Annotated in this window: 375 protein-coding genes, 3 tRNA genes, 2 pseudogenes and 1 other annotated feature; of the genes and pseudogenes, 185 read left to right on the top strand and 195 right to left on the bottom strand. The window is 55.8% G+C overall.

Annotation, left to right across the window (positions count from 1 at the left end; genetic code table 11):
* Window positions 1-2: 2 nt before the first annotated feature.
* The 4 genes from NR201_RS01900 to NR201_RS01885 all read right to left on the bottom strand — a co-directional run bounded on the left by NR201_RS01900 (window position 3) and on the right by NR201_RS01885 (window position 1,770).
* Window positions 3-76: transfer RNA gene (locus tag NR201_RS01900), tRNA-Val, on the bottom strand.
* A gap of 11 nt (window positions 77-87) precedes the next feature.
* Window positions 88-164: transfer RNA gene (locus tag NR201_RS01895), tRNA-Val, on the bottom strand.
* Window positions 165-167: 3 nt separating this feature from the next.
* Window positions 168-244: transfer RNA gene (locus NR201_RS01890), tRNA-Val, on the bottom strand.
* 152 nt (window positions 245-396) lie between these two features.
* A complete protein-coding gene (locus NR201_RS01885; RefSeq protein ID WP_022625743.1) occupies window positions 397-1,770 on the bottom strand; it encodes an MATE family efflux transporter in 1,374 nt (457 codons plus the stop codon).
* Window positions 1,771-1,972: 202 nt separating this feature from the next.
* On the opposite strand from NR201_RS01885, the gene NR201_RS01880 reads away from it, so the two are divergent.
* Window positions 1,973-2,632: a riboflavin synthase gene (locus NR201_RS01880; RefSeq protein ID WP_052271704.1), complete on the top strand. Its 660-nt coding sequence runs from the start codon at window positions 1,973-1,975 to the stop codon at window positions 2,630-2,632.
* Window positions 2,633-2,967: 335 nt separating this feature from the next.
* Here NR201_RS01880 and cfa read toward each other — a convergent pair whose 3' ends face one another.
* Window positions 2,968-4,116 carry a cyclopropane fatty acyl phospholipid synthase gene (gene cfa, locus NR201_RS01875; RefSeq protein WP_182504769.1) on the bottom strand — a complete coding sequence of 383 codons (1,149 nt, stop codon included), beginning with the start codon at window positions 4,114-4,116 and terminating at the stop codon, window positions 2,968-2,970.
* A 310-nt stretch (window positions 4,117-4,426) separates the two neighbouring features.
* Window positions 4,427-5,629 (bottom strand): purine nucleoside transporter PunC, encoded by a 1,203-nt coding sequence (gene punC / locus NR201_RS01870; RefSeq protein ID WP_033771637.1) that lies wholly within the window; start codon window positions 5,627-5,629, stop codon window positions 4,427-4,429.
* 107 nt (window positions 5,630-5,736) lie between these two features.
* On the opposite strand from punC, the gene punR reads away from it, so the two are divergent.
* The gene (gene punR, locus NR201_RS01865; RefSeq protein WP_033771638.1) at window positions 5,737-6,642 is read left to right on the top strand and encodes a DNA-binding transcriptional activator PunR; all 906 of its coding nucleotides are present in this window, start codon (window positions 5,737-5,739) and stop codon (window positions 6,640-6,642) included.
* On the opposite strand, the gene purR is transcribed toward punR, so the two are convergent.
* A complete protein-coding gene (gene purR / locus NR201_RS01860; RefSeq protein ID WP_010245595.1) occupies window positions 6,639-7,664 on the bottom strand; it encodes an HTH-type transcriptional repressor PurR in 1,026 nt (341 codons plus the stop codon). The genes punR and purR overlap by 4 nt on opposite strands.
* Before the next feature lie 281 nt (window positions 7,665-7,945).
* Here purR and NR201_RS01855 point away from each other — a divergent pair, with 281 nt between their 5' ends.
* Window positions 7,946-8,035 (top strand): YnhF family membrane protein, encoded by a 90-nt coding sequence (locus NR201_RS01855; protein ID WP_010245592.1) that lies wholly within the window; start codon window positions 7,946-7,948, stop codon window positions 8,033-8,035.
* Window positions 8,036-8,080: 45 nt separating this feature from the next.
* Here the strand turns inward: NR201_RS01855 and NR201_RS01850 are convergent, their stop codons facing one another.
* The gene (locus tag NR201_RS01850) at window positions 8,081-8,878 is read right to left on the bottom strand and encodes a C40 family peptidase (protein ID WP_010245589.1); all 798 of its coding nucleotides are present in this window, start codon (window positions 8,876-8,878) and stop codon (window positions 8,081-8,083) included.
* 365 nt (window positions 8,879-9,243) lie between these two features.
* On the opposite strand from NR201_RS01850, the gene NR201_RS01845 reads away from it, so the two are divergent.
* A complete protein-coding gene (locus NR201_RS01845) occupies window positions 9,244-9,579 on the top strand; it encodes a Grx4 family monothiol glutaredoxin (protein WP_170933470.1) in 336 nt (111 codons plus the stop codon).
* Window positions 9,580-9,622: 43 nt separating this feature from the next.
* Here the strand turns inward: NR201_RS01845 and rnt are convergent, their stop codons facing one another.
* From rnt to NR201_RS01825, 4 genes are all read right to left on the bottom strand, one after another.
* A complete protein-coding gene (gene rnt / locus NR201_RS01840) occupies window positions 9,623-10,291 on the bottom strand; it encodes a ribonuclease T (RefSeq protein ID WP_256849313.1) in 669 nt (222 codons plus the stop codon).
* Between the two features lie 120 nt (window positions 10,292-10,411).
* Window positions 10,412-10,819: a lactoylglutathione lyase gene (gloA, locus tag NR201_RS01835; protein ID WP_010245580.1), complete on the bottom strand. Its 408-nt coding sequence runs from the start codon at window positions 10,817-10,819 to the stop codon at window positions 10,412-10,414.
* Window positions 10,820-10,935: 116 nt separating this feature from the next.
* Window positions 10,936-12,033, bottom strand: a complete 1,098-nt coding sequence (locus NR201_RS01830; protein ID WP_010245578.1) for an alkene reductase — start codon at window positions 12,031-12,033, stop codon at window positions 10,936-10,938.
* A gap of 50 nt (window positions 12,034-12,083) precedes the next feature.
* Window positions 12,084-12,680 carry a TetR/AcrR family transcriptional regulator gene (locus tag NR201_RS01825; protein ID WP_256849312.1) on the bottom strand — a complete coding sequence of 199 codons (597 nt, stop codon included), beginning with the start codon at window positions 12,678-12,680 and terminating at the stop codon, window positions 12,084-12,086.
* A 174-nt stretch (window positions 12,681-12,854) separates the two neighbouring features.
* On the opposite strand from NR201_RS01825, the gene NR201_RS01820 reads away from it, so the two are divergent.
* The 4 genes from NR201_RS01820 (at window position 12,855) to NR201_RS01805 (ending at window position 15,260) form a co-directional block, all read left to right on the top strand.
* Entirely contained in the window at window positions 12,855-13,094 is a 240-nt protein-coding gene (locus NR201_RS01820) for a DUF1289 domain-containing protein (RefSeq protein WP_010245573.1), read from the top strand.
* 68 nt (window positions 13,095-13,162) lie between these two features.
* On the top strand, window positions 13,163-14,059 hold the full coding sequence (locus NR201_RS01815) for an aldo/keto reductase family oxidoreductase (RefSeq protein ID WP_256849311.1): 897 nt from the start codon (window positions 13,163-13,165) through the stop codon (window positions 14,057-14,059).
* 84 nt (window positions 14,060-14,143) lie between these two features.
* Entirely contained in the window at window positions 14,144-14,662 is a 519-nt protein-coding gene (gene sodC / locus NR201_RS01810) for a superoxide dismutase [Cu-Zn] SodC (RefSeq protein WP_256849310.1), read from the top strand.
* Between the two features lie 130 nt (window positions 14,663-14,792).
* The gene (locus NR201_RS01805; RefSeq protein ID WP_010245563.1) at window positions 14,793-15,260 is read left to right on the top strand and encodes a hypothetical protein; all 468 of its coding nucleotides are present in this window, start codon (window positions 14,793-14,795) and stop codon (window positions 15,258-15,260) included.
* On the opposite strand, the gene NR201_RS01800 is transcribed toward NR201_RS01805, so the two are convergent.
* From NR201_RS01800 to NR201_RS01790, 3 genes are read right to left on the bottom strand one after another with little or no spacing between them, the layout of a single operon-like run.
* On the bottom strand, window positions 15,261-17,261 hold the full coding sequence (locus NR201_RS01800; protein ID WP_033757500.1) for an FUSC family protein: 2,001 nt from the start codon (window positions 17,259-17,261) through the stop codon (window positions 15,261-15,263).
* On the bottom strand, window positions 17,258-18,115 hold the full coding sequence (locus NR201_RS01795; protein ID WP_033771647.1) for an HlyD family secretion protein: 858 nt from the start codon (window positions 18,113-18,115) through the stop codon (window positions 17,258-17,260). The genes NR201_RS01800 and NR201_RS01795 overlap by 4 nt, the downstream gene beginning before the upstream one ends.
* Before the next feature lie 5 nt (window positions 18,116-18,120).
* The gene (locus NR201_RS01790; protein ID WP_010245554.1) at window positions 18,121-18,357 is read right to left on the bottom strand and encodes a DUF1656 domain-containing protein; all 237 of its coding nucleotides are present in this window, start codon (window positions 18,355-18,357) and stop codon (window positions 18,121-18,123) included.
* A 150-nt stretch (window positions 18,358-18,507) separates the two neighbouring features.
* Between NR201_RS01790 and slyA the strand changes: the two genes are divergently transcribed.
* Window positions 18,508-18,945: a transcriptional regulator SlyA gene (slyA, locus tag NR201_RS01785; RefSeq protein ID WP_010245551.1), complete on the top strand. Its 438-nt coding sequence runs from the start codon at window positions 18,508-18,510 to the stop codon at window positions 18,943-18,945.
* Between the two features lie 40 nt (window positions 18,946-18,985).
* Here the strand turns inward: slyA and slyB are convergent, their stop codons facing one another.
* Entirely contained in the window at window positions 18,986-19,453 is a 468-nt protein-coding gene (gene slyB, locus NR201_RS01780; protein ID WP_010245548.1) for an outer membrane lipoprotein SlyB, read from the bottom strand.
* A 282-nt stretch (window positions 19,454-19,735) separates the two neighbouring features.
* Here slyB and anmK point away from each other — a divergent pair, with 282 nt between their 5' ends.
* A complete protein-coding gene (gene anmK, locus NR201_RS01775; protein ID WP_256849370.1) occupies window positions 19,736-20,857 on the top strand; it encodes an anhydro-N-acetylmuramic acid kinase in 1,122 nt (373 codons plus the stop codon).
* Window positions 20,858-20,903: 46 nt separating this feature from the next.
* Here the strand turns inward: anmK and NR201_RS01770 are convergent, their stop codons facing one another.
* The 3 genes from NR201_RS01770 to NR201_RS01760 all read right to left on the bottom strand — a co-directional run bounded on the left by NR201_RS01770 (window position 20,904) and on the right by NR201_RS01760 (window position 23,200).
* The gene (locus NR201_RS01770) at window positions 20,904-21,137 is read right to left on the bottom strand and encodes a DUF4060 family protein (RefSeq protein ID WP_010245542.1); all 234 of its coding nucleotides are present in this window, start codon (window positions 21,135-21,137) and stop codon (window positions 20,904-20,906) included.
* Between the two features lie 229 nt (window positions 21,138-21,366).
* Window positions 21,367-22,578: a diguanylate phosphodiesterase gene (locus NR201_RS01765; RefSeq protein WP_256849309.1), complete on the bottom strand. Its 1,212-nt coding sequence runs from the start codon at window positions 22,576-22,578 to the stop codon at window positions 21,367-21,369.
* Between the two features lie 100 nt (window positions 22,579-22,678).
* The gene (locus NR201_RS01760) at window positions 22,679-23,200 is read right to left on the bottom strand and encodes a GNAT family N-acetyltransferase (RefSeq protein WP_061901480.1); all 522 of its coding nucleotides are present in this window, start codon (window positions 23,198-23,200) and stop codon (window positions 22,679-22,681) included.
* 289 nt (window positions 23,201-23,489) lie between these two features.
* On the opposite strand from NR201_RS01760, the gene NR201_RS01755 reads away from it, so the two are divergent.
* Window positions 23,490-23,723, top strand: coding sequence for a hypothetical protein (locus tag NR201_RS01755; RefSeq protein WP_010670048.1), 234 nt, complete (start codon window positions 23,490-23,492; stop codon window positions 23,721-23,723).
* A gap of 151 nt (window positions 23,724-23,874) precedes the next feature.
* Here the strand turns inward: NR201_RS01755 and NR201_RS01750 are convergent, their stop codons facing one another.
* Together NR201_RS01750 and NR201_RS01745 are read right to left on the bottom strand one after the other, a co-directional pair.
* The gene (locus tag NR201_RS01750) at window positions 23,875-25,023 is read right to left on the bottom strand and encodes a sugar MFS transporter (protein WP_256849308.1); all 1,149 of its coding nucleotides are present in this window, start codon (window positions 25,021-25,023) and stop codon (window positions 23,875-23,877) included.
* On the bottom strand, window positions 25,020-25,559 hold the full coding sequence (locus NR201_RS01745; protein WP_256849307.1) for a TetR/AcrR family transcriptional regulator: 540 nt from the start codon (window positions 25,557-25,559) through the stop codon (window positions 25,020-25,022). Before NR201_RS01745 ends, NR201_RS01750 begins: the two co-directional genes overlap by 4 nt.
* A gap of 542 nt (window positions 25,560-26,101) precedes the next feature.
* Here NR201_RS01745 and NR201_RS01740 point away from each other — a divergent pair.
* A complete protein-coding gene (locus NR201_RS01740; protein WP_010245525.1) occupies window positions 26,102-26,374 on the top strand; it encodes a hypothetical protein in 273 nt (90 codons plus the stop codon).
* Between the two features lie 114 nt (window positions 26,375-26,488).
* On the opposite strand, the gene NR201_RS01735 is transcribed toward NR201_RS01740, so the two are convergent.
* From NR201_RS01735 to treZ, 4 genes are all read right to left on the bottom strand, one after another.
* On the bottom strand, window positions 26,489-27,253 hold the full coding sequence (locus NR201_RS01735) for an SDR family NAD(P)-dependent oxidoreductase (protein ID WP_010245522.1): 765 nt from the start codon (window positions 27,251-27,253) through the stop codon (window positions 26,489-26,491).
* Between the two features lie 126 nt (window positions 27,254-27,379).
* On the bottom strand, window positions 27,380-29,455 hold the full coding sequence (gene glgX, locus NR201_RS01730; protein WP_010245519.1) for a glycogen debranching protein GlgX: 2,076 nt from the start codon (window positions 29,453-29,455) through the stop codon (window positions 27,380-27,382).
* 59 nt (window positions 29,456-29,514) lie between these two features.
* Complete coding sequence (gene treY, locus NR201_RS01725; RefSeq protein WP_256849306.1) at window positions 29,515-32,043, bottom strand: malto-oligosyltrehalose synthase; 2,529 nt, start codon at window positions 32,041-32,043, stop codon at window positions 29,515-29,517.
* Entirely contained in the window at window positions 32,040-33,824 is a 1,785-nt protein-coding gene (gene treZ, locus NR201_RS01720; RefSeq protein ID WP_256849305.1) for a malto-oligosyltrehalose trehalohydrolase, read from the bottom strand. The genes treY and treZ overlap by 4 nt, the downstream gene beginning before the upstream one ends.
* Before the next feature lie 425 nt (window positions 33,825-34,249).
* Here treZ and NR201_RS01715 point away from each other — a divergent pair, with 425 nt between their 5' ends.
* Window positions 34,250-34,546, top strand: coding sequence for a hypothetical protein (locus tag NR201_RS01715; protein WP_033767119.1), 297 nt, complete (start codon window positions 34,250-34,252; stop codon window positions 34,544-34,546).
* 54 nt (window positions 34,547-34,600) lie between these two features.
* On the opposite strand, the gene NR201_RS01710 is transcribed toward NR201_RS01715, so the two are convergent.
* Window positions 34,601-35,857: a mechanosensitive ion channel family protein gene (locus NR201_RS01710; RefSeq protein WP_010245507.1), complete on the bottom strand. Its 1,257-nt coding sequence runs from the start codon at window positions 35,855-35,857 to the stop codon at window positions 34,601-34,603.
* Window positions 35,858-36,079: 222 nt separating this feature from the next.
* Between NR201_RS01710 and NR201_RS01705 the strand changes: the two genes are divergently transcribed.
* Window positions 36,080-37,738 carry a methyl-accepting chemotaxis protein gene (locus tag NR201_RS01705; protein WP_256849304.1) on the top strand — a complete coding sequence of 553 codons (1,659 nt, stop codon included), beginning with the start codon at window positions 36,080-36,082 and terminating at the stop codon, window positions 37,736-37,738.
* Window positions 37,739-37,805: 67 nt separating this feature from the next.
* Here the strand turns inward: NR201_RS01705 and katE are convergent, their stop codons facing one another.
* Complete coding sequence (katE, locus tag NR201_RS01700) at window positions 37,806-40,070, bottom strand: catalase HPII (protein ID WP_010245500.1); 2,265 nt, start codon at window positions 40,068-40,070, stop codon at window positions 37,806-37,808.
* Window positions 40,071-40,459: 389 nt separating this feature from the next.
* On the opposite strand from katE, the gene zinT reads away from it, so the two are divergent.
* From zinT to NR201_RS01685, 3 genes are all read left to right on the top strand, one after another.
* Window positions 40,460-41,107 carry a metal-binding protein ZinT gene (zinT, locus tag NR201_RS01695; RefSeq protein ID WP_010670057.1) on the top strand — a complete coding sequence of 216 codons (648 nt, stop codon included), beginning with the start codon at window positions 40,460-40,462 and terminating at the stop codon, window positions 41,105-41,107.
* Between the two features lie 141 nt (window positions 41,108-41,248).
* Window positions 41,249-41,569 (top strand): type II toxin-antitoxin system RelE/ParE family toxin, encoded by a 321-nt coding sequence (locus tag NR201_RS01690; RefSeq protein ID WP_010245489.1) that lies wholly within the window; start codon window positions 41,249-41,251, stop codon window positions 41,567-41,569.
* Window positions 41,562-41,846 (top strand): helix-turn-helix transcriptional regulator, encoded by a 285-nt coding sequence (locus NR201_RS01685; protein ID WP_010245485.1) that lies wholly within the window; start codon window positions 41,562-41,564, stop codon window positions 41,844-41,846. The genes NR201_RS01690 and NR201_RS01685 overlap by 8 nt, the downstream gene beginning before the upstream one ends.
* 105 nt (window positions 41,847-41,951) lie before the next feature.
* Here NR201_RS01685 and NR201_RS01680 read toward each other — a convergent pair whose 3' ends face one another.
* Window positions 41,952-42,317: an MmcQ/YjbR family DNA-binding protein gene (locus NR201_RS01680; RefSeq protein WP_010245482.1), complete on the bottom strand. Its 366-nt coding sequence runs from the start codon at window positions 42,315-42,317 to the stop codon at window positions 41,952-41,954.
* A 101-nt stretch (window positions 42,318-42,418) separates the two neighbouring features.
* Here NR201_RS01680 and NR201_RS01675 point away from each other — a divergent pair, with 101 nt between their 5' ends.
* Window positions 42,419-43,429 (top strand): UV damage endonuclease UvsE, encoded by a 1,011-nt coding sequence (locus NR201_RS01675; RefSeq protein WP_256849303.1) that lies wholly within the window; start codon window positions 42,419-42,421, stop codon window positions 43,427-43,429.
* Here the strand turns inward: NR201_RS01675 and NR201_RS01670 are convergent.
* The 3 genes from NR201_RS01670 to NR201_RS01660 all read right to left on the bottom strand — a co-directional run bounded on the left by NR201_RS01670 (window position 43,422) and on the right by NR201_RS01660 (window position 45,567).
* Window positions 43,422-44,285 carry a glucose 1-dehydrogenase gene (locus NR201_RS01670; RefSeq protein ID WP_191921232.1) on the bottom strand — a complete coding sequence of 288 codons (864 nt, stop codon included), beginning with the start codon at window positions 44,283-44,285 and terminating at the stop codon, window positions 43,422-43,424. The genes NR201_RS01675 and NR201_RS01670 overlap by 8 nt on opposite strands.
* A 64-nt stretch (window positions 44,286-44,349) precedes the next feature.
* The gene (locus NR201_RS01665; RefSeq protein WP_256849302.1) at window positions 44,350-45,060 is read right to left on the bottom strand and encodes a manganese catalase family protein; all 711 of its coding nucleotides are present in this window, start codon (window positions 45,058-45,060) and stop codon (window positions 44,350-44,352) included.
* A 249-nt stretch (window positions 45,061-45,309) separates the two neighbouring features.
* Window positions 45,310-45,567: a biofilm development regulator YmgB/AriR family protein gene (locus NR201_RS01660; RefSeq protein ID WP_022625723.1), complete on the bottom strand. Its 258-nt coding sequence runs from the start codon at window positions 45,565-45,567 to the stop codon at window positions 45,310-45,312.
* A gap of 539 nt (window positions 45,568-46,106) precedes the next feature.
* On the opposite strand from NR201_RS01660, the gene NR201_RS01655 reads away from it, so the two are divergent.
* Complete coding sequence (locus NR201_RS01655) at window positions 46,107-46,331, top strand: hypothetical protein (RefSeq protein WP_010245468.1); 225 nt, start codon at window positions 46,107-46,109, stop codon at window positions 46,329-46,331.
* 109 nt (window positions 46,332-46,440) lie between these two features.
* Here the strand turns inward: NR201_RS01655 and NR201_RS01650 are convergent, their stop codons facing one another.
* Window positions 46,441-46,692 carry a hypothetical protein gene (locus tag NR201_RS01650; RefSeq protein ID WP_256849301.1) on the bottom strand — a complete coding sequence of 84 codons (252 nt, stop codon included), beginning with the start codon at window positions 46,690-46,692 and terminating at the stop codon, window positions 46,441-46,443.
* 335 nt (window positions 46,693-47,027) lie between these two features.
* Between NR201_RS01650 and umuD the strand changes: the two genes are divergently transcribed.
* The 5 genes from umuD (at window position 47,028) to NR201_RS01625 (ending at window position 50,230) form a co-directional block, all read left to right on the top strand.
* Window positions 47,028-47,447, top strand: a complete 420-nt coding sequence (umuD, locus tag NR201_RS01645; protein WP_010245460.1) for a translesion error-prone DNA polymerase V autoproteolytic subunit — start codon at window positions 47,028-47,030, stop codon at window positions 47,445-47,447.
* A gap of 2 nt (window positions 47,448-47,449) precedes the next feature.
* Window positions 47,450-48,718, top strand: coding sequence for a translesion error-prone DNA polymerase V subunit UmuC (gene umuC / locus NR201_RS01640; RefSeq protein WP_052271714.1), 1,269 nt, complete (start codon window positions 47,450-47,452; stop codon window positions 48,716-48,718).
* A gap of 151 nt (window positions 48,719-48,869) precedes the next feature.
* Window positions 48,870-49,145, top strand: coding sequence for a hypothetical protein (locus NR201_RS01635; protein ID WP_033767133.1), 276 nt, complete (start codon window positions 48,870-48,872; stop codon window positions 49,143-49,145).
* 184 nt (window positions 49,146-49,329) lie between these two features.
* Entirely contained in the window at window positions 49,330-49,944 is a 615-nt protein-coding gene (locus tag NR201_RS01630) for a TetR/AcrR family transcriptional regulator (protein ID WP_022625720.1), read from the top strand.
* A gap of 145 nt (window positions 49,945-50,089) precedes the next feature.
* Window positions 50,090-50,230, top strand: coding sequence for a hypothetical protein (locus NR201_RS01625; protein ID WP_223563798.1), 141 nt, complete (start codon window positions 50,090-50,092; stop codon window positions 50,228-50,230).
* A 254-nt stretch (window positions 50,231-50,484) separates the two neighbouring features.
* Here the strand turns inward: NR201_RS01625 and NR201_RS01620 are convergent, their stop codons facing one another.
* The 4 genes from NR201_RS01620 to NR201_RS01605 form a co-directional block, all read right to left on the bottom strand.
* Window positions 50,485-50,757, bottom strand: a complete 273-nt coding sequence (locus tag NR201_RS01620; RefSeq protein ID WP_187493079.1) for a hypothetical protein — start codon at window positions 50,755-50,757, stop codon at window positions 50,485-50,487.
* Between the two features lie 443 nt (window positions 50,758-51,200).
* Window positions 51,201-51,431, bottom strand: a complete 231-nt coding sequence (locus tag NR201_RS01615) for a YgdI/YgdR family lipoprotein (RefSeq protein ID WP_010245445.1) — start codon at window positions 51,429-51,431, stop codon at window positions 51,201-51,203.
* 15 nt (window positions 51,432-51,446) lie between these two features.
* On the bottom strand, window positions 51,447-51,680 hold the full coding sequence (locus NR201_RS01610) for a YgdI/YgdR family lipoprotein (protein ID WP_039391948.1): 234 nt from the start codon (window positions 51,678-51,680) through the stop codon (window positions 51,447-51,449).
* A 367-nt stretch (window positions 51,681-52,047) separates the two neighbouring features.
* Window positions 52,048-52,251, bottom strand: coding sequence for a hypothetical protein (locus NR201_RS01605; protein ID WP_003848989.1), 204 nt, complete (start codon window positions 52,249-52,251; stop codon window positions 52,048-52,050).
* A gap of 189 nt (window positions 52,252-52,440) precedes the next feature.
* Here NR201_RS01605 and NR201_RS01600 point away from each other — a divergent pair, with 189 nt between their 5' ends.
* From NR201_RS01600 to pdxY, 4 genes are all read left to right on the top strand, one after another.
* Complete coding sequence (locus tag NR201_RS01600; protein ID WP_010245432.1) at window positions 52,441-52,755, top strand: MliC family protein; 315 nt, start codon at window positions 52,441-52,443, stop codon at window positions 52,753-52,755.
* A gap of 25 nt (window positions 52,756-52,780) precedes the next feature.
* The gene (gene pdxH, locus NR201_RS01595) at window positions 52,781-53,437 is read left to right on the top strand and encodes a pyridoxamine 5'-phosphate oxidase (RefSeq protein WP_010245431.1); all 657 of its coding nucleotides are present in this window, start codon (window positions 52,781-52,783) and stop codon (window positions 53,435-53,437) included.
* Between the two features lie 140 nt (window positions 53,438-53,577).
* Window positions 53,578-54,852 carry a tyrosine--tRNA ligase gene (tyrS, locus tag NR201_RS01590; RefSeq protein WP_010245429.1) on the top strand — a complete coding sequence of 425 codons (1,275 nt, stop codon included), beginning with the start codon at window positions 53,578-53,580 and terminating at the stop codon, window positions 54,850-54,852.
* 57 nt (window positions 54,853-54,909) lie between these two features.
* Entirely contained in the window at window positions 54,910-55,770 is an 861-nt protein-coding gene (gene pdxY / locus NR201_RS01585; protein WP_010245428.1) for a pyridoxal kinase PdxY, read from the top strand.
* A 32-nt stretch (window positions 55,771-55,802) separates the two neighbouring features.
* Here pdxY and gstA read toward each other — a convergent pair whose 3' ends face one another.
* Window positions 55,803-56,408, bottom strand: coding sequence for a glutathione transferase GstA (gstA, locus tag NR201_RS01580; RefSeq protein WP_256849300.1), 606 nt, complete (start codon window positions 56,406-56,408; stop codon window positions 55,803-55,805).
* A 151-nt stretch (window positions 56,409-56,559) separates the two neighbouring features.
* Entirely contained in the window at window positions 56,560-58,056 is a 1,497-nt protein-coding gene (dtpA, locus tag NR201_RS01575; RefSeq protein WP_010670070.1) for a dipeptide/tripeptide permease DtpA, read from the bottom strand.
* 669 nt (window positions 58,057-58,725) lie between these two features.
* On the opposite strand from dtpA, the gene NR201_RS01570 reads away from it, so the two are divergent.
* Complete coding sequence (locus NR201_RS01570) at window positions 58,726-59,421, top strand: CTP synthase (RefSeq protein ID WP_256849299.1); 696 nt, start codon at window positions 58,726-58,728, stop codon at window positions 59,419-59,421.
* A gap of 39 nt (window positions 59,422-59,460) precedes the next feature.
* On the opposite strand, the gene NR201_RS01565 is transcribed toward NR201_RS01570, so the two are convergent.
* The 12 genes from NR201_RS01565 to ydgT form a co-directional block, all read right to left on the bottom strand.
* Complete coding sequence (locus NR201_RS01565; RefSeq protein ID WP_022625715.1) at window positions 59,461-60,804, bottom strand: enolase C-terminal domain-like protein; 1,344 nt, start codon at window positions 60,802-60,804, stop codon at window positions 59,461-59,463.
* Window positions 60,782-62,125 carry an MFS transporter gene (locus NR201_RS01560; RefSeq protein ID WP_256849298.1) on the bottom strand — a complete coding sequence of 448 codons (1,344 nt, stop codon included), beginning with the start codon at window positions 62,123-62,125 and terminating at the stop codon, window positions 60,782-60,784. The genes NR201_RS01565 and NR201_RS01560 overlap by 23 nt, the downstream gene beginning before the upstream one ends.
* 256 nt (window positions 62,126-62,381) lie before the next feature.
* Complete coding sequence (locus NR201_RS01555; RefSeq protein WP_256849297.1) at window positions 62,382-63,101, bottom strand: HPP family protein; 720 nt, start codon at window positions 63,099-63,101, stop codon at window positions 62,382-62,384.
* Window positions 63,102-63,308: 207 nt separating this feature from the next.
* A complete protein-coding gene (gene nth, locus NR201_RS01550) occupies window positions 63,309-63,941 on the bottom strand; it encodes an endonuclease III (RefSeq protein WP_010245402.1) in 633 nt (210 codons plus the stop codon).
* Window positions 63,938-64,642 carry an electron transport complex subunit E gene (locus NR201_RS01545; protein ID WP_010245400.1) on the bottom strand — a complete coding sequence of 235 codons (705 nt, stop codon included), beginning with the start codon at window positions 64,640-64,642 and terminating at the stop codon, window positions 63,938-63,940. Before NR201_RS01545 ends, nth begins: the two co-directional genes overlap by 4 nt.
* Complete coding sequence (rsxG, locus tag NR201_RS01540) at window positions 64,635-65,267, bottom strand: electron transport complex subunit RsxG (RefSeq protein ID WP_010670075.1); 633 nt, start codon at window positions 65,265-65,267, stop codon at window positions 64,635-64,637. Before rsxG ends, NR201_RS01545 begins: the two co-directional genes overlap by 8 nt.
* A 3-nt stretch (window positions 65,268-65,270) precedes the next feature.
* Complete coding sequence (gene rsxD / locus NR201_RS01535; protein WP_010670076.1) at window positions 65,271-66,329, bottom strand: electron transport complex subunit RsxD; 1,059 nt, start codon at window positions 66,327-66,329, stop codon at window positions 65,271-65,273.
* A complete protein-coding gene (gene rsxC / locus NR201_RS01530) occupies window positions 66,330-68,894 on the bottom strand; it encodes an electron transport complex subunit RsxC (RefSeq protein ID WP_256849296.1) in 2,565 nt (854 codons plus the stop codon).
* Window positions 68,887-69,465: an electron transport complex subunit RsxB gene (rsxB, locus tag NR201_RS01525; RefSeq protein WP_010245386.1), complete on the bottom strand. Its 579-nt coding sequence runs from the start codon at window positions 69,463-69,465 to the stop codon at window positions 68,887-68,889. The genes rsxC and rsxB overlap by 8 nt, the downstream gene beginning before the upstream one ends.
* Window positions 69,465-70,046, bottom strand: coding sequence for an electron transport complex subunit RsxA (gene rsxA, locus NR201_RS01520; protein ID WP_003853423.1), 582 nt, complete (start codon window positions 70,044-70,046; stop codon window positions 69,465-69,467). The genes rsxB and rsxA overlap by 1 nt, the downstream gene beginning before the upstream one ends.
* Window positions 70,047-70,169: 123 nt before the next feature.
* Entirely contained in the window at window positions 70,170-70,613 is a 444-nt protein-coding gene (locus NR201_RS01515) for a DUF2569 domain-containing protein (protein ID WP_010245382.1), read from the bottom strand.
* 110 nt (window positions 70,614-70,723) lie between these two features.
* Window positions 70,724-70,939, bottom strand: a complete 216-nt coding sequence (gene ydgT, locus NR201_RS01510) for a transcription modulator YdgT (protein ID WP_003853427.1) — start codon at window positions 70,937-70,939, stop codon at window positions 70,724-70,726.
* Between the two features lie 687 nt (window positions 70,940-71,626).
* Between ydgT and ytfQ the strand changes: the two genes are divergently transcribed.
* From ytfQ to yjfF, 4 genes are all read left to right on the top strand, one after another.
* Complete coding sequence (ytfQ, locus tag NR201_RS01505) at window positions 71,627-72,583, top strand: galactofuranose ABC transporter, galactofuranose-binding protein YtfQ (protein ID WP_010245380.1); 957 nt, start codon at window positions 71,627-71,629, stop codon at window positions 72,581-72,583.
* 65 nt (window positions 72,584-72,648) lie between these two features.
* A complete protein-coding gene (locus NR201_RS01500; RefSeq protein WP_010245377.1) occupies window positions 72,649-74,169 on the top strand; it encodes a sugar ABC transporter ATP-binding protein in 1,521 nt (506 codons plus the stop codon).
* A complete protein-coding gene (gene ytfT, locus NR201_RS01495; protein ID WP_010245375.1) occupies window positions 74,162-75,178 on the top strand; it encodes a galactofuranose ABC transporter, ATP-binding protein YtfT in 1,017 nt (338 codons plus the stop codon). Before NR201_RS01500 ends, ytfT begins: the two co-directional genes overlap by 8 nt.
* Complete coding sequence (gene yjfF, locus NR201_RS01490; RefSeq protein WP_010670080.1) at window positions 75,175-76,161, top strand: galactofuranose ABC transporter, permease protein YjfF; 987 nt, start codon at window positions 75,175-75,177, stop codon at window positions 76,159-76,161. The genes ytfT and yjfF overlap by 4 nt, the downstream gene beginning before the upstream one ends.
* Window positions 76,162-76,205: 44 nt before the next feature.
* Here the strand turns inward: yjfF and NR201_RS01485 are convergent, their stop codons facing one another.
* The 3 genes from NR201_RS01485 to NR201_RS01475 form a co-directional block, all read right to left on the bottom strand.
* Window positions 76,206-76,673: a GNAT family N-acetyltransferase gene (locus NR201_RS01485; RefSeq protein WP_256849295.1), complete on the bottom strand. Its 468-nt coding sequence runs from the start codon at window positions 76,671-76,673 to the stop codon at window positions 76,206-76,208.
* Between the two features lie 604 nt (window positions 76,674-77,277).
* Window positions 77,278-78,777, bottom strand: coding sequence for an L-arabinose isomerase (gene araA, locus NR201_RS01480; RefSeq protein WP_010670082.1), 1,500 nt, complete (start codon window positions 78,775-78,777; stop codon window positions 77,278-77,280).
* Between the two features lie 209 nt (window positions 78,778-78,986).
* Window positions 78,987-80,684 (bottom strand): ribulokinase, encoded by a 1,698-nt coding sequence (locus NR201_RS01475; RefSeq protein ID WP_256849294.1) that lies wholly within the window; start codon window positions 80,682-80,684, stop codon window positions 78,987-78,989.
* 365 nt (window positions 80,685-81,049) lie between these two features.
* Here NR201_RS01475 and NR201_RS01470 point away from each other — a divergent pair, with 365 nt between their 5' ends.
* From NR201_RS01470 to NR201_RS01450, 5 genes are all read left to right on the top strand, one after another.
* Window positions 81,050-82,033, top strand: coding sequence for an arabinose ABC transporter substrate-binding protein (locus NR201_RS01470; protein ID WP_010245365.1), 984 nt, complete (start codon window positions 81,050-81,052; stop codon window positions 82,031-82,033).
* Window positions 82,034-82,132: 99 nt separating this feature from the next.
* Window positions 82,133-83,653 carry an L-arabinose ABC transporter ATP-binding protein AraG gene (araG, locus tag NR201_RS01465; RefSeq protein WP_010245364.1) on the top strand — a complete coding sequence of 507 codons (1,521 nt, stop codon included), beginning with the start codon at window positions 82,133-82,135 and terminating at the stop codon, window positions 83,651-83,653.
* A 12-nt stretch (window positions 83,654-83,665) separates the two neighbouring features.
* Window positions 83,666-84,649 (top strand): L-arabinose ABC transporter permease AraH, encoded by a 984-nt coding sequence (araH, locus tag NR201_RS01460; protein ID WP_010245363.1) that lies wholly within the window; start codon window positions 83,666-83,668, stop codon window positions 84,647-84,649.
* 76 nt (window positions 84,650-84,725) lie between these two features.
* Window positions 84,726-85,643, top strand: coding sequence for an arabinose operon transcriptional regulator AraC (gene araC, locus NR201_RS01455; RefSeq protein ID WP_003853440.1), 918 nt, complete (start codon window positions 84,726-84,728; stop codon window positions 85,641-85,643).
* 102 nt (window positions 85,644-85,745) lie between these two features.
* Window positions 85,746-86,792, top strand: a complete 1,047-nt coding sequence (locus NR201_RS01450) for an oxidoreductase (RefSeq protein ID WP_010670085.1) — start codon at window positions 85,746-85,748, stop codon at window positions 86,790-86,792.
* Window positions 86,793-87,112: 320 nt separating this feature from the next.
* Here the strand turns inward: NR201_RS01450 and add are convergent, their stop codons facing one another.
* The 3 genes from add to malX all read right to left on the bottom strand — a co-directional run bounded on the left by add (window position 87,113) and on the right by malX (window position 91,030).
* Complete coding sequence (add, locus tag NR201_RS01445; protein WP_256849293.1) at window positions 87,113-88,108, bottom strand: adenosine deaminase; 996 nt, start codon at window positions 88,106-88,108, stop codon at window positions 87,113-87,115.
* Between the two features lie 143 nt (window positions 88,109-88,251).
* Window positions 88,252-89,424 carry a MalY/PatB family protein gene (locus NR201_RS01440; protein WP_082239237.1) on the bottom strand — a complete coding sequence of 391 codons (1,173 nt, stop codon included), beginning with the start codon at window positions 89,422-89,424 and terminating at the stop codon, window positions 88,252-88,254.
* 16 nt (window positions 89,425-89,440) lie between these two features.
* Window positions 89,441-91,030 carry a maltose/glucose-specific PTS transporter subunit IIBC gene (malX, locus tag NR201_RS01435; RefSeq protein ID WP_010670088.1) on the bottom strand — a complete coding sequence of 530 codons (1,590 nt, stop codon included), beginning with the start codon at window positions 91,028-91,030 and terminating at the stop codon, window positions 89,441-89,443.
* A 174-nt stretch (window positions 91,031-91,204) separates the two neighbouring features.
* Here malX and malI point away from each other — a divergent pair, with 174 nt between their 5' ends.
* On the top strand, window positions 91,205-92,230 hold the full coding sequence (gene malI, locus NR201_RS01430; protein ID WP_256849292.1) for a Mal regulon transcriptional regulator MalI: 1,026 nt from the start codon (window positions 91,205-91,207) through the stop codon (window positions 92,228-92,230).
* Between the two features lie 42 nt (window positions 92,231-92,272).
* Here the strand turns inward: malI and NR201_RS01425 are convergent, their stop codons facing one another.
* Together NR201_RS01425 and manA are read right to left on the bottom strand one after the other, a co-directional pair.
* On the bottom strand, window positions 92,273-93,772 hold the full coding sequence (locus tag NR201_RS01425) for a YdgA family protein (protein ID WP_010245343.1): 1,500 nt from the start codon (window positions 93,770-93,772) through the stop codon (window positions 92,273-92,275).
* 132 nt (window positions 93,773-93,904) lie between these two features.
* A complete protein-coding gene (gene manA / locus NR201_RS01420) occupies window positions 93,905-95,080 on the bottom strand; it encodes a mannose-6-phosphate isomerase (RefSeq protein WP_256849291.1) in 1,176 nt (391 codons plus the stop codon).
* Window positions 95,081-95,279: 199 nt separating this feature from the next.
* Between manA and fumC the strand changes: the two genes are divergently transcribed.
* A complete protein-coding gene (fumC, locus tag NR201_RS01415) occupies window positions 95,280-96,677 on the top strand; it encodes a class II fumarate hydratase (RefSeq protein ID WP_010245332.1) in 1,398 nt (465 codons plus the stop codon).
* Between the two features lie 43 nt (window positions 96,678-96,720).
* Here fumC and tus read toward each other — a convergent pair whose 3' ends face one another.
* The gene (gene tus / locus NR201_RS01410) at window positions 96,721-97,650 is read right to left on the bottom strand and encodes a DNA replication terminus site-binding protein (protein ID WP_045140384.1); all 930 of its coding nucleotides are present in this window, start codon (window positions 97,648-97,650) and stop codon (window positions 96,721-96,723) included.
* Window positions 97,651-97,852: 202 nt separating this feature from the next.
* Between tus and NR201_RS01405 the strand changes: the two genes are divergently transcribed.
* The 4 genes from NR201_RS01405 to NR201_RS01390 all read left to right on the top strand — a co-directional run bounded on the left by NR201_RS01405 (window position 97,853) and on the right by NR201_RS01390 (window position 101,131).
* Window positions 97,853-99,037, top strand: coding sequence for an MFS transporter (locus tag NR201_RS01405; RefSeq protein ID WP_256849290.1), 1,185 nt, complete (start codon window positions 97,853-97,855; stop codon window positions 99,035-99,037).
* Between the two features lie 207 nt (window positions 99,038-99,244).
* The gene (locus tag NR201_RS01400; RefSeq protein WP_010245324.1) at window positions 99,245-99,739 is read left to right on the top strand and encodes an Rrf2 family transcriptional regulator; all 495 of its coding nucleotides are present in this window, start codon (window positions 99,245-99,247) and stop codon (window positions 99,737-99,739) included.
* Window positions 99,740-100,010: 271 nt separating this feature from the next.
* Window positions 100,011-100,829: an RNase A-like domain-containing protein gene (locus NR201_RS01395; protein WP_010670095.1), complete on the top strand. Its 819-nt coding sequence runs from the start codon at window positions 100,011-100,013 to the stop codon at window positions 100,827-100,829.
* An 8-nt stretch (window positions 100,830-100,837) separates the two neighbouring features.
* Complete coding sequence (locus tag NR201_RS01390; protein WP_010670096.1) at window positions 100,838-101,131, top strand: contact-dependent growth inhibition system immunity protein; 294 nt, start codon at window positions 100,838-100,840, stop codon at window positions 101,129-101,131.
* Window positions 101,132-101,492: 361 nt separating this feature from the next.
* Here NR201_RS01390 and oqxB read toward each other — a convergent pair whose 3' ends face one another.
* Together oqxB and NR201_RS01380 are read right to left on the bottom strand one after the other, a co-directional pair.
* Complete coding sequence (gene oqxB, locus NR201_RS01385) at window positions 101,493-104,645, bottom strand: multidrug efflux RND transporter permease subunit OqxB (RefSeq protein WP_256849289.1); 3,153 nt, start codon at window positions 104,643-104,645, stop codon at window positions 101,493-101,495.
* 12 nt (window positions 104,646-104,657) lie between these two features.
* Window positions 104,658-105,812: an efflux RND transporter periplasmic adaptor subunit gene (locus NR201_RS01380; RefSeq protein ID WP_010245312.1), complete on the bottom strand. Its 1,155-nt coding sequence runs from the start codon at window positions 105,810-105,812 to the stop codon at window positions 104,658-104,660.
* A gap of 302 nt (window positions 105,813-106,114) precedes the next feature.
* Between NR201_RS01380 and NR201_RS01375 the strand changes: the two genes are divergently transcribed.
* The 3 genes from NR201_RS01375 (at window position 106,115) to NR201_RS01365 (ending at window position 107,243) form a co-directional block, all read left to right on the top strand.
* On the top strand, window positions 106,115-106,456 hold the full coding sequence (locus NR201_RS01375) for a helix-turn-helix domain-containing protein (protein ID WP_009090299.1): 342 nt from the start codon (window positions 106,115-106,117) through the stop codon (window positions 106,454-106,456).
* 86 nt (window positions 106,457-106,542) lie between these two features.
* The gene (locus NR201_RS01370) at window positions 106,543-106,977 is read left to right on the top strand and encodes a ribonuclease domain-containing protein (protein WP_010670098.1); all 435 of its coding nucleotides are present in this window, start codon (window positions 106,543-106,545) and stop codon (window positions 106,975-106,977) included.
* A 2-nt stretch (window positions 106,978-106,979) separates the two neighbouring features.
* A complete protein-coding gene (locus NR201_RS01365; RefSeq protein ID WP_010670099.1) occupies window positions 106,980-107,243 on the top strand; it encodes a barstar family protein in 264 nt (87 codons plus the stop codon).
* Here NR201_RS01365 and NR201_RS01360 read toward each other — a convergent pair.
* The 4 genes from NR201_RS01360 to NR201_RS01345 all read right to left on the bottom strand — a co-directional run bounded on the left by NR201_RS01360 (window position 107,240) and on the right by NR201_RS01345 (window position 115,320).
* Window positions 107,240-109,606: a virulence factor SrfC family protein gene (locus tag NR201_RS01360; protein ID WP_159226404.1), complete on the bottom strand. Its 2,367-nt coding sequence runs from the start codon at window positions 109,604-109,606 to the stop codon at window positions 107,240-107,242. The two genes, NR201_RS01365 and NR201_RS01360, sit on opposite strands and share 4 nt — an antisense overlap.
* Window positions 109,603-112,566, bottom strand: coding sequence for a virulence factor SrfB (locus NR201_RS01355; protein WP_256849288.1), 2,964 nt, complete (start codon window positions 112,564-112,566; stop codon window positions 109,603-109,605). The genes NR201_RS01360 and NR201_RS01355 overlap by 4 nt, the downstream gene beginning before the upstream one ends.
* Before the next feature lie 2 nt (window positions 112,567-112,568).
* Window positions 112,569-113,936 (bottom strand): SrfA family protein, encoded by a 1,368-nt coding sequence (locus NR201_RS01350; RefSeq protein ID WP_033767166.1) that lies wholly within the window; start codon window positions 113,934-113,936, stop codon window positions 112,569-112,571.
* 172 nt (window positions 113,937-114,108) lie between these two features.
* Window positions 114,109-115,320: a benzoate/H(+) symporter BenE family transporter gene (locus tag NR201_RS01345; RefSeq protein WP_144340855.1), complete on the bottom strand. Its 1,212-nt coding sequence runs from the start codon at window positions 115,318-115,320 to the stop codon at window positions 114,109-114,111.
* A gap of 84 nt (window positions 115,321-115,404) precedes the next feature.
* On the opposite strand from NR201_RS01345, the gene NR201_RS01340 reads away from it, so the two are divergent.
* From NR201_RS01340 to NR201_RS01330, 3 genes are all read left to right on the top strand, one after another.
* Complete coding sequence (locus NR201_RS01340; RefSeq protein WP_060680161.1) at window positions 115,405-115,962, top strand: helix-turn-helix domain-containing protein; 558 nt, start codon at window positions 115,405-115,407, stop codon at window positions 115,960-115,962.
* A gap of 66 nt (window positions 115,963-116,028) precedes the next feature.
* Window positions 116,029-116,454, top strand: a complete 426-nt coding sequence (locus NR201_RS01335; protein WP_010245273.1) for a MarR family winged helix-turn-helix transcriptional regulator — start codon at window positions 116,029-116,031, stop codon at window positions 116,452-116,454.
* A 15-nt stretch (window positions 116,455-116,469) separates the two neighbouring features.
* Window positions 116,470-117,030, top strand: a complete 561-nt coding sequence (locus NR201_RS01330) for an isochorismatase family protein (protein WP_010245270.1) — start codon at window positions 116,470-116,472, stop codon at window positions 117,028-117,030.
* A 13-nt stretch (window positions 117,031-117,043) separates the two neighbouring features.
* Here NR201_RS01330 and NR201_RS01325 read toward each other — a convergent pair whose 3' ends face one another.
* A complete protein-coding gene (locus NR201_RS01325; protein ID WP_163762970.1) occupies window positions 117,044-117,385 on the bottom strand; it encodes a contact-dependent growth inhibition system immunity protein in 342 nt (113 codons plus the stop codon).
* 21 nt (window positions 117,386-117,406) lie between these two features.
* Entirely contained in the window at window positions 117,407-119,527 is a 2,121-nt protein-coding gene (gene pqqU / locus NR201_RS01320) for a TonB-dependent receptor PqqU (RefSeq protein WP_256849287.1), read from the bottom strand.
* Window positions 119,528-119,692: 165 nt separating this feature from the next.
* On the opposite strand from pqqU, the gene NR201_RS01315 reads away from it, so the two are divergent.
* Together NR201_RS01315 and NR201_RS01310 are read left to right on the top strand one after the other, a co-directional pair.
* A complete protein-coding gene (locus NR201_RS01315; RefSeq protein WP_256849286.1) occupies window positions 119,693-120,583 on the top strand; it encodes an NAD(P)-dependent oxidoreductase in 891 nt (296 codons plus the stop codon).
* Window positions 120,580-121,359: a helix-turn-helix domain-containing protein gene (locus NR201_RS01310; RefSeq protein ID WP_010245094.1), complete on the top strand. Its 780-nt coding sequence runs from the start codon at window positions 120,580-120,582 to the stop codon at window positions 121,357-121,359. The genes NR201_RS01315 and NR201_RS01310 overlap by 4 nt, the downstream gene beginning before the upstream one ends.
* Here the strand turns inward: NR201_RS01310 and leuA are convergent.
* Entirely contained in the window at window positions 121,280-122,995 is a 1,716-nt protein-coding gene (gene leuA, locus NR201_RS01305; RefSeq protein WP_256849285.1) for a 2-isopropylmalate synthase, read from the bottom strand. The two genes, NR201_RS01310 and leuA, sit on opposite strands and share 80 nt — an antisense overlap.
* Window positions 122,996-123,199: 204 nt before the next feature.
* On the opposite strand from leuA, the gene NR201_RS01300 reads away from it, so the two are divergent.
* The 16 genes from NR201_RS01300 to NR201_RS01225 all read left to right on the top strand — a co-directional run bounded on the left by NR201_RS01300 (window position 123,200) and on the right by NR201_RS01225 (window position 136,351).
* On the top strand, window positions 123,200-124,216 hold the full coding sequence (locus tag NR201_RS01300) for a dipeptidase (RefSeq protein ID WP_191923397.1): 1,017 nt from the start codon (window positions 123,200-123,202) through the stop codon (window positions 124,214-124,216).
* A 143-nt stretch (window positions 124,217-124,359) separates the two neighbouring features.
* Window positions 124,360-124,431: a pyrroloquinoline quinone precursor peptide PqqA gene (gene pqqA, locus NR201_RS01295; RefSeq protein WP_010245082.1), complete on the top strand. Its 72-nt coding sequence runs from the start codon at window positions 124,360-124,362 to the stop codon at window positions 124,429-124,431.
* Window positions 124,432-124,485: 54 nt separating this feature from the next.
* Window positions 124,486-125,403, top strand: a complete 918-nt coding sequence (gene pqqB / locus NR201_RS01290; RefSeq protein WP_256849284.1) for a pyrroloquinoline quinone biosynthesis protein PqqB — start codon at window positions 124,486-124,488, stop codon at window positions 125,401-125,403.
* A gap of 3 nt (window positions 125,404-125,406) precedes the next feature.
* Window positions 125,407-126,162, top strand: coding sequence for a pyrroloquinoline-quinone synthase PqqC (pqqC, locus tag NR201_RS01285; RefSeq protein WP_010245074.1), 756 nt, complete (start codon window positions 125,407-125,409; stop codon window positions 126,160-126,162).
* A 3-nt stretch (window positions 126,163-126,165) separates the two neighbouring features.
* A complete protein-coding gene (gene pqqD / locus NR201_RS01280) occupies window positions 126,166-126,444 on the top strand; it encodes a pyrroloquinoline quinone biosynthesis peptide chaperone PqqD (RefSeq protein ID WP_010245072.1) in 279 nt (92 codons plus the stop codon).
* Window positions 126,407-127,573, top strand: a complete 1,167-nt coding sequence (gene pqqE, locus NR201_RS01275; protein WP_161939645.1) for a pyrroloquinoline quinone biosynthesis protein PqqE — start codon at window positions 126,407-126,409, stop codon at window positions 127,571-127,573. The genes pqqD and pqqE overlap by 38 nt, the downstream gene beginning before the upstream one ends.
* The gene (gene pqqF, locus NR201_RS01270) at window positions 127,573-129,849 is read left to right on the top strand and encodes a pyrroloquinoline quinone biosynthesis protein PqqF (RefSeq protein ID WP_256849283.1); all 2,277 of its coding nucleotides are present in this window, start codon (window positions 127,573-127,575) and stop codon (window positions 129,847-129,849) included. The genes pqqE and pqqF overlap by 1 nt, the downstream gene beginning before the upstream one ends.
* A gap of 114 nt (window positions 129,850-129,963) precedes the next feature.
* On the top strand, window positions 129,964-130,548 hold the full coding sequence (locus tag NR201_RS01265; RefSeq protein WP_010245067.1) for a YceI family protein: 585 nt from the start codon (window positions 129,964-129,966) through the stop codon (window positions 130,546-130,548).
* Between the two features lie 458 nt (window positions 130,549-131,006).
* Window positions 131,007-131,987: a 6-phosphofructokinase gene (locus NR201_RS01260; protein WP_187493065.1), complete on the top strand. Its 981-nt coding sequence runs from the start codon at window positions 131,007-131,009 to the stop codon at window positions 131,985-131,987.
* 10 nt (window positions 131,988-131,997) lie between these two features.
* Window positions 131,998-132,312, top strand: a complete 315-nt coding sequence (locus tag NR201_RS01255) for a PTS sugar transporter subunit IIB (RefSeq protein WP_010245062.1) — start codon at window positions 131,998-132,000, stop codon at window positions 132,310-132,312.
* Window positions 132,305-133,672 carry a PTS sugar transporter subunit IIC gene (locus NR201_RS01250; protein WP_008925155.1) on the top strand — a complete coding sequence of 456 codons (1,368 nt, stop codon included), beginning with the start codon at window positions 132,305-132,307 and terminating at the stop codon, window positions 133,670-133,672. Before NR201_RS01255 ends, NR201_RS01250 begins: the two co-directional genes overlap by 8 nt.
* Window positions 133,659-134,501 carry a class II fructose-bisphosphate aldolase gene (locus NR201_RS01245; RefSeq protein WP_010670115.1) on the top strand — a complete coding sequence of 281 codons (843 nt, stop codon included), beginning with the start codon at window positions 133,659-133,661 and terminating at the stop codon, window positions 134,499-134,501. Before NR201_RS01250 ends, NR201_RS01245 begins: the two co-directional genes overlap by 14 nt.
* 95 nt (window positions 134,502-134,596) lie before the next feature.
* On the top strand, window positions 134,597-134,866 hold the full coding sequence (locus NR201_RS01240; protein WP_010245053.1) for a hypothetical protein: 270 nt from the start codon (window positions 134,597-134,599) through the stop codon (window positions 134,864-134,866).
* A gap of 9 nt (window positions 134,867-134,875) precedes the next feature.
* A complete protein-coding gene (locus NR201_RS01235) occupies window positions 134,876-135,313 on the top strand; it encodes a PTS sugar transporter subunit IIA (RefSeq protein WP_010245049.1) in 438 nt (145 codons plus the stop codon).
* Window positions 135,310-135,933: an ATP-binding protein gene (locus tag NR201_RS01230; protein ID WP_256849282.1), complete on the top strand. Its 624-nt coding sequence runs from the start codon at window positions 135,310-135,312 to the stop codon at window positions 135,931-135,933. Before NR201_RS01235 ends, NR201_RS01230 begins: the two co-directional genes overlap by 4 nt.
* On the top strand, window positions 135,902-136,351 hold the full coding sequence (locus NR201_RS01225; RefSeq protein ID WP_256849281.1) for a thiol-disulfide oxidoreductase DCC family protein: 450 nt from the start codon (window positions 135,902-135,904) through the stop codon (window positions 136,349-136,351). The genes NR201_RS01230 and NR201_RS01225 overlap by 32 nt, the downstream gene beginning before the upstream one ends.
* On the opposite strand, the gene NR201_RS01220 is transcribed toward NR201_RS01225, so the two are convergent.
* Entirely contained in the window at window positions 136,338-137,276 is a 939-nt protein-coding gene (locus NR201_RS01220) for a zinc-binding alcohol dehydrogenase family protein (RefSeq protein ID WP_256849280.1), read from the bottom strand. The genes NR201_RS01225 and NR201_RS01220 overlap by 14 nt on opposite strands.
* A gap of 73 nt (window positions 137,277-137,349) precedes the next feature.
* Here NR201_RS01220 and NR201_RS01215 point away from each other — a divergent pair, with 73 nt between their 5' ends.
* Together NR201_RS01215 and NR201_RS01210 are read left to right on the top strand one after the other, a co-directional pair.
* On the top strand, window positions 137,350-137,841 hold the full coding sequence (locus NR201_RS01215) for a MarR family winged helix-turn-helix transcriptional regulator (RefSeq protein ID WP_010670119.1): 492 nt from the start codon (window positions 137,350-137,352) through the stop codon (window positions 137,839-137,841).
* A gap of 14 nt (window positions 137,842-137,855) precedes the next feature.
* Window positions 137,856-138,755 (top strand): LysR family transcriptional regulator, encoded by a 900-nt coding sequence (locus NR201_RS01210; protein WP_033767197.1) that lies wholly within the window; start codon window positions 137,856-137,858, stop codon window positions 138,753-138,755.
* Here NR201_RS01210 and NR201_RS01205 read toward each other — a convergent pair.
* From NR201_RS01205 to NR201_RS01185, 5 genes are all read right to left on the bottom strand, one after another.
* Window positions 138,730-139,539, bottom strand: coding sequence for a substrate-binding domain-containing protein (locus NR201_RS01205; protein ID WP_010245039.1), 810 nt, complete (start codon window positions 139,537-139,539; stop codon window positions 138,730-138,732). The two genes, NR201_RS01210 and NR201_RS01205, sit on opposite strands and share 26 nt — an antisense overlap.
* A gap of 10 nt (window positions 139,540-139,549) precedes the next feature.
* Window positions 139,550-140,857: an MFS transporter gene (locus NR201_RS01200; RefSeq protein ID WP_122888982.1), complete on the bottom strand. Its 1,308-nt coding sequence runs from the start codon at window positions 140,855-140,857 to the stop codon at window positions 139,550-139,552.
* Between the two features lie 323 nt (window positions 140,858-141,180).
* The gene (locus NR201_RS01195) at window positions 141,181-141,891 is read right to left on the bottom strand and encodes a helix-turn-helix transcriptional regulator (RefSeq protein WP_256849279.1); all 711 of its coding nucleotides are present in this window, start codon (window positions 141,889-141,891) and stop codon (window positions 141,181-141,183) included.
* A gap of 4 nt (window positions 141,892-141,895) precedes the next feature.
* Entirely contained in the window at window positions 141,896-142,279 is a 384-nt protein-coding gene (locus tag NR201_RS01190; RefSeq protein WP_010245033.1) for an amino acid-binding protein, read from the bottom strand.
* A 1-nt stretch (window position 142,280) separates the two neighbouring features.
* Entirely contained in the window at window positions 142,281-142,595 is a 315-nt protein-coding gene (locus tag NR201_RS01185; RefSeq protein ID WP_010245030.1) for an antibiotic biosynthesis monooxygenase, read from the bottom strand.
* Window positions 142,596-142,720: 125 nt separating this feature from the next.
* Between NR201_RS01185 and NR201_RS01180 the strand changes: the two genes are divergently transcribed.
* Window positions 142,721-143,614: a dihydrodipicolinate synthase family protein gene (locus NR201_RS01180; RefSeq protein WP_179257538.1), complete on the top strand. Its 894-nt coding sequence runs from the start codon at window positions 142,721-142,723 to the stop codon at window positions 143,612-143,614.
* Window positions 143,615-143,633: 19 nt separating this feature from the next.
* Here NR201_RS01180 and NR201_RS01175 read toward each other — a convergent pair whose 3' ends face one another.
* From NR201_RS01175 to NR201_RS01165, 3 genes are all read right to left on the bottom strand, one after another.
* Window positions 143,634-144,128 carry an ATP-binding protein gene (locus NR201_RS01175; RefSeq protein ID WP_010245024.1) on the bottom strand — a complete coding sequence of 165 codons (495 nt, stop codon included), beginning with the start codon at window positions 144,126-144,128 and terminating at the stop codon, window positions 143,634-143,636.
* A 322-nt stretch (window positions 144,129-144,450) separates the two neighbouring features.
* On the bottom strand, window positions 144,451-144,690 hold the full coding sequence (locus NR201_RS01170) for a hypothetical protein (RefSeq protein WP_010245020.1): 240 nt from the start codon (window positions 144,688-144,690) through the stop codon (window positions 144,451-144,453).
* A 266-nt stretch (window positions 144,691-144,956) separates the two neighbouring features.
* Window positions 144,957-145,286, bottom strand: a complete 330-nt coding sequence (locus NR201_RS01165) for a cupin domain-containing protein (RefSeq protein ID WP_010245017.1) — start codon at window positions 145,284-145,286, stop codon at window positions 144,957-144,959.
* A gap of 139 nt (window positions 145,287-145,425) precedes the next feature.
* Here NR201_RS01165 and NR201_RS01160 point away from each other — a divergent pair, with 139 nt between their 5' ends.
* On the top strand, window positions 145,426-146,064 hold the full coding sequence (locus NR201_RS01160; protein WP_122888893.1) for an RpiB/LacA/LacB family sugar-phosphate isomerase: 639 nt from the start codon (window positions 145,426-145,428) through the stop codon (window positions 146,062-146,064).
* Between the two features lie 69 nt (window positions 146,065-146,133).
* Here NR201_RS01160 and NR201_RS01155 read toward each other — a convergent pair whose 3' ends face one another.
* The 6 genes from NR201_RS01155 to NR201_RS01130 all read right to left on the bottom strand — a co-directional run bounded on the left by NR201_RS01155 (window position 146,134) and on the right by NR201_RS01130 (window position 152,585).
* The gene (locus tag NR201_RS01155; protein WP_010245009.1) at window positions 146,134-146,898 is read right to left on the bottom strand and encodes an ABC transporter ATP-binding protein; all 765 of its coding nucleotides are present in this window, start codon (window positions 146,896-146,898) and stop codon (window positions 146,134-146,136) included.
* 9 nt (window positions 146,899-146,907) lie between these two features.
* A complete protein-coding gene (locus NR201_RS01150) occupies window positions 146,908-147,774 on the bottom strand; it encodes an ABC transporter ATP-binding protein (protein WP_158149743.1) in 867 nt (288 codons plus the stop codon).
* Window positions 147,746-148,651 carry an ABC transporter permease gene (locus NR201_RS01145; RefSeq protein ID WP_010670128.1) on the bottom strand — a complete coding sequence of 302 codons (906 nt, stop codon included), beginning with the start codon at window positions 148,649-148,651 and terminating at the stop codon, window positions 147,746-147,748. Before NR201_RS01145 ends, NR201_RS01150 begins: the two co-directional genes overlap by 29 nt.
* Entirely contained in the window at window positions 148,648-149,679 is a 1,032-nt protein-coding gene (locus NR201_RS01140) for an ABC transporter permease (RefSeq protein ID WP_010245000.1), read from the bottom strand. Before NR201_RS01140 ends, NR201_RS01145 begins: the two co-directional genes overlap by 4 nt.
* Window positions 149,676-151,307, bottom strand: a complete 1,632-nt coding sequence (locus NR201_RS01135) for an ABC transporter substrate-binding protein (RefSeq protein WP_256849278.1) — start codon at window positions 151,305-151,307, stop codon at window positions 149,676-149,678. Before NR201_RS01135 ends, NR201_RS01140 begins: the two co-directional genes overlap by 4 nt.
* A gap of 123 nt (window positions 151,308-151,430) precedes the next feature.
* Window positions 151,431-152,585, bottom strand: coding sequence for a mandelate racemase family protein (locus NR201_RS01130; protein WP_010244993.1), 1,155 nt, complete (start codon window positions 152,583-152,585; stop codon window positions 151,431-151,433).
* 345 nt (window positions 152,586-152,930) lie between these two features.
* Between NR201_RS01130 and NR201_RS01125 the strand changes: the two genes are divergently transcribed.
* The 4 genes from NR201_RS01125 (at window position 152,931) to NR201_RS01110 (ending at window position 157,192) form a co-directional block, all read left to right on the top strand.
* The gene (locus NR201_RS01125; RefSeq protein ID WP_010670131.1) at window positions 152,931-154,046 is read left to right on the top strand and encodes an ABC transporter substrate-binding protein; all 1,116 of its coding nucleotides are present in this window, start codon (window positions 152,931-152,933) and stop codon (window positions 154,044-154,046) included.
* 165 nt (window positions 154,047-154,211) lie between these two features.
* On the top strand, window positions 154,212-154,619 hold the full coding sequence (locus NR201_RS01120) for a hypothetical protein (RefSeq protein WP_010244987.1): 408 nt from the start codon (window positions 154,212-154,214) through the stop codon (window positions 154,617-154,619).
* A 12-nt stretch (window positions 154,620-154,631) separates the two neighbouring features.
* Window positions 154,632-155,933, top strand: coding sequence for a sorbosone dehydrogenase family protein (locus NR201_RS01115; RefSeq protein WP_010670132.1), 1,302 nt, complete (start codon window positions 154,632-154,634; stop codon window positions 155,931-155,933).
* 626 nt (window positions 155,934-156,559) lie between these two features.
* Window positions 156,560-157,192: a DapH/DapD/GlmU-related protein gene (locus NR201_RS01110; protein WP_256849277.1), complete on the top strand. Its 633-nt coding sequence runs from the start codon at window positions 156,560-156,562 to the stop codon at window positions 157,190-157,192.
* Window positions 157,193-157,205: 13 nt separating this feature from the next.
* On the opposite strand, the gene NR201_RS01105 is transcribed toward NR201_RS01110, so the two are convergent.
* Together NR201_RS01105 and NR201_RS01100 are read right to left on the bottom strand one after the other, a co-directional pair.
* The gene (locus NR201_RS01105; RefSeq protein ID WP_089414192.1) at window positions 157,206-158,090 is read right to left on the bottom strand and encodes an EamA family transporter; all 885 of its coding nucleotides are present in this window, start codon (window positions 158,088-158,090) and stop codon (window positions 157,206-157,208) included.
* Window positions 158,087-159,298: an MFS transporter gene (locus tag NR201_RS01100; RefSeq protein WP_256849276.1), complete on the bottom strand. Its 1,212-nt coding sequence runs from the start codon at window positions 159,296-159,298 to the stop codon at window positions 158,087-158,089. Before NR201_RS01100 ends, NR201_RS01105 begins: the two co-directional genes overlap by 4 nt.
* Before the next feature lie 129 nt (window positions 159,299-159,427).
* On the opposite strand from NR201_RS01100, the gene NR201_RS01095 reads away from it, so the two are divergent.
* Entirely contained in the window at window positions 159,428-159,883 is a 456-nt protein-coding gene (locus NR201_RS01095; protein WP_010244971.1) for a helix-turn-helix domain-containing protein, read from the top strand.
* A 354-nt stretch (window positions 159,884-160,237) separates the two neighbouring features.
* Complete coding sequence (locus NR201_RS01090; RefSeq protein WP_256849275.1) at window positions 160,238-161,668, top strand: cytosine permease; 1,431 nt, start codon at window positions 160,238-160,240, stop codon at window positions 161,666-161,668.
* Between the two features lie 92 nt (window positions 161,669-161,760).
* Here NR201_RS01090 and NR201_RS01085 read toward each other — a convergent pair whose 3' ends face one another.
* The gene (locus NR201_RS01085) at window positions 161,761-163,083 is read right to left on the bottom strand and encodes an MFS transporter (RefSeq protein WP_010670137.1); all 1,323 of its coding nucleotides are present in this window, start codon (window positions 163,081-163,083) and stop codon (window positions 161,761-161,763) included.
* A 191-nt stretch (window positions 163,084-163,274) separates the two neighbouring features.
* On the bottom strand, window positions 163,275-164,288 hold the full coding sequence (locus tag NR201_RS01080) for a GT-D fold domain-containing glycosyltransferase (protein ID WP_256849369.1): 1,014 nt from the start codon (window positions 164,286-164,288) through the stop codon (window positions 163,275-163,277).
* Window positions 164,289-164,956: 668 nt separating this feature from the next.
* Between NR201_RS01080 and NR201_RS01075 the strand changes: the two genes are divergently transcribed.
* The 7 genes from NR201_RS01075 (at window position 164,957) to NR201_RS01045 (ending at window position 173,941) form a co-directional block, all read left to right on the top strand.
* Window positions 164,957-167,314, top strand: a complete 2,358-nt coding sequence (locus tag NR201_RS01075; protein WP_256849274.1) for a membrane-bound PQQ-dependent dehydrogenase, glucose/quinate/shikimate family — start codon at window positions 164,957-164,959, stop codon at window positions 167,312-167,314.
* A gap of 307 nt (window positions 167,315-167,621) precedes the next feature.
* Window positions 167,622-168,602: a TIM barrel protein gene (locus tag NR201_RS01070; protein WP_022625661.1), complete on the top strand. Its 981-nt coding sequence runs from the start codon at window positions 167,622-167,624 to the stop codon at window positions 168,600-168,602.
* Between the two features lie 55 nt (window positions 168,603-168,657).
* A complete protein-coding gene (locus NR201_RS01065; RefSeq protein ID WP_031592324.1) occupies window positions 168,658-169,698 on the top strand; it encodes a substrate-binding domain-containing protein in 1,041 nt (346 codons plus the stop codon).
* 16 nt (window positions 169,699-169,714) lie between these two features.
* Complete coding sequence (locus NR201_RS01060; RefSeq protein WP_256849273.1) at window positions 169,715-171,217, top strand: sugar ABC transporter ATP-binding protein; 1,503 nt, start codon at window positions 169,715-169,717, stop codon at window positions 171,215-171,217.
* 32 nt (window positions 171,218-171,249) lie between these two features.
* The gene (locus NR201_RS01055) at window positions 171,250-172,221 is read left to right on the top strand and encodes an ABC transporter permease (protein WP_033787872.1); all 972 of its coding nucleotides are present in this window, start codon (window positions 171,250-171,252) and stop codon (window positions 172,219-172,221) included.
* Complete coding sequence (locus NR201_RS01050; protein ID WP_010244943.1) at window positions 172,221-173,078, top strand: MurR/RpiR family transcriptional regulator; 858 nt, start codon at window positions 172,221-172,223, stop codon at window positions 173,076-173,078. Before NR201_RS01055 ends, NR201_RS01050 begins: the two co-directional genes overlap by 1 nt.
* A 2-nt stretch (window positions 173,079-173,080) precedes the next feature.
* On the top strand, window positions 173,081-173,941 hold the full coding sequence (locus NR201_RS01045) for a PfkB family carbohydrate kinase (RefSeq protein WP_256849272.1): 861 nt from the start codon (window positions 173,081-173,083) through the stop codon (window positions 173,939-173,941).
* Between the two features lie 41 nt (window positions 173,942-173,982).
* On the opposite strand, the gene NR201_RS01040 is transcribed toward NR201_RS01045, so the two are convergent.
* A complete protein-coding gene (locus tag NR201_RS01040; RefSeq protein ID WP_256849271.1) occupies window positions 173,983-175,014 on the bottom strand; it encodes an NADP-dependent oxidoreductase in 1,032 nt (343 codons plus the stop codon).
* Between the two features lie 319 nt (window positions 175,015-175,333).
* Here NR201_RS01040 and NR201_RS01035 point away from each other — a divergent pair, with 319 nt between their 5' ends.
* Complete coding sequence (locus NR201_RS01035; RefSeq protein ID WP_256849270.1) at window positions 175,334-175,732, top strand: VOC family protein; 399 nt, start codon at window positions 175,334-175,336, stop codon at window positions 175,730-175,732.
* A 132-nt stretch (window positions 175,733-175,864) separates the two neighbouring features.
* The gene (locus tag NR201_RS01030) at window positions 175,865-176,383 is read left to right on the top strand and encodes a glutamate racemase (protein WP_256849368.1); all 519 of its coding nucleotides are present in this window, start codon (window positions 175,865-175,867) and stop codon (window positions 176,381-176,383) included.
* Here NR201_RS01030 and NR201_RS01025 read toward each other — a convergent pair.
* Window positions 176,376-177,125, bottom strand: coding sequence for a DeoR/GlpR family DNA-binding transcription regulator (locus NR201_RS01025; protein ID WP_256849367.1), 750 nt, complete (start codon window positions 177,123-177,125; stop codon window positions 176,376-176,378). The genes NR201_RS01030 and NR201_RS01025 overlap by 8 nt on opposite strands.
* An 83-nt stretch (window positions 177,126-177,208) precedes the next feature.
* Between NR201_RS01025 and NR201_RS01020 the strand changes: the two genes are divergently transcribed.
* On the top strand, window positions 177,209-177,793 hold the full coding sequence (locus NR201_RS01020) for an NUDIX domain-containing protein (protein ID WP_022625654.1): 585 nt from the start codon (window positions 177,209-177,211) through the stop codon (window positions 177,791-177,793).
* A 45-nt stretch (window positions 177,794-177,838) separates the two neighbouring features.
* Here the strand turns inward: NR201_RS01020 and NR201_RS01015 are convergent, their stop codons facing one another.
* Both NR201_RS01015 and NR201_RS01010 read right to left on the bottom strand, forming a co-directional pair.
* Entirely contained in the window at window positions 177,839-178,939 is a 1,101-nt protein-coding gene (locus NR201_RS01015) for an NADH:flavin oxidoreductase/NADH oxidase (RefSeq protein WP_031592311.1), read from the bottom strand.
* Window positions 178,940-179,202: 263 nt separating this feature from the next.
* Window positions 179,203-179,952 carry an SDR family oxidoreductase gene (locus NR201_RS01010; RefSeq protein WP_158131699.1) on the bottom strand — a complete coding sequence of 250 codons (750 nt, stop codon included), beginning with the start codon at window positions 179,950-179,952 and terminating at the stop codon, window positions 179,203-179,205.
* A gap of 152 nt (window positions 179,953-180,104) precedes the next feature.
* Here NR201_RS01010 and NR201_RS01005 point away from each other — a divergent pair, with 152 nt between their 5' ends.
* Window positions 180,105-181,028 (top strand): LysR family transcriptional regulator, encoded by a 924-nt coding sequence (locus NR201_RS01005; RefSeq protein WP_157352149.1) that lies wholly within the window; start codon window positions 180,105-180,107, stop codon window positions 181,026-181,028.
* Between the two features lie 14 nt (window positions 181,029-181,042).
* Here the strand turns inward: NR201_RS01005 and uraH are convergent, their stop codons facing one another.
* Window positions 181,043-181,465, bottom strand: coding sequence for a hydroxyisourate hydrolase (gene uraH, locus NR201_RS01000; protein WP_010244915.1), 423 nt, complete (start codon window positions 181,463-181,465; stop codon window positions 181,043-181,045).
* Window positions 181,466-182,205: 740 nt separating this feature from the next.
* Between uraH and NR201_RS00995 the strand changes: the two genes are divergently transcribed.
* From NR201_RS00995 to NR201_RS00960, 8 genes are all read left to right on the top strand, one after another.
* A complete protein-coding gene (locus tag NR201_RS00995) occupies window positions 182,206-183,225 on the top strand; it encodes an alpha/beta hydrolase (RefSeq protein WP_256849269.1) in 1,020 nt (339 codons plus the stop codon).
* A 1,923-nt stretch (window positions 183,226-185,148) separates the two neighbouring features.
* On the top strand, window positions 185,149-185,484 hold the full coding sequence (locus NR201_RS00990) for a hypothetical protein (RefSeq protein WP_256849268.1): 336 nt from the start codon (window positions 185,149-185,151) through the stop codon (window positions 185,482-185,484).
* A 20-nt stretch (window positions 185,485-185,504) separates the two neighbouring features.
* Window positions 185,505-186,050, top strand: a complete 546-nt coding sequence (locus NR201_RS00985) for a fimbrial protein (protein WP_256849267.1) — start codon at window positions 185,505-185,507, stop codon at window positions 186,048-186,050.
* A gap of 57 nt (window positions 186,051-186,107) precedes the next feature.
* On the top strand, window positions 186,108-186,854 hold the full coding sequence (locus NR201_RS00980; RefSeq protein WP_158131697.1) for a fimbria/pilus periplasmic chaperone: 747 nt from the start codon (window positions 186,108-186,110) through the stop codon (window positions 186,852-186,854).
* On the top strand, window positions 186,826-189,387 hold the full coding sequence (locus NR201_RS00975; protein ID WP_233273055.1) for a fimbrial outer membrane usher protein: 2,562 nt from the start codon (window positions 186,826-186,828) through the stop codon (window positions 189,385-189,387). The genes NR201_RS00980 and NR201_RS00975 overlap by 29 nt, the downstream gene beginning before the upstream one ends.
* 4 nt (window positions 189,388-189,391) lie before the next feature.
* Entirely contained in the window at window positions 189,392-190,717 is a 1,326-nt protein-coding gene (gene stbD, locus NR201_RS00970; RefSeq protein WP_199267434.1) for a fimbrial usher protein StbD, read from the top strand.
* Window positions 190,683-191,399 carry a fimbrial assembly chaperone gene (locus tag NR201_RS00965; protein ID WP_256849366.1) on the top strand — a complete coding sequence of 239 codons (717 nt, stop codon included), beginning with the start codon at window positions 190,683-190,685 and terminating at the stop codon, window positions 191,397-191,399. Before stbD ends, NR201_RS00965 begins: the two co-directional genes overlap by 35 nt.
* 224 nt (window positions 191,400-191,623) lie before the next feature.
* A complete protein-coding gene (locus NR201_RS00960) occupies window positions 191,624-191,959 on the top strand; it encodes a gamma-glutamylcyclotransferase family protein (protein WP_022625647.1) in 336 nt (111 codons plus the stop codon).
* Window positions 191,960-192,345: 386 nt separating this feature from the next.
* Here the strand turns inward: NR201_RS00960 and NR201_RS00955 are convergent, their stop codons facing one another.
* From NR201_RS00955 to hipB, 5 genes are all read right to left on the bottom strand, one after another.
* Window positions 192,346-194,391 (bottom strand): FUSC family protein, encoded by a 2,046-nt coding sequence (locus NR201_RS00955; RefSeq protein WP_010244891.1) that lies wholly within the window; start codon window positions 194,389-194,391, stop codon window positions 192,346-192,348.
* A gap of 75 nt (window positions 194,392-194,466) precedes the next feature.
* Window positions 194,467-195,888, bottom strand: a complete 1,422-nt coding sequence (locus NR201_RS00950; RefSeq protein WP_256849266.1) for a Xaa-Pro peptidase family protein — start codon at window positions 195,886-195,888, stop codon at window positions 194,467-194,469.
* A gap of 171 nt (window positions 195,889-196,059) precedes the next feature.
* Window positions 196,060-196,266 carry a type II toxin-antitoxin system MqsA family antitoxin gene (locus tag NR201_RS00945; RefSeq protein WP_010244885.1) on the bottom strand — a complete coding sequence of 69 codons (207 nt, stop codon included), beginning with the start codon at window positions 196,264-196,266 and terminating at the stop codon, window positions 196,060-196,062.
* 104 nt (window positions 196,267-196,370) lie between these two features.
* Entirely contained in the window at window positions 196,371-197,684 is a 1,314-nt protein-coding gene (locus NR201_RS00940; RefSeq protein WP_022625645.1) for a type II toxin-antitoxin system HipA family toxin, read from the bottom strand.
* Window positions 197,684-197,932, bottom strand: coding sequence for a type II toxin-antitoxin system antitoxin HipB (hipB, locus tag NR201_RS00935; protein WP_010244879.1), 249 nt, complete (start codon window positions 197,930-197,932; stop codon window positions 197,684-197,686). The genes NR201_RS00940 and hipB overlap by 1 nt, the downstream gene beginning before the upstream one ends.
* A 180-nt stretch (window positions 197,933-198,112) precedes the next feature.
* Between hipB and NR201_RS00930 the strand changes: the two genes are divergently transcribed.
* Window positions 198,113-198,550, top strand: coding sequence for a GNAT family N-acetyltransferase (locus NR201_RS00930; RefSeq protein WP_256849265.1), 438 nt, complete (start codon window positions 198,113-198,115; stop codon window positions 198,548-198,550).
* 33 nt (window positions 198,551-198,583) lie between these two features.
* Here NR201_RS00930 and NR201_RS00925 read toward each other — a convergent pair whose 3' ends face one another.
* The 4 genes from NR201_RS00925 to NR201_RS00910 form a co-directional block, all read right to left on the bottom strand.
* On the bottom strand, window positions 198,584-199,378 hold the full coding sequence (locus tag NR201_RS00925) for an inositol monophosphatase family protein (protein WP_256849264.1): 795 nt from the start codon (window positions 199,376-199,378) through the stop codon (window positions 198,584-198,586).
* A 23-nt stretch (window positions 199,379-199,401) separates the two neighbouring features.
* Complete coding sequence (locus tag NR201_RS00920; protein WP_033757668.1) at window positions 199,402-200,463, bottom strand: ABC transporter ATP-binding protein; 1,062 nt, start codon at window positions 200,461-200,463, stop codon at window positions 199,402-199,404.
* Window positions 200,460-202,685, bottom strand: a complete 2,226-nt coding sequence (locus tag NR201_RS00915; protein WP_256849263.1) for an iron ABC transporter permease — start codon at window positions 202,683-202,685, stop codon at window positions 200,460-200,462. Before NR201_RS00915 ends, NR201_RS00920 begins: the two co-directional genes overlap by 4 nt.
* A gap of 87 nt (window positions 202,686-202,772) precedes the next feature.
* Window positions 202,773-203,798: an ABC transporter substrate-binding protein gene (locus NR201_RS00910; RefSeq protein WP_033757674.1), complete on the bottom strand. Its 1,026-nt coding sequence runs from the start codon at window positions 203,796-203,798 to the stop codon at window positions 202,773-202,775.
* Window positions 203,799-204,019: 221 nt separating this feature from the next.
* Here NR201_RS00910 and NR201_RS00905 point away from each other — a divergent pair, with 221 nt between their 5' ends.
* The 3 genes from NR201_RS00905 (at window position 204,020) to NR201_RS00895 (ending at window position 208,159) form a co-directional block, all read left to right on the top strand.
* Complete coding sequence (locus tag NR201_RS00905) at window positions 204,020-205,054, top strand: LacI family DNA-binding transcriptional regulator (protein ID WP_256849262.1); 1,035 nt, start codon at window positions 204,020-204,022, stop codon at window positions 205,052-205,054.
* Between the two features lie 264 nt (window positions 205,055-205,318).
* A complete protein-coding gene (locus NR201_RS00900) occupies window positions 205,319-206,212 on the top strand; it encodes an SDR family oxidoreductase (RefSeq protein ID WP_256849261.1) in 894 nt (297 codons plus the stop codon).
* A 93-nt stretch (window positions 206,213-206,305) separates the two neighbouring features.
* A complete protein-coding gene (locus NR201_RS00895) occupies window positions 206,306-208,159 on the top strand; it encodes a glycoside hydrolase family 15 protein (RefSeq protein ID WP_256849260.1) in 1,854 nt (617 codons plus the stop codon).
* Window positions 208,160-208,199: 40 nt separating this feature from the next.
* Here the strand turns inward: NR201_RS00895 and NR201_RS00890 are convergent, their stop codons facing one another.
* The 5 genes from NR201_RS00890 to NR201_RS00870 all read right to left on the bottom strand — a co-directional run bounded on the left by NR201_RS00890 (window position 208,200) and on the right by NR201_RS00870 (window position 211,892).
* Window positions 208,200-208,670, bottom strand: coding sequence for an RES family NAD+ phosphorylase (locus tag NR201_RS00890; RefSeq protein ID WP_223565432.1), 471 nt, complete (start codon window positions 208,668-208,670; stop codon window positions 208,200-208,202).
* Window positions 208,670-209,122, bottom strand: coding sequence for an antitoxin Xre/MbcA/ParS toxin-binding domain-containing protein (locus NR201_RS00885; RefSeq protein WP_010244850.1), 453 nt, complete (start codon window positions 209,120-209,122; stop codon window positions 208,670-208,672). Before NR201_RS00885 ends, NR201_RS00890 begins: the two co-directional genes overlap by 1 nt.
* Before the next feature lie 89 nt (window positions 209,123-209,211).
* Window positions 209,212-210,366 carry a class C beta-lactamase gene (ampC, locus tag NR201_RS00880; RefSeq protein ID WP_256849259.1) on the bottom strand — a complete coding sequence of 385 codons (1,155 nt, stop codon included), beginning with the start codon at window positions 210,364-210,366 and terminating at the stop codon, window positions 209,212-209,214.
* A gap of 31 nt (window positions 210,367-210,397) precedes the next feature.
* Window positions 210,398-210,643 carry a hypothetical protein gene (locus tag NR201_RS00875; RefSeq protein ID WP_010670167.1) on the bottom strand — a complete coding sequence of 82 codons (246 nt, stop codon included), beginning with the start codon at window positions 210,641-210,643 and terminating at the stop codon, window positions 210,398-210,400.
* Window positions 210,644-210,710: 67 nt separating this feature from the next.
* A complete protein-coding gene (locus tag NR201_RS00870) occupies window positions 210,711-211,892 on the bottom strand; it encodes a glycosyltransferase family 4 protein (protein ID WP_256849258.1) in 1,182 nt (393 codons plus the stop codon).
* Between the two features lie 619 nt (window positions 211,893-212,511).
* Between NR201_RS00870 and hpxO the strand changes: the two genes are divergently transcribed.
* Entirely contained in the window at window positions 212,512-213,669 is a 1,158-nt protein-coding gene (gene hpxO / locus NR201_RS00865) for an FAD-dependent urate hydroxylase HpxO (protein WP_163637036.1), read from the top strand.
* Window positions 213,670-213,720: 51 nt separating this feature from the next.
* Here the strand turns inward: hpxO and dcp are convergent, their stop codons facing one another.
* The 5 genes from dcp to guaD all read right to left on the bottom strand — a co-directional run bounded on the left by dcp (window position 213,721) and on the right by guaD (window position 221,714).
* Window positions 213,721-215,766: a peptidyl-dipeptidase Dcp gene (gene dcp, locus NR201_RS00860; RefSeq protein ID WP_256849257.1), complete on the bottom strand. Its 2,046-nt coding sequence runs from the start codon at window positions 215,764-215,766 to the stop codon at window positions 213,721-213,723.
* A gap of 61 nt (window positions 215,767-215,827) precedes the next feature.
* Entirely contained in the window at window positions 215,828-216,604 is a 777-nt protein-coding gene (gene xdhC, locus NR201_RS00855) for a xanthine dehydrogenase accessory protein XdhC (RefSeq protein WP_109650402.1), read from the bottom strand.
* Entirely contained in the window at window positions 216,591-218,957 is a 2,367-nt protein-coding gene (gene xdhB / locus NR201_RS00850; RefSeq protein WP_039388661.1) for a xanthine dehydrogenase molybdopterin binding subunit, read from the bottom strand. The genes xdhC and xdhB overlap by 14 nt, the downstream gene beginning before the upstream one ends.
* Entirely contained in the window at window positions 218,947-220,389 is a 1,443-nt protein-coding gene (gene xdhA / locus NR201_RS00845; RefSeq protein ID WP_256849256.1) for a xanthine dehydrogenase small subunit, read from the bottom strand. The genes xdhB and xdhA overlap by 11 nt, the downstream gene beginning before the upstream one ends.
* The gene (gene guaD / locus NR201_RS00840) at window positions 220,386-221,714 is read right to left on the bottom strand and encodes a guanine deaminase (protein ID WP_256849255.1); all 1,329 of its coding nucleotides are present in this window, start codon (window positions 221,712-221,714) and stop codon (window positions 220,386-220,388) included. Before guaD ends, xdhA begins: the two co-directional genes overlap by 4 nt.
* Window positions 221,715-222,115: 401 nt before the next feature.
* On the opposite strand from guaD, the gene ydfG reads away from it, so the two are divergent.
* Entirely contained in the window at window positions 222,116-222,862 is a 747-nt protein-coding gene (ydfG, locus tag NR201_RS00835; protein ID WP_010244822.1) for a bifunctional NADP-dependent 3-hydroxy acid dehydrogenase/3-hydroxypropionate dehydrogenase YdfG, read from the top strand.
* 31 nt (window positions 222,863-222,893) lie between these two features.
* Here the strand turns inward: ydfG and NR201_RS00830 are convergent, their stop codons facing one another.
* On the bottom strand, window positions 222,894-223,220 hold the full coding sequence (locus tag NR201_RS00830) for a YnfA family protein (protein ID WP_029519527.1): 327 nt from the start codon (window positions 223,218-223,220) through the stop codon (window positions 222,894-222,896).
* 280 nt (window positions 223,221-223,500) lie between these two features.
* Here NR201_RS00830 and NR201_RS00825 point away from each other — a divergent pair, with 280 nt between their 5' ends.
* Together NR201_RS00825 and NR201_RS00820 are read left to right on the top strand one after the other, a co-directional pair.
* On the top strand, window positions 223,501-223,824 hold the full coding sequence (locus NR201_RS00825) for a DUF1283 family protein (RefSeq protein WP_010244816.1): 324 nt from the start codon (window positions 223,501-223,503) through the stop codon (window positions 223,822-223,824).
* A 44-nt stretch (window positions 223,825-223,868) separates the two neighbouring features.
* The gene (locus tag NR201_RS00820) at window positions 223,869-224,165 is read left to right on the top strand and encodes a DUF1161 domain-containing protein (RefSeq protein WP_010244813.1); all 297 of its coding nucleotides are present in this window, start codon (window positions 223,869-223,871) and stop codon (window positions 224,163-224,165) included.
* Between the two features lie 39 nt (window positions 224,166-224,204).
* Here the strand turns inward: NR201_RS00820 and NR201_RS00815 are convergent, their stop codons facing one another.
* Entirely contained in the window at window positions 224,205-225,671 is a 1,467-nt protein-coding gene (locus tag NR201_RS00815) for an MDR family MFS transporter (protein ID WP_256849254.1), read from the bottom strand.
* Window positions 225,672-226,063: 392 nt separating this feature from the next.
* Between NR201_RS00815 and NR201_RS00810 the strand changes: the two genes are divergently transcribed.
* Genes NR201_RS00810 through osmV form a run of 4 tightly spaced genes read left to right on the top strand, consistent with a single transcriptional unit; the run spans window position 226,064 to window position 229,502 of the window.
* Window positions 226,064-226,780 (top strand): ABC transporter permease, encoded by a 717-nt coding sequence (locus NR201_RS00810; protein ID WP_010244807.1) that lies wholly within the window; start codon window positions 226,064-226,066, stop codon window positions 226,778-226,780.
* Window positions 226,781-226,797: 17 nt separating this feature from the next.
* Complete coding sequence (locus tag NR201_RS00805; protein WP_256849253.1) at window positions 226,798-227,709, top strand: glycine betaine ABC transporter substrate-binding protein; 912 nt, start codon at window positions 226,798-226,800, stop codon at window positions 227,707-227,709.
* 9 nt (window positions 227,710-227,718) lie between these two features.
* Entirely contained in the window at window positions 227,719-228,366 is a 648-nt protein-coding gene (osmW, locus tag NR201_RS00800) for an osmoprotectant ABC transporter permease OsmW (RefSeq protein ID WP_010244802.1), read from the top strand.
* The gene (osmV, locus tag NR201_RS00795; protein WP_010244799.1) at window positions 228,366-229,502 is read left to right on the top strand and encodes an osmoprotectant ABC transporter ATP-binding protein OsmV; all 1,137 of its coding nucleotides are present in this window, start codon (window positions 228,366-228,368) and stop codon (window positions 229,500-229,502) included. The genes osmW and osmV overlap by 1 nt, the downstream gene beginning before the upstream one ends.
* Window positions 229,503-230,027: 525 nt before the next feature.
* Here osmV and NR201_RS00790 read toward each other — a convergent pair.
* The 4 genes from NR201_RS00790 to NR201_RS00775 all read right to left on the bottom strand — a co-directional run bounded on the left by NR201_RS00790 (window position 230,028) and on the right by NR201_RS00775 (window position 234,638).
* Window positions 230,028-231,404: a nucleobase:cation symporter-2 family protein gene (locus NR201_RS00790; protein ID WP_256849252.1), complete on the bottom strand. Its 1,377-nt coding sequence runs from the start codon at window positions 231,402-231,404 to the stop codon at window positions 230,028-230,030.
* A 180-nt stretch (window positions 231,405-231,584) separates the two neighbouring features.
* Window positions 231,585-232,283 (bottom strand): dethiobiotin synthase, encoded by a 699-nt coding sequence (gene bioD / locus NR201_RS00785; protein WP_163851569.1) that lies wholly within the window; start codon window positions 232,281-232,283, stop codon window positions 231,585-231,587.
* Between the two features lie 113 nt (window positions 232,284-232,396).
* Complete coding sequence (locus NR201_RS00780) at window positions 232,397-233,614, bottom strand: ROK family transcriptional regulator (RefSeq protein WP_010244790.1); 1,218 nt, start codon at window positions 233,612-233,614, stop codon at window positions 232,397-232,399.
* A 130-nt stretch (window positions 233,615-233,744) separates the two neighbouring features.
* Window positions 233,745-234,638 (bottom strand): LysR family transcriptional regulator, encoded by an 894-nt coding sequence (locus NR201_RS00775; RefSeq protein WP_256849251.1) that lies wholly within the window; start codon window positions 234,636-234,638, stop codon window positions 233,745-233,747.
* A gap of 95 nt (window positions 234,639-234,733) precedes the next feature.
* Between NR201_RS00775 and NR201_RS00770 the strand changes: the two genes are divergently transcribed.
* The 4 genes from NR201_RS00770 to NR201_RS00755 all read left to right on the top strand — a co-directional run bounded on the left by NR201_RS00770 (window position 234,734) and on the right by NR201_RS00755 (window position 238,429).
* Window positions 234,734-235,987 carry an MFS transporter gene (locus NR201_RS00770; RefSeq protein WP_256849250.1) on the top strand — a complete coding sequence of 418 codons (1,254 nt, stop codon included), beginning with the start codon at window positions 234,734-234,736 and terminating at the stop codon, window positions 235,985-235,987.
* Window positions 235,988-236,154: 167 nt separating this feature from the next.
* A complete protein-coding gene (locus NR201_RS00765; RefSeq protein WP_256849249.1) occupies window positions 236,155-236,415 on the top strand; it encodes a hypothetical protein in 261 nt (86 codons plus the stop codon).
* Window positions 236,416-236,527: 112 nt separating this feature from the next.
* Window positions 236,528-237,070 (top strand): cytochrome b561, encoded by a 543-nt coding sequence (cybB, locus tag NR201_RS00760; protein ID WP_256849248.1) that lies wholly within the window; start codon window positions 236,528-236,530, stop codon window positions 237,068-237,070.
* A 174-nt stretch (window positions 237,071-237,244) separates the two neighbouring features.
* Window positions 237,245-238,429, top strand: coding sequence for a sugar transporter (locus tag NR201_RS00755; protein WP_010244774.1), 1,185 nt, complete (start codon window positions 237,245-237,247; stop codon window positions 238,427-238,429).
* Window positions 238,430-238,491: 62 nt separating this feature from the next.
* Here the strand turns inward: NR201_RS00755 and NR201_RS00750 are convergent, their stop codons facing one another.
* Together NR201_RS00750 and NR201_RS00745 are read right to left on the bottom strand one after the other, a co-directional pair.
* Window positions 238,492-238,749 (bottom strand): YdgH/BhsA/McbA-like domain containing protein, encoded by a 258-nt coding sequence (locus tag NR201_RS00750; protein ID WP_256849247.1) that lies wholly within the window; start codon window positions 238,747-238,749, stop codon window positions 238,492-238,494.
* A gap of 37 nt (window positions 238,750-238,786) precedes the next feature.
* The gene (locus NR201_RS00745; protein WP_010244768.1) at window positions 238,787-239,044 is read right to left on the bottom strand and encodes a DUF1471 domain-containing protein; all 258 of its coding nucleotides are present in this window, start codon (window positions 239,042-239,044) and stop codon (window positions 238,787-238,789) included.
* 307 nt (window positions 239,045-239,351) lie between these two features.
* Between NR201_RS00745 and NR201_RS00740 the strand changes: the two genes are divergently transcribed.
* The gene (locus tag NR201_RS00740; protein ID WP_010244765.1) at window positions 239,352-240,002 is read left to right on the top strand and encodes a TetR/AcrR family transcriptional regulator; all 651 of its coding nucleotides are present in this window, start codon (window positions 239,352-239,354) and stop codon (window positions 240,000-240,002) included.
* 47 nt (window positions 240,003-240,049) lie between these two features.
* Here NR201_RS00740 and rhaM read toward each other — a convergent pair whose 3' ends face one another.
* The 4 genes from rhaM to rhaB are packed head-to-tail and all read right to left on the bottom strand — an operon-like array spanning window position 240,050 to window position 243,928.
* Window positions 240,050-240,364 (bottom strand): L-rhamnose mutarotase, encoded by a 315-nt coding sequence (gene rhaM / locus NR201_RS00735; protein WP_010670186.1) that lies wholly within the window; start codon window positions 240,362-240,364, stop codon window positions 240,050-240,052.
* Window positions 240,354-241,196, bottom strand: a complete 843-nt coding sequence (gene rhaD, locus NR201_RS00730; protein ID WP_191913889.1) for a rhamnulose-1-phosphate aldolase — start codon at window positions 241,194-241,196, stop codon at window positions 240,354-240,356. The genes rhaM and rhaD overlap by 11 nt, the downstream gene beginning before the upstream one ends.
* 10 nt (window positions 241,197-241,206) lie before the next feature.
* A complete protein-coding gene (locus tag NR201_RS00725; protein WP_256849246.1) occupies window positions 241,207-242,463 on the bottom strand; it encodes an L-rhamnose isomerase in 1,257 nt (418 codons plus the stop codon).
* Window positions 242,456-243,928, bottom strand: a complete 1,473-nt coding sequence (rhaB, locus tag NR201_RS00720; protein ID WP_010244754.1) for a rhamnulokinase — start codon at window positions 243,926-243,928, stop codon at window positions 242,456-242,458. Before rhaB ends, NR201_RS00725 begins: the two co-directional genes overlap by 8 nt.
* 291 nt (window positions 243,929-244,219) lie before the next feature.
* Between rhaB and rhaS the strand changes: the two genes are divergently transcribed.
* Window positions 244,220-245,041, top strand: a complete 822-nt coding sequence (rhaS, locus tag NR201_RS00715; protein WP_029519076.1) for an HTH-type transcriptional activator RhaS — start codon at window positions 244,220-244,222, stop codon at window positions 245,039-245,041.
* Between the two features lie 11 nt (window positions 245,042-245,052).
* Window positions 245,053-245,916, top strand: a complete 864-nt coding sequence (gene rhaR, locus NR201_RS00710) for an HTH-type transcriptional activator RhaR (protein WP_010244749.1) — start codon at window positions 245,053-245,055, stop codon at window positions 245,914-245,916.
* Between the two features lie 173 nt (window positions 245,917-246,089).
* Here the strand turns inward: rhaR and rhaT are convergent, their stop codons facing one another.
* Entirely contained in the window at window positions 246,090-247,124 is a 1,035-nt protein-coding gene (rhaT, locus tag NR201_RS00705; protein WP_010670192.1) for an L-rhamnose/proton symporter RhaT, read from the bottom strand.
* A gap of 359 nt (window positions 247,125-247,483) precedes the next feature.
* Here rhaT and NR201_RS00700 point away from each other — a divergent pair, with 359 nt between their 5' ends.
* Window positions 247,484-247,807: a hypothetical protein gene (locus NR201_RS00700; protein ID WP_010244743.1), complete on the top strand. Its 324-nt coding sequence runs from the start codon at window positions 247,484-247,486 to the stop codon at window positions 247,805-247,807.
* Between the two features lie 43 nt (window positions 247,808-247,850).
* Window positions 247,851-247,949, top strand: coding sequence for a YoaK family small membrane protein (locus NR201_RS00695; RefSeq protein WP_008925225.1), 99 nt, complete (start codon window positions 247,851-247,853; stop codon window positions 247,947-247,949).
* A 3-nt stretch (window positions 247,950-247,952) separates the two neighbouring features.
* On the opposite strand, the gene NR201_RS00690 is transcribed toward NR201_RS00695, so the two are convergent.
* The gene (locus tag NR201_RS00690; RefSeq protein WP_010244737.1) at window positions 247,953-248,219 is read right to left on the bottom strand and encodes a DksA/TraR family C4-type zinc finger protein; all 267 of its coding nucleotides are present in this window, start codon (window positions 248,217-248,219) and stop codon (window positions 247,953-247,955) included.
* A gap of 196 nt (window positions 248,220-248,415) precedes the next feature.
* Here NR201_RS00690 and aldA point away from each other — a divergent pair, with 196 nt between their 5' ends.
* The gene (gene aldA / locus NR201_RS00685) at window positions 248,416-249,852 is read left to right on the top strand and encodes an aldehyde dehydrogenase (RefSeq protein WP_010244734.1); all 1,437 of its coding nucleotides are present in this window, start codon (window positions 248,416-248,418) and stop codon (window positions 249,850-249,852) included.
* A gap of 75 nt (window positions 249,853-249,927) precedes the next feature.
* Here the strand turns inward: aldA and NR201_RS00680 are convergent, their stop codons facing one another.
* Window positions 249,928-251,196, bottom strand: coding sequence for an MFS transporter (locus NR201_RS00680; protein WP_228312138.1), 1,269 nt, complete (start codon window positions 251,194-251,196; stop codon window positions 249,928-249,930).
* Window positions 251,193-252,614, bottom strand: a complete 1,422-nt coding sequence (locus NR201_RS00675; protein ID WP_158131676.1) for a M20 family metallopeptidase — start codon at window positions 252,612-252,614, stop codon at window positions 251,193-251,195. The genes NR201_RS00680 and NR201_RS00675 overlap by 4 nt, the downstream gene beginning before the upstream one ends.
* Window positions 252,615-252,754: 140 nt before the next feature.
* Between NR201_RS00675 and NR201_RS00670 the strand changes: the two genes are divergently transcribed.
* Window positions 252,755-253,669: a LysR family transcriptional regulator gene (locus tag NR201_RS00670; protein WP_256849245.1), complete on the top strand. Its 915-nt coding sequence runs from the start codon at window positions 252,755-252,757 to the stop codon at window positions 253,667-253,669.
* Window positions 253,670-254,017: 348 nt separating this feature from the next.
* Here NR201_RS00670 and NR201_RS00665 read toward each other — a convergent pair whose 3' ends face one another.
* A complete protein-coding gene (locus NR201_RS00665) occupies window positions 254,018-255,613 on the bottom strand; it encodes an ABC transporter substrate-binding protein (RefSeq protein ID WP_083067978.1) in 1,596 nt (531 codons plus the stop codon).
* Between the two features lie 127 nt (window positions 255,614-255,740).
* Between NR201_RS00665 and pepT the strand changes: the two genes are divergently transcribed.
* Complete coding sequence (pepT, locus tag NR201_RS00660) at window positions 255,741-256,967, top strand: peptidase T (RefSeq protein WP_022625616.1); 1,227 nt, start codon at window positions 255,741-255,743, stop codon at window positions 256,965-256,967.
* Window positions 256,968-257,003: 36 nt separating this feature from the next.
* Here the strand turns inward: pepT and NR201_RS00655 are convergent, their stop codons facing one another.
* Both NR201_RS00655 and NR201_RS00650 read right to left on the bottom strand, forming a co-directional pair.
* Window positions 257,004-257,780, bottom strand: a complete 777-nt coding sequence (locus NR201_RS00655; RefSeq protein ID WP_010670199.1) for a transporter substrate-binding domain-containing protein — start codon at window positions 257,778-257,780, stop codon at window positions 257,004-257,006.
* A gap of 65 nt (window positions 257,781-257,845) precedes the next feature.
* Window positions 257,846-259,012, bottom strand: a complete 1,167-nt coding sequence (locus NR201_RS00650; RefSeq protein WP_256849244.1) for a methionine aminotransferase — start codon at window positions 259,010-259,012, stop codon at window positions 257,846-257,848.
* Window positions 259,013-259,137: 125 nt separating this feature from the next.
* Here NR201_RS00650 and NR201_RS00645 point away from each other — a divergent pair, with 125 nt between their 5' ends.
* A complete protein-coding gene (locus NR201_RS00645; protein WP_010244709.1) occupies window positions 259,138-260,019 on the top strand; it encodes a LysR substrate-binding domain-containing protein in 882 nt (293 codons plus the stop codon).
* On the opposite strand, the gene NR201_RS00640 is transcribed toward NR201_RS00645, so the two are convergent.
* The 4 genes from NR201_RS00640 to NR201_RS00625 form a co-directional block, all read right to left on the bottom strand.
* Entirely contained in the window at window positions 259,977-261,641 is a 1,665-nt protein-coding gene (locus NR201_RS00640) for a methyl-accepting chemotaxis protein (protein ID WP_163851586.1), read from the bottom strand. The genes NR201_RS00645 and NR201_RS00640 overlap by 43 nt on opposite strands.
* A gap of 217 nt (window positions 261,642-261,858) precedes the next feature.
* The gene (locus tag NR201_RS00635) at window positions 261,859-263,379 is read right to left on the bottom strand and encodes a carboxylesterase/lipase family protein (protein WP_029519079.1); all 1,521 of its coding nucleotides are present in this window, start codon (window positions 263,377-263,379) and stop codon (window positions 261,859-261,861) included.
* A gap of 431 nt (window positions 263,380-263,810) precedes the next feature.
* On the bottom strand, window positions 263,811-265,154 hold the full coding sequence (locus NR201_RS00630) for a VOC family protein (protein WP_256849243.1): 1,344 nt from the start codon (window positions 265,152-265,154) through the stop codon (window positions 263,811-263,813).
* A gap of 67 nt (window positions 265,155-265,221) precedes the next feature.
* A complete protein-coding gene (locus tag NR201_RS00625; protein ID WP_010244695.1) occupies window positions 265,222-266,556 on the bottom strand; it encodes an aromatic acid/H+ symport family MFS transporter in 1,335 nt (444 codons plus the stop codon).
* Window positions 266,557-266,878: 322 nt separating this feature from the next.
* On the opposite strand from NR201_RS00625, the gene NR201_RS00620 reads away from it, so the two are divergent.
* A complete protein-coding gene (locus NR201_RS00620; RefSeq protein ID WP_187484033.1) occupies window positions 266,879-267,799 on the top strand; it encodes a LysR substrate-binding domain-containing protein in 921 nt (306 codons plus the stop codon).
* On the opposite strand, the gene smrA is transcribed toward NR201_RS00620, so the two are convergent.
* Complete coding sequence (gene smrA / locus NR201_RS00615; RefSeq protein ID WP_256849242.1) at window positions 267,796-268,362, bottom strand: DNA endonuclease SmrA; 567 nt, start codon at window positions 268,360-268,362, stop codon at window positions 267,796-267,798. The genes NR201_RS00620 and smrA overlap by 4 nt on opposite strands.
* A gap of 317 nt (window positions 268,363-268,679) precedes the next feature.
* On the opposite strand from smrA, the gene NR201_RS00610 reads away from it, so the two are divergent.
* Together NR201_RS00610 and uspE are read left to right on the top strand one after the other, a co-directional pair.
* Window positions 268,680-269,432 carry an FNR family transcription factor gene (locus NR201_RS00610; RefSeq protein WP_010244686.1) on the top strand — a complete coding sequence of 251 codons (753 nt, stop codon included), beginning with the start codon at window positions 268,680-268,682 and terminating at the stop codon, window positions 269,430-269,432.
* Window positions 269,433-269,549: 117 nt separating this feature from the next.
* On the top strand, window positions 269,550-270,506 hold the full coding sequence (uspE, locus tag NR201_RS00605) for a universal stress protein UspE (RefSeq protein WP_010244683.1): 957 nt from the start codon (window positions 269,550-269,552) through the stop codon (window positions 270,504-270,506).
* Between the two features lie 46 nt (window positions 270,507-270,552).
* Here uspE and pntB read toward each other — a convergent pair whose 3' ends face one another.
* Window positions 270,553-271,941, bottom strand: a complete 1,389-nt coding sequence (pntB, locus tag NR201_RS00600; protein ID WP_010670206.1) for a Re/Si-specific NAD(P)(+) transhydrogenase subunit beta — start codon at window positions 271,939-271,941, stop codon at window positions 270,553-270,555.
* A 3-nt stretch (window positions 271,942-271,944) separates the two neighbouring features.
* Window positions 271,945-273,477 (bottom strand): Re/Si-specific NAD(P)(+) transhydrogenase subunit alpha, encoded by a 1,533-nt coding sequence (pntA, locus tag NR201_RS00595; protein ID WP_033757763.1) that lies wholly within the window; start codon window positions 273,475-273,477, stop codon window positions 271,945-271,947.
* Between the two features lie 540 nt (window positions 273,478-274,017).
* On the opposite strand from pntA, the gene ydgH reads away from it, so the two are divergent.
* Entirely contained in the window at window positions 274,018-274,971 is a 954-nt protein-coding gene (gene ydgH, locus NR201_RS00590; RefSeq protein ID WP_010244673.1) for a DUF1471 family protein YdgH, read from the top strand.
* Between the two features lie 206 nt (window positions 274,972-275,177).
* On the top strand, window positions 275,178-276,569 hold the full coding sequence (locus NR201_RS00585) for a basic amino acid/polyamine antiporter (RefSeq protein ID WP_064704291.1): 1,392 nt from the start codon (window positions 275,178-275,180) through the stop codon (window positions 276,567-276,569).
* 142 nt (window positions 276,570-276,711) lie between these two features.
* On the opposite strand, the gene NR201_RS00580 is transcribed toward NR201_RS00585, so the two are convergent.
* Window positions 276,712-277,125 (bottom strand): hypothetical protein, encoded by a 414-nt coding sequence (locus NR201_RS00580; RefSeq protein WP_010244668.1) that lies wholly within the window; start codon window positions 277,123-277,125, stop codon window positions 276,712-276,714.
* 178 nt (window positions 277,126-277,303) lie between these two features.
* Between NR201_RS00580 and rstA the strand changes: the two genes are divergently transcribed.
* The 5 genes from rstA to NR201_RS00555 all read left to right on the top strand — a co-directional run bounded on the left by rstA (window position 277,304) and on the right by NR201_RS00555 (window position 282,608).
* Window positions 277,304-278,029, top strand: a complete 726-nt coding sequence (gene rstA / locus NR201_RS00575) for a two-component system response regulator RstA (protein WP_010244666.1) — start codon at window positions 277,304-277,306, stop codon at window positions 278,027-278,029.
* On the top strand, window positions 278,026-279,327 hold the full coding sequence (rstB, locus tag NR201_RS00570) for a two-component system sensor histidine kinase RstB (RefSeq protein ID WP_010244663.1): 1,302 nt from the start codon (window positions 278,026-278,028) through the stop codon (window positions 279,325-279,327). Before rstA ends, rstB begins: the two co-directional genes overlap by 4 nt.
* 19 nt (window positions 279,328-279,346) lie before the next feature.
* The gene (locus tag NR201_RS00565) at window positions 279,347-280,834 is read left to right on the top strand and encodes a carboxypeptidase M32 (protein ID WP_228312136.1); all 1,488 of its coding nucleotides are present in this window, start codon (window positions 279,347-279,349) and stop codon (window positions 280,832-280,834) included.
* Window positions 280,835-280,993: 159 nt separating this feature from the next.
* Window positions 280,994-281,521, top strand: a complete 528-nt coding sequence (gene asr / locus NR201_RS00560; RefSeq protein ID WP_072171253.1) for an acid resistance repetitive basic protein Asr — start codon at window positions 280,994-280,996, stop codon at window positions 281,519-281,521.
* A gap of 277 nt (window positions 281,522-281,798) precedes the next feature.
* A complete protein-coding gene (locus NR201_RS00555) occupies window positions 281,799-282,608 on the top strand; it encodes a serine protease (protein WP_010670211.1) in 810 nt (269 codons plus the stop codon).
* Window positions 282,609-282,666: 58 nt separating this feature from the next.
* Here the strand turns inward: NR201_RS00555 and hrpA are convergent, their stop codons facing one another.
* A complete protein-coding gene (hrpA, locus tag NR201_RS00550) occupies window positions 282,667-286,569 on the bottom strand; it encodes an ATP-dependent RNA helicase HrpA (RefSeq protein ID WP_256849241.1) in 3,903 nt (1,300 codons plus the stop codon).
* Between the two features lie 258 nt (window positions 286,570-286,827).
* Here hrpA and azoR point away from each other — a divergent pair, with 258 nt between their 5' ends.
* Complete coding sequence (gene azoR / locus NR201_RS00545) at window positions 286,828-287,427, top strand: FMN-dependent NADH-azoreductase (protein WP_010244651.1); 600 nt, start codon at window positions 286,828-286,830, stop codon at window positions 287,425-287,427.
* A 64-nt stretch (window positions 287,428-287,491) separates the two neighbouring features.
* Here azoR and NR201_RS00540 read toward each other — a convergent pair whose 3' ends face one another.
* From NR201_RS00540 to NR201_RS00530, 3 genes are read right to left on the bottom strand one after another with little or no spacing between them, the layout of a single operon-like run.
* On the bottom strand, window positions 287,492-287,830 hold the full coding sequence (locus NR201_RS00540) for a YdbL family protein (protein ID WP_033779117.1): 339 nt from the start codon (window positions 287,828-287,830) through the stop codon (window positions 287,492-287,494).
* Window positions 287,831-287,841: 11 nt separating this feature from the next.
* Window positions 287,842-288,030 carry a YnbE family lipoprotein gene (locus NR201_RS00535; protein ID WP_009090058.1) on the bottom strand — a complete coding sequence of 63 codons (189 nt, stop codon included), beginning with the start codon at window positions 288,028-288,030 and terminating at the stop codon, window positions 287,842-287,844.
* Entirely contained in the window at window positions 288,027-290,657 is a 2,631-nt protein-coding gene (locus NR201_RS00530; protein ID WP_306281166.1) for a YdbH family protein, read from the bottom strand. Before NR201_RS00530 ends, NR201_RS00535 begins: the two co-directional genes overlap by 4 nt.
* Before the next feature lie 146 nt (window positions 290,658-290,803).
* Here NR201_RS00530 and NR201_RS00525 point away from each other — a divergent pair, with 146 nt between their 5' ends.
* Window positions 290,804-291,796 carry a 2-hydroxyacid dehydrogenase gene (locus NR201_RS00525; protein WP_010244644.1) on the top strand — a complete coding sequence of 331 codons (993 nt, stop codon included), beginning with the start codon at window positions 290,804-290,806 and terminating at the stop codon, window positions 291,794-291,796.
* A gap of 31 nt (window positions 291,797-291,827) precedes the next feature.
* Here NR201_RS00525 and NR201_RS00520 read toward each other — a convergent pair whose 3' ends face one another.
* Window positions 291,828-292,103 carry a DUF333 domain-containing protein gene (locus NR201_RS00520; RefSeq protein ID WP_003853763.1) on the bottom strand — a complete coding sequence of 92 codons (276 nt, stop codon included), beginning with the start codon at window positions 292,101-292,103 and terminating at the stop codon, window positions 291,828-291,830.
* Between the two features lie 184 nt (window positions 292,104-292,287).
* On the opposite strand from NR201_RS00520, the gene NR201_RS00515 reads away from it, so the two are divergent.
* The 4 genes from NR201_RS00515 to ttcA all read left to right on the top strand — a co-directional run bounded on the left by NR201_RS00515 (window position 292,288) and on the right by ttcA (window position 295,509).
* Entirely contained in the window at window positions 292,288-292,944 is a 657-nt protein-coding gene (locus NR201_RS00515; RefSeq protein WP_010244641.1) for an MgtC/SapB family protein, read from the top strand.
* Between the two features lie 213 nt (window positions 292,945-293,157).
* Window positions 293,158-293,418 carry a hypothetical protein gene (locus NR201_RS00510; RefSeq protein WP_256849240.1) on the top strand — a complete coding sequence of 87 codons (261 nt, stop codon included), beginning with the start codon at window positions 293,158-293,160 and terminating at the stop codon, window positions 293,416-293,418.
* A 690-nt stretch (window positions 293,419-294,108) separates the two neighbouring features.
* Entirely contained in the window at window positions 294,109-294,267 is a 159-nt protein-coding gene (locus NR201_RS00505) for a hypothetical protein (protein WP_182504707.1), read from the top strand.
* 306 nt (window positions 294,268-294,573) lie between these two features.
* Entirely contained in the window at window positions 294,574-295,509 is a 936-nt protein-coding gene (ttcA, locus tag NR201_RS00500) for a tRNA 2-thiocytidine(32) synthetase TtcA (RefSeq protein ID WP_039386354.1), read from the top strand.
* A gap of 486 nt (window positions 295,510-295,995) precedes the next feature.
* Here the strand turns inward: ttcA and zntB are convergent, their stop codons facing one another.
* Both zntB and NR201_RS00490 read right to left on the bottom strand, forming a co-directional pair.
* The gene (gene zntB / locus NR201_RS00495; RefSeq protein WP_010244630.1) at window positions 295,996-296,979 is read right to left on the bottom strand and encodes a zinc transporter ZntB; all 984 of its coding nucleotides are present in this window, start codon (window positions 296,977-296,979) and stop codon (window positions 295,996-295,998) included.
* Between the two features lie 117 nt (window positions 296,980-297,096).
* Complete coding sequence (locus NR201_RS00490) at window positions 297,097-298,716, bottom strand: ABC transporter substrate-binding protein (protein WP_010670219.1); 1,620 nt, start codon at window positions 298,714-298,716, stop codon at window positions 297,097-297,099.
* Window positions 298,717-298,868: 152 nt separating this feature from the next.
* Here NR201_RS00490 and mpaA point away from each other — a divergent pair, with 152 nt between their 5' ends.
* On the top strand, window positions 298,869-299,576 hold the full coding sequence (mpaA, locus tag NR201_RS00485; protein WP_033779111.1) for a murein tripeptide amidase MpaA: 708 nt from the start codon (window positions 298,869-298,871) through the stop codon (window positions 299,574-299,576).
* On the opposite strand, the gene ycjG is transcribed toward mpaA, so the two are convergent.
* A complete protein-coding gene (ycjG, locus tag NR201_RS00480) occupies window positions 299,551-300,534 on the bottom strand; it encodes an L-Ala-D/L-Glu epimerase (RefSeq protein ID WP_256849239.1) in 984 nt (327 codons plus the stop codon). The genes mpaA and ycjG overlap by 26 nt on opposite strands.
* A 146-nt stretch (window positions 300,535-300,680) precedes the next feature.
* Between ycjG and tpx the strand changes: the two genes are divergently transcribed.
* Window positions 300,681-301,184: a thiol peroxidase gene (tpx, locus tag NR201_RS00475; protein WP_010244619.1), complete on the top strand. Its 504-nt coding sequence runs from the start codon at window positions 300,681-300,683 to the stop codon at window positions 301,182-301,184.
* 52 nt (window positions 301,185-301,236) lie between these two features.
* On the opposite strand, the gene tyrR is transcribed toward tpx, so the two are convergent.
* Window positions 301,237-302,802: a transcriptional regulator TyrR gene (gene tyrR / locus NR201_RS00470; protein WP_031591537.1), complete on the bottom strand. Its 1,566-nt coding sequence runs from the start codon at window positions 302,800-302,802 to the stop codon at window positions 301,237-301,239.
* A gap of 80 nt (window positions 302,803-302,882) precedes the next feature.
* Here tyrR and NR201_RS00465 point away from each other — a divergent pair, with 80 nt between their 5' ends.
* Entirely contained in the window at window positions 302,883-303,095 is a 213-nt protein-coding gene (locus NR201_RS00465; RefSeq protein ID WP_152931553.1) for a hypothetical protein, read from the top strand.
* Between the two features lie 43 nt (window positions 303,096-303,138).
* Here NR201_RS00465 and NR201_RS00460 read toward each other — a convergent pair whose 3' ends face one another.
* The 6 genes from NR201_RS00460 to pspA form a co-directional block, all read right to left on the bottom strand.
* Window positions 303,139-304,200, bottom strand: a complete 1,062-nt coding sequence (locus NR201_RS00460) for a YcjF family protein (protein WP_256849238.1) — start codon at window positions 304,198-304,200, stop codon at window positions 303,139-303,141.
* A complete protein-coding gene (locus NR201_RS00455; protein WP_010244602.1) occupies window positions 304,197-305,594 on the bottom strand; it encodes a YcjX family protein in 1,398 nt (465 codons plus the stop codon). The genes NR201_RS00460 and NR201_RS00455 overlap by 4 nt, the downstream gene beginning before the upstream one ends.
* The gene (gene pspD, locus NR201_RS00450) at window positions 305,575-305,823 is read right to left on the bottom strand and encodes a phage shock protein PspD (RefSeq protein WP_010670225.1); all 249 of its coding nucleotides are present in this window, start codon (window positions 305,821-305,823) and stop codon (window positions 305,575-305,577) included. The genes NR201_RS00455 and pspD overlap by 20 nt, the downstream gene beginning before the upstream one ends.
* Before the next feature lie 61 nt (window positions 305,824-305,884).
* Complete coding sequence (pspC, locus tag NR201_RS00445; protein ID WP_010244595.1) at window positions 305,885-306,235, bottom strand: envelope stress response membrane protein PspC; 351 nt, start codon at window positions 306,233-306,235, stop codon at window positions 305,885-305,887.
* On the bottom strand, window positions 306,232-306,459 hold the full coding sequence (gene pspB, locus NR201_RS00440) for an envelope stress response membrane protein PspB (protein WP_010244592.1): 228 nt from the start codon (window positions 306,457-306,459) through the stop codon (window positions 306,232-306,234). The genes pspC and pspB overlap by 4 nt, the downstream gene beginning before the upstream one ends.
* Window positions 306,460-306,494: 35 nt before the next feature.
* Window positions 306,495-307,160: a phage shock protein PspA gene (gene pspA, locus NR201_RS00435; protein ID WP_052271819.1), complete on the bottom strand. Its 666-nt coding sequence runs from the start codon at window positions 307,158-307,160 to the stop codon at window positions 306,495-306,497.
* Window positions 307,161-307,324: 164 nt separating this feature from the next.
* On the opposite strand from pspA, the gene pspF reads away from it, so the two are divergent.
* The gene (pspF, locus tag NR201_RS00430; protein ID WP_010670227.1) at window positions 307,325-308,326 is read left to right on the top strand and encodes a phage shock protein operon transcriptional activator; all 1,002 of its coding nucleotides are present in this window, start codon (window positions 307,325-307,327) and stop codon (window positions 308,324-308,326) included.
* Between the two features lie 90 nt (window positions 308,327-308,416).
* On the opposite strand, the gene NR201_RS00425 is transcribed toward pspF, so the two are convergent.
* The gene (locus NR201_RS00425; RefSeq protein ID WP_256849237.1) at window positions 308,417-309,652 is read right to left on the bottom strand and encodes an MFS transporter; all 1,236 of its coding nucleotides are present in this window, start codon (window positions 309,650-309,652) and stop codon (window positions 308,417-308,419) included.
* A gap of 424 nt (window positions 309,653-310,076) precedes the next feature.
* On the opposite strand from NR201_RS00425, the gene NR201_RS00420 reads away from it, so the two are divergent.
* From NR201_RS00420 to NR201_RS00410, 3 genes are read left to right on the top strand one after another with little or no spacing between them, the layout of a single operon-like run.
* Entirely contained in the window at window positions 310,077-310,562 is a 486-nt protein-coding gene (locus NR201_RS00420; protein ID WP_033757795.1) for an Hcp family type VI secretion system effector, read from the top strand.
* A gap of 3 nt (window positions 310,563-310,565) precedes the next feature.
* A complete protein-coding gene (locus NR201_RS00415) occupies window positions 310,566-310,982 on the top strand; it encodes a polymorphic toxin type 44 domain-containing protein (RefSeq protein WP_072101287.1) in 417 nt (138 codons plus the stop codon).
* Window positions 310,960-311,388 carry a hypothetical protein gene (locus NR201_RS00410; protein WP_256849236.1) on the top strand — a complete coding sequence of 143 codons (429 nt, stop codon included), beginning with the start codon at window positions 310,960-310,962 and terminating at the stop codon, window positions 311,386-311,388. Before NR201_RS00415 ends, NR201_RS00410 begins: the two co-directional genes overlap by 23 nt.
* Here the strand turns inward: NR201_RS00410 and NR201_RS00405 are convergent.
* Complete coding sequence (locus NR201_RS00405) at window positions 311,349-311,552, bottom strand: hypothetical protein (protein ID WP_089414286.1); 204 nt, start codon at window positions 311,550-311,552, stop codon at window positions 311,349-311,351. The two genes, NR201_RS00410 and NR201_RS00405, sit on opposite strands and share 40 nt — an antisense overlap.
* Before the next feature lie 171 nt (window positions 311,553-311,723).
* Here NR201_RS00405 and sapA point away from each other — a divergent pair, with 171 nt between their 5' ends.
* From sapA to NR201_RS00385, 4 genes are all read left to right on the top strand, one after another.
* Window positions 311,724-313,346: an ABC transporter substrate-binding protein SapA gene (gene sapA / locus NR201_RS00400; RefSeq protein WP_256849235.1), complete on the top strand. Its 1,623-nt coding sequence runs from the start codon at window positions 311,724-311,726 to the stop codon at window positions 313,344-313,346.
* Window positions 313,347-314,312 carry a putrescine export ABC transporter permease SapB gene (gene sapB / locus NR201_RS00395; protein WP_010244573.1) on the top strand — a complete coding sequence of 322 codons (966 nt, stop codon included), beginning with the start codon at window positions 313,347-313,349 and terminating at the stop codon, window positions 314,310-314,312.
* Between the two features lie 161 nt (window positions 314,313-314,473).
* Window positions 314,474-314,680, top strand: a complete 207-nt coding sequence (locus NR201_RS00390; RefSeq protein WP_010244571.1) for a hypothetical protein — start codon at window positions 314,474-314,476, stop codon at window positions 314,678-314,680.
* Between the two features lie 295 nt (window positions 314,681-314,975).
* Entirely contained in the window at window positions 314,976-315,866 is an 891-nt protein-coding gene (locus NR201_RS00385) for a GNAT family N-acetyltransferase (RefSeq protein WP_010244568.1), read from the top strand.
* A 274-nt stretch (window positions 315,867-316,140) separates the two neighbouring features.
* Here the strand turns inward: NR201_RS00385 and NR201_RS00380 are convergent, their stop codons facing one another.
* Entirely contained in the window at window positions 316,141-316,482 is a 342-nt protein-coding gene (locus NR201_RS00380) for a helix-turn-helix domain-containing protein (protein ID WP_256849234.1), read from the bottom strand.
* 304 nt (window positions 316,483-316,786) lie between these two features.
* On the bottom strand, window positions 316,787-316,909 hold the full coding sequence (locus NR201_RS00375) for a hypothetical protein (protein WP_255265339.1): 123 nt from the start codon (window positions 316,907-316,909) through the stop codon (window positions 316,787-316,789).
* Between the two features lie 156 nt (window positions 316,910-317,065).
* Between NR201_RS00375 and NR201_RS00370 the strand changes: the two genes are divergently transcribed.
* Window positions 317,066-317,269 carry a hypothetical protein gene (locus tag NR201_RS00370; protein WP_010244562.1) on the top strand — a complete coding sequence of 68 codons (204 nt, stop codon included), beginning with the start codon at window positions 317,066-317,068 and terminating at the stop codon, window positions 317,267-317,269.
* 68 nt (window positions 317,270-317,337) lie between these two features.
* Here NR201_RS00370 and NR201_RS00365 read toward each other — a convergent pair.
* A pseudogene (locus NR201_RS00365) lies at window positions 317,338-317,618 on the bottom strand (Arm DNA-binding domain-containing protein); the annotation flags it as partial.
* A 174-nt stretch (window positions 317,619-317,792) separates the two neighbouring features.
* Here NR201_RS00365 and sapC point away from each other — a divergent pair.
* The 5 genes from sapC (at window position 317,793) to NR201_RS00340 (ending at window position 322,744) form a co-directional block, all read left to right on the top strand.
* On the top strand, window positions 317,793-318,683 hold the full coding sequence (gene sapC / locus NR201_RS00360) for a putrescine export ABC transporter permease SapC (RefSeq protein WP_010670235.1): 891 nt from the start codon (window positions 317,793-317,795) through the stop codon (window positions 318,681-318,683).
* Window positions 318,684-319,679, top strand: a complete 996-nt coding sequence (gene sapD, locus NR201_RS00355) for a putrescine export ABC transporter ATP-binding protein SapD (RefSeq protein WP_010244553.1) — start codon at window positions 318,684-318,686, stop codon at window positions 319,677-319,679.
* Between the two features lies 1 nt (window position 319,680).
* The gene (gene sapF / locus NR201_RS00350; RefSeq protein WP_010244550.1) at window positions 319,681-320,484 is read left to right on the top strand and encodes a putrescine export ABC transporter ATP-binding protein SapF; all 804 of its coding nucleotides are present in this window, start codon (window positions 319,681-319,683) and stop codon (window positions 320,482-320,484) included.
* 141 nt (window positions 320,485-320,625) lie between these two features.
* Window positions 320,626-321,414, top strand: coding sequence for an enoyl-ACP reductase FabI (gene fabI, locus NR201_RS00345; RefSeq protein WP_010244547.1), 789 nt, complete (start codon window positions 320,626-320,628; stop codon window positions 321,412-321,414).
* A 217-nt stretch (window positions 321,415-321,631) separates the two neighbouring features.
* Window positions 321,632-322,744 carry an oxidoreductase gene (locus NR201_RS00340; protein ID WP_256849233.1) on the top strand — a complete coding sequence of 371 codons (1,113 nt, stop codon included), beginning with the start codon at window positions 321,632-321,634 and terminating at the stop codon, window positions 322,742-322,744.
* A gap of 5 nt (window positions 322,745-322,749) precedes the next feature.
* On the opposite strand, the gene NR201_RS00335 is transcribed toward NR201_RS00340, so the two are convergent.
* From NR201_RS00335 to NR201_RS00320, 4 genes are all read right to left on the bottom strand, one after another.
* Window positions 322,750-323,646, bottom strand: coding sequence for a LysR family transcriptional regulator (locus NR201_RS00335; RefSeq protein ID WP_029519092.1), 897 nt, complete (start codon window positions 323,644-323,646; stop codon window positions 322,750-322,752).
* Window positions 323,647-323,837: 191 nt separating this feature from the next.
* Window positions 323,838-324,569 carry a YoaK family protein gene (locus tag NR201_RS00330; protein ID WP_256849232.1) on the bottom strand — a complete coding sequence of 244 codons (732 nt, stop codon included), beginning with the start codon at window positions 324,567-324,569 and terminating at the stop codon, window positions 323,838-323,840.
* Between the two features lie 151 nt (window positions 324,570-324,720).
* Entirely contained in the window at window positions 324,721-326,265 is a 1,545-nt protein-coding gene (locus tag NR201_RS00325) for a methyl-accepting chemotaxis protein (RefSeq protein ID WP_010670240.1), read from the bottom strand.
* Window positions 326,266-326,451: 186 nt separating this feature from the next.
* Window positions 326,452-328,038, bottom strand: coding sequence for a PTS transporter subunit EIIC (locus tag NR201_RS00320; RefSeq protein ID WP_022625584.1), 1,587 nt, complete (start codon window positions 328,036-328,038; stop codon window positions 326,452-326,454).
* Window positions 328,039-328,298: 260 nt separating this feature from the next.
* On the opposite strand from NR201_RS00320, the gene NR201_RS00315 reads away from it, so the two are divergent.
* The 5 genes from NR201_RS00315 (at window position 328,299) to pdeR (ending at window position 337,348) form a co-directional block, all read left to right on the top strand.
* Complete coding sequence (locus NR201_RS00315) at window positions 328,299-330,602, top strand: FdhF/YdeP family oxidoreductase (protein ID WP_033757827.1); 2,304 nt, start codon at window positions 328,299-328,301, stop codon at window positions 330,600-330,602.
* 112 nt (window positions 330,603-330,714) lie between these two features.
* The gene (locus NR201_RS00310) at window positions 330,715-332,649 is read left to right on the top strand and encodes an exoribonuclease II (protein ID WP_191913939.1); all 1,935 of its coding nucleotides are present in this window, start codon (window positions 330,715-330,717) and stop codon (window positions 332,647-332,649) included.
* Window positions 332,650-332,850: 201 nt separating this feature from the next.
* Window positions 332,851-334,920 (top strand): carbon starvation CstA family protein, encoded by a 2,070-nt coding sequence (locus tag NR201_RS00305; RefSeq protein ID WP_010244523.1) that lies wholly within the window; start codon window positions 332,851-332,853, stop codon window positions 334,918-334,920.
* Window positions 334,913-335,203 carry a YbdD/YjiX family protein gene (locus NR201_RS00300; protein ID WP_010670244.1) on the top strand — a complete coding sequence of 97 codons (291 nt, stop codon included), beginning with the start codon at window positions 334,913-334,915 and terminating at the stop codon, window positions 335,201-335,203. Before NR201_RS00305 ends, NR201_RS00300 begins: the two co-directional genes overlap by 8 nt.
* A gap of 159 nt (window positions 335,204-335,362) precedes the next feature.
* A complete protein-coding gene (gene pdeR / locus NR201_RS00295) occupies window positions 335,363-337,348 on the top strand; it encodes a cyclic di-GMP phosphodiesterase (RefSeq protein WP_191913940.1) in 1,986 nt (661 codons plus the stop codon).
* Between the two features lie 12 nt (window positions 337,349-337,360).
* Here pdeR and NR201_RS00290 read toward each other — a convergent pair whose 3' ends face one another.
* From NR201_RS00290 to araD, 3 genes are all read right to left on the bottom strand, one after another.
* A complete protein-coding gene (locus NR201_RS00290) occupies window positions 337,361-338,227 on the bottom strand; it encodes a crotonase/enoyl-CoA hydratase family protein (protein ID WP_003853843.1) in 867 nt (288 codons plus the stop codon).
* Window positions 338,228-338,371: 144 nt separating this feature from the next.
* Window positions 338,372-339,355, bottom strand: coding sequence for a 2-keto-3-deoxygluconate transporter (gene kdgT, locus NR201_RS00285; protein ID WP_010244511.1), 984 nt, complete (start codon window positions 339,353-339,355; stop codon window positions 338,372-338,374).
* A 218-nt stretch (window positions 339,356-339,573) separates the two neighbouring features.
* Entirely contained in the window at window positions 339,574-340,272 is a 699-nt protein-coding gene (gene araD, locus NR201_RS00280; RefSeq protein ID WP_010244508.1) for an L-ribulose-5-phosphate 4-epimerase, read from the bottom strand.
* A 347-nt stretch (window positions 340,273-340,619) separates the two neighbouring features.
* Here araD and osmB point away from each other — a divergent pair, with 347 nt between their 5' ends.
* On the top strand, window positions 340,620-340,835 hold the full coding sequence (gene osmB / locus NR201_RS00275; protein ID WP_003853848.1) for an osmotically-inducible lipoprotein OsmB: 216 nt from the start codon (window positions 340,620-340,622) through the stop codon (window positions 340,833-340,835).
* 77 nt (window positions 340,836-340,912) lie between these two features.
* On the opposite strand, the gene yciH is transcribed toward osmB, so the two are convergent.
* The 5 genes from yciH to pgpB form a co-directional block, all read right to left on the bottom strand.
* Entirely contained in the window at window positions 340,913-341,236 is a 324-nt protein-coding gene (gene yciH, locus NR201_RS00270; protein ID WP_010244495.1) for a stress response translation initiation inhibitor YciH, read from the bottom strand.
* Window positions 341,236-341,955 (bottom strand): orotidine-5'-phosphate decarboxylase, encoded by a 720-nt coding sequence (gene pyrF / locus NR201_RS00265; RefSeq protein ID WP_022625580.1) that lies wholly within the window; start codon window positions 341,953-341,955, stop codon window positions 341,236-341,238. Before pyrF ends, yciH begins: the two co-directional genes overlap by 1 nt.
* Window positions 341,956-342,153: 198 nt before the next feature.
* Window positions 342,154-343,323 (bottom strand): lipopolysaccharide assembly protein LapB, encoded by a 1,170-nt coding sequence (gene lapB / locus NR201_RS00260; RefSeq protein ID WP_010244490.1) that lies wholly within the window; start codon window positions 343,321-343,323, stop codon window positions 342,154-342,156.
* Between the two features lie 6 nt (window positions 343,324-343,329).
* The gene (locus NR201_RS00255) at window positions 343,330-343,638 is read right to left on the bottom strand and encodes a LapA family protein (protein ID WP_010670247.1); all 309 of its coding nucleotides are present in this window, start codon (window positions 343,636-343,638) and stop codon (window positions 343,330-343,332) included.
* 134 nt (window positions 343,639-343,772) lie between these two features.
* The gene (gene pgpB / locus NR201_RS00250) at window positions 343,773-344,531 is read right to left on the bottom strand and encodes a phosphatidylglycerophosphatase B (RefSeq protein WP_060680299.1); all 759 of its coding nucleotides are present in this window, start codon (window positions 344,529-344,531) and stop codon (window positions 343,773-343,775) included.
* 227 nt (window positions 344,532-344,758) lie between these two features.
* On the opposite strand from pgpB, the gene ribA reads away from it, so the two are divergent.
* Window positions 344,759-345,352, top strand: coding sequence for a GTP cyclohydrolase II (gene ribA / locus NR201_RS00245; protein ID WP_010244482.1), 594 nt, complete (start codon window positions 344,759-344,761; stop codon window positions 345,350-345,352).
* 343 nt (window positions 345,353-345,695) lie between these two features.
* On the opposite strand, the gene acnA is transcribed toward ribA, so the two are convergent.
* The 4 genes from acnA to topA form a co-directional block, all read right to left on the bottom strand.
* On the bottom strand, window positions 345,696-348,377 hold the full coding sequence (acnA, locus tag NR201_RS00240) for an aconitate hydratase AcnA (RefSeq protein WP_256849231.1): 2,682 nt from the start codon (window positions 348,375-348,377) through the stop codon (window positions 345,696-345,698).
* Between the two features lie 601 nt (window positions 348,378-348,978).
* Window positions 348,979-349,137 carry a YmiA family putative membrane protein gene (locus tag NR201_RS00235; RefSeq protein WP_071778593.1) on the bottom strand — a complete coding sequence of 53 codons (159 nt, stop codon included), beginning with the start codon at window positions 349,135-349,137 and terminating at the stop codon, window positions 348,979-348,981.
* Window positions 349,138-349,633: 496 nt separating this feature from the next.
* Entirely contained in the window at window positions 349,634-350,608 is a 975-nt protein-coding gene (cysB, locus tag NR201_RS00230; protein WP_003853865.1) for an HTH-type transcriptional regulator CysB, read from the bottom strand.
* 184 nt (window positions 350,609-350,792) lie between these two features.
* Entirely contained in the window at window positions 350,793-353,417 is a 2,625-nt protein-coding gene (gene topA, locus NR201_RS00225; RefSeq protein WP_256849230.1) for a type I DNA topoisomerase, read from the bottom strand.
* A gap of 371 nt (window positions 353,418-353,788) precedes the next feature.
* On the opposite strand from topA, the gene NR201_RS00220 reads away from it, so the two are divergent.
* Entirely contained in the window at window positions 353,789-354,037 is a 249-nt protein-coding gene (locus tag NR201_RS00220; protein ID WP_033757844.1) for a YciN family protein, read from the top strand.
* A gap of 31 nt (window positions 354,038-354,068) precedes the next feature.
* Here the strand turns inward: NR201_RS00220 and sohB are convergent, their stop codons facing one another.
* Complete coding sequence (sohB, locus tag NR201_RS00215; protein ID WP_010244469.1) at window positions 354,069-355,115, bottom strand: protease SohB; 1,047 nt, start codon at window positions 355,113-355,115, stop codon at window positions 354,069-354,071.
* A gap of 173 nt (window positions 355,116-355,288) precedes the next feature.
* Here sohB and NR201_RS00210 point away from each other — a divergent pair, with 173 nt between their 5' ends.
* Window positions 355,289-356,050: a YciK family oxidoreductase gene (locus tag NR201_RS00210; RefSeq protein WP_010244466.1), complete on the top strand. Its 762-nt coding sequence runs from the start codon at window positions 355,289-355,291 to the stop codon at window positions 356,048-356,050.
* Window positions 356,050-356,640, top strand: coding sequence for a cob(I)yrinic acid a,c-diamide adenosyltransferase (cobO, locus tag NR201_RS00205; RefSeq protein WP_010670250.1), 591 nt, complete (start codon window positions 356,050-356,052; stop codon window positions 356,638-356,640). Before NR201_RS00210 ends, cobO begins: the two co-directional genes overlap by 1 nt.
* Before the next feature lie 54 nt (window positions 356,641-356,694).
* Here the strand turns inward: cobO and rluB are convergent, their stop codons facing one another.
* Complete coding sequence (gene rluB / locus NR201_RS00200) at window positions 356,695-357,585, bottom strand: 23S rRNA pseudouridine(2605) synthase RluB (RefSeq protein WP_256849229.1); 891 nt, start codon at window positions 357,583-357,585, stop codon at window positions 356,695-356,697.
* 779 nt (window positions 357,586-358,364) lie between these two features.
* Here rluB and NR201_RS00195 point away from each other — a divergent pair.
* Complete coding sequence (locus tag NR201_RS00195; RefSeq protein WP_010244455.1) at window positions 358,365-359,012, top strand: hypothetical protein; 648 nt, start codon at window positions 358,365-358,367, stop codon at window positions 359,010-359,012.
* Between the two features lie 10 nt (window positions 359,013-359,022).
* Here NR201_RS00195 and NR201_RS00190 read toward each other — a convergent pair whose 3' ends face one another.
* Window positions 359,023-359,643, bottom strand: a complete 621-nt coding sequence (locus NR201_RS00190; protein WP_003853883.1) for an L-threonylcarbamoyladenylate synthase — start codon at window positions 359,641-359,643, stop codon at window positions 359,023-359,025.
* A gap of 12 nt (window positions 359,644-359,655) precedes the next feature.
* Complete coding sequence (locus NR201_RS00185) at window positions 359,656-360,573, bottom strand: PHP domain-containing protein (RefSeq protein ID WP_256849364.1); 918 nt, start codon at window positions 360,571-360,573, stop codon at window positions 359,656-359,658.
* Window positions 360,574-360,693: 120 nt separating this feature from the next.
* Window positions 360,694-360,795 (top strand) — a sequence feature (Trp leader region).
* Window positions 360,796-360,818: 23 nt separating this feature from the next.
* On the opposite strand from NR201_RS00185, the gene NR201_RS00180 reads away from it, so the two are divergent.
* The 6 genes and pseudogenes from NR201_RS00180 to NR201_RS00155 all read left to right on the top strand — a co-directional run bounded on the left by NR201_RS00180 (window position 360,819) and on the right by NR201_RS00155 (window position 367,846).
* Window positions 360,819-362,384 carry an anthranilate synthase component 1 gene (locus tag NR201_RS00180; RefSeq protein ID WP_010670253.1) on the top strand — a complete coding sequence of 522 codons (1,566 nt, stop codon included), beginning with the start codon at window positions 360,819-360,821 and terminating at the stop codon, window positions 362,382-362,384.
* Window positions 362,384-363,978 (top strand): annotated as a pseudogene (trpD, locus tag NR201_RS00175) (bifunctional anthranilate synthase glutamate amidotransferase component TrpG/anthranilate phosphoribosyltransferase TrpD). Before NR201_RS00180 ends, trpD begins: the two are co-directional and overlap by 1 nt.
* 2 nt (window positions 363,979-363,980) lie before the next feature.
* The gene (gene trpCF / locus NR201_RS00170) at window positions 363,981-365,342 is read left to right on the top strand and encodes a bifunctional indole-3-glycerol-phosphate synthase TrpC/phosphoribosylanthranilate isomerase TrpF (RefSeq protein ID WP_010244438.1); all 1,362 of its coding nucleotides are present in this window, start codon (window positions 363,981-363,983) and stop codon (window positions 365,340-365,342) included.
* A 46-nt stretch (window positions 365,343-365,388) separates the two neighbouring features.
* The gene (gene trpB, locus NR201_RS00165) at window positions 365,389-366,579 is read left to right on the top strand and encodes a tryptophan synthase subunit beta (RefSeq protein WP_010244436.1); all 1,191 of its coding nucleotides are present in this window, start codon (window positions 365,389-365,391) and stop codon (window positions 366,577-366,579) included.
* On the top strand, window positions 366,579-367,382 hold the full coding sequence (gene trpA / locus NR201_RS00160) for a tryptophan synthase subunit alpha (protein WP_010244433.1): 804 nt from the start codon (window positions 366,579-366,581) through the stop codon (window positions 367,380-367,382). Before trpB ends, trpA begins: the two co-directional genes overlap by 1 nt.
* 149 nt (window positions 367,383-367,531) lie before the next feature.
* Window positions 367,532-367,846: a BON domain-containing protein gene (locus tag NR201_RS00155; RefSeq protein ID WP_010244430.1), complete on the top strand. Its 315-nt coding sequence runs from the start codon at window positions 367,532-367,534 to the stop codon at window positions 367,844-367,846.
* A 57-nt stretch (window positions 367,847-367,903) separates the two neighbouring features.
* Here the strand turns inward: NR201_RS00155 and ompW are convergent, their stop codons facing one another.
* The gene (gene ompW, locus NR201_RS00150) at window positions 367,904-368,539 is read right to left on the bottom strand and encodes an outer membrane protein OmpW (RefSeq protein ID WP_029519099.1); all 636 of its coding nucleotides are present in this window, start codon (window positions 368,537-368,539) and stop codon (window positions 367,904-367,906) included.
* 249 nt (window positions 368,540-368,788) lie between these two features.
* Between ompW and NR201_RS00145 the strand changes: the two genes are divergently transcribed.
* The 4 genes from NR201_RS00145 to yciA are packed head-to-tail and all read left to right on the top strand — an operon-like array spanning window position 368,789 to window position 371,039.
* Window positions 368,789-369,205 carry a YkgJ family cysteine cluster protein gene (locus tag NR201_RS00145; protein ID WP_010670256.1) on the top strand — a complete coding sequence of 139 codons (417 nt, stop codon included), beginning with the start codon at window positions 368,789-368,791 and terminating at the stop codon, window positions 369,203-369,205.
* Between the two features lie 27 nt (window positions 369,206-369,232).
* Window positions 369,233-369,967 (top strand): YciC family protein, encoded by a 735-nt coding sequence (locus NR201_RS00140; protein WP_010244420.1) that lies wholly within the window; start codon window positions 369,233-369,235, stop codon window positions 369,965-369,967.
* Between the two features lie 51 nt (window positions 369,968-370,018).
* Entirely contained in the window at window positions 370,019-370,558 is a 540-nt protein-coding gene (locus NR201_RS00135; RefSeq protein ID WP_256849228.1) for a septation protein A, read from the top strand.
* Between the two features lie 58 nt (window positions 370,559-370,616).
* Window positions 370,617-371,039 (top strand): acyl-CoA thioester hydrolase YciA, encoded by a 423-nt coding sequence (gene yciA / locus NR201_RS00130; RefSeq protein WP_010244413.1) that lies wholly within the window; start codon window positions 370,617-370,619, stop codon window positions 371,037-371,039.
* Window positions 371,040-371,075: 36 nt separating this feature from the next.
* On the opposite strand, the gene tonB is transcribed toward yciA, so the two are convergent.
* The gene (gene tonB / locus NR201_RS00125) at window positions 371,076-371,831 is read right to left on the bottom strand and encodes a TonB system transport protein TonB (protein ID WP_029519101.1); all 756 of its coding nucleotides are present in this window, start codon (window positions 371,829-371,831) and stop codon (window positions 371,076-371,078) included.
* A gap of 197 nt (window positions 371,832-372,028) precedes the next feature.
* On the opposite strand from tonB, the gene NR201_RS00120 reads away from it, so the two are divergent.
* Window positions 372,029-372,325, top strand: a complete 297-nt coding sequence (locus NR201_RS00120; protein WP_010244407.1) for a YciI family protein — start codon at window positions 372,029-372,031, stop codon at window positions 372,323-372,325.
* 77 nt (window positions 372,326-372,402) lie between these two features.
* Window positions 372,403-372,588 (top strand): hypothetical protein, encoded by a 186-nt coding sequence (locus NR201_RS00115; protein ID WP_010670260.1) that lies wholly within the window; start codon window positions 372,403-372,405, stop codon window positions 372,586-372,588.
* 226 nt (window positions 372,589-372,814) lie between these two features.
* On the opposite strand, the gene ycgZ is transcribed toward NR201_RS00115, so the two are convergent.
* Window positions 372,815-373,057: a regulatory protein YcgZ gene (gene ycgZ / locus NR201_RS00110; protein ID WP_010244401.1), complete on the bottom strand. Its 243-nt coding sequence runs from the start codon at window positions 373,055-373,057 to the stop codon at window positions 372,815-372,817.
* A gap of 448 nt (window positions 373,058-373,505) precedes the next feature.
* Between ycgZ and NR201_RS00105 the strand changes: the two genes are divergently transcribed.
* Entirely contained in the window at window positions 373,506-373,733 is a 228-nt protein-coding gene (locus NR201_RS00105) for a hypothetical protein (protein WP_228312651.1), read from the top strand.
* Window positions 373,734-373,787: 54 nt separating this feature from the next.
* Here NR201_RS00105 and NR201_RS00100 read toward each other — a convergent pair whose 3' ends face one another.
* Entirely contained in the window at window positions 373,788-373,961 is a 174-nt protein-coding gene (locus NR201_RS00100) for a YciY family protein (protein ID WP_003853917.1), read from the bottom strand.
* A 170-nt stretch (window positions 373,962-374,131) separates the two neighbouring features.
* Here NR201_RS00100 and cls point away from each other — a divergent pair, with 170 nt between their 5' ends.
* Together cls and NR201_RS00090 are read left to right on the top strand one after the other, a co-directional pair.
* Window positions 374,132-375,592 carry a cardiolipin synthase gene (gene cls / locus NR201_RS00095; RefSeq protein WP_010244396.1) on the top strand — a complete coding sequence of 487 codons (1,461 nt, stop codon included), beginning with the start codon at window positions 374,132-374,134 and terminating at the stop codon, window positions 375,590-375,592.
* 45 nt (window positions 375,593-375,637) lie between these two features.
* The gene (locus tag NR201_RS00090; protein WP_003853921.1) at window positions 375,638-375,961 is read left to right on the top strand and encodes an HI1450 family dsDNA-mimic protein; all 324 of its coding nucleotides are present in this window, start codon (window positions 375,638-375,640) and stop codon (window positions 375,959-375,961) included.
* Window positions 375,962-376,009: 48 nt separating this feature from the next.
* On the opposite strand, the gene oppF is transcribed toward NR201_RS00090, so the two are convergent.
* The 7 genes from oppF to NR201_RS00055 form a co-directional block, all read right to left on the bottom strand.
* Window positions 376,010-377,011 carry a murein tripeptide/oligopeptide ABC transporter ATP binding protein OppF gene (oppF, locus tag NR201_RS00085; protein WP_010244389.1) on the bottom strand — a complete coding sequence of 334 codons (1,002 nt, stop codon included), beginning with the start codon at window positions 377,009-377,011 and terminating at the stop codon, window positions 376,010-376,012.
* The gene (locus NR201_RS00080; protein WP_010244386.1) at window positions 377,008-378,021 is read right to left on the bottom strand and encodes an ABC transporter ATP-binding protein; all 1,014 of its coding nucleotides are present in this window, start codon (window positions 378,019-378,021) and stop codon (window positions 377,008-377,010) included. The genes oppF and NR201_RS00080 overlap by 4 nt, the downstream gene beginning before the upstream one ends.
* Before the next feature lie 11 nt (window positions 378,022-378,032).
* Complete coding sequence (gene oppC, locus NR201_RS00075) at window positions 378,033-378,941, bottom strand: oligopeptide ABC transporter permease OppC (RefSeq protein WP_010244382.1); 909 nt, start codon at window positions 378,939-378,941, stop codon at window positions 378,033-378,035.
* Window positions 378,942-378,955: 14 nt separating this feature from the next.
* Entirely contained in the window at window positions 378,956-379,876 is a 921-nt protein-coding gene (gene oppB, locus NR201_RS00070; RefSeq protein ID WP_010244379.1) for an oligopeptide ABC transporter permease OppB, read from the bottom strand.
* A 92-nt stretch (window positions 379,877-379,968) separates the two neighbouring features.
* Window positions 379,969-381,609: an oligopeptide ABC transporter substrate-binding protein OppA gene (gene oppA / locus NR201_RS00065; protein ID WP_010244375.1), complete on the bottom strand. Its 1,641-nt coding sequence runs from the start codon at window positions 381,607-381,609 to the stop codon at window positions 379,969-379,971.
* A gap of 156 nt (window positions 381,610-381,765) precedes the next feature.
* Window positions 381,766-383,391 carry an ABC transporter substrate-binding protein gene (locus tag NR201_RS00060; protein ID WP_256849227.1) on the bottom strand — a complete coding sequence of 542 codons (1,626 nt, stop codon included), beginning with the start codon at window positions 383,389-383,391 and terminating at the stop codon, window positions 381,766-381,768.
* Window positions 383,392-383,973: 582 nt separating this feature from the next.
* On the bottom strand, window positions 383,974-384,621 hold the full coding sequence (locus NR201_RS00055) for a YchE family NAAT transporter (RefSeq protein WP_010244367.1): 648 nt from the start codon (window positions 384,619-384,621) through the stop codon (window positions 383,974-383,976).
* A 459-nt stretch (window positions 384,622-385,080) separates the two neighbouring features.
* Here NR201_RS00055 and adhE point away from each other — a divergent pair, with 459 nt between their 5' ends.
* Window positions 385,081-387,768, top strand: coding sequence for a bifunctional acetaldehyde-CoA/alcohol dehydrogenase (adhE, locus tag NR201_RS00050; RefSeq protein ID WP_256849226.1), 2,688 nt, complete (start codon window positions 385,081-385,083; stop codon window positions 387,766-387,768).
* 68 nt (window positions 387,769-387,836) lie between these two features.
* Here the strand turns inward: adhE and tdk are convergent, their stop codons facing one another.
* Window positions 387,837-388,457: a thymidine kinase gene (gene tdk / locus NR201_RS00045; protein ID WP_010244362.1), complete on the bottom strand. Its 621-nt coding sequence runs from the start codon at window positions 388,455-388,457 to the stop codon at window positions 387,837-387,839.
* 409 nt (window positions 388,458-388,866) lie between these two features.
* On the opposite strand from tdk, the gene hns reads away from it, so the two are divergent.
* Window positions 388,867-389,274 (top strand): histone-like nucleoid-structuring protein H-NS, encoded by a 408-nt coding sequence (hns, locus tag NR201_RS00040; protein WP_010244359.1) that lies wholly within the window; start codon window positions 388,867-388,869, stop codon window positions 389,272-389,274.
* Between the two features lie 86 nt (window positions 389,275-389,360).
* Here the strand turns inward: hns and NR201_RS00035 are convergent, their stop codons facing one another.
* From NR201_RS00035 to rssA, 5 genes are all read right to left on the bottom strand, one after another.
* Window positions 389,361-390,368 carry an NAD-dependent epimerase gene (locus tag NR201_RS00035; RefSeq protein WP_010244357.1) on the bottom strand — a complete coding sequence of 336 codons (1,008 nt, stop codon included), beginning with the start codon at window positions 390,366-390,368 and terminating at the stop codon, window positions 389,361-389,363.
* A gap of 14 nt (window positions 390,369-390,382) precedes the next feature.
* Complete coding sequence (locus NR201_RS00030; RefSeq protein WP_003852248.1) at window positions 390,383-391,723, bottom strand: UDP-glucose/GDP-mannose dehydrogenase family protein; 1,341 nt, start codon at window positions 391,721-391,723, stop codon at window positions 390,383-390,385.
* Between the two features lie 22 nt (window positions 391,724-391,745).
* Complete coding sequence (gene galU / locus NR201_RS00025; protein WP_008925296.1) at window positions 391,746-392,654, bottom strand: UTP--glucose-1-phosphate uridylyltransferase GalU; 909 nt, start codon at window positions 392,652-392,654, stop codon at window positions 391,746-391,748.
* 193 nt (window positions 392,655-392,847) lie between these two features.
* Entirely contained in the window at window positions 392,848-393,864 is a 1,017-nt protein-coding gene (gene rssB, locus NR201_RS00020; protein WP_256849225.1) for a two-component system response regulator RssB, read from the bottom strand.
* A gap of 99 nt (window positions 393,865-393,963) precedes the next feature.
* Window positions 393,964-394,869 carry a patatin-like phospholipase RssA gene (rssA, locus tag NR201_RS00015; protein WP_010244341.1) on the bottom strand — a complete coding sequence of 302 codons (906 nt, stop codon included), beginning with the start codon at window positions 394,867-394,869 and terminating at the stop codon, window positions 393,964-393,966.
* A gap of 96 nt (window positions 394,870-394,965) precedes the next feature.
* Between rssA and NR201_RS00010 the strand changes: the two genes are divergently transcribed.
* Complete coding sequence (locus tag NR201_RS00010) at window positions 394,966-395,421, top strand: YchJ family protein (RefSeq protein ID WP_256849224.1); 456 nt, start codon at window positions 394,966-394,968, stop codon at window positions 395,419-395,421.
* Between the two features lie 56 nt (window positions 395,422-395,477).
* On the top strand, window positions 395,478-396,326 hold the full coding sequence (gene purU / locus NR201_RS00005; protein ID WP_003852258.1) for a formyltetrahydrofolate deformylase: 849 nt from the start codon (window positions 395,478-395,480) through the stop codon (window positions 396,324-396,326).
* Window positions 396,327-396,547: the final 221 nt, after the last annotated feature.

The raw sequence follows: 396,547 nt of genomic DNA, 5'->3' as shown, positions 1-396,547 counted from the left end.
GGTGCGCTCTAATGGACTCGAACCATCGACCCCCACCATGTCAAGGTGGTGCTCTAACCAACTGAGCTAAGAGCGCATACTGAATATTGGTGCGTCCGAGTGGACTCGAACCACCGACCCCCACCATGTCAAGGTGGTGCTCTAACCAACTGAGCTACGGACGCACTTGGTGCGCTCTAATGGACTCGAACCATCGACCCCCACCATGTCAAGGTGGTGCTCTAACCAACTGAGCTAAGAGCGCAACATGCTGTCAGGGCGACAGCGGGGACGAATATTAACGGCAGCGTGTGAGGCTGGCAAGGGGAAAATAGTTTTTTCGCCATGACTGCACAGCAACTGTGCTAACCGTCGTTTTTTTCGTCATTGCGGGCCATGAATGACCCGCCTCGAACGTTATCGCGCTGCACGCGTCAGGATAATTTCCGCCGGTGATTGCTGTAACCGTCTGATGCGCCATATCATCATCACCGCAGCCGAGGTCAGGCCGATAATAAAGCCGCACCAGAAGCCCGCAGGTCCCATGCGCGGCACCACCCAGTCGGTCAGCGCCAGCAGATAACCGGCTGGCAGCCCCAGCAGCCAGTAAGCGATAAAGGTAATAAAGAAAATCGACCGCGTATCTTTATAGCCGCGCAGGATCCCGCTGCCAATCACCTGTATCGAGTCTGAGAACTGATAAATTGCCGCCAGCAGCATCAGCTGTGCCGCCAGCGTCACCACTTCAGGGTTGTCGTTATAGAGCAGGGCAATCTGATGACGAAACGTCACGGTAAAAATGGCGGTCAGCGCCGCCATGCTGATGCCAACACCCTGGGCGGTCCAGGCCGCGACCCGTGCCTGCTCGGTGGAGCCCTGGCCCAGACGATAACCGACGCGGATGGTGGTCGCGACACCCAGCGACAGCGGCAATACAAACATCAGTGAACTGAAATTCAGCGCAATCTGGTGGCCGGCCACGTTAACGATGCCCAGTGGCGAAACCAGCAGGGCTACCACGGCGAACAACGTGACCTCAAAGAAGAGTGCCAGCGCCACCGGCAATCCCAGCGTCATCAGGCGGCTCAGAATCGGACGGGAAGGGGGTGACCAGCGGCTCTCCATACGGATATCGCGCATGCTACCCATCCGGCGCACCCAGAAGCGCATGCAGATAAACATCACCCAGTAGACCGAGGCGGTCGCCACGCCGCATCCGACACCGCCCAGGGCAGGCATGCCGAAGTGGCCATAGATAAAGACATAGTTGAGCGGGATGTTGAACATCAGGCCTAAAAAGCCCAGCACCATGCCGGGTTTGGTTTTCGACAGCCCCTCGCATTGATTGCGGAGCACCTGGAAGAAGAGGTAGCCAGGCGCGCCGAACAGCAGGGCATGCAGATAGCCTTCTGCCTTCAGCGCCAGCACTGGATCGATGTCATGCATCGCCCGGATAAGATAACCGGCATGCCACAACAGCACCATAATCAGCAGGGAGACGAAAAAGGCGAGCCAGTATCCCTGGCGGATCTGTTCACCGATGCGTTCGCGGCGGCCAGAACCATTGAGTTGCGCAACGGTGGGCGTCAATGCAAGCAGAAGACCATGACCAAACAGGATGGCCGGTAGCCAGACAGAGGTGCCGACAGCAACGGCGGCCATATCCGTGGCGCTGACTGCGCCGGCCATAATGGTATCCACAAATCCCATTGCGGTTTGAGCCACCTGAGCAAGGATGACCGGAATCGCAAGGGCCAGCAATTGACGCGCTTCTGTTAAATACTTCTGCACGTTAACACCTGACTTATTGAATGAATTAAAAGGGGCAGGAAGCCCGGGGAATTTCGCGAGCTAGTGTAACTGGCGTAACAGAATTCGCCAATCTTTGTCACACAATGCGGTTTGCTCCGCTATAAAGCGGCGGTGCGGGCTGAAATCTAACAGCCGACCTGAGCTGTGATAAACTAGCGTAAACTTCGCAGAGGCAAAGACTATGTTTACCGGTATTGTGCAGGGCACCGCAGAAATCGTGTCCATTGAAGAGAAAGAACTGTTTCGTACCCATACTGTCCGCCTGCCGCAAGAGCTCTTACCGGGTCTGGCGCTGGGCGCATCCGTAGCCCATAACGGTTGCTGTTTAACCGTAACGGCAATTGAAGGCGACCGCGTCAGTTTTGATTTAATTAAAGAGACATTGCGGGTGACTAACCTTGGCGATTTACGTCAGGGCGATGTGGTCAATATTGAGCGTGCAGCGAAATTCAGCGATGAAATAGGCGGACACCTGATGTCTGGTCATATTATGACCACCGCTGAAATCTGCAAGATCATCCAGTCAGAACATAACCGCGAGGTCTGGTTTAAAATCCAGGATGCGGCGCAGATGAAATATATTCTGCATAAAGGGTTTGTCGGCATCGACGGTATCAGCCTGACGGTAGGCGATGTGACTAAGACTAAGTTCTGCGTCTATCTGATCCCGGAAACGCTGGAGCGTACTACGCTGGGGGCGAAGACCTTTGGCGATCGGGTGAATATTGAAATCGATCCGCACACGCAGGCAATCGTGGAGACCGTTGAGCGGGTATTAGCACAGCGCGATGCCGCGGCGGCGATGAGCATGCTGACCGGCCAGTCAACGACAGAGAGTTAATAAAAGGCGCGTAAGCACCGCAGACAGCCCAATCGGTTTTACTCTGTCAGCACTATAAAAGCGCAGGGCGCCGGGTCAGAAGAGGAAAGCGTCCCGCCGCCCGGATAAAAACGCCGGGAGCGTTTTTGAACAGCGCAAAGCGTTGACCCAGCAACGGGCGCACCTCAGGATGAGGTGCGTAATCGCGTGGGCCGGGCGTGTCAGGGATGACAGGGTTTGCGACTTTCCGATCTGACCCTGTTCCTGGCGCAACACTCCCTGTTAAAGCAAAACAGTCCCTTTTTTTCAAGTGTTCAGCCGGGGCAGCGCCTTGTTAATTGCCCGCTTTTTAACCCCTACCGCGCCACCCGTAATCCCCCCTCAACGCCGCGACTGAACACGATCTGCCACAGCTGAATATCACGCGCCCGGAAGGCACCGGCACAGGCATTCAGATAATAGGAGAACATACGCTTAAAGCGTTCGCCATATTTATCGGCCAGCTCCGGCCAGGCCTGCAAAAAGCGTTCATGCCAGGCCATCAGTGTTTTGTCGTAATCTGCGCCGAAATTGTGCCAGTCTTCCAGAATAAAATGGGGCTCGCTGGCATCGGCCACATGGCGCACCGAAGGCAGGCAGCCGTTGGGGAAGATATATTTATCGATCCAGGGATCGACACTCATATCAGTTTTGATTGCGCCGATGGTGTGAAGCAGGAAAATACCGTCAGGCTTTAAATTACGATCGACCACGTCAAAATAGGTCGCATAATTTTTCGGTCCGACATGTTCAAACATACCCACCGACACAATACGATCAAACTGCTCATTCAGATCGCGATAATCCTGCAACAGAATCGTGACGTCTAATCCGCTGCAGCGCTGCTGCGCCAGTTTCTGTTGTTCGGCGGAAATCGTCACGCCATGCACTTTAACGCCATAATAACGTGCGGCAAATTCCGCGAGTCCGCCCCAGCCACAGCCGATATCCAGCAGTGACATTCCAGGTTCCAGCGCTAATTTACGGCAGATCATATCCAGCTTGGCTTCCTGCGCCATCGCCAGTGTCGTCGCCTCTTTCCAGTAGCCACAGGAGTATTGCATATAGGGATCGAGCATCAGTGAAAAGAGGTCGTTGCCCAGGTCGTAATGCTCTTTACCGACAATCCACGCCCGTTTTTTTGACTGCAGATTGGTTAAGCGTGCGGCGGCAATGCGCAGCGTATCTTTGAAGTGATGAGGCAGCTGCTGATCGAGTTTATGTTTAAGTACCTGGTGGAAGAAAATATCCAGCCGGTCACACTCCCACCATCCATCCATATAGCTCTCACCGAGCCCAAGAGAGCCCTCCTGCAGAACACGTTTAAAAAAACCAGGATGATTAATATGAATATCCCAGGGACGTGAACCATTAATTTCGATATCCGCTTTTTCCAGCAGTTCATGAACGATGCGATACCAATGGTTTTCTTCGAGGCTCACTTCTTCTGCATAAGATGAACTCATAGATTTTCCACCACCTGTCCAATCTGAACCTGAACAAAGAGTAGCCAATTTATTCAGGCAATGAGAAACGATGCGGATGGCTCCGCAAACCGGTTATCTGTGTGATACAGAGGACTGGAACAGCCTGCAGCAGGTCGGGTAAGGTGAGAATAACGCGCGCGAATACCGTCCCGGCAGCAGGGTGCCAATCAGATTATTACGTTATTATATTGTTGATTTATTACAGATTTGTTGACCCGGATGAGTATATGCTCACGCGGGTCAATATTCAATAACTTATTGTTAGGGCGCTAACTAAAAAGTCAGTGTGTCACTGATTATCCTGGCAGGCAGTTTGCGCAGAGGCAACAACAGTTTGTGCGCTTGCGGCACGCTGCATGGCGTAACCCAACAGCGCCAGCACAATTGTCACCGTCATCATCAGTGTGGTGGTAAATAGCGGCTGAGTTAAGCCGGCCGACACTGCCAGGCTGGCAGCGAAACAGAGTCCTAACTGCAGTGTATTCTGCAACGCGGCGGCTTTACCGGTAGCGGTTGGGAAGGGCATCAGCGCACTGGACACCACAATCGGATAGATCGCGCCGTTAGCCAGCGCCATACCGCAGAACGGTACCATCAGACTCACCAGCGTGCTGCTGCCAGCAAGCGCAACAGCAAACAGCGCCAGAATGCTCAGGCTGTAGACGGCCAGCAGCCAGGGCAGCAACTGTGCGCCGTTAAAGCGGTTGAGCAGGGTGCGACAGCCGAAGCCACCAATTAAAAAGGCGAGCGTCTGGGGCACATAACTCAGACCGATATCGGCGGGCGACAGACCCAGATCCGCCAGAATAAAGGGCGATCCGGTCAGCCAGGCAAAGAAGCTGGCTGAGCAGGCGGAGTAGATCAGCACGTTGCCGCTGTAGACCCGTGATTTAAGCAGCGTGAAAAAGCCGGGCTGCGCACCTTTTTCTCCCGCGGCCTTGCGCACGGTGGGCAGACGCAGCGTGGTCAGAATCAACGCCACCGCAATCAGGGTCAGCACCAGGAAAATCGAACGCCAGTGGAAGTGGCCGATCAGCCAGGCACCCAGTAGCGGAGCCAGCGCCGGAGAGAGCGCAACCAGCGGCATAATGGTGGCAAAGACTTTGTTAGCGCGCGCTGCAGGGTAGCGATCCACCACCAGCGCCTGCCAGCTTACGGCAGCGGCACAGACGCCAATCGCCTGGACAAAACGCAGCGCCAGCATCAGATAGATATCATTCACCCACAGCATGCCTGCGCAGCCAGCGCCAAACATGGCCAGTCCGGACAGCAGCACCGGTTTACGACCGATGCGATCGGAAAGCGGTCCCCAGAAGAGCTGACCCACGGCGAAGCCGCCCAGGAAGAGACTCATACTGGCGCTGATCAGACCGGGTGAAGTGTTAAAGGTTTGCTGCATCGCACCAAAGGCGGGCAGGTACATATCAGTGGCTAAAAAGCCCAGCATGCTCAGCAGGGCAAGGTAGGGCATAAACCCTTTATTCGACAGCATCTGATTCTCATTTTTGCAGGATAAACGCGGCAGAGTGTAAAAGGTGCGTTTGCTGCTGTGAAACGGTAATATTTGCCGATTGCTGTTAAAATTTTTGAAGGCAGATTATGTGGTCAGAATATGCATTAGAGGTGGTTGACGCTGTCGCCCGTGGGGGGAGCTTCAGCGCCGCCGCGCAGGAGTTACATCGGGTGCCCTCTGCCATCAGCTATACGGTGCGTCAGCTGGAGAACTGGCTGGCGGTACCGCTGTTTGAACGGCAGCATCGCGAAGTGGTTCTGACCCCGGCGGGTGAGCATTTTGTCCGGGAAGGACGCAGCGTCATCAAAAAAATGCTTGCCACCCGGCGACAGTGTCAGCAGCTGGCTAACGGCTGGCGCGGCCAGCTAAGCATTGCCGTTGACCGTATCGCTAAACCTCAGCGCACCCGACAACTGGTCAAAGATTTCTATCGCCACTTTCCCGATATGGAGCTGATCATCAGCTATGAAGTCTTTAACGGCGTCTGGGATGCGCTGGCCGATGGCCGGGTGGAAGTGGCGATTGGTGCCACGCAGGCGATACCGGTGGGCGGACGTTTTGCTTTTCGGGATATGGGCACACTTAACTGGCGCTGCGTGGTTGCGCCCGACCATCCTCTGACGCAGGCGAGCCAGATAGATGATGACACGCTGCGGAGCTGGCCATCCCTGGTGCTGGAAGATACTTCACGGGCACTGCCGCGTCGTATGACATGGACGCTGGATAACCAGCGCCGGCTGGTGGTGCCGGAGTGGCAAACCGGGCTGGATTGCGTGCAGGCGGGATTGTGTGTGGCGATGGTGCCGGGTCATCTGGCCAGGCCACTGCTCGACAGCGGCGAGCTGGTTGAACTGACGCTGCCGGTGGCGTTTCCGGACAGCCCATGCTGCGTCAGCTGGGCAGAGGATCGCGCATCACCGGCGACAGGCTGGTTGCTCAGCTATCTGGGTGATGCGCAAACGCTTAATCAGGAGTGGTTAAGCGAGCATTAACGGCGATAGTCGCGGAACGGGCCATCGGCCACGGAACGGCGCTCAATCAGCGTGGGATGGACCTCAATCGTTTGTGACACTTCGCGTTTACTGGTAATGCGGTCCAGCAGCATTTCCAGCGCTTTCTCACCCAGCTGGGCTTTAGGCTGATGCACTGTGGTCAGGGCCGGTGCAAAATAGCGGGCGTTGCGCACATTGTCATAGCCGATCACCGAAATATCCTGGGGGACGCGTAAACCCATCTCGTCGGCGGCGCAAATCGCGCCCATCGCCATGATGTCACCGCCACAGAACACCGCCGTCGGACGCTGCTTCTGCGACAGGATCTGCTGCATCGCCTGATAGCCCGACTCCGGCTCAAAGTCACCCTGCACAATCCACTCGGCGCGTGGCTGAATACCCGCTTCTTCCATCGCCTTCAGGAAACCGGCATGACGTCCGCCACCGGTGTTACGCTCCATCTGGCCGGGGATTGCACCAATATCCCGGTGTCCGCGTTCAATCAGATAGCGTCCCGCCAGATAGCCGCCCTGGAAAGCATTATCCAGTACCGTGTCGGTGAAGTCAGCGCGCGACTCGCCCCAGTCCATCACCACCATCGGGATATTGCGGTTCTCTTCCAGCATCTGCAGCAGATCGTCCGGATATTCAGAACACATCACCAGCAGCCCATCGACGCGTTTCTGCGCCATCATGCTGAGATAGGCGCGCTGTTTTTGCAGATCGTTATGCGCATTACCCAGAATCAGCGTATAGCCTTTGTCAAAGCAGTGATTTTCAACCGCTTCGATAATTTCAGCGAAATAGGGCGCTTCGCTGGAGGTGGCAAGCAGGCCCAGCGTTTTGGTGTGGTTCACTTTCAGGCTGCGCGCCACGGCGCTCGGCGAGTAGTGCAGTTCTTTAATCGCCTGCCAGACCGCGTTGCGCGTCTCTTCAGCCACAAAGCGGGTTTTATTGATGACGTGCGAAACGGTGGTCGTTGAGACGCCAGCGCGTTTCGCCACATCTTTAATTGTTGCCATGAAAATCGGACTCCAGTGCTTATCTAACTCTATGATAAGCGTAGTGTTAAACGTTTGCGTCTGCTCAGGGTTTTTTTCGCAAAAATGCAGCTTTTAAGGCCAGTCAACAGGCCGCTGGCGGCGTAAAAACGCCTGAAAACGTGCGCAAACGGAATCAGGGTTGCGCGCGTTGCGCAACAAAGGCGGGATTCTAACAAGGCTGAACGGATAAAACGAGATTTTTACCGGGCCCTGTGGGAAAATGCGATACCCCTACTGATTGTGTGACTAAGGAGCAAGCAATGAGTACCGATCTTAAACTGGCTTTAATGACCACCGCGGGCTGTCTGCTGATGATTGTGGCCTTTAGTTTTACCGCTATTCTGCACTAAAAAAAAGCCGGGATTATCCCGGCTCTCTTCTGGTTGTTCTGCTGCTCAGCGTATGGTTTTTGGCGTCATCACCCGACGGGCACCAATATAGTGACGCTGCCAGTAATCTTCTCCTAACGCGCTGATCTGAATATCTTTGCCGGTGCGTGGCGACTGGATAAACTTTCCATCACCCAGGTAAACGCCGACATGGTCCGCAGTACCGCGTCCATTGATACGGAAGAAGACCAGATCGCCTTTCTCCAGCGACTCACGCTTGATCGGTGCGGCATCACGCAGGTGGTACATCTCGTTAGCGGTACGTGGGATCTTAAACTTCACCAGATCTTTATAGGCGTACCAGACCAGGCCGCTGCAATCGAAACCGGTATGGGGAGAGGTGCCGCCCCACTGATAGGGTTTACCCAACTGACCCATCAGCTTGGTCATCGCGGTTTCGCGGGCCTTCTGGTAGCGCTGACGGTGAGATTTGCTCATCTTAATCGTGCCGGTCTCGCTGGTGGTGACCTCTGCGGTTTTCAGCAGGCGTTGATGACCATAACGTTTTTTCTCTTTGTTCTTACTGAGACGGGCGGTTTTTAGCGAGGTCTTCTTAGCAGGCGTCTGTTTAGCGGTGAGTTCGACTTTTTTCAGTTTTTTTGTTTTTAGTTTTTGAACCGGGCTGAGGCGAGTCTTTTTCGTCACCGTTTTGACCGGGCGACGCTTGCGACGCTCATCGTCGCGCGCACTCTTTTTCTCTGCTTTATGCGTACTGACGTTCACCGGCGCGTGAGGCGACGCAGCGGCGATGTTGAAAAACAGTTGCGCAAAGGCCAGCATGAAAAACGTAATGATTAAACGCATAGTCCGTTGATTAGTTAAGTTGTCAGGGCCACTACGCACCGCGACAAAGTTGAGATTAATCTGATCCAGGATCAGCGCCCAGGCCATTCTAGTCCAGTTCTTTTAAAAACTGTAATGCCTTTTAATATTAATCTTTGCAACCCACGCAATTGCGCTGAAAATGAACATTTTCAGCGTCTTATATCAACGAAATTATTACGAATTATTAATCTGTTACCTGCTGTTAATAATCAGGAATTCAGGTGTCCCGGAGCAGGACTTAACAATGATGGCGATTTAATCGGGCAGCGATCAAAATCTCGTTTTCAGTCACGCTGCGAAGTCGCTACAATAAACAAACACGATGTGACGAATTAAGGAAGGCAATTATGAGTACTGTAGAAAAAATTCAGCGCCAGATCGCAGAAAACCCGATCCTGCTGTACATGAAAGGTTCCCCGAAACTGCCAAGCTGCGGTTTCTCTGCACAGGCGGTGCAGGCGCTGTCAGCCTGCGGTGAGCGTTTTGCTTACGTGGATATTCTGCAGAACCCGGACATTCGTGCCGAGATGCCGAAATTCGCTAACTGGCCAACTTTCCCGCAGCTGTGGGTTGATGGCGAGCTGGTCGGTGGATGCGACATCATCGTTGAGATGTTACAACGTGGTGAACTGCAGACGCTGATCAAAGAGACTGCAGAAAAATTTAAAGAAGCAGAATAAAAAAAGGCCGACATCACGTCGGCCTTTTTCATTGCGGCATCCCTTATGCGGATGTCGTGGCTTCTGCATCGCCTTCCGCGAAGGGCAGCGGCCAGCCGCCTAACCGTTTCCAGCGGTTCACCAGCTCGCAGAACAGCGTTGCCGTCTGCTGAGTGTCATAGAGCGCCGAATGCGCCTGCGTGCTGTCAAACTCCATTCCCGCCGCAATACAGGCCTTCGCCAGCACCGTCTGACCCAAAACCAGCCCGCTCAGGGCCGCGGTGTCAAAGGTGGCAAACGGGTGAAACGGGTTGCGCTTCAGGCTGGCTCGTTCCGCCGCCGCTGACATAAAGTTCAGGTCGAAAGTGGCATTGTGCGCCACCATAATGGCGCGATTGCAGCCGCTGTCTTTAATGCCCTTGCGCACCATTTTGAAAATGGCGTGCAGCGCCTCATATTCACTGACCGCGCCGCGCAGCGGATTGCTGGGATCGATGCCGGTAAAGGCCAGGGCTTCGGGATGCAGCAGCGATCCCACAAAAGGTTCGACGTTGAAATGCAGCGTCTGGTCAATCTGAATCCATCCCTCTTCATCCATCTTCAGCGTGATAGCGGCAATCTCCAGTAACGCATCGGTTTGCGCATTGAAACCCGCGGTTTCAACGTCGATCACCACCGGATAGAAGCCACGGAAACGTTGATTGAGTGCATTAGGGGAATTCGAATCAGACATCAGGATCTCGTTGCAGAAAAAGGGCAGCGCGTATTATGGCAAAAAACGGGGCCGGGTGCAGCAGATGAAGCGCAGAGAAGGGGATTCAGCCCACCTGATCGGGCGGGCTGACAGGCAGGTTTAGTTGCCGAGGCCGTTACCGGCATCTTTGTTTTCGATCAGCTCGATTTTGTAACCATCGGGATCTTCAACAAAGGCAATAATGGTGGAGCCGCCTTTAACCGGGCCAGCTTCACGCGTCACGTTGCCGCCATCTTTGCGGATACGTTCGCAGGCCGCTGCTGCGTCATCAACGCCCAGCGCAATATGACCATAGGCATCACCGAGGTCATACTTATCGACGCCCCAGTTGTAGGTCAGTTCGATCACCGCACCTTCGCTCTCGTCGGTGTAGCCCACAAATGCCAGGGTATATTTGTATTCGGTGTTTTCGCTCTGACGCAACACGCGCATGCCCAGCACACGGGTGTAGAAATCGATTGAACGTTGCAGATCGCCAACGCGCAGCATGGTATGAAGTAAACGCATAACATCCTCTTTTAAATAAAACGCCATCGCCCGATGACTCAGGCGCTAAGTATAGCGATGAAAATCGCTATTGAATAATGGCTGCCGTCATCATCCCGGACGGCAGCCCGAACCGGTTACAGCGTTGGGTAGTCGATATAACCTTCCGCGCCGCCGCCGTAGAAGCTTTCCGGACGCTGTGGATTGAGTGGGGCGTCCTGCTGCAGACGCTCAACCAGATCCGGGTTAGCAATGTAATCGCGACCAAACGCAACCGCATCGATCAGACCGCGACCAATCAGGTCATCCGCTTTCTCAACGGTATAGGCACCGGCACCAATGATGGCACCCGGGAAGAGATCACGCACTTTCTGACGGAAAGCGTCGGTATAAGGCTGACCGCCGGCCCAGTCTGGCTCAGAGAGGTGCAGATAGGCGATATTGCGTTTTGCCAGCTCGCCGATATACCACAGCGCCGCTTCCTCTTCATCCGGGCCGTTGTCCAGATTCTGGAAGCTGCCGATAGGTGAGACGCGAATACCAATGCGATCGGCTGACCAGTTAGCGATCACCGCATCAACCACTTCCAGCGCAAAGCGGCCGCGTTTTTCGATGCTGCCGCCATATTCATCAGTACGCTGGTTTGAGCCTGGTGCCAGGAACTGGTGCATCAGGTAACCGTGCGCCGAGTGCAGCTCAAGCAGGTCAAAGTCCGCTTCACGCGCGTTGGCCGCAGCCTGGCCAAAATCTGCCACAATCTGCTTAATCTCTGGCACTGTCAGCTCACGCGGCGTTGAGGTATCTTCGCGATAGACGCTGCCATCTTCAGCACGCAGTGAGGTACGGGTGCCAGCGGCAATCGCCGATGGCGCAACCGGTGCTTTGCCTTCTGGCTGTACGCTGTTATGTGAGATACGACCGGTGTGCCATAACTGTACTGCGGTGTGACCGCCAGCCTGATGCACGCCTTCGTTAATCGCTTTCCACGCTGCAATCTGTGGCTGAGTATGTAAGCCTGGCGCACCGGCATAGCCTTTCGCCTGGAAAGAGATCTGGGTCGCTTCGGTGATGATCAAACCGGCGCTGGCGCGCTGGCGATAATATTCAGCCATCATCGGGGTAGGGATGTCGCCTGGCTCAATGCTGCGCAGACGGGTCAGCGGTGCCATAAATACGCGGTTTGGGACGGTAATTGCACCGACTTTTAGCGGACGAAACAGCTGGGTACTCGCCATAATAGCTCCTGATTAGTAGACCAGTCGTCTACAAACATGTTTTTTAAAAATCAGCGGCGTTCAAGCCACTGTTCGATGGTACTCAATGCCAGACGCAGTGGCTGCGCCTCGCGGGAAATTTTGCTCTGCAGACTGGCACCCAGCCACAGCAGCGACAGCAATTCCGCCATCTGAGCGGGGGGCTGCGGCAGGCTCAGCGACTCCTGCTGCTCTGCGGCAATCAGGGTCCGGGCGTAGAGTGCCGTGATCTTTCCGGCACCCTGCTGCAATGCATCACGCATCGGCTCTGAGAGATCGCACACCTCCGCGGAGACTTTGACGCCCAGACAGCCTACGATGTGGCCCTGCTGAACAAACAGATCAACGGCAGCACGAAAGTGGTTAAGCAGACGCTCACGCGGCGTGCCTTCGGTCTGGTTAAGCTGCAACGCCACATCCTGCAGGAAACGCGCAAAATAGCGCTCCAGTAACGCCACGCCAAACGCCTCTTTAGAACGGAAGTAGTAGTAGAAGGAGCCTTTCGGCACCGCCGCCTGCGTCAGCAGTTCGCTGAGGCCCATTCCGGTAAAGCCGCGTTGCAGACAGAGTTGCTCACCTGTCTGGAGCAGGTGTTCGCGGGTTTCTTTGCGTTGTAGCGTCTTATTCATAGCAGTGAGATTAGTAGACCAGTCGGTCTAATGCAACGCAACCCTCTCTATTTGGCACAGAGTGTTCACTCCTGAGTCAAAGAACAGGATAATTCTGACCGGGTGTGGCTTACTTCCTGCGCAACCAGGCTACGCTTTTTACTGGACTGTTTATTCTGTGAATCCGGAGGCGTGGTGGCCGAGCAGCTTGAGTTTTTCCCGGTTCCCAGCCCCTGTCGCGGCATCTGCCAGACTGATGCGCGCGGCTACTGCCTGGGATGTTTACGTAGCCGCGATGAGCGGTTCAACTGGCTGCGCTTCAGCGATGCGCAAAAGCGTGAGGTCATTCGTCTTTGTCAGCAGCGGCGTCAGCGTCTGCAACGGCAACAGAAAGGTGAGGAGCCACACGCGCCACAACAGCCGGAGTTATTCTGACGACTTTGCGCTTTCCGTTATACTCTCTGACACGCTAATTTCAGCCAACGCGCAACAGGGAGAACGTCATGTTAGAACCGCAAGCCATCGCCTCACACGGGCCCGATTTTTCACCGCTGGTCATGGGGTACTGGCGTCTGATGGAGTGGGGGATGTCGCCACAGGAGCGGGTCGCCTTTATTGAGCACCACGTGAGGCTCGGCATCACTACCGTTGACCATGCGGACATCTACGGTGACTACCAGTGTGAGGCGGCGTTTGGCGAGGCACTGAAACTGGCACCCGGTTTGCGCGACCAGCTACAGATTGTCACCAAGTGCGGCATCGCCACCCGCGCCCAGCCTGAGCATCAGATAGGCCACTACATTACCGACAAACGTCATATCCTGCAGAGTGCTGAAAACTCACTGCGCCATATCCATACCGACCGTCTCGACCTGCTGCTGATCCATCGTCCCGATCCGCTGATGGAGGCTGACGAGGTGGCCGAAGCCTTTATGGCGCTGCATCACAGCGGCAAGGTTCTGCATTTTGGCGTCTCTAACTTCACACCATCACAGTTTTCCCTGCTGCAATCCCGTCTGCCGTTCTCGCTGGTGACAAATCAGCTGGAGATCTCACCGGTGCAGCAAAGTGTGCTGCTGGATGGCTCGCTGGATCAGTGTCAGCAGCTGCGTATTCGTCCGATGGCCTGGTCCTGTCTGGGTGGCGGTCGCCTGTTTAACGATCCCCATTTCCAGCCGCTGCGTAACGAACTGGAAGCCGTGCGGCAGGAAACCGGTGCCACCAGCCTTGAGCAGGTGGTCTATGCCTGGATACTGATGCTGCCATCGCGCCCGCTGCCAATCATCGGCTCAGGTAAAACGGCGCGGGTCAGCGAAGCCGCCGGAGCACTGAACTTATCCCTGTCGCGTCAGCAGTGGTTCCGTATTCGCAAGGCGGCGCTGGGATTTGATGTGCCCTGAAGCGTAAAACTGCGTCAATCTCCGGCAAAATAGTGCAACAGCGACCAGACTTATCTCAAACCCTGGTATGCAAATGGAGTCACCATGAAAATGAAAGTAGTTGCCCTATTCGCACTGATCGCCTGCGGCTCAGCACTGGCTGCCAGCGAGCAGGTTACGATCCATCAGGTTACCGCTGAAGGGATTGGGAAATCGCTGGGCACCGTTAAGATTGACGAGACACAGTATGGTCTGCAGTTCACGCCGGATCTGCAGGGCCTTCAGCCGGGCATTCATGGTTTCCATGTTCATGCTAAAGGCAGCTGTGAACCGGGCGAGTCTGAAGGCAAAGTGGTCGCCGCCGGTGCGGCGGGTGGTCACCTTGATCCGGCCAACAGCGGCAAACATCTGGGGCCTTATGCAGAGGGGCACCTGGGCGACCTGCCCGCGGTCTATGTCGATGACAAAGGCAGCGCCACTTATCCGGTGCTGGCGCCGCGTCTGAAATCGTTAAAAGAGATCAAAGGCAAAGCGCTGATGGTGCACGTCGGCGGTGACAATCATGCTGACCATCCTAAACCGCTGGGCGGTGGCGGGGCACGCTACGCCTGCGGTGTAATCTGAGTTTCCGGGCGGCAGGCGATGGCCGCCCGCTTTTCTCCTGCCTGTTTATGAATTGTTGTACCATCCCTGACATTTCCCCCCTATGATATTGATTCAGGTAAGAAAGCGTGATGGGGAAAGGAGCAGGAAAATGAAATTCAAGGGCGCATTACTGCTGTGTCTGCTGCTGGTGGGATGCGATAAACCCAATGATACGCAACTGGTCACCGAAACCGGACGCGAACTGCAGCGCACCATCGATACCAACCCAATGCGTATCACCTGTGAAAAGATCGCGAAGGGTCGTGAATGGCTGAGCCGCAACATGGTGCGTAAGCTGGAAGCGCAGGGTTGCGATCAGGTCTTTCGCAGCGCCACCGAAACCAATTTCACGGATAGCACTATTTATCGCCGTACCATGACTATGGTGTGCGGTGGCATTCATGGTCAGAGTTTTACCGGTACCGAACTGACACGCCGGTTTATCTTCTCACCCGATGAGAAAGTGCTGGTGATTGAACCGATGACCGAAATGGATAAAACCCGCTTCGAAGGCCATAAAACGCTGCAACAGCTGCAGGATGATTTTAACCGGCAACAGCAGCAATATTGCCAGTGATCACTCCGGCACCGCCTGCTTCAGCTGTGCCAGTGAACAGCGTAACCGCCAGATAATCCCCGCCAGCTCGCTGGCCTCATTGCTTTCCAGTGCCAGTAACGCGGTGATGGTCTCCTCCAGTTCCGTCAGCATCCGATCCAGCGAGCTGTGGCGCACGCCGCGGCTGCTGATAATCTGCTGTAAGTCTTGCAGGCAGTGATCGCGAAACCCCATCAGTGCGGCTGAACCGGCGCGCCATTCACGCAGCTGCCAGACGATATGCGAGCAGTTGAGCAGCACCACGCCCCAGCGCAGTAGCCAGACGCGTGCCTGCTCGTCCCGGCTGTGACTGAGCTGGCTGATGCGGTGGTAAATCTGCGATTCGAAGCGGCTCTCGCTGAGCCGGGGCCGCTGCCGCAGCTGATCGAGAAACGCCAGCCGCAGCGCCCGGATATGCCGTCGGCTGCGCCGCGCATCGGAGCTGGGTCGCAGAATCTGGAACGCCAGCCAGGCGAGCAGCACCCCGCAGACTTTGGCGATGTTATCGTTAAAGAAGTCCTGATAATCCCATGTGGGCGGATTAGTCACCGCGATAAACGAACCCATAAAGACGATGAACTGTCCCCACATCCCGGCGCGCTGCTTCTGCTGCAGCTTAAAGAGTTGCAGCGTCACCAGCAGCGGGAACAGAAACAGTAAAAACTGCCACAGCTGACTGATCTGCACCATCAGCCCAAACTTCATCACAAAACTAAACGCAAACAGCCACAGCAGGGTCTTCAGCAGCAGCGTGACGCTGCCGCCAGGTGAAGGTGATGAAGCGTAGAGCACACAGGCAATGGCGGTTAAGGTGAGCGCGGCGGCACCGGAAGACCATTGCGTATTGATCCAGAAGGCGCAGCCCAGCACGATAACGCAGAAGGTACGCAGGGCGCTCCAGCCCGCCTCGGCGCTGTCACTGTCGCGCGCCAGCGCCGGAACCGGCGGTGGCTGAAAGCGGGTGTCGGCATCGGCGCGATCCAGCAGGCGGATCCAGCGCAGCACGTTGAGGTACATCCAGCAGAAGTAGCGCAGCCGCTGACAAAAAGCGCGCTGCCGGTAGTCGCCATCCGCTGCCGGGGTCACGCTGCGCAGGATTTGCGCCAGACGATATTTATCACACGCCGGTTTCGCCAGCTCCGCCAGCAGTTGTTGCAGCGCGTCAAACAGCGCCTCTGGCGCGTCGGGCCAGTTCAGCAGCATGCGTCGCAGGCTGGAGAGCACGCTGGTGAGTCGCAGCTGCTGGTGCAGCACATAGTTCAGCACGTTGTTCTGTCGGCGAAAGCGGTAGTGGCTCCAGAACGCCTGAATCCGCAGCAGATTCATGGTCAGGATCTGGCTGATGACATTTTCATGCGCGGTCCGGATGGTCTCGCTGGCTGAGGGCTGCAGCAGTAATACCGCATGTTCCAGCAGCCTGGCATGCATCTGTTTCAGTGAGGTAATCAGCGTCTCACCATCGGAGGTACTCGGCAGTACCATCATCATTAATCCGGCGCAGAGAATGCCGGAGATCACCTCGCAAACCCGTGCCTGAGCGATGGTCCATAGCGAGGTGATATCGGTGATGTTAACGCTGCTAAAGGCGATGATGGCGGCGGTGTAGCCCGCCAGCGAAAAGGCGTAGGCAACATTATTCTGGTAGTGGTTCGCTATGCCGGTACAGAGCGCCAGCCAGCCGGCAATGGCAAAGGTAAACAGCCACGGCTCATTAAGCGTATGTCCGGCGATCAGCAGCGCAGCGCTGGCCCCCATCAGACTGCCAACGATGCGCCCCAGACTTTTACTGATCGCGCCGCCGACGGTGGGAAAGCTAATCACGGCAGCAGAGGTCATTGCCCAGTACGGCTCATCCAGATCCAGTGCGTAGGCGATGCTCAGCGCCAGGCACATCGCAATAGCGTTGCGCAACGCATAGCGCCACTGGCCGGCGTTCGCCTTAATCCAGGGCAGTTGATCCCAGGCCAGCCACTGAAAATTCATGGCTGGATGGTGATGGTGCAGCTGGTTCCCGCCACCAGGTCTGCATCGGCAGGAAGCGGGTCGAGACGAATACGCACCGGCACCCGCTGCGCCAGCCGCACCCAGGGCACGTTGGGTTTGATATCGGGCACCAGGCCGCTGTCGGTCTCAATGCTCTGGTCATAGATGGCGCGGCCAATGCTATCCACCTGACCCTGCAGCCGCATACCATTGCTGTAGAGCACCACCTGGGCCGCTGCGCCTGGGTGAATATGGCGCAGTTTGGTCTCTTCGAAGTAGCCCATTACGTAGTAAGAGTGGCTGTCGACCAGAGCAAACAGAGGCGAACCCGCGGTGGCATAGTTGCCGGGACGCAGCGTCAGATTGGTGATCCAGCCATCCGCCGGTGCGGTCAGCGTCGTCTGCTGCAGATTCCAGCGCGCTCGTTCCCACTCCGCCTGTGCCGCTTTGGTGCTGGCGGCCGCCGCGCCGGCGCTTAATCGCGCGGCATCAAGGTCCTCTGCGGAGATGATGTTGCGCGGCAGGCTGCTGCGACGGTTAAATTCATGCTGCGCTTTCGCGAGATCCGCCTGCGCTTTGCTGAGCTGGGCGGCGGCATTGTCGAGCGCGATCTGCCACGGCACCGGGTCCAGCGTTAACAGCTGCTGGCCCTGATGCACAAACTGATTGTCTTTGACCTTCAGTTGCGTAATTCGTCCCGACACCTGAGGCGTGATATCTACCAGCTCTGCCCGTACTTTCCCGTCACGGGTCCAGGGCGACTGCATGTAGTAGTTCCAGAGCCAGCCAGCGGCCAGCAGCGCCAGGGCAAACACGATCAGCGTGGAGAAGTATTTTACCGCGTTAAATTTCATATCGATTATCCGTGACCGATGAGCCAGAGTGCGGCGGTAACGCACAGCACAAACAGGGAGAGATCAAACAGGGTGGGATGCCAGACATCGCCGGAGTAGATCCAGCCACGCACCAGAGGGTGGATCAGCAGCCAGAAAAAGAAGCCGAGGATCACCGCTTTGAATATCGGCGGGAAAAACAGTGAGGCGCCCACCACCAGATCGGTCAGCGGATTCGCACCTGAAAAAGCAGGAGTAAGCACGTGATAACATCCTTCGTTAACCCAAACAGCAGAGTGAAAGCGCTGCCACGTTATGGTGGCCTGGTCCGGGATTTGTAATTTGTCCTGTAAACTCGCAGAATAGTGTAAAATCTGGCTTGATAGCTAGCAAGCTAATTATAAGGAGATGAAATGGATACGCCCCTCGGAACGGATTTATCTCGCCTGGTGCGCATCTGGCGCGCGTTGATTGATCAGCGGCTGAAGCCGCTTGAGCTGACTCAGACTCACTGGGTGACGTTGCACAATATTCATCAACTGCCGCCCGAACAGTCCCAGATTCAGTTAGCCAAGGCGATTGGTATTGAACAGCCTTCGCTGGTGCGCACGCTGGATCAGCTGGAAGAGAAAGGATTAATCACCCGTTCGACCTGCGCCAACGATCGTCGTGCCAAGCGCATTAAGCTGACGCAGCAGGCCGAGCCGATAATCGAACAGGTTGAGAGTGTGATTGATGAGACGCGGGATGACATTTTGTCCGGCATCAGTCGGGAAGAGATCAGTCAGATGGTGACGCTGATCGCCCGGCTTGAGAAAAACATTCTCGAACTTCAGCATAAAGAGAAATAAAAAAACCGACGCCCAGGCGTCGGTTTTTTGTTTAGCTTCATTAGCGAGGTGAAACCGTCACCTGGCTGCCGTTGGATGCCATCACAACGCGCTGGCCAACAGAGTAACGCGTGGCGGCCTGTTTCTGAACCACCATGATGGTGTTGCCATCATCCTTACGGATTTCCAGCTCAACGCCATCGGTTTTATTGACTGCGCCCTGTACGCCCTGGCCTGCTACGCCACCCAGAACCGCACCACCGGCTGTCGCCAGGCTACGTCCGCTGCCGCCACCAATGGTGTTACCCAGGAAGCCACCCAGCACCGCACCACCGATAGCACCGATGACATTGCTCTCATCGCCGCCCTGGATTTTCACCGGACGTACTGAGACTAAGGTACCGTACGAAACGCTCTGCACCTGCTTAGCTTCACTGGCACTGTAGGTATCACCCGACAGCGTACTGGTATTGCTACAACCTGCCAGCATCACACCGGCCAGAGCGACCACAATTACACGCTTGATCATTTGAAACTCCTTTAGTCGAGAAGGTGCCACGTTTACCGCTGTATCCTGCTCACAGTATAAGACACAAACCTGGCAAATTAATCCCTGTCCGAATAAAACACGGCTGGACGAAGCATAGACTATGCAGGATCAACAATAATTCAATCGTGGACTAAAAATAGTCCCATTACGTTATCAGTCAGCACGATTGGATAAAAAGAATTTAATCATAGAATTAGCGATCATTATTTGTCAGGCTAACCGCAGATGAATCGCACTTCCCGCCGGAAGTAAGGAATGGCTATGAAATCAGGACGCTATATTGGGGTAATGTCAGGCACCAGCCTGGATGGAGTGGATGTGGTGCTGGCTGCCATTGATGAAAATATGGTGGCGCAGCAGGCGAGCTACTGCCATCCGATGCCACCAGAACTGCGTCAGGCGATTCTGGCGATATGTCAGGGACAGTCCCTGACGCTGTCGCAGCTCGGCCAGCTTGATACCCGCCTCGGCCAGCTGTTTGCTGAAGCGGTAGTGACATTAATGAAGCGCGAATCGCTTGAAGCCAGCGATATCACGGCGATTGGCTGTCATGGTCAGACCGTCTGGCATGAGCCACAGAGTGACGCACCCAATACGCTGCAGATTGGCGATCATAATCAGATCGTGGTGGCCACCGGCGTCACCGTGGTAGGAGATTTCCGCCGCCGTGACATGGCGCTGGGCGGGCAGGGCGCGCCGCTGGTGCCTGCCTTTCATCAGGCGCTGCTGATGGATGCTTCTGAACGCCGCATGGTGCTGAATATTGGCGGCATCGCCAATCTCTCGCTGCTGATCCCGGGTCAGCCGGTACGCGGCTTCGATACCGGCCCCGGCAATATGCTACTGGACGCCTGGATCTGGCGTAATCAGGCTCAGCCGTATGACAAAGATGCGCAGTGGGCGCGCAGCGGGTCGGTGATTCCGGCACTGCTGGAGGCGCTGCTACGTGAGCCCTGGTTTGCATTGCCGCCGCCGAAAAGCACCGGGCGCGAACATTTCAACCTCAGCTGGCTGGAGCAGCATCTGCGCTATTTCCCGGGTCTGGCTGCGCAGGATGTGCAGGCTACGCTGGTCGAGCTGACCGCCATCACCATCACGCAGCAGGTGTTACTCAATGATGGCTGCGACCGTCTGCTGGTATGTGGCGGCGGCGGCCGCAATCCGCTGCTGATGGCACGACTGGCAGCCCATCTTCCGGGAACGGAAGTAACGACTACCGATGCGGCGGGTGTCAGTGGTGACGATATGGAAGCGCTGGCGTTTGCCTGGCTGGCTTTCCGCACGCTCTCCGGCCTGCCGGGCAATCTGCCTGCGGTGACGGGCGCACGGGAAAAAAGCGTGATTGGCGCAATTTTTCCGGCGAATTCACTCTATCGACGCTAAGCAGTGAGTCGGGGGCAATCTGCCCCCGCAGGATGACAGGCGGCCGTCAGGCGGCGCCGGAGAGATGCGTCAGGTTGCGAACGCCAGTAATCACCGAGGCAACCATGGTTTCACGTCGGGTAATCACCTCAACCTGATAAAACCGGCTGCGGTAGGCGATGGAATAGATAACGGGATGGTACTTATTACCTTCTCCGTAGCGGGAGTAGTGCGCTTCAAGCGCACGGGTCGCTGCGAGAATATGGGAGGGTTCTTTATCACCGCGGATGATTTGCTTCATTCAGTTCCTCAAATGCTGTCCCTGGAGTCACGTCGCACGCATGGCGCGTAGCGCTGGCCTAAACACTGAACATCTGACTGCTAAACATTTAATCACTGACTGGGTAATGACTGACTCTGCCGCGGGAAGATGACAGAAAGATGATCCCCCGGGGCTGTTAATTATTTAGCAGCCGCCGGGTGATCCAGCAAGGCAGGAAATCGCAAATTCATCCAAATCGCAGAGGCGGTCAGATCAGCTCCGGCCAGGCCACGGCCGCAACGCCATTGAGTACAGGTTTTGAGAACAGAAAGCCCTGAAACTGGGTCACGCCTGCCGCTTCAAGCCACATCCACTCTTCCGGCTGTTCAATGCCCTCGGCGATAACACCGATCTCCAGCGAGGAGCAGCATTTCAGAATGGCATGAATGATCGCCTGCTTCGGCCCACTTTTATGCACATCAGCGATGATGGTTCGGTCGATTTTAATCTTGTCGGGCTGAATGCGCGTCAGCAGCGACAGACCGGCAAAACCGGCACCGAAATCATCCAGCGCCAGGCTGATGCCGGCCGCCTTCAGCTGCCTGATGGCGGCTTCAAAGGCCTCAGGCTGCGAGATAATTTCATTCTCGGTGAATTCAACCATGATCTGCTCTGGCACCAGTCCCTGCGCAGCAATCTCATCCAGCAAAAACGGGACGGCGTCGGGCACTTCCACCAGCGTCATCGGCAGCAGATTGATCGACAGGGTCATGCCCTCAATCCCCAGCTGCTTCGCCTGCGCGAAGGCGATCTTTTTCGACCTCAGATCGAGCTGATAGAGCTGCTCACGCGACAGTCGGGCAAAATAGTCGAGCGGCGGTTCACCCTGCGGGCCGCGCAGCAGCGCTTCCAGCGAGACGATTTCGCAGGCGAAGGGGTCAACGATCGGCTGAAAAGCAAAGCTGACCTCATCCGCAGCCACCAGCGATGCGTTGCCTTCACGCTGTTCTGACTCGTCACAGATAAACGTCCAGCCGCTGGCGGCCGGGATCTCAAAATAGTTCTCTTTTTCCCGCGCTTCGACAAAGGTGCGCAGGAACTGCAGTGCGCGATCGGCATAGGTCAGCTGATACTTTGTGGTGCACTTTGCCAGCACCGCCTCCAGTACCGTCTCTTTATCATGCAGCCGCAGATCGAACAGCTCCATACCGACGTGGCCAAAACGGCGTGCCGGGGCGTAATCGCGCAGCAGTTCGACCAGATTATGGTGGCGTGGATCCTGGCAAATCCGGCTGTAAACTGCATTGACCGCCGCCTCCGGACCTTCCAGCAGCTGGAAAAAATGCGTGCCATTGAATAATAAAATTCCGGTGACGCTTGAGGATTTATTGATTTTATTTGCTTTCCGCGCCAAACCCTTCAGGATCTCAAGCGGCACATGTTCAGTAATGTGGCTGCGATAGATGATTGTCGACAACATAAAGGTTTCCGGAATTTTTTATTTTTTGTTATGGCACCTTACCAGAAGCTTCTTCCGGGGAAAACGAGGGCCAGTACGTCTTTCTCACTCTGAGTCTGTTTTAATCAACCGGCAGCGTGGTATTGCCCGTTCCCAGAGAGCGCTGCATAAAAACGGTATCCAGCCAGCGACCCTGTTTAAAACCTACCGAGCGCAGGATACCTGTCATCTCAAAGCCTGCGGCGCGATGTACGGCAATCGAGCCCTGGTTCTCGCTGTCGCCGACGTTGGCGATCAACTGGCGGAACCCTGCCTGCTCAGCCCAGCGGATTACATGGTTTAACAGGCGCGAACCGACTCCGCGCTTCTGAAATCCGGGATCGATATAAATTGAGTCCTCCAGCGTATGCCGGTAGGCATGGCGCGGGCGATAAGGCGTCAGATAGCAGAATCCACGTACTTCTCCGTCGCTGACAGCGATAAACCACGGCAGGCCCGCCTGCTGAATCTTCCGCATCCGCTCGCCAATCTCTGCCGCGTCGGGCGGCACTGTCTCAAATGAGCCGGTGCCGTTAAGGACATGCCAGGCGTAGATCTGCTGAATCGCCGTGATGTGGCGTTCATCTGCCTCAAAAATTTCCATTATGCGGTTTTGCCCCGAAAGTCTGCACCTGGTGGAAAAACAACGGTATAGCGGGCGATGTGAGGGCGCAATATAAATATTACGCGCTCATGAAATTTTATGAGTGCGTCGTTCGGCAGGATTATTCCTGGCAGGAAGCAGATAAAAAATCACGTCGGTTTAGTGCCACTACTGAATGGTAATTAAGCCTATTCTGAAAACAGCGTCAGCCGGATGATCCGGGCCGGCATTAAGGCTATTATCTTCGCGGTTCTGATGGGGTTGATTTATTAACTGGAGGCGCAGCGTGATGCGATTTGTTGATTTTCTGAATAGTAAGCAGGGGCTGCGTGCAGCAAGAAATCACTGCTTTGAATTAAATGGTGTGGTACTGGGCCATTTTACTGCGTTATTCCTGCATGATAACCAGATTATTTTTACCAAAGATGGTAAGCAGTGTGCTGTGCCTTATTATCTGGGTCCCGAAGAAGATTTGCTTCAGCAGAAAATAAATCCACGCATTAAAAATATTCGCGCGATCTGAATGGACGCCGCGATGAGTTTATCGCTTCAGCCATAACACCTGCGTAATATTTCCTCATTCCCCGGGCGATAATATTGGCACTGTCTGGTAAATAGCATCGACACTATTTCTAACTTCCCTGTTTTCTGCCAACCCATTCGTTTACGCCTGCTTATTTACCCGACTCGCTGCTGTTCTGCGCGGGCGCAATAAATAGCAACAGCAGGGCGCTGACCGCAAACAGCGTCAATGCCGTACTGGCACCCAAAGAGGCGTAGAGCTGACCAAACAGCAGCGATCCCGCTACCTGGCCCACCGCCAGCATAAAAAACAGGATGCCGACGCCGGTCGCCGGATCTTCAGCAGTGGCGCGTGCGCCCCACACCAGCAGCACGCCCGATAGCGTGACGTAACCTGCGCCACAGCAGGCAACCGCGATCGCTAAGCCGGTGGATTCGCCCCGACTCCAGGCCAGCACCAGCAGTGGCACTGCCATCCCGCACAGTGAGAGCCGGTATACACCCTTCAGCCCGATACGGGCAGCGACCGGCCCGGTTGCCGCACCCACGATGCCTGCGCCTCCGGCAATCAGCCAGAGTAAGCGGGCGGTCTCCTCATCAACACCGACATGCTGTCGCAGCAGCGCTGACCCAAAGCTCCACCAGGCTGCACTGACCAGACCCGAAATCAACGCAATACTCATCAGCCTATGCATGGAGCGGCGATACAGCCGCTGGTGCCAGTGACGCACTCTGGTGGAGTGACTGGCGGCGTCACCCGATAACACGCGCATCACCGGCAGCACACAGGCCAGCGACAGCAGAGCGAACAGCAGACAGGCGGCACGCCAGCCGCCGGGCAGAACGCTCAGGATGACCACCGTCAGGATAATGCCCGCGCTGGTGCCGGCATTGATCAGGGTATTGATGCGCGGCTGACCCGCAGCAGGGATTCGATCGCTGACCGCCGCCGCCAGGGCAGGTGAAGCCAGACCGGCACTCAATCCGGCAATAAAGAGTCCGGCCGCCAGCAGCAGCGTTGATGAGGCACAGGCGAGCAGCAGCAGACCCGCCGTCGCACTGAGTGAGGCCAGCAGCGCCGTCAGCCGGGTGCCATAGCGATCCGCCAGCGCGGCTGCGGTAAGAATGGTGAGGCAATATGCCACAAAGCTGCAGGCTGACAGCATACCCGCCTGCTGCGGGTTGAAGGGGATCTCCGCTGAGATAGCGGGCAGCATCAATCCCCATGAGAAGCGCGCCATGCCATAGGTCACGGCGATCAGGCTGAAGCCGGTCAGCGCCAGCGCGATGGGCGATCTCATCCTGTCGCCCTGTTCTGAAGCAACTGACTGACGACCTGCGCCGCCTGTTGAGCAGCGGCGGGACCGGTAATCAGTGCCGTGGTAATGGCACCCTCAAAGAGTATCCAGATAGCATCGCTCAGCGACTTGTCTTCAGCACCGCGCAGATGCGTCACACAATGGGTGATATAAGCCCGCATCGTGGTCCGGAAGGCCAGCGCCTGAGCGGCCAGTTCGCTGTCCCGCTCGGCATACTCTCCCCAGGCTTTAAGAAAGAAGCAGCCACGGGCACCGTTCGCTGCCGTCCACTCGCCCAGCACCCTGAACAGATGCGCTATCGCATCAGGCTGTTGCGGTGGCAGCAGATCGGCCATAAAGCGCTGCTCGCGCGCGTCGAGTACCGCTGCGGTCAGCGCTTCGCGTGAGGCGAAGTAATGATAAAGCGTGCGGGTAGAGACGCCCGCTTCGCGACAGATATTGTCGGTGCTGGTGGCGTGGAAACCGTGGGTGTAAAAGAGCCGCTCGGCGGCCTGGATGATATCGTTTCTCTTTTTCATGCTTTAAAAGTAAACCGATCGTTTTACTTTTTCAAGCCGGTCGCTGTTAATTACGCCCGCTGGTATTGATAAATCCCTGATGCCAGGGGAGCTGGCGTTCCGCTTAAAGGCACGCTGTGCACCGCTTTCACTCTTATTCAGGTTCAGTTTATCAATACTCATAAATACCCCTGCGGGGATGATATTTTTCAGCTTCTGCTCTAATCATATCTGAGTAGCGCGTCACCCCTGGCGCGCAGGTTGATTTTATAAGGTATTGTTTTTAAGGTATTGTTTTGATTTTTGCTTTTTTAATGATGCATTAGCAGTATAAATGTAAGCGGGGCGACAGTGAGGGTGAGGGCGTTACAGCGCGTGGAATGCCTGAAGCGACATAAGCAATGAAAAAGGGCATATTCTCAAAGTCAGCCAGACTCACGCAATAAAGTGGTTTTAGGGATAATTCTCAGTTAGTTTAATAAAGCTTCAGATTACAAAAAAAACCTCTTACGAATTTTGGTTCGTTTTTTAAGATACATACAGCAACTATCAGGATGACTACCATGCTCAAAGCCAGCTACTATTATCTGTGCCCGCGTCCCATGGGTGGATGGATTTTACACAAAGAAGGTTGCGTTAATCTGTCAAAGAACGATAAACGCGTTTTTATTGGTTCGCTTTATACCCGCCAGCAGGCGCTGGCCGTGGCGAAAGTCCATCACGCTAATGCCATACTCTGTAATGCCTGCCTGAGCACTTTTATTTGCCCGACCAGCAGCACGGCAATTAAACCTGCACGCGCGGCAACGCCAACCCGCCATACGCCAAAACATTAATTTGTATGCAGGGAGTTATTGTTCTGCTGTGGCAGAAGGATAATAAAGGGAATTAATGCTGCGGGCCGGTTAGAATAAAAAAAGGCAGCGTAAAGACGCTGCCCTGTTCTTTATTTAAGCCTGTTTAGGCTGGCCATTTGAAGCGGTAATTCCGCCATCAACCGGCAGATTAACGCCGGTAATATAACTGGCTTCATCGCTGGCAATAAAGAGAATGGCACGGGCGATATCATCCGCTTCACCGGCCCGGCGCAGTGGAATACGGTCGTAAAAGCGCTCCAGCAGCGCCTGATCCTGTTTGGCATCTTCGGTCAGATCGGTAAAGGTAAAGCCGGGACAGATTGCATTGACTCGTACGCCATCTGCGCCGTAGTCCATCGCCAGCGCACGGGTGAAGTTGGTAATCGCCCCTTTAGCCGCGTTGTAGATGCTCATGCCCCAGTCGCCGCCTAAACCGGAAACGGAAGAGATGTTAACCACGTTGCCTTTGCTCTTTAACAGGGCAGGCATGAAATAGTGTACGCCGTGGAAAACCCCATCAAGGTCAGTTTTCATCAGGGTTTTCCATGCGTCGAGATCGACTTCATGAATGCGGCCCTGCACGATGACGCCGGCATTATTTACCAGCACGTCAACACGGCCATACTTCTTCAGCACGGTTTCTGACAGCTGTTTAACCTGTGCGGCTTCTGAGACGTCGCAGGCAGCCACCAGGTGATCGCCTGGCGTCATGTCGGCCAGCGTCTCTTCCAGTTTCTGCGCGGTACGGCCCACCAGCACCACTGATGCACCCTCTTCAGCGAAGCGTTTTGCGCTGGCTTCGCCAATGCCGGATCCGGCACCTGTCACAACCACAACTTTCTGCGTAAATCTGGACATTATGCCTCCTTTTCAGCATCAATTCTCACTGTTAACAACCGGTTAAGCCTGGCAGCGATCGCCAGAAACACAAGCGCAGCGCGAAATGCGCTGCGCCAGATGACTGCTTTTTAACCGGGTGAGCGGCTATGGACGTCTGAACAGGGCGAAGCTGCGTCCTTCCAGTTCGAAATCCTTCTCTTTGGTGATCACCAGACCGCGCTTCGCGGTGTCGCTGGTGGTCAGTTCCAGCACCCAGCCGCCTTCACCAAACTGCGGGATCTGGAACGGTACATTGCCTTCAAACGGATTGAACAGCATCAGGACGTCGTGCCAGATGCCTTCCTCGGTCTGGAGGTCCGGTCGGCCGATATAAACCCCCAGCGTTGATCCCTCATCCCACTGCTCAGCCTGCTGGAAGCCGCCACCGGCGTTAAACCATTTGATATCCATGCCATCACGCCAGTTTTCACGGCGCAGTAACGGCTGCTGAGCACGTAACGTCAGGATCTGGCGGGTGAACTCGCGCAGCGCCTCGGCAGATTCCGGCAGGTTATCCCAGTGTACCCAGGAGATTTCGCTGTCCTGGCAGTAGCCATTGTTGTTGCCCATCTGGCTGCGGCCAAACTCGTCGCCCGCCAGCAGCATTGGCGTACCGTGTGAGAAGATCAGCGTGGCGAGGAAGTTGCGCTTCTGACGCTCGCGCACCGCGTTGATGCCTTCATCATCGGTCGGGCCTTCAACTCCGTAGTTGTAGGAGCGGTTGTCGTTGTGGCCGTCGTTGTTGTCTTCGCCATTCTCCGCGTTATGTTTGTCGTTGTACGACACCAGATCGTTGAGGGTGAAGCCATCGTGTGCGGTGATAAAGTTGACGCTGGCCCATGGACGACGACCGTGCTGATCGTAGAGATCGCCGGAACCCAGCAGGCGGGCGGCAAAGTCTGTGGAGACGTTGTTGCCTTTCCAGTAGTCACGCACCGTATCGCGATACTGATCGTTCCATTCTGCCCAGCCTGGCGGGAAGCTGCCCACCTGATAGCCGCCCGGGCCGATATCCCAGGGTTCACCAATCAGCTTTTTCTGCGACAGGACCGGGTCCTGCATGATGGCATCGAAGAAGCCGCCGCGCGGGTCAAAACCATCAGGCTCGCGACCGAGAATGGTACCCAGATCGAAACGGAAGCCGTCGATATGCATTGATTCTGACCAGTAACGCAGCGAATCGAGCACCATCTGCAGCACACGCGGATGCGAGGTGTTGACGGTGTTACCGGTACCGGTGTCGTTGATGTAATAGCGATGCTGGTCTGGCAACGTACGGTAATAGGAGAAGTTATCGATGCCTTTAAACGACAGCGTTGGCCCCAGCTCATTCCCCTCGGCGGTGTGGTTGTAGACCACGTCGAGGATCACCTCAATACCGGCATCATGGAAGGCTCGCACCATGTCACGGAAGCCCTGAATGCCGCGCGGCCCAAAGTAGCGGGTGGCGGGTGCAAAGAAGTTCAGCGTGTTATATCCCCAGAAGTTTTTCAGCCCTTTATCCAGCAGGTGCTGGTCATCCGGGAACCAGTGTACCGGCAGCAGTTCGACCGAGGTAATGCCCAGGCTTTTAATGTAGTCGACGGTCGATTTGTGGCTCATGCCGTCAAAGGTGCCGCGCATTTCAGGTGGCAGGGCGGTGTTGAGCTGCGTGAAGCCCTTAACGTGGGTTTCATAGATAACGGTTTTCGGCCACGGCACATTCGGGCGGTTTTTATCCTGCCAGTCGAATTCGTTGGGATCGATCACCCGGCACTTTGGCGTAAACGGCGCGCTGTCGCGGCTGTCGAAGGTCAGATCTTTATCGTCATGATAGAGATCGTAAGCGAAGTGCGCTTCGTTCCACGCGATGTCACCCGCCAGTTCACGGGCGTAGGGATCGAGCAGCAGCTTGTTCGGGTTAAAGCGATGACCATTTTCCGGGTCATAAGGGCCATAGACGCGATAGCCATAAAGCGCGCCGGGCTGCAGGCCCGGAATATAGCCGTGCCATACTTCATGGGTATATTCCGGCAGCTCCAGACGGGCAATTTCCGTTTTACCGCTGGGATCGTACAGACAGAGTTCAACCCGCTCGGCGTGGGCGCTGAACAGGGCGAAGTTCACGCCCTGACCATCAAAGTTGGCCCCCAGTAAATGGCTGTATCCCGCCGTAATTTCAAAACGCTGACTGTTTGACATTTATGCCTCGTTATTCAATGAACAGATTGACGCGTAATAAAAAAAGTTCTTTCCGGAATTCACTGTGCCACCAGCACGGCACACCACTGCGATGCCAGCCCGGTAAGCGGCAACTGGTCGCCCGCAGCCACCGTTTTACCGGTCAGCACATCCTGGTAGCGGCGCTGGCTCAGTGCGGTGGGCAGCGCAATGACCGTGTCAGCCCAGCGCGCAGCGGGCGGCTGGTCGAGATTCTCCGGAAGCTGGTTAAAGACCCGGCGTGACACAACCACTATCACCGCCTGATCCTGTTTGGTGCGGGCAAAGGCCAGCACATTATTCTGCTGCTCGCCCTCTGCCGACAGTGCCAGATAGTCACCGTGGCGGAACAGGGCAGGCTGCTGCTGACGCAGTGTCAGCAGCGTCACAATCGCCTGCTGATTGACCTGACCACGCAGCCAGTGCGCCTCGCTGCCGTCGTGCTGTGGCGCGTTAAGCATCGCCGCCAGCGCGTCGAAATCGGGTTCGCGGCGGTTATCCGGATCGACCAGGCTGAAGTCCAGTGCCTCGCTGCCCTGATAAATATCGGGTACGCCAGGCGCGGTAAGCTTCACCACAGTCTGGGTCAGACTGTTGACCAGACCGGCACGCATAAAGGGTTGCAGCGACTGGCAGAAGTCATTGAGGAAGGTGCTGCTGGCGGGCGCAAGCAGGTGACGGGCATAGTCCAGCACCGCCTCTTCGTAGGCGTCGTTGTTGTCGGCCCAGTCGGTACGCAGCTTGGCTTCACGCAGCGCTTTTTCCACATACACCACAAAGCGGGCTTCCAGCGCCGCCAGACCTTCCGCATCCTGCGGCTGCAGGGTGGTTGGCCAGACGCCGGCCAGCGCTTCATACAGCATCCATTCCACGGCCGGTTCGGGTGCCGGACCATCTTTCAGGCGTACGACCTGATCGTGGTTCATCTCCCGCCAGCGGTTGACGCAATCCGCCCAGCGTTGCGGCGCTTCGGTAAGGGTATAGAGTCGCGCACGCGCATCTTCACCGCGCTTGGTGTCGTGCGTAGAGGTGCCCGACAGCGCATCGGGCTGATGTTCGCGCCGCGCCTGCATTTCAGCGTGAAACTGATCCAGCGAGAAGTGGCGCGCCAGCGGTTCAGCGCCGACTTCATTCAGCGCCAGCGCCATGTGCTGACGGAAGAAGAGGGTATCTTCCACCGATTTCGCCATCAGCGGTCCGGTCAGCTGCTGGAAGCGGGTGCGGAATTGCGTGGCATCGTCGCGAGCGGAGTCGGCAACCTCTGCGCGCAGAATATGGGTCAGGAAATCAAGCGCCTGACTGTCGGGCGCATGGGCACTGGCTTTCACCTCGCTGACCACCTGTTGCAACAGCGCGGTGTCGGCTGGGGTCAGGCCCTGCGGCGTACCGTAGGTGCGATAGACCGGGAACGCCACCAGCAGTTCACGCAGCGCATTCTTCAGTTCCGCTTCCGGCTGTGGCGTGCCTTCTGCGTCGGCAATCTTCAGTGCCAGCTGCAGTAACCGGTTAAATTCACCGGCAAAATTGCGGTTTGCCATCAACAGTTTGGCGGCGCGCAGCTCCGCTTTCATATCAACGGTTTTACCGATGACGGCCTGATACGCTTTGCGCAGTCCGCTCAGCTGATCGCTGTCGACCAGCAGATTGGCGAGTGCGGCCATAAATTCATATCCGGTGGTGCCGGAAACGGGCCATGCATCAGGCAGCTGTTCATTGTCACCCAGGATTTTCTCCACGGTGAGATAGCAGTCGGGACCGGCAGCCTGGCGTAACTGTTCCAGATAGCCGTGCGGATCGGCCAGGCCATCCACGTGGTCGACGCGTAATCCCTGCACCGCACCGCTGTGAACCAGTTCCAGGATCAGCTGATGCGCGGCATCAAAGACCGTTTTGTCTTCCACGCGCACGCCTGCCAGACCGGTGACTTCAAAGAAGCGACGGTAGGAGAGATCGTTGGGCGCATCGCGCCACGACATCAGCCGCCACGGCTGCTGGTCATGCAGCTCAGCAATCTCTGCCGCGTCGCGCAGGGCGTGCACCGCTTCTTCCCGATCCTGCCAGGTCTCAGGTGCCAGCGGATAGAAATTGTCGAAGTAGGCCAGCGCCGGTTTGCCGGTCTGCGGATCGCGCTTCACGCTGATCTCGCCGTTGGCCAGCACCGCCTCAAAGGTGTCACCGAGGAACGGCAGCGTCAGGCGGCGTGACCAGTCGATATCGAAGTAATGCGCATAGCGGCTCTGTTCGCCATGCTCAATGACGTCGCGCCACCACGGGTTCTCCAGCGAGGCGGCCATATGGTTAGGCACGATGTCGAGGATCAGCCCCAGCCCGGCCGCTTTCAGCGCGGCAGCCATACGATCAAATCCTTCACGGCCGCCAATCGATGGCTCGATCTGGTTAACGTCGGTCACGTCATAGCCGTGGGTCGACTCAGCGGTGGCGCTGAAGATCGGCGACGCGTAAAGATGGCTGATACCCAGCTGTTTCAGGTAGGGCACCAGCGCCGCCGCACGGTCAAACGTCATGCCGTTGCGGAACTGGATGCGGTACGTTGCGGTTGGAATATTCATTCTGCTTCTCTCTTAGCCAGACGTACCACGATAGCGTTGGGAATCAGTTCGCTGGCGGCCTGCGGCCAGGCAAACAGCGTTTCGCCTGGCAGATCGGGGATCGGCTGTGTGCTGTTGCCGACGTTCAGCGCCAGTGACAGCGTGCCCTGCGGGAAGTCCCAGCGCACCGCGAGGAAACCTTCCGCCGTTTTCACCACCTGACCGGCATCGCCACCGGCGGTCTGCAACAGCGGCACGATATGTTGCTGACGCAGGGCCAGCAGCTGACGCGTCAGCGCCAGCCACTGCTGACCTTCCGGCGTTTCTGTTCGCTGCCAGTTAAGCTTCGACTGTTCAAAGGTGGTGACATCGTTAGGATCCGGCACAGTTTCGCCGTGACCGGCATGGCCTTCAAACTCTCTGGCGCGACCTTCACGCACCGCTTTGGCCAGATCGCCGTGGAAATCGGTGAAGAACAGGAACGGCCGGCTTTCGCCATACTCTTCACCCATAAACAGCAGCGGAATATGAGGCGAGACCAGTAACATCGCCAGCAGCACCTGGGTGCGCTCTGCGCCGGCCAGGCTGATGAGCCTTTCGCCCTGCGCACGGTTGCCCGTCTGGTCATGGTTCTGGATGAAGTCGACAAAGGCGACCGGCGGCTGGCTGCTGCTTTTCACGCCGCGTGGCTCGCCCGACTGCGGCGAGACTTCGCCCTGATAGACAAAGCCTTCTGCCAGCGCCCGCGCTACCCGCTGTTCCGGCTGGTCGGCGAAATCCTGGTAATAGGCGTGGCTTTCACCGGTTGCCAGCACATGCACGGCGTTGTGGAAGTCATCGTTCCATTCGCCGGTAAACAGCGGAGCGTCCCCGTTTTCGTCACGCGGATGCAGGAAGGTGACGTTACGGCAATCTTCGGTGGTCAGATGAATAGGGCGATCGGTAATCGAGGCGCGGATGCGCTCAGCAATGTCAATCAGCACATGCTTGTCGCTGGGATCGTCAATCTGATCGATGGCGTCAAAGCGCAGGCCATCCAGATTAAACTCCTGCAGCCAGTAGAGCGGCGCTTCCACGATATAGCGGCGCACCGCATCAACGTCATAGGCGATACCGGCGCCCCACGGCGTCTGGCGCGCTTTGTGGAAGAAGTCTGGTGAGAGCAGCGGCAGATAGTTGCCCTCCGGGCCGAAGTGGTTCAGCACGATATCCAGCACTACCGACAGACCGTGGCCGTGTGCTGCGTCAATAAAGGCTTTAAAATCATCGGGTGTACCGTAGGCGGCATGCGGTGCATAGAGCAGCACGCCATCGTAGCCCCAGCCGCGATTACCGCCGAACTGCGACACCGGCAGCACTTCAATCATGGTAATGCCGGTTTCAGCCAGCGTTGGCAGCTTCTCAATCGCCGCCCGGAAGGTGCCCTCAGTCGTAAAAGTGCCGATGTGCAGTTCATACACCACCGACTCCTGCCATGGACGACCCTTCCAGCTCGTGTTCTGCCACAGATAAGCGTCAGGATCGATCACCAGCGACGGGCCATTGACCTCTGCTTTCTGAGCGCGGGCGGCGGGATCGGGCACCGCTGTACCATCGGCCAGCACAAAATCATATTCGGCATTGGCTGCCACACCAGCGACCTGAGTTTCAAACCAGCCGTCAGCCTGCGGCGTCATCTCAATGTCTTTACCGGAGAGCCGCAGCGTCACGCGTTGCTGACCGGTTGCCCAGAGGCGGAAACGCACCTCGTCGCTGGCAACCCGTTCAGCGCCCCAACTTTTAAAAAAAGATTTGGATTCCATTCAGTTGCCTCATTTAGCCTGGAAATGCGCGATGGTGGCCACCGCACGAAAAGGATGTCGATGACGCAAGCGTCAAAAAATCTTAAAGCTATCAGCGAGACCAGGAGGCCAGGTGGGCTGGCGCGTCTCTTCAGTCAGAAAGCCGGACTGGTATTCAGCGTGGTGTGGCGGAAAACGGGCCGTGAGACCGCTTCCACGCGGCATACAGAGAGTAATCATAGACTAAGATGTTGCAATCGCAGGGCGGCGGGAGGTGGAGAGGCATTAATTTGCGTTAATTGCTGTGAATCTGCATCCGGCGGGCGAAAGCAGGAGCCAGGCGCAGAAAAGCCTGCCGGATGGCGCCGATTCGCTATAAGCTTATGCGCGATGGCGCAGGTCGCTCCGGATGACCTGCGGCGCTGGACACTTCAGAAGGATGTTACGTGAGGAAAAGAGTTCTGTTAGCCGCGTTGTTGTTGCTGGTCTCCGCCTGTTCTAACCGGGTCGGACACAGGCTGGACAGCAGTAATCTGCAGCAAATTCATGCCGGTCAGACCACTAAAGCCCAGCTGATCGCGCTGTTTGGTCAGCCTGACAGTGAAACACCTTACCCGGACGGGCAACGGTTGCTGAAGTGGACCTACAGCGAGGCGCGCACCCTGAATACCACCGAAGGGCAGACGCTGACCGTGCAGATGAAAAATGACAAAGTGCTGAACTATGCGCTGAGTAAAAGTTAATGCGCTGAGCAAACGTGAATCACGGCGGCGGCAGATCGCCACCGCGCATTCTGGTTACTGCCCGCCGCTCTGCTGTGCATCCCGGCTGTCGGGGCGCGGCTGAGCCAGACGGGCAAAATCGGATCCTGCCGGATGCTGATAGATCTGCAGCTCAAAGTGGCGGGCCATCGCGTAGATATACTCAAAAATCGCTGCCTGAGTATTTTCGTAATCGGCCCAGAAAATAGAGGAGGTGAAGCAGTAGATCTCTACTGGCAATCCATCCGGCGACGGTTTCAGCGGTCGCACCACGATATACATCTCTTTCTGAATGTCGTCACGCTGCGCCAGCCAGGCGGTCAGGTATTTACGGAACACCATCAGATTGGTGATACCGTTCTCCATAAACCAGCGGTCGCCCACGGCATTGATATCACGTCCATCCAGCAGCTCAGTGATCGATTCGCCAGCAAGGCGGATCTGGCTCATCGCCTGCAGCATCTCCTGATTCACAAAGGTGATCGACTTCTGATCAAGATAAAAGCTGCGCATGATGCGGCGTGCGCCCGAAGAGAACATCGCCTGCCAGTTGGTGTAGGTCTCGGTCAGGAAGTTCTTGGTCGGGATGCGCGAAATGGTGTTGTCCCAGTTGCGGATGGTGATGGTATGCAGGGCAATATCGATCACTTCACCGCTGATATTTCTGTCCGGCATCTCAATCCAGTCGCCCAGTTGCAGCACATCGTTAGAGGAGAGCTGAATATTCGCCACCAGCGACAGCAGCGTATGCTGGAAAATCAGCATCAGCACCGCGGCGACCGCACCCAGCGAGGAGATGATAATCGCCGGCGACTTGTTGGACATAATCGCCAGAATCATGATCGCGGCAATAATATGCACCAGAATTTTGCCGATCTGGATATAGCCTTTGATCGAGTGATTCTTGCGTTTTGATTTGCGCGAATAGGAGTTGTTAACAATCTCCAGCACTTCGTTGAAGAAGATCGACAGATAGACAAAAAACAGGATGCCGCAGATGGTCTGAATCGCCACTTTCAGATTTTCAGGCAGGCCCGGCATAAACTGCAGGAAATTGTAGACCACAATCACCGGCACAAAATTTGACAGCTTCTGAGAGAGGCGGACATCTTTATCCAGCGGCACGCCCTTTTTGTGGCTGCTGAAAAAGACCTTCCTGATCACTTTGACGATGAAAAATTTGCAGATCAGGTGAGTGACCATCCCGGCCATAATCAGCAGCAACAGGCTGAAGCTGATCGACAGTACCCTGTTTCCCTCAATAAAACTCATCAGACTCTGAATGTAATGCATGATAACCACGTGCAAAAAAGATAAGGGGCGAATTCAACCACAGCACGGGGACGGTTGTTAAGCGCCGAATGCGTTCAGGTAGAGCCGCACCGCTTTTTTTGCGTAACGGCGCGCTGGCAGCACCCTCCATCCTGCGGATTGTTACCTTCTCTGGTGCAACACTCAGATAAACGCCGCGCTGGCCGATAACAGCTTTATCTCCTCTGATATGAGCCTGCGGACATGCTTAAAAATCTTAAAATCACTCACGGTATCGCTGCTGTTCTGGTGGTCTTTGTGGCGTTACTGACCCTGACCGGATTTCTGTTCTATAACGGCGTATCAAAAGCCGACAAAAACTTCGTGGCGGCAGAGCAGCTTACGCTGCAGCAGCAGCATCTGAGTGACGCGGTAAAAACCCTGATTAAAACCCGCGTCACCATCAACCGTGTGGCAATCCGTTTCCTGAAAAATCAGCAGGATCCAAAATCACTGGCGGCCATGGCTGCGCTGCTGGAGCAGGCTGGAACGTCAGCCGCTGCTGCCGATGCGGACTTCAAGGCCTGGCAGGCGCTGCCGCGCAAAGAGGGCCAGGGTGAAGCCCAGGCGACGCAGGTGCAGTCAGCCTATAAGCAGATGCGTGACACCATGCTGGCCTCGATTACCTTTCTGAAGCAGGGCAACTACGCGGGCTACGGCAACCTTGAAGCGCAGGCGGCGCAGGACCAGCTCGACAGTGCTTATGAGGCCTGGCGGGCGGTGAATATCCAGTTGATGAAAGCGTCCTCGGAGCATAACCAGCGTAGCCTGACAGATGCGCTCTGGGCGCTGCTGACTATCGGCCTGATTACCGGCGTGATTGGGGTCGCGGTCTGGATTGGGCTGCAGAAATTGCTGATTGGCCCACTGGGCAGGCTGACTGGCCATATGCGCGCCATTTCAGGCGGTGATCTGACCTCCGATATTCAGCATGAAGGCCGCAATGAGATGGGCCTGCTGATTCAGGAGCTGCAACAGATGCGCGATGCGCTGGTGGTGACCATTACCTCGGTCGATGACGCCACCCGCTCTATCTTTACCGGTGCAGCGGAAATCTCTGCGGGCAGCACCGATCTCTCTTCCCGTACCGAACAGCAGGCTGCCGCGCTGGAACAGACCGCAGCCAGTATGGAGCAGCTCACCTCAACGGTGAAACTCAATGCAGACAATGCGCAGCAGGCGACCACGGTAGCGAAAGAGGCTTCAGCCACGGCCATGCAGGGCGGTGAGACTGTCGCCCGGGTCATCGCCAATATGGATCAGATCAGCGAAAGCTCGACTCAGATTGCCGGTATCATCGCCATTATCGACAGTATTGCCTTCCAGACCAATATTCTGGCGCTGAACGCCGCCGTTGAAGCCGCGCGTGCCGGTGAACAGGGTCGTGGATTTGCAGTGGTAGCGGGTGAAGTGCGCTCGCTGGCCGGACGCAGCGCCAGCGCTGCCCAGGAGATCCGGGGACTGATCGACCGCTCAGCTGAGCGAATTAAAACCGGTGCCGGTCATGCCTCTCAGGCGGGCGTCGCGATGGAGAGCATCGTGACGTCGGTGAGTCGTGTCACCCAACTGATCGAAGAGATTGCGGCCTCCTCGACTGAACAGACCCGTGGCATTGAGCAGGTCTGCAAAGCGGTCTCGGAAATGGATGGTGTGACGCAGCAGAACGCCGCGCTGGTGGAGGAGTCCGCGACTGCCGCCGCCTCACTGGAAGAGCAGGCGAGCTACCTGCGTAAAACGGTATCGGTATTCAAAACCGGCACTCTGCAGGTGGCGTTCTCTGCTGCGCCGGTGGCGAAAGCCCTTGCCGTGCCAAAACTTCAGCCTGCCCGCCTGGCGGACAACGATAACTGGCAGACCTTCTGATAAAAAAAACCGCCCCAAGGGCGGTTTTTTATTTTGTGACGCGGCATGCGGCATCGTGCCGCTGACATCAGGCCGGGACGGACTGTGCCTTCTGGCTGCGCGACCAGACGCGGTGCGCTTTCATCGCCTGAGTGAACTCAGACATCAGCGCGCTCTCCGCCGAGTCGCCCTGCACAATACCTTCTTCCTGATCCGCATCTTCCAGACCGAACTGCGCTTTAAAGCGACGCGCTTCGCCCACCAGACCAATCACCTTGAGGTGCTTGTAGGCTTCCAGCAGGAAGTAACGGGCATCGCCGCTCAGCAGCAGGGCATCGATATTGCCATCCGGCACCATCACCGCATCAAAGGTCAGAGAGGGCAGACCGGCGAACGTCGCATCGACCGGCAGCACTGAACCGTCATCGGCGCGCACCTGGCCCATATGCGGAGCCAGCAGTTTGGCGTGAACACCCACCGCTTTCAGCGCCTGCAAAATCGCCAGCACATCAGCCGCCTTCACACCATCACTGAGCAGCAGTGCGACCTGGCGACCTTTGATCTCGCCATCCGGAATGGCGTAGAGGCTCAGGCTGTCATCTTTGGTCAGGCCATTCACTGGCGCAGGCGGCTGAATGTTGAGCTGCTCATCCGTCAGAGCCAGCCCCAGGTTATCCGCCACGCCCTGCGCCAGTTTAGTATCGATGCGTGCCAGATGATCCACCACACGCTCACGGATATAAGCACGCGCCACTTTACTCAGTTCAAACGAGTAGGCGCCAATGATGTGCTGCTGCTCGACTTCAGTCTGGCTCAGCCAGAACAGGCGCGGCTGCGCATAGTACTCACCAAATGAGGGGCTGCGCTCGCGCACTTTATGGCCCTCAATCCGCTCCTGATAGCTCTCGAAGCCGCCGCCTTCTGCAGCAGGTGGGGTTTCACGCGGCCAGTTATCGTTGATCGAGTTCGGCTCGTAGTTCGCCGGATTGGTGTCGATATCCTGACGATGCATGCCCTGACGCTGGAAGTTATGGTACGGGCAGGTCGGACGGTTGATCGGGATCTCATGGAAGTTCGGTCCGCCCAGACGACTGATCTGCGTATCGGTATAGGAGAATAGACGACCCTGCAGCAGCGGATCGTTGGAGAAATCGAGGCCCGGCACGATATGGCCTGGGTGGAACGCCACCTGCTCGGTTTCAGCAAAGAAGTTGTCCGGGTTACGGTTAAGTACCATCTTGCCGACAATCTCAACCGGCACCAGCGCTTCCGGGATCAGCTTGGTGGCATCCAGAATATCGAAGTCAAATTTGAACTCATCCTCTTCCGGGATCAGCTGCAGGCCCAGTTCATATTCCGGGAAATCCCCCGCTTCAATGGCTTCCCACAGATCGCGGCGATGGAAATCGGGATCGCGACCGGTCAGTTTCTGTGACTCGTCCCACAGCAGCGACGCTTTACCGGCCACCGGCTTCCAGTGGAAACGGACAAAGGTCGCTTTACCTTCTGCGTTAATCAGGCGGAAGGTGTGAATACCAAAACCTTCCATGGTGCGATAGCTGCGCGGAATACCCCGGTCAGACATCGCCCAGATAACATTGTGCATGGTTTCCGGCTGCAGAGAGACGTAATCCCAGAAGGTGTCATGGGCGCTCTGGCCCTGCGGGATTTCGTTATGCGGTTCCGGCTTAACGGCATGCACAAAGTCAGGGAATTTATGCGCATCCTGAATAAAGAACACCGGCGTGTTGTTGCCCACCAGGTCAAAGACACCCTCTTCGGTGTAGAACTTGGCGGCGAAACCGCGAATGTCACGCACGGTATCAGCCGATCCGGCACCGCCCTGAACTGTAGAGAAACGCACGAAAACCGGCGTGGTCTGCTCGGGATCGCTGAGGAACTGCGCTTTGGTCAGATCTTTCAGGGAGCGGTAAGGCTGAAAATAGCCATGTGCGGCTGAGCCACGGGCATGAACAATACGTTCCGGGATACGCTCATGGTCAAAGTGCGTGATTTTCTCACGCATAATAAAGTCTTCCAGCAGCGTCGGACCGCGCGAACCGGCACGCAGTGAGTTTTGATCGTTGGCGATGCGTGTGCCCTGGTTGGTGGTGAGGGCGCGGTCGGTGCCGTTTTTGCGGCTGGCTTCAAGCTGGTCAAGTTTGGCGTTGTGCGTCTGAGGCGCTTTCAGGCTGCCTGGGGCGGTGGGCTGCTTGCCTGGCGGAGTCGGTTCGGCTGGGGGCTGATGCGAACCATCTTTTGGTGCCAGTGAACCCAGACCCGGCTCTGAGGATTCCGGACCGGTGGTCGGGGCGCGCTCGCTCAGGGGTTTCTTCTCTGTTTCTTTCGACATTAATTCATGCTCCAGCTGTTATTTTACTTTCGACGACACTAAATATAGAACAACCTGAACAATACTGAGGTTAAATCGGGCATTTAACTGTGACGACTGTGCCTTTTTTGTCCGCCAGAAATGCGCACTTATCTCTCAGTCCAGATTATCGCTTCGCTTATTCATGCCTTGTGCCGTCTGGCTTAACGGCATTCCAGCCCGCGCCTGCTATACGGAAAGTGTGCTTTCAGAGGATGCAGAATCTGCCGCCGCAGGAGGTGCTCATTGCCTGATGCAGGGCGTTAACCGATTAATAAAATTAATGCTGGCGTTTGCTGCTTTTGGTTGAAGTTAGAAATGTTATATCATAACATTTCATTTTGTAACGTTGACCGGGGTATCAGACTTTGATGAATCATGCAGGTAAATGGATTGGGCTACTGGGCGCACTGTTAGTCAGCCAGCCGTCGCTGGCACATGGCACGCATGCACATGGAAAACCGTTGTCAGCCCTGGAGCAGAAAGCGGCAGAAGGGGTTTTTGCTGACAGCGATGTGAAAGATCGTCCGCTCGCTGACTGGGATGGCCTGTGGCAGTCGGTTTATCCGCTGCTGCAAAGCGGGGAGCTGGACCCGGTCTGGCAGAAGAAAGCGCAGCAGGATCACAGCAAAACGGCAGAGGAGTATAAAGCGTATTACCGCAAAGGCTACGCCACCGACGTCGATACCATCGGTATTGAAAATGGCGTGATGGAGTTCCACATCGGCGACCAGGTCAGCGCCTGCCACTACCGGTATGCGGGCCACAAAATCCTGACCTATGCCTCAGGTAAAAAAGGGGTGCGCTACCTGTTTGAATGCCAGGACGCGGGCAGCAAAGCGCCGAAATATGTGCAGTTCAGCGACCACACCATCGGGCCGCGTAAATCTGCCCATTTCCATATCTTTATGGGCAACGATTCTCAGCAAGCCCTGCTGGCGGAGATGGATAACTGGCCGACCTATTACCCTTACCAGATGATGAACTCACAGGTCGTGGATGAGATGCTGCACCACTGAGTGCCGTGATCGGTGTCAGATGCCCCGCGGATCAGAGCTGTTTCGCAAGGATAGCGACTGGATTCATTTCCCCCGTTTGAGGAAATACAGATCCTTGAGTTAAGTTAACTCATGAGTTAACTTAACTCCAACGGAGGATCTATGTTTGAGATAACGATACACAAGGACGCGCTCACTGAAATTAAGGCAATGCCAGAGATGCTCCGGGCTAAGCTGGCCCGGCAAATAGATAAACTGGCTGCCCGTGGAACTGATTTGAGAGAGCCGGATACCAAACCGTTAGGGTCGGGTTTTTTTGAGCTCAGGGCGAAGGCCAATGAGATTGGGCGAGCGGTGTATGTTTACCAGAAAGGCAGACGTATTTTTATCCTGAAAGCTTTTGTGAAAGAGACAAAGAAAACGCCAGCAGCAGTCATGACGGCAGCGGCGCACCGTTTAGAGGAGATGTTAAACGATGAGTAAGAAATCAGTTGCGTGGACGACGGCCCGCAAAGAAATTTTATCTGATCCGGCTGTTCGCGAACATTACGAGGCAGAAGTTCGGGCAGAGCACCTGCGCGAGCAGTTAGCCAAATGGCGGGAAAGCGCCGGAATGACCAGCGCTCAGGTCGCGGAGGCGCTCGGTGTCAGCCCGTCGGCAGTGTCACGCACCGAGCGTCGCGCAGATAAAGCCACAGTTGAAACACTCGCCCGCTATGCCCGTGCCTGTGGCGTTGAAAATCCCCAGATCTCTCTTTGATTGAGAGATGACGGCAGGTGCCAGAACAATGCTGGCCCTGCTATTTATCTTGCCTGCTATCAAGCAAACTTTCTTTCCGGTGCACACGTATCCCCTCCACGGGTTTTATCCCACCCAGGCCGGGCGGCGCGAGGCGGGTATACCCTTAACCACACGCTGATACGAATCCTCTACCAGCTGCTGAATCAAGCCAGGCGAGAGGTCGTCACCGGGATAGGCCGTGATCCAGTGACGTTTATTCATATGATAACCGGCGGTGATCGAGGGATAGATCACCCGGTGCAGCTCCGCCTGCTGCGGTTCGCATTTCAGGGTGATAATCGGCACACCCCGCAGTTCGGTCAGCAGTAAAAACACTTTTCCACACACTTTATAGACCTGATGTTCCGGCCCGAATGGATAGCTGCATTCAGCGGCGGGCAGCCGCTCAGCCGCTTCAATGGCGATGCGCTGGATCTCATGGCCCTGCATAGTGAGTCTCCCTGTAATTATTCAGCCTGAGTCTGCGGCCCGCGACTGGCTGGTCGCCAGGGGCCTGTTACACTTCTGATAAGCATAAATCAGGAGCAGACATGAAATTAGGCTTTGCATGTAAGTATCTCAACAGCGATGGCAAACAGTTTTTCCCGCTTCGCGCCACCACCCGTAAACGGTTTCTGAGTTTATCGCACGATGAACGTCATCAGCTGATCTATGAGATTACCGTCACTAACCTCTACAATCTCTACCTGACGCTTGAGCATCTGGCCACCTTACCTGAGCCACTCAGGATGATGCGTATTGGCAGCGATCTGTTACCGCTCTATACGGTCCCCGAGGCCACGCCACTGTTCACCGCATTTCTGCCCGAACTCTATCCGCTCTTTGCCCGCTGTGGCGAGCTGGCGCGGGCGCATCACATCCGGCTCTCATTCCATCCAGGACAATATACCGTGCTCGCCTCCGATAATCCCGATGTGGTAGTGCGAGCGCTGGAGGATGTGGAGTATCACACGCTCTGCGCCTGTCTGATGGGATATGGCAAGACCTTCCAGGATTTTAAAATCAACATTCATATGAACGGCAAGGCGGGATTCGACGGTTTCAAACGGTCGTTTAATCAGCTCAGCCCGGAAGCGCGGCGGATGCTGACGGTGGAAAATGATGAGATCTCCTGCTCGCTGGATGACGTGCTACAGGCAGCACCGCTCTGTCCGGTGGTGCTGGATATTCACCATCACTGGGTAAAAGAGAGTGAGTTTATTCAGCCGGATGACGCGCGTGTTGCCAGAGTGATCGATTCGTGGCGCGGCGTGCGGCCGGTGCTGCACTATTCGATTTCGCAGGAGGGGATGATTCCGCAGGAGGGCTGGCCCGATCAGCAGCAGCTGGGCGTGAGCAAAAGCAAACTGCGGGCGCACTCTGACTACTTCTTTAATCCGACGCTGAATGCATGGGCACTGTCGTTTCAGGATTTCGATATCATGTGCGAAGTGAAAATGAAGAATCTGGCGCGGGAACAACTCTACCAGTGGGGGATAACACAGAAGCTGATAGCTAATCCCCTGGCCGAAGCGACCAGGGAATCGGCGAACGTTAAATAATGGCCACACCGCCCGTCACGGCGATGGTCGCACCTGAAATGTAGCTGGCTTCATCACTGGCCAGCATCACATAGGTTGCAGCCAGTTCTGCAGGCTGACCGGCACGCTGCAGCGGCACTTCGCTGCCAAAGTTCTTCACCTGTTCAACCGGCATGGTCGACGGGATCAGTGGCGTCCAGATAGGGCCGGGCGCGACCGCATTGGCACGGATACCTTTTTCAGCCAGTAAGGCTGCCAGGCCGCCAGAGAAATTAACGATGGCGGCTTTGGTGGCGGAGTAGGCGAGCAGCTTCGGTTTCGGCTGGTCAGCATTGATCGAGGCCGTATTAATGATCGATCCACCAGCAGGCATATGCCGTGTTGCCGCTTTAGTGATGTAAAACATCGCGTAAAGGTTGGTCTTCATGGTCCGGTCAAACTCTTCGTCGCTGATCTCATCCAGCGATTCGCGCGTCATCTGATACGCCGCGTTGTTCACCAGAATATTAATCTCACCAAAGGCTTCGACGGCTTTATCGACCAGGGCGTTGCAGTGTGACGCCTCAGTAATATCGCCAGGCACCAGAACCGCTTTCTGTCCCGCTTCTTCAACCAGCCGGGCGGTATCCTGCGCATCCTCATGTTCATCAAGATAAGAGATCAGGACATCGGCCCCTTCCCGGGCAAAGGCAATGGCGACGGCCCGGCCAATGCCGGAATCGCCACCGGTAATAATGGCTTTTTTCCCCGTGAGGCGGCCGGAGCCCTGATAACTCTGCTCGCCGTGATCGGGCTGAGGCTGCATCGCCGCGGTTTTACCCGGTGGCGTTTGTTGCTGTTCGGCAAAAGGGGGTTGCGGGCGTTGAGTCGATGACATGACTATTCCTCCGTCAAAAGGTGGGACAAGCCTGTCAGGGCATCAAACCCTGACAGGCGAGTCATTACAGTTTCGGTGGTGTGACACCGTCAATCTGCTCAGACTGCGCACCAGAACCGGGACGGGCATTGCCGAGCAGCGGCTCATCACCCAGAATCTCTGGCTGCTGTTTCGCGCTGAACTGACCATGGCCATCGTAAGCCGGGCCACTGCTCCAGCGACCTTCCGGCAGCGGTTTATCCAGCGAGGTATTCAGACAGTAGTAAGAGTGCTCCTGCGCCTCATGCTCCTGCGGGAAGCTGTTCGGGATCGGCAGCGACGCGTTCAGTCCGCCCATCTCTTCGATCACCGCCAGCCACTGCTGCTGGTGCATAGTGTCACGGGCGATCAGGAAGGAGAGGAAGTCCTTCATGCCCTTGTCTTCCGTCATGTTGTAGAGGCGGGTAGCCAGTACGCGGCCCGTGGCTTCTGCGGTGACGTTAGCCAGCATATCGGCCGCCACGTTGCCGGAGGCATAGATATGACTCATATCAAAAGGCATGCCGTTGGCGTTAACCGGCATCGCTGCCAGACCGGAAGAGAGGATATGGCGCGGGTTCATTCCACCCAGAATTGCATTAACTACCGGATCTTTCGCTGACGCTTCCAGGTAAGAGAGCGGGGCGCCTTCAAGGTTAAGCGCCACGGCGTAGCCCAGCATTTCGATATGGCTCAGCTCTTCGGTAGCGGTCGAGATCAGCAGATCACGAATCCGCACATCACCGCGCGCGCCCATCGCCTGGACACAGATATCGGATAAATAAAGCGAAACGACAGCAAATAACCGCAATTTCAGGTTGAATAAATGGCGAAAACGGTGTTTTCCGGAGCTATATCTGGTCCGGTGGGGCAGACAATCTTAGCGGTGTGAAGGGGACAAGTGATTCAGAGCAGGAGAAATAAAAAAAGCCCCATAACAGGGGCTGATTCCGGACGGGAAAAGCATCCATGCTAATTCGCGTTCCCTCATAACAGACACAGATTTTTAGCTGTCGCTGGTCGCCGAAGCGCGCTGCAGAACATGTTCAAGCGCCTGACGGTAAATATCCTGCTTAACCACGTCACGCTCACTCTCCAGGCGGTGAATCAGGCCCAGCACAATGTCTTTATCGGAGACATGGGTTTTCGCATGGGCGAGTTCGGCATGGACTGCGGCGATAACCTGTTTTTCAGTGGTCAGCGCTGTGCCAGAGTTCATGAAGTAATCAGAAATCTGAGACTCTGTATTCATCGTTGTTTGCATGTCAGGCCTCATAAGAAATTGGGGGAAGAACGCGTCGATTCAGATCCGGTCACCGGCTGACGCAAAAAAAAATGCATCTGAAGGTGGAAATCCACAACACCTTCAGATGCGGTGCAAAGCACCTTTCGTTACAAGTGATTTAACATCACGAGACAAAGTTATACAAGAATCGCAAAGTTGTACAATGAAATTTGACAAAATTTAACTGGTCGGTGGTGTATATAAAAAGCATGTTTAAAGTGAAAAAAGAGGTTTTCGATGGTTAATTGAATAAATACAGTGAGTTGGTGAGGTTTTCAGAGGGGTGCGATTTTCAGACCAGCAGGCTGGGGATTGTGCTGACGACACATCAACGCGTTAAAACCGCTTTTTTCCGCAGATTTCAGCCAAAGTTGTACAGGTTTCAGCGCTGGAAAAGTGGCGGGTGCGATTGTGCTGCTGCAATCCTGGCCGTCTGACAGGCCATGCCGCATAATTCACTTCCCACGCCTGATGCAGAAGGCTAAGGTTGACCCCTTATTTATCACAAGGAAATGATCATGGTTCACGACTATTTCGCAATTCCGCCTGCGGGCATGACTCAGGAACAACATAAACGTTCGGTCGCCGTGGCTGCTGCTCTGTCAGTGGCAAAGGAGTCCGTCAGCGCCTCCACCTCTGCAACCGGCTCAAAAACCGCCTGGGATCTGCAGGCCGTGGCGAATGAAGTTGCTAATCTGGCCGACGCGATTCAGGATGCGCTGGAGAGTGACAGCGAGGTGTAAACACTAACCGGTATCGTCTGAGGCTGCTGCGGAGGCGGTGCAGGACAGGGCGGTGGCAGCGTTCAGGAGCCGGTAAAGTCCGGCAATCGGACGCTGCCGGAAAATCCGCTTATTCCATTGCGGGTGGCTCATATTTAATATACTGACGCAGGGCATCATGGATAGCCTGGTTATTGCCCTCTTCCAGACCGCGTTCGGCATACTCTTTCGCCAGCGCCGCCAGTACATCGTCAAACTTCCCTTTGTAATTGAGATTATTCAGCGCAATTTGCTGACCGAGTATCGTTTTTAATACCGTAGTCTCAACCGTTAACTGCGCAACTGCCTCTTCCAGATGTTTGATTCGATCGTCGTCTGCCATAACCCCTCCATGCTTAAAAAAGCAGAATAACCAGCCCGCCCGTAATATTCAAACCTCTCCGAATGCCAGAGAAGCGTTGTCAGATTTTCCTTAAGTAAAAATAATCAGCCGGTGAATTTATAAGATTCTTTACTGTAAGAAGAAATCGACGCTATTCCGGCAATGCGGCGAAAGTAACCCGTTTCCGCTTACTCTGACGGCAATGCGAAAAAACGTTTAAAAAAAAGTGCATTACCATCAACCCTTTCGCTTAAAGATGTTCCATGTCACTTGATTAAAAGGGGGATTAGCTATTACTGTGTTTATATACAGTAATCTGAAAAAGGAGCGAAATTATGGAATTCATTAAACCTGCGGACATTCGTGCCGTTATGCCTTTACCGCTATATATCGAACGTGTGCCGTGCGGGTTTCCATCCCCGGCGCAGGATTATGTCGAACAACGTATTGATCTCAATGCGCTGATGGTCCAGCACCCCAGCGCCACCTATTTTGTCCGGGTCAGCGGCGAGTCAATGATTGAGGCGGGCATCAATGATGGTGACATGCTGGTGGTCGACAGTTCACTCACCGCCTCACACGGCGATATTGTGGTCGCCGCGGTCGAAGGTGAATTCACCGTTAAACGTCTCCAGCTTCATCCCTGCCTGCAACTGATGCCGATGAATACCAAATTTAAACCGATCGCTATCCAGACCGAAGATGCGCTGGAGGTGTTTGGCGTTGTGACCTTTGTTATTAAAGCGACCCACTGACCATGTTCGCGCTGGTCGACGTAAACAGCTTTTACGCGTCGTGTGAGACCGTTTTCCGGCCTGATCTTAAAGGTAAACCGGTAGTAGTGCTGTCGAACAACGACGGCTGCGTGATTGCGCGCAGCGCCGAGGCAAAGAAAGTCGGCATCAAAATGGGCGCGCCCTATTTTAAGATGCGTGAAGAACTAACGCGTCACGCGGTGCAGGTCTTCAGCTCAAATTATGCGCTCTACGCCGACATGAGCCATCGGGTGATGACCATACTGGAAGAGATGGCGCCGTCGGTGGAGATCTACTCGATCGACGAGGCGTTTATGGATCTCACCGGCGTGCAGAACTGTATGGCGCTGGAGACCTTTGGTCGCCAGGTCAGAGAACGAATAGGCAAAGAGACCCATCTGACCGTGGGCGTCGGCATTGCACAGACCAAAACGCTGGCCAAGCTGGCGAATTTTGCGGCCAAAAAGTGGAGCAAAACCGGCGGCATTGTCGACCTGTCGGACCCTGAACGACAAAAAAAGCTGCTGGCGCTGATTGATGTGGCGGAAGTCTGGGGCGTGGGTCATCGGATCGGCAAACGGCTCAACGCCATGGGCGTCATGACGGCGAAAGATCTGGCCGATCAAAGCACTGAGGCTATTCGCAAACAGTTCAGTGTGGTGATGGAGCGCACCGTCAGAGAGCTGCGTGGCGAATCCTGCCTGGAGCTGGAGTCAGTGACGCCGGTAAAACAGCAAATCATGTGTTCGCGCTCGTTTGGCAGCCGTATCTCCGACTACGATCAGATGCGCGAGGCTGTCTGCGCGTATGCCGAGCGCGCGGCGGAGAAGCTGCGCCGTGAGAATCAATATTGCCGTCAGGTAGGGGTATTTGTGCGCACCAGTCCGCATGCGACTGACGAACCCTTTTATGGCAATCAGTCGATGGAGCAACTGCTGATTCCGACGCAGGACACACGCGACATCATCAGAGTTGCAATGGCGTGTCTGGATAATATCTGGATTGAGGGACATCGCTATATGAAGGCGGGCATCGTGCTGGGGGATTTTTTCAGCCAGGGCGTGGCTCAGTTTGATCTGTTTGACGAACATCAGCCACGCCGCAATAGCGAAGAGCTGATGAAGCTGATCGACACAGTCAACAAGCTCGGTAGCGGGAAGCTGTGGTTTGCCGGGCAGGGGATCAACAAAGCCTGGTCGATGAAACGCGAGATGCTGTCGCCTGCCTATACCACCCGGATAACCGATCTACCTGTGGTTGCGCTTAAGTGAAGGCTGACCCGATGTTCCTCTGCTGCTGAAGCCGCGGCCTCTGCTAAAAGCTTTTTTTATCACGCGATTAAAGTGGCAGGAAGTTATGCTTTTCCTGACCCGGTGAGTAGTTTTTCATCGGGTATTTTAAGCAAATTACCAGGTAAATATAATGGATTTCAGGCAGTTTGAAGCCAGAGTGATGCTCTGGCCCGCAATACATTTCACAGCAATCATAAAATCCCGCCATCATGACGAATATGAGATTTATGCGATCGACGATAACAGCAATATAAAAACCCGACTCTTTCTATGTTTTGCTGACAATGAAAACCACGCCAGCCTGCTTATTAAGCAATTTACGTTATGGCTGATAAAAATAAACGCGCTGAAGCGCAGCCAGCAGCGGGAAAAAGGCCGCACAGAGACAACATCCTTATCTGAATGAACCGCGTCCGGCTTGCACCGCAGACCAGACGGCGGCTGGTCAGACAGCGGCGAATCATATTAATGCGTCCGGGAAATAACGGGCCGTCTGCGCGTGACGGGTGACGGGCGGCCTGGCTTGTTACCCGCGCCTGGGATAGAATCGCCATTGATTTTGACAGCAACACACCCCCAGGCCGGTAACAATGACCACGACAGCCACAACGTATAAAAACAAAGAGCGGGGACGCCCCAGAGAGTTCGGGATCGAACAGGCTCTGGATCACGCCATGATCGTTTTCCGGCAGAAAGGGTATCACGCGGCCTCAATGAACGATCTGGGTGAGGCGATGCATCTCTCCGCAGGCAGCATCTATAAGGCGTTTAAAGATAAGCGCTCGCTCTTCCTGCTGGTATTCGAACGCTATCTGTTGCTGAGAAATAGTGAGTTGCACCGTCGTCTGGCACCCTGTGCCAGCGGGCGGGGGAAAATAACCGAGCTACTGCAGTTCTACCTGGATTCGGCACGTGCCACAGAAGGGCGTTGCGGCTGTCTGGTCGTCGCCAGCGCGATTGCGCTGCAGACGATGGATCAGCCACTCGCGCAGCGCATTGATGAGGTCGTTCAGCGTAATCAACGCTTCCTGGTCTCGCTGCTGGAGCTGGGGCAACAGGATGGATCTATCGATAACACGCTGGACAGCGAGGCAGCAGCCGGTTTAATTCTCTGTATTGCTTTTGGATTGCGGGTGGCAGGTAAGGTCAGCGATGTGACTAACGAAGAAAAGACGCTGGCGCTGGCATTGAAAGTACTGGGGTAACCAGGCAAGGCTGCTCAATCAGTAAACAGACTTCCCGGACCGGGGCTTCCAGACAGAGAAATTCTGCACTCTCCTTTCCCCTCATCTGATTATGTGCCAGGCTTTCACGCTTTATCCTGTAGCGAAGAAAATTAAGGCGCGTTTCGTGAAAACTTCAATCTTACTGACACTCGTGGCAGCCATTGGCTGTTCTGTTTTTGCTGCCCGTGGTGGGTTTGAAACCACTACAGCGAAACATCCAAAAACGCTGCAGGTGACTGAAAACGGGGAGCCGCTGACGCGCTGACCGTGACGGCAGGTGGAGAGAAGCCGACGAAGGCCGGTTAATGGCCAGATGGCAGGCCGATGAGTGCAGAGCAATAGCACTCATCAATCTGCGTGGAAGCCGTTTCAGGCGGACGCAGGAGCCGGGTGCAGAGCGTTGCAATGTACGTTCTGGCCGACATGCACTATTCCACTGCCACGCTGTCCCAGCGTCTCTGGCGGTGAGGCCGGGCGCGCGCCCGGCACCCAAAATAAACAGCAATGACCCGCACATAACTAACGATAATCTTTAAGGGAAACCGGTGCCTGTCCGGTCTCGACCAGCCAGTTTAATTCGGCACGGTCGCGCGTTGAGGATTCGATAAAACCTTTGAGCCAGTTGCGCGCATCGGCAATCTGCGTGACCCGCTCATCGTTGCGCTCCTGTTCGGCCATGTCGCTCAACTGGCGAATCAGTGCTACCAGCGTAATCTCCTGTTCGTCAAACGCCAGATTAATTGCAGCTTCACCAAGAATCATATGACCCGTTGTTTTGTCGTGATAAACCATCTGCACCCTCCTGATTAAGTAGCGATATAAAGAGTCTAGTTAAAGGCGCTCTGGACTAAAAGGTGGGAAACAGCAGGGCGCTATGATTAAAATTTACCAAAAATAAAGTGAACCTTTAATCGAGGCGGTAAACCACTCATATCAAAGCATAAAAACAGGCTGAGTTTTTTCGTCAGAAATAAACTGAGCTATTATGCTGGTTAAAAAAGCTGGAAGTTGCCGGAAATTCAGATAAGGGCGGAACGGCGCATTTCGTTATCAGATTATTATCTGCACCACTATCCGCACGGTTGCCTGCCATATTATGGCCACGCCGCAGCGGATATTTCTGATTTATAAACCACCGGGGAATAAAACCAGGACTGTGCACCACTTCGTGCCAGGCGCAGGCAAAAATAAAGCCGCCCATGGGCGGCTTTATTCATCGGGCAACAGCGATCGGATTATTTCTTCGGTACTTCAGAGACCGCTTTAACGTCCGCTTTATTAATCTGCTGCTTCACGCCATTTGCATCGGTATAAGCCAGCAGGCCGGCATCCGATTCAGAAGGCTTGCCATCACTAATAATGGTACGTCCATCGTTAGTCTGAATCGCATAACTGGTACGGGTGCAGCCGGTTAATACGGTCATACCAATCAATGCGGCGAGAGGTAAAATCAGCGCTTTTTTCATCTTATTCACCTTATATTAGTTGTCGAGTTCACTCATATTACTGATCTCATTACGATTGATCTGCTCAGTTTTTCCTGTCTGAGCATCGCGGTAAGAAACCAGACCAGTATCTGAATCAATCTGCGGTTTGCCATCGGTGACAATCGTGCGGCCATCGGTGGTCTTAATCGACTGGTTTGAGGCACAACCTGCCAGCGTACCTAAAGTGAGAGCCAGCAACGCGACGGCTGACAGGGATTTCATTTTCATTTTTTCTGCTCCATGAAGTATATCCGAACGTTTACAGCATAGTCGGCTTTATCAGGTTTGCTGGCCCTGTCGCGTCTCGCTGCCTGTTTTTTAAACAAAACCGGAGTGTGTGGTGCTGATTAGGGGGGATGACGGCGTGAAATAGCATTTATTGCAAATGTACCCCGCCGTTCTGTGCCATTTCAGCAGAGGATGCGCTGTATCAAAATAAGATCGATGCTGATGCGGGAAATAAGCACGGCAGCCAGAGCGGATATTTCCGTAAAAGCCAGAATAGCGGTGCGGAAATAGTCAGCATGTGGGTGAATGTCTGGCGGGATTCACGGGTCCGATACCCTGAAGGCTATCGGAACCGTGGAGAAGGGGATCAGAGGATGGAGTCTTCGCCCGCTTTGGCGGCCGCTTTTTCTGCTTTCATGGCGCTGACCGGGTCTGATGCGCTCAGCCAGCGGTCAAATTTCTGGTAGGTGTCAATAAAGGTTTTAAAGTAGCTGCTGGCGATGGTGGCATTCTCTTTGTGGTTCATAAACGCCACTGCCAGCTTAAATGCATCTTCGTTATCAAATTTCATGTTTGTCTTCCTCGCTTAAGATCTATAGAGCGTAGCCTGAGAACGCGGCCTGTGCATTCAGACAACCGTCTGAAAAGGCGCAATAATTCAGCCTGACTGACAGCATCTGCCAGATTGGCGTGGATTCCCACTTACTTCGCGCCCAATCCTTCTTATAATGCCAGCTTCACTCTTGAAGGAGACCCGCTTATGTTGAAAGGATTAACCGTTGCCGCGGTGCTACTGCTGTCAGGCTGTAGCCTGATGCATAAACAGCCGCCGTCGCCGCAGACCCTGCACTATCGCTGCGGAACCATGCCCCTGACCGTGACGCTGGACGAGGCGCAGCAGCAGGTCAGTTTCATCATGGATGGGCAGCCTCTGACGCTGAAGCAGACGGTATCCGCTTCCGGCGCACGCTACAGCGATAACACCTATGTGTTCTGGTCCAAAGGAAACGGCGCATTTATCGAACGTAACGATAAAATTGTCGTGAATGATTGTGAGCTGCAACCTGCCAGCTGACTTGTTATCTGAATAGGCGAGCATTATGAGCGACAGCGAAACGCTACACACCATTGCCCATCTGCGGCGTGAATATACCCGCGGTGGATTGCGTCGTAAGGATCTGCCGGACGATCCGATCGCGCTATTTGAACAGTGGCTAAGCCAGGCCTGCGAGGCAAAACTGCCCGATCCTACCGCCATGACCGTGGCAACCGTGGATGAGCAGGGCCAGCCATGGCAGCGTATCGTGCTGCTGAAGCACTACGATGCGCAGGGCATGGTGTTTTACACCAACCTCGGCAGCCGTAAGGCGCTGCAGCTGGCGCACAATCCGCGCATCTCTCTGCACTTCCCGTGGCACTATCTGGAGCGTCAGGTGATGGTGCTGGGTGAAGTGGAAAAACTGTCGCCCCTCGAGGTGCTGAAATATTTCCACAGTCGTCCGCGCGACAGTCAGATTGGTGCCTGGGTGTCGAAGCAGTCAAGCCGTATTTCGGCACGCGGTATTCTGGAAGGAAAGTTCCTGGAGCTTAAACAGAAGTTCCAGCAGGGCGAAGTGCCGCTGCCCAGCTTCTGGGGTGGCTACCGGGTGAAATTTCACACGATGGAGTTCTGGCAGGGTGGCGAACATCGTCTGCACGATCGTTTCATCTATCAGCGCGATCACGACGGCTGGAAAATCGACCGTCTGGCACCCTGAATCTGCACGATTCGCCCCTATCAGCGCTGGCACAGAAAGCGTCAGCGCTTTATGCTATAGCCCTGATTTTTTTCGATTCCGCAACTCAGCGGAAAGCTGTGTACCAGCATAGGTGCAGTCTGATCAATTTGGAGTCAGTAATGACCAGCAGTAACCTGATACAACAATTGCAGGAGAGGGGCCTAATCGCCCAGGTGACGGATGAAGACGCGTTAACAGAGAAACTGGCGCAGGGGCCAATTTCGCTCTATTGCGGCTTTGACCCCACTGCTGACAGCTTGCATTTGGGCCATCTGGTACCGCTGCTCTGCCTGAAGCGTTTTCAGGATGCCGGCCACAAGCCGGTGGCGCTGGTCGGTGGTGCAACCGGCCTGATTGGTGACCCGAGCTTCAAAGCCGCAGAGCGTAAACTTAATACCAGTGAAACCGTCAACGAATGGGTTGAAAAGATCCGCCAGCAGGTGGCGCCATTCCTCGACTTCGATTGCGGCAGCAACAGCGCCATCGCCGCCAACAACTACGACTGGTTTGGCGGCATGAACGTGCTGACCTTCCTGCGTGATATCGGCAAGCACTTCTCTGTTAACCAGATGATCAACAAAGAAGCGGTGAAGCAGCGTCTGAACCGCGACGATCAGGGCATCTCCTTTACCGAGTTCTCCTATAATCTGCTGCAGGGCTATGACTTCGCCTGTCTGAACGAGCTGCACGGTGTGTCGCTGCAGATTGGCGGTTCTGATCAGTGGGGCAACATCACCTCCGGTATCGATCTGACCCGTCGTCTGCATCAGAATCAGGTCTTTGGCCTGACCGTTCCGCTGATCACCAAGTCTGACGGCACCAAATTCGGTAAAACCGAAGGCGGCGCAGTCTGGCTGGATGCGAAGAAAACCAGCCCGTACAAGTTCTATCAGTTCTGGATCAACACCGCAGATGCTGACGTCTATCGCTTCCTGAAGTTCTTCACCTTCCTGAGCATGGAAGAGATCAACGCGCTGGAAGAAGAAGATAAAAACAGCGGTACCGCGCCACGTGCGCAGTACGTGCTGGCTGAGCAGGTGACGCGTCTGGTGCATGGCGAAGCCGGTCTGTCGGCGGCGAAACGCATTACTGCCAGCCTCTTCTCCGGATCCGTCAGCGAAATGACCGAAGCCGATTTTGAACAGCTGGCGCAGGATGGTATGCCAACTATCGTGCTGGGCGCTGACGATGATCTGCAGCAGGCGCTGGTGAAAGCAGAGCTGGTGCCGTCCCGTGGCCAGGCGCGCACCATGATCGGCTCCAATGCCGTTTCACTGAACGGTGAAAAGCAGTCCGATGCGGAGTACCGCTTCAGCGACAGTGACAAACTGTTTAACCGCTATACGCTGCTGCGTCGCGGCAAGAAACATTACTGCCTGATTAACTGGCAGTAAGATTTCAGGGCCGGTTTCCGGCCCTTTTTTTATGGCAAGGCAGGACAGGGCAAACAAGTGAAAAATATTTTAGCGATTCAGTCGCACGTTGTTTTTGGTCACGCCGGTAACGCGGCGGCTGAGTTTCCGATGCGCCGTATGGGCGCAAACGTCTGGCCGCTGAATACCGTGCAGTTTTCCAACCATACACAATATGGCCACTGGACCGGCACGGTGATGCCTGCAACGCATTTAACCGACATTGTTAAAGGCATTGCTGACATCGACCGCCTGAAGACCTGTGACGCGGTCCTGAGCGGATATCTGGGCTCGGCAGAGCAGGGCGAGCAGATTCTGCAGATTGTCCGTCAGGTCAAAGCGGCCAACCCGAATGCCTGGTACTTCTGCGATCCGGTCATGGGCCATCCGGAGAAAGGCTGCATCGTAGCACCGGGTGTGGCGGAGTTTCACTGTAAAATGGCGATGCCTGCCAGCGACATTATCGCCCCGAACCTGCTTGAACTGGAGATGCTGAGCGAGCGCACCGTCACGGACGTCGACGCGGCGGTAGACGCTGCGCGGGCACTGATTGCCCAGGGACCACGCGTGGTGCTGGTGAAGCATCTGGCGCGTGCGGGTCGTCGCAGCGATCGCTTTGAAATGTTGCTGGTAACGGCTGAAGATGCCTGGCACATCAGCCGTCCGCTGGTCGATTTCGGTGTCCGTCAGCCGGTCGGCGTGGGCGATCTCACCAGCGGTCTGCTGCTGGTGAATCTGCTGCACGGCAAATCATTGCAGGATGCGCTGGAGCATGTCACCGCAGCGGTGTACGAGGTGATGCTGAAAACCCATCAGATGGGCGAATATGAACTGCAGCTGGTGGCGGCACAGGATGCCATCGCCACGCCGACGCAGCACTTCGCGGCAGAAAAACTGTAACGCATCAGGGCCGGATAACCGGCCCTGTTGACTCAGGCTAAGCCTTCCGCTTTAAGCGCCGCCTGCACCGCAGGACGTTCCGCGACACGATCAAACCACGCGCCCAGCGCCGTAAAGCCGGATAATTCCAGTCCCAGCGCTTTTGCCCAGCGCGTCACCACAAACAGATAGGCATCCGCCACGCTGAAATGCAGCCCCATCAGCCACTGTTTGTCGCGCAGTGACTCATCGACATAGCGGAATTTTGCTTCCAGCTGGCTGCGGGTCTGCGCTTTCACCTCATCGGAGTAACCGGGGCGAAACAGTGGCCCAAAGCTTTTATGCAGCTCACTGCCGATGTAGCTGAGCCACTCCACGGTGTGATAACGCGTCAGGCTGCCAACCGGTGCCAGCAGATGGCGATCGGGCTTCAGATCCGCCAGGTACTGAACAATGGCGATGCCTTCTGTCAGCACAGAACCGTCGCTGAGCTGCAGCGCGGGCACCTGGCCTTTAGGATTGATTTGGCGGAAGTCATCGCCCCGTTCAGTGATTTTTGTGGCCAGATCAACACTCACCTGAGTGAAGTCGAGTCCGCATTCACGCATAACAATATGGGGTGAGAGAGAGCAGGCACCCGCTTTGCAAAACAGTTTCATGACCAGGTACTCCTTGTTGCAATGGGATCCTTGCATAGTAAAGAGTCAAAGCGGGATTACCAGTGACAAAGATCAGGGATCTGCGAAGGGTGTTGCGGCAAGCCATAAAAAAAGCCGGGCAGAGCCCGGCTTAGCTGAAGTGCAGCGTGAATTACGCCTGCCCGTTATTTTTTTTCGCGTCAGGATCCTGCGCCATGCGGTTCAGCATCGGCGCCGTAATCAGCATCAGCAGGGCGATCACCGCCGTCACGATACCAATCTGCTGGAATACGCGGCTGTAAGTCGCCAGCGAAATCAGTGGATCGGTGACGTTTTCCGGCACGGCCATCAGGTTTGCCACTTTACCGGCAATCACCGCCGCGCCAGCGGTAGTCAGGAACCAGGAACCCATGATAAAGCCCATCAGACGCTGAGGCACCAGCTGTGCCACCATCGCCAGGCCGAGGCCAGAGATCATCAGCTCACCGATACTCTGCAGCGCATAGCTCAGGATCAGCCAGTTAACGGAAACGATACCGGCATCGCTGGCGAACTTCGCACCCACCGGCAGCACCAGGAACGCAGCGGAGCAGAGCACCATACCAAAGGCAAACTTGTGCGGCATCGGCAGTTTATCGCCCAGCTTGTTATAGAGCGCCGCCAGCAGCGGACTGGCCAGCATAATCCAGAACGGGTTCAGCGCCTGGAACTGCTCGGGGGCAAAAGTAATGCCGAGAATGGTGTGCTCAACGTTGCGGATAGCAAAGAAGTTGAGTGACGTTGGCATCTGCATATAAAGCACGAAGAACAGAATCGCTTCGACCATCAGCAGGAAGGCAACAATCATCTTACGACGTGCCGCACCCTGCAGTGCAAAGGCCTCTTTGGCAAACACCAGCACGATACCCAGGGCAATCACCGCCAGCACCAGTCGTGCGATAGACTGGTGATGCAGCATCCAGTTGGCCAGTGCGATCAGTACGACGATGCCGACCAGCGTCATCAGCAGTTTTCCGATCTGCAACGGAGCGAAATCGGGTTTAGAACCGTAATCCTTAACCATGCGTTTGCAGAACAGGAAGTTAAACAGGGTGATGATCAGACCGATAACGCACAGTGAGAAGGCTACGCTATAACCATATTTCGCCGCTAACCACGGTGTCAGCATCATTGAGAAGAGTGAACCGATGTTGATCGACATATAGAACATGGTGAAAGCGCCGTCGAGACGCGGATCATCTTTGTCATAGCAGGTAGAGAGCAGCGAAGAGGGGTTTGCCTTAAACAGGCCGCTACCCACCGCGATGGTCGCCATACCGATGTAGACAATGCTGACGTTATGACCGGAGAACGCCACCAGCGCATAGCCCAGCGCCAGCACCAGGACACCCAGTACGATGACGCGTTTGGTACCCAGCACCTTATCACCGAGCCAGCCGCCAATCGCGACCAGGCCATACACCAGCGCACTGAATGAAGAGAACAGGGTAATGGAGTCTGATTCAGACAATCCCAGTTGCTTCACCAGGTAAACCGCCATAATGGCCTGCAGGCCATAGAAGCCAAAACGTTCCCATAACTCAATCGAGAAGATTAAGTAGAACGCCTTCGGCTGTTTAAACGCATTGAGACTGACAGCCTCATCAGTGTGTTTGTTTGCAGTTGACACATGTACCTCAGTTTTTTCATACCCTGTTTCGGGACAGGAATTAAGTCCGCGTCATGTGAGTTTTCCATGCGCAAGATTGTTATTAGAAGGGAAAAGCGGCGACTAATTTGGCTGATTACGGGCGGCAGGGCAAGAATTTTCTGACAACCCGCCCGACCCTGGAATGTTGGGTTAAAAAACTTATAGCAAACTGTTAATTGGTTTTTAATTTTGAGTGTAGGGAAAATAGCAGCGCATAAGCGCTGGATAAGCGCCTAGCACTGGAGAGTATTAACATTAACTGCTAATGCGTGATTAACCAGATAAATAGTTTGCTGAATGATAATCAGGCAGCACTAACGGCAGGTTGCTGATTAATTCACAGTCAATCTGCCGAATTATCGGACATTACACGCCTGGCATTGCCGCAAAAACCGTCAAATGATGATCCTGTGCACAAACAGATGATTTATTTCAGAAAGGAAAAAAAGAAACCGGTTGCGTCGTCTCGTCTGACGCGGGAGCTGAGGGGGCTCGCAGGCGCAGGCAAGATAAAAATCAGCTCAGCCTGCCGGTGAAAAGCCGCCCGTGCGTGTTAAAAAACGTATCGCGATAATCCGCTTTCAGCTCGCCCTCGACAGAAAATTAACATTACTGTAACCTCTCAATTTCCCCGAGAAGGATCTGTTTATGTCGTCCCCCCTGCGTTTATCTCTGGTTGGTGACTACCGCGCCGATGCGGTTGCCCATCAGGCTATCCCCCTTGCTATTGAACGTGCTGCCCGCTGGCTGAATATCACCGCTGAAGCGGAGTGGATCGCCACTGACCGACTGGATGAGTCAGAACTGCAACTCAGCGACGCCGTCTGGGTGGTGCCCGGTAGCCCCTATCGAAATGATGCCGGCGTGTTTGACACACTCCGCTGGGTGCGTGAAACCGGAAAGCCTTTTCTTGGCTCCTGCGGTGGATTCCAGTATGCGCTGATCGAATATGCGCGCAACGTACTGGGCTGGCAGGATGCCAGTCATGCCGAGACAGACACCGAGGGAAGGATGGTGATTGCCCCGCTGAGCTGCTCGCTGGTGGAAAAGCGCGGCGCGGTGAGGTTCGGACCCGGGTCACGCATTGCCAGAGCCTATGGCGCGCTGGAGAGTGATGAAGGTTATCACTGTAACTTTGGTGTTAACCCGGAATTCAGTGCAGCGCTGGGCGATAATACGCTGCGCATTACTGCCTGGGACAACGCGGGCGATGTGCGTGGCGTCGAGCTACCGGATCACCCATTCTATGTCGCCACGCTGTTTCAGTCGGAACGCGCCGCACTGCAGGACAAAGATTCTCCGCTGGTGATTGCCTGGATGCAGGCGGCGCTGGCGCAACGCTAAACGCGATCGCCCTGTGACACTGTCACAGGGCGATGCTCGTCAGCGCAGCATGGCCGGGCGTTTTGCGTTAAAGGACCAGTTATCGATCAGAAACTGCATGCCCAGCGCATCGTTTCGGTTTTTATCCGGTAGCGAGTTGTAGAGTGCATGTGCCGCTTCAACCCGTTCCATATTCAGGGTAATCCCCAGCCCTGGCCCCTCTGGCAGTTCCAGATAGCCATCCCGAATCTGCGGCGCATGCTGCGTCAGCTGCTGCCCATCCTGCCAGATCCAGTGGGTATCAAAGGCGGTCAGGCGATCACCGGGTGCGGCTGCCCCCAGATGCGCCACCATCGCCAGCGACACGTCAAAGTGGTTGTTTGAGTGGCAGCCGGTGGTCAGGCCCCACTCATGGCAGAGCTGCGCCACGGTGTGTGCGTTACGCATCGTCCAGAAGTGTGGGTCGGCCAGGGGAATGTCGATGGCATTGAGCTGCAGCGCATGCTGCAACTGTCGCCAGTCATTGGCGATCATATTCGTGGCAACCGGAATGCCGGTGGCCCGCCTGAATTCTGCCAGCGTTTCCCGACCGGAATAGCCATGCTCCGCGCCGCAGGGATCTTCCAGATAGGGAATGCGGCCCGCCAGCTGTTTGCCATAATAAATGGCCTCATCCAGCGACCAGCTGGCGTTAGGATCAACCGTTACCCGCGCCTGCGGGAAGCGCGCCAGCAGGGCATTGACCGTCTCCACTTCCACTTCGCCGTGATGGACTCCGCCCTTGAGTTTGAAATCGCGGAAACCATAGCGATCCGCTGCCGCCTCCGCCAGCCGCACCACGCCTTCCGCGTCCATCGCTTTCTCATGACGCAGTTGCAGCCAGGCATCACCACCCGCGTGGCCCGCCTGATAGTTCATGCTGGTCAGGTTACGGTCGGCGATATAGAACAGATAGCCGAGGACCGGCACCCGATCGCGCTGCTTGCCGCTGGCAAGTAACTCGGCCACCGGCAGATTCAGGTGCTGACCCAGCAGATCAAGCAGCGCCGCTTCAATCGCCGCGGTGGCGTTGTAAAACTTCTCCGGGTTCATCTGCGGAATATGAATGTCGTCGGTATGCGCGGTCTGCTGGTGTCGCGCGTCGCTGGCAAACAGCGTGGCGATGGTGGCATTCAGCCGCAGGAGTTCGCTGCCCTCAATCTGCGGACGAAAGCGCTCAAGCAGCGCCAGCGTTGAAGCGTGACAGGGACTTTCGCCGACGCCGGTACGGCCAGCCGAGTCAGTCAGGATCACCAGGATACGGGTAAAGTAGCAGTTGTGTGCGCCGCCAATGTTCAGCAGCATGCTGTCATATCCGGCGACCGGCACTACCCGCATTGTTTTAATGACTGGACTGTCTGACATGTTGATTCTCCATAGGATCAAGGGAAGGCGGGGATGGCTTGCGGCGCAGCAGCAGCCACAGCCCGGTCAGCAGCGAGACGCTGGTCAGGGCATAGAGACCGCCGGTAGTGGAGCCGGTCTTCATCTCCAGATAGCCAAACACCGTCGGTGCGAAGAAGCCGCCAAGGTTGCCAACGGAATTCACGAGCGCAATTCCCGGCGCAACAATCGAGGCGGGCAGCTCTCCCTGTGGCATCGGCCAGAAAAAGGTCGCGCTGACTTTCGAGCCGATACAGGCCACGATCATCGCCAGGAAGCCAAACCACGGGGAACCCAGCGTGGCCATAAAGGTACCGCAGGCCGCGACCAGCATGGCGACACCCAGCGCTTTATCGAGCTTGTCGCGGTGGCGGTCTGAAAAGCGGCTCAGCAGATTAATAGCAATAATGGCGCACAGCCAGGGCACGGCGGTGAGAATGCCGATGCCAAAACTGCTGAAGCCCTGAATGCGCTGAATAATCTGCGGCAGCCAGAACACCAGCGTATAGCCGGTCATGGTCATAGTGAAAAAGATCGCGCAGAAGAACAGCAGGCTGCGATTACGTAGCAGCGACATTTTGCCTGGCTCGCGGTTAAGCTCGTCACGCTGCGTCTCTTCATTCTGCAGCTGCTGTACCAGCGCCTGTTTCTCCGCGGCACTCAGCCAGCGCGCCTCGCCAGGTCGTGACACCAGCACCCAGGCGGCGAGAATGCCGACCAGCACCGACGCACCGCCTTCGAGAAACATCACCCACTTCCAGCCAGCAATCCCCAGGAAATTGTGCATCATCAGAATCGCGCCGGTGATGGGGCCGGAGAAGAGAAAGGCACCAGCGGTGGCACTCAGCACCATCGCGGTGGCGCGGCCGCGCCAGGCATTGGGCACCCACTGACGGAAATAGAACAGCACGCCAGGAAAGAAGCCTGCTTCCGCTACGCCAAGTAAAAAACGCAGCAGGTAAAACTGGATCGGTGAGGTGACGAAACCGGTCAGGACCACCACCAGTCCCCAGGTTATCATGATGCGCGTCAGCCAGACGCGGGCGCCGAAGCGCTTCATCATCAGGTTGCTCGGCACCTCAAACAGCGCATAGCCGATAAAAAAGAGGCCCGCGCCCAGCCCAAAGGCCGCCGCGCTGATCCCGGCATCGGTTCGCAACTCCGCTTTGATAAAGCCAATATTGGCGCGGTCTATCTGGTTAATAATCAGCATCACCACCAGCATCGGGATGATATGGGTGAAGAACTTTTTGATGGCGGAGACGATCAGCTCATCGTGCTGCGGGGACAAGGCGCTATCCATCGGTCTTCCTCGTGAGAAACGTAAAGAAGAGCAAAGTGTAGGGCGCTGAATAAGCCAGCTCTATGGGCATCCGCCCAGGAGACGATGGGCGTACGGCCTGGACGGTTGTGTTATCAATATGTTACGGAGTGGCGTGGGCGAAGCGGCAGAGTAAAACTGTGGCAGCGATCAACTTCTCAGGACCAGGGTTCAGGGGAGACCTGAATGCCAGAAGTCGCGCCGACAATGAAAGATGGCCAGTGCGGGCAGACAGGTTTCAGCCACTGAACTGACGGCGCTGGGCAATCTCTTCAGCACGCAGCAGCAGCGCCTGCAAATCATCCTCGTCAATATCCAGCAGTTCACCGTCCTGCAAAGCCTGATGCAGATCGGCGCGCGTCAGCGGGACCGGCATGGCTACCGGATCGGGTTTAACTTCTTCCGGGGCCAGCGGATGCGGATAGCGGCGACCGGCAAGATTATTAAACAGCAGAGCCAGCAGGGCCAGGGTCAGTGAATTGAGCAGGATCGGCGTCAGGACAAAGTGATATCCAAGCTGCTGCACCGAAGGGCCGCCCAGAATAGCGGTCAGCGCAACGGCACCGCCGGGCGGATGCAGACAGCGCAACTGGAACATTAACAGGATCGCCACACAGGCTGCGACGCCGCAGGCAAGGGCAGGATCCGGGATCAGCTGGCTGACGGTAACGCCCGCCAGCGCTGACAGGCTGTTGCCGCCGACGATTGCCCACGGCTGAGCCAGCGGACTGGCGGGCAGACCAAAGAGTAAAACCGCCGAGGCACCGACCGGCGCGACAAACCACAGGTTCAGTTCGCCCAGCACCCAGTGGCTCAGCAGGCTGGTCAGGATCAAGCCGATACCGGCGCCCAGTCCGGCGATCGCCACATGCTTTTTACTCACTGCCAGCGGATGTGGCCAGAGGCGCGCCAGAAACAGGCGCAGAGGATGGCTTCCGGCAGAAGCGCTTTTGTTCATTACTTTGCTCACTGTGTCATAACATTTTCTTATCGTCAGGGGCGGCGATTCTCCATCATCAACATCAATGTAACAACCCGACAAACTGTACCGTTATTCGTACGAACAGGGAGAGCAGCGAAAAGGGGGATCGGGCAGGAGACGCGTTGGCAGCGGTGATCGCCGGATAATAAAAAACCCGCCGCAGCGGGTCTTTCATCAGTGCAATCACTCGACTTTGTCGGGATACTCGCAGAGATCTTCAATCAGGCAGGAGCCACAGCGGGGTTTACGCGCCACGCAGGTGTAGCGACCGTGCAGAATCAGCCAGTGATGGCAATCAACCTTATACGCCGCCGGAACCACCTTCAGCAGCTTCTGCTCCACCTCTTCCACATTCTTACCCGGCGCAAATTTCGTCCGGTTGCTGACGCGAAAAATATGGGTATCGACGGCAATCGTCGGCCAGCCAAAGGCGGTGTTGAGCACCACATTGGCGGTTTTACGGCCGACACCGGGCAGGGCTTCCAGTGCCGCACGATCTTCCGGCACTTCGCCGTTGTGCTGCTCAAGCAGAATGCGGCAGGTTTTAATCACATTTTCCGCTTTGCTGTTAAACAGGCCGATGGTTTTAATGTATTCCTTCACGCCATCCACACCCAGCGCCAGCATCGCGGCAGGCGTATTGGCCACCGGATAGAGCTTTGCGGTGGCTTTGTTCACGCTGACATCGGTCGCCTGCGCCGAGAGCAGCACCGCGATCAGCAACTCAAACGGCGTGCTGAAGTTGAGTTCGGTGGTCGGATGCGGATTATTCTGCTGCAGCCGACGGAGAATTTCGGTGCGTTTGGTCTGATTCACACCGGTTTCCCGACAGCGTCCTGAGGCGGCGCGGTTTCGGCCGCCTGAGCACGCAGTGCTGCCCGCTGTTTCATCTTCTGATCGATCAGATATTTTCCGGCCAGCATCATGCCCAGGCCGATAAAGGCGCCTGGCGGCAGCATCGCCAGCAGCATTGGCGAGTCGAAATGGACCACTTCGATACGCAGCGACTTCGCCCAGGGACCGAGCAGCTGGTCGGCACCGTTAAACAGCGTGCCACTGCCGATAATTTCGCGCAGCGATCCCAGCACCACCATGGCGCAGGTCGCGCCCATGCCGATGGCGAAGCCATCCAGCGCGGCAAGCGGGATGCTGCTTTTAGAGGCGACGGCTTCAGCACGGCCAACCACGATGCAGTTGGTCACGATCAGCGGGATAAAAATCCCCAGCGACTGATAAAGACCATAGGCATAGGCGTTGATCAGCATCTGTACGCAGCTCACCACCGAGGCGATGATCATCACATAAATCGGGATACGGATTTCCGATGGCACCCAGCGGCGCGAGGCGGAAATAAAACTGTTGGTCAGGGTCAGCACCAGCGTGGTCGCCAGACCTAAACCCAGCGCGTTGGTGGCGGTTGCCGTGACCGCCAGCAGCGGACAGAGGCCCAGCAGCTGCACCAGCGCTGAGTTGTTCTTCCATAATCCACCGACCAGCAGGCTTTTAGCTTCACTCATTTGCGTCTCCACATACCGGTAACGAAGAGAGTCTCTCCGGAAGCGTTTTCATTAACAGCGCGGTGCGTTTGGTTGCATTGACCACCGCGCGTGGGGTAATGGTGGCACCGGTGAACTGATCGAATTCACCGCCATCTTTCTTAACCGCAAAAGCTTTATCCGCCGGACCATGAACCACTTTGCCATTAAAGCTGTTGATCCAGTCAGAGATACGCAGTTCGATCTTATCCCCCAGACCGGGCGTTTCGTGGTGTTCAATCACCCGCACGCCCAATACTTTACCCTGGAAATCGGCACCGACCAGCATCTGTATCGCACCAGAATAGCCGTCAGGTGCAGTCGTCTCCAGCGCAGCCGCGACCGGCTGGCCACCTTTACGCGCCAGGAAGAGATGGTGCGGCGCACTGTTGCCCAGCGCTGCATCCGTGACAACGTAACAGTCCTGCTGGATGTTGTTGTCATAAAGCTCAACAGGCACCACCTGGTCCAGCAGGTTTTTCTGCTGCAACAGGGTCTGATGTTCCACCGTCGGCCTGGTTACAGTATTTACCACTGCCGTGGCGGCGGTGGTGATCGCGGCAAAAATCGCCAGCGTTACCCCATTTTTGCGAATCGTCTCCAGCATCGCTTAATCCTTCTGATGGCCGTAAACGCGCGGCTGGGTGTAGTAATCGATGAGCGGCACACAGATGTTCGCCAGCAGCACAGCAAACGCTACGCCATCGGGATAACCGCCAAAGCTGCGGATCAGCCAGACCAGCAGTCCAATCAGCGCGCCATACACCAGGCGGCCACGGTTGGTGGTTGAAGCGGTCACCGGATCGGTGGCAATAAAGAACGCACCCAGCATGGTGGCACCGGAGAAAAGATGAATCAGCGGGCTGTTCAGCGATTCTGGTGAAAAGAACCAGCCCAGCGTCGCGCAGAAGGCCAGTGAAAGCAGCATGGCGGCAGGGACATGCCAGCGGATAGCATTTTTCCACAGCAGGAACAGGCCGCCGGCCAGATAACCCACGTTAACCCACTGCCAGCCGAGCCCCGCCAGCACGCCGCTGTAAATCGGCTGCGCCAGCAGATGTTCAGCACTGTGACCCGCGCGTAAACCAGTTTTAAACGTATCAAGCGGCGTCGCCTGGCTGATGCCATCGACACCCATCTGTAGCTGCTGCATGGTTTCACCCGCCAGCGTGTGGCCCTGGAACACCATGCTCAGGCTGTCCATCAGCCCGGGTTTGATCGCCTGAAGCGTATCGGGCGGCAACCAGCTGGTCATCTGCACCGGGAAGGAGATGAGCAGGACCACATAGCCGACCATCGCCGGGTTAAACGGATTCTGGCCCAGTCCGCCATAGAGCTGCTTCGCAATGACGACAGCAAACAGGGTACCGATCACCACCAGCCACCACGGCGCCAGCGGCGGCAGGCTGATACCGATCAGGACGGCGGTCAGCAGCGCCGAGTTATCTGCCAGCGTGCTGGCAACGGGCGCTTTGCGCAGTCGCAGAATCGCTGCCTCTGTCAGCCAGGCGGTCAGCGTCGCCAGTAAGACCTGTAAAAAGGTGCCGTAGCCAAAGAAATAACACTGTGCAGCAAAACCTGGCACCGCGGCCAGCACCACCAGCAGCATGATATTGCCGGTGCTGCGGCGATTATGGGTGTAAGGAGAACTTGCGATACGAAAAGCCATTTAATCCTCAAGCGTCGTAGACGACTGCGCTTTACGCGCTTTGGCACGGGCGATGGCGGCAGCAATAGCGGCCTTGCGCGCATCATCGGGTTGATTCAGTTCAGGTGCCTGTTCAGGTTCTGCATTGGCGTTGTTTGCCTGCTCCTGGGCCTGCTCCGCTTTATCCACCGCAAAATGCGCGGCGGTGGCCAGTGCTGCGGCATCACGTGAAGCGGCATCCGCCTCACTTTCCGCCTGAGCGGCTTTCTTCGCTTTGGCGCGGGCGATGGCGGCCTGAACCGCGGCTTTACGCGGATCGGTCTCAGCGGCGGCGTCCGGCGCGGCTTCTGCAACGGTGTCGGTTGCGGCCTGTGGTGCCTCGGCGTTTTCAGCCTGTGCGGCTTTCTTCGCTTTGGCGCGGGCGATAGCGGCCTGAACCGCGGCTTTACGCGGATCGGTCTCAGCGGCGGCGTCTGTCGCGGCTTCTGCAGTTTTGTCGCCTGCGGCCTTTGGTGCCTCGGCGCCTTCAGCCTGTGCGGCTTTCTTCGCTTTGGCACGGGCGATGGCGGCCTGAACCGCGGCTTTACGCGGATCGGTCTCAGCGGCAGCGTCTGGCACGGCTTCTGCAGCGCTGTCGCCTGCGGCCTGTGGTGCCTCGGCGTTTTCAGCCTGTGCGGCTTTCTTCGCTTTGGCGCGGGCGATAGCGGCCTGAACCGCGGCTTTACGCGGATCGCTTTCAGCGGCGGCGTCTGCAGCGCTGTCGTCTGCGGCCTGCGGTGCCTCGGTGCCTTCAGCCTGAGCGGCTTTCTTCGCTTTGGCGCGGGCAATGGCGGCTTCTACTGCCGATTTACGCGGATCGACACTGGCCTCAGCCTGGTTATCCGCCGCCTCAACCGGCACTGTTTTCTTCGCTTTCGCCCGGGCAATAGCCGCTTCAACCGCCGCTTTACGCGGATCGACGGTCTGACGCGTCACCGGCTGGGTTTCAGCCTGCGCCTCGGCCTGACGCAGACGCGCCTGCGCATGGCGGGCTTCACGCTGGGCTTCAAGCGTTGCCTCATCCGGTTCGGCCGTCTGGCGGGCTTTCACCCGCGCTTTGGCCGCAGCCAGTTCGCTGGTATCGGTGCGGGCAACGCGTTGTTTCGCCTCTTCATGACGCGCTTCACGAGCCTGCTTTTCACGCTCCAGTCGCGCCTGACGGGCTTCGAAGCGTGCTTTGGCTTCCAGCGTGCGTTTCGCTTCCAGATCGATGGCGCGCAGTTCCGCTTTTTCCTGACGGTAATATTGCACCAGCGGAATATTGCTCGGGCAGACATAGGCGCAGGCACCACATTCGATGCAGTCATCAATATGGTGAGCGCGCGCTTTATCGTGATCGCCGCCCTGGCTGTACCAGTAAAGCTGCTGCGGCAGCAGTTTGGCCGGACAGGCATCGGCACAGGCTGAACAGCGAATGCAGGACTGCTCTTCGTCGTTGTTGCCCATTTCACTGGCAGATGGAGCCAGAATACAGTTGGTGATCTTCACCACCGGCACATCCAGCGATGGCAGAGTAAAGCCCATCAGCGGACCGCCCATGATCACCATCTGACGCGGCGCAGGCGTGAACCCGACATGGTGCAACAGATGGCTGATCGGGGTGCCGAGACGACTCCAGACGTTACGCGGCTGGGCGATCGCCTCGCCGGTCAGCGTCACAACGCGTTCGGTGATCGGTTCACCATTAATAATGGCCCGCTTAACCGCCCAGGCGGTGCCGACGTTCTGCATCAGCACGCCGATATCGGAGGAACGCCCGCCGTGCGGCACTTCCTTCCCGGTCAGGATGCGGGTCAGCTGCTTGGCACCGCCGGAGGGATATTTGGTCGGGATGACCCGGATGTGCAGATCGCGCTCGCTACCCAGCGCCTGCTTCAGTGCGGCAATGGCTTCAGGCTTGTTATCTTCAATGCCAATCAGCACCTGTTCAGCCTGTAACACCCAGGCGAGAATACGGCTGCCTTCCAGGACTTCGGCAGCGTAGTCCTGCATCAGACGATCGTCAGCGGTGATATAAGGCTCACACTCCGCCGCGTTAATAATCAGGGTTTTAACCCCGCGCAGGCCGCCCTTCAGTTTGGTGGCGGTGGGAAAACCCGCGCCGCCGAGACCGGCGATGCCGGCGTCGTGAATACGCTGAACAATGTCGGCGCGCGGATGCTGCCGGTAGTCAGGCAGCGGATCCAGCGGCATCCAGCGGTCGTCGCCATCTGGCGTCAGGAAAATGCAAAGCTCAGAGAGACCTGAAGGGTGCGCGGTCATATGCTGACCGATATCTTCAATCACGCCGGAGGTGGGCGCATGGACTGGCAGCATGCGGCCAGTGCCAAATGTCAGAGGCTGACCACGCAGCACTTTGTCGCCAGGCGCAACGCAGATCTCACCTTCATGTCCGATATGCTGTTTCAGCGGGATAATAAAACGGTGCGGCAACGGCAGTTCGGAGAGCGGCGTGCCGTTGGACTGGGTTTTCATTTCTGGCGGATGAATACCACCCTGAAAATCCCAGACCTTCTCTTTTTTCAGGAAGTTAAACAGATTAAGCATGAGTTTCTACCGGGATCACCCGTACAGGAATGGTATTTAAATCCCACTTCCAGTTAGCTGGCGTGGTGGCAACCGGACGCATTTCAATACAGTCAGTCGGGCAGGGCGCGACACAGAGATCGCAGCCGGTGCAGACATCGCTCAGCACGGTGTGCATGGCGCGGGTTGCCCCGACAATCGCATCCACCGGACAAGCCTGAATACATTTGGTGCAGCCAATGCAGTTGGCTTCATCAATAAACGCCACGGTCCGCACCGGCTCTTTCGCCGTTTCATCGCCATCAATCGGCTGCGGTTCAACGTTAAGCAGGGCTGCCAGCTTGAGCATGGTCTGCTCACCACCTGGCGCGCATTTATTGATCGCTTCACCATTGTTACCGACCGCATCCGCATAGGGGCGACAGCCCGGATAGCCACACTGACCGCACTGGCTCTGCGGCAGAATGGCATCAATCTGCTCAACGATAGGATCTTCTTCGACCTCAAAGCGGCGCGAGGCGTAACCCAGCAGCGCGCCGAACACCAGGCTCAGCGCACTTAATACGGCAACAGCAATCCAGATCGCGGTCATCAGAATTTCACCAGACCGCTGAAGCCCATAAACGCCAGCGCCATCAGGCCCGCGGTAATCAGGGCGATGGAGTTGCCTTTAAACGGGGCAGGAACATTAGCCAGCACCAGCCGCTCGCGCATACCGGCGAACAGCACCATCACCAGCGAGAAGCCGATAGAGGCACTGAAACCATACAGCGCGGCCTGCATAAAGGTGTGGTTAAGGTTGACGCTCAGCAGAGGTACGCCCAGCACCGCACAGTTGGTGGTGATCAGCGGCAGAAAGATACCCAGCAGACGATAGAGCGACGGGCTGGTTTTACGCACCACCATTTCGGTGAACTGCACCACGACGGCGATCACCAGGATATAGGCCATGGTACGCAGATAGACCAGATCCAGCGGCAGCAGGATCAGATGGTTGACCAGCCATGCGCAGATCGAGGCCAGGGTAATGACGAATGTCGTGGCGAGGCCCATGCCAATCGCCGTTTCCAGTTTTTTGGAAACGCCCATAAAAGGACACAGGCCGAGAAACTTCACTAAGACGAAGTTATTCACCAGCACGGTGCCAACAAAGAGAAGCAGATAATCGGTCATTTTTTCGCCTGGGAGCCAGAAAGCGGCTTATTATCATTGATAGCGCGGCGTATCTCAACACCTGCGCCATCCGCTGAGCGGCAGACCGCACTCAGAATTAAATTCCTGACATAACTCACAGCGTTATGGCGCGATAAAGGTCGTTTTTACCCGTTTTGAGCGTTTGAAGTAGGGCGCAAACACCGCAGCGGCCAGCAGCGACAGCAGTAATGTCTGGAGGGCACGGCTATCGGTAACCGGCGTAAAGGCAAAGGTTTTCAGCGCCAGCAGCACGGTAATCAGCAGCCAGAGCAGGTAGTGACGCGGCAGGCGGCGGGAGCGCTTAAAGAACAGCCAGCTGATCCAGAGACTATAAGCCCAGACCGCCACGGCGGTGAGCAGGGAAATAGCCCAGTAAGAGAAGAGTGTGCTGCCGTGAGAAAACAGCGCCACACGCCATTCCGGATTAAACAGTGGTGTCAGATACATCGCCAGCACCAGAACGGTGGTTAACAGGGTCATTATCAGCCAGGCCAGCGGCAGCAAAAGCCAGCCACCAATACGCGGCGCAGCAACCTGTTCATTCATCGTGGTTATTCCTGTCTCGGGGAGTCGAAGCGCAGCAGAATAACATGTCCAGAGGGGCACGCCCATCCGGACAAGATCAGCGGGATAAACAGCGATAAATCAGCCGAAAATCAGACCACGTAGCGCCACACCGTTTTAGGGACACAGCCGAGATCATATAACCGTCCGCCAGAGACCAATTCAGCACGTCGGTGATCGGCAGCCCGGTACATATTGATGATTTCCAGATCATTCGTCAGGGAGTAATTAAGATGATCGAAAAGCTTTTCCAGACTGTCTGAATTATTTACTTTGCGGAATTTAAGCAGGTAATCGTGCGCAGTCATCATTGCCATAACAGATAGAAGTAACAAAGGAGTGCTCAGTATAGGGGGCAAGCTTATGCTGTCCAGATCATGCGGCTTAAAAAAGGCGAAAATCAGATAAAAGCACCTTATTAGTCATTAAAACTCCATATCTGGCTTTTTTACTATTGTCTGAGCCAGCAACTCAGCGTCTCTATCTTAAACACCTCACTAACTTATTACGGACAGAGCCGGCATAAAGCGTTTAAAAGCAGAGGTTAAATATTATTTTTTTTCTTATTCAGCGCTGACAATGCATTAGTGGCTTCTTTCTCACCCTTTTAGCCCAAAAAAATTAACCATTCTGCACTTAGTGCCAGAGAAACGTTTCGCCCCTGACTCAGGCCAGCGATCTACTGTGCGGACTATCACAAATCCCATTTTTTGTTCATCGCAGGCCGGATAACCCGTTTTGTACGCCTGGCTGTAATCGTTTCCAGTGGCAGTAAGCATAAGCGATTCTGTTTATTACAATTATTTAACGAGCAGATTTTTTCTACTCAGCCGTTTTATCCATAACTCCCTCGTCAGCCAAACCGTGTGACTACACGTAACCCCTTTAAATTGCTCTGTTTTGTGAAGTGTGTCGCCATTATGCACGCTTTTTTAGTCCAGTCTAAGCAGGCTCTCTACCCTAAACAGCAAACGCCTTTCAGAGGATTAAAAACTATGTGGAAACGTTTACTTCTGACCACGCTGGTCAGCGCCGCGTTAACCGGCCCGGTACTCGCTGCAGATATGACGGTCGGCTTCTCGCAGGTAGGTTCGGAATCTGGCTGGCGTTCGGCGGAAACCAACGTAGCGAAAAGCGAAGCCAAAAAACGCGGAATCACCCTGAAAATCGCCGACGGACAGCAGAAACAAGAGAATCAGATCAAGGCGGTACGTTCGTTCATCGCTCAGGGCGTTGATGCCATCTTCATCGCACCGGTGGTGCAGACCGGCTGGGAGCCGGTACTGGAAGAAGCCAAAGATGCCAAAATCCCGGTTTACCTGCTGGACCGCGCCATTGTGGTAAAAGACAAATCGCTCTATCAGGCGGTGGTGACGGCTGACAACGTGCTGGAAGGCAAGCTGATTGGCGACTGGCTGGTGAAAACCGTGGGCGACAAGCAGTGTAACGTGGTGGAGCTGCAGGGCACGGTGGGTGCCAGCGTAGCAATCGATCGTAAGAAAGGCTTTGCTGAAGCGATCAGCAACCATCCAAACATTAAAGTGATCCGCTCGCAGTCGGGTGACTTTACCCGCAGTAAGGGTAAAGAGGTGATGGAGAGCTTTATCAAGGCGGAGAACAACGGCAAAAACATCTGCATGGTTTACGCGCATAACGATGATATGGCGATCGGTGCCATTCAGGCGATTAAAGAAGCTGGCCTGAAACCGGGCAAAGATATTCTGACCGGCTCGATTGATGGTGTACCGGATATCTATAAAGCGATGCTGGCGGGTGAGGCTAACGCCAACGTGGAGCTGACGCCAAACATGGCTGGCCCGGCGTTTGATGCGCTGGAAAAATTCAAGAAAGATGGCACGCTGCCGCCAAAAGTCATCAAGACCGAATCTAAGCTGTTCCTGCCTGCCGACGCGCAGAAGGAGCTGGATACCAAAAAAGGCATGGGTTACTGATTCACCGATCAGCCGCAGACCGCCCTACGGGGCGGTTTTTCATGACGTGAGGCGGAGTGAGCAGAATGACCACGCAAAATGAAACACCGCTGTTATCCATCAGCGGCGTCAGCAAAGGTTTTCCCGGCGTCAAAGCGCTGAATAATGTTTCCTTTGATATCCGTAAAGGGGAGATCATGGCGCTGCTGGGGGAGAACGGTGCCGGCAAATCCACCCTGATTAAAGTGCTGACCGGTGTTTACAGCCGTGATGCAGGGACTATCACCCTGAATGGTGAGCCGATTACGCCGCATAATACGGCGCAGGCGCAGGAGATGGGCATCGGCACCGTTTATCAGGAAGTAAATATGCTGCCGAACATGTCGGTGGCAGATAACCTCTATATTGGCCGCGAACCGCGCCGCTTTGGCATGATCGACCGTCGCCGGATGGTGCGGGAGGCCGATGCGCTGATGCGGAATTATGGTTTTTCCCTCGATGTGACACGTCCGCTGGGCCACTACTCGGTGGCGATGCAGCAGATTATCGCCATCTGCCGCGCGGTCGATCTTTCCGCCCAGGTTTTGATCCTGGATGAGCCGACAGCCAGTCTGGATGCCAGCGAGGTTGAGATGCTGTTTACCCTGATGGCGCAGTTAAAAGCCAAAGGGATGAGCCTGATTTTTGTGACGCACTTTCTCGACCAGGTGTACCGCATTACTGACCGGATTACCGTGCTGCGTAACGGGCAGTTTATCGCCACCCGCGATACCGCCACGCTGCCGCAGATTGAGCTGATTAAGCTGATGCTGGGTCGCGAACTGCTGGAGACGGCGCTGCAGCGGCAGGGCAGCACGCTGCGCAGCAATCAGCCGGTGGTGTCGTTTGAGGATTACGGCAGGAAAGGCACCATCGAGCCCTTTAACCTGGAAGTTCGTCCAGGCGAAGTCGTGGGACTGGCGGGGCTGCTGGGTTCGGGCCGCACCGAAACCGCCGAGGTGTTGTTTGGTATTCGTCGTGCCGACCGAGGAACAGCGAAGATCAAAGGCAAGGTGCAGCGCATTACTAATCCGGCGAAAGCCTCGCAGCTGGGCATGGGTTTTTGCCCGGAAGATCGTAAGACTGACGGGATTATCGGCGCGGCCTCGGTTCGTGAAAATATTATTCTGGCGTTGCAGGCGCAGCGCGGCTGGTTACGGCCAATTAAGAAGCGTGAGCAGCAGGCGATTGCCGATCGTTTTATCAAGAGTCTGGGTATTCGTACGCCGCATGCAGAGCAGCCTGTGGAGCTGTTATCGGGCGGCAACCAGCAGAAGGTGCTGCTGTCGCGCTGGCTGGTGACCAAACCGCAGTTTTTAATCCTCGACGAACCAACGCGCGGCATTGATGTGGGCGCGCACGCCGAGATTATCCGTTTAATTGAATCCCTGTGCGCCGATGGTCTGGCGCTGCTGGTGATCTCCTCTGAACTCGAAGAGCTGGTCGGTTATGCCGATCGGGTGTTGATTATGCGCGATCTGAAGCAGGTGGCAGAAATTCCGCTGGAGCAGCTTTCGGTAGCGTCGATCGTCAATGCTATCGCGGACGGAGGGGTAAAACATGCTTGAGTCCCCTATGACATCTGAAAAAACGCCACGTCGTAAGCTGAAACTCCCGCCAGGGATGCCGCAAATCGCCGCGCTGCTGTTGGTGCTGTTGATTGACAGTCTGGTGGCCAATAACTTTTTTGCCGTGCATCTGCAGGATGGGCGTCTGTTCGGCAGTCCGATCGATATTCTTAACCGTGCGGCACCGGTTGCCCTGCTGGCGATCGGGATGACGCTGGTGATCGCCACCGGCGGCATCGATCTTTCCGTGGGTGCGGTGATGGCGATCGCAGGCGCGACGGCTGCGACATTGACCGTAGCCGGACACGGTGTGCCGTTTATTATTCTCTGCACGCTGGGAACCGGTTTAGCCTGTGGCGTATGGAATGGCGTGCTGGTGGCGTTGCTGCGTATTCAGCCATTTGTTGCCACGCTGATTCTGATGGTCGCCGGGCGCGGAATCGCTCAGCTGATTACGCAGGGGCAGATTGTGACGTTCGACAGTGACAGTCTTGGCTGGTTTGGTAACGGCTCGCTGTGGATGTTGCCGGTCCCGGTCTGGATCACGCTGGTGGTAGCGCTGGCGGTCTGGCTGCTGACGCGCAAAACCGCGCTGGGTCTGTTTATCGAAGCTGTGGGGATTAATCTGCGCGCGGCCCGTAACGCGGGGGTGACAGGCTGGCTGGTGGTAATGTCAACCTACGCCATAAGTGGCGTTTGTGCCGCTGTTGCGGGACTGATCGTCGCGGCGGATATTCGCGGTGCGGATGCTAATAACGCCGGATTATGGCTGGAGCTGGATGCGATTCTCGCCGTGGTGATCGGCGGTGCGTCGCTGATGGGTGGCCGCTTTAATCTGGTGTTGTCGCTGATCGGTGCGCTGATTATTCAGTCGATGAATACCGGAATTTTGCTCTCCGGCTTCCCGCCTGAGCTGAATCAGGTGGTGAAAGCGGTGGTGGTGATGTGCGTGCTGTTGCTGCAGTCACCACGGTTTATTGCGATGTTGAAACGGAGACGCCCGACATGATTAAACGTCATCTTCCGCTGATGATCACCTTGCTGGTGTTTGTGGCGGGTTACCTGTTTTGTCTGAGTCAGTTTCCGGGCTTTGCCTCCACCCGGGTAATCTGCAATATCCTGACCGATAATGCTTTTCTTGGGATTATCGCCGTCGGCATGACCTTCGTGATTTTATCGGGCGGTATCGATCTGTCTGTGGGTGCAGTGATCGCCTTTACCGGTGTGTTTCTTGCCCGGGCGATCGGTGATTTTCATATCGATCCCTTGCTGGCCTTTGCGCTGATTCTGTCGCTGGGCGCGCTGTTCGGGGCCATGATGGGCTGGCTGATCGATGCGCTGAAGATTCCGGCATTTATCATTACGCTGGCGGGGATGTTTTTCCTGCGCGGATGCAGTTATCTGGTGTCGGAGAACTCAATTCCTATCGATCATCCGTTCTACAGCATGCTTTCCAGTCTGGCGTGGAAAGTGCCGGGCGGTGGGCGTCTCAGCCTGCTGGCGGTGATTATGCTGGTAGTGGTGTTTGGCGGGATTATTCTGGCGCACCGCACGCGCTTTGGTAACCGGGTTTACGCCATCGGTGGCAATATGACATCCGCCCAGCTGATGGGCGTTTCGACCCGCGCGACCACCATTAAGATTTATATGCTTTCCACCACGCTGGCGACGCTGGCCGGCATCGTGTTCTCGATTTATACCTCGGCAGGTTATGCGCTGGCAGGGCTGGGTGTAGAGCTGGATGCTATCGCGTCAGTGGTGATTGGTGGCACGCTGCTGTCGGGTGGTGTCGGTACAGTTTTGGGCACGCTGTTCGGTGTGTTGATTCAGGGGCTGATTCAGACCTGGATTAACTTCGACGGTACGCTGAGTTCCTGGTGGACCAAGATCGCCATCGGAATTCTGCTGTTTGCGTTTATCGCCCTGCAGCGGTTGCTGACGGTCATCTGGGATCGTCAGCAGAACGCGCCCGTTAAGCGATTACCTTCCTGAGTTCTTCAGTACTCCGGTCAATGGCGGCTCGCAGGAGCCGCCTTTTACTGCGCCAGAGGCAGCACCATTACCGTAACTTCTTCACCCGCTATTTGCCGCTGTTCCACCGCCTGCCATCCTGAACGCTGATAGTACGCCTGTTGATCGGGTGTATAGAGCCACAGTTCACCCATCTGCTGTTGTCTGGCTCGCGCAATCGCCTGCTGTATTAACGCTTTTGCCACGCCCTGACCCCGGAATACCTTGTCCGTCACCACCTCACCAATCCAGAATTCTCGTGCCGGAATGTCATCCAGTTCATAGCGAATGACGCTACAGGTCGCGACCACCGTTTTGCCATCCGGTGTGGCAATAAGAGTAAATTCTGCCGAAGGTTTCTGATTGCGCTGTTTTAAACGCTCAAGGATGGCAGGCGGGTGAGACCATGCAGGAAGGTGTGACCATTCAGTGTGCAACAGTTGTGCGGTTTGTCCGGCGAAGCCGGGATATTGGTTTAGCTCGGCAATTTGCATGGCGCTGGCGACCTTTGTTTTGTCAGGCTACAAGCAATACAGGCTGGTGGGGGAAAGTGCAAGAGCAGGAATTTAGCTTTTAAAACACTCACTCACATCTAAAATAAAGGAGGGAATGATGGGCAGTGGAGTAAAGCGTCCGCCGCATGGATGCGGCGGCCGAGCCTACAGGGATGTATTTACGGCGACTTTACGTAGCGCCCATTATTTCCGACTGAACAGCACTGTTTTTTAAGCTTCGTGCATTTATAGAAGCGTCGCTGTGAGTTGAGGAGAAAGGTCAGGAAAGATATGCCTGATCGCAAAGGATTCCCGCATCCATGCGGATCGGCCGCGCCATCCCTGGCGCGGACGCTTTGCTTTTCAGGCATACCTTTCCTTCCCGATTAGGCTTAATCATTGCTTTTAAAAACATGCGAGAAAGTATTAATAAGGGGTAGATAACGAGTAGTAAATTAAGGTGTTCGCCGCATGGAATTTTCAATTCCCGACTGAATAGCACAGTATTTATCAAAAACTGATGCCACATAATCCTGCGTCGGCCGTTTCATTAACTTACTTAAGAGCGCTGTTAATTAAAAAATCGAACAGCGCCCTTTAGTTATTAACGTTTCAAACGGTAATACGCTTCGTTCCAGCGCAGTGCGTCTTTAAACGCAGGTAAACGCGTGTGCTCATCAATCACCAGCACTTCGATATCGTTCATCTCACCGTACAGATACATATCATCCAGCGTCAGCGCCTGGCTGAACACCGTATGGTGCGCGCCGCCGCCCAGAATCCACGCTTCGGATGCCGTTGCCAGTGACGGCTGGGCTTTCCACAGTGCGCGCGCAACCGGCAACTTCGGCAGCGGTTTCGGCTGTTCGATAGCATCCACCACGTTAACCAGCAGACGGAAACGATCACCCATATCAATTACGCTGGCGTTAATCGCGCGACCCGCTGGCGTTGAGAAAATCATGCGCGCCGGATCGGCTTTATCACCAATGCCCAGGAACTGCACATCGATCAATGGCTTCTCTTCAATGGCAATCGACGGGCAGACCTCCAGCATATGCGAGCCGAGAACCAGATCGTTACCGGGTGAGAAGTGATAGGTGTAATCCTCCATAAAGGAGGTGCCACCTTTGCGATCGCCTGCCAGCACTTTGAAAATGCGCAGCAGCGCAGCGGTCTTCCAGTCACCTTCACCTGCGAAGCCATAGCCCTGACCCATCAGACGCTGAACCGCCAGACCTGGCAACTGCGTCATGCCATGCAGCGTCTGGAAGTTGGTGGTGAAAGCGTGGCAGCCTTCTGCTTCCAGGAAACGCTTCAGACCCAGCTCGATGCGCGCGGCATCCAGCACGTTCTGACGCTTTTCGCCGCCGGAAGCGGCAACATCGGTAAAGCGATAAAGGCTTTCATATTCATCGACCAGCGCATTCACGTCGCCATCGCTGACGCCATTGATCACCTCAACCAGATCGCCGACGCCCCAGCCATTCACCGAATAACCGAATTGAATCTGCGCGGCGACTTTATCGCCTTCGGTCACGGCCACTTCACGCATGTTGTCGCCGAAACGCGCGACTTTCAGCTGCTGACTGGCCTGTTTGGTCAGTGCTGCACGCATCCAGTTGCCGAGGCGCTGCTGGCTGGCGCTATCCTGCCAGTGACCGGTCACCACGCTGTGCTGCAGGCCCATACGTGCGCCGATGAAACCGAACTCGCGGCCGCCGTGTGCGGTCTGGTTCAGGTTCATAAAGTCCATGTCCATGCTGTCCCACGGAATCTCCGCATTGAACTGGGTATGGAATTGCAGCAACGGCTTATTCAGCACGCTCAGGCCACCGATCCACATTTTGGCCGGGGAGAAGGTGTGCAGCCAGGTAATGATACCGACGCACTCCTTGTCATAATTGGCATCGCGACACAGAGCCAGCGCTTCATCCGGTGACTTAACCAGCGGTTTCAGCTCCAGACGCAGCGGTAAACCGGCCTGATTTAAACCCTCGACCACCTGACGTGCATTCTGTTCAACCTGGCGTAACGTCTCCGCCCCGTAGAGGTGCTGCGTGCCGATGACAAACCACACGCTGTAGCTGTTTGACTGTTCCATAAAACCACTCCTTTACTTTGAGCCTACCTCAATAGGCTATTTTATTTGTCAGTCTGAACCTGGGCAGTGCTCACACAGGCTGCTTTAGCAACCTGAACGCCCGTCAGGGCGGCCCTGAAAGGGCGAGCGTAGCGAGTAATCCTCACGTACTCCGTGTACTACGGATTGTTCCGCGCTGTCCGTGTCCAGACTGCCTGCAACAATTACGCCTACTGGGATAGGCTCTTAGCGGAAGCGGGGCGTGCGGCGTATTGCGGTTCAGCCGCCACGCACCATTGTTGATAGCGTTGATAAAGTTGTTGATAGCGGGCGACGCGCGCCGGATCGGGCTGCAGCGTCACGGCAATCGGGCTGGCCATCACCTGCTGGGCGTCGGGAACGCTGGCGTGCACACCGGCGGCGACGGCGGCGAAAATGGCCGCACCCAGCGCACAGCACTCGTCAGAGGCGACGATATCCAGTGGGCGATTCATCACATCGCAGCAGGCCTGCATAATTGCCGGGGATTTCCGCGCGATGCCGCCCAGGGTCAGAATGCTCTCGACCGGGATCTGCTGCTGTTCGAAGCACTCCATAATTGCGCGTGCGCCAAATGCGGTGGCGGCGACCAGACCACCAAACAGGGCGGGGGCATCGGTGCCCAGATTGAGGTCGGTAATTACCCCTTTCAGCCGCTGATTGGCATTTGGCGTACGGCGACCGTTAAACCAGTCCAGCACCACCGGCAGATGGTCGAGCTGCGGGTTCGCGGCCCAGGCCTCGGTCAGATCTTTAATCAGACTCTTTTGCATCTCAGCCAGCTGAGGCTTTAGCTCCGGATGCTGCTGTGCCGCCAGCTGCAGCGGCCAGCCCAGTAAACGGCTGAACCAGGCATAGATATCACCAAAGGCAGACTGACCCGCCTCCAGCCCGATAGCGCCTGGCATTACGCTGCCATCGACCTGACCACAGATGCCTTTGATGTCGCGAGCGCCGACCTTTTCAGTGTCAGCAATCAGGATGTCGCAGGTTGAGGTGCCGATCACTTTCACCAGGGTATAGGGTTTGGCACCGCCACCGACCGCGCCCATATGGCAGTCAAATGCGCCACCCGAGAGCGTCACGGTTTGCGTCAGGCCAAGACGCTGCGCCCATTCAGGGCTAAGCGTGCCGACAGGCAGATCAGCGGTCCAGGTATCGGTAAACAGGGGAGAGTCGAGCTGTTGCGTCAACAGCGGGTCCAGCGCATTGAGAAAATCGACATCGGGCAGACCGTTCCAGTCGCCGTGCCACAGCGCCTTGTGCCCGGCCGCACAGCGGCCCCGACGCAATTTGTCAGGTGCGGTGGTGCCGCTTAACAGGGCTGGCACCCAGTCGCACAGCTCGACCCAGGAGACAGCGGCGTCACGCACGGCCGCATCTTCACGCGACACGTGCAGAATCTTCGCCCAGAACCACTCTGAGGAGTAAATTCCGCCAATATAGCGGCTGTAATCCTGGAAGCGGCCGCTGTGGCACAGCTGATTGATCTCTTCCGCTTCTTCTATAGCGGTGTGATCTTTCCACAACACAAACATCGCGTTGGGGTTGTCGGCGAACTCCGGACGCAGCGCCAGCACGTTGCCGTCGCGGTCAATAGGGGCAGGGGTCGAACCGGTGCTGTCAACACCAATGCCGACCACGGCGTTGCGCTGATCTTCACTCAGTGCATTCAGCACGCCGAGCAGCGCCTGCTCCATGGCGTCGATGTAATCCTGTGGATGGTGACGAAAACGGTTAGTGTGCGGATCGCTGTATAAGCCCTGTTGCCAGCGCGGATAGCTGAACACCGCACTCTGCAGCTCTTTGCCGCTATGACAATCCACGGCCAGCGCACGCACCGAATCACTACCAAAGTCCAGCCCAAGGGTGATGGCTCCAGCACGCATCGGAATCTCCTGTAGTTAGTTAACTCCTGTATCCTGGGTTCGGCGCGCCAAATCAGTTAGTCATCGCTGGCTGACAATATGCACTTTTCTGTCATCGGCAGTGATTTTGTGATCCATTGCAAAAGTTAAGGTCCGGTTAAATTTGCTGAATATATGGATCATTTTGTCGTGATTTTAAGATGTGATACCGCTCTACATTTTTCTTCGCTAATACCGCTAAAACTAGCCCAGCGTCTGGACAGTCTGTCAGCACATGCCAGCCTAACGCACTGATTTATGGCTGTACCCACAAAACAAAACAAACTGGTAGCGTTTACACCGATTCGTTATTAGCAGCGAAAAATAACCTGGTACCGGAGAGCATCATGCATAAATTCACTAAAGCGTTCGCGGCCATCGGCCTGGCAGCGGTTATGTCACAATCCGCTATCGCCGAGACCATGAAGCTGGGATTCTTAGTCAAGCAACCAGAAGAACCCTGGTTCCAGACTGAATGGAAATTCGCCGACAAAGCGGGCAAAGATCTTGGCTTTGATGTCATTAAAATTGCCGTGCCGGATGGTGAAAAAACCCTGAATGCCATCGACAGCCTGGCGGCTAACGGCGCGAAAGGTTTTGTTATCTGTACGCCCGATCCGAAACTCGGCTCTGCCATCATGGCAAAAGCGCGTGGCTACGGTCTGAAAGTCATCGCGGTCGATGACCAGTTCGTCACCGCCAAAGGCAAACCAATGGATACCGTGCCGCTGGTGATGATGGCTGCGACCAAAATTGGTGAGCGTCAGGGTCAGGAACTCTATAAAGAGATGCAGAAACGCGGCTGGGATGTGAAAACCACCGGCGTGATGGCGATTACCGCCAACGAACTCGACACCGCTCGTCGTCGTACTGGCGGCTCCATGGACGCCATCAAAGCCGCTGGCTTCCCGGCAGCGCAGATCTACCAGGTCCCCACCAAATCTAACGACATCCCTGGCGCGTTCGACGCCGGTAACTCTCTGCTGGTTCAGCATCCTGAAGTCAAACACTGGCTGATTGTCGGCATGAACGACAACACTGTGCTGGGCGGCGTGCGCGCGACCGAAGGTCAGGGCTTTAAAGCCGCTGACGTCATCGGTATCGGCATCAACGGCGTGGATGCCATCAGTGAACTGTCGAAAGAGAAAGCGACCGGCTTCTACGGATCGCTGCTGCCAAGCCCGGATATCCACGGCTACAAAAGCAGCCAGATGCTCTACAACTGGGTCAGCAAAGGTGAAGAGCCACCGAAATTCACCGAAGTTACCGATGTGGTGCTGATCACCCGTGACAACTTCAAAACTGAACTGGCGAAAAAAGGACTGATGTAACCCTGAGCCTGCCAGGCAGTTTGTCGCCTGGCATCCTTAATAGCCAATTTCGCGCCGCCCGCCATAACCGGCCGGTGGCGCGAAAGAGTGAGGAAAAACATGAACACTGATTCAGCATTTCTGTCGTTTCATGGCATCAGTAAAACCTTCCCTGGCGTCAAAGCGTTGCAGGATATCTCTTTCGACTGCCGTGGCGGTGAAGTCCATGCTCTGATGGGCGAGAACGGCGCAGGCAAATCGACGCTGTTAAAAATACTCAGCGGCAGTTATCAGCCGAGCGGCGGTGAGATTCGTATTAAAGGCCAGCCGATGAGCTTTCAGCGCACCACCGATGCGCTGGACGCGGGCGTCGCCATTATTTACCAGGAACTGCATCTGGTGCCGGAAATGAGCGTGGCAGAGAACATCTATCTCGGTCAGATCCCGCACAAACATGGGCTGGTCAACCGTAAGCTGATGCGTTTTGAGGCGGGCCTGCAACTGAAAAATCTCGGCATGGATATCGATCCCGATATGCCGCTGAAATATCTGTCGCTGGGGCAGTGGCAGATGGTGGAGATTGCCAAAGCGCTGGCGCGTAACGCGCGTATTATCGCCTTTGATGAGCCAACCAGCTCACTTTCAGCGCGTGAAATCGACAACCTGTTCCGCGTCATCCGTCAGCTCCGTGAGGAGGGCCGGGTGGTGCTCTACGTTTCACACCGCATGGAGGAGATCTTCGCCCTCAGCGATGCCATCACCGTCTTTAAAGATGGCCGCTACGTGCGGACGTTTACCGATATGGCTAACACCCATCACGACGATCTGGTGCAGGCGATGGTGGGACGAAACCTTGGTGATATCTATGGCTATTCACCGCGTGCCAAAGGCGCGGTGCGGCTGGAGCTGGACAAGGTCGAAGCGAAGGGCGTGCGGACGCCGATTTCGCTGAAAGTCCATGCCGGTGAAATCGTCGGCCTGTTTGGCCTGGTCGGTGCCGGTCGCAGTGAACTGCTGAAAGGGCTGTTTGGCGGCACGCGTCTGCGCGGCGGTCAGGTGATTCTGGACGGCAAACCGCTGCCGCTGCGGGAGCCGATCGATGCCATCCGTGCGGGCATCATGCTCTGCCCGGAAGATCGCAAAGCCGAGGGCATTATTCCGGTGCATTCGGTGCGCGACAACATCAACATCAGCGCCCGTCGTCATAACCTTACTGCGGGCTGCCTGATTAAAAACGGCTGGGAAAATAAAAATGCCGACAGCCATATCCGCTCGCTGAACATCAAAACGCCCAGCGCCGATCAGCTGATCATGAACCTTTCCGGCGGCAACCAGCAGAAGGCGATTCTGGGACGCTGGCTGTCAGAGGATATGAAGGTGATCCTGCTGGATGAGCCAACGCGCGGTATCGATGTCGGTGCCAAACATGAAATCTATAACCTGATTTATCAGCTGGCGAACCGGGGCATTGCAGTGCTGTTCGCCTCCAGCGATTTACCGGAAGTGATGGGCCTGGCCGATCGCATCGTGGTGATGCGCGAAGGTGCCATTGCCGGTGAACTGCTACACGACGACGCCACGGAGCAGCAGACGCTGAGCCTGGCGATGCCCAAAACCACTCAAGCGGCCGCCGTGGCCTGACAGGAGATCATCATGGCTTCATCCACGACCTCAAATACGCCGCAGCCCGCTTCACGCGGCGGCCTGCAGTTAGGTCGCATCTGGGACAACTTCGGCATGCTGGTGGTATTTGCACTGCTGTTTATTGTCTGTGCGATTTTTGTGCCGAACTTCGGCTCGTTTATCAATATGAAAGGCTTAGGGCTGGCAATGTCGATGTCCGGCATGGTCGCCTGCGGCATGCTGTTCTGTCTGGCCTCCGGTGATTTTGACCTGTCGGTCGCTTCCGTCATCGCCTGTGCGGGTGTAGTTACCGCCGTGGTGATTAACATGACCGAAAGCCTGTGGATTGGCGTGGGTGCCGGTCTGGTACTCGGTATGATCACCGGCTTTATCAACGGCTTTGTGATTGCCCGACTCAAGATCAATGCGCTGATCACCACGCTGGCGACCATGCAGATTGTCCGCGGCCTGGCCTATATCTTCTCTGACGGTAAAGCGGTCGGTATCGAAGATGAGCGTTTCTTCGAACTGGGCTTTGCCAACTGGCTTGGCGTGCCCGCACCCATCTGGCTGACTCTGGCCACCATGCTGATCTTCGGCTTCCTGCTCAACAAAACCACCTTTGGCCGTAACACCCTGGCAATTGGCGGCAATGAAGAGGCGGCGCGACTGGCCGGTGTGCCGGTGGTGCGCACCCGCATCATCATCTTTATCCTCTCCGGTCTGGTTTCAGCGGCGGCGGGCATCATCCTGGCGTCACGTATGACCAGCGGCCAGCCAATGACCTCCATCGGCTATGAGCTGGTGGTGATTTCTGCCTGCGTGCTGGGTGGCGTTTCGCTGAAGGGCGGCATCGGTAAAATCTCCTATGTGGTGGCAGGGGTGCTGATCCTCGGCACGGTAGAGAATGCGATGAATTTATTGAATATCTCGCCATTCTCACAGTATGTGGTACGCGGTCTGATACTGTTAGCTGCGGTGATTTTTGACCGTTACAAACAGAAAAAAGCCTGATTGAGCGAGCCGTTGGTCCGCAGAGGCAGAAGCCTCTGCGGGCTATCCGAACAATAACAGACTGAGTGAGGACGCTATGTATCACCGCGAATTACCGGCCGAGCAGCAAAACCCCTTGTTGCCGGGCTATTCATTCAATGCCTGGCTGGTGGCGGGGCTGACGCCGATCACCGCCGATGGTCCGCTCGATTTCTTTATCGATCGCCCGCACGGCATGAAAGGTTACATTCTGAATCTCACTATCAAAGGTAAAGGGCGGGTATTTGACGGCGAGCGGGCATTTGACTGCGAACCTGGCGAAATGCTGCTGTTTCAGCCGAAAACGGCTCACTATTATGGTCGCGCGCCGGACAGCCCGCAGTGGTTTCACCGCTGGGTCTATTTCCGTCCGCGCGCCTACTGGCACGACTGGCTACGCTGGCAGGATGAGCAGGAGGGCGTGGGACGACTGCTGCTGCCTGAATCGCTGCGCGGCGAATTTGATCGCCTGTTTGCCAGTATCGAACAGACCCACAATTCGGGCCGTCGCTTTGCAGAAGAGCTGGCGATGAACCTGCTGGAACGGCTGCTGCTGCGCGCCGTTGAAGAAGATCCACGCAGCCATCAGTTAATTCGCGATCCACGCGTGATTGAAGCCTGCCAGTACGTCACCAACCATCTCGCCAGTGAGGTTAAGATTGAAGAGGTGGCGCGCCACGTCTGTCTGTCACCGTCGCGGCTGGCGCACCTGTTCCGCGAGCAGATGGGCGTGAACCTGCTGCGCTGGCGTGAAGATCAGCGTGTAATCCGCGCGAAACTGCTGCTGCAGACCACCCAGGAGCCGATCGCCTCGGTAGGACGTGAAGTGGGCTATGACGATCAGCTCTACTTCTCGCGGGTGTTCCGCAAGCGGGTCGGCGTCAGTCCCAGCGACTTCCGCCGCCGTAATCAGGATGCGCACGACAGCCTGGCCGCTCAGACCGCCTGGCCGCTGGCGCGAAGTGCTATCTCTTAGTTTTTTCGGGGAATTCCGGCTTGTCGTCATTTGGTTAATAGTCTTAAATCAATCAGGTTATCAACTAAGAGTCTGGTCAATCAGGCTCTGAGAGGAATCCAAATGAGCGATAAATTACGTGTTGGTCTGATCGGCTACGGTTTTGCCAGTAAAACGTTTCACGCTCCGCTGATTGCGGGGACGCCGGACGTCGAACTGGCAGCCATTTCCAGTAGCGACGCCAGCAAAGTCCACGCCGACTGGCCTGCCGTTAAGGTGGTGGCTGACCCTCAGGCGCTGCTGGACGACCCGACGCTGCAACTGATTGTTATTCCTACCCCCAACGACACGCACTTTCCGCTGGCAAAAGCAGCGCTGAACGCCGGTAAACATGTGGTAGTCGATAAGCCGTTCACCGTGACGTTGTCACAGGCACGTGAACTGGATGCGCTGGCGAAAGCCAAAGGGCTGCTGCTGTCGGTGTTCCACAACCGCCGCTGGGACAGTGACTTCCTGACGCTGAAATCGCTGATTGAGGCCGGTACGCTGGGTGAAGTGCGCTACTTCGAATCGCACTTTGACCGCTTCCGTCTGGAAGTGCGTAATCGCTGGCGTGAAATGAAAGGCGCAGGCAGCGGAATCTGGTATGACCTGGGGCCGCATCTGCTGGACCAGGCGCTGCAGCTGTTTGGCCCGCCGGTCGCTATCACAGTTGATCTGGCAGAGATGCGTCCGGGCGCGCAGACCACCGACTACTTCCACGCGACGCTGACTTATCCGCAGCGCCGTGTCGTGCTGCACGCCAGCATGCTGGTAGCGGCAGAATCTGCCCGTTATACCGTCCACGGCACGCGCGGCAGTTACGTCAAATATGGTCTTGATCCGCAGGAAGATCGCCTGAAGTCAGGTGACTTCCCGCCGCAGGAAGACTGGGGCTATGACATGCGTGATGGCACTCTGACGCTGGTTGACGGAGATTCCCTGACCGAAACGACCCAGCTGACCCAGCCAGGCAACTATCCCGCTTACTATGCGGGTATCCGCGATGCGATTGCCGGACGTGGTAACAATCCGGTGACAGCGGAAGAGGCGATTCATGTGATGGAGCTGATCGAGTTAGGTCTGCAATCCGCCGAGAAACGCCAGACGATGTCGCTAAAGCGCGTTTAATCGGTCGGTGCTTAAAACGCAATAAGTAAAAAAGCGAAACGGGCCGGATATCCGGCCCGTCACTCTGCTGCCACAACCCACTCAGAACGATTCTGGCCGCAACTAACTAACTTAACGTGCAGGGAACAGGGTCAGAAGAGGAAAGCGTCCCACGCCACGGATGGCGTGGGCCGAGCGTGCCATGGATGGCGGCTTTTGCGTCTTTCCGATCTGACCCTGTTCCCTGTGCAAGCTCGGTCTTAAAGCCACCTGTCCCTTGAGCTCCTCACCATAAAAACGGGCCGGATATCCGGCCCGTTTTTTGTCGCTACGCTTCAGGATTACTGCACCCGTGCGCGAAGAGCCGCTTTCTCTGCTTCGCTCAGGAACGCAATCGTCAGACCATTTTCCTGCGCCTGACGGATCTGCGCCGCGCTCAGACCGGCAGCCGGAGCGGCGTGATGATACTCATGCGCCAGTTCAATGCCCTGAACCGCAGGATCATCCGTGTTAATCGTCGCCAGAATGCCATGCTCCAGGAAGGTCTTCAGCGGATGGTGCGCCAGTGATGGCACGGTGCTGGTCTGGATATTGGAGGTCAGGCAGGATTCAATACCAATACGGTGCTCCGCCAGGAAATCCATCAGCGCGCGATCTTCAATCGCTTTCACGCCGTGACCGATACGTTCTGCACCCAGCTCCCGAATCGCCTGCCAGATGCTCTCGGGTCCGGCCGCTTCGCCCGCATGGACGGTCACGCGGAAACCGGCATCGCGCGCCTGGGTAAAGTGGCTCAGGAACTCGCTGCCCGGGAAGCCCAGCTCATCACCCGCCAGATCGACCGCGGTGATGTGATCGCGATGGGCAAGCAAAGCTTCCAGTTCGCTGAGGCAGGCATCTTCGCCAAAGGTACGGCTCATAATACCGATCAGGCGCACGTCGATATCGTGCTGCTGACGGCCTGCGCGCACGCCCTCAATTACCGCTTCAACCACACCGGCAATCGGCAGATTGTGGGTCATCGCCATATAACCAGGGGAAAAACGCAGTTCAGCATAGTGAATGCCCGCGCGGGCGGCATCTTCCACATTCTCCTGCGCGATCCGGCGGCAGGCATCCAGATCACCCAGCACTTTCACACCCCAGTCTAGCTTCTGCAGGAAGCTCACCAAATCAGGTTCATTCTGGCCGACCTGCACATGCGGACGCAGCGTTTCCAGCGTGGAAGCAGGCAGGGCGAGGTTAAACTGGCGACCTAAATCGAGAATGGTTTGTGCACGGATGTTGCCATCAAGGTGGCGGTGAATATCAGTCAGAGGAATTTTAGAATCAATCATGGCGCACTCGCTCAGTTGTCGGTGAAGTGCAGAGCATTATAAAAATATCTTGCGCAACAGCGCCAGCTATTTGCGCAACAGCTGCGCCGGATGCTGCTTAATTACGCATAACCGGCGAGCAATGGTTGCCTCGTCGGTTAATGTCAGCCCTGCAACTGATGGATCGCCGCAATCAGGCGTGAAACGCCCTCATCAACTTTGCTGCGCGGACAGCCAACGTTAAGACGCAAAAACCCTTTGCCTGCATCACCGTAGGTCGATCCGGGCATAATTGCGACCCGTTGCTGGATCAGCGCCTGTTGCAGGGCCTCTTCTGGAATGCCCAGCGGATTGATATCGAGCCAGGCGAGATAGGTCGCCTCGGGAATGTGCCAGTTCAGTGCGGGAAACTCAGCGTTAAGCCGATTGGCAACCAGTATGAAATTACCATAAAGATAGCTGCGCAGGGCATCCAGCCAGGGTGCGCCTTGTTGGTAGGCGGCAACGTGTGCCGTGACGGCCAGCACGGCCGGCGACGAAAGGCCGTCAGCATTTTTCAGCGCCTGAAACCAGGCGGCTCTGTCTGCCGCATCCGGGATGATTCCCCACGCACCGGTCAGTCCCGGCACGTTGAAGCTTTTCGACGCCGAGGTAAACAGCGCCCAGTCACTGCGCGCCACGCTGGCCCACGGAGTATGGGGCTGATTACCCATAATCATATCCATATGGATTTCATCGCTGATCACCCGCACGCCGTGACGATCGCAGAGCGCCGCCATCTGTTGCAGCTCAGCTGCTGTCCACACTTTGCCGGTGGGATTGTGCGGGCTGCAGAGCAACAGGATTTTGCAGCGCGGGCGCGCCAGCCGCGTCTCCAGCGCGGCCATATCACATCGCCAGCTACCGTTATCCCGCTGCAGCGGCATCTCCAGCACCTGTCGCTGATTGCCGCGTACCGTTTTATAAAAAGCATCGTAGGCGGGAGTGTGGAGCACCACTTCATCATCCGGGTTGCTCCAGCGGCGCAGCATCTGCGCCACCATATAGATCACCGAGGGGCCATAAACCAGCGTGTCAGCATCGGGCTGGTAGCCGAAACGGCTGGACATCCAGTGGCAGCAGGCGGAAAGAAAATCGTCATGCTGCCAGCGACTGTAACCCAACACGCCGTGTGCTACGCGCTGGGCCAGCGCCTGCTGAACCGCTGGCGCAGTTCTGAAGTCCATATCCGAAATGGTAAACGGCAGCAGATCGGGGACGCCAAAGCGGTCAGCCACGAAATCCCACTGGGTCGACCAGCTGCCGCGGCGATCGATGACTTCGTCAAAGTTAAACATTATCGGCTCCGGCACTTCAGGCAGGGACATTCATCAGGTGTGACAGTTCATCTTTCACCGACTGCACCTGTGGACCAATAACCACCTGCAGGCTGGTCTGATTAAGATGGACCACACCTATCGCGCCGTTGGCTTTCAGCGCCGCATCATCCACTTTACTCATATCCGCCAGGGTCAGACGCAGACGCGTCAGACAATTATCCAGCGAGGTAATATTCTCCACGCCGCCAAGTGCCGCCAGAATAGCCGGTGAGTTATAGCCAGATTTACCTTTACCGGCATTGCTGACCTGCTGCGCAACCGCACTGGCACTTTCCACTTCGCGTCCCGGTGTTTTGATATTGAAGTGCAGAATGGCGAAACGGAAAATCAGGTAGTAACCGACAAACCATATCGCTGCGACAACGGGTACCCAGTACCATTTAGTCGACAGCCCGTGCAGCACACCAAACACTACAAAGTCGATGATATTGCCGTCTGTATTGCCGATAGTGACGCCCAGTATCGCCATGATGCTGAAGCCAACGCCGGTCAGCAGGGCGTGGATCAGATAGAGGAACGGGGCGACAAACAGAAACAGGAATTCGATAGGTTCGGTGGTGCCGCCGACCACGCAGGCCACCACGCCGGAGATCAACAGGCCTTTGATCTTATGGCGATTCTCCGGGCGGGCGCAGTGATAGATGGCTAGTGCGGCACCTGGCAGACCACCCAGGAAGGCAGGCATTTTACCCTGTGACAGGAAGCGGGTCGCGCTTTCAGCAAAACCGTGGGTTTCCGGGCAGGCGAGCTGCGCCTGGAAAATGGTTAAGGCACCACTCACGCTCTTGCCACACACATCCAGTGTGCCGCCTGCATCGGTAAAGCGCATGATGGCGACCAGAATATGCTGCAGGCCAAACGGCAGCAGCAGACGTTCGCCGGTACCAAAGATCATCGGGCCAAAATCACCTGCGCTGTTAATCATCCAGCCTAATCCGGTGATGCCCCGCGCGAAAAAAGGCCAGATCAGCGGGACGACCAGTCCCAGTAAACCAATCACCAGCGTGGTGATAATCGGCACAAACCGGGTGCCGCCAAAGAAGGCCAGCGCATCGGGCAGTCGGATATTATGAAAGCGCTCATGCAGCCAGAACACCACAATACCCACAATGACCGCGCCCAGAATGCCGGTATCGATCGACGGGATCCCCAGGATCGGCTGAACGTTGTTAGCTTTCAGCACGGCGGCATCGGTGGTTGGCAGAATGCCGTGGATATTGAGCCAGAAGTTGATGCTGAGGTTTAGCACGGCATAACCCACAAAGCCGGCAAACGCTGCCACGCCCTTGTTCTCGCGCGCCATACCCAGCGGAATCGCAATGGCGAACATCACCGGCAGATAGCTAAAGGCGAACGATCCCAGTTTGGCCATCCAGAGAAACAGATATTGCAGCCAGGGGTGATCCAGCACAGGTAACAGGGTCAGGACATCACGACTGCTCAGCGAACTGCCAATCCCGAGCATGATGCCGCAGAAGGAAAGCAGGGCAACCGGCAGCATAAAGGTTTTCCCCAGACTCTGGAAAAATTCCCAGACGGACATTTTTTGGTGAGAGGGTGACATGAACGCTCCTGGATAAACGGACCACTGAGTGAAGTGGCGGGATGATAAAACGTTTTACCTGGATCTTATGCGCGCTGAATCACACTCTTCAGGTCATGGACGATATAATTCTGACGTCATAAGGTGTAACGTTTTACCTTGTTTTCTAATGCTGTAATTCAGTTGAGTAATCTGATGAGTAAAATCACCATCAATGATGTTGCGGCGGCGGCGGGCGTGTCGGTGACCACGGTATCGCTGGTGTTATCCGGCAAAGGACGGATCTCTGCGGCCACCATGGCGCGCGTGAACGAGGCCATTGAGCAACTCGGTTTCGTGCGTAACCGTTCGGCAACCATGCTGCGCGGGGGTGAGAGTGGCGTGATTGGCTTGATCGTCCGCGATCTCAGCCAGCCATTTTATGCCGAAATGACGGCAGGTCTGAGTGAAGCGCTGGAGAAGCAGGGCAAATTGCTGTTCCTGACGCAGAGCGGCGCCCAGGGACAGCATCTGCATCGCTGCTTTGAGTCACTGGTCGCTCAGGGAGTGGATGGCGTGGTGCTGGGAGGCGGTGCTGATAAGGCCAGCCAGATCGTGACGCGGGCCAGAGAGGTGAATATGGCCTTAGTCTGTGCCGCGCGCGCCAGTAGCCTGGAGGAGGTAGACGCTATCCGCCCCGATAATGCTCAGGCTGCGCGTCTGGCCACAGAATACCTGATTCGTCAGGGGCATCAGCGCATTGCCTGGCTGGGCGGTCATAGCGCATCACTGACCCGGGCAGAACGTCTTGGCGGCTACTGCGCCACCCTGCTGCAATATGGGCTGCCGTTCCGGCCGGAGTGGATTATTGAATGCGGTAACACGCAAAAAGAGGCGGCTGAAGCAGCGGTACAGCTGTTTCAGCACCATCCGCGGCTGACTGCCGTGCTGGCCTATAACGCCACTACCGCGCTGGGATGCTATTTTGGGCTGTTGCGCACCGGGCGAACATTCGCGCGGGGTGCAGTCGACAGCTATTACGATCAGCAGCTGGCTCTGATGGGCTTTGGCGATGAACCGCAGGCGGAACTGACCGATCCGCCGCTGACGTTTGTCACCAGTTCAGCCCGGGAGATTGGCCGTGTGGCAGCTGAGCGTATCCTGCAACGGATAGCGCAACCCTATGCCGCCCGGCAGAACGTGATTATGCCGCCGCAGCTGGTTATTCGCGGCTCGGCATAAAAAAGGCGACCCGGAGGTCGCCTTTAAAGGAAGAGTAGAGAATTACTGCGGCATCCCTTCGCTGGTCGGCATACCCAGCATATAGCGGGAGAGGAACTGCTCCAGCGTCATTTTGTCGCCGTTCATGTTCACCTGACCGTTGGTATACTGCAGGCTGGTGACGATATTGTTATCCTGCTGCTGGGTCAGGCGGAACATCTGACCCATCGCCGCCAGTCCTTTCACCTGCTGATCTGCCAGCTTCTGTGCGTCATCGGCCTGATATCCTTCAGCCAGTCCCACTTTATGCATGGTTTCGGTCGCCATTGGCATATTGATGACCAGCTTGCTGTCCAGGCTCTTGAGTACCCGATCAACCATGGCGCTGAGTGTCTGGGCTTCGCCGGTCACCGCAGAGGGATCGTTGAAATTTGCGTTCAGGTTAAAGGTACTTTCACCTTTATCATTTTTCCAGCTCAGCGGGGCGATACTGATCGCAGGTGAGCCCTTCAGCAGCATCGGCAGGTTGCTCATCAGAATCTGATGCACACCCGCCTGGTAGCGGATAGGATCTTCCGCGACGCCAGGCTGGCTAAGCAGTTCCTGCATCTGCGCGTTGTAACGATCGGAGAAGGCTTTTACCGCCTGCGCATCAAACTGTGACAGTTTCATCTTCAGCGCTGCCTGACCAAAATCCTGCTTCTGCAGCTGAATGCCTTCAACTTTGTAGTCGATATTGCCGCCAATCTTACCGGCGCTGTTATCGAAAGAGGAGGTGCCTTTCATTTTGTGCAGCGTCAGGGCGTCCTGACCATTGATGCTGGCATTGACCTTCTCAATATCCACTGACTGGTCACCAATACGCACGCCTTCCGGGCTGAGATGGGTGTTACCGCTCAGCTTCAGACCATTAATGGTGAACAGCACCGGCTGGCCCATCTCATTTTTACTGGTCAGCGCGAGGCTATCAACATCACTGTCCAGCGACACTTTGTCGCCTTTGTTATCCGCGCTGACGTTGAAGGTGCCCCCATTGGTGGCAAGACGCTCGCCGCTTTGCGCATTCTGATAATCAACCGGCAGAACGCGCAGCGCCGTATCGGTGGCACCGCTGTAGCCGATACGGGTATCGGCGTTAATCAGCGACTTGTTGCCGGTCAGCTCAAACAGCTTTTTCACCGCATCGGTGTTAGCCAGTTCGGTATGAACCGACGCCATGCTCGGGATCAGATTAAAATGCTTCAGCTGAGCAAACGGGAAAGGGCCATGATCGATGGTTTCGTTCAGGATGATGCTCTGGCCTGGTTTAAGCAGGGGATTATCTTCCGTCTGCGAGTTGGCCTGAATCACCAGATTCACTTTGCTGCTGAACACGCCGCGCTGATAGTCCTGATAGCTGATCTTCAGTCGGCTGTTAGGGGCATAAGCATTCAGCTGGGCATTGGCGTTCTGAACCAGCTCATCCCTGTGGCTTTCAATCTGCTTGCCGGTGAACCATGCCGCGCCAGTCCAGACTACGCCCAGTGCGATGATGACACCTACGGCAACATTGGTCTTTTTCATTGCTGATTCGTCCTTATCCTTGAGTCCGCTTATGCCGCAGGTTTACCCCAGCGACTGAAGAAAAACGCCCGCAGGCGTTTAAAAGCTAATAGGTTGAAATAATAGCAGTTAACAGGCACTCCGTCAGCCGCTTCACCCTAAGTCGTTAAATACCCGCGCCAGTCGGCCCGTGCCTGCGACCGTTACGGGGGATTCGCTGGCGGCAATGAAGCAGGATTCACCTGGTTTCAGCGTCACCTGCTGCTCGCCTTTGGCGATCACCGTCTGGCCTTCTATACAGAACAGCAGTGCGGCGCTCTGCTGCGCCAGCGGCTGTGGCTCTGCGTTCAGGGTATGAATGGCAAAGGCAAAATCCTCCACCGGAATCGGGAAGCGCAGCGCGTTGCCCTGTTGCTCTGGCTCGGTGAGCAGGGTGCTGGCTGGCTTCTCTTCAAACTTCAGGTTCGCCATCAACTCGGCAATATCGATATATTTCGGGGTTAAACCGGCCCGCAACACGTTATCAGAGTTTGCCATCACCTCCAGCGCCACGCCTTTCAGATAAGCGTGCGGGGTCTCCGCGTAGAGGAACATCGCCTCACCCGGTTGCAGCGTGATTACGTTCAGCAGTAGCGGCGAAAACAGGCCGCTGTCGTCAGGATACTCTGCCGCAATCATGCGAATGGTCTGCCACGGCTCACCCTGTTGTGCATCAACCGCGGATTTCAGGATGCCCAGCGCCAGCGATTTCGCCTCACCCTCCAGTGACAGCAGGGTAGAGAAGAGCGCGGCCAGCGTATCCTGATCGGGATGCTGCAGAAAATGGGCTATCTGTGGATGTGCGCCCGCAACCGGCTCCAGCAGTGAGACCATCTCCGTCAGGGTGCGAAAGCCATTCATCGCCTGGAAAGGCGTCAGCGCGAAGACCAGCTCCGGCTTGTGGTTGGCATCTTTATAATTACGCTCAGCAGCCGTCAGCGGAATACCCGCCGCATTCTCACGGGCAAAGCCCACTTCGGCCGCGCGTTTGCTGGGATGGACCTGAATCGACAGCGGCTGATCGGCAGACAACACTTTGAACAGGAAGGGCAGTTCACCAAAACGCTGTGCCACCGCTTCGCCCAGCATGGCGGCAGGCGCGGCATCAATCACGTCACGCAGCGAACGCTCGCTGCCCTGGTCAATCACGGTGGAGGGGCTTTTTGGATGTGCGCCCATCCAGAGTTCCGCTATCGGCAGCCCCTGTGGATTAGCGATTCCGTAAAGCTCAGTCAACGCAGTTTTGCTGCCCCATGCGTAGTTTTGCAGCGTATTGTTCATTTTTTGCATTGTATAACCCTTTATCACGGGAAATTATTGCCAGTATTAAAGCAGAAACTGCCGGTAAAAATACATCTCCAGCGCAAAAGGACGCTAAGCTCTGATAATGTTAAATTATTGTGTATTACTATCCTGACCGCCCGGCAGTCGATCGTAATGACGTACCGGGCGGCCATTCTTTTAAAAACCAGATGAAGGAGACGTATTCATGGCAGCCAATCGCATTGAGAAAGATTCAATGGGCCCCATCGACGTACCGGCAGACAAACTGTGGGGCGCGCAGACACAGCGCTCACTGGAACACTTCCGCATCTCAACCGAAAAAATGCCGACCGCGCTGGTGCATGCACTGGCATTGACCAAGCGCGCCGCGGCCAGCGTTAACCGCGATCTGGGACTGCTGCCCGCTGACCGCGCCGAGGCGATTGTCAGCGCGGCCGATGAGGTGCTGGCTGACAAGCATGCGGATGAATTCCCGCTGGCGATCTGGCAGACCGGTTCCGGCACCCAGACCAATATGAACATGAATGAAGTGCTGGCGAACCGCGCGAGTGAAATCCTCGGCGGCGAGCGTGGTATGGCGCGGCTGGTTCATCCCAATGATGATGTGAACAAGAGCCAGAGCTCCAACGATGTCTTCCCGACGGCGATGCACGTTGCCGCCGTTATCGCCCTGCGCGAACAGCTGATCCCTCAGATTCAGGTACTGAAAAAGACGTTGAGCCAGAAGTCCGACGCCTTCAAAGATATCGTCAAGATTGGCCGTACTCACCTGCAGGATGCCACGCCGCTGACCCTGGGCCAGGAGATTTCCGGCTGGGTGGCGATGCTGGAGCATAACCTGAAGCATATTGAGCAGAGCATTCCGCACGTGGCGGAACTGGCGCTGGGCGGCACCGCAGTAGGCACCGGCCTGAATACCCATCCGGAATATGCGGTGCGCGTGGCGAAGGCGCTGGCCGATCTCACGCAGCAGCCGTTTGTCACTGCGCCAAATAAATTTGAGGCGCTGGCAACCTGTGATGCGCTGGTGCATGCGCATGGCGCGCTGAAAGGGCTGGCCGCCTCGCTGATGAAAATCGCTAACGACGTGCGCTGGCTCTCTTCCGGCCCGCGTTGCGGCATCGGCGAAATCGCCATCCCGGAAAATGAGCCAGGCAGCTCTATCATGCCGGGTAAAGTTAACCCGACCCAGTGCGAAGCGATGACCATGCTCTGCTGTCAGGTGATGGGTAACGATGTGGCGATCAACATGGGCGGCGCATCCGGTAACTTTGAGCTTAACGTGTTCCGTCCGATGGTAATCCATAACTTCCTGCAATCAATTCGCCTGCTGGCGGATGGCATGGACAGCTTTAATCATCACTGCGCGGTCGGTATTGAGCCGGTGCGTGAGCGCATCGATCAACTGCTTAACGAATCGCTGATGCTGGTTACGGCGCTGAATACCCATATTGGCTATGACAAAGCGGCAGAAATTGCCAAGAAGGCGCACAAAGAGGGGCTGACGCTGAAAGGCTCGGCGCTGAAGCTGGGTTATCTTACCGAAGAGGAGTTTGATGCCTGGGTTCGTCCGGAAGAGATGGTCGGCAGCATGAAGTCGTAGGGTTTGAGTGGGTCAGAGGCCAGCGAATGCTGGCCTTTTTGATTTATATCGGACAATCGACCCACAGATGCAGTCTGGGGATTAAAAGATTCAGCGGTTCTGCAGCAGGTTTATAACGATGGTTAATATTATCGGCATCGTAGTTAAGCAATTCGCCCAGTACCGGAACCTGCGTGCGATCGCGACAGATAACCAGAATCGGTGAAGGACAGGCCAGCTGAGTCTGTTTTTGTTCATCCGCGCGCCAGACGCGTGCAACCGGCTGGACTTTTACCGGGCGCTTGATTTTCAGCCGTGCCGAGGCGGGCAGGGCACGCACGCTTGCCAGCTCCTCCTGCACTTTTTCCGCCCACTGTTCACGTGACCACGGCGCTTTTGCACGTCCTGACTTCAGGCTTTTTTCCAGCTGGGCGATCACCTCTTCACGCTTGAGATTCTTGATAATGTGCTTGTTGGCCCAGCCGAAACGCAGGCTATCCGGTGCGCTCAGCAGGGTGATAGTGCGATAGGCATTCAGGGTAATCAGCCCGCGCAAATGCTGGTGGACGAACTCAAAACGCGCTTCACTCGGCAGACCTGAGTCCACCGTAATCAGCTGCTCCAGCCGTGCTTTCAGCTGATTGATGACGTCGACCAGCGAGCCGATCTCCGCCTCCTGCTGCGCGTCGCATTCAATACAGAGCGCGCCAGGTAAGCGCACGGCAGCCTTGGTGCTCAGCTGTTCTGACTGATGCTGCATAAACAGGCGGCAGTAGTGGTCAAGCGCCATCTTTAATGCGCTCTCACCGAGATGCTGCTCGACGGCAATCCGGGTGATCGCTTCATGTTCGCGGCCTTTAACCACCGGCGGCAGGCTGAAGACGCGGGCGATCAGCAGAGGCTGCGCTTCAATCTGCTGACGCAATTCACCCAGCGCCAGTTCCAGGTCATTTACACATTGATGCATATCAGCCACTAAGTCGTAGCGCGTCATGTTGTGCCTCCATAGTTACAACGTCCACAATGTGGCAGAAGCCTGGCGAGGATGCAAGCACCATATAGTTACAACATACTATAGGTGGTTTACTCAAAACCGTGCGGCCTGCATGGCTATCCAGTCAAAAGGGCATCACGCATTTTGGCTTATCGCAGAACATGTTATAAAAACGGTTCGCCTGCTAACCAGGAGATTGCCTGTGAATCAGAACAACAAACCCGGCATCGCCGCCATTATTACCCTGGGCTGGGTGCAGATCCTGTCATGGGGCGGGTCGTTCTACCTGATGGCGGTGATGGCGAATCCGATTGCGGCTGAGACAGGCTGGTCACAGCAGTGGATTTATGGCGCGCTCTCGACCGGGATTCTGGTATCGGGCCTGCTGTCACCGCTGGCTGGCAGGATTATCGCCCGCACCGGCGGCCGCCTGTTGCTGGCGCTGAGTGGCATGGTGATGGCGGTGGGGCTGGTGATCATGGCTTATAGCCACTCTCTGACGCTGTTTCTGTTTGCCTGGGTAATTATTGGCATCGGTATGGCGATGGGACTTTATGACGCACTGTTTGCCACGCTCGGCACCTGCTATGGCGGTCAGGCGCGTGCAGCGATCACCGGTATCACCCTGATATCTGGCTTCTGCACCACGCTGGTCTGGCCGGGAACAGCGTTGTTAATTCACGGATTCGGCTGGCGGAACGCGTCGCTGATAATTGCGGCACTGATGGTCGTCTGCGTGCTGCCTGCCTATCTGTTTGCCTTACCCGATAGCCATGCTAAGCGGCCTGTGAAAAAACTGAGTCCACAGCCTGGCACGGCGGAGATTGCGCCTGCGCTGTTCTGGCTGCTGTGTGCCATTTTCACTCTGGCGTCCGTGATCATGACAGCTATTTCCGTGCAGCTTATCGCCTTGTTGCAGGCGAGTGGTCATACGCTGACCTCGGCGCTGGCGATCAGCGCCGTACTTGGCCCGTGTCAGGTGGGATCCCGACTCGTCGATATCGCCTTTAAACGCAGTCATCCCATCCGTACCACCTTTTTTTCCGTTGGACTGGTGGCACTGGGCTTGCTGTTGCTGGCACTGTTTCCGCAGATGGCGTTGCTGAGCATGGTGTTGTATGGCGCAGGAAATGGCTTACGTGCCATCGTGCGGGGAACTTTACCGCTGGCGATGGTCAAACCAGAGTCCTATGCGATTGTGGTGGGTAAAATGGCCCGCCCGGCGTTGATGGGGCAGGCACTGACGCCGCTGATAGGTGGATATGTGTTTGAAAAGATGGGAGCATCGGCGACGCTGTGGTTGCTTTGCGCCCTGGCAATCTTTAACGTGGTACTGGTTATTGCGCTGAAGCAGCGATTACCGGCGACAGCGGCCACCACGGCATAACGGAACGGTTCTCCTTGCTCCGCAGGAAGAGGGCCGTTAGCAGGCTAAGCACCTTGTGCTATCGGGCCTCAGGCTTTGGTGAATACGTGCCTTGTCACCGCCGGTTTGCTTCAAAAAAGCAACAGTGTTTGTTATATTTATTGCTCATTGATTGTTCACTTATGCGGCAATAAAACAATAAGATGCACCGCAACTCAGGATAAAGAAATGCTTGATTACCGCTTCCCGACAGCTTTGCAAATGGTTCTGAGCGTAGCGATGGCGGAGCAAATGGGAAAACGCTCTACCAGCGCGATTCTGGCCTACGGGCTGGAAGCGAATCCCAGTTTCATACGAAAATTAATGGTCCCGCTGACCCGTGACGGCATTATCGTCTCCACGCTGGGCCGTACCGGTTCGATTCATCTGGGCCGTCCTGCTGCGGAAATTACTCTGCGGGATATCTATGTCTCAGTGATCGAAGACAAAAAAATCTGGGCCGCGCGTCCCGACGTCGCGCCACGCTGTCTGGTCAGTGCCAACCTCTGCTGGTACTTCAAGTCGATAGCCGATGAAGCCGAGCAGGCGTCGCTGGATGTGCTGGCAAAACGCACCGTGGCAGACGCACTGAACGAACTGAAGAAACGCGACACCAGCAACTGCACCGCCGTGCCGGAACCTGAACCCGAAGAGATTGATGATCTCTGCAAAAAGAGCCGCTGATTAGCGGCTTTTTTTATGCCTGCTGGTCAGTAACTTCCTGCCTCAAATCTGCCATAAGCCAATAACTCACTTTCCTGGGGTCGGTTATCACGCTGAACCTGATAAACATTTGAAAATTCAGCATCCTTAACAACATTAATGTTTTTTTCGTTTTCTGAAATGACAGGTGAACACATTCATGTAAAATCTATTTTCTGGTTTTTAGTGGATCTAAAATCTGAAAAGAAGAGACTATTTAGCCACGTATCTACTGCTCACATGAGGCTTCATTATGGATGATGATATAAAAATCATGATGTCCCCGGTTCAGCTCACTGCTGCTCTCTCGGATGAAACGGTTACTGAAGGTGAATCACTCAGTAACCGCTTATACGGTGGGTTGAATCTTGCATTAGGGACACTTGAATTAACCGGAGCAACCGCGCTGTGCATAGCGCCAGATCCATCCGGACTGACAAAAGCGGCATGCGTTGTCGTTGGCGTACATAGTCTGGATAGCATTCATGCTGCGGCTAATCAGGTACTTACAGGAAGAAATACGCGTACAGCAACTTTCCAGTTGGCCACAGCGACGGCTAAAAAGCTTGGCGCCGATAATAAGAGCGCAATGAATATAGGTTTAATGGTCGATATTTCTGTTCCGACGGCCTTTGCCTTTGCTGCCGGAGCGGCACGTGTCGCCTCTGTACGCTTCGGTAAGTTAAAGCTGGCTGAGCATGAAGCCGTTAAAGGTATTAAGGCTGGCGGACATACTATTGCTAAGCATGTAAATATTTCCGAAGCGGATTTGCTCGCGCGTCTTGCGCGAAGTCCTAAAACGCCGCTTGCAAGTTCATTTGTTAATATTGAGCAGGCAGAGCGATTCATAAGCGCCGGTTTGAAAGCGAACCGCTGGAAGATCATCTATTGGGCTGCCGCCAAAAGCGAAAGCATACTGGAATTAAGCTGGCAGTCCCGAACCGTAGTCGGTTATGGTTTCAGGCAAGGCAGTACAACTCGTCTGGAAGCGTATGCTGTCAGGATTGTTTTGCACCGTAAAGTGTTTAACGGCAAACCCTATTATCTTCTGACTTCATATCCTTCTTTCTGAGGCTATCAATGAATAAAAGTTATAAAAATACTGGAACGCTTATTCGGGTTTTTTTTGGTCAGGATTATGATCTTTTTGGGGAAACGGTAGAAGAAGTACTGGACAGTTATTTAGAAACTGAGAACCCAAAAACAGCAGCAAAGGTCTGTCAGGAAGCAGAGTATTTACTGTCCTTAAATGATCAAGCACTTACAGAGGCGTTTGAATCCATCAGTCAGGGAGAGTTCTATCCTGAACCCTGGGGAGAAACAGTACGGACTTTTTTGGAAAAGATAAAAAGTCATTTAAGTGCCAGACTTTAACTTAAAGGATTAACGGGTCATACGGTTAATGACTGTGAGTGGAGTTTTGGCTTAGTGAATAGCAGATGAGGAGAGGGAGCGTAAGACGTGTCAGGACCAGGTTCGCTTTCACTGAAGAGTACCGATGTATGTGGTATGAATTTTAAATTTTATATTATTAATCAATTTATTATTTGGAAAATTCATTCCTGATATCCAGATAAGCAGAACGCTGAAGATCAAAGATGAATAATGATTCAGAGAAACGCTGAATGAAAGATTGAAGCGGCGCTAGCCTGCAAGACGGGGTCTGCTGAAATCAGTGAATCACAGGCAAAAAAAGGGGGCGATCCTATGATCGCCCCCTTTTAACTTTTACGGTTTACGCCGTCACGGACGATGCACTACCTGACCGGCGCGTCACCAGCTTGCGCAGGGCCACATAGAACACCGGCGTCAGGAACAGGCCGAACAGCGTCACGCCGAGCATGCCGGAGAAGACCGTAATACCGGTAACGCCGCGCACCTCTGCACCCGCGCCTTCACCCAGAATCAACGGTATTGTACCGGCGATAAAGGCGATGGAGGTCATTACAATCGGACGAAGACGCAGGCGACACGCTTCCAGCGCCGCTTCCACAATCCCTTTGCCCTGAATCTCCAGCTCCCGCGCAAACTCGACGATCAGAATCGCGTTCTTACAGGCCAGCCCCATCAGCACCACCAGTCCGACCTGCACGAAGACGTTGTTGTCACCGCCAGTCAGCCAGACGCCAAACAGCGCAGAGAGCATGGTCATCGGCACAATCAGGATCACCGCCAGCGGCAGCGTCCAGCTCTCATACAGCGCGGCCAGCACCAGGAACGCCAGCAACACGGCCATCGGGAAGACAATCAGCGCGGTATTGCCCTGCGTTGACTGCTGATAACTCAGATCGGTCCACTCGATGTTCATGCCGTTTGGCAATAGCTGACCGGACATCGCTTCGAGCTGACTCATCGCCTGCGCCGAGGAGAGCACGCGTGGGTCGGCATCACCAATCAAATCCGCCGCCGGATAGCCGTTATAGCGGATCACCGGGTCGGGACCGTAGGTGGTGGTAATGTTGACCATGCTGCCAATTGGCACCATCTCACCGCGATCGTTTCGGGTACGCAGGTTAGCGATATCTTCGATGCTGTCGCGGAAATCCCCGTCAGCCTGCGCCATCACCCGCCAGGTGCGGCCAAAGCGGTTAAAGTCATTCACATAAGACGAGCCGAGATAGGTCTGGAGCGTGCTGAACAGCGCGGTCAGCGATACTCCCTGCGCTTTGGCTTTATCCCGGTCTACCTTCACATCAAGCTGCGGAACGTTGGCTTGATAAGAGGAGATGGGGAAGTGCATCCCTGGCGTCTGCATGATGCTGCCCGACAGCGTATTAATCGCCGTCTGCAGTGCGCCATAACCCAGACCCGCGCGGTCCTGCACATAGAGCGAATAGCCCGAGCCCTGGCCCAGTCCCAGAATCGGCGGTGGCATAATCGAGAAGCCAAAGCCCTGCTGGATTTGAGCGATCTTCGCATTGATCTCAGCGTTGATCTCCGCCGCCGTATGTTTGCGCTCATTAAACGGCTTCAGACCGAAGAACACCGTGCCGCTGTTCGGCGTATTGGTGAACTGCAATGCATTCAGGCCAGGGAACGCGACCGCATAGGCGACGCCTTCGGTCTGCATACCGATTTCGCTCATCTTACGAATCACTTCATCCGTGCGCGCCAGAGAGGAACCTTCCGGCATCTTCACGCCACCAATCAGGTAGAGCTTATCCTGCGTCGGAATAAATCCACCCGGCACGGTGTGGAACATAAATCCGGCACCCGCCAGCAGCAGAATATAGACGCCAAACACGGCGCCACGGCGACGCAGCGTACGGCCCACCAGCGATTCATAACCATGGGCACTGCGCTGGAAGAAGCGGTTAAACGGCCTGAATAGCCAGCCAAACAGCGCATCAATGATCCGCGTCAGCCGGTCTTTCGGCGCGTGATGATCTTTTAGCAGCATCGCCGCCAGCGCAGGCGAGAGCGTCAGCGAGTTAATGGCAGAGATCACTGTAGAGATGGCGATGGTAGTGGCGAACTGCTTGTAGAACTGCCCAGTGACGCCAGAGAGAAACGCCATCGGCACAAACACCGCGCACAGCACCAGCGCAATGGCGATGATCGGCCCGGAGACCTCACGCATCGCCTGATGCGCAGCGGCGCGCGGCGACAGCCCCATCTCAATGTTACGTTCGACGTTCTCCACCACCACAATGGCGTCATCCACCACGATACCAATCGCCAGCACCAGCCCGAACAGGCTCAGCGTATTCAGCGAGAAGCCAAGCAGATAGAGCACGCTAAAGGTACCAACTATCGAAACCGGCACCGCCAGCAGGGGGATGATGGAGGCGCGCCAGGTCTGCAGGAACAGAATCACCACGAGCACGACCAGAATGACCGCTTCCAGCAGAGTCTGCACCACGGCTTTAATCGAGTCGCGGACAAACACCGTCGGATCGTAAGGCGCGGCCCATTTCACGTCGTTGGGGAAGCGGGTCGCCAGCTCATCCATTTTGGCGCGAACCGCATTGGAGAGGTCGATGGCGTTGGCGCCAGGCGCCTGGAAGATGCCGATACCGACCGCATCTTTGTTATTCAGCTGCGAGCGCAGCGCATAGCTGCCCGAGCCCATCTCAATCCGCGCCACATCGCGCAGCCGCACCAGCGAACCATCTTCCGAGGTTTTCAGGATGATATCGCCAAACTGCTGCTCGCTCTCCAGTCGTCCCTGGGTGTTGATTGACAGCAGAAAATCGCTCTGTTTTTTCAGCGGCTCGGCACCCAGCTGACCGGCAGAGACCTGCACGTTCTGCTCCTGCATCGCCGTTACCACGTCAGAGGCGGTCAGACCACGCGCCGCCACTTTATTGGGATCAAGCCAGACGCGCATCGCATACTCGCCTGCGCCGAAAATCTGAATCTGACCGACACCCTGCAGGCGGGCCAGCTCATCTTTCACCTTGAGGGTGGCGTAGTTACGCAGGTAGAGCGAATCGTAGGTATTGTTCGGTGAGAACATGTGGACGACCAGCGTCAGGGTCGGCGACATCTTCTGGGTGGTGATCCCCAGCCGACGCACATCTTCCGGCAGACGGGCTTCCGCCTGCGCTACGCGGTTCTGCACCTGCACCTGCGCCTGATCAGGATCGGTGCCTGGACGGAAGGTGACGGTGGTCACCAGCACGCCGTCAGAACCGGCCACTGACTTCATGTACATCATGTTTTCGACGCCGTTGATTGCCTCTTCCAGCGGCGTCGCCACGGAATCCGCAATCACTTTCGGGTTAGCGCCTGGATATTCGGCGCGCACCTGTACGCTGGGTGGCACCACGTCGGGATATTCACTGACTGGCAGCAGCGGGATGGCAATCACCCCGGTCACAAAAATCAGGATCGACAGCACCGCAGCAAAAATGGGCCGGTCGATAAAAAAGCGGGAAAAGTCCATAGCGGCCTCGGATTATTGAGCGGCTGCCGCACGCATGGCGACCGGCTGAGCAGTGACCGGCATGCCGGGCATAAATACTTTTTGCAGACCGGCGATGATGACCTTGTCGCCGGATTGCAGACCCGATTTAACGATGCGCAAACCATCCACCATCGCGCCAGGCTGGATATCGCGCCGCTGCGCTTTACCTTCGCCATCCACCACGTAGACATATTTGCGATCCTGGTCGGTCAATACCGCCTTATCATCGATCAGCACCGCCTCGAACTGCGCGCTGCCGGGCAGACGCACGCGGGCAAACAGACCAGGCGTAAACTGCCGCTGTTGATTGTCGAGCAGGGCGCGCATACGAATGGTGCCGGTGCTGGCGGTCAGCTGGTTATCCAGAAAGTCAATTTTGCCCTGGTGCGGGAAACCCTGTTCGCCGACCAGCGCAATCTCAACCGGCAGCGCATGGCGCTGCTGGCCCTGACGCGCCATCGCCTGATAGTTCAGGAAGGTGTTCTCATCGACATCGAAATAGACATACATCTGCTGCTGCGACACCAGCGTGGTTAACACACTGGCGCTGTCGCCGGCGGTCACCAGATTACCGGCGGTGATCATCGCCCGGCTGGCGCGGCCATCAATCGGCGCGGTGACGCGGGTAAAGTCGAGGTTCAGCTGCGCCATATCGACCGCGGCCTCTGCGGCCAGCACATCCGCCTGCGCCTGACTGGCGGCAGAACGACGCTGCTCCCACGCTTCGCGGGAAATCGCCTGCGTGCCGATCAGCTTCTCGCTGCGGCCCGATTCGCTGCGGGCCAGACTCGCCTGACTGCGCGCCCGGGCCAGTTCCGCTTTGGCCTGCTCCAGCGCCGCGCGGTAACTCCGGTCATCAATGGTAAACAGTACCTGACCTTTTCTGACCTCATCGCCTTCACGATAGTTAACGGCATCAATGTAGCCAGAGACGCGCGGACGCAACTGCACGCTCTGCACCGCTTCAACCCGGCCATTGAAATTGTCCCATTGACTGACCGGTTTGATCAGCACGGGTGCGGCACTCACTTCAGGCGGCGGGGGAGCGGCGTTTTGCGCCACACCTTTATCGCAGCCGCTCAGTTGCGTGATGAGCAGTACCATCCCTAAGAGGGTTAAACCCTGACGAACCCGGTTCGTAATCATTGTTGTTATTCCGCGATAGATATAAACAGGCAGCCTGCAGGCCAATATTTGCAACTTTTAAGATTGCAATTAATCGCGGTGAGTGTAGGCTTGCGTGGCTGGCAACTGCAAGAATAACAGATACACTTTATGTGCGGTTTAGGGCAGGGCGATGAAAGCCTGAACAACTTAGCTAAAACCCCACAGATAGTGCGGCATTTAATGTACTAATAAAACTTGCATTAAATGGCATAGTCAGCCACCCTTAAGTGTAACTGCAACTGATACTAATACTTTTCGCCACGGCGACAGGAGAGACTGGAATGATGAGTGATGCTTTTATTCACGATTTAATCGACTGGATTGATAACAACATCGAAGCACGTCTGGATCTGGATACCGTTTCAGAGCGCGCGGGCTACTCCAAATGGCACCTGCAGCGCATGTTTAAAGAGCACACCGGTTATCCACTGGGTGAATACATCCGGGTTAAGAAGCTGAAGAAATCAGCCGACCGCCTGACCAGCACTGATGAACCGATTCTCAATGTAGCTATCTCGTTAGGTTTCGACTCCCAGCAATCCTTTAACCGCAGCTTCAAACGCCAGTATGGCGTCGCGCCGGGTGCATGGCGTCGGCACAGCGGGGATTCGCACGCAGCATAACCTCGCCAGGGCCAGCTTGTCTGGCCCGCGCTTTTCTCTGCGCGCAAAACTGGTATCATCTGCGTCCTGTCGTCACGGATGCCATCATGTCAAAAAAACTCTGGATTGGACTTTTTCTCGTCCTCGCGGCCTGTTTCTACGGCCTTAAACCCTATCTTAATTCCGTTTCAGCCCCTGCCCAGGCGGATATCGCCACCCTGACTGACGCCCATACCGTGGCGCGCTGGGTGCTGCAGCATCAGCAACTGCCAGACTACTACCTCACCAAAAACGACGCGCGCAAGCGTGGCTGGAATCCGGCCAAAGGCAACCTGTGTGACGTGTTGCCAGGCAGAGCCATTGGCGGCGATCGCTTTACGAACCGTGAAAAGCGTCTGCCCGCGCGTGCGGGCCGTCAGTGGTATGAAGCGGATGTGAATTATCGCTGCGGGCATCGCGACGCCGATCGCCTGGTCTACTCCTCAGACGGGCTGGTGTTTCTCTCCACCGATCACTACCGCAGTTTCAGGCAGGTGCCCTGATCATGCTTAATCTGACCTTTGACCTGCGTCAGCTCACCACGCGCGCGGCGTTTTATCAGCAGTTTGCTGAGCAGAGCGGCTGTCCGCAGACCTTCGGACATAATCTGGATGCGTTATGGGACTGGCTGACGGGCGGGATGGCGCTGCCTGCGACAATGTGGTTGCAGCACTATGCCGCGCATCAGGCCGATTTAGCGCCGGTGCTGGCGCTGCTGGAAGAGGCGGCGCAGTCGCTGGAGGGCGAACTGCGCCTGATCATTGATTAAGCGCGTAGCGGCTTGAGCAGCGCAACCAGCGCTTCGCGTGCTGCCAGTGGCAGATCGCCGCCGCCAGTGTAACCATTGTTCTCAATGATGACCTGGTTCAGCCCCACCAGCCAGTCGTAGATATAGTAGGCCGTGTGGTTGGCCGGGGCGGCAGAGAGTCTGGTCAGACGCTGACCGGAACTGAAGCTGACGCTGGGAGCCGGAGGCCGCGAGAAAATCACCTGACCCCGGTTAACGCGGCTGGCAGGGCGTTCATTTTCAGGACGCTGTAAAAAGCCGAGCCAGGCCACAAAATCCCCCAGCACCGTCATTGCCCGCGTCACCTGACGATCCGCGCGTGATTCATGGCTGACGCTCTGCGTATCGGGCTCATGCAGCGCCTGCTGCAGCTTTTGCGCGATATCGGTGCGGAATCCGGCCGTGATCAGCTCTTCAACCAGCCACTCCATCGTTGGCTTATCCACGTTCAGCAACGCCAGCAGGCTGCGGTTTTCCGGCAGCTGCCGCAGATGATCCAGCCACAGCAGCAGCACCTGACGCGGATAGTGCTGCGCGCTCTGCAGACTCTGACGCGGCTGAACCGGCGCTTCAGCCGGGCTCTCACTGAACAGGTCAAATTCAAACCCGATGCCAAACTGATTTTCCGGTGCCTGAATACTGGCCGGTTTGCTGCCTTGTAAGGCGGACTGATTGAGCCACAGCTGACGCAGCGCCTCACGCGGCGGCTGCAGACGTTCCAGCAGCTCGCCATGCAGGCCGGTCCGATGCTGTAAACACTTCAGTAGCGTATCGGCGATATTCTGTTTGCGTGCCGCCTGTTCCGGGCTGGCACCCGCTTCGGTCCAGGGCAATAAACGCCGCTCCACCACAGTGTGCTGAATCTGCGCCAGCTGAGCCAGCAGCATGTCGCGGCGGGCTTCCGGCTGCATCTCATCCTGCAACCAGCTCGCCATGCGGTCGACGCCCGCGCGATCCAGTGCCAGCATCGATCCCCAGTGCTGACCGGGCTGTCCCATCTGACGCTGCACCGCTTCATCCACATTGACCTGCTGATGGCGGGCATCGAAAGGGGTAATCGCCCAGATCAGGCGCGGTTTCTCTGCAGATTCCTGTGCGGGCTGCTGACGCTGCCATTCGCGCAGCGTTTCGCTGGCGAGGTCGGCATCCTGACGCTGGCTGGCTGCGGTACAGACCAGCAGCAGATCGATTGCCTGACGCGCGGCGTAAAAACCGGGCAGCAGGGCACGTTTCTGTTCCAGCAGTTGGGCACGCAGCGGATCCTGCTGCTGCAGGCGCTGACGATCTTCCTGGGTTGCCGCGTCACCGGACTGGCCTGGCGCGGGCAGTTCCAGCATATCGGCATCATCATAGAGCGCGGTTCGCGGTGTGGAACTTAGCGGGACCAGCACTTCCAGCGTCAGCAGCGCCAGTAATCCCAGCGGCACGTTCTGCGCCTTACCGATGCGGTTACCATTCAGCGGGCAGACTTCCACCAGCTGCTGCTGATCCTGCTCACTGGCCGGAACAATCAGCTGCTCGGCCGGCAGCAGTGATGTGTCGGTCAGCAGGCTCAGCGGGGCGAGCACCCGGCTGCTGTTACGCAGCTGGTGACGCAGATGCAGCAGGGTGCGCAGCATCTCATTCAGTTCAGGCTGACCCGGCCACAGCAGTGAAAAAAGCTGTACCCGGTCGTCAACGCTGAGCCAGGGGGCCAGCTCAACCGCCTGCGGCCAGAAATGACGATCAAGCCGCGCATCGTGGTGCGCACGGCGACGGCACCAGGACCAGAGTGTCACCAGCGCATCGCCTTCCAGACCCGCCAGCGGCGTGGCGAGGCGATGACGCTGCAGGCGCTGCAGTGCGCTGTCGATCTGTGCGGTGTCGGGCGTTGTCGCGCCGGCACAGGCGACCATCAGCCGTACGATCTCCGCTTCACTCAGCAGCGTCAGTTCAACCGGCCACTCGTTTGAAAGTGGCTCGCGCTGATGGCTGAAACGGGTGGCGGTAGCAAAATCGAGGTTGCCGGGATTGATATGCTGAAACCAGTTCAGCAGTTTATCACCCATGCGGGTCACTAACTGGCCCTGTGCATCGGCCACCATTTCGTTCAGCAGCCAGGCCTTACCCGCCTGCGACTGGCCAAACAGCGCCAGCGTCACCGGACGCGCCACCTGCTGCGCCAGCGCCTGAGTCTGCACGCGCGCCTGGCGCAGTTGCAGCGTCAGGGTTTCTGCTTCCAGCGCCAGACGCGGCGACTGCTCACGGCTGCTCTCAATCCAGGCCAGACTGTTATTCAGGGCGTCCTGCAACAGGCCAAGACGTTTTGCCAGCGTTTGCGGCTGACGGGGTTTCAGGGCTTTCATCGTTTACACACGCTCCCGCTGTCAATCCAGTATTGCGCATTGGCATTGCCGGTCGCCGACAGGGTATTCAGCTTAAGACTCAACTGCTCCAGCGGCACGCGGGTGCCATCATCCAGGCGGGCATCGCTCAGCACCAGACTTTCCGGGCCGGACGCGTCGGGTCCGGCTTTTACCGCCAGCCGGATGCGCAGCACGCTCTCACCGGCCACTTTACGCGCCAGGGTGGCGTCGTTCAGCGTCAGGCTATAGAGCGGCGAGGCGGGCCAGCGATCGTTATCAAGCTGGCGGAAGCCGAGACAGACGTTGCCGCGAATACGGAAACTGCGCTTTTTATCCAGCACATAGCCGGGATCGTCGAGGTCAATTTCGCTGTAGCAGAGGTTCTCGTCCGTCAGCGCCTGGTTTTCGTCGAGCATGCCAAGATAGCGAATCGTCGAGTAGGGTTCAAAATCGCCTGCGCGGAACCAGAAGCTGCTGAGGCGCAGATCCAGCGCCAGCAGGCAGAGCATCGCGCCGACCGCCGCGGTCGATTTCGGGTTGTCGATGCGGCCATGTTTGTTAAACGGATACCAGTCGCTGGTGTGATAGCCTTCCAGCGACAGTATACGGCTGCCCGGCAGCGGTTGCAGATGACGCACCAGCGCCTGAATGCCCGGGAAGCGCGACGGGCGACCGGTCAGCAGCAGCACGTCACACTGATAGAGCGACACCACTTCACACATTGAACGCAGCGCCGGGATAATCGCCATCCGGTGCTGCATAAATTCACCGTGCAGCTGTGACAGGCTCACCACCAGCGGTACCTGCAGCAGGTCAAAGCGGCTGTTACCGCCCAGCTCGCGCTGAATCTCGCCGTTGACGAAGGCCAGTACCGCTTCGCCCGGCGGCTGATCGACCAGCTCGCCAAACAGTGCGTTGATCTCCGCGTGGCTCTCCAGCGGATCCCAGTTTTCGTAGCGTTCCAGTACCGCCTGCGCCAGAGGAATAAACAGTTGTAAGGTGATCTGCTGACGCAGCGTGGCCTGACCGTCCATGCGGCTGTCGTGACCAAACAGCTTGTTCATCAGCGGTTCCGCCAGCGTCAGGCCCGCTTTCTGCAGATGCTGCTGCAGCGCCGGTAAAATCCACAGCTGAATCACATCCAGCAGGATATCGTCGCCCGCGACTTTAAAGCCTTCGCGGAACAGCAGTCGCGGCGTGATTTTGACGTTGTTGCCCTGACCATCATCCAGACGATACTGGGTGATGGCGAGGTCAGTAGTGCCGCCGCCGATATCAATCGAGGCGATGCGCAGGCTCTTGCCTGGCAGTTCGTCAGCATCGCGCGGGCGATCCGGACGGGCCATGCTGCTGAAAAAGTCTTCGGCGCGACCGGCAAAGTTGACCTGGGTTTCATTAAACAGCCAGACCATCTGACCACAGGTCGCTTCATCCCACTCCATCTGCACATCCGGCAGCGGTTTCGGGTTCTGACGTGGCAGTGCTGGTGAAAGGTCATCTTCGTCAGCCAGCCAGCCTTCCGCTTTCCAGACCAGCGCCAGCGCCTCCTGCATCCGGCGGCGGAAAATTTCACGCTCCGGCTTCGGCATCGCTGACGGCAGCGTCAGGATCACATGGCGCAGCTGACGCGGCGCGTGGCTCTGCGGCATCCGCTGACGCTGTGCCGCGCTGTTCATCTGCATCAGCGCCTGAGCCAGCAGCTCACACAGCATAAAGGTCATCAGCGAACTGCGGCTGTAGTGCGGAGAAAAGACCGGCAGACGATCGTCCGGTGCCAGCGTCGAGAGCGGCTGGCCTTCGTCGTTGAGCAGGGTGGTAAAGGGTGCGGCATAGGCCAGCGGTTCAGCCTGCTCGCCGGGCGTGTTAAAACGCCAGCCTGGCTGATAGCGCGCCTCATCCCACAGATAACGGCGCGGGCTGGAGAGGCCGGTGCTGCCTTCCAGTCCCACACGCTGCAGGGCCAGACGGCTCGCTTCACGGCCGACGCGCGTCAGAGAAGGCCACATAAAGGCCTGCTCACGACCGCTCTCCAGCGAGAAATTCGCTTTGCCAAAACGGGTCTCGGCAAACTCCAGACGGCTATCAAACAGCTCGTTGTAAACCTGATGCGGCTGCGACAGATCGCGCAACTGCAGCTCATAGGTCTGCTTCAGGCCGTTGCTCTCTTCCGGGTGATCTTCCACCAGAATGCCGCAGGTATGGGAGTTACCGACATCCAGAATGATATCGACGTTGACCGCCGGGGTCTGCAGCGTGGCGGCCTGAATATGGACCTCGCTGAGGTCGAGCTGTTCGCCCAGCAGCTCCAGCAGATTGAGGTAGTGCGCCTGATACTCAAACTCGCGCAGCGCCTGATTAATCGCCTGTTCGCGGCGATCGGAGACGCGGTCGGTAAAGGATTCGCGCAGCCAGCCGTCAACCCAGGTCAGGTCAAGAAAATCACCCAGCTCGTAGTTGTGCCAGGCGAGCGCAAAGGTCACACCGTTCTGTGCATCAGCCGGGCTGAGGCCGAGCTGTTCACCGCCATCCTGTTCCGCTACGCAGCGGGTATCAAAGGCCAGGCTGACGCGATGGGTATTGCCCGCTGCATCGGGCGCGGGCAGCGCAACCAGACGCATCCGCGCCCAGTTTTCAGGACCGCCGATAAAACGACGTCCGCTGGCACAGCGCAGCATCGGCAGCGGCAGCCAGCAGGCTGACAGCAGAGAGAGCGAGTCCGCCAGCGCGATATCAGACTCCGGGCGCACCACTTCCGCAGCGCCGCCATCTTCCGGATAGAGCAGGAACTTACCGCTGTTGCCATCGACGTTCAGGCGCAGCAGCGGGCCGTTGGCGGTCTGGCGCACAAACTGGCGGCGCGCCGGGGTATCTGAGAGTTGCAGGCCGAAATCCAGAAACTGCACGCCGCTGTTTTCAATCAGCGAAATTTTTTGTTTGTCATCGATCAGGGGAGCCAGCATCGTTATTTACTCTCACGCTTAATCGTCATCGGGAAGACCCGGTCATCAGCATACTGCGCTTCACATACTGCGGCGCCGATACTCGCATGGCAGACCAGCAGCGGCATACGGTAGCGCGAACTGTTCTGGCACTTCGCCGTGTAGCGGCTTTCAATCACCAGGTTACCGGCGCTGGTCATGGCCGCGCTGACATCCGCTTTACAGGTGGTATTGCCCTGGGCGATCTGCACGCTGCCTTTGCCGTTTTTAAACTGGAAGCGCATCACCGGAGGCTTACCGGTTGGCGTCGGCATCTGGTCGATAGTGACACGCCAGCGGCCATCAATCACCCGTACCTGGCCATCGCGCACCGCATCCGGCGTCACGATCAGGTCATCGGGTTTGGCCGGAACCGGCGCCGTCACCGTTGTGGCAAGGGTAGCAGATGAGGTTGCCGGTGCGGTATCGGTGGTGGTGTTGGCCGGTTTCTGCGGCTGCGATTCAGGGAGTTTTTCCGGTGCTGCCTGCTCGGCAGGTGGCGTGACAGACGGTGTCGCCGCCACCGGTGCCGGAGTCGCAGCAGGAGCCGGAGTGGGTACCGTCGCCGGGGCTGACGCTGGCTTCGCGGTGGCAACCGGTGTTTTTACGGGCTCTGAACGATGCAGCAACACGGCCACCGTCACGGCGGCAGCAATCGCCACCGGCGGTAACAGATACCAGACGCGGAAACGGCGGCGAGCCGCTACAGGCGTCGCCGGCTGAGCTTCAACGGGTGCCGCAACCGGCAGCGGTTCAGCCACAGATTCAGGTTCAGGTTCGGGCTCAGCGATTATCTCTGGTTCAGCGATGACCGGCGCGGCAGGCAGCTCAGGCAGCGGTTCAACCAGCGCCACCGGCAGGTTCTCTTCCAGCGTGTCACGCAGGCAGGCCAGCGCGTCATCGCGGCTGCGCGCCTGGGCATCGACAAAGCCCCAGAAGGTGATGACCGGTTTGCCATCAACCAGATAGACATACTGCTGGTCGGGGAATTGCAGGGTTTTGCTCAGCAGCGCACCAAACAGCCGCATTGATGGATTCTCTGCCGCGCGCGCGCGCGTACTGAGATCCTGCATATCCTGCTGACAGGCGGTGAGCTGTTGCAGCGCCGCGCGACGTTCATGATCGCTGGCACCCAGCCAGGATTTCACCCGGCCGCTAAAAGGGGCATACCAGTCGAGGCGATCGCCCCGTTCATTGGCCTGAGGAATGGCCAGGCAATCTGCCAGTGCGCTCTGACGGCGCAGGCGCAGGGTTTCACGAATTTGCAGTGCTGAGGCGTAGACCGGCTGGCCATTTTCACCTAACGCCAGAACTGCATCTAAATTACCGCTGCGCAGAAAAGTTTTTGCCACCTGTTGGGCCCTTATCGGTCGTTGTCTGAGGCAGAAAATCGCGTGTTATCGACGATTAGGTTGATTTTACGCGGGGCAATGACAAATCAAACGGCAGAAAAAGGGGGTAAATCCACTGTTTTTTTCACCGGCTGACGGAAAAACCACCGCTATTTCAGAGAGTATGACGCAATCAGCCGGATTTGCGCACCAGCAGCAGGTGGGCGATGACGCCGCCCGCCAGTCCCCAGAAGGCCGGACCAATGCCCAGCAGCGAAACGCCGGATGCGGTGATCAGAAAGGTGATCAGCGCGCTGTCGCGTTCGGCAGGCAGATCCAGTGCGCGGTGGAGGCTGCCACCCAGCGTGGCAAGGAGTGCCAGACCCGCCAGCGCCTCAATCAGTACCACAGGCAGGGCACTGAACAGCACGGCGATCAGCGCACCGGACGCGCCCGCCAGCAGATAGAAGATCCCCGCCAGCGCCGCCGCGCGCCAGCGCTGCTGAGGATTTGGGTCGACCTCATCGCTCATGCAGATGGCCGCCGTAATCGCCGCCACGCAGACCGAAAAACCCCCTAATGGCGACAGCAGCAGCGCAATTAATCCGGTCCAGCTCATCAGTGAAGAGACGGGCGGACGGTAGCCGTGCGCCTGTAGCGTGGCGATGCCGGGGGCGTTCTGTGACGCCATCGTCACCAGGAAATAGGGCACGCCGATCCCCAGCAGCGTGGTGAGCGTAAAGTGCGGCATCACGACTTCCGGCATTGTCAGCCTAATCGGCTGCGGCGGAAAGTGAATGGCGTGCTGTGCCAGCGCGACGGCAACACCCACCAGCAGCGTGACCAGAATTGCATAGCGGGCCAGCCAGCGGCGGGCCAGCAGCCAGGCCAGGCACATGCTGCCGCACAGTACAAAGTTACTTTGCAAATCGGCAAAGGTCTGCAGCCCGAAGCGCAGCAGAATACCTGCCAGCATCGCCGCTGCCAGTGAAGCGGGAATGTAGTTCATCAGCCGGGCAAACAGGCCGGTGACGCCGCACAATACGATCAGCAGGTTGGCGAAAACAAAGACGCCTACCGCCTCATTCAGCGAAACGCCGTGAAAACTGGTCGCCAGCAGCGCGGCGCCGGGCGTTGACCAGGCAGCCAGCACCGGCATGCGGTAGCGCAGTGACAGGCCCAGCGAGGCGATCCCCTGCGCAATGCCCAGCACCGACAGCCAGCCGCCAATCTGCGCGGGCGTGGCGCCCGCCGCCTGAAACATCTGATAGATAATCGCGCCACTGCTGCTGTAGCCCACCAGCACAGCCACGAAGCCGGAAACCAGCATCGGCAGGGTAAAACGGGGAGGTTCCGCTCTCGTCATGGTCAGACTCTTTATGAGGTTGTGCGTTATAGCGCACATGGTCGCATGATGCGCTATAACGCACAAGTGTTACACTATTGCCATAACGTCACTCACCAGGATGACGAGAAAGCAGGAGAAAAAATGGCGGATTTTCAGCAACACCTGAGCAGCGCGCTCAGACAGTTGCGGCAGGCCAATGGCTGGAGCCTGACGCTGACGGCGGAGCGAACCGGCGTCAGTAAAGCGATGCTGGGCCAGATTGAGCGCGGCGAATCGAGTCCCACCGTGGCGACGCTGTGGAAGATTGCCACCGGTTTCAACGTTCCCTTTTCCTTTTTTATCGACGGCAGCGTGTTGCCTTCAGGCGCCGCGCCAGGATTCAGTCAGCCCAATGCCGACATGTCGGTACGGTCGCTGCTGCCTTACGATCCGCAACTGCGTTTTGATCTGCTGGCGGTGGAGCTGGCAGCGGGGGCGCAGAGTCATTCTTCGCCCCATGAAGCGGGCTGTGTGGAGCAGGTGGTGGTCATCGAGGGCGAACTATTGCTGGGCGTCGGTGACCTCTGGCGACGTCTGCTCGCCGGGGAGGCATTCCAGTTCAGGGCCGATGTGCTGCACAGCTACCGGAACCCGCTCAGCACGCCGCTGCGCTTCCACAGTCTGATCCATTATCTGCAGCGCCCGGACGTTACAAATTGATACCTGAGCAAACTACACAGTTTACCTTCGTATCTTTATACTTTCGCTTATCGATGGAGACGTGTAATGAGCGATCTGACTGAATCCGCTGCAATGCTGCGCATGCTGGTGGGCAAGCTGGGCCGCCGGTTGCGCGAGTCAGCACCGCCTGGCGAATTAACCTGGTCGCAGGTCGCGGTGCTGGGTCATCTGGTTCGCGATGGAGCGATGACGGTGACGCAACTGGCGGCGGCCGAGGGCGTACGCACCCAGTCAATGGGCGCGACCGTCGCCGGGTTACTGGCGGCAGAACTGGTGACGGGCGAGCCGGATCCCCATGATGGCCGTAAAACCCGCTATCTTCCCACGACGTCCAGCCTGGCGGTGATTACGTCGAGTCGCGCGATGCGCGATGACTGGCTGGTCCGGACGCTGGAAGCGCGACTGAGTCCGGCAGAACAGCAGCAACTGACCGACGTTCTCCCTCTGCTGCAACGACTCACTGACTATTAAATCTGAGGATTCAACATGGCTGTAACCACACTGGATGCAAAAACTGCGCTGATTGTTATCGACCTGCAACATGGCATTGTGGCGCTGCCGCTGGTTCATGAACCGCAGCCGGTGATCGAACGCTGTGCCGGACTGGCTGAGGCGTTTCGCGCGCACGATCTGCCGGTTGTGCTGGTTAACGTGGCTGGTGGGGCGCCGGGCCGCAATGAGCAGGCACGTCACAGCGGCGAATTGCCCGCCGACTGGGCCACGCTGGTTCCGGCGATGACCCCACAGCAAAATGACCTTACGGTCACCAAGAAAACCTGGGGTGCGTTTCACGCCACGGCGTTGCACGATGAGCTGCAAAAGCGCGGCATTACTCAGGTAGTTATTTGTGGTATCGCGACCAGTATCGGCGTGGAATCCACCGCACGACAGGCGTATGAGCTGGGTTACAACGTCACGCTGGCGACCGATGCGATGACCGATCTCAACCTCGACACGCACAACAATAGCGTGAACCTGATCTTCCCGCGCCTGGGTGAAACCGGCAGCTGTGAGGATATTAAGGCGCAGCTGAATTCACGCGCCTGATTGGCGTGTGACGTTAAGCGTCGGGCCACCGCGACGGTGGCCCGTTGAGGGCAGACATAGCTCTTATCAAAAAACTGCGCCATGTTTCTCCCCAGGGGGCCGGACGAAACTCTTCATCAGCAATTGCTGACATAATGACATTCAAATCATCATCCTCATTCTGAAGCAGGATGTTTATTTCATTCCGCGCTTCGATAACAGGCATGTCATGATCAATATAGCTCTGAAGCATTTCTTCGAGGGTATTGCCAAAGTCGTCATGGTGGCAGCTTAAAAATACTCTTAACATGCCGGTTAGCGCCGGGTATTGTTTCTCGGGTTTATCACCCCATCCACGGATAAGACGTGAGAACATAATGAGGTTACCCGTTATAATTTATCGGAAGGCGTAACCCAGCGTTAAACCGACGCTGTAATTGCGGCCCGGCGCGGATTCGAAATAGCGACCATTACTCTCATTCACAATCACTGAACCCACATAGTGCCGGTCAAACAGGTTATCGACCCGGCCAAACAGATCCAGTGTCCAGTTCTCAACCAGCCACTTATAGCCACTGTTAACCGCTGCCACGGTGTAGGACGGGGTGTTCACGCTGTTCTGATCTTCAGCGGCGATCTGGCTCAGATAACGCACCTCACTGCCTGCATAAAAGCCCTGTTCAGGCAGGTAACCAAGTCCGGCGTAAGCCATGTTACGGGCGATGCCGGGAATGCGGTTGCCGTCACAGCTGTCGCTGCCGCAGGCGTTGCTGCGATAGCGCGCATCCAGCAGGGTGTAGGCCATCTTCAGCCGCCAGTCCCAGGCAAACTGCTGATCCAGGCTTAACTCCAGACCGCGACGGCGGGTCTGACCGGCATTTTTATAGGTAGTGCGTCCGCCACTGCTGGCATCCGCCACAATCTCATCCTGGGTATCGGTCTGGAACAACGCCGCGCTGATCAGGCCATTGCCGATGCGTTTCTTGCTGCCAATCTCCAGCGTATCGCTGGTGGCCGGTTTCAGCCCCAGATTCAGACCGGTCGCGCCGTCTGAACGGTAAGAGAGCTCATTAATGGTCGGGGTTTCAAAGCCGCGACCGGCGGAGATCCACGCGTTCCAGCCTGGGTCAAAGGCATACTTCAGTGCCGCAGCGGGCAGCCATTTGTGATAGCGCGCATCACCGCTGTCGTCGCCGTTACCGGGCTGAATATAGAAGTCATTAGAGTCAAAGTTAACGGTGCTGAACCGCACACCCGCATCCAGCGACAGCTTATCGGTCAGTTGCCAGGCGGTCTGCAGATAGGGATCGAGCGTCCACATCAGGTTGCGCTCGTTGCGGCGAAGATTGCCCTGTTCGCCCAGTTGCGTCACCCCGTTGCTGACCGTGAAGTTTTCATAGCCCTTGCGGCGCTCGGTCATGGTTTCGTAGTCGAGTCCGCCGGTCAGCGCCACCGGAATAGACAGCAGCGTGTCGCGATGGGTCCAGCGGGTATCGACGCCCTGATAGTGGCGGGTCAGGGCGATCACGCCACCGGGATGAGACGGGTTGCGCTGCACGGCTGCGGGGATCGACTGGAACTGGGTAGTTTCGCGCATGCCCGCATAGAGCATCACGCTGAGGTCGTCATTTTCACTCATCTGGCGCTGATAACGCAGGCCGCCCTGAGTCTGATCGACAGTCTTACGGGTGTTATAAAGCGGGACGTTGCTGACCACCTGACGTGGATTCTCACGCCACTGCGCCTCGGTTAAGCCGCCGGGATCCTGCGCGTCAATGTGAACGCTGTTAAACAGCAGCGTCAGGGTGCTGACATCATCAATACGCACGCCCAGTCGGGCGTTGCCAAGGTTTTTCTGCGCAGCGCTGTGATCACGATAGCCGTGAGTGGTGAAGCGTGAGGCGGAAACTGTGTAGTTAACATCTCCGGCATGGCTGCCGTCACCGGTCGCGCCGCTGGCTTTGACGCTGTTTCGCCAGCTGCCGTAACTGCCATACCAGCTGCTGGCTTCAAGCGTGGTCGGCTGTTGTCCTTGTTGGGTAGTGACATTGATTACGCCACCCGAAGCGTTGCCATACAGCGCAGAGAACGGGCCGCGCAGTACCTCAACATGATCAATCGAGCCGATATCGATATTGGAGGTCTGCGCCTGACCATCCGGCATGGTGGCCGGGATGCCATCCACATAGATGCGCAGCCCGCGTACGCCGTAGGTTGAGCGGGAGCCAAAGCCACGCATCGACAGCTGCAGGTCCTGTGCGTAATTTTGCCTGTTCTGGATCTGCAGACCCGGCACGCTGCTGAGGTTTTCCGACAGGTTAACGCGCGGCGCTGCCTGGCGCATATCGTCACCACTGACCACGCTCAGGGCCGCAGGCGTATCAAGTTCGTTAAGGCCCGTTTCCGGCGGTGCAGCCGTGACGACCAGGTTATTGTCATTATCCGCCGCCAGCAGCGGCAGTGGCAAAATGGCAGGCAACATCAACAGCGTCGCCTGGCGCAGAGAGATTATTTTCATTATATGTGGCCTGAAAAAAGAGAGGATATGAACCAGGTGGAACAATTTCCGCATATGGTAAGGGTTTGATGCGCTGGGGTACATCATTTCGGGCTGGATTTTTTCTCTGTTTACCGCCAGGCTGGAATCCATCTTTTGCAGTGATATGGCGTCCGATTCACCCGGATGCAGACAAAAAAACTCACGGGAGTCAGCATGAAACATCCTGAAGTGGCGGTTCTGGGATTAGGCGCAATGGGGCACGCATTTGCCGCAAACCTGCTGAAAAAAGGCTTTCACGTTCATGGCTGGAACCGCACCCGCGCGCGCGGCGAAGATCTGCTGGATGCGGGTTTGCAGCTGGCTGACTCGCCAGCCGAGGCGGTGCGTGAAGCAGATGTCGTGATCGCCATGCTGTCTGATGGCGACACCACTGAGCAGGTGCTGCATCAGGTCAAAGAGGCGTTTAAGCAGGGCGCGACGCTCTGCCAGATGGGCACCATCGGCGTAGAAAAAACCGACGCGCTGATCGCCTTTTTCGCAGAAAAACGCCCCGATTTGTTACTGATCGATGCGCCGGTCTCCGGCACCAAAGCGCCAGCAGAGAATGCGCAGATTCTGGTGCTGGCCAGCGGCGATCAGAGCCGGGCGCAGGCCGCAGAAGCGGTGTTTGCTGCCATCAGTAAAGGCACCCAGTGGCTGGGTGAGGCGGGAAAAAGCACCCGGATGAAGCTGGTGATCAACAGCTGGCTGATTGGCATGATGCAAAGCCTGGCGGAGAGTACCCGGCTGGCAGAGCAGTTCGGCTTTTCCACCGACGATCTCTGGCAGGTGCTGGAGGGCGGTCCGCTGGCCGCACCGTATGCGAAAATGAAGCTCGGGATGATCGCCAGCGACGACTTCACGCCGCAGATGCATCTGGTCTGGGCGCTGAAAGATGCCCGCCTGGCGCTGGATGCCGCAGAGACGCCACTGCCGGCGCTGGAGAATATCGCCCAGCTCTGGCAGCAGGCGGTGGAGGCCGGACACGGTGAAGAGGATCTGGCGGTGATCTACCGCTACCTGAAGGCGCAATGAGTCAGCAGCATTTTGACTTCAGCACGCGTCCGCTGGTGCCGCTGGCGCACGATTATCTGCACGGTGCCAGCGAACCCTGGCACCAGCACGCCTGTGCCCAGCTGATCCACACCCTGAGCGGCGTGGTACGGGTAGAGACGGAGTATGGCAGCTGGATTGTGCCGCCGAGTCGCGGCGTCTGGCTGCCCGCATTTACCCGTCATGCGCTGCAGATTACCGGCAGTGTGGCGGCGCGCACGCTGTTTATCGATCCGCTGGCGCGCGCCGATCTGCCCGCCAGTTGTCAGGTGGTGCAAATCTCACCGCTGCTGCGCGAACTGATTGTCACGGCGCTGAGCCTGCCAGAGCGTTACGCCGCAGGCAGTCGGGCCGAGCGGGTGATGGAGTTGATTCTGGATGAAATCCGCGGCATGGACGTGCTGCCCTTTGCGCTGCCGACGCCCGACAGCCCCCGTTTACAGGCGCTGTGCGAGCTGATTCAGCAGACGCCCGGTGAGAGCTGGACGCTGCTGCGCGCCAGCGCCCACCTGAATGTCTCGGGCCGCACTCTGGCCCGCCATTTTATGCGCGAAACCGGCCTGCAGTTCAGCGACTGGGTGCGGCGCGCCCGACTGGCTATCGCCCTGACGCGACTGGCTCAGGGCGACTCCGTGCTGCGGGTGGCGCTGGAACTGGGCTATGAAAGCCCCAGCGCGTTTAGTGCGATGTTTCGTCGTCTGCTGGGCGTCTCTCCGACTGACTATTTTCCGCCTGCAGAAACTGGCCTGCCGCGCTGAGCAGCGCCTGCAGGGCGGCGCGGGCGGTGTCATTGTCGATACTCACTCCCCAGGCTCGCGCGCCACGGGCATCCACGCAGCTGATATAGGCCACCGAGCGGCTGTCACTGCGTCGTCCCAGCGTATGCTCGTGATAGTCCTCAATGGTCAGATGCAGATCAAACGCGCTGCGCAGGGCATTGACCGCCGCCGACAGCCAGCCGTTGCCGCTGCCGGTCAGCGTCAGCGATTGCGTCTGATACACCACGCTGGCGCTAATCTGCGTCTGCCCGCCACTGTCACTCTGGCTGTCAGCCCGCTGTAATGCCACCGCGGGCTGCGTGACGCCATACTGGCGGCAGAAGAGCTGCCACAGCGCGTAGTGCGTCATCTCTCCGCCGTGCCGGTCAGTCTCCTGCTGAACACAGCGGCTGAAATCCTGCTGCAGCGCTCGCGGCATTTGTAACCCGTGATTCTGCTCCAGCAGCCAGGCGGCCCCGCTTTTTCCCGACTGGCTGTTAACGCGGATCACCGCCTCATAGCTACAGCCAATGTCGGCCGGGTCCAGCGGCAGGTAAGGCATCTGCCACTCTGTTTCCTGCTGTTCGGCGCGGATGGCAAACCCTTTTTTAATTGCATCCTGATGAGAACCAGAGAAGGCGGTGAAGACCAGCTCGCCCGCATAGGGATGGCGCGGATGAACCGGCAGCTGGTTGCAGCGGGTTACCACTTCAATTACCTCATGCATCTGGCTGAAATCGAGCTGGGGCGAAACGCCCTGGGTATAGAGATTCAGCGCCAGCGTCACCAGGTCCACATTGCCGGTGCGTTCACCGTTACCAAACAGACAGCCCTCGACCCGGTCAGCGCCCGCCAGCAGCGCCAGTTCTGCGCAGGCGACGCCGGTGCCGCGATCGTTGTGCGGATGCACGCTGATGCAGACGGCATCACGGCGGCTGAAGTGACGGCAGAAAAACTCAATCTGATCGGCATAAACGTTGGGGGTATTCACCTCCACCGTGGCGGGAAGGTTAATGATCATCGGGCGCTGCGCGTCCGGTTGCCAGACATCGGCTACCGCCTCGCAGATCTCCAGCACAAACTCTGGCTCGGTAAAGCAGAAGGTCTCTGGCGAATATTCAAATGTCCAGTAGGTTTCCGGCTGCGCCTCGCATTCGGCGCGGATCTGCCGTGCACCAGCGGTGGCCAGCGCCACGATTTCCGCTTTGCTCTGCTTAAATACCCGCTCGCGAAACAGCGGCGCGGTGGCGTTATAGAGATGCACGATGGCGCGTGGCACAAACTGCAGCGCCACAAACGTGCGGGCAATCAGGTCCTCCCGCGCCTGGGTCAGCACCTGTAACGTCACATCCTCCGGGATACGCTGCTGCTCAATCAGGTCGCGGACGAAATCGAAATCCGTCTGCGACGCAGAGGGAAAGGCGACCTCGATCTCCCGAAACCCGCAGCGCAGCAGCAGATCCCAGAAGGCCATTTTGCGTTCCCGATCCATCGGTTCTGCCAGTGCCTGATTGCCGTCACGCAAATCGGTGGAAAGCCAGCGTGGCGCCTGGGTCAGCTGGCGTGAGGGCCACTGGCGATCGGGCAGGGTGATCAGCGGGGAGGGACGATATTTATCAGCGGCTCGGGTCAGCATAAGAGTCTCCTGTGGTTTTTTTACCAGTCTGCCGACACGCCTCCGGGTCCGCGCGCGCAGGGCTGACAACCTGACGCGCAAAAGTGACAATACCCAGCATGACCAGCATGACCAGCATGACCTGCGTGGCCCTGCGTGCGCTCTGGTTTGGTGAATCCGCCGGGCAGGGTTAGCATGGTCGCCTGTTTATTCGGGTGGACTCTTATGCTGATTTTTGACGGTCACAACGATCTGTTGCTTAACCTCTGGCTGCATCATCGCGATGCGCCCGCGCAGGCGTTTTATCAGGGGATTGAACGGGGCCACCTCGATTTTCCGCGCATTCAGCAGGGCGGGCTCGGCGGTGGGTTGTTTGCGATCTTTGTGCCTCCGCAGGAGTACATTGCCCGCACCGTTCCGGCACGTGCCGACGAGCCGTTTCAACCGCTTCAGATCATGTGGCAACAGCTTGAGATCCTGCAGCAGCTGGCCGATGCATCAGGCGGGCGGGCACGACTCTGCCGCAGCCATGACGAGATCGCCGCCTGCCGCGCCGCAGGTGTACTGGCGATGGTGGCACACATCGAAGGTGCTGATGCGCTGGATGAGGAGGGCAAGCAGCTGCACGCCTTCTGGCAGGCGGGGGTGCGCAGCATCGGGCCTTTCTGGAATCTGGCCAGCCGCTTTGGTGAAGGCGTCAGCGGCACCTTTCCCGGCTCGCCCGACACCGGGCCAGGCCTGACCCGCGCCGGAGAGAGGCTGATTCAGCAGGCGAGTGACCTGAAGATGATGATTGACGTGTCGCATATGAATGCAAAAGCCTTTTGGGACACCGCCCGGCTCTCCAGCGCGCCGCTGGTCGCCAGCCACTCCAACGCGCATGCTCTCTGTCCGCAGCCGCGTAATCTGACGGATGACCAACTGGTGGCAATCCGCGACAGCGGCGGTCTGGTCGGCATTAATTTCGGCAACGCTTTTCTGCGCGCCGACGGTAAACGCGACGCTGACACGCCATTAACAGAAATTGTTAAGCATTGTGATCACTTGTTGAAGATAATGGGCAGCGACCATGTAGCCTTTGGCTCTGATTTCGACGGGATTACCCCACCTGCTGCGCTGGGCGATGTCAGCGGATTGCCGCGATTGCTCGCCGCTTTTCAGGAAGCGGGCTATGATCAGACACTGACAGAGAAACTGGCATGGGGAAACTGGCAGCGGGTTTTACATCTGACCGGGCTGTGATAACAATTTCCTGATGTTCCGGGCTTGATCCCGACGCGCCATTGGCGCAACATCTGCCTGGAAATTGTGACGGCGGTCTCATTCAATGCCGGTCACACTGATTTCAGGCAGCTCATTTACTGTTAACCAAGAGGAAGTAACTCATGTGGAAAAAACCAACTTTCGTTGATATGCGTCTCGGTCTGGAAGTGACTCTCTACATCTCCAACCGTTAATCGTTCTGCCCGCCCTCTGAGCGGGCATTTTTTTTCAACTTCTGGTTTTCCTCTATGTTTATCAAAATCCTCGGTTCAGCCGCGGGCGGCGGGTTTCCGCAGTGGAACTGTAACTGCGCCAACTGCCACGGCGTGCGTAACGGCACGATTCAGGCCCAGGCACGCACGCAATCGTCGATTATCCTCAGCGATAACGGCGAAGATTGGGTGTTATGCAACGCTTCACCCGACATCAGCCAGCATATCCTGCATACGCCAGAACTGACCCGCAAAGGGGTGTTACGCGGCACGGCGATCGGCGCGATTATCCTTACCGACAGCCAGATCGATCACACCACCGGGCTGCTGAGCCTGCGTGAGGGCTGTCCGCATCAGGTGTGGTGCACGCCGGAAGTGCATGGTGACCTCAGCACCGGCTTCCCGATATTTCCTATGCTCACCCACTGGAATGGCGGCTTACAGCACCGTCCCATTGCGCCACTGACGCCGTTCAGCGTCGATGTCTGTGGTGATCTTCAGTTCACCGCAATTCCGATTATCAGTAATGCACCCCCTTACTCGCCGTATCGCGACCGGCCGCTGCCGGGCCATAACGTGGCGCTGTTTATTGAAAACCGCGCGAATGGCCAGACGCTGCTCTACGCGCCAGGCCTGGGCGAGCCGGATGCGGTGATCCTGCCGTGGCTGCAAAAAGCGGATTGCCTGCTGATTGATGGCACCGTCTGGCAGGATGATGAGCTGCTGACTACTGGCGTGGGTCATAACACCGGCAAGGCGATGGGCCATCTGGCACTGGCGGAAGAGCAGGGGCTGATGGCACTGCTGGCGTCGCTGCCGGCAAAACGCAAAATTCTGATCCACATTAACAACACCAATCCGATCCTTAACGAGCAGTCACCGCAGCGTCAGTTTCTGACGGAGCAGGGAATAGAGGTGAGCTGGGACGGAATGGCGATCCACCTTCAGGGCTAAAACATGCAGATCACTGACACGCTGTCGCCGCAGGCTTTTGAACAGGCCCTGCGCGACAAAGGCGCTTACTACCATATCCATCACCCGTATCACATCGCGATGCATAACGGTCAGGCAACGCGCGAGCAGATTCAGGGCTGGGTGGCGAATCGCTTCTATTACCAGACCACCATTCCGCTGAAAGATGCGGCGATCATGGCCAACTGCCCCGATCCGGCTACCCGCCGTAAATGGGTGCAGCGCATCCTTGACCACGACGGCAGCAACGGCGAAGAGGGCGGCATTGAGGCCTGGCTGCGGCTGGGCGAGGCGGTCGGGCTGACGCGCGAAGAACTACTTTCAGAGCAGCATGTGCTGCCGGGCGTGCGCTTCGCGGTGGATGCATATATTAACTTTGCCCGCCGCGCCAACTGGCAGGAGGCAGCCTGCAGCTCACTCACCGAGCTGTTCGCCCCGCAGATCCACCAGTCACGGCTCGACAGCTGGCCGCAGCACTATCCGTGGATCAAAGAAGAGGGCTATTTCTACTTCCGCAGCCGCCTGGGTCAGGCGAACCGCGATGTGGAACATGGCCTGGCGCTGGCGCTGGAATATTTCACCACCGCTGAGACGCAGAACCGCATGCTGGAAATTTTGCAGTTTAAGCTCGATATTTTATGGAGCATGCTGGACGCCATGACCATGGCATACGAGCTGAAACGTCCGCCTTATCACACCGTGACTGATAAAGCGGCGTGGCACACCACCCGACTGGTATAACAGATGAATGAAAACTCGATTGCCGCGTTTCGTCGCGGCTACCGTATGCAGTGGGAAGCCGCCCAGGATACTCATGTGGTGCTCTATCCCGAAGGCATGGCGAAGCTGAACGAAACCGCCGCCGCCATCCTTGAGCTGGTGGATGGCAAGCAGGATATCGCCGCGATTATCGCAACGCTGGATAGCCGTTTTCCGGAAGCGGGCGGCGTGGGTGCAGACGTTTTAGAGTTCCTGCAATCAGCCTATGAACAGAAGTGGATACAGTTCCGTGACCCCGCATAAACCTGACGTGAATCCGCCGCTCTGGCTGCTGGCCGAGCTGACCTATCGCTGTCCGCTGCAGTGTCCCTACTGCTCCAACCCGCTGGATTTCGCCCAGCAGGAGAAGGAGCTGACCACCGAGCAGTGGATTGAGGTGTTTCGTCAGGCGCGGGCGATGGGCAGCGTGCAGCTCGGATTCTCGGGCGGCGAGCCGCTGGTCCGTAAAGATCTGCCGGAGCTCATCAAAGCGGCGCGCGACCTCGGCTTCTACACCAACCTGATCACCTCGGGCATCGGCCTGACGGAGAAGAAGCTGGATGCGTTCAGCGAGGCGGGTCTGGATCATATCCAGATCAGCTTCCAGGCGAGTGACGAAACCCTGAATGCGGCGCTGGCCGGTTCGAAAAAAGCGTTTCAGCAGAAGCTGGAGATGGCGAAAGCGGTGAAAGCCCACGGCTATCCGATGGTGCTGAACTTTGTTCTGCATCGCCATAACATCGACCAGATCGACAGGATCATCGATCTCTGCATTGAGCTGGAAGCGGATGACGTGGAACTGGCGACCTGTCAGTTCTACGGCTGGGCGCAGCTTAACCGTGAAGGCCTGCTGCCCACCCGCGAGCAGATCGCCCGCGCAGAGGCGGTGGTGAAAACTTACCGCGAGCGGATGAGCACCACCGGCAATCTGACCAACCTGCTGTTTGTGACGCCAGACTACTACGAAGAGCGCCCTAAACCCTGCATGGGTGGCTGGGGCGCCATCTTCCTCAGCGTTACGCCAGAGGGCACCGCGCTGCCGTGCCACAGTGCGCGTCAGCTCCCGATAGAATTTCCCTCAGTGCTGACGCAAAGTCTGGACGATATCTGGTATAACTCATTCGGCTTCAACCGTTATCGCGGTTTTGACTGGATGCCAGAGCCATGCCGCTCCTGTGATGAGAAAGAGAAAGATTTTGGCGGCTGTCGCTGTCAGGCTTACATGCTGACCGGCAATGCCGACAACACCGATCCGGTCTGCAGCAAATCACCGCATCACGGCAAAATCCTTGACGCCCGGCGTGAGGCGGATTGCAGCGACATTAAAATTGGTCAGCTGCAGTTCCGTAACCGCAGCAACTCACAACTGATCTATAAAACACGGAACCTCTGATGAAAACGCGTTGCCTGGAGATAAACGGTCTGACGGTTGAACTGGTGCATCAGCCCGATGCCAGCCAGGCCGCCGCCCTGATTCAGGTGGGCGCGGGGAGTCACGACGAACGCGATCGCTGGCCCGGACTGGCGCATCTGCTGGAACATCTGCTGTTCACCGGCAGCACCGGCTGGCCTGATGAGGGCCGGTTGATGAGCTGGATTCAGACGCAGGGTGGCAGGGTTAACGCCACCACGCTGGCCCGGCGCAGCGCGTTCTTTTTTGAGGTCACGCCGTCGCTGCTGGCTGACGGGCTGGCGCGGCTGCAGGATATGGTCTGCCATCCGCTGCTTGATAATCAGGCGATCGGCCAGGAAGTGGCGGTGATTGATGCGGAATATCAGCTATTGCAGCGTCATCAGCCGTCACGCATTGAAGCCGCACTGCTGCACGCCGCCGCGTCACCTGCGGAATTCCACCGGTTCCATATTGGCAGCCGGGCGAGTTTTGGCGACGAGCTCTCTGCACTGCAGCGGGCGTTGCGCCAGTTCCACCAGCGCTACTACTACGCCAGCAATATGCGGCTCTGGCTGCAGGGGCCACACTCACTGGATGAGCTGGAGCTGCTGGCGCGTAACGTTGCTGCCGCGTTGCCCTCCGGTCAGTGGCGACAGGATCTGCCACCGCCGCAGCTGACCAGCGATACCTGCTGGCAGCTGGCAGAGACCGCACCTGGGGCGCTATGGCGCAGCTGGATACTGGATAACAGTGACGGTGTCACGTTATGGCGTGAATTTCTGCTGGATGAAGCACCCGGATCGCTGCTGGCTACCCTTCGTGAGCAGGGGCTGGCAGAGTCGCTGGAGCTGAAGTGGATCTATCAGGCGGGAGGCGCGCTCTGGCTGGCGCTGGGCGTTGAAACGCATCAACCCGAAACCGTTAATGTCTTGATCGACCGTTATCTGGATGCACTGCGCCAGACGAATGCGCCACAACATCAACACTATCACCAGCTGGCGCAGCAGCGATTTGTGACACTGTCACCGATGGAGCAGTTACGCCAGCGCGCAATCGGCTTTGCGCCAGATGAAGCCGTGCCTGCGTTACAGCCGCTGCTGGCGCGTCTCACCGACGCGCCGGGCACGCTACTGTTCTGCACGTCGCACCCGGCTGAGGAAACCCTTCAGACGCAGGGATTCAGCCTTGCGCTGACCGCCTGGCAGCCAGCCCCGTCTGAGGCGCTACCTCCGGCGAATTTCACATTCTATCCGTTCGAGACCGCCTTAACGTCTGAGCCGCTGCCCGCACAGGCGGTGGCATTGCCGCATCATCAGCCTGACGACCTGCAGGCGACGCTGATCCTGCGACCAGAGTTCTGGTCAACGTTCACCGAAGCGGCAGGCGAAGCGCTGGGGCGGCGGTTACGTCCGCTGTTTGCCGCGTTGCGTCATCAGGGCGGCAACGGCAGCTGGCAGGAAGTGGAGGGCGTGTGGCAACTGACGCTACAACTGACGCCGGATGAGGCGGTGGCTGACCGGGCGCTGAGCCAGATCGTCGCCGCACTGACGCTGCCGGTTGAGGCGGCGCAGCCTTCTTCGGGGGAAAGCATCGCGATTCGTGCACTGCTGCGGCAGTTGCCCTGGCAGCTGGCCGCCACCATTACGCCACATTGCTGGCGGGCGGCGCTGAAAGGCGGCAACGCGGCACTGCATTCACTGATTGCCCGGCGGCTGAGCGCACTGTCGCTACCGGTTAATCCTGACACGCCGCCAAAGCGCATGACGACACAAACCGGTATGACGCGCCTGCCACACAGCAGCGCGGACAATGCTCTGCTGCTGTTTATCCCGCTGCATCGACCTGAACAGCTGGCGGCGCTACGCGCGCTGGCGCTGATCTACGAGCCGCGCTTTTTCCAGCGCTATCGCGTTGAGCAGCCTATCGGTTATGTGGTCAGCAGCCGCTATATGCGCTGTGCCGATGAAGATGGGGTACTGTTTGCGCTGCAGTCGCCCGATTACAGCGCGCTGTCACTGCTGCGCTACTGCCGCAACTTCCTGCGGTCACTGAACGAGACGCTGGCGGGTTACGATCTGGCGGCACTGAAAGCGCGTCTTCTGAGCCGGGAAGTGGAGCAGCCACTGGCGTGCTTACGCGCTGACAATGGCCTGGCAGAACCGGATGCGGCGCAGATTGAGGCGCTGACACTTGCGGATCTGCAACAGCTTCACCGCACGCTGATTCAGGATCGCCGCCGCTGGCGGGTGCTGTTCACCGGCGGTGAAAATGTGTAGCGCCCGGTATAAAGTTGCTGAATTTATTTGAAAATTACCGACAAATCTCTTCACTGTCTATTCCGGGCGAACTGGACCACACTCAATTCACTTTGTCCGCATAAGGAATTGACCGTGAAAAACTTCAAACGTATTGCACTGCCCCTGTTAGCCGCTGCCACCCTCTACGCCCCGTTGTCTCAGGCTGAGGCGATGCACTACCAGCTGAATCCTGAGCATACGTCGGTGATTGTTGCCTGGAACCACTTCGGCTTCTCAAACCCTACCGCTGATATCCCTGATGCAACCGGTAACCTGGTGTTTGATAAAGATCATCCAGAGGCATCACGCGTTGACGTGACCCTGCCAGTCAGCAAAATAGACAGCCACGTGGCTGCGCTGACCAAAGAATTCAAAGGCGCTGAGTACTTCGACACCGCTAAATATCCGACTGCGACCTTCCACAGCACCAAAGTGGTGGCGAAGGGCGACAACAAATTTGATGTTGAAGGCAACCTGACCCTGAAAGGCATCACCAAGCCAGTTACGCTGCACGCGACGCTGAACAAGCAGGGCGAGCATCCGATGGTGAAAAAGCAGGCGATTGGTTTTGATGCCACCGGCACCATCAAGCGTTCTGACTTCAAGCTGGACAAATATGTCCCAGCGGTAAGCGACGAGGTCACTCTGACTCTGTCTACTGAAGCCTACGCCAAGTAAGCTTTTTGGGACGTAGCGGCTTGCTGCTACGCCCCTTATTCGTTTTTTCTGCGCCTTCTTCCCCTCTGAAATCTATTCTGCCCGCCTGTTTATCTGCCATAAAATAATCCGGATATCTCCTCATCAACTATTTTCTGAACGCTTTATCTGGCCCGGAACCGGGAAAAATGAGGCGAAAGTCACAAATTTGCAACAGCACGGAATAAGCCACTCTGTGCCGCTGTGTGGCGAAATAAAATTCAGATGTCTTCTGAAATAACTCATTGATTTATATCGTTTCACTCTAATCGGCCTTCCCGCGAATAGTGTGATTTTGATCTCAAAAACCGCCGTTCAGACACCCCTGTCAATAACTCCGCCCAAAAAATACCGCTCGTAACTGTGATCTCCTCTGCAAATAGCAACCCCACGAACCGGAAGAATGGCCCTCAGCAGATTAAGCCAGCGAGGTGAGGGAAATGCGAATTGGAATGGTGATCAGTGGCGGTGATGTAACCGGCATTAATAATTTTGTCTTCCAGTTAGGGCGTCTGACGCAGGCGGAGATCGTGATATTTGATGGTGGCATTCCCGGCCTGCTGGCAAATAACCATCGTGATATCAGCCAGCGTGATCTGCTCGACTTTTCCATCGCCTCAATTCCGGTTATGCAATCGGGACGTACGCAAAAGAAACTGGTGCGCAGCGAATATGAATGTATTGCCCGCCAGCTGAAAAGCGCCCGTATTGAAGTGTTAATTATGGCGGGCGGAGACGGGTCGCTGCAATTTCTCCATACCCTGTCGGAGTCTGGCGTTAATTGTTTCGGCGTCGGCATGACCATCGATAATGATGTCTTCGGCAGTGATTACACCCTGGGTTTTTCCACCGCCTGCGAGCAGGTATTAAAAGAGGTCGCGAAACTGCGGAATACCGGGCGCGCCTTACCTGGCCGGGTATTTATGCTGGAGTTACTCGGCGGCTACTGCGGCGAATTAACCCTGCAGTCGGCGATTAAATCCAATGCGGACATTGCGCTGATCCCGGAGTGCCAGATTCCTTTGCCACAGCTGGCGCAGCGCATCACCCAGCGACTGGCAGAACAGAACAGCGTGATCATTCTCTGTTCAGAAGGCTACACCCGCGAATATTCGCCCGGTTTTCAGGGGGCTATCGACACCTTAATCAAACAGCTTGAGCCGCTTATTGGCGTACGCGTCCGTAAAACTATCCTCGGTTACGGGCTGCGGAATGGTGATCCCACCTGCGAAGAGATTTATCAGGGCACCATTATGGCCAGTGAAGTGGTGCGTTGTATTCAGTCAGGCATGCGGAATAAAGCGGTCATTATTAACGGCAGCAATAAACCGATTCCGATTGATTTAATAAGCATGCAAAAACGCCTGGTCGATATTGACGGGCACCATTACAAACTCGCTAAACAACTCAATATATTGTGAGGAGAAAACCATGCTGAAAATATTATGTGTCTGTGGTTGTGGCTTAGGATCCAGTTTTGCGATTGAGATGAGCGCAAAAGCGGTTTTAAAAAAACTGGAGATTGAGGCCGATATCGATCACACCACCATTTCAGAAGCGAATGCCTTTAAGTCGGACATGATTCTGACGCAAAAAGCCTTTGCCGATGTGTTAAATGCCGACGCCAGTCCGGAGCAGATTAAGCGGGTCATTATTCTTAACCGGCTCACCGATAAAGCGGAAATAGAGCAGAAGATCCTGGCTTTTTTAAAAGAACGCAACGTAAAGGTCGCCGCCCATGAATAGTGTGATCGACTTCCTGGTAAAAGATCTGCTGGGGCAGGCGTCTATTCTGATCGCCTTTATTGCCCTGATTGGTCTGCTGCTGCAAAAGAAATCCGCAGGCAAGGTGGTGGAAGGCACCTTTAAAACCCTGCTCGGTTTTTTAATTATGATGGCGGGTATCAATATTATTGTGGGAACCCTGACGTTCCTCAATACCATTTTTACCCACGGCTTTGGCATGCGCGGCTATATCACCGATGTTGCCGCCATTGCCGGGCTGGCTAACCGTGAGCTGGGGTCTGAAGTGGCACTGACGCTGCTGGTGATCTTTATCGTCAATATCATCATCGCGCGACTGACGCCCTTTAAGTACATCTTCCTCACCGGCCAGGCCCTGCTGTGGATGGCGACGATTGGCGCGGTGATTGGCTATAAAGCGGGGCTGACCGGTCTGCCGCTGATCCTGACCGGCGGTATCTTTGGCGGGATCATGGCCGTGGTGATGCCTGCGCTGGCGCAGCCGGTGGTACGACGTATTACCGATTCAGACGACGTTGCCCTGGGTCACTTCTGCACCATTGGTTATCTGGTCACGGCGGCGGTCGCCAAAGTGGTCGGCAAAGGATCGCGATCCACTGAAGATCTGAAGCTGCCCGATAACTTCAAGTTTCTGCAGGATACCTATCTGTCGATGGCGCTGGTGATGGTGCCGATGTATCTGATCCCCGCCGTGGCGGCCGGACCGGCGTTCATCGCCCAGTACAGCAACGGCATGAACTACCTGATGTACGCCTTTATGCAGTCGATTCAGTTCGTGGCCGGAGTCTTTGTGCTCTACAGCGGCGTTCGTCTATTGCTGAACGAGCTGGTGCCTGCCTTCCGTGGTATCGCCATGCGTGTCGTGCCGGATGCCAAACCGGCGCTGGACTGCCCGGTGATGTTTCCCTATGCCCCGAACGCGGTGATTGTTGGCTTTCTCGCCACCACGCTCGGCTCGATTGTCGGCATGCTCGTCTTCCCGATGTTTGGTCTGGCGATGATCCTGCCTGGCCTGCTGACCAACTTCTTTGCCGGTGGCACCGCCGGGGTATTTGGTAATGCCATGGGCGGACGGCGCGGCGCGATGATCGGCGGCTTCGTCCACGGCCTCTTTATCACCATTCTGCCCGCCATCCTGGTGCCGATGCTGGAGAGCTATGGCTTCACCGGTGTGACCTTCAGTGACTCAGATGTCATCAGTACCGGCCTGGTGCTCGGCCACGCCTTCCAGAATAACTGGCTGTTCGTTGCTCTGTTTATTGCCTTTGTTACCGCGCTTGCCTGGTTTGTTAATGGCAAATCCACAAAACCTCAAGAGGAAAAAATCCATGAAACTTTATAACTTCGCCGATCTGTTACAGCTGGCTAAACAGCGCGACTTTAAAGCGGTGGGTTCTTTTAATCTTCACTGCCTGGAGATGCTGCCCGCCTATTTTAAAGCGGCAGAGAAAACCAATAGTCCGTTAATGATTCAGATCTCCACCGGCACGGCGAAATATCTCGGCCATAAATTACTGGTCGATGCCATTAAATCGCTGTCAGAGAGCATGAACGTCCCGACCTGTCTGCATCTCGATCACTGTTCCGATTTAGCGGCGATTCAGACAGCGATTGATGCCGGATTCAGTTCCGTGATGTATGACGGTTCCCATCTGTCAATTGAGGAGAATATTGCCAATACCCGCCGGGTGATTGATATGGCGCGCCCGCACAATGTTTCGGTAGAAGCCGAACTGGGTGCGATTGGCGGCTCGGAAGATGGTAAATGTGTGGAGATGGAGGCGATTGCGTTTACGCCGGTGGAAGATGCGCGCCGCTTTGTCGAAGAGACCGGCGTCGATATGCTGGCGATCTCCATCGGCACCGTGCATGGGCTTTACACCGGTAAAGCGCATATTCAGCATCAGCGGCTGGCAGATATCACGGCGGCAACCCACACGCCACTGGTGCTGCACGGCGGCACCGGCGTCAGCGATGAAGATATGCGGCTGGCGGTCAGCAGCGGTATTGAGAAGGTCAATGTCGGCACCGAAATGAATGTTCAGTGGGTGGCGCAGTGCAAATCGACCTTTGAAAAAGGCAAGGTCAATGACAGCGTGCGTAATTTCCTGGTGCCGGCCAATGATGCGGTAACCAGTGTGCTGGTAGAGAAGATGCAATTATTCCGGTAATCGCCCGTTTCGCCATCACCGGCTTATTGCGTCAAACCTTTTATAATTACCTATTAATCTGAGCCACCCCGACATGCTACGGGGCAGGAGAGCCTATGTTTGGATTCTTAAAAAAGTCTCCGGCTGTGGAACAACCCAGCGAGCAGCAGCAGGATCATCTGGCGGAATTAAGTCGCGAGAAAATAACGCAACTGGAGCAGCAGCTGGCTATTAATCCGCGTGATGGCGAAACGCAAAAACAATTAATGCTGGAATATAACCGGGCATTAAGCTTATTTGCGAAAAGCCGTCGCTATCGCAATGAAATTGATGCGCTGTTTGTCAAAATCGATGAATTACGCAATGTGGTTCGCCAGTCGATTTAAGGAGAGCTGATGACGATTAAGCAGTTATTGCAAGAGGCAAACGCCATTCAGATTGGTATCGACGCCACGGACTGGCGTCAGGTTATCGCGCTGGCTGCCGAACCCCTGGTCAGTGGCGGCTATCTCGATGCTTCTTATCCTGATGCGGTCATTGCCAATACGCTGGCCCATGGCGCTTACTACGTGTTTGAAGAGGGGATCGCCATTCCCCATGCGCGACCGGACGCGGGGGTGATCCGCGACTGTTTCAGTATGATTCTGTTGAATGAGCCGATCTCGTTTGAGGGCAGTGACAAAGCGGACATTGTGATTATGTTTGGTGCGCGTGACAGCAATGCCCATATCGAAGAGGGGATCCGCGCGATTGTGTCGCTGCTGGAAGATGAGGAGACGCTGGTCCGGTTACGTCAGGCCAGCAGTGTCGCGGAGGTCATCGATATCTTATGACGCAAAACATCCCCCCCAAACGCGTGGTGCTGGTTAACGGTATTCCGGCATCGGGTAAAAGCACCCTGACGCGCGTGCTGTCACAACAGTTTGGCTGGCCGGTGCTGACGCTCGACAGCCTGAAAGAGCCGTTTATGCACGCGTTTGCGCCGGTCGATCGCCAGCGTAACCGGCAACTGGGCTGCGCGGCCTATCAGGCGATCTGGAACATCGTCGCGCAGGCTCCCGCCAGTCAGATCTGGCTGATCGACGCCTGGTTTGGGTTCCAGCCCCGTACGCTGCTGGAGCAGGGACTGAAACAGGCGGGCGTGGAGGAGGCGCTGGAGCTGTGGCTGAAGATTGAACCGGAAGCGGCGGTGGCGCGCTACCAGGCGCGGCTGTCGCAGCGGCTGCCGGGCCATCCGGGTGCGGAGTATCTGCCGGAACTGCGCCAGCTGGCACAACAGGCCACTCCGATGACGCTGGGCACGGTGTATGAGGTTGATGCCTGCGCCCAGGATCACGCTGCCGTCATTCACTGGCTGCAGCAGCAACTGACCAGAACCCGCTACACTTCAGTTCATCATCAGAGGAGTGAGGAGTTGCAGGATGTCGTCGCCCCCTTATCTGCAAACCGGTGAAAGCGCCGTGCTCTACGACGGTGTCTGTAAGCTGTGCAACGGCTGGGTTCAGTTCCTGCTGCGTCACCATCTGGCGCGGCAGGTCCGTTTTGCCTCAGTGCAGAGCGAGCAGGGCAAAGCGTTGCTGCGCTGGGCCGGCATGCCGGAAGAGAACATCAGTACCATTGTCTACATTGCCGATAACCAGCACTGGCTGCGGGCACAAGCAGTGTTCCGCGTGATGCAGCACCTGCCGGCCCCGTGGCGCGGGCTGGCGGTGCTGCGCCACTTTCCCGACGCGATCAGTAATTTTGCCTACGACCGCATCGCGTTAAACCGCTATAAGCTGTTTGGGCGTTACAGCGCCCAGCACGCTATCCAGCCCGATTATCCTGGTCGATTTCTGCATGAGGTGGAGCAGACGGTCACGGAAGGGTAAATACCGTCCGGCAACGGCTGTCGTCGCTCTGCCATTCCTCCGCGATATCACTTAATGGACGCGACCGGAAAGGAATGGTAAAACCGTGCGGTCCGGCGGCCTGCAGCATTTCCCCTATTGAGGCGATCAGTTCACGGTCTGGCACACTGCCCAGCCCGCTTCCCATCAGTGTTAGCCCGGATGAGCGCAGCAGCTTACTGTGCAGGGAAATCTCCTGCCCGCTCAGCGAACCAATCTGCACAAAGCGCACGATTTTTTCGCCACCCCGAACCGCCGCAGTCATGATTGCCAGTGCGCTCTCACCCCACAGATAATCCAGTACTACATCAACGCCCTCTGCCATCAGGGCGGGGAGTTCGGTGGGCAGCGCATCCAGCGTCAGAGTGATATCAGCACCCTCATTGTGCAACTGCTGCAGCGTTTCTCTGTTACGGCCGGTGGCAATGATTTTGCCTGCACCCAGCGCGCGGGCAATGCTGATCGCCAGGCGACCCGAAGTGCCGGTCGCGCCATTGATCAGCACGGTCTCGCCGGGGCGAAGTGCGGCCCGACGGGTCAGCGCTGTCCAGGAGGACATGCCCGGATTCGCGAGAGCTGCTGCCAGCACCGGATCAAGGCCAGAAGGCAGTGGGATGATGTGTTCTCTAATGACCACCGTCCGCTCGGCCATACTGCCCGAGGCGGAGTCAAAAGCCAGAAAGTAGACATCCTCGCCGTTGTCGAGGTAGCCCGTTCCGTCAATGCCCGGAATAAACGGGAATTGCGAAACGGCGCTGTAGTGGTTGCCCGCCGCCCGGGCTTTCGCCAGCTGGCTGAGTGCTGCGGCTCTGACGGTGATCCGCTGCTGATGCTCACCGGCCTGGGGTTCCGGTCTGTCACCGTAGTGAGGTTTTGCGCCTGCCTGATCGATTATCGCTGCTTTCATGGTTGGTCTGCCTTCTGTCTGGGAGTTATTAGGTGTAAAGTACACACATTATTCCTGCCTCAGGATGGCGTCAATGAAAAGTGTGCAAAATACACATAAATACGATGCGCTGCATAATTGTCTGCTGACGATTGCAGGCGCGCTTAACCGCCCCCAGCGCGATATGGCGATGATTAAAGCGGCGGGTATTGAACTGGATCGGGCGCTGTTTCCGCTGCTGGTTCAGGTCAGCCGGTTCGGGCCGATCGGCGTAGGCGAACTGGCCGATCGGGTGGGGCGTGACTACAGCACGGTCAGCCGTCAGGTGGCGAAACTGGAGGAAACCGGGCTGGTCGTGCGGCAGAAAAATCAGCAGGACAAAAGGATTAACGAGGCAGCCATTACCGCAGATGGCCGGGCGATGACCGATAAAATCGATGCGCAGCGCGTGCAGGTCTATCAGCGCGTTTTCCGGCACTGGCCGGACAGCGATCGCGAGGCGCTGGAGCAACTGCTCAGCAGATTTGTTACCGATTTTACCCTCACGGAAGGTGACGAAAATGATGACAAGCATGATGCGGTTTAAGGGAAGAGGGATTTATGCCGGTTAATTTCGATCTCAACGATCTCTATGCGTTTCGCGCGCTGGTGGAGTTTGGCAATTTTCGCCTGGCGGCAGAATCGATCTGTCTCTCACAGTCGGCGCTGAGCCGCCGGATAGATAAGCTGGAAACCTCGCTGGGGATCAAACTGTTTGAGCGTACCACGCGCCGCGTCACGCTGACCCTGAAGGGGCATGCGTTTGCTCAGCGCTCGGATAAGTTGCTGGCTGATTTTGAAGAGGTCATGGCCGATCTCAGTGAGGTGAGCTTAGCACGCACCGGCCTGATCACCGTGGCCTGCGTGCCGTCAGCCGCCTACTATTTTATGCCCAACATTATCCGGCTGTTTCAGGCGCGCTATCCCCGCGTACGAGTCAAACTGATCGACAGCAGTGCGGCTAACGTTTATGACGCGGTGATTGGCGGTCAGGCCGACTTTGGCATCAGTTTTTCCAGCCGCTCGCAGCCGGATGTGCATTTCCAGCCGCTGATGGATGATCCCTACGTGGCGGCCTGTCGGCGTGACCATCCTGTAGCTGGCAAAAAGAGTCTGAGCTGGCAGGCGTTTTATCAGTATGAATGGGTCGGGCTGGATAAAACCTCCGGCAATCGCAACCTGCTGGATCAGGCGTTGCAGGCGATCATGCCGGAGAAACCCTGTATCTGTGAAACCCGGCACGTCACCACCATGCTGGGGATGGTTGAGGCGGGGCTGGGCATTGCTGCCGTCCCCGCCATGTCGATGCCTGGCTACGATCACGCCCTGCTGATGGCGGTTCCATTGACCGATCCGCAGGTGAAACGCACCGTGGGTCTGCTACGTAAAAATGGCCGGACGCTGTCGCACATTGCGGGCGAACTGGAGAACCTGATTATTGAACAGTATCAGCGTCTCTGACCGGTTTTGACGCTTTCACGGTGTGCAGTCCGCTGGCGTGCACCGCCTGTTGTGCTTCAGAAGAGGCGAGCCAGCGCAGCAGCTTAGCCGCCTCATCCGGCTGCGCTGACTTGCGCACCACGGCACCGGCGAAGCGGGTGGTGTATTGCAGCTTGTCCGGCAGTTCGCCAATAAAAGTGACTCCTGGCACCGGCAGCAGCTCACTGACCTGCTGAAAGCCGATAGCGTATTTACCGGCCGCGACCTCTGAGGCCACCGGGATGCGCTCAACCTTCACCGCTTTCCCCTTAACCTGATCTTCAATGCCCAGGCGGCTGAACAGCTGGCTGCTGACATACTTACCGCTGGCGCTGTCAGAGTAGGCGATGGAGCTGGCGTTCAGCAGAGCAGTACGCAGCGCGCTTTCGCTGCCGATCTTAACCGGCGTGGCACCCTGTCTGATCACCGCGCCGATGCGGGAGTCTGCCAGCTCAACCCGTGAACCCGGCAGCGTCTCGCCCTGTTTTTGCAGATCGCTTAGCGCATCGCCGACCATAATCACCACATCGGCCGGTTCACCGCGCGCCAGTCGGGCCGGAATCGCCTGCGGGGTTTTGCCCATAGACGGACCGGCGACGGTGTTGATAGTGATCCCTTCACGCTGGGCGAAGCGGGGCGAGAGCGTATCCCACGCTGCTTTAAACCCGCCGGAAATCATCACCGTCAGCTCTTTTGCCTGCGCCGTGGCGCTGCCCGCCACGCTGAACAGCAGAGCAGCGTACAGCGACATCGTTTTCAGTTTCATTTTACGTTCCTCAGCTAGCGGTTTCATGGGCAGGTGATACGGCACTGCGTGTACGACGATAGAGGTAAAGTGTTGCCCCCAGGGCGCAGACTGCGGCAAAACTCATCCAGTAGCCTGGCGAGGCTTTATCGCCGGTCATCTCAATCAGGCCGGTTGACATCACCGGCGTAAACCCGCCAAACAGCGCAGTTGCCAGGCTATAGGCCAGCGAGAAGCCCGCCACGCGCACTTCCGCTGGCATGATTTCGGTCAGCGCCGGGATCATCGCGCCGTTGTAGAGACCATAGATCATTGAAAGCCACAGCAGCACGCCCAGCATCATCGAGAAGCCCGGTGCGGCGGCCAGCATGCTCAGAGCCGGATAGGTGGTGACTATTGCCAGCAGGGTCATGGCGACCAGCACAGGCTTGCGACCAAAGCGGTCGGAGATCGCACCGCCAATCGGCAGCCAGATAAAGTTCGATACCGCCACCAGCAACGTCACCAGCAGGCTGTCAGAGGCGCTGAGCAGCAGCACTTTCTTGCCAAAGGTCGGCGCGTAAACCGTAATCAGGTAAAACGCTGTCGTGGTCATTGCTACCATCAGCATCCCGGCAATCACCACCTGCCAGTTGGCGAGCAGGATGCGGAACACCTGCTTCACATCGGGATGGCTGCGACGGTTGTTGAACTCCTGGGTCTCTTCCAGCTTGCGACGCAGCAGGAAGATAAACGGCACAATCAGGCAGCCAAACAGGAACGGAATGCGCCAGCCCCATTCACGGATGGCGCTCTCTTCCAGCACCGCGTTGAGGATAAAGCCCATCGCCGCCGCCACCATAATCGCGACCTGCTGACTGCCCGACTGCCAGCTGGTGTAAAAGCCCTTTCGGCCTGGTGTGGCGATCTCTGCCAGATAGACCGACACGCCGCCCAGCTCTGCACCGGCGGAGAAGCCCTGCAGCAACCGACCGATCAGCACCAGCAGCGGCGCCCACAGGCCAATACTCTGGTAAGAGGGGATCAGTACGATCATAAAGGTGCCTGCCGCCATGATGGAGAGCGTGACGATCAGCCCTTTACGACGACCGACCTTATCGATGTACGCGCCCAGCACTACCGCGCCAATCGGGCGCATCAGGAACCCTGCGCCAAATACGGCAAAGGTCATCATCAGTGAGGCGAACTCACTGCTGGCCGGGAAAAAGGTATGGGCGATGTAGGTGGCATAGAAACCGAACAGGAAGAAGTCGAACTGTTCGAGAAAGTTGCCTGAGGTAACACGGAATATTGCGCCAATCCTGGCGCGGTGAGTCATGGGTGAGGTTGTCTGCATCAGTAACTCCAGTAAGGTTTGACGCTTTTTGCCGCGCCTGTCACTGAAGAGTGGATCAGCGCCCGGCGCTAAATAAGTGCAAAAAGGGCATCGATTAATGTGCCAGCCGCATGATTGCCAGGCGTTATCACTTAAAGTGTTTCGCATTCAACAGGTTAAATGGCGGGATGGTTTTTTTGTGCCTGTTAGTGGGTCTGAGAGGAGTTTGCGGAAATGTGACAGATTTCATAAGCGTGTTGCAGGTGAACAGGCGGAATCTGGCTTGTCTGAGGCCATCAGCGCAGAGTCTGGCGGCAAAGAGGGTTCAGAACGCAGGTAGCAAGGCGTCAGGGAAAGGTTATGCCAAAAATCTGATGTAAATGTCGGACGCCCGCTACGGTAAACACCACTTCACGGTAGCCAGGCTGCCGGGTTAGCCAGCCTTGCGTTTCAAAGGCACTCAGCAGTGCTGCACCCGCGTAGCCGCCGAGATGGAACCGGCGCTCACTCCAGTCGAGACAGCCACAGCAGGCTCTGCGGCGTCCGGGTTGGGACAGATCAATCTGCAACGCCGCAAACTGCTGCAGACCCAACAGGGTGACAGCGCTGCCTTCCGGTGTGATCCAGCCCTGTTGCGCCATTGCGGCATAGATCTGCACTGCAATATCACCGGCCAGATGGTCGTAACAGGTGCGGGCGGAGCGAAGCGATGTCGGGGTGGTGCTCGCCGGCGCGGCAATCCGTCGCCACGACACGCCCATCATGTTCTCAATCAGCGCAGCGATGTCACTGCCGGTCAGTCGGTAATAACGGTGACGCCCCTGCGCCACGCAGACGATCAAGCCGCTGGTGATCAACCGGTTCAGATGGGCGCTGGCGGTTGAGGGCGCCACGTCGGTGATGGCACTGAGTTCGGTGGCGGTCCAGGCGCGTCCATCCATCAGCGCGGACAGCATCTTCACCCGTGACGCATCGGCCATTGCGGCGGCGACGCCCACAATCGCATTCTCAAGTGCTTCGCTATCGTCAGGTGCGTTATGCGGTTGTGGAGTTGCCATCAGATTACAGTGCCCATTCTGTGGTCAGCCCGGCGGCTGATCGATTGTTATCGGTAATCAGGATCAGCTGGTTAGCGTGATCGCTGTATTGCACCAGGATGTTGATTCCGGCATCGGCAAGGCGTGCAGTGATCGCCCCCAGCTCGCCGGGACGCTGTTGCGGTAACCTGCGAATAAGCGGGACGTTAACTGCCTCGACGGCGATACCTTCTGCTTCAAGCACGGCCCGCGCCCGTTCGCCTTCCTCAACCAGAAAATGAGCGTGGCTCTGTTCACCAAAGGAGAACAGGCCGCCGCCTTCCAGGCCAATCCCATGACGGCCCAGCAGCGTGGTGAGCCGGGAAAGTGTGCCTGGACTATTTTGCAGGATGACATGAATATCGAACATGTTAATTTACTCCCTGTTGTGAGGCATATTCTCTGATCAGCGTGACGATGCGAAGACGGTAACCGGCAAAAAGGGTCTCGCGGCCTTCACGCTGTGCGGCCTGGTGACAAAGGTTGCGCTTCCAGGCCAGCACCGATTCTTCATCGCGCCACCAGGAGAGCGAGAGAATTTTTTTCTCATCGGTCAGGCTTTGAAAGCGCTCAAGAGAGATAAACCCGCTGTTTTGCATCAGCAGCGGTTTAAGGTCGGCAGCCAGTTGCAGGTAACGCATCTGGTGTTCGGGTCGGGCTTCGGCTTCAAATAGTACGGCAATCATCGCTATCCTCCTTTGGGTGATAGCGCAAAAATAGCGGGCGGGGCGGGTTGATGCTTCGGCCGGTAACGAAATATGGCTGCAGGGGCGACCTCCAGCCGGTGCAATCTTGTAATGGAGCAGATGATATGTTCAGCGGACTCAGTGCGTTCCCCCTTACTCCCTTTGCGGCAGGCAAGCCCGATGAAGCGGCTTTTTTGCGGCTGCTGCGCAGGCTGACTGATGCAAAAGTCGATTCCCTTGGCGTGCTGGGGTCCACCGGCAGCTACGCCTATCTCACCCGCGCGCAGCGCAGGCGCATCGCAGGACTGGCGGTGGAACATGCAGAGTCGATTCCGGTGATGATCTGCATTGGTGCGGTGGGCACTGACGAGGTGCTGGCGCTGGCGGAGGACGCGCAACAGGCGGGCGCGGCCGCGTTATTGCTGCCGCCGCTGGGTTATCAGACGTTGAATGAAGATGAGGTGTTCACGCTTTTCGAGACCGTAACGCGACACGCCTCGGTGCCAGTCTGTATCTATGACAATCCCGGCACCACCCATTTTACGTTTTCCGATGCGCTGCTGAGCCGGATCGCCGCACTTTCCGGTGTCGGGTCAGTGAAAATTCCTGGGGTACCGGCGGAGCAATCTGCGGCTAACGATCGCCTCGCTCAGCTGCGCGGCACGCTGCCAGATTCCGTGTCGATTGGCGTCAGCGGCGATGCTTCTGCCGCCAACGGGCTGATTGCGGGCTGTGATGGCTGGTATTCGGTGTGCGGCGGACTGTTTCCGCGCGTTGCAAAAGCGATGACCGAAGCGGCGGCCGCAGGCGACCATCAGAGCGTCAGGGCGCAGTCCGATCGCCTGCAGCCGTTATGGGCGCTGTTCCGCCAGCATGGCGGCAGTTTCCGGGTGATCAGCGCCGCGGCGGGGCTGCTGGGACTGACCGAACGCGACTGCCTGCCGCGCCCGCTGCAGCCGCTCTCCGCGGCGGACTGCCAGCAGATTGCTGACGTGCTCGCGGCACTCGACCTCTCTTAAGATCCCGCGCCAGAAGGCATTAACCGTGGCGCACCAGGTTAAAGCCTTCTTCCTCCTGCGGCGCTTCGAAATAGCGGGTAATCAGCGCGAACTGCTCGTCCGTTGCGGCAAAGGCGTGTTCGCCGCCCTGATTTCGGGCGTGCAGGCGCGATTTACACAGCGCATCCGGTACGTCCAGATAATGCAGGCGATGGTCGGCAGAGGATGCCTTAATCACCGACATCATCCAGTCGCGATTCGCCCGGGTGTTGGCAGGAAAATCGAGCACCACCGACACCCCTGCGTTAAGCAGCGCGACCAGATGAGGCGTCATCGCCTTTCTGAGTTTTGCCGCATAGCGCACGTAATCGGCCACCGACTGCATCTCGTCCTGATAAAGCGCGGCGAGCCACTGATCCTCGCTGATCACCACGCAACCGGGGGCGGCGCTCAGCTCCGCCGCCAGCGTCGATTTCCCGGAGGCAATTTTTCCACACAGCAGATGCAGCGTGGCGGGGGCAAAAGTCATGGTCATATCACTCCTGTGTCAGCCTGATAGTGAACCGCGCGCATTACGCGAAGGGAAAGTAAAGCAGGTCTCGCCGAAGCGGGATTCAGGCTAACAAAACAGGGGAGAGATAAGCAATGAGAGGCATAAAGTTGCTGGTGAGTAAAACCCGGATTTACCGCGCGTAACAGTCTCTGCTGCTGCGGGCTTTACTGCATTCAGCAAAAACCGCGGCTTTCGCTGGGCATGTTGACACGCCTGAACGGGGAAGTGCGGTCAGGCGTTGAGTGCAATATCAGATACGCTTTCAGAAAGGGGTGAATCGGCGCTGAACAGCTGGCAACTGACTTCATTTTTGTGCCATCAGCAACGTCAGCAGTTCGCGGCAGCATGCCTCTTCTTCTGCACTGTCTGCGGATGCCAGGTGGCGCAGCAGTTCCATACAGCTTTTTTCCTTGCCCGCTTCCAGTAACTCTTCGATCAGAAAGTTGAGTTTGTCCTGTTCAGACACGGCAAAGGATGAACTAAACTCATTTTTGACCGGGCCACTGTGATTCACCGGCAACGTGAGGGTGTTTTGCATTGGCATAATATTGTCCTGTTTCGGGTTAAAAAATGTTCGGCGATTGCTATTAAACTTATACAACGATCCGGAATTTGTACAGAAATCTGCCCGATTGATTTTCAGGACGAAGCTAAGCGCAGCGCGGTTGCGGCGTAAATGTCAGCTAATCATTAAGTTAGCGGGAGAAGGAATTTCAGAAAAATTCTGCGGGCCTGAAGCCGGATGCGGAGACGGGAAAAACCAGGTCAGTCCTGCGTCAGGTCAGCAGGCGGCCCACCGGGCCGCCTGCATTATTTAGCGGTCAGGAAATCTTCGCGCTGCGGTGTAAACGTATCCAGTAACGTGCCCGCCTCAAGACAGACACAGCCATGAACCACATTGGGCGCTTTATAGAGCGTATCTCCTGCGCCCACCTCACGCGTTTCACCATTGATGGTGAAGGCAAAACGTCCGCTCAGCACATAGGTCAGCTGCTCGTGGGGATGGTGATGCAGCGGGCCGACAGCCTCTTTCTCAAAAATCACTTCTACCGCCATCATGGTGCCGCCGTACGCCAGCACGCGGCGGGTCACGCCGTTGCCCAGATCTTCCAGTGGTCGCTCTTTATGGTAGATAAACATCGCAATCCTCCTGCGGTTGCCCCTGCTGCGGTGACCGTTTTGTGATGGATCTCACAGCACTCGGGTGAATTAGTTTATGCACTTTAGTGGTTTTTCACTAAAATGAAACGGTGTTTCAATTAATTTATAAGGGTAGATCATGAAAATCGCGTTAATGATGGAAAACAGCCAGGCCGCTAAAAACGTTACCGTGCTGAAAGAACTGGAAGGCGTCGCACAGCCGCTGGGCCATCAGGTCTTCAACGTCGGTATGAGCGATGAGCAGGATCACCACCTGACCTATATTCATCTCGGCATTCAGGCCAGCGTGTTGCTCAACAGCCAGGCCGTGGATTTCGTGGTCGCGGGCTGCGGCACCGGGCAGGGCGCGCTGATGTCGCTTAACATTCATCCGGGCGTTGTCTGCGGCTACTGTATCGATCCGGCGGATGCCTACCTGTTTGCCCAGATCAACAACGGTAATGCCTTATCTCTGCCGTTCGCCAAAGGCTTTGGCTGGGGCGCTGAACTTAACCTGCGCTTTATCTTTGAAAAAGCCTTCACCGGCGAGAAGGGCAATGGCTATCCGCCAGAGCGTAAAGAGCCGCAGGTGCGTAATGCCGGTCTGCTGAATCAGGTCAAAGCTGCCGTGATCAAAGAGAACTACCTCGACACGCTGCGCACCATCGACCCTGAACTGGTGCGTACTGCCGTTAGTGGCCCACGCTTCCAGCAGTGTCTGTTTGAGCATGGCAAAAATCAGGAAATCGTCGCTTTTGTGCGTCAGCTGACCCACTAACGCATCCGGGGTCATAAGGCCGGTCTGACCGGCCTTTTTTATTCTCTCTTTCCCGACATCAGCTGAACGTCAGCTCTGTTGCGCCAGCGCCGGATTGTAATGACGACTCGCCTCTACCAGCATCCGGGTGTAGGGCATCGCGGCCCGGTCGGCCACCAGCGTCGGCACATCCAGCGTCTCCAGCACCTTGCCCTGTTGCATAACCGCTACGCGATGGCAGAGGTGCGCCACCACGCCGAGATCGTGTGTCACCATCAGATAGGTCAGGTTCTCCTGCTGCTGCAGATCGCTGAGCAGATTGAGGATCTCAGCCTGCACCGAAACATCCAGCGCGGAGGTCGGCTCATCAAGCAGCAGCACGCGCGGCTCTAAAATCAGCGCCCGGGCAATCGCCACGCGCTGACGCTGACCACCGGAAAGCTGGTGCGGATAACGCGTCTGCCAGGCACGATTCAGCCCGACCTTATCCAGCATCGCCACGACGCGCTGCTGGCGCTGCCCGATACCCTGAATCTGTAATGGCTCTTCAAGGATATCGCCCAGCGTGTGACGCGGATGCAGCGAGCCATAAGGGTCCTGAAACACCATCTGCACCTGACGGCAGCGCGCCCGATCGATGCGGTGCGCCAGTGGCTGGCCATCAATGGTCAGCTCTCCCTGCCAGTGATTAAACAGGCCCGCCAGACACTTCAGCACCGTGGTTTTACCCGAGCCTGACTCACCAACCAGCCCGAAGATTTCACCCTGTTTAACCTGCAGGCTGACGTCGAACAGCACCTGATTACGGCGACCCTCTTCACCAAAACTCAGGTTGAGATTTTTCACCTCAATCATCGTAACTCCTTAGTCAGTTAGCCAGCTGGCGTGACGTTGTAACACCGGCAGACGCGTGCGCCGCCGATCAAGGTCGGGCAGTGCTGCCAGCAGTCCCTGGGTGTAGGGATGCTGCGCGCGGTCAAGTTCGCTGGCGGCCAGCGACTCCACTACGCGCCCGGCATACATCACCAGCACCCGATCGCAGAAGCTGCGCACCAGATTGATATCGTGACTGATAAAAATCAGTCCCAGACCGCGCGCTTTCACCAGATCATCCAGCAGCGCCAGCACCTGCAGGCGAACCGAGACATCCAGCGCAGAGGTGGGCTCATCGGCAATCACCAGTTCCGGCTCGGTGATCAACATCATGGCAATCATCACGCGCTGCCCCTGACCGCCGGAAATCTCATGGGGATAGAGCTGATATACCCGTTCAGGATCGCGGATCTGCACCTCCTCCAGCATCGCCAGCGCCCGCTGACGTGCCGCCGATTTCTGGCCGCGATGGTGACTGCGCCAGGCTTCGGCAATCTGTTCGCCAACCCGGATCACCGGATTCAGCGAATATTTCGGGTCCTGCATAATCATCGAGATGCGTTTGCCACGAATAGCGCGCATCTCTGCCGGGCTGGCGTGCAACAGGTCGATATCGCCAAACTGCATCCGGCTCGCCTCAATGCGCGCCTTAGCCGGATGCAGCTGCAGCAGGGCGCGACCCACGGTCGATTTACCGGAGCCGGACTCACCGACAATCGCCAGCTTCTCCTGATCGAGCTGAAAGGAGACGCCACGCACCGCCGGGGTTATCTGGCGTCCGTTAACAAAGTTTACGTGCAAATCGCGCACGTCGAGCAACGGCGAGGCGTTACTCACTGCGGGGATCGAGCAGGTCACGTAGGCCATCTCCTAAGAAGTTAAATGCCAGGCTGTTAATCAGGATCGCCAGACCGGGAACGGTCACCACCCACCAGCACTCCAGCATGTAGGTGCGGCCACTGGCGATCATCGCGCCCCATTCCGGATCCGGCGGCTGCGCGCCCAGCCCGAGAAACCCCAGCCCGGCGGCGGTGAGGATAATGCCCGCCATGTTCATGGTGATGCGGATAATTACCGACGGCAGGCAGAGCGGAATAATGTGCTTCCAGAGCACCCGCAGCGGCGACGCGCCCTGTAAGCGCACCGCCGAGATAAAGTCCGCCTGACGCAGCGACAGCGTTTCAGCGCGGGCCAGACGGGCTATGGGTGGCCAGGCGGTGAGCGTAATGGCGATCACCACATGCTCCAGACCCGGCCCCAGCGCGGCAACAAAGGCCAGCGCCAGTACCAGGCTCGGGAAGGAGATAAAGATATCGGTGACGCGCATCAGCACGCCGTCGACTTTGCCGCCAAAATAACCGGCGGTGACGCCCAGCAGCAGGCCCAGCGGCCCGACGGTGACCGATACCAGCAGCACGATGTAGAGCGTGATGCGTGCGCCCCACACCAGACGACTGAAGATATCCCGGCCAAACTCGTCGGTGCCGAACCAGTGGGCCGCGCCGGGAGGCGTCAGCGCATTGTTCAGATCCTGAACCAGCGGATGATACGGCGCGATCCAGGGCGCGAACAGCGCCACGATGCAGAGCACCAGCACAATGCCACCACCAATCGCGGTCAGGGGATTACAGGCCATGCGCCAGAGGAAATAGCCGCAGCGGGCAGCAAAACGCTGACAGCGCACCAGCCGCTCACGGGAATGACTCACAGACGCAGCGTCAAAAGAGATCGTCATACTTTGGTCCTCGGATCGAACACCTGATAGAGCAGGTCGGAGATCAGGTTAAGCAGCACAAAAATCAGACCCACCACCAGCACACAGCCCATCACCGCATTCATATCGCCCAGCATCAGACTGCCGGTGAGGTAGGAGCCAAAGCCGGGCCAGGAGAAGACGGTTTCAATCAGCACCGCGCCCTCCAGCAGCGAGCCATAGGCCAGCGCCACCACGGTCAGCAGCTGCACCAGGATATTGCGGAAGGCGTGCTGCCAGATCACCTGCCATTCAGTCAGGCCTTTGACCCGCGCGGTCAGAATGAACTCCTGCGACAGCTGCGCGAGCATAAAGCTGCGCGTCATGCGGCTGATATAGGCCATGGAGTGAAAGCCGAGCAGCGAGGCGGGCAGCACCAGATGATTCAGCGCATTCCAGAACACCTGACTGTTGCCCGCCAGCAGGGCGTCAATCAGCATAAAGCCGGTGCGACGTGGCACGATGCCATCCAGGCTGAAGTCCACCCGACCTGCGCCGCCGACCCAGCCGAGATGGGCATAGAACAGCAGCAGGCCAATCATGCCGACCCAGAATATTGGGGTGGAGTAACCGGCCAGGCTGAGCATCCGCACCACATAGTCGATGACGCTGTTGCGACGCGCCGCCGCCAGCACACCCAGCGGCACGCCCAGTCCTGCGCCAATCACAATCGCCAGCGTGGCCAGCTCTACGGTTGCCGGAAAGACGCGCACAATGTCATGCACCACCGGCTGACCGGTGAGCAGCGCATGGCCGAGATCCCCATGCAGCAGCGCGTTAAGGTAGATGCCAAACTGCACCCACAGCGGTTTATCAAAGCCGAGCTGGTGATAAACCTGCTGATAGGTGGCCTGATCGGCGTCAGGGCCGACAATCGCCAGCACCGGATCCAGCGGCATTACCCGGCCAATAAAAAAGGTCAGCAGCAGCAGGCCGAACAGGGTAATCACTACCTGCACCGCGCGATGGCTGATGCGGCGGCACTGAGTTCGGGTCAGGGTCAGGATCATAGGGTGCCTCCCGCTTTGGCTTCGGGGGTTTTCCAGACATCGCGGAGGAAGGTGGTCGCTGAGGGATGCGGCTGATAAGCCTGCACCCGGTTGCTGACCACCACGGAGTCGAGCATTTGTGAAATCGGCATCAGTGCAGGCACCAGCTGGTCATAGCGCTGCTGGATGGCGTAATAGGCCTGCTGCTGGCGGGTTTTGTCGCGCTCCACCAGCGCCTGATCGATCATGCTGTTGAGCTGTGCGTCGTAGAAACCGGTGCGCCAGCCCTGGAAGTTGGTCAGCCGGGCGCTGTCAGCATTATTCGGGTTATAGACCAGCGCGCGCAGACTGGAGTGGGGATGTGGCTCCACGCCGCTGCCGCCGCGTCCGACCAGCAGACTGAACTGGCGGTCGCGCATCGCGCCATAGATCTGGTTACCGGTGCCGGTGATGATTTTTGCGCGGATCCCGCCCTGGAGCAGCGTCGACTGCACCGCGATAGCGATGTTCAGAAATGGCTGATCGGCCAGCACCCGCAGCGTGGTGTCGAAGCCATCCGGATAACCCGCTTCAGCCAGCAGTGCGCGGGCGCGCGGCACATCGAGCCGGTAACCGGGATCGGGCAGCGTGGCGGGCATGCCAGCCTGAATCGGGCGCTGATGCAGCTCGCCATAGCCGGTCATCAGGCTTTTATTGATGCCCTGATAATCGACCAGGTAGCGTACCGCCTCCCGCACTTTGATATTGTCGAAGTGTGGATCTTTCATGCTCATCGCCAGGTAGTAGATCGTTCCTTTTCTTACCGCATCAATGGTGAGATCGGGGTCGTGCCGCAGGGCGCGCACGTCGGGGATCGCCATGTTACTGGCGATATCCAGATCGCCTTTCTCCATCATCAGCCGCAGGGTCTGCGACTCCTGCAGATGGCGGAACACCACCCGCGACATCTTCGCCTCGCCGCGCCAGTAATCAGCCGCACGACTCATGCGCAGCACATCTTTTGCCTGCCATACATCCAGCCGGAACGGGCCGGAGCCCGCTTCATGGGTAGTGAGCCAGCGGTTGCCCCAGTCGCTATCCACCTCATGCTGCTGCACTGTTTTGCTGTCCAGCACCACCATGCTGCCCAGCGCCGCCAGCGAGTAGATCACCAGTTGCGGATCGTTAGGTCTGGGCAGGGTGATCACCAGCGTGCGGTCGTCGGGTGCGGTAATCATCTGGTCAACGTTGTCACGGCTGAAACCGTACGATTTCCACACCGACGCCTGCGCCAGGTTCAGATGCAGCACCCGCCGCATCGACCAGACTGCATCGGCGCTGGTCAGCGGATTGCCGGAGTGAAACCTGACGTTGTCGCGCAGGTGAAAAGTCAGGGTGCGGTTATCCGGACTGACTGACCAGCGTTCCGCCAGCGCCGGGCGCACCTCGGTGAGTTGCTGCGGGTTCAGCTCGACCAGTCCGTCATAGAGATTCACGACAATGCCGACCACTTCGTTGCCGGTCATAGCGGCCGGATCCAGGGTGAGCAGGTTATTCATATTCATGCCGACGATCAGCTGGTCATCCGGGGTCTTTGCCTGGATTGACGCGCTGCCCGTCAGCACCAGCAGCGTGATCAGCCACGCGCCACATCGTTGTGTCAGGGTCATAGGTAAAGTCCAGCAGGTCAGAGGTTTTCCCGTTTACGACTCTGCCTGCTGCTGGCCACCGGGATGGCAGGCAGCAGGCGGGCGACGGGGTTATTATTGTTTGCCGTACTTCGGTAGTGCGATTTACCAGCGGTTCAGCGTGTGCGTCTCAATCCAGCTGAAGTTAATATCCTCCCCCAGCCCGCTGCGGGTGGGCAGGGTGACAAATCCCTGATCGTCCATCGGGTCGATCAGGCTGTTGAGGTAGGCGGGCGGGGTTTCATAATCCAGGAAGGGATGCAGCAGGCCGCGCTCATACCAGCGGCAGTTACGGATCGCCCCGACCACCGCCAGGCTGGCCGCACCGTTGCCGTGCACTTCGCAATCCATGCCAAAGGCTTCAGCCAGATTCGCCACTTTCAGGGTGGGCGAGATGCCGCCTACGCCGTTGGCACCGGCTCGCAGAATGTCGCAGGCTCCGGCACGCACCCAGTCGGCGCGGCTGTGATGTTTACCGCCCAGGCTCTCCGGACCAAGCACGTCGATAGAGAGGTTTTCGGCCAGCCAGGCGTAAGAGGCCATGCTCTCTTCCTCCATCGGCTCCTCGAACCAGGCGAAATTAAGCTTTTCCAGCGCCTTGCCGATGGTCAGCGCGTCACTGCGGCTGTACCAGTGGTAGCCATCCAGCATCAGCGCGATATCGGGGCCCACCGCTTCACGCACCGCCGCGCACGCTTTGATATCCATCGCCGGGCTGGGTGCGAAGGAGACTGGCGGCATCCAGGTGTGCAACTTGATCGCCTGATACCCACGCGCCACCAGTTTTTCCGCGAACTGCGCATACTCATCCGGCGTTGATAATCCACCGCTCAGCTCGTCACCACACATGGTGCTGCCGTAAGCCGGGATTTTCTCGCGATAGCCGCCCAGCAGTTTGTGGACAGGCTGTTTCAGCTTCCGTCCAATCAGATCCCACAATGCCTGCTCCACAGCGGAGAGCGCCCGCTCGGTGAGCTGATGGGCGCTACCGCGCTGCCAGTGCACCAGATCCTGCCAAAGACGCTCCCGGTCAAAGGCGTTCTGACCGATCAGCACTTTGCGGAAAAAGGCATTAACCACATGGGATCGCACCACTTCCGGCGGCGCAAAGGCGTAACCACAGTCGCCTTCCTCGCTGGTCAGGGTCAGTAGCGCCATCTGCGCATCATTTTCCGGGCCAGGGTGTGAGTGTCCTGCGCTGTCGGCGCAACGCTGGGTGGGATAGGTAAAAAGGGTGACATCAATGGCGCTGATCTTCACGGTTAAGCTCCTGTGGCAGTCTGTCCTGATGAATTATTAAAACGCTGTTTCATTTTCAATCTAGCCTTCACAATTCATTAACGCATTAGCCAAAACGATACGATTAATGGCTAATATGTGTGCAACTGCCCAGGGTGTTGTGAACATATTCACGAAAGCTGACCGTTTTGTGAGCAGCGACACGCTGCGCTTTTTCCTCTCAAGGGATCTCTTTGAGCGGAACTCCGCCAGTTAACCCCGCAGCAAAAACATTTAACCGGATGACTTCCCCTGACCACTGTTTTAGGTGATAGTAACGCCGCTTTACATTAATAATTCTCATTATCATTTGTGCGGGTTTTTACAATGAAAAAATGGTTTTTAGCGCTGGGGCTGCTCACGCTGGCAGGGACGGCTTCGGCCAAATTGATTACCGATGTCGCAGGCCGTCAGGTCGAGGTGCCGCAGGAGGCAAAACGCATCATTCTGGGTGAGGGCCGTCAGATGTATCTGCTGGCGGCATTTGATACTGATGCCCCATTTAAACGGGTGATTGGCTGGCGTGACGACTTCCCGAAAGCGGACTGGGACGGTTATCAGGCTTACGAAAAACGCTATCCGGAAATTAAAAAATTACCGACCTTTGGCGGGGCGAAAGATGGCACTTTCAATGTCGAGCAGGCGTTAACCCTGAAGCCCGATCTGGTGCTGATGAATCTGGAATCCAAAGCCGCCACCGATGAAGGCAAGCTGATTGAAAAACTGCAGGCAGTAGGCGTGCCGGTGGTGTTTATCGATTTCCGCGAAGCGCCGATGGTGAATGCGGAGAAAAGTATCCGCATCATGGGCGAACTGGTGAACAAACCGGCGCGTGCCCAGGAAATTATCACCTTCCGCCAGCAGCAGATTGATCTTGTCACCTCGCGTCTGAAGAACTTTACCGGCTACCGCCCGAAAGTGATGATTGACCGTGCAGGCGGCTACAGCGACGAGTGCTGCATGTCGTTTGGCAATGAAAACTTTGGTCAGATGGTTGAGATTGCGGGCGGTCGTAACATCGCTAAAGATCTGATCCCTGGCACCTTCGGCACCGTTAACCCGGAACAGATTATCGCCAGCCAGCCGGATGTGGTGGTGGTGACCGGCGCTAACTGGAAGAATTACAACACCGTGGGCAAATGGGTCGGCGTCGGTCCGGGTGCCAATGTCACCGAGGCTACCGCGCGTCTTAAGGGGCTGATGATGCGCGATGCTTTTAAAACCCTGCCGGTGGCGCACAACGGCAATGTCCACGCCATCTGGCATCAGTTCTACGACAGCCCTTACCAGTTTGTGGCTATCCAGGCGCTGGCGAAATGGCTGCATCCCGATCTGTTTGCCGATCTGGATCCGGACGCCACCTTCCGCACGTTCCACGAGAAGTTCCTGCCGCTGCCTTATCAGCCAGGATACTGGGTCACTTTACCCGCTGATAAACCCTGACTGACCGGCGATGACAGGGACGTCATCCGCCTGATTTGCAATTCCTCCTGAATAAACCCTCTGTTTCTCTTCAGATTTACTAATCTTTTACAGGCGCGGAGTCAGTTGCTCTGAGCAGCGCGACGTCTGACGCGGTCCGCATTCACGTTAAAAATGGAGAGAAACATGCGCAATACCCTGGGAAGATCGGCCTTTGCCGTGACGCTGTACGCTCTGCTGGAGCCGGTGCCGCTGGGCTTTTTTGTCGCGGCCTGGCTGTTCGATATTCTCTATAGCCAGACCTTTGTGCTGTTCTGGACGGATGCCGCAGGCTGGCTGATTGCGCTGGGACTGATACTGGCGATTGTGCCGCGACTCATCGCGCTGGTTTATCTGTTCCGCGGCAGTGACAGTGCGGAAAAGAGTCATTTCTGGCTCTGGCTGGTGGCGATTGTGATCGCTATCGTCAATGCGTTTATTCACAGCCGTGATGCCGCCGCTGTCATCCCGCTGGGCGTGACGCTTTCGACGCTGGTGGTAGCGCTGCTGCTGCTGGCGAATGTGCAACTTGCGTTACGTCAGCGTAGCGCTTAAGGAGGAGCCACCATGAAGATACCGCATAAAACGTTGCTCGCGCTTACCCTGACAGCACTGCTGGCAGGCTGTGATGATGGTGCGCTTGTCGATCCCCAAAAGCAGATCGGACCGAATCCCGAACTGCCGCAGGCACAGAACTTCTTTATGCCGCCGATGCAGGTGCCGGAAGGCACGCCGTGGAAAGCGGGCGAAATGCCAAAAGTGGCTGACGGGCTGAAAATCGAAAAGATCGCTGACAATCTGCAGCATCCGCGTCAGGTTTATGTGCTGCCGAATAACGATGTGCTGGTGGCGGAATCCAACGGCCCGGCCAAACCCACCACCCGGCCTAAACAGCTGATTATGGGCATTGTGCAGAAAGCGTCAGGTAAGGGCGGCGCTGGCGGCAACCGGATTACGCTGCTGCGCAACGTCAATGGCAAATGGGAGCAGCACCGCTTTATTGAGAATCTGCACTCGCCGTTTGGTATGCAGCTGATTGGCAATACCCTTTACGTCGCGAATGCTGACAGCCTGGTGAAGTTCCCCTATCGCGAAGGGGAGACGGAGATCCGCACCGCGCCTGAAGAGGTGACGGAACTGCCGGGTGGGCCGATTAACCACCACTGGACCAAAGCGCTGTTGGCCAGCCCCGATGGCAGCAAGCTCTATGTGGGTGTCGGCTCCAACAGTAACGTCACCGAGAACGGCATTGGCGCAGAGTATCGGCGTGCCGCGGTGCTGGAAGTGGACGCGGCCAGCGGTGCGAGCCGGATCTACGCCAGCGGATTGCGCAATCCGACCGGCTTACAGTGGGAACCGCAGAGCGGAAAACTGTGGGCCATCGTCAACGAACGTGATGAAATCGGCTCCGATCTGGTGCCTGACTACATGACCTCAGTGCAGGACAAAGGCTTCTATGGCTGGCCCTACAGCTACTTTGGTCAGCATGTGGATACCCGTGCCGAACCGCAGCGTCCCGATCTGGTTGAGAAGGCGATTAAGCCTGATTATGCCCTGAGTTCGCATGTCGCTCCGCTGGGGCTGCTGTTCTACGGCGCAGATAACATGCCGCAATACCAGGGCGGTGCGTTTATCAGTGAACATGGCAGCTGGAACCGTACGCCGCTGAATGGCTACAAAGTGGTGTGGGTGAAATTTGAAAACGGCAAGCCGGTGGGTCAGCCGCAGACGGTGGTCTCGGGCTTCCTGACGGACGACGAAAAGCAGGTGCGTGGATTACCGGTCGGCCTGGCCAGCGACAAACAGGGCGGTGTCCTGATTGCTGACGATGCGGGTAATACCGTGTGGCGAATCAGCGCCGCGAAGTAAGCATTGCGCTGCTTTTTTAAGCAGAAAGCAGGCATAAAAAAAGGATTTGGCATTTCGCCAAATCCTTTATTTTTTGTTCGCTACCCGGCTGGTAACCGCGCTGCGAACGAGGTGCTCAGCACTCTCCACAAACAAGATTGTAAAATGTGCGGCTAAGGATTTCAAGTTTCGCCAAAATGCTGTATGTTTATACAGGTGTTGAGTGTTGAGCATCGCCTCATTGTCGACTGGCCGCTCCCAGGGGCACGGTTTTAAAATCCCGGCAGGCATCAGGTGGTGCTGGCCTGTGGCTTTAACCATGAGTGCCGCTCAGCTCTCTCCACAAAGATGTGCTTAGGCGCCCGGCGGGTAGAGTCAAAGCCCTGGTTGCCGAACAGCGCGCTCCTGTAAAAGGAGAAGGAAAGTGATGGAACTGACTAAGCTGATTCTGGATCTTATCCGGGTCATCTTGCAGATCATCGTTGCCCTTATGCAACTGACCGGTCACGCAGGTTAACCGGAACTTGAAACAAGGCGGAGCTAACCACTCCGCCTTTTTTCTTTGTCAATTCTCTGTCATCGGAGGCGGGTAAGGTGGTGCGGCAAAGCACGCCGCCGGGGCGCTGCTTATCCAGACCGGGAGTTTTATGTCCATTGCCGCCGTTATGCCCGTCCGATTAGCGCACACCTGGATTGATGAAAGTGTGAAGATGCGCGAAACCACTGTGGGTCAGCAGTGTGAGATCCTGGCGCACAGCACGCTGGAGTATAGCGAACTGGGTGACTTCTCCTATGTCGGCGAACACTGCTGCCTGGCCGATACCCAGGTGGGGCGCTTCTGCGCCATTGCTAATCAGGTGCGCATTGGCGCGCCGAATCATCCTATGGACCGCGCCTCCCAGCATCGCTTTACCTACTGCCCGGAGTATTACCACCCCGACGCCCGACGCGATCAGGGTTTCTTTTCCGCCCGTCGCGCCGATCGGGTGATAATCGGTCACGATGTGTGGATAGGTCACGGCGTAATTGTGCTGCCTGGCGTCACCATTGGTGATGGTGCGGTGCTGGCTGCGGGTGCAGTCGTGACGAAAAACGTCGCGCCCTACAGCGTAGTGGGCGGTGTTCCGGCCAGGCCACTGCGGGTGCGCTTTACACCGGCTATCGCCGCACGTCTCCAGCGCATTGCCTGGTGGAACTGGCCGCTGGAGAAACTGCTGGCGAATCTGCCCGATTTTCAGCACGGTGACATCGAAGCGTTCTGCCAGCGGCACGGTGCATAACCCCACGGCGCCGTCAGCCGTTTTGTACGCCGAAATAGCGCACAACCCGCTGGCCATAGAGCCCGACAGCCAGTCCGGCGACGATCAGCAGCAGCGCGGCGATTTTCTGAGGTGAAACCGTTTCGCCAAATATCGCCACTGAACCCAGGATGCCGAACACCGGTACCAGCAGCGACAGTGGCGCGACCGTAGAAACCGGATAGTGTTTCAGCAGCCAGTTCCACACCCAGTAGCCCAGCAGGGTATTGGGATAGACCTGAAACAGTATCGACAACACCGCCTTCACATCCAGTTGGGTGAAGAGTGCGTGATAGCCCGCGCCGCCATTGACCAGCCCGTCCAGCAGGAAGAGTGGAATGGGTGCAAAGGCGCTCGACCAGACCAGAAAAGCAAAAACCTGCCGGGTGCCCGCTTTTTTATTGATGATATTCGCAATACTCCATGCGACCGCGCCTGCCAGCACCAGCAGCATGCCGGAAAACGTCACTGAGCCATCGGTAATGAAAAAAATGCTCAGCAGACCGGCGCAGGCCAGCGCACACCCGGCGATCTGATAGCGGTTAAGACGCTCTTTAAATACCCAGCCACCGAGCAGCAGCGTGAAGAAGGCGCTGAACTGCAGCAGCAGCGAGGCGATGCCCGCCGACAGTCCGGTTTTAATTCCCAGATTTACCAGACCCCACAGGCCAATCCCGAAGACCAGGCCATAGCTGATCAGGTAGCGCCACGGCACGTCCGGTTTTTTAATAAAGAACAGCGCTGGCAGGGCGCAGAGCGTAAAGCGGATAGCTGCCAGGATAAACGGGTCGACCGCCTGCAGGCCGAGCTTGATAACGGAAAAGTTAACCCCCCAGATGGCGGTGATCATGACGGCGAGCAGCAGATGCGTTAATTTCATGAGTGACGAACTCCGGACCAGCAGAGAAAGGCAGAGGCACTGACCGCTGCACCGGCATAGCAGACAGCCTGCCATCCCCAGTGTGTATAAAGCTGAGTGGCGGCGATGGCCCCCAGCGCACTGCCCAGCGAGTAAAAGCACATATAGGCACCCACCAGACGACTTGCCGCCTCGGGTCGGGCGGCCACGATCAGGCTCTGATTAATCACATGTACCGTCTGGACGGCGAAATCGAGCAGGATCACCCCGAAAATCAGCAACAGTAACGAGGTGTGAAGCGCGGCTATCGGCAGCCAGGAGAAGGTCAGCAACGCCAGGGCTAAGCCAGTGGCACGCTGCCCCAGGCCCAGGTCAGCCCATGTACCTGCTCTGGAGGCCGCCAGCGCACCGGCAAGTCCGGCCAGGCCGAACATCCCGATCTGGGTGTGTGACAGTGACAGGCCGGTAAGTGGCAGTACCATCGAAGACCAGAGCATACTGAAGGCCGCAAAAATCAGCAGCGCCAGGATCCCGCGTCTGCGCAGCTGCGGTTCCGTGAGGAAGAGACGGAAAACGGACAGTAAGAGGTGAGGATAAGATGTGCGCCGCGTCTGACCTGCTGTGGCGGGCAGCACTTTCGCCAGGATGAGCGAGATCAGGAGTAACAGGCAGGCAGCCGTCAGATAGACCGCCCGCCAGCCCGCCAGGTCAGCAATCATTCCGGAAACAAACCGCGCCAGCAGGATGCCGATCACGATGCCGCTGGTCACGCTGCCCACCACCTGTCCGCGCTGTTCTGGCGATGCCAGCATGGCGGCCCACGCCACCATTAGCTGCGTGACCACCGCCATTAATCCCACCAGCAGCATTGCGCAGAGCAGCGTCATCAGGTCTGGCGCAACCGCAGCAGTGATTAACGCCAGCACGGAAAGCAGCAACTGGATGATCACCAGTTTTTTGCGGTTCACGCAGTCGCCCAGCGGCACCAGAAAGATCAGCCCCAGAGCGTAGCCGCTCTGCGTGGCCGTTACCACTGTGCCAATGGTACCAGGGGAAACCTGCAGGCTGGCGGCGATCGACTCCAGAAGAGGCTGTGCCGAGTAAACATTGGCGACCGCCAGCGCAGAGGTGAGTGAGAACAAAAAGATCATCCGGGACGAGAGCACCGGGATCGCGGCTGGGGGCGAATCGGCTTCAGGATCACGCGCCTTGCCAATCGTACAGGTCATGTTGCTTTCCTTTCTGGTTTTTATTTGAAACTGGATTGGCGATATCTTTAACCGGGCTGGTTTTTTTTTGCAACTTCTTTTCGGAGTGGCTAAACTGGCATCATGAGACAGGCAGCGTGAGAGAAGAGCATGGCTAAGCAGGAATCCCTGAGAACCAGCGAGTGTCCGGTCGCCAGAACCCTGGAGTCGATAGGTGAGCGCTGGTGCATGATGATCGTGCGTGAAGCCTTTGATGACGTCCGCAGATTCAGTGACTTCCAGCGGAATTTGGGGCTGGCGAAAAATATCCTGGCGTCACGCCTGAAGCAGCTGGTGGAGATAGGGGTGTTTGAGGTTGCGCCGGCCTCCGACGGCAGCGCCTACAGCGAATATGTCCTGACCGAAAGAGGCCGTTCGCTGTTTCCGGTTGTGGTCGCGATGCGCCAGTGGGGCGAGCGTTACCTGTTTGAGAAGGGCGAAACCCACTCCGTGCTGCTGGATAATGCGGAAGGAAAGCCGCTGCCGCGCCTGGAGGTTATCTCTTCACAGGGGCAAAAACTGGAACCGGCCGACTGTCATCGTCAGCGGGTGGTTGCTGAAGGGTAACCGTCAGGGTTTTTCCTCTTCCGCACACTCTGAAACTGACAGGCCTGACATCGTACGTGTTACCCGATCATCGCTGTCGCCTGTAGCGGTGATCGACCAAAATACCTTACTCCCGTTTTACGCCCCGCCATAAGGGCGTTATCCCCCGGAAACAGGTCCCCGCGCTCCCTCATCCTTTCCTGCCCCATCATGACAGGCCTGTCGATATCATCACATTTTCCAATGACCGGTTGCCTTGTAACTTCCCGATGCGCATGACAATATCGCTGCTTGTATAGACATGTACTCTCAACCCTGGATTGGGCAAATCACGCTTTCAGTCAACACGTCTCTCACTGTTCCAGCGAGGAATCTATGTCGGTCAAATCATCTGTATCAGATTATTCAGGCTCAGAGAAACAGGGCCTGTCAGAAACCCGCTCCATTGATTACATCCCGTTGGGTGAACGTCATGGTCATCCCTTTAACCAGTTTACGCTCTGGTTTGGTGGCAATCTGCAAATCACGGCTATTGTCACGGGTGCGCTGGCCGTGGTGCTGGGTGGAGACGTCGTGTGGTCTCTTATCGGCTTACTGGTGGGGCAGATTCTGGGTGCAGCGATCATGTCTTTGCATGCGATCCAGGGTCCGCGCCTGGGTTTACCGCAGATGATCACCAGCCGTATGCAGTTTGGCGTGTTTGGTGCTGTTATTCCTCTGGTGCTGGTGTGCATTATGTATGTGGGATTTTCAGCCAGCGGGACAGTATTAGCCGGGCAGGCGCTGGCTAAACTTATCCATGTCAGTCATTCAACCGGGATGATCCTGTTCAGCATCCTCATCGTGATCATTGCGGTGCTGGGCTATCGCGTGATTCATCAACTGGGCAAGCTGGCGAGCGTCATTGGCGTTTTAGCCTTTGCTTATCTGTTTATCACGCTGTTCTCTGCACATGACCTATCAGCCGTGTGGCAGAATCAGCACTTTACCCTGGCAAATTTCCTGCTGGCGGTCTCCCTGTCTTCATCCTGGCAAATTGCCTTCTGTCCTTATGTTTCTGACTATTCACGCTATCTGCCAGCTGATGTCTCTGCAAAGAAACTCTTCAGTTCAGTCTTTTTTGGCACCGTACTTGGCACGCAGGCTTCAATGACGCTGGGAGTGATTGTCGCTGCCATTGCCGGAAGTGCATTTGCAGGCAATGAGGTCGGTTACATCGTGAGCATGGGTAGCACGGCGACCATGGCCATGGTGATTTATTTCGCCATTTGCTTTGGAAAAATCACGTTTACCACGCTGAACGCCTACGGCAGTTTTATGTCACTGACCACCATTGTCTCTGGCTTTCGTCAGCAAACCACGCTGAGTCGGGGCGGGCGCATCCTGTTTGTGGTGCTTATGGTTACGCTGGCCTGCGTCATTGCTCTGCTCAGTGAACCGGCCTTTCTGAAATCCTTCACCCACTTCCTGCTGTTTCTGCTGGCTTTCTTTGTGCCGTGGAGCGCGATCAGCCTGACCGATTTCTATCTGATCACCAGGGGCAGGGTTGATGTCCCGGCACTGTCGCAGCCGGACGGGCGCTATGGACGCTGGAACCTGGCCGGTATTACCGTCTATTTTCTGGGCGTGCTGGTGCAACTGCCGTTTATCGATAATCCGCTGCACCATGGATCGCTGACCTGGATTTTTGCCGGTAATGATGTCTCTTGGATCATCGGATGGTTTGCGACGGCACTGTTATGGCTGATCGCCAGCCGCTGGGATCGTCGGGGCATCCCCGAACAGTCAATTTATCCCGCCCAATAACAAGGTCAGGCCGCCTGAGCGGCTGCCTTTCAGGGAGTGTCACTCTTCGCGGGTGTGTGATCACCCGCGTGTCAGGAAATCCTCTTTTAAGATCAGGCGGCAGAAACGTCCGCTGCGCCGGTCTGCGCCTCGGCCACCAGCGGCTTCTCCGGTTGCAGTAGTGTCATTGCCAGCATACTGCCAAAGGCGATCAGTGCGGTGACGGTAAACATCGCGTTATAGCCGTAATATTCCGCCAGCCAGCCGCAGAGCATCGGAGAGATAATCGCTGCCAGATTGGCTATCGCCAGCGTCATGCCACTATAGGTACCCACCGACGCTTTAGGGGTGACATCAATCACCACCGACCAGTAGACATTGTTTACCAGTGCATTCAGCGCATTGCCCAGGGTCATCAGTGCAATAATCCCGGCAGCCGACTGCACATAGGGGATCGCCATAAAGCAGCAGGCGGTGCCGCACAGCGTGACGGCGGCAAACAGATTGCGCGCCAGACGCAGATTACGGAAGCGAGCCAGCAGGGCATCGGCAATGCGACCGCCCAGCAGCACCGTAATACAGGCGCCGCTCCACGGGATCATCGCGACGTACCACAGTGAGTGCAGGTCGTAATGGAAATTATCCTGCAGATATTTCGGCATCCAGGTCACCAGGGTAAAGGTGATGTAGAGGAATGAGAAGTAGCCCAGCGCGTTGCAGACCAGGGTGCGGCTGGTAAAGAAGCGCCACCAGGGCAGTGGTACGCTGTCGCCAGCGCTGCGGCGCTGGCCGGTCTGGATAAGCTGACGTTCTGCGGCGTTGGTATGTGGACTTTTCTCCGGGCTGTCGCTGAAGGTGCGGGCAAACAGCGCCATCGCCAGCAGGGAGAAAACACCGAGCAGGATAAACATCATGCGCCAGTCATGGGTCAGCAGCAGCAGGCCCACCGCAATCGGGGCGGTCAGCAGCGCGCCAACCTGGGTCGAGAGCAGGCCGATGCCCAGCGCAAAGCCGCGCTCATTATCGGGTGCCCAGTGAGCAATCGCCTTGTTCATCAGCGCATAGGCCGGGCCTTCGGAAAAACCAAACATGATGCGAAGGGCAGCAAAGCCCATAATGGCGGATCCGCCAAACAGCGCCATGCCCAGTTCCCCCGCCCAGGCGGTGGCGATCTCCAGCAGCGACCAGAGTACGCCTGCCAGCAGCCAGACTTTTTTCGTGCCGATACGGTCGGCAAGAAAGCCGCCACACAGCGAACCAAACAGATAGCCAAAGCCAAAGTAGCCCAGCACGGCACCGAGCTGGACTTTGCTGAAGTGATACTCCGCCGCAATGGCGTTGGCCGCAAACGACAGGGCGCCGCGATCGATATAGTTGATCAGGGCGATCAGGAACAGCAGTGAAAATATGGTGTAACGGTAACGGCTGGTTGTCATCTCACTTCTCCTGATTAAATGTCTCAGGAGAGCAGAAGCAAAATTGATGCCGGAAAGAGCATTTATCCGGCAAACCGCGGACAAGCACAGAATTCGGGCCCCTGAGCCCGCTCCGAAGGGGGTTAACTGAGCCCGCTAATAATTCGCCTGCGCATCAATGCGGTGCAGCCGCTGCCTGTCGGTGGTGAGGCTCAGGCGGCGTTATGATGGTTGGGGCTGACGTGTGGCAGCGGGATAACCACAGCTTGCGTGACTGCTTCTGTATCAGCCGTCCCGGCCTGGGGTATTTCGCCAACGTGTAGTAAAATCTGCTGCTGATAAGTCGCATCTGCCACCGTCGTCTGTTCACTCAGCAGTACGCCCGCCTCATTGACGTTTTTTCCGTCCACTTTTATTTTGCTGGTGGCACTGGCCAGCATCCACTCATATTCAATATCGACGTGGCCGCTATCAATACAGCGGATACCGTGCTGACTTAAATCATATGCCAGCACGGTTGCGGTCGGTCCTAATGAAATCAAGACCAGGTCAAAGTTGACGGCATTCTTTAAAACGGTATCAAACAGACGATCATAGACGGAAAAGGCATTACGATTCAGCGTCGTAATACGTTTCACTTCGCTGGCTCCCTCCAGTAAATCATTGCCTAAACCCAGACGCGTGCCGCTGCCTTCCACAATTAATACCCGGCGGCCCTGATAGAGCTGTTTAAATTTATCAAATATCGTCCGGGATAATTGCTTGCCTTTATAATCGTGATAGGGACGGGTCACCGAGGTATTTCCATAGTGGTACTGTTTATTCAGCAGAGCCTCATAATATTTAAAATAAAATGATTTATGGAAGAACCAGAACAGGGCCGACCCGCTCCGCATATTACGGGTGGTGCGAAAGGCATCCGGCAGACAGATCAGACAGTTCGGGTTGGCTCCTGAATCCTGCTGCAGCAAGGCTTTGAGTCGTGCAGAGAGATTCGGGTCAAATGGCTGAAAACCGATATTTTTATACCAGGTCATTTCCAGTTCACCGTCGCCATAACGGGCCAGGGATAATTGTGGGTTACGTAATAACAGATCGACAGTCTCTTCTATCGACATAACGGAATAACGCTTTACCCGTGCCTGCGCGGCAGGATAGCGAATGGCAGCATTAAGAAACTTAAAAGGGAAACGAAACTTGCGATAAATAGCGTGAAGTGCGGTCATAGTTAACCTGCCTGGTTTATTGCTGCCAGAAAAATCCCGCCTGCTGGCCGGATAAACGAATATAAGAGAGCTGATATATATCACAGATAAAATAAGCGTCATGCTACGGAATATCTGAAATCGTTTTCATCGGCAAAATGCCTTTTTTCATTAATCTATTTCCTGAGTGTTATTTTTCAGGAAAATAATAAAAAACGCGTTCAGGCTGGCACAATTAAAACTTTTAAACATCAGCGACACCGCACCAGCGTTGATGAAGCCGCCAATAACAGCAGCAGGGCAGTAACATTCCCGATTTCAGCAATAAGAGTTATTTCAGAACAGAGTTAATAAACCATTATGATTATTTGACTCTGAAAATCTTTCGTCGGGCACACTTTAGCTGGCGTTACAGAAGGGCGGCTTGTCTGTTAATTAATCGCCTTTGAACAAAAGGTGCGGTCGTTAGCAGCCTATGGTTAATTTTTTGTGATGGATATCCCGTAATCAGCCCTTCAGAAAGTAAAAAAAGCGGCCTGACCGCATTAACAGGTGACATTTATAATAAATATTTCTAATGATTAACGCTTATACACGTTTTTACATATTTCGTGCGTAAGTTAAAATCTCGTTGAATTTATGTTTCCAGCTTAACCTTTCAATTGCCGCTAATGACCCGAGGATGGATCATGATCAATAAAATAACCAGTATAATCATGGTGATATTTGCTATCGCCCTGATTTACATGGGAGGACAACTCCTGCTTGCAGGAGGCAGCGCGTTCTATGCGCTGATGGGCGTGGGCGTTCTGCTCAGCGCGATTCTGCTGTTGATGAACAAACGCAGTGCGCTGACGCTTTATGCGCTGCTGATGTGGATCACTCTGTTCTGGACTATCTGGGAAGTGGGCTTCGACAAATGGCAGTGGATCCCGCGCGGCGACCTGTTTGGCGTGCTGGGTCTCTGGCTGGCGCTGCCGTGGGTGGTGCGTCCGCTCTATCAGGGGCAGCGTCGTTTCCATCCTTTCCTCGGGGGTTCCGTCGTCCTGATGGTGCTGCTGGTCATCGGTCTCTGCTTCTACGATCCGCTGCCGCAGCAGGGCGCCATTAATACGCCGCGCAACGACTCTGCGACCGGCGGTGCCGCTGAAGAGTGGAGCGCCTATGGCGGAACCACAGATGGCCAGCGCTTCTCGGCGCTGAAGCAGATCACTAAAGATAACGTGAAAGATCTTGAAGTGGCCTGGACCTATCACACCGGCGACCTGCGTCAGGGTGATGATGCGACCGAATACACCTTTGAAGCGACACCGCTGAAAGCCAACGGCATGCTCTACTTCTGTACGCCGCACAACGAAGTCCATGCTCTTGACCCGGAAACCGGTGCGGTGAAGTGGAAAACGACGCCGGATAAAAACCGCTCTTATCTGCAGCAGCACCAGACCTGTCGTGGCGTGAGCTACTTCGATGCCGGTCAGCAGGCGCAGGCGCAGACGGGCGCATCGCCGGCCATCTGCCGCAAGCGTATCTTCAATGCCACCACCGATGCCCGCCTGCTGGCGCTGGATGCCGATACCGGTAAAGCCTGTGCTGACTTTGGTGACAACGGTGTGGTGAATCTGCGCGCCAACATGGGCGAGGTGCGTCCGCACGCGCTGATGCAGACTGCCGCGCCACTGGTGGCGGGCAACCTGGTGATTGTCGGCGGTTCGGTGATGGATAACGGCTTCAACAGCGGTAACCCATCAGGTGTGATCCGTGCCTATGATGCCGTCAGCGGTCGTCTGGTGTGGAACTTCGATCCGGCTAACCCGGATAACACCGCACCGGTCGCTGAAGGGGCAACCTATCCGCAGGATACCCCGGTAGCCTGGGCCACCCTGAGCGCCGATCTGAAAAACGGCCTGGTCTATGTGCCGTTTGGTAACGCCTCGCCGGATGAAGTGGGACTTGAACGCGATCCCGCCAGCAACACTGAAAAATTCCGTGATGCGCTGGTGGCACTGGATCTGAAAACTGGTGCGTTCAAATGGCGTTATCAGAGTTCAAACCACGACCTCTGGGATCGCGATAACCCGTCACAGCCGTCGCTGGTGGACATCAACTATCAGGGCAAACCGCAACCGGCGGTGATCCTGCCGACCAAAACCGGCAACCTGTTTGTGCTGAACCGCCTGACCGGCGAACCGGTTTATCCGGTAGAGCAGGTTAAGGTCTCCACGGATGGTATTAAAGGCGAGCAGTATGCGGCGACCCAGCCGGTCTCCAGCCTGAACTTCATTCCGCAGCCGCTGACTGAGAAGTCAATGTGGGGCATTACGCCGTTTGACCAGATGGCCTGCCGCACCACGTTCCGTGAGCTGCGCTATGACGGTAACCCGTGGACGCCACCAACGGAGAAAGGCTCGCTGATCTTCCCGGGCAACATCGGGGTGTTTAACTGGGGTTCAGTAGCGGTTGATCCACAGCGTCAGATGCTGATTGCGGCACCGGTACGCCTGGCTTACAAATACAACCTCATCAGACGCACGCCGGAAACCGAAACCCAGCGTACCTTCACCAAAGATGGTACGCCGTACTGGAATGAGAACTTCCACGGTGACTACGCTATCCACATCCAGCAGATGGCGTCGGGTCTGGGTATTCCCTGCATCGCGCCACCGTGGGGACGGATGGTCGGTGTGGATCTGACCACCGGCAAAACCGAATGGCTGCGCCGCGTCGGCACCACCAAAAACCTCAAGACCAGCTTCCTGCCTGGCCGCTTCCCGCTCGGTTTCCCGATGGGAATGGTGGCGCACGGTGGACCGCTGCTGACGGCGGGTGATCTGGTGTTCCACGGCGCAACGGCAGATAACTTCTTCCGTGCTTACGACAGCACCACCGGCGAACTGCTGTGGCAGACTGAACTGAGCGCGGGGGCGCAGGCCACGCCATCCACCTTTATGGGCAAAGATGGTAAGCAGTATGTGGTAATTGCCGCGGGCGGCCACGGCTCACTCGGCACCACGGCGGGTGACAGCGTTGTCGCTTTCCGTCTGAAGTAGTTTTTTAAAAAACCGACCCGCTGAGCGCCGCCCTGGCGCTCAGCTTTTTTCACACCTCTGCCTGCCAGATCTCACACCCGGCTTCGCGCGACAACCTGTTGTATTTCATCTCAATTCTTTCATCTCCGCATTCACAGCATCTGATAACGCATCGAAACCATTTCGTGACAGCGCTCCCGCTTTAACGATTTCTCCTGCCTGACAGACTTGCGCATTAAGCCGCGAGGCGTAGATTAATATATGACTTCACAATTAATCGTGAATACGAAAAGTACTTCACAATACGCACTCTGAAGGATTGATGCTCATGTCGGAACTGAAATTTGCTACCCGTCTTAACTCTTTCGCCTCGGGGGCGCACCTCTACTGGCCCGATCAGCAGGGCAAGCCCTCTGTGCTGCAGATGGTTGCCCGTGCAGGCAAGGTCAAAGGCTTAACGCATCTCGACCTCAACTTTCCGCAACATCTCACCAGCGATATTCCCACACTGCGCCAGGCGATCAGTGATGCGGGTCTGGCCGTTAACGGTATGCAGATGCGCTGGGACGCGCCGCAGTTCAAAATCGGCGCGTTTACCCATCCCGACGCGAAAGTGCGTCGCGAAGCGATTGAGCTGACCAAGCGCGGCATTGACGCGGGTCGGGAATTTGGTTCACGGCTGATGACGCTGTGGATGGGGCAGGACGGTTTCGATTACTGCTTCCAGGCGGACTATAAGAAGATCTGGGAGGATGCGGTCAGCGCCGTACGTGAAGTGGCGGAGTATGCACCGGACGTTGACGTCAGCATCGAATATAAACCCAATGAGCCACGCGCCTACAGCATCTTTCCCAACGCCACCACCTGTCTGCTGGCCGTGGAAGAGGCGGGCTGCGCCAACCTGGGGATCACCCTGGATTTTGCTCATGTACTGTTTGCCAATGAGATCCCGGCTTACGCCGCCGCTATGGTGGCGCGCCGCTCACGGCTGCTGGGGCTGGACCTTAACGACGGCTGGGGCAAGCGTGATGACGGCCTGATGGTCGGCTCAGTCAACCCTCGCGCCACGCTGGAGTTTCTCTGGCAGATGCAGCGTGATGGTTATCGCGGTGCCTACTACTTCGATACCTTCCCGGATGCCAGCGGTCTTGACCCGATCCGTGAGGCAGAAAGCAATATTGCGACCGTGACCCGTCTGCTGAGGCTGTGTGACCAGCTGCACGACAACGCGGCGTTACTGGCGGCCATCGGGCGCCAGGATGCGGTGGCCTCTCAGCAGATCGTCAATGACATCATGCTGGCGCGCTGACAGCCGATTAATCATAAAAACATCACACCTCTACCCAACACCCTGAGAATAAAAAATGAAAAAACGCCTGCTTGCTCTTATCGCCTCCTCACTGCTCTGCAGCACGGTTTATGCGGCAGAACTGGCACCGCTGCAATCCGATACTGAACCGGATCGCACCGACTGGACCCAGCTCGACACCAAATATGGCGCACTGCCAAAAGTCGATAAGTCGCTGAAGATTGGCGGGGTATCGAAAACCCTGACCAATGAGTACTGGCGCTCACTCGGCCAGGGCTACCAGAACGCGGCGAAAAAGTATGGTTTCACTGTCGCTTATCAGGCGGCGGCCAATGAAGACGATCAGCTTGGTCAGCTCTCCATTGCGGAAACCCTGATCTCGCAGGGCTTTAACGGCCTGCTGGTTTCGCCGCAGACCGATATCAACCTGGAGCCTGCACTGGAGAGTGCCAACAGTAAAAATATCCCGGTGGTGAACGTTAATGATGCGGTAATGCCGAATGCGCGCTACTACGTCGGCAACGTCCAGAAAGACAATGGCGTGCGGGTGGCGAAATGGTTTATTCAGCACCATCCGCAGGGCGGCAAAGTGGCGGTGATTGAAGGGCAGCCAGGGGTTTATGCCGCCGGACAGCGCACCCGTGGCTTTAAAGAGACGCTGGACAGCGCCGGTAAGTTCACCATCGTGGCCAGCGTGCCCGCTAACTGGAGTCGCGAGCAGGCCTTTAACGCCGCATCGACCATTCTGCAGCAGCATCCTGATTTAATCGGCTTCTACGCCAACAACGACACCATGGCGCTGGGCGTGGTGGAGGCGGTACGCGCGCAGAACAAAGCATCACAGGTGGCCATCTTTGGCACTGACGGTATTTCCGATGCCTACGCCTCGATTAAGCGCGGCGAGCTGACCGGCACGGTCGACAGTTTCCCGGTGCTGACCGGTGAAGTGGCGATGGACGTCATTATCCGGCTGATCAATGGACAGAAACTGTCGCGCGTTGTTTCGACACCCCAGGCGCTGATCACCAAAGAGAATGTCGAGGCGTTCTCAACCAAAGACAACAACCGGTTGCGTCAGCTGCTGGCTCAACAATAAGTCAGCGGGAGCGGGTATGGAACAGTTTCGCTTAATGATGCGTGGCATCAGCAAAAGTTACGGTAACGCCGCCGCGCTGCAGGATGTCGATTTCTCAGTGCGGCCCGGCGAGGTGCACGCGCTGATTGGGGAAAATGGCGCGGGTAAGTCGACGCTGCTGAATATCCTCTCCGGCGTTCGCGGCGCGGACAGCGGGGAGATCAGCGTCAATGGAAACCGGGTGCAGATCCGCAGTCCGCTCAGCGCCCGTCAGGCCGGGATCGCGATGATCCACCAGGAGTTACAGCATGTGCCTGAGCTTTCCGTGGCGCAGAACATGTTTCTGGGTCGCCCGCTGACCCGCGCCGGAGGCTGGTGGGTGGATAAAAAGGCCCAGCTGGCGCGGGCTACCCTGATTCTGAAGACGCTGGATCCCACTATCGATCCCGATACGCCGATCAGGAACCTCAAGGTATCGCAGCAGCAGATTGTTGAGATTGCACGGGCGCTGCTGGATGACGCCAAAATCATCGCCATGGATGAACCGACCTCCAGCCTGACGCCACGCGAATTTGACCGGCTGGCGGAGCTGATTGGCGATCTGAAGTCGACCGGCGTCTCGCTGATCTATGTCTCGCACAAGATGAATGAGATTTTCCGGGTGTGCGACCGCGCCACCATTATGCGTGACGGAAAGCAGGTTGGGGTGGTCAACATCAGTGATGAGGATGAGGAGAGCATCGTCGCCAAAATGGTCGGACGGAAGATCGACAAGCTTGACCATCAGGCGTTTGTCACCGATCGCGAAGTGCTGCGGGTAGAGGATCTGACGCGTGGCAATGAGGTGGTGGCGGCAAACTTTAGCGTTCGTGCGGGCGAAGTGCTGGGCATTGCCGGGCTGGTCGGCGCGGGGCGCACCGAACTGCTGAAGCTGATTGCCGGTATCGACAGGCGCACCCGTGGCACGGTGAGCGTCAACGGTGCCGCGGTGAAGAACCACAACGTGCGTGCGGCGATCAAGGCGGGCATTGGCCTGGTACCTGAAGACCGCAAAAAAGAGGGCATTATCAAAGAGCGGGCGGTGAAGATGAATATGGCGCTGCCGTCGATGCACCGCTTCACGTCGGCGGGGCTGATGAACCAGGCCCGGCTGGACCGCGAGGCGCTGAGGGTCATGGGAGACCTGAAACTGCGCCCGCTCGACATTGAGAAAACCATCGGCACGCTGAGCGGCGGCAATCAGCAAAAAGTGATCATCGGCCGCTGGGTTGCGGCGGATGCCAATGTGTTTCTGTTTGATGAGCCGACGCGCGGTATCGATATTGGTGCCAAGTCTGAAATCTATCACCTGATTGAAAAACTGGCCCAGGCGGGCAAAGCCATTGTGGTGGTGTCGTCAGAAATGACCGAGATCATGCGCATCTCCGATCGGGTGCTGGTGATGCGCGAGGGCCTGATAACCAAAGAGTTAACCGGCAGCGCGATCACCGAAGAGAACATTGCCCGTTATGCCATCAAAGATATCGACCAGACCGCCTGACCGCTTACCTGACACTATTTAAGGTTATAACTATGACAACTCAGACATCTACCGGGCCGGGTCCCCGACCTGCGCTGCGGCTTAAATTTAATCTGCGTGATGCCGGTACCTTAATTGGCTTACTGATTATCGTGGTGACATTTTCGTTTCTGTCGCCGGTCTTTTTCACCCTGCCTAATCTGCTGAATATTCTGCAGCAGTCCTCAATCAACGCCCTGATCGCACTGGGCATGACGCTGGTGATTATCTCCGGCGGGATTGACCTCTCGGTCGGTCCCACGGCGGCGCTCTCTGCGGTGCTGGGTGCAACCCTGATGGCATCGGGCGTGCCGGTGCCGCTGGCGATCCTCGCGACGCTGGGTGTGGGCGCGATGTGCGGGCTGTTCAGCGGCACGCTGATCGCCTATGCCGGGCTGCAGCCGTTTATTGTCACGCTGGGCGGCCTGTCGCTGTTCCGGGCGATTGCGCTGATCTACACCGGCGGCAATCCCATCTTTGGTATTCCGCTGGAATTTCGCAGCCTGATCAACAGTACGCTTTTCGGTATCCCGACGCCGATTGTGATTGTGGCGGTGATTGCGCTGCTGCTGTGGACGGTGATGAATAAGACCCCGCTGGGGGAATATATTCTGGCGATTGGCGGCAATGAAGAGGCGGCGCGGGTCGCAGGTGTGCCGGTTAAGCGCACCAAGGTCACGGTCTATATCTTCTCCGGCCTGCTTGCCTCACTGGCCTCGCTGATTCTGATTGGTCGTCTGGGGGCTGCCGAACCGACCATCGGCAACCTGTGGGAACTGGATGCGATTGCGGCGGCGGCCATTGGCGGTGCGTCGTTAATGGGCGGCAAGGGCAGTATCTTCGGAACGCTGATCGGCGTGGTTATCCTCGGTGCGTTACGTAATGGCTTGACCTTACTGAACATTCAGGCCTTTTACCAATTGCTCGCTACCGGCCTTATTATTATCATAGCGATGTTGATTGACCGGGCGACCCGAGGCAAGTAATGAAGCAAGATCCGCGAGCCATTGGCGCTCAGATTCGTATGCGTTTGCCCCAGCTGACGCCGTTAGAACGTCGGGTAGCTGAGGCGATAATTGCCCGAACCGACATTACCGAGCAATCCTCATTAAAGGAGATTGCGCGGGAGAATAATGTCTCTGAAGCGATGATCGTTAAGATTACCAAAAAACTTAACTTCACCGGCTTCAGGCATTTCAGAAGTGGCCTGATCTATTACAACCAGTCTGAAGTGGCAGGGCTGCATGCGGAAATTGAGCCGGATGATTCGTCGGAGCAGTTGCTGGCCAAAGTTTTCAGAACCTCTATCCAGGCGATTGAAGAGACCTTATCGATTCTGGATGTTTCTGAATTCAATCGTGCGGCGGACATTATCTTTAAAGCGCGTCATATCGATCTCTACGCCGTGGGCGGTTCTGCCGCCGTGGCGCGGGACCTGTCACACAAGATGCTGAAGATTGGCATTAAGTCGACTGCCTATGACGACGCCCACATCATGCTGATGTCAGCCGCCGTGTTATCTGATGACGATGTGGTTATCGCCATCAGCCATTCGGGTGCTACGCGCGCGGTGAACGATCCGGTCAGACTGGCGGGGAGGAATGGCGCGAAAGTTATCGCCATTACCAACTACGCCGAATCCCCGATCGCGAAGAGTGCGCATGTGGTCCTCAATTCAACCTCTCAGGGATCGCATCTGCTGGGTGAAAACGCCGCGTCACGCATCGCCCAGCTCAATATTCTGGATGCGCTGTTTGTCGCTATCGCCAAGAAAGATCTGAAGCGGGCGGAGAAGAACCTGATGAAAACCCAGCATGCGGTTCAGGATCTGCGGGAATTCTAGCTATGAGCAAAATTGCAGTCACCGGCAGTCTTCACTACGACATTATGCTGGATGCACACCATCGCCCGGAAAAAGGCGAAACGGTGATGGGCAGCGCCTGTCACTATAAGTTTGGTGGCAAGGGGGGTAATCAGGCCGTCGCAGCGGCACGCGCAGGTGCCGCAGTGCGCTTCGCCGGTTCAGTGGGGTGCGATCAGCAGGGACAATTCCTGCTGGATCATTTGCAGCAGGCCGGGGTCGATTGCACCGCCGTCAGCATCATTGATGCGCTTCCCTCCGGGATGAGCGTGGCGATTACCGATGCCGAAGGAGATTACGGTGCGGTGGTGGTCTCCAATGCCAATCAGCAGATCCCGCTGGAGACCTTTGAACAGCCTGGCTTCTGGCAGGAGGTGTCGCTGCTGGTGCTGCAAAATGAAGTCCCGGAAGCGGTGAACCTCTGTGCGGCCCAGGCGGCACAGCAGCGGGGGATTACGGTCTGCGTCAATGCCGCGCCCGCCCGGCCGTTGTCAGCCGCGTTTGAAAACTGTATTGATCTGCTGGTGGTGAACGCCATTGAAGCGCGCGATATGTGCGGGATTAGCGTGCAGGATCTGACGTCGGCGCGCTCAGCGGCAGAATCGCTGGCCAGCCGGTTTGCCAGAGTGGTGGTTACCGCTGGTGAACATGGTGTGGCTTACAGCGAGGCGGGAGAGACGCATACCCTGGCGGCGCAGAAGGTGACACTGGTAAGCACCCACGGTGCCGGGGACTGTTTTGTCGGCGTGTTGTGTCAGCGCCTGAGTAGCGGGGTAACGCTGGCAGAAGCGGTGAGTGCGGCAAATCGTGCAGCTGCCGAACACGTTTCCCGGCAGCCGCACTGATTAATGGCGTGCCACGTCAGTGACGCGGCACGCTAACGTCATCAGGCGCCGACGTTCACCACGGTTTTACCAAAGTTTTTGCCATTCAGCATATCGATAAACGCCTGTGGCGCGTTCTCTAATCCTTCAATCATGTGCTCGCGATAGTGGATTTTTTTGTTCTCCACCAGCGGACGCATCGCCTCCAGGAACTCAGGGTAACGGTCACCATAATCCTGGAAGATGATAAAGCCCTGCATACGGATACGGCGTTTCAGAATGCCCGCCATGATCAGAGAGGTTCTGTCCGGGCCTTGCGGCAGCTCACGCTGGCTGTAAGCCGAGACCAGACCACAGACCGGCACGCGCGCAGCGGTGTTCAGCAGCGGGAATACGGCATCAAACACTTTGCCGCCGACGTTTTCGAAGTAGATATCGATGCCATCCGGGCAGGCGTTTTTCAGCTGCTCTTCAAAGTCGGCGCTGTGGTGATCGAGGCAGGCATCAAAGCCCAGCGTATCGACCGCGTAACGGCATTTCTCTTCACCGCCCGCCACACCAACGACACGGCAGCCTTTCTGTTTACCCAACTGACCGACCGTTGCGCCCACCGGACCGGTTGCGGCGGCAACGACCAGGGTTTCACCCGCTTTCGGCTGACCAATATCCATCAGACCCATATAGGCGGTAAAGCCTGGCATACCGAGAATACCCAGCGCCCATGAGGGATGAGGCAGATCGTTGCCCAGCTTCGTAATCTCTTTGCCATCGGAGACGGCATATTCCTGCCAGCCGCTCTGCGCCAGCACCCAGTCACCGGTCTTGAAGTCACTGTTTTTCGATTCGGCGACCTGACAGACGGTGCCTCCCACCATCGGCTGATCCAGCTCTGCCGGCGCGGCGTAGGATTTACCCTCGTCCATCCGCCCACGCATGTAGGGGTCGAGCGAGAGATAGATGGTTTTAAGCAGTACTTCACCCTCTTTGATTTCCGGGACGGGCTGCGCCACATGGCGGAAATTCTCTTTGGTCGGCTCACCGTGAGGGCGTGAAGCCAGTAACCAGGCATGGTTCTGGGTTGCTTGTTCAGTCATATTGTCATCCTTTTATAGCCGGGCAATGCTCAGGGCATCACCATATGAATACCGGGAAAGTGTAGATGACCACGGCAGGAATGCGTTTAGCGCTGTGAGCGGTAAGCTGATTTACCGATAACAGGGCATAGGGTGCTAACCAAGGGGACACAGCGGATGCAGGACCATTGGCGTCATGGATTCAGTCTGATGGCTGTTCACATCCGCTTGCAAAAAACGGGCAGGCGAGTCAACAGCAGTGCGGCATGACACGCATCCGGCGTCACGGGAAGCTCTGAAGATTGTGATAAATATCAGTGAACTCTACAGGGAGAGAACCATGATTATCCAGCATCTGCGTATTGCCCGACCGGTGACAGACCTGACGCAAAGCAGTCAGAACTATTGTGACGGGCTGGGGTTGCAAGAAATCGGTGAGTTTACTGATCATCAGGGGTTCAGTGGCGTGATGCTGGGCGCTGAAGGGCTGGCCTGGCATCTCGAATTCACGCTCTGTCACACGCATCCCGTCCGGCCATCGCCAACAGATGAGGACCTGCTGGTGCTCTACATTCCGCAACGGCCTGACTGGCTGGCCCGATGTGCCTGTATGGATGAGGCAGGATTTATGCGGTTGAATTCATTTAATCCCTATTGGGACCAACGGGGCGTGACATTTAGCGACAGGGATGGTTATCGTGTTGTTATCCAGCATGCAGCCTGGCAATCCGCACATTGACCATGCCCATTCAGTGAACCGGAGCTCACCCTGAACATTCTTTGCTTTCACACCGCAGCCAGTAATATCGCGATATTTGATGATGCCGCCCGCGCACTGGCGCGTGACAATCCGCCGCTGAATCATCTGGTGATGCCTGCGCTGCTGGCAGAAGCGGAATGCAGCGGCGGGATGACGACTGCGTTACGCCGCCGTATTGCCCAAATGATTGAAACGCTGCTGCCGCAGTTCGATGCGGTACTGATCACCTGCTCGACGCTGGGCCCAGTTGCCGGTGATTTCAGCGCGCAGGATCGGGTTATACGCACCGACGAAATGCTAGCGGAGGCACTGCAGCGTCAGGCAGGGCGCAAGGTTGCGCTCTGTGCGGCAGAATCAACGCTGGCGGCGACGCTGGCTCTTTTCTGCCAGCCCGGCAGCCAGGTGGAGGTCGTGCTGGTGGAGGGAGCATGGGCGGCGTTTAAAGCGGGGGAGACAACACGCTATTTTGCATTGATTGCGGCAGCAGCAGAGCAGGCTTATCAGCAGGGAGCCGTTACGGTGGCCCTGGCGCAAAGCTCAATGACGCCAGTAGCACAGCAGTTTCCTGACACACAGCGACCATTGACCGGTCCGCATCTTGCGCTGCAGGCCTGCTACGAACTCAGATGATCGTCACACCCTGCAGGCTCAGCGCCTGATGCAGCGCCTCGTCCGGCTGCGTTTCCACGACCAGCGTGCTGGCCAGCGACAAGTCGCCTATGGCAAATGCCGAGGCGGAGTTCAGCTTTTCCGCTGACGCCAGCACCACGGTTTCCGCTGCACGTCCTGCCAGCGCACGCTTGACCGTCGCCTCTTCGAAATTACCGGTGGTCAGGCCCGCCGCAGGATGCACGCCGGTGACACCCATAAAAAAGATATCGGCATTGATGCGGTTGATCGACTCCAGCATCGCTGCGCCCACCGTCACCACTGAATGTTTATAGAGCTGCCCGCCAATCAGTATGATCTCCACGAGTGGATGATCGGCTAACGCCAGCGCCACGCTGGGACTGTGCGTAACCGCGGTAAAGCTCAGCGTGGCGGGTAACAGTCGCACCAGTTCCGCGCTGGTGGTCCCGCCATCAATCAGTACGATCTGTCCCGGCTGGATCAGTGAAACGGCTTTTTGCGCAATAACCTGTTTGGAAGCAGTCTGCACGCTTTTGCGTGTTTCAAAGGTGGCCAGCGCAGCGGAAACCGGCAGCGCGCCGCCATGTACCCGCTGCAACAATCCTTCAGCCGCCAGTTCACGCAGGTCGCGGCGGATAGAGTCTTCGGAGAGGCCAAAGCGCTGGCTGAGATCGCGCGACTGCACCTGTTTTTCCTGGGCGAGCAGGGCGAGAATCGTCTGTTTTCGCTGGCTGGATAGCATGACTGGCCTTTGCATGTTTTTTCTTGAAGTTGCACGATTGTGCATGATAGCGTGATGGCTGTCTACCTATCCTGGAGAGCATCATGCAGCAGAACCATCCCCGCGTGCGCATCATCAATGAGCAGTTGCTGTCAGACAACTGGTATACCCTGAAGAAATATACGTTCTCGCTGCTGCGCCGTGACGGCCGCTGGCAGGAGCAGAGCCGTGAAGCCTATGACCGCGGTAACGGCGCAGTGATCCTGCTCTACAACCGTGACAAACGTACGGTGGTACTGACCCGTCAGTTTCGCTTTCCGATTTTCCTGAACGGACATGATGGCTTTCTGATTGAAGCGGCCGCCGGTCTGCTGGATAACGCCTCGCCGGAAGCGCGTATTGTTGCCGAAGCCGAAGAGGAAACCGGTTTTCGTGTCAGCCATGTGCAGAAGGTGTTTGAAGCCTTTATGAGCCCCGGTTCGGTTACTGAAAAACTCTACTTTTTTATTGCCGAGTATGGCGATCAGCAGCGTAGCGGTGAAGGCGGCGGAATAGCGGAAGAGGGTGAGGATATTGAGGTGCTTGAGATCGGTTTCGACCAGGCGTTACAGGCGATTGACCAGGGTGAGATTGTGGATGCCAAGACCATCATGCTGCTGCAGCATCTGCGGCTGAAAGGCGTTTTATAAGAGAAAATGGGCAGACCGCCGTTAATGCGGTCTGCCCGTTAAAGCTTACTGATCCTGGGTCAGGATGCCTTTTACATCGTGCGGTTCAGAACGCAGATACTGTGGCGGAACCTGGACTTTACCATCCAGCGCAGCGGCTGCGTGCCACGGCCAGCGCGGATCGTAAAGAATACCGCGCGCCAGCGCCACCAGATCAGCTTCACCCTGTTGCAGCAGATCTTCTGCCTGCTGCGGCTCAGTGATTAAGCCGACCGCAATCACCGGAATCGACACCTGCTCACGAATATCGCGGGCGAACGGCACCTGATAGTTGGGTCCGACGCTGATTTTCTGGTCTTCTGACAAACCACCACTTGAGACATGAATATAAGCACTGTTCAGCGCTTCCAGCTCACGCGAGAAGGCGATTGACTGATTGATCTCCCAGCCGCCTTCAACCCAGTCAGTGGCAGAAATGCGCACGCCTACCGGCACGGAAGCGGGTACGGCATCGCGAACGGCTTTGAAGACTTCCAGTGGGAAGCGCATACGGTTTTCCAGCGAGCCGCCATATTCATCACTGCGCTGATTCGACAGCGGCGACAGGAACTGATGCAGCAGGTAGCCGTGTGCGGCATGCACTTCGATGAGCTGAATTCCCAGACGCACCGCACGCAGGGCGCTGTCGACAAAGGCCTGTTTTACCCGCGCCAGATCGTCAGTGTTCATGGCAACCGGTTTCACTTCATCCGCGCTGTAGCTCAGTGCGGACGGAGCCACGGTTTGCCAGCCGCCGGCTTCAGGCGCAATCTGCTTACCGCCTTCCCAGGGTACGGCACACGACGCTTTGCGTCCCGCATGGCCCAGCTGAATACCAACCGGAATAGAGGAGTAGCGGCGGACATCTTCCAGAACCGTTTTCAGCGCAGCTTCATTATCATCATTCCACAAACCGAGATCGCCTGGGGAGATGCGACCAATATCCTCTACGGCGGTGGCTTCAATAATCATCAGACCTGCGCCGGAAAAGGCCAGCTGGCCAAGATGGATACGGTGCCAGGCGGTCGCATTGCCCGCCTCAGCGGAGTACTGGCACATCGGCGCAATCACAATGCGGTTATCCAGCGTAAGTTCGCCCAGCGAGACAGTGGAAAAAAGTTGGCTCATGTTATCTCCATGGTTTTTATGACTGACGTGACAGGCAATAACTATAGCGGGGGATTTGCCAGGCGGGTGTTTCTTCAACGTGACATTTTATGACGGCGTGCCGGATTCAGGTTACAGATCAACGCAGCCGGATGTCTCAGGCAGGCATTGATACGTTAACGGTTCAGCCTAGCGCGCTTTGCTGCTCACGCCCGGCGAACCGGGATGCTGCGTAACGGATAATGACAATCACCAGGGTCTGATATTCAGCTACAGGGTGAGTCTCAGACCTGTGCCATTCCGCCATCAACGAACAGTTCTGCCGCATTGATAAAGCTGGCGGCATCCGAGGCGAGAAACGCAACGGTGCGGGCAACCTCCTGCGGTTCACCCAGGCGGCCAAGCGGTATTTGTGCTGCCAGCGCATCAAACAAGCCCTGACGCTGATCTTCACTGACCAGATCACCCAGCCCAGGCGTACGGACAGGGCCGGGGCTCACGACATTGACCCGGATTCCGCGATCTTTCAGATCCAGCGCCCACGAACGGGCAAAATTGCGCACTGCCGCTTTACTGGCGCTGTAGACGCTAAAAGCCGCAGTACCCTGCGCTCCGGCAGTCGATCCGGTCAGAATTACCGATGCGCCATCAACCAGCAGAGGCAGGGCTTTCTGGACGGTAAACAGCACGCCGCGTACGTTAGTGCCAAAGATACGGTCAAAATGCTCTTCAGTAATCGCCCCCAGCGACAGCATGTCGCCGCCCCCGGCGTTGGCAAAGAGAATATCGAGGCGTCCCGCCTGCGCTGCAATTCGCGAGTAAACCTCATCGAGATCGTGCAGCTGTGAGGCGTCTGCGCGGATGCCGCTGACGGTTCCGCCGATTTCAGCGACGGCGGCATCCAGCTCCGCCTGACGACGGCCGGTTATAAAAACCTGTGCGCCCTGTGCCGCCAGCTCCCGGGCGGTAGCCAGGCCAATTCCGCTTGTTCCGCCCGTAACCAGTGCAATTTTTCCTGCGAGTGATGCGTTCATAAGTTCTTCTCCGGATAGTCTCTTAGACAGTTTGGGTTATTCCCGGTCAGCGGGGCTGCCGGACTGATTGCTACTTTAAGAGAGGAGGATTAGCGGATAAATCCGCTAAAATGAAAATGACTATCCACACGGGTGGATAATAGGGGGATGGAATGGATCAGCTGCTGGCGATAAAAGCCTTTTCACGGGTGGTGGAAAGCGGCAGTTTTACCCGGGCGGCGGACTCGCTGAATATGCCGAAGGCGACGCTGAGTAAGCTGGTTCAGGAGCTGGAGGCGCATCTTTCCGTCAGGCTACTGCAGCGCACCACCCGACGCGTGACCGTCACCGCAGAAGGGCGTGAATACTATGAGAAAGCGCTGCGCATCCTGCACGATCTCGAGGATATTGATGCCTGTTTCAATTCACTGCGCAGTAAGCCGCGTGGGCAGTTACGCATCGATGTCGGCGGATCTACCGCCAGGGACGTTCTGATTCCGCTGCTGCCTGATTTCTTTGCCCGCTATCCTGATATTACGCTGGATCTGGGCGTATCCGATCGCCCGGTCAATCTTATCAGTGACAACGTTGATTGTGTGATCCGCGGCGGTCCGCTGGTCGATTCCTCACTGATTGCCCGCCTGATAGGGCACGCTACGCTCATTACCTGCGCGACACCCGCCTACCTTAAAGCGTTTGGCGTGCCCGCCTATCCTGATGAACTGCGCAACGGACACCGACTGGTGAGTTATCTCTCGCCGCAAACCGGCAAGCCATTTCCGCTTCGGTTCGAACGTCATGGAGAGAAAATTGAGATCACCAGTGCGCATCGCATTGGCGTCAATGAAAGCAACGCGCATCTGGCCGCGGGACTGGCAGGGCTTGGGATCATTCAGACATTTAATTATTCGCTGTCGTCGATTCTGCGGCAGGGAGAAATGGTTGAGATCCTGCACGACTGGCGTCCGGCGGGTTATCCGTTTCATCTGGTTTATCCGCAAAACCGGCACGTGACGCAACGGCTACGGGTATTTATCGACTGGCTGGTGGAGTGCTTTCCGGCGCGGGTAGCGGGAGAGGGGAGATCCGGCACCTGAGTGCCGGATCGGGATCAGTTGCCGCGATAGGTAGAGTAACCAAACGGGCTCAGCAGCAACGGGATATGGTAGTGCTCACCGCTGGCTTCCATGTTGAACTCAACCGGGATCTCCGGGAAGAAGGTTTTCTGGTTGTTCTTTTTATAGAAGTCACCGGTTTTAAACACCACGCGGTAGCTACCCGCACTGGCTGTTTTGTCCTGCGGGAACAGGGCGCTGATGCGACCATTGTTATCGGTGACGCCTGATGCCAGTTTCACCCAGTTATCCTGCTGCTTCTGATCCAGTTCAACTTCGATGCCTGCCGTTGGCTGGCCAGTTTGCAGGTTAAGAACGTGCACGCTCAGTGGGTTTTTAGCGGTAGCAGGCTGAGCAGCGATAGCGGATGCGCCAGAGGTCATCAGTAATGTTGCGATCAAGGCATATGAAGTTTTCATCAATGTTTCCTTTATTGATTGTCTGAAGTCGGGTGACAGTGCAGAGAGAGTAATGCGCCTGAGGGCAAAGAGATATTTAGCCGCAGGAAATGTGAAATTTCTGAGAAAGAAGGAAAATGTCTTTAGTTACATCATACAAAGTTTCTGCTTAATCATAGTCCAGCACCTGTGCAGTCATAGCTAATCAGGGAACAGAGGCACCAGATGAAATCCTCTCTGAATTCAGCAAGAAAACAAAGCCTGGCCCCTGGCGGGCAACGTAGCGATAGCAATCCTCTGATCTATCCACAGAATCGTCTCGTCAGTCATCAACTACCGGACATGTATCGACTCGCGGGCGGGCTGCTTTCCGTCGCGAATGACGTGAGAAAGTGAATCCGGCACGTCTGATCAGCGAGCCAGATGCGTTCAAAAGGTTTACTGCGATAGATTGTATAACCGAACGGACTCAGCAGCGGCAGCGGGATAGGGTAGCGAGCACCGTTGGCGTCCATGCTGAACTTAACCAGAAAAAACACCATGCTTCTGACTTTTTCCAGGCGCTCAGGCGTCGTGCTTAATTGCTGAAAATCGATACAGATAGCAGCAAAGTAGTCTGTTAATGACGAAAATAGTCAGAGAGGGTAAAAGCATGACATGAATAGTGCGCTATTTAGTAGTTTACAATCAATGTTCGCCATGTCATTGTCCTGCCAACCAGATAGCACACTACTTAATAGCAAGTTAATTGGAACCCTGTGATGAAAATGAAACTGATCGCCAGTGCATTATTGTTAGCCAGCCAGATGAGTACCGCGTTTGCTGCACCCACTGAAAACAGTCCGCAACCGACCGCAGGCGTGGCCGCTTTCCTGAAGGCGCTCAACAGCGGGAGTGGTAAACCGATTGAGCAACTCTCCTTCAAAGATGCCCGAGCGGTGTTGACGGGGGCGCAGAAGGGCGCAGAACTGCCGCCGGCACAGATTTCACAGAAGATCATTACCGTACAGGGCAAGCCTCTGACGCTGACCATTGTTAAGCCCGAGCACGCCAGCAGCACCTTGCCGGTGTTTATGTTCTTCCACGGCGGTGGCTGGGTGCTGGGTGATTTTCCGACCCATGAGCGACTGGTACGTGACATGGTGAATGCATCCGGCGCTGCTGCGGTATTTGTCAATTATCAACCATCGCCAGAAGCCCATTTCCCGGTGGCAATTACTCAGGCTTATGAAGCCACTAAATGGGTCGCCGAACATGGCGCTGAAATTGGCGTTGACGGAAAACGTCTGGCGCTGGTTGGTAATAGCGTTGGCGGTAACATGGTGGCGGCGGTTGCCTTGCAGGCGAAGCAGTTTAAAACGCCGGCCATCCGTTATGATGTGATGCTGTGGCCGGTTACCGATGCGCGTTTCGACACCGCGTCGTATGATCAATTTGCTGACGGACATTTCCTGACGAAGAACATGATGAAGTGGTTCTGGGATAACTATACCGTTTCAGAAAAAGATCGTAATAACATCCTGGCATCACCGTTGCGTGCCACCACTGAACAGCTGAAAGGGCTGCCGCCAACGCTGATTCAGACTGCAGAGCTGGATGTGTTACGTGATGAAGGTGAAGCGTTCGGTCGTAAGCTGGATGCAGCAGGCGTGCCGGTTACCGTAACGCGCTACAATGGCATGATTCATGATTACGGTTTGCTGAACGCGTTAAGTCAGGAACCCACGGTCAGAACAGCTATTAATCAGGCGGGTGAAGAGTTGCGTTCGCATCTCAAATAACTGACCGGTCATGAAACCAACCCCGGACCGAATCGTCGTCCGGGGTTCTTACCAGACAGTAAGTTTGAAGGAATCAGTTCGAAGACGCAGGGCAGTGCGATTGCCGGAACACCAGGAAAGAACTGAGCAGTATCGAAGCGATAAGTGCGCTGTTAATATCCAATTTAACATAATATACATTATGCGCATATTGATTATGATCGGGAGCGTGATGCTCTATTGTATGGTCTGCTCACCATTTTGGGCTGATCCTGACTGTTTTACTCTTTACAGCAAAATCTGTCAGAAACGATCACAATGTCTGCCTGACCTTGTTACTGTCGCTTATTCTGTTCCGAAACTGAAATAATGTGATGCTACGTTATTCAGCATGGCTTTCCCTGCGGGACATCTTCTTCAGCGACTCTACACGCTATCCTCTCATCAACAAACCTGATATCGGAGATTTGCAGCCGGACGATGCAATGACGACTTCGCCCTTTGCGGCTGGCTGGATGCACTGCTGCGCATTCTGACCGTTTCTCTGCTCAGGTGCTTTGCACAACTTAAGCAGTGACGTCGCTACGTGAAAATTAGCGCATTCATCAGGGCTGTCGGCCACAAAAATGCTGTAGAGGCGTCTATGTGCATCACCGCTTTATGTTCATCCTCGTTGTCTGCCTTGCGTACCATTAAATTGTCGTAAATGCGTCCACGTGTAACTACGCTTTCTTCACTCCGTTCCTTGCCAGGTTAATCCTGTAATGAGCAAGAAAACCTGAGTCAGCTTTCTGCTGGCTGTCTGGTCAGCCGGACTCATACCGGCTATTCGCATTGCGATTGCAAGGCAGTCACCGCAGCGCAGTGATGCTTTTGCCCTGAGCATTGAAAATAAGAGTCAGTGACATCCGGTCGTTTTCAGCACTATCAGCGACACGCAAAATGAGGTGTAACGTCCCTGCTCTGTCCTGTCATCCAATAACTATCTCGTATAATCTGACAAAAAAGCAGAACGTAAATTTCGCACAGCAAGAATGATTCTTCGTATACAAAATCTGAATGATAACGCCCGGGAAAGAAATAAATATAGATCTCTTTTCTTTTAATGACACTGACCAAAATAGTGATGTTTCCATGCACTAAATAACTGATTTAGATCAATATTTATAGTAAGTGCGTCAATTAACATCTTTGTTACCAGGAGTATTCTTAATAAAATGGGATGTGAACTATAAATATCGTCGCTAATTTTTTTATAAAAGCCATTTAAAATGCAGATCGTTTCAATGAAGTAAGGGAGAAAGCAATAATAGAGTCAGTAAAAAGTCATTTATCAATGCCATCTTAGTGGCCGCTATATACAAAATTGATCACTGAACAAAATTCGCTCATATTTAGCATTGAGTGCGGAATTTTTATTGATCAAAGTGGCGTTATTTGCGAAATATTCCTAACGGACGTAAAAAAATCCTGGTCTCTCAGCACTGCTGAGGGCGTCGTCGCCCTTTTTGTCCCGAATTTTCAACAAATATTACTCCCGCCCGTGGAGGTGACCCCTTAAGAAAAATCCGAATGAAGAAAATAGCGGATAATTTTCATCGCCTTGAAACGCGGAGATTTTTATCGATAAAATAATCACAACTCTCGCAACAACGCCAAAATATTATGATAAAGATAACCAGAGAGGAAATTCGCTGCGCCAGTTGTAAATATGGCTGTGATCTCACCCATCGCGCTTCAGACATTTATAACAGATGTCCGTTGCAAAAAATTACCACCTGGCCTGGAGGGAATCATTTTTTCTCTTCATCCATACTCAGCATGGTCGCTGGAAAATATGAGAGCCTCTTTTGCAGAGGATGTGTATTCGTTGACTTCTCCAGGGAAAATGTCAGGTATTTTACCAATAGCAACTGGATTGAGTATTTGAAACATACGGGATTAATGCTGATTATCGTCAGTGATCGCCATATGGAGCCGCTTGCGGCGTACTGGCAAAAAGAGGACCTGCGTATACAAACTGTGATTTATGGCGATTTTTCCCTGGAGGAGATAAACAGACAAATCCAGGGCTGTTATTTCGGTTTAAAAGGCGAGGTCAGGAAAAAAGTGAATGCACTTAAACAGGATGAAGTTCGGTTCCTTGATCTGGCGATGAACGGACTGTCATTGCCGATTATTGCCAGAGAAATGGGGATTGAAGTCAAGCGTGTTTATAACATCAAAGATGCCATTCGCCGGAAAATGGGCATCAGCCTCAATCAGTTATTTTCCGCATAATTATGATAAAGGAGTATTAAATGAACACCAAATTCAGAACGCTTAATCTTGCTGTGTTAATCAGTGCCGGGCTGGTGTCAGCCAGCGTGTTTGCAGCTTCAGATAACACCATCAACTTTCAGGGAGAAGTGACCACTGAAACTTGTTCTGTTTCCGTAAATGGCAACAATGCGTCCCCTGTCGTGCTGCTGCCAACGGTCAGTACTTCGGACCTTGCTGCCTCTGGTTCAACTGCGGGTGATACCACCTTCACCGTGGGCGTTAGCGGCTGCGCCGGGGACAGTACCTCTGCCACCAAAATCTCGACGGTGTTTGTGGGGAATAACGTTAGCGCTGCCGGTAATTTATCTAACACCGGAACCGCAAAAAATGTTGAGGTACAAATCCTCGATCCGAAAGATGCGGTGGTTAATCTGACCAGTGGTTATACCGGCAGCGGTGATCTGACACTGCAGACCGGTGAAACTTCTGGCTCTGCCACCTACTCTGCCCGTTATTACGCATCAGGCACCCCAACGGCGGGTACCGTTACCGCATCACTGCAATATGCCGTGACTTACCAGTAATATTTTTCGTGCGTATCTGGATTGCCAGATACGCACGCCACGCTTGAGATATCCGACATGTATTCGCGCATTATGCTGTTCCCATTAAAAATGGTAATACTGATTTTTTTGATGACGTTTATTTCGGATAACGTCCAGGCAAGCGTCACTATTCTTGGCAGCCGAATTATTTATCCGGGTAATGCTCTCTCCGTCGATGTTCAGTTAAAGAACAACGATAATATTCCTTATGTCATTCAGGCCTGGCTTGATAATGGCAATATGGATTCGCAACCTGGCGATAAGAGTGACGTGCCTTTTATTATCACGCCACCGCTGTTTCGGATCCAGCCTCTGACCGGCCAGGTTTTAAGAATCCGATTCATACCTAATGTCTCATTACCACAGGATCGCGAGACGATTTACTGGTTCAACTCTCTGCAGATCCCCCCTGGTAATATTCAGGCGGAATCAGGCCGTAACAGTATTGTTTTAATGTTACGTAACCGCATGAAACTCTTTTATCGTCCTAAAGCGATTGGTCAGCCGGTTAATGTTTTCGACGGTGTAAAAGTAACGATGCAAAAAGAGGGGGTTGAAATCAACAACACTCAACCCTGGTATCTCTCACTTACAGAGGTTGCAATAAAAACAGCAGGCAAAAAAACAGCCTGCGAAGCCGAAATGATTGCACCCTTTGCCAAAAAAATAGTCAGGTGTAAACCGGAAACGCACTCTTTATCAGCTAATAGCGTGATTTCTCTTTCAGCAATGAATGACCAGGGAGCTAAAGTCAGTGAAGACTATCCGATTGCAGGCAGGTAATATCCGCATCTTTTTTTTGCCTCTCTGTGCATCATTTACTTTTTCACCGTATGGACACGCTGATGAATACTACTTCGATCCTTCGCTGTTTAAAGGCTCCGCCTTTGGCCAGAATATTGATCAGTTTAACCATCAGACTATCGCCTCCGGCAACTATTATGTCGATATCTATGTTAACAATAAGCTGGTTAAAAGCGGCGTCACCCTGAACTTTCTGTCAGCAGAGAAAGGTCAGCCGATAGAACCTTGTCTCCCGCTGACGGTGGCTGAATCATTAAGCCTTAAGTCACTGAATAAATCCTCAGCCAGCGAGGGCTGTCAGCCCTTGCGTCACTGGTCATCAGCGGCCCGCTGGCAATTTGATCAGGCTTCACTGCGGCTGCAGTTCACCATTCCGGATGCGGAGTTAATTCATCTGCCCAGGGGAAATATTCCCGTCGCCGAATGGGATAAAGGGATCTCCGCCCTTTTCATCCGGCATAACACCAATTATAGCTGGACGGAAAATACCGCTTCCGGTTACAGATACCAGTATCTCTGGAGTGGCATCACGGCGGGCACTAATATTGATAACTGGCAGCTGCGCCATCAGGGCAATCTGCGGTTTATCGACAATAACGTTACCGGCAGCGATGTTCGCTACACAACGGTCAGAACCTGGCTTCAGCGCCCCATTGAACCGCTGAACAGTCTGCTGACACTGGGCGACAGCTATACAGAAAGTTCGCAGTTTGGCAGCCTTTCTTATAATGGCATCAAGCTCACTACCGATGAAAGGATGCGTCCGCAAAGCCGGCGTGGTTATGCGCCCGAAATTCGCGGTGTGGCCTCCTCCAGTGCCCGGGTTATCGTCAGGCAACTGAATCGCGTTATTTATGAGACCAGCGTGGCGCCTGGTCCCTTCGTGATCAACGATTTGTACAATACCCGTAGCCAGGGCGATCTCGATGTTGAGATTATTGAAGCCAATGGCAAAACGTCCTCGTTTACCGTTCCTTATGCCTCTGTGCCTGATTCGGTCAGGCCGGGAAACTGGCATTACTCGGTTGCACTGGGTCGGGTACGGCAATTCTACTCAGTTAATAACACCTTCTTTGAAGGGCTGTTGCAGCGCGGTATCAGTAACCGACTGACCGCTACGGCAGGATCGCGGCTGGCTCAGGACTATCAGGCCTGGCTGCTTGGCGGTGTCTGGACTTCGGCAGCGGGCGCAGTGGGATTAAACACCACCTTTTCTGATGCAAAGGTCGCACAGAACAGAAATGCCTCGGGATGGCGCGCCGAGCTGAGCTACAGCAAAACCTTTGCTACCGGCACCAACCTGGTCCTGGCCGCCTATCGTTACTCAACCAGCGGTTATCGCGACCTGCAGGATGTGCTGGGCGTTCGGCGCCAGCAGGACAATGGCATCAGTTACTATTCAGATACGCTGCATCAGCGTAATAATTTTTCTGTGACCCTGAGTCAGTCAATGGCCGATTATGGCTTAATCAGCCTGAGCGGCAGCACGGCGGATTACTATAATAACCGGTCACGTATTACTCAGCTTCAGTTAGGTTACAGCAACAGCTGGAATAACATCAGTTACAGTCTCAACGTTGCCCGTCAGCGTACTACCTGGAATTATGATCGTTTCGGGCTGAACCTGGACGATGGTGATAACGCATACCGCGAGAAATATACCGAAAATACCGTTTCACTGAATGTCTCGGTTCCGCTGAACTGGGGCAATCACACTACCTCTGTGGCCTATAACTACAACCAGTCTAAAGAAACGCGCAATTCGACGCTCTCACTGACCGGTTCATCTGGCGAGAACAATCAGCGATCCTGGTCCCTGTATGGCGGAACCGAAAATACGCAAAGTAACAGTGGCCACCGTGTCTCGTTCGGCGGAAATATTCAGCAGAATACGCGCGCAGGCGCGGTCAGAGCGAATTATGGTCAGGGGGATAATTATCGCCAGGCTGGATTAGGGCTTTCTGGTACGTTGTTGATTCATCGCGGCGGCGTTACCGCCGGACCTTATACCAGCGACACTTTTGCGCTTATCCATGCGGATGGTGCCCAGGGCGCCAGCGTACGCAATGGTCAGGGTGCCGTCATTGATCATTTTGGTTACGCTATCCTGCCGTCGCTGACGCCATATCAGGCCAACACCGTCAGCCTTGATACACGCTATATGAATGCTGATGCCGAATTAAGCGGTGGAAGCCAGCGCGTTGTGCCCTATGCCGGTTCCGTTACCCGAATTAATTTTGCCACGCTGCAGGGTAAGGCCGTCTTAATCGCGCTCAAAAATGAAGATCATGAAATCCCGCCAATGGGCACCGAGGTCCGTGATGCTGATAATACCGTGATAGGTATTGTGGGCCAGGGTGGTCAATTATATGCACGTGTACCGCATGACTCTGGAACCTTAAAGGTAAACTGGGAATATAAGGGCAATAAAACATGTTTTGTTAATTATCAAATAACCGGTCGCGTGAATGAGAATATTGTTCGCCTGGATGCTGTCTGCCATAAGGGTTAATCGTGTGAGAATCGAAAAATATTACCTGTATATCTTATTATTGCTGTTCAATGTGCCCGCCTGGGCTAATTGCAGTGTTGTTACCGCCACATCCTCGTTGTCTCAAAGCGCGATTGCAGCAGGCTATACCGCCGCCTACTGGACCGGCGCCTGCGACACCTGCTCAGGGAATGTGGGCCTGCCATCTGTGATCAGCATCAATAGCGGAAAGACCTTCCAGCCCTCTGGCACACTGCTGGCCAGCTCGGTAGGCAGCTTTCTGTCATCGGCCAGCAATGTTTCCTACTCAGCTAACCAGATTCTTTACCGCTGCGCCGTGGCAGATGCAGACAGTTTGTATGAGATGTATGCCACCAATGGCGACAGCCCCTATGCCGGTCAATATATTACCTCTGAAGTGGACGGCGCCTATTATGATGTCGCTGCAAATGTTGCCGTCAGGCTAACTAACCTGACAACCGGCGAATATTACAGTCGCTACTGGAAAGCCCGACAGCTGACAGCCAGTGACTGGTATTCTGATGGCACCTATATTTATATTCCGGCCAGTGCTTTCAGCAATGTGCTGTATGAAATGTTTAAAATAGACTCTACGCGCTATTACGCCAGCAACAGCAATCGCTATGTGGACAACTGGACACAACCTCGCGGATATATTGCTTTTAAAGGACCCGGGCTGGATACCAATAATCTTAAAGTGGGCCAGGATAGTCTCTCTTACTGGTATGGTTTTTACCGTAACTGGCCCGCTGCCTGGAGCACCTTCTCAAATGTCACCTATGTGCGTGGCGCGCTATGCGAAGTCCAGGATTATCCTTCGGTGGTGCTGCTGCCGACCGTAAGCGTGAACACCCTTGCCGCGGGCGGGAAAAGTCAGGCTCCTTTTACTATCACTATCCAGTGCGAGTCCGGTGCCATCTCCGGCACCAGTACATCGACGATCACGTCAGCAAATGTCGCTATGGGCTTTCTCGTTAACCAGTCAAATGCGGTGACGCAGGCAAGAAATCTGGGGCTGAGTACAGCTGGCGGCGGGCTAACCTGGCTGCTGGATACCCACTATGGTAGCAGCGCTGCCGCCTCCGGCGTCGGTATAAAAATTTATGACAGTCATAATATGGCGCTCAATTTACTGCCTGACAGAACAGTGACGGGCACGGGCAACAGCCGTGGCTGGTATGCCTATAAAGATTTAACGTCGCAAATCTCCTCAGGAGGCGCTGATATTTACAGTGGTGATTTCACCGCCTCTCTTGAAGCGCTCAGCGGGCAAACTATTACAGCAGGAACAGTCAATGCGCAGTTACAGGTTGTGGTCAGTTTTCAGTAACGTCGTCGTGCTATCTGGCGTCCTGCTCTCATTCAGCGTCTGGGCGGTGGTCAATGTGGATAAAACCCGGATCGTTTTCAATCAATCGGATCTGAGCCAGTCTGTTAACGTCGTCAACAGCGGCGGAAACGAAACGTATTTGCAAATCTGGACAGATGACGGTGACCTGACTCTCTCACCCGACGCCAGCATCACGCCCGTCATAGTCATACCGCCGGTGGTAAAAATGTATCCGGGAGAAATGCGATCGTTGCGTCTGGTACTCACTTCACGTCAGGCGCTGCCCGCGGACAAAGAGAGCCTCTACTGGTTAAATATTTATCAGATCCCTGCGCTGAAAAAAGAGCTTAACGCGGCTGAACGTAAAGTGGTGTTACCGCTGCGAATCCGGCTAAAAATCTTTATACGGCCTGAGGGACTAAACGCCCCGCTGACCACCGATCCGGAAAAGCTCCGTTTCGCGGTAAAGGGAAATAAAATCGCCATAACCAACCCTACTCCCTGGTTCATGAGCATGAATGTCTATTCTGAAGGTCAGCAATCAATAAAAAATCTCACTCTTGCCCCACAATCTTATGCTTACATTGACAGTCACACTCCGCCGAAACCCGGTGAGTCAGTGAGTTATGCGGTGATCAATGACCAGGGGGTTCCGGTTAACTACACGACAACCTTGAAGTAACCGGACGGGAGTGCCATCTGCCGACAGGCAGAGTGCACATAAAGCCGACCTTTTGCGGCAGACCAGGGCGTCGCTACATGAATTCTGCGCATCTGATGGGGCTGGCAGTACGCATAACTTACCTACGCATGGCGTTTTGAGAGGCTCAAGAGGCGGTTCCGCAAGACAATCCATTTTAGCCGCGCTAGAGTTGCTGGCTTCCACTGTTTCAACGACGAGAAAAAATGAAACGCTTATTTGTCTATGGCACGCTCTGTCCAGGACGCGAGAATGCCCATATCCTGGAAAATATTGGCGGAGAATGGCTGGCCGGTTCGGTGAACGGTACCTTCTATCAGCGCGGCTGGGGCGCAGCGGCTGATTTTCCGGGCATCGTTCTGGATGAGCATGGCCCCGACGTGCCGGGTTATCTGTTTCTCTCCGACCAGCTGGATGCCCACTGGCCGATGCTGGATGCGTTTGAAGATGGCTACGATCGCGTCGAGGTTCGCGTTTCTGCCGAGGATAATAGGCAATACAGTGCGTGGATTTATCAGCTCCAGCCGCAGGAAAGCCGCTGAGCTATTACCGCTGAACTTTTCCTGCATCAACCCTGCTTTCCTGCATTGGGATGCGCGCGCCCTGCTTTTATTGCAGGCCTCTGGCGCAGCAGGACGCGTTTATGATCGGTATCAACCAGGCGTGTCTGGCTAGAGAATTGAATGCAACAGTCTGATTTAAAATCGGTATAATGCCTGCGCTTCACGCTCAGGCCATTGCTGGCCATTTTTACCAACCAACCTTTCCACTCTGCTGACCTTATTTTCCTGCAAGACAAATAAATGGGCACGTTGCCTGATTCTCAATTTAATTAATACCTAATGTATGATGTAACTAAAATAAGATTGTCCGCTCTGGTCCCGGCAAGCGCTCTCTTAGCCCCACCAGCCAGCCCTGTTATACCGGGTTAATCTGGCCAGCGCTGATGTGGAAACAGTGATACCCGAATATTAAACAGATGGATTAAGGGCGCAACAGCCACACTCTCCTCTCGGGCGATCGGCTCCAGTCTTAGCAGCAACAGATCCAGCTCTTCCAGCAGATCCTGATGTGGCGCTAACTGCAGCGACTTCATCTTGCGCTTCAGGTATAGCGCCAGCTCGTGAAACATCTGACCACTATCAATCTGATGACTCTCCAGCACCTCACGATAACGTGCGTAGAAGTCATAACAGTTGGCGCCCAGCCAGGTTTCAGTAATCAGATAGCCCCCCACCACGATATCCGGCACCGGATCGAGCCTTTTACGCGGCAGAATGATATTCACCCGGTCGAGCATCCGCGCAATAAATTGCTGCCGTGACAGTAGCGTGGCGGAATTGCGCTCCACCATTTTAATAAACCCTAACAGATCGCGCAGCCCTCGTTGCACCGCTCTTCTGGCTATCCATGACGGCCGTTTGTTGCGGATCAACGCCGTCAGCACTACCGCAAACATAATCCCCACCATCGAGGAGATGGCCGCATTCAGCGTGACGATCAGATTCGGGACATAGTGATGGCTTAAGCCGATAAAACCGGGGATCTGGATGGCGACACTCAGCCCTACCAGATTGGTCGCCGGATTGGCAATCACCAGGCTCAGCAGCATCAGACCGGGCAGCAGTATGATCATCAGCGCCTGTAAGGTATTGGCCTGCGGGATCAGAAAAGCGATGTAGAACAGGCTGACCACCAGCGCAATCATCACCCCTTTCACGAACAGCTTCATCGGCGTTACCGGGGAATCGACACCAGCAAAAAATGAACTGATAATCGCCGCCATTAGAGGTGCATTCGCCCCATCGGCCCAGCCGCTGCCGATCCAGAACAGGCTGGAGAGGAAGGTCGCCAGAAATGCCGTCAGCGCGGACAGCCGTAACAGTCCCTTATCGATATGCCGGTGTTCCCGGATATTGCGGATCGCCGCCCCATCCCCGTGGCTGTAGAGATCCCCTGCGCGCGCACTGACATTCTCATAAGCATCGGCAATGCGCACAAAGTTAGCCAGCCGCTCAAGCAGACCAATCAGCAGCAGGCTCTCTTCGGTTGCCAGCAGCCCGGCCCGCCATTCGTGCTCCAGGGTTGCCTGACTGGCAGCAATCGCTTCACGCAGTCCGGCAATATCGTTAATCCGATCGTGATGCAGCCACAACAGGAACTGCTGAAACACGTCGGTGACGCACGGCGGAAAACGAATATTGAGTTCGGCCAGCACACCCAGCCGTGATTCAATCGCCGTCAGTGTCGGCAGCAGATAAGTCAGATGCTGATACTGTACGCTGACCAGACGGATGACATTACGCGCCGCTTCGCCCTCATAGACGCAGTGGGTCAGCAGCGTTTCAACATTCAACGGATATCCCGCCATCTGAATCAGGATATCTTCGCGCTCCAGCGATTTGTTCTTTGCCATTCCGCTGATCAGTTCATCACAGAGTTTGCGCGCGTTCTGAAACCAGAGATTAACGCTCTGCCCCAGCAGATGATGCATCGAAACCGGAAACACCAGCCGGTGAACCAGCGTGCTGCAAAGGATGCCCAGCGTAATCTCCTCAATACGTGAAACTACGGTGTTGATGATTGCCAACGGTGACTCAACGTCTGGAAATCCCATAATCGCTGCGCTGTAGCCGGCCAGCATAAAGATATAGCTCTTCGGCGTGCGGTCATGCAGAGAGAGCCAGAGGCAAACCGTTACCCACAGCGATACGCACAGGCTGAACAACACTGGCGACTGCACCGTTTCGGGGTAGATCAGCAGAATAAAGATGCCGCCCAGCAGCGTGCCCAGCAGGCGAAACAGCGATTTCGAGACGGTCGATGCTGCATAGAGTTGCGAGGTGACAAATACCGTGGTGAGCGCCCAGGCGGGTTTTTCGAAGTTAAGAACGAGCGCCACAGAGAGTGCGATAAACGCGGCAAAGGAGGTTTTGCAGGCAAACAAAACCGCGTTTTTGGTAAACCATTTCATCGAATGAGAGCAACCAGGAACTTTCTGAGGCGCGTATCCTGACAGATGCGCCTGCGTTTTACTCTCAGTTAAATTTTACAAATTATTACCGGCCGCATCAGGCCGGTTAAGCCCCTGCTGGCGCACCAGCGCACGGCGCTTATCCAGTAAAAAAGGGCGCAGATAGCCTACCGTGTTCGAGAGCAAAATCACCTCTTCGGCAAGCTCAATCTTCAGCACGTCTGTCAGATACGCTTTGCGCTGAGTCATTCGTTGCCAGAGATCGGGAAAACGACGCGCCAGCTCATCACGCAACGCCGCGTCCGCCAGTCCGACCGTATCCTCTATACTGCAGCCGCCATAACCCGGCACCGACGGGATAATATCGATCTGCAGCAGCATACCGCTTTTCAGTGTCACGGCTGAATCGGGATAGATGGGCGAGCTTAGCCACTCTTCGTCAGCCACCAGATGCCCCGGATTAAGATGCCAGCCATACTGCGCTTTCGGCAGCACCGTTTCGATAAGCGAATAGAGTTCGCCGCCGGTGATCCCGATCCGCAGCTGCTCCAGCCAGCTTACCACCGCATGATAATAGGGGATCACCAGCCGGGTCAGCCAGTCGGAGACGTTACACTGTAACTCAGAGGCTTCGCTGACCACGTAAGCCGAGCGGCTGGACAGCCCGCCTTTGTAGCCGGTGGTAAGAGAAAGCTTGTCGCCTGTCGCAATCCGTTTATCAGACGGATAGAGCCGGGCCTGGGCGAAACGATCGCCGGTCGCGGCAATCGTCACCACCGTGTTTGGCTGCCCTTCTGCGTTCAGACGTGCGCCTAACGCCTTCTCTGTGACGCCCGGCGCTACGCTATCCAGCGCAGCCAGCATCGCGGTTGAAGCAAGATTGGCCCCCGCCTCATAAAACGCCACTTCATCGGCGCCGTTAACGCAGCGTGCACCGTTGTCAGGCGAGATAAACAATCCGGTGGCGTTTACCAGTTGTGCATCGCCGCCCGCTGCCTGCGCCGCCGCGGCATAGATGAACTGCGGCAGATCAAACATCCCTGGCTGCCTGCCGGTAAATAACTTCCAGCCCACCAGCCCGGTGCGTTCTCCCGCCACTATCCCTGCCTCTGTTAACAGCTGATCCAGGGGCTGCTCCCCGCGCATAGGCTGGTTGGGCAGAGAAAAGACCTCCGCATGCAGACAGCGTCCCGGATTGCGGGCAAACGGCACCAGCTTGAGGTTCTCATTACCCATGATATAGGTGAGCTCGCCCTGCTGAGTCACCACCAGCAGCGCCTCCTCGAAGCGCGGAATGAATCCCGCCAGATATTCAAAATTGCTGCCGTGCTCTTTGTCGGCATAGATAATCAGTTGCACAATCTGCTGCTGTTCCATCCGCTCAATAATGGCGGCCAGACGGCGATGCAGTGTTTCATCAGACATCACAGGGCTGGCAGCACCGGGAAATGCCGGCGGTGACGGGATTGTTTCCATGGCATAGCGATTGGCATCCATAACGCACTCCAGTGGCCAGATTGACGCGGTTTGATTTCCGTTCCCAGGGTAAACCTGAGGTTTAACCTGTAGGGTGCCACAATCACACAACTTACTCGTTGCGTGTTATCAAAAGAGGGACATTCACCTGTAACAGAGACAAAGAAGCCCGCGCTAAACGGGCTCTCTGTGTTATTTGATGGGCACGCCTGCATTCTCCAGCGCTTCAGCCTTTTCGGGATATAACTCCGACGTTCCGGCATTCATAATCACCGCTCCACAGCGGATGCAGTGATCGCCCTTTACATCTGGCACAACGTCCTCCGGATTACCCGTATTAAGACTGACATCGCGCGTGGCGTACACAAACGCCTCTCCTTCACATCCCGGACACTTCATACCATGACTCTCCTGTTAAGCCTGTCAGATAAGCATAGCCGACAGGCTTTTAGCCATACACATGAGGAGAGGTTTTTCAGGATATTGCCAGCTCATAAGCGCCATCACTCTTTGTGCCGCAGCCGCTCCAGCATAATCAGTGAATGACTAAAAATGGCGTCGGCGATGTGCTGCGGGAAATCGGGCGGCAAGGCATCGCGCACCGAGACCACTGCCTGGGGAAAGGCCTTAATAAAGAAGTCGAAGATCTGCTGCAAACTGTCACGATCAAAACTGACGCTTTTTGCCGTGGCGATAAAATGGCGCGGGAAGATTTTGTCGATCTCTGTCTTCTTCCCCTTAGTGGCACGCAGCCCCATCGCCAGTTTCAGCGCTCGCTTGTTCAGACCGGTGCCGCCCAGTACCGGATAAGCGGAGATCACATCATAAAAGGGAGTCAGTCGATAACTGCCGCCGCGCTCAATAAACAGTGAGAAGTTCTTGGCGTGACCGTCGGTTGCGCCAATCAGCCACTGAAACACCTGGAACATCATAAAGCGATAGCGATCTTCGATGGCGTTGCTCGATCCCATCAGTATCTGCATGATTTCCGCAATACCCGGCCCGCCATCCGACTCATATTTGGTTGAAGATGGCAGTCCCAGCGCCTGACAGAAATCCTCCTGCGGCAGGCGAATCAACCGGGTTTTATCGCGTGACCAGCGGCGGTCGAAACGTTCTACCGCCAGGGCGCGCATCTGTCCGGCACGAATAATCGTTGCCTGCGGCACGTCGATACCGAGTGCACGGGCCAGCGCCAGACAGAGATACTCATTCTCCACACTTTCTCGCATATCCAGCGTCGCGGCCGGCTGTTTAATCTCTCCGATCGGCAGCTTAATGATGTGCGAGGTGGGCGTGGCACCGGCAGGAATGCTCCAGCCTTCATCGGTCAGCAGCAGTGCGGTTTTCTCCTGCGCCCCTGCGACCGAGATACGGAAATCGGTCTCTTCACGCAGCATCCCCAGCGGGATATCTGACTGATAGGCCGACAGCACGCTTTCGAGCCGGGTTTCATCCAGCACTTCATAGCGGGCCTGCAGTGCGGGCAGTGGCATATCGGGCGGCAGCAGCATAGTCGCCCCGACGCTGTCACGTCCCACTTCCTGCAACAGATCAAAGGGCTGACGGGATTTAATCTGGTAACGCGCCACGATTCTGTCGCGAATCAATGGGCTATCCGGCAGCAGGTTATCGAAGAAGTTAATCACGGCGTGTGAGGTGAGAGCCTTTACCTGCAACGGCATCGAAAGTGACAGCGGCCTGGAGAGCGGATTACTCAGCCAGCCGGTATCATACTGAAACTCATGAGCGCCGTTTCGCTGCCGGGTGAGTACGCCTACCCGCTCGCCGTTCATCCACGCAATCAGCCTTTGCATTACCACTCATCCTCATCATGCAGCTGAGGCGCACCGGCCTCCTCTTTCTCCTGAACTTCCAGACTCAGCTCCAGCGACTGTAACAGCTTAAACAGCGTTGCCAGCGAGGTACTGTCAGGGGCATTTTCAAAGTGAGAGATGGTGGCCTGTTTCAGGCCGACCTTTTTCGCCAGCTCACTTTGGGTCCAGCCATTACGCTGACGAATGAGCTTTAGCCGGTTTGCCAGCTGTAGCGGGCTGTATATCATGGGGTGGCTCCTTCTGGATCACAGGCTGTAAGCATAGCGCAGGGGCATTATCCCCGACAGGGTATAAAACAGCTTTTACCCCCTGAAGGGGATAACAATTACTTTATACCCTATAGCGGATAATCGCACAATTATCCTTTGCAGGGGATAAGCCGGAACCACGAATAAAAGAGGACGAGGATGAGCACATTTACCCTTACCCATCAGATCAACGACGACGATCGGGAAGAGTTGCTGGCAGGACTGGGGGCTTACAACCGGCAATTTATCAGCCGCGATAACTGGGGACCGCTGTCGGTTTCTCACAGGGACGAACAGGGAATGTTGCGCGGGGGAGTGATCGCCGCACGCAAAGGAAACTGGCTCTGTATCGATTATCTCTGGGTGGACGAAACGCTCCGTGGCAGTGGTCTGGGCAGCGCACTGCTGGAAGCCGCAGAGCAGGAGGCGGGAAAGATGGGATGTCTCTATGCGCTGGTGGATACCTTTAGTTTTCAGGCCCTGCCGTTTTATCAGAAACAGGGTTATCAGCCGCAGATGTCCCTGCCCGATTTTCCGCAAACCGGTATGCAGCGTCACTATCTGACCAAAACGCTACGGCCAAAGGCATCACGCTGACCACAGTACCATCAGCGTGACAGGGTCACATAATTATAAACCGGCAATGCGCCGCAGATCCGCTTCGGCACCCGGTGACACGGCCAATACCTGCGCGCCTTTAGTGATGCGATCGCCTTCGGTGTTAAACGGGTGGTACCAGCCGCCCGCCTCTTTCACCAGGCAGTAACCCGCCAGGCAATCCCAGGCGTGCATATAGGGTTCGTAGTAACCCACGACCCGACCGGCGGCAACCCAGGCCAGCATCAGTGCGCCGGAACCAATACGGATAAAGTTACCGCCTGCCGACAATAGTGCTGCCACAATCTCGCCTACCTGCTGCGGGCTGACATAACTGTTGGCACCAAAACCGGTAACGTGGTTTTGCAGTGTGCGTGTGGGATCGACCTGCAGACGATGACCGTTGAGCGTCGCGCCCTGCCCCAGTGCCGCCACGTAGCACTCCTGATAGGTCGGCGCGAAAATCACCCCGATGACCGGCACATCGCCGCGCAGTACCGCGACGGAAACACACCAGCTCGGCATCCCATTGAGAAACGGGCTGGTGCCATCGATTGGATCAACCACCCAGGTGTAGTCAGACTCTCCCACCTGCAGTCCCGACTCCTCACCCAGAAAGCCATCATCGGGAAACGCATCCCGTATACGGCTGGCGATCAGCTGCTCCACTTCACGGTCAGCAATCGACACCACATCCTGCAAATCGTACTTGGTCTCCACCACCAGCGTCTCGCGACGGTTGAAGTAAGATAACGCCGTCGCGCCACCTTCACGGGCAACGGCTTCCGCTAAAGCCAGACGCGCCATTATTTCATCATGCGATTCCATGCGAACTCCTTGAGTTAGTCAGATTAACGGGCAATCAGGGCAAGGCCCTGCGGCTTAAAGTTGACGCCAACTGTGGTGGCGAGCGGCAGACGCTGTTCCATCTGCGGATCGATAATGAACAGCGCGCCCAGTTCGGTGGCGACTTCATATTCGATATGGTCACCCAGCCAGGTGCTGTGAATGACCTCCCCCTGCAGCGCCCCCTGACCGTCGCCGGACAACGTAATAAACTGCGGTCGCACCGCCAGCTGAGCACTGCCGGTTTTTGCTCCGGCACCTCGCACCCGGAAGCGCTGATTACCCAGGCGGACCAGCGCGTCATCCGCATCCGCCTCTTCCACTTCACAGGGCAGAATATTCGCCTCCCCCATAAAGTCCGCGATAAAGACCGAATTGGGTGAATGGTAAAGCGTCTCCGGCGCGCCCTGCTGGGCAATATCCCCCTCTTTCATGACAATAATCTTATCGGAGACCGCCAGCGCCTCCTCCTGGTCATGGGTCACATAAACCGCCGTAAACCCGAGCCGCTGCTGCAGATCGCGGATGTCGGTGCGCACCCGACGGCGCAGACGCTCATCAAGGTTCGATAGCGGCTCATCAAGCAGCAGCACCTGCGGTTCCAGCACCAGCGCGCGGGCGACCGCAATACGCTGCTGCTGTCCGCCAGAAAGCTCAGACGGCAACCGCTGCCCCTGACTCTCCAGACCCACCAGCTTCAGCCCCTCGCGCGCCCTGTCCTGCGCCTCGCGTTTGTTCATGCCCGAGGAAAGCAGCCCGTAGAGAATATTGTCGATGGCGTTCATATGGGGAAACAGCGCGTAGGACTGAAACACCATCGCCACGTCGCGCTCGTTGGCGGGCAGATGGGTGACATCTTTGCCGCCAATCAGAATCCGCCCTGCGGTGGGATGCTCCAGCCCGGCCAGCAGTCGCAGCGTAGTGGTCTTGCCGCAGCCGGACGGCCCGAGCAGCGTCACCAGCGTACCCGGCTCTACGGTGAGCGACAGATCCGGCACGGCAGTAAAACCGGCAAAACGCTTTGCGACATGTTCAAACACCACCGATCCGGCGTTAATGGTCGTCATACGGCTCTCTCCTGAGTCAGAGTGGATGCAGAGGGTGCGGCAATAATCACCGCCGGTTGGATTGCACGACGCAGGCGACGTTCGCCCACCAGCAGCTGGAAAAGGCCAATGATCAGCAGCATCACCACGATCAATACCGAGGAGTAGGCAATCGCCACGCCATACTCACCGTTCTCCACCAGCCCGACAATGTACGAGGTCGCCATGTTGTACTGGGCGCTGACCAGAAAAATCACCGCACTGATAGAGGTAATGGCCCGCACAAAGGCGTAAACCAGCGCGGCGCTGATGGCCGGTTTCAGCAGCGGCAGCACCACTTTACGCAGGGTACGGAAACTGTTTGCGCCCAGCGTCAGTGAGGCTTCATCCAGGCTTTTATCCAGCTGGCTCATCGCCGCAATACCACCACGCACGCCGACCGGCATATTACGGAAGACAAAGCAGGCGATCAGGATCATCGCGGTACCGGTGATCTCCAGCGGCGGCAGGTTATACGCCATGACATAGCTCACACCAATCACCGTGCCGGGAATGGCAAAGCTCAGCATCAGCATGAATTCAAAGGTCTGACGACCGGCAAACTTCTGTCGCACAATCAGCCAGGCGGTCAGCAGTCCGACAATGGCCGTGAGCGGCGCGGCGATCAGGGCGATCTCCAGCGTGATCCAGAAAGAGCTCCAGGCGACGCCGCTCCAGACCAGTTGCCCCTGATTAACGCTGACGTTAAAGGCCCGGATATAGTGATCCAGCGTCAGGTTGTTATTCAGCCCCCAGGACTGCACAAAGCCGCCAATCATGATCATGCCGTAGATCACCAGGGTGAACAGACCCCAGGGTATTACCATGCCATAGACGCTGTAGCGCACCGGACGCGGCAGCATCACATGACGGCCGCCATCGCCTTTGCCGGTGACAGTGGCGAAGCTTTTGCCGGAGAGCCAGACGCGCTGCACCAGAAAAGCGGCCAGGGTGAAGCCCAGCAGGATCATCGCCAGCACCGCCGCGCGACTCGGGTCGTTCTGTGCGCCGACCACGGAGAAGAAGATCTCCGTCGACAGCACGCCGTGACTGCCGCCCAGCACCATCGGGTTACCGAAATCGGCCATGCTTTCGATAAAGCTGATTAAGAAGGCGTTGGCCAGCCCCGGCGCCATCAGCGGCAGCGAGATGCGGGAGAAAGTGCGCCAGCGGCTGGCACGCAGGGTCTGTGACGCCTCTTCCAGTGACGGACTGACGCCCTCGACCACCCCAATCAGCACCAGAAAGGCGATGGGGGTAAAGGAGAGCACCTGGGCAATCCAGATGCCGGTCATGCCATAGAGCCAGCGGCCCGGCTCGATGCCGAACAGCGTCGCCAGCGATTCGGTGACCACGCCGGAGCGGCCAAACAGCAGGATCAGCGCCAAACCGATGACAAACGGCGGCGTGATAATCGGCAGAATGGTCAGCATCCGCAGCGCTTTTTTACACGGCAGCGAGGTGCGCGTCGCCGCCAGTGCAAACGCCAGTCCCAGCAGCGTAGCGCCACTGGCCGTCATCAGCGCCAGTCCCAGCGTGCGCCAGGCGGTGCCGCAGGTGCCACCGGTAAAACAGCCGAGGCTCCAGATGGCGGGATCCTGCATATTGGCAATCAGTCCGTCAGGTTTAAAACTGCCATCAATATCCTGCACCGAGGCGACAAACAGGCTCAGCACCGGATAGAGCACAAAGGTCGTGACCAGCGCCACCAGCAGCACAATCGACGCCACCACAAAGGCATCGCCTTTCAGCACGCCGCGCTCCGCCAGGGCAAAGGCGAAAATCAGCAAAAATATGGTCAGCAACAGCAGCGCGCCCGCGCCCATCGCCGGTTGCCCCTGCGCCAGCGGGCCGGTGAGGTTCTCCAGCCATAACCAGTTCCAGCCACTGAAACCGATGGCATGCCCTTCCAGCACCAGAAACAGAATGCCGCAGGTGCTGAACAGCAGCAGCAGCGTGCTGCGGGTGCGGCCCGGGGGCAGAAAGGCGCTGCCAGCACAGAGCAGCCACAGCGCCACGGCGATGCCCAGCCAGCTGTGTAACGCGAGCTGCCCCAGCGCAGGCGCATTGTTCTCATCACCCCATAAGCTGAACAGCCAGTCACCCGAGAAGAAGCCCTCCTCCAGGCTATACCAGGGCAGCAGCGTCAGCGCGATGGCGCCCGCCAGCAGCGCGCCGGTTAAGCGACGATTGTGCGCATTCATAAATCACCTCGATCAGGAAGCGGACATCAGGCTTACGCCACCGCGGTCTGGCACAGACCCGGCTCAGGTGGCCGGGGCGCACCACCGTTATTGTGCGCTGGCACCAATCTCTTTATCCCAGCGGCCCAGCAGCGCTTTTCGTTTTGCTGAGTCACCATAGGTTTTAAAGTCATAATCGATCAGCCTGATGTTCTCGAAGCGCGGTGCATATTCAGAGATCTCCGCCTTGCGGTTAGAGGGCAGCTGGAACGATTTCGCCTCTTTCATATGCGACTGTGCTTCAGCGCTAAGCGCCCAGTCATACCAGGCTTTGGCATTGGCCAGGTTTCGTGCCCCTTTGATGATCGACATCGAACCAATCTCATAGCCGGTACCTTCACAGGGCGCGACGGGCTTAATCGGGAAGCCATCCACTTCCATCGCGACGGCATCATGCATAAAGACAATGCCGATAGTGGTTTCACCGCGCGCGGCGGCTTTGACCGGTGCCGAGCCGGACTTGGTATATTGCGAGATGTTGGCGTTGAGCTTCTTCAGGTAGTCAAAGGCTTTGTCTTCGCCCATGATCTGCACCAGCGTCGCCAGGGTGTTATAGGCCGTGCCGGAAGAGTTGGGATTGGCGATCTGAATCTCGCCTTTAAAGCCAGGGTCGAGTAAATCCGCCCAGCAGGCAGGCACTTTCTGCTTTTTCTCCGCCAGCAGTCTGGTGTTATAGCCCCAGCCCAGCGCACCGGCATAAACGCCCACGGTGCGATAACCGGAGATCTCCGCCACTTTTTGTGACCAGGGCTGCTGCTGATCGAGCAGTGGCGATTTATAGGCCTGGGTCAGCCCCTCTTCGGCGGCCTGCATATGCGGATCGCCGGTACCGGCCCACCAGATATCGGTACGGGGATTGCGTGCCTCGCTGCGGATACGGGCATAGGCTTCACCGGCAGAGAGCCGCACCATGCTGAGTTTAATATCGGGATGGGACTGGCTGAACAGCGTGGTCATCTGTTCGCACACCACCACATCGGCTGAGCAGATCATATTAAGATTGCCCGCCGCCGAGGCAGCAAACGGCACTATAGGGCAGACGATTACAGCAGCGAGCAGAGAGGAATAACGCATGGTGTTCTCCTGGGCTGGATGACGCAGGCGCGCCAGCTTTTGCACATGTGTGCAAACATATGTGCAGATTAGTACGGCGGCCCTGCTGCAGTGTCAATTTAGTTGTTAAGCAATTGTCAGTCGCTGTCACAAATTTGAAACCTTTCGCCCATCTGTATTTTTTGCACAGCCTTGCAACTTCAGGCAAACTCAGTGCAGACAATGTCAGGCGAGGAGAGAACATGCAGCAGCTAAAGGCGGTGGTGAGTGCGCAGGATGTGGCTGACCGGGCGGGCGTCTCCCGCTCAGCAGTCTCCCGCACCTTTACACCGGGGGCCAGCGTGTCAGATGCTACCCGTCAGCGGGTGATGAAAGCGGCGGAGGAACTGGGCTATCACGTCAATCATCTGGCGCGCGGCCTGGTGCGCAACCGCAGCGGCATCGTCTGCTTAATTGCCTCCGAGGTTGACACGCCCTACCGTGCCAGCCTGGTGCGCTGGATGACCCAGTATCTGCAGGAAGCGGGAAAAGTGGCGATGCTGATTAACACTGACCGATCCGATGCGCGCGTTTCCGCCGCGCTGCAGCAGGCGATTAATTTTCGCGCCGACGCATCGATTATTCTCTCCGGCATGCCGGACACCGGTATCACCCGGCTCTGCTACAAACATGGTCAGCATCTGGTGCTGATTAACCGCGACGAGTCCCTGCCCGGCACGCTCAGTATCAACCTCGACTCCCGCCCCGCCGCAGAAATGGCGGTTAACGCGTTTGTGCGGGCGGGATGCAGCCGCATCGCCTTTGTCAATTCACTGGCGGGAACGCCGAGTCTGCTGAAGCGCGAAGCGGATTTTCTGGCCGCCGCGCAGAAAGTGGGCGTCACGGTCCAGGTGGAGCGGTTCGGCACCACCTCTTACGAAAGCGGCCAGATTCTGGCGCAGCGTCTGCTGACGCGTAAAGTTCGCCCTGATGCGGTTTACTGTGCCACCGACCTGCTCGCCTGCGGCTTTATGGATGAGGCGCGTCACCGCTTTGCGCTGCGTATTCCGGACGATCTCTGCATCATCGGACACGATAATATCGCGCAATCGGGCTGGGCCTCTTACAACCTCACGACCTTTGCACAGCCGGTGGAGCAATTCGCCCGCGATGCCATTGCCTGGCTGGTGGAGACGGAAGCGCAACCGGAGACGCTGATGCCAAAAAATGAACAGCAGCAGGAGCGGAGAATATATCCGGCAGATGTGGTCTGGCGCGGTTCGGTACGCGGCGGTTAACCGCCCTTTTTTATTTTCTTCCGCTATGTAATTACGCCCTGAAATAATTCACAACCGATCTTACGCTTCGCTTTAAATATCCCGCCCCTGCACTGAAAAATAATCGGACGCTACTGCACAGTGTTCCGATTTTCTGTCTACGCTTTATCTGCATTATTAAGTTCTTCTGGTTTTAACTGCTCAATGAATCAGCAGTCAGATGTGACAAATATCACATTTGTGCCAGGCTTAATGTCTCAGATAACTCTGTTCAAGGAGCATACAATGGCTACACCAACTAACAAGACGCTCGATCTGGATCAATTTCCTAAACCTCCTTTTGAGGATCAGCCACAACAGGCGCCAGGCCTGGCCAGCAAAATGATCCCGGTTCCCGACCACGGTGAAACCAGCTATCGCGGCACGGGCCGACTGACCGGCCGCAAGGCGCTGATCACCGGCGGTGACTCCGGTATTGGCCGCGCGGTGGCTATCGCTTATGCCCGTGAAGGCGCAGATGTGGTGATTAACTACCTGCCGGAAGAACAGCCCGACGCCGATGAAGTGATTAAATTAATCGAAGCGGAAGGCCGTAAAGTTTTTGCTATTCCGGGCGACATTCGTTCTGAAGAATTCTGTCAGCAGCTGGTCAAAGAGGCAGCCGATAAATTAGGTGGCCTGGATATTCTGGTTAATAACGCCGGTCGTCAGCAATTTAATGAGTCCATCCGTACCCTGAGTACGGAAGATTTTGACGCAACGTTTAAAACCAACGTTTATGCGATGTTCTGGATCACCAAAGCGGCGCTGGAATATCTGCCACGCGGTGCGTCCATTATTAATACCTCGTCCGTACAGGCGTTTAAACCCAGCGATATTCTGCTCGACTATGCGCAGACCAAAGCGGCCATCGTCGCCTTTACCAAATCCCTGGCGAAGCAGCTGGGTGGTGACGGTATCCGGGTCAACGCCATTGCACCAGGGCCGTACTGGACCGTGCTGCAGTCCAGCGGCGGACAGCCGATGGAGAAAGTGAAGCAGTTTGGCGCCGACTCACCGATGGGCCGTCCGGGCCAGCCGGTTGAGATCGCCCCACTCTACGTTACCCTGGCCTCAACCGAGAGCAGTTACTCCTCCGGGCAGGTCTGGTGTTCTGATGGCGGCACCGGTACGCTGTAATCTCACTCAGGTGGCCGCATAACGCGGCCATTTTTTTGTCCCGCTTTTGCCCCGCTTAAGAAACCTCGCCACCGTGATATAAGGAAGCAGATTATGGAAAACCCGATCTTTCATTCGCCGGTCAGAAAAGAGGGCTTTGCGGGCCTGGGTGATTATGCCGCCATTGGTGAAGGCCGTTCTGTTGCGCTGATTGCGCCGGACGGTTCATCTGTTGCGCTGATTGCGCCGGACGGTTCAATTGACTGGTGGTGTGCGCCCAATCTCGACGCAAAGCCCCTGTTTGATCGCCTGCTTGATGCCGGACTCGGTGGCTACTTCCAGATTGTCCCGCGTGCGCCTTATCAGGTCTCACGCCGCTACCGCGATAACAGCAATGTGCTGGAGACCCGCTTCGAAACCCGTGACGGTACCGTGCTGCTGACCGAATCGATTAACAGCACGCTGGCGGGCCGTCTGCCCTGGTGCGAACTGGCTCGCCGCATAGAGGGTGTCAGCGGTGAAGTGGAATTAGCAATCACCCTGCGCTTCGGCACCGCCGCCGAAACCCGTTCACCGTGGGTGGCCGACAATGAGAAAGGCAAGGTGTTTCACATCGCGGAGATCATGGCGATGTTGCGCACCAGCGAAGATATTCAGATCACAGAGCTGGATGACGAGCAGGTCTGCGCCACGCTGCGTACCTATGCCGGTTCCCGCTCGCTCTGCGCGCTGCTGGTGACCGAGAAAGAGCCGCTGGCGGTGCCGCCGCTGGAGGCTATCGATCAGCGGATTGAAACCAGCCACACCGGCTGGACCAGCTGGGTGGAGAGCCTGAGTTATGAGGGCCGCTACCCGACGCTGGTGAAGCGCTCAGCCCTGTCGCTGAAGTTTCTCTGGTACTCCCCGACCGGCGCACTGGCTGCTGCTGCCACCACCTCCCTGCCGGAGGGGATCGGCGGCGAAAAAAATTATGATTACCGCTACGCCTGGGTGCGCGATGCCTGCCTGATTATTAAAGCCTTCGTCTATCTCGGGGCGCTGGAAGATTGTAAGGCGGCCTTTTCCTGGCTGTCGCAGACTATCATGCGCCATGGCGTCAGGCTGCGCGCCTGCTATGCCCTGAATGGTGATGAGGTCCCCGCTGAGCGTTATCCGCCGCTGAGCGGCTATCAGAACTCTCAGCCCGTGCGGGTCGGCAATAATGCCCGTGACCAGCTGCAGCTCAGTATGTATGGCGACATGCTGGTCACCGCGCAGCATTTTATCGAGGCGGGACACGTGCTGGATATCACCACCTCGCGCATGCTGGGCGAGCTGGCGAACTGCTGCGCCGATCACTGGCGGCAGAAGGATTGCGGCATCTGGGAGCTGCCGGAGTTGCAACACTACACCCACTCCAAAATGGCCTGCTGGATGGCGCTGGATCGGGCGGTGGCGCTGGCAGAAAGCCAGCATATCGAACCGACCTGGCTGGGACGCTGGCAGCGGGAACGTGACCGTATCCGCGACTGGATTGAGTCGCACTGCTGGTCAGAGCAACAGCAGGCTTATCTCTTTTACGTTGGCAGTGACGATCGCCTCGACGCGTCGCTGGCGCTGGTTCACAGCTACGGCAACGCGGTCAATCCGCAGCGGATGCTCTCAACCTACCGGGCTATCCGGCAAAAACTGGGTGACGGCAGCGCCATGCTCTACCGCTACAGCGGGGTCAGAGAAGAAGAGAGTACCTTTCTCGCCTGCGCCTTCTGGCTGGTGGAAGCCTGGGCAGAGATGGGTGAGGCGGATGAGGCAGAACAGGCTATGCAGGAGATCCTGGCTACGCTGAACGGCCACGGTAACGTCGATATCTTCAATGAGATGTATGACGTCCGCAGCCAGAGCTGGCGCGGCAATATGCCACAGGGGCTGAGTCATCTGGCGCTGATCTGCGCGGCGCAGGCGCTATCGGAATCGCAGGCCCCAGCGTGATGTGAGATGTTGCGGTGAGAAAAGTGGCGAATCCGGCGCCCTATTGCAGCCTGAAACGCGGATCGAAGAAAAATGGCTCTACCACCACCTTACTGATGATGCCAGCCGCTGCCGGATGACGGGGATTGAACAGTGCATTCCACTCACCGGTCAGCGTGCTCGGCACCTTCAGCACCAGGCCGTTATCCGGGCTGGCAAGCCAGTCGTCACCAATTTGCCGCGTGGACGATGGCGCAGGATCGGCCTGCCAGTCATCGGGGAGTGCCACCAGCGAGAGCTCGGTAATCAGCGATTCAGGGACGCTAATCGACAGCATTGAGTAGTCGTGTGACAGATCCTGAATGGTGAGATGAACCAGCGCCTCAAGTACACAGAGCGCCCGGCTTGATCCCATATAGACACAGACCGTTCCCACGGAATTCCAGCGCCCCCCGTAAGTGCGGGCACCAAAACCATCAAAGGCGCTCATCGCATACTCACTCTTCACCAGGCGAAAGAAACGTACTGCCATCAGGTAATCACGCCATGCTCAAGCTGGCCAATCAGGTTAATCACCGCTTCTGCACCCGCCACCGTGGTGGTCATCTCCGCCGGTTTCTTACCGCCCAGCGCTTTGGCGGGCGTTTCCAGCCACTGTACCAGACGCTGCCTGTCGTCGCGGAACAGTTTGCTGGCGGCAGAGAGGACGCGAATCAGCATGTAGATCCGTCCGCTCTGATCGGGCGAAAAGGTCTGCTGCGGATCTTTGACTTTGCGGTTGTAGGTGGTGCGATCAATGCCCGCCAGACGGCACAGCCAGCCCTCGTCAAAGGTGGACAACGACGCCGTGCGTTTCAGCACGCCGCTGCTGAACCCTACCGCAATACGCTGGTGCGCATCAGGCAGTGTTTCCGGCAGATTCAGGGCATGCAGCAGCGAATTGTCGCGACGATGCTGAGCGGGTGTGTAGATGGCGATAGACATAGCAGCCTCCTGTTCATTTGATTTTTATTTTAGCGCAAATGAACAGGCGGTGCCAGCTTTACCCCGTCGCTGAGCAAGCGTGATGCCTGTTACTCAGGCTTCTCCTGCTGTAACGCCTGCAAAATCTGCCACGCCGCCTTTATACGCAGCGGATTAGGGTAATTCTTGTTGGCGAGTATCACGATGCCGCTGTTCCTCTCAGGAATAAAGGCGATATAGGCACCAAAACCATTGGTTGCACCGGTTTTATGCACCCAGCTGGCGCTCTGCGACGGCCCGACCGGATTGAGCAGCGTTGCCGGGCGGGGTTGCAGCGCAACTCCATTATCGCTGTCGCCCATCAGCGTATCGGCAGTCACCGGCCAGTCGTAGATCTCCCAGCCCAGTCCCTGAAACAAAGTGCCGACTTTGAAGTAGCGCGCCTGCGCGGTGCGAATGGCATTACGCAGCACGGCATTCCCCGAAGAGAGGCGGTTAGGATCCACATTTGCCTGCATAAAGGTGAGCATGTCACGCGCAGTGGATTTAACGCCGTAGGCTTCTGCATCCAGCATGCCAGGTGAGACCCGTACCGGCTGGCCATTTTTATAGCCCCAGGCGTAGTCCAGCATCATCGAGGGCGGCACGGTGATATAGGTGCGCGTCAGACGCAGTGGCTGAAACACGTTTCGCGCCATCGCCTGCTCATAATCGCCCTTCACCATCAGCGAACCAAACAGACCGATGCTGGCGTTAGAGTACTGCCGGAGCGTGCCGGGCGCTGCCTCTGGCTGCCATTCCTGATAGAAACGCAGCAGCGAAGCCTGATCGGTGACATCATCCGGCAACTGTAGAGGCAGGCCGCCCGCGGTATAGGTCGCCAGATGCAGCATCCGCACCGGACGCCACTGCTCACCGGTCAGCTGCGGCCAGTACTTCTGCACCGGATCGTTAAGGCGTATTTCGCCGTTGCGGATCATGACGCCGGCCAGCGTGCCGGTAAAGGTTTTGCTCACTGAACCCAGCTCAAACAGCGTGTTTTCCGTGACCCGGCGGCGTGATTCGAGATCGGCCACGCCGAAGTTCACAAACTGCGCCCGGCCTTTGTAAAGCACCGCCACCGACATGCCGGGGATCTCCTGCTGCTCCATCAGCGGTTCGATCGCGGCTTTAACCAGAGAAGTAACCTGCTGTGAAGAGAGATCGGCGGAGACACAGCTGGCAGAAAGAGAGAATAACGCGAGATAAAACAAAGACTTTTTCATTGGCAACTAAGGGATTCTTCACTGAATTAAATTATTTACACTGGTCGGCACAGGCCTGCACGCACATCTGAGCCTGAGAACTGCAGCCACCGTTTTCCCGGGTGTTGCAGTGCGATTGTTCTGTGTAGCAGTTGGTCTGACAGGCGGAGACATCGCAGCGGGCAGCGACGGGCGTCAGCTGTGCCAGGGGCGCGCGGGCCGGAAAAAGCGGTGCGGGCTGAGCGAAGGCGCTGCTGCCCAGTAATCCGGACAGCAGCAGGCTGATGATCATTTTCATAAGAGTTCTCCAGAGGGACGCTGCACTAAGTATGGCCAGTCTGGCGCGCCACGTCAGAGAAATCTAATCAAATTGAGACCACAGGGGGATGTTGAGTGACATTAATCACGCCACGGCTGTAGATATCGTTGAGCCGGGCAATGTAACGCTGGGTGTCATGCTGATCTTTGATGCGCAGAATCGCCGCCTCACCTTTCTCCTGCAGCATCTCAGGACGGTCGATAATAGCGAGCAGTATCGATTTCAGCCCCTCCACCAGCGACTGGCGTAGCTGCGTTTTCTGCTCTGGAGAGGTAATACTGTATTCACGGTCAGCGTTCAGCGGACTCTCAATCACCCAGCCTGCACTGGCGGGATTAATCTCTGGCAATGCGCGCACGTTGCTGGTGATCACCGGGCAGCCGTTAGCCTGCATCTCCAGCACTGAGAAACCGTACGTCTCCTGCCAGGTCGGTAGCAGTCCGGCATCGCTCTGGCGGAACAGCTGCATCAGGGCGCCGTTATCCATCTGTGAATGATGCGTGAAGCAGCGATAGCGTTTGATGCGGTTCTCAATGCCACTATAGAACGTCTCATCATCCTGGAACTGGCGGTGCGCCACGTTACGACGCTTGGCGAGATCGCCAATCAGCTGCACATCCAGCTGCGACTCTTCCAGTTTGCGCTCTTCAATCAGCTCACTGATCGCCAGCACGACTTCAGCCCCGCCTTTGCGGTAGAACTCGTTACCGGCAAAGGTCAGTTTCAGAATACCGGGCTGACGCGGCGTTTTCTGCTGGACAAACAGCTTCTGCGGCGGATGCAGCACCAGGGTTTTACGGCGGATTTGCTGGGCAATATCCGGCCTGAACAGTTTCATCTGAATGTTCAGGGTGGCATCTGAGATGGCAATCAACCCCAGGCAGTTATCTTTTAACAGATAAGGAATGAGGCGTTTCAGCTCGGGGTTATCCTGCTTGGCGACGCCCGCCACCGGCAGCACACGCGGCAGCTCCGTTTCAAACGACGCGACCCACTTCTGATGGGTTATCGCCACTTCATTGAACAGATGCAGGATGTCAGCCCGCGATGCCCCTGAAAAAGGCACAGGCTGAAAGACAAAGGTTTTATTTTTTTTGAGCAATCGGGTTCGTAACGGATTAATAAAGTAGAACAGATTGCTCTTTTTCAGATTGATATATTCGTTATCCGGATTAACTAAGATATTACGCTGCTCCGGATACTGGTTATTCGTGATTCCAATTTTCATGTTCGCCTTCCAGAGTCCTTGTGTCCGGAGTGATCTATATCACGTGATCGTGACTGGCGGGTCTGAGCAATATCCTAAAAGCCCGTAATGACGCGGCCTGAACGCTTTTGCTAATGATTGCGCACGGTGCTAAAACAGACACAATTGTGTCTGGTTATGAATTTGCATTTTTTATTAACAGGTGTGTTTAACTGTGTCAGGCTAACCCCTTATTGAATATAACGATTATTTTCCGGGAAATATTCGCGCCAGTTGTTATGTAAATGTTTAATTAATTGTCAGGAATATTAGCGAAGCGGATGAGGATTTTAGTTAATAACTTTTAAAGTAATAAGAATGACCATGCTAAAAAGTACCTGGCGCGTTCCACTGGCTGATGATTAACACAGACACAGACGGGCGATAATGAAACAAATGATGCAGTACGGTTATAGCCGCACCCTTTTTGCACGCCTGTTTGCCACAATTCAGTGCAACTGATTAAGAGGAAGGCGGGAGTCAGGCGCCCCCCATTATACATTAAGCCTATGATTTACATTGTTATTTATATGAAACTCTCTACCACCATCTCTCTGGTACAAAAGTTGCAGGAAGTGACGTATGCAGACAGGAGAGCATTATGAAAGCAATCGTGATTGGTGGCGGTATAGGCGGCATGAGTAGTGCCATTGCGCTGGAGAAATCCGGAATTGACGTTGAGGTCTTTGAAGCCGTAAAGGAGATGAAGCCCGTCGGCGCGGCGATTTCCATCTGGCCCAACGGGGTTAAATGCCTGAATGCGCTGGGCATGAAAACCGCGCTGCGTGAGCTGGGCGGGAACATGGCCTATATGGCCTATCACGATGGCACCACCGGCGCGCCCCTGACCCGCTTCAGTATGGCGCCGCTGGTGCAGCAGGTTGGCGAATATCCCTGTCCGGTGGCGCGGGCAGAACTGCAGGCGATGCTGATTGATACCTTCGGGCGTGAACGGGTGCAGTTTGGTAAGCGGGTGATCCAGGTCGAGCAGACCGGCAGTGGCGTGATTGCCACCTTTTCCGACAACACTCAGGCCACCGGCGATTTCCTGATTGCCGCCGATGGCACCCATTCGGTGATCCGCGAGTATGTGCTGGAGCAGAAGCTTGAACGACGTTACGCCGGTTACGTTAACTGGAATGGCCTGGTCACTATAGATGAGAGGATTGCGCCCGCCGATCAGTGGACCACCTTTGTCGGTGACGGCAAGCGGGTGTCGCTGATGCCGGTCAGCGGCAATCGATTCTACTTCTTCTTTGATGTGCCGCTGCCGAAGGGACTGCCGCAGGATCGCAGCACGGTGAAAGCGGACTTAACCGGCTATTTTCAGGGCTGGGCGGAGCCGGTACAGCAGCTGATCGCGGCAATCAATCCTGACACCACCAATCGGGTTGAGATCCACGACATCGAACCTTTCAGCCGCTTTGTTAAAGGACGTGTGGCCCTGCTGGGCGATGCCGCCCACAGCACCACGCCCGATATCGGCCAGGGCGGCTGCGCGGCGATGGAAGATGCCGTGGTACTGGCCTCGACGCTGGCTTCTCATTCACTGGGTATTGAAGATGCACTGCTGCGCTATCAGGCGCGACGGGTTGAACGGGTAAAAGATCTGGTGCTGAAAGCGCGCAAACGCTGTGACGTCACCCATGCGCGCGATCCGGCAATCACGGCAGAATGGTATGACTCTCTGAAAAGCGAAACCGGTGAACGAGTGCTGGCCGGAATGTGCGAAACCATTGAAGGTGGCCCGCTGGGTTAACACGAATAAAACCGGGCTGTCAGCGCGACCAGCGCGTGACAGCCCGTTCTGCTATGACTCCGCCAGACCGCGATTTTTCAGCATGGGCTCCAGCTGCGGAGGCCCGCCCCGCCAGCTTTCATACAGTGTTTTGAGATCGCTGCTGTTCCCCCGCGACAGAATTTTCTGCCGGAAGAGGTCACCGTTCTCACGCGTCAGTCCGCCCTGTTCCGCAAACCACTGATAGCCATCGTCGGCGAGCATCTGCGTCCAGATATAGGCGTAATAACCTGCTGCATAGCCACCGCCCCAGATGTGCTGGAAATAGCTGGAACGATAGCGCGGCGGCACCGCCGTCAGCGCCAGATTATCGCTCTGTAACGCCTGCTGCTCGAATCCCTCCACGCTTTGCGGCGCGGAATCACGGTTAAGGCTGTGCCAGTGCAGATCCAGCAGCGCGGCAGCCAGCAGCTCGCTCATCTCGTAGCCTTTGTTGAACGTGGCGGCCCGGACGATTTTTTCATGCAGCTCAGCGGGCATCAGCGCCTGAGTCTGATAGTGGCGAGCGTAGTTGCGGAACACCGCTGGCTCGCTGGCCCAGTGCTCGTTGATCTGCGAAGGAAACTCGACGAAATCGCGCGGGGTTTCCGTTCCCGACAGGCTCGGATAGCGCTGGCTGGCAAACAGACCGTGCAGCGTGTGACCGAACTCGTGAAACATCGTGATGACGTCGTCCCAGCTCAGCAGCGCCGGTTCACCGGCTGGCGGTTTGGTGTAGTTACAGACGTTGTAGATCACCGGTTTGCTGTCGAGCAGCGTAGACTGGTTGACGAAGTTGCTCATCCAGGCACCGCCGCCTTTGCTGTCGCGCTTAAAGAAGTCGGTGTAAAACAGCGCCAGCGGGGTCTCATCGGCGTCAAAAATCTCATAGACCTGGACGTCGGGATGGTAAACCGGCAGATCCTGTCGCGGCGTGAAACGGATGCCATAGAGCTGCGTCGCCGCCCAGAACACGCCATTCTGCAGCACCGAATTCAGTTCAAAGTAGGGCTTAATCTGGCTCTCATCCAGATCGTAACGGGCACGCCGCACCTGTTCGGCATAAAAACGCCAGTCCCAGGCCTGCAGGGTAAAATCGCCGTGCTGCTGGTCGATGGTCTGCTGGATAGCCGCCGCTTCACGCTCCGCACGACCGCGCGCGGCAGGCACGATGTTATGCATAAACGCCAGCGCCGCCTTAGGCGTTTTGGCCATCTGATCCTGTAACTTCCACTCGGCATAGCTGGCAAATCCCAGCAGCCGCGCCTGCTCGGCCCTGACCTGCGCCAGACGTAATACCAGCTCGCGGGTGTCGTTCTCATCGCCTTTTTCAGTGCGCGTCACGCCCGCCTTAAACAGCGCTTCACGGGTTGCGCGATCGGCCAGGCTCTGTAGTGCGGGTTGCTGGGTGGTGTTTTGCAGCACCAGCAGCCAGTGCTTTTCCAGTCCGCGTGCCTGCGCTTCCGCCTGCGCCACCGCCAGATCGGCCGGTGAGAGTCCCGCCAGCTTCTGCAGATCATCGACGACCAGCCCGCCCGCTTTAGTGGCGGCCAGCAATTTGTTGGTGAAGCGGGTACCGAGGCGGGCCGCTTCCTGATTCAGTGTCTTGAGCTGCTGTTTCTGCGCTTCCGGCAGATTAGCCCCCGCCAGTTGAAAGCGCTGCCAGATCACCTCGACCAGCCGTTTTGATTCGGCATCCAGTTTAGCGCGCTGCAGATAAACCGCATCGAGCCGCGAAAACAGCGGGCGATTAAGCATGATGTCATCGTTGAGCGCGGTGAGCTGAGGCGTAATCTCCTCATCCACCTGCTGCAGATACGGGCTGGTATGCGCCGAGGTCATGGCACTGAACACCAGATTCACCCGGTTGAGCAGCTGTCCGCTCCTCTCCAGCGCCTCATAAGTGTTGAAAAAGCTGGGCGCGTCGCTGTTCAGTGCGATCGCCTCGATCTCCTGACGCTTCTCCTCAATGCCCGCCTGCAGCGCGGGCAGAAAATCCTGCTCCTCAATCTGGTCAAAAGGAGGAGTCTGGTAAGGCAGTGTGCTGACGCTAAAGAAGGGATTCTGACGGGCGTTCATGGTTCGCTCCTGGTGGGCATCGCAAAGTCTTATCCTGACAGGTTGCCGCGCAGGCGACAACTCAGGCGACGTGCTGCTGATAAACGCTGATGATTTCACCGGCAATTGCCACCGCAATCTCGGCGGGCAGCTTGCCTTTGACGTCCGGCAGGCCAATCGGACAGCGCAGGCGCGCCAGCGGTTCGCTCGCCACACCCTTGCCCGCCAGCCTGTAGCGGAAACGCTGGTTTTTCGTTTCAGAACCGATCACTCCGGCATAGCGGAAATCGCCGCGCTTCAGCACCGCCTCGCACAGTTCAAAGTCGAGGGGATGATGATGGGTCATGATGATGAAGTAGCTGCCTGCGGGTGCCTGTGCTACGCAGTCGAGCGGATCGTCCGGCTGAAGCGTCACCACGCCAGCCGGAACGTGGCTGAACTGCGCCGGGCGACTGTCGATCCAGTTTATGTGACAGGGTAACGTTGACAGCAGGTTGACCAGGGCCTGTCCCACATGGCCTGCGCCAAAAAGGTAGATCTCCGGCTGCGCCTGCAGCAGCGGCTCAAACAGCAGCGTAGTTTTGCCGCCACAGCACTGTCCGAGCCGCGCGCCAAGGCTGAAATCCTCGGTGTGTGGCGCGGTCGCCCCGCGCTGCAGCATCGCCCTGGCCTGGGCGATGCACTCAAACTCCAGATGACCGCCACCGATGGTGAGATAACTCTCCTGCTGCGTTACCACCATTTTGCTGCCGCTGTCGCGCGGCACCGAACCGTGCTCACTGAGCACGGTGATTAATACGCAGCTCTGACGTTTTTCACGCAGCTGATGCAGCACGCCAATCCAGTCATGATAAATCATCAACCCCTCCCGTCAGGCGCTGCACGCCCCAGAAGATGCGCTCCGGTGTGGCGGGCGCATCCAGCAGCGGATGCTGCCGGTAATCGGAGACGCTGGCGACCGCATCCTGCAGGGCACACCAGGCGGCGATGCCCAGCATAAACGGCGGTTCACCTACGGCCTTGGAGTGGAACACCGTGTCTTTAGGGTTTTTACGGTTCTCCACCAGCGTGACCCGCAGGTCCGCCGGAACGTCGCTGATGGCAGGAATTTTGTAGCTCGCCGGGCCATCGGTCAGCAGCTGGCCTTTATCACTCCACACCAGCTCTTCGCAGGTGAGCCAGCCGACGCCCTGCACAAAGCCACCTTCAACCTGGCCTATGTCGATGGCCGGATTCAGCGACGCCCCGACGTCATGCAGAATGTCGGCGCGCAGCAGGCGGGATTCACCGGTTAAGGTATCAATCACCACTTCACAGCAGGCTGCACCGTAAGCGTAGTAATAGAACGGCGTCCCGCGACCCGCGACCCGGTCGTAATGAATCCCCGGCACGCGGTAGTAGCCAGTGGCGGAGAGCGGCACCTGATTCAGCCACGCCAGCTTCGCCACCTCGGCGAAGGTGTAATGTTTATCCCCGGCGCGCACCACCCCGTTGCGGAAGCTCACCGCCGACGCGTCGCACTGGTGTAGCTCGCAGAGCATGGCGGTCATGCGATCGCGCAGGATCTCAGCACCATTCTGCGCCGCTTTGCCATTGAGGTCAGCCCCGCTGGAGGCCGCGGTTGGCGAGGTGTTGGGCACTTTGCCGGTGTCGGTGGCGGTGATCTGAATTTTATCGATCTCAATCTGCAGCACTTCGGCGACAATCTGAATCACCTTGGTGTTCAGGCCCTGGCCCATCTCGGTGCCGCCGTGGTTAAGCTGTACCGTGCCGTCGGTGTAGATCAGAATCAGCGCCCCCGCCTGATTGAGAAAGCTGGAGGTAAAGGAGATGCCGAATTTCACCGGCGTCAGCGCCAGACCGCGTTTCAGCAGCGGACTGCGGGCATTAAACGCCTTAATCTCCGCGCGGCGAGCCTGATAGTCGCTGCTCTGCTCCAGCTGTTCGGTAATCTCATCCAGCAGATTATCCTCTACCTGCTGGTGGTAATGGGTGATGTTGCGATCCTGCTTGCCATAGTAGTTACGCTTGCGCAGCGCCAGCGGATCCAGCCCGCGCTCACGGGCGATATGATCCATGATCTGTTCAATCGCCACCATACCCTGCGGCCCGCCAAAACCCCGATAGGCGGTGTTCGAGGCGGTGTTCGTGCGGCAGCGATAGCCGGTTACCCGTGCATCCCCGAGGTAATAGGCGTTATCGGCGTGGAACATGGCACGATCGACAATCGATCCGCTAAGATCCAGCGAATAACCACAGTTTCCGGCCAGATCGATTTTGATGCCGCACAGACGCCCATCCTCTTCAACGCCCGCTTCGTAGCGCACAAAGAACGGATGGCGTTTACCGGTGACACGCATATCGTCGCGGCGTGAAAGCCGCATCTTCGCCGCCCGGCCGGTCTGGCGCGCCACGATGGCGCAGAGACAGGCGACACCGGCCGCCTGCGTCTCTTTACCCCCAAATCCACCGCCCATCCGGCGCATATCTATCGTCACCTGATTCAGGCTGATGCCCATCACTTCCGCCACCAGTTTCTGCACTTCGGTAGGGTTCTGGGTTGAGGAGAAGACCTGCAACTGCTGATCTTCACCGGGAATAACCATTGCCGTCTGGGTTTCCAGATAGAAATGCTCCTGGCCGCCAATGTGAAACGCCCCACTGACCCGATGCGGCGCACGCGCCAGGGCCGCTTCCACATCACCGCGCTGGTGAATGTGAGGTTCCTGCACAAAGCTGCCCTGAGCCAGCGCCTGTTCCACATCCAGCAGCGGTTCCAGCACCTCATATTCAATTACCGCAGCGGCCGCGCCAAGGCGGGCAGCCTCGGGGGAATCCGCCGCCACCGCGATCACGATCTGTCCCAGATACTCCACTTTGTCATGGGCCAGCAGCGGGTCGCCCGGCTCCAGCGGCCCGACATCATTGATGCCCGGCACATCCTGCCAGGTCAGGACGCTGACGACGCCGGGAATGGCATAACAGGGCTGCACATCAATATGCAGGATGCGCGCATGAGCATACTCACTCAGGCGCGGACAGAGATGCAGCAGACCCGGCAGCTCTGGCTTGTCATCGATAAAACGCGCCTCGCCAGAGACATGTTTTTCCGCGCTTTCATGGCGGTTACTGCGACCAACGCCGCTCTGTAAATCAGCGGCATACTGCGCCTTAATGACCTCTTCGTTGAGTTCAGGACGGTTATGAGACATAGCGGGCCACCTCAATACAGGTTATTTCGCCGTTGTGGCGATGCCAGTAGCGGCGCAGCAGGTTGCGTGCGACCTGCAGACGGTAGTCACTGCTGGCGCGGAAATCGGAGAGCGGCTGGAAATCCTCTGCCAGCGCCGCGGCTGCGCGTGACACCGTCACGGCATTCAGTGGCTGACCGATGAATGCCTGTTCACAGTGACGGGCACGTTGCGGTGTGGCCGCCATGCCGCCAAAGGCGATGCGGGCACTACTGACTACGCCCTGTTCAATCTGCAGATTAAAAGCGGCGAACACGGCGGAGATATCATCGTCCAGCCGTTTGGACACTTTCCAGGCCACAAAATCAGGTGACACCGTCACTTTATCGATGCGAATGGCGCGAATAAACTCCCCTTTTTCGAGCCGGGTCTGGCGATAGCCGGTAAAGAACTGATCCAGCGGCAGGCTGCGCTGCTGCTCACCGCGCTGTAACAACAGGCTGGCGTTTAAGGCCAGCAGCGCCGGCGAGGCGTCGCCAATGGGGGAAGCGTTACCGATGTTGCCGCCTAATGTGCCCTGCAGACGGATTTGCAGCGAGGCAAAGCGTTGCAGCATCGCGCTGACGCCGGGAATGCAGCTGGCAAGAAATTCGCTGACCTGCTGCAGCGAAGCCCCTGCGCCCAGCAGGTAGTGATCATCAAATTCGCTGCAGACTTTGAGCGCGGCAACCTGCTCCAGCGCAATCAGCAACGGTATTCTTTTATGCTGCTGGGTAATCTGCAGGCTGAGATCGGTGCCACCGGCAATCAGCCTCGCCTCGGGATGTGCCAGATAGATCGCCGCCAGCTGAGCCGGAGTTTTGGGCAGGAAGCAACGGCGGCCCTCACCCCCTAATTCCTGCATCTCCGGGGTTGCCAGCGCCTCAAGCCGCTGCACGGTTGCGGCGGCACCTTGATCGAACTGGTCTGTCACCGGCTGCGAGCAGAGCTGTTCGGCGGCGGCCATAATCGGCCGGTAACCGGTACAGCGGCAGAGGTTGCCCGCCAGCGCAGTTTCCGCCTGATGGCGATCCCAGCCCGAAGCGGTTTTTTGCAGGCTGAACAGCGACATCACAAAGCCTGGCGTGCAGAATCCGCATTGCGAGCCGTGACAGTCGACCATCGCCTGCTGCGCCGGATGCAGTGCGCGGCCGTGACGCAGATCCTCAACCGTAATCAGCTGCCTGCCCTGTAACGCGGAGACCAGCGTCAGGCAGCTGTTGATCGTTTCATACTGCATTGTTCCCCCTACGGCTTTGCCCAGAGTCACGCTGCAGGCGCCACAGTCGCCAGATGCACAGCCCTCTTTGGTGCCAGGGCGTTGCTGACGGGTGCGCAGGTAGTTGAGTACCGTGAGGTTGGGGTCGAGCGCGTCCTCGCTGACCAGCTGGTTATTTAACAGAAACTGGATCATGCGGCTTGCTCCTGTGCGTCGCGCTGCCAGACCGGACGACCGGCTACCCAGGTCTGGGCAATATTGCGGTCGTCTCCGAGCGTCATTAATACAAACAGTTTTTCCCAGATATCTTTGCTGTTGCCGATGCGCAGTTGCTGCAGGGCAGAAACCGCCGGGTCCAGCACCACAAAGTCCGCTTCTTTACCGATGTTGAAATTTCCGATGGCGTGGTCGAGATCCAGCGCGCGCGCCCCGCCCAGCGTGGCGTGATAAAAGGCTTCGGCCGCGCTGAGCCGGTAGTGCTGCAGCTGGCCCACCTTGTAGGCTTCGCCCAGGGTCTGCAGCATATTAAAGGTGGTGCCCGCACCGACATCGGTGCCGATCCCCACTTTTACCCCCTGCTGCCAGCTGCGTTTCAGGTTAAACAGGCCGCTGCCGAGAAACAGGTTTGAGGTGGGACAGAAAGCAATGGATGAATCGGTATCGTGCAGACACTGCCATTCGTTCTCTTCCAGATGCAGACAGTGAGCAAAGACGCTGCGGCGGCCGGTCAGCTGGTGATGATGATAAACATCCAGATAGCCTTCACGCTCCGGGAACAGTTCTTTAACCCAGGCGACCTCCTGCGGGTTTTCGCTGAGATGGGTATGCAGCCAGGTATCCGGGAACTCCTGACGCAGCTGCTGCACTTTTTCCAGCAGCTGTGGGGATGAGGTCGGCGCAAAGCGCGGCGTCAGGGCGTAGCTCAGGCGTCCGCGCTGGTGCCAGCGCTCAATCAGCGCCCGGGTCTGCTGGTAGCTCTGTTCAGGGGTTTCGATCAGGTTGTCGGGCGCATTGCGATCCATCATCACTTTCCCGGCAATCAGCCGCATGTTCAGCGCTTCGGCGGCGCTGAACAGCGCCTCCACCGATTGCGGATGGACGGTGCCAAACACCAGCGCGCTGGTGGTGCCGTTGGAAAGCAGCTGATGCAGGAAGAAGGCGGACATCCGCGCAGCATGATCGGGACAGTGATACTGCGCTTCAACCGGGAAGGTGTAGTGATTCAGCCACTCCAGCAGCTGTTCGCCAAATGCGCCAATCATCTCTGTCTGCGGATAGTGAATGTGGGTATCGACAAAGCCCGGCACGATCAGTCTTCCGCGCAGGTCGATGACCGGATGCCCCGCCAGCATCGCCTCGCTATTCTCCCAGCTATCCAGCCCCACTACGCATCCATCACGCAGCAGCAGCACCGCATCCTCAAGATAGCGGGCATGGCCGGCCAGGTCGTCGGGACGATCCACCACGCCGGTAAAGTCAAAGAAGCTGGCGCGTATCGCCGTGTCGGTTGCTGAAAGCATGGGTAGTCCCTTCTGAAAGCGCGATGTTATATCTGCAGATGATTATCTGAATAATCCTGTGCAACCTGCGTGCCAGAATTGAAATAGAATAAATTCTTTAAATATCAGTTAAATAAGCTAAAAAATGGAAGTTGCGCAACAAATAAGGACTGAGATGGCTTAGCAACCGTTTGCGGAACGGATGCAAACGGTTGCTACTCAATATTGCGCGCCCTGATCATTTTGAGTATGGCCGGTTACCCGCAAACCTGCCCTTTAACGGTGCAATCTGCCCTGAAAAGGCGCAGCTGGCTACCCGTTAAAATCCGTTTACAGGTCAGGCAGTTTTTCCACGCGCAGAAGCGGAAATGAAATGCTATGGTGAAGCCATCGACTCTGAAAATGGCATAAGGAACAGTGAGATGATTATTTTTGTCACCGGTGCGACCGCCGGTTTTGGTCAAAGCATCACCCGTCGCTTTATTGAGAATGGTCATAAAGTGATTGCCACTGGACGACGGGCTGAACGTTTAAAAGCGCTGAAGGATGAACTGGGCGAGAATATTTATACGGTACAGCTCGATGTGCGTAACCGTGCCGCCATTGAAGAGGCGGTGGCGCAGTTACCGGCGGAATGGCGCAATATCGACGTGCTGGTCAACAACGCCGGTCTGGCGCTGGGCGTCGAACCGGCGCACAAGGCCAACGTCGAAGACTGGGAAAACATGATTGACACCAACACCAAAGGCCTGGTCTATATGACCCGCGCCCTGCTGCCACAGATGGTGGAGCGTGATGTCGGTCATATCATCAATATCGGTTCAATTGCCGGCAGCTGGCCCTATGCCGGCGGCAACGTCTACGGCGCCACCAAAGCCTTTGTGCGCCAGTTCAGCCTGAATCTGCGCACCGATTTACACGGCACCGCGCTGCGTGTGACCGACATTGAACCGGGTCTGGTCGGTGGCACAGAGTTTTCCAACGTGCGCTTTAAGGGCGATGATGACAAAGCGGGTCAGGTCTACGAAGGGGCTACCGCCTTAACGCCGGAAGATGTGACAGAAGCCGTATACTGGGTGGCCACACTGCCTAAACATGTCAACATCAATAGCCTTGAGATGATGCCGGTCAGCCAGACGCTGGCGGGGCTGAAAGTGCATAAACCTTAACTCCCTGCAGCGCCAGCCCTCACGGCTGGCGTTACCCGCGTCCCCAGCCCATCACGATAATCAGCATGCCGCTGAATGCGATCAGAGCCCCGCTCCAGTCCCACACACTTAGCTTCACGCCATCCACCACCCGCAACCAGAGCAGCGCGGTAAGCACATAGACGCCACCGTAGGCGGCATAAACCCGTCCGCTGGCCGCGGGATGCAGCGTCAGCAGCCAGACAAACAGCGCCAGACTTGCTGCCGCAGGGAGTAGCAACCAGACTGAGCCGCCTTTTTTCAGCCATAACCACGGCAGAAAGCAGCCGGTAATCTCCGCCAGCGCGGTAATAAAAAACAGCAAGGCGGTTTTAATCAGCATCCTTACCTCTCCTTAACGTAAACAAACGACTCACTGCTGGTGAGCAAAGAAACGGCGATGATATACTAAGAGCCAGGCCCATCAGGCTGTTTTATTTGTCCGTCTGAACCCGGGCAGTGCTCACCCTCCTCACGTACACACTGTACGCGCCGGTTGTCATGCGCTGTCTGTGTCCAGACTGTCTGCCTCAATGACCCCTGATGAGCCAGGCTCTAAGCATGCCCGCTGCAACCGCTGTCGTGGATGGCAATGTTTGCGTTAACTAAAGGATAGTGTGATGAAAAAAATGATCCCTGCCGTGCTGATGGTTCTCCTCTCCACTGCGGCATTCACTGCCACTGCGAATACTAATCGTCTGATTATCGAAGATGGCAGTTCCGCGCTGAGCAATGAAGCGGCGCGCCAGGATAAAGAGCAATGGAATGACACGCGCATGCTGCGCAACAAAGTGAACACCCGCGTCGAAAAAGAGTTTGATAAAACCGATCGTGCGTTTGATACCCGCGACAAGTGCGAGCAGAGCCTCAATCTCAACGCCTACTGGGAGCCCAACACCCTGCGTTGTCTGGATCGCCGTTCCGGTCGCCCGGTAGCGCCGTAAATTTGAGCTATAGTAATGACGACGACTAACATAAGGAAGACGTGATGAAGCTACAGAGGGTTTTGTTAAGCGCGGCGTTATTTGCTCTGCCGCTGATGGCGCAGGCATCCTGTGAATCGGTAAAAACCGAAATCAGCCAGAAAATTATTCAGAACGGTGTGCCTGAGTCGGGTTTTAGTCTCGACATCGTCGCCAACGATCAGGTTGATCAGGCGGGTGGTCAGGTCGTCGGACATTGTGAGAACGACACACAAAAAATTGTTTATAAGCGCTCAGGCAGTGACAATGAAGCCAGCGTACCTGCCAGTGCCGGCAGTTCGCAGGACTCACCTGCCCAGTAGTTCTGTTCAAATCAGGGCGACATCCTGTCGCCCTGCCTGTTAGTCCGCCTGTTCCGGCCGCTGACGCGGCATCATCCATGCCACACCCACCGCAAACAGCGCAATCACCAGTGCCACCACGAACACCCAGTGCAGTGAGGCGGCAATGGCTGCTGTCATCTGCTGCAGGGTTTCCGGCTGTAACTGCTGACGACTGGGTTCGGACATAATCTTCTGCACCGGATCCTCGACCTGCGGCAAACGCCACTGCAGATTGAGATTCAGCACCGCGCCCATGATCGCCGTCCCTACCGCCGACCCGATCATCCGGCTGAACATAATTGAAGCGGTACAGATGCCGCGAATCTGGTAATCCGCCTGGTTTTGTACTGAAACCAGGAACGTGGTGCTGGTCATTCCCATGCCGGTACCGATCAGAAACGCCGTAAAGCCCGCCTGATAGAGTGAGCTTGCGGGCTGTAAAAACAGCAGCAAGGCACTGCCGGTCACCAGCAACAGCGCCCCGAGCTGGGCGGTGAAGCGGTAGGAGGTGTGCAGCATCAGTCTGCCGCTGAGGGTGCTGGCCAGCGGCCAGCCAATCGACATCATCGCCAGCACACTGCCCGCCTGTAACGGTGAACCGCCGCTGATCCCCTGAATCCAGGTGGGCAGAAAGGCGCTGATGCCCATCATGGCCGCCCCGATGATGAGGTTGCCCGCATTGCCCGCCACGATAAGCCGGCTGCGCCAGATTATCAGCGGAAACAGCGGTGCCGCTGAATTCAGCTCGTGGCGTCTGAGCTGCCAGCCAGCGAACAGTGAGAAGAGCAGAAACGGCACCAGCAAGACGCCCAGCTGTTCCGCCTGCAACAGCGCAATCAGCAATGCCGTCACGCAGAGCATCAGCCAGCCGCTGCCCGCCAGGTTCAGCGGCTGCGACTTCTCCTCCTTCTGGTGCGACGGTAGCCAGCGCCACAGCATCAGCATGCTGATCAGGCCGATGGGCAGATTGACCCAGAAAATCACCGACCAGCTAAAGTGCTGTACCAGCCACGCGCCGGTCAGCGGCCCCACTATCGCCGCTACACCCCAGACGCTGGAGAGCCAGCCCTGCACGCTGGCGCGTTCGCGCGGCGAATAGATATCCGCCACGATGGTGGAGCTGAGCGGCATGATCGCCCCCGCTCCCAGGCCCTGAAACGCCCGGAACAGGATCAGCCAGGTCATGGTATGGGCAAAGCCACACAGCACCGACCCCACCAGGAAAATCGACGTGCCGACAAAAAACATCGTTTTGCGACCCACCATATCCGCCAGCCGCCCATAGAGCGGCACGCTGACCGCCTGGGTCAGCAGATAGATCGAGAAGACCCAGCCAAACTGCGAAAAACCGCCGAGATCAGCAATGATGGTGGGCATCGCGGTGGCCACAATAGTGACTTCAATGGCCGCCATAAACATCGCCAGCATGCAGGCGATCAAGATCCAGTGGCGATGTCCGGTCTGGAGTTGTGCGCTTTCAGTCATAGGGTTCCTTTTTTAATCTGCAAGGCTAGCTGAAAAACAGACAATGCAGTTTCCCGCGCGTGCGCATTTTCTGCGCCCTCTGTGACAGTGTCACCAGAAGTCGATGAAAATTTTTTATTGTCGCATTAGCCCAGCGGCTACGCGGCTTTAACACCATTTTAACCTGTTTCTATCTCTCTGATTTGTGGCTTAAAAGCTGGCTTGTGCAATAAAGGGCTGCTATAGCATTACACCATCTTATTCAGTATTCACTGAAAAAGAGTGGGTAAACAGTCATTTTATCTACATTTTATCGCAGTTTCGGTATTGGGCGCGGCGGCATTTTTTGCCGTACCTGTCGGGCTGTTTATGGTTGTTATAACAATTGAGATCGTAATCAGGGAGATTCTCCTATGCAAAATGCTTCACTGGCCCGACGCGCCGGTCTGGCACTGCTTGCAGTGGTCGCGGTGATCGCGGTGCTGATCTGGGGCCTTGGCTGGGATCAGCTGGTCGCACGTAAAGTCGATCTGCTTTATCTCGGGCAACAACACCTCTTCTTGGTCTTCTGGTCAATGCTGTTCGCTTTGCTGGTCGGTATCCCCAGCGGCATCCTGCTAAGTCGCCCGTTTGCACGTCGCTGGGCAGAGTACGTGATGCAGATTTTCAATGTCGGTAACACCCTGCCACCACTGGCGGTACTGGCTCTGGCGATGGTTATTATCGGGATTGGCGACCGTCCGGCGCTGATTGCGCTGTTTCTGGCTTCGCTGCTGCCTATCGTCCGCAACACCTTCTCTGGTCTGAGCGCAGTTCCCCCGTCGCTGATTGAGGCGGCCAACGGCATCGGCATGACCAAATGGCAGCGTCTGCGTCAGGTAGAGCTGCCGAATGCCTTGCCGGTCATCCTCTCTGGCGTGCGCATCGCCACCGCCATCAATGTCGGCACCGCCCCACTGGCGTTCCTGATTGGCGCCAGCAGCTTTGGCGAGCTGATCTTCCCGGGCATCTATCTGAATGACTTTCCGACGCTGATACTCGGCGCCGTCGCCACTGCACTGGTGGCACTGGTACTGGATATGATGCTGGCCGCGCTGGGCCGCTTTCTGAGTCCGCACGCTGCGGCCTGACCACAAGGAGCTTTGCAATGCTAACGCGTTGGATTAAGAAAAGCGTTGTCGCGCTGACCGCGACACTGCTGTTAAGCCAGACGGCACAGGCTGCTGCACCGCTGGTGATGGCGACCAAAAGTTTCACAGAGCAGCATATCCTGTCAGCAATGACGGTGCTCTGGCTGCAGAAGAAAGGCTTCGAGGTGGTGACTAAACGCAATATCGCCACCACCATTGGCCGTAATGCGCTGCTGAATAAGCAGATTGATATGGTCTGGGAATATACCGGCACCTCGCTGATCATCTTTAACCATATCAACCAGCCGATGTCTTCACAGCAGGCGTATGAGACGGTGAAAAAGCTGGATGCCAGACTGGGGCTGGTCTGGCTTAACCCGGCACCAATGAACAACACCTATGCCTTTGCCATGACCCGTGAACGGGCCGAAAAAGAGGGCATCAGCACCATGTCGCAGCTGGTTGCGAAGATTGAGCAGGTGCGTAAAACCGACCCGGATCATAACTGGCGACTGGGTCTGGACCTGGAGTTCTCGGGTCGTTCAGACGGCATGAAGCCGCTGCAGAAAACCTACAACCTGACGCTGGATCGCCCGCAGATCCGCCAGATGGACCCCGGTCTGGTCTATAACGCGATTCGCGACGGATTCGTGGATGCCGGTCTGATCTACACCACCGATGGCCGGGTTAAGGGCTTCAACATGAAAGTACTGGAGGATGATAAGCACTTCTTCCCGAGCTACAACGTGACGCCGGTTGTGCGTCAGGATGTGCTGGCGAGTCATCCGGGGCTGGATACCGCGCTTAATCAGCTTTCTGCGCAGATCACCGATGAGGCGATAACGGAGCTGAACAAGCGGGTCGATATCGATCATCAGTCACCGGAAACCGTGGCGCGTGATTTCCTTAAATCCAAAAACATGCTGTAAGGAGGCACTGTGGATACCCTTCACTACATCATGGATAACTGGAGCACCCTGCTCACCCTGAGCTGGCAGCACAGCTGGCTGGTGCTGGTCGCGGTCGGACTGGCAATTGTGATTGGCGTGCCGCTTGGCATTCTGATCGTGCGTGTAAGATGGCTGGCAACGCCGATTCTCGGTATCGCCACCGTAGTGCTGACTATTCCCACCATTGCGCTGTTTGGTCTGATGATCCCGCTGTTTTCACTCATCGGTCAGGGCATTGGCGCGCTGCCGGCGATTACCGCCGTGTTCCTCTACTCGTTGCTGCCGATTGTTCGCAACACCCACACCGCGCTGGAAAATCTGCCGGACGGTCTGCGTGAGGCGGGGCGTGGTATCGGCATGACGTTCTGGCAGCGCCTGCGCTGGGTTGAAATCCCGATGGCGCTGCCGGTGATCTTCGGTGGCATCCGTACCGCCGTGGTAATGAACGTTGGCGTCATGGCGATTGCCGCCGTGATTGGCGCGGGCGGTCTGGGCCAGCTGCTGCTGGATGGTATCAGCGGCAGTGATATTCGTATGTTAATTGCCGGGGCATTGATGATCTGTCTGCTGGCTATTTTTCTTGACTGGCTGCTGCACCGTTTGCAGCAGGCGCTGACTCCAAAGGGGATTCGATAATGATTACGCTGGAAAACCTGACGAAAACCTTTACACAGAAAAACGGCACGACCAATAAAGCCGTCGATAACGTCAGCCTGCACGTGCCAGCCGGTGAGATGTGCGTGCTGCTGGGACCCTCGGGCTGCGGGAAAACCACTACGCTGAAGATGATTAACCGCCTGATTCCCGCCACCAGTGGCCGGATCCTGATTAATGGCGAAGATACCAGTACACAGGACACCACCACCCTGCGCCGCAACATTGGCTATGTTATCCAGCAGATTGGTCTGTTTCCCAACATGACCATCGAGGAGAACATTACCGTGGTGCCACGCATGCTGGGCTGGAACAAAAAGCAGTGCCACGAGCGGGCTACCGAGCTGATGAGCATGGTAGCGCTGGATCCCACCAAATTCCTGCATCGCTATCCGCGAGAGATGTCCGGCGGTCAGCAGCAGCGTATCGGGGTGATTCGTGCCCTGGCGGCGGATCCACCGGTGCTTCTGATGGATGAGCCGTTTGGCGCCGTTGACCCGATTAACCGCGAAGTGATCCAGAATGAGTTTCTCGACATGCAGCGTCAGCTGAAAAAAACCGTAATGCTGGTGAGCCACGATATTGACGAGGCACTGAAGCTCGGCGATCGCATTGCGGTATTTGGTCAGGGTAAAATCGTGCAGTGCGCCAGCCCGGATGAACTGCTGGCGACCCCTGCCAATGAGTTCGTCGGCTCGTTTGTGGGTCAGGACCGTACGCTTAAGCGCCTGTTACTGGTGCAGGCGGGCGACGTGACCGACCAGCAGCCGACCATCACCGTCCGCCGCTCTACTCCGCTGGAAGAAGCCTTTGGCACCATGGATGAGAACGATATGCGGTCGATTACCGTGGTCGATGAGGATGGCAAACCGCTGGGCTTCGTGAAGCGTCGCGAGGCGCGTAACGTCAGTGGCCGCTGTGAAGAGCGACTGCACACCTTTAAGGTCACCGGTAAAGCGGAAGAGAACCTGCGCGTGGTGCTGTCAAAACTCTATGAGCACAACACGGTCTGGATGCCGATTGTCGATGAAGAGGGTCGCTACAGCGGTGAGATTTCGCAGGATTATATTGCGGATTACCTCAGTTCTGGTCGTACCCGTCGTCGTCTGAATCCATAGTTAGTCAGATAAAAGGGCTGAAATGTCACTTCAAAACCGCTGAAACCCTTAAAACCTGAGCATTCTGGCAGCAATAAACAAGCTTAACGCGCAGGGAACCGAGTCAGAGGAGGAAAGCGTCCCGCGCCAGGACGGCGCGGGCCGAGCAGTCAGGGACGACGGCTTTTGCGTCTTTACGATCTGACCCGGTTCCCTGAGCAGGCTCGATCTTAAAGCCATTCTGGCCAAAGTTGGTCCACATTCTCAAACAATCGCATCGGACCTGTACTCTGTCAGTAAAGCAGTCGCTCAGGGAACACCCGCCCTCCGCAAAGACGCATAAGCAGCCAATCGCCGCTGGCTCAGCGCGTGCTATTACGCGCCTTATCCCAGTGGTGCGTCCGTAGCCGGGCCTGCGCTTTGCATTGTTCAATACAGCCCAGCCGCTTTTGTCCCTGGCCCGCGATGCTTTGCTACAGGCGTATGCTCCCATCGCTTTAAATTTCTGAGCCATCTGTCAGAACAACTTCAGCCCTTATGCGTTATTCAGCTTTCAGTCAGCGTTTCCGCCTCCACCTCTTCCACCACAGGCGCCTCGTCCGGCAGCACCATGTTCAGCACAATCGCCAGAATACCGCCGGTCGTCACCGCATGACCAAACAGACTGTTAATCAGCGGCGGGAACTGCTTCAGCACATCCGGCACCGCCTCCACGCCCAGACCAATACCAAAAGCGATCGCCACAATCAGCATCTCGCGGCGACCCAGCGGCGTCTGGGTCATCACACGGATGCCCGCAGCAACCACGCTGCCAAAAATCACGATTGTCGCCCCGCCCAGCACCGGCGGCGGGATCTGCTGCAACAGGGAGCCAATAAAGGGAAACAGCCCCAGCAGCGCCAGCATGATTCCCAGCAGCATACCGACGTAACGGCTGGCGACGCCGGTCATCTGGATAACGCCATTGTTCTGCGCAAACGTGGTGTTGGGAAAGGCGGAGAAGACCGCTGCCAGCACACAGCTCAGGCCGTCGGCGACAATGCCACCCTGCAACCGCTGCTGAAAAGGTTTGCCGGTGATCGGCTGCTGTGAAATCAGGCAGTTAGCGGTAAGGTCACCGACGGCTTCAATTACCGCGATCACTGACACCAGCGCGATCGGCAGGAAAATGGTCCAGTCAAAGGCAAAACCAAACCGGAAGAACGCGGGCAGCACCAGCCAGTTGCTCTCCGGCGCAACATTAAGTTGCAGATGACCGGTCAAGGCCGCGGCAACGCATCCCACCGCTATTCCGGCCACCACCGCCACCAGCCGCGCCCAGCGATTTCGCGAGCGGTTCAGCGCCACGATCACCAGCAACGTCAGCGCCCCCAGCGCCAGATTTCCCGGCGATCCAAAATCTGTGGCGTTGTGCCCGCCCGCCCAGTCGGTAATGCTGACTTTTATCAGGCTGATGCCAATCAGGGTGATCACCGTGCCGGTCACCACCGGCGTCAGCACTTTGCGCAGCGAGCCAACGCAGCGGCTGATCAGAATCGGAATCAACGCCGCCACCAGGTTACAGCCAAACAGCATCGCCATAATCTCTTCCGGCGAACCACCGCGCCCTTTCACCATCAGACCACCCGAGAGGATCACCCCGAGAAACGCGAAGCTGGTGCCCTGCAGACAGATCATGCCCGCCCCGATGCCATAAAAGCGTCTGGCCTGCATAAACGTGCCTAAGCCGGAAACGAACAATGACATGCTGATCAGATAAGGAATATAGGCCTGCAACCCCAGAACGGAGCCAATAATCAGCGGCGGCGTGATGATTCCCACCACGCTGGCCAGCAGATGTTGCAGTGCGGCGAAAAACGCCGGGGCGGGGCCGATGCGGGCTTCAAGCCCATATAACAAACCTTTCTCGTGCGAGTGCGACATGATGGGGCTCCAGCTCAGTGTGATAAGCGGAGTTAATGCATTTTCTGCGCCATGACGCCACGATTTCGCGATATCCGAGCCAGGTCTTTCAATTCTAAATGGAAATAGTTAAAGACAGCCGACAACAAGCCTGAAACTTTAGGCTCATTGCCGACTCAGATGACTTAGTTTGTTTCATAATCAGGCGATCTTTGCACTCACAGCGTGCAGATTGTTCTGCTCCAGCAGAGAAATATCGATGTAAGGCGTCAGATCGCGCTGTTCTGCACGCGGCAGATAAGGCAGCTCGCCCAGCAGCGGCGCTGTAATTTTTTCACGCAGAATCTCAATAATGTCGCTGTACTGCGCCAGTCCCGGATTGATGCGATTGGCCACCCAGCCCACCAGTGGCAGTCCATCCTGCGCTATCGCTTCTGCGGTTAACAGGGCGTGACTGATACAGCCCGACTGGATACCGACCACCAGCACCACCGGCAGTTGCTGCTCAACGACCCAGCAGGAGAGCGGACGTCCGTCGTTCATCAGGCTGCGCCAGCCGCCGGTGCCCTCAACAACCACGCGATCGGCCTGCTGCGTCAGGCTGCTTAAGCCCTGTGTCAGCAATGCATAATCAATGATCTGGCTCGGATGGGTGCAGATCTCCTCTTCCTGAAAGGCCAGCGGATTGATCGCCTGATAGGGTAAATCGATAGATGAAGCGCTTTGCAGAACCTGTGCATCTTTGTTACGCAGGCCGTCAGCGGTTTTGACCGCGCAGCGCGCGACGGGCTTGTACCCGACGGCACTGAGCCTGGCCTGGATAAAACTTTGTAACAGGGCGCGTGACACCACCGTTTTGCCCACTGCGGTGTCAGTGCCGGTAACAAATAGTCTGTTCACTCAACTTCTCCTCTCGAACCGTTGTGGTTAATCGGTGATTAACCTTGCTGCGAACCGGCATTTTAAGGAATGGAGGATGAGAACAGATTGCGTTAGCGCAAGATTAGGCCCGCTTAACCTTGCAACAGTTTCACTAACAGGTGTCCGTTATAGAGCGCGTCTTTGATCAACGCTGCGCCGCCTAACGTTCCCGGTTCGCTAAATTCGGTAGGTGCCAGCTGGATACTCGCGCTGTAGGCCGGGAGTGATTGCTGCAGAATGGTGTTGCTCACGGCCGGAAACAGCACATCCGCGGCGGCATTCAGGGGGGAACCGATAAGAATATGTTGAGGATTGAAGATGTTGACCATCATCGCCAGAATCCGGCCAACATGATGACCCACGCTGGCGATGGTGTCGCGCGCCAGACGGTCGCCAGACTGCGCCGCCGCGCACAGCGACTCCAGCGTCAGCGGCTGATTATTGAGCAGGCTGTCGGGCTGGGCCGGCAGACGCTGCGCCGCCAGCGCCAGCAGACTGCCGGTGCTGGCCACGGTCTCCAGACAGCCATGATTACCGCAGTAGCACTGCTGTCCATACGGGTCGATCTGAGTATGCCCGATCTCGACCAGCGCCCTGCCACTTTTATGCAGCAGCTGACCGCCACTGATCACCCCGGCTCCCACGGTTTCATCAATCACAATCTGAATCACATCCTGCGCCCCACGTGAGGCACCAAACAGCGACTCCGCCAACGTCCAGGCTGAAATATCGTGCTGCACAAACACCGGTAAGCCGGTTCGCGCCGCCAGCGCATCGCCCAGCGGCATATCGCGCACCTCATAACCCGGTAGCCGATGCACCACACCTGACGCGGCGTTGATCAGCCCTGGCAATGTAATGGCAATGGCCGTAAGACGTTCCAGTTTCTTCTGATGACGAATAAAGAAGGCATCAACCTGTTCAATCAGCGCGGTAAGTAACGGCTGAGCAGACTCATCAGGCAGCGGCAGGCTCTCTTCCACCAGTTCCTTGCTGCTGAGATCGCGCAGCGTAAACGTCATGGCGCCGCGATGCAGGCGAATAGCCAGATAGTGCCAGGCGTCGGTATCCAGTATCAGGCCTATCGCCGGACGACCACGACTGCCGGGATCCTGAAACTCGGTCTCCTGCACTAAATGTGCGTCCAGCATTTCACGCACAATTTTGGTAATGCTGGCCGGAGCAAGCTGGGCACGGCGGGAAAGTTCGATACGCGAAATGGGACCATAACGGTCAATTAATCGATATACGACACCTGCATTAGTCTGCTTGATCTGGTCAATGTGGCCAGGTTGACTGTCCGGATTCACAACCCTGCTCCCGGTTATTTTCGCGCTTCTAAATAAACATGCGCCATGGTGAGCCAGATCCGGCGACAGCGTCAAATATTTGATTAGAAATGTGATTTATAGCACAGATTGATGCGGTGTTGCCCGCGCATCAGTGCCGGTTTCGCCGCAGCAACGCCATCATGTTTTCCATCTGCGCATTTATTTCGCGTCCGGCTGACCAGACCAGCCACAGCTCTGAAATGGCATCCTCTTCCGTTAAGGGCAACCAGACCAGATCGGCCAGCCGCGCCCGACGAAATGAGGCAGGCAGAATGGAGACGCCTAACCCGGTTGCCACCAGCCCAAGGATGGTCATCGCCTCACCCACTTCCTGAGTAATAAAGGGCTTGATATGGTAGCGGTGCAGCAGCGCCAGAATATCGCTGTAGAGCGCGGTTCCGCACTGAGGGTCAAAGAAGACAAAGGGTTCCGCCGCCAGGGCAGTGACAGAGATTTTATCGGCGTCAGCCAACGGATGCGCCTTATGCACCACGGCATAAAGCGGCTCACTCAGCAGCAGCTGATGACGCAGATCGGCGGGCAGCGGCGTGTTGCGCATCACGCCAAGATCGAGCCGTCCATCATGAAGCGGTGCGAGCTGCTGGCGGGTATTAATCTCCTGCATCTGAATATGTACCTGCGGCCAGCGCTGACGAAACCGGAATAGCGCGTCAGAGACCACGGCGGTAAACGGGGCCGAGGAGGTAAAGCCAATCCGCAGCTCCCCCTCTTCACCACGATGCAGCCGGGCGGCGCGATCGGCCGCCTGCTCGACCTGCAACAGAATCGCGCGGGCGTCACTCAGCAGTTGCTGTCCGGCAGCGGTAAGCTGCACGCTGCGGTTAGTGCGATTGAACAGCCTTGCGCCCGTTTCTGTTTCCAGCTGAATAATCTGCTGGCTGAGCGGCGGCTGAGAAATGTTCAGTCGCTGGGCCGCCCGCCCGAAATGTAATTCTTCCGCCACCGCAACAAAGTAGCGCAGATGACGCAGTTCGATATTCATATCTTAAACGTCTCATTTGAGATTATTAATATATTAGACATCATAATGCCGCTTTCCTAAGCTGACGACAGGTTTTCTAAATTTGAGGAAGATGTGTGAGTCGCTCAACACATGCTGTCACAGTGGATGAGAATGCGGTCTCTGCGCCGCCAGAGTCAGTTGCCGCTTCAGGTCATATCCGCCGGGATTCGCCACAGTTTATGCGCGTGACGCTGGCGCTTTTCTCCGCCGGGCTGGCGACCTTTGCCCTGCTCTACTGTGTGCAGCCGATTCTGCCGGTGCTGTCACAGCAGTTTGGTATCTCTCCGGCAACCAGCAGCCTGTCACTCTCCATCTCGACCGGCCTGATGGCGCTGGGCCTGCTGGTCACCGGGCCGCTCTCTGATGCTATCGGTCGTAAATCGGTGATGGTCACAGCCCTGATGCTGGCCGCCATCTGCACGCTGGTCTCGGCCACCATGACCAGCTGGCACGGCATTCTGATTATGCGGGCGCTGATGGGGTTGTCGCTGAGTGGCGTGGCGGCGGTCGGCATGACCTACCTCAGCGAGGAGATGGATGCACGGGTCGTCGCCTTTTCCATGGGGTTATATATCAGCGGTAACTCGATAGGCGGGATGAGCGGTCGACTGCTGAGCGGCGTGCTGACTGACCTCTTCTCATGGCGACTCGCCGTGGCGGTAATCGGCTGTTTTTCGCTGGCCTCGGCGCTGATGTTCTGGAAGATTCTGCCTGCGTCGCGCCATTTCCGGCCCATTACGCTGCGTCCGCGTAATCTGCTGATTAACTTCCGGCTGCACTGGCGCGATCCGGGCCTGCCCTGGCTGTTTGCCGAAGGATTCCTGCTGATGGGAGCCTTTGTCACCCTGTTTAACTATATTGGCTACCGTTTACTGGATGCGCCCTGGCATCTCAGCCAGGCTGTGGTCGGGCTGTTATCAGTGGTCTACCTCACCGGCTCCTGGAGTTCGCCTAAGGCGGGCGCGCTGACCAACCGGTTGGGTCGGGGTCCTGTGATGCTGGGTGCTACCGCCATCATGCTGCTGGGTTTGCTGATTACCGCCTTCAACTCCCTCTGGCTGATCCTGCCAGGGATGATGCTGTTCACCGCCGGTTTTTTTGCCGCCCATGCGGTTGCCAGCGGCTGGATTGGCCCCCGGGCGCGCAGGGCAAGAGGCCAGGCCTCTTCGCTCTATCTGTTTAGCTACTACGTGGGTTCCAGCGTCGCGGGTACGCTGGGTGGCGTGTTCTGGCATAACTTTGGCTGGAGCGGGATTACGTTGTTTATCAGCGTCCTGCTGATGCTGGCGTTACTGGTTGCCTGGCGTCTGCACAGTAAAAAACTCTGAGAATGTCTTCTCATGCCAGGCCTGGCTTCTCCTGCGGGCCTGGCGGTTTATCACAATAAACGCGCTATTCAGAGCCACAGCAAACAAAACGCAGGTTTCCCGCTATAATCGTTTTTATTGTAATAATTCATCTGCTTTGCCTTTTAACACGGCAACAAGGAACGCCTGTGGCTCTCTACTACTACGTCAATAAACAATCAGGATATAACAATAATCATGTGGTTCATGCCGCAGGCTGCCCCCATCTTCCCGACATCGATAACCGTATGTTTCTGGGCAGTTTTTACCATGTGAATGCCGCCATCCTGCAGGCTAAAAAATATTATTCTGGCGCAATCGGCTGTGAAAATTGTTGTCCTCTCAAAAATGTTGACCAGCAGGCCACCCAGCTCAGCGTGGCCCTGAAGCACACCCCGGCTTCGCGTTAATCTGATCCACCTGGTAAGGGGGAAAAAATTTTTCCCGCTGCGCTAATTTGTTAAGAATTACCGCTGTTTTCCGTTATGTTAATCTTCCTGATTCTCTTTAATGGAATGCACAATGCGGGATAAGTTTGCGCGCGCTCAGATAGCCCTTCACTGGCTCACCTTTTTACTGGTGGTGACCGCCTACGCCACCATTGAACTGCGCGGTTATGCACAGCGCGGATCCTGGCAGGGTTATGCCATGATCATTACCCATTTCAGCGCCGGCGCGACCATCCTGGTACTGATGCTTGCCCGCCTCTTTTTACGCACCCGGCATCGCACACCGCCCATTACTCCCGCTCCGCCGCGCTGGCAAATCGGGCTGGCACATCTGACTCATACCCTGCTCTATGCCCTGTTTATCACTCTGCCGATCCTCGGCCTGACATCGCGTTATCTTAAAGGTCGGGAATGGTGGCTGTTTGGCATCAGCATGCCGGTCGCGCCTGAACCTGACTTTGATATGGCGGATATGCTGATTGGCTGGCATGAAACCCTGGCACCGCTGGGTTACTGGCTGATCGGACTGCATGCTGCTGCCGCACTGTTCCATCACTATCTGCTTAAAGACAATACTCTGCTGCGAATGATGCCCGCCCGGCGTCGCGGTCAATAACCTCAGGCTATCGCCCTGTGATGGGGCGATAAAAAAATTTCAGCATTAAAAGGCGTTTATAAGGTTTCTCTTCCCGCTTTATTCACTACAATGGTCAGTAATTTGTGACGCAGGTCACTTTCGCTGGATGTTTCTGCCACATCCGATTCGCTGTACTGACTGACTTGACTCCTCATGCAACCAACTACTGTTTCACGTAAAACTGCCTGGCTACGCGTGGTATTGCTGGCCATCGCCGCCTTTGTATTTAATACCACCGAATTTGTGCCGGTTGGCCTGTTATCTGACATCGCTGCTGACTTTTCAATGCAGACGGCTGACGTCGGGATCATGCTGACCATCTATGCCTGGGTGGTTGCACTGCTCTCACTGCCGCTGATGCTGCTGACCCGCAATATTGAGCGACGACTGCTGCTGGGTGTGCTGTTCCTGATCTTTATCGTCAGCCACGTTCTTTCTACCGTTGCCTGGGATTTCCGGTCGCTGATGGTGTCACGCGTGGGTATCGCCCTGTCTCACGCGGTGTTCTGGTCGATCACCGCCTCGCTGGCGATTCGCGTCGCTCCGGCCGGTAAGAAAACTCAGGCGCTAAGTATGCTGGCAACCGGTACCGCGCTGGCGATGGTGCTGGGCGTGCCGATTGGCCGCGTGGTGGGTCAGTATCTTGGCTGGCGTACGACCTTCGGCGCGATTGGCCTTTCGGCACTGGTGCTGATGATTATGCTGGTGCGCATCCTGCCGCGTCTGCCGAGTGAACATACCGGCTCGCTGAGCAGTGTGCCGATGCTGTTTCGCCGTCCGGCGCTGGTCAGCATGTATCTGCTGGTGACGCTGGTCGTTACCGCGCATTACACCGCTTACAGCTATATCGAGCCCTTTATGCAGACCGTGGCCCATTCCAGTGGCAACTTCACCACCCTGCTACTGCTGCTGTTTGGCTCTGCGGGCATTGTGGGTAGCGTACTGTTCAGCACACTCGGTAATAAGTTTCCCTCCGGACTGCTGATTGCGGCCATCGCGCTGATCACCCTGTGCATGGGCCTGCTGATTTTTGCTGCCGTTCGCCCTGCGGCTATTTCAACGCTGTGCGTTGTCTGGGGAATGGCGATGATGATGATCGGACTGGGTATGCAGGTGCGGGTGTTGTCGCTGGCACCGGATGCCACGGATGTGGCGATGTCGCTGATGTCCGGTATCTACAATATCGGTATCGGCGCGGGTGCGCTGCTGGGTAATCAGGTCAGCCTGCATCTGAGCATGGCGGAAGTCGGCAATGTCGGCGGGATGATTGGCCTGGTGGCGTTACTCTGGTGTGTTTATATCTTCCGTCGTTATCCACAGTTACGCAGTAACGGATAATAAAAAAAGGCTTCAGATAAGCGGGTTATCTGAAGCCTGTTCAGGGTTATTTACCGCTCACTTTATCTATAAAGAACGGCTGTGCCATGCAGGTTGTTGCTGCCAGAGGTCGAAGTGATGCGGAAAGACTTTGCTCCTGCATCGCTGGCCTTTTCTGACAGTTGCTGCTCCAGCGAAAGCAGATTAGTACTGCCCGTTGCGCTGATGACACCGATTTTTTGCTGATCCAGCGGTGTCCTGCTGACCTGCTGGGCCGCTACGCTGGCAAATGACAGACCGCTTAGCACCGCCGCCACGACCATCATATTGATATTTTTCATAACGAACCCCTTCTCACTTATTCTGTTGAAATCAAAATTACTGATAAATCACAGCCGTGCCGTGCAGTTTGTTCTGGCCGCTGGTTGAGGTGATGCGGAACGATTTCGCACCCGCTTCATCCGCTTTAGCACTCAACTGCGCTTCAACAGAAGACAGATTGGTGCCGCCCAGTACAGAAATGGTGCCAACTGGCTGCTGATTAACAGGTTCGCTGGTCACCAGGTCAGCGGCAGATGCGCCAAAAGTCAGAGTAGTCAGAGCCAGTGCTGCCAGGGTGATTTTGATGTTTTTCATAATAATCTCTCTATTCAATATTGAAATTCGGTTGGTCTGAATGGGTTGTCACTATTTAATTAATGACCGTTAAACAAATGATAGACCCCGATACGGTTTGTCGTCAACATTTATTTAATGAGCGTTATTTTATTCGCGAAGTGGCGTGATTATGGGCTTCAGCCTCTTTTCTGACTTAACCTAAGGGGCTGTAATAATGCGCTGGCGCACAAAATGGCAACCCCTGTCGGCGGCATCCACGCCAGGCCTTGCACATTTTTATAATGATCGGTAATTTAATAGGGTGTTTTACTGTCAGTGAGGGTGTATGAGTCAGGTTCAGGATTGCGATGTAAAGAAATGCCGCGGCCGACCAAAAGTGTTCGATCGCGAAGCAGCGCTCGATAAAGCTCTGACCCTGTTCTGGACGCACGGTTACGAGGGAACTTCTCTGGCCGATCTGGTGGCCGCAACCGGCGCGAAAGCGCCAACCCTCTACGCCGAGTTTGTTAATAAAGAGGGACTGTTTCGCGCGGCGATGGAGCGCTACGTGGAGAAGTTCAGTGCATGGCGTGAAGCGGCATTGGGCGATGACCAGTTACCGGTGGATCGGGCTATTGAAGCCTATTTCCGCGCCACCGCGGCCTGTTTTACCGAACGCGACTCTCCCGGCGGCTGTTTCTTTATCTGCACCTCAACCGCCCTGTCGGCGGCTTCAGCAGAGATTGCCACCATGCTGCAACAGCAGCATCAGTCGCAGGAGCATGTGTTAAAAGATTTTCTGCTGGCGCGTCAGCAGCGTGGTGAACTGAGTGCGTCAGTAAACATTCCCGCGCTGTCACGTTATCTGAGTTGTATGCTGCAGGGCATGTCGGTGCGGGCGCGTGAAGGCGTTGAGCGTGACGATCTGGAGAGCATTATTGATACGCTGATGGCGATGTGGCCGACACTCACCGGCCTGTGTCAGGCTAAGCGTTGAAAATATCAGGGCGGCGATGCCGCCCTTTTCATCTTTTATTCCCGATTTTATTCCAGAAAGAAAACCGGTTTTAACGGCTCACTGATCGGGCTGTTATCTGCATTCGACGGCATCAGATCTTTCATTGATGCCCACCAGCGCTGACAGACCTCCGTTTCTGCCACCGCGTTCCAGCGCTCCTCAGATTCAATCTCAACACTGGCGAACAGCAGATGCCGCTCGGCGTCCAGCCAGATGGCATAGTTATGCGCGCCGTGCGCTTTCAGGGTTTCGGCCAGTTCAGGCCAGATCGGTGAGTGCCGACGCTCATACTCTGCATGGCAATAAGGATTCACCTGCATCACAAAGGCTTTACGCAGCATTAGCAGGCCCTGCATCCAGCGCCGGTTGCCACGGCTTCACACCAAAGCGCTCACCCAATGCAACCAGCTGTTCTGTGGTGATACTCTGACGCATACCGCCCATCGACAGCACTTTGACGATCACTTCTGACGATTTCTCCGCCGTATCAATCAGACCAAAAGTCTCATCGAGTGTCGGGCCCGTGCCAAAGACACCGTGGAATGGCCACATCACCAGGGTATGTGACTGCATCTGTCCGGCGGTCGCGGTGCCGATTTCATCGGTGCCGGGTACCATCCAGGGTAAAACACCCACACCGTCCGGGAACACCACCAGACATTCGGTACTCCCTTCCCACAGCAGGCGGGTAAAGCGGGCGGAATCCATCTCAACCACATAGCTTAAGGCCATAAAGTTGGTAGCGTGACAGTGCATGATTACCCGGTCTGCACCATTACTGACCGCTTTACGCACCGCGTGAGACTGAAAGTGTGACGCCAGCTCGGAGGTCGGCAAACCGCCATTCGACAGACCCCAGTGAATTTTATAAGAGAGCCCTTTGTCATCGACCTGCAGCAGTGCCAGACAATCCGCCGGATCAAGCTGGACATTACGCATGAATTTTCCTGACCCGGTCACCAGAAACCAGTCGTTCGCCAGCGCCGGCGCGGGTTGTGTCAGCTCAATACAGCGCGGTTGCAGGCAGAAATCAGCGGCAAAAGGTTTAACCTCCTCTTCCCGCAGACGCAGGCTGACGTTGCCGCCGTTACGTTCGTCCCAGCCCTTCAGCCACATATCGCTGGTTGCTTTGACCATTCCCTTAACAAACCCGGAAGAAAGAATGCTTTGCATAGTGAAATCCTTAACGTTGGCTCAAAATCTGTTGTTCATAATGGCGGACGTCGCCTAACCAGCTGGCATCAGCCGGGACGTCATGGCGCAGGCACCAGGCTTCCCATACCGCCTGCCACGGCAATGATTTTTGCTCTTCCAGCAGCGTCAGCCGCGCGGTGTAATCACCCTCGTTCTCGGCCTGGCGCAGACGATCGGTTGGCTCCAGCAGGGCACGCAGCAGCGCTTTTTTGGTGTTACGGGTGCCGATAACCCAGGCGGCAATCCGGTTGATAGAGGCGTCGAAGAAATCGAGTCCGATATGCACTTTGTCGAACAGTTGATGGCGGACGATCTCGCTGGCGATCGCCTGAGTTTCATCATCCAGCAGCACCACATGGTCGCTGTCCCAGCGCACCGGGCGGCTGACGTGCAGCAGCAGACGCGGCACATAGAGCATCGCGGCAGAAATTTTGTCGGAGATCACTTCGGTGGGATGAAAATGTCCCGCATCCAGGCATAGTGCCGTCTGGCGGCTGGCGGCGTAACCAAGATAAAACTCATTGGAGCCCACGGTGTAGCTCTCTGCGCCAATGCCAAACAGCTTGCTCTCAACCGCGTCGATATGGTGCTGCGGATTCAGTTTTTCTGAGATGACCTCATCCAGTGCGCTCATCAGACGCTGACGCGGCGCCAGTCGATCCACGGTAATATCTTTCATGCCGTCCGGCACCCAGATATTCATCACTGACGGCGTGCCAAGCTGCTCACCAAACGAAGCGGAGATGCGGCGACTCGATTTGCAGTGATCGATCCAGAACTGACGCACGGTTTTATCACTGTGTGACAGCGTAAAACCTTCGGCACTCATCGGATGCGAGAAGCAGCTGGGGTTAAAATCCAGCCCTAAGTTGTGCTCTTTCGCCCAGGCGACCCAGTTGGCGAAATGGGCAGGTTCAATCGCATCCCGATCTACTGGCTTGTCACTTTCCAGATAGATAGCGTGCAGGTTCAGACGTTTTGCGCCTGGGATCAGAGACATCGCCTTGTCGATATCGCTGCGCAATTCACTGGCATTGCGTGCCCGCCCCGGATAGTTGCCGGTCGCCTGGATGCCGCCAGTCAATGCGCCCTGTGGGTTCTCAAAGCCCCGGACATCGTCCCCCTGCCAGCAGTGCATCGAGACAGGAATGCTGTCCAGCTGGCGAATGGCCTGTTCAACATCAACTCCATTGTCAGCGTAGCGTTGTTTAGCCAGTTCAAAAGCCTGTTCAATCTGCTTAGTCATAAGCGGGTTCCTTAGCGGGTTGACTCAGCGTCGCGAAGCGTGCCTGACTGGCACTGAAGACGCTGTGAGTTTGCGGTTCGAATTTTTCCAGTGGGAAGTTGTTGATGACGCTGCAGCGGAAATCAGCCACATCGATCAGTTCACCAAGTGCAATCAGCTGGCAACCAACGTTACCCAGCGTGGAGGCTTCAACCGGACCTGCCAGCACCGGAATCTGGCAGGCATCGGCACAGAGCTGGTTAAGAAAACGGTTCTGACTGCCGCCCCCTACCACGTGAAGCTGGCTGAAAGGTTTGCCTCGCAGCTCTGCCAGCTCCTGGATCACCTCGCGATAGAGCAGTGCCAGGCTGTCAAATATGCAGCGGGCCAGCGCGGCGGCAGATTGTGGCACCGGCATTCCCTGCTCTGCGCAGGCGTTCTGAATCTCGTTAACCATGCTGTCGGGATTGATGAAGCGCGCATCGTTGGGACTAATCAGTGAAACACAGGCGGGCTGCCGTGCCGTCTGATCAATCAGTGCGCTGAGATCGTCAATCTGAAGTTCGCCGCAGATGCGCTGCAACAGCCATAAGCCCATGATATTTTTCAGTACGCGGTAGCCTTCTGCGCCGCCCTCATTGGTGATATTGGCGCGTAACGCGCCATCGCAGGCATAAGGCTGCAAACTTTCAAAGCCCATCAGCGACCAGGTTCCGGAACTGAGATAGGCGGCATCGTCCTGCATTAGCGGCGTTGCCAGAACCGCGCTGGCGGTGTCGTGGGTGGCGACAGCAATAACCGGGACCGGGACACCTGCGCTATTGACCCAGTGGCCGACGGTGTTGCCCGGTGCCTGCGGCTGGCCGAACCATTCAGGAGCAACGCCCGCCCAGGCGAGCAGATCACGATCCCATTCGCCGCTGTGAATATTGAGCATTTGCGTAGTGGTGGCGTTGGTGTATTCCCAGTTGAGATTACCGGTCAGGCGATAATGCAGATAGTCCGGCATCATCAGCGCATGCGCCACGCGGGCCTGCCAGTCGGGCTGCTGCTGATGCAGGGCGCGCATCTGATAGAGCGTATTGAATGGCAGAAACTGAATGCCGGTTCGGGCGTAGATGGCACTGCGGCTCAGTTCGTGCTGCGCCTGCTCCATCAGGCCGTGGGTGCGCGCATCGCGGTAGCTGACCGCCTCACCCACCGGCTCGCCCTCTGCATCCAGCAGCACCATATCAACGCCCCAGGTGTCGATACCGATACTGTCTGGCACAATCTTCTCTTCATCTAACTGAGCCAGCCCGGCGCGTATCTCCTGCTCAAGCATCGTCAGATCCCAGCAGTCATAACCGGCACGACGCTGGCGCTTATTTTTAAAGCGCCGGACCTCACGAAGCGCGAGCTGGCGCTGCGCAGCATCCCAGCTTGCGAGCATGACGCGCCCGCTGGATGCCCCGAGATCAATAGCAACAATGTTTCTCCTGGTCATGGCGACTTTTCCCTGTGATTGAGTGGTCACAGAGTAAAAACCTGGCCGGTTAAAGACCTTCCCCGGAGTGCCAGCGGCTGATAAGCCCTGGCAGACTTGCAAAGAACTTCGTGAGAGAGATCACAGAGGCGAAAGGCAGGAGGATGTGACCCCTGCCGCAAATCTGTTAACTGCTGAGGATTTCTTGAAAAATCAGCATGATTCCTGCTGAGTCAGGCTGAAAATTCAAGGTAAGGTTAGAGCGTGCTGATTAGACTGCGTTACGGTTTTGTTAAGCAGCGAGAGATGACCATGACCATATTGCACAGTGCGGATTTTTTCCCCGAAGGCGATTACGCCATTGCGATTGAACCCCGCATACCCCAGGCCGCCTTCCCGGAACATCATCATGATTTCCATGAAATTGTGCTGGTTGAGCAAGGCTCTGGCATTCATGTGTTTAATGGTCAGCCACAAACGCTGTGCGCCGGTTGCGTCTGCTTTGTGCGCGATCACGATCGTCATCTTTATGAGCAGACCGACAACCTTTGCCTGACCAACGTGCTTTATCGCAGCCCCGGCGCGTTTCGCTTTCTCTCCGGGTTACAGGCTTTACTGCCCTGCGATCAGGACGGGCAATATGCTTCCCACTGGCGCATCAATCAAAAGGTGATGACGCAGGCGCTGAGTGTGGCGGCGCAGATGCAGCCGGATGATACCTGGTCGATGGAAAAACAGGCGCGTCAGGAACAGCTCTTTTTACAGTTGCTGGTGCTGTTGCGTGAGGCGTGCATTGATGGACAGAGTCAGGATCAGGAGGCGCGGCTGCATCGTCTGCTCGACTGGCTGGGTGAGCATTACAGTGATGAGATTATCTGGGATGAACTGGCGGATCGCTTCTCCCTGTCGCTGCGTACCCTGCATCGGCAAATGAAGCAGCAAACCGGCAGCACGCCGCAGCGCTACCTGAACCGTGTGCGGCTGTTGCAGGCCCGTCATCTTCTGCGTCACAGTGATATGCGAATTACCGATATCGCCTTCCAGTGTGGATTTGGGGACAGCAACCATTTCTCAACCCTGTTCAGGCGCGAATTTGGCTGCGCACCGCGAGCGGAGCGCCAGCAGATGATGTAAAGGAGCCAATCATGGCATTGATACTCAGTCGGGATGACTATTTTCCCGCCACTACTCTACCGGTGGCGGTCGCCGAAAGGATGCCACAACCCTCTTTCCCGCCGCATCGCCACGAGTTCAGTGAAATCGTGATTGTCTGGCGCGGCAATGGCCTGCACGTCCTCAACGATCGGCCCTGGCTGATTACCTGTGGCGACGTTTTTTATATCCGCGACAGTGACTGCCACAGCTACGACAGCGTTAACGATCTGGTGCTGGATAACATCCTCTACTGTCGGGATCGCTTTGGTCTTGCCCTTGACTGGAATCAGCTGCTGCCGCAACAGGGACCGGATGCGCCAGGCGGCTGGCGGCTGACCACGCGAGGGATGGCGCTGGCCCGGGGAGTGATCAGCCAGCTAGAGCGTGAAAGCCGCAAAAGCGACCCCCTTTCAGTTCAGCTCTCGGAGGCGCTGTTTTTACAGCTGGCGCTGATTCTGCGCCGCCACGGCTACGCGGCCGACCGCCCCTGGGCGTTGCCGGAGGGGGAACAGCTCGATCTGCTGATGTCAGCGTTACAGGGTGCGATTGCCCGCCCCTTTGATCTCGCGGAGTTTTGTCAGCAGAACCAGCTCAGCGAACGGGCGCTGAGGCAGCTTTTCCGTCAGCAGACCGGGATGACCATCGGTCATTACCTGCGTCAGCTACAGCTCTGTCAGGCAAAATATCTGCTGCGCACCCAGGATTGTCTGATTAGTGAGGTTGCCGCCCGCTGCGGCTTTGATGACAGTAACTATTTTTCGGTGGTTTTCACCCGTGACACCGGTTTACCTCCCAGCGCCTGGCGACAGCAATTTATCGCGCCACGCCAGGCACTGAAAAGTGCCGAGTCTTAATAAAACGGGCCTGCATAGCAGGCCCGTTGAGGTAACAGAGAAAAGCTGTTCCACATTGCCGGGAAACAGTGCCTGCGAATTAAACTAATGTGTTGTTGTAAGTAAAACCCCGACGGAGTGAGCCATCAGTCTGGCAGGCCCCGCCTGCATAAAGACAGAGTCACTATTCGCGATCAGGCCGCCATGCCAAGTCCCACAATATTGGCGGCAATGATAATCACCACACAGCCGATTGATAACACGCTGACCGGTCGGCGCCCCGCAGACTTCCACTCCTTCATCAGCAGCCCCACCAGACCACCACACAGGACGTATAGACTCATGTGCAGCATCCAGCTGACATAGTCATACTGCGCCGGGATTCTGGCATGGCCCCAGGCATAGAAGAAGAACTGCAGATACCACATGGTGCCGCCGAGCACCGCAAAAGCGGTATTGGTAATCAGCAGCGACTTCCCGACCGAGAAGTCTTTACGCACCGACAGCTCTGGCCGGGTGGCCAGCCGCCAGAAACAGAAGGCCAGATTAACCAGAGCGCCGCCGCCCATAATGATTACGTAGCTGGGCAGAGCTACATACAGCGGATCGATGCCCAGATTAGCGGCGGCCTGATGCATGGGTTTAGCCGCATCCATGGCAAAGGACATACCCGCCGAGAAGATGCCGCACATCACCGCCAGCACCAGTCCTTTTCTGAGATTAAACTCTTCTGCGTTAATCCCCAGCGCCCGCTCCTTTAACAGCCCGGCACGCGACACAATCCCGACGCCAATCAGTGCCACCAGTACGCCCAGCAAGGTTAACCGGCCACCCGCCGACGCGAAGAGCTCACCAAAGCGCCCCTGCAGAAGCGGTGTCATCAGCGTGCCGACCACCAGGGTAATGCCAATCGCGATACCGATTCCCATCGACATGCCGAGATAACGCATGGTCAGGCCGTAGTTGATATTGCCTATGCCCCACATCGCGCCAAACAGAAATACCGGCGTCAGTTGCGAAAGCGAGAAGCTGCTGTAATAGGCCATAAAATCTGGCAGTAAAATGGCACTTACCGCCCACGGCAGGATCAGCCACGACATCAGGCCACCGATCGACCACATGGTTTCCCATGACCATCTTTTCACCTGTTTAAAAGGCGCGTAGAAACACGCGGCGCTGGCAGCTCCGACAAAATGCCAGAAGATACCCGCAATAATGGCACTGTTCATTGTTATTCCCCGGTTAGGTTGAGGCCTGTCGGAAACCTGTCTGCTTCCGCTCAGCAGGCAGTCTACGTTCAGCAGGAATTCCTCAGCCTTTGGATAAATGCCGGAAGCCACAGTGAAGTGGCAATATTTACCCGTTGTGCCCATCAGGGATCACAATTTCACCGTTGTCAGAAAACCGGACGATTAGTTAAGTAAGTAACTTATTATTCAATGTTTTTTTCATTTTTGCTGTGTGGCGCAGCACAATTCTGATCTGACTGCCATTCACAAGGGAAGGTTGGCAAATGTGCAAAGAAGCCTTTCATTAACGCGGGCAAGGTCGTATAAACTGGGGAAAATTGATCGGATCAGGGAATGGGATGACGACAAAGTGGTTAACGCTGTTTCTTTCGCAGTCAGTCAGCCAGGTCATGCTGGATGATCTGCGCGCGATATTACCTGCAGATGCGATAAAGGTGTTTGTGAATGGCCTGGATGAAACCCACTATGCCACCCTTGAGTGTGTGCAGGCGGATCAGCATTGCGCCCTGATCGCCTCAGCGATAGTGGTCTGGCGTCAGCTCGGACATGTTCACCATATTCTCTATAAAAAAGGTGAGGTGTTGCGGGAGGAAAATGATGCAACGCAGTTCCAGCTGTTCACTCTGCTGAAAACCCACCGCGCCGTATTGCAGATCTCATGATAAGATCGCAGCCCCTGAAATCGCTGTTTGCAGCAGGTAAATTATGAGAATTGGAATTCTGTTTCCGATCGCCATCATTGTGGCGGGCGTGGGCTTTCTGGCGTGGTTTATTGGCAGTGGCCTGGCGATGCCAGGCTCCTGAAGGTCAGCGCAACTGACTGTCTTTACTGCCCCGACGGTTATATAAACTGCTGGTCTGCTGCTGCTTGTCGATTTTTTCCTGACACGCCACACAATAGTGCACGCCTTTAAGCGCCTGACGACGCGCTTCGGGAATCGGCTCGCCGCAGAGCTCACATTCGGTGGCGCTTTCGCCCTGTCCGATCGACTGTCTTACCCGCTCAATGCCGTCATTGACGGTGCTATCGATCTGTTCCTGTACTGCGCCTTCTGACGCCCATCCATTTGCCATGATTTAACCCCTTTATTACCACTTCACTCCTTTAAATCTACAACATATTGACGTTTTTGCCGCAGAACTCACCGATATCTGTGATTGGCTGCCAGCCGCTCCCGGCAGCTGGCAATCAGCTAAAGGTAGCCCTGAGCAATCTGTTTCACCCTGCTATCACATTACTGCAACGTATCGATAGCGGAGAGCTAAGCGAATGACAACACATCATCAACATTTCATTAATGGCGAATTTGTAGCCCATCAGGGTGACCGTTGGATTGAAGTGATCAATCCGTCCACGGAGGCGTTGCTGTCCCGTATTCCCCAGGGCAGTCGTCAGGATGCCAGCCTTGCCATCAGCGCCGCAGAAGTGGCTCAGCCTGGATGGGAAGCGCTGCCTGCAGTAGAGCGCGGCGTCTGGCTGCACAAAATTGCCACCGCCATCCGCCAGCGTGAGCCTGAACTGACGGCAACCATTGTGGCTGAGGGTGGAAAAACCCAGGGGCTGGCGAAGACCGAAGTGATGTTCACCGCCGACTACCTCGACTACATGGCGGAGTGGGCGCGTCGCTATGAAGGTGAGATCATCAACAGTGACCGCCCCAACGAAAATATCTTCCTGTTTAAAAAAGCGATCGGCGTCACTACCGGAATACTGCCGTGGAATTTCCCCTTCTTCCTCATTGCCCGCAAAGCGGCACCGGCCCTGATCACCGGAAACACCATCGTGATCAAACCCAGTGAGCTGACACCGAATAATGCGGCACTTTTTGCCGACATCATACAAAAGCTGGGTCTGCCTGCTGGCGTCATTAACTTTGTTTATGGTCTGGGACCGGAAGTGGGACAGGAGCTGGCAGCAAATCCTAAGGTCGGTCTGGTGAGTCTGACCGGAAGCGTCGGTGCGGGCATTGCCACCATGGAAGCCGCGGCTAAAAATGTCACCAAAGTGTCGCTGGAACTGGGTGGCAAAGCCCCTGCCATCGTGATGGATGATGCCGACCTCGAGCTGGCTGTGCGGGCGGTCGTCAGCTCGCGGATCATTAACAGCGGACAGGTCTGCAATTGCGTAGAGCGGCTCTATGTGCAGGAAGGCATTTACGATCGTTTTATCAGCGCACTGACCGCCGCGTTTCAGCAGGTGACATTTGGCGACCCGGCCGAACGCAGCGATATCGATATGGGTCCGCTGATTAATGCCGCAGCACGGGATCGGGTGGAGCAGAAGGTGGCAGAGGCCGTCGCCGCAGGGGCGAAAGTGGTTCTGGGCGGCAAGCGCGCCGGAGACAGAGGCTTCTTTTTCCAACCCACCTTGCTGACTGAGGTGCGCCAGGAGATGGCGATTATGCAGGAGGAGATTTTTGGCCCGGTTCTGCCGGTGATGAGTTTTAAAACGCTTGACGAGGCGATTACGCTGGCCAACGACTGCGAGTATGGGCTGACCTCCTCGATTTATACGCAGAATCTGAATACCACCATGACCGCGCTGCGAAAGCTGAAGTTCGGCGAAACCTATGTTAACCGTGAAAACTTCGAAGCGATGCAGGGATTTCATGCCGGGTGGCGTAAATCGGGTGTCGGCGGTGCCGATGGAAAACATGGTCTGGAGGAGTATCTGCAGACCCATGTTGCCTATTTACAGTTCAGTTAATCACTGGCTCGATCTTACCGCCTCCCGTACCTGACGTTGTCAGTACCAGAGTGGGCCAGTAATTGGCCCACTCTTTTATGCCACCCGCTTACTGCAGCGCAGCAGCGCGATGCCACTCAGCACCGCCACAGCCATCAGGTAGTATCCAGGCGCCAGACTGCTGCCGGTGGCGGCAATCAGCATGCTGCAAATCAGCGGTGCAAACCCGCCAAATACCGTCACGGCCACGTTGTAGCTGATCGCCATGCCGCTGGCGCGCGTGGTCGCCGGGAAGAGATCGGCCATCACCGACGGCACCGTGGAGAAATAGACCGACTTGAGTAGCGCCATCCACGCCACCAGCAGGATCAGCGTGGTGGGCGTAGTGTGATCGACCATCCATTTGAAGGCGGGATAGATGGTGACCATCAACAGCAGCAGCGATCCCCACATCAGCGGCAATCGGCCTATCCGCTCCGCCCACAATCCCATTATGGGCGTCACCACCGTCAGGATAATCCCTGCGACCAGCGTGGCGGTGAAGGCCACCGATCCCGGCAGATGCAGCGTTTTGGTGGCGTAGGTCGGAATGTAATTGAGCATGTAGTTGACCGCGGTCGAGATCACCATCACCCCAATCGCCAGGGTGATCAGCGCTTTCTGCCGCCCGAACAGCGTTTTCAGCGGTGCGGCTTCCTTCTCCTGCGTCGCAAAGCTGGCGGGCTCCTGCACGTGACGGCGAATGTAGATCCCCAGCGGTCCAATCAGTAAGCCGAAAGCAAACGGGATACGCCAGCCCCACGCCTGAATCTCGCTTTCGCTCAGCCAGTGTGTCAGCCCCAGGCCGAACGCCGATGCCATCAGAGTACTGGCGCCCTGTGTGGCGAACTGCCAGCTGGCGATAAAGGCTTTGCGCTCGGGAAAGTGCTCTACCAGGAAAGCGGTGGAACTGCCAAACTCGCCCCCGGCAGAGAAGCCCTGAATCAGGCGCGCCAGGATAATCAGCAGCGGCGCCGCCAGACCAATAGTGGCGTAACCCGGCATAAAGGTAATGATCGCCCCGCCCAGCATCATCAGATTGATTGAGAGCAGCAGCGCTTTTTTACGGCCATGACGGTCGGCATAGTTGCCCAGCACGATGGCACCCAGCGGACGGATCAGGAATGAGATGCCGAAGCTGCCGAAGGTCAGCAGTAGCGACACCGACGGATCGCTGACCGGAAAGAAGACGTGCGCGATGTAGCTGGCGAAGAAGCCATACACCGCGATGTCGAACCACTCCAGCGCGTTACCAATGCAGGTAGCGAACAGCGTTTTGTGCAGGTTCGGTTTCACCTGCGGAGTACTCTGTGCGATGCTGCTCATTGTTCACCTCTCCGCCACTGATGGTGGCGCGACATCAGTTGTTCGCCCTCTTCACCCAGTTGCCAGAAAAGGCGGGTCATGATCGCCAGCCCTTCACGTGCAACAGAGGTGAGCATGTGTTCGTTAACGCCGTGCTGGCCGCAGGCCGGATAGGAATGGGGCACCCATAGCGTCGGGAGGCCGAGGATATCGGCAAATACCTCATTGGGCAGTGAACCGCCGAGATTGGGCAACAGCGCTGGTTTTTTACCGCTGCTGCGGGCCAGCGTGTCCAGCGCCCAGGCCACCAGCGGATCCTGCGGATCGAGTCGCGTTGCAGGTGAACCGCGCATAAACTCTACGCTGACGTTATCGAAGCCGTGCTGATGCAGGTGACTTTCGACATGCCGGACCAGATTTTCCCAGTCGGTGCCGACCACAAATCGCAGCTGACACACCGCCGTGGCGCTGCCGGGAATGGCGTTCATCGGGCGCGCCGGGTTACCGGTTTCAAACGCCAGCACCTCCAGCGTGTTCCAGCCATAAAGACGCTCCGCAGGCGTCAGACCCGGCTCGCCCCAGCCGTCGGCCAGCGCCGGATCGCCCGGCATTCCGCCCACCTCAATATCACTGAGGATGGCGCGCACCGCATCGGTCAGGGAGTCCGGTTTCAGCGCGGCGACCTGCAATACACCCTGTGCATTCACCAGGCAGGCGAGCGCATTCGCCAGCTGGGTGCCGGGATTACTCAGCAGTCCGCCCCAGTTGCCGGAGTGATAGGCGTTGTCGCGCGCCCTGATAGTCAGACGAAAGTTCGCCGCGCCACGCGAACCCAGGAACAGTGTCGGCCGCACCGCGTTCAGTCGCGGGCCATCAGAGGCGATAAAGAGGTCGGCCTGTAACAGCGCCCGCTGCTGCTGGCAAATCTCCGCCAGCCCTGGCGAGCTGATCTCTTCACCCATTTCAAACAGGATTTTGCAGTTGAAGCCCAGTGCGCCACCGCGTGCCTGCCACACCTGCTCCAGCGCCGCGAGATTGATGCAGTGCTGGCCTTTGTTATCCGCACTGCCGCGCCCATACAGGCGGTCATCTTCAGCCGTGAGTCGCCACGGTGATAAACCGTCGCGCCAGTTCTCATCGTCGCCGAACACCACATCGCCGTGGCCATAGCAGAGCAGCGTCGGTCTGGAGGGATCTTCAATGAGCGTGGCGATCAGAAACGGCGGGCTGCCGGGCTGCGGATTCTCAAACGGGTGCAGCGTAAATCCCATCGTCGCAAGCTGCGGGCCGATCTCCTGCTGCAGATAGTTCTCCAGCTCCACCTGCCTGCTGGCGTGCTGGCTTTCGGTCACGCAGGAAATTCGTCGTGCCAGCAGCTGCTGAAACTCGCCACTGTCGAAATAGTGCATCGCCTGGTCAACGGTCTGTTGCTCTGTCATGTTTGCCCTGTCTGTTCTTTTTATCGTGCTTTATCTTTGACAAACTTCTCTCTTTGCCACAATTATTAATTTATCGAGTGAGCCTTGCTTTTAAAGCAAGCCACGCCTGCCCTTTTATGATGCGTTTTGTTGGAGTCACCATGTTAAGCAGTGAGATCCGCTATTTCCTGGCGGTCGTACAGTGCGGATCGCTCAGCGCCGCCAGCGAGCAGCTCTTTGTGGCGGTGTCGGCGATTAGTCGCCAGATTCAGCGTCTGGAGACGCAGGTGGGTGTGCCGCTGTTTGAGCGGCATGCACGCGGCATGGTATTGAACGAAGCGGGTGAAATATTCGCGCATCATGTGCGCAAGAGTCAGCTCGATATGGAATATGCGCTGGCGGAGATTAAGGGGCTGAAAGCAATACGGCGCAGCCTGATCCGCATCGCCTGTACCGACGGAATGGCGTTTAGTCTGCTGCCGGGATTGCTGGCGGAGTTCCGTCAGGCCAACCCCGGCGTGCTGTTTGCGCTTAATGTGACGCACTCTCAGGGCGTGGCGGCATGCGTCAGGGCTGGGGAATGCGATGTTGCGCTGCAGTTCAGTCTGCAACCGGAGCGCAGCGTTGAGGTGCTCGGCTCGTGGCCGGCGCCGGTGTTACTGGCGATGCATCAGTCACATCCGCTGGCGTCGCGTCAGGTGACGCTGGCCGATCTGCATGGCTGGCCGCTGGCGTTGCCAGGTCAGCATACTACCGTGCGGCAGTTGTTTGACCTCTCCTGTCAGATGAACGACTGCGTGGTCGAGCCGGTGCTGACCTGCGACTATTTCGCTACGCTCTACCACTTTTTGCTGCATACCCCGCAGGCAGTAACCATTTGCAGTGCGTTTACCCTGTTGTTTGAGCGCGACTCGCAAAATCTGGTGTTGCGTTCGATGGGGGTGGATCAGCTGAGTCAGCGTACGTTGCAGCTTCAGACGGTGTCCGGCCGCCAGCGGAATGCGGCGCTGACGCTGTTTCTGCAGTTTTTGCAGCAGCGGCTGACGGAGATGGATCAGCAGGTGAGGATGGGATGAGTGATACAGGTTTAAAGGAGTTTGGTTGTTAAAGTCTGCGCTGGATGGCTGTCAGATAGTGCTGGCTAAGGGAACACGACCCGATCGGAAAGTCGCAACAGCCGCCCTCCATGGCATGCCCGGCCCGCGCGATTACTCACCTCATCCCTGAGGTGCGTCCGTAGCCGGGCCAACGCGTTGCGTTGTTCAAAAACGCTCCCGGCGTTTTTATCCGGGCGGCGGGACGCTTTCCTCCCTGCTCGTGTTCCCTTCGCGTTGAGCTTTATCATTGCGGTCATATAAACCCTGACTTTAGTGCATAAACTTAGCCCCACTCGGAAGTGGGGCTCTGGTTTTAGCGGCAATCACTTACTGCTTAATATCAACCTGATAGAAGATGTGTTTGCCGAACGGATCGACCTGATAGCCGCTGACCGATTTGCGCACCGGCTCAAAGATGGTGGAGTGCGCAATCATCACCGCAGGCATCTGGTCATGCATCATCTGCTGTGCCTGCAGATAGAGCGCGGTGCGTTTGCCCTGATCCGGCTCGGCGCGGGCTTCGGTGATTAACTTCTCGAACGGCTGATAGCACCATTTTGAGGAGTTGGAACCGCCCTGTGCAGAGGTACAGCTGTAAAGCGGGCCAAAGAAGTTGTCCGGATCGCCGGTGGCGGTGGTCCAGCCCATCAGCGCCGCCTGATGCTCGCCGCTGCGCACGCGTTTCAGGTATTCGCCCCACTCATAGCTGACGATATTGGCTTTGATGCCCACTTTAGCCCAGTCCGACTGAATCATCTCCGCCATGCGGCGCGCATTCGGGTTGTAAGGCCGCTGAACCGGCATCGCCCAGAGCGCAATTTCGGTACCCGGTTTCACACCCGCCTGTTGCAGCAGGGCTTTGGCCTTCTCTGGATCGTAGTCGTAATCTTTCAGATCTTTGTCGGCGCTCCAGACGCCCGGTGGCAGGATATTTTTCGCAACCGTGCCGGTGCCTTTAAAAATCGCATCAATGATCGCCGGTTTGTTGATCGCCATCGCCAGCGCCTGGCGCACTTTGACGTTATCGGTTGGCGCCTTAGTGGTGTTAAACGCCAGGAAGCCGGTATTCAGACCCGCCTTCTGTTCCAGGGTGATATCCGGGTTAGCGCGCATCTTTTCAAGATCGGCGGGATTAGGGAATGGCATTACCTGACACTCATTCTTCTCCAGCTTGGCATAACGCACGGAGGCATCCGGCGTGATGCTGAACACCAGCCGATCGAGTTTCGCCTTGCCCTGCCAGTAGTCCGGGAACGCTTTGTAGAGAATGCGGGAATCTTTCTGATACTGCACCAGCTCAAACGGGCCGGTGCCGATCGGGTTCATATCGACCTTCTCCGGCGTCCCCGCTTTCAGCATCGCGTCTGCATATTCCGCCGAGTGGATCGAGGCGAAGTACCAGGCGAGATCGGCAAGGAACGGCGCTTCCGGATGGGACAGCGTAAAACGTACGGTGTGGTCATCGACCCGGTCGATACTTTTAATCAGCGTGGAGAGTTCCAGGCTTTCGAAGTTGGAATAAGTGCCGCCAGAGACATTGTGGTAGGGATTTTTAGGGTCCATCTGGCGCATAAACGAGAAGATCACATCGTCGGCGTTGAAGTCGCGGCTGGGTTTGAAGGCTTTATTGCTCTGAAACTTCACATTCTTGCGCAGATGGAAGGTGTAAACCGTGCCATCCGGGCTGATTTCCCAGCGTTCCGCCAGGCTGGGCACCAGGTTGGTGGTGCCAGGCGTAAAGTCCACCAGCCGGTTGAAAACCGGCACCGCACTGGCGTCAACGCTGGTCCCGGAGGTATAGAGCTGCGGGTTAAAGTTCTCTGGCGATCCCTCAGAACAGAAGACCAGCGTTTTGGCGTTAACGCTGCCAGCCAGCGCTATCCCAGCCGTAACAAGCGCTAAGGTGGCTATCTTGATTTTCATTATTATCCTCGCTTTGTATTGACTTCCGGTGATCACAATATCTAAATGAATCATTCAGATGCTTCATTGATAGCACGATTCGGCACCATAACGAACCCCGCCGGTGGCTGACTAATAAGGAATAGTGATGACAGACAAACTTGAGTCGCAGCTCACAGAACGTTTTTTCCGTTACCTCGCCATCAGCAGTCAGAGCGATGCCAAATCCACCACCCTGCCCAGCACGCCGAGCCAGCACGCCATGGCGGAACTGCTGGCGGATGAGCTGCGCGCGTCAGGGCTGGATGAGGTAGTGATTGATGAGCATGCTACGGTGACGGCGGTGAAACGCGGCAACCGGCCTGACGCGCCGCGCATCGGGTTTATTACGCATATCGATACCGTTGATGTCGGTTTGTCGCCCGATATCCACCCGCAGATCCTCACCTGGCAGGGCGAAGATCTCTGTCTGAATGCAGAGCAGGATATCTGGCTGCGCCGCGATGAACATCCGGAGATCGCGCCCTACGTCGGTCAGCAGGTGATCTTCAGCGACGGCACCAGCGTGCTGGGCGCGGACAACAAAGCGGCGGTCACCGTGGTGATGACGCTGATGCAGAACCTTAACGGCGACCACGGCGACATCGTGGTGGCCTTTGTGCCGGACGAAGAGATTGGGCTGCGCGGCGCGAAAGCGCTGGATCTGGAAACGCGCTTTAATGTTGATTTCGCCTGGACCATCGACTGCTGCGAACTGGGCGAAGTGGTCTATGAAAACTTCAACGGTGCCGCTGCAGAAATTGTGTTTACCGGTGTACCCGCCCATCCGATGTCGGGCAAAGGGGTGCTGGTCAATCCGCTGCTGATGGCCCATGACTACATCAGCCTGTTTGATCGGCAGCAGACCCCGGAGCACACTGAAGGCCGTGAAGGCTATATCTGGTTCAATGAGATTCAGGCCAACGCCAGCAAGGCGACGCTTAAGGCCTCAATCCGTGATTTTGATCTGACCAGCTTTGCGGCACGTAAGCAGCAGTTGCAGCAGGCAGCAGAGGATCTGGCGGCGCGTTACCCCACCGGCAAGGTGAGCGTGGGTATCAGCGATACCTACAGCAATATCAGTAACGCACTGGGTGAAGATCGTCGGGCGATTGACCTGATCTTCAGTGCCTTTGCCGCGCTGGAGATTGAGCCGAAGGTGATTCCGATGCGTGGCGGTACAGACGGTGCCGCGCTGTCAGCCAAAGGTCTGCTGACGCCGAACTTCTTTACCGGCGCGCACAACTTCCATTCACGCTTCGAATTTCTGCCGGTAACGTCGTTTGTGAAGTCCTATCAGGTGGCGGAAAAACTCTGTTATCTGGCGGCGGAATAAGCGGAGGAATCGGGCGCAGAACGCGCCCGATTGCGATTATGGCTTCGCGCTGACATCAATGCCTGGGAAATATTTTTCAGCCAGCTTTTTGATGGTGCCATCGCCCTGCACTTTAGCAATCGCCGCATCCAGTGACTGCTTCAGCTGCGCGTCATCTTTGCGCAGGCCGTAGCCGATGCCTGAACCAAGAATCGCGTCATCTTCGACTGGCTTGCCAACAAACCCAAAGCCTTTGCCCTGCGGTTTATCGAGGAAGCCAGACTGACCGGCAGCGGACATCACCAGTGTGCCATCCAGACGGCCCGCGACCATGTCGTTGTAAACCTGGTTTTGATCCTGATACGAGGTCACGGTCACACCCTGCGGCTCCCAGTGCTTCTTCGCATAGGTTTCCTGGATGGATCCCTGTAATACACCGATGTTCTTGCCCTTCAGACCTTCGGCAGTCGGTGCCAGATTTTCACCGGTCTTCGCCACTAACATGGTCGGAATACGGTAGATCGGCTGCGTAAACGCAATGCTTCTGGCGCGCGCTTCGGTGATGTTCATCGCCGAGTTAATGGCGTCGAACTTTTTCGCCTGCAGTGCCGGGATCAGCGCATCAAAGCTGCTCTCAACCCAGTGGCAGCTGAAGTTGCCCGCCTTACAGATGGCATTGCCCAGCTCGATATCAAAGCCTTCCAGTTCCCCTTTAGCATTGCGGCTTTCAAAAGGCGGATATTGTGACTCCACGCCGTAGCGTAAATCCTGTGCCAGTGCCTGTACCGATGTCATCATGCCCAGAGCGAGAAAAAGCGCGTTCAGTTTCTTCATTATGTTATTTACCCCGAAAAGTCCTGGTTACCTGTTCCCCGAGCTGCCTCACGCGGTGGCGTGAATCAGTGAGAAAAAGCACATAGCGCAGCCGCGCCAGCCTCAAGTGTCGCCTCGTCTTTAGCAAAAGAGAGCCGAATCAGTTTGTTATCTGTGCCATCCATATAAAACGCCGACAGCGGTATGGTCGCCACACCGTGATCGACGATAAGACGTTTTACCATTTCACTGTCCGGTTCGTCACTGAAATGTCCATAGCTGGCGAGCATAAAGAACGAACCAGCACTCGGCAGCAGCCGGAACGGGGAGTTCTGCATCAGGGCAATCAGCCGATCGCGCTTCTGCTGATAGAAGGCACTGAGCGACAGATAGTTCTCTGGCGTCTGCAGATAGTGTGCGAAACCGACCTGCATCGGTGTATCGGCGGCGTACATCATAAACTGATGCACTTTCACCAGCTCAGTCATCAGCTCTGCCGGTGCCAGACAGTAGCCTACCCGCCAGCCGGTGACGTGGAAGGTTTTGCCAAACGAAGAGACAATGACGCTGCGGGCTGCCAGCTCCGGATGCGTCGCCATCCCACAATGCGGTCGCCCATCAAACAGAATATGCTCGTAAACCTCATCGGAGAGCACCACGATATCGGTGTTGCGGATTAAGGCTGCCAGCTGATTCAGGTCGTCGGGGGTCAGCACCTGCGCGCTGGGGTTGTGCGGCGTATTAATAATGATCATCCGGGTGCGCGGCGTGATTGCTGCCCGCAACTGATCCCAGTCGATAGCAAATGACGGCACCTGCAACTTCAGGCCAATCGGTTTACCGCCCTGCAACCGCACCACCGGCGCGTAGCTGTCAAACGCCGGTTCAAAGAAGATCACCTCATCGCCCTGATGAACCAGCGCGGTGATCGCCATATAGAGCCCCTGGCTGGCGCTGCCGGTGATCAGCACTTCACTGGCGGCATCATATTGTTGTCCATAGAGCGCCTGCACTTTGCTGGCAAGCGCGTCGCGTAAGGCGGGCAAGCCCATCATGGCGGCATACTGATTATGTCCTTCCTGCATCGCGCGGCTGACTGAGTCGACCAGCGCCGGATCACAGGGGAAATTGGGCGCGCCCTGCGACAGGTTAATCGCCTGATGCTGCGCCGAAAGCTGGCCAATCATGCTGAAAATAGTGGTGCCGACGTCCGGCAATTTTGAGTGGATAGCGACAGGCGTTTTCAGGGACATACTCTCTCCGTCAGGGGCTTAACCGCTCAGATGCGGTAAATAGCTATTCAACGGGCTGCGACTTGAGTCGGCAAGCGAAATGTCGTCATAATAGCCATGACAAAAATGCATAGCTGAGGTTCACCGTGTCACGCTTATCGCTGCCGCTTAATGCCATTCACGCCTTTCTGGTGACCGCCCGACATCTCAATCTGACTCACGCTGCCCGCGAACTTTGCCTGACGCAGGGCGCCGTCAGTCGTAAGATTGCCGCCCTGGAGCAGTGGCTGGGCGTGACGCTGTTTGACCGCCACGCGCGCGGTCTGCGCCTGACCCCTCAGGGCGCGGCGCTGCTGCCCGACTTACAGCAGGGTTTTGAGCTGATGGTTCAGGCCAGCGAGAAGGTCCGCCGTAGTCAGGTCAGCATTCGCCTGAAAGCGCCAACCTGTGCGATGCGCTGGCTGGTGCCCCGGCTGATGGCGCTGGAGCATCATCGTCCTGAACTGCATGTGGCCCTGACCACCACGCTGGATCATGCCGCGCAGCTGGAGAACTTCGATGTGGCGATTGTCTATGGTAAGCCGCACCCTGACGGAATTTGCCTGTTCAGTGAGTCGCTGACGCCAGTGATGGCGGCCGATCAACCCCGCCCGGACTCCCCGGCGGCACTGGCCACAATGACCTTTTTGCATCCGACGGCAGATACGCGTGACTGGCAGTGCTGGCTGCAGGCGCAGCAGGTGACACTGAACATGAAGCGGAACCAGCATTTTGCCACCATGGACTTAGCGATCAGTGCAGCGATTCAGGGGTTTGGTGTGGCGATGGCCGACAGCAATCTGGTGGAGAGTGATATAGCCAGCGGCAGGCTGATTAAGCCGTTCGCTGGCGAGGCAAAAACCGGTGCGGTTTACAGTTTACTGAAACGGCCCGCGCAGGATGCGCCACCGTTCCTGGCGGAGCTGGTGGCGTGGCTGTGCAGGGATCAGAAGGTGACCCAGTCGCCGTTATCCGCCGGTTTAGCCTGAGGCGCACTCAGCACGGTTGCTTTCGGCGCGGCAGGTTTATTCGTGATGACCGGTGCGGTCTGGCGGTTGCTGGAGAGACGGAACTTCGACACAGAAGCCTGCAGCGCTTCCGTCTGCAATGCCAGTGCGCTCGCCGCGGCAGAAACCTCTTCAACCAGTGAGGCGTTCTGCTGGGTCACGCTATCCATTTCGGTTACCGCAGCACCCACCTGAGAGATGCCTTTGCTCTGCTCTTCTGAGGCGGAAGCAATCTGTTTCATTATCGCATCAACATCCTGCACCGATTTCAGAATATTGTTCATGGTGCCGCCGGTGGTGCTGACCAGCTCGGCGCCTTTACCTACACGCTGAACCGAATCTTCAATCAGCGTCGCAATCTCTTTCGCGGCATTGGCGCTGCGCTGTGCAAGGTTACGCACTTCAGAGGCAACGACCGCAAAACCCCGCCCCTGTTCGCCAGCACGTGCCGCTTCGACGGCGGCGTTCAGCGCCAGAATATTGGTCTGGAAAGCGATGCCGTTGATCACGTTAGTGATTTCAGCGATTTTCTTCGAGCTGCCTGAGATGCCATCCATAGTGCTGACGACTTCACTGACCAGCTGACCGCCACGTTGTGCCGTGGTGGTGGCGGTTTCTGCCAGCAGGCTGGCCTGGCGGGCATTATCGGCGTTGAATTTTACCGTGGCCGTCAACTGCTCCATGCTGGCCGCAGTCTGTTCGAGCGCAGCGGCCTGCTCTTCGGTACGTGAAGAGAGGTCGTTGTTACCGGCAGAAATCTCTGCGGCACCGCGCGAGATATTCTCAGTGCCGCTGCGAATGGCGCTGACCGCTTCACGCAGGCTATCCTGCATGGCGCTCAGCAGCGGCACCAGTTTACCGACGCAGTTGCGTCCGAAATCGGATACCGGCTGACTCAGATCGCCCGTGGCAATGACCGCGAAGTGGGTACGGATACTTTCCAGCGGACGGACCAGCATCGCCACCAGATAGCGGTCGGTAAACAGCAGAATAAACAGGCCGATAATTACCGTGATGGTAATAATCGTTTTGGTCATCGCGGTGAGGTGATCCACTTCAACCCGGGTTGCATCCAGCTTTTCAGCTGCGCCCTGGCTGAATTTCTCTGCGCTGATGCCAAAGGCACGACTGAGTGGGGGCGTGACGTTATTTGCCTGCTGACGATAAGCATCAGGCGAGGCCTGACGGGCCAGCTGCAATTGTGGCGTAACGCCCGCATCCAGCAGCTTTTGCCAGCTCTGAATCACCCCATCCACGACATCCGGGTTCATCGGGCCGGGTGCCAGTTGTTTAAAGCGCGCCAGTTGCTGGGTCATGCTGTCCAGCGCCTGCTGCACCGGAGCATAAGCCTCATCGTTCAGGGTCTGACCTGCGGCTTTGCTTTCCATCACGCGGGATAAGCGCGTGATGACACGAAAATATTGATCGTTGCCTTTGCTCAGCACCGTCATTTGCTCAACCAGATGACGGTCCACATCATTCCCTTCGCTGAGCGCGCCAAGAGAGTGAATGCTATACAGCCCGACGCCGCTCCACAGTAAACAAAACAGTCCCAGAATAGAGAGCATCACTGCGCGAATGGTAAAATTTTTGAGCATTCCCATACCAAAATCCTATACACGTTGACCCGCAAGCGTCGGGCATAGGAGGTTTATCGGCATGCGATTGTGAAGATGTAACTGTTTTGTTACCTAATATTTTACAGCGTCCCTAAGGCAAATTTCACTTTATAGCCTTTTTATTCAGCAGGTTAACCTTTAAAAAGCAGATTAATTCCATTCGCGCAATTTGATGGTTAGCAGGCTAACCATGAGCTGCCGTTTAAAGCCTGACCATACGAGTCATTAATAGCCGGAAAAGCCGCATACGGGCGCGCATAAAGTTCCGCTTCAGAACCAGCCCGCTCTTCCGATCATCACCGAGTGACATTGTCACGTCAGAGCCTGGGTGCCAGGCTGGCCACACGACTTCCCCCTCCAGCTGATGCTTGTATTCCGTAGCATCACGGGCAAAGGTAAACCAGTACTCGCTGACCCGTGCCGCAAATGCCCGATCGGCCTCACTGAAGGGTCGTTCTTCGTTGGGATCCGGCATCTGACTCAGCGTGTTCAGCACATAAGGCACTTCGTTGCCGTGCCAGGTGCCGTGCGGATAGAGGTCACGGGCATGTTCAGAGACATAATCAAACCAGTAGCGCCAGCCTGGCATTCCGGCATTGTGCTGCGCCCGCATCACCAGCCACGGCACCAGGCTGAATGCCATATCGCGCGCCACGGCACGTCCCAGCCGCTGATCGTCATGAATGTCATACATCCATTTAAGCGTCCGGTAAGTGAGACGATTTTTATCGCGTAACTGATGCAACACCGCGGTGGCATCCACGCCAAAATATTCCAGCACGCTGGCTTCATCGCTGTTGCTGCCCGCCATCAGCGGCAGACGGTGCTGTTTTGCAGCCATAAAGGTTTTCAGCATCGGCTCAGGCAGAACAGCATCACCCGCAATCGGCACCGGCGGAATCGCCAGCGGCCCTTCCAGCGACCAGAAGGCATCGGCAGGCAGTGCGCGCAGGTCATCAGCGCTGGCATCGGGCGGCAGACCGAAATGGCGGGCCACCGCCATACCCTGCTGACGCGCTTTTTTCAGCGGCGTATCAGGCAGGCTGTAGGCGCTCTGCACAATCCCTTTATGAAACAGCCCTTCGGCCAGTGGCGAACAGCAGAGTGACAGCACGCTGCGTGCGCCTGAGGATTCACCGAAAAGTGTCACATTGCGGCGGTCGCCGCCAAAGGCAGGAATGTTGCGCTGCACCCACTGCAGTGCCGCAATCTGATCCAGCAGGCCAAAATTGTTGACCGTGCTGGCAACAGGGTATTCAGCATCCAGGGCCGGATGAGAGAAGAAACCGAGATGGCCTAGCCGGTAGTTGAGCGTCACCACCACCGCGCCGCGTGAAGCCATCGGCTTGCCGTTGTAAGGTGCCAGCCCGCCAGCACCAATGGTGTAGCCACCACCGTGCAGCCATACCATCACCGGCAGGGGTTTCACGGGCGCGACATCGGGCGTCCAGACATTAAGGTAGAGGCAGTCTTCGCTGAACTCACCCGGATCGCCACCGCCCACGGCCTGGCAGTAAGTGCGATTTTGCCAGCCGGAAGCCCCAAACGCGGTGGCGTCGCGCACCTGCTGCCAGGGCGTAACCGGCTGTGGCGGACGCCAGCGCAGTGCGCCAAGCGGTGCCGCCGCATAAGGTATGCCTTTGAATACGAAAAGGTCATCGTCCATGCATCCACGCAACTCCCCCTCAGCAGTCATGATCCTCAGACCTGTTTCGTTTTTCATTCCTGTTTCCCTGTTCAAACGTCCCTCCATTATTTGCAGGCCCGCCAGCATTGTCCAGGTACGGAAGGGATTTGCAGAATATGCCGAAGCGTGAGGGGCAGGCGTGAACATGCTCATCAACAGGTTCAGAGAGTCAGTTACGGTTATGATTCAACGTTGTTAATCTTTTCGCAATTGGTCAATGACGCTGCCAGCGCCGGAGTGGCGCGTCATTGCTCTGTTATCACGTGCGGTTGTGCTGCTGTTAATCAGTCAGTCTGCTAATAGATTAAGATACTCACGCGGGTAAACCTGCGCTGAGCGGTAAAGCGTTGTTTTTCCCCAGTCCTGTCAGCATATTACCCGCGTTGCCCCACTTCAGGTCCACTGGCCTTAGCAGGGCGGGTGCGGAGAAAGCGTTGCGGGCAACGCGCCTGTTGCCCGCAGAGGCGTTAGTCTGGCCGTAAGCCGCACTGCGCCAGCGAGCGCTGCTGCCGCTCTTCGTATAGCGCCATCTCATCCAGCACGACAGCGCCCAGCGCGGCTTCAAATGCCTGGCGGCTCGCCTGTCCCGCCGAACGAACCTGCGTCCGATCGCCGAGGTTGGACTGAAAAATGCCCGCCGCGCTGACGGGCAGAAAATCTTCATAGATGATAGGGTCTGCCAGCACACGACCTTCTTCGATGAGAGTCTCCAGCGATTCACCCTGAGCCGGGGGCGTCGCGATGCCCTTTTCACTCAGGCGATAATGGAACCAGGCCAGCTCCTGCTGGCGCAGCGTGGTTTCGTCGTCGGGGAAGTCACGGAAAATCGCCGCCAGATGTTGCTGATGCTGCTGATTATCCTGACCGCTGCCCGCCTCGCTGAGCAGTCGATCGTAGAGCGCACGGCCCTGGGGCGTCAGCGCCACGCCGCGCTGCTCAATTTCACCGAAGCGTGCAGTATGGGTTCCCTGATGCCCATCCTGAAAGATGATCGGCTCTTCCAGCGCTTTGAAGCTGGTCTGACGTAACAGGATCGGCACCTGACGACGCGGTGGTCCCTCGATCAGGGTTTTCGGATCGATACCGCGCGACGGCATCAGTTGCTGTACGCGGTCAATATCGAGCGTGCGCGGCGTGAGATGGTTGATGTGGCAGCCGGGAAAGCAGACCACGTCAGCGATCAGCCGATGCTGCTGGTTCAGCGCCTGATAGGTCTGACTGTCCACGCTGCTATGGGCATGCCAGCGGAAGGTTTCCAGTGCTTCGGTAACAAACTCAGTGGCCTGCTCGTCAGTTAATCCGCCCTGCTGCTGATGCAGTTCCAAAAGCGCCCGGCAACGGGGGGTGAAAATGTCGCGCGCGGCAAGAATCTCCGCCGCTTTTTCACGCAGCGCGTGGTCGTCGATCAGTTCAGGGCGTAACAGCGAGGTAAAGACCCGAAAGGGATTGCGGCGCAACGCCGCATCGGTGATCGGCCGGAACGCCGTGGAGTGAACCGGCACACCAGCCTGAGAGAGATCGTAATAGCCAACCGGGTGCATTCCCATCACCGCAAACAGCTGCCGCAGTGTGGCTAATTCGTCTGCCGTGCCCACACGGATCGCACCGTGACGTTCCAGGTTGAGTCGGTCGATCTCATCGGCTGCGGTGAGACGATCTTTCAGCGCGATATCCGCTTCCAGCGCGCGGTCGTTGACGGTCGCCACCAGTTGCATCAGCGTGCCATATTGCGGCACTTCCTGCTGATACATAGCTGACATCGCCTGAGAGAAACGGGTGCGGATGAGATCCGCACTGAGAAAGTTGTCCATCTTATCCACCTGACACCGTTAGCGTTGCTGCTAATGTAATGCAACACGCTGGCCTCAGCGGAAAAAATCACGAATCTGTGATCGGCTTAAAGCCGTAGCGGTTTTTTAACAGCAGCATCAGGGTAGTGATCACAGCCGGTATTGCCAGCAGCAGAAAGATTACGCTGAAAGACCATCCAAGAGACATCATCTCTGCGCCAACGAAGGCGCTTAAAATCGCGCCGATGCGGCCCACTCCATGCATCCAGCTGGAACCGGTAGCGCGGGCGTGGGTAGGATAATAGCTGGCGGATAAGGCATTCATACCGGTATTGGCCCCGTTGAAACAGAAGCCACTGCAAAAGGCGATCGCACTCATCATACCCACTTCCGCGGGTGAAAAGCCCAGTGCCACAATAAACAGCCCGCCGCAGCCGTAGATCGCCGCCAGGGCCAGGTTAGCGTTGAAGCGATCCATCATCCAGCCCGCAAACAGGGAGCCCAGCGTCCCGCCCGCCTGATACATCGCGGTGATAATCGCCGCTTCGGTCACTGACATGCCCAGGGTGTTGACCAGCGACGGTAGCCAGCTGCCAATCAGGTAAACCATGAACAGCCCCATAAAATAGCCGCCCCACAGCATAGTGCTGCCAAACAGATAGCGGCGTGAAAGTACGGTGCCTATCGCGCCGCTCACCGGCACGGTGGCCTCAGGCGCGTGAAACGCACAGTCGGGCGCGGTTTTGCCCGGCATCATCCGGTCGAGGATGGCGTGAATGCGGGCAGCCGGTGCGCCACGGCTGATAAGAAATCGCACCGACTCCGGCAGGCCGCGGATCAGTAATGGCAACACCAGCAGCGGCAGAATACCGCCCAGCAGCAGCACGGAGTGCCAGTCATAGCGCGGTAGCAGCCAGGAGGCAGCAAATCCCCCGCTGGCGGCACCAAAGGTAAAGCCGCAGAACACCACCGTGATGATAAAAGCCCGCCGCCGCTCAGGTGCATATTCCGCCACCAGCGTGCCGACGTTGGGCATCGCCGCACCCAGTCCCAGCCCGGTCAGGAAACGGAACAGCATCATCTGCTCAATGTTTTGTGACAGCGCCGTTGCCAGCGTCCAGAGACCGAAAAAGAAGACGCTGAGGATAATCATCATGCGACGGCCATAGCGGTCAGCCAGCGGCCCTGCCACCATGGCACCCAGCGCCAGCCCGATTAACGCTGCGCTGATGACGACCCCGAGCTGATGATTACTCACCCCCCACGCGGCTTTCAGTGTCGGCGCAATAAATCCCATGATCGCAATGTCCATGCCATCGAGTGCCACCACGATAAAACAGAGCGCAATGAGCCGCTTTTGCCAGTGGCTCAGCCCCTGCTGGTTGATAAGCTGGCGGACATCTACCGCCTCGACGCTGGTCAATGAACACTCCTCTGGAGTAACGAAATCTGACATCAGTTTAAGTAAAAAAAACGGCGCTAATGATAGCCGATCGTTAACCTTAAGCGGTCAGATTTTTATATGATATTGAGAATTATTCAACTTTAAGCCGTTAAGTTATTGATATACCGTAGTCAGAGGATGGCGTTTTTCAGAGGCATACCCGGCTGAGCGCTTTTTAATCAGAGAGTTAAAGGGTAGCGCGGTCATTTCAAATCGTTTGTTAAAATAAATTTGCAGCAAAGTTAACAGAATTCATTTTAAACAGTTGCCTGAAGCCGGTCATTCTCATTAAGTTTAGGATATGGAAAAAAATATCCTTTTCAATCAGCGCATTCGCTTGCGCCATCTACATACCTTTGTTGCGGTTGCGCAGCAAGGCACACTGGGCCGGGCGGCAGAGACGCTTAGCCTCAGCCAGCCTGCCCTCTCCAAGACCCTGAATGAGCTGGAGGAGCTGACTGGCGTTCGTCTGTTTGAACGTGGCCGGCTGGGCGCGCAGCTGACCACCATGGGAGAGCAGTTTCTGACCCATGCTGTGCGGGTGCTCGACGCGCTGAACCATGCCGGACAGAGTTTTAATGAGCAGCCGGGCGATGCGCCGGTGATTATCCGGCTGGGGGCATTGACCACTGCTGCGATGGGGATGCTGCCACGCATCCTGGATCGTTTTCATCAATTGCAGCCCAACACCACCATTCAGGTGGCGACACTTCACAATAATGTGCTGCTGGCGGGCTTGCGCGGCAGTGAGTTCGACATCGGCATTGGCCGGATGGCGGACAGCGCCATGATGACCGGGCTGACCTATGAATTGCTATTTCTGGAATCGCTCAAACTGGTGGTCAGGCCGGAACACCCGCTTTTAAGTGACAACGTCACGCTTTCGCGTGCGATGCAGTGGCCGGTGGTGATATCGCCCGAGGGCACAGCTCCGCGCCGGATTGCCCAGCAGATGCTGGATGAACAGGGCTGCACCCTTCCGCCTCACTGCATTGAGACCTCTTCGACTTCACTGGCACGCCAGCTGGCTCTTCGCTACGACTACATCTGGTTCGTCCCTTCCGGGGCGATTAAAGAGGATCTGAGCCACAACGCGGTTTGTGCGCTGCCGATCGCCTCTTCCGGGCCGGGCGAACCGGTGGGCATCATTACCCGCACCGGCGCAGAGCTGAGCCTGAGTGCTGAAGTGCTGATGTCCACCATCCGTAAGTTTCACAGTTAGCGGCTGCGTTTCGCATGCCGCTCGCGGTTTTCAAGCCGGGCTTTATCGGTTTTGCGCAATCCGACATAAAGCGCCCCGGCCCCGCCATGCCGGGTCTGGGCCACGCAAAAGGTCTGTACGTCATCAAACTGCTTTAGCCAGCGCGCCAGATAGCTGCGCACAATGTTGGCATGCGATTCATCATCACGACCTTTACCGTGGATGATCAGCAGATTGCGCAATCCCTGTTTGTGCGCCTGCATCATAAAGTTAAAGAGCGCCTGACGACAGGTTTCGACCGGTTGCCGCAACAGATTGAGGCTGGCATCCAGCTGATACTCTCCTCTGCGCAGTTTATCCAGAATCCCCTGCTGAATGCCGTCGGCTCTATATTCCAGCGGGGTATTGAGTGGAACGATCTCCAGATCGCTCCGGGTCAGGAAATTCTCCAGCTCAGATTCACCTGGCGGTTTTCGTGGCGCCTTCGTTGAGGGTGCTTTGAGCCACAAGGTTGTGGTGGTGTCTTTTAACGGCGTGACATCGCCCATGGCATCCCGAAAGAGATCATTATCATCAAGGTTCATGGTTTTCTCACACCTGGTTAAAATTGATGGAATGTGCAAATCACGCTTTACCCGTTAGCGTAGCAAAAGCTGGAATCACCGGCCCACCCCACTTTTTCGAAAGTCACTGCCAGTGCAGAAGCGTGTGACAGATCACATAAGCGGAAAGTTTTCTTGACAGTCGGCACTGTCGGGATTCTGAGAAGCCCGTCACATCAGCGTTTGTCGTTGTGTGCTTAGTCCATAATATTTGTAAGTGTAAAACTGCTCGGATGAGTTCCCTTCAGCACAAAAAATGTTAAAATTGACCCCAGTCAATAATCGTCGAGCAAACCATTATGATCCCTGAAAAACGCAGCATTCGTCGTATTCAGTCGGGCGGTTGTGCCATTCACTGCCAGGATTGCAGCATCAGTCAGCTCTGCATCCCCTTTACGCTAAATGAACATGAGCTGGATCAGCTCGACAATATCATTGAGCGTAAAAAACCCATTCAGAAAGGGCAAACGCTTTTCAAAGCAGGCGATGAACTCAAGTCTCTGTATGCGATTCGCTCCGGCACCATTAAAAGCTACACCATTACTGAACAGGGTGATGAGCAGATCACCGGTTTCCATCTGGCGGGCGATTTAGTCGGCTTTGACGCGATTATGGGCTCCAGCCATCCCAGCTTTGCGCAGGCGCTGGAAACGGCCATGGTGTGTGAGATCCCTTTTGAAACGCTTGATGATTTGTCCGGCAAAATGCCGGCCCTGCGTCAGCAGATGATGCGTCTGATGAGCGGTGAAATCAAAGGCGATCAGGACATGATCCTGCTGCTGTCGAAGAAAAATGCTGAAGAGCGCCTGGCGGCGTTTATCTGGAACCTTTCCCGTCGTTTTGGCCAGCGCGGCTTTTCACAGCGCGAATTCCGCCTCACTATGACGCGTGGCGATATCGGTAATTACCTGGGCCTGACGGTTGAAACCATCAGCCGCCTGCTGGGGCGTTTTCAGAAGTCCGGTATGCTGGCGGTGAAAGGCAAGTACATCACGATTGAAAACCATGCCCTGCTGGAAGAGCTCGCCGGTCAGAGCCACCAGGCCGCCTGATCCTCAGCCGGATCAATAAATCTTATTTTGTTGATCCGGCAGTAACTTTTTCACTTCTTCCGCTGTGCAACATAGGCTATCTTTATTCCAGTCGCTCTGGTTTAAGGAGAACGCCTCATGTCCCAGTACCAAAATGTTCTGGTCGCCATTGATGCCCAGCAAGACGATCAGCCCGCGCTGCGACGTGCGGTCTATCTGAATCAACGTCTTGGCGGAAGAATTAAAGCCTTCCTGCCTATCTATGACTTCTCATATGAGATGACCACCCTGCTTTCGCCGGACGAGCGCGCGTCGATGCGCCAGGGCGTGATCAGCCAGCGTACCGAATGGATCCGCGAGCAGGCCCGCGCTTATCTTGATGCCGGTGTCGAAATTGACATCAAAGTGATCTGGCACAACCGTCCCTACGAAGCCATTATTCAGGAAGTGCTCGCCCATCAGCATGACCTGGTGCTGAAGATGGCGCATCAGCACGATCGCCTTGAGTCAGTGATTTTCACTCCAACCGACTGGCACCTGCTGCGTAAATGCCCGTGTCCGGTGTGGATGGTCAAAGATCAGCCGTGGCCGGAAGGCGGTAAAGCGATTGTCGCGGTCAATCTTGCCAGCGAAGAGCCGCATCACGATGGCCTGAATCAGAAGCTTATTCGTGAAACGGTGATCCTGGCGGAAAAGGTGAATCAGACCGAAGTGCATCTGGTCGGCGCCTACCCGATTACCCCTATCAATATTGCTATCGAACTGCCCGATTTTGATCCCAGCGTCTACAACGACGCGATCCGTGGTCAGCATCTGGTGGCAATGAAAGCGCTACGGCAGAAGTTCTCGATTGGTGAAGAGTTCACCCATGTGGCTAAGGGCCTGCCGGAAGAGGTCATCCCCGATCTGGCGGCACATCTGGGAGCCGGTGTGGTGGTGCTGGGAACGATTGGACGCACCGGCCTGTCGGCGGCATTCCTCGGTAATACGGCGGAACAGGTGATTGATCATCTGCGTTGCGATCTGCTGGCGCTTAAGCCGGACGATTTCAAATCGCCGATTGACCTGGATGATGAAGAGGATGAGGAGGATTAATCCTCCTCAGAAACAGAGAGGGCGGCTGATTAGCCGCCCTTTTTTATTACAGCGCTTTAAGAATCGCTTCCACGCTGGCTTTGGCATCGCCAAACAGCATCTGGCTATTCTCTTTGAAGAACAGCGGATTCTGCACCCCGGCATAGCCGGTGTTCATTGAGCGTTTGAACACTATCACGTTGTGCGCCTTCCACACTTCCAGCACCGGCATGCCCGCAATCGGACTGCGGGGATCATCCTGCGCCGCCGGGTTGACCGTGTCGTTAGCGCCAATGACCAGCACCGTGTCGGTGTCACTGAAATCGTCATTGATCTCATCCATTTCCAGCACCACGTCATAAGGCACTTTCGCCTCTGCCAGCAGCACGTTCATGTGACCCGGCAGACGCCCCGCCACCGGATGGATACCGAAGCGCACTTTGATGCCAAGCGCACGCAGTCGGGCAGTCATTTCCGCGACCGGATACTGCGCCTGCGCTACCGCCATGCCGTAGCCTGGGGTGATAATCACCGAGCTGGAAGCCTTAAGCATCTCAGCGGTCTCTTCAGCCGTAATCTCACGATGCTCGCCCGCTTCCTGACTTTCATCGCCACTGCTGGCTTCAGTACCAAAGCCGCCCGCGATCACGCTGATAAACGAACGGTTCATCGCTTTGCACATGATGTAGGAGAGGATCGCACCGGATGACCCCACCAGCGCACCGGTCACAATCAGCAGATCGTTGCTCAACATGAAACCAGCGGCGGCGGCGGCCCAGCCTGAATAGGAGTTAAGCATCGACACCACGACCGGCATATCCGCGCCGCCAATCGACGCGACCAGATGCCAGCCAAACGCCAGCGCAATGACCGTCATCAGCAAGAGTGCAAACACCTGCACAGCCGTGCTGCTGGTGTTAACAAACCACAACAGCAGCAGGAACGAAACCACCAGCGCCAGCAGATTCAGCTTGTGACGATGCGGTAACGCTAACGGCCGTGAAGAGATTTTGCCGCACAGTTTGCCAAATGCTACCAGCGAGCCGGTGAAGGTGACGGCACCGATAAAGATACCGATAAACACTTCACTGAGATGGATATTCTCCATCACCGCTGGCAGGCCAGGCGCATGGTCGATATAGCTGTTGATGCCCACCAGCACTGCGGCCAGGCCAACAAAGCTGTGCAGAATCGCCACCAGCTCTGGCATTTCCGTCATTTCTACTTTCTTCGCCAGACGAATGCCGATAGCGCCGCCGATGACCATCGCCAGCAGGATCCAGACCACATTACCGCTGTCCGGGCCAAATATGGTGGCAATCAGCGCAATCGCCATACCGCTGATACCGAAAATATTACCCCGCTTAGAGGTCTCATGACGCGAAAGACCAGCAAGGCTACAGATGAACAGAATCGCAGCCACAATATAGGCTGCAGTGACTAATCCGCCAGACATGTGTTACCCCTTACGAAACATTTTCAGCATGCGCTGGGTGACGGTGAAGCCACCAAAGATATTGATGCTGGCAATCAGCACGGCAATAAAGGAGATAAAGGTGACCCAGCCACCGTGGCCCATCTGCAAGACCGCACCGATAACAATGATGCCGGAAATGGCATTGGTTACGGACATCAGCGGTGTATGCAGCGCATGACTGACGTTCCAGACCACGTAATACCCCACCACGCAGGCGAGCGCGAACACGGTAAAATGGGAGAGGAAGTCGGCCGGTGCCACGTTTGCCAGGCTGCCAAACAGCACGATAGCCAGGGCGATCAGCAGATATTTACGCCACGGTGAAACGGGCTTCGCCTCAATCTTTTCTGACGGCTTCGCGGCGGCAGCGGCAGCCTGTGGTGCGGCGGAGACCTGAATCGGCGGGGCTGGCCAGGTCACTTCGCCATCGCGTACCACGGTGACGCCACGCACCACCACATCTTCGAAATCGACCTGGATTTCGCCATTTTTCTCTTTACACAGCAGCTTGATCAGATTGACCAGATTGGTGCCGTAGAGCTGGGAGGATTGTGTCGCCAGACGGCTGGGCAGATCGGTGTAACCGATGATTTTCACGCCATTCGGCGTGACGGTAACCTGGTCAGCGACGGTCAGCGCACAGTTGCCGCCGGTCTGCGCCGCCAGATCAACAATGACGCTGCCCGGCTTCATGCTGGCGACCATCTCTTCGGTGATCAGTTTTGGAGCCGGTTTGCCTGGGATCAGCGCCGTGGTGACAATGATGTCCACGTCTCTGGCCTGACTGGCAAACAGCGCCATCTCAGCTTTGATGAAAGCCTCGGACATGACTTTGGCATAGCCGTCGCCGCTACCCGCTTCCTCTTCAAAGTCGAGCTCAAGGAATTCGGCGCCCATACTCTGCACCTGCTCTTTGACTTCGGGACGGGTATCAAACGCCCGGACAATCGCACCCAGGCTGCCCGCTGCGCCAATCGCGGCCAGCCCGGCAACACCGGCCCCAATCACCATCACTTTTGCCGGTGGCACTTTACCGGCTGCGGTGATCTGACCGGTAAAGAAGCGACCAAATTCATGGGCGGCTTCGACAATGGCGCGATAACCGGCAATGTTCGCCATAGAGCTCAGGGCATCCAGCGACTGCGCCCGTGAGATACGCGGCACTGAATCCATTGCCATTACCGTGACCTGACGTGCGGCCAGTTTTGACAGCAGTTCGGGATTCTGTGCGGGCCAGATAAAACTGACCAGCGTGCTGCCCGCACGCGTCAGCGCAATCTCTTCGTCATCCGGCGCATTCACCTTCAGCACGATATCGGACTGCCAGACCTGCTCTCTGTCGCTGAGTGTGGCACCGGCTGCGATATAGCTTTCATCATCGAAGCTGGCGCGTTTACCGGCGTCATGCTCAAGGGTGACGCTGAAACCCAGCTTGATGAGTTGTTCCACGGTCTTAGGCGTGGCGGCCACGCGCGACTCGTTTGGCAACCTTTCCTTGGGTATTCCAATTAACATAGTGTTTCCTTTCATCGGTTAAAGGATGATGGCCCGAACCTGCACCACGAGAGCGCGACTGAAACGCGATTTCAGCCGCTTTTGGACGAAACGCAGGTATTTCAAAGTGTTTATAAGCTACTGAAAATGTGACGAGCGATCTACAGCGACCACGCAGAGTGATGACATTCACCCAATTATGCAGTGTTCTGTTAAGAAACCTGCGTTATCCCACTGCAAAATAGTCTCACAGGCAGATAATCTGCCAGAGATAATTGTACCAGGACGAATTAATCAACAACAAAAACCCTTATTTAACAATACATTAACTATTTTATCGCTAACAGTTACCGCTTTTAGTGGTAACTGTCACTAAAACTGGCCATAACTGCGTTTGATGACAAAGAAATGAAAAAATCATGGTTGAATAACGCGATCTGACACAAAAAATCGCTGCGACAGTCTGTTTATAACATGCAATAATCAGCGGCTATTCTGTTATACATCAAGAGTCCAGCACGTTTTCGTACTCATTTTTGCGTAAGGCGAAGGATTATTTTTATGAAGCTGAAGAACACTATTCTGGCGACCACTCTGTTGTCCCTGCTGGCAGCCAACGCATTCGCTGCGCAGGAACTTACGCCAGAAAAAGCGGCCGCGTTGAAGCCATTCGAACGTATTAATATCACCGGCCGTTTCAACGCAATTGGCGACGCTGCCGATGCGGTATCTAAGCGTGCAGATCAGATGGGCGCGGCCTCTTATTACATCCAGGCGATCAACGACAGCAACGGTAACAGCGGTAACTGGCGCGTTACGGCTGACCTCTATAAAGCCGATGCCCCGGCAGCCACAGAGTCAACGACTTACCGTCGTTTCAACGGCGTAAACGAACTGCCAAAAGCAGAAGCGTATAAACTCGAACCCTTCGATACCGTTTCGGTCAGCGGCTTCTTTGCCAGCCAGCCGGATGTAAACGACGCAATTTCGAAAGCCGCAAAACAGAAAGGCGCAGCCTCCTTCTTTATCGTTCGCCAGATCGATGCCAACAGCGGCGGCAATCAGTATGTCACCGCCTATGTCTATAAAGCGGATGCTAAAGAGCGCGCGGTGCAGACACCAAATGCGATTCCTGCCGATTCAGAAGCAGGTAAAGCCGCACTGGCAACCGGAGGCGCTGCGGCGGCTAACGTAGAGATTCCAGGCGTGGCCTCGTCTGAAACGCCAAGCAACAAAGTGGGCCGTTTCTTCGAAACGCAAAGCTCTACCGGCAAGCGCTATACCGTTAATCTGCCAAACGGCAAATCGGTGCAGGAAGTGAATGCCATTACTGCTGCTCAGATGCAGCCGTTCGATACCGTAACCTTCACCGGCCACTTCGGTACGCCAACTGAGATTTCAGAAGAAGTGGCGAAGCGTGCGGCGGACAAAGGTGCCAAGTTCTACCACGTTACCCGTCAGTGGCAGAACCAGAGTGGCGGTAACCTGACCGTCACGGCTGACCTGTTTAAGTAATCCTCCTCAGGGCGGCGCCTGCCGCCCTGCTGTTTGCATAATTCCTGCGCTGTTTTGCATAGTCACGCATTGCCATCCCCTGCCACACTCCGTAAAATCCTCCGCCTGTTTTACCGGATATTGTCCCTGTATTGTGCCTTTGGTGTGACATAACCCAGCGACAGAATCCGATTTACCCAGCCATATATGCTAGCGGGAAGGTTGTTTTGGAGAAAAAATTAGGTCTCGGTGCGCTGACGGCGCTGGTGCTCAGCTCTATGCTGGGCGCAGGCGTGTTCAGTCTGCCGCAAAATATGGCTGCAGTGGCCGGTCCGGCGGCGCTGCTGCTGGGCTGGCTGATTACCGGCGTCGGCATCATCTTTCTGTCGCTGGCGATGCTGCTGCTGACCCGCCTTAAACCCGAGCTGGATGGCGGCATCTTTACCTATGCCCGTGCCGGTTTCGGCGAGCTGATGGGCTTCTGCTCCGCCTGGGGCTACTGGCTGTGCGCCGTGATCGCCAACGTCTCCTATCTGGTGATTGTCTTCTCTGCCCTGAGCTTCTTCACCGATACGCCGGACCGGATTATCTTTGGCGATGGCAACACCTGGCAGGCGATGCTGGGTGCATCCGTGCTGCTGTGGCTGGTTCACTGGCTGGTGCTGCGCGGCGTGCAGACCGCTGCCAGCATTAATCTGATGGCGACGCTCGGCAAGCTGGTGCCGCTGCTGCTGTTTATTGTGCTGGCGGTGATGGCGTTCAACTATGATCGCTTCCGCTTTGACTTTTCCGGCGTCACGCTGGGACAACCGCTATGGGAGCAGGTTAAGCAGACCATGCTGATTACCCTGTGGGTCTTTATCGGCGTCGAGGGGGCGGTGGTGGTCTCTGCACGCGCGCGCCAGAAAAAGGATGTGGGCCGGGCTACATTATTCGCCGTGCTGGCAGCGCTGCTGGTCTATCTGCTGGTGACACTGCTGTCGCTTGGCGTGGTTCCGCGCGCTGAACTGGCTGAGATGCGTAACCCTTCCATGGCGGGGTTGATGACACGACTGATGGGCAACTGGGGCGATGCGGTGATTGCGGTGGGTCTGGTTATCTCTGTGTGCGGTGCCTATCTGAGCTGGACGATTATGGCCGCTGAAGTGCCGCTGATTGCCGCGCAACAGGGTGCATTTCCACGCAGTATCGCCCGGCAAAACCGCCATAACGCGCCAGCCGCCTCACTGTGGCTGACCAACGGCAGTATTCAGCTCTGCCTGATCCTGATTGCCCTGACCGGTGCGAACTACAACAACCTGCTGACCATCGCCTCTGAGATGATTCTGGTGCCCTATCTGCTGGTGGGGTTATATCTGATCAAAGTGGTCCGCGGACAGCATAAACCGCTGGCGATGGCGACCGGTATCGGTGCCAGCCTCTATGGCATCTGGCTGCTTTACGCCTCGGGGCCATTGCACCTGATGATGTCTGTGGTGCTCTATACACCGGGCCTGCTGCTGTTTCTGTTTGCACGACGCGGTGGCCGCGCAGAGTTTGCGCTGACTTCGCTGGAGCGGATTGCAATGGGATTGCTGATTGCCGCGACGCTGCCCGCCGTGTGGCAGCTGACGACTTAGCGCCTGGCCCGGCAGGCGTAATGGCTGCAGGCAGTGCGAACCCGGCCAGCGCGGAGCAACCAGGCGTACAGACAGTACGTGAGGATGGTGAGCACTGCCCAGGTTCAGACTGAGAAATCAGATAGCCTGATGGGAGAGGTTCTCAGTGTGACTGCACAGGTATTGAGACACACAGCAGGTCATCCTGCTGTGTCAGATTCAGCGGCCTGGAATATTCATGATGGATCGCGTCCAGCTGCTCCGCCGAAAGCGGATAAGGAAGCTGAATATCGAAGCGACTAATCTGCTGTTGTTCCGCAAGGGTAATCAGGCGCGCGATATTAATTTCGTCGCTGACCTGAGTAGAAATGATTTGTAATGCTAATTCTTTTAACGGGTCGTCACTGCCCTGTAAGCGGTGTGCCGATTTACGTGTCACCATGCCAAATATCGGCATCACACCATAAATAGCATCGACGAAGCTCCAGCGCTTTTTGCAGGAAGCGGAGAGAAAGTCACTGTAATTGAAGCAGATGCGGTCGGGGTATATGGCTGATGCCAGCTCTTTATCAGACACACTAACGCTCCTCATGATAATCATCAATATCCCAAACCTGGCGCAAAAAGGCCGCGCTAATGATTGCACATTTTGCCGGTTATATACCAGCAAGCCACGGATATTTCGTGCGGTAACGTAGAGCTCAGGACCAGGAAAAGATATGCTTCCGTCCATCCCTGTCTCTGCTTTGTGAACTATGAACAAAATTGTTTATGTAGAAGATGAACCCGAAGTGGGCTCACTGATTGCGGCCTATCTGGGTCGTCATGATATTGAGGTGATTGTCGAGATGCGCGGCGACCGTGCTGAAGCGGTCATTGCCGAACAGCAGCCCGATCTGGTGATGCTGGATATCATGTTGCCAGGCAAAGATGGCATGACTATCTGCCGTGACCTGCGGGCCAACTGGCAGGGGCCGATCGTGCTGCTCACCTCACTGGACAGCGACATGAACCATATTCTGGCCCTGGAGATGGGTGCGCAGGATTACATTCTGAAAACCACGCCGCCGGCGGTACTGCTGGCCCGCCTGCGCCTTCATCTGCGTCAGTCGCAGCAGGGACAGCCGGACGATGCGCCCAGCGCACCCGCCGCCAACCGTATGCTGCGTTTTGGCTCGCTGACCATCGATGCGCTGAACCGCCAGGTCACGCTGTTTGACGAGCAGATCGCCCTTTCCACCGCGGATTTCGATCTGCTGTGGGTACTCGCCAGCCATGCGGGCCAGACGCTCAACCGTGATGCGCTGCTGAAAACGTTACGCGGGGTCAGCTATGACGGCCTTGACCGCAGCATCGACGTGGCCATCTCCCGGTTGCGCAAAAAGCTGCACGACAGCGCCACCGAGCCGTTCCGCATTAAAACCATTCGTAACAAAGGCTATCTGTTTGCGCCCCAGGCCTGGGATACCCGCGGACTATGAGAAAGCTTTTTATTCAGTTTTATCTGCTGCTGTTTGTCTGCTTTCTGGTGATGGCGCTGCTGGTGGGGCTGGTCTACAAGTTCACCGCTGAACGTGCGGGCCGCCAGTCAATGAATGACCTGATGGCCAGTTCGCTCTACCTGATCCGCAGCGAACTGCGCGAGATCCCGCCGCGTGACTGGAATAAAACCATCAAGAGTCTCGATCTCGGCCTGTCGTTCGACCTGCACATCGAGCCGATGAATAAATATCAGCTTGATGAAGGCAACATGCGTCGGTTGCGCGCCGGAGAGATCGTGGCGCTCGACGATCAATACACCTTTTTGCAGCACATTCCGCGTAGCCACTACGTGTTGTCAGTCGGGCCGATTCCCTATCTCTTCTATCTGCATCAGATGCGACTGCTGGATATTGCCCTGCTGATCTTTATAGGGATGTCGCTGGCGCTGCCGGTGTTTATCTGGCTGCGCCCCCACTGGCAGGAGATGCAGCGACTGGAAAAAGCGGCTCAGCGCTTTGGCCGTGGCGAGCTGGACGTGCGCACCCATTTCGACAGCACCTCCAGCCTGTTCCGGCTCGGCATCGCCTTTAACCAGATGGCTGAGAACATCAATACGCTGGTCGCCAGTAAGAAGCAGCTAATAGACGGTATTGCGCATGAGCTGCGCACACCGCTGGTGCGCCTGCGTTACCGGCTGGAGATGAGCGACAACCTCACGGATGGCGAACGGGTGGCGCTGAATCGCGACATCGGCCAGCTCGAAAGCCTGATTGAGGAGCTGCTGACCTATGCGCGTCTTGATCGGCCGCGCGTCGATCTCAATCTGAAAACACTGGATTTGGCCAACTGGCTGCGCGAACGGCTTGACGATTTCCGCACTATCAATCCCGACGTGCGGCTCGACCTTGAGCTGCCGCAGCGTGAAAACATCGGCATTTCTGATACCCGCCTGATGGAGCGGGTACTGGATAACCTGGTCAACAATGCGCTGCGTTATGCGCAACAGCGGCTGCGCGTCAGTTTGTGGTTCGACGGTCCGATAGGATGTCTGCAGGTGGAAGATGACGGTCCCGGCATTCCGCCTGAAGAGCGTGAGCGGGTTTTCGAACCCTTTGTCCGGCTGGACCCCAGCCGCGATCGCGCTACAGGCGGCTGCGGACTGGGACTTGCGATTGTGCACTCTATTGCCCAGGCGCTGAGCGGCAATGTGACTATTGAATCCAGTCCGCTGGGCGGCGCCAGCGTTCGCTTTTGCTGGCCGGTTGATCTAACCTTGCGGGAAATTCCGCTGCGTTAAAAACCACAAGGAGTCTTACGTGACCTCAGCGTATCAACAACTTACCAAGACGTTCCAGCGCCTTTCCCGTTTCAGTCACGTCACGGCCATCGCCGGATGTGACATGCAAACCACCATGCCGCCGGGCGGCAGTCAGGCGCGTGGTGAAGCGCTGGCCGAAATGAGCGTGTTGCAGCACCAGATCCTCACTGCCCCTCAGGTTGGTGAGTGGCTCAGGGCCGCAGAGCAGCAGTCACTCAACGATGTTGAGCGGGCCAATCTCAACGAGATGCAGCGCGCTTACCAGCAGGCCACCCTGCTGCCTGATGATTTTGTAGAAGCCAAATCAATCGCCGGTTCGGTATGTGAACATGCATGGCGCACTCAGCGTCCCGCCAACGACTGGCAGGGCTTCGCCGCCAATCTCAAAGAGGTGGTGCGTCTGAGCCGCGAAGAGGCCCAGCGCCGCGCCGACGCCACTGGCAGCTCGCGTTACGATGCGCTGCTGGATCTTTATGAACCGGGGATGACCCGCGCCCGGCTGGATGAAACCTTTGGCGAACTGAAAACCTGGCTGCCCGATCTGTTACAGCAGGTCGTGGAAAAACAGGCGCAACAGACTGTTGTCACGCCGCAGGGGCCGTTCGCCCTGCCTGCTCAGCGTCAGCTCGGCCTGAGCATCATGGAAACGCTGGGTTTCGACTTCAACCATGGCCGGCTGGATATCAGTGCGCATCCCTTCTGCGGTGGCGTGCCGGAAGATGTGCGTATTACCACCCGTTACAACGAGAATGAGTTTCTCAGCGCCCTGATGGGCGTGATCCACGAAACCGGCCACGCCCGCTATGAGCAAAATCTGCCGCAGCAGTGGCGCGGTCAGCCGGTGGCGCTGGCGCGCTCCACCGCTATCCACGAATCACAAAGCCTGTTTATGGAGATGCAGCTTGGTCGCAGCCGCGAATTCCTGCAGCGCATTCTGCCGCAGGTGATCGCCACCTTTGGCGACCAGCCTGCCCTGCAGGCGGATAATTTTGTACGCCTGACCCAGCAGGTTAAGCCTGGCCTGATCCGGGTTGACGCCGATGAGCTCAGCTATCCGGCGCATGTCATTCTGCGTTATGAAATCGAGCAGGCGCTGATTGAAGGCGAGATTGAGGTTGAGGATATCCCGGCGCTGTGGGATGAGAAAATGATGCAGTCGCTGGGTCTGGATACCCGGGGTAACTTCCGCGATGGCTGTATGCAGGATATCCACTGGACCGACGGCGCCTTTGGCTACTTCCCGACCTATACGCTGGGCGCGATGTACGCCGCACAGCTGTTCCGCTCGGTACATCTTGCGATTCCTCAGCTCAGCGAGCTGATTCAGCACGGTGAGCTGCAGCCGGTATTCGACTGGCTGCAACAGAACATCTGGCAGCACGGCAGCCGTTTCTCTACCGATCAGCTGCTGATCAACGCCACCGGCGAAGCGCTGAATCCGGCTTTCTTCCGCCAGCACCTTGAACAACGTTACCTGAATAGCTAAGCTCTCGGGCGGTCAGCTGACCGCCCTTTCCCGCCTTTGTACAATCGGTTACACGCCGATACCAAACACCCACGGACACCGTTCATTGATATCCCTATAGTCTCTTCACCGGCCCCGCAGTGGGCTACACATGAAAAAATAGTCTTCGAGGGATTTGCAATGAAAAAATTATTTGCACTGGTTGTCGCCGCTGCTATGGGTATGTCTTCTGTTGCTTTCGCTGCTGACACCACAGCTGCTCCAGCTGCTGCGCCAGCCGCAACAACCACTACTACCGCTGCAGCACCGGCTAAAACCGTTCACAAAACTGCGCACAAGAAACACCATAAAGCGGCTCAGAAAGCGCAGGCTGCTAAGAAACACCACAAAAAAGCTGTGAAAAAAGATGCCGCGCAGAAAGCGCAGGCTGCTAAAAAAGTTCACCATAAAAAAGCGGTAAAACCTGCTGCACAGAAAGCCCAGGCCGCTAAAAAAGTTCACCACAAAAAAGTCACTAAACCAGCTGCTCAGAAAGCCCAGGCCGCTAAAAAAGTTCACCACAAAAAAGCCACTCAGCCAGCCGCTCAGAAAGCCCAGGCTGCTAAAAAAGTTCACCACAAAAAAGTAGCTAAACCAGCTGCACAGAAAGCTCAGGCTGCTAAAAAAGTTCACCACAAAAAAGTTGTGAAACCAGCAGCTAAAAACTAAGGTCGCCTTCAGCGCACGGCCACGAGATGATGATTAAAAACACCCGGTTCTGCCGGGTGTTTCTTTACTGGAGTGGATGATATGGTGCGTCGCTATCGCTTCGAAATTATTCTGCTGGTGATGATCCTGTGTGGCATTGTTGCAGCAAGCTTTTTTGTTTAACCGCTGTAGCGTACTGATTAACCAATAAAACTCCCTTTTTCAACGCTCACCGACTATAGTTACCGTACTTACGTAATAACAATAACGTTAATTTTTTCTCGCCATTGAGATTTCTATGCGCCTGGCTACCCTGTTAATGGTTGGACTCTTCAGCTTTGCCACCACGGTTCATGCCGATGATGACGATGACTCGCCTACTCCTGCTGAAATTAAGATGCTGTTTTTCGGTAAGGATCATCGCCAGGCAATCACCGATATTACCGCTGCCCCCTGGGATGCCATTGGTCAGCTGGAAACCGAAAGCGGCAACCTCTGTACTGCCACACTCATCTCTCCGCATCTGGCGCTGACCGCCGGACACTGCCTGCTTGCCCCGCCGGGTAATTTCGATAAGCCGGTTGCGCTGCGATTTATGGCCAGCGATAAAGGCTGGCGCTACGAGCTTCATGATATTGATGCGCGGGTTGAACCCTCGCTGGCGTCAAAGTTAAAAGCGGATGGTGAAGGCTGGATCGTGCCGAGCAGTGCAGCCCCCTATGATTACGGCATCGTGATTTTACGCAATCCGCCCTCAGCGATTACGCCTATTCCGCTGTTCGATGGCTCACGCAGCGATCTCACTGCGGCGCTGAAGCTGACCGGACGCAAAGTGACGCAGGCGGGCTATCCGGCTGATCATCTGGACACGCTTTACTCCCACAGCGATTGCCTGATCACCGGCTGGGCGCAGCGCGCCGTGTTGTCGCATCAGTGTGACACCCTGCCAGGTGACAGTGGTTCGCCACTGCTGCTCAATAGCGATAAAGGCTGGCAGTTAATCGCGGTACAAAGCTCAGCACCGGCAGCGAAAGATCGCTATCTGGCTGATAACCGCGCGATTTCGGTCACCTCGTTTAAAGATAAGCTGGAATCCCTCGCGCAGTAGTCCGCACTCTCACTCCCCATCATCGGATGCGCGCCGGTTACGGCGCGCATCCCGGCGTTTAACCCGCTATCTGCTCCATCATCTGCAGAATACGCTTATCTGAGATGGGATAAGGCGTACCCAGTTGCTGAGCAAAATAGCTGATTCGCAGCTCTTCGATCATCCAGCGGATGCTCTGCACCTCTTCATCATCCTGACGCTGCGGCGGCAACTTGTTGCGCCACGCCTGATAAGCCTGTTCCACTGCCTGCACTTTTAACATCCGCGCACGATCGCTGTGCGGATCGGCAGGCAGTTTTTCCAGTCGGCGCTCAATCCCATGCAGATAACGCAGCGTATCGGCCAGTCGCTGCCAGCCGTTGCCTGTGACAAAGCCGCGATAAACCAGGCCACTTAACTGCGCTTTTATGTCAGATAACGCCAGCGCCATGGTCATATCGACCCGGCCCTTCAGACGCTTATTAATGTTGAAGACTGCCGTCAGGATCTGCTCGACCTGCTTCGCGATGGTCACCACGGTTTCATTGAGTTCGCCGCGCACCTTGTCACGCAACTGCTCAAACGAGGTTTGATCCCAGGCCGGACCGCCCGCTTCCCCCATCAGCTTGTCGATGCCACAGGCGATGCAGTCGTCAATCAGCTCCAGCACTTTGCCATAAGGGTTAAAGTAGAGTCCGAGCTTGGCTTTGTTCGGCAGCTTCTCGTGCAGATATTTAACCGGTGACGGCACATTCAGCAGCAGCAGGCGACGCTGACCGCGCCACATCATTTTTTGCTGCTCCTGCTCGCTGTCAAACAGACGAATGGCGACGCTCTCTTTCTCGTCGACCAGCGCAGGCCAGGCTTTAACCTGGTAGCTGCCGCGCTTCTGTTCATAACTGCGTGGCAGATCGCCAAAACTCCAGATATGCAGCCCGCTCTGCTCCAGCCCGTCATCCGCCACTTTCGACAGCGTTTCCTGCACTTTGTCTTTCAGCTGTGCCTTAAGCGCAGTGAGATCTTTGCCTTCCAGCAGTTTACGGTTGTGCTCGTCGACTACCCGGAACGTCATTTTCAGATGATCGGGCACCTGTTCCCACTGCCAGCTTTCCCGCTCCAGCGTGACGCCGGTCATGCGGCGAAATTCCCGCGCCAGCGCATCAGGCAGCGGCATCTCCATCGCTTTCACTCTTCCTAAGAACGCTTCGGCGTAGTTGGGCGCAGGCACCAGGTTGCGTCGCAGCGGCTTGGGCAGTGACTTAATCAGTGCGATGATCAGTTCACGGCGTACACCGGGGATCTGCCACTCAAAACCGCTATCTTCAACCTGATTCAGCAGCGGCAGCGGAATATGTACCGTCACGCCATCCGCATCTGCGCCCGGCTCAAACTGATAACTCAGCTTCAGTTTGAGGTTGCCCTGATGCCAGAAGTTGGGGTAGTCGAGCTGACTGACTTTATCCGCACCCTCTTTGATCAGCATCTGCTTGTCGAAATTCAGCAGTTCTGCGTTTTCGCGACTGGCCTGTTTCCACCAGCTGTCGAAATGCTTCGCTGAGACCACCTCTTTGCCAATGCGCTGGTCATAAAAAGCAAACAGCGTTTCGTCATCAACCAGAATGTCGCGGCGACGGGATTTGTGTTCCAGATCTTCCACTTCGCTGCGCAGCTTCTGGTTTGCGCGGAAGAAGGCGTGTCGGGTCTGCCAGTCGCCCTCCACCAGCGCGTGACGAATAAACAGTTCACGGCTCAGGGTGGGATCGATGCTGCCATAGTTAACTTTACGGGCGGCGACAATCGGCAGGCCATAGAGCGTGACTTTTTCGCTGGCCATCACCGCGCCCTGCGATTTCTCCCAGTGCGGTTCACTGTAGCTGCGCTTGATCAGATGCTGTGCCAGCGGCTCAATCCACTCTGGTTCAATACGGCCCGCCGTGCGGCCCCACAGGCGGCTGGTCTCGACCAGTTCCGCTACCATGGTCCACTTCGGCGGCTTTTTAAACAGCCCGGAGCCAGGGAAGATCGCGAAGCGGGTATTGCGCGCGCCGGTATACTCCTGCTTATCGGTGTCTTTCTGCCCGATATGCGACAGCAGACCGCTTAACAGCGCGCAGTGGACGGGCTGCAGCTCAGCCGGTTCACGCTTAACCGGAATGCCCAGTTCACGCACCACCTGCCGCAACTGGGTGTAGATATCCTGCCATTCCCGTACGCGCAGATAGTTAAGGAAATCGCTTTTGCACTGGCGGCGGAAAACATTCCCGGACAGCGCTTTCTGCTGCTCCGCCAGGTAGTTCCAGAGATTCACATAGGCGAGGAAGTCGGAGTCTTTGTCGGCAAAGCGCCGGTGCTTCTCATCGGACGCCTGCTTTTTATCTGCCGGACGCTCACGCGGGTCCTGAATCGACAGGCCAGCGGTGATAATCATCACTTCGCGCACGCAGCCAAATTTCTGCGCTTCCAGCACCATCCGCGCCAGGCGGGGATCCACCGGCAGCTGCGCCAGCTGACGCCCGGAACCGGTAAGCTTATAGTGACCGGTCTCTTCGTTCAGGGTCAGCGCGCCCAGCTCTTCCAGCAGGCGGACGCCATCCTGGATATTGCGCTTATCGGGCGCTTCCACAAACGGGAAGGCGGCGATATCGCCGAGGCCCAGCGAGGTCATCTGCAGGATCACTGACGCCAGGTTGGTGCGCAGGATTTCAGGATCGGTAAAGGCCGGACGACTCAGGAAGTCATCTTCCGCGTAAAGGCGGATACAGATACCGTCTGAAACGCGGCCGCAACGCCCTTTACGCTGGTTGGCAGACGCCTGTGATATCGGTTCAATCGGCAGGCGCTGCACTTTGGTACGGAAACTGTAACGACTGATACGCGCCGTACCGGGATCGATCACATATTTAATCCCCGGCACCGTCAGCGAGGTTTCCGCGACGTTGGTCGCCAGCACGATACGACGACCACTGTGCGACTGAAACACCCGGTTCTGTTCGGCGTTCGACAGCCGTGCATAGAGCGGCAGCACTTCGGTGTGTGGCAGATCGCGTTTGTTCAGCGCGTCGGCGGTATCACGTATTTCACGCTCACCACTCATGAAGATCAGGATATCGCCCCGACTTTCCCGGCCCAGCTCATCTACGGCATCAAAAATCGCCTGCAGCTGGTCACGATCGCCATCATCCGCCTCTTCGATCACCGGCCGATAGCGCACTTCAACCGGATAGGTCCGGCCTGAGACTTCAATCACCGGCGCATTATTGAAATGACGCGAGAAACGCTGTGGATCGATGGTGGCGGAAGTGATAATCACTTTCAGATCGGGGCGACGCGGCAGCAGCTCACGCAGATAACCGAGCAGGAAATCGATATTCAGGCTGCGTTCGTGCGCTTCATCAATAATGATGGTGTCATATTGCATCAGCAGACGATCCTGCTGGATCTCCGCCAGCAGAATCCCGTCGGTCATCAGTTTAATCTGCGTCAGGTCACTGACCTGGTCGTTAAACCGTACTTTATAGCCGACGCAGCCGCCCAGCGAAGTGCTGAGTTCATCGGCAATGCGATTCGCCACGGTACGTGCGGCCAGACGGCGCGGCTGCGTATGACCAATCAGACCCGTCACACCACGTCCCAGCGCCAGACAGATTTTCGGCAGCTGCGTGGTTTTGCCCGAGCCGGTTTCACCGGCGACAATCACTACCTGGTGATCGCGAATCGCCTCAGCAATATCCTGCTGCTTCTGACTGACCGGCAGATTGTCCGGGAAGGTAATGGCTGGCGTGGCCGCACGGCGCTGGGCCACGCGCTGCTCGGCAGCGATAAAGTCCTGCTCAAGCTCGCTGGCAATGCCCTGCTGTGCCTCGGGGTTTTTAGCTTTTCTGGCACCCTGTAAACGGCGCTGTAACCGCTGGCGATCGCGCAGCATTACACCGTCGAGGCGTGACCAGAGCGCTGCCAGTGGGGAAGTATCGGGAGATGACATAATAGTGACGTACCTTACTCAGACGGTGTCGCTGCCTGAAGCAGCGCCCTGCAAGCCGGGATAACCAGCTGATTCAATAAAAAATAATTGCGCGCATCATAGCACATTCTGAACTGTTCCGGCGGCTGGCCCCGGTTACGCTTATTCAATAAATTCGAACATGGGTCTCGAAATATTGCGCTTTCACCGCGCCATCGATAACCGTAGAGTGTAAACCATTGAGCGGAAAGTCTTCCGCGTAACAGACAGGAAACCACCATGAGCAAAGTTTTAGTTCTGAAATCAAGCATTCTTGCAGGCTATTCACAATCAAGCCAGCTCGCTGACTTCTACATCGAACAGGCAAAGGCCCAGGGTAAAGAGGTTACCGTACGTGACCTGGCGGCTAACCCGATCCCGGTACTGGATGGCGAGTTAGTGGGTGCAATGCGTCCCTCTGATACCCCGCTGTCACCTCGTCAGCAGGAGGCTCTGGACCTGTCTGATGAACTGATTGCAGAACTGCAGGCTCATGATGAAGTGGTGATTGCCGCGCCAATGTACAACTTCAACATCCCGACGCAGCTGAAAAACTATTTCGACCTGATTGCCCGTGCTGGCGTGACGTTCCGCTACACCGAAGCAGGCCCGGAAGGTCTGGTTAAAGGCAAAACGGCAGTCGTTATCTCGAGCCGTGGCGGCATTCATAAAGATACCCCAACTGACCTGCTGACCCCTTACGTCAAGCTGTTCCTGGGCTTCATCGGCATCACTGACGTTGAGTTCGTGTTTGCTGAAGGCATCGCTTACGGTCCGGAAGTGGCCAGCAAAGCGACCGCTGAAGCGAAAGACGCTATCAAGCAGATCGTGACGGCATAAGTCTCACTCATCTCAGGATGACGCTGTAAAAGACCGGGCCATGCGCCCGGTTTTTTTTCGCCGGTTACTGACTGCTCTCTGCCGCTTTTCTCAGCCACTGACCGTTAATGCCGCGCACATATTCCCCCGCTGCCGCACGGCTCACCAGCTTCTGTCCGGCAATACTGGCGACATCGGCCGTGGAGAGATTATTCTGTTCTGCCAGTCGCTGATACTCCTGCTGACGTCCGGCATTAATACGCTGCACCAGTGCCAGCGTTTCACTATCCTGCGCACGTGCCGCCAGATAGCCGGAGAGCGTTTCACCTGCCCGCCCCGATTGCCGCGCCTGATCCAGCGTCAGTGCCCAGGCAGGCTGCGCCATCGTCAGGGCGAGGAACAGCACCGCGCTTATGCGTTTCATCGTTGCTCTCCTCAGAACAGACCGCTCTGGTTTTTCAATAGCGCTTCCACGTCTTTATCGACTTTGATGTGGATCTCATGTTCGATTTTCACGTTCATGTTGATGGTGATGGGATCTTTAGGTGCCGTGACTTCAATGCGCGGCACGCAGCCGATGCTCAGCAGTCCGGCTGCCAGAACCAGTAATGCCCTCAGGCTCATGGTGAAATGTCCTTGTTGGATGGCAAATTCGCATGTTGCTCTAACCAGGATTGCAAATTATCGCCAAAGCGCAGGCTGCGCCAGAGCTGAAACAGGTTTTCCTGATGATGATAGTTGAGATTAACCGTCTGACGACGGTTACTGAACTGGCTGACGCCCTGCACCTGCGCCTCCATGGTGAGGTCGCCAAGATTATCCAGATTGATCGTGGCCCAGCTGCGGGAGACTTCCATATAGCGTAACCAGTCCAGCGCGGCGCCCGTCGCCACGTTATTGCGGGTAATCGCATCCGCCATATCTTTATCCAGCCGGAAGGTCAGCGGACCGCTGTTGGCAATCCACCCTTTCTCCACCAGCCAGTGTGGATTATTGAGCCACAGCGGCAGCTCACCGTTGACCTTGCCCGACATGGCAAACTGTTTAGGTTTCAGCGCCGTCACCAGCTCGCTGAGGCTGATATTGCGCAGCGACACCCGGGCTGGCTCATGCTGCGGCATGCGCAAAGCGGGCAGCGTAATTTGTCCGCCCAGCAGATCAAGGCTGACATCCTGCAACGTCAGCGGCGCCTGTTCGGACCACGGCCAGTTACCCTGCAGGTCAGCGCGAATATTCTGCATCGCAAACTGGTTCTTAACCTCGGCAATGCGCAGTGATACCGGGCCATGCTGACCAAATTGCCATTGCTGCTCATGGAATCTGAACGGCAGCGAGAAGTCGATACCGTTAACCTGGCTGTCAGGCGTCCAGATGCTGCCCTGTTTTACCGTCCAGTGGCCTCCCGCCTGGAAACCCTGTTCACTTGCGGCGGAAAAAGCGACCTGTGCCTGCAAACGGCCGCCCTGGATCTGCATTTTCATGTCGGGGCTGAGCAACGGCTGAAACACCGTCAGCGACTGTGCCGGCCACCAGGCCTGGCCGCGCAGCCGTTCGCCATCCCAGCGGCCGTTAACCCGCAGCGGGCCAACCTTGCCCGCCTGTAAACTGCCTCGCCAGATAAAATAGCCGGGATCACGACCTTTAGCCTCAAAGTCGAGCGTGGAATCTGCCAGATGTCCGCCATAGCTGAAGCGGGTCTCTCCTGCCTGCAGGCGGAAATGCCCATTGAACGCCGGATGCGCCGCATCACGCTGCCAGTTTACCGGTTTAGTCAGTGTCAGACGCGGTTTTGCAACGTTGACACTGCCATACGCCAGCTGATTAAAACCGGTGGACAAGGTATCCAGATGGATCAGGGTGTCGTGCCAGCCGCCCGTGCCTTTAACATCCCAGCGCGCCTGCAGCGGCAGCATCTCGCCACCTCCCCAGTAGCGCCAGTTCCATTCGCCCTTATCGGGCCAGAAATCATTGGCGCGGCCATCGAGATGCAACCGGAAGCGGCCAAAACTGGCATCGTGCGCATTGAGAATGGCCTGCAGGCGGCCATCAATACCCTGCGAGGAGAGTCGTACGCCCGCCAGCGGCCAGCGCGCTTCGTCCACTTCCAGCGTTGACAGCAACCGGCCCCGCAGGCGCAGCAGCGATTTAGGTTGCAGCACCAGTTGAGGATCGAGGATCGAGCCGCTGAGCACGCCCGGAATGGAGCCGTAAAGCTGCAGGTCGGCCAGCTTGCTTTCGCCGGTTAGCTGAAACGGCAGGTTGCTGTTGGTCAGGCTGAGGTTGCCGGGCCCGACGCCGAGCACCACGTTACCCTTGCCGCCGCGTCCCTGGGTCAGCAGGTTAACGCGACCGCTAATCTGGCTACTTTCAAGGCCAGACTGCCAGTTATCCAGCGTCAGGTTAACAAACCCTGATAGCGGCTGAGCCTCCAGCGGCCAGAAGTATTCGCCCTTTTCAATCCGAATCTGATCGCGGCTGATCTGCCACGGCAGTCTGAGAAGCGGCCTGGTCACTTCGGCCATTGCCACGCGTAGCTCGCCCTGCTGCTGCTGCCAGTTAAGCGTCAGCTTCAGGGGATGCGGCAGTGCGTCCAGCGCCAGCTGTCCGGTCACCTCGCCGTTCACCGGCAGATCAGTGGCAAAGATGGGTAACGCCAGATGACCACTCAGCGTGACGGGTTCAGGAAGTGCAGGATGGGTGAGCGTCAGGCGACTGATAGCGAGCTGCTGACCGGTCAGCGTTGCCGCCAGCTGCAGATTATCGCCCTGATAACTGAGTTGCTGACGATCTTTTTCCAGCGTCAGATCCAGCGCGCCCGCATACGTCTGCCACGGCGTAACAATTAATTTGCCCAGATGAACGTCGGCGCCAGGCAGCATTGCCTGCCATTCGGCCAGCGTTTTGGGGGCTGCCGTGCTGCCATCACTGGCCGGTAATTTTTGCAGGCAGGTGCTATCCAGCGTCAGCTCTGACGCATTCAGTTTCCAGCGCGACTGATGCCAGCCCAGTGACACTCCCTTTACCGTTGCCAGGGAGCAATCCCCTGCGAGATAACGAAGTTGTGGCAACCACAGGCCACCTTCCCGCCAGCGCGGTGCGCCCGACAGCTCAATGCGGGTATCTTCAGGTAGCCAGATGCCGACCAGCCGCGGCAGCCATTGCGTAACAGTCAAGATCAGGCCGAGCAGCAGCAGAATCAGCGCCAGAATGGCGGCCAGCCGTCGCCGGAACATCCGTGGCATAAAAGCCATAATCCTTTTCCTTACAGTATCCTGACAACGATGATGGCATGTAATCTGCCAGAGGTGAAGGTCTGCGCCGGACACAAGTCAGCTGTTTCAGCAAAGTCAGTCAGAAAACGTTATCCTTGCTCTATCACCTCTGCAGGAGCACAACGATGAAAATCGCGGTTTACAGCACCAAACATTACGATCAGAAATACCTTGAGCAGGTCAATCAGCAGTTCGGCTTTGAACTGGTGTTTTTTGACTTTTTACTCTCTGAAAGCACCGCCAAAACCGCTGTGGGATGCGATGCTGTCTGTATCTTTGTAAACGATGACGGCAGTCGCCCGGTGCTGGAAGAGCTGGCCGGGCTGGGTGTGAAATATATCGCGCTGCGCTGTGCCGGTTTCAATAATGTTGATCTGGCTGCTGCAAAAGAGCTGGGTCTGGAAGTGGTGCGCGTGCCGGCCTACTCACCGGAAGCGGTCGCTGAACATACTATCGGCCTGATGATGACCCTGAATCGCCGTATTCATCGCGCTTATCAGCGTACCCGTGACGCAAACTTTTCGCTCGACGGCCTGACCGGTTTTAACATGCATAACAAAACCGCGGGTGTTATCGGTACCGGTAAAATCGGGATCGCGACGATGCGGATTCTGAAAGGTTTTGGTATGCGGCTGCTGGCGTATGATCCCTACCCGAGTGAGCAGGCGCTGGAACTGGGCGCGGAATATGTCGATCTGAAGACGCTGTTTGCTGAATCCCACGTCATTACCCTGCACTGTCCGCTGACGCCGGAGAATCATCATCTGCTCAACGCCGATGCGTTTAAACAGATGCGCGATGGGGTAATGGTTATCAACACCAGTCGGGGTGGTCTGATTGATTCACAGGCGGCGATTGACGCGCTGAAACAGCAGAAAATCGGCGCGCTCGGCATGGATGTTTATGAGAATGAACGTGATCTGTTCTTTGAAGATAAGTCGAATGATGTGATTCAGGACGATGTGTTCCGCCGTCTGTCGGCGTGCCATAACGTGTTGTTCACCGGCCATCAGGCGTTTTTAACCGCCGAAGCGCTGACCGCCATTTCTGAAACGACACTGAATAATCTCAGCCAGCTCGACCGGGGTGAAAACTGCCCGAACCGACTCTCTGCCTGACTGTGCGGGCCGGAGCAATCCGGCCTGACCATCAGCGCGCGCAATTCCCGCCAATTAACGCCTGCTCATCACAGCGACGTCCATTGACTAACTGACACATCCCCACTCTTGAGCCATCCAGCTGATGCGAAAATGCCAGCGTTCCGCCCGCATTCGAACAGGTGCTTTCTGCCAGGGAAGACATCACCACCCGTGGCTGGATGTGGGCGGCGGTGGCTTGTTGCGGTGGCTCGTTATCATCACTGTTGCTGCTGCAGGCAGAGAGTAATAATGCGGCACCGGCCAGCAAAAAGGTGGCTGCTTTCATCAGTCGGACTCCGGGAAGTGGGGGAAAAGGCTGGCTCAGCATATGTCAGGCAGCACAACGGGTCGAGAGGTGAAACAGCTTTTTACAAAATTCTCCGGCGTCATTTGCAAGCAGAATTATCTTGTTTACCTGTTATAGCTGAATTGTCACCCTTTTTCGGCCCTTATTAATTCGGAGTAAAGCCATGTTAATGGATATGTTAATTCGCATAGCGCTGGCCGGTATTCTTGGCGGCCTGATCGGCATGGAGCGCCAGATGCGGGCCAAAGAAGCGGGACTGCGTACCCATATTCTGGTCGGTATCGGCAGTGCGATGTTTATGCTGGTATCGAAATATGGCTTCGCCGATATGCTCAATAGTGACCATGTGGCACTGGATCCCAGCCGTATTGCTGCCCAGGTAGTCAGCGGCATGGGTTTCCTTGGCGCAGGCACCATTATGATTCAGAAGCAGGTGGTGAAAGGCTTAACCACGGCGGCGGGATTATGGGTGACTGCGGCGATTGGTCTGGTGATTGGCAGCGGCATGTATGAGATCGGCATTTATGGCACGGTGCTGGCGCTGGTGGTGCTGGAAGTGTTCCGCCGCCTGAGCCATTTTCTCATCGGTAAACATCATACGCTGCTGGTTTTTCTTAAGCCCAAAAGTGTGCCGCTGGTGCTGCTGGTCATGCAGCGGGAAGGCATTCGCTACGGCAATGTGACGGTGATTAACCGGGATGAGGAGAGTGGTCTGTGTGAGCTCAGCGTTCAGGTGACGCTGTCCCGCAAATCAAACGATGCTCACCTCTATGATAAGGTCATGGAGATCAAAGGAGTTCAGTCGCTGGAGATGATGTAAATTCCTTTCCATAAAGATCATTCCTGCTGAACACAGGCCGTTCAGCGCCAGGACGTTGCAGAAGGGAGTTATCGGTACGCACTGCCTTCTGCCCTCTCCATCAGATTCATCTATTATCAGAATCATGCAGCCTGACCTGAGATATAGAGCCCGCCGGGAATTAATGTCATAATCCGTGATTGTTTATTAAGGTAACCATTTATCCGGTGAAAAATGCGCCAGAACTCTGACCATCGTGACGAAACCCTGTCCGCTTCTGTACGTAAAAGTAGCTGGCCGGTACAGAGCATGCTTATCTTTACGCTGATTGCGGGCGCTATGGCCATCATGATGATCCTGGATCATCGTAATTCCGTAAATAATGCGCTTGAGACCGGACAGTGTCTGGTGGGGGAAGGCGCTGAAAGTTTGCTGGAAGTGCTCAGACATTTTTTACATCATGCTTATCGCTGGATTTTTAAAGCCTGTGGCTAGCAATAATAAATTCAGTGCAGCAGGAAATGCAGTAATCCGTGTCGGTTTACCAGCAACAAAACGCCGCAATACATGACTGCAACATAGCAGAGTAAAAAGAGTATCATCGTCAATATAAATCGGACACCATAATTTTTTATATCGTGAGTGTTTACCGGATGTCTCATCGAATTTAAAGTTTGCTCCGTCCTTATTCACATATATAGCCAGCAATTTAACGATTTGTTACGCTGCCCGCATTACCATGATGTGCGGAACGATGAAGTCACAGCAAGTCTCTCAGGAAAAACAGTTATGAGTGTAAAAATTAAAGCCGCCCTTTTTAACTTTCACATTCACTTTAATGGCTTTAATTTCGCCCGTCTGCTTTGAAAAGCAACAGTTTTGGACGTGGCGATATGTGCCAGTAAAATCGATTCAGATTTAATGGGATACAAAAAAACAGTGATGCCTGTGCATCTTACGTATTCACAATTATAACCCGGCAGTGTCAACGCATATTCAACAGCAGTGTTTTTCAGATTCAGGCGTTAATGAAATTAACAGTGCATCAGGATATTTAACTCCCTGCAGATTTATAGCAACAATTCAAATAAAATTTTCAAATCAGATAAGCATAAACAGGACTCCGTTTATGCATGATTGATTAATAGCGGTGCATGCTCTTTTTTTTGCTTACTGGTCGCTCTGATGAAATATCTGTTAATTATCTCAATCATTTTTATGACTGCGGGTTGTGCGGCAAAAAAAGAGAATGCGCGGGCTGATGCTTACCAGGCATCACTGCCATCCTGTTCTGCGCACAATGATGAAATCGATTGCCAGTGGAAAGAGGTGCCAGCCAGCTGACATCGCATAGTTGAACGCTATCCGTGACACATCAGCCCGCAATTTTTGGGTAATGACCTGGTAAGGCCTGCCCTCATTTTTCACTGAGTACCGCCGCATCGATTTACGTCGCTGCTCCCTTAACGGGTAGTCGCTGCCGGATTTCCCGGGCGGCTATCCGCTGATTACTTCACTCCAGTACTGGCATTCGCGGCAACAATCCGTACCATACGCTGCATATTCGTGACACCGCAGTGAAGTGTCTGGCTGAACGCGCACGGCAATTTGCCCTTTAGCTACGCTTTCTGGATTTTGAGATAGGTAAAAATGCAAGATAATCAAACGGTTGACAAGAAAGAACAGTACAACCTCAATAAACTGCAAAAACGTCTGCGTCGTAACGTCGGTGAAGCCATTGCAGATTTTAATATGATTGAAGAAGGCGACCGCATCATGGTCTGCCTGTCGGGCGGCAAAGACAGCTACACCATGCTGGAAATTTTGCGCAGTCTGCAAAAAAGCGCGCCGGTCAACTTCAGCCTGATTGCCGTTAACCTCGACCAGAAACAGCCGGGCTTCCCTGAGCATATCCTGCCGGAATATCTTGAGTCGCAGGGCGTTGAGTATCGGATTATCGAAGAAGATACCTACTCCATCGTCAAAGATAAGATCCCGGAAGGCAAAACCACCTGCTCACTCTGCTCGCGCCTGCGCCGTGGCATTCTCTATCGCGTCGCAACTGAGCTGGGCTGTACTAAAATTGCGCTGGGCCACCATCGCGATGACATTCTGCAGACGCTGTTCCTGAACATGTTTTACGGCGGAAAAATGAAAGGCATGCCGCCAAAGCTGATGAGCGACGATGGCAAGCAGATTGTGATCCGTCCGCTGGCTTACTGCCGCGAGAAAGATATCATCCGCTTCTCAGAAGCGCGTCAGTTCCCGATTATTCCGTGTAACCTCTGCGGTTCTCAGCCGAACCTGCAGCGTCAGGTGGTAGCCGATATGCTGCGTGACTGGGATAAGCGCTATCCTGGCCGTATCGAAACCATGTTCAGCGCGATGCAGAATGTGGTGCCGTCACATATGGCGGATATCAACCTGTTCGATTTTAAAGGCATTAAGCATGGCGATGCGGTGGTTGACGGCGGGGATCTCGCCTTTGACCGGGAATCTCTGCCGCTGCAGCCTGTTGGCTGGCGGGCTGATGAAGAGGATGCCCCGGATACCAGCGCGCGTCTGGATGTGATTCAGATTAAATAAGTGCTGAAAAGGTTAAGGGCGTGCTGCTGGCAGCACGCCCTTTTTTTATATGTTGCGATGCGGTGGTGGATCCATTATCGGCGGAAATTCCGGATCTGTCGGCGGATCAGGCTGGGGTTGTGGCTGAGGAATAGGCTCAGGAATCGGGATCGGATCCGTGGGGATCGGCTCGCTGTTAAGAATCGCGCTCATGCCGTACTCCTTTTGTTGCGAATGGACTTTAAGCTTAGGTAAGGAACGGCGTTACAGCCAGGCGGGCAAAAAAAAAGCCGGCACACGGGCCGGCATGTTTCGAATTAAATGTGCTATGCATTAATTCTAAATTAGGAAGTAAGACAATATGGAGCGCAACGCCCATCGCTTGACGTTGCATTCACCTGCGGGAGAGAGTTTGCGTCAGCAGCGACAATGGGTTCTTGATGTCGATCAGCTTTTGCGTCCTTTACGGGATTTTCAGCGCAGATAACCGATACGCTACGCATAACGCTAGAGCCAGCGCCGCTTGCGCAGGTACCCCGCTACCCCCACGGCCAGTGCCACCAGCAGCAGACAGAAGATAGAGAAACCGTATCGCCATTCGCCGCCCGGAATACCGCCCAGGTTGACGCCAAACAGGCCGGTCAGGAAGGTGGCTGGCAGAAAAATCATCGCCATCAGTGACATGGTATAGGTACGTCGGTTCATCGACTCCGCCATCGCAGAAGCAACCTCATCAGCCAGAATCGCGGTACGCGCCACCCCCGCATCCAGATCATCCAGCCCGCGTCCCAGCCGATCGGCGATTTCCTGCATCCGGCGGCGTTCGGTGTCATCCATCCAGGCCAGTTTTTCACTGGCCAGCCGCGCATAGACATCACGCTGCGGCGCCATATACCGCCGCATCACAATCAGCTGTTTGCGCAGCAGGCCAAGTTCGCCTCGTGCCGGCATCCGCTGGTCAAGCAGCGCATCTTCCAGCTCAATGATTTTGTCATGTAAATCTTCGATAAACTCGCTGGTGTGATCGGTCAGGGCATCACAGATATCGACCAGCCAGCTGCCGCAGTCAATCGGGCCATTACCATTCTGCAAATCCGTGAGGACTTCATCGACGGCAGAAACTTTACGCCGCCGGGTCGAGACGATGAGCTTATCGTTGATAAATACCCGCATCACCACCAGCTGGTCGCGACGCGCATCGCTGTTGTGGTTGACGCTGCGCAGCACGATCATAAAGCCGTCGCCCAGTCGGCTGACGCGTGGACGCATACTGTCGCCCGCTAAGGCGTCACGCACGGCATCAGGGATTTGTGTCGTCGACTGCAGCCATTCCGCGCTCTTACGGTGGGTATAGTTCAGATGGAGCCAGCAGGGCTGCTCACACTGGATGACTTCATCTTCAGCAATCGGGATCATCCCGCCCTTGCCATCCAGCTGGCAGGAAATTATGGCATCTGAAACCTGTAACGCTTTTCCTTCAATTACGTCCACACCGTCGCCTCACTACTAAAATCAATACGATACAGTCTAGCGTGACGGTGTTGAGTTGCAATCTCCGGGCTGTGTAGAAAGATGTCAGAGGGTGGCCGGTTGACCGGCCACCTGCACTTAGTGCTTTTCAATCCACAGTTCGCGACTGTAGGCGACATCTTCAGGGTTAGTGATGGGATAGCCTTTGACCCAGGGTTTAATCAGGCGGCCATTGGTGTACTGATAGATGGGGGCGATCGGGGCCTGCTCAGCCAGGATCTGCTCGGCACGGTTGTAATCGCTGTTACGTACCTGATCGCTGGTCTCCCGGCTGGCTTTGGCGATAACCGCATCATAATCCGCGTTGTTAAAGCGCGCGATGTTGCTGCTGTTGCCCGACGTCAGCAGATTCAGGAAAGTGGAGGGTTCATTGTAGTCACCGACCCACGAGGCGCGGATCACATCGAAGTTTCCGCTGTTACGGCTGTCGATATAGGTTTTCCACTCCTGGTTCTCCAGCGTGACATCCACACCGAGGTTCTTTTTCCACATTGAGGCCACAGCAATCGCAATCTTCTGGTGGCTCTCAGAGGTGTTGTAGAGCAGTTTGAGTTTCAGCGGCTTGCCGGGACCGTAACCGGCAGCAGCGAGCAGCGATTTGGCCTGTGCATTCAGGCTGTTCTGATCGTGCTGTTGCATGAACGTGGGCAGTGGCTTAAAGCCTGCTGTCACATCTGGCGTAAAGTGCCACGCCGGTTTCTCACCGGTTCCCAGCACTTTTTCAGCAATCACTTTCCGGTCGATAGACCAGGAGAGCGCTTTGCGAACCCGCACATCGGCCGTCGGCCCTTTCTGCGTGTTAAACGCGTAGTAATAGGTGCCTAACTGGTCAGGTGTGTAGACCTCTCCGGGCAGAGTTTTCTTCAGTAGCGCATACATGTTTTTCGGGAAGGATTCGGTGATATCAATATCGTTGGATCGATAACGTTTAGTGGCGCTCGACTCTTCATTAATCGGCACAAAAGTCACTTTCGTGAGCACCGAATGGGCATCATCCCAGTAGTGAGGATTACGTGTCAGTACGATTTTTTCGTTCACTACGCGTTCGCTGAGCTGATAGGCCCCGTTGCCCACCAGTTTGCCGGGTGACGTCCAGCTGTCACCCTGTTGCGCAATAATTTTCTGCGGCACCGGGAAAAGCGCCACGTTAGCCACCAGCGCCGGGAACCAAGGCACCGGACGATCCAGCGTCACCTTCAGCTGGTTTTTACTCTGGGCGACCACACCCAGCTTGTCGGGCGTCATTTCGCCTTTGGTAATCGCTGCCGCATTTTGAATACCGCTTAAGCCCGCGAACCAGGCAAAGGCTGAACTGTTTTTTGGATCGACCAGGCGCTGCCAGCTGTAGACAAAATCCTGAGCCGTGACCGGATCACCGTTCGACCAGCGCGCGTTATTACGCAGCGTAAAGACCCAGGTTTTGTTATCACTGCTGCTCCAGCTCTGCGCCACGCCCGGCACGATTTTGCCCTGCGCATCCTGATTGGTCAGCCCTTCAAACAGATCGCGTATCACCTGAATTTCAGGCAGTCCTACCGCTTTAAGCGGATCGAGCGAAGCGGGTTCATCTTTAATATGGCGAACGATCTGCTGCTGTTCAGCCAGCTGTGCGCCAGCGGGTGGATTCGCCGCGATGGCGGGTGTGATGATGCTGCTCAGGCTGATTGCTGCCAGCGTCATGCGAAAGGTCTTGACCATTATCACTCCTTTACCCCAAAGAAGCGCTGCATCAGTCTGTTGCCGATGCAACTTGTGCAGGGCACTTTAGCGCAAATGGCTGACAGATAAATAGCTATTTTCCGCACACGGCTTTTCCGCTACTTTTAGTAAAACCCTTTGAGGAAATAACTATGTCGCCACTCCATCCACGTCCCCTGCGCGGCAAACTGGACGTCCCCTATCAGCAGTATGGCCGCTCAGTGCTGGGTGCGCCGCTGCTCTGGTTTCCGGCGCCGCTGGGCGATCCCGAGAGCGGGTTGATTCTGGCAGGCACTCACGGTGATGAGAATGCGGCCATCGCCACCCTCTCCGCCGCATTACGGACGCTGCCTGATGGAATGCGTCGGCACCACGTGGTGTTAGCGGTCAATCCTGATGGCTGTCAGCTCGGACTGCGCGCGAACGCTAACGGCGTCGATCTCAACCGCAACTTTCCGGCGGCGAACTGGCAGTCAGGCGAGACGGTGTATCGCTGGAACAGCGCTGCCGATGAGCGTGATGTGGCGCTCTCGACCGGGGCTCATCCGGCTTCTGAACCGGAAACCCAGGCGCTCTGCGCGCTGATTCATCAGCTGAAACCACGCTGGATCGTCTCATGGCATGAACCGCTGGGCTGTGTTGACGACCCGCATCAGGCAGAGATTGGTGGTTGGCTGGCCAGCCACACCGGCCTTCCGCGGGTCAGCAGCGTTGGTTATGACACACCAGGCTCATTCGGCAGCTGGTGTAAAGATCTCAGCCTGCCCTGCGTGACCGCTGAAATGCCGGTGATTTCAGTGGATGAAGCCACTGAAACCTACCTGGAGATGATGGTTAATCTGCTGCGCTGGCAGCAATGATCAGCTGACCGTTGCGCACTTTAATCGCCGGTTCTGCATCCACCGCCAGCCAGGTTGGCCCGTCGAGATCGGCAAAGCGGGTCTGCGGCACCAGCGGCAGTGCGGCGCGTATCGCCCGCGAGGTGCAGAGCATGCAGCCGAGCATTACCGCAAAACCCTGCTGCAGAGCCGCATCGGCCAGCGCCAGCGCCTCGGTCAGCCCGCCCGCTTTATCCAGCTTAATGTTGACCATCTCATAACGACCTCGCAGTGCCGCCAGACTTTCGCGGGTGTGACAGCTCTCATCGGCGCAGATCGGTAATGGATGGATAAAGTTCTCCAGCGCCGCATCCTCACCCGCTGGCAGGGGCTGTTCCAGCATCGCCACATTGATGTCCGCCAGCAGCTGACAGCGCGCCGCCAGACCTTCAGCGTGCCAGGATTCATTGGCATCCACAATCAGGGTCGCGTCCGGCACGGCGGCGCGAATCGCCATCAGCCGTTCGGTAATGAAATTATTATCCAGCTTAATCTTCAGTAGTGTTGCCCCATGCTGCCACAGCGCCAGCGCGCTGCTGGCCATCGCCTCGGGAGTATCAATGCTGACGGTCTGCGCGGTCACCACATCCTCAGGTGCGGTTACGCCGCTAAGCTGCCAGAGGCTGCTCTGCTGCTGGTGTGAGGCGAGATCCCACAGTGCGCTGTCAATGGCGTTGCGCGCCGCCCCGGCGGGCAGCGCCTGTTGTAACGCCTCGCGCGTCATGCCCTGTTGCAGCGCGGGCAGCAGCGCGGCGATCTGCGCCAGTACCGACGCCTCGCTTTCACCATAGCGCGCATAAGGCGTCGCTTCGCCAACGCCTTTTACTCCGTCTTCCTCAATTTCAACCACCACCACTTTGACTTCAGTCCGGGTTCCACGGGCAATGACAAACGGCGTATGCAACGGCCAGGCTTCGGGATAACTTTTTACCGTTCTCATTTCCACTCCACAATGTGTGATGCAGTGGCAGACCGCCACGTTAAATTCCACAATTGAACTCGTAAACCCTTAACATTTATGTCATAAACAACGGCTATCTTTAGCCGTTTTGTGTCAGATCTTTTTTATCATTAAAAGGAATCACTATGTCTCAGACTGTTCATTTTCAGGGTAATGCCGTACCGGTTGCTGGTCAGTTTCCTCAGGCTGGCGATAAAGCCAAAGCTTTCACGCTGGTAGCGAAAAACCTGGTCAACGTCGCGCTCTCTGAGTATGCAGGAAAACGCAAAATTCTGAACATTTTCCCGAGCGTAGATACCGGTGTCTGTGCTTCATCGGTGCGCAAGTTCAATCAGGCTGCAAGCGAACTGAATAACACCGTGGTGTTATGCATCTCTGCCGATCTGCCGTTTGCCCAGTCGCGCTTCTGTGGCGCAGAAAACCTGAACAACGTGGTGACGTTGTCGACCCTGCGCGGCTCAGAGTTTAAATATGATTATGGCGTGGAAATTGCCGATGGTGCGCTGGAAGGTCTGACCGCACGTGCCGTAATTGTGCTGGATGAGAACGATAAAGTGATCTACAGCCAGCTGGTTGATGAAATCACCACTGAGCCTGATTATGACGCTGCGCTGACCGCGCTGAAATAATAAAAAAAGCGGATAACCAGGTTATCCGCTTCCCATCTCTTCTGTTTGCCGTTTATTCGCTTTCGGTGCGCTTCTGCCCCAGACCATACTCCCGCAATTTATTCGCAATCGCCGTATGCGACACACCAAGCCGTTTTGCCAGTTTTCGGGTGCTGGGATAGGAGAGATAGAGCCGCGTCAGAATCGACCGTTCGAAACGACTGGTGATCTGATCCAGCGTCCCTTCCAGTGCCTCATCGCCCAGTGACACATCCAGTGCCTGTTCAGGCAACACGATATCCTGCGGACGCAGTTCGTAACCTTCCAGTTGGGTTAACGCCCGATAAAGCGCATTTTTCAGCTGACGCACATTGCCAGGCCAGGCGTAGCGGGTCAGAAAAGCGTTAAGTTGCGGCGAGAGTCGCGGACGCGCCATCCCCTGCTCATCCGCAAAGCGGGCAACAAACATCTCGGTCAGCGGCAGAATATCCTGCGGACGATCGCGCAGAGGCGGCAGTTGCAGCGTCAGCACATTGAGTCGGTAAAAGAGATCCTCGCGGAATTCTCCACGCTGCACCAGCTCAATCAGGTTTTTCTGCGTAGCGCAGATTACCCGCACATTGACATGCACTTCATGCTCTTCACCGACGCGGCGGAAGGTGCCATCATTGAGAAAACGCAGCAGCTTGGTCTGCATTCTCGGCGACATCTCACCAATCTCATCCAGCAGCACAGAGCCGCCGTTAGCCTGCTCAAAAAAGCCCTTCTTACCTTCCAGCGCATTCGGATAGGCTCCGGCGGCATGACCAAACAGCTCGCTTTCAGCGACGTCATCTGGAAGTGAGGCACAGTTGAGCGCCAAAAAGGGATTCTTACCGCGGGCACTGCGCAGATGGCAGGCACGTGCCAGCATATCTTTCCCGGTGCCGGTGTCGCCAACAATCAGTAAAGGTGCATCAAGCATCGCCAGTTTACGCGCCTGATCCACCACCTGACGCATCTTCGGCGTGACAGCAATGATATGGTCAAACTCCGATTCATCGGTGACCACCAGATTCTGCAACTGACGACCCATGCGGGCTGTCGACTTCAGCATCACCATCGCCCCCACCGGCCTGTCATTCTGGCCCTCTTCGCCCGGCAGATAAATAGGACGCGCCTCCATCAGAAAATCGCGGCCCTCAATGACCACATGCTGCGCCTGCGCTTCAACCCGATCGCTCTCCAGCCAGCGCATGAAGTTGAAGCCGTTAATCAGATTACCGGCGCTGAAGTTGCGCATCTTCTCTTCATCAAGATTAAACAGGTTCTGTGCGGCCGGATTAGCCAGTTCAACCTTGCTTTTCAGATCGATGGAGAAAACCGGATCCGGCATCGCCACCAGCAGGGCGCTCAGCGCACGATGCTCGCGTTCAGAGGGCATGTACGCTACCGTGCGCACATCTGTTACGCCCGGTGTACGCCGGATTTCCGCCATCAGATTGCTGAAGGCGTCAAATTCCAGTGCAGAAAAGTTCAGGTAGATGCGGCCCAGCGCCGTGATTTCGATACCGCGTAAATCAATGTTGCGTGCCACCAGCAGATCGAGCAGTTCACGCGTCAGACCGAGTCGGTCCTGACAGAACACTTCCAGACGCATTGCGTTCGCCTTAATCAGGTTCAGATAAGACAATAATACGCTAAGTCGCGCACCTGCAGAAAGGGATCTGTCAGGAAAAGTTGACAGCTCCGGCGCGTATGGCGGACTTTTGTACTGCCGGAGAAAATCCTGATGAGTGGTCACAAATGTTTGCCGGGATGGCGCATTTTATCAGGGAGAAAAATGGAATGGCCTACACGCTGCCAGCGGATCCAGTGATCACTGATGAGTCGGGCTGTCGGGGTGAGTGTCTGGTCATCGACTCCCGACAGGTGCTGCGCCAGCCACACTGAAGAATAAAGGCGGCAATGCCGCCTTTAATTTGTCACGAGAGCGTCAGGCTGACTTATTGCCGCCCTTCTGCAACGCCTCTTTCAACTGGCCCAGCAGCTCACGACGGAAATCGCCGAGCCGTGGTTTATCCTGCTCCAGCCACGGCAGTGGACGGCACAGCTCCATCGCTTTGATGCCCAGCCTTGCAGTCAGCAAACCCGCGCCAATACCCTGCGCGGCGCGCGTGGAAAGCCGGGCGGCGATATCCTGCGACATCCAGTCCATTCCCACTTCCCGCACCAGTTCGGAAGCCCCGGCAAAGGCCATGTTGAGCAGCACCAGACGGAACAGCCGGATGCGGCTGAAGTAGCCCAGCTCAATGCCGTAAATAGCCGCAATGCGATTGACCAGCCGCAGATTACGCCAGGCGATAAACGCCATATCCACGAGCGCCAGCGGGCTGACCGCAATCATCAGCGTGGCTTCAGCAGCATGACGGCTGATTTCGCGCCGCGCCTGCCGATCCAGCACCGGCTGCACCAGTTGCGCATATAAGCGGACAATTTCACTGTCATTGTGGGTTTCGTGCAGCGAGGCATGCCAGCGCTGCAGGGCCGGATGCGCCTGATCCAGCTCTGCCTGCTGCGCCAGTTTTTCGCAGAATGCCCGACCTTTGCCGATGCCATGACTGTGCAGCAACTCACGGCCCACATCCCGCTCCTCGGCGCGCTGACGCAGCTGATAGAGACGACGCCACTCGGTGGTCAGCGCGCCCACACCCGCCAGGACGATCAGACCACCCGCCACGCCGCTGCCCAGTGAAAACCAGTCGCGGGCCAGCCAGGCGTCATGTGTCCACTGGACACCCTGCGCAATCACGCTGACGCCAAACAGCAGCACGCCAGCGGTCACCAGTTTGCGCCACAGGCTGCGCTTAGGTTTCAGCGCAGCTTCCACCGCCCGTTCACCTGCGCCCTCCTCTTCGACAGCGACTTCTTCATCCTGCACCGCCAGAAACGCCGCCTGCGCTTCCGCTTCAAAAGTCTGCGCCGGGCGCAGCGGCGTGGTGCTGCTCTGATCCAGCGGACGGGCAAAATCGATACGCGGCTTCAGCGGATCACTCATCGCAATTTATCTCCCAATAAAAATTCCAGCGCGGCATCCATGCGGATATGTGGCAGCGGGCGATCGACGTCAAGCTGCTGCGGCCGGAACTGTTCAAACTGAAAACCCTGCTGCTGCCAGAAGGCATTACCAGGCAGACGCGGCGGGACTTCACCCGGATAGACGGTGAGCGGCTCACCATCATCCAGCCGGTTTCCGCGCAGGGCCGGGATCTTCTCGCCCCGGTGATCGACCAGCCCGCTCTGCGTCGCCTGCACCGACGCCAGCCCGATGCAATCCATGCTAATCCCCTCAAACGCCGCGTTCTGCCAGGCATCCTGCACCAGCTGCTGCAACAGTGACACCATATTGCCGTGCTGATCGCTGGTGATGTGATCGGCCTTGGTGGCGGCAAACAGCAATTTGTCGATTACCGGTGAAAAGAGCCGACGAAACAGGGTTCGCTGACCGTAATGAAAACTCTGCATCAGCTGCGTCAGTGCCAGCCGCATATCGTTAAACGCCTGGGGTCCGCTGTTAAGTGGTTGCAGGCAGTCAACCAGCACAATCTGGCGGTCAAAACGCAGGAAATGATTTTTATAGAAACCTTTCACCACATGCTGACAGTAGTAGTTAAACCGCTGCTGCAGCATGCTGAAGTTACTGCCCTTGTCCGCCTGTGCCAGCTTAGTGAGTTGCGCTTCATCAGCCGTCGGCCAGGGGAAGAACTGCAGCGCGGGGGCGCCTGCCATATCGCCAGGCAGCACGAAGCGACCGGGCTGAATAAAGTGTAAGCCTTCAGATTTGCAGCGATGCAGATAGTCGGTCCAGGCAGCGGCAATCTCTGCCAGCTGAGTTTCATCGGCGGGTGCAAGCGGGTCGAGTTTTTCGCAGAGGGTTCGCCATGGCTTTGCCCACTCAGCACGATCGCCCTGCAGCAGACCGTTCATCTGCCGGGACCAGGCGAGATAATCCTGCGCCAGCATCGGCAGATCCAGCAGCCATTCGCCGGGATAGTCGACAATCTCCAGATAGAGTGTCGCGGTCTCTTTCAGGTGACGCAGCAGCGAATCATTGGGACGATAACGCAGCGCCAGGCGCATTTCGCTGACGCCGCGTGTGGGTGTGGGCCAGGCAGGCGGCGTGCTGTAGAGCTGTGCCAGCCCTTCGTCATAGGTGAAACGGGCCGTGCCCATGTCACGCTGGGGTACCCGCTTTACGCCTAGCAGGCGCTCATCCCGCACCACGGAAAACAGCGGCAAACGCGCGCCGCTGTGAACGGTTAAAAGCTGATTAACCAGTGAGGTGATGAAGGCGGTTTTACCGCTGCGGCTTAATCCGGTTACCGCCAGCCGCAGGTGGCGATCAACGCCACGGTTCATCAACGCCATCAATTCAGTTTGCAGTCTTTTCATCTTTCTCCCTGATGAAGCGCGATGCCACCCGGTTCATCACGCGTTTCAGCAATGGCTCAAGCGCCACAGCCAGCAGCAGACGTAACGGGCGTCGCGCTACCGATTTCACTGCCCAGCCAGTGACACCGGCGGGACCGTAGGTAACAGCATTAATAATGATGAATTTAGCGGCCGACTTCAATGCAGGTGCCGCGCGGTGACGAAAAGCAGTGGATCGCGAAAAAGACATCAACACCTCCATTGAGTAAGCGAACGGGCCTGAGACAGGCCCGGCAATAACAGTAGCAGAATCAAATCTGGCGGAAGCGGCTGCGCACGCTGAAGGTTTCAGACGTCACATAGCGTTCCAGGTCGCGCACGCTGCGCTCATCCCGTTGCAGGGTGCTCTCCAGCTGATCCAGCAGTTCACTGGCGCTGGGCTGGCGCTCAGTCTGGGAGGCAGAGGCGGGTTTCACATCCAGTACAAAACCCAGCACAAAGTAGGCGATCACCGTAAAGAGAAACAGGCCAAAGAACAGTGATAACACCACGATGACACGCAGCAGACGAACCGGGATATCGAGATACTCTGCCAGGCCTGCGCAGACACCCATAAATTTCCCTTCATCTGGCTTGCGCCACAACTTGCGTCCTTTAATCATGGCTGCCTCCAGTTTGGATGTTCTGCGTCCAGAATCGCTTCCAGCGCGTCAATACGTTCGCGCATCCGCTGCGCGTCCTGGGTCACGCGCTGCAGGCGCTGGATTTCGCTTTGCGACAGTTCCGAACCGCCGTTGCGTTTGTTGTTGTAATGCAGCCATAACCAGATCGGTGCGACAAACAACACGAAGATCGTTAACGGTATGGCGAAAAAAAGTGCGCTCATTGACTCTCCTTAATCACTTATCGCAACGTCGATGATTACTCACTGCGGTTCATTTTGGCTTTCAGCGCATTAAGCTGCTCGCTGATTTCATCGTCCGCTTTCAGGTCAGTAAACTCCTGGTTCAGCGTCTTTGGTTTACCAAAACCGTGGCTTTCTGCTTCCGCTTCCATATGGTCGATGCGACGTTCAAAAGATTCAAACCGGGCCATTGCTTCATCGATCTTACCGCTGTCCAGCTGACGACGAACATCGCGTGATGAAGAGGCCGCCTGATGACGCAGCGTCAACGCCTGCTGGCGGGCACGTGTCTCACTCAGTTTTTTCTCCAGCTCGCTGATTTCGCCTTTCATGCGCTCCAGCGTCTCTTCAACATGACCCACTTCCTGTTTCAGGGAGGCGATAAGATCGGTCAGTTTCTGTTTTTCAATCAGCGCCGAACGGGCCAGATCATCTTTATCTTTGCGCAGCGCAAGCTCCGCTTTTTCCTGCCACTCAGCCTGCTGAATCTCCGCCTGCTCAATACGGCGTGACAACTGTTTCTTTTCAGCCAGTGCTCGTGCAGAGGTGGAGCGTACTTCAACTAAGGTGTCTTCCATTTCCTGAATCATCAGCCGGACCAGTTTCTGCGGATCTTCCGCACGCTCCAGCAGGGAATTAATGTTGGCATTAACGATGTCGGCGAAACGAGAAAAAATACCCATAATGATGTTCCTCTTTTAATGTTTTAAAACGTGAAGCCCTGCTGAGTTTATACAAAATGCGTGCCAATTTTATAATTTATTGATTTTTATCATATTTTAAATTTTACAGCCCTTCCCGCTTGTTTTAAGATAGTCAAAATGATTAAGGGGTGGCGAAATTCATCATGACAGGCACTAGCGATAATCTCCTGGGGGAGTCGAACAATTTTCTTGAGGTGCTGGAGCAGGTTTCCAAACTGGCTCCCCTTGAGAAACCGGTACTGGTGATTGGCGAGCGTGGAACGGGCAAAGAGCTGATCGCCAGCCGACTGCACTATCTCTCTGACCGCTGGCAGGGGCCGTTTATCTCGCTGAACTGTGCCGCGCTGAATGAAAATCTGCTCGATTCTGAACTGTTTGGTCATGAGGCTGGCGCCTTTACCGGCGCGCAGAAGCGCCATCTTGGCCGTTTTGAACGTGCTGACGGCGGCACGCTGTTCCTGGATGAGCTGGCAACGGCACCGATGCTGGTTCAGGAAAAGCTGCTCAGGGTAATTGAATATGGACAGCTGGAGCGGGTCGGCGGCAATCACTCCCTGCAGGTAAATGTGCGACTGGTCTGTGCGACCAACGAAGACCTGCCCGCGCTGGCGGCGGCGGGAAAATTCCGCGCCGATTTGCTGGATCGTCTGGCCTTTGATGTGGTGCAGTTACCGCCACTGCGCGAACGACGCAGCGATATACTGGTGATGGCCGATCATTTCGCTATCCAGATGTGTCGCGAGCTCGGCCTGTTACTTTTTCCCGGCTTTACCCCACGGGCACAGCAGGCTCTGCTTGATTACCACTGGCCCGGCAACGTTCGCGAACTTAAAAATGTGGTGGAGCGCTCGGTCTATCGTCATAACAGCAGCGAGCAGCCGCTGGATAATGTGATTATCAACCCGTTTGCTTCACGCCCTGAACCAATTGCTGTCATCCGGACCAGTCAGGAGGCGGATAGCAGCGCGCTGCCTGCCCTGCCGCTGGATCTGCGTCAATGGCAGAATCAGCAGGAGCGGGATCTGGTGGAAGCCAGCCTGCAACAGGCACGTTATAACCAACGCCGTGCGGCTGGCTTATTAGGCGTCACCTATCATCAGTTGCGCGCAATGATGAAGAAGCACGATATAAAAGCAGAGAGTTAATTAACGCCGCCCCAACCTATGATTTTTCTCTGCTTTGTGAATTAACAACCCGGTATAAACCGGGCTGTTTCACGTTGAGCCACCTATCCATTATGTGTTGTGCGACTTAGTCCCCATTTTTTCAGGTTGCCTGATGGCAGGAACCAGACCGACGCCAGCGGTAGCCATCACCACGGCCAGTGCTGACATCAGCAATACAGCACTCATACCAAAGTGTGTTGCCAGCGGACCCGCGACCAGTTGTCCAAAGGGAATGGCGATAAAGGAACCCATCGCATCATAAGCGTACACGCGAGCCAGCTTATCCGGTGGGATATGAGTCTGTAATGATTGCGCCCAGGTTACGCCGAACAGGCCCAATGACATGCCAGCAATGAAGAACCCTACTATCAGCAGTGCTGCTGACGCATTCTGGCTCAGCATAAATATTGGGAGTGCGTAAAGACCTGCCAGCATCGCGCCAATCAGAAGGTCACGACGTGGATGCCATTTCATGGCCAGAAATGAACCTGCAATTAAACCCGCGCTATGGGCAGCCACAATAATTCCCCATCGCGCCCGTCCGAAAGAGGCGTCGGCAATCATCGGGCCAAGTACCACCACAATGCCATTGAACGCGACGTTGATAATGGCGAACTGAAGGACTATCGACCAAATCCAGCTTCGTCCGGCGAACTCTGCCCATCCCTCTTTGATATCGCGCAGGATATTGCCTTGCGATGCCGCGGCTTTACTCGATTTCACGCGGATCAGGAAATAGAGCGGCGCGGAAACGGCAAAACCCAGCGCATCAATTGCCAGCCCCCAGCCCGGCCCGACAGCGCTGGTGATAATTCCCCCCATCGATGCCCCCATTACCGTACCGCCATAAATACCCAGCTGAATTAACGCGTTAGCCTGACGCAAATCCGTTGCAGGAACTACCTGCGGAACCAGCGCAGACGATGCAGGCAGTGCGATGCCTGCCGCCGCACCATTCAGGGCACCCAGCAAAGTCAGGCTAATGACAGTGGCTGAGCCATCAAGCACAGACCAGGCGACGATAGCCTGAGAAACAGCGGCAACTACTGCCGATGAAACTAATACCCGACTGCGTGAGTAGCGATCGGCGACAACACCGCCCACCAGCAGGAAAAGCACGTTACACAGTGAACGGGACGCAACCACTATCCCTAAATCAGAAGCAGACCCGCCAATATCCAGTACCGCAAAAGCTAGCGCAATGGGTGCAATCCCATTGCCCAGCACGGTGAACAGGCGTCCAAAAAAGAGATAGCGAAAGGATGTATGCTGAAAAGCCTGAACGTTTTTTTGGAATTTATTCATTGCCAGGAAGTGGGTGACCAGAAGATGAGCTTATAGTACCTGCGTTTTTGTAAAAGTTAAGCGCGATATTACACTTTCCAGCGTCAGATACATCGAATGCATGCGGATATAAACACAATCTATAATTCAAGGGATTACATGATTTACTCTTCTGAGTTTGAATCTTAACTAAATTAATGATACCAATACCCATTAATAGTTGAAGTGGCTTTTTAATCAGATTTACAGAAATTAATTGAATAATCCATTTCGCACTACATAACCATGGTGTGGAAAGACCCCAGCCATTACATATGAAATTATTAAATATTGATCTTTATCATTATGCCTTCGATTTTTTTAATATGCACTTGAGGTTTATGCGAAGCCAGCATTAACTATCCTCCAAAAGGAATATAACTTAACCCATTAAAGGATTTTTAATATGGCTATTCCAGCATATCTTTGGCTGAAAGATGATGGTGGTGCGAGCATCAATGGTTCAGTAGATGTTAAAGACCGAGAGGGAAGTATTGAAGTTACGGGTTTTTCTCATAACTTAAGACTGCCGACTGATTCTATGACAGGCAAGCCCACAGGGACAAGAAAACATGCACCCATCATCGTTCAAAAAGAATTCGATTCATCTTCGCCCTACCTTTATAAAGCAGTGGCAACTGGACAAACATTAAGGTCAGCCGAGTTCAGATGGTACAATATCAACTACGCAGGTCAGGAAGAAGAATACTTCAACATACTACTTGAAAATGTCAGAATTGTCGGTATTTCGCCTATTATGCATGACACTAAAGACCCTGAAAAAGAAAAACATAATCATCTTGAATGCGTTGAGTTTGCTTACGAGAAAATAACCTGGAAGCATTGTGATGGTAACATTATTTTTTCAGATAGCTGGAATGAAAAGGCATAAATCATGAGATATCCTGCCTTAGCGGCATCTCCCTCTCCTCCTTATGATATTCTATCATTTACTCCAGCTGGAGTTTCGTTGATAAACAATATGATGGTTGCACGTTTTCACAGGGGACCCTCAGCCCTGACATATGTCTGGTTTTATAACCAGGTTAAAGGACATGGCCCATGGGATTATAAATTTCAACATGGGAGCCAATATGAACATTTTGGTAATTTTCATTATGGTGCTGTGGGGCATGCCGCTGGAATAAAAGACGCTGTTCTTCTTCGCGCAGCCGGTTGGGCGCAAAACCGGGCCGGAACCCGCAGAGAGGAATTTGATGTCTGGTATGGCGCAGCGCCTTTTGGAGATGACCCTGACGATCAATACTGGATAAGAGCAGGGATAGATTATGCAAAACGTTCCGGTTTTTAAAAAGCGCACGCTGGTTCTGATGCTGATGCTGATGACTATTGTCTTTGCAGGCTGGCGACTTTCGCAGATATCACCGCTTGAACAGTCGATCATCAGGAAAGTTAACGTCAGCAGCCGGATTAACCTTTACATCACCGAAGCCAGTGCGGGTGCCACAACTGCCTTCTCATACCGTTTTTATCTTTATGATGCATCCCGAAGCGATGAATCTTTTAAAGAAAGTCTGAACGACGACCTAAAGCCTTTCCTGATCACCTCAGATGGTGGCGTCTTTCCTCGGGTTCGTGATAAGGCGGTATATTTGACGATAAACGGCGAGATTTTCGCTTTCCACAATTTGCCTGGTATTCGCATCAACGAGGAGCCCTATTCCGTCCCGGTCTTCCTCACCGCTTCACCACTTTGATCCCCTTTGCTTGCAATCCCTTCCCCGTCCAGGCAGACATGCCACTCTGCAAAAGCCAAAAAAAAGCCCGCCAACAGGCGGGCAACGATACTGGAAGCAATGTGAGCAATGTCGTGCTCTTCTACGGCAGAGCCACCGTCGAAGCGCAGATGAATAATAATCATTCTTATTATCATCTGTAAACAAGTTATTGAGAATTTTTCTCATTACCACACCTTCTGTGCGCTCTTTTTACCGCCGCGATGATGAAAATCAGTCTGCCAGCGGTTGCAGGTTTTGGGACAATGCCCGCTTTGCGATACACTCTGTTTAATGCCTCAAAATCGTTGAGTTCTATGTCAAAACTATTATGTTCGCTGTTGCTAAGCCTCAGCGTGTTGAGTGCCCCTGCGTGGTCAGCGCCTGCGGGTGATATCCGCCAGACCGGCTTCGTCTATTGCGTCAGCGGCACGCTGAACACCTTTAATCCGCAGATGGCCAGCAGCGGGCTGACTGTCGATACGCTGGCGGCACAACTCTATGACCGCCTGCTGGATGTCGATCCTTACACCTATCGTCTCAAGCCCGATCTGGCGTCCAGCTGGGAAGTGCGCGATAACGGCGCAACGTATCGCTTTCATCTGCGCAGCGGCGTGCAGTTTCAGCAGACGAATCAGTTCCGCCCCACCCGGGCGCTGAACGCCGACGATGTCGTGTTCAGCTTCGCCCGGATGTTTGACCGCAATCACCCCTGGCACAACGTCAACGGCGGCAACTATCCCTACTTTGACAGTCTGCAATTCTCCGACTCCGTGCAGAGCGTGAAGAAAATCGATAACAGGACGGTTGAGTTCAGGTTAAACAGCCCGGATGCGTCGTTCCTGTGGCACATGGCGACCCACTATGCGCCAGTGCTGTCGAAAGAGTATGCCGACCAGCTTACCGCGCAGGGCCGGCAGGAAGAGATGGACAGACAACCGGTTGGCACCGGTCCTTATCAGCTCAGTGAATACCGTACCGGTCAGTACATCCGCCTGGCGCGCAATCCTCACTACTGGAAAGGGGTGCCGCGTCTGCAACAGGCGGTGATCGATCTCGGCTCGGGCGGCACCGGGCGGCTTTCCAAGCTTCTTACCGGTGAATGTGACGTGCTTGCCTATCCCGCGGCCAGCCAGCTCACCATCCTGCGCGATGACCCGCGCCTGCGGATGACGCTGCGTCCCGGCATGAACATCGCCTATCTGGCCTTTAATACCCGCAAGCCGCCGCTCGACCGCCCTGAGGTGCGTCACGCGCTGGCGCTGGCGATCAACAATGAGCGGTTGATGGAGTCAATCTATTACGGCACCGCCGAAACCGCCGCCTCGATATTACCTCGCGCCTCATGGGCATATGATAATGATGCGCGCATCACCAGCTATGATCCGGAGAAGTCCCGTGCCGCGCTGGCGGCTCTGGGCATCAGCGATCTGCATCTGCGGCTGGTGGTGCCTGCCGCGTCGCAGTCGTGGAATCCCAGCCCGCTGAAAACCGCCGAACTGTTGCAGGCGGATCTGGCGCAGGTTGGCGTCCGGCTGACCATTGTGCCGGTAGAGGGGCGTTTTCAGGAGGCGCAGCTGATGGCGATGAATCATGATCTGACACTGTCAGGCTGGGCCACCGACAGTAACGATCCAGACAGTTTCTTCCGGCCGCTGCTCAGTTGTGCGGCGATTCGCTCGCAGACCAATTACGCGCACTGGTGCTCGCCGACCTTTGACGAAACGCTGCAGAATGCGCTGTTATCACAACAACTCTCTGGCCGCATCGACAGTTATGACAAAGCGCAGCAGATTCTGGCGCAGGAGTTGCCGGTGCTGCCGCTGGCATCCTCTCTGCGACTGCAGGCGTTTCGTCATGATATTAAAGGGCTGGTCCTGAGTCCGTTTGGCAACGCCTCGTTTGCCGGGGTTTATCGTGAAAGCGATAAGGAAAAGTAAGTGATTATCTATATTTTGCGGCGCCTGCTGCTACTGATCATTACCCTGTTTCTGCTGTCGCTGGTGAGCTTCAGCCTGAGCTACTTTACACCTGACGCCCCGCTGGAAGGCGCGGCGCTCTCGGACGCCTGGTGGTTCTGGTTTAAAGGGATGCTGCAGTTTGATTTCGGCGTCTCCAGCACCAACGGTCAGGAGATTGGCCTGCAATTGCGTGAAGTTTTCCCGGCCACCATGGAGTTGTGCATCCTGGCGTTTCTGTTCGCGCTGCTGGTCGGGATCCCGCTGGGGATCTGTGCCGGCGTGATGCGCAATAAATGGCAGGACAAAACCATCAGTGCGCTGGCGCTGATTGGCTTCTCTGCGCCAATTTTCTGGCTGGCGCTACTGCTGACGCTGTTCTTCTCGCTGACGCTGGGCTGGCTGCCGGTGTCCGGTCGTCACGACCTGCTCTATCCGGTGCAGAGTGTCACGGGCTTTGCGCTGATTGATGCCTGGATGAGTCCTTCGCCCTGGCGACATGAGATGATAATCAGCGTCCTGAACCACCTGATTTTACCGGTGCTGGTGCTGGCGATGGCGCCGACGACGGAAGTGATCCGCCTGCTGCGCAACAGCACCAGCGACGTGATGGACAAAAATTATGTCAAAGCGGCGGCCACGCGGGGTCTTTCGCCGTTTACCGTGATCCGCCGCCACGTGCTGCATAATGCGCTGCCGCCGGTGATCCCGCGTCTGGGTCTGCAATTTTCCACCATGCTGACGCTGGCGATGATCACCGAGATGGTCTTTAACTGGCCGGGTCTGGGCCGCTGGTTGATAAACGCGATTCGACAGCAGGATTACGCGGCGATCTCCGCTGGCGTGATGGTGATTGGCGGGCTGGTGATTCTGGTCAATGTGATTTCTGACGTGATTGGTGCGGCCATGAATCCGCTGAAACATAAGGAATGGTATGCCCTCCGCTAACGCTCAGGGCGCTAAGGGCGCTAAGGCAAAACATAGAATAAACATATGACTTTTGTCTTTCAGAAGTCGTGCTGCAAGCAGGCATTGATGTACACGAATATTGTTCCTGCAGAAACCGATTTAAGTTCGAAGCGTAATAATTAATGAGGAGATGAACATTTATGGATGAAGTTGATCTGGCACAGGAGCGTGAAGAAGCGCATCTCGCTGCCTCTCTGGCAGCTCGTAAGGCCAAACTTAAAAGCCCAAACGGCTTATGCATCTGGTGCAAAGATGAGCCCGTAGTGGCTGAAACTGCTTTCTGTTCAAGCGAGTGTGATGAGGATTATCATAAGCATCGCCGGGAGCAGAGCCAGCGGATTGTTTGAAAGAGAATGAAGTCACCCGGTCAGGCTATTACGCGGGTGACTCAGATAAACTTGATATAAATGTCAGGCAGCCCTCACAAATATAAAGCAATAAAACGACATCGCTTGATAGATTCTTGATATTTCCTTGCCTTTACGTTGATAAAAAAAATACATAATGCCCTGATTAAAATGTCACAGCAGAGACCATCTGTCCGGAATTAGTGACAGGAAAAGATAGCATAGGGTGGCTGACATTCAGGAGCCATCTTTTTAACTCGATTTATCAGAACAACTATCAGGTTTAACATTTTATATGAGCCACTTCAAAAGAATGCTTTACGGCTGGGAAAAATCCGACGCTGGCATTTATGAGCACTGTTTTAACCGTTTTGGCGGGAGTGTTAATATGCATCCTGACGTGATCAGGTTTTTCTCATCTCGCACAGGTCATGAGGCAACGTATTTTCATAAAGTAAAGCAAGGTGGCTATATTGCCGCATATGCCCTGCTGGATCACTCACGGATAGGTGTCGATCAATGGAAAAAATTCCCGCTATCTTATGATGAGATCATGGTGCCGGCGGCTAAAAATGCCTCGATGCTTTTCCCTGAAAGAACCAATAAAATGTCACATTTCAACAAGCACAATTTCATAAATTTTAACTTTTCTTTTGCCCGAAAAAATAAAGTGTGCTTTGTAAAAGAGAGCTATTCAGTTAAAACAGAAAAGAATCGCCGCAACGAATACAACCGGTTCATACGTGCGGGTGGCCGCTGCTGTGATATGAATCAATTCAGCCCTGAAGAGCTGGCAGACTATTATATCTTCCTTTTTAAATCCCGTTTTTCTGACAGCATAACCTGTTATTCCAGGGAGAACCTGATCACGCTTATCATTGCCATGAAAAGGATGCTCTTCGGCTATATTCTTTTTGTAGGGGACGAGCCGTGCGCGATGGATCTGCTCTTCATGGCTGAGAGTGAACACATTATCTATTTTGATGTGCCAAACGGCGGCGTTAACATGAAATATTCGGACCTTAGCCCGGGAAGTTTACTTATGTGGAAAAACATTGGTGCGGCACGGGACTACTGTAAGCAGACGGGCAAAGAGATGAGGCTTTCAATCGGTTCACTTGATAAAGAATGGACGTATAAGCTTCGCTGGGCGGATGCGCACTCCACGGGGAAAACAATTTTTTAATCTTTCAGGAGAGGCTGGCTTATTTTCTGCAACAAAGCGGCTAAAAATTAGCACAAAACCGCGCGTTCCTGAATTGCCAGGCACCCATGAAGGGTGTTTAAAGATAAAACGTTTAATCTCAGGGCCGATTTTAATTTTTTATGCATCGCGGTCCTTCCCCGCCGTCCTGTAGATAATAATTTTCTGCGGATGCAATCAGGTAAACCTACGGCATTATGTAAGCTATCAACCGCTGCCTCAAATGGCGTCATCGCTGGGGAAACAGAGAGAGTTTTTATCTGATTTTTTTTGCAGCATCAGTAATTCGCCAGATGCCAGGAGGCATACCAAAATGTCGTGAGAAGGCGCGAGTGAACGTTTGCTGTGAGTCGTAGTTGAACTGATCAGCCACCTCTGCAATAGTGGCTTCAGTAAACCTTAAGCTCAGCGAGGCCGCCTGTATTCTGGTGTTATTAATATATTTCCCGAGGCTGACTCCGCAATGCTTTGTGAACATTCTGTTAAGGTGCCATTTTGAATATCCACTTTTTTTAGCAACTTTATCCAGGCTTATTTTTTCATCCGCATGATCATCAATCCATTTTATTAATGCATTAAAGAAGTTTTTATCTGTCATGCCATTCCCCTTTTGCGTTTTTTGCAGTACCTTTTAAAGGTAACGCATTGCCGCACTAAATTTAATTATAAACTGATCGTTTACACGTTTCTTTTCTAAGATTTTTTTACTCTATTCTCGCCACTGATTTATCTCCTTTAGTAAAGAGTTCCCTCTCAGGACCCGACTATCCCTCAAAGTCATCAATATACAATCAGGAAATGATGAAGAATCTGTCAACGTTGCACAAAAAGTGATCTCTGTTGAGGCGAACGTCTTAGGTGTTGGATTATCCGTCTTCTGTAGATGATTTACGGTGTATTACTCATGCAGCATCATGAACGATTTCCTGTGCGGGTTCCGGCAGGGTTTCAGTAGTGAGCCATTCGCGTAGCGCGTCTGCACCTGAAACCGCCAGGCGGGCATGCTTCCACAGCGGTCTGAACACCGGGACACCTGAAGCCAGCCGGTAATCGCGCATAATATCGGAATCAGGTAATTCACTGAGATGCCTGATATTTTCAGGATAGTCTAAAATTCTTTAAGTAGGCGTCAGCAACAAACCTCGCGGTAACGACGCGGTTTATCAGAAAGAGGACGAAAAATGAAATTCGCTGTAATTTTTGAAGATACCGGCGTTGAAGAGGAACATGAGTTTGACACCAAACCTGTTGCCGGAGATTTAGTGACGTTAACGCGCGATGGGATAGGTAAAGATTATATCGTGATCATTGAGCCGGATCCTGACCACACCCATGACGATGGGCCTGACGGACACCCGACAAAGGCCAGGGTCCGGCCAGCGTAGCCTCCGCTAAGATCTACTCCGCCGCCCAACAGGGCGGTTTTTATTGCCTGTTATCCGGAGGTGAATATGACTTTTTTCAGGCTGTTCAGGATGATATGCCGACGCGGATCATAACCCTTTGCAATCCAGAGCCGAAATTGCTGACGCCGTTTCCTTGCCTGTAACAGGGATATCGACGGATAATCCCCTGTAGTCAGCTGACGGGCTAAGCCTCCCAGCGATAACGTTAGAAAAATGTCACGTTGCCTCAAATGGAGAGCCTGACATTAAGTCCGGACGAGTCGAAGATAACCTCTGCTTTGTCGCGGCGCTTACCCAGCGCTTTCCTGAGCTTAGTGTCTGTCTGCAATGTGTACATCTTCTTTGCGTCTACGCAGAGGTGTACACAAAACACATAAATTACCGCTACTCAGAGTCAGCCATGATAAAGAAACATAAAGCATGTCCTCAGGATAACCCTCTGATATGAATGATTTTTATAAAGAAACGTTGTCCGAACTCAAGCACAATAAAGTGAAAGCGTATGCCCTCCGATAATATCTACGCCGAAAAACGCCTGCCCAGCGCGTTTCGTCAGAGCTGGCACCATTTCTATGGCAACCCGATTTCGATGGTCGGGCTGTATGGCTTTGGCGCACTGCTGCTGCTCTGTCTGTTTGGCGGGCTGATAGCGCCATACGATATCGATCAGCAGTTCCTGGGTTATCAGTTGCTGCCGCCATCCTGGTCACACTACGGCGATGTCTCCTTCTTTCTCGGCACTGACGATCTGGGTCGGGATGTGCTGAGCCGCCTGCTGAGCGGTGCGGGCCCGACGGTGGGTTCGGCGATTCTGGTGACGCTGTTCGCCACGCTTGGCGCGCTGGTGCTGGGCGTACTGGCGGGCATGACGCATGGCATACGCTCGGCGGTGATGAACCACGTGCTGGACACCCTGCTCTCTATTCCGTCGCTGTTACTGGCGATTATCGTGGTGGCGTTTCTCGGACCGCGACTCGAGCATGCACTGCTGGCAGTCTGGCTGGCGCTGATTCCACGTCTGGTGCGCGAGATTTATAGTGCCGTGCATGATGAGCTGGAAAAAGAGTATGTGGTGGCGGCACGTCTTGACGGTGCCAGAGGCCGCAACATCCTGCGCTACGCCATTTTGCCTAACATTTTACCGTTGCTGATCACCGAAATTACCCGCGCGCTATCGATGGCGATTCTGGATATTGCCGCACTCGGGTTTCTCGACCTGGGCGCGCAGCTGCCTTCGCCCGAATGGGGAGCGATGCTGGGTGATTCGCTGGAGCTGATCTACGTCGCCCCCTGGACCGTTATGCTGCCGGGTGTGGCACTGATGGTCAGCGTATTAATTGTTAACCTGCTCGGTGACGGCATCCGTCGCGCCGTCGAAGCGGGAGTGGAATAAATGCCGTTACTCGATATCCGTAATCTGACCATTGAATTTATGACCGCTGACGGACCGGTCAAAGCGGTCGATCGCGTCAATCTGACGCTGGGCGAAGGTGAAATCCGTGGCCTGGTCGGTGAGTCCGGCTCCGGTAAGAGTCTGGTTGCCAAGGCGATCTGCGGCGTAACTAACGATAACTGGCGTGTCACCGCCGATCGCATGGTATTTGATGATGTCGACCTGCTGCGCCTGTCGTCGCGCGAGCGCCGCCGCATTATCGGACATAACGTCTCGATGATTTTTCAGGAGCCGCAATCCTGTCTGGATCCCTCTGAAAGCATAGGTCGTCAGCTGATGCAGGTGATCCCGCGCTGGACGTATAAAGGTCCGTGGCTGAAACGCTTCTGGTTCTGGCGCAAAACCCGCGCCATCGAACTGCTGCATCGCGTCGGCATTAAAGATCACAAAGATATAATGCGCAGCTTCCCCTATGAGCTGACCGAAGGCGAATGCCAGAAAGTCATGATCGCGATTGCGCTGGCTAATCAGCCGCGTCTGCTGATTGCCGATGAGCCGACGAATGCCATGGAACCCACTACGCAGGCGCAGATTTTCCGCCTGCTGAGCCGTCTGAACCAGAATAACAACACCACCATTCTGTTGATCAGTCATGACCTGCGCACCATGAGCCAGTGGGCGGACCGTATCAACGTGATGTACTGTGGTCAGACGGTAGAAACCGCCCAGAGCGAAGATTTAATGAGTACGCCGCACCATCCTTATACTCAGGCGCTGATTCGGGCGATGCCCGATTTTGGACGATCCCTGCCGCACAAAAGCCGTCTCAATACCCTGTCAGGGGCGATCCCGTCGCTGGAGAGCCTGCCGATTGGCTGTCGTCTGGGGCCACGTTGCCCTTATGCGCAGCGCAAATGTATTGAAACGCCACGGCTCACCGGCAGCAAAACGCATCTTTATGCCTGTCATTTCCCGCTGAATATGGAGGGCCAGTAGCATGGAGACCCTGCTGGAAGTGCGCAACCTGAGTAAAACCTTTCGCTATCGCACGGGCCTGTTCCGCCGTCAGCACGTTGAGGCGGTGAAGTCGGTCAGTTTTACCCTACGCGAGAGGCAGACGCTGGCGATAATCGGCGAAAATGGCTCCGGCAAGTCCACGCTGGCGAAGATGCTCAGCGGCATGGTCGCCCCTACCGAAGGTGAGATTCTGATAGACGATCATCCGCTGACATTCGGCGATTATGGCTATCGCAGTCAGCGCATCCGCATGATTTTCCAGGACCCCTCAACCTCCCTGAATCCGCGTCAGCGTATCAGCCAGATTCTGGAGTTCCCGCTGCGGCTTAATACCGATCTCAGCGCGGAGGATCGAGAGAAACGCATTATCGCCACCCTGCGTCAGGTGGGATTACTGCGCGATCACGCCGGCTATTATCCGCACATGCTGGCACCCGGTCAGAAGCAGCGTCTGGGGCTGGCCCGCGCGTTGATTTTGCAACCCAAAGTGATTGTGGCCGATGAAGCGCTGGCCTCACTGGATATGACCATGCGTTCCCAGCTGGTGAATCTGATGCTGGAACTGCAGGAGAAGCATGGTATCGCATACATTTATGTTACCCAGCATCTGGGGATGATGAAGCACATCAGCGATAAGGTGCTGGTGATGCATCAGGGCGAAGTGGTCGAGCGCGGCGGCACCGCTGATGTACTGGCCTCCCCGCTACACGATCTGACCCGACGATTGATCAGCAGCCACTTTGGCGAAGCATTGAGTGCTGAAGCCTGGCGGCGCGAGCGCTGATTTTTGCTGCATATCGCGGAAATTGCGGGCCGATTTACCTGATTTATGAGAGACGTGCTAGAATCCGCACGTCGATTAACGTCGGTCGCTTACTTTTTAACCATGCGGCCGCCAACTACAATGACCATAAGGATTACAGCTATGGGTTTTCTTTCCGGTAAGCGCATTCTGATTACTGGCGTTGCCAGTAAACTTTCCATCGCCTACGGTATTGCACAGGCGATGCACAAACAGGGCGCAGAACTGGCTTTCACCTACCAGAACGACAAATTAAAAGGTCGTGTGGAAGAGTTTGCCAAAGATTTGGGTTCAGACATCGTGCTGCCATGTGACGTAGCCGAAGATGAGAGCATCAAATCTCTGTTCACTGAACTGGCAAAAACCTGGCCGAAATTTGACGGTTTCGTTCACTCTATCGGTTTCGCCCCTGGCGAGCAGCTGGTTGGCGACTACGTGAACGCCGTTACCCGCGAAGGCTTTAAAATCGCGCATGACATCAGTGCTTACAGCTTCGTCGCGATGGCCAAAGAGTGCCGCGAGATGCTGAATCCACACTCTGCGCTGCTGACCCTCTCTTACCTGGGTGCTGAGCGCGCGATCCCGAACTACAACGTGATGGGTCTGGCGAAAGCGTCGCTGGAAGCCAACGTGCGCTACATGGCAAACGCCATGGGCCCGGAAGGCGTGCGTGTTAACGCCGTTTCTGCCGGTCCAATCCGCACCCTGGCAGCATCAGGCATCAAAGATTTCCGTAAGATGCTGGCACACTGCGAAGCGGTCACCCCGATTCGCCGTACCGTTACCATCGAAGATGTCGGCAACTCAGCAGCATTCCTCTGCTCTGACCTGGCTGGCGGCATCACCGGTGAAGTGGTACACGTTGATGGCGGCTTCAGCATCGCCGCAATGAACGAACTGGAACTGAAATAAGTTCTGCAAGGGCGAGCCTGGCTCGCCCTTCTCTTTGCTCCCGCCTCGCCCTTCCTGCCTGATTTCGCTGCCGTTATACCGTAACGCTATTAATTATCACCGATCAATCTTTTGCCCCGGACTAGCCATCAGCGACGATAAGCCTGCCCTTCGGTTTATGCACATTTTCAGATTCTGCCGCCTGCATACCGAACCCGAATTTGCAAAAGGATTGATCATGGAACAACGCCGCTATACGGGCCATAACCACTGGTTTTACGAGAGCCAGACCAGTCCACGTACCTCACAGGCCGCACCGCTGGTGCCCGAGGCCGCCCATATTGATGACCGTTTTTTGCTGGGATGTTACGCCGATGACAACGTGGTGCAGTCACTGCTGCGCACCAATCAGCCCGCCCTGCTGGCGGCGCGCGATCTGGCACAGCTGCTGTTCCCCGACCGCGTCGTCACCACGCTCACGCATACCTTAACGCTTTACGATCGCCTCAGCACGGCGCTGACGGTGGCGCAGGTGGCGGGTGTACAGCGGCTGTGTAATCACTACTCTGCCCGCCTCAATCCGTTGCCCGGGCCCGACTCCTCACGTGAAAGTAATAATCGCCTCACCCAGATTACGCAATATGCACGCCAGCTGGCGATGCAGCCTGAGCTGATCAGCGCCAGCGCCATCACTGCCCTGGATGCGGTCGGTCTGACAGAGCCCGATATTGTGACGCTGAATCAGGTGATCGGCTTTGTCAGTTATCAGGCGCGGGTGGTCGCCGGTTTACAGGCGCTGCAGGCCCAGCCGGTACGCTGGCTGCCCGGCAGCACTGCACCACCGGATGCTGAGGCCGCAGGTTTTGATCAGCCTGCCCGCTGGCAGCCGGTGCTGAAACCGCTGGAGTTGCGGTATGCCAGTGCTGAGCAGCTCGCTGCCATTACCCGCTGTCAGTCGCTGCCGGGAATGCAGGACGCGGTATGGCTGCTGGCACACGATCCCTCAGTGCTCTATGGCTGGGCGCAACTGCGTCAGCATCTTACTCAGGACAATACTCTGGCAGAAGCGACGGCCGCCCGTATTCTGGGCAGTCGCTGGGCGTTCCGGCTGCTGGCCGGAAATGAGATGTTAATTGAGGGCGTGGATGACGCGGGAGCAAAAGACCAGGAGCAGCAGATTATTGCGCTGGCGGCGCAGCTGACCCGTTCGCCAGAGCGTTTCAGCGCGGCCCATCTGCAGCCGCTAATGGAGGCGGGCTGGGAGGCTGATGCGCTGTTCGCGCTGATACAAAGTGTCGCCATAGGCAACTGGAACAGCCGCCTGTTTTACGCCCTGGGCGAATCGCAGTAACCGCGTTAAACCGGCAGCAGACCGCGCGCTTCGTCGAAAAAGTGCTGTGCCAGCGGTGTAGCACGGCCAGGCTCAGCGATGACCAGCGCCGCCTGGCGCGCCATCGGCGGCAGCGTGATGGCGCGCTGCTGCAGCCCCTGGAGTGAAGCGGACAGCAGATGACCGACCGGCGACACCAGCAGCCCCAGGCCGACCTGCGCGCACTGCATCAGCTGCATGACAGAGGCGCTCTCCACGATCACCCGGGGTACCAGCGCCGCCTCGCGAAAAGCCATATCAAGATAACGCCGGAAATAACGCGTCGGCTCCGCCAGGCAGAGCGGCTGTTGTGCCACTTCATCAAGCGTCAGCGCGGTTTCCCCCACCAGCTCAGGAAAATGGTCGGGATGGAATATGGCTTCAACGCCCCGGTCTGCCAGCATCTCGGTCTGAAAATGGAGTTCACGCAGTGTTGCCATCTCGAAAAAACCGATCCCGACATCCACGGTGTGGCTGTTGAGCGCTTCCAGCAACTGGTCAGCACTCAGCACCGCAATGCGATAGTCGAGCTGAGGATAACGCGCCTGGACCGCTTTCAGCAGCAGCGGCAGTGCCATGCTGCACTGCGGCACCACGCCAACCCGCAGCGTACCGTTCACCCCATGCTTCAGCGATTCCACTTCAAGCTTCAGCCCCTGATAGACCGAAACGATTTCCCGCGCCCATGCCAGCACACGGTCGCCCTCTGGGGTAAATCCGGCAAAGTTATTGCTGCGGTTAATCAGCGGCAGGCCCAGCTCGCGCTCAAGATTTTTCAGGCGCATAGAGAGGGTTGGCTGTGTAACAAAACTGGCTTCCGCGGCCCGCCCGAAATGGCGTTCACGCTCCAGGTTACACAAGTAAATGAGTTGTTTAATGTCGATGTTAATTATCCATCAGCAGGTTGAAGGCTGTTCGCATTACTGTCTCGTTCGCAGGATCAACCAGAGTATAAGGCTGAATGTTACCCCGCGCAGGCTCGGATGTTTTAACCGCACGGTTCATTTGCACAGGCGGATCGATGAAATCAGGACTCCGCGCCGCACTGGTTTACGCATCAGTGAGGGTAGCGCACTTAAATTATCGCGCCCTGTTGTTTTGCTGGCTTAGTGAATATGGCATTCAGCGCCAGACAGATTAACCCGAACCCCACTGGCAGCAGGAAATCGTAGCTAAGCAGCCGGTAAAGCCCGATTCCGGCTATCCCTCCTGCAAGGAAAGAAAGCAGGGTCAGACAGTGCAGTCGCAACCGGCTCAGATAGAGCGGCGCCTCTTTCGGTGACGCTTTACGTCGCAGCACCTCAAACAGCATTGCCAGCTCAATACCGATATCGGTCGCCGTGCCGGAGATATGGGTAGTGCGAACGCGGGCATTGGAGATCCGCGTCACCACCGCATTTTGCAGCCCCATTAAAAAGCTCAGGCTCATGATCAACACGACACCGGGCGACTGCGGCGGAAAGTGATTTTCAATCACCCCCAGTGCAATCAGCGCGCCGCCCTCAATCAGGATGACAAAGGCATAGATGGTGCGGATATTTCTGCGGTGCCCGGCATTAATGATCAGCGTTGAACACATGGAACCCGCAATAAACAGAAGAACGATCGACAAAAAAAACAGGCCAGGCCCCAGATTCGCTTTTGCCAGATGATCGGACAGCAGCGAGACATTACCGGTCATGTTGGCTGAAAAAAAACCGACGATCTCAAAGGCTGCGGTATTCAGTGCGCCTGCGGCAGCGGCAAGCGTACAGGCCAGTCGGGTATCCGCGCTGTTGCTACGGGCACTTTCCGTGCTGATTAGCATGACCACCCCATATTTACTGGAAAGCCTTATAATCCGCCGATTAGCCCTGCGCCACAAGGCACTGCATCAAACTCTCCCTTCTCTGTCGGGCATTACTCAGCATCGGGGCTCCGGACTCCGCGCTGCATAAACTCAGCGCGGAGCCCCCTGATTAACGGTTTGCCAGACGGAAGGTGGAGACCGACTGCGTCAGATACTGCACCTGCTCTTCCAGCGAGGCAGATGCCGCGGCAGACTCCTGCACCAGCGCCGAGTTCTGCTGTGTGACGCTGTCCATCTCGGTAACCGCCTGCTCAATCTGACCGATACCGCGACTCTGTTCATCAGAAGCGGTTGAGATGTGCTCCATCAGCAGATTCACGCGGCTGACAGAGGAGATAATGGCGCTCATCGCCTCACCGGTCCGGCTGACCTGATCGGAACCGGCGTGGATGATCGAAACAGATTCCGCAATCAGCCCCTCAATCTCTTTGGCTGCGGTAGCGCTGCGCTGGGCCAGATTACGGACTTCCCCTGCCACCACCGCAAAACCGCGACCCTGTTCACCCGCCCTGGCGGCTTCCACTGCCGCGTTCAGCGCCAGAATATTGGTCTGGAAGGCGATGCTGTCGATCACGGTGGTGATCTCCTCGATCTTCTTCGAGCTGGCATTAATCAGCGCCATCGATGTCACCACTTCCTGCGAGACCTTTTCGCCGCTTTCCGCGTTTTTCACCGCTTCACTGGTCAGGCGGCAGGCTTCAAAGACGTTTTCAGTGTTCTGTTTCACCGTTGCGCCCAGCTGCTCCATGCTGGCAGCGGTTTCCGTCAGCGCGGCAGCCTGCTGTTCTGTTCGCGAGGCGAGATCGATGTTGCCCGCCGCAATCTCCTGAGAGGCGGTGGAGACTGAGCGGGTTGAATCGCGCACCTGGAGAATAATGGCGGTCAGCGCGCTGCGCATCTGCTCCAGCGAGCCCATCAGCAACTGAATTTCACTGCGCGAACCGGCTTTGACCGGCACCGTGGTATCCAGGACGCCCGCCGCAATCAGCTTGCAGTGTTCCTGCGCATCATTGATCGGCGAAAGCACATAGCGCTTCATGAAGATGTAAATGGCGACGATGATGGCGAAAAACAGCACCCCAAACAGCCCCAGCAGGGTAATGCCGGAGGTGAAGTGACTCTGTGCATCGCTGTTAAGCTTTTTGGCATAGGTTTCATGCTGGGCCAGCACCCGGTCCAGAATGATTTCATACTGACGGTCAAGGCGAACCACGGTGGCGATCTGATTTTTAAAGCGCACCTGATCGTGCGCCTCTGCCGCCTCAATCAACGGCTGTAAACCCTGCTGACGATAGGCCTGATAAGCCTGGCTATAAGCGTCGGCTTCCGCCTCTTCGCCCGGCAGACGCGGCGCGTTCATATAGGCCTGAAATGCAGCATCCGCTTTGCTGGCCACGGTCCGAACGCTGTCCAGCGTGGCGGGATTATTTGCGTCACTGCCCTCAATCTCCTTCATGTACTCCATCAGACGCACACGCAGCGTGCGGCTGTGGTTAATGGGGTCAATCACCGAGAGCACCACACGGATCTCTTTGTTAACCGCATTCAGCGAGTGATTGCTCTGGATCAGCAACCAGGTGCTGATTGCCACGCTGGTGAGAAACAGCGCCAGCAGGAAGGAGAAGATAATCAGGGAGGATTTTTTTAACGACATCGCGGTGTTCCGAAAAGTAAGAGGATTAGTCGCTATATCGGCAGAAAGGTACGGCCCATTAGGGCTGGGCTTTTTTTAGTTACAATAAGCGGGACGGCAGCGGGCGGAGCGCTCCGGGGAACAGGGGCTAACCGCCCACGGGCATCGGACGGTTAGCGTTGTGACGAAGAGTGAAACAGGCTGCCGTTAAGCGACGCCCAGCGCCATTTTTACCTCGTTGGCGATCTTCTCGACCTGCGGGCCGTAGATCACCTGAATGTCGTGCTCACTGACGCGATTGACCCCATTGGCACCGGTGCTCATCAGCGTCTGATCGACCACCTGATTCATCTCCCTGACCCGCACGCGCAGCCGGGTAAAGCAGCAATCGACATCCTCGATATTGGCCTGCCCGCCCAGCCCGCTGATAATTACCTGAGTCCGTTCATCCGCGGCGACCTGTTGCGGTTTCTCATCCTCCGATTCACGGCCTGGCGTTTCAACATTCATCCGGGTAATCACCAGCCGGAAAGCGTAGTAGTAGATCGGCGCATAGATCACGCCCAGCGCCAGCGTCCACCACCAGTGGGTTTTTGCTCCACCCAGCATGCCGAACACCACCAGGTCGATAACACCGCCCTGCACGTTGCCAATCATCAGATGCAGCATCGACATCAGCATAAACGACAGGCCGGTCAGGAAAGCGTGCAGCAGATAGAGCACCGGCGAGACAAAGATAAAGCAGAACTCCAGCGGTTCGGTGATGCCGGTGGTGAACGAGGTCAGCGCCCCCGCCATGACCAGTGCTTTGACCCGCTGTTTATGCTCGGGTCGGGCGGTATGGTAGATCGCCAGCGCCGCGGCGGGCAGGCCGAACATCATCACCGGAATCTTGCCCTGCGCCAGAAACTGCGTGGCGGTGCGCAGCGTCTCATCGGGGATCGATCCCGGATGAGTCAGCGACGCGTTGAAGATGTTCAGTGCGCCAACCACGGTCTGACCATCGACCACCGCCATGCCGCCAATAGGCGTGAAACGCACGGTTTCGTTAAGGATGTGATGCAGGCCGGTGGGGATCAGGATGCGCTCAAAGGCCCCCAGCAGAAAAGCGCCATACTGCCCGCTTTTGCCAATCATCTGTCCAATCCAGGCGATACCGTCGCCAATGGTCGGCCAGATCAGCGCCAGCAAGACCCCAATCAGTGGCAGACAGACCACGGTCACAATCGGCACAAAACGCCGTCCGCCAAAGAAGCTGATCGCGGTAGGCAGTTGCTGGGTATAAAAGCGATTGTGCAGCGCTACCGTTACCAGTCCGGCAATCACCCCGCCCAGTACGCTCATGTTGTAGGTAAAGACGCCCAGCATGTTGATATATTCCGCCGAGGTCATCATGGCGGAGGTCTGATCCATCCCCGCCTGTTGCAGGGCTGCAGGTGTGGTGGTGGCGGCGGTGATCCCTTTGGCCGCCAGCGTCGCGCTGATACCAACGTTCATCACGATATAGCCAATCACCGCGGCAAAGGCGGCGGTAGGTTTTTCCGCTTTCGCCAGTCCGATGGCACTCGCTACCGCAAAGAAGACCGGCAGATTAGCGAATAGCGCTCCGGCAACCTTGCGAATAAAGCCGATAATTAACTGCGGCACCTGCATCTGCGCAAAGGCATCGCCGGTGACCGCCGGGTTCTGCATGGCCGCCGCCAGCCCAAGGAAGATACCTGCGGCAGCGATGACCGAGATTGGCATCATCAACGCTTTGCCAAATGCATGAATCTGGCTGGTCAGCTGTTTCATGGAGTCGTGCCCTCTCTGATTGTGAACAGCAAGTATTAGCCTGTTGTCGGGAGAACTCCCGTTATCAGCAGGTTAAAGGCGGGTAAAATCTGACCAGCATCACATTTCTGGCTTATGCACGATAAACGCCAGCTATCGCACCATTAAGTCAATCAATTAGACAAGGTATGAGGATAGCTGCAGACTTCCTTTCACCATCAGGATATAACCTGATAACAAACACCAAACAATAATTCCTACTATAAAAGCCTGCACTCAATATGAAATTTAAACGCCAAATCAAACCCTATCGCGCGGCAGCGGGCGGCTGGGGTTCACTGGAAGCCACCACGCGTTTCGTTCTTGACAGCAAAGCGGCCCTGAAAAATATGCGCAACCTGATGCGCATGAACAAAGCACGCGGTTTTGACTGTCCAGGCTGCGCCTGGGGTGATGACAATAAAAGTACCTTCAGCTTCTGCGAGAATGGCGCCAAAGCGGTGACCTGGGAAGCGACACGCCGGATGGTCGACACCGACTTTTTCGCCAAACACAGCGTAACCACGCTCTATACCCAGAGTGACTACTTCCTGGAGTATCAGGGACGTCTGACTCATCCGCTGCGCTACAACGCGGAAACCGATCACTACGAGCCCATCAGCTGGGATGATGCGTTTGCGCTGATCGCGCAGCACATCAAGGCGATGGATCATCCGGATCAGATGGAGCTCTACACCTCCGGTCGCGCCAGCAATGAAGCCTCCTGGCTCTATCAGCTGTTTGGTCGCCTGATGGGGACCAATAACTTCCCTGACTGCTCCAATATGTGCCACGAAGCCAGCGGCACCGGCCTGAAGCGCAGCATTGGCGTCGGTAAAGGCACCATTCGTCTGGATGATTTCGACCACGCAGATGCCATTTTTGTCTTCGGTCAGAATCCCGGCACTAACCATCCGCGTATGCTGCACAGCCTGCGTCACGCTGCCGATCACGGTGCGAAAATCGTCACCTTTAATACCCTGCGTGAACGCGGTCTGGAACGTTTTGCCGATCCGCAGAAACCGCTGGAAGTGGTGACTTCGAAAGCGGGCAACATCAGCTCCTCCTATTACCAGCCGAACCTGGGCGGTGATATGGCGGCGGTGCGCGGCATGGTGAAATCCCTGCTGGAAACCCACCGCGCGCGTCTGGCGGCTGGCGAAAGCGGCCTGTTCGATCAGACCTTTATCAATGCTAAAACCAACGGCATTGAGGCGTATCTCGACGCCGTGGATAACACCAGCTGGATGCAGATTGTGGCGCAGTCGGGCCTGACGCAGGCGCAGATCCGTGAAGCCGCGGCGATCTACCAGAGCGCTGACCGGGTGATCTGTACCTGGGCGATGGGTATCACCCAGCACAAACACTCTGTCGACACGGTGCGCGAGATCACCAACCTGCAGTTGCTGTTTGGCCAGCTGGGTAAAAAAGGCGCAGGCCTCTGCCCGGTTCGTGGTCACAGTAATGTGCAGGGCAACCGCACCATGGGCATCGATGAGAAACCGGCGAAAGCCTTCCTTGATGCGCTGGGGAATCATTTCAATTTCGAGCCCCCGCGTGCGGCAGGCCACAACACCGTGGAAGCGCTGAACGCCATGCTGCGTGATGAAGTGAAAGTGCTGATCGCGCTGGGTGGCAACCTGGCGGCGGCCGCACCCGACTCACCGCGCACCGAAGAGGCGATGTCACGCTGTGGTCTGACCGTGCATATCAGCACCAAACTGAACCGCAGCCATCTGGTGCCGGGTCACGATGGGCTGATTCTGCCGACGCTGGGCCGCACCGAGCGCGATCTGCAGGCCACCGGCAATCAGTTTATTACCGTGGAAGACTCTTTCAGCATGGTGCACGCCTCTGAAGGGATCGGTATTCCGCTGGCGGAAACACAGCGTTCAGAGACCTGGATTGTTGCCGGTATCGCCGAGGCGGTGCTGGGTGATGAAAAAGTGAAATGGCGCGAGCTGGCGGGTGATTACAACCTGATCCGTGAGCACATCGCCGCGACGATCCCGGGCTTTGCCGACTTTAACGCAAAATGTGACATCCCGGGCGGTTTCTATCTGGGCAACGCAGCAGCCGAGTTGCGCTTCAATACCCCGAGCCAGAAAGCGGAATTTAACGCCTCAGCGCTGCCGACCTCACTGTTCCCGAATCTTGATCAGGACGTGCCTTTTACCCTGCAGACACTGCGTTCGCACGACCAGTACAACACCACCATTTACGGCCTTGATGACCGTTACCGTGGCGTGTTTGGTCAGCGTGAAGTGGTGTTCATCAACCCGGACGATATGGCAGACCTGGGCTTTACCGAAGGCCAGAATGTCGATATTGAAACGCTGTGGAATGATGGCATTACCCGTCGCGTCAGCGGATTCAAACTGGTTCCCTACAATATTCCGCGCGGTAACCTGGCGGCCTATTATCCGGAAACCAACCCGCTGGTGCCGCTGAACAGCTTTGGTGATGACAGTGGTACACCGACCTCTAAATCGGTGCCGGTGAAGCTGGAACTCTCTGAGGCACTGGCCGATCAGCGCATCGCCTGACAGCCCTTTCACTCCCCCCTAAAAAGCCGGCTCGTCCGGCTTTTTGCCTTGCCGCGCGACGTCGATTCGCGTAAAACTGTCAGCCGCAATCAGCCAACGAAACGTAAAAATTATGTTCCAGGATAACCCGCTGCTCGCGCAGCTGAAAGAGAAGCTCCATTCGCAAACGCCTCGTGCTGAAGGCGTCGTAAAAGGCACTGAAAAAGGCTTCGGCTTTCTGGAAGTCGATGCGCAAAAAAGCTACTTCATTCCGCCACCGCAGATGAAGAAAGTGATGCACGGCGATCGCATCACCGCCGTGATCCACAGCGATAAAGATCGCGAAAGCGCTGAGCCGGAAACCCTGGTTGAGCCGTTCCTGAGCCGCTTTGTTGGCCGGGTTCAGAAGAAAGACGATCGCCTGTCGATTGTGCCGGATCACCCCCTGCTGAAGGATGCGATCCAGTGTCGCCCTGCGCGCGATGTCAGCCATGAGTTTGAGAATGGTGACTGGGCCGTGGCGGAGATGCGTCGCCATCCGCTGAAAGGCGATCGCGGCTTTTATGCCGAACTCACCGATTTTATTGTCAAAGCTGATGACCATCTGGCGCCGTGGTGGGTGACGCTGTCGCGTCATAACCTTGAGCGTGAAGCGCCCGATGTCAGTTTTGGCGAGATGCTGGATGAAAATCTGACGCGTGAAGATCTGACCGCGCTGGATTTCGTTACCATCGACAGCGCCAGCACCCAGGATATGGATGATGCGCTCTTTGCGGAAGCACTGGACGATGGCGCCCTGCGTCTGACCATCGCTATCGCCGACCCTACCGCCTATGTGCCGGAAGGCAGTCAGCTCGATAAGCTGGCGGCGCAGCGTGCGTTTACCAACTACCTGCCGGGCTTTAACATCCCGATGCTGCCGCGCGAACTCTCTGATGATGTCTGCTCGCTGCGTCCGAATGTGCGCCGTCCGGCCCTGGCCTGCCGCGTGACCGTGGCAGCCGATGGCAGCTTAGGTGATGACGTTGAGTTCTTTGCCGCCTGGATCGAATCCAAAGCCAAGCTGGCGTATGACGACGTCTCTGACTGGCTGGAAAACAGCGGCGCATGGCAGCCGGAAAGTGAGGCGATTGCTGAACAGATTCGCCTGCTGCATCGCCTCTGCCTGGCGCGCAGCGAATGGCGTCAGACCCACGCGCTGGTGTTTAAAGATCGCCCGGATTACCGCTTCCTGCTGGGTGAAAAAGGTGAAGTGCTGGAGATTGTGGCTGAACCGCGCCGCATCGCTAACCGCATTGTTGAAGAGTCTATGATTCTGGCCAACGTCTGCGCGGCGAAAGTGCTGCGTGACCGTCTCGGTTTTGGTATCTACAACGTCCATGCCGGTTTCGATGCCACCAATGCTGAACAGGCCGCGGCCGTGCTGGCCAACCATGGTATTACCGTGGATGCGCAGGCAATCACCACGCTAGAAGGTTTCCGCGTGCTGCGTCGTGAGCTTGATGCCCAGCCAACCCAGTTCCTCGACAGCCGGATCCGTCGCTTCCAGACCTTCGCTGAGATCAGCACCGAGCCTGGCCCGCACTTTGGCCTGGGACTTGAGGCTTACGCCACATGGACCTCACCGATTCGTAAGTTCGGCGACATGGTCAACCATCGTCTGCTGAAAGCGATTATTCGCGGTGAGCAGATCGCTCGTCCGGATGATGCGCTGACGGTGACGATGAGTGAGCGCCGCCGCCTGAACCGCATGGCGGAACGTGATGTTGGCGACTGGCTCTACGCCCGTTATCTGGCGCCGTTTGCGGCAACCGACCGTCGCTTCAGCGCCGAAATTATCGATGTGTCACGTGGTGGCATGCGTGTTCGCCTGCTGGAGTTTGGCGCAGTCGCCTTTATCCCGGCGCCGTTCATTCACGCGGTGCGTGATGAGCTGATCTGCAGCCAGGAAAATGGCAGCGTTCAGATCAAAGGCGAAGTGGTTTACCGTGTGACCGATGTGATTGATGTCACCATCGCCGAAGTCCGCATGGAAACCCGCAGCGTCGTGGCGCGTCCCGCCGTCTGAGTAGTGACGTACTGAGCAGTCAATCGGGCGGGATAACTCCGGTTATCCCGTCTGTTTCCACCCCGCCCGCATTGCAAAAAAGTTAAATTTGTACCCCGCTTCACACTTCTCCACTGATTAACTTTCACTTACATTCCATTACATTAAGTTTGACTCGTTGTTTTCGATCGCTTTCCTCTCGGTCCTCACAAGGAGTTAGTCATGAAAAACGTCAAAACCAGTGCGATCTGGTTAGTGGTGGCGTTAATCGGCGCGGGCGCTTTCGCCATGCTGGCCCTCAGCCGCGGCGAACACGTCAACGCAGTCTGGCTGGTGATAGCCGCTGTCGCCTGTTACAGCATCGCTTATCGCTTCTACAGCCTGTTTATCGCCCGCAATATTTTCGAACTGGACGACCGCCGGATGACGCCTGCCGAGCGGCTGAGCGACGGGCTCGATTATGTCCCGACCAATAAATGGGTGCTGTTTGGTCACCACTTCGCGGCTATTGCCGGTGCCGGCCCGCTGGTGGGTCCGATTCTGGCGGCGCAGATGGGCTTTCTGCCTGGCACCATCTGGATCCTGGTCGGGGTGATGCTGGCGGGTGCGGTACAGGATTTCCTGATCCTGTTTATCTCAACCCGTCGTGATGGCCGTTCACTGGGCGAGATGGCGCGGCAGGAGCTGGGTGCGTTTGCCGGTGTGGTGACCATGCTCGGCGCGCTGGGCGTCATGATCATTATCCTGTCGGCGCTGGCGCTGGTGGTGGTCAAGGCGCTGGCGAACAGCCCGTGGGGACTGTTTACCATCGCGGCCACCATTCCGATTGCGCTGTTTATGGGCGTCTACATGCGCTTTATCCGGCCCGGTAAAATCGCCGAAGTGTCGTTAATTGGCTTTGTGCTGATGATGGCGGCGATTATCTATGGCGGTGACGTAGCCCAGCATCCTTACTGGGGGCCCTTCTTTACCCTGAAAGGCACCTCACTGACCTGGGTGCTGGTGATCTACGGCTTTATTGCCTCCGTGCTGCCGGTCTGGCTGCTGCTGGCTCCGCGTGACTACCTTTCGACCTTTCTTAAAATCGGCGTGATTGTCGGGCTGGCGGTGGGGATTGTCTTTGCCATGCCAGAGATGAAAATGCCGGCGGTCACCAAATTTATCGACGGTACCGGCCCGGTCTTCTCCGGCGCGATGTTCCCGTTCCTGTTTATTACTATTGCCTGCGGCGCCATCTCCGGCTTCCATGCGCTGGTCTCCAGCGGCACCACGCCAAAACTGGTGGAGCGGGAAAGTCATATCCGCTTTATTGGCTATGGCGCGATGCTGATGGAATCCTTTGTGGCGATCATGGCGCTGATTTGTGCCTCGGTGCTCGATCCGGGCGTCTACTTTGCCATGAACTCCCCGGCTGCGCTGATTGGTACCACCGTTGAAAGCGCCTCTCAGGTGATCAACGGCTGGGGCTTTGTCGTCACGCCGGAAATGCTGAGCGGCATCGCCCGTGACGTGGGTGAAGGCTCGATCCTGTCCCGCGCAGGCGGCGCGCCAACCTTCGCGGTGGGAATGGCCCACATCATTACCGAGATCTTTAACAGCCGGGCGATGATGGCGTTCTGGTATCACTTCGCCATCCTGTTTGAAGCGCTGTTCATTCTGACAGCGGTCGATGCCGGTACCCGCGCCTGCCGCTTTATGGTGCAGGATCTGGCAGGCACCGTGGTGCCTTCTATGGCGAATAACCGCTCCTGGCTGGGCAATATGGCCGGCACGACCGTGGCGGTGGCGGGCTGGGGCTTCTTTGTCTATCAGGGCGTGGTCGATCCGCTCGGCGGCATTAACACTCTGTGGCCACTGTTTGGTATCGGCAATCAGATGCTGGCGTCCATGGCGCTGATCCTCGGCACCGTTGTGCTGTTCAAAATGAAAAAGCAGCGTTACGCCTGGGTGACTATCCTGCCAACTGTCTGGCTGTTTATCACCTCGATGACTGCCGGCTGGCAGAAAATCTTCCATGAAAAACCGTCGATTGGCTTCCTGGCGCAGGCGAATAAGTTCCGTAAAGGGCTTGATGAAGGCGTGATCATCGCCCCGGCAAAAAGCGTGGCGGATATGCAGACCATCGTCTTCAGCAATCAGATTAACGCGGCCCTGTGTGCCTTCTTTATGCTGGTGGCGGTCACGATGCTGATCTCTGCGTTCTTTGTCATTCGCCGGGCGCTGCGCAGCGATCTTCCTACTACGCATGAGTCCGTTGTGACGCTGCGCAACAAGGAGGTGCGTCATGTCTGATGCTATTCATCAGTCCCGGCGTCCGCAGGGAGAGTGGCAGATTATCCGCTGCCAGCCTGCCGCCGCCCCACAGCCACAGACATTCAGCTGGCGGGGATTCTGGCGCGGCCTGCAACAGTGTTTTCGCTTAATGGTCGGGGTGCAGGATTATCAAAAATATCTGCAGCATATGCGACTCCATCATCCCGATCAGCCGCCGATGAATGAGCGCGATTTCCACCGTTACTGTCTGGATGCCCGCTTCCCCAGCCAGGCGGGTAAACTGGGCAAATGCCCCTGCTGACCGGACTAAACAGCCCCGCACCGTCGGGGCTTTTTTGTGCCATTCTTATCTGGATGGGAAAATATATTCGGTTTGCATCTTGTGCTGGCGTCAGATGATGAATACTGTTGCTAAAATAATGAGATAACGCCTGCAGAGCACTTCCCGGAGGAAGTTTCCATGACCGATGAACAAGGGCAAACGTTGTTGTACACCCTTTTCGGTACAACCAGCCCTCATTGGCGTCTGACCGCGGACAGCGATGCGTTGCATTTTGCCGAAGATGAGTCGTCACAAACTAATATCGCCCTGCCGTTAACCCCCGGCCAGGCAGCCATGATACGCGCGATGCCGGTCATCACTTCAAGCATCAATCTGACTATGACGCTGCAGGGCATTGATGTTCCGATGCATTTTGTCGGACGCAAAGTGAACCAGGCGACCTGGGCAGGAACCGCTTCTGCCTGGGGCGATACCTCAGCGGTCGCCCGCGACTTAACCCTGGGTCTTTCATTCGCCGAACAGGTGGTTTCTGAAGCCAACTCGGTGATTGTGATCCTCGATCAGCGCGGCAATATTCAGCGTTTTAATCGTCTTAGTGAAGAATATACCGGTCTGAATGAGCATGAGGTTATTGGCCGTAACGTCTTTCAGCTCTTTATGACCAAACAGGAGGCCTCTCAGTCACGACGCAACATTACGGGCTTCTTCCGTGACGGTAACTCCTATGAGGTGGAGCGCTGGGTTAAAACCAAAAAAGGTCAGCGACTGTTTCTGTTTCGTAATAAGTTTGTTCACAGCGGCAGTGGCAAAAATGAAATTTTCCTCATCTGTTCTGGCACCGACATAACCGAGGAGCGACGCGCCCAGGAACGCCTGCGGGTGCTGGCAAACACCGATACGGTGACCGGTTTGCCTAATCGCAACGCAATTCATCAACAGATTAGCCTGGCGCTGGAGCGATCTGAGCGCGATGAGACCGGCGTGGTCTATCTCGATCTCGATAATTTCAAAAAAGTGAACGACGCCTACGGTCATATGTTCGGCGATCAGTTACTGCAGGCGGTCTCACTGGCGATTCTTAGCTGTCTGGGTAAAGACCAGACTCTGGGCCGGCTGGGTGGCGATGAGTTTGTGGTGCTGGCTGAGCACACCAGCCAGGCTGCGCTGGAGGCGATGTCCTCACGCATTCTTGAGCGCCTGCGTCAGCCTTTCCGTATCGGACTGATCGAAGTGTACAGCGGCTGCTCTATCGGGATCGCGTTCGCGCCGCTGCACGGTGAAGATCGCGAGAGCCTTATTCGCAATGCTGACACCGCGATGTATCACGCCAAAGAGAACGGTCGTGGCAAGTTCTGTGTCTTCGCGGCAGAGATGAACCAGCGGGTCTTTGAGTACCTGTGGCTGGACACCAATCTGCGTAAAGCGCTGGAGCTGGATCACCTGCTGGTGCATTACCAGCCGAAAATCGACAGTGATGGTGAAGTCCGCAGTGCCGAAGCGCTGGTACGCTGGAACTCACCCGAGCGCGGCCTGGTCTCCCCTGCTGATTTCATTCCCTATGCCGAAGAGTCGGGACTGATTGTGCCGCTGGGACGCTGGGTCATGCTCAATGTGCTGAAACAGATTATCGTCTGGCGCCAGCAGGGCATTTTTCTGCGCGTCGCCGTCAACGTGTCGGCACGTCAGCTGATTGATCAAAGCATCTATACTGACCTGAAACAGGCGCTGCATGAGGCGAATATCACCGACTGTCCTATCGATATTGAGCTCACAGAAAGCTGCCTGATAGAGAATGAAGCTGAAGCCCTGCGGCTGATGAAGCAGTTTCAGGAGCTGGGCGCACAGGTTCATCTGGATGACTTCGGCACGGGTTACTCATCGCTTTCTCAGCTCGCACGAGTGCCGATCAATGCCATCAAGCTCGACCAAAGCTTTATCCGCGATATTAATAAACAGCCCGTCTCACAATCGCTGGTACGAGCTATTGTCGCCGTCGCCAAGGCGCTCGATTTGCAGGTGATTGCAGAGGGTATTGAGACCCCGGATGAAGAGAAGTTTGTCCTTAACAGTGGTGTCGATGGGCGTCAGGGCTACTACTACGCAAAACCAATGCCCGCGGAACAGTTTGGGCATTGGCTGGCTAAGCATCCTGCCCGCGTTTAACGCTAATTCAGATTAACCCGCTTTACGCAGTGATGCGCTGTGGCGGTTTTGTAACTGAACCAGGCGTTCCATGTAAGCAATGTCTTTAGGTTCGATGGTAAAGGCGTAATCGACCCAATCTTCGGTAATATCCATCAGCTCAGCGCGTGACAGTTGCAGCACGCGCTGACGCGCTTTCAGCATTGCCCGCACGCCGTTGAGTTTAGGACGTAACGTATCGATAAAGGTGCGGGTGGCGCGGTAGCTGTCGCCGGGCTGGAAGACTTTATCCACCAGTCCGCGGGTTTCATACCACTCTGCGCTGTGGGACTCCCCTTCACAAATCAACTCCTCTGCCAGTTTCATGCCGGAACGACGCGCGACCAGTGAGTAGCCGCCCATGCCGGGAAAGAGGTTAAAAGCAATTTCCGGAAAGCCCATCCGCGCGTTGTTCTGCGCCAGAATGAAGTGATGCGCCAGCGCCGCTTCGAATCCGCCGCCTAACGCACTGCCCTCAATCATCGCCAGCGTCACCGCGCCGGTATCAAATCCCCGTGCTGCCGAATGGATGCAGTCAACGCAGGCACGGGCATAGGCCCGCAGCGCCTCACGGCGGTTATTGCGAATGCACTCGACAAAGAAGCGCAGATCGCCACCGGCGTTGAACATCTGTGGCACCAGAGAGCCGGTAACCCAGAAGTCGATCGGCAGACCGGAACGCTGAGCGGCGTAGCTCAGATTCATGATCTCTTCAATCAGTTCATGGTTAAAGCTCGGACGGGGCTGTGCACGCAACATCATCCACATAGTACGACGCCCTTCTTCGTAATAGGCGACTAACTGCGTGGTGTTGCCGACTTCGGTAAATAATCTGCACGTTGCTTGGTTAATAACTGTCATTGTCTCATCCTCTGTTTATATTTGATGCGTTAAATACGCCACATCAGCGTAATGCAGAGTGAGGCCAGACCAAATGAGAGATTGATTTACAACACAAAATCCAGAGAGATCCCCGACTCGCGCGTCGGGGATTGATTAGGCGGGTTACTTAATAGCGGCACGCTGCTCCACGGCAACATGAAGACGCTTAACACGTTTTGAATAGATGGCCGTGATGATCGGCACCAGCACGGAGGTCACAATCACGGACGTTGCCACCAGCGCCGTGGCAGCAGGGGCAATCGGTTTAAACTGCGGCAGCATCTCGGCAATCAGCACCGGTGTCGCCACCGCTGCGCCTGCCGTACTGGATGCAGCTATGCCAGCCGTGCCATCCCCGCCCCCAATCAGCCGATCGGTCAGAATGAGTGGGATACCGGTAATGATGATCACCGACACGCCCAGCATGATGCCCAGCAGTCCGGTTTCCGCAATGACACCCAGGTTAATGGTGTTACCCAGAGCAAAGGCGAAGAAAGGAATCAGCGTATGGACCGCTTTTCCGAAGAAGTCGCGCAGCTCCGGATCAAGATTCCCTAATGCAAACCCCACAATAAACGGCAGGACCGCCCCCACAAACACGTGCGGCTCGAATGAGGCGATGCCGGCGGTGCCCAGGATAACCATGGTCATTAATGGCCCGGACTCCAGAGACATCAGCACAAACGCACCCGCCTCCTCTTTGGAACCATATTGCTGCATGATCGAGGCATAAAGGCCGCCATTGGTCATATCCATGGCAGCCACCAGCGCCAGCGTCGATAACCCGGCAAACATCCCTACTTCTACGCCATTCTCCGGCATCACCCGTGAGGCGATGGCAGCCACAACCCAGGCGACGGCAATCTTGGTAAGCACCAGCGTGCCCGATTTACGCAGTACCGTCCCGGTGGCGCTGAGTTTAATCGACGCGCCCATACAGAAAAACCAGACGGCCAGAATGGGTACCGTGCCGGTCATCAGGCCGTTGGTGAAAGAACCGAAATATTTCCCGGCGCCTGGAGAAAACGTATGACAGAGTGCGCCGATAAAGAGCGGAATGAGCATCATACCGCCCGGAATTTTGTCTATTGCACGTTTGATATGCATATGGATGTCACCTTTGCTATGCCAGAGGGTGGAGCAGGAAGTGCCCGAAGGCGATGCAAGCAAAGTAGTGACTTGGGGTAATCAAAACAGTGATCGATTCGATAAAATGAAACGCTGTTTTATTTTTAATGACCTGTTGTTTTGATAACTATGATGGAGATCGCCATACCAGTCTCAGATGAGACTAAAAAAAACGGGACGCCATCGCGTCCCGCTCGCTATTTTTGCCCGTACCAGGCATTCTCGCCATGCTTTCGCAGGTAGTGCAGGTCAAGCAGTGTCTGGTTAATCGGCGGCAGATTAGCGGTCAGCTGCTGGCTGAACAGGCCCATATACGCCACCTCCTCCAGCACAACCGCGCTGTGTACCGCAGCATGAGCGTCTTTCCCCCAGGCAAACGGGCCATGAGAGTTGACCAGTACCGCCGGGATCGCAGAAGGAGACAACCCACGTTGCGCAAAAGTCTCGATAATCACCTCACCGGTGTTCCACTCGTAGTCGTGCTGAATCTCTTCATTGCGCATCGACCGGGTACAGGGGATCTCACCATAGAAGTCATCGGCGTGGGTGGTTCCCCAGGCAGGAATCGGTCGTCCTGCCTGGGCCCAGATGGTCGCATGCCGCGAATGGGTATGGACAATGCCACCCACCTCCGGCCAGGCGAGGTAAAGCGCGCGGTGCGTCGCCGTGTCCGAGGAGGGGCGTTTATCCCCTTCCACCACGTCGCCACTCGCCAGATCGACCACGACCATATCGTCGCGCTTCATCACTTCATAGCGCACGCCGGAAGGTTTAATCACCAGCAAACCCTGTTCGCGATCAACAGCGCTGACATTGCCCCAGGTGAAGGTCACCAGGTTGTATTTGGGTAGATCCAGATTCGCTTCCAGAACCTGTTGTTTCAGGTGTTCCAGCATCTATTTTCTCCTGCTGACAATCGTCCCTGAATTTTGCGGAGTCGGACGCGAAAGGGTTATGGAGCAAATGGCTATAAACGCAGAAGGAATGGCTGTGAATGCAAAAATGTGTCGTGATTTCAGAATTTTCTATCTTCGGAATTTAACCAGAACGCTTAGAATCCTCTCAGGCAATGCGTGGCCCTGTCGGGTTTACATTGCGACTCTCCCGCTACAAACGGTTTGTCCATGGTGATCACATTTCCATGCCGACACGGATGCGGCAATGATGCGACACAAGCGGGCTGAGGAAATATCGGAGCTATACTAAGAGTGTTGCCTCTGTGAGCACATCAAAGGAGAAGTGTATGACAACAACAATGAAACGAATCACTGCCGTTGTACTGGCGACTACGTTAGCTGTTGCACTGAGCGGCTGTTCTAACTGGTCTAAACGTGACCGCAACACCGCTATTGGCGCGGGCGCGGGTGCGATTGGGGGTTCAGTATTGACTAATGGTAGCGCACTCGGCACAGTCGGTGGCGCCGCTGTCGGTGGTATTATCGGTCATCAGGTCCACTAAAGACCTTATTAAAAGAATAATCGGCTACGCTAAGCATCTACACAACAATCGGGCTACTTCGGTAGCCCGATTTTTTTTCAGCCACCCGCCAGTTTGACCTTCATGCCTTTGGCTTCCAGCAGGCTTTTCAGTAAATCGCGCTTATCCCCCTGAATCTCGATAACACCCTCTTTCACCGAACCCCCGCAGCCGCACTTCTTTTTGAGTTCGGCCGCCAGCAGCGTCAATGCCGCGTCGTCCAGGTCGATACCGGTGATCAGACAGACGCCTTTTCCCTTGCGACCACTGGTCTGACGCTGGATGCGCACAATGCCATCCCCTTTTGGCCGCTCCTTCGCCGGCTCCGGCTGGGTAATGCGCCCGCTGTCGGTTGAGTAAACCAGTGGATTATCCTTCGCCATTATTGTGTCTCCAGACTGTGCAGGATCGCCTGCAGAGTGGCGGCGGGATCGGCGGATTGGGTGATCGGACGCCCGATAACCATATAGTCCACGCCCGCCTGCTTCGCCTGCTCAGGTGTCATGATGCGACGCTGATCGCCTGCATCACTGCCTGCCGGGCGAATCCCCGGCGTGACCAGCGCAAACTCCTGACCTAAAACCTGTTTGAAGCGGACAGCCTCATGGGCGGAACAGACCACACCATCCAGCCCGCACGACAGTGTCAGCTTCGCCAGTCGCTCTGCCTGTTCGGCAGGAGAAAGCGTAATGCCCAGCCCTTTGAGATCCTCTGCATCCATACTGGTCAGTACAGTCACCGCAATGAGCAGGGGCGCCTCTTTACCAAAGGGAAGCAGCGCTTCACGCGCCGCGTTCATCATCCGAGCCCCACCACTGGCATGGACGTTGACCATCCAGACCCCGAGATCGGCAGCGGCCGCCACGGCATGAGCGGTGGTGTTGGGAATATCGTGGAATTTAAGATCGAGGAAGATTTCAAAGCCGCGCTGCTGCAGAGTGTTAACCAGCGAGGGGCCAAATAGCGTAAACATCTCTTTGCCTACTTTAAGGCGGCAACTGCGGGGATCGATCTGGTCGACGAAACGCAGTGCGCTGTCGAGGTCATGATAATCCAGCGCTACCAGAATCGGCGAAGCGGTCACGTTGTGGGGTGAAGGCATGGCATTTCCTCTGCAACAGGCGCCCGCAGGCGCAATAGACAAACGGCAAGCATTCTACCTGCGGTGTCTGACCATCACAATCGCCATTGCCCTCCTGCCTGGCAAATTATGCACTGTCGCTGAGGTCTGTAAGCTAACCTGCTCTCTAGTATGTTGTAACTATAATGGGCTATTAACAGTGCAGCTGTAACGGCCGGTTTACTGGCCGTCGAGGCCACGGATGGGCTTAACTGAAGACCAGGTGCGGCAGGATGGGCAGTGCCAGTAGAGTGCGTGGGCGGTAAAGCCACACTTCTGGCAGCGATAGCGCGGCTTGGTGCGGATCTGTTCGCCAACCATGTCGCGCAACACCATCAGGCTCTCTTTCGCGCGGCCATCTTCCGCCTCATGCAGGTTTAAATCCATCAGGCGGTGGAACACCCGCATGGTAGGATGACGCTGCAGCTGACGGCTGATGTAATTCTGGGCCGCTTCGGGCCCCTGCTGCTGCTCAAGGATGTCAGACAGATAGAGCTCCGCAGCCGCGCCGGTGTTCTCTTCAACACAGCGATGAAGAAACTCTGACCAGGCGTCGGGCTGATTGAGCTGCTGGAAACAGGTCTCCAGCATCCCCAGCGTTTCACTTACCAGCTCTTTATCCTGGTCCAGCACCCGCTGCAGATGGCCCACCGCTTTAGCGTAATCGCCTTTTTCCATCAGGATACGGCCCATCATGATCGAGATACGTGCGCTGTTGCGATCGGCCGACTCCCCTTTCTTAAGCAGGCTCATGGCACGATCGAGATCGTCGCTGCTCATCGCCTGCAGAGCCAGCTCGCAGTAGAAGTGGGCTATTTCGCCTTTCTGCTTCTCTTTGCCAAGCTTAACCAGCCGCTCTGCGACTTCAATCGCCTGCTGCCAGTCGCTGGTTGCCTGGTGGATCAGCAGCAGCTGCTGCAGCGCACCCACCCGAAAGTCAGTTTCATCGGTGAGCTGCTTAAACATGTCTTCCGCGCGGTCATATAAGCCCGCCGCCATATAGTCGCGGCCCAGTTGCTGTACGGCGAGCAGTCGCTGCTCATAGCTCAGGGAGGCGCTTTCCATTAAAGCCTGATGGATGCGGATAGCGCGGTCGACCTCCCCGCGCGAACGGAACAGATTGCCCAGCGTCAGGTGTGCTTCAACCGTGCCGCTGTCCTCTTTCAGCATCTCAAGGAAGAGGTCGACCGCTTTGTCCTGCTGATTGGAGAGCAGGAAGTTTACGCCAGCGACATATTCACGTGACAGTCGGTTGGCTTCCTGTTGCTTATCCTGATGCGCGCTGCGACGGCCCATATACCAGCCATACGCTGCCGCCACCGGCAGTAACAGAAACAGCAATTCATGCATCAGGGATTATTCCCGGCCAGCCGGAGAAGATGGCGTGGTCGCCAGGGTAGTACTCTGCTCGATTTGGGTCTGCATACGCTTAATTTTCCGGTTGGCATTCGCCAGGGAGACGCGGGTCCGTAACCAGAACAGACCGCAGATGATCCAGCCAAGCACGAAACCTGCGCCAAACAGGGATGCCAGTAAGGTCGAGATGCTGAACTCACCCTGCGCCAGCAGATAGTTAAATGTAATGACCTGATCGTTATGCGCACCCAGGGTGACGGAAATAATGAAAATGACCAGTACCACTAAAAAAATCAGCAAATATTTCACAGTGCATCCTGTTGTGAGGTTGTCGGGTAGAATTATGCCAAAACTCCAGCAAAAATGCTGCTCCCAGCAGCATCGGGCGGGTCGCTTTTACGCAGGCCCGTCTAATAATATGGGGTCTTACGGGTGAATTACAATCAGGGCTCCCGCTGCGCCACCTCTTTTTGCTCTTCCGGCGGCAGCGTCAGCGGGCCACAGAATCGCTGCGCCAGCCAGGTGGCAATGGTGACCAGCAGCCAGGAAAGTATGGTTGCCATCGCCAGATCCCGTGGCCAGTGCATGCCCAGCAGCAGACGACTCGCCATTACGCCAGTGGCCCATAGAAAGATCACCACCACGGTTTTATAGTGCCGACGCGGCCAGAGCAGACCCAATGCCAGCAGCGCCCAGCTGGCGGCAAACATAGTATGTCCCGACGGGAACGCGAAACCGGTTTCAAACGCCCAGTGCCGTTTCAGCCAGCCGGGGATCTGTGTCTCATCGGCAATCAGTGAGGTTACCATCTCGCCACGCTGTTTGCGCTTCAGCTCGTAGAAGGTCTTTTCATCCAGCCCGTGATGCTGTTCCAGCCAGATCACATAGGGACGCGGCTCCTGAATCTGCTCTTTGATATAGGATTTGGTGTATTGCCCGGCCAGAATGGTGGCGTTCATGATCAGCAGCAGTAAGATAGCTGGCTTCAGCCGAAAGCGCAGGCACCAGAGCATCCAGGCACTCAGCACGACGCTGGTAACAATGCCCCAGGGGTTGGTGACGGTCTCGGTCATCCAGAAGAGACCTTTCAGCAGCGCATTGCTTTCGCCTGGTTGCCAGCGCCAGCCGCTCAGCCAGACTGCAACCGGCATGATCAGCAGCAGCAGCATTCCAAAGGTGGTACGACGTGAAATCTTAAACATCCTCTTCCCTTATCCCGGCGTCAAAAGAGAGCAATTGCATAACTTTAGCTTAAAAAAGAATAACATAACCGTTGCCGATTGGATAATTGTGCTTTATCACTGCAATTGGTATCAGAGATTACCAGCCCGCTTGCGGGTTGTGGCACAATATTGCACGTTTGTCGGGCCACACTGGCCTGTGCACTATCATGATGATAGTGCATCCTCTGAAGGTTCTGGAGAGTCACATGCAGCTTAAACGGGTGGCAGAAGCCAAACTGCCCACGCCATGGGGAGATTTCCTGATGGTTGGTTTTGAAGAACTGGCAACCGGACATGACCACGTTGCACTGGTTTTTGGCGATATTAATGATAACGAGCCGGTACTGGCGCGCGTTCACTCTGAATGCCTGACCGGCGATGCACTCTTCAGCCTGCGTTGCGACTGTGGTTTTCAGCTGGAAGCCGCTCTCAATGCCATCGCAGAAGAGGGTCGCGGCGCACTGCTCTATCACCGTCAGGAAGGCCGTAACATCGGTCTGCTGAATAAGATCCGCGCCTATGCGTTGCAGGACAAAGGGTATGACACGGTAGAAGCGAACCATCAGCTGGGCTTTGCCGCCGATGAGCGCGACTTCACGCTGTGCGCCGATATGTTCAAACTACTGGGCGTCAATGAAGTGCGACTGCTGACCAATAACCCGCGTAAAGTGGAGATCCTCAGCGAAGCCGGGATCAACATTGTTGAACGCGTGCCGCTGGTCGTGGGACGTAATCCGAAGAATGCGCACTATCTGGATACGAAAGCGGAAAAGATGGGGCATCTGCTGCCGAAGTCATAAATAAGCTGGGATTCACTGGCATCTGACCCTTGAAGAAGCCCAATCTGAGAGAATCCTCAAGCAACGGATTAGCTCAACGCGCAGGGGGCACGGTCAGAAGAGGAAAGCGTCCCGCCGCCCGGATAAAAACGCCGGGAGCGTTTTTGAACAACGCAAAGCGATGGCCCGGTACGGGCGCACCTCAGGGATGAGGTGCGTAATTGCGCGGGCCGGGCATGTCATGGATGACGGCTTTTGCGTCTTTCCGATCTGACCGTGCTCCCTGTGCAGCCACGGTCTCACAGCTTCTTATTACAGACGTTGTAAGCCACATAAAAAAGCCGGGTTTTCCCGGCTTTTTTTATCAGTCCAGCATATTGCGGATAACGTAGTGCAGGATGCCGTCATTGCGGTAATAGGTCAGCTCATTACCGGTATCGATGCGACAGCGAGTGTCCAGCTCTTCCTTGCTGCCGTCAGCACGGGTCAGCGTCACTTTAACGCTGCAGCCAGGCGTCAGTACCTGAAGATTTTCCACGTCAATGCGCTCCTCACCGGTCAGCCCCAGACTTTTGCGGGTCACACCCTGCGGAAACTCCAGTGGCAGGATGCCCATCCCAATCAGGTTTGAACGGTGAATACGCTCAAAAGATTCCGCAATTACTACCCTGACCCCCTGCAGACGTGGTCCTTTCGCCGCCCAGTCGCGACTTGAACCAGAGCCATACTCAAGACCCGCGATGACCGCCAGCGGCACGCCTTCCGCCTGATATTTCATTGCCGCATCATAGATGGCCAGCTGTTCGCCACTTGGGTAGTGTCGGGTATAACCGCCCTCCACCCCGGGTACCATCTCATTGCGGATACGGATGTTGGCGAACGTACCGCGCATCATCACTTCATGGTTACCGCGACGCGAACCATAGGAGTTAAAGTCTGTACGCTCCACGCCGTGTGACAGCAGATACCGTCCGGCCGGACTTTCCGCTTTAATGCTGCCCGCCGGTGAAATATGGTCAGTGGTGACCGAGTCGCCCAGCATGGCCAGCACCCGCGCACCGCGAATATCCTGCACCGGCTTAGGCTCTTTCTCCATATCGTCAAAGAAAGGCGACAGACGAATATAAGTCGATCCCTCATCCCAGTCGTAAGTCGCGGCTTCACTCACCTTAATCTCCTGCCACTCTGGCGTACCGTCGAAGACTTCAGCGTACTCTTTGTGGAACATGTCGCTGGTGACCTGCTGCACGGCCGTAGCGATCTCTTCCGGTGAAGGCCAGATATCTTTCAGGTAGACCGGCTGGCCCTGACGATCGTTGCCCAGCGGCTCGGTCTGCAGGTTGATCTTCATGTTACCCGCCAGCGCATAGGCCACCACCAGCGGCGGCGACGCCAGCCAGTTGGTTTTAATCAGCGGATGAATACGGCCTTCAAAGTTGCGGTTGCCGGACAGCACAGCACCCACCGTAAGGTCGCCTGCTTTGATCCCAGACTCGATCTCATCTTTCAGCGGGCCGGAGTTACCGATACAGGTGGTGCAGCCATAACCAACCAGATTAAAGCCCAGCTCGTCGAGATAAGAGGTCAGTTGCGCGACGGCCAGGTAGTCTGAAACCACTTTAGAACCGGGTGCCAGCGAGGCTTTGACCCACGGCTGACGTTTCAGCCCCCGCTCGACCGCTTTCTTCGCCAGTAAACCGGCCGCCATTAAGACGCTGGGGTTGGAGGTGTTAGTACAGGAGGTAATCGCACTGATCACCACCGCTCCATCGGTCAGCTTATGCGTCAGCCCGGTATCACTGTCGGTATACTCAACGATTTTATGGGGTTTCTGCGCCTGATTCACTTCCAGCTCATTGCTGGCATCAAACGCGGCGGGCACATCGCCCAGCGACACCCGATCCTGCGGACGTTTTGGTCCTGCGAGACTCGATTCCACCTCATTCATATCCAGCGCCAGAGTGCTGGTAAAACGCGGCTCATCGCCAGGGTTGCGCCACAGACCCTGCGCTTTGGCATAGGCTTCCACTAACGCTACCTGTTCGGCATCGCGTCCGGTCAGGGTCATGTAGCTCAGCGTGACGTCATCAACCGGGAAGAATCCGCAGGTTGCGCCATATTCCGGTGCCATGTTGGCGATGGTCGCGCGGTCTGCCAGCGGCAGATCGGCCAGGCCATCACCGTAAAATTCAACGAATTTACCGACAACGCCGTGCTTACGCAGCATCTGGGTAACGGTCAGCACGAGGTCGGTTGCCGTAATGCCCGCCCGCAGTTTGCCGGTGAGTTTGAAACCCACCACATCCGGGATAAGCATTGAGACAGGCTGACCGAGCATGGCGGCTTCGGCTTCGATTCCCCCTACTCCCCATCCCAGCACGCCAAGCGCGTTGATCATGGTGGTGTGAGAGTCCGTACCGACCAGCGTATCGGGCCAGGCGTACTCTTCACCATTCACGGTTTCATGCCAGATCGCCTTGCCGAGATATTCCAGGTTCACCTGATGGCAAATACCGGTGCCCGGCGGCACCACGCGGAATTTATCAAACGCCTTCTGGCCCCAGCGGAGAAAGACGTAGCGCTCATGGTTTCGCTCCATCTCCAGCCGGACGTTCTCTTCAAAGGCGTCATCATTGCCAAAATGGTCGACAGTCACCGAGTGGTCGATAACCAGATCAACCGGTGACAGCGGATTAACTTTCGCCACATCGCCGCCTAGCCGATTCACTGCTTCTCGCATCGCAGCAAGGTCGACTACCGCAGGCACGCCAGTAAAGTCCTGCATTAATACACGGGCTGGCCGGTAGGCAATTTCTCGATCGGCGTGGGCATCTTTTTGCCAGTCAACCAGCGCCTGGATGTCCTCCGTCGTAACAGAGTCACCATCCTGATAGCGCAGTAAATTTTCCAGCAGGACTTTAAGGGATTTTGGCAGGCGATCGATATTGCCAAGGTGTTGAGCAGCATGGGGAAGACTGAAGATGTGATATTTTTTGGTGTCGACCTGCAGTACTTCCTGACTCTGCTCGCGTAGGGTAGACGACATAGCTCCTCCTTTCATTCATGGTCTTTAAACCTCAGAGAGACAAAGGTTTATGTTAAAGATAGACCACAATTTCGTTAACGTTTTGATTACAACACAAATTGCTACAATCGATCGCAAACGAAAATGCCCCGTGAAGTCACGAGGCATCATGAAAAGGTGATTTTAATTCAAATTACAGGGTTATCCACACCGCCGCAGACCAGAACGCAAAGGAGAATGCATACGCGCTGAGCCAGGACATTTTAATAATATTCATTTGGTTCACTCCTTCGCCGGAATCGGGCGTAAAAGTTTTTGCGGTCACCTTATAGAAAGAGGCGACACCCTTTGGTCGTACAGGATGTGGTAAGGGCATTTATAGGCCCACCGGAAATTCCGGTTTTAAAAGAACAGTGACGAAGAAATGGTCTGACAACGTTATTTGTTTTTAGGGTCCAGAAACGACTCAATAAAAAGTCTCTGGTTATCACTCAAATCCCATGAATCGGGGATAGACACTTTTTCGTCCTTTGCAAGGGGTTCTTTTCCTTTACAGGAGACCGTCTTGTGCTGACCCGAGGTCAGGGAACGTTTATGGCTGAGTGTATTTGCCCACATGGCTTTAGCCCCAGATACGCCAAATCATTAACGCGACAACTACCCAAAACAGCGCAGAGGCAGCGAATACGGTTAACCAGGCTTTGCGACGAGTGTTGCCGGTACGCTCAACCTTGGTGCTTTTTGCCGGGAAACCCGGTTGTACAGTCAGTCGTGTATTCATAGTTTTTGATAATCACTCTCAACAAAATGATTGATAACATCGATTAAGATTTAGGAGGAATCCTAAACGCGTTAAGGCCAAAAATCCAGTTATTTTTATTGAGTACAACGATTAACGGTATTAATCAATGAGCTCAGGTAACGTAAGAAATCATTAATACCGGAACTAATATTTAATTAAAAAACCCGCTAAAAAATTTGAGTTAATTTAAAAACAGATCCACTCAAAACTATAGATAACACTTAAGAACCTTATGTTTACTGGCTTCCCACGTTAGCTCTTAACTGGAGTATGGGAATATTCCTGGCAAGCCGCAAAGTGACATAGTTAAAAATGTGTTGTAATTCGCATTTAAGAAAGCCCGATGAGGAAACATGTGATCAATGTTTCATTTACAAAAAAATCATAAAAACTTTTGAGTCTCATTTGGCGCTAAAGCCTGGAGACAAAAAAGGCTGCACCAGGCAGCCTTATGTTTACGCGGGGAGGTTAAATTCTATTTAAACGGCAGTTTGATATCTTTAAACATCGCTTCAATGTCTTCATTGGAGCGCAACGCAACCGCAGTATCTACCACATCGCGCGTCAGGTGCGGTGCAAAACGTTGGATAAAATCATACATATAGCTGCGCAGGAAGGTGCTGCGGCGGAATCCAATCTTAGTGGTGCTGTTGGTAAAGATATCGGCGGCTTCAATGCGAATCAGGTCAGGATCGGCCACCGGATCTACTGCCATGCTGGCGATAACACCAACCCCCAGACCTAAGCGGACATAAGTTTTGATTACGTCGGCGTCGGTCGCGGTAAAGACGATGCGTGGCGTTAAACCTGCACGATTGAAAGCCGTATCCAGTTCTGAGCGCCCGGTAAAGCCAAAGGTGTAGGTCACCAGCGGATATTCGGCCAGCTCCTCAATGGTGACCTGCCCTTTTCCGGCCAGCGGATGATCGGCAGTCACCACAATCGCCCGATTCCAGTGGTAGCACGGCAGCATGATTAAATCGTCATAGAGATGCAGGGCTTCGGTGGCGATGGCAAAATCCGCATTACCTTTGGAGACGGCTTCGGCGATCTGGGTTGGAGAACCCTGATGCATATGCAAAGAGACGCGAGGATAGCGCTCAATAAATCCTTTGATCACACCAGGCAGCGCGTAGCGAGCCTGAGTGTGCGTGGTTGCGACATAGAGCGAGCCTTTATCAGGCCAGGTGTGTTCACCGGCTACCGATTTAATCGCATCCACTTTGGAGAGAACTTCACGCGCTATACGGATAATCTCTTCCCCTGCAGGCGTGACCTGGGTGAGATGTTTACCGCTGCGGGCAAAGATTTGCACGCCCAGTTCATCTTCCAGCATACGCACCTGTTTACTGATGCCGGGTTGAGAGGTGTAGAGACCTTCCGCCGTCGAAGAGACGTTGAGATTGTGATTGACCACTTCAACGATATAGCGCAACTGCTGTAATTTCATATCTATTCCATCCCGGTAAGTTACAGAGTCGCATCCCCGGTTGACGTATAGTCGCGAGGGTAAAAAGATGCTATGCATCAGGAAAGGTCGGAAATGCTATAACAACTATATCAGTTTAAGTGAGAGAGTAGAACGGATTGATATAAGGCTCAGAAAAAGGCCAGCGAGCGCTGGCCTTCAGGGATTACTTTTTCGGTTCCTGCCATTTGCCATCTATATAGAAGGCGGACCAGCCGGTTGCCTTGCCCTCTTTTTCGGAGGAGACATACTGCTGTTTGGTCTTGCGGCTGAACCGCACCAGCGTTTTGTTGCCTTCCGGATCGGCTGCTGGCGCATCGGCCAGATATTTCAGCTTCTCAGGCAGACGATCTTTGAAGCGCTGAAGCTCTTCCACCAGCGGCGCACGCGTCTCGCGTGATTTCGGGAAGGTGTTGGCCGCGAGGAAGACGCCCGCCGCACCGTCACGCAACACGAAGTAAGCATCTGACTTCTCACATGCCAGCTCTGGCAGCGGAACCGGATCCTCTTTCGGCGGAGCAACTTCACCACTACGCAGGATCTTGCGGGTGTTTTTGCACTCTTCATTGGTACACGCCATGTACTTACCAAAGCGTCCCATCTTCAGGTGCATCTCCGAACCACACTTCTCGCACTCCACCACCGGGCCGTCATAGCCTTTGATGCGGAATTCGCCCTTCTCAATCTCGTAACCATCACACTCCGGGTTATTACCACAGACATGCAGTTTACGTTCGTTATCGATCAGGTAGCTGTCCATGGCCGTGCCACACTTCTGGCAGCGACGACGGGCACGCAGGGCGTTGGTTTCAGCATCATCCCCTTCCAGAATATTGAGAACTTCATTTTCCGGGATCAGGTTGATGGTCTGTTTGCAGCGCTCTTTAGGTGGCAGCGCATAGCCGGAACAGCCCAGGAAGACGCCGGTACTGGCAGTTCGAATCCCCATCGGACGGCTACAGGTCGGGCAGTCAATCGAGGTCAGCACCATCTGGTTCGGCTGCATCCCGCCCTCTTCAGGATCTTTCTCAGCCAGTTCAAGCTGCTGGGTAAAATCTGTGAAGAAGTGGTCGAGTACCGCTTTCCATTGCGCCTGGTTATTGGCAACCTGGTCAAGGTTGCTCTCCATGCGGGCGGTGAAATCATAATTCATCAGTTCGCGGAAGTTCTCTTCCAGACGATCGGTGACGATTTCACCCATTTTTTCCGCATAAAAACGGCGGTTTTCAACCCGTACGTAGCCACGATCCTGAATCGTCGAGGTAATGGCGGCGTAGGTGGATGGACGACCAATTCCGCGCTTCTCCAGCTCGCGCACCAGTGACGCTTCGCTGAAGCGCGCCGGTGGCTTGGTGAAGTGCTGACCGGGCAGCAGTTGCTGCAGGTCCAGAACATCACCCACGCTTACCGCAGGCAGCGTACGATCTTCATCATTCTTACGCAGCGCAGGCATCACTTTGGTCCAGCCGTCGAAACGCAGAATACGGCCTTTCGCTTTGAGCCGGAAATCACCGGCGGCGGCAGTAATGGTGCTGGAGTCATATTTTGCTGGTGTCATCTGACAGGCAACAAACTGACGCCAGATCAGCTGATAGAGTTTCTGCGCATCCGCTTCCATATCTTTCAGCTTTTCCGCCACCACTTCCACATCAGAAGGACGAATCGCTTCGTGCGCTTCCTGGGAGTTCTCTTTGCTGGCGTAAGTTATGGCGTTTTCAGGCAGATACTTTTTACCGAAATTGCTTTCGATATAGCCACGCGCCATGGCGACCGCATCCTGACTCAGGTTGGTCGAATCAGTACGCATATAAGTAATGTGGCCCGCTTCATACAGCCGCTGAGCCATCATCATGGTCTTCTTGACGCCAAAGCCGAGACGGGTGCTGGCAGCCTGCTGCAGTGTCGAGGTGATATAAGGCGCGCCCGGCTTGCTGCTGGTCGGCTTATCTTCACGATCCACGATCTCATAGCGCGCTTTTTCCAGCAGCGCGACGGCGGCATACGTCTCGTCGCGGTTGACCGGACGGAAGGCTTTATCGCCTTTGTGCGTCACGTCCATCGACAGCTCATCGCCTTTCGGCGTGGTCAGCGCGGCATTAACTTCCCAGTACTCTTCGGGAACAAAAGCTTTAATCTCACGTTCACGTTCCACCACCAGGCGAACGGCAACGGATTGCACACGTCCGGCAGAGAGACCACGAGCGATCTTTTTCCACAGCAGTGGCGAGACCATGTAGCCCACCACGCGGTCCATAAAGCGACGCGCCTGCTGAGCATTCACCCGATCAATATTCAGTTCGCCCGGCTTTTCAAACGCCTGACGAATCGCATTCTTGGTTATTTCGTTAAACACGACGCGGCTGAAGCGCGAGTCATCACCACCAATCACTTCCCGCAGGTGCCAGGCAATGGCTTCCCCTTCGCGGTCAAGGTCGGTTGCGAGATAGATGTGGTCAGCATTGGCGGCTAACGCCTTCAGTTCGGCGACCACTTTCTCTTTGCCGGGCAGAATCTGATAGTCCGCTTCCCAGCCGTGATAGGGGTCAACACCCATGCGGCTGACGAGTGCGGCCTTCTCATCTTTTTTAACTTTTTTGACTTTCTTGTCAGTCGAAGCGTCTTTGACTTTCTTATCTGTCGAGGCGTCAGCACTTTTCTTCGCGGTTGAACCACTGGTCGGCAGATCCCGGATATGACCCACGCTGGATTTAACCACGTAATCACTACCCAGGTATTTATTGATTGTTTTAGCCTTTGCCGGGGACTCAACAATAACGAGTGCTTTACCCATATTTACCTTTACCTAATGAAAACATCCTGCTTAACGGGAGAGGATTGGATGCCCAAAAACCCAATGGGTTCAATATTGCTGCGCCTGTTTAACATTTCAAGGCGGAGGGGTCAATCTCAGATCAGATGATGTGGCGTTATGCAACTGCATGATAAAGAGTGCTTTTTCTATCTGAACTCATCGCACATCCTGGTGCAAAATCCCTGAAATCGGAATCGCCCACACTCTACCTGATAAAATCTGTTACGCAACTTAATTAGCACTCAGCCCGGACTTACGCCAGGTTTTCATCGATTACACCGATTTGTCACAGCGTGTGACTCGCCAGTAATATAGAAAGGATTGGAGTACTGTCAAACAGGAGTCAATAAATGCAGAGTTCAACTCAGGCTATTTCCCGCCAGGCGTTGCTGGAAAAGGCCAATGCGCTGATCAAAGAACATGATGATTATTTAGCGGGAATGCAGGCGGATGAGGTGATTCAGCAGGGAGAAGTGCTGGTATTTCGCGGACCGTTTTTTCTCGATGCCGATGGAGTGCCGACGGCTAAAACCACGGCGGTGTTTAACGTGTTCAAACACCTTGCCGTGGTGCTGTCGCCGCTCTACCACCTGGAATGAAAAAACCCGGCGCAGGCCGGGTTTCGCATCATCAGAGCAGTGGCTTTTCGCCGCGCTGCCAGAGTTTCAGCAGCAGGCGCTCTGCCACCGAGCCGGCGCTCTGCGTAAAGCGATCCATCACCTTACGGCGGCGGGCATAATGCACGCCGAGCACGCTGAACTTATCCATCTGACGGATGATCAGATCATCGCTGGTGCCGATTTCGTCAACCAGGCCGAGGTCCAGCGCCTGGCGGCCATACCAGTGTTCACCGGTTGCCACCTGATCGATGTCGAGTGACGGGCGCATCTGGTGGACAAACTGCTTGAACAGCAGGTGCGTTTCGTCGAGATCTTCCTGGAATTTCTCACGTCCCTCTTCGGTGTTTTCACCAAACAGCGTCAGCGTGCGCTTGTACTGTCCGGCGGTATGCAGCTCAATATCAATATCGTTCCGTTTCAGCAAGCGGTTGAAATTGGGGATCTGCGCGACCACGCCGATGGAGCCAATAATCGAGAAAGGTGCTGCCACAATACGATCGGCTACGCAGGCCATCATGTAACCGCCGCTGGCCGCCACTTTATCCACGGCCGCCGTGATGCGCAGACCCTGATCGCGCAGACGCTGCAGCTGCGAGGCTGCCAGGCCATAGCCATGAACCACGCCGCCAGGGCTTTCAAGACGCAGCAGCACTTCATCGCCAGGCTGCTTGACGGCCAGCACGGCTGAAATCTCTTCGCGCAGTGAAGTCACCTCATGGGCGTCCATGCTGCCTTTGAAATCGAGTACATAGAGCGTGGGCTTCGCACTGTCTGTCTGCCCCTGCTTCGCCGCCTGCTTTTCCGCTTTGGCTTTCAGCTTTTCACTTTTCTTATGATTTTTCAGCCAGACTTTTTGTGCCTGAGGCTTCATTTTTGCCAGCTGCAAATCCTCTTTCATCTGTTGATAGTCATCATCCAGATGAGTCAGTCGAAGCTGACCGTTTTGTGCCCGTTTGCGTAATGCGGCATTCATCACAATCATGACAATCACAGCGACGGCAACCACCAGTGTCACCACTTTCGCTAAAAACAGTCCATACGTTGAAATAAAATCCATAGGTCGCCTTAGTAAACTGAGAATCAAAAACAGTTCGCCAGTTTAGCCGTTTTGCCCCGCTTCGTCGCCTGAAATGCCAGCAGCTGGCACAGAATGCGTGGGTTGGCGATTGCGCCCATTCGTAAATTCAGGCATAAAGCGGAATCATGCTGTTTTCGCTGGAGGACCCCGCTGTGCATTATCAACCGAAAAGCGACCTGCTCAATCATCGCATTATCCTGGTCACTGGCGCTTCAGATGGCATTGGCCGGGAAGCGGCGCTGACTTATGCCCGCTATGGCGCAGAAGTGATCCTGATGGGCCGTAACCCTGAGAAGCTTCAGCAGGTCGAACAGGCGATCAATCAACTCAATCTCTGCCCTGCTCACACTGTGGTGTTCGATCTGGCCGAAGCGACACCGGAACGTTGCCAGCAGGTGGCAGAACAGCTGGCACAGCAGTTCCCGCGTCTCGACGGCGTGCTGCATAACGCCGGTATCCTCGGTGAGATTGTGCCGCTGGCTGAACTTGACCCACAGGTCTGGCAGCAGGTGATGAACATCAACCTGGACGCCACCTTCTTCCTGACGCAGGCGCTGTTGCCGCTGCTGTTAAAATCGGATGCCGGTTCACTGGTGTTTACCACCTCCAGCGTGGGCCGCACCGGTCGCGCGGGCTGGGGGGCTTACGCCGTCTCTAAATTTGCTACCGAAGGCATGATGCAGGTACTGGCTGATGAGTATAAAACGCAGGCATTGCGGGTGAACTGTATTAATCCGGGCGGAACGCGAACAAAAATGCGTGCCAGCGCGTTCCCGCAGGAAGATGCCAATAAGCTGAAAACCCCTGCCGATTTGATGCCGCTCTACCTTTATCTGATGGGTGATGACAGCCGTCGTAAAACCGGGATCAGCTTTGATGCCCAGCCAGGCAGAAAACCGGGAGCCGCTGAATAATGGCTGACGATCGTCATCAACAGCGTCAGCAGCGGTTAAAAGAACAGGTAGATGCGCGTATTGCTGCAGCCACGGAGGTTCGTGGCATCCTGATGGTCTTTACCGGCAATGGCAAAGGCAAAACGACTGCGGCCTTTGGCACCGCACTCCGCGCCACCGGTCATGGCAAACGCGTGGCGGCTATCCAGTTCATTAAAGGTGACTGGCCGAATGGCGAGCGAAACCTGCTGGAACAGCACGGTGTTGAATTTCAGGTGATGGCAACCGGCTTTACCTGGGATACGCAGAACCGCGAAACGGATACCGCTGCCTGTCTGGCGGTGTGGCAGCATGCAAAACGGATGCTGGCCGATGAGCAGCTGGATCTGGTGGTGCTCGACGAAATCACCTATATGGTCAGCATGGATTATCTGCCACTGGAAGAGCTGATAGCGGCCCTGCAACAGCGCCCGGCGCATCAGAGCGTCATCATTACCGGACGTGGCTGTCATCGCAGCCTGACTGAGATGGCGGATACGGTGACTGAGATGCGGCCGGTTAAGCACGCTTTTGATGCCGGGATACAGGCTCAGCAGGGAATTGACTGGTAACAGAAAAAGAAAACGCAGCCCTGGGGCTGCGTTTTTAGCGATCGGGCAACGTGATTAACCGGAGTTACGTTTGCTGCCCGGATTGCGGCGTGGTGCACGTGGGGTGCTGCTCACTTTACTGTGACGTTTCACGGCACGACGAATCTGGTTCGCTTTGGTGCGACGACGATCTTTTTCGACCACCAGTTTGGTAACCGTTTCATCATCCATCTCCACCAGGTTACGCAGGTAGTTAACCGCAGGCAGATCCAGTTCGGTCCAGCCACCGCGTGGCAGGCCTTTTGGTAAGGTGATATCGCCGTAGCGAACACGCATCAGACGACTGACCTGCACGCCGACCGCTTCCCATAAACGACGCACTTCACGGTTGCGTCCTTCGGTCAGGGTCACGTTGTACCACTGGTTGATCCCTTCTCCACCGCCAAATTTCAGGGTCTTAAAGGCAGCCGGGCCATCTTCCAGCTGAACGCCCTTGCTCAGCTGACGAATTTTATCATCGTCGACCTGACCAAAGACGCGCACCGCATATTCACGTTCCACTTCACGGCTCGGATGCATCAGGCGGTTCGCCAGTTCACCGTCAGTGGTGAAGAGCATCAGACCACAGGTGTTCACATCCAGACGGCCAACGGCAATCCAGCGTGAACCGCGCAGACGAGGCAGACGGTCAAATACCGTTGGGCGCCCTTCAGGATCGCTGCGGGTACAGAGTTCACCTTCTGGTTTGTAGTAAGCCAGCACGCGGCAAACTTCGGTTGCTGATTCAGCAATCGAGACCAGATGGCCATCAATACGGATTTTCAGAGGTTTGCTGCTTTCAACGCGGTCGCCCAGGGTGGCGATCTTGCCGTCGACGCTGACACGGCCAGCGGCAATCATTGATTCGATTTCACGACGCGAGCCATGACCGGCACGCGCTAAGACTTTCTGTAACTTTTCGCTCATAGAGCTTCCTCTTTGTCGCCTTCCCAGGCGTCACGGTAGGGTGATAATTCTTTCTGAATCAACAGGTTAACCTATTAATTCGGCCCCATTATACAGGCATTTACCCCTGAAGTAACGCGCTTTATGAGTGGGTCTGAAGCGAATTAAGAAGGGTCAGCCTCTGATAGTTTTAGATCTGATAATATCTGACGCTGATTTAAATAATCCCCGTGCATCTGACAGGAATAAGATTAATAAAATGCATGTATTAAAAACTTTATAGCTGATGACAATTAAATTTTCTAACCACTTTAGTTTCATCAACGTAATGTTCTGGTGATAAAAACCTTAACACTATCTTACACTTTCGCTGGTTTTCCCTTGCTTTTATTCTTCTTAAAAAAACATTAAAGTTAGCACAAACAACTGTTTTAATGACTTAATCCATTATAACCGCTCGGCAAATACAAAAAAGCCAGATTTTTCTTAACGCAGATTTATTTAAGGCCTTATTTTCAAAGACATTTGATTCTTATTAGCTTTAATAAATTGTACGACACTATTAAGCTGATATACTTTATTCCTGTAGCACAATAAAAAGCAGGACTCACGACAGAGGGGTCTTGCAACAATGAAGTCCGGCTTTTGTTATTCGTTTATAAAAATAGTCTTTTTAGATTAATCCAATAAACCGGCGCATCCGGAGTTGTTGCGTTAATACGGTTCAGTGATGAACCTTGCTTGCATGTCAAAAATCTTCACCAGGGATTTCCCGACATGCCTGAATAAAGAAACCCATCATGAAAAACCTGTTGCTGTGCCCGGTGCTTGCTGCACTGGTGCTGAGCGGGTGTTCTGTGGGCCATACTGAGTACAGTCGTACGGCGATGCAGCACGTAGATATGAGCGTGACTGGCATTCCGACGATCCTCGGTCTCGGCACACTGGGCACCAGCATTCCTCTGACGCCTGAATATAGCCTGACAGCTGCGCACGTTGCCAAAACTGCCGTGCAGCGCGTCAAGTCTTATCACCCTTATTGCGACCTTGCGATTATTTATCACAAGAATGACGCCAGCACGCTGACTAAGTTCCGCAGCAGCGACATCGGCGATCCGGTTAAAATGTATGGCTACAGTTTTATTTCAGCGATGCCGGTTGAATCGACCGGAGTTAATTTAGCCCGTACGGCTATTCGGAATAACTGGAATAAAAGTCCCTGTATAGCCATGGCCTCCAATGCAGGTGTTGTTCAGGGGATGTCGGGCGGCGGCGTTTATAACCGTGATGATACGCTGGGCGGCGTGATTGTTGGCTATTCTGACTCGATTAAAAATGGGCGTAATAACAAAGTGATCCTGAAAGATGTGTCACTTTATATTCCTTACGGCCAGTTTAAAAGCTGGTTAGAGTCGAATCTGGCCCAGACACCGACACGCGGTGCCTGAGCCTGAGGGCTTACAGGAACGGGCGGGTATCGCCCACCCCTTCACGCACAATTTCCGGCGCATCGGTGGTCAGATCGACCACCGTGGTCGGCTGCTGGCCCAGCGTGCCGCCGTCGATAATCAGATCGACCAGCTTGCCGATGCTGTGCTGGATCTCTTCCGGATCGGACTCGGTGAAATCGTTGCCCGGCAGAATTAATGAGGTCGACATCATCGGCTGATTCAGTGCTTCCAGCAGCGCCAGCGCCACGGGATTAGAGGGCACGCGCAGACCAATGGTCTTACGTTTTTCATTCATCAGGCGGCGCGGCACCTCTTTGGTCGCCTTGAGAATAAAGGTGTAGTTGCCTGGCGTGTTGTTTTTCAGCAGGCGAAACGCTGAGTTGCCCACCTGCGAATAGACCGACAGCTCAGAGAGATCCCGGCACATCAGGGTAAAGTTATGGTGCCCGTCGAGCTGACGGATACGACAGATACGCTCCATCGCGCCCTTCTCCTCCAGCCGACAGCCCAGCGCATAGCCGGAATCGGTTGGATAAACAATGACGCTGCCTTTGTTCAGGTAGTCAACCGCCTGATTAATCAGGCGAGGCTGCGGGTTGTCCGGATGAATATGAAACAATTGACTCATAGAAACCTCGTGTCACCTTTCCGTGATTGCCAGGCCGGGAGCCAGATCCGGGAAGCGTTCCCAGACCGGCTCAACCGCCGCGGGCAGCCAGAGTTTGCGGCCCAGTTCAATCCACGGACAGGGTTGATGAAAATCAGAACCTTGTGATGCGGCCAGTTCATTATCTCTGGCGTATTGCGCCAGCGTCGTGCGCTCATTAGGTGGCTGCTGGCACTGCGCGACTTCCATCGCATCACCGCCCACTTCGCGGAAATGGGCGACCAGCCGTTTGAGCCACTTTGCCGATAAACCGTAACGGCCAGGATGCGCCAGCACGGCGCAGCCACCAGAATGATGAATAGCATCAATAGCTTGTTTAATTGTACACCATTGTGGCGGCACGTAACCGGTTTTGCCACGCGCCAGATAATTTTTGAACACCTGCGCCATATTCTCTGCTTTACCCTGCTCAATCAGGAAGCGGGCAAAGTGACCGCGGGTAATGATGCCGCCATCAGCCAGTCGCGTGGCTCCCGCCAGCGCATCCGGGATACGTGCCTTCGCCAGTCGCTCACCAATCTCTTCTGCACGTGCTTGCCGACAGGCATGTTGTCCGGCCAGAAACGCCACCATCGCCGGATGGCGGATATCAATGTTCAGTCCCACGATGTGAATCTCATGGTTTTCCCACAGGGTGGAGATTTCTGCGCCTGCCAGCACTTTTATCGGTAAATCGTGATCGATTGCCGTTTGCTGCGCTTCATCTACCCCTGCAACGCTGTCGTGATCGGTGATCGCCAGTACGCCGACGCGCATCTCAACCGCTCGCTGCACCAGGGCGGCTGGGGTCAGTAAGCCGTCGGAGGCACGCGTGTGGCTGTGTAAATCATAAACCGGGAAACGGGCGATATCGCTCAAGAGAACTCCTGCAAAAACTAAACCGGCCAGCATGATAACGATTTTCACGTTCAGTGAAAAAGTGTATTGACATTTCCGCCCTGAACCCGTTAACTAGTACACAAGTTCACACGTAACGGGTATTCAATCATGGCTGTTGTAATCACGCATTTAAACGGTTGGCGCGATGTTCCCGAAAATGGGCGACAGGGTCGTGCACACTTTGCGTAAACGCTGTGCTAATACCTGAGCCCGCCACCGAGCGGGCTTTTTTTTGAGCGAAATTCAGAGAAATCATCATGCCAAATGCGAAACCTACAGTGAAGTTGATTACCGGCACCGCACCCTACCGCGAAGATCCGGCCGCAGTGTTTCACCAGCTGTGCGGCGCACGTCCGGCAACCCTGCTGCTTGAATCCGCTGACATCGACAGCAAGCGCAACTTAAAAAGCCTGCTGATTGTCGACAGCGCGCTGCGCGTCAGCGCAATGGGCAACAATGTCACCGTTCAGGCGTTGTCAGAAAATGGCCGCGCCCTGCTGCCGCTGCTGGATGAGGCCCTGCCTGCGTCGGTCAGCAATCAGGTTCGTCCCGATGGACGCGAGCTGACTTTCCCGCAGAGCACCGACCATCAGCAGGATGAAGATTCCCGCCTCAAGGCACTGTCGGTGTTTGATGCTTTGCGTCTGATTCCACAACTGGTCAACTCCCCTGCCGATGAGCGCGAAGCCGTACTGCTGGGTGGCCTGTTTGCTTATGATCTGGTTGCCGGTTTTGAAACCCTGCCGGAGCTGGATAATCAGCAACGCTGCCCCGACTACTGTTTTTACCTGGCAGAAACCTTACTGGTGATCGATCACCAGACCCGCAGTGCGCGTCTGCAGGCCAGCCTGTTCTGCCCATCCACCAGCGAGTTCCAGCGCCTGCAGCGCCGCATCGAGCAGTTGCACGGCCAGATGCTGCAACCGGCACCGGCTCTGCCGGTCCAGCCGGTAGAACAGATGACGCTGACCACCAGCCAGAGTGATGAAGAGTATTGCGACGTAGTACGCACACTTCAACAGGCGGTTCGCATCGGCGAAATTTTCCAGGTCGTGCCGTCACGTCGCTTCTCGCTGCCGTGCCCGTCGCCGCTGGCTGCTTATGAGACACTGAAAAACAGCAATCCCAGCCCCTACATGTTTTTCATGCAGGATCAGGATTTCTCATTGTTTGGCGCGTCGCCGGAGAGTTCGCTGAAGTATGACGCCACCTCCCGTCAGATTGAGATCTACCCGATTGCCGGTACCCGCCCGCGTGGCCGCCATGCTGATGGCTCACTGGACCGCGATCTCGACAGCCGCATTGAGCTGGAGATGCGTACCGACCATAAAGAGCTGGCTGAGCATCTGATGCTGGTGGATCTGGCGCGTAACGATCTGGCGCGTATCTGCGTGCCCGGCAGCCGTTACGTGGCTGACCTGACCAAAGTTGACCGCTACTCATTTGTGATGCATCTGGTTTCCCGCGTGGTGGGCACGCTGCGCGCGGACCTCGATGTGCTGCACGCGTATCGTGCCTGTATGAACATGGGCACGCTGAGCGGTGCACCAAAAGTTCGCGCCATGCAGTTGATTGCCGGGGCTGAACGCACCCGTCGCGGCAGCTACGGCGGCGCGGTGGGCTACTTCACCGCCCAGGGCGATCTCGATACCTGTATCGTTATCCGCTCCGCCTATGTAGAAGATGGCGTCGCCACCGTTCAGGCGGGCGCAGGTGTGGTGCTGGATTCTAATCCGCAGGCTGAAGCTGATGAAAGCCGCAACAAAGCGCGCGCCGTACTGCGCGCTATCGCGACTGCCCATCACTGCAAGGAGATCTTCTGATGGCCGATATTCTGCTGCTCGATAACATCGACTCTTTTACCTATAACCTGGTTGATCAGCTGCGGACCTTTGGTCACAACGTGGTGATTTACCGCAACAATCTGCCTGCCGAACTGCTTATTGAACAGCTGCAGCGGATGGAGAACCCGGTGCTGATGCTCTCTCCCGGTCCCGGCGCGCCAAAAGATGCTGGCTGTATGCCGGAGCTGCTGCGGGTGCTGCGCGGTCGTCTGCCAATTATCGGTATCTGTCTGGGTCACCAGGCGATTGTCGAAGCTTATGGCGGCCATGTGGGCCAGGCAGGCGAGATCCTGCACGGCAAAGCCTCTTCAATCGACCATGACGGCGAGGCGATGTTTGCCGGTCTGAGCAATCCGCTGCCGGTGGCGCGCTATCACTCGCTGGTGGGCAGCAACACGCCGGAAGAGCTGACGGTGAACGCCAGTTACAACGGGATGGTGATGGCCGTTCGCCATGAAACCGATCGCGTATGCGGGTTTCAGTTCCATCCTGAATCGATTTTGACTTCTCAGGGTGCGCGCCTGCTTGAGCAGACGCTGGCCTGGGCACTGGCGAAGTAACAGGGAGAATAAACATGCAACAGACACTGGAAAAACTTTACCAGGCGCAGACGCTGAATCAGGCTGAGAGTCATCAGCTGTTCAGCGCCATCATTACCGGACAGCTGGAGCCAACGCAGCTCGCTGCCGCGCTGATCGCCATGAAGGTGCGCGGTGAAACGCCGGAAGAGATCGCCGGAGCCGCCACCGCGCTGCTGGAAGATGCCAAACCTTTTCCCCGCCCTGATTATGCGTTTGCGGACATTGTGGGCACCGGCGGCGATGGCAGTAACAGCATTAATATCTCGACTGCCAGCGCCTTTGTCGCCGCGACCTGCGGTCTGAAAGTGGCGAAGCACGGTAACCGCAGCGTCTCCAGCAAATCGGGCTCCTCCGATCTGCTGGCCGCCTTTGGCATCAATCTCGATATGCCCGCTGACCGGGCGCGCCAGGCGCTGGACGATCTGAATGTCTGCTTCCTGTTTGCGCCGCAGTATCACACCGGTTTTCGCCACGCGATGCCGGTCCGCCAGCAGCTTAAGACCCGTACGCTGTTTAACGTGCTGGGTCCGCTGATCAATCCGGCACGCCCGCCACTGGCGGTGATTGGCGTCTACAGCCCGGAACTGGTGATGCCGATTGCTCAGACGCTGAAAGTGCTGGGTTATCAGCGCGCGGCGGTGGTTCACGGTGGCGGAATGGATGAGGTGGCGCTGCACGATGTAACCCATGTGGCCGAACTGCGTGAAGGTGAAATTACGCGCTATCAGCTCTCGCCAGAGGACTTTGGTTTTGGCTTCCATCCCAAAGAGGCGCTGGCGGGCGGCACGCCGGAAGAAAATCGTGACATTCTGACCTCTTTACTTCAGGGTAATGGCCAGCAGGCCCATGAGGAGGCCGTCGCCGTCAACGTGGCGATGTTGCTTAAAGTATTCGGTCAGGAAGATCTGCGTGAAAACGCACAGCAGGCGCTTAACGCCATCCGCAGCGGACAGGCTTATGAGCGTGTCGTCGCACTGGCAGCAAGAGGATAATCATGAAAGGCACCGTGTTAGAAAAAATTGTTCAGGACAAAGCGATTTGGGTTGAAGCCCGTCAGCAGCAGCAGCCTCTCTCTACCTTTCAGAACAGCATTGAACCCGCCAGCCGTCATTTCTACGACGCGCTGCAGGGTGCAAGAACCGCGTTTATCCTGGAGTGTAAAAAGGCCTCTCCCTCGAAAGGCATTATTCGTGAGGATTTCGATCCAGCCGCCATTGCCGGAGTCTACCGCCACTACGCTTCCGCGGTGTCAGTATTGACCGATGAGAAATATTTTCAGGGCGACTTCGCCTTTCTGCCGATTGTCAGCGCGGCCATCACCCAGCCGGTGCTGTGCAAAGATTTTATCATCGACCCCTATCAGATCTATCTGGCCCGTTACTACCAGGCGGATGCGATTCTGCTGATGCTGTCAGTGCTGGATGATGAGCAGTATCGTCAGCTGGCCGCTGTGGCGCACAGCCTGAAGATGGGCATTCTGACTGAAGTGAGTAATGAAGAGGAACTGGAGCGGGCTATCGCGCTGCAGGCCAAAGTCGTGGGTATCAACAACCGCGATCTGCGTGACCTCTCTATCGATCTTAACCGCACCCGTCAGCTGGCACCGCGCCTGTCACACGGCGTCACGGTAATCAGCGAATCAGGCATTAACAGCTATGCCGATATTCGCGAGCTGAGCCATTTTGCCAACGGCTTCCTGATTGGTTCTGCACTGATGGAAGAAGCCGACCTGACCGCAGCGGTGCGTCGGGTCACGCTGGGCAGCAATAAAGTGTGCGGCCTGACCCGTGCCGAAGATGCGCGCGCCGCCTATGAAGCCGGGGCAATCTATGGTGGGCTGATCTTCGCGGAAGGTTCCCCGCGCCAGATTGACACCGCTACGGCGCAGACCGTTATCGCTGCGGCCCCGCTGCGCTACGTCGGCGTGTTCCGCAATGCCGCTATGAGTGACATTGTCACGCAAGCCGGTGCGCTTTCACTCTCTGCGGTGCAGCTGCATGGCAACGAGACGCCGGCGTTTGTGGCTGAACTGCGTGCGGCTCTGCCAGCAGAGATTCAAATCTGGAAGGCGCTGCGCATTGAAGGCACCTTGCCGGCGCGCGACTGGCCTCATGTTGACCGTTATGTGTTTGATAATGGCGACGGTGGAACCGGACAGCGTTTCGACTGGTCGCTGTTGCAGGGACAGACGCTCAACAATGTTCTGCTGGCCGGTGGCCTGAGCGCGGATAACTGTGTTGAAGCCGCGCAGCTCGGCTGTGCCGGCCTGGACTTCAACTCTGGCGTGGAAAGCGCGCCTGGCATCAAAGATGCCCGTAAAATTGCCGCTGTGTTTCAGACACTGCGAGCCTACTGATTTGCCTGGCCTGCTCAACGGCGGGCCCGAGAAAGGAAGATAAAAAATGACGTTACTTAATCCCTACTTTGGCGAATTTGGCGGAATGTATGTTCCGCAAATCCTGATGCCAGCCCTGCGCCAGCTGGAACAGGCGTTTGTCGACGCCCAGAAAGATCCTGAGTTTCAGGCCGAGTTTACCGACCTGCTGAAGAACTATGCGGGTCGCCCTACCGCCCTGACGCTGTGCAAAAACCTGACTAAAGGCACCAAAACCCGCCTCTATCTTAAGCGTGAAGATCTGCTGCACGGTGGCGCGCACAAGACCAACCAGGTGCTGGGTCAGGCGCTGTTAGCCAAACGCATGGGCAAAAACGAAATCATTGCCGAAACCGGTGCGGGTCAGCACGGCGTAGCTTCAGCGCTGGCCTGTGCGCTGCTGGGCATGAAATGCCGCATCTATATGGGCGCAAAAGATGTGGAGCGTCAGTCACCCAACGTCTTCCGTATGCGTCTGATGGGCGCAGAAGTGATCCCGGTGCACAGCGGCTCCGCCACGCTGAAAGATGCCTGCAATGAAGCACTGCGCGACTGGTCTGGCAGCTACGAGACATCACACTATATGCTCGGCACCGCAGCGGGTCCGCATCCCTTCCCGACGATTGTGCGTGAGTTCCAGCGCATGATTGGCGAAGAGACTAAAAAGCAGATTCTGGAAAGAGAGGGTCGTCTGCCCGATGCGATCCTCGCCTGTGTGGGCGGCGGCTCCAACGCCATCGGCATGTTTGCCGACTTTATCGATGAGACCAGCGTGAAGCTGATCGGCGTAGAGCCTGCGGGCCACGGCATTGAGACCGGCGAGCATGGCGCGCCGCTCAAGCACGGTCGCGTCGGCATCTACTTCGGTATGAAATCGCCGATGATGCAGACCCATGATGGCCAGATTGAGGAGTCTTACTCGATCTCTGCCGGCCTCGACTTCCCGTCGGTAGGCCCGCAGCATGCGCACCTGAACAGCATCGGTCGTGCGGAATATGTCTCTATCACCGATAACGAAGCACTGGCCGCCTTTAAACAGCTCTGTCGCGATGAAGGTATCATTCCGGCGCTGGAGTCATCCCACGCCCTGGCGCACGCCATGAAAATGATTCAGGCCGAGCCGGAAAAAGAGCAGTTGATTGTGGTCAACCTCTCTGGCCGCGGCGACAAAGATATTTTCACCGTTCATGACATTTTGACAGCGCAGGGAGAAATCTGATGGAACGTTACAATCAACTGTTTACGCGTCTGTCAGCGAATAACGAAGGGGCTTTCGTTCCTTTTGTTACGCTGGGCGATCCGTCACCGGAGCTTTCACTGCGTGTGATTGATGCCCTGGTTGAAGGAGGCGCGGATGCACTGGAGCTGGGTATTCCCTTTTCCGATCCCCTTGCAGATGGCCCGACCATCCAGAATGCGACGTTACGCGCCTTTGCGGCGGGCACCAACACCAGCCAATGCTTTGAAATGCTGGCCACTATCCGCCGTAAGTATCCGGATCTGCCGATTGGATTGCTGATGTACGCCAATCTGGTCTTCACCAACGGTGTGGATGAGTTCTATGCCCGTTGTGCAGAGGCGGGTGTGGATTCGGTGCTGGTGGCGGATGTGCCCGTTGAAGAGTCCGCGCCCTTCCGTCAGGCGGCGCTGCGTCATGGCATAGCACCCATCTTCATCTGTCCGCCTAACGCCAGCGATGAGCTGCTGCGCGAGATCGCTTCACACGGACGGGGTTACACCTACCTGCTGTCGCGCGCGGGCGTGACCGGTGCTGAAAACCGCGCCAGCCTGCCGTTGCAGCATCTGATCGACAAGCTGCGTGAATACCATGCAGCCCCGCCGCTGCAGGGCTTTGGTATCTCTGAGCCTGAACAGGTGAAGGAAGCGATCGCCGCGGGCGCTGCGGGTGCGATCTCCGGCTCTGCGATTGTCAGAATCATCGAAAAACATCATTCAGAGCCTGAGGTGATGCTGAGCGAGCTGAAGAACTTTGTCAGCCGTCTTAAAGCCGCCAGCCGTTAATTCTGCCAGCATGCCTTATCGCGCGATAAGGCATGATTTGTTTCCTTTTTTTTCATTCCCCCATTTGCCCTTTTTGCAAAATCTGCACCACAATGACAATGCGCCGTTACGGTAACGTCGCATCCATTTTGTGACAGGGAGAGAAAGCAATGAAATTCGTTAAACTGCTGACAGGTGCTGTACTGGCGGGCGTGGTTGCGCTGACACTGAGCGCCTGTGCGCCAACCGCAACCAAAGAGGGAACCGGTGGCTATATTGATGACACCGTGGTGACCACAAAAGTTAAAGGTGAACTGCTGAAAGATGACTCGCTGAAATCAACTGAAATCAACGTAGAAACCTTCAAAGGTAAAGTTCAGCTGAGCGGTTTTGTTTCATCACCACAGATGGCTAACCGTGCCGTTCAGGTTACGCGCAGCGTGGCGGGCGTGAAGTCCGTTGTTAACAATATGCAGATCAAATAACGTCTTAACAGACAAAAAAAGGCCGCTGATTCAGCGGCCTTTTTATCATCTTTATCATCAGAAACGGTAACCCGCTCCGAAGAAGAAGACCCAGGGATCGATGCGCATATTGATATTCTGCTGCTCGCCACCCGCTTTAAACTTCACTTCCGTATCAATATCCATGTACCACACCGACGCATTCAGCATCCAGTCACGGTTAATCTGATAATCCAGACCGACCTGACCCGCCACACCCCAGGAATCCTTCACGCTGAGATCGGTCAGGCCCGCATCGCGGCCCGTCTGGTTGAAATCGGCATCGTAAAAGGTGGTGTAGTTGATACCTACGCCAACGTAAGGACGCGCTTTGCTCTTGCTATCAAAGAAGTAGTACTGCGCCATCAGCGTAGGCGGTAACTGGCGTACCGTTGCCAGTGTTCCGGTCGGGCCCAGGCCCACCTTGTGACGGAACGGTGTGGCGGCCAGTAATTCGACACCAATGTTGTCCGTTGCCATGTAAGTAAAGGTCAGGCCCAGCTGCGTGTCGTTGGATGCGCTGAACTCGCCCATCCCTAACACATTATCGGAACCTTCGGTGGGCCGGACGGTGGCACTACCGGCACGCATAAAGAAGTCGCCTGCTTCGTGGGCCATCGACAGCTGAGGGAAAGCCAGAGCCAGCAGCATCGCGCATTTTGCCAGTTTCATCATCACTCCTTTGCTTAATGTTAATGTCGCGAACGTCATCGATTTTTGCTGGCAAATATTTAACGTGATTTACAGAAAATTGCACTCTGTACCCTTCAGATAAATTACTTAAAAAACAATGAATTGATTTAGATCAATTTCGGCTCGGGCTGGCGCAGCAAAATTCCCCTTGCTGAATAATTTCGCCAGGCCTATTTTGCTTATCTTCTCTGGTGATTTTGGTTCGATGCCCTGGGAGGGGCGGGTGATCAAATGAGTGAAATAACTAACCCTTGTGTCAGCTGTGGCGCCTGCTGCGCCCATTTCCGCGTCTCATTTTACTGGGCCGAAGCCGATGATGCAGGCGGCCCGGTGCCGACCGCATTAACCGAACCGCTCAGCCTGTTAATGCGCAATATGCGTGGAACGAACGATCGCGCGCCGCGCTGCGTTGCCCTTGAAGGCGACATTGGCGGCTGTGTCTCCTGCGGAATTTACGAACAACGTCCGACGCCCTGTCGGGAATTTTCGATGTCGGGAGAAGCGGGTATCCACAATGAAGCCTGCGATCGCGCCCGCGCCCGGTATGGTCTTCCCGCCCTTTTTTCTCCATCTTTACCTGTCATGACAGAAAGTTATGCCGCAGCGGGTGCCCGCGAGCTGTCAGAACATGTACAATCGCCGGGTTAATTAACCCGGTTCCTCAAAGGAGTGTACATGTCTATCACGGCAAGCTCGTTATACCGTGACACAGGAAATTTCGCGCGCCATCAACTGGCTACGGTGCTGTTGATGTCGCTGCTGGCCGCTTTTATCACCGTCATGCTGGTGCATGTGCTGACGCCAGGTGCCGATCAGATGGCCCTCCTGCAACAGGGTGACGATAGCGCCGGTTCGCTGTTTGAGATGGTGCAGAATATGTCACCGGAACAGCAGCAGGTGCTGCTGCGCGCCTCGGCGGCCAGCACCTTCGCTGCGCTGATGGGGAACACGCTGCTGCTTGGCGGAATGCTCTATCTGATCCCGATGGTCTCTTCCGGCCAGCGTGTCAGTGCGTTGCGGGCGATTGGTGCTTCAGCGCCGCTGCTGCCAAAGCTGCTGCTGCTCACCTTCCTGATGACGCTGGTGGCGCAACTGGGCTTTATGGTGCTGGTGGTGCCAGGCATTCTGCTGACGATTCTGCTGTCGCTGGCTCCGGTGATGGTGGCCAGTGAGAAGATGGGAGTCTTTGCCGCCATGCGGGCCAGCATGCGGATGGCGTGGAAGAATGTGAAGCTGATTGCCCCCGCGATTCTGCTCTGGCTGCTGGCCAAAGTGGTGGTGATGCTGTTCTTCTCTTCGCTGACGGTTTTACCGCTGAATGTCTCGTCGGTGATTTTCACCGCGGCAGGCAATGTGGTTTCGGCGATGTTGATTATCTATCTTTATCGGCTCTATATGCTGTTACGTTGATTGACGATGTGCCTTCGGGCACATTTGCAGCCAACTCTGAATGGAAAAACTATGAAGCAGCTACTCGACTTTCTTCCCCTGGTGGTCTTTTTCATCTTCTACAAGCTGTATGACATTTTTGTCGCCTCGGGCGCGCTGATTGTCGCGACCGGTCTGGCGCTGGTTGTCAGCTGGGTGCTCTATCGCAAGCTGGAAAAGATGACGATTTTCACCTTTGTGCTGGTGGCGGTTTTTGGCACCCTGACGCTGGTGTTCCACAACGATGAGTTCATTAAGTGGAAAGTCACGGTTATCTACAGCCTGTTTGCCGCCGCCCTGCTCTACAGCCAGTGGTTTATGGAGCAGACGCTGATTCAGCGCATGCTGGGCAAAGAGCTGCAGCTGCCCGACGCGGTCTGGCGCCGGCTCAACGTTGCCTGGGCGCTGTTCTTCTTTATCTGCGGCCTGGTAAACATCTATATCGCCTTTTGGTTATCTCAGGCGTTTTGGGTTAACTTTAAAGTGTTCGGTCTCTCCGGTCTGACCTTACTGTTTACCCTGCTCAGCGGGCTTTACATCTGGCGACAGATGCCGCAGCAGGAACAAAAATAATCATCTGCCCGGTCCGCCGGGCATTTTTTTAGCATTCACCTGCATAGAAGTGGAAGCAATGGGCGAAAAACATACATTGCCGAAAGGCGAAATGGTGCTGCGTACGCTCGCCATGCCAGCAGACACCAACGCCAACGGCGATATTTTTGGTGGCTGGCTGATGTCACAGATGGATATGGGTGGCGCTATCCTGGCGAAAGAGATCGCTGAAGGACGCGTGGTGACGGTTCGCGTCGACGGCATGTCATTTATGAAGCCCGTCGCGGTGGGCGATGTGGTGAGCTGCCATGCGAGCTGTCTTCGTACCGGCAACAGTTCCATGACGATTAATGTGGAAGTGTGGATCAAAAAAGTGTCGTCTGAGCCGATTGGACAAACTTACATTGCGACGGAAGCGGTGTTTATTTATGTGGCGGTCGACAATGAGGGTAATTCCCGTCCTCTGCCAGCCGGTCGCGCTAACCAGCAACCCGGCGAATGAAAAACAGGTCAGGCTGTTTCAGCCTGACCTGACGCTTTATTCTATGCTGGCCCCACCATTAATCTTAAACACGATATTCATGGTCAGACCCTGCCCTGGCCGTCCGCTCTGATAGCGCCACTTTTTCATCGCCTGCTTAACTTCACGCTCAAACATATTGCGCGGCTCAGCAGAGAGGATCTGGATGTTATCCACCCGTCCCTCACTATCCACATCAAACTTCACCCGTACCCGCCCCTCTACACGCAGTGCAAATGCGCGTTGTGGATAGCCAGGCTTACTGACGTTCAGTGCTTTTGGGCCGGTTGAGGCCGATGAGGTGGGTGACGGCGTAGATTTTGGCGCCGTGGTCGGTTTGTTCTGCGTCGCCGGGGCTTCCTGCTTAAACGGATCGGCCTGCGGTTTGCTCTCCTGACGCGGCTTCACCTCGCGTTTAGGCTGCTCCCGCTTGTGCTCTGGTTTCGGTTTGGGCTTTGGCTTAGGCTCAGGTTTGGGAATCGGCACCGGCTCCGCTTTCGGCGGTTCGGGCACGGGCTGAGGTTCCGGCACCGGTTCAGGTTCTGGCTGAGGTTCTGGCTGTGGTGCAGGCGGCTCCACGATGGCCGGTGCAGGCTCAGGCTGAACTTCAGGGGCAACCATGGTAACGCTGATGGGCTGCGACGCTTTGGGCACCTCAATCACCTGCTGGAATGAAGCATACAGAATTCCGGCTATCACGGCCCCATGCAAAGCAACAGACAACAACATGGAGACAGGCGTGCGTTTAGGTAATGGCATAGTCAGCGTGGTCATAACAGTCGCAGTGATTGAATGAAGCAGCGATTTTAAATGCAAATAGCAATCAGTTTCAATAACTCCCGCCATCCCGCCTGAAGAAAAGCGCTTTTTAGCCCTTTATGCTGAGCCTTTCACCACTCTGAGGTTTCGTTTGCACTCTGAGGGGCAATCCCTTAACGTGTTGCGAAATTCTGGTTAATGGGAGTTCCTTAGTGCTTTACGTCATTTATGCAGAAGATACTGCAGATTCACTGGAAAAACGTAACGCCGTGCGCCCTGCCCATCTGGCACGGCTCAAACTGCTGCAGGAAGAGGGACGCCTGATCATTGCAGGCCCGATGCCTGCTGTCGACAGCAACGATCCTGGTGTAGCGGGTTTTACCGGCTCAACCGTGATTGCTGAATTCCCGTCATTAGAAGAAGCACAATCCTGGGCACAGGATGATCCCTACTTCGCCGCGGGCGTCTATAAGCAGGTTTCGGTTAAGCCGTTTAAACGCGTCTTCTGATCGTGACTCAGCATTGAAAATGGCTTCTGTGCCTGGCACAGAAGCCATTTTTATTTTGATCGTTCAAGAGAGGAAAGATGCAGATAATCATTCTGGGGCTACTGGCCATTATCGCTTTACTGATCGGAAGCGCGGTTTATCTCTGGCGAACTCAGGGCTGGCGTAATAAAAAGCAGTGGATTGTCATGCTGATCGTGCTGGCGGCGGCACTGCAGCTGGTGAACGTAACGCTGATGATGACGACACAACGTCTCGCTGGTTAATCAGACCTGAGGTTTCATTGCGACAGAGCAGCACATCACTCTCTGTCGCAGCAACCGGCCGGTCTGAATATTCTGCCTCGCGAATAAACGCAGAGACCAATTGATCTTATTAAATTAAAGCGTTGTTCTGAACGACATTGATAATAAACCGGCAGTAAACCGGCCTGGTCATTCAATAATACACGCTCTCTTTATTATCCCGCCACTGGCTATTTTCAGCGATGAGTTAACCGCGATCCAGAATCAGGCCAATCAGCGCATGATAGTGCTGTTCTTCTTCCGGACTGGTGACATGCTGTAAACGGCCGATCAGTTTTGAGCAGATCGCTTTACGATTCAGACTACGGCCAGAACTGATAATTTCTGTCACGACGGAGCCAAGAATGGCCTGTTGTGAGGGCTGCGCGGCGCTGTGTAAATACGCGGAGATGTCAGAGACTGAAGCGGGAATACGAACGTTAGTCTGCATGGTTGACCCTCATAGGATTCATTTAAGATTAATAACCGATGCGATAAAGTTATACAACAACGAGCTATCTGTACAGATATTTAGCTTAAAAAATCAGATCGTCACGTTTTAATGACAATAAACTCATAAATAACAGCACATTACAACATTGTAAAGTTGTACAACTTGTTAGCCTGCGGTTTTTATCCTGTTAATATTCCCTCTTTAGTCCGCGCCTGCATGACCTGTTTTACTATTAAAAAATGATCTTTCCGCCCTTTTTTTAGTATTAAAGAGGAATTATCTCGCAGAGCTGTCTACATTTACCCCTTGTGAGTTGAACCTCTGAATGGATGCACAGCACAGTCGCGGGCACATTATGCATAAAACTTATTCTGGCCAGTCCCTTACATTGCTCGACCCGCTGTTATCCCGGCTCCTTTCTATTGTTGACCCCAAAATAGAAGTAATGAGTGGTTACCCTGCTAATTGCTCAGTGTGGCTCACTGTCTATTATCAGCGTAAATCGCGTCAGTGGTCTTACGAATGGTACGATCGTGTGGGTTACCACAGGCCGACTGAGCTGGGCAGCTCAATGGAATGTCTGATGCGCGAAGTCAGCGATCGTGGCGCGTCGCATCAGGAGCACCTGATAGCGCGACGGGCGATGGCAGAATCGGTTTTTTTTGAAGCCTGATTTGAAGTCTGAATAGCCTGCTTTGTCCGACAGGCTGAATTCACCGGGCTTTCGCTATATTATCTGCGTAATAAACAGAATCGAACGACGCTGCTGTTGTGCCAGCTGATGGCGAATGCAGTGGATACGCTTATACCGCCGCGACTGCCCTTCCAGCCAGCGTGAGCGGCGGCGATGCACCTGCCGTAACATTCTCCAGCGCGCCACTTCATTTCTGCTTCGTTTCATCACTTCCTCTCTGACGTCATACACACGAGATATACGCGAGGGCATTATAGAGATCTCTGCGGTAATGCCAAATCGGATCCTTCATCGAGGATGTCCGGGATAAAGGGTTCCGTTAGCCGTCATCTGCACGTAAACTTGCCGGACGAAAGCGCGAACGGGATGTCCACTTTATGACCACTTTTTATACCCTGATCAGCTGGTTGCTGGTGTTTGGTTACTGGCTGCTGATCGCCGGGGTTACGCTGCGCGTATTGATGAAGCGACGGGCAGTGACATCCGCGATGGCCTGGCTACTGGTTATCTATATTCTGCCGCTGGTAGGGATTATCGCTTATCTCTCTTTTGGCGAACTCCATCTGGGTAAACGTCGTGCGGAGCGCGCCCGCACCATGTGGCCATCCACTGCCCGCTGGCTTACTGACCTTAAGCAGTGCCGTGAAATTTTTGCCACCGAACACAGCGACGTTGCGCGTTCGCTGTTTGAGCTTTGCTACCATCGTCAGGGCATCGCCGGGGTTAAGGGCAACCAGTTGCAGCTGCTCACCAGCGCCGACGACGTGATGCAGGCGCTGATTCGTGATATCCAGCTGGCCCGCCACAACATTGAGATGGTGTTCTATATATGGCATCCCGGCGGTCTGGCGGATGAAGTGGCGGAATCGCTGATGGCGGCATCACGCCGTGGCGTTCATTGCCGCCTGCTGCTCGACTCTGCGGGCAGTGTTACCTTTTTCCGCAGCCCCTGGGTCGGCATGATGCGCAATGCCGGAATCGATGTGGTGGAAGCGTTGCAGGTCAGCCTGCTGCGCGTCTTCCTGCGACGGATGGATCTGCGTCAGCACCGCAAAATCGTACTCATTGATAACTATATCGCTTATACCGGTAGCATGAACCTGGTCGATCCGCGCTTCTTTAAACAGAGCGCGGGTGTCGGTCAGTGGATTGACCTGATGGCGCGAATGGAAGGCCCGGTGGCGACGGCGATGGGGATTGTTTTCAGCTGCGACTGGGAGATAGAGACCGGCAAACGCATTTTACCGCCGCCGCCCGATCGCAACATTATGCCGTTTGAACAGGAGAGCGGCCACACCGTGCAGGTGATCGCCTCCGGCCCCGGCTTCCCGGAAGATATGATCCATCAGGCGCTGCTGACTGCGGTCTATTCGGCGCGTGAACAGTTGATCATGACCACGCCCTACTTAGTGCCGAGCGACGATCTGCTGCATGCTATCTGTACGGCGGCGCAGCGTGGCGTCAATGTCAGCGTGATTGTGCCTCGTCACAATGACTCGCTGCTGGTTGGCTGGGCCAGCCGCTCCTTCTTCAGTGAGTTGCTGGAAGCGGGCGTGAAAATTTATCAGTTTGAAGATGGCCTGCTGCATACCAAAAGCGTGCTGGTCGACGGACAACTGAGCCTGGTGGGAACCGTGAATCTCGATATGCGCAGTTTATGGCTGAATTTTGAAGTGACGCTGGTGGTTGATGATGCGGGTTTTGGCAGCGATCTCGCCTGTGTGCAGGATGACTATATCGCCCGTTCCCGCCTGCTGGATGGCAAGCGCTGGGCAAAACGTGCCTGGTGGCAACGCATCGTCGAACGACTGTTTTACTTCTTCAGTCCTTTACTGTAAAACGAGCCAGATTGTGTAAATGGCCGCAGGCCGACAGGACAGACTATGGATTTAAATAATCGCCTTACCGAAGATGAAACGCTGGAACAAGCCTACGATATTTTTCTCGAACTGGCAGTCGACAATCTTGATCCGGCAGACGTCATTCTCTTCAATCTGCAGTTCGAAGAGCGCGGTGGCGCAGAGCTGTTCGATCCCTCTGAAGACTGGAAAGATCATGTCGATTTCGATCTGAACCCAGACTTCTTCGCCGAGGTGGTGATTGGGCTGGGTGAAGCGGACGGTGAACCGATCACCGACGTCTTTGCTCGCGTGCTGCTGTGCCGCGAGAAAGACCACAAGCTTTGTCATATCCTGTGGCGTGAGTAAGCGTCAGATTTGATAAGAAAACGCCGGGCGATTGCCCGGCGTTTTGCATTATAGCGGGTCGACTTTCAGACAGGAGACCGCGTGATTGAAGCTGCCTTCCAGCAGCGGCCGGGTTTTCGCACACTCCGGACCGGCAATCGGACAACGGGTGCGGAACACGCAGCCTGATGGCGGATTGATCGGCGACGGCAGCTCCCCTTCCAGCAGCTGAATCTGCTTGTTCTTCTCCTTGTCCGGATCGGGAATCGGCACCGCGGACATCAGCGCACGGGTATAAGGATGCTGAGGATTGCTGTAGACCTCTTTGTAGGTGCCCAGCTCCACGGCATGCCCCAGATACATTACCAGCACCCGGTCAGAGATATGTTTCACCACCGCCAGATCGTGCGCAATGAAGATCAGCGATAAGCCCATTTCACGCTGCAGCTGCTGCAGCAGGTTAACCACCTGGGCCTGAATTGAGACGTCCAGTGCGGAGACCGGCTCATCACAGATAATCAGCTTTGGCTCCAGAATCAGCGCGCGGGCGATACCGATACGCTGACACTGACCGCCCGAGAACTCGTGCGGATAGCGGTTAATCAGGTTAGGCAGCAGCCCCACTTTCATCATCATATTTTTGACGCGGTCTTTCACTTCCTGACGCGCCATTTTTGGATGATAGGTACGCAGTGGCTCTGCGATGATATCGCCGATGGTCATACGCGGGTTCAGCGACGCCAGCGGATCCTGGAATATCATCTGGATATCGCTTCGCGCCTTGCGCCACTCCTCTTCACTTTGCCCCAGCAGATCACGGCCTAACCAGGCGACCCGACCTTCGGTCGCCTTCACCAGCCCGATAATGGCGCGCGCCAGGGTCGATTTACCACAGCCAGACTCGCCTACCACGCCCAGGGTTTCCCCCTCATACAGACGCAGGCTGACCCCATCGACTGCTTTCAGGGTTTTTGATGGCTGCCAGAACCACTGCCTGCCATCTTTGATGTCGAAATGCACCTTGAGGTCGGCGATTTCCAGCAACACTCTTTTTTCAGCTACGGTGCTCATACTAACTCCTCCACCGGCTTAAAGCAGGCGCGCAGACGGCCTTCGCCAAAGGGTTCCAGCGGTGGTGCCTGGGTGCAGATATCCATAGCGTGCGGACAACGCGGCTGGAACGGGCAGCCCTGCGGCAGACGCAGCAGGTTGGGTGGATTACCCGGAATCGTCGTCAGACTTTCCCCTTCCGCATCCAGACGCGGCACCGCATTAAGCAGACCAATCGAGTAAGGATGTGACGGCTGATAAAAGACATCGCGGGCACGGCCATACTCCATGGTGCGTCCGGCATACATCACCAGCACTTTGTCGCAGATCCCCGCCACCACACCCAGATCGTGGGTGATCATGATAATGGCGGTGTTGAACTCGCGCTTGAGGTCGTTGAGCAGCGTCATAATCTGCGCCTGGACGGTAACATCCAGCGCAGTGGTCGGCTCGTCGGCAATCAGCAGTTTGGGACGGCACAGCAGCGCCATGGCGATCATGACGCGCTGACGCATACCGCCGGAGAACTCATGCGGATACATCTTCATCCGCTTGCGCGCTTCCGGCATTTTCACCGCATCCAGCATTCTCACCGACTCTTCAAACGCCTGCGCGTTGTTCATCCCTTTATGCAGCTTAAGCACTTCCATCAGCTGCTCGCCCACCCGCATATAGGGGTTCAGCGAGGTCATCGGGTCCTGGAAAATCATCGCAATCTGTTCGGCGCGCAGTTTATTGAGCTTGTTCTCGGGCAGATTCAGGATCTCTTTGCCATTGAACATCGCCGAACCGCCAATGCGGCCATTTTTCGCCAGCAGCCCCATCAGGGCAAAGGCGGTTTGTGACTTGCCGGAACCGGACTCACCGACAATGCCCAGCGTCTCACCGGCGCGCAGCGAGAAGTTCAGGTCGTTAACGGCGGTAACATCACCATCGTGCGTGCCAAAGGTAACGCGTAAATCTTTGACCGTAAGTAGCTGTTCGCTTCCCGCGCGGGCCGCCATTGCTGGCTGGAATTCATGAATAGTCATCGGGAAACTCCTTAACGATCTTTCGGGTCGAGGGCATCACGCAGGCCATCGCCGATAAAGTTGAAACAGAACAGCGTGACCACCAGGAAGCCTGCCGGATAGAGCAGCAGCCACGGCGACACTTCCATCGAGTTTGCCCCGTCGCTGAGGAGTGCGCCCCAGCTGCTCAGCGGCTCCTGCGTACCCAGTCCCAGGAAGCTCAGGAAGGATTCAAACAGGATCATGCTCGGCACCAGCAGCGAGGCGTAAACCACTACCACGCCCAGCACGTTCGGCACGATGTGGCGCACCACGATTTTCCAGGTCGATACCCCGCCCACATGGGCCGCTTCGATAAACTCTTTGCGCTTCAGGCTCAGCGTCTGGCCGCGCACAATACGCGCCATATCGAGCCACGAAACCATGCCGATGGCGGCAAAAATCAGCAGGATATTGCGACCAAAGAAGGTCACCAGCAGGATCACGAAGAACATAAACGGGAAGGAGTTAAGGATTTCCAGAATACGCATCATCACCGAGTCTGTTTTGCCGCCGAGATAGCCAGCAATCGAGCCATAGAGCGTCCCGACAATCACCGCGATCAGCGCAGAAGCCACGCCCACCATCAGCGAGATCCGGCCACCGATAGCCACACGTACCAGCAGGTCACGACCCGAAGAATCAGTGCCGAACCAGTGACCAGAGGTGGTATCGGGCGGCGAGGACATCATAGCCCAGTCGGTATCGTCGTAAGTGAACTGCGCCAGCATCGGCGCAAAGATCACGAACAGGGTGATCAGGAACAGCACCAGCAGGCTGATGGAGGCAGCGCGGTTATGAATAAAACGACGACGCGCGTCCTGCCAGAGACTACGCCCTTCTACTTCCAGCTTCTCACTGAACGCATCAAGAGCTTCGCTGTTTTTCTTACTTAACATCATGGCGAACTCCGCAATCAGTAACGAATTTTGGGATCGATAACGGCATAGAGCACGTCAACAATCGCGTTGAATACGATGGTCAGCAAACCCACCAGAATGGTCAGGCTCATCACCAGTGAGTAGTCACGGTTCAGGGCGCCGTTCACAAACAGCTGACCGATGCCCGGCAGACCGTAGATCGACTCAATCACCATCGACCCGGTGATGATGCCGACAAATGCCGGTCCCATGTAGGAGATCACCGGCAGCAACGCCGGTTTCAGTGCATGACGCATTACAATGCGGCGCAGCGGTAAGCCTTTGGCGCGCGCGGTGCGGATAAAGTTGGAGTGCATCACTTCAATCATCGATCCACGGGTGATACGCGCGATACTGGCGATGTAAGCCAGCGACAGCGCCACCATCGGCAGCAGCATGTAGTTCCACTGCCCACCATTCCAGCCGCCGCCCGGCAGCCACTTCAGGGTGATGGCGAACAGCAGAACCAGCAACGGCGCGACCACGAAACTGGGTATCACCACGCCGGTCATTGCCACCCCCATCACCGCAAAATCCCACAAGCTGTTCTGTTTGAGCGCAGCGATAACTCCGGCCGTGACGCCAAGTACCACCGCCAGCAGAAACGCGGCCAGGCCAAGTTTGGCCGAGACCGGGAACGCATGCGCGACCAGGTAGTTGACCGAATAATCTTTGTATTTAAAGGATGGGCCGAAGTCGCCGTGCGCCAGCTGCACCAGGTAATCGACATACTGCTTACCGATAGGATCGTTGAGGTGATATTTCGCCTCAATGTTGGCCATCACTTCCGGTGCCAGGGTGCGCTCGCCAGTAAACGGGCTGCCGGGTGCCAGTCGCATCATAAAGAAGGAGATGGTAATCAGGACGAACAGCGTCGGGAGCGCTTCAAGCAAGCGACGCAGGATGAATTTTAACATTGCCGTACCTACCAGGCTGTTGCTTCACAACATATAAAAAAAATTAAAAGGCGGCGCCAGAGGCGCCGCCACTGCTGATAGCCTGAATGCTATTAGTGTTTGATGATGTAGAAGTTTTTATCCAGGGTTTTATCCAGTGGATCTTTACCGGTATAACCGCCGACATAAGGTTTCACCAGACGGGTATTCACGTAGTAGTAAACCGGGACGATGGTGCTGTCTTTATCCATGATCTGCTCGGCCTGCTGATAGTCAGCTGCACGGGCTTTAGCATCCGGGGCCTTAATCGCGTCGCGAATCACTTTGTCAAACGCATCGCTCTTATAGTGCGAGGTGTTACTGCTGCTGTTGGACAGCATGGTGTTCAGGAAGGAAGTCGGTTCATTGTAGTCCGCACACCATGCCGCACGGGAAACATCGTAGTTACCCTGATGACGGGTATCCAGGAAGGTTTTCCACTCCTGGTTTTCCAGCTTGATGTTCACGCCGATATTTTTCTTCCAGATCGACGAGGCGGCAATTGCCAGCTTCTTGTGCAGATCGGAGGTGTTATAGAGCAGGTTAAAGGTCAGCGGTTTGTCGGCGGTGTAGCCCGCTTCTGCCAGCAGCTTTTTCGCCTCGGCATTACGCTTGTCCTGTGACCATTTGAACCAGTCTGGCGGCAGAATGTCCATGCCGTCGGTCGCTGGTGGCGTATAGCTATAGGCAGGTTTCTGGCCCTGCGCCAGCACTTTATTCACCATGATGTCACGATCCAGGCCCAGCTTCAGGGCAGCGCGCACGCGCGGATCGGTGAATGGCGCTTTCTGGTTGTTGATTTCGTAATAATAGGTGCAGAGATATGGATCGACGTGCAGCTCTTTACCGTTGTCACGCTGCAGCTTTTTAAACAGCTCAATCGGCAGGTTGTTATAGGTCATGTCGCTGCCGTTCTCGGAGAAGTAGCGGTTAACGTCACTGACTTCTGAACTGATCGGCAGGAAGGTGACTTTGTTCAGCACCGTATGCTCATTGTCCCAGTAGTTCGGGTTACGCACCAGGGTGATACGTTCGTTAATCACGTGCGCTTCAAGCTTAAAGGCACCGTTGCCGACCCAGTTCTGCGGCTGCGTCCACTGATCGCCAAATTTCTCAATCGCCGGTTTGTAAACCGGTGACATGACGGAGTTAATCAGCAGCTTATCAAAATAGGGAACCGGCTCACTCAGGGTGACTTCCAGCGTGTGGTCATCAATAGCTTTTACGCCCAGATCGGTAACTGGTTTTTTACCGGCGATGATGTCATCGACGTTCAGGATATGACCATACTGCGGATAGCTGGCATACGGTGAGGCGGTTTTAGGATCGACCAGACGCTCCCAGCTGTAGACGAAGTCCTGCGCGGTGACCGGCTCGCCATTGGACCATTTGGCATTTTTACGTAAGTGGAAAGTCCACACTTTGAAATCTTTATTTTCATAGCTTTCCGCTACGGCCGGGATCGGTTTACCGTTGCTGTCATTGACCAGCAGACCTTCGTAAAGATCACGCGCTACGTTGTCTTCCGGCACACCTTCAATTTTGTGCGGATCGAGCGACTGCACTTCATCGCCATTGCCGCGAACCAGCTCCTGTTTTGCGGCCAGCTCAACGCCCGCAGGCACCGTTGCTGCGAAAGCCGCATTCCCTGCCAGCGCACTCACTGCGGCGAAAACGCCCGCTGCAATCAGGCTTTTTTTCGTGATGTTGTTCATTATTACACTCCAGTTTTATTATCGTCACCGTGGCGATGCTCTGCCCCGGCGTCCCCCGTCTACGGGCTCCCTGGCCTGTTACCAGGGAGATTGACCCCAAAAAAAGGTCTGTTTGCTGATGCGTTTTCCGACTGTCTCGCCGAACGGGCGATCAGATCAGTGTTTTTTGATGAAATAGTACTTCAGGTCTGTCATGTCCTGCGGGTCTTTGCCCGTGAAGCCGCCAACCCAGGGCTTCACCAGGCGCACACTTACGCGGTAGTAAACTGGCACAATTGGTGAGTCTTTGTCGAGTTGTGTTTCAGCCTGCTGATACAGGCCGGCGCGCTGCGCCTCGCTGCCCGCCGTCAGCGTCTCCGCCATCAGACGATCAAAGGTCGCGCTGCTGTAAAACGCGGTGTTGATCGAGGCGTTGCTGATCAGCATGTTCAGGAAGGTTGAGGGTTCGTTGTAGTCGGCACACCAGGTGGCGCGCACCACGTCATACTGCGCCTGATGACGGGTCTCCAGCATGGTTTTCCACTCCTGATTCTGCAGCGTCACCTTAGCACCCAGGTTTTTCTGCCACATCGACGCGGCCGCAATCGCCTGCCGTTTGTTCTGATCGGAAGTGTTGTAGAGCAGCGTAAAGGTCAGCGGATGGGCAGCATCAAAGCCGGCCTCTGCCAGCAGCTTCTTCGCGGCTTCATTACGCTGCGCCTGCGTCCAGGTGAACCAGGCGGGTGGCGTGAGTTTGATACCGGCGGTAAAAGGCGGCGTCAGGCTGTAAGCCGGAATCTGCCCCTGGGCCATGATCTTATTGGCAATCACCTCGCGATCAAGGGTCATCTTCAGTGCGGCACGCACCCGCGCATCGGTAAACGGCGGCTTTTTGTTATTAATCTCGTAGTAGAAGGTGCAGAGCAGCGGGCTGACCTTCACTTCATCGCCCAGCTCTTTGCGCAGCTTGCCAAACATCTCTGGTGGCACCGCACTGTTGGTAATGTCCGTGCCGCCGCTGCGGTAGCGATTGATATCACTGTTTTCAGAGGCGATCGGCAGGAATGTCCCCTGTTCAATCACCGTGTGCGCATTATCCCAGTAGCGAGGATTGCGCTTCACGACAATTTTTTCATTCACTACCCAGTCGCTCAGCGTGTAGGCGCCGTTGCCGATGTAGTGACCCGGGCGGGTCCAGGCTTCGCCCCACTGCTTAATGGCTGGCGCATAAACCGGCTTCATCGCCGTATGCGCTAACATCGCCACCAGGTAAGGCACCGGCTTACTCAGGGTAATTTGCAGCCGATGGGCGTCCAGCGCCTTCACGCCCAGCTGATCAGGTGACGCTTTGCCGGCAAGGATGGCATCGATATTGGCAAAATGGGCTGCCTGCAGATAGCTGGAGTAAGGCGACGCGGTTGTCGGGTCCACCAGACGGCGCCAGCTGTAGACGAAATCAGCGGCGGTAACCGGCTCACCGTTGCTCCACTTCGCATCCTCCCGCAGATTAAAAATCCAGACGGTGGGTTGCGGGTTTTCCCAGCTTTTAGCGACGCCAGGAACGACCTGCCCGCTGTTATCGGTATTGACCAGGCCGTCCAGCAGGTTGTGAATAATGTTGGATTCCGGCACGCCTTCGGTTTTATGCGGATCCAGCGAGGAGACTTCACTGCCGTTATTGATCACAATCTGTTGCTGCGCGGTCAGTGTTGTACCCGGCGGCACCGTGGCGGCATAGGCCGGAGAAAATGCCATTAACAAAACGACTGCGAGTTTTGACCGCTGCTGCTGCAAATTCTTCATCCCAATCATGCGAAACGCCAACCTTAAATTAAGTATCCCGACAGGCTTAAGCAAAAAGCGTTCTCACTTTGGGCTTTCGGAGAAAAAATTTTACGTTGGGCCAAAAATTATCAGAAGCCGTGAAGGCGCGCCAAAGCAAAATAGCTAAAATGTTAACTAATTCTCTTTTATCATGAGAAGTCAGGCAGCGGAAGTGTTAATTTTCGTCCTGAAAATATCATATCGATATGAAAAATAGACCATTTAGCTGGAAACCCCTCTCAGGAGCGGAAAGCAGCGACAAACAGCCTCTTTTTTGGCACTTATATTGGGGAATCTGGCTTCAGCGTGATGAAATTTAAGATAGCGTGATTATTCTGGCAGTTTGTGAGGCTTACACGAAAATAGAGAGCAGAATATCGTGTGAAAATAGTGACATTATTTCGCAGAAAAAAGTCTGTGAGCCAGCGCGCAGTAATGAAATTTATAATTGCCCTATTCTGTTAAGCACAACGAATAATTGCATCGTAATGGTGCATAAAATGCCCTTCATGCACCATTACGGATCATTATTTCACTTCACTCTCTGAAATAAGTGAGCGTTTAATTGAGTAAGCCGGGAAAAATGGACTTCATGCCGGTGACAACAAATTCGATGCCCAGTGCCATCAGTAACAGACCCATAATACGCGTAATGACGTTGATACCGGTCTGGCCAAGAATACGCACCATTAACGGCGCGGCCCGAAAGAGTAACCAGCAGCAGAATGCAAAGATCGCAATCGCCAGAGTGAACCCCAGCAGATTTATCCAGCTGTGGTAGCGGGTGCTCCAGACAATGGTCGAGCTGATAGCACCCGGCCCCGCCATCAGCGGCAACGCCAGCGGCACAACCCCCACACTTTCACGAATCGCCGTTTCTGACTTCTCCTGCTTATTCTGCTTATCTTCGCCCAGCTTGCCGCTGATCATCGACATCGCAATGGTGACGACCAGGATCCCACCCGCGATGCGGAAGGAGTCAATCGAGATGCCAAACACATGCAGAATCGCATCCCCAAGGAACAGTGACGTCCAGAGAATAATAGCAACCGCCAGATTGGCAGTGAGGTTGGTTTTGTTACGCTCAGCCACCCCCTGATAACGGGTCATGCTGATGAAGACCGGAATAATTCCCACCGGATTGACCAGCGCAAAGAGCCCGACAAAAAATTTTATATAGCCTGATAAATCTAACAGCGCAGGGTTCACGACTTTACTCCGTACCACAGGGGGGAAAACGCGCCTAATGTATGTGAAAACAGGCACGGACGCCAGATGCTGACTCAGCTATTTATACTGTTGAATGACGGCGCATCCAGCGCGTTACCCCAGAGATTAAAAAGTGACTGGATTTAGCCGCTACCAGGCAGATGACGTGAAGAGGTAACCAATTTGATAAACAAAGGGCGTAAAGGGGAGCTGAAAGGTGTCAGCTTGCGGTTAAATTGATCTGCATCAAAATTGCCCTACCCCAAACCAGGTAATCTTTTCGCAACGGAAGTATTAGCGGCAGCGAAGAAAATCTCACTGACTGCAACAGAAGACTAGTTCAGTAAACAGTTGAAAATCCGGGCGTTCTGACCCAGTCCAACGCCTTATGGCAACGTGACTATACTCAGGGCGCAGGATTGTTTACTAAAAAAGTTTAACTTCCTTCAGGAGAACACCATGGCCGTAACCAATGTCGCCGAACTTAATGCACTGGTTGAACGTGTAAAAAAAGCCCAGCGTGAATATGCCAACTTTTCTCAACAACAGGTCGACGCCATCTTCCGTGCCGCCGCCCTCGCCGCCGCAGACGCCCGAATCCCGCTTGCCAAGATGGCCGTTGCCGAATCCGGTATGGGCATCGTCGAAGACAAAGTGATCAAAAACCATTTTGCTTCAGAATATATCTACAACGCTTATAAAGATGAAAAAACCTGTGGTGTGTTAGCCACGGATGATACTTTCGGCACCATTACCATCGCCGAACCTATTGGCCTGATTTGCGGTATCGTCCCGACGACCAACCCCACTTCAACCGCCATCTTCAAAGCATTAATCAGCCTTAAAACCCGTAACGGCATCATTTTCTCTCCCCATCCACGCGCCAAAGATGCGACCAACAGAGCTGCAGATATCGTGCTGCAGGCGGCGGTGGCTGCCGGTGCGCCAAAAGATATTATCGGCTGGATCGACGCACCTTCCGTTGAGCTGTCCAATCAACTGATGCACCACCCTGACATCAACCTGATTCTCGCCACTGGCGGTCCGGGCATGGTGAAAGCGGCTTACAGCTCCGGTAAACCTGCGATTGGTGTCGGTGCGGGTAATACGCCAGTCGTGATTGATGAAACCGCCGATCTGAAACGTGCGGTTGCGTCGATTCTGATGTCGAAAACCTTTGATAACGGGGTTATCTGCGCCTCTGAACAGTCGGTGATTGTGGTCGATTCAGTCTATGACGCGGTGCGTGAACGTTTCGCCAGCCACGGCGGTTATATGCTGCAGGGTGCCGAACTGAGTGCGGTGCAGAATATTATTCTGAAAAACGGCGGCCTGAATGCGGCTATCGTAGGCCAGCCAGCGTTCAAAATTGCGGAGATGGCCGGTATCAGCGTGCCACCGAGCACTAAGATTCTGATTGGCGAAGTGAAGCTGGTGGATGAGTCTGAGCCGTTCGCCCATGAAAAACTCTCACCAACCCTTGCGATGTATCGGGCGAAAGATTTCCAGGATGCGGTCGCGAAAGCAGAAAAACTGGTCGCCATGGGCGGTATCGGCCACACCTCCTGTCTCTATACCGATCAGGACAATCAGACCGAACGCGTTCACTACTTCGGCGACAAAATGAAAACCGCGCGTATTCTGATCAACACCCCCGCCTCGCAGGGTGGTATCGGCGACCTCTACAACTTTAAACTGGCGCCGTCTCTGACGCTGGGTTGTGGTTCGTGGGGCGGAAACTCTATTTCAGAGAACGTCGGTCCAAAACATCTGATCAATACCAAAACTGTCGCCAAGCGAGCTGAGAATATGTTGTGGCATAAACTTCCAAAATCCATCTACTTCCGTCGGGGTTCACTGCCAATTGCGCTGGAAGAAGTGGCAACGGATGGCGCGAAACGTGCCTTTATCGTCACTGACCGCTTCCTGTTCAATAACGGCTATGCCGACCAGGTGACCCGCGTGCTGAAATCACACGGCATTGAAACGGAAGTGTTCTTCGAAGTTGAAGCTGACCCGACGCTGAGCATCGTGCGTAAAGGTGCTGAGCAGATGAACAGCTTCAAACCGGATGTCATCATCGCGCTGGGCGGTGGCTCACCGATGGATGCCGCGAAAATCATGTGGGTGATGTACGAACATCCGGAAACTCACTTCGAGGAGCTGGCGTTACGTTTCATGGATATCCGTAAACGTATCTACAAGTTCCCGAAAATGGGTGTCAAAGCGCGCATGATTGCCATCACCACCACGTCCGGTACCGGTTCTGAAGTCACGCCGTTTGCTGTAGTGACCGATGATGCGACGGGTCAGAAATATCCGCTCGCTGACTACGCACTGACGCCTGATATGGCGATTGTCGATGCCAACCTGGTGATGGATATGCCGCGTTCACTCTGCGCCTTCGGCGGTCTGGATGCCGTGACCCACGCGCTGGAAGCTTATGTTTCAGTACTGGCGAATGAATACTCTGACGGACAGGCGCTGCAGGCACTGAAACTGCTGAAAGAGAATCTGCCAGCCAGCTATGCCGAAGGCGCCAAAAATCCGGTGGCGCGTGAGCGCGTACACAATGCCGCCACTATCGCCGGTATTGCGTTTGCCAACGCCTTCCTCGGGGTTTGTCACTCAATGGCGCATAAGCTGGGTTCAGAGTTCCATATCCCACACGGCCTGGCCAACGCCCTGTTAATCTCTAACGTTATTCGCTACAACGCGAATGACAACCCGACTAAACAGACCGCTTTCAGCCAGTACGATCGCCCTCAGGCGCGCCGTCGCTACGCCGAGATTGCTGACCATCTGGGTCTGAGCGCACCAGGCGACCGCACCGCGCAGAAAATTGAGAAGCTGCTCGCCTGGCTGGATGAGATTAAAACTGAACTTGGTATTCCAACCTCTATCCGTGAGGCGGGTGTGCAGGAAGCGGACTTCCTGGCGAAAGTCGATAAACTGGCCGATGATGCGTTTGATGACCAGTGTACCGGCGCTAACCCACGTTATCCGCTGATTGCTGAACTGAAACAGATTATGCTTGATACCTACTACGGTCGTGAATTTGTCGAACCGTTCTCAAACGTAGCCGAAGCCATTGCTGAGCAGCCGGTAAAAGGTATTAAGCTTGAGAAGAAAGCCAAAAAAGTCTGATAGCGCCGTTCTGACTGTCTGATAAAAAAACCCGCCCCGGCGGGTTTTTTATTGCCTGAATAATAGGGTTAATTCAGCGGAGTCTGAGCGCCATGGATCGCCTGCAACGATCCCTGCTCTATCGCCTGTTTATAATGCTTACGGCAGACTGAGATATAACGTTCGTTACCGCCAATCACCACCTGCTCACCCTCACTGAAAGGTTTGCCCTCGCTATCCAGTCGCAGAACCATACTGGCCTTGCGCCCACAGTGACAAATAGTTTTGAGTTCAACCAGCTTATCTGCCCACGCCAGCAGATACTGACTGCCAACAAACAGTTCACCGCGAAAATCCGTGCGCAGACCATAACAGAGCACCGGGATATCAAGGTCGTCTACGACATCTGACAGCGCTTTAACCTGCTCACGGGTCAGGAACTGACTCTCATCAACCAGCACGCAGTGGACAGGCTGAACGGCATGTTCAGCAGCGATGTCGCTGTAGAGTGATGTCTCTGCGTTGTATAGCAAGGCCGGTGACGATAGTCCGATACGGGAACTCACCTGCCCGGCACCAAAGCGATTATCGATTTCAGCGGTGTAAACCAGTGAACGCATGCCGCGCTCATGATAGTTATATGAGGATTGTAGCAGTGCGGTTGATTTCCCTGCATTCATGGCAGAGTAATAGAAATAGAGTTGAGCCATCGGCGCGTATCTTCATCAGGACTGAATGGAATGGCGCGCATATTACCACAAAGCGGCGGCAATACGTTGCGGTTGATGAATGAATAAAGTGTAACGGCTGGCCGTTTATTCCTCTGCATGCCGTTTCCAGCGCCTGTTAAGTGCAGTGCCGAACGGGATAAGTTTTGCTTATTTTACCCGCAACAAAAGCAATGACATTTTTGTTGCTGACCTGAATACATTAAATTTATTTGATATCGGACTAAAGGAAAATATTTTTATTCTGCACAACTGTGCAATTTTCTGGTGAAAATTATTTTTAGTCACGTGGGTAATTAGTGATATACATATTTTTATGATTGCAGTTATTTTATGTCGCCACTACTATTAGCGGGCAACACAACTTTTCCCTTATTCAGAGACCAGGACAATGAGCGAAGCACTAAAAGTTCTTAATAATATCCGTACGCTGCGCGCCCAGGCCAGAGAGTATTCCGTTGAAATACTGGAAGAGATGCTGGAAAAGCTGGACGTAGTAGTAAAAGAGCGCCGCGAAGAAGAGTCTCATTTTCAGGCAGAAAATGAAGAACGCACGCGTAAACTTAATCAGTATCGTGAAATGCTACTGGCTGATGGTATTGACCCGAATGAACTGATTAACACGCTGACCGACACACGGACTGCGGCAAAAGGTAAACGCTCAGTACGTCCGGCTAAATATGGTTACACCGATGAAAAAGGCGAGTCCAGAACCTGGACCGGTCAGGGCCGCACACCGGCCGTGATTAAAAAAGCGCTGGAAGAACAGGGTAAAAAGCTGGACGATTTTTTACTGTAAAGACCCGCAGGGTGACTGCCTTCCTGGCAGCCTGATGCGCAATAAAAAAGGAAGCCGGAGCTTCCTTTTTTCTTTTAATCAGATACTCAGACGCGGTAAAAGTCGCGGTACCAGTCCACAAAGTTTTTAACGCCCTCTTCCACCCCGGTCTGTGGTTTGAATCCAATTGCCTTAAACAAGGCTTCGGTATCCGCACTGGTTTCCAGTACATCTCCAGGCTGCATTGGCATCAGATTTTTCTTCGCAGTAATGCCCAGGGCTTTTTCAATCGCTTCGATATAGTTCATCAACGTGACAGGCTGACTGTTTCCAATATTATAAACACGATAAGGCGCTGAACTGGTTGCCGGCGATCCGGTTTCAACTGTCCAGTTGTCGTCCTGTTGTGGAATAACATCCTGCAGGCGAACAATGGCTTCAGCAATATCGTCAATATAGGTAAAGTCGCGTTTCATCTGGCCCTGGTTATAAACGTCAATCGCCTCACCGGCAATCATTGCTCGGGTGAATTTGAATAACGCCATATCCGGACGGCCCCACGGGCCATAGACCGTAAAGAAGCGCAATCCAGTGGTCGGCAGCTGATAGAGATGCGAGTAAGTGTGTGACATTAACTCGTTGGCTTTTTTGGTCGCTGCATATAAAGAAACCGGATGATCAACGCTATCTTCGGTTGAGAACGGCATCTTGCGATTCAGACCATAGACTGAACTGGATGAGGCGTAGAGCAGATGTTCAATTTTATGATGACGGCAACCTTCAAGGATATTGAGGTGACCCGTCAGATTGGAGTCTGCGTAGGCATGGGGATTTTCAATGGAATACCGGACACCAGCCTGAGCGCCAAGATGGATAACGCGCTGGAATTTTTGCTGATCGAACAGCGACGCCATTGCGTCACGGTCCGCCAGGTCCATCTCAATAAAAGTAAAACCAGGATCGGCCTTAATTAAATTGAGACGGGCATGCTTGAGATTTACGTCGTAATAATCATTCAGGTTGTCGATACCGACAACCTGGTGACCGGCGGCCAGCAGACGCTGGCTGACATGAAAACCAATAAAACCTGCGGCGCCGGTGACCAGAAAGTTCATAAATCCCTCGTTAATTATGCAGTTTGAATAGACGCTCCGCGGCCGATTGCATAATAAACGAAACCGCGTTTGCTGATACGCTCTGGATCATACAGGTTACGACCATCAAAAATCACGGCTTCTTTCAGTGCATTTTTGATGATGTCGAAGTCAGGCGCACGGAAGTTTTGCCACTCCGTACAGATGACCAGACCGTCAGCGCCCTGCAGTGCTGCTTCTTTGGTACCCATCAGCTTAAGATCGCTGCGGTGACCGTAGATACGCTGTGCTTCATCCATCGCTTCAGGGTCAAACGCCTGAACAGATGCGCCAGCTTCCCACAGCGTTTCCATCAGCACACGGCTGGAGGCTTCACGCATGTCGTCAGTGTTCGGCTTAAATGACAGGCCCCAGAGCGCAAACGTTTTACCTTTCAGATCGTCACCAAAATGACGTTTGATAAAGGTTGGCAGCTTGTTTTTCTGGTTATCATTCACATCTTCCACGGCCTGCAACAGACGTGGCTGATAGCCAATTGACTCAGCGGTACGGATTAACGCCTGCACATCTTTCGGGAAGCAGGAGCCGCCGTAACCACAGCCAGGATAGATAAAGTGGTAGCCAATGCGAGGGTCGGAACCGATGCCCTGGCGTACTTTTTCAATATCCGCGCCTAAACGTTCAGCCAGGTTAGACATCTCATTCATAAAGCTGATTTTGGTGGCCAGCATGCAGTTTGCTGCATACTTGGTCAGCTCTGCGCTGCGGATATCCATCATGATCATACGATCGTGGTTACGGTTAAACGGCTCATAGAGCTCGCGTAACAGTTCTACCACGTCGTCGTTGTCAGTACCGACAACGATACGTTCTGGACGCATACAGTCATTAACTGCAGCACCTTCTTTGAGGAATTCCGGGTTAGATACCACATCAAAGGTGATGTTGGCGTCACGCGCTTTCAGCGCTTCCGTCATTACCGCACGAACTTTGTCTGCTGTGCCAACCGGAACGGTTGATTTGTCGATAACCACTTTGTGATCGTTCATATGCTGCGCAATGGTGCGCGCTACGGCGGTCACATATTTCAGATCGGCAGAGCCGTCTTCATCTGGTGGAGTACCAACTGCAATAAACTGCATAACACCATGGTTTACGCCCAGCTCAGCATCAGTGCTGAACTTCAGACGACCCGCTTCGTAATTGGACATTACCAGCGGCGTTAAACCTGGTTCGAAAATAGGAATGATGCCTTTTTTCAGATTTTCGACTTTGTTTTCGTCGACATCAATGCAGAGAACGTCATGTCCGACTTCGGCTAACACCGCAGCCTGAACCAGACCGACATAGCCGATACCAAATACAGTGACTTTCATCGAGTTATCCTGTGTTTATGAATTACTTTTTGTTGCCAACTGCGCCATCGAGCCATTCAGAAAAATCTTTGCCCAATACCGGATGACGAACACCGTACTCAACGAAAGCCTGCATGTAGCCCAGTTTGTTACCACAGTCATGGCTGACGCCTTTCAGGTGATATGCTTCAACTGTCTCTTTTTCCATCAGCATCGCAATGGAGTCAGTCAGCTGAACTTCGCCGCCTGCACCTGGAGGCGTTTTAGCCAGCAGTGGCCAGATCTCTGAAGAGAGAACATAACGACCTACAACGGCCAGGTTTGATGGGGATTCTGACGCTTTAGGCTTCTCAACCACACCGACCATCGGTGCGCTGTCGCCTGGGTTCAGTTCTGCGCCCTGGCAATCGACAACACCGTATGCAGTCACATCGGCAACCGGCTCAACCATGATCTGGCTGCGGCCAGACTCTTCATAACGGCTCAGCATCTCTGCCAGGTTATCTTTGGTTGGGTTAGATTCATATTCGTCGATGATGACGTCTGGCAGGATAACCGCAAACGGCTCATCACCGATCAGTGGGTGTGCACACATTACAGCGTGACCCAGACCTTTAGCGATGCCCTGACGAACCTGCATGATGGTGACGTGTGGCGGGCAAATTGACTGGATTTCATCCAGCAGCTGACGCTTAACGCGTTTTTCCAGCATTGATTCCAGTTCGAAGCTGGTATCAAAGTGGTTTTCGATGGCATTTTTTGATGAATGCGTTACCAGCACAATTTCGTTGATGCCAGCAGCGATACACTCGTTAACGACATACTGGATTAACGGCTTATCAACCAGCGGTAACATTTCTTTAGGAATCGCTTTGGTAGCCGGGAGCATACGCGTACCCAAACCCGCTACCGGGATTACCGCTTTTTTTACTTTGGTATTATTGGCAGACATTAAGATACCTCTCTTATAGGCCGTTCAAGTTAATACTTGATATGTCGGTTTAAAATCGGAAATGAGTATATCAGTTAGTATCGAACGGATTTATCCTGGAAGGCACCAAACCGTCGAAATTAAGACTATTACCCAACTGTAAAGCTAAACTCTGGCCCTGTCCTCAGCGCCAGAATTCCTCTGTTTTTACGGCTTATTCTTCCGTCGATAGCATCAGCCGAATGCGCCCGCCCGCGCCCCAGACGTGGCATTGCCAGTTTTCTGCGCGCTGACTGATCTGGTTAAGATGGGTGCTGCCCATAGTGCCAAGGGGGACACCATTGCTGAGCTGAATCTGATGGGCATGAACATGGAGTGTGGCGTTCAATCCGGCCGAAACCAGAATTAAGTTCTTTAATCCGCGATGATAGTACCCAACCAGTAACGGGAACTGGCCGCTCAGGTTCGCCTGGCGCAGTAACAGATTGACCTGTCTGAGCAGCCCATTGAGTTCCGGCAGACGCTGTTTCTGCCCGGTCAGTTGCTCCTGCAGCAGGCCATTGAACAGCGCCCGCAGCAGCAACGCTGCCAGCACGCCATTATCACCGGCACGGGTCACGTCCAGACAGTAGAACGCCAGATCTTTATCGGAGAGCGCCGCGATATCAAGCACCAGCCCAGGCTGCTCGGCCATCGTCAGCTGACGATAGTTAATCCGGCAGTTGGCAATAGTCTGCTGCACCGGTGGCTGGAGTTGCTTGAGCAACTTGGCAGCCGCTTTAGGATCACGAACCAGCGCATCCCAGTCCTGGAACAGTTGTTCATCCTCTTCCACTTTCGAAGTGAACATAGAGGGATAGAGACACTCATAGACCGCTTCACGGAAGCGCTCAAAGTTTTTAAGTGGTTTAAGCAGCACATCCTGCACCCCAAGACGCAATACATGCGCAATATCCGACATGTTCTCGGTAGCTGAGATGATTAAAATCGGCACGATGTTGCCGCGGGTACGAATGTGCTCAACGAACTGGATGCCGCTCATGCGGGGCATTTCCAGATCGCAGATAATCAGGTCGACAGTATGCTGTTGTAGTTGTGCAATTGCTTCCAGACCATCTTCCGCTTGTAACGTCACAGCACCCATCGATAACAAAAATTGGTCCAGCAACGAACGGAAAACAGCCTCATCTTCGACAATGAGTATCTTTTTGCCGAGTAGTGGTTTTTCCATTCTTTCCCCCTGCGTACCAGATATTTCAATAGTGGTTCATAAAACGCAGTTGCGCCTTTAAGAATTGGCTGAAGTCACCGCTTTGAATGAACAACCTGATTATCTGCCACGGACCAGTGGTAATAGTTCATCCATTTTCTTCTCTACGGCGGCCTTGCCTGCTTCAATGGCTTCCTCAGCACGATGAAAGTCCAGCGTCGAAATTTGCGGACAGACCGGCTGAATCAAAACATCGGGCGGATCGCCTGCCATGCGATTCCGCTTCAGGCGATTTTCCAGCACCTGGATAGAGGTGGACATAATCTCCATCGCGCCAGGTGACTGAGACGCACGGCGCTGGCTGAAATTCACCAGACGCTGACGCAGCTTCCCACCCCAACTCAATGCCGCTGCGGCGGCTTCTTCTTCGCTATTCTGTGGTGTCACGGAAAAGAGATCCTGCTGCATTAAATGCGCGTCATGCTGCAAGTCAACGGCGATAACAATGTCTGCCCCCAGGGCACGGGTAAGTGAAATCGGCACCGGGTTGACTACGGCACCATCCACCAGCCAATACCCATTGTAGCCCACCGGCGGTAATAAACCTGGCATACTGCATGAAGCGCGTACTGCCTGATGCAGATCGCCCTCTGTCAGCCAGAGTTCACGACCGGTACTGAGGTTAGTCGCCACCACGCCAAAGGGTTTATGACAGTGCTCTATCGTGTCATTGGGGATCAGCTGACGAACATGGCTAAAGACCCGCTCACCGCGCAGCAGTCCGCCACGCTGCCAGGAGACATCCATCAGGCGAATAACATCCCAGTAGCGAAATGCACTGACCCATTTTTCCATCAGCGGCAGACGGTTATTCACATAGGCAGATCCGACTAATGCCCCGACAGAGCAGCCCGCAACGACGTCGATCTCAATACCTGCACGCTCCAGCGCGTTGATCACGCCGATGTGCGCCCATCCTTTGGCCGCTCCAGAACCCAGAGCCAATCCAATTTTTACCTTTCTCATTTCTGTCTGGTCCTGCCGTCAATACGTAGCATCACAACACGGGGTCAGCTAACATAGCGCGCTTGTAAAATCGACCCATCATTCCCGGGAGATAATGTGTCAGAAACCTGCCCATGTTGTAGCGGAGAGCAGTATAGCGTATGTTGCGAGCCCTTTCTTCAGGGTAACCAGATTCCTTTTACAGCTGAACAACTTATGCGATCCCGTTATTGCGCTTATGTGCAGCATAATGCGGACTATCTGGTTGCGACCTGGCATCCTGAGAAGCGTGATCCGGCGCTGTCAGGGCTTTTATCTGAAAGTTTTCCAGGAACCGACTGGCTCAGCCTGAATGTAACCCGTTGTAATCATGGAAGCCATGAGAACGAAGCTTTCGTTACCTTTTTTGCGCGATACCGCGAGAAAACCAACATTCAGGCCATTCATGAATGTTCACGCTTTCTTCGCGAGGATCAACGCTGGTACTATGTTGACGGTACAGCACCGCCCGTGGGGCGTAACGATCGCTGCCCGTGCGGCAGTGAAAAAAAATACAAAAAATGTTGTGGTTAAGCTGACGGCTACCCCAGCGGTTTTACCCCTAATGCTTTGACAGGACTCTGATTGAGATGCAAGCGCAAACCATGCAAAGAAAAGTTTTACGAACCATTTGTCCCGATGCAAAAGGTCTGATCGCCAAAATCACCAATATTTGTTACAAGCACGAACTTAATATTGTGCAGAACAATGAGTTTGTTGATCATCGCACCGGGCGTTTTTTCATGCGTACCGAACTGGAAGGGATCTTCAACGACAATACCCTGCTCGCCGACCTCGACAGCGCCCTGCCCCAGGGTTCAGTCCGGGAACTGCACAGCGCCGGTCGTCGCCGCGTGGTGATTCTGGTCACTAAAGAGGCGCATTGCCTGGGCGATCTGTTAATGAAGAGCGCGTTTGGCGGCCTGGATATGGAAATTGCGGCGGTAGTGGGTAACCACGACACCCTGCGTTCGCTGGTTGAGCGTTTTGACATTCCCTTTGTGCTGGTGAGTCATGAGGGACTGACGCGGGAAGAGCATGATAACCGCATGGTGGAAGAGATTGACCGCTATCAGCCCGATTACGTGGTGCTGGCAAAATATATGCGCGTCCTGACGCCTGCTTTTGTGCAGCGTTATCCGAACCAGATTATCAATATTCACCACTCCTTCCTGCCCGCCTTTATCGGTGCCCGTCCCTATCATCAGGCTTATGAACGTGGCGTGAAGATCATCGGTGCCACCGCGCACTATGTGAACGACAATCTCGATGAAGGCCCAATCATCATGCAGGATGTGATAAACGTTGATCACAGCTACACCGCCGATGAGATGATGCGCGCCGGTCGCGACGTAGAAAAGAATGTCCTGAGCAACGCACTGTATAAAGTGCTGGGTCAGCGCGTGTTTGTTTACGGCAACCGCACGATTATTCTTTAATCAGCCAGTGCGCTGAATTGTCTGCAGATTCAGCGCTACGCGTAAAAAGTGGGCAAACAGTTGCGGTTTTGCCAGTGGGCGCTTTACACCCTTATCGCATTTGGTATGATGCGCCCCGCTTTAAGAGAGAAAGATTCAGGCCATGGTGGGATTCCCGAGCGGCCAAAGGGAGCAGACTGTAAATCTGCCGTCACAGACTTCGAAGGTTCGAATCCTTCTCC

It is taken from the genome of Pantoea sp. Fr-CA_6, assembly GCF_024520895.1.
Lineage (GTDB): Bacteria > Pseudomonadota > Gammaproteobacteria > Enterobacterales > Enterobacteriaceae > Pantoea > Pantoea agglomerans.
Note: the sequence above shows the minus strand (reverse complement) of the source record. Positions and strands in the feature narration are given on the sequence as shown.

What these genes read in the sequence shown, in the direction of transcription:
- NR201_RS01880 (WP_052271704.1), top strand. Translation starts at nt 1,973, where the DNA reads ATGTTTACCGGTATTGTGCAGGGCACCGCAGAAATCGTGTCCATTGAA.
- cfa (WP_182504769.1), bottom strand. Translation starts at nt 4,116, where the DNA reads ATGAGTTCATCTTATGCAGAAGAAGTGAGCCTCGAAGAAAACCATTGG.
- punC (WP_033771637.1), bottom strand. Translation starts at nt 5,629, where the DNA reads ATGCTGTCGAATAAAGGGTTTATGCCCTACCTTGCCCTGCTGAGCATG.
- punR (WP_033771638.1), top strand. Translation starts at nt 5,737, where the DNA reads ATGTGGTCAGAATATGCATTAGAGGTGGTTGACGCTGTCGCCCGTGGG.
- purR (WP_010245595.1), bottom strand. Translation starts at nt 7,664, where the DNA reads ATGGCAACAATTAAAGATGTGGCGAAACGCGCTGGCGTCTCAACGACC.
- NR201_RS01855 (WP_010245592.1), top strand. Translation starts at nt 7,946, where the DNA reads ATGAGTACCGATCTTAAACTGGCTTTAATGACCACCGCGGGCTGTCTG.
- NR201_RS01850 (WP_010245589.1), bottom strand. Translation starts at nt 8,878, where the DNA reads ATGCGTTTAATCATTACGTTTTTCATGCTGGCCTTTGCGCAACTGTTT.
- rnt (WP_256849313.1), bottom strand. Translation starts at nt 10,291, where the DNA reads ATGTCTGATTCGAATTCCCCTAATGCACTCAATCAACGTTTCCGTGGC.
- gloA (WP_010245580.1), bottom strand. Translation starts at nt 10,819, where the DNA reads ATGCGTTTACTTCATACCATGCTGCGCGTTGGCGATCTGCAACGTTCA.
- NR201_RS01830 (WP_010245578.1), bottom strand. Translation starts at nt 12,033, where the DNA reads ATGGCGAGTACCCAGCTGTTTCGTCCGCTAAAAGTCGGTGCAATTACC.
- NR201_RS01825 (WP_256849312.1), bottom strand. Translation starts at nt 12,680, where the DNA reads ATGAATAAGACGCTACAACGCAAAGAAACCCGCGAACACCTGCTCCAG.
- NR201_RS01815 (WP_256849311.1), top strand. Translation starts at nt 13,163, where the DNA reads ATGTTAGAACCGCAAGCCATCGCCTCACACGGGCCCGATTTTTCACCG.
- sodC (WP_256849310.1), top strand. Translation starts at nt 14,144, where the DNA reads ATGAAAATGAAAGTAGTTGCCCTATTCGCACTGATCGCCTGCGGCTCA.
- NR201_RS01805 (WP_010245563.1), top strand. Translation starts at nt 14,793, where the DNA reads ATGAAATTCAAGGGCGCATTACTGCTGTGTCTGCTGCTGGTGGGATGC.
- NR201_RS01800 (WP_033757500.1), bottom strand. Translation starts at nt 17,261, where the DNA reads ATGAATTTTCAGTGGCTGGCCTGGGATCAACTGCCCTGGATTAAGGCG.
- NR201_RS01795 (WP_033771647.1), bottom strand. Translation starts at nt 18,115, where the DNA reads ATGAAATTTAACGCGGTAAAATACTTCTCCACGCTGATCGTGTTTGCC.
- slyA (WP_010245551.1), top strand. Translation starts at nt 18,508, where the DNA reads ATGGATACGCCCCTCGGAACGGATTTATCTCGCCTGGTGCGCATCTGG.
- slyB (WP_010245548.1), bottom strand. Translation starts at nt 19,453, where the DNA reads ATGATCAAGCGTGTAATTGTGGTCGCTCTGGCCGGTGTGATGCTGGCA.
- anmK (WP_256849370.1), top strand. Translation starts at nt 19,736, where the DNA reads ATGAAATCAGGACGCTATATTGGGGTAATGTCAGGCACCAGCCTGGAT.
- NR201_RS01770 (WP_010245542.1), bottom strand. Translation starts at nt 21,137, where the DNA reads ATGAAGCAAATCATCCGCGGTGATAAAGAACCCTCCCATATTCTCGCA.
- NR201_RS01765 (WP_256849309.1), bottom strand. Translation starts at nt 22,578, where the DNA reads ATGTTGTCGACAATCATCTATCGCAGCCACATTACTGAACATGTGCCG.
- NR201_RS01760 (WP_061901480.1), bottom strand. Translation starts at nt 23,200, where the DNA reads ATGGAAATTTTTGAGGCAGATGAACGCCACATCACGGCGATTCAGCAG.
- NR201_RS01755 (WP_010670048.1), top strand. Translation starts at nt 23,490, where the DNA reads ATGCGATTTGTTGATTTTCTGAATAGTAAGCAGGGGCTGCGTGCAGCA.
- NR201_RS01750 (WP_256849308.1), bottom strand. Translation starts at nt 25,023, where the DNA reads ATGAGATCGCCCATCGCGCTGGCGCTGACCGGCTTCAGCCTGATCGCC.
- NR201_RS01745 (WP_256849307.1), bottom strand. Translation starts at nt 25,559, where the DNA reads ATGAAAAAGAGAAACGATATCATCCAGGCCGCCGAGCGGCTCTTTTAC.
- NR201_RS01740 (WP_010245525.1), top strand. Translation starts at nt 26,102, where the DNA reads ATGCTCAAAGCCAGCTACTATTATCTGTGCCCGCGTCCCATGGGTGGA.
- NR201_RS01735 (WP_010245522.1), bottom strand. Translation starts at nt 27,253, where the DNA reads ATGTCCAGATTTACGCAGAAAGTTGTGGTTGTGACAGGTGCCGGATCC.
- glgX (WP_010245519.1), bottom strand. Translation starts at nt 29,455, where the DNA reads ATGTCAAACAGTCAGCGTTTTGAAATTACGGCGGGATACAGCCATTTA.
- treY (WP_256849306.1), bottom strand. Translation starts at nt 32,043, where the DNA reads ATGAATATTCCAACCGCAACGTACCGCATCCAGTTCCGCAACGGCATG.
- treZ (WP_256849305.1), bottom strand. Translation starts at nt 33,824, where the DNA reads ATGGAATCCAAATCTTTTTTTAAAAGTTGGGGCGCTGAACGGGTTGCC.
- NR201_RS01710 (WP_010245507.1), bottom strand. Translation starts at nt 35,857, where the DNA reads ATGCATTACATTCAGAGTCTGATGAGTTTTATTGAGGGAAACAGGGTA.
- NR201_RS01705 (WP_256849304.1), top strand. Translation starts at nt 36,080, where the DNA reads ATGCTTAAAAATCTTAAAATCACTCACGGTATCGCTGCTGTTCTGGTG.
- katE (WP_010245500.1), bottom strand. Translation starts at nt 40,070, where the DNA reads ATGTCGAAAGAAACAGAGAAGAAACCCCTGAGCGAGCGCGCCCCGACC.
- zinT (WP_010670057.1), top strand. Translation starts at nt 40,460, where the DNA reads ATGAATCATGCAGGTAAATGGATTGGGCTACTGGGCGCACTGTTAGTC.
- NR201_RS01690 (WP_010245489.1), top strand. Translation starts at nt 41,249, where the DNA reads ATGTTTGAGATAACGATACACAAGGACGCGCTCACTGAAATTAAGGCA.
- NR201_RS01685 (WP_010245485.1), top strand. Translation starts at nt 41,562, where the DNA reads ATGAGTAAGAAATCAGTTGCGTGGACGACGGCCCGCAAAGAAATTTTA.
- NR201_RS01680 (WP_010245482.1), bottom strand. Translation starts at nt 42,317, where the DNA reads ATGCAGGGCCATGAGATCCAGCGCATCGCCATTGAAGCGGCTGAGCGG.
- NR201_RS01675 (WP_256849303.1), top strand. Translation starts at nt 42,419, where the DNA reads ATGAAATTAGGCTTTGCATGTAAGTATCTCAACAGCGATGGCAAACAG.
- NR201_RS01670 (WP_191921232.1), bottom strand. Translation starts at nt 44,285, where the DNA reads ATGTCATCGACTCAACGCCCGCAACCCCCTTTTGCCGAACAGCAACAA.
- NR201_RS01665 (WP_256849302.1), bottom strand. Translation starts at nt 45,060, where the DNA reads ATGGGCGCGCGCGGTGATGTGCGGATTCGTGATCTGCTGATCTCGACC.
- NR201_RS01660 (WP_022625723.1), bottom strand. Translation starts at nt 45,567, where the DNA reads ATGCAAACAACGATGAATACAGAGTCTCAGATTTCTGATTACTTCATG.
- NR201_RS01655 (WP_010245468.1), top strand. Translation starts at nt 46,107, where the DNA reads ATGGTTCACGACTATTTCGCAATTCCGCCTGCGGGCATGACTCAGGAA.
- NR201_RS01650 (WP_256849301.1), bottom strand. Translation starts at nt 46,692, where the DNA reads ATGGCAGACGACGATCGAATCAAACATCTGGAAGAGGCAGTTGCGCAG.
- umuD (WP_010245460.1), top strand. Translation starts at nt 47,028, where the DNA reads ATGGAATTCATTAAACCTGCGGACATTCGTGCCGTTATGCCTTTACCG.
- umuC (WP_052271714.1), top strand. Translation starts at nt 47,450, where the DNA reads ATGTTCGCGCTGGTCGACGTAAACAGCTTTTACGCGTCGTGTGAGACC.
- NR201_RS01635 (WP_033767133.1), top strand. Translation starts at nt 48,870, where the DNA reads ATGGATTTCAGGCAGTTTGAAGCCAGAGTGATGCTCTGGCCCGCAATA.
- NR201_RS01630 (WP_022625720.1), top strand. Translation starts at nt 49,330, where the DNA reads ATGACCACGACAGCCACAACGTATAAAAACAAAGAGCGGGGACGCCCC.
- NR201_RS01620 (WP_187493079.1), bottom strand. Translation starts at nt 50,757, where the DNA reads ATGGTTTATCACGACAAAACAACGGGTCATATGATTCTTGGTGAAGCT.
- NR201_RS01615 (WP_010245445.1), bottom strand. Translation starts at nt 51,431, where the DNA reads ATGAAAAAAGCGCTGATTTTACCTCTCGCCGCATTGATTGGTATGACC.
- NR201_RS01610 (WP_039391948.1), bottom strand. Translation starts at nt 51,680, where the DNA reads ATGAAAATGAAATCCCTGTCAGCCGTCGCGTTGCTGGCTCTCACTTTA.
- NR201_RS01605 (WP_003848989.1), bottom strand. Translation starts at nt 52,251, where the DNA reads ATGAAATTTGATAACGAAGATGCATTTAAGCTGGCAGTGGCGTTTATG.
- NR201_RS01600 (WP_010245432.1), top strand. Translation starts at nt 52,441, where the DNA reads ATGTTGAAAGGATTAACCGTTGCCGCGGTGCTACTGCTGTCAGGCTGT.
- pdxH (WP_010245431.1), top strand. Translation starts at nt 52,781, where the DNA reads ATGAGCGACAGCGAAACGCTACACACCATTGCCCATCTGCGGCGTGAA.
- tyrS (WP_010245429.1), top strand. Translation starts at nt 53,578, where the DNA reads ATGACCAGCAGTAACCTGATACAACAATTGCAGGAGAGGGGCCTAATC.
- gstA (WP_256849300.1), bottom strand. Translation starts at nt 56,408, where the DNA reads ATGAAACTGTTTTGCAAAGCGGGTGCCTGCTCTCTCTCACCCCATATT.
- NR201_RS01570 (WP_256849299.1), top strand. Translation starts at nt 58,726, where the DNA reads ATGTCGTCCCCCCTGCGTTTATCTCTGGTTGGTGACTACCGCGCCGAT.
- NR201_RS01565 (WP_022625715.1), bottom strand. Translation starts at nt 60,804, where the DNA reads ATGTCAGACAGTCCAGTCATTAAAACAATGCGGGTAGTGCCGGTCGCC.
- NR201_RS01560 (WP_256849298.1), bottom strand. Translation starts at nt 62,125, where the DNA reads ATGGATAGCGCCTTGTCCCCGCAGCACGATGAGCTGATCGTCTCCGCC.
- NR201_RS01555 (WP_256849297.1), bottom strand. Translation starts at nt 63,101, where the DNA reads ATGAACAAAAGCGCTTCTGCCGGAAGCCATCCTCTGCGCCTGTTTCTG.
- NR201_RS01545 (WP_010245400.1), bottom strand. Translation starts at nt 64,642, where the DNA reads ATGAGTGAAGCTAAAAGCCTGCTGGTCGGTGGATTATGGAAGAACAAC.
- rsxG (WP_010670075.1), bottom strand. Translation starts at nt 65,267, where the DNA reads ATGCTGGAGACGATTCGCAAAAATGGGGTAACGCTGGCGATTTTTGCC.
- rsxD (WP_010670076.1), bottom strand. Translation starts at nt 66,329, where the DNA reads ATGGCTTTTCGTATCGCAAGTTCTCCTTACACCCATAATCGCCGCAGC.
- rsxC (WP_256849296.1), bottom strand. Translation starts at nt 68,894, where the DNA reads ATGCTTAATCTGTTTAACTTCCTGAAAAAAGAGAAGGTCTGGGATTTT.
- rsxB (WP_010245386.1), bottom strand. Translation starts at nt 69,465, where the DNA reads ATGACCGCGATCTGGATTGCTGTTGCCGTATTAAGTGCGCTGAGCCTG.
- rsxA (WP_003853423.1), bottom strand. Translation starts at nt 70,046, where the DNA reads ATGACCGATTATCTGCTTCTCTTTGTTGGCACCGTGCTGGTGAATAAC.
- NR201_RS01515 (WP_010245382.1), bottom strand. Translation starts at nt 70,613, where the DNA reads ATGAATGAACAGGTTGCTGCGCCGCGTATTGGTGGCTGGCTTTTGCTG.
- ydgT (WP_003853427.1), bottom strand. Translation starts at nt 70,939, where the DNA reads ATGACTGCGCACGATTACCTGCTTAAATTCCGCAAAGTAAATAATTCA.
- ytfQ (WP_010245380.1), top strand. Translation starts at nt 71,627, where the DNA reads ATGTGGAAACGTTTACTTCTGACCACGCTGGTCAGCGCCGCGTTAACC.
- NR201_RS01500 (WP_010245377.1), top strand. Translation starts at nt 72,649, where the DNA reads ATGACCACGCAAAATGAAACACCGCTGTTATCCATCAGCGGCGTCAGC.
- ytfT (WP_010245375.1), top strand. Translation starts at nt 74,162, where the DNA reads ATGCTTGAGTCCCCTATGACATCTGAAAAAACGCCACGTCGTAAGCTG.
- yjfF (WP_010670080.1), top strand. Translation starts at nt 75,175, where the DNA reads ATGATTAAACGTCATCTTCCGCTGATGATCACCTTGCTGGTGTTTGTG.
- NR201_RS01485 (WP_256849295.1), bottom strand. Translation starts at nt 76,673, where the DNA reads ATGCAAATTGCCGAGCTAAACCAATATCCCGGCTTCGCCGGACAAACC.
- araA (WP_010670082.1), bottom strand. Translation starts at nt 78,777, where the DNA reads ATGGAACAGTCAAACAGCTACAGCGTGTGGTTTGTCATCGGCACGCAG.
- NR201_RS01475 (WP_256849294.1), bottom strand. Translation starts at nt 80,684, where the DNA reads ATGCGTGCTGGAGCCATCACCCTTGGGCTGGACTTTGGTAGTGATTCG.
- NR201_RS01470 (WP_010245365.1), top strand. Translation starts at nt 81,050, where the DNA reads ATGCATAAATTCACTAAAGCGTTCGCGGCCATCGGCCTGGCAGCGGTT.
- araG (WP_010245364.1), top strand. Translation starts at nt 82,133, where the DNA reads ATGAACACTGATTCAGCATTTCTGTCGTTTCATGGCATCAGTAAAACC.
- araH (WP_010245363.1), top strand. Translation starts at nt 83,666, where the DNA reads ATGGCTTCATCCACGACCTCAAATACGCCGCAGCCCGCTTCACGCGGC.
- araC (WP_003853440.1), top strand. Translation starts at nt 84,726, where the DNA reads ATGTATCACCGCGAATTACCGGCCGAGCAGCAAAACCCCTTGTTGCCG.
- NR201_RS01450 (WP_010670085.1), top strand. Translation starts at nt 85,746, where the DNA reads ATGAGCGATAAATTACGTGTTGGTCTGATCGGCTACGGTTTTGCCAGT.
- add (WP_256849293.1), bottom strand. Translation starts at nt 88,108, where the DNA reads ATGATTGATTCTAAAATTCCTCTGACTGATATTCACCGCCACCTTGAT.
- NR201_RS01440 (WP_082239237.1), bottom strand. Translation starts at nt 89,424, where the DNA reads ATGTTTAACTTTGACGAAGTCATCGATCGCCGCGGCAGCTGGTCGACC.
- malX (WP_010670088.1), bottom strand. Translation starts at nt 91,030, where the DNA reads ATGTCACCCTCTCACCAAAAAATGTCCGTCTGGGAATTTTTCCAGAGT.
- malI (WP_256849292.1), top strand. Translation starts at nt 91,205, where the DNA reads ATGAGTAAAATCACCATCAATGATGTTGCGGCGGCGGCGGGCGTGTCG.
- NR201_RS01425 (WP_010245343.1), bottom strand. Translation starts at nt 93,772, where the DNA reads ATGAAAAAGACCAATGTTGCCGTAGGTGTCATCATCGCACTGGGCGTA.
- manA (WP_256849291.1), bottom strand. Translation starts at nt 95,080, where the DNA reads ATGCAAAAAATGAACAATACGCTGCAAAACTACGCATGGGGCAGCAAA.
- fumC (WP_010245332.1), top strand. Translation starts at nt 95,280, where the DNA reads ATGGCAGCCAATCGCATTGAGAAAGATTCAATGGGCCCCATCGACGTA.
- tus (WP_045140384.1), bottom strand. Translation starts at nt 97,650, where the DNA reads ATGACGCGCTACGACTTAGTGGCTGATATGCATCAATGTGTAAATGAC.
- NR201_RS01400 (WP_010245324.1), top strand. Translation starts at nt 99,245, where the DNA reads ATGCTTGATTACCGCTTCCCGACAGCTTTGCAAATGGTTCTGAGCGTA.
- NR201_RS01395 (WP_010670095.1), top strand. Translation starts at nt 100,011, where the DNA reads ATGGATGATGATATAAAAATCATGATGTCCCCGGTTCAGCTCACTGCT.
- NR201_RS01390 (WP_010670096.1), top strand. Translation starts at nt 100,838, where the DNA reads ATGAATAAAAGTTATAAAAATACTGGAACGCTTATTCGGGTTTTTTTT.
- oqxB (WP_256849289.1), bottom strand. Translation starts at nt 104,645, where the DNA reads ATGGACTTTTCCCGCTTTTTTATCGACCGGCCCATTTTTGCTGCGGTG.
- NR201_RS01380 (WP_010245312.1), bottom strand. Translation starts at nt 105,812, where the DNA reads ATGATTACGAACCGGGTTCGTCAGGGTTTAACCCTCTTAGGGATGGTA.
- NR201_RS01375 (WP_009090299.1), top strand. Translation starts at nt 106,115, where the DNA reads ATGATGAGTGATGCTTTTATTCACGATTTAATCGACTGGATTGATAAC.
- NR201_RS01370 (WP_010670098.1), top strand. Translation starts at nt 106,543, where the DNA reads ATGTCAAAAAAACTCTGGATTGGACTTTTTCTCGTCCTCGCGGCCTGT.
- NR201_RS01365 (WP_010670099.1), top strand. Translation starts at nt 106,980, where the DNA reads ATGCTTAATCTGACCTTTGACCTGCGTCAGCTCACCACGCGCGCGGCG.
- NR201_RS01360 (WP_159226404.1), bottom strand. Translation starts at nt 109,606, where the DNA reads ATGAAAGCCCTGAAACCCCGTCAGCCGCAAACGCTGGCAAAACGTCTT.
- NR201_RS01355 (WP_256849288.1), bottom strand. Translation starts at nt 112,566, where the DNA reads ATGCTGGCTCCCCTGATCGATGACAAACAAAAAATTTCGCTGATTGAA.
- NR201_RS01345 (WP_144340855.1), bottom strand. Translation starts at nt 115,320, where the DNA reads ATGTGCGCTATAACGCACAACCTCATAAAGAGTCTGACCATGACGAGA.
- NR201_RS01340 (WP_060680161.1), top strand. Translation starts at nt 115,405, where the DNA reads ATGGCGGATTTTCAGCAACACCTGAGCAGCGCGCTCAGACAGTTGCGG.
- NR201_RS01335 (WP_010245273.1), top strand. Translation starts at nt 116,029, where the DNA reads ATGAGCGATCTGACTGAATCCGCTGCAATGCTGCGCATGCTGGTGGGC.
- NR201_RS01330 (WP_010245270.1), top strand. Translation starts at nt 116,470, where the DNA reads ATGGCTGTAACCACACTGGATGCAAAAACTGCGCTGATTGTTATCGAC.
- NR201_RS01325 (WP_163762970.1), bottom strand. Translation starts at nt 117,385, where the DNA reads ATGTTCTCACGTCTTATCCGTGGATGGGGTGATAAACCCGAGAAACAA.
- pqqU (WP_256849287.1), bottom strand. Translation starts at nt 119,527, where the DNA reads ATGAAAATAATCTCTCTGCGCCAGGCGACGCTGTTGATGTTGCCTGCC.
- NR201_RS01315 (WP_256849286.1), top strand. Translation starts at nt 119,693, where the DNA reads ATGCAGACAAAAAAACTCACGGGAGTCAGCATGAAACATCCTGAAGTG.
- NR201_RS01310 (WP_010245094.1), top strand. Translation starts at nt 120,580, where the DNA reads ATGAGTCAGCAGCATTTTGACTTCAGCACGCGTCCGCTGGTGCCGCTG.
- leuA (WP_256849285.1), bottom strand. Translation starts at nt 122,995, where the DNA reads ATGCTGACCCGAGCCGCTGATAAATATCGTCCCTCCCCGCTGATCACC.
- NR201_RS01300 (WP_191923397.1), top strand. Translation starts at nt 123,200, where the DNA reads ATGCTGATTTTTGACGGTCACAACGATCTGTTGCTTAACCTCTGGCTG.
- pqqB (WP_256849284.1), top strand. Translation starts at nt 124,486, where the DNA reads ATGTTTATCAAAATCCTCGGTTCAGCCGCGGGCGGCGGGTTTCCGCAG.
- pqqC (WP_010245074.1), top strand. Translation starts at nt 125,407, where the DNA reads ATGCAGATCACTGACACGCTGTCGCCGCAGGCTTTTGAACAGGCCCTG.
- pqqD (WP_010245072.1), top strand. Translation starts at nt 126,166, where the DNA reads ATGAATGAAAACTCGATTGCCGCGTTTCGTCGCGGCTACCGTATGCAG.
- pqqE (WP_161939645.1), top strand. Translation starts at nt 126,407, where the DNA reads ATGAACAGAAGTGGATACAGTTCCGTGACCCCGCATAAACCTGACGTG.
- pqqF (WP_256849283.1), top strand. Translation starts at nt 127,573, where the DNA reads ATGAAAACGCGTTGCCTGGAGATAAACGGTCTGACGGTTGAACTGGTG.
- NR201_RS01260 (WP_187493065.1), top strand. Translation starts at nt 131,007, where the DNA reads ATGCGAATTGGAATGGTGATCAGTGGCGGTGATGTAACCGGCATTAAT.
- NR201_RS01255 (WP_010245062.1), top strand. Translation starts at nt 131,998, where the DNA reads ATGCTGAAAATATTATGTGTCTGTGGTTGTGGCTTAGGATCCAGTTTT.
- NR201_RS01250 (WP_008925155.1), top strand. Translation starts at nt 132,305, where the DNA reads ATGAATAGTGTGATCGACTTCCTGGTAAAAGATCTGCTGGGGCAGGCG.
- NR201_RS01245 (WP_010670115.1), top strand. Translation starts at nt 133,659, where the DNA reads ATGAAACTTTATAACTTCGCCGATCTGTTACAGCTGGCTAAACAGCGC.
- NR201_RS01240 (WP_010245053.1), top strand. Translation starts at nt 134,597, where the DNA reads ATGTTTGGATTCTTAAAAAAGTCTCCGGCTGTGGAACAACCCAGCGAG.
- NR201_RS01235 (WP_010245049.1), top strand. Translation starts at nt 134,876, where the DNA reads ATGACGATTAAGCAGTTATTGCAAGAGGCAAACGCCATTCAGATTGGT.
- NR201_RS01230 (WP_256849282.1), top strand. Translation starts at nt 135,310, where the DNA reads ATGACGCAAAACATCCCCCCCAAACGCGTGGTGCTGGTTAACGGTATT.
- NR201_RS01225 (WP_256849281.1), top strand. Translation starts at nt 135,902, where the DNA reads ATGTCGTCGCCCCCTTATCTGCAAACCGGTGAAAGCGCCGTGCTCTAC.
- NR201_RS01220 (WP_256849280.1), bottom strand. Translation starts at nt 137,276, where the DNA reads ATGAAAGCAGCGATAATCGATCAGGCAGGCGCAAAACCTCACTACGGT.
- NR201_RS01215 (WP_010670119.1), top strand. Translation starts at nt 137,350, where the DNA reads ATGAAAAGTGTGCAAAATACACATAAATACGATGCGCTGCATAATTGT.
- NR201_RS01210 (WP_033767197.1), top strand. Translation starts at nt 137,856, where the DNA reads ATGCCGGTTAATTTCGATCTCAACGATCTCTATGCGTTTCGCGCGCTG.
- NR201_RS01205 (WP_010245039.1), bottom strand. Translation starts at nt 139,539, where the DNA reads ATGAAACTGAAAACGATGTCGCTGTACGCTGCTCTGCTGTTCAGCGTG.
- NR201_RS01195 (WP_256849279.1), bottom strand. Translation starts at nt 141,891, where the DNA reads ATGGCAACTCCACAACCGCATAACGCACCTGACGATAGCGAAGCACTT.
- NR201_RS01190 (WP_010245033.1), bottom strand. Translation starts at nt 142,279, where the DNA reads ATGTTCGATATTCATGTCATCCTGCAAAATAGTCCAGGCACACTTTCC.
- NR201_RS01185 (WP_010245030.1), bottom strand. Translation starts at nt 142,595, where the DNA reads ATGATTGCCGTACTATTTGAAGCCGAAGCCCGACCCGAACACCAGATG.
- NR201_RS01180 (WP_179257538.1), top strand. Translation starts at nt 142,721, where the DNA reads ATGTTCAGCGGACTCAGTGCGTTCCCCCTTACTCCCTTTGCGGCAGGC.
- NR201_RS01175 (WP_010245024.1), bottom strand. Translation starts at nt 144,128, where the DNA reads ATGACCATGACTTTTGCCCCCGCCACGCTGCATCTGCTGTGTGGAAAA.
- NR201_RS01170 (WP_010245020.1), bottom strand. Translation starts at nt 144,690, where the DNA reads ATGCCAATGCAAAACACCCTCACGTTGCCGGTGAATCACAGTGGCCCG.
- NR201_RS01165 (WP_010245017.1), bottom strand. Translation starts at nt 145,286, where the DNA reads ATGTTTATCTACCATAAAGAGCGACCACTGGAAGATCTGGGCAACGGC.
- NR201_RS01160 (WP_122888893.1), top strand. Translation starts at nt 145,426, where the DNA reads ATGAAAATCGCGTTAATGATGGAAAACAGCCAGGCCGCTAAAAACGTT.
- NR201_RS01155 (WP_010245009.1), bottom strand. Translation starts at nt 146,898, where the DNA reads ATGATTGAGGTGAAAAATCTCAACCTGAGTTTTGGTGAAGAGGGTCGC.
- NR201_RS01145 (WP_010670128.1), bottom strand. Translation starts at nt 148,651, where the DNA reads ATGACGATCTCTTTTGACGCTGCGTCTGTGAGTCATTCCCGTGAGCGG.
- NR201_RS01140 (WP_010245000.1), bottom strand. Translation starts at nt 149,679, where the DNA reads ATGATCCTGACCCTGACCCGAACTCAGTGCCGCCGCATCAGCCATCGC.
- NR201_RS01135 (WP_256849278.1), bottom strand. Translation starts at nt 151,307, where the DNA reads ATGACCCTGACACAACGATGTGGCGCGTGGCTGATCACGCTGCTGGTG.
- NR201_RS01125 (WP_010670131.1), top strand. Translation starts at nt 152,931, where the DNA reads ATGAAAAAATGGTTTTTAGCGCTGGGGCTGCTCACGCTGGCAGGGACG.
- NR201_RS01120 (WP_010244987.1), top strand. Translation starts at nt 154,212, where the DNA reads ATGCGCAATACCCTGGGAAGATCGGCCTTTGCCGTGACGCTGTACGCT.
- NR201_RS01115 (WP_010670132.1), top strand. Translation starts at nt 154,632, where the DNA reads ATGAAGATACCGCATAAAACGTTGCTCGCGCTTACCCTGACAGCACTG.
- NR201_RS01110 (WP_256849277.1), top strand. Translation starts at nt 156,560, where the DNA reads ATGTCCATTGCCGCCGTTATGCCCGTCCGATTAGCGCACACCTGGATT.
- NR201_RS01105 (WP_089414192.1), bottom strand. Translation starts at nt 158,090, where the DNA reads ATGAAATTAACGCATCTGCTGCTCGCCGTCATGATCACCGCCATCTGG.
- NR201_RS01100 (WP_256849276.1), bottom strand. Translation starts at nt 159,298, where the DNA reads ATGACCTGTACGATTGGCAAGGCGCGTGATCCTGAAGCCGATTCGCCC.
- NR201_RS01095 (WP_010244971.1), top strand. Translation starts at nt 159,428, where the DNA reads ATGGCTAAGCAGGAATCCCTGAGAACCAGCGAGTGTCCGGTCGCCAGA.
- NR201_RS01090 (WP_256849275.1), top strand. Translation starts at nt 160,238, where the DNA reads ATGTCGGTCAAATCATCTGTATCAGATTATTCAGGCTCAGAGAAACAG.
- NR201_RS01085 (WP_010670137.1), bottom strand. Translation starts at nt 163,083, where the DNA reads ATGACAACCAGCCGTTACCGTTACACCATATTTTCACTGCTGTTCCTG.
- NR201_RS01080 (WP_256849369.1), bottom strand. Translation starts at nt 164,288, where the DNA reads ATGACCGCACTTCACGCTATTTATCGCAAGTTTCGTTTCCCTTTTAAG.
- NR201_RS01075 (WP_256849274.1), top strand. Translation starts at nt 164,957, where the DNA reads ATGATCAATAAAATAACCAGTATAATCATGGTGATATTTGCTATCGCC.
- NR201_RS01070 (WP_022625661.1), top strand. Translation starts at nt 167,622, where the DNA reads ATGTCGGAACTGAAATTTGCTACCCGTCTTAACTCTTTCGCCTCGGGG.
- NR201_RS01065 (WP_031592324.1), top strand. Translation starts at nt 168,658, where the DNA reads ATGAAAAAACGCCTGCTTGCTCTTATCGCCTCCTCACTGCTCTGCAGC.
- NR201_RS01060 (WP_256849273.1), top strand. Translation starts at nt 169,715, where the DNA reads ATGGAACAGTTTCGCTTAATGATGCGTGGCATCAGCAAAAGTTACGGT.
- NR201_RS01055 (WP_033787872.1), top strand. Translation starts at nt 171,250, where the DNA reads ATGACAACTCAGACATCTACCGGGCCGGGTCCCCGACCTGCGCTGCGG.
- NR201_RS01050 (WP_010244943.1), top strand. Translation starts at nt 172,221, where the DNA reads ATGAAGCAAGATCCGCGAGCCATTGGCGCTCAGATTCGTATGCGTTTG.
- NR201_RS01045 (WP_256849272.1), top strand. Translation starts at nt 173,081, where the DNA reads ATGAGCAAAATTGCAGTCACCGGCAGTCTTCACTACGACATTATGCTG.
- NR201_RS01040 (WP_256849271.1), bottom strand. Translation starts at nt 175,014, where the DNA reads ATGACTGAACAAGCAACCCAGAACCATGCCTGGTTACTGGCTTCACGC.
- NR201_RS01035 (WP_256849270.1), top strand. Translation starts at nt 175,334, where the DNA reads ATGATTATCCAGCATCTGCGTATTGCCCGACCGGTGACAGACCTGACG.
- NR201_RS01030 (WP_256849368.1), top strand. Translation starts at nt 175,865, where the DNA reads ATGCCTGCGCTGCTGGCAGAAGCGGAATGCAGCGGCGGGATGACGACT.
- NR201_RS01025 (WP_256849367.1), bottom strand. Translation starts at nt 177,125, where the DNA reads ATGCTATCCAGCCAGCGAAAACAGACGATTCTCGCCCTGCTCGCCCAG.
- NR201_RS01020 (WP_022625654.1), top strand. Translation starts at nt 177,209, where the DNA reads ATGCAGCAGAACCATCCCCGCGTGCGCATCATCAATGAGCAGTTGCTG.
- NR201_RS01015 (WP_031592311.1), bottom strand. Translation starts at nt 178,939, where the DNA reads ATGAGCCAACTTTTTTCCACTGTCTCGCTGGGCGAACTTACGCTGGAT.
- NR201_RS01010 (WP_158131699.1), bottom strand. Translation starts at nt 179,952, where the DNA reads ATGAACGCATCACTCGCAGGAAAAATTGCACTGGTTACGGGCGGAACA.
- NR201_RS01005 (WP_157352149.1), top strand. Translation starts at nt 180,105, where the DNA reads ATGGATCAGCTGCTGGCGATAAAAGCCTTTTCACGGGTGGTGGAAAGC.
- uraH (WP_010244915.1), bottom strand. Translation starts at nt 181,465, where the DNA reads ATGAAAACTTCATATGCCTTGATCGCAACATTACTGATGACCTCTGGC.
- NR201_RS00995 (WP_256849269.1), top strand. Translation starts at nt 182,206, where the DNA reads ATGAAAATGAAACTGATCGCCAGTGCATTATTGTTAGCCAGCCAGATG.
- NR201_RS00990 (WP_256849268.1), top strand. Translation starts at nt 185,149, where the DNA reads ATGCTGATTATCGTCAGTGATCGCCATATGGAGCCGCTTGCGGCGTAC.
- NR201_RS00985 (WP_256849267.1), top strand. Translation starts at nt 185,505, where the DNA reads ATGAACACCAAATTCAGAACGCTTAATCTTGCTGTGTTAATCAGTGCC.
- NR201_RS00980 (WP_158131697.1), top strand. Translation starts at nt 186,108, where the DNA reads ATGTATTCGCGCATTATGCTGTTCCCATTAAAAATGGTAATACTGATT.
- NR201_RS00965 (WP_256849366.1), top strand. Translation starts at nt 190,683, where the DNA reads ATGCGCAGTTACAGGTTGTGGTCAGTTTTCAGTAACGTCGTCGTGCTA.
- NR201_RS00960 (WP_022625647.1), top strand. Translation starts at nt 191,624, where the DNA reads ATGAAACGCTTATTTGTCTATGGCACGCTCTGTCCAGGACGCGAGAAT.
- NR201_RS00955 (WP_010244891.1), bottom strand. Translation starts at nt 194,391, where the DNA reads ATGAAATGGTTTACCAAAAACGCGGTTTTGTTTGCCTGCAAAACCTCC.
- NR201_RS00950 (WP_256849266.1), bottom strand. Translation starts at nt 195,888, where the DNA reads ATGGATGCCAATCGCTATGCCATGGAAACAATCCCGTCACCGCCGGCA.
- NR201_RS00945 (WP_010244885.1), bottom strand. Translation starts at nt 196,266, where the DNA reads ATGAAGTGTCCGGGATGTGAAGGAGAGGCGTTTGTGTACGCCACGCGC.
- NR201_RS00940 (WP_022625645.1), bottom strand. Translation starts at nt 197,684, where the DNA reads ATGCAAAGGCTGATTGCGTGGATGAACGGCGAGCGGGTAGGCGTACTC.
- hipB (WP_010244879.1), bottom strand. Translation starts at nt 197,932, where the DNA reads ATGATATACAGCCCGCTACAGCTGGCAAACCGGCTAAAGCTCATTCGT.
- NR201_RS00930 (WP_256849265.1), top strand. Translation starts at nt 198,113, where the DNA reads ATGAGCACATTTACCCTTACCCATCAGATCAACGACGACGATCGGGAA.
- NR201_RS00925 (WP_256849264.1), bottom strand. Translation starts at nt 199,378, where the DNA reads ATGGAATCGCATGATGAAATAATGGCGCGTCTGGCTTTAGCGGAAGCC.
- NR201_RS00920 (WP_033757668.1), bottom strand. Translation starts at nt 200,463, where the DNA reads ATGACGACCATTAACGCCGGATCGGTGGTGTTTGAACATGTCGCAAAG.
- NR201_RS00915 (WP_256849263.1), bottom strand. Translation starts at nt 202,685, where the DNA reads ATGAATGCGCACAATCGTCGCTTAACCGGCGCGCTGCTGGCGGGCGCC.
- NR201_RS00910 (WP_033757674.1), bottom strand. Translation starts at nt 203,798, where the DNA reads ATGCGTTATTCCTCTCTGCTCGCTGCTGTAATCGTCTGCCCTATAGTG.
- NR201_RS00905 (WP_256849262.1), top strand. Translation starts at nt 204,020, where the DNA reads ATGCAGCAGCTAAAGGCGGTGGTGAGTGCGCAGGATGTGGCTGACCGG.
- NR201_RS00900 (WP_256849261.1), top strand. Translation starts at nt 205,319, where the DNA reads ATGGCTACACCAACTAACAAGACGCTCGATCTGGATCAATTTCCTAAA.
- NR201_RS00895 (WP_256849260.1), top strand. Translation starts at nt 206,306, where the DNA reads ATGGAAAACCCGATCTTTCATTCGCCGGTCAGAAAAGAGGGCTTTGCG.
- NR201_RS00890 (WP_223565432.1), bottom strand. Translation starts at nt 208,670, where the DNA reads ATGGCAGTACGTTTCTTTCGCCTGGTGAAGAGTGAGTATGCGATGAGC.
- NR201_RS00885 (WP_010244850.1), bottom strand. Translation starts at nt 209,122, where the DNA reads ATGTCTATCGCCATCTACACACCCGCTCAGCATCGTCGCGACAATTCG.
- ampC (WP_256849259.1), bottom strand. Translation starts at nt 210,366, where the DNA reads ATGAAAAAGTCTTTGTTTTATCTCGCGTTATTCTCTCTTTCTGCCAGC.
- NR201_RS00875 (WP_010670167.1), bottom strand. Translation starts at nt 210,643, where the DNA reads ATGAAAATGATCATCAGCCTGCTGCTGTCCGGATTACTGGGCAGCAGC.
- NR201_RS00870 (WP_256849258.1), bottom strand. Translation starts at nt 211,892, where the DNA reads ATGAAAATTGGAATCACGAATAACCAGTATCCGGAGCAGCGTAATATC.
- hpxO (WP_163637036.1), top strand. Translation starts at nt 212,512, where the DNA reads ATGAAAGCAATCGTGATTGGTGGCGGTATAGGCGGCATGAGTAGTGCC.
- dcp (WP_256849257.1), bottom strand. Translation starts at nt 215,766, where the DNA reads ATGAACGCCCGTCAGAATCCCTTCTTTAGCGTCAGCACACTGCCTTAC.
- xdhC (WP_109650402.1), bottom strand. Translation starts at nt 216,604, where the DNA reads ATGATTTATCATGACTGGATTGGCGTGCTGCATCAGCTGCGTGAAAAA.
- xdhB (WP_039388661.1), bottom strand. Translation starts at nt 218,957, where the DNA reads ATGTCTCATAACCGTCCTGAACTCAACGAAGAGGTCATTAAGGCGCAG.
- xdhA (WP_256849256.1), bottom strand. Translation starts at nt 220,389, where the DNA reads ATGATCCAGTTTCTGTTAAATAACCAGCTGGTCAGCGAGGACGCGCTC.
- guaD (WP_256849255.1), bottom strand. Translation starts at nt 221,714, where the DNA reads ATGCTTTCAGCAACCGACACGGCGATACGCGCCAGCTTCTTTGACTTT.
- ydfG (WP_010244822.1), top strand. Translation starts at nt 222,116, where the DNA reads ATGATTATTTTTGTCACCGGTGCGACCGCCGGTTTTGGTCAAAGCATC.
- NR201_RS00825 (WP_010244816.1), top strand. Translation starts at nt 223,501, where the DNA reads ATGAAAAAAATGATCCCTGCCGTGCTGATGGTTCTCCTCTCCACTGCG.
- NR201_RS00820 (WP_010244813.1), top strand. Translation starts at nt 223,869, where the DNA reads ATGAAGCTACAGAGGGTTTTGTTAAGCGCGGCGTTATTTGCTCTGCCG.
- NR201_RS00815 (WP_256849254.1), bottom strand. Translation starts at nt 225,671, where the DNA reads ATGACTGAAAGCGCACAACTCCAGACCGGACATCGCCACTGGATCTTG.
- NR201_RS00810 (WP_010244807.1), top strand. Translation starts at nt 226,064, where the DNA reads ATGCAAAATGCTTCACTGGCCCGACGCGCCGGTCTGGCACTGCTTGCA.
- NR201_RS00805 (WP_256849253.1), top strand. Translation starts at nt 226,798, where the DNA reads ATGCTAACGCGTTGGATTAAGAAAAGCGTTGTCGCGCTGACCGCGACA.
- osmV (WP_010244799.1), top strand. Translation starts at nt 228,366, where the DNA reads ATGATTACGCTGGAAAACCTGACGAAAACCTTTACACAGAAAAACGGC.
- NR201_RS00790 (WP_256849252.1), bottom strand. Translation starts at nt 231,404, where the DNA reads ATGTCGCACTCGCACGAGAAAGGTTTGTTATATGGGCTTGAAGCCCGC.
- NR201_RS00775 (WP_256849251.1), bottom strand. Translation starts at nt 234,638, where the DNA reads ATGAATATCGAACTGCGTCATCTGCGCTACTTTGTTGCGGTGGCGGAA.
- cybB (WP_256849248.1), top strand. Translation starts at nt 236,528, where the DNA reads ATGCGGGATAAGTTTGCGCGCGCTCAGATAGCCCTTCACTGGCTCACC.
- NR201_RS00755 (WP_010244774.1), top strand. Translation starts at nt 237,245, where the DNA reads ATGCAACCAACTACTGTTTCACGTAAAACTGCCTGGCTACGCGTGGTA.
- NR201_RS00750 (WP_256849247.1), bottom strand. Translation starts at nt 238,749, where the DNA reads ATGAAAAATATCAATATGATGGTCGTGGCGGCGGTGCTAAGCGGTCTG.
- NR201_RS00745 (WP_010244768.1), bottom strand. Translation starts at nt 239,044, where the DNA reads ATGAAAAACATCAAAATCACCCTGGCAGCACTGGCTCTGACTACTCTG.
- NR201_RS00740 (WP_010244765.1), top strand. Translation starts at nt 239,352, where the DNA reads ATGAGTCAGGTTCAGGATTGCGATGTAAAGAAATGCCGCGGCCGACCA.
- rhaM (WP_010670186.1), bottom strand. Translation starts at nt 240,364, where the DNA reads ATGCTGCGTAAAGCCTTTGTGATGCAGGTGAATCCTTATTGCCATGCA.
- rhaD (WP_191913889.1), bottom strand. Translation starts at nt 241,196, where the DNA reads ATGCAAAGCATTCTTTCTTCCGGGTTTGTTAAGGGAATGGTCAAAGCA.
- NR201_RS00725 (WP_256849246.1), bottom strand. Translation starts at nt 242,463, where the DNA reads ATGACTAAGCAGATTGAACAGGCTTTTGAACTGGCTAAACAACGCTAC.
- rhaB (WP_010244754.1), bottom strand. Translation starts at nt 243,928, where the DNA reads ATGACCAGGAGAAACATTGTTGCTATTGATCTCGGGGCATCCAGCGGG.
- rhaS (WP_029519076.1), top strand. Translation starts at nt 244,220, where the DNA reads ATGACCATATTGCACAGTGCGGATTTTTTCCCCGAAGGCGATTACGCC.
- rhaR (WP_010244749.1), top strand. Translation starts at nt 245,053, where the DNA reads ATGGCATTGATACTCAGTCGGGATGACTATTTTCCCGCCACTACTCTA.
- rhaT (WP_010670192.1), bottom strand. Translation starts at nt 247,124, where the DNA reads ATGAACAGTGCCATTATTGCGGGTATCTTCTGGCATTTTGTCGGAGCT.
- NR201_RS00700 (WP_010244743.1), top strand. Translation starts at nt 247,484, where the DNA reads ATGACGACAAAGTGGTTAACGCTGTTTCTTTCGCAGTCAGTCAGCCAG.
- NR201_RS00695 (WP_008925225.1), top strand. Translation starts at nt 247,851, where the DNA reads ATGAGAATTGGAATTCTGTTTCCGATCGCCATCATTGTGGCGGGCGTG.
- NR201_RS00690 (WP_010244737.1), bottom strand. Translation starts at nt 248,219, where the DNA reads ATGGCAAATGGATGGGCGTCAGAAGGCGCAGTACAGGAACAGATCGAT.
- aldA (WP_010244734.1), top strand. Translation starts at nt 248,416, where the DNA reads ATGACAACACATCATCAACATTTCATTAATGGCGAATTTGTAGCCCAT.
- NR201_RS00680 (WP_228312138.1), bottom strand. Translation starts at nt 251,196, where the DNA reads ATGAGCAGCATCGCACAGAGTACTCCGCAGGTGAAACCGAACCTGCAC.
- NR201_RS00675 (WP_158131676.1), bottom strand. Translation starts at nt 252,614, where the DNA reads ATGACAGAGCAACAGACCGTTGACCAGGCGATGCACTATTTCGACAGT.
- NR201_RS00670 (WP_256849245.1), top strand. Translation starts at nt 252,755, where the DNA reads ATGTTAAGCAGTGAGATCCGCTATTTCCTGGCGGTCGTACAGTGCGGA.
- NR201_RS00665 (WP_083067978.1), bottom strand. Translation starts at nt 255,613, where the DNA reads ATGAAAATCAAGATAGCCACCTTAGCGCTTGTTACGGCTGGGATAGCG.
- pepT (WP_022625616.1), top strand. Translation starts at nt 255,741, where the DNA reads ATGACAGACAAACTTGAGTCGCAGCTCACAGAACGTTTTTTCCGTTAC.
- NR201_RS00655 (WP_010670199.1), bottom strand. Translation starts at nt 257,780, where the DNA reads ATGAAGAAACTGAACGCGCTTTTTCTCGCTCTGGGCATGATGACATCG.
- NR201_RS00650 (WP_256849244.1), bottom strand. Translation starts at nt 259,012, where the DNA reads ATGTCCCTGAAAACGCCTGTCGCTATCCACTCAAAATTGCCGGACGTC.
- NR201_RS00640 (WP_163851586.1), bottom strand. Translation starts at nt 261,641, where the DNA reads ATGGGAATGCTCAAAAATTTTACCATTCGCGCAGTGATGCTCTCTATT.
- NR201_RS00635 (WP_029519079.1), bottom strand. Translation starts at nt 263,379, where the DNA reads ATGAAAAACGAAACAGGTCTGAGGATCATGACTGCTGAGGGGGAGTTG.
- NR201_RS00630 (WP_256849243.1), bottom strand. Translation starts at nt 265,154, where the DNA reads ATGGACAACTTTCTCAGTGCGGATCTCATCCGCACCCGTTTCTCTCAG.
- NR201_RS00620 (WP_187484033.1), top strand. Translation starts at nt 266,879, where the DNA reads ATGGAAAAAAATATCCTTTTCAATCAGCGCATTCGCTTGCGCCATCTA.
- smrA (WP_256849242.1), bottom strand. Translation starts at nt 268,362, where the DNA reads ATGAACCTTGATGATAATGATCTCTTTCGGGATGCCATGGGCGATGTC.
- NR201_RS00610 (WP_010244686.1), top strand. Translation starts at nt 268,680, where the DNA reads ATGATCCCTGAAAAACGCAGCATTCGTCGTATTCAGTCGGGCGGTTGT.
- uspE (WP_010244683.1), top strand. Translation starts at nt 269,550, where the DNA reads ATGTCCCAGTACCAAAATGTTCTGGTCGCCATTGATGCCCAGCAAGAC.
- pntB (WP_010670206.1), bottom strand. Translation starts at nt 271,941, where the DNA reads ATGTCTGGCGGATTAGTCACTGCAGCCTATATTGTGGCTGCGATTCTG.
- pntA (WP_033757763.1), bottom strand. Translation starts at nt 273,477, where the DNA reads ATGTTAATTGGAATACCCAAGGAAAGGTTGCCAAACGAGTCGCGCGTG.
- ydgH (WP_010244673.1), top strand. Translation starts at nt 274,018, where the DNA reads ATGAAGCTGAAGAACACTATTCTGGCGACCACTCTGTTGTCCCTGCTG.
- rstA (WP_010244666.1), top strand. Translation starts at nt 277,304, where the DNA reads ATGAACAAAATTGTTTATGTAGAAGATGAACCCGAAGTGGGCTCACTG.
- rstB (WP_010244663.1), top strand. Translation starts at nt 278,026, where the DNA reads ATGAGAAAGCTTTTTATTCAGTTTTATCTGCTGCTGTTTGTCTGCTTT.
- asr (WP_072171253.1), top strand. Translation starts at nt 280,994, where the DNA reads ATGAAAAAATTATTTGCACTGGTTGTCGCCGCTGCTATGGGTATGTCT.
- NR201_RS00555 (WP_010670211.1), top strand. Translation starts at nt 281,799, where the DNA reads ATGCGCCTGGCTACCCTGTTAATGGTTGGACTCTTCAGCTTTGCCACC.
- hrpA (WP_256849241.1), bottom strand. Translation starts at nt 286,569, where the DNA reads ATGTCATCTCCCGATACTTCCCCACTGGCAGCGCTCTGGTCACGCCTC.
- azoR (WP_010244651.1), top strand. Translation starts at nt 286,828, where the DNA reads ATGAGCAAAGTTTTAGTTCTGAAATCAAGCATTCTTGCAGGCTATTCA.
- NR201_RS00540 (WP_033779117.1), bottom strand. Translation starts at nt 287,830, where the DNA reads ATGAAACGCATAAGCGCGGTGCTGTTCCTCGCCCTGACGATGGCGCAG.
- NR201_RS00535 (WP_009090058.1), bottom strand. Translation starts at nt 288,030, where the DNA reads ATGAGCCTGAGGGCATTACTGGTTCTGGCAGCCGGACTGCTGAGCATC.
- NR201_RS00530 (WP_306281166.1), bottom strand. Translation starts at nt 290,657, where the DNA reads ATGGCTTTTATGCCACGGATGTTCCGGCGACGGCTGGCCGCCATTCTG.
- NR201_RS00525 (WP_010244644.1), top strand. Translation starts at nt 290,804, where the DNA reads ATGAAAATCGCGGTTTACAGCACCAAACATTACGATCAGAAATACCTT.
- NR201_RS00520 (WP_003853763.1), bottom strand. Translation starts at nt 292,103, where the DNA reads ATGAAAGCAGCCACCTTTTTGCTGGCCGGTGCCGCATTATTACTCTCT.
- NR201_RS00515 (WP_010244641.1), top strand. Translation starts at nt 292,288, where the DNA reads ATGTTAATGGATATGTTAATTCGCATAGCGCTGGCCGGTATTCTTGGC.
- NR201_RS00510 (WP_256849240.1), top strand. Translation starts at nt 293,158, where the DNA reads ATGCGCCAGAACTCTGACCATCGTGACGAAACCCTGTCCGCTTCTGTA.
- NR201_RS00505 (WP_182504707.1), top strand. Translation starts at nt 294,109, where the DNA reads ATGAAATATCTGTTAATTATCTCAATCATTTTTATGACTGCGGGTTGT.
- ttcA (WP_039386354.1), top strand. Translation starts at nt 294,574, where the DNA reads ATGCAAGATAATCAAACGGTTGACAAGAAAGAACAGTACAACCTCAAT.
- NR201_RS00490 (WP_010670219.1), bottom strand. Translation starts at nt 298,716, where the DNA reads ATGGTCAAGACCTTTCGCATGACGCTGGCAGCAATCAGCCTGAGCAGC.
- mpaA (WP_033779111.1), top strand. Translation starts at nt 298,869, where the DNA reads ATGTCGCCACTCCATCCACGTCCCCTGCGCGGCAAACTGGACGTCCCC.
- ycjG (WP_256849239.1), bottom strand. Translation starts at nt 300,534, where the DNA reads ATGAGAACGGTAAAAAGTTATCCCGAAGCCTGGCCGTTGCATACGCCG.
- tpx (WP_010244619.1), top strand. Translation starts at nt 300,681, where the DNA reads ATGTCTCAGACTGTTCATTTTCAGGGTAATGCCGTACCGGTTGCTGGT.
- tyrR (WP_031591537.1), bottom strand. Translation starts at nt 302,802, where the DNA reads ATGCGTCTGGAAGTGTTCTGTCAGGACCGACTCGGTCTGACGCGTGAA.
- NR201_RS00460 (WP_256849238.1), bottom strand. Translation starts at nt 304,200, where the DNA reads ATGAGTGATCCGCTGAAGCCGCGTATCGATTTTGCCCGTCCGCTGGAT.
- NR201_RS00455 (WP_010244602.1), bottom strand. Translation starts at nt 305,594, where the DNA reads ATGAAAAGACTGCAAACTGAATTGATGGCGTTGATGAACCGTGGCGTT.
- pspD (WP_010670225.1), bottom strand. Translation starts at nt 305,823, where the DNA reads ATGTCTTTTTCGCGATCCACTGCTTTTCGTCACCGCGCGGCACCTGCA.
- pspC (WP_010244595.1), bottom strand. Translation starts at nt 306,235, where the DNA reads ATGATTAAAGGACGCAAGTTGTGGCGCAAGCCAGATGAAGGGAAATTT.
- pspB (WP_010244592.1), bottom strand. Translation starts at nt 306,459, where the DNA reads ATGAGCGCACTTTTTTTCGCCATACCGTTAACGATCTTCGTGTTGTTT.
- pspA (WP_052271819.1), bottom strand. Translation starts at nt 307,160, where the DNA reads ATGGGTATTTTTTCTCGTTTCGCCGACATCGTTAATGCCAACATTAAT.
- pspF (WP_010670227.1), top strand. Translation starts at nt 307,325, where the DNA reads ATGACAGGCACTAGCGATAATCTCCTGGGGGAGTCGAACAATTTTCTT.
- NR201_RS00425 (WP_256849237.1), bottom strand. Translation starts at nt 309,652, where the DNA reads ATGAATAAATTCCAAAAAAACGTTCAGGCTTTTCAGCATACATCCTTT.
- NR201_RS00420 (WP_033757795.1), top strand. Translation starts at nt 310,077, where the DNA reads ATGGCTATTCCAGCATATCTTTGGCTGAAAGATGATGGTGGTGCGAGC.
- NR201_RS00415 (WP_072101287.1), top strand. Translation starts at nt 310,566, where the DNA reads ATGAGATATCCTGCCTTAGCGGCATCTCCCTCTCCTCCTTATGATATT.
- NR201_RS00410 (WP_256849236.1), top strand. Translation starts at nt 310,960, where the DNA reads ATGCAAAACGTTCCGGTTTTTAAAAAGCGCACGCTGGTTCTGATGCTG.
- NR201_RS00405 (WP_089414286.1), bottom strand. Translation starts at nt 311,552, where the DNA reads ATGATTATTATTCATCTGCGCTTCGACGGTGGCTCTGCCGTAGAAGAG.
- sapA (WP_256849235.1), top strand. Translation starts at nt 311,724, where the DNA reads ATGTCAAAACTATTATGTTCGCTGTTGCTAAGCCTCAGCGTGTTGAGT.
- NR201_RS00390 (WP_010244571.1), top strand. Translation starts at nt 314,474, where the DNA reads ATGGATGAAGTTGATCTGGCACAGGAGCGTGAAGAAGCGCATCTCGCT.
- NR201_RS00385 (WP_010244568.1), top strand. Translation starts at nt 314,976, where the DNA reads ATGAGCCACTTCAAAAGAATGCTTTACGGCTGGGAAAAATCCGACGCT.
- NR201_RS00380 (WP_256849234.1), bottom strand. Translation starts at nt 316,482, where the DNA reads ATGACAGATAAAAACTTCTTTAATGCATTAATAAAATGGATTGATGAT.
- NR201_RS00370 (WP_010244562.1), top strand. Translation starts at nt 317,066, where the DNA reads ATGAAATTCGCTGTAATTTTTGAAGATACCGGCGTTGAAGAGGAACAT.
- sapC (WP_010670235.1), top strand. Translation starts at nt 317,793, where the DNA reads ATGCCCTCCGATAATATCTACGCCGAAAAACGCCTGCCCAGCGCGTTT.
- sapD (WP_010244553.1), top strand. Translation starts at nt 318,684, where the DNA reads ATGCCGTTACTCGATATCCGTAATCTGACCATTGAATTTATGACCGCT.
- sapF (WP_010244550.1), top strand. Translation starts at nt 319,681, where the DNA reads ATGGAGACCCTGCTGGAAGTGCGCAACCTGAGTAAAACCTTTCGCTAT.
- fabI (WP_010244547.1), top strand. Translation starts at nt 320,626, where the DNA reads ATGGGTTTTCTTTCCGGTAAGCGCATTCTGATTACTGGCGTTGCCAGT.
- NR201_RS00340 (WP_256849233.1), top strand. Translation starts at nt 321,632, where the DNA reads ATGGAACAACGCCGCTATACGGGCCATAACCACTGGTTTTACGAGAGC.
- NR201_RS00330 (WP_256849232.1), bottom strand. Translation starts at nt 324,569, where the DNA reads ATGCTAATCAGCACGGAAAGTGCCCGTAGCAACAGCGCGGATACCCGA.
- NR201_RS00325 (WP_010670240.1), bottom strand. Translation starts at nt 326,265, where the DNA reads ATGTCGTTAAAAAAATCCTCCCTGATTATCTTCTCCTTCCTGCTGGCG.
- NR201_RS00320 (WP_022625584.1), bottom strand. Translation starts at nt 328,038, where the DNA reads ATGAAACAGCTGACCAGCCAGATTCATGCATTTGGCAAAGCGTTGATG.
- NR201_RS00315 (WP_033757827.1), top strand. Translation starts at nt 328,299, where the DNA reads ATGAAATTTAAACGCCAAATCAAACCCTATCGCGCGGCAGCGGGCGGC.
- NR201_RS00310 (WP_191913939.1), top strand. Translation starts at nt 330,715, where the DNA reads ATGTTCCAGGATAACCCGCTGCTCGCGCAGCTGAAAGAGAAGCTCCAT.
- NR201_RS00305 (WP_010244523.1), top strand. Translation starts at nt 332,851, where the DNA reads ATGAAAAACGTCAAAACCAGTGCGATCTGGTTAGTGGTGGCGTTAATC.
- NR201_RS00300 (WP_010670244.1), top strand. Translation starts at nt 334,913, where the DNA reads ATGTCTGATGCTATTCATCAGTCCCGGCGTCCGCAGGGAGAGTGGCAG.
- pdeR (WP_191913940.1), top strand. Translation starts at nt 335,363, where the DNA reads ATGACCGATGAACAAGGGCAAACGTTGTTGTACACCCTTTTCGGTACA.
- NR201_RS00290 (WP_003853843.1), bottom strand. Translation starts at nt 338,227, where the DNA reads ATGACAGTTATTAACCAAGCAACGTGCAGATTATTTACCGAAGTCGGC.
- kdgT (WP_010244511.1), bottom strand. Translation starts at nt 339,355, where the DNA reads ATGCATATCAAACGTGCAATAGACAAAATTCCGGGCGGTATGATGCTC.
- araD (WP_010244508.1), bottom strand. Translation starts at nt 340,272, where the DNA reads ATGCTGGAACACCTGAAACAACAGGTTCTGGAAGCGAATCTGGATCTA.
- osmB (WP_003853848.1), top strand. Translation starts at nt 340,620, where the DNA reads ATGACAACAACAATGAAACGAATCACTGCCGTTGTACTGGCGACTACG.
- yciH (WP_010244495.1), bottom strand. Translation starts at nt 341,236, where the DNA reads ATGGCGAAGGATAATCCACTGGTTTACTCAACCGACAGCGGGCGCATT.
- pyrF (WP_022625580.1), bottom strand. Translation starts at nt 341,955, where the DNA reads ATGCCTTCACCCCACAACGTGACCGCTTCGCCGATTCTGGTAGCGCTG.
- lapB (WP_010244490.1), bottom strand. Translation starts at nt 343,323, where the DNA reads ATGCATGAATTGCTGTTTCTGTTACTGCCGGTGGCGGCAGCGTATGGC.
- pgpB (WP_060680299.1), bottom strand. Translation starts at nt 344,531, where the DNA reads ATGTTTAAGATTTCACGTCGTACCACCTTTGGAATGCTGCTGCTGCTG.
- ribA (WP_010244482.1), top strand. Translation starts at nt 344,759, where the DNA reads ATGCAGCTTAAACGGGTGGCAGAAGCCAAACTGCCCACGCCATGGGGA.
- acnA (WP_256849231.1), bottom strand. Translation starts at nt 348,377, where the DNA reads ATGTCGTCTACCCTACGCGAGCAGAGTCAGGAAGTACTGCAGGTCGAC.
- NR201_RS00235 (WP_071778593.1), bottom strand. Translation starts at nt 349,137, where the DNA reads ATGAATACACGACTGACTGTACAACCGGGTTTCCCGGCAAAAAGCACC.
- cysB (WP_003853865.1), bottom strand. Translation starts at nt 350,608, where the DNA reads ATGAAATTACAGCAGTTGCGCTATATCGTTGAAGTGGTCAATCACAAT.
- topA (WP_256849230.1), bottom strand. Translation starts at nt 353,417, where the DNA reads ATGGGTAAAGCACTCGTTATTGTTGAGTCCCCGGCAAAGGCTAAAACA.
- NR201_RS00220 (WP_033757844.1), top strand. Translation starts at nt 353,789, where the DNA reads ATGCAGAGTTCAACTCAGGCTATTTCCCGCCAGGCGTTGCTGGAAAAG.
- sohB (WP_010244469.1), bottom strand. Translation starts at nt 355,115, where the DNA reads ATGGATTTTATTTCAACGTATGGACTGTTTTTAGCGAAAGTGGTGACA.
- cobO (WP_010670250.1), top strand. Translation starts at nt 356,050, where the DNA reads ATGGCTGACGATCGTCATCAACAGCGTCAGCAGCGGTTAAAAGAACAG.
- rluB (WP_256849229.1), bottom strand. Translation starts at nt 357,585, where the DNA reads ATGAGCGAAAAGTTACAGAAAGTCTTAGCGCGTGCCGGTCATGGCTCG.
- NR201_RS00195 (WP_010244455.1), top strand. Translation starts at nt 358,365, where the DNA reads ATGAAAAACCTGTTGCTGTGCCCGGTGCTTGCTGCACTGGTGCTGAGC.
- NR201_RS00190 (WP_003853883.1), bottom strand. Translation starts at nt 359,643, where the DNA reads ATGAGTCAATTGTTTCATATTCATCCGGACAACCCGCAGCCTCGCCTG.
- NR201_RS00185 (WP_256849364.1), bottom strand. Translation starts at nt 360,573, where the DNA reads ATGCTGGCCGGTTTAGTTTTTGCAGGAGTTCTCTTGAGCGATATCGCC.
- NR201_RS00180 (WP_010670253.1), top strand. Translation starts at nt 360,819, where the DNA reads ATGCCAAATGCGAAACCTACAGTGAAGTTGATTACCGGCACCGCACCC.
- trpCF (WP_010244438.1), top strand. Translation starts at nt 363,981, where the DNA reads ATGAAAGGCACCGTGTTAGAAAAAATTGTTCAGGACAAAGCGATTTGG.
- trpB (WP_010244436.1), top strand. Translation starts at nt 365,389, where the DNA reads ATGACGTTACTTAATCCCTACTTTGGCGAATTTGGCGGAATGTATGTT.
- trpA (WP_010244433.1), top strand. Translation starts at nt 366,579, where the DNA reads ATGGAACGTTACAATCAACTGTTTACGCGTCTGTCAGCGAATAACGAA.
- NR201_RS00155 (WP_010244430.1), top strand. Translation starts at nt 367,532, where the DNA reads ATGAAATTCGTTAAACTGCTGACAGGTGCTGTACTGGCGGGCGTGGTT.
- ompW (WP_029519099.1), bottom strand. Translation starts at nt 368,539, where the DNA reads ATGATGAAACTGGCAAAATGCGCGATGCTGCTGGCTCTGGCTTTCCCT.
- NR201_RS00145 (WP_010670256.1), top strand. Translation starts at nt 368,789, where the DNA reads ATGAGTGAAATAACTAACCCTTGTGTCAGCTGTGGCGCCTGCTGCGCC.
- NR201_RS00140 (WP_010244420.1), top strand. Translation starts at nt 369,233, where the DNA reads ATGTCTATCACGGCAAGCTCGTTATACCGTGACACAGGAAATTTCGCG.
- NR201_RS00135 (WP_256849228.1), top strand. Translation starts at nt 370,019, where the DNA reads ATGAAGCAGCTACTCGACTTTCTTCCCCTGGTGGTCTTTTTCATCTTC.
- yciA (WP_010244413.1), top strand. Translation starts at nt 370,617, where the DNA reads ATGGGCGAAAAACATACATTGCCGAAAGGCGAAATGGTGCTGCGTACG.
- tonB (WP_029519101.1), bottom strand. Translation starts at nt 371,831, where the DNA reads ATGACCACGCTGACTATGCCATTACCTAAACGCACGCCTGTCTCCATG.
- NR201_RS00115 (WP_010670260.1), top strand. Translation starts at nt 372,403, where the DNA reads ATGCAGATAATCATTCTGGGGCTACTGGCCATTATCGCTTTACTGATC.
- ycgZ (WP_010244401.1), bottom strand. Translation starts at nt 373,057, where the DNA reads ATGCAGACTAACGTTCGTATTCCCGCTTCAGTCTCTGACATCTCCGCG.
- NR201_RS00105 (WP_228312651.1), top strand. Translation starts at nt 373,506, where the DNA reads ATGAGTGGTTACCCTGCTAATTGCTCAGTGTGGCTCACTGTCTATTAT.
- NR201_RS00100 (WP_003853917.1), bottom strand. Translation starts at nt 373,961, where the DNA reads ATGAAACGAAGCAGAAATGAAGTGGCGCGCTGGAGAATGTTACGGCAG.
- cls (WP_010244396.1), top strand. Translation starts at nt 374,132, where the DNA reads ATGACCACTTTTTATACCCTGATCAGCTGGTTGCTGGTGTTTGGTTAC.
- NR201_RS00090 (WP_003853921.1), top strand. Translation starts at nt 375,638, where the DNA reads ATGGATTTAAATAATCGCCTTACCGAAGATGAAACGCTGGAACAAGCC.
- oppF (WP_010244389.1), bottom strand. Translation starts at nt 377,011, where the DNA reads ATGAGCACCGTAGCTGAAAAAAGAGTGTTGCTGGAAATCGCCGACCTC.
- NR201_RS00080 (WP_010244386.1), bottom strand. Translation starts at nt 378,021, where the DNA reads ATGACTATTCATGAATTCCAGCCAGCAATGGCGGCCCGCGCGGGAAGC.
- oppC (WP_010244382.1), bottom strand. Translation starts at nt 378,941, where the DNA reads ATGATGTTAAGTAAGAAAAACAGCGAAGCTCTTGATGCGTTCAGTGAG.
- oppB (WP_010244379.1), bottom strand. Translation starts at nt 379,876, where the DNA reads ATGTTAAAATTCATCCTGCGTCGCTTGCTTGAAGCGCTCCCGACGCTG.
- oppA (WP_010244375.1), bottom strand. Translation starts at nt 381,609, where the DNA reads ATGAACAACATCACGAAAAAAAGCCTGATTGCAGCGGGCGTTTTCGCC.
- NR201_RS00060 (WP_256849227.1), bottom strand. Translation starts at nt 383,391, where the DNA reads ATGAAGAATTTGCAGCAGCAGCGGTCAAAACTCGCAGTCGTTTTGTTA.
- adhE (WP_256849226.1), top strand. Translation starts at nt 385,081, where the DNA reads ATGGCCGTAACCAATGTCGCCGAACTTAATGCACTGGTTGAACGTGTA.
- tdk (WP_010244362.1), bottom strand. Translation starts at nt 388,457, where the DNA reads ATGGCTCAACTCTATTTCTATTACTCTGCCATGAATGCAGGGAAATCA.
- hns (WP_010244359.1), top strand. Translation starts at nt 388,867, where the DNA reads ATGAGCGAAGCACTAAAAGTTCTTAATAATATCCGTACGCTGCGCGCC.
- NR201_RS00035 (WP_010244357.1), bottom strand. Translation starts at nt 390,368, where the DNA reads ATGAACTTTCTGGTCACCGGCGCCGCAGGTTTTATTGGTTTTCATGTC.
- NR201_RS00030 (WP_003852248.1), bottom strand. Translation starts at nt 391,723, where the DNA reads ATGAAAGTCACTGTATTTGGTATCGGCTATGTCGGTCTGGTTCAGGCT.
- galU (WP_008925296.1), bottom strand. Translation starts at nt 392,654, where the DNA reads ATGTCTGCCAATAATACCAAAGTAAAAAAAGCGGTAATCCCGGTAGCG.
- rssB (WP_256849225.1), bottom strand. Translation starts at nt 393,864, where the DNA reads ATGGAAAAACCACTACTCGGCAAAAAGATACTCATTGTCGAAGATGAG.
- rssA (WP_010244341.1), bottom strand. Translation starts at nt 394,869, where the DNA reads ATGAGAAAGGTAAAAATTGGATTGGCTCTGGGTTCTGGAGCGGCCAAA.
- purU (WP_003852258.1), top strand. Translation starts at nt 395,478, where the DNA reads ATGCAAGCGCAAACCATGCAAAGAAAAGTTTTACGAACCATTTGTCCC.